The sequence below is a fragment of the Sorangium sp. So ce176 genome (assembly GCF_051519835.1).
Classification (GTDB): domain Bacteria; phylum Myxococcota_A; class Polyangia; order Polyangiales; family Polyangiaceae; genus Sorangium; species Sorangium cellulosum_G.
Map to the genome: position 1 here is coordinate 4,375,932 of NZ_CP150371.1, position 461,373 is coordinate 4,837,304.

Below are 461,373 nucleotides of genomic sequence, written 5' to 3' on the forward strand. Positions count from 1 at the left end.
TTCGGCGGCACGGACGACACGCTGGTGCGCCGCGACGCCCTCTCGGGCTGGGGACGATACACGCGGGGCGAGCTCGTGTTGCGAATGGTCTCTGGCGACCATGTGTTCGTGAGCAGCGCTCGCGAGCAGGTGTTGAAGGCGGTCGCTCAGGATCTCGCGCGCTGCGTCGAGCTCATCTGAGCCGCACCCTCCACCGAGCCGCCGGGCGGGCGCTCAGTCGAGCGCGTCGTGGTGCTAGCAGCGCGCCGACATCCACGCCAGAGGCGACGGGAGCGGCGCACCCGCGGGGGTCACGTGAGGCTCATCCGGGGCACCGAGCGCTCCGCGATCGATCCGCGCGGCTCGGCGCTCACCCCGAAGGCCGCGAGCGTGAGCACCGCCATGAGGGCGCCGAACACGACGAGCCCCATGAAGATCGCGATGCCGACGTGCAGCGCCACCGTGGCCGCCACCCAGAGCCGGCGGCTGCGCCGCGGCCAGATGAAGAGCGCGTAGCCGGCCTCGACAAGGATCACGAGCCAGCCGGCGACCATCGGGATCCAGGGGTGGTGAGCGAGCCAGGAGAGATCGATCTGCCGATACTCGGGCAGCATGACCGAGCGCCAGACCGCCTCGCCGCTCCACCACTGCTCGCCGGACGCCTTGTGGAGCCCGCTCGCGAGGTAGGAGATGCAGAGGTGTACCTGCACGACGCGCAGCGACAGCCGCGTTGTCGCCGGCGGGTCGCCGGGCGCGCGACCGAGCCAGCGGTCCAGCGACAGCGCGGCTCCGGAGGGCATCCACAGGAGGTAGAAGAGAAAGATGTGGGCGTAGCTGTCCGCGCCGTAGCTCGTGCTGTCCGCCGTCATCATCAGCAGCAGGTGGGTGAGCCAGGCCAGCGCGGCCGCGGCCCTCGCCCGCCACCCGAGGAGGAGCGCGACGAGCGCGAGCGCGTAGAGCGCGCCGGTGCCCCGGATGAGCGCTGCCTCGCCGATGCCCAGCGGGGCGAGGGCGTCGATGAGCCAGCCGACGCGGAGAAGGTGGCTCCGGGCCATCATGTCGTTGAGCGGCCCCTGGAGGAAGCCGGACCGCCCGTACAGATCGAGGAACACCGGCGCGACCATCGCGGCCTGGAGAAGCAGCACCGACGCGAGCCCGATCCGCAGCGCCGCGAGGGGCACGGCCGACGCAGGCGCGAACGCGAAGCGATCGATCGCCTGCCACGCGCGCCCGAGCGCCGCCCGATCCGCGGGGCGAAGCGCGGCGTGCCCGCTCATGGCGCCTCCTGGACTGGCTGCTTCGCGGCGCGCGCCGTCGCCTGGGGAACGAACTTCGCCTGGTAATGCCGGTGACACCTGAACCCGTCTCCCTGGCGGTACGCGTGCATCGAGGCGACCTCGCATTCCTCCACGCGCACGACGACGCTGACGGCGCCGGGGTGCCTGGCGAACATCTTCCCGGCCCAGGACGCGGCGATCGAGCGCTTCAGCGCCGGATCGTCCTGAAGCCAGAACCTCCCGACGATGTTCCCGGCGCGCAGGTCTGCCTCGGAGCTCGTCCCGGGCTTGAGGTGATCCGTTGTCGCCGCCCCCGTCGCGTCCACGATCTCGAACGTCGCCGAGGGGGGCGAGGCGACGGCGGGAGCGAAGAAGGCATACCCGCTGTCGGCGCCGGAGAGCGTGCCGTACAAGGCCAGCGCGTCCGCCAGCCACCGCCCGCAGCCGAGGTCGATCGGGAACGCTCCCAGGACGATCACGAGGCCGAGGTGCCCCGCGGCCGCGGCCAGGACCACGAGCGCTCGCCACCGGTCCATCGCCTCTCTTCGCATCATTCCCCCTCTCACACCGGCTTCTGACGGCCGCGCGCCGGCCGGCGAGCTCCGGCGCCGAGGATGAAGGACAGCCGGTCACCCGGGTGCCTCATCCTGCGTCGCCGGTCCGCTGGACGAGCGTCAGCGATGCTCGGCCAGGAGCACGACAGGCGTGGGCAGCGCCCCGTACGAAGCCGCGCCGAGGAACGAGCGCCCGTGGAACCAGTGGCCGCGATGACCGTGGTGACCGTGGTGGCCATGGTGACCGTGCTGACCGTGATGGCCGTGCTGACCGTGATGGCCGTGCTGACCGTGATGGCCGTGCTGACCGTGATGCGATTGGCGATCACTCATCAACTCGGCCGAGAGCGGCGCCGGCGCCTCTTCGACAAGCGCGAGATCCTCCACAGGCCTTGTGGCGGCAGCAGCGGTGAACTGCGCGCCACCGAGCGCCACAGCGCATGCTCCCAAGGTTACGATCAGCTCCACGAACTTCATCGTTGACTCCTTCCAAGGTCGAGCTCCCAACAGGGGGGCCGTGGAGCCTCGCGATGCAAGCGGTACGCCGATCCGGTAGGAACATGGGGTGACAGCGGCGCTCTCACAACCCCACGGTGAGCCCCGACATCGCCGAGTAGGCGGCAGGAACACCCGGTGATCGCTCCTCGGTGTGCAGGAGTTGTACTGAGGAGCCCCCTCGATTCTTCGGAAAATTCACGGGGAGGCGGGGAGGAAAATCTTCAAAATACTCCCCGCCTCCCCGCCTCCCTGTTGAATTTCTCCGCTGAAAACGGCTGCCAAATGGGGGAATTCCCTGGTAGGTTGTACGGTGAATCCACCAGAGAAAGGCCACGACGACGCGAACCTGGCCGGGCGGGCTCGCGCGGATCTCCTGGTGAAAGGTCGGATCTCCGTCGAGCGCGGCGATCGCCTCAAGGCGCCTTCAGGACGCGCAACAGATCATCGACGATCGCCTCGACGTCGCCCTCCTCGTGGTTGACGAGCACGGTGATGGCAGCGTCGCGCTCTACAGCGCTGTACGACGCGGAAACGAAGCCCCACATGCTGCCCCCATGGCCGTAGGTCGCGCCGACCGGCGATGCGCGTCGGGCGAGCCCGAGCCCGTAACCCCGCGCGTCCGCCGGCAGGGCGCCGACCCAGGTGGTCATCTCCGCGAGCTCGGCCGGGCCGAGCAGCCCGCCGCCGAGGAGCCGGACGAAGAACGTGGTGAGGTCCCCCGTGCTCGACACCAGGCCGCCCGAGGTCCACGCGGACGACGGGTCCGCGGCGGACGTCGTGTCGACGAGCTCGCCGCCGTACGACCCGTAGCCGCGCACGAGCCCGGGCACCGCGGGCTCGGCGCCGTCGAGGTACGTGCTGGCGAGGCCGGCGGGCTCGAGGATGCGCGCGCGCAGCAGCGCCACGACAGGCTCTCCGGAGACCGCCTCGACGAGGCAGCCAGCGACGATGTAGTTCGTGTTGGAGTACGCGAAGCCCCGGCCCGGCTCGAAATACGGCGGCTCTGCGGCGGAGAAGGCGATGAGCTCCTCGGGCGTCCACGCGCGGGTCGGGTCGGCCTCGACCGCGCTCAGGAACGCGTCGGTGTCCGTGTAGTTGAACAGGCCGCTTGTATGATTCAAAAGCTGCCGTATCGTGATCTGTTCGCCGCGGGGGACCCCCGCCACGTGCGCCGATACGGCGTCGTCGAGCGAGAGCGCACCTTCGGCGCGGAGCATCAGCACCAGCGTCGAGATGAACGTCTTGGTGATGCTCCCCGCGCGGAAGAGATCTCCTGGCTTCATCGGCGTCCTCGGCTCGATGTTCGCCACCCCCGCCGCGCCTCGGAACGAGCAGCCCCCGAGGTCCACGGCCGCGGCGGCGCCGGGGAGCCCCTGTGCGTCGACCGCTGCGTCGAGCGCCGCCTGGAGCCGGGCGGCGAGCGGGGCGCAGGCCATGGCGTCGCCTCCCGGGCCCGCTGCCTCCCCGGGCCGACCGCCGTGGTCCCCGCCGACGCTCGCGGCCGTCTCCGTGGGGCCGGCGGGGTCGGCCCCACACCCGGCGAGCGACGAGAAGGCAGGAAAGGCAATCAAGGCAAGCCGGTGAAGGACATGACGCATCGAGCAGATCTCCGGACCCTCGCGCACGTTGAGCCCACCGCGCCGGGGCGACGTGACCCGGAAGGGCACGACGGCCTCGCGCGCCGAGCGGCGGCAAGAGACGGAAGACCGCTGTCGATGTCAACCGGTCTGCAAAATAGAGGTGAGTTCGCGCACGGCCGTCAGCGGCGAGCGTGACTCCCCGCACTGCGGAGACCTACGTTCGGGAGGGATGGAGAGCGTGGAGGAGCGAAGCGTGATGTGCTCTGGCGGGTCGCGCCCGGCGACGCCTCAGTAGAGCTCGTCCTGGTGCTGCCAGCGCTCCGAGATCCACGCCTTGAGGTAGGCGATCTCCTCCTCGTAGGTCGTGAAGTCGGTGCGCGTGTTCCAGCCCTCGTAGCTCCTGTACGCCTCGCTCCACCGCGCCTCGTCGCGGCGCGCGCTCGCGTCGATGCGCTGGATGTAGCCGTCCACGAGCGCCTGCACCTCGGCGTCGGCGAACACGCCGTGCAGGACGTCGTTGTAGCGGGCGCGCAGCGGGTCGCCGATCGAGGGCTCCTCCAGGAAGCGCTGGAAAAGGAGGTTCATGGTCGTGTAGTCGACGCGCTCCGACGCCGACTCGCGCGACGTTTCCCACGCCTGGCCGAAGCTCGCGTTGAAGTCCCACGGCGCATAGCGGAACACGTTGCCGGGCGCGGGGTCGTGGTAATGGTAGCTGTTCTTCCCGGCCGAGTCGTTGGCCACGATGAACGTGGCGAAGATCCACCAGTCCTCGTAATCGCGCCGATCGATCCGCGCGTCGATCTCGGCGACGAACGTCTCCGGATCGGACGTGGCCACGAAGTCCACGAGCTCTTCCAGGTCCGCGAACGCCCCCGGCTCGCCCTCGGGCGGCTCGCCCTCCTTCTTCTCGAAGCCGTCGTGCAGCGTCTCCTTCGGCTCGCCCTCGCCCCTGTAGGGCGTGAGCGCGAAGTTCGCGTCGTGGCTGACCGCCTTGTAGAGGTTGCCGTCCTGCGGATACCCGTGGTCCTCCATCAGGTACCCGTTCACGTGATCGACGACGGTGTAGAGGCCCCGGTACTCCCCGTCGATGTACAGCACGGCGCTGTAGGTCTTGATCTGGATGTGCTCCGGATCGAGGCGGTTCCAGAGATCGTAGGCGAGGCGCTGCCGGACATAGGAGTTGTCGTCGAACGTGCTGGCGAGCACGACCTTGCGACGATCGGTGAACCCGCCGGCCTCGTCGGGCTCGTTGAACTTGTCGTTCTTGGGGAACTTCAGGGTGTAGCTTTGCTTCGGGTACGAGAGCGAGCTCTCGCCGCGGAGCTCCGCCTCGGCCTGGTACGTGTGACCTCGGTAGACGACCGTGGCCGGGGCGTACTCCTTGGCATCGGGCCCCGGCGAGAGGAAGAACACCGGAAGGCCGTACTCCTCGGGGTAGCTGGCCGGATCGACGACGGGCACGTTCGACGGATCGGCCCAGTCGTCGGCGACGCCGATCTTGACGCGCCCGACCTCATCGGTCTGCGCGACGCGGATCTCGACCTCGTAGACAGCGGCCTGGTCGAGCCCGGGCGAGAACGTCACCTCCCGCGCGACCGGATCGTAGGCGGCGCCCTCGGGGAGATCGACGACCTCGAAGGCGTCGCCGGGGAGCGCGAGGCCTGTCGAGCACGCCACGGGGAACTTCACTGTCTCCCCCTCGAGGAGCCAGTGCGGCCCGCCGCCGGACGGCGCGCAGGCACCGCCGGGGCCGGAGCCGCCGCCGGGGCCGGACGGGTCGCCCGTCAAGGGGTCGCCCTGGGAGGGCGTGTCGGAGCAGCCGGCTGCGTGAAGCGATATCAAGGCCAGGGCCGCTGTCAGCGGCCTGAGCAGGTGCAATTTTCGCATGGGGGGTGAATCTAGCGCGGACGCGCGCAGGCGGAAGGGCACGTGGACGGATGCCGTGCGGTTGTGGTGGGTCAGCGACGGCCCGATCCGCACTACGCTCGCCGGCGTGCCCACGACGACGCTGACACGAAGAGATCTGAACCGGGCCACGCTCGCGCGACAGATGCTGCTCTCGCGCGAGCGCGCCACGGCCGTCCACGGGATCGAGCGGCTCATCGCCCTCCAGGCGCAGCTCGCGCGGCCACCGTTCATCGGGCTCTGGTCGCGGCTCGCGGGGTTCCGGCGCGAGCACCTCGTCGAGCTGATCGCGCGCCGCGAGGTCGTCCGGGCGCCGTTCCTGCGCGGCACGCTGCACCTCGTGAGCGCGAAGGATTACCTGGATCTGCACCCGGTCATCGCGCCGGTGCTCCACGCCGCTGTGCGATCGGTCCTCCGCGCGCGCGCGGACGCCCTCGACATCCCCCGGCTGGTCGCCGAGGCGCGCGCGTACTTCGATGAGGCGCCGCGCACCATGGACGAGCTGCGCGACAACCTGGCCCAGCTCCACCCCGACGGCGACGTGCGGGCCATGGCGCTCGCGGTTCGCATGCACCTGCCGGTCGTCCAGGTCCCCGCCGGGACAGCGTGGGGCTACCCGGGAACGGCGGACTTCGCCCCGGCTGCGTCGTGGCTGGGCAAGCCGTTCCGCGAGGTCGACGGGCCTCGCGCGCTCGTGCTCCGTTACCTCGCGTCGTTCGGCCCGGCGACAGCGACCGACGTGCAGACGTGGTCCGGCCTCACCCGGGTCAAGGACGTGCTCCAGTCCCTGCGGGAGCGGCTCTGCACGTTCCGCGACGAGCGAGGCCGTGAGCTCTTCGATCTCCCCGATGCCCCGCGCCCGCCCGCGGACGCCGCCGCGCCGGTCCGGTTTGTCCCCGACTACGACAACCTCCTGCTCGCGCACGACGACCGCACGCGGGTGATCGCGGACGAGCATCGCGGCCGGATCGTCCTGTCCGCGAACCTGCGCATCCTGCCGACGTTCCTCGTGGACGGCTTCGTGGCCGGCACGTGGACGATCGAGCGGAAGAAGGCCTCGGCCACGCTCGTTGTCGCGCCGTTCGAGGCGCTCTCCAGGGGAGCGCGCGATCAGCTCGCCGAGGAGGGGGAGGCGCTCCTCCGCTTCGTCGAGGAGGACGCCAGCCTCTTCGATGTGCGCTTCGAGAAGACAGGACCTGCGAAGACGCCTGGCGCCCGGGCGAAGGGCGGCGGGAATGCGAAGGCGCCCGCGGCGCGGGCCAAGGCCGGCGCGGCCCTGAAGGCGCCTCCGGCGCGGGCGAAAGCTCGAGCACCCGTCCTCGGCTCGACAGATCCAGGAGCCGCGCCATGTCGTCGGGCTGCGGGCACGGCAGCGCGGCGATCTCGGCCTCGATGAGCTGGGCCGGCGAGGGGAGCTGTCCCGGCCGCTCGTCGCGGATCCACGACAGCCCCAGCGAGCGCTGGAGCCGATCGAGCAGCGCGCCCGCCTCCACGGGCTTCGGGAGGAAGTCGTCGCACCCGGCCTCGCGGCTCCGCTCGACCTCGCGCCCCGCGACCCCCGCCGACGAGGCGAGGATGACGGTCCGCTCCAGGGAGGGGATCTGCCGCAGGCGCCGGGTGGTCTCGTAGCCGTCCATCCCCGGCATCGCCAGATCCATCACGATCAGCGCCGGAGCGCGCTCGGCCGCCATCCGGAGCGCCGCCTCGCCGCCCTCCGCCTCGAGGACCGAAAAGCCGAGCGGCGCCAGCAGATCGCGCACAACGGCGCGGTGTCGGCGTTGTCGTCCACCACGAGCACGCTGGCCGTCTGGTACCGCTGCTCGGGGTGCTTCTCGAGGCAGCGCTCGACGAGCCGCGCCACGACGGCGGGCACGCCCTCGACGAGGCTCTCGATGGCGAGGTGCGCGTGCACCAGCGCGAGCGGGTTCTTGTCGAGGAACGGCCGCCGCCCCGACAGCGCCTCGAACAGCATCACGCCCAGCGCGTCGGGCAGGCTCGCCTCGGTCGCCTCCTGGGCCAGCTCCGACGCGATGCCGAAGTCGACGAGCACGACCTCGGCCCACCCTTCATCGACGAGGATGTTCTGCGGCTTGACGTCCTTGTGCATGATGCCGGCCGCATGCACGCCCCCGAGCACGCCAGCCGTCCCGAACGTCAAGGCTTTGCTGTGCGCGTGCTCACGCCCACAAAATGCCGAGTGAACTCGCACACTTCGCCAGGAACAGCGATGTCGCGTACCGCCGGCGCCGCTGTGGGTGAGGGGGATTGCGAGACGAGGCGATGACGTCCTGCGCGATGCGCTGTCAGGGCGCCGTCTGATCGAGGGTGACGTCCACCCCCTCGGTCACCGTGCAGTACCCGCCGTAGCTCAGCCCGCAGCTGTCGATATCGACAGTGGTCGTCCCGTAGGGCTCCCCGCTCCTCGGCGCGTCGCTTTGCTCTTCGATCTCGTCGGCGGAGAGCCACGCGAACACGCGCCAGCGCTCGTGATCGGTAATGCCGAGGACGGCGCCGATCTCGTACGGCTGAGGGAAGCTCAGCCCCTCCAGAGACACCTCGTGTGTGAGCCATCGATCGTCGCCATCGAGGTCCGGACCGGGGAATTGCGGGTTGTCCGGGTCGAAGGGCGTGTCCGAGGCCGGGACGGCGCGGACCCGGAGCGTCTTGCGCTCGCTCGTGCTCACGCCCTCACCCAGCGAGACGACGCCCCTGGCGCCGGGGCCCTCGGGATCGCCCATCGGGCACCCGGCGAGCACGCCGCCGAGGGCGGCCATTGCGAGCACAACAACGGATCTGCGATAAGCCATGATGGATCTCCTCTGTGAGCATCGCGCGGCCGCGTGGCGCGCTGTCGCGACGACAGCGGCCTTCGGGAGGCGCGGATGCCTCCTGCTCCCTGGATGAGCCGAAGCCCCCCGGCCCTTCGCGGAATCGTCGCCGGCGCCGCTCCGGCGGGGCGGGCAGCACGATCCCAGCGCCCCCGCCGCGCGCGCCGAGCGCCCCCGCTCACCCGATCCCTACCTTCTCCTCCGGCAGCCGGTAGAACCGCGACCGCGCCTGGTTCGCGAGCGCCATCGCCAGCGTCAGCGGCCCGATGCGCCCGATGAACATCGCCAGGGTGATCATCAGCTTCCCCGGCGCGCTCAGCGACGGCGTGACGTTCGCCGACAGGCCGGCCGTCGCGAGCGCGCTGATCGTCTCCAGGGCGAGGCCCAGCGGGTCGTGCGGCTCCAGGGTGAGCATCACGAGCAGGAAGCCCGAGACGAGCACCACCATCAGGCACGCGATCGCGAGGGCGCGGCGCACCGTGGCCGCCGGGATGGTCCGGCCGAGCAGGTGCGGCGCCTCGTCCCCGCGCAGCTCGGCGCGCAGCGCCGCGAACAGCGCGGCGAACGTCGTGATCTTGATCCCGCCCGCCGTCGATCCCGGCGCGCCGCCGATGAACATCAGCATGCAGGTCAGCATCCACGTCGCCGGACCCATGAGGCCGTAATCCACCGTGTTGAGGCCCGCCGACCGCGTCATCGCCGACTGGAAGAAGCTCGCCATCACCTTCACGGGCCACGACAGGCCGCCCATCGACCGGCGCCACTCGAGCGCCAGGTAGCCCAAGGTCCCGACAGCGAGCAGCACAGCGGTGCCGATCAGCACGACCTGGCTGTGAAGCGAGAGCCGCGGCGGCCGCTCGCCGCGGAGCCGCAGCCTGGCCCGGCGCAGGAGCTCGTCGTGCACAGGAAAGCCCAGGCTGCCGAGGATCACCATCCCCGCCAGCACGCCGGAGACGGCGGGCGAGCCGACAAGCGGGACGAGCCCCCCGCCGAACAGCGAGAAGCCCGCGTTGCAGTACGCGCTGACCGCGTGGAAGACGGCCGCCCAGAGGTGATCGCCGGCGCCCGAGAGCGGCTCGCCGGCGACGGGCCCGGAGGCGATCTCGTGGTGGGGCAGGAAGCTGAACAGCAGGCCGAGCGCGCCCACCGCCTCGATGCCGAGCGTGAACAGGACGATCGCGGCGAGGTTGCGCCGGAGCCGCGCGAACGACTCGGCGTCGATCATCTCGGCCATCACCGCTGCGTCGCGCAGCCTGAGCTTCCGGCCGGCCACGATGGCGAAGAACGTCGACAGGACCATGATCCCGAGCCCGCCGACCTGGACCAGGAGCAGCAGGACGGCCTGGCCGAACGGCGTGTAGGTCTCGGCGACGTTGTGCACGGCGAGCCCGGTCACGCACACGGCGCTCGCCGCCATGAACAGGCCGTCGACGAACGACGCGTCCGCGACGTTCCGGAGCGACTGCGGCAAGGTGAGCAGGAAGCTGCCGAGCAGCGTGGCGACCCCGAACGAGAGCACCATCAGCCGGGCCGGGTGCTCCGCGGCCGTGGCCATCAGCCGCTCGATCGGCCGGCGCCCCAGCAGGCCGACGAGCGCCACGACGAACGCGAGCACCGTGTAGGACCGGTAGAGCACGATCCCCCGCTGCCCCGCGTCCTCGGCCGCGTGCCCGAGCACGATCAGCCACTTCTCGCCGATGCACGCGAGCAGCAGGACGAGCGCGAGCAGGAACAGGGCGAGCCGGGGCTTCCTCGCCTCGACCCGCGCGCCGGCGAGCGCCTTGCGCAGGCGCTCCAGCGACACGACGGCCGCGATCCACGCGGGCACGAGCAGCGTCTCCAGGGCGGTCAGGGCCGCCGACGCGCGCGGCGTGATCGCGAGGGCGAGGTCGAACCCGAGGAGGACGGCGCTGCCCGCCAGCAAGGGCGCCGGCCGCATCCAGGCGGCGCGCCGCCGGGGCGCGGCGGTCGCGCCGGCCGCGGTGACCCCCGGCGCGGCCGGCGCCGCGGGCTGCGCGAGCATCGCGAGCGTCAGCCGGGCCTGCGCGGGATCGCCGGGCGGCTCGGCGCGCAGCGCGCTCGGCGGCGAGGAGGGGGTCGGTGAGGGATCCACCCGCGGCATTCACGCCACCGCGCAGGGCGGCGTCAAGTTACCCTCCCGTCCGCTGCGCGACCCCGCTCCTGGAACGCCGTTCGCTTGCTGTCGCTCGACCCGCCACAGGAACCACCGGAGCACACCGATGAGCGACAAAAACGCCTCAGTTCCCCGCGCGCACGGGACGTTCGACGACTTCTGGGACCACTACCTCCGGGAGCACCGGACCGGCCTCAACCGCGCGCTGCACCTGACGGGCACGGCGGCCGCGCTGCTGCTCGCCGGCGCGGGCGTCGTCCGCCGCAAGCCCCGCCTGCTGCTGCTGGCGCCGCTCGTCGGATACGGGCCCGCCTGGCTCGGGCACTTCCTTGTCGAGCGCAACCGCCCGGCGACGTTCCACAGCCCGCTCTTGTCGCTCCGCGCCGACCTGCGGATGCTCCGCCTCGCGGTGACCGGCCGCCTCGGCGGCGAGCTCCGGCGGGCCGGCGCGCAGCCTCTGGAGGCCGCCCCCGAGGGCACCCGCGCGATCCCGCGCGACCCGCTGCCCGACAGCACGCTGGCCCTGCTCGCGGACCCTTACCGCCTCATCCAGCGGCGGTGCCGCCAGCTCGGCGCCGATCTCTTCGAGACCAGGCTCCTGCTCCAGCGGACGATCTGCATGACAGGCCCCGAGGCCGCGCGTCTTTTCTACGATCCGTCCCGCTTCACGCGGAAGGGCGCCGCGCCGGTCCGCCTCAAGGCGACCCTCTTCGGCAGCGGCGGCGTGCAGGGCCTCGACGCCGAGGCGCACCGTCACCGTAAACTGATGTTCATGTCCATGATGGCGCCCGAGGCCCTCCAGCGGCTCGTCGACATCGCCGCGGACCAGTGGCGGACCCACGCGCGACGCTGGGCGGCCACCTCCGAGGGCGTCGCGCTGTACGAGCAGGCGCACGAGGTCCTCACCCGCGCCGTCTGCGCCTGGGCCGGCGTCCCGCTGGCCGAGGAAGAGGTCCCCCGCCGGACGCGCCAGCTCGCCGCGCTCTTCGAGGGCGCCGGCGCCGTGGGCCCGCGGCACTGGCGCGCGCTGCTCGCCCGCCAGCAGGCCGACGCGTGGCTCGCCGGGGTCGTCGAGCAGATCCGCGCCGGCCGCCTGAGCGTGCCCGAGGGCAGCCCGGTCCACGTCGTGGCCACGCACCGCGGCCTCGACGGCGAGCTGCTGAGCCCGAAGGTCGCCGCCGTCGAGATCAACAACGTCCTGCGCCCGACCGTGGCCGTGTCGGTCTACATCACCTTCGTCGCCCACGCCCTGCACGCCCACCCCGCGTCGCGCCAGCGCATCGCCGCCGGCGACGAGGCCTATCTCGAGCGCTTCGTGCAGGAGGTCCGCCGCTTCTATCCGTTCTTCCCCGCGGCCGCGGCGCGCACGCGCGACGCCTTCACGTGGCAGGGCTACCGCTTCCCGGCCGGCGTGCGGGTGCTGCTCGATCTCCACGGCACCAACCGCGATCCAAGGGCCTGGGAATCCCCGGATCTCTTCCTCCCGGACCGCTTCCTGCGCGAGCAGCCCGGGATGTTCGACATGATTCCCCAGGGGGGCGGCGACCATCGCGAGCACCACCGCTGCCCCGGCGAGTGGATCGCCGTCGAGCTCATGAAGGGCGCCGCGCGCTTCCTCACCCGCGAGATCCGGTATGACGTCCCCCCGCAGGATCTCGAGATCGACGGCGCCCGGCTGCCGGCGCTCCCGAGGAGCCATTTCGTGATGAGCCATGTCGCCTGGCGCGCCGACCCTCCGGCCCGGGTCGCCTCGCCCGAGGTGGGCATCAGCAGCCCGTGACCGACGCCGGCGCTCGCGACGGCGAGGGCCCGCGCGCGCCCGAGCGAATGCGGCCTGGATAGCACAACCTCTCCACACCTGGCAGTGGAGCGGCGCCTATGGCCACCATTTCTGGGTCGACCCCGGCGCGAAGCTCACTGTCGTCGTCCTGACCAACACCGCCTTCGCCGGCATGGTAGGCGAGCTCCCCGACGCCGTACGGCGCGCCGTCCAAGGCCCCGCGCAGCCGTGACGCGGGCGCGCGGGACGATCGGTTCGCTGTCCGCGATCGTCTCCCGCGCAGCAGCTTCCCGTGGCGGCGCCCTGTCGCAGCGCGCTGCCGACTACCTGGATCACCTGACCTGTCATTGCTCGATCACCTGACCTGTTCTTGATCGCGCGTCGCCAGACGCGAGCGACGCCATCGTGTCGGCACCGTCGCGCGGATCACCGCGACGGCCGCGCCGCCCGGCTTCACGTGAGGCGCCTCTCCGCGGGGTCATGGCGCTGCCGTACTCGCCTCGGTCCTCTCTCCTACGCTGGATCCGGAGGAGAGGGGAGTCTTGTGCTCGCAGATCGGCCCATCTCCGGCGGCGCTCGGGGAGCTACCTTGCCGGGTCCTATCCTTCATACGCGCACCGGAGCATGGGTATTGTGATTCGGATTCGGGTTGACAATTGCCATTTATGGTAAAGACCTCTTCCGTATCGGGGCGCGATTCAATGGGCGCCCTGTGATCCGCGGTTTCACGTCGGAGGCTCGCTCATCAACGCCCGCCGGCCCCTGGAAGACGGTGGGACTCGATCAGCGCCGTCATCTGAAACAAACAGCGAGGTAGTCACATGTCCGTCTTCTTCTCACGCCGCTCGGCGATCTTCATGGCTCAGGCTGGTTTGCTCTCCACGGCGTCGTGGAGCTTCATCGGTTGTGGCCCCACCGATTCCCTGGACGGTCCGTTCGGAGCTCACGATCAGCCCTTCGGCGCCGGCGAGTCCTTCGCCGAGGAGGGCGCGGGCTCTGCTGACTTTGCCGCCGAGGACGCCGCCTTCACCTCGCGCGAGGTCGTGCGAGGGCTCTCGTTTCCGATCCGGGTCGCCTGGGGGCCGGACGGCCATCTGTGGTTGACCGAGCGCGTGGGGAAGCGGGTCGTGCGCGTGAGGCCGTCGGACGGCCAGAAGGCGACCGCTGTCACGATCACGGAAGCGCACCAGTCGGGGGGGCAAGACGGGCTGCTGGGCCTGGCCCTGCACCCGGATCTGCTCCAGGGCAATGGCGCCGACCATGTATACGTCTCCTACACCTATGACGCCGATCCAGGCTCAGCCGTGAGCCGCAGGACGAAGATCCGTCGCTACACGTACGACCCGACGACCGGGACCCTGGGGAGCCCTCTCGACGTCATCACGGGCCTGCCTGGGAGCGACGATCACAACTCCGCGCGGCTCCTGTTCGGCCCCGATCGGAAGCTCTATTACACCGTCGGGGATCAGGGGAACAACCAGTTCAACAGGAAGTGCCTCCCGGTCGGCTCGCAGGATCTACCCACGGCCGGCGAGGTCGCGGCGCAGGACTGGTCGAAGTACGCCGGCAAGGTCCTGCGCTTGAACCTCGACGGCTCGATCCCGTCCGACAACCCGCAGATCGCAGGTGTCCGCAGCCATGTCTATTCTTATGGCCATCGCAACCCGCAGGGCCTCACGTTCCGCGGGGACACGCTCTATGCGAACGAGCATGGGCCGAAGAGCGACGACGAGCTGAACGTCATCCAGCCCGGCAAGAACTATGGCTGGCCGCACGTGGCCGGCTATCAGGACAACCAGGCTTACACGTACGCCAACTGGTCGGCCTCGACGACGCCCTGCGCGTCGCTCGCGTGGAACGACTACACGCCTCCTTCCTCGGTCCCCCAGCAGCAGGAGAGCGCCTGGAGCCACCCCGACTTCACGGCGCCGTTCTTCACCTTCTACACAGTCCCCAACGGCTACAACTTCCAGAATCACACGTGCGGGTCCGCCGCTTACATCTGCTGGCCGACGATCGCGCCCTCCTCGCTCCACCACTACGCTGCTGCGTCCGGCGTCCCCGGATGGGAGGACTCACTCCTGATGACCACCCTCAAGAAGGGCGCTGTGTACCGGGTGAAGCTGAGCGCGACAGGGGATTCCGTTGTCGGCGAGCCCGTCGTCCACTTCCAGACCACCAACCGCTACCGCGACCTCGCGATGAGCCCGGACGGCCGGACCTTCTACGTGATCACGGACACCGAGGGGAACACGAGCGGTCCCACCGGCGGGTCCACGACGGCCCTGAACAACCCGGGAGCGATCCTGGAGTTCAAGTACACGGGGGCGGACTGAGCCAGCTCCGGCGACGGGGAGCAGCCAGACCGGCCCCAGCGGATGAGGGGAAGCTCGCGGCTGTGCAGGGATGGGCCGCGGCCGCCGCGGTCGGGATACGACGCGGCCGCCGCGGTCGGGAGGCGAGGGGGTCAGCGTGCTCGGCGTCGAGAGGGTCGACCTCGACGCCGAGGCGCGCCGCCTCGGATCAGGGCGGGCCCGCGGCGCCGTCCTGGATCCATTGACGCAAGATCCCGAGCTGCTGCTGGGTCATTGTCGGCCCGGTCGTGCTGGGCGGCATCACGCCGTCGATGCACTGTGCCGTGGCGGTCGGCGTGCAGCCCGCGCCCGCCGCCAGCCCGGCGGCCTTGAGGTAGAGCCAGCTATGGTCCGGATCGCCCGGGACGACGAGCTTGTACTGGCCGCCGTCGAGGGAGGGGCGGTTGACCAGGCCCTCGACGATCTTCTTCGAGCTGATGTGGCCACCGAGCGTCAGCCTCGCGTTGGCGCCCGACTCGGCGTGGCATCCGCTGCACAGGTTCGTCGTGTCCTCGAACAGGGGCCGCACCCTCTCGTGGAAGAACCCTGACTCCACCGGCAAAGGCTCGTTGGGGTTCACGACCTCGTCGGGCGTCAGGTCCTCCTGGATGATCTTGATCTCGGTGTCCATCTCGCGGCACTGCGCGACGAGATCGTCCTTCAGCTTCTGGTCGTCCGGCTTCAGGCCCTTGGCGAGGCGATACTTCTCCCACACGTTGTCGATCCAGCCATGGAGCTTCCAGAACATGTAGTTGTCGATGTTCGCCTCGGTGTTGTTCACGCCGTGCTTCGTATTGCCCGGACGCGCCCACTTGGCGTGCAGCACGAAGTGAAGGCCGACCCACGGCATGTTGTTCGCCGGCATCCTCAGCCTCTGACCCACGTTGCACTGGAGCCAGAAGCCGAGCGTCCCTTCGTCCGGGAACCGCGCGAGGTTCTCGGGCTTGTCGATCTCGTCGCCGATCCTTCCAGCTTCGAGGGCGGACGCATCCCAGTCCTTCCACGCGGAGCGCCACTGAGGCGGCACGTCTTCCGCCGAAGTCGGAAACTTGGTGAAGCCCGTGAACTGCTCGCTGTGGTTCGGCCAGAGCTGCTTCAACGCCTGGATCATGTGACGGTGAAACACAAGGAACTGATAGCCGTCGCCGGCGCTCTGGCAGTTCTGATCCTCCGGGACGAGCTGGGTGAACTTGCAAATGTTCACCTTGCTCAACCCACCGCCGCCCGGGAGGTTGCAGGCGCGGATCGCGTGCCACTCGACGTGGGCCGCCTGCCACGAGTTGTCATACATCCATTGCAGGACTTCCGGCTGCACCGTCAAGTCGACGATGTTCGGATCGGTGTTGCCGGGCGGAAAGAACTCCGCCGGCCCATCCTTCATGGTCGGGCTCGAGTCGCTCGGGTGGGGCATATAGCCGTTCACGCAGTGGTCATACGGATGCATGGTCGAGTCGCCACCACCCGAGCCCGAGGCCGCGTGCGAGCTCGAGGCCGAACCCGAGCTCGAGCTCGAGCTCGGGCCGGAAATCGGGCTCGATCCGCCCGATCCGCTCGACACATCAGGTGCCCCCCCGGTGCCATCGGGCGCGCTACCTGACGAGTTGTCCCCTTCGCCGCCGCACGCGCTCAAGGACAACGCGGTCAGCGCCACGAGCGTGGCCAGACGTCGTCGGGATGTGCGGCGGTCGGTCGCAGATGCGTGTTGCAAGTTGTTATATCGCATGTAGCTCTCGCAGGACGGTAATCTCAGTCCGTCAGTCGCGTCCAGCCCCACATCGGGCGGACGGCCTCACTGCCTTCACTGCACTGTACCAGCGGCATACATGCTTGGTCAACAGTATTAACTTATCACTTTTATTTGCATATTTATCAACCAATGGTTGAATTCTCGTGAGCTGGCCGCGGAGTGAAGGCGGTCTCTTCGGTGAAATGGATACGTGGTGATGTGGCGTCGATGATTCAGGACGGGCGGATCGCCAGGTCACGCGCCGAACATGGATGGCTCGTAGCGCGTCACCCAGGTCTTGAGGTGCAGCTCGCAGAAGATCAGACGAGGCGCCGTGAAGCCTGCCCTGGCCAGGAGCGCGAAGACCTCGTCATCCGAGGCCGGGATCCTCATCGACGCCGCGGCCTTCTTCATTTGCTCTGCCGCCTCGGGCGGCCGCCCGTCCGCGAAGAGCCGCCGCTCCTCGACGGCCCTCAGCAGCGGATCGTCTCCAACCCGACAGCCGATCACGAAGGGCGCCCCCGGCTTCAGCCGCCCGGCGATCTCCCGCAAGAGATCGAGGCGCGCCTCCTCCCCCGGGAGGTGGTGCAGCACGCCAATCATCTGGGCGCCGTCGAACAAGGGCCCACGCGCGAGATCGCGCAGCTCGCCGGCATGCAGGCTCGTCCGATCGAGGAGGCCTTCCGCCGCGAGCTTCTCTCTCGCGACGGCGAGCATCTCCGACGACGGGTCGACGCCCGTGAAACGGACGCCGGCCCCCGCGTAGCGCGCGAACGGCTTCACCTCGCTCCCGGTGCCGATGCCGACCATCAGCAGCGACGCGGTGTCCTTGTCGGGGAGCGCTGCGGCGATCACCTCGGCGATGACCTGGTGCATGGCGCCATAGCCCGCCCACATCCGGTGCACATGGCCGTCGTAGCTCGATGCTCGATCGCGATCGAATGTCGCTGCGTGGTTTCCGTGCTCGTGCGCCTTCATCACGTCTTCTCCTTGGCCGGCGGTCGCCCCGACCGCCTGCAGCAAAGGAGTACCGCCCTTCATGCCGTCTCGGCAGGGCGCGGCTTTCGATCCGATCGGCGGGGTTTTCTGTGGTGACCCCGCGCCGGGCGGGGGGCGACCCACCGAGCGTGGCCGTCCACGCGCCCTCGGCTAGCGCGACGCGACCCAGCGCGCGATCTGGTCGCCGAGGATCGGCAGGGTGACGGCGCCCGAGCCGAGCAGCGCGTCGTGGAACCCCTTGATGTCGAACCGGGGCCCGAGCTTCTGCTCGGCGTCCTTGCGCAGCCGCTGCATCTCGAGCTGGCCGATCTTGTACGCGAGCGCCTGCCCGGGCATGGTGAGATAGCGATCGACCTCGTTCGCGACGACGCTCTCGTCGAGGATCGTGTTCTCCATCATGTAGCTCACGGCCTGCGCGCGGCTCCAGCCCTTCGCGTGCATGCCCGTGTCGACGACGAGCCGGCACGCGCGCCAGGCGTCGGCGCTCAGCATCCCGAGCCGATCGACGTCGCTGGAGTAGAGCCCCATCTCGTCGGCCAGCCGCTCGCTGTAGAGCCCCCAGCCCTCCGTGAACGCCAGGACGTTCGCGTGCTTGCGAAACGTGGGCACCTCGCCGAGCTCCTGCGCCAGCGCGACCTGGATGTGGTGGCCAGGGATCGCCTCGTGGAACGCGACGACCTCGGACTCGAAGCGACGGCGCGTCTCGGGGGCATACGTGTTGACGTAGTACGTCCCGGGGCGGCTCCCGTCCTGCGCGGGCTCGCGGAAGAACGCGGGCGGCATGTGCTTCTCCTCGTACGCCTCCATGCGCTTCACGACGAGCGGGGTCCGGGGCAGGGCGCCGATCCAGGCAGGGACCGCGGCCCTGGCCCGCGCGACAGCCGCCGACGCCGCCGCCTCGACCTCGTCGCGCGTGGAGAAGGTGAGCGCCTTGTCTTCGCGGAGGCGGCGCTGGATCTCCGCCAGATCGGAGGTGCCGAGCGCCTTCGCGCCGAGCGCGCGCATCTCGTCCCGGATGCGCGCGACCTGCTCGAGGCCGATCGCGTGGACCTCGTCGGCCGAGCGCGCGAGCGAGGTGCTCACCTGGACGAGGCGCGCGTAGCACGCCGCGCCGCCGGGCACGTGGGACAGGCCCGCGCGCGCGTCGTCCCTGGCGCGCGGCAGGACCTCGCGGGCGAGCGCCTCTCGGTAGCGCGAGAAGGCCGGGCGGACACCGCCTTCGACGGCCTGCTCCACCGCCGCCGCGAACGCCCGCTGGTCCGCCTCCGGCCAGCCGGGGTGAGCGGCGTCGCGGGGGCTCATGATCGCCCACGCGCCGGACGGCTTCGCGAGCAGCTCGTCGAGCTGGGCGATCACGCGCTCCACCGTGGCGCGCGGGGCCACCTTGCCCTGCTGGAGCGCCCGCCGGAGCCGGTCGGTGCGAGCGTCCATGTACGCGCCGATCTTGCTCCAGCGCGCGACGAGGGCGCGGCCCTCCTCCACGGTGCTCACCGTCTGGGCCCGCGCGAGCTGGAAGAGCTCGACCTGGGGCCCCCGGAGCTGGTCGGCCGCCCACGCCGAGAGGTCACAATCGCGCCGCGCGAGGTCGCCCTCGATCTCGTGAACCAGCATGCCGCGCGTGACCCGATCGGGGAGCGCGAGGGACGCGGCGTCGATCGCCCGCACCCGCCCGAGCAGCGCCTCGAGCCGCGTGATCTCGCGCGCGCGGCCGGCCTCGGTCACGTCGGGGAGGCGATCGTCGTGGCTGCGGAAGCCGAGGAACGTCGCCTCGATGGGCTCGGCCGCGATCCGGCCGTCCCAGTACTCGGCGGCGAGCGCCGCGCCATGCGCTGCTGCGGTGAGGCCCTGGGCCCGTCCTGGCGTCGCAGGGGACCGGGGCTCGATGCAGGCGAGCGGGGCCAGGGCGACGAGCGCCAGCGTGAGCAGCACGGTCCATGATGAATGGAGCACAGTTCCTCCAGCGTGGGTGTGTCGGGCGCTCTCCCGACCCTGCATGACCGCGCGTCGGTCACCCGGTGGATGCCGGCGACCTCGGTCGCCCTTCGCTCGAACCGTACTCGACCGCACCGTTCGCGTACATGGAGCTCCTCGGGGCGCGGGGCGGCGGCAGGTGCTCGCCATGGACAGCGCGCGCCAGGCCCTCTCTCCGCGCCGCCAACGACCAGCCTGGCCGCTCACGCGTCGATCGGTGGAGTCGCCCCACCTCGGCTCGCGCAGCGCGTCGTCCGCGCCCGCGCAGCGCGTCGTCCGCGGCCGCGCAGCGCGTCGTTCCCCGACGATTCAAAGGGCCGAATGGATCTCTAAAGGAGAGGTGGCGCGTCGGCGTGCAGCGGGCGTGATGGGCCCGCTCGTACGCCGGCGTTTCACTATCACGTCTCCAGAGGAAACCGTCGGTGAGGCGCCCGTGCCCACGCAGAGCGACGAGCCTCGGGCTCGCTCACACCTTTCGTTTCGCTCCCGTGATCACTGCGACACGGGCCGGGAATAGGAGACGCATGCGCATGCGAACATTAAGACACCTCTCGTACATCGGTACGACGATTTTTCTCGCCTCAACACCTTTCTTCGCTGGCTGCACCGGCAACATAGCGGATGGTGATGACGATGACGGGTCGACCTCCGGCAGCAGCGGCGGCGACACGGGGGGGGAAACCACGCTGCCGCCGCCGGATGTCTGTGTCCCCGGCATTCCGGCGACGACCCAGATCCCCCGCATGCTGAACCGGCAGTACGAAAACACGGTGCGGGACCTCCTCGGCGTCACCACCGTGGGCACCGAGAGAAAGGCGCCCGCCGAGCTGCTCGTCTCCGACTTCGAGGGGCCGATGACCCCTCCCGCGTGGAGCATCTATCAAGATGTCGCCGCGCAGATCGCCAAAGAGGTGATGGCTGGGCCGAACAAGTCCAGGTTCATCAGCTGTGACCCCTCGGCGGCTGGCTGCCTCGAGGAGACCATCCAGACCTTCGGCCGCAAGGCGTTCCGTCGCCCGCTGAGCGCCGAGGAGGTGGCGCGATTCCTGAAGCTAGGCCAGACGACGCCGCCGGGGACGCCCGACGAGGTCGCCGAGACGACGCTGATGGCCTTCCTCGTGTCGCCCTCGTTCCTCATGCTCCCCGAGCTGACGACCACCCCGGCTGCGTCGGGCAAGGGCATCCAGCTCTCCAGCCACGAGGTGGCGACGAGGCTCTCGTACCTGCTCTGGGGCTCTGCTCCGGATGACGTCCTGAGCGCGGCGGCCGACGGCAACCAGCTCCAGACCAAGGAGCAGATCCTGGCACAGGCGGAGCGGATGATCGCCGTGCGCGAGAAGGCCGGGCCGCTCGTGACCGCGTTCCACCGCAACTGGGTGCAGATGGACAACGGAAGCTCCCACTGGTGGAAGGGGGATCACGACACCGACGTGTATCCGCTGTACTCCGAGGGCGCCGAGCTCAGCGCGCGGGCCGAGCTCGACGCTTACTTCGAAGAGGTGGCGTTCGCGGGCGGCTCGTTCGATGACCTCCTCCTCAGCAATGTCGCCTTCGTCAACAAGGACAACGCGGCGATCTACGGGCTCGACCCTTCGGCGTACGGCGCCGAGTTGACCAAGGTGGAGCTGGACCCTGCCGAGCGGCCGGGCTTCTTGACGCGCGCCGGGTTCTTGAGCTCCTACTCGGGCTACGACGCCACGAGCCCGATCCTGCGCGGCGCGTTCATCGCGTCCTACATGCTCGGCGCCAATCCGGGGCCGCCCCTCCCCGGCGCTACCATGCTGACCGTCGACGGCGATTTCACGACGCAGCGCCAGTACGTCGAAGAGCTGACGAAGCCTGCGAACTGCGCGGGCTGCCACGCGGTCATCAATCCGCCGGGGTTCGTGATGGAGGGCTTCGACGCCATCGGAAAGGTGCAGACGAGCGATCCTCGTGGTGGTGCGATCGACGCGAGCGTCACGACGAACACCATCGACTTCGGCGGCGGCAAGGTGAAGGAGATCACCTCTCCGTTGCAGCTCATGCAGGAGATCGCTCAGACTCCGAAAGCCAAGCAGCTTTACGCTCAGGCGTGGGTCGCCTATGCCTACGGGCGCGACCCGAACGGGAACGACAAGTGCCTCGTCGATCAGCTCGACATGAAGCTGTCCGAGAGCGGCTACAGCGTTCTCGACCTGCTGGCCGATCTCACGCAGACGGAATCGTTCACCACGCGAGTGCGTGAAACGCAGTAGAAGCTGAGGAATGTCGAACATGAGCAAGCAACTGAACCGCAGAATCTTCCTTCGTGGCATGGGCGGAGCAGTCCTGGCTGCGCCGTTCCTCAGCTCCGTGTGGGAACGCACCGCGAGGGGCGACACCCCTGCCTCCGGCAAGGCGCTCATCGTGATGTTCACGCACTACGGGTGCGTCACGAACAAATGGTTCCCCGAGAAGAAGCAGGGGGAGCTCACGGCTGCCGACCTCGAGGCGACGAGCCTCGCGGCCCTCGCTCCCTATGCGAAGAAGCTCCTCATGCCCCGCGGCATCCGCTCGATGAACGAGTGGACCGCCAACATGTCGCGTGGACAGGGGAACGACTCCCACACGCAGATCGTGGGGTCGTTCTTCACCTGCCAGCCGGTCACCCCGAACAGCAACGACCCGTTCAGCTTCGAAACCGCGACGAAGTTCAACGCAAAGGCTGTCGGTCCTTCGCTGGATCACGTCATCGCCCAGCAGCTCAGCCCGCAAGGCACGCCGTTGCTCTTGAACACGGCGGCGCAGAGAGACAGCGCGCAGTCGGGGATCTCCTACTCCGCCGCCGAGACCATGTTCAGCGGCCTCAACGCGTCGCAGGCCTTCAGCGGCCTCACGGGGCTCTTCCAGACGGGGGAGCCGATGTCCCCGGACACCTACGCGACGATCCGCGGCAAGAGCGTCATCGACCTCGTGAAGGACGATCTGCAGACGCTCGAGCGGTTCGACATGAGCAGCGCCGACAAGCGGAAGCTCGCAGCCTGGAAGGAGCTCCTCCACTCGACAGGCAACGTGATGGTCACCGCGCAGTGCAACGCGGAGCTCGGCGCGATGCTCGGCGCGACGGCGGCGAACGCCTCCAAGGCCGGGTCGGGCGGCTTTGGCAGCGACGTCCTCACGACCAAGGTCTCCGGCGACCTGGATGGCGCGGACATCTATTCGGCCATCGCAGCGCTCTCGGCCGCCTGCAACGCCAACCCGGTGATCTTCTTGAAGTACCCCGGGAATTACAATTTCAGCGGGCTCGACATCACCATGGAGTCGCACGCCCTCTCGCACCGCCTCGACAATGCGGGCATGCAAGGCAACTGCCTGCCCAACGCGCTCGAGATGCTCCTGAAGGTCGACGCCTATTACGCGCAGAAGTTCGCGAACCTCGTCCGGATGCTCGACGACATCCCGTCGGGGAGCGGGACGGTCCTCGACAGCAGCGCCGCCATCTGGTTCCAGGAAATGTCGGACGGCAACGCGCACAACCTCAACAACGCGCCGATCATTCAGGCTGGCAGCGCCGGCGGTTACTTCAAGACCGGTCAGATCGTCAACCTCGACCCGTCGTCGAACCTGACGAACGGCAACAGCATGTCGCAGTGCGCCAACGGCACCGGCACGGTCAACGGCGTCAATCAGGGCACCGGGACCGATCCGAAGGTTGGCAACGCGCCGATCAACAAGTACTTCGTCAACATCATGAACGCCCTGGGCGTGAAGGCGAATGCGGATGGCTTCCCTGCGAAGGGTGGCACCGCGGAAGTGACCAAGTTCGGCTATTCCGACAAGACGGAGGACTTCATCGGTGGCAAGGGCGCCGTCGCCGGCGCCACGATCCACAATCCGGGCGGGTTCACGGAGCTCAAGGCCTGAGCACGCTCGGAGCGAGGTCCTGAACATTCGGACGAGCTCGGGAGCAAAGACCCCTTCTCACCGGAGGGGTCTTTGCGTTCGTGCGTCGGCGGTGACGGCGGGCGCCGCGGCGTGTTCGCTCTTCATGATTTGCCTCACCTCGCGGCCCCGCGCTGCGCGACGATGGCGGACAGCGATGGGCTGGCCATCTCTTCTCATGTTCATGCTGGCGAAGCGTCTCCTCATCCTTGCCGCCGTCCTCCTCCCGCTGGCCTGTTCGAGCGAGGCGAGCGACGGCGCAGGGGCGGGCGGGGACATCGGTGACGACGCGCTCATCGTTCCGGAAGACCTCACCGTCACGGCGCTCCCCGGCGGAAACGGCGTGCTCAACGCGATCGCGCTGACCCTGCGCAAAGGACCAACCAGCACCGAGCTCTACGTCGCCTTGAGGAACGACGGGGATATCCCGGCCTGCCACGCCGCCGTCGCCGTCGATCTCTATGACAGGACCCGGCAGTCCATGGCAGCCGGGATCAACGGGTTGCTCACGCAGCATTTCTATCGACTCACGGATGGCTCGGGCACCATCGCTGCGTGCGTGGGTCCAGGTGACGTGACAATGGCCGCGGTGACGGACTTGCCCTCGGACCTCGTGATCGAAGACGTGGAATTCGTCGTCTACCGATGCAATTACTTTGCCCTTGACGTCGTTCCCATCGATGGCCTCACCATCAGCCAGGTGAAGGCCGTGACGGGTGACGCCGGCACGGCGTATACGGGCACGCTCCTCAACGGGCTCGACGTGGCGGTGAGAGATCCCTCCGCCACGGTCTTCTCGGTCAATCGCGTCGGGCGCCCGCTCGGCGTGGCGATCGGCAGCGGCGCGGTCCAGATCCCGCCGGGCGGCAGCTGGGTCTTCGAGACGAACACCGTCGACACCGCCGGACCTGATCATGCCGCATACCCGGCAGGCGCGCTCGCGGCGCAGTAGATCCATCGCAGCCGCCGAAGGCGCCGCCGGTGCCATCGAGTACGCTTCCGCTGACCGTCGTGCGCGCGATGGTCACGGAGGCCAGGCGGCCCCTCGACGAGGAGGCGCGCGTGGACGCGGCGGATCGTCGAGCGACCGAGCTGCAATCTTTACGGCCAGGCGATTGGAATTCGGGGCGTTCTGCCGTTCCCGGATCGGGATCGGCCATCTGGACCAGGGCGTGTCCGCAGACGTGCGCCTGTGGGGCGACGCAACCCGTCGGCGGCTACTCGCCGAGCGCTGCTACTCCAGCGCGCCGTCGGCGATCCACTGCGCGAGCGCCTCGATGTAGTTGTCGGGTACGCACTTGGCATCCCCCTCGTTGACGCACTCGATGGGCATTCGCGGCGTCGTGCCGCACGGCTCCTTCAGGATCTTGATGAGAGCGCTCTCCTCCGGCTTGCCGGGATTGACGATCGGGAGATCGCCGCAATTCCTGGAGATGTGCGTGGTAAGCCTCGTGCGCAGCTCAGCGTCGACCTTCAGATCCAGGGGGTTCTGCTCGTCGTTATGGCAACCCGCTCCGAAACAAGAGGATCTTTCGATAACGAACTTCACCGTCTCGAACGTCGGGGGGACCGCGTTGCCACTGCCGGTCGAGCCGCCGCCGTCGCCACCGGTGCTCGCGCTGGTCGAGCCAGCCCCGCCCGAACCGATCGCGCTCGACGTAGACCCACTGGCGCTCGTGCTTCCGGCGTCCGAGCCGCCGGCGCCTCCAGCGCCGTTGTCGTCAGGGGTGTCGGAGCAGCCTGCGAGCGGTGACAGGATGGCGACGGTCGCCGCCGCGATGAAGCTGGAGAGTCGAAGTTTCATGGTTCACGATGAAGGTGGTGAGAGGGAAGATTCAGCTCTCGTTCCCGCTGGATCCAGGCGAGAGGCCTGGATGTTCGGATCGTGGAGGCGACGCGCGGCCGGTGAAGGGATCGGTGAAATCGAACCTTTCTGACCACGTCGCCCGTAGGCAAGAGCTGCGCGAGGCGAAGAACGTCCTCTTGGACAGGTAGAATGAGCAAACACGCTCCGAAAATCAAGCGGTTCGTGGTCGCCATCCTCGTGTACAGCCATGCTGTACACGCCGGTTGACCCTCGTGCCTTGTGCGCTCGAGCCGGTCTCACGCGCCCAAGGGCACCTCTCGAGACCTTCTCGGCGTCGATCAGATCGCGTACCCGAAGCTCTTGATTGCTCCTCAGGCCTGCTCGCCGGGCTCGGCCGCGCCGGCTGCTGGGTGGTGCCGCTCGCTGAGATGGCTCACTGGATCGGCGCCTCGAGGCTTGGCCGCCCGGACGGGCGCGTGCTCGGCATCCCGGACCGCTTCGATGAAGACAGGTCCGCCGCCCTCTCGGGTTCGCGTTCGCGAGGTGATTCGCGAGGTAAAAAGACAGGACACCTGTCGTAGAAATATGATACAGGTGAAGGACGCATGGGCGACGAGCGTCCGTTTCGATCCAGCGTGCGCCGATCTGCGCTGGATCGACGCCGCGCACGACAGGCGCCCCGCGACCCCGCGCAGCCGGACGCAGCGCGGGCCACTTCTGTTACCGATCGTAGCGGGACGTCGTCCGCGTGTTACCGATCGTAGCGCCACGTCGGCGAGCGAGGCCACCCGCGCGCCCCGCCAGCGGTGAAACGTGTGTTCTCTCGGACCCCTCATGTGGTACCCTCTCGGGGAAATCAGCGGACGGCGCGTGCGCTGCACAGCGGGCACCATGGTGTGCAGCGTCGCCAGGTAATCAGAAGAACGCACGGCCGGCCGACCGGTCGCGGGGGCGTTCATGGACGGCGCTCCGCTCGTCGATGGCTCGGACGGCCGAAGGGGCACTCCGATGGAGTGCTGTCGCTCCTCCAGATGGCAACGCCTTCAACGCAAGCAGCGTGAGAACGGCGATGGCGACCACAAGGAAGTTGATCGAAATGCCTTCCACCGGGAATGTACATGCGGTCGCGCTGGGCGGTGTTTCCGACGGAAGAGAACGCAGCACGACCGGTTCGAGCATGAACATGCCGAACCCCTTGGACTCAGCGAGGCCTACCATGTCCCTTCGACCGAACTACTCCAGACTGCTCACCGTGACCGCCCTCCTCCCCCTGCTCGGCGCGTGCGTGTCGGGCGTTGACACCGACGACCTCAGCACCGGCAGCACCGGCAGCACCGGCAGTCCGGCCGGCGGCACCTCGTCGGCCGATACGTCGTCAGCGAGCAGCGGCAGCGGCAGTGGTAGCGGTACCGGTGGCGCAGGCACGGGAACGAGCGGCCCCGCGACGAGCGGTTCGGGCGTCGGCGGATCGGACCCGGCGGGAGGCACAGGCGGCGGCGGGACTGGCGGTTCCACGCCCGGCGGGGACGCGGTGCTGACAGGCGTCGAGACCCCCGGAGAGGACTGTACAGTTCCCAGCATGCCCGCCTTCGGCGATCTGAAGGCGTACGACAAGCTGCACGATCCCTTCACCATGATGGACGGGACGAAGGTGACGACCCGAGCGCAGTGGGTCTGTCGGCATCGGGAAATCTCCGAGATGATCCAGCACTACGAGACCGGCCCGAAGGAGATCAAGGAGGCCACTGTCGCGGGCAGCATGTCTGGCGGCAAGCTGACGATCAACGTGGGCGGCGGCGCGCAGGATGTCTCCTTCACCGTCGACATCTCCCTGCCCAGCACCGGCACGGCGCCGTACCCGGCGCTGATCGGGCTCAGCGGCGGCTCCCTCAACAACGACCGCCTGAAGCAGATGGGCGTCGCGATCATCAACTACAATCACAACGGCGTGCAGCCGGAAGGCAATCGAAGCCAAGGCATCTTCTCCAAGTTCCACGGGAACGCGGAGAGCGGCGCCCTGATCGCCTGGGCCTGGGGCGCGAGCCGCATCATCGATGCCCTCGAGTCCACGCCGGATGCCAAGATCGATCCGACGCGCCTCGCCATCACGGGCTGCTCGCGCAACGGCAAGGGGGCGCTGATGATCGGCGCCATGGATTCGCGCATCGCGCTGACCATCCCGCAGGAATCGGGCTCGGGCGGCGTCGCGGCGTGGCGGGTCTCCGAGGTCGACAACATGGGCAGGACCGGCAGCTCCGGCGTCCAGAACCTCAGCAGGACGTACGGCGAGCAGCAGTGGTTCAGCAAGGCGATCGAGCCTTTCGGCAACGCGGTGACAAAGCTCCCGCTCGATCACCACCAGCTCGTCGGCATGGTGGCCCCTCGCGGCCTCCTGATCCTCGGGAACCTCAACTACGAGTGGCTGAGCACGAACAACGCTGACCAGGCTGGCGGCGCCGCCAGGCTGATCTACGAGGCCCTCGGCGTGAAGCAGAACATCGGGTACGTCGACAGCGGGCACAACCACTGCGGAACGGACTACAAGAACGGCGAGCAGGAGGCGATCGAGGCCTTCGTCAAGAAGTTCCTGCTCGAAGACGCCGGCGCGAACACCGACGTCTGGAAGCCGAAGAACGAGCTCGACAAGGCCAAGTGGGTGGAGTGGACGGCCCCGACGCTCCCCTGATGTAACGGCACGACACAGCGGCAAGTCAGCAGGCGAAAGACGGGCCCGGTCACCCAGGAGAAGGGCCGGGCCCGTTCGAGGGCCCTGTCACGCCAGGGCGTGGCCGGGCCGTCCTGCGAGGCCCTCCCGCACCGCCGTTGCCACGATCGATCGCACACCTGGGCGACCCGACGCTACGGTTGCGCCGCGGCCTTTTTCGCCCGCGTCTTCGGCGCGCTCGCCACGCGGGTCTGCCGTTGCCGCAGGGCGTTGTCCTGCTTCTGCCGGTTGGCGCTCTTGCGCGTCGACTTGCGCGAGGGGCGGTCCGCGGCGGAGTCCTCGAGGGTGGCGGAAGCCCGGGTGGTGTTCAGCTTCGTGTTCCGGGCGGCCGTCGAGCTGCCGCCCGCGCGACGGTCGGTCGAGCTCCAGCCGGGCTGCGCCGTATCGACCGTCGCGTCGCGGCGGTCCTTGTCGGGCCGCTCGGCCGCGCGCGCGAGGTTCTCTGCGCCGCGACCGACGCGTCGCCCGATGAGGCTGCCGTCCTCCGGCAGCGGAAGCGGCCGGCGCTTGCGCCGCCGGCCCCCGCCTGCCTCCCCCTCGGCCGCCTCGCCCCCGCCTGCCTCGCCCCCGGCCATCGCGCCTGCGGCGGCGCGCGTCCTGCGCGAGCTCCGGGGCGAGGTGCTCCGCCGCCGGCCGCGCAGCGCAGCAGCGGGCCGCGCGCGTCGGATCGCCCGGCCCACCGCGCGCTCCACGACGTGACTCGCCCGGTCGATCGCCTCGCGGATCCCCACCGCGACCTCCTGAGCGATGACGCTATCGAGCCCGTTCAGCACGACCTTGATGCGGCAAGCGGTGTCCACGCCGCCGCGCGGGCCGTTCACGTCCTCGAGGCGCACGCTGACGCGCTGGATCTCGGTCGCGAACTTGCGCAGCCTGATCCCGAGACGCGCGCGCGCGTACTCGCGCACGTCAGGGTCGATATCGAGGCCCGTGGTGCGGACGGCGAGCGGCGTGCTGTCGATCGGCGTCCGGCCGCTCACGCGCTTGATCGGGCGGGCGACCTCGCCTGCGAATACGGCGCGTCGCGATGGCTTGTGCGTCTTGCTCATGCTCATGATTTCCTTGTGCTTTCCTTCCTTCGTGGCTCTGCGCGAGGCACGGGTTCCCGGGGAAGTTTGACCCGCGGGGCGATTCGCCCCTGAACGCGGCGAGGCTCATCCTCGCCCTCGATCCGCGCGATGAGCATGCGCGATAGCCCATCTCGGATACTGGACGATGATGTTGCACGATTCGTGCCATTTTGGTGCTTCCTGGAGAGCGGATTGCGAGAGCAGGGGAGCGAATCTCGAGAGCACGGGAGTCGCTCTCGAAAGCAGGAAGCGGCTCGCGAGAGCAGGAGAGCGCATGTCGCAGGGCGTCGAAGCGACGCGCGGGAATCAAGAGCTGAGACCCAGCGCCCGTGTGCGGGGCCGGCCACGCCGGGAGCGGCGCCCCACCGGGTCACGTGGCCCCGTGGCGCTGCGCCCAGCCGCGCTGGACCCCCGCAGGACCCCACCGGCGGCGCGCGTTCGACGTCTGGCAGCGCGCGACGCTGACCTCGAGCGTCTTCGATCATTCCACCACGCGGGCCCGGGCGTCGCCCTCCCGGGAGCGGCTGCTCCGCCTCGCGTGGTCACCCGCGCCTGAACCGTACCCGTCCCTCCGCTGCCGAGGATCATCGCAGGGCCCTGGCTGGACCTGCACAGGGCCGCGCCTCACACCCTGCCTCCCGAGCGCTCGAGCGCTTCCTCGTTGCACGGAGGCGCTCGGCGCCGGACGCCGCGGCCCGCGGCGGCGGGTCCGGCCCGGCGCCCCCCACGGCTGTCTCGAGCGCCGGTGTGCGGATTGCATCAGGCGGAGCGGCATCCGAGGCAGCGATGGCGGGCGGCGTCGGCGACGTGAGGAGCGCGCGGCACGCCAGAGGTCGAACGGTGGAGAGCGGCGGGCGGATTGACCGGTCCCGCTGGGCCTGCGCCGTCCCGATGCAGGGGCCTGAAGCAGGAGATGCCGGATGGGGGTGCATGATGGTGACGCAGCAGGACATCAAGCCAGGGATGGTCGTCCGGAGCGCGGACGGTGAGAAGCTGGGCAAGGTGACCCGGATCGAGCCCGCCACGTTCGAGATCGAGAAGGGCCTCTTCTTCACGGAGGAATACCTGGTGGGCTACGACGAGGTGGCCGGCATCCGGAATGGGGAGATCCTCCTCACGCACGGTCGAGAGCACCTCGCCGGGGACCGCGGGAAGGCGCGTGGGGCCGGCGCCTCGATCGAGAAGGGGGAGGAGATCCGCGTGCCGCTCGTCGAGGAGGAGGTCACGATCGGCAAGACGGTGCAGGAGGTCGGCCGGGTCCGGATCACGAAGCAGGTCGTGACCGAGGAGCAGCAGATCGCGGTGCCCGTGGCGCGCGAGGTGGTGCACGTCGAGCGCGTCCCCGCGAGCGGGGAGCGGCCGGCCGCGTCCGACACCCTGTTCGAGGAGGGGTCGATCAGCGTCCCCATCCGCGAGGAGCGCGTGGAGGTGTCGACGCGGCCCGTGGTGAAGGAGGAGCTCCGCATCGGAAAGGACGTGATCCAGGACCACGAGACGGCGAAGGCGACGGTGCGCCGCGAGACGGCCGACGTGCGGACCGAGGGAGATCTGCCGCGCGAGCGCGGCCGCGGCGAGCCGGAGGCGATCGCGCCCGAGGAGCCGCCGATGGAGCGGGCCACCGGGACGGGCGGACGGAGGCGCTGACCGGCGCCGGCGTCGCGCGCGCCTGATCCAGCGCCGCGGAGGCTCAGCGGCGCGCGGGCGGCGGGCGCGCGCTCACGCCCCCTCCTCGCCGTCGCTCCCGCCGCCGAACCAGCGCTGCAGCGTCCGCCGGTCGACGCCGAGCACCGACGCCGCCCGCTGCTTCTTGCCGCCCACGCGCCGCAGGACGAGCTGCGCATACTCGCGCTGGAGCTCGTCGAGCGTCATCAGCCGATCCGCCGCGGCCTCGAGGAAATCCGGCGTTTCCCGCCGGGCGCGCACGCCCTCGGGGAGGTCGTCCGGGGAGATCCGCCCCCCGTCGCAGAGCGCCGCGGCCCGCTCGATCGCGTTCTCCAGCTCGCGGACGTTGCCGGGCCAGTCGTACGCGAGCAGGCGCTTCACCGCCGCGCCCGAGAACCCGGCGATCGGCTTGCCCGCGCGGGCGGCCGCGCGGGCAAGGAAGTGCTCGGCCAGCGGCAGGATGTCGTCCGTCCGGTGCTTGAGCGACGGGATGGCGATCTCGATCACCGCGAGCCGGTAGAAGAGGTCCTCGCGGAACGCCCGCTCCGCGACCGCCGCGCGCAGATCGCGGTTCGTCGCCGCGATGACGCGCACGTCGACGGGCTCCGACGACACCGAGCCGACAGCGCGGACCTCCCGCTCCTGGAGCGCGCGCAGGAGCTTCGCCTGGAGCGGCAGCGCGAGCTCGCTCACCTCGTCGAGGAACAGCGTCCCGCCGTCGGCCTCCTGGAACATCCCGGGCCTGTCGCTGCGCGCGTCCGTGTACGCCCCCTTGCGCACCCCGAACAGCTCCGCCTCGATGAGCGTCTCCGGGATGGCCGCGCAGTTGACCGCCACGAACTTCCTCCCGCGGCGCCGGCTCTCGCCGTGCAGCGCCCGCGCCACGATCTCCTTGCCGCTGCCGCTCGGGCCGCTGACGAGCACCGTCGCCGGGTTGTCGGCCACGCGCCGCACGAGCGCGATCACCTCCTCGATCGCCCGGCTGCGCCCGATCATCCCCGCGATCGAGAACCGCTGCGCCACCTCCGAGCGCAGCTCGGTCAGCTCGACCGTCATCGCCCGCTGCTCGAGCGCGAGCTCCATGCGGAGCGCCAGGTCCGCCGGCTGGAACGGCTTCGGCAGGTAGTCGAACGCGCCGGCGCGCATGGCGCGGACGGCGGTGTCGATCGAGCCGAACGCGGTCATGGCGATGATCGCCGTGCGCGGGTCGAAGCGCGCGATCCGCTCGATGAGCTCGATCCCGTCCATCCCGGGCATGCGCACGTCGGTCACCACCAGGTCGAACTCCCGCTCCTCGAGCAGCGGCAGCGCCAGCAGCGGGGTCGTCAGGGTCTCCGGATCGTGGCCCATGTCGCGGGCGATGTCGGCCACGAGCTTCACCATCTCGAGCTCGTCGTCGACGACGAGCACCTTCGCGCGGCCGCTCACGCGCGCGCCTCCGCGCCGCGCGCCCCGAGCGGCGCGGCGGCGCCGCGCGGCAGGGTGACGCGGAAGCAGGCGCCGCCGTGGTCGCGGTGGCTCGCGGAGACGAGCTCGACCGAGCCGCCCGCCTCGCGCACCATGCCCTCGACGATCGCCAGGCCGAGCCCGGTGCCGCCGCGATCGCTCCGCGACGTGAAGAACGCCTCGAAGATGTGCTCGGCCACGCCGGGGGGGACGCCCGGCCCGCGGTCCTCGATCTCGATCGCCACCTTGCGGGCGTCGAGCTTCCGGAGCCGCACCGCGATCTCGCCCCCGCGCGGCTGCGCCTGCGCCGCGTTCAGGCACAGGTTGAACACCACCTGGAACAGGTGGTCGGCGTCGAGCACCACGTGCAGCGGCGCCCCGTCGTGCTCGATCCGGGTCGTGATCCCGCGCTGCCGGCACTCCGGCCCGAGGAACGCGAGCACCTCGCGCGCGACCTGGGCCACGTCGCCGCCGCGGCCGAGGAGCCTCGGCGGGCGCGCGACCGAGAGCAGCCGCGCCACCACGCGGGAGATGCGCTCGGATTGCGTCGCGATCGTCTCCAGCTCGCCGCGGGCGGCGTCGGACCACCCCGGCTGGTCGGCGAGGCGGCGCGCGCGCGCCAGGATGACGTTGAGCGGCGAGCCGATCTCGTGGCCGATCGAGGCGACCACCTGCCCGACGGCCGACAGCGCGTGCGCCTGCTGCAGCTTGCGCTCGACGGCGGCCCGGGCGGCCTGCTCCTGCTCCAGGCGGGCGCGCGCCTCGGCGAGCGAGGCGGTCATGGCGTTGAACGCCCGCGCGAGCCGCCGCAGCTCCTCGGCGCCCGCCTCGGGCACCGTCACCCCGAGCTCCCCGCGCGCCACGCGCTCGACGCCCGCCACGATCGCGCCGGCCGGGCGCCCGACGGTCGCGCGGCTCGCGAACGCGGCGATGAGCGCTGTGGCGGCGAGGAGCGCGGCCCCGGCGAGCGCCAGCCCGCGGTTCGAGCTGCTCGCGAAGGCGTCCAGGTAGCGCAGCTCCCGGACCACCACGGCGACGACCGACAGGCCGCGCTGCGAGAACGTGACCGTGCGGACGAGCGCCGGCCCGTCGCCGAGCGCCTGCTCCTCCTCGATCTCGGAGCCGGTGGCGAGCGCCCTGCGCGCGAGCGCCGCGAGCTCGGCCGCCTCGCCGGCGATCGGATCCGTCACGAGGATCGGCCCCCCGCGCTCGTCGAAGGCCGCGATCCCGAGGATGTGGTCGGCCTGCGCGAGCCGCTCGATGCGGTGCTTGAGCAGCTCGACCTGGCCGCGCTCCACGGCCCCGCCGATCGCCGCCTCGACCAGGCTCGCGTGGTGGCGCAGCTCGGCCGTCGCCTGGCTGCGGAGGAACTGGTGCCGCGTCGTGTGGATCACCGCCCCGTAGAGCGCCACGGCCAGGACGATCGGCACGAGCAGCATGAGCCAGAGCCGGAGCGTCAGCCCCATCGTGCTCCGTCCCTCGCGGGTGGACGCGTTCATGCGATCCAATGTCCCAGATGCGACACCATGTCGCACTCTATCAATGCTCCCAGGGGTCCTCGCGGCCGACCGGATCGGATCGACGGCCGCGCGTATCCCGGCGCCGGCGCTCTCTTCATGCCGCGGACGGGCAGCAACTCTCAAGCCACCTGGGCACGGATGCTGCTCCCACCCGGTCGCGCAGACACGCCCACGGGACATGGTGGTGATTCCGGAACTCCTCATCAAGCGATGTTTCCCGGCGCTCCTCGGCGGGATGATCATGACGGCCGCGTATTATCAGGCGCTCGGGATCTCGTCCCTCGTCAAGGAGGCGTGGACCACCGATCTTCCGCGATCGCGGCCGCCGCGCGAGCCGCCGCCGCCCGACGACGATCGCCGGGAGCACGCGACGAGCGCGACGGCCATCCTCTCGCGAAACCCGTTCGACTCGGTGACGGGGCCGCTCACGCCGAGGCCCGCGGGGGAAGGGGAGGGGGACGAGGAAGCGGTAACCTTCGGAGATCCCCTGCTGGACCCGATCTGCGACGGCGCGCGCGTCCTCTTGATCGCCGCCTCGGAGGACCCTTCCTGGTCGTTCGCCACGATCGCGGTCGGGCGGGGGGAGCCGCTCCTGCGCCGCGCGGGCGATCCGGTCGAGGGCCGCTCCGTGCTCGCGATCGGCTGGGATCGCGTGTGGCTCATGGAGCCCGGGGCCCGCTGCCAGGTCCGCATCGGCGACAACCGCCTCGCGCCGGCGCGGGCGAAGGCGCCGGCGCCGAGCCCCGCGCCGAAGAAGCCGAGGCGCGGCGCGCTCCCGCCGGAGATCGCGTCGAAGATCCGGAAGGTGAGCGATCGCGAGTTCGTGGTCGACCGGACGGCGCTCGAGCTGGTCCTGGAGAAGCAGGGCGAGCTCATGCGCTCCGCGCGCATCGTGCCCGCGCGGGAGGGAGAGCGGGTGATCGGCGTCCGCCTCGCCCGCGTCACGCCGAACTCGCTGCTCACCGCGATCGGCCTGCGCACAGGGGACACGATCCGCTCGATCAACGGGTTCGACATGACCGACCCGCAGAGCGCGCTCCAGGCCTACGCCCGGCTGCGCTCCGCGGACAACCTCGCGATCGCGGTCCAGCGGGGCGGGGGAGACATGACGATCGACATCCGGATCCAGTGAGCCTGCGTCGGCGGGACCCTCACAAATCCATGACCTCGACCTGGTCCGATTCGGAAGCCCCCTCCGTGATGCGCAGCAGGCCATCGACCAGGTGGCCGAAGACGTCGTCGAGGCTGTCGCCGCCGGGGGCGCCGAGCAGCGGCACCGAGTCGCCCCAGTCGCGGACGAGCATCGTCTCGCGCTCCTGCGGAGGCGGCCAGCGCAGGCTGAGGACCGCGCGCGTCCGGCTGCTGATCGCCAGCGCGTCGAGCGGCCGCCCCGCGAGCGCGGCCTTCGCGCGCCGGAGCTCCTCGTGGAGCCTCCGCGCCGGGAGCATGACGCGCTGCCCGCCGAGCGCCCTGGCCGCGCCGTGGATCGCCGCGAACTCCTCGCCGGGCTCCCCGTCCTCGATGTGGTGTTGAATGCTGTCGCGCAGCAGCGCGTACACGATCCAGCGCTGCTCGATCCACCCCTTCGGCCCAGAGAAAGACAGGCTCATGGCAGAATTCCTAGCGCGCTGATCATTTGAGATCAAAGCAAATTCATGATCGCGCTCTCCTGCTCCGGACGAGCGGCGCGCGGCTCAGGGATGCCCTGAGGGGCGAGGCCGGTCGGGGCATTCCGGATGCGATCTGTCTGCATCCCGGGCTTGACGTTGGACGGCCGGTGCAGAAACTCATATTCTCGTATTGCCCGGTTTCGAAGCGGCGAACCGCGCCGGCATTCGAGCTAGCGACGAACGTCGCGACATCGCGAGAAAAGCAGGAGGACCCCGATGAGCTACGAAAAGCCCGAGTTTGTCGAGATCAAGATGGATGCGGAGATCGGCTCGTACCAGAGCGATTTCGATCCCATCAATTTCACGCGCCCGGCTCCGGCGGAGCGCGTCGAGGTCGCGGGGGAGGCGGAGTAGGGGCACCGGGTAGGGACGGCGAAGAGAGAGCACCGGAATGCGCCTCTGCGTCCTGGGTTCGTCGGCGGGCGGCGGTCTCCCGCAATGGAACTGTGCCTGTTCGAACTGCGTCGAGGCGCGCCGGGGCTCGCCGCGCGTCCGCCCTCGGACCCAGGACGCGCTCGCGCTCGAGGCGGGCGACGGCCGCTGGTTCCTCGTCAATGCGTCCCCCGACGTGCACCGGCAGATCGAGGCCTTCCCGCCGCTCCAGCCGCGGGCGGGCCGCGCCACGCCGATCGCGGGGGTGATCCTCACGAACGGCGATCTCGACCACGCGCTCGGCCTCTTCTCGCTGCGCGAGAACACGCCGCTCGCCGTCTACGCGACCGAGCCGGTGTACCGGGGCCTCGCCGAGGGCAACACGATCTTCCGCACGCTGCAGCGCTTCCCCGGGCAGACAGTGTGGCGGCGCCTCGAGCTGGAGAAGCCCACGGAGCTCGCCGGGCCGGACGGCGCGCCGGCCGGGGTGACGGTGACGCCTGTACCGCTGCCGGGCAAGGTGCCGAAGCACCTGGAGGGCCTCGCGCCGGCCTCGCCGGAGGACAACATCGGCCTCTGGGTCCGCGACGCCGCGAGCGGGCGCCTCGCCGCCATCGCGACGGCCGTGGGGGCCGCGGGCGAGTATGTGTCGCGCCTCGACGGCGCGGACGTCTGCTTCTTCGACGGCACCTTCTGGTCGAGCGACGAGCTCGTCCAGCTCGGCCTCGGCAAGGCGCGCGCGGAGGACATGGCGCACCTGCCCATCGGCGGCGACGGCGGGAGCCTGCAGCTCCTCGCGGGCGTCGGCGCGCGGCGGAAGATCTACACGCACATCAACAACACGAACCCGATCCTCGTCGAGGGCTCGCCCGAGCGTCGCGCCGTGGAGGCGGCGGGCTGGGAGGTGGCCGTCGACGGCCTGGTGATCGACCTATGAACGACGAGCCGCTCTCGCGGGAGGCGTTCGTCGCGCGGCTGCGCGACGAGGGCGCCCGCCGCTACCACGACAACCACGCTTTTCACCAGCGGATGCACCGCGGCGAGCTCTCTCGCCGCCAGATCCAGGGCTGGGTGCTGAACCGTTACTATTACCAGACGCGGATCCCGATCAAGGACGCGCTGATCCTCTCGAAGAGCGAGGATCCTGCGTTCCGGCGGCTCTGGATCCACCGCATCGCCGACCACGACGGCGCGCGCGAGGGCGAGGGCGGGCTCGCGCTGTGGCTGCGGCTCGCGGAGGGCGTGGGGCTCGACCGCGACGAGGTCGCCGGCCTGACGAGGGTCTTGCCCGCTGTGCGGTTCGCCTGCGACGCCTACGTGACGCTCGTGCGCGAGCGCAGCCTGCTCGAGGCGGTGGCCTCGTCGCTCACGGAGTTCTTCGCGCCCGATCTCATGTCCCGGCGCGTCGTCGCGTGGGAGCAGCACTATCCCTGGGTCGACCGGGCGACGCTCGATTACTTCCGCAGCCGGGTGACGCGCGCCCGGGCCGACTCGACCGAGGCGATCGATTACGTGACGGCGCGCGCGACGACGCGCGCCGCGCAGGAGGCCTGCATCGCGGCGCTCATCACGAAGTGCGACATCCTCTGGGCGATGCTCGACGCCATCGCGGCGGCCTACGGCGCCGAGGCGTGACGTCGAGATGAAGCTCGCGCCCGGCGACCGGCTGATCCTCGCCAGCAAGGCGCGGCTCGTGCGCGATCGCGCCTCGGGCCGCGAGATCCTCCTCTACCCGGAGCGCGGCCTCGCGCTGAACCCGGTCGCCGCCGCTGTCGCCGTGCGCCTCGACGGCACGCGCACCGTGGGCCAGATCGCCGCCGAGATCGCGGCGTCGTTCGCCGCCGCGCCGCCGGGCGAGGTGGAGCGCGACGTGCTCGTCTTCCTGGAGCAGCTCGCCGCGCGCGGCCTGCTCGAGCGGCGCGCCGGGGACGACGCGGCGCGGACGGCCGGGGACGCCGCGCGCGCCGTCGGGGACGCCGGGCAAGACGCCGCGCGCGGCGCGCCGCCCGGGGCCGGCGCTCCCGCTCCAGGCGCCGGCGTGGCGGCGGACGCCGCGGAGCACCGCCCGTACACGCTGATCGCGGAGCTCACCTACCGCTGCCCGCTGCGGTGCCCGTACTGCTCGAACCCCGTGGAGCGCGCGGGCGCCGCCGGCGAGCTCTCGACGGAGGACTGGTGCCGCGTCTTCGCCGAGGCGGCCGAGCTCGGCGTGATGCAGGTCCACCTCACGGGCGGCGAGCCGCTCGCCCGGCGCGACCTCGAGGCGCTCGTCCGCCGCGCGCGGGAGCTCGGGCTGTACACGAACCTCATCACCTCCGGCGTCCCGCTCGCGCGCGAGCGCCTCGCCGCGCTGCGGGCGGCGGGGCTCGACAACCTCCAGCTCAGCGTCCAGGACGCCGACCGGGAGCGCGCCGACCGCATCGCCGGCCACGCGGCCTTCGACAACAAGCTCGCGGTGGCCGGGTGGGTCAAGGCCGAGGGCCTGCCGCTCACGGTCAACGTCGTGCTGCACCGCGCGAACATCGAGAATGTCCCGGCGATCGTCGACCTCGCCGAGCGGCTCGGGGCCGACCGCCTCGAGCTCGCGAACACGCAGTACCTCGGCTGGGCGCTCGCGAACCGCGAGGCGCTCCTGCCGACGCGGGACCAGCTCGAGCGCGCGTTCGCCGTCGCCTCGGCGGCGCGCGAGCGGCTGCTCGGGCGGATGGAGATGGTCTTCGTCACGCCGGACTACTACGCCGCCTGGCCGCGGGCGTGCATGGACGGCTGGGCGCGCCGCTACCTGCACGTCGCGCCGGACGGCCTGGTGCTGCCCTGCCACGCGGCGCACACGATCCCCGGGCTGCGCTTCGAGAGCGCGCGCGAGCGGTCGCTCGCCTGGATCTGGCGCGAGGCGCCGGGCATGAACCGCTTCCGCGGCGACGCGTGGATGCCGCCGCCCTGCCAGGGCTGCGATCGCCGCGCTGTCGATTTCGGCGGCTGCCGCTGCCAGGCCTACCACCTCACCGGCGACGCCGCCGCGACGGACCCGGCCTGCTCCCTCGCGCCGGCGCACGGCATCGTCGAGGAGGCCCGGCTCCGCGCCGCCGCCCCCGCGAGGCCCGAGCCTCGCTACCTCTACCGCAGCATGCCCCGTTGAGCGCCCCCGCGCCCAGGCCGTACGCGGTGCTCGGCGTCGTCGCCGTCGGCACCCTGATGTCCGCGCTCGGCGGCAGCCTCATCCACGTCGCGGTGCCGCTCGTCCGCCGGGATCTCGGGGTCGACATCGGCGCCGCGAGCTGGGTGCTCGCCGCCTACTCGCTCTCCGTGAGCGCGCTGCTCCTGCCGTTCGGCCGGCTCGGCGATCGCCACGGCAAGGGGCGCGTGTACGCCGTGGGGTTCGGCGTCTTCGGCGCGGGCTCGGCGCTCTCCGCGCTCGCGCCCACGCTGGCGTCGCTCCTCGCGGCGCGCGCCCTCCAGGGGGCGGGGGCGGCCATGCTGATGGCGAACGGTCCGGCGCTCACCACGGCCGCGTTCCCGCCGACGCAGCGCGGCCGCGCGCTCGGCCTGCAGGCGACGGCGACGTACCTGGGCCTCTCCCTGGGGCCCTCGATTGGCGGCTGGCTCGCGCAGCGCGCCGGCTGGCACGCGGCCTTCTGGATCAACGTGCCGATCGCGCTGGCGGGCGCGCTCCTCGCCCGGTCGCTCGTCTGGCGCGGAGCGGCCGCCGCCGTGACCGTCGCCGTGGCCGGCCCGCCCCCTGACGGTCGGGGCGGGGAGGGCTCGCTGTCGACGGCCCCGGCCCGGGACCCGGCGGCGGCCGCGCCCGCGCCCGGCGCGCGGCCCTTCCCGTGGGCGAGCGCGCTCCTCTTCGGCGCGGCGCTGAGCGCGCTCCTCGTCGCGCTCACGCGCGGGCAGCGCTGGGGTGTCCTGAGCCCCGCGACAGTCGGCCTCCTCGCCGTCGGGGCCGCCCTCGCCGCGGCGTTCGTGCGGTCGGAGCGGCGGAGCCCGGCCCCGCTGCTCTCGGCCGCGCTCCTCGCGCAGCCGGCGCTCGTGGCCGGGCTCGCCGCCGCCTTTCTCCAGTACGCGGCGGCGTACATGATGCTGTTCCTGCTGCCTTTCTACCTGCAGGGGCCGCTCGCGATGACAGCGGCGGACGCGGGCCTCGTGATGACCGTGCAGCCGGCGGTGATGGCGGCGACCACCGCCGCGAGCGGCTGGCTCTCGGACCGCATCGGCGCGCGCGCGCCGGCGCTCGCGGGCATGACGGCGCTCGCCGTGGGCCTCGCGCGCCTGGCCACGCTCGGCCCCGACCCCGGGCGCGCCAGCCTGCTCGCCGCGCTCGCGCTCGTCGGGCTCGGCTCGGGGCTGTTCACCGCGCCGAACAGCAGCCGCATCCTGGGCGCGGCGCCGCGCGATCAGCAGGGCACCGCGGCGGGCCTGCTCGCCGAGGCGCGCAACGTGGGGATGCTGTGCGGCGTGGCCGCCGCCGGGGCGATCTTCGCGGCGCTCGGCGGCGGGCGGCCGGGCGAGGCGGCGGCGGGCGACGGATTCAGCGCGTTCGGCGCGGCGTTCCGGGGGACGATGCTCGCGGCGTCGGCCCTCGCGGTCCTCGGGGCGGGCGTGACGGCGGCGGGGTCGCCCCCGCGCGGGAGGGCGGCGCCGCCGCGATAGCGCGGCCTCGCCGTCCCGCGCCGGGGCGGCGCGGGGCAGGAGCATCGGGTCGCCTGGAACAACGCCCTGTCGCCCGGCGGCAGGTCCCGCAGTTGGGGCTTGACGTCTCCGAAGCGTTTGGATTTGCTGCTCCGCCAGCGAGAGCGCGCCCCATGCCTGAATCCAGCGGGAAATCCGAGAGGGGCTTCGCTCGTTTGCTGCGCGAGCCGGTCGTCCATTTCCTCTTCATCGGCGCGCTGTTGTTCCTCGCCCACCGGCTCATCGTCGGCGATCCGAGGGTCGTCGTCGTCAGCGCGGGGCTGACGGCGGACCTGGAACGGCAGCTCCGCGATCAGACGGGGCGGGCGCCGACCGAGGCGGAGCTGAAGGCGGCGCTCGACAGGTGGAAGCAGGAAGAGGTGCTCTATCGTGAGGCGCTGCGGGAGGGGCTCGACCAGCAGGATGCGACGGTGAGGACCGTGCTGGCGGACAAGCTGCGGGCACGGGCGGCTCAGCAAATGGCCGCGCGGAGGCCGACGGACGCAGAGCTGGACGCGTGGTTGGCCTCTCACCGGAGCCGGTACGAAGCGCCGCTGCGGTACGATTTCCACATCGTGGCTTTTCCCAGGAGCGACCCGGCTGCAGAGCAGCAGCGCTCGACGTACCGACGCGCGCTGGCCGACGGCGCAGACCCGAGGACGCTCGGTCGTCCGATCGTGGGTGGCAACCTCACCCGCGATGAGCTCGCAGCCAGGTTCGGACCTGCGGTCTCCGAGGGCATCGGCAAGTCGCCGCTCGCCTCGTGGCAGGCCCTGGAGACCGACGACAGCCTGCTGCTCGTGCGGGTCAACGGGACGAGCGGGGGGCTGCCCAGCCGCGAGGAAATACGCCCGATCCTCACCGCGGATTGGGTCGCCGCGATGAAGAAGCAGGCAGCCGACGAGTTCGCCGAGAGCGTCCTCGCGCGGTACAGATTCGAGAAGACGCCTTGACCCGTCTGTCCCTGCACCGACTGGCGTGGTCCCTGCCTCTCTTGCTGGCCGTCTCTCTGGCGCCCACCCCCGCTGCTGGCCACGAGCTCAATTCAGCGTCTCTGTCGCTGACGGAGGTGGAAGGGCAGGACGGGCGGTTCCTCATGCGCTGGGAGGCGAGCTCGTCCACGCTCAGATCCGAGCTCGCGACGCCCGCTGTGTTCCCCCCGGCGTGCAAGCTCGACGGGGCATTTCTCGACTGCGGTGACGCCGGCCTTGTCGGCACCATCGAGCTTCCCTGGCTCGAGGGGACCGAGACCAGCGTGATGCTGGTGATCGAGTGGCGGAGCGGAAGCCGGCTTGTGCGGGTGTTGACCGGCAGCGACCCGAGCCTTCCGGTGTACGGTATTCCCTCTTCCGCCGGGCTTCGCGGGCTGAGGCCGATCGTCGTCGATTACACGCGGCTCGGCGTCGATCACATCCTGACCGGGTTCGACCACCTTCTCTTCGTCGTTGCGCTCACGCTCCTCGTGCGCGGCGGCAGGAGGCTGATCGGCGCCGTCACGGCCTTCACTGTCGCGCACAGCCTGACCCTGGCCTGCGCCGTGTTCGGCTGGTTGACGTTGCCGGCCCCCCCTGTCGAAGCGGCCATCGCGCTCTCGATCGTCCTTGTCTGCGGCGAGTGCATACGGCCGACCGACTCGCTTGCTCGCCGGGCCCCATGGGCGGTCACGTTCGCCTTCGGGCTCCTTCACGGGCTCGGATTCGCGTCATCGCTGCTCGACATCGGACTGCCGGAGAGGCATGTACCGGCTGCGCTCTTGTTCTTCAACGTGGGCGTCGAGATCGGTCAGCTCGGCGTGATCGCGCTGGTGGTCGCGCTGCACCTCCTTGCCGAGCGAGCCTCGATGCAACCGGCGAAGGTGCAGCGCGGTCTGGTGTATGCGATGGGCGGAATGGCAGGCTACTGGTCGATCGAGCGCATCGTGGCCGCGCTGACGGGCCCCAGCGTGTAACCAGCTCCGCAGTCTTTGGGGCGCGGCCTGCCGCCGCGGGTCCGGCCGTCGACCGGGAGCGTGCCGCGAGACGCACGGGCGCCGCATGGGCGCGCCGTCCTGGCGCGGACGGGGGTGGGAGCGGGGGCCGCCCGAAGCCGCGCCGGGGACGGCGCGGCACCTCGGGCGGCTCGCGTCAGGGCGAGAGCGTGACGGACTTCGGATCGAGCGCCACTTCGTAGTAGCCGCGCGGATTCCAGGGGAGCGGGACGCCGTTCTGCTTGAGCGTGCCGCCGGTGACCGTCACGCGCACATACTTGCCCGGCGGGAAGTGGTCGGGGAGCTGCCAGTTGTAGGTCGTTTCGCCGCCGGACATCATGGTGGTGCCGGAGGTGACCGCCTTCTGACCGCGCCAGTAGGCGCCGACGTTCTCCATGGTGCCGATCCACACGTCGCCGAAATCCTTGACGTGCTTGACGTGATCGACGAACGCCTGGAGCGGTATGGGCTGATACGCGCTGTCGCTCCCGCCGGTGAAGCCGTGGATGCAGAAGGTGCGCCACTTCTTGGCGGTCCGCGCGCTCGTGACCTGCTCGTCCATCACCGCCGTGGAGGCGCCGGTCGGGGGAATGAAGGTGGGGAGCGTGAACGGATCGGTCGAGTCGTTCGGGCTGATCAGGTTGTTGGACACGCCGCGATTGATCATGAAGCGCGTCCGGGCGATGCCCGTGTACACCGACGCGCCGTTCGGCGCCGCCATCGTCCACGGCGTGAGGTCGAACTTCTCCCGGAGCCACTGCGTCGCGGCGTCCGTATCGGAGCCGCTGTCGTTGCTCGAGTGGCTCTTCGTGTGGTTGGCGAGCTCGTGCCCGTCGTCCAGCGCCCTTTGCCACACCGGATCGTTGGCTTCGGCCCTGCCGGTCCAGACGTAGAAGGTGAACGGCACGCCGAGCCCCTTCAGCGTCTCGTAGTTCTGGATCTGGCTCGAGTTCACGTCGTCGAACGTGTACGTCACGGCCCCCGAGAAGCCGGCCCAGTCGATGACCTTGAACCCGCCCGCCGCGCCGGACGGCTTCGCGACGTTGGCGGCGCCGGGGGGCGTCGGGAGGCCGGAGTCGACAGGCGGCACGCCGCCGCCCGAGCCTCCACCGCCCGTCGCGACGTCACCGCCGCCGCCGCCGTCGCCGCTGCCACCGTCGCCGCCGCCGCTGGCGCTGCTCGATGCGTCGGGGCCCCCGGTCGATGTCGAGGTGCTGCCGCTCGCAGGGCCGGATGTGGCGCTCCCCGTCGTGCTGCTGGCTTCCGTGGTCGAACCGCCACCGCTGCCGCCGGAGCCAGCCCCGCCATCCCCGTCATCGCCGCAGCCGCTGACGTGCAGCGCGCCGAGCAACACCAGGGAACCGAGCGCGAGTGACGATGATGCAGGAAAATTCCCGAGAAGGCGTAATCGCGAAAGCTTTGACATGGTGACAAATATTCCCACAAACCACGTGGATGATCACCATCTATGCAAACTAACGCATCGCGTCGGTATCTCGTGGACGGGGGGTTGGGAGCGAGCGCTGCATCGACGGGGTGCCCCGTCGAATTTTCCTGGTGACCCGGCGATCGCCGGGCCGCGGCAGCGCGTGCTCGCCGCGTCGCCAGGACGCAAGCGCGTTCGGCGGGGCGACGTCGAGCCGCCGCCGCTCGCGGTTCCGAGGAGGGGACTAACGGCCCATCAGGGCGTCCATCACCTTGTTGTACGTCTCTTTCTTCTGGTACTGGTCATTGAAGAGCAGAGACTGAGAGCTCTGCCCGTTGCAGAGCGCCCCGCTCCAGGAGTTGAGCCACGACCTGCCGTCGTTGATCCCCCAGAAGGTGATGGCGGTGCACTCCGGCATCACGAAGCAGGCCTCGACGATGTCGTGATAGTACTCGAGCTGCTCCTCTGCGGTGACCTGGTTGCTGCAACGGTTGATGTCCATCTCCGAGATCAGCACTTCCAGGCCCAGATCGGCGAACCGCCTCAGGTTTGCCGCCACGTCCGCTCCGCCGGCTTCGTTGTTCGGGGGGCCGATGTGCATCTGGAACCCGACGCCGTCGATCGGGACTCCGCGCTCGACCATCCCTTTGATCATCTCGTAGACGAAGTCGGCCTTGTCGTTGAGCGCGTCGATGCTGTAGTCGTTGTAGTAGAGCTTGGCGTTCGGGTCTTGCTCTCTCGCGATCTGGAAGGCGAGGTCGATGAACCGCTCCCCGAGCGCGTTGAAGAACACCGAGGGCCTCATGCGGGGATTGCCGACGCCGGTGTCGCTGTTGGTGATGACCGCTTCGTTGACCACGTCCCAGGTGTCGATGCGGTCCTTGAAGTGGCCCATCACGTTCTCGATGTGCCTGCGGATGGCCTGCTCCACCTGCGTCGCCCCGCTCAGGGAGTTCGCCCATCCCGGAAGCTGGTTGTGCCACACCAGGGTGTGACCCTTGACCTTCATGTTGTTGCTGCGCGCCCAGTTCACGATGTTGTCCGCGGCGCCCCAGCTGAACTGCCCAGGATTGGGCTCCAGCGCGTCCCACTTCATCTCGTTCTCGGCGGTCACATAGCTGTGCTCGGCCGCAGCAACGCGCTTGTAGTCTCCATTGTTGAGACCACCGCCAGAGATGGCCGCGCCGATCAGGATGGGCGGGTTCGCCTTCTCACCGGCCTCCCTGAGGGTGCTGGCGCTCGCAGCAGGCGTCCTGACGGCCATGCCGCCGCCGGTGCCGCCGGTGCCGCTCGTCGAGGAGGTGGCGTCGCCCGTCGAGGAGGTGGCGTCGCCCGTCGAGGCGCTGGTGCTGCCCGTCGCGCTGCCCGTGGCGCTCGTCGAGGCGTCGGTGCCGCCCGTCGAGGTGCTGGTGGTGCCGCCCGTCGCGCCACCCGTGCCGCCCGTCGCGCCCTGGCCGCCGGTCCCTCCCGCCCCGCCGTCGCCACCGTCCGAGCAGCCGATGGCACACAGGAATGCCGAGAGTAGAAGGGTAAAGGGTGCTGACCTCATGTTCGCGTCCTCCGGAGAAAAAGGGGTCGCCCTAATTCCCGCGAAACGGCGCATTTATCAAGAAAAAAAGGACTCCTTACTAAGCTAATTCACGCAGAGCGGCGCCTTGTCATCACCGGGGCCACACCGCGCGCGGGCGGGCACTCGAGGTGGTGCCGCAGCGGCAGCGGATCGGCCGCTGTCACCTGGCCCACAGCGTCACGATGCGATGCCGAGAGACATCGGTCCCCGGCAAACAATTCAGTCTCGACACAGAACTTTATTCTGGCGAGAGTGTGCGTCCCAGGCGGACGGGTAGGACGCCCGACGCCTGGCTCTCCGCTGTCCACAGCTCGGCGCGCAGGCCTGCTCGACGTCCTCCGCCGCGGTGCGCTGTGGGGGTCGATGGGACACAGGCTGGATGACCGGTCGAAGACAGCGCGTCCGCCGTCCCCTCACCAGCGGAGCTCGGCCGGCAGGAACTCCGCGATCAGGTCCTCGTAGAACGGCTTCAGCCGCTCCACGTCGGGCGGGGCGTCGGCCTTCGAGTAGAGATCGTAGGGGTTGAACCGCCGCACCCACTCCATCATCCGCCGATCCTGCTCGTTCATCAGATGTCCGTACGCGCCCTCGCGGTGCGCCGCGTAGAACGAGTGATATCGGATCATGGCGAGCGCCTCGAGCGGCAGGTGGTCCTTCACCACATGATACAGGTACTCGTCGTGCCCCCACGACATGTGCACCTGGGAGAGCCCGGCGCCCTCCTCGTAGATCCCGCACGGCGTCTGGTACGCCGGGTTCGCCGTGTCCGGATTCCGCGCGAAGAGCTCGGGGAAGACGATCCGGTCCGAGGTAGCACAGCCCACCGGGAAGGTGTCGCCGACAACAGCCCACTGCGGCTCGCCCCACGTGCACAGGATCTTCCCGGCGTCGTGGATCAGCGCGGTCAGCACGAACCACCGCGGCTGCCCGTCCCGCCGCGCCGCCTCCGCGGACTGGAGCGCGTGCGCGATCTGCGACAGCTCCGTGTCCGGATCGCTGTCGTCGACCACCCGATCGAGCAGCTCGAGCGCCTCCCACATGCCCATCCGGCGCCTGTCGAGGCCGAGGTACTGCCGCTCTTTCTCCTGCACGAAGGCCAGCGTCTGCCCCTCGTGGTTCAGCCGGTAAAGCTCCTTCACGCCCGGCCTCGCCTCGGCGCCGTAGTCGCGGAACGGTGAGGCTCCCTGCGTTCCCGCTGCTCCGGGCGCGGCGCTCCCCTCGACGCCCGACGTGTGCTCATGTTGCTCGCTCATCGCCTCGGCGCTTAGCGCGCCATACAGCCCAGCGCCAGCGCCCGATCGAGACCTCGCGAGCCGCGTGCCCGCGTGGAGCGGCGCTAGCGCGCGCCCTGGAGCTCGCCGAGGATCACCTCATCGGCGTGGACCGTTGTCTTGCCCTCCTCGATCAGGGTCTTGAGGCGCGCGAGGTCCGCATCCATCGCGCGCTCCGGATCGGGGCCGAAGAGCGTCGCGACGGCGCCCGCGGGCGGGGTGTACGAAAGCCCGATGTCGAGGCGGGTGCCCTCGGGGGCCTCCGCGAGCCGCACGATGCCCTCGCTCTCGATGGCCTCGCCGGGCAAGCTCCGCCAGGCGACGACCTCGTTGGGCACGAGCTGCGTCAGCTCGGCGTCCCAGGACACAGGCATGCCCGCCGGGCCCACGGCGGTCCAGCGCATCCGGCCGTCGCCCATCGTCTCCACCTGGCGCAGGTGCGACATGAACCGAGGGAAGCTCTCGAACTGGATGAACGACAGGAACACGTGCCGGATCGGCGCGCGCACCGTGAGCGTCCTGCGGAAGACCACGACCGGGCGGGCCGCGCCGACGCCGAGCGCGCCCCTGGCCGGGCGGTCGCCCGGGCTGTCGCTGGTCTCCCGGAGCAGCAGCGCGGCGCCGGCCACGCCGAGCAGGACCCCGAGCGGACCGCGGCGCCTGATCGCGTAGCCCACGAGCCCCAGGCCGAGCGCGCCCATCAGCCAGCGCGCGGCGGGCGACCCGCTCGCCCTGGTGAGATCGGGCCGCTCGCCGGTCGGAGGGAGGTCGCGGGTGGACTCGTCGAGCAGCGCGCCCGTGCGATGCGCGAGGCCCACGGCCTTGTCGACGGCGCTCGCCCGGCGTCGCGCGCCGCCCTCGGGGTCGAGCGTGTACATCAGGCCGGCGCCGAGGCCGAGCGCGGCCGCGACGGCGGCCGCATCGCCGAGCTCGCGCCGCCTGCGTAGACCCACCGATCGCAGCACCTTGTCGAAGACGTTCATCGTGGTTCTCCTCCGTACCTCGCCCGGTTGCGGCCCCGGGATGAGACCCGCCTCCGCGCGCCGTGAAAGCTCGAAGCCCGGCACCGCAGGGCAGATGGGCCCGTCGCCCCGTAGCCGACACCCAGGCTCATGCGGATTGAGCGGTCGGGTTGGGCCTTATGCGGCGCGCGGCGCTCGAGGGCACGAGCTCCGGAGGCGGCGCGCGCCTGCTCCTGCGCCTGTCAGCGCCGCAGGACGGCGGCCATGCGGCCGGAGACCGTGGTGCCGCTCAGGACCACGGCCGACCCCAGCGTGAGCAGGCCGACGAGCGTGAGCACCACCGGATCGATGCCGACGAGCGCGAGGATGCCGAGCACGACAGCGCCGGCGCCGACGAGCGTCTGCAGGCCGGAGGCGGCCACGGACGCCTGGCGGGAGGCGTCGCCGAGGCGCTCGTGCGCGCCCGGCACGTCGAGCGCGCCGAGGTCGGCCGTCGCGCCGCCGCCGAGCAGGAGCGCGCCGCCGAAGACGATCACCGCCACCGGGAGGAGCACCGGCGCGGCGATGCCGACGAGGGCGAGGATGCCGAGCACGACGCCCGCCGCGCCGCCGATGAGCTCCGCGCCGGTGCCGCCGCCGAGCTCGGCGCGCGTGTCCCACCCGACGGAGAGATCGCGGAGGCGCGCGGCGACCGCGCTGCCGTGCGCGAGCAGCGCGATGCCGAGGGCGATCGTGGCGATCGGGATGAGGTAGCCCTGCATCGTGCCCGTCAGCGCGAGGATCGCCAGGACCACGGTCGCCGCCCCGCACGCCACCTCGGCCAGCGAGCCGCCGAGCAAGACCCTGGGTGACGACCTGTCCCGCTCCGAGGTCAGGCGGGCGCTCGGTATCGTCTTCGTCCCGGCGTCCTCGTTCCGTGCGAACCGTTCACGATCCTCGGGTCCCATCGTCGCCATGATTCCCCCCTTCTCGCGTCGACGCGCTTGCAAGGCGCGACGCGCGTTCGCGCTCATCGCTGCATCGGGTGCGCCACGCGCGCCGGGCGCCTCTGCCGGGCGCGTCTGCCGGGCGCCTCTGCCGGGCGGCGCTCACTTCGCGGGCGTCGTCGGCTTCATCGTGGCGGTGCCGCCCACCGCGTCGATGCGCTGCTCGAGCTCGCTCAGCTTCTTGTCGATGTCGGCCTTCGCCGAGCTCCAGGGCTGCTTCGTGTCCTTGCTGAGCTCGTCCAGGGTCCCGATCACCTCGCGGTGCTTCGCCTCGATGTCCTGCAGCCCCTGGTCGACGGGGCCCCGATCCGCCGCGGGCATTGTCGGGGCCTGCGCCCTCAGCTCCGCCGCCCGCAGCTCCAGGAGCCGAGCCCGCTTGCGCGCATACTCGATGTACTCCTCCTTCGTGTCTTGCTGCGCGCTCTTGAGCGCCTCCTGGAGCTCCCGGCGCTCCTCGGCCACGTCCTTCTGCGCGCCGGCCTTCTCCTCCCCGGCCTTCTTCCTGGCGTCGGCGATCTTCTGATCGGCCTCGCGGCGCGCCTCGGCGACCTTCCGATCCGCCTCACGCTGGATGCGGGCGGTCTCCTCCTGCGACTCCTTGCCGGCCTGCACGACGTCCTCTCCGGGGTTCCTGTCACAGGCGGCCACGAGCGCGGCGGCGGCCATCGCGGCGAGCAATGATGCGGTCCTGTGGAACATCACGAGTCCTCCTTTTCTGGATCCAGGGTTGCTTCAACCACGCTCGAGCCGATGTGTGCATGATGGCAGCCGCCCGAGCTGAGAGGCTGCGGTGCCCTGCTCATGAAGGCACACGAAAGTCGCATGCAAATTCACGCCCTGAGCGCGTCGCGCGGGCGAACGAGGCCGGCGCCGGGCCGGTCGGGGCTCGAGCTCAGCGGCCGCCTGGCCCAGGAAGCGGTCTCTTCAGCCATCGCCTGATGCGTGCGTTCATCCGCGCTCGGGTCGATCCCGGCGTGCAATAAGGCATGTTCCTCATTGCGAGTCATGGCGGTGCGCTCCACCGTAGCGGTCCGCGCGACGGGCTGAGCGTGCTGTTCGCCGTCGCAGAGCCGTCGCGAAGACGCCGCATTTTCGTGGCTGAACAACGCTGGCAAGGAGCTGTGACATGCGAGATCGATTCGGCAGGGACATCAATTACGGACAGGGCGATCGCGACTGGGATCGATGGGACCGGGACGAGGGCCACGACCGCGACCACGGGCGTACGACGCAGCGCGGCCACGGTGACTACACGCTTGATGAGGGCCGCTTCGCTGCTGGACGCGAGCGCGGTCAAGGCGAGCACGACCGTGGCTTCAGCGGCTACGGCCGCGACGAGAACCGCGGTTACGGCGGCTACGGCCGAGAGCCGGAGCGCGGCTACGGCGACCACGGCCGAGAGCCGGAGCGCGGCTTCAGCGGCTACGGCCGCGACGAGAACCGCGGTTACGGGCGGGACTACGGCCGAGAGCCGGAGCGCGGTTACGGGCGGGACTACGGCCGAGAGCCGGAGCGCGGTTACGGGCGGGACTACGGCCGAGAGCCGGAGCGCGGCTTTGGCGGCTATGGCCGAGAGCCGGAGCGCGGTTACGGACGGGACTACGGCCGAGAGCCGGAGCGCGGCTTTGGCGGCTACGGCCGAGAGCCGGAGCGCGGCTGGGGCCGCGACCAGGACCGTGGCTTCGGTCAGGGGTTCGTTCGCGACGTGCGCGACGCGGGCCGCTCTGCGATGCAGAGCGTCAGCGGCGCGCTGAGCAGCGCCGGTGACCGCGTGCGCAGCGCGCTCGGCCGTGGACCCAAGGGCTACAGGCGCTCCGACAGCCGCATCCTCGAGGACATCTGTGAGATGCTCGCGGATCGCGACGACATCGATGCCGGCGAGGTGACCGTGCGCGTGCAGGACTGCGAGGTCACGCTCGAGGGCACGGTGAACGAGCGCCACCACAAGCGCATCATCGAGCAGATCGCCGAGAGCGCGCGCGGCGTCGAGGACGTCCACAACCAGATCCGCGTCCAGCGTCCTGGCGCGACGACGACCGCCGCCCCGGCGATCGGCACGATGGGCACGGGCACGGCGTCCACGGCCGGCACCACCGGCGCGCAGCAGACAACGCCTCGCGGGATGGCGAACGACGTGGCGCGCCGCTGAACCTGCAAGTCGACGCGGTTCGCGCCCCTCGACCTCGTGCGGGCCGCGAACGTGCGATCCGTTGTCGCGATGCGACACGATGTCGCAGCGCGGAGCGCATCGCAGGTGCCCTCGCGGTAACGCTTGTCGGATCGGCCGTCGCGCGCCCCCCCGACGCGCCGGATCAGCTTGCGCGACGCCGCTCGATATGTTTTGAGTTCAAAGTAATCGAGCAGCTGCGCCTGTCCGCGGTGAGCCGCGGGCCAGCGTCGCGCTTTCGTGTCCGACGCCTCGCGGCCTCGCGGCCTCGCGGCGCGCGGCTCTCCTGTGGCAGGTCGCTGAGCGCCTGGCGGAGGGGGTCGCGCCCCGCGCGGCGAGCGACGCCCGGGCCACCGCAGAGGAGGGGAGTTCCATGGCTCGACTGCTCATCGTCTCCAACCGTCTCCCGATCAGCGTCCGCGTCGACCGCGGCGCGCTGTGCCTGACGCGCTCCTCGGGGGGCCTCGCCGCCGCGATGCGCGGCCCTCACGAGCGGATGTGCGCTGTCTGGATCGGCTGGCCGGGGAGCGTCGCGGGCCTCACGCCGGAGCAGCGGCAGGACGCCGACGCGGCGCTCGCCGGGATCCGCGCCGTGCCGGTGCACCTCGGCGCCACGGAGCAGCACCGCTTCTACGACGGCTTCTCGAACGGCGTGCTGTGGCCCCTGTTCCACTACCTGCTCGACAAGGTGAACCTGGACGCGGAGCTCGACTGGGAGGCCTACCAGCGCGTCAACGAGCGCTTCGCCGACGCCGTCGCCGAGCAGTACGCGCCGGGCGACATGATCTGGGTGCACGATTACCAGCTCATGCTCCTCCCGGCGCTGCTCCGGCGGCGCCTCCCGGGGGCGCAGATCGGCTTCTTCCTCCACGTCCCGTTCCCGTCCGCCGAGGTGTTCCGCATCCTCCCGTGGCGGGAGCAGATCGTGCGGGGCCTGCTCGGCGCCGACCTGCTCGGCTTCCACACGGCCGGCTACCGGAAGAACTTCGCCGCCTCGGCGGCGCACGTGCTCGACCTGGACCCGGACGAGGCGGCGATCGAGCACGACGGGCGCAGGGTCGCGCTCGGGGTCCACCCGATCAGCGTCGACGCCGCCGAGGTCGCGCGGATCGCGGCCCACCCCGCCGTCCGCGAGGAGGCGGCGCGGATCCGCGCGGAGGCGCGCGGCCGCAAGATCGTGCTCGGCATCGACCGCCTCGACTACACGAAGGGGATCCCGCGCCGCCTGCTCGCGATCGAGCGGTTCCTCGAGCGCGAGCCGGAGCTGCGCGACAACGTCCGCTTCATCCAGCTCGCCGTCCCCACGCGGGAGATGGCCGGCGCGTACGCCGACTTCCGGCGGATCGTCCACGAGATGGTCGGCCGCATCAACGGGCAGCACGGCACGACCCAGGCGACGCCGATCCACTACATCCACCGCTCCCTGCCGCTCGATCAGGTGGTCGCCCTCTACGTCGCGGCCGACGTCATGCTGGTCACCCCGCTCCGCGACGGCATGAACCTCGTCGCGAAGGAGTACGTCGCCGCGCGCGTCGACGACGACGGCGCGCTGATCCTCAGCGAGTTCGCCGGCGCCGCGTCCGAGCTCGCGGAGGCGATCGCCGTCAACCCGTACGACATCGGCTCGGTCGCCGCGGCCGTGAAGCGCGCGCTCACCATGCCGGCCGCCGAGCAGCGGACGCGGATGGCGGCGCTGCGCCGCCGCGTCGACACGAGCGACGTCCACGCCTGGGCGCAGTCGTTCCTGGACGACCTCGACCGCGCCGCCGCGCCGGCGTCGGAGGCGGCCGGCGCTGTGAGCGCGCGCCGGGAGATGCCCGAGAGCGTTGTCGAGCGCGTCCGGCAGGCGCCGCAGCGCGTCTGGATCCTCGACTACGACGGCACGCTCGTCCCGTTCGCCCCGATGCCCGACCTGGCGGCGCCCGACGAGGAGCTCCTCGCGCTGCTCCGGGCGCTCTCCGAGCGCGACCGCGTCCACGTCGTGAGCGGCCGCCGGCGCGCCGACATCGAGCGCTGGTTCGGCGCGCTGCCGCTGCACCTGCACGCCGAGCACGGGTTCTGGTCGCGCCCCGTGGCGTGCGACGACTGGGTCCCGCTGGCGTCGGACGCCGCCGCGTGGAAGGGCGAGGTCCGGGACTTGCTGGAGGACTTCACCCGGCGCACCCCGGGCAGCTTCATCGAGGAGAAGACGGTGACCCTCGCGTGGCACTACCGCACGGTCGAGCCCGAGCTCGCCGGCGAGCACGTGCGCGCGCTGCGGGCGCGCCTCGCGGAGCGCGTCGCCGCGGACGCCCTCGAGCTCCTCGGCGGCGCGAAGGTCCTGGAGATCCGGCCGCGCGGCGTCCACAAGGGCCGGGTCGTGCCGCTCATCCTGGACGACGTCCCCGCGCGGGCGGAGGTGATCGCGATCGGCGACGATCGCACCGACGAGGACATCTTCGCGGCGCTCCCGCCGTCGGCGTGCACCATCCACGTCGGGAACAACAGCAGCCGCGCCGCGTACCGGCTGCCCGACGCGGGCGCGGTGCGCAACCTCCTGCGCTCGATCCAGGCCTGACGCCCCGGCCCGGCGCCGCCCGCGAGCGCCGCGCGCTCGCAGGGGAGGTCTCGGCCGGGAGCCGCGCTATAAGGCCCGCCATGAACCAGGATCGCGGCCTAGAGCCGCAGGCTGGCGGGCCGCCGGCGGCGCCCACCGGCGCGGCCTTGCAGGAGCGCATCGCGGCGGTGTTCGACATCACGCCCGAGGCCCGCGAGGCCATCGTCCAGGGCATGCTCGAGCGGAGCACCCGGGGCGCGGCCGGCTACTGGCTCCAGCTCCTGCTCGCGATGGGCATCGCCTCGCTCGGGCTCGTGCTCGGCAGCGGGGCGGTTGTCATCGGCGCGATGCTGATCTCGCCGCTCATGGGGCCGATCGTCGAGCTCGGGATGGGCCTCGCGATCGGCTCGCCCTTCCTCGCGCTGCGCTCGTTCACGCGCGTCGCCTTCAGCATCGTCGTGGTGGTGACGGGCGCCGCGCTCCTGACGCTGATGCTGCCGTTCCACGAGGTGACGGCGGAGATCGCCGCGCGCACGTCGCCGACGGCGCTCGACCTGCTGATCGCGATCTTCTGCGCGATCGCGGCGGCTTACACCACGGTGAGGCCCGGCTCGGACACGACCTCGACGGCCGCGGGGACGGCGATCGGCATCGCGCTCGTGCCGCCGCTGTGCGTGATCGGCTACGGGATCGGCACGCGGGTGAAGAGCATCTCGGGCGGCGCCGCGCTGCTCTTCACGGCGAACCTCTGCGCGATCCTCCTGTTCGCCATCCTCTGCTTCCTGCTCCTCGGCTACAGCGCCGTGAGCACCGCGGAGCTCGAGCACGCGGAGCTCGCGAAGCAGAAGCCGGGCGCGATCCGCCGCGTGGCGCGCGCGCTCCAGGTCTTCTTCGACTTGCGCCATGGCTGGATTTTTCGCGTGATGATGCCGCTCGCGCTCCTCGGCGCCGTGTATTTCCCGCTGCGGGAGGCGCTCGCGCGGGTGTCCTGGGAGGTGCGCGTGCGCGCGGCGATCCAGCGGATGCTGGACGCGTTGCCGCAGAGCACGGTGCGGTCGAGCCTCACCGTCGATCACGGCAGCGTCGCGGTGCGCCTTGTGACGCTGGGGCGCGCCGACGAGGCCGAGCGGATCGAGCGGGACCTGCGCGACAAGATCGCCGCTGTCGCGGGGATGACCCCGAAGGTCGACGTGATCGCGGTCCTTGACGCGAGCGCGTTCGATGAGGTGGCGGCGTCGGTGCGGGCGACGGCGGCGCCCATCGACGTGGTGCGCAAGGAGCCCGAGCTCGGGCTCCTCCGCCAGGAGCTCGCCGCGTCGCTCGCTGGCGCGTGGCCGCACGCGGCGGGGCCGCTCGTCGAATGGAGGCTGCGGTTCCCGGAGAACGAGCCGCTCGTCATGGAGGTCGTGCACGTCGGCCCCGCGCTCGGCGACGCGGCGGCCGATCTGCTCGGCCGCGCGCTCACGCGGGAGCTCGGCGCCGAGGTCGCGGTGCAGGACCGCGCCATCGCGCCCGAGCCGATCGTCGCCGAGCTTGCGGGCGGGTGGCCGTGGCTCCAGGAGGCGGGGCCCGCGCTCGCGTGGGTGGACGACGTGGAGTCGCTGTACGGCTGCGTCGAGGTGCCCCCGGTCCCCGGGGAGAAGGCGGGCGAGGGGATCGCGCCGGTCCTCGCGGCGCTCCGGTCGCTGCCGGCGCTCCGTACGGACCGGGTGCACGTGCGCGAGGGCGCGCGGTGGCGGGCGGTCGTCTCGGCCGCGCCGTGTGCGCCGCAGGAGCCGGCGCCGGCCGACGCCAGCGCGGCGGCGGCCACGGGCGCGGCGGCGGCCACGGGCGCGGCGGCGGCCACGGGCGCGGCGGCCGCGAGAGGCGCGGCGGCGGCCGCCGCCTCCGGCAAAGGCGGCGGCGCTCGCTGAGGCCGACCGCGCGCCGCGGCTACTTCTCCGCCGACGTCTCGGCCTCCTGGAGCGACCGCGCCGCGCCGGGCACCTGGACCCCCGAGAGCACGAGCCGGCCGGCGAGGAGGCCGCTCACCGCCGCGATGGCCGAGGCGAGCAGGATGCCGAGCTTGGCCGCGGCGAGCTGCGCCGGGTCGTTGAAGGCGAGGCCCGCGATGAAGATCGCCATCGTGAAGCCGATGCCCGCGACGCAGCCCACCACGGCGATCCCCCGCCAGCCGACGCCGCGCGGCAGCGCGCAGACGCCGAGCCGGACCATCGCGAAGCTCGCGAGGAAGACGCCGAGCGGCTTGCCGACGACCAGCCCGAGCATGACCCCGAGCAGGATCGTCCCGGAGGCCGCGTGGCCCAGCGACGTACCGTCGACGCGGACGCCGGCGTTGGCGAAGGCGAACAGCGGCATGATCCCGTAGGCGACCCAGGGGTGGAGCGCCGCCTGGAGCCGGACGACGGGCGGCAGCGCCTCGCGCTGGGCCGTCTGGATCCGCCGGAGGGGGCTCAACAGCTCGTCGGCCCGGTGGCCCTCGCGCCCGGCGAGCGCGCCGACCTCGTCCACCACGCCGCGGGCCGCCGTGAGGAAGCCGTGGCTGCCGAACCAGGAGCGCACAGGCGTCAGCAGGCCGACGACGACGCCGGCGATCGTCGGGTGGACGCCGGCGCGGAGCATGCCCAACCAGAGCACGGCGCCGGGGACGACGTAGGCCACGGGGCGGCGGACGCCGAAGCGCTGGAGCACGAGCACGGCCAGCCCTCCGCCGGCGGCGATGAGCAGCCCGGTCCACGCGACGCCTGACGAGTAGAAGAGGGCGATGACGATGATCGCGCCGATGTCGTCGATGATCGCGAGCGCGAGCAGGAGCACGCGCAGGGCAGGGGGCACGCGGTTGCCGAGCAGGGCCAGCACGCCCACCGCGAAAGCGATGTCCGTCGCCATCGGGACGCCCCAGCCGTGGCGCGAGACAGGCGATGTGTTGAGCGACAGGTAGAGGAGCGCGGGCGCGATCATGCCGCCCACGGCCGCGGCGACCGGCAGCGCCGCGCGCTTGAGATCCGCGAGCTCTCCCTCGTGGATCTCGCGCCGGATCTCCAGGCCGACGACGAAGAAGAAGATCGTCATCAGCCCCTCGTTGATCCAGAAGTGCAGGGACTGCGTGAACACGAAGGAGCCGACGCCGAGCGTGATCGGGACGTGCCAGAGGTGCTCGTACGCGTCGCCCCAGGGCGAGTTCGCCCAGGCGAGGGCGATGACGGACGCGATCAGGAGGACGATCCCGCTGGCCGCCTCGATGTGGAGGAAGCGATCGAGCGGGCCGAGGACGCGCTGGGCGAGGCGCCGCGCGGGGGCCCAGGTTCCGGGGGCGAGCTGAGGATGGGATCGATGCAATGGACCGCCAGGACGCGAGCGACGTCGCGCGTTGGGGAAGGCGGCCCGACCGTCCCGTGACTACCTGTCGCGGCGCTCCACGGCCACGACACCCGCGCCGGAGGATACTCGTCCGGGCCATCGGATCCAGCGCGAACGAGCTCGCCCGGCCGGGGGCGCCGCCGCGCTCCGCGCGCCGGCTGCGCTGCTGCGGGGAGAGCCGAGGTGCCTGGCTGCGGACAGGCCCGGTGCCTCGCTGCGGACCGGCCGGGGCCCCGCTGCGGAGGACCCTGAGCGCCCGCCGCGGAGCGGTGAGCTCGATCCGGATGCGCAGCGTGGAATGTGAGCTGGCCGCGACGCATCGTCAGGTCCGGGAGGTGATGGATGACGCAGGATGCTCTCGATCTCGCCGCGGTGGCGGCCTTTCTCGTCGCGCGGCACGGCGATGCGCTCTGCGACGCGGCCATCGACATCCGCCCGATCCAGGGCGGGCTCTGCTCGGACGTCGCGCTGATCACCGCGCGGCTGCGGGGCGGCGCGAGGCCGCGCCGCGTGGCGCTGGTGGCCAAGCTCGCGCGCGGCGCGACGGCGCGCGAGGTGACCGTTTACCGGCGGCTGTCCAGCTCCGTCGCGCGGCGCTTCTCGCCCGAGCTGCTCGGAGCGCAGCGGCTCGGGCGCCGGCGCTGGCTGCTCTTCCTCGAGCGGATCGTCCCGGCGCACCCCTGGCCCTGGACGGACAGCGCGCACACCGCCCGGGTGCTCGACCGGCTGGCGCGGTTCCACGGGGAGACGGCGACGGGAGCCCCCCTGCCGGCGTGGGATTACGAGGCCGAGAACCTCGCCGCCGCGCGGAGCACCCTCTCGCTGGCCGAGCGCGTGCCTCGCGACGAGGTCCCCGCGCTCGCCCGGGCGCTGCCCGCGCTGCGGCGGGTCGTCGCGGCGCTGCCCGTGATGCGCCGCCAGCTCCTCGCGTTCCAGCCGCTCGGCAGCGCCGTGATCCACGGCGACGTGCACCCGGGCAACGTCATGATCCGCCGGCGCGGCGGCGTCGCGGAGCCGGTGCTGCTCGACTGGGCGCGCGCGCGGGTCGGCTCTCCGCTCGAGGACGTGAGCGCGTGGCTCCAGGCCCTCGGCTACTGGGAGCCGGAGGCGAGGCGCCGCCACGACACGCTGCTCGGCGGCTACCTCGCGGCGCGTGGCCTCTCTCCCGCGCTGACGCGGCCGCTGCGCGACGCCTACTGGTTCGCGGCCGCGTCCAACGCGCTCGCGGGGGCGCTCGGGTACCACCTCTCGCTCTTGCTCGCGGGCGCGGGCGCGGCGGGCCAGCCCGGCGCTGCGCCCGAGGCGCGCGCGGCGGCGGCCCGGAACGCGGCGGACTGGCTGCGCGTCATCCGTCGGGCGGACGCGTGCTGGAGCTGACGCGCTCGCGGCCGTCGAGGTGCTCGCGGTCGCCGAAGCGCAGCAGCACGCCGCGCTCGCCCTGCCACGAGACCGCCGTGAGGCTGGCGTTGCCGGGCCGGAACGCCTCCCAGCGCGCCGGCGGGATGCCGTGCAGCGCCCCGAGGATCTGGCCGATGACGCCCGCGTGCGTGACCACGAGCACGCGCTGCCCCGGGTGGGCCGCGGCGATGGAGCAGACGGCGGCGAGGCAGCGGGCGCGGAGCTCGCGGTAGCTCTCGCCGCCGGGCCAGCGGAAGTCGTCGTCGTCCTGGCGCAGGTTCGCCTCCCAGAGCGCGGCGTGGCGCGCCTTGACGTCCTCCATCGGCGCGCCGTCCACGTCGCCGCAGGAGATCTCGCGCAACCCGTCGTGCGGGCGCACGGGGCCCCACGCGCCCGCCGCGATCTGCGCTGTCTCGATCGCGCGGCTCAGCGGGCTCGCGTACACGGCGTCGAACGCCGGCCCCGCGGCGAGGCGGCGGCCCAGCGCCTCGGCCTCGTGCCTGCCCTGCGCGTCGAGGGGCGTATCGGTCCACCCGCTCATCGGTGTCCCGGGGCCGGCCCGGTTGCCGGCGGTGCGGCCGTGGCGCACGAGGATCAAGAGGCTGGGTTGCATGGCTCAGGCGCGAGCAGGGCTGCTCGGCGCCAGCCTAGCGCGAGCGGTCGCCCGGGCGAGCGCGTGGGGTCGTCTCGCGCCGAGCCGGGCGGGCTCGTGGATTCTCGGCCGCGTCTCCGCGGGCCGCGCAGAGGAGCCCCAGCGTCATCCAGCGCAGGAGCCGCATCCGCAGAACGCATGATGAGCCGCCACCACGGGCCTCGCGGAGGACCTCTGGATACGCGCGCCCCGCTCGCGGTGAGGGTGGCCGCGAGCTTCGCCCGGGGGAGCTATCTGCATTACAATACGGCCCATGTCGTCGCCTCATGTTCCTGGAAATAGGCAGCGTTGCTGTACTCGCCGCAACGTGGCCGCATCGCTTCCACTCCTCCTGGTCGCCGCGCTCGCCACGCTCTCTGCCTCCGTGGTCGGCTGCGAGGCCCAGGAGCGCAGCTTCGGTGATCAGGGGGGCGGCGGCTCCGTCGGAGATGGCGGATCGAGCCCTGGTTCCGGGGGGAGCTGCACCACGCCGTCCGATTGCCCTGCTTCGTCGGAGTCATGCCAGATCCCGGCGTGCGTCGACGGCCGGTGTGGTATGGCGCCGCTCCCGGAAGGCACCGAGATCGAGCCGGCGGACGGCGACTGTCAGCGCACCGTCTGCGATGGTCACGGCGCCCGGGTCGTGGTCCCCGCGGACGAGCTTCCGGACGATGGCAATCCGTGCACCGCCGACGACTGCGACGGGACGACGCCCAGGCACGCGCCCCAGCCAGGATCGTCGTGTGCAGGCGGCGTCTGCGACGAGGCCGGCAGATGCGTGTCGGCGGGGTGCGTGAACGACCTTGATTGCCCTGAGACGGATTGTCAGTACAGCCTCTGCATCGCCGGCGGCTGCGTGGAGGAGCCCGCTCCGCCGGGGAGCCCGTGCAACGACGGGCTGTCCGAGTGCGACGGCGCAGGCGAGTGCCGTGGCGCTGAATGCAACGAGGACAGCGATTGCACGGACTGCGGCTGGTCCGACACCTGTATTTGCCTCGACGGGATGTGCTTTATCCTGGAGGAATGAGGAGCTCCAGGCCGGGCCGCCGCCGCTCCGGGGCGCGGCGGCGGGCGCGCGCTGCCTCAGCGGAGCCCGAGCCGCTTCGCGAGGTGGTGCAGGTTGCTGCGGTGCATGCCGAGCGAGCGCGCCGCGGCGGCCCAGTTGCCGTCGTGCCGGGCCACGGCCCGCTGGATGAGGCCGCGCTGGAACGCGTCCACCTGCGCGTGCAGCGGCGCCTCCGCGTGCAGCGGCGCCTCCTCCGGCGCCTCGCGGCCGGCGGCGGCCGCGGCCGCCGGGAGGCCGGCGCCGAGGTGGCCGGGCTCGACGACGACGGGCGCCCCGCGGGGCACGCCGCGCGACGCCTGCAGCACCATCCGGAACAGCGTGTTCTCCAGCTCGCGCACGTTGCCCGGCCAGGAAGCGCTCACGAGCAGCGCGCGCGCCGACGGCGTGAGCCGCACCGGGCCGACGCCGAGCCGCGCGCGCGCCTCGTCGCAGAAATGGCCGGCGAGCAGCGGGATGTCGCGCCGCCGCTCGCGCAGCGGCGGCACGGCGACGCGAACCACGTTGAGCCGGTGGAACAGGTCGGCCCGGAAGCGGCCCTCGGCCACCTCCTTCTCGATGTCGCGGTTCGTGGCCGCGATGACGCGGACGTCGACGCGCAGCGACCGGTCGGCGCCGACCCGCTGCACCTCGCCCTCCTGCAGCGCGCGCAGGAGCTTCGGCTGGATCGACAGCGGCAGCTCGCCGATCTCGTCGAGGAAGAGCGTGCCCTTGTCGGCTACCTCGAGCTTGCCGGGCCGGTGGTGCTCCGCGCCGGTGAACGCGCCGCGCACGTGGCCGAACAGCTCGCTCTCGGCCACCGACTCGGGCAGCGCGGCGCAGTTCACGTGGAGCAGCGGCTCGCCCCGCCGCGCCGACGCCGCGTGCACGGCGCGCGCGACGAGCTCCTTGCCGGCGCCTGTCTCGCCCGTGATCAGCACCGTGAGATCCGACGGCCCCACGAGCGCGATCTCGTCGCGCAGCCTCTGCATCGCCGGGCTCGTCCCGAGCATTCCGGCGCCCCGCTCGCGCTCCGCGGACCGCCGGAGGTCGTCGGCGACAAGGCCGAGCCGCTCGGCGCTGTGCTCGAGCGCGTCGATGAGCTGGCTCGTGCGCACCGCCGCCCCTGCCAGCGCGCCCAGCCACGAGAGGGTGTCCTCGTCGACCCGCTCGAAGGCGCGCGGATCGAGGGCGTCCACGGTGAGCAGCCCGAGGAGCGCGCCCTCGACGCGCAGCGGACAGCCCAGGCAGGCGTGGACGTGCGCCAGCGCGGTCGCGTCCGACGCGAGGAGCCCGTCGAACGGATCCGGAAGATCGGTGTCCGGCGGGAAGCGCACCGGCGCCGCGGCGTGACAGAGGATGTCGAGCCGCGGGTGCTCCCGCGCGCGGAACGTGCGCCCGAGCGCCTCCGGCGCGAGCCCGTGCGCCGCGAGCGGCACGAGAACGCCGTTCTGATACCGCATCAGGCACGCCGCGTCGCACGGCACCACCTGCCGCACCGCCTCGAGCAGGCGCCTGTAGCGATCCTCGGCCCCCAGCGACGTCGTGAGATCGAGCGCGACAGAGAGCAGCGCCTCCAGACTCGGCATGTTGTCGAATGTACAACGACGTTGTTCGGTTGACAACGGCGCGTTGTTGCGAAAACAGCAACGACTGTGATTTAAGTCAAAGAAAACAGTTACTTGTAGGTGAGGCACGCCGCCTGCTTTGCTGCCTCGTGTCACGACCGGAGCACCAGGCGCCGCGCCGCGGGAGGCGCGGGGGCACCGCTGCTCACGCGAACAACGAGGTCGATATGCATAGCCTAAGGCGACTCTGGCTGGCGCTCGCCGCCGTCATCACCGCTGGATTCTTGATTCTCGGCTTCATGGGACGGGAGGTGTACCGGAAGGCCCCGCCGATCCCGGAGCGGGTGCAGACGCCGTCCGGCAGGGTGTTGCTGACGAAGGACGAGCTCCTCGACGGGCAGCTCGTCTATCAGAGCATCGGCGGACAGCAGGTCGGCAGCGTCTGGGGGCACGGCGCTTACCAGGCGCCGGACTGGTCGGCCGACTGGCTCCACCGCGAGGCCGAGGCGCTCCTCGCGATCTGGAGCCATCGAGAGCACGGCGCGCCGTTCGCGGCGCTGCCCGACGAGGCGCAGGCCGCGCTCAAGGCCCGCCTCCAGAAGACGATGCGCCACAACGGGTTCGACCCGGCGACCGGGACGCTCACGGTGTCCGACGATCGCGCGGCGGCGATCGAGCAGACGGCGGCGCACTACCGCGCGCTGTTCGGCGATGAGCCGGGCCTCACCGGCCTGCGCGAGAGCTACGCGCTGCACACGGGCGCGGTGCCCGACGCGGGGCGGCGCGACAAGCTGACGGCGTTCTTCTTCTGGACGGCGTGGGCCTGCGCCGCGGAGCGCCCCGGCACCGGCGCGAGCTACACGAACAACTGGCCTCACGAGCCGCTCATCGGCAACGTCCCCACGACGCCCAACGTGATCTGGTCGATCGTGAGCATCGTGCTGCTGCTCGCCGGGATCGGCGCCCTCGTCTGGTATCACGCGTTCCGCCGCGGCGAGGAGCCGCCCGCCCCCGCGCCGGCGCGCGATCCGCTGGGAGGGTGGGAGCTCACCCCGTCGATGCGCGCCGTCGGCAAGTACTGCGTCGTCGTCGTCGCGCTGCTCGTGCTCCAGGTCGCGCTCGGCGCGCTGACGGCGCACTACACGGTCGAGGGACACGAGGTCTTCGGGCTGCCTGTCGCGGACTACCTCCCGTATGCGGTGACGCGCACCTGGCACGTCCAGCTCGGCGTCTTCTGGATCGCGACGGCCTTCCTCGCGGCGGGGCTCTTCCTCGCGCCGGCCGTGGGCGGGCGCGAGCCGAAGGGGCAGCGGCTCGGCGTGAACGTCCTCTTCGGGGCGCTCGTCCTCGTCGTCTTCGGCTCGCTCGCCGGAGAGTGGCTGTCGGTCAAGCAGCGCTTCGCCCTCGAGATGTCCTTCTGGTTCGGACACCAGGGCTACGAGTACGTCGACCTCGGCCGCGCCTTCCAGATCGCCCTCTTCGGCGGCCTCATCCTCTGGCTCTTCCTGATGCTGCGCGCGCTCTGGCCCGCCCTCGCGCGGCGCGACATGGGCCGGCACATCGTGCTGCTCTTCACCGGCGCGACGGTGGCCATCGGCATGTTCTACGGTGTTGGCCTGTTCTACGGCGCGAAGACGCACCTGTCGGTCATGGAGTACTGGCGCTGGTGGGTCGTGCACCTCTGGGTCGAGGGGTTCATGGAGGTCTTCGCCACGGCGGCGATCGCGTTCCTGTTCACGCGGTTCGGCCTCGTGCGGCCCGACAGCGCGGCGCGCGCCGCGATCCTGTCCACCTGCATCTTCCTCGTCTCGGGCATCCCCGGCACGTTCCACCACCTCTACTTCAGCGGCACGCCGGTCTCGGTGATGGCCGTCGGCGCGAGCTTCAGCGCCCTGGAGGTGGTGCCGCTCGTCCTCGTGGGGATGGAGGCGCACGAGACCTGGCGGATGCAGGACCGGAGCGCCTGGATGCAGGCCTATCGCTGGCCCATCCAGTTCTTCGTCGCTGTCGCGTTCTGGAACTTCGTGGGCGCGGGCGTGTTCGGGTTCCTCATCAACCCGCCGATCGCCCTCTATTACATGCAGGGCCTGAACACGACGCCCGTGCACGCGCACGCCGCCCTCTTCGGGGTCTACGGGCTGCTCTCGCTCGGCCTCGTGCTCGTGATGTTCCGCCGCCTGTTCCCGCACGCCGTCTGGAGCGAGGCGCGGCTCCGGGTGGCGTTCTGGGGGATGAACGGCGGGCTCGGGCTGATGATCCTGCTGAGCCTCCTGCCGATCGGGCTCGCGCAGGCGTGGGCCAGCGTCGAGCGCGGGCTGTGGTATGCGCGGAGCGCGGAGTTCCTGCAGCAGCCGCTCCTCGAGGCGCTGCGCTGGATGCGGCTCGTCGGAGACACCCTGTTCATCGTCGGCGTGGCGGCCTTCGTTTGGTTCGTCGCGGGGCTCTTCACCCGCCGGCCGGCGGGCGCCGCCTCGGCGAGGCCCGAGGCGGCGGGCGAGGCGGGCGAGGCGGAAGCGCTGCCCGCTCCTGTCGCGAGCCGCGCTCCGGCGGCCTGACCCTGCGCCCGGCGGTCGCGTGGAGCAAACCAGGTTCTCTCAGGACATCAGGCGCCGGGCGCGCTGCCCGCGGGGATGAACCGGAGCGGCAAGGCGACGGGGCCGCGGATCGTGAAGACGTGGTTATAGCGGATCTCCCCGGGGACGCGCTCGATCCGCTGGTACCGCGCGATCACGGCCTCCACCGTCGCCCGGGCCTCCAGCCGGGCCAGCGCCGCGCCGATGCAGAAGTGAATGCCGTGGCCGAACGGTAGCGCGCCCTGCGCGCCACGGTGCAAATCGAAACGATCCGGATCCTTGAACCGCTTCTCGTCCCGGTTGGCCGAGGCCAGGACCGGGAGCAGCAGCGCGCCGCGCGGCACGGTCACCCCGGAGATCGCGACCTCGGTGGTCGTTATCCGGGGGACCATGTGGATCGGGCCATCAAAGCGGAGCATCTCCTCGACGAAGAGCGGGATCAGGGCGGGGTCGGCGCGCAGCCGTTCCATCATGTCGGGGTGATTGGCGAGGAACAGCAGCGAGTTGCCGAGGAGATGCGTCGTCGTCTCCAGCCCGGCGATCAGGAGAAGGAAGAGGAACTCGACGATCTCGGCGTCCGTCAGCCGCTGCCCGTCGACCTCGGCGCGCACCAGATCGCTCACCGGATCGTCCGTGGGCGCGCGGCGCCGCTGCTCGATGACCGCCATCATGTACCTGGTCAGATCCGCGATGGTCGTCCGGACGCGCCGGGCCTGCTCCGGGTCGAGCGGCTCGGGCATGATGGTGGCGATATCGTCGGACCACCGCCTGAAGTCGGCTCGGAGCGCGTGATCGAAGCCGAGGATCTCGCCGATGGCGAACGCCGGCAGCGGGTTCGCGAGCGCCTCGACGAAGTCGACCTCGCCCGCGAGGCCGTCCGCGAGCTCCGCGGCGACGGCGTGGAGGCGCGGGGCCATCCGGGCGACGGTCGCGGCCCCGAACGCGCGATGGATCAGGGCGCGCAGCCGCGTGTGCGACGGCGGGTCCAGGGCAATCATCGAGTTGCCGAGCGGGTTGTATCCGACCCAGGGCGGCTCCAGGGTCGCCTTGAAGCCCTCGGAGGAGAAGACTCCCGGGGTCTTCAGGATGAAGAGCACGTCGTCATACCGGGTCGCGAGCCACATCCCGCCGGGCTCGACCTGGCAGACGGGGCTCGCGCGTCGCATCTCGGCGTAAACCGGGTACGGGTTCGCGCGGAACTCCGGCGCCAGCACATCAATCGGACGATTCATCGGAGCTGCCTCCCGGCCGCCCGTTCAGCGCGGGGCGCTCGGGGCAGCCATCCGAAGAGCGGACTTCTCGATCGGGGGAGCGCCACCGTTGTGTAAGGCGCCGTGCCCCAATTCAGATATGCCACGCGCCGCGCGTTCCACGCAATAGATCATCGAGGCGAGCGCTGTCGTGTCTCTGCCCTGCGCGCGCCCGCCCGCGCGCGGGCGGGCGCGCGCAGGGCGGCGATGACGATCTCGCGGAAGCGGCGGGCGCCCTCGTCGAGGTGCGTCCGTTCGTGCCAGACGAGCTGCATGCGGAAGACCATCCCGGGCCCCGGCGGCTCGACGATGGCGAGCGGCGCGACATGCGCGAGCGCCTCGGCCAGGCGGCGCGGCATGCCGGCGACGAGATCGGTGCTCGCGGCGACGATGGCGGCGGCGAAGAAGGTCGGGACGGTGACGGCGATCTCGCGGCGCAGCCCGTGGGCCGCGAGCATCTCCTGGGCGGCCCGGTTGCCGATGCCGCCGCGCCCGAGCGCGACGTGGATGTCGATGTGGCGCATCGCGTTGAATCGCTCGCGCGTCAGCCGGCGGCGGGCGCACGGGTGTTCGCGGTGAACGACGAAGACGCTGTCCTGCTCGAACAGGTCCGCGGCGTGGTGGCCGGGCGGGAGCGGGTGCGCGGGCGAGATCGCCGCGTCGATCTCGCCGCCGCCGAGCCCGCCGGCGGCCTCGAGGTGGTCGACGCTGACGACGCGGAGGGCGGCGCGCGGCATCTCCGCCGCGAACGACCGCGCGATGGCGGGCAAGCTGCAGATCTGGTCGACGTCCGAGCATGCGATCGCGAACGCGCGCGTGGTCGCCTTCGGGTCGAACGAGCGCTCGCCCTCGATCGCCCCCGCGATCTCCCCGAAGGCCGCGCGGAGCCGCGGCGCGATCTCCAGCGCGCGGGGCGTCGGCGCGAGGCCGCGCCCGCTCCGCACGACCAGCGGATCGCCGAGGAGCGCGCGCAGCTTCGCGAGCGAGTTGCTCACCGCCGACGGCGTGACGCGCAGCCGCCGCGCCGCGCGCGCCGCGCTCCGCTCCTCGAGCACCACGTGGAGGACGAGCAGCAGATTGAGGTCGATCGCCGATAAGTTCACTGTCAGTGACGATTACCATCACGGATCATCACTGGCAATGAGCGCCAGTCGCGCCCATGCTGGCCCGGACATCGAGATATCGAGAGGAGGTTTCGGGATGACACAGCGGGATGTGCGGCGCGCGATCGTGATCGGCGGGGGCATCGCGGGCCCGGTGCTCGGGATGTTCCTGCGGCGGATCGGCGTGGAGGTGACGATCTTCGAGGCGCGGGAGGCGCCGGCGGAGCAGGAGGGCGCCTTCCTGGGCATCGCGCCGAACGGGATGAACGTGCTCGCCGATCTGGGCGTCGCGGAGGCGGTGCAGGCGCGGGGCGCGCCCTTCGTGGGGATGCGGTTCGAGAACGCGCGCGGCCGGCGCATCGGCGAGATCGACCAGCGCGAGGCGGCGCGGCGGTTCGGGGCGGGGCTCGTGATGATCCGGCGCGGCGCGCTGCACGCCGCGCTCGCGGAGGAGGCGGTCCGGCGCGGCGTCGCGATCCGGTACGGCATGCGGCTCACCGACGTCGACAGGTCGGAGCCGCGCCAGGTCGTGGCGCGGTTCGGCGAGGGCGGCGGGGGCGGCGAGGCGCGCGGGGACGTGCTCATCGGGTGCGACGGGTTCCGCTCGCGCACGCGGGCGTGCGCGGTGCCCGACGCGCCCGCGCCGGGGTACACGGGGCTCCTCGATTTCGGCGGGTTCGCGCGCTGCCCCGGCGCGCCGATCGAGCCGGGCTGGAGCGTGATGGTGTTCGGCCGGCGCGCGTTCTTCGGCGCGTTCGCGGCGCCGGACGGCGAGATCTGGTGGTTCCACAACGGCGGGGAGCCCGAGCCGGGGAGCGGCGCCGCGCCGGGGCAGCTCCGCGAGCGCATCCTGGCGCTGCACGAGGGCGATCCGGGCTGGATCGCCGACGTGGTGCGCGCGACGCCGGAGGTGCTCGGGCCGTGGCCGCTCCACGACATCCTCACGATGCCGCGCTGGCACGACGGCCGGGTGTGCCTCATCGGGGACGCGGCGCACGCGACGACGCCGCACGCCGGTCAGGGCGCCTCGCTGGCCATGGAAGACGGGATGCTCCTCGCGCGGTGCCTCCGCGACGAGCCCGACCCGCAGCAGGCGTTCGCGGCGTTCGAGCGAGCGCGGCGGCCGCGCGTCGAGGCGATCGTCCGGCAGGCGCGGCGGATGGGCAACCGCAAGGCTGTCGCGGGGCCGGTGGCAGAGTGGCTGCGCGACAGGGCGCTGCCGCTGTTCCTGCGGCTCGGCGCCGCGGCGCAGGAGCGCGCGTACGCGTACCGGATCGACTGGGAGGCGCGGGCGGCGTAGCGGCGGGAGGGGCGGGGATCGGGCCCGGCGCACGTTGCGGGCTGGAGCGGATGGTCGTAATTTGGACCAGACCGCGAGCTCGAGGGCCCCGATGAAGAAGATCAACGTCGCAGAGGACATCGTTCCGATCGGTGAGTTCAAGACGCACGCGTCCGAGCTCCTCCGGCAGCTCCACGCGACCCGGCGGCCGCTCGTCATCACCCAGAACGGCAAGCCGGCTGCGGTCGTGATCACCCCCGACGCGTTCGAGGAGATCGAGCGCCGAGAGCTCGTCAAGGCCAAGGTCGCGGCCGGGATCGCGAGCGTCGAGAGGGAAGGAACCCTCCCTTCCAGCGAGGTTCGCGCGCGGCTCAAGGCCAAGATCCGAGCGAGCTCAGGTGCCCGCTGAGTGGTCGCCCGAGGCGCTCGCCGACCTCGAGGACATCTGCGCCTACATCGCGCGGGACGACCCGAAGGCCGCCGAAGCCTGGATTGACAAGCTCATCAGCAAGGCCGACAGGGCATCGGCCCATCCCCGTGCAGGTCGCGTCGTTCCGGAGATCGAGGATCCCGACATCCGAGAAGTGTTCCTGAAGAGCTATCGCGTCATCTATCGTGTGGAGCCGGAGCGCGTCATCGTGCTCACCGTGCTCGAGGGCCACCGGCGGCTGCGATCGAGCCGGCTGCGCTGACGCTGGTGACTTCCCCCTTCCTCGAGGCGCCTGGATCGGCGTGGGTCGCGAGCAACGCGCTCGCCTTTGCCCTGCGCGACCGCTTCCCGGTCAGCCCTGGCCACACGCTCGTCGTCCCGCGCCGCCTCGTCCCGACCTGGTTCGACGCCACCGCCGAGGAGCGCGCCGCGATCTTCGAGCTCGTCGACGCGGTGAAGCGGCAGCTCGACGCCGAGCTCCAGCCGGACGGCTACAACATCGGCATCAACGCGGGCGAGGCCGCGGGGCAGACAGTGATGCACCTGCACGTCCACGTGATTCCCCGCTTTCGCGGTGACGTGGACGACCCGCGCGGCGGCGTGCGCCACGTCATCCCGGGCAAGGGGAACTACCTCGCAGGAAGACCCTCGCCGCTCGCGACGGGCGGCGCAGAAGACCCGTTCCTGCGGCACATCGCGCCGAACCGGCATCGATCGGAAGCTGCTCGTCCCGGGTGGGCTCGCAGCGCAACGATCTCCCGGATCTCCTGCGCGGCTGGTTCGGCCCCGCCGCCGGCCAGCCCGGAACGGCGTTCCACGTCCGCTTCGCGCGTTCACCCGACGGCCTCTGGGCCGAGCCGGAGAGCCCTGACGCAGCCTCCGGGGTGCCGCGCGGCCGGCTCGTCGCTTTCCCCGATCTGCGCGCGGCGGCCGGGTCCCGGGGCGCTCGTCGCGCCCGACCGCATTCGAGCGCCTCTATCCCTCCAGGAGCGCCGCCCCGGAGAGACCGCCTTCGTCCTCGTGCGGCTGCCCGGCGAGTCCGCCTGGCGATACCTGGGGGTGGCCCGCTATCTCGAGGACGAGGGGCTCTGGGCCTGTCCGGGGATCGATCACCAAGCCTACCGCGCCCTGGGCTCGGGCCGCGGGGTGTCCCGAACGCTGCCAGGCGGGGCCCGCGAACGCGCTCGGGCGCTCGTCGAGGAGCTGCTCCGCCGGCCAGGCGCGGGCGCGATGGTGGAGCGGTACGGCAGGCGATGCCGGATCGTCGGTCGGACCGAAGCGGGGGGGCTGCTGACCGATCTCGCCTGGGTGATCGTCGGGCGCGATGATGTGAGGAAGAACAGAGGCCTGCTGGACGAGCAGCGGGTCAACCGTCTGCGTTATCTGGAGGGGACGCCGAGGGCGGCGACCCGGTGGATCGATACAGGATGGGCGCTTGTGCTCGAGGCGGAGGCTGCCGGGGCGGGGGCGACGTGATGAAGTGGAGAGCGGCCTGGCGTTGTCGCTCTCAGCGGTGAGCGCACCCTCTCTGGACCTCGAGATCTCGGCGCGCCCGTCAGTCCTTGTCGTCGGACTGGGCGACATTGTCCGGCACGCCGAGGGCGACCGGGCCCATCCCCTTGCCCTTGAACCGGTTGTGCCAGAGGCTCTGTCCGGTGATCGAGAAGCATTCGATCTCGCCCTGCTTGCCGACGAAGAGCCGGTCACCTTCCAGGAGGAGCGTGGCGCGACCGCTCACGGCGGTCTTTGCCTCCCAGAGCAGCTCGCCCGTCGGGTAACGCAGGCAGGTGATCCTGCTGAAGCTCGCCGCGTAGATCGTGGTGGGCGTGATCAGGAGCGCGGTGGACGATTGCATCATCCCGTCCAGCTTGTGCTCCCAGAGCATGCGCCCGGTGACCGGATCCACGCCGAAGAGATGATCCAGGAACGCCGCCACCAACACGGGCTTCGGCGCGGTCGTCCGGTACTCGCTCATTCGTCGCCTCCCTTCCTGAACGAACGCAGCGTAGCATCCGCCCGGCGTCGGCGCGGCAAGCTATGAGCACGCGCGCGGTCGCGCCGGGACGCGGCGCGCGAAGGCTCGTGGAGAGGCCCTGAGCCGCCTTCTTCCACAGGGCCAGGAGCGACCCTTCACCGCTGCAGCGCCTCAGGCCCTGTTGCGCGCGGGCGGGATCAGGTACCCGCAGCTCCGGCCGAACCACCGCAGCACGTCGAGAGACGACAGGATGCCGACGACCTTGCCGTCGTCCGAGGTGACAGGCAGCCGGTGCACGCCCTCGTAGGCCATGAGCGACGCGGCCTGGCGGATGCTCGCGCTCTCGTGCACCTGCACCACGACGGGCGTCATCACGTCGCGCGCGGTGGCCCTGACGGGCTCGTAGACGTGAAAGCCCTGCTCGATGTCGAGCGGCGCGATGTCGTCCGGCCGCAGGGTGAGCCGCTCCGACTCCTCCGTGTCGCCGCGCTCCTGCGCTGCACGGAGCACGTCGGCCCGGGACACCATGCCGACCGGCTTGCCGTCCGCGTCGACGACAGGCATCCCGCTGATCCCGTGGCGCACGAGCAAGGCCGTGATCTCGTCGACCGTGACCTCCGGCCGGACGCAGAGGACGTCCCTGGTCATGATGCCGGCGAGCGGCGTCTCCGGATCCAGCGGCCTGCCCATGCCACGCGGCAGATCCGCGCGCTCGGCGCCCCGGTCCGCCGGGCCGGTATGACAGAGGACGGACGTCGTGCGCGCGGTCGCGTCGAAATGCAATGCGTGAAAGCGATGGCACGACTCGCACTCAGGCACCGTGGTCGAGCGCTCCTGCACCGGACAGTAGACGGTCGCCACGACCGACGCCTCGCCGTCGTCTCCGACGATGCGCGCGCTGCGGATCGTGTGGTGCGGGATGGGGTGCTCTCCGTCGATCGGTCCAGGGCTCGTCATCGTCGTCTCTCCGGTTGCCCCGGCGTCCTTCGCTCGAGGCCCGTCATGCGCTGAGCACCGTCCGTGCCACGCGCCGCCGCGGCATCGCCCGCTCCGGCGCGCGCGGCGGCCGGGAGCGATGCGACCCCGTCGGTGCGCCACGTCTGCGCCTGCGCGCGCCGTTTGCGCCGCGACGAAGGAGATGCCGGCCGGCCGCCTCGCGCAGAGCCCGCTCCCGGCGCCTGCGCCAGCGCCTCACGCGGGCGCCTCTGTCGGCGCCCCCTGAGCAACCCGCTCTCGGCGCCGCGCGAAGAGCTCGACTCCGGATGCATGGCACGGAGCGTGCGAGCGCGTGCTGAGCAGAGCGGGTCCTTCCGCCGGTGCGGCCTCGCGAGGAGGCTGAGGAGGCTTTCATGTCGAGCGCGAGCGCAGCAAGTCGGTTCATCGTCGTCGTCGGGGTCGACTTCTCGGAGCTGAGCAACCGTGCGCTGGACCAGGCGCTCGAGTCCGCTTGTTGCCGCGAGAACGCCGAGGTGCATGCTGTCTACGTCGAGCCCGAGAGCTGGATCGGCGTCGGGCTCGCGAGGGCGCCCGCCACGGCCACCCAGCCCGACGTGGCGCTCCAGCAGCTCCAGCAGCGCGCGAGCGAGCGCGTGCGCGCCATGGGCGGCAAGCTCGACGGCGACCGGCTGAAGCGCGTCGTCGTCCACTTCCGCCGCGGCGCCGCCGCCGAGAACATCGCCCAGCTCGCCGCCGACCTCGACGCCGACCTCGTCGTCGTCGGCTCGCACGGCCACCGCGGGCTCGAGCGGCTGCTGCTCGGCTCGGTCGCCGAGCGCGTCGCCAGGCTCGCTCGCTGCCCGGTGTGGATCATCCGGCCGAAGGACCACGCGACCGCGGGCCGGGTCCCCGAGATCGAGCCGCCGTGCCCGGAGTGCGTGAAGCACCGGCAAGAGACCGGCGGCGCGGCGCTCTGGTGCGCGCGCCACGCGGAGCACCACGTGCGCCCGCACCGCTACTCCTACGCTACCAACGGTGTCTACGCGGCGTCGAGCGCGGCTTATCAGGCGACGCCCGAGTGATTGGAACGCGAGGCGAGCTCGACCGGACTGAGCACCTGCCGCGCAGCGCGGCTGGAGCTGCAACCTGTCATCCGCTGTAAACTGAACATGGCGCGCCATGCCCGGGCCTGGCAAACACGCCTGAAGGCCTGAGCGCCGAGCGTCGCTGCCTGTCTCCAGCCTCCTGTCTGCTGCCTTCATTCCCGCGGATCGCCCGGCTGATCGCGATCGCGTTGGCCTGCCGCGTATTGACGTAGGGGCACGCGCGAGGGATATACCGTGCCATGAAGCGGCCTTGCATCGTCCTGGCAGCCGGCGTGTTGTCCCTCTCCGCGTCCGCGATGGCGCAGCCGGTGAAGGTGTTCGTCCTCGCGGGGCAGTCGAACATGGTCGGGTTCGGGGTGGGCGCCGATCTCCCGGTCGATCTCCGGAGCCAGCCGGACATCTGGTACGACCACTTCAACCCAGACGCGCGTCAGGGAGGGCCGTATGCGGCGGCGACGAGCACCGACTGGGGGCCGCTCGAGCCGAAGGGCGAAGCCCGCCGCTACGGGCCCGAGATCACGTTCGGCCGCGCGATCGCCGCGGCGTACCCCGAGCACCGGATCGCGATCGTCAAGGTGTCGCAGGGGGGCACGAACCTCGTCGACCACTGGGGGCGCGGGCTCCCGCCCGACCCCGAGTCCCTCTACAAATCGCAGCTCTACCACGCGCTCCTCGGCAAGCTGGACTCGGCGACGTACGCCGACGATCACGCGCTCGAGTACCCGGACGAGGTGACGCGCCTCGACAACGCGCTGGCGCGGCTCGAGTCGGAGGGGCATGCGGTCGAGATCGCCGCGCTCGTCTGGATGCAGGGGGAGAACGAGGCGGGGTGGTCGGCCGCGTTCCGGTACGGCGATGCGCTGCGCGACTTCATCGCGGCGTTCCGCGAGGACGTCGGCGTCCCCCGTCTGCCCGTCGTGCTCGGCCGGGTCAGCGACAACCTCTACCCCGAGAACGGCGGGCCGATCGCCGTCGGCAGGGAGGCGAACATCGACGCCGTGCGCGCCGCGCAGGTGACCGTGGCCGAAGAGGATCCCCGGGTCGCGTGGGTCGACACGGACGACTTCGCCCCGCGATCGCCCGACGACACGTACCATTTCGATTCCGCCGCCTACCAGGTCCTCGGCCAGCGCTTCGCCGATGCCTACATCGCGCTGGCCAGCGCGGAGGGCTCGTCGAGCGCGTCCTCGGCGACCAGCGCCGGGAGCACGGGCGCGGCGGGAGGGGGCGCCGCGGCCGGGTCGAGCGGGAGCGCCGGGGGCGGCTCCAGCGCGACCGGGGGCGGCTCCGGCGCGACCGGGGGCGGCTCCGGCGCGACCGGGGGCGGCTCCGGCGCGACCGGGGGCGGCTCCGGCGCGACCGGGAGCTCCGTGGCCGCCACGGGCGGCGCGGGGGGCGCGGGCGCGGCGGGAGGGGGCGTCACGGGCGGATCGAGCGGCGCCACCGCGACCATGGGCAGCGCCGGGAGCGCGGCCGGAGCGAGCGGGGACGCGCCGGCGGGCGCCGGCGGAAGCGGCGGCTGCGGCTGCGGAATGGCCGGAGGCGCTGGCCCTGGATCGACAGCGGTGGCGCTCGGGCTGGCCGCGCTCGCGGGCCTGCGTCGCCGCCGCCCTCGAGGGCGGCAGGCAGGATGACGCGTCACAAGGAATGACGCACGGGAGATGAGGCACGGGAGATGGCGCCGCAGAGGCCCGTCGTCATGCCGCACGGGCCTCTGCGGGCGCTCACCGTCGCTGGCTCACTCCGCCCAGCACATACCGTAGTCGTCGCAGATGTAGCCTTCGCGGCAGTCGCTCGACGTTGTGCACTCCGTGAAGCAGAGGCCCTCGACGAGATCGCAGGCGGAGCCGTCGCTGCACGCGGTGGTCGCGTCACAATCACTCGTGCAGTAGCCGCCGGGCCAGCCGCTGCCATCCTCGGTGATGCAGAACAGGCCGGCGCAATCGAAGTCGGAGGTGCACGCTTCACCGTTGGCGCCCTCGCCGGGCGGCGGGTTGCAGTAGCCCGAGACCGGATTGCAGGAGCCGCCCTCCAGCGCGCACTGCGCGTCGCTGGTGCAGGCCGGCCAGCAGGTGTTGTCGGGCAGGCACGTGTAGCCCTCGCGGCAGTCGCTCGACGTGGTGCACGTGGTCAAGCAGATGCTGACGATGGAGTCGCAGATGCCGCCGTTGCAGTCGCTGTCCGCCGTGCAATTACCCGTGCAGAAGCCGCCGGGCCAGCCGTACATGAGCTCGCTGGCGCACGTGGCGCTGGCGCACTCGCTGTCCAACGAGCAAGACGTGCCGTCTTCGCTCCCGTCCGACGGCACGTCGCAGTAGCCTGACGCCTCGTCGCACACGCCCACTTCCGCGCACTGCGCGTCGCTGGTGCAGCGCGGCTGACAGAACCCGTTGATACACCCATAGGCGTCGCGGCACTCGCTCGATTCCGTGCACTCGCTCAGGCAGAAGCCGAAGCCATCCGGCGTGAACCCGCAGATGCCGCCGCCGACACAATCGGCGTCGGCCTCGCAGAAGCCCGAACAGTAGCCGGCAGGCCAGCCGTAGATCTCGGGGATGCAGACGTCGCCCTCGCACGCGGAATCCACCGAGCAGACGGTGCCGTCGGCGCCGAGCTCGCCGCCGCCCGCGCCGCCGTCGCCGCCGGTGCCCGTGGTCGCGGAGGTCGTGGTCGTGGTCGTGGCGCCGCCGCCGCCGTCGCCGCCGCCCGTGGTGGCGGAGGTGGTGGTGGTGGTCGTGGCGCCGCCGCCGTCGCCGCCGCCGCCCGTGGTGGCGGAGGTGGTAGAGGTCGTGGTGCCGCCACCGTCGCCGCCGCCGCCCGTGGTGACGGAGGAGGTGGAGGTCGTGGTGCCACCACCGTCGCCGCCGCCGCCCGTGGTGGCGGAGGAGGTGGAGGTCGTGGTGCCACCGCCGTCGCCGCCGCCGCCCGTGGTGGCGGAGGAGGTGGAGGTCGTGGTGCCGCCGCCGTCGCCACCGGTGCCTGTGGTGGCAGAGGAGGTGGAGGTCGTGGTGCCGCCGCCGTCGCCGCCGCCGTCGCCGCCGGTGCCTGTGGCGCCGCCGCCGTCGCCGCCCGCGCCGCCGGTGCCCGTGGTGCCGCCGCCGTCGCCGCCGGTGCCCGTGGTGCCGCCGCCATCGCCGCCGGTGCCCGTGGTGCCGCCGCCGTCGCCGCCGGTGCCCGTGGTGCCGCCGCCGTCGCCGCCGGTACCCGTCGTGGTGGTGCCGCCACCCGCACCGCCGCTGCCGGTCCCGGGGGGCACCGTGGAGTCGTCATCGCCGCACGCTGCGGTCGTCAACAGACTCAGCGCAAAGAGGTATACCAAAGATCGCATCTTCATCCGCAGCTCTCCAGCCCGTGAGGGTCCAGTGACGCAGCGCCGTCGCTCGGAGGTGTCCAGCGCGGCTCCGCGGTCCACGCGCGCGCACATCTTCTGCCGAAACGGCACCGAAGCCAACGCTTCTTTATGCTGTCTCGGCTCTTTTGCGCGGGAGCGACCGCGCATTCCGCCCCCCACCGCCCCAGCGCTCGCCCACTCCCGGGCGCCGAGAACGCAGACAGCAGCTTTTCGACGGTCCTTCGCGCGCCATTGCCGCGCTCGCTCCAGATGTCGCGCTCTCTCCGCAATAACGGATGACGCATTGTGGATCGCAAGGTCCTTTTCTCCGATCGGCCCGCGAGCCCGATTGAAGCCCGCGCGCTCGTCCCGAGCGCGCGTCTCTCAACGTTTCCACATCGTTCCGCGGCGCCGGACCGGCCCCACCGAGCGCCCCCGCCCCCCGTCCGGCCCACGAGCGCGCCTCTCTCCTGCGGGCCTCGCGCAGCACCGCGCGCGGGCCACACACACACTTGCACGCGCCACCCGCCAGCGCGCTGTCGCTGCGCTGCGTACCCTCCTGCGCTTACCTGGCCCGACCAGGGCAGCGACCCACTTCGCTGCTGTCGGCCGAAGGCAGCTTGGATGATTGACCGCTCTCTCAGCGGACTGGTATAGGTAGCTGTTTTCTTTTAACCGAATTTTACAGCCACAGTCGAGGCGAGAGACGATCGAGCGCGGTGTGCGCAGGTGGAGGGTATCTGGGGCTTTCTGCGCCATCGATGCCGTTCGCCCCTGCCTGCCCCGCGGCGGCGCGCTGCGCCTCGGCGCGACCCTCTCTCGCTTCGGCCAGAGGATGAGGAGACCACGATGCGTGTCAGACACGTGATGGCCACAGCAGCTCTCGCCGTTGGGTTCGCGGCCTGCGCCAGCTCGGGGGCGGGTGAGCCCCTGGAGCCGGTGTACGCGACGGTCTGCGAGGCGCGCTGTGCCTGCGAGGACTGCTCCGGGGACAACGATGGCCTGTGCGAGGCGGAGCAGGACGCGCTCACGGACAGGGCCGAGGAGCGCTGCCAGGATGAGCACACGGAGTACATCGAGTGCGTCCGCCTGGAGGGCCGGTGCGTGGACGGGCATCACGTGGCCGAGGTGTGCGACGAGGCGGAGGCGGCCCTCCTGGGCTGCCTCGATCTGGGTGATGAAGAGCACTGTTCCACCGCGGGCGACGGCATCTGCGATGAGCCGGAGGGCACCGGCGCGTGTCCGGCCGGCACCGACCCCGACGACTGCCGCTCTCTCTGCCCGTCCACAGGCAACGGCGTCTGCGACGAGCCCGAGAACACCGGCCTCTGCCCGGCGGGCACCGACGTCGAGGACTGCGCGCTCCCGCGGTGCGAATACGTGATGGACGGGACGTGCGATGAGCCCGAGGGGACGAATCGCTGCCCGGAGGGGACGGACGTCGACGACTGCGCGGCGCCGACCTGCGCCGACACGAACGACAGCGAGTGCGACGAGCCCGAGGGCACCGGGACCTGCGCGGAGGGCACCGACGTCGACGACTGCGCGGTGGAGCCGTGCCTCACAACGAACGACGGCGAGTGCGACGAGCCCGAGGGCACCGGGACCTGCGCGGAGGGCACCGACGTCAACGACTGCAACGACCTCGGCACCTGCGACAACCTCCGTTCCTGCGGCAACGAGACGTCCGGGTGCGTCGCGTGCGCGAACGAGGGGAGCTGCGCCGACGCGCTCGAGGCGTGCGTCAGCAACGACGAGTGCGTCTACTTCAGGCAGTGCGCCGTGACCTGCGCGAAGGGCGACGCGGCCTGCCTGAGCGTGTGCGAGAGCCAGCGCCCCGCCGGCGCTTCCATGTACCGGCTCTACGACAGGTGCGTCCACTGCAGCGAGTGCCGTATCTCGTGCAACAAGCGCGGGCTCTTCGGGTGCTGATCCTCGTCGGCGCCGGGCGCTCGTCGCTCGCAGGAGCGCGGGGCCAGGGGCGCGGGGGCCCGCCGGCGGGCCCGCTCTGGTAGCATCGCGCCGCTTGCCGGAGCTCCCTCTCTCCCCAGCCGATCTCCACGCCGTCCTCGAGCCGCTCCACGGCGCCCGCCCGCTGCCCGCGCGCGCCTACTGGGACGAGGACGTCTTCGCCTTCGAGCAGGCCGAGATCTTCGGGCGCTCCTGGCTCTGCGTCGGGCGCGAGGACGAGATCGCCCGGCCGGGAGAGTGGCTGCTCGCGCCGCTCACGCCGGCGGGGGTGCTCGTCGTGCGCGGCGCCGATCTGGAGATCCGCGCGTTCCACAACGTCTGCCGCCACCGCGCGGCGACGCTGCTGGAGGGCGCGTGCGGCCGGGTCGATCGCCTCGAGTGCCCTTATCACGGCTGGACCTACGAGCTCTCCGGCGCCCTGCGCGCCGCGCCGCACGCGCCGCCCGGGTTCGACCGCGGCGCGCACGGGCTGCTCGGCGCGCGCGCGGGCGCCTGCTTCGGCTTCCTCTTCGTGACGCTCGACCCCGGCGCGCCTGCGCTCGAGCGCGCGCTCGGCGAGGCGCCGCCGTGGCTCGCGCGCCCCGAGCTGCGCTCGCTCCGGCGGGGCCGGCGGGTGGAGTACGAGGTCGCCGCGAACTGGAAGCTCTGCGTCGAGAACTTCCAGGAGTCTCACCACTTCCCGCGCGTGCACCCCGGGCTGGAGCGGCTCACCCCGTGCGACGACGCCGTCTCCTGGGGCAGGGGCGGCCCGTGGCTCGGCGGGATCATGGACCTCGCGCCCGGCGCCGAGACGGTCTCGACCACGGCGGCGCGCGGCGCGCGGCCGCTCATCGTCCCCGAGGCGGAGCGGCGGCGCGTGCGCGACGCCATGCTCTTCCCGGGCCTGCTCACGAGCCTCCAGCCCGATTACCTGCTCACCTACAGGCTCACCCCGCGCGCGCCGGACCGGACCCTCGTTGTCGCCGACACGCACTTCCACCCCGCGGCGTTCTCCCCCGGCTTCGATCCGGGCGACGTGTTCGCGTTCTGGGACACCGTGAACCGCGAAGACAGCGCGATCTGCGAGCGCCAGCAGCGCGGGATGCGCGCGCCGGGGTACGCCCCGTCGGCGTACGCCACGGTGGAGGACGGCGTGCACGCCTTCGACGGCATTGTCGCGCGCAGGTACCTCTCGGCCCTCGGCGCGAGGACAGCATGAGCAAGCTCTGCGGCCTGTGGGGCCGGCCGTACATCGACCTCTCGCCGCTGATCGACACGTCCTGCTTCGCGGAGCTCGATCGCGAGATCGTGCTCGGGCTCTGCCGCGTCGAGCCCTCGTACACAGGCGGCAGCCTGAAATGGATGGGCGTCGTCGCTCCCTGGGTGCAGGAGGATCCGTATGTGGACTACGGGCACGCGATCGGCGGCTTCTCGCGCGAGGAGTTCCGCGAGTTCGTCGCGCTCGCCGACGACCCGTCGGCGTTCGATCTCGACAGGCAGCGGGAGTACACGTTCGGCGACGAGACCGAACACCCGCTGACGCGGGCGCAGATGCTGTACCTCAAGTACCGTTACGGCGTCTATTTCCCGTGGAAGGTGTGCTATCACCTCCTCGAGAACGACCGCTGGGAAGACAAGCACTCGGGCGCTGGAAAGGACTTCTCGGAGGAGGCGAGGGCGGTGTTTCCCCGCACGGTGGAGTTCATCCGGGGCCTGCCGTTCGTCGAGATCGGGCGGTGTGTGATCTTCGGCCTGGAGGCGAACGATCACGCGCCCGCGCACCGCGACACCGAGCCGGGGAGCGCGATCGGGGCGGCGCAGTCGATCTCGTTCGCGCCGCGCGGCGGCAAGCGATTCTATCTCTGCGACAGGGAGGGGGAGGAGCGCACGATCGTGCGCGCGCCCATCTACTGGTTCAACGACATGGACTACCACGGCGTGGAGCCTGACCCGTTCTTCCGGTACTCGATCCGCGTGGACGGCGTGTTCGAGCCCGAGTTCGTGAGGCGGCTCCAGCGGCTCCACCGGCGGTAGGCGAGCGACCTCTCGGCCCGGACGCGCGGCGCAAGCAGATCTCGCGCGGCGGCAGCGCGCGGCGCGGCGAGCGCGGCCGTTCCGCCGCGCCGCGCCCCGATCGACGTCGCCGGCCGCATCGCGCTTGCCGCCGCATGTGCTCGCCTTCAGAAGGAATGAGCCCTGCCGCGAGGCCCGCCGAATGACCCACGACCTGCGCATCACCCCACCCGACGCCAAGGCCCACACCGAGCCGGAGCTCGCCCTCCGCGCGAGCGAGGACCGCTTCACCTCGTTCTACGCCGGCTGCCCCGTCGCGCTCTTCACGACCACGCCCGAGGGCCGCTTCATCGACGCGAACCGCGCGTTCGCGCGGCTCCTCGGCTACGCGGACCAGACGCTGTTCCTCGACCTGCCGGTCCCGAGCTTCTACGCCGACCCGCGCCGGCGGCAGGAGATCATGGGCATCCTCGACCGCGACGGCGCCGTCCACGGTTACGAGGTCGAGTTCGTGCGCCTCGACGGCACGCGCGTGTGGGTCAGCATCAGCGCGCGCGCCATCCGCGACGCGACCGGGCGCGTCGCGCGCTACGAGGGCGCGCTGGAGGACGTGACGCCGCGCCGCAAGGCGCAGGAGATGACGCGCCTCAGTGACCAGCGCTTCCACCTGCTCGCCAAGGCCACGAACGACACCCTCTGGGACTGGGACTTCGCCACCGGCGCGATCTGGTGGAACGAGAACTTCGAGCGCACGTTCGGCTACCCGCTCGACCAGATCGAGCCGGGCGTCGAGAGCTGGACGCGCCGCATCCACCCCGACGACGTCGAGCGCGTCTCCCGCACCATCCACGACGCCATCGACGGCGTCGCGACGACGTGGAGCGACGAGTACCGCTTCCGCCGCGCCGACGGCGAGTACGCGTACATCGACGATCGCGGCATCGTGCTGCGCGACGCGGGCGGGAAGGCCGTCCGCATGCTCGGCTCGATGATGGACGCCACCCTGCAGCGCCGGCAGCAGATCCTCCTCGCGTGGCAGCGCAAGGTGCTCGAGAAGATCGCCCTTCATCAGAGCCTCGAGGAGACGCTCGACGCGCTGTGCCGCGACGCCGAGGAGCACTCGGCGGGCCGCCGCTTCAGCGTCCTGCTCGCGAGCGACGACGGCCGCCTCCTGTTCCACGGCGCGGCGCCGAACCTGCCGGAGGCCTACAACAAGGCCGTGCACGGGCTGGTCGTCGGCCCGTGCGCCGGATCGTGCGGCACCGCCGCCCATCGCCGCGCGCCGGTCGTCGTGGAGGACATTGCGACCGACCCGCTCTGGGCCGACTTCCGCCACCTCGCCCTGCCGATCGGGCTGCGCGCCTGCTGGTCCACGCCGATCGTCTCCTCGAGGGGCGAGGTGCTCGGCACCTGGGCCGTGTACAGGTCGACGTCCGGCTCGCCGACGGCCGCCGACGAGGAGGTCGTCCGCGTCGCGACGCGCCTCGCCGCCATCGCCATCGAGCGCGCCCGCGCGGAGCGCGCGCTCCAGGAGAAGGAGGAGCGCCTGCGCGCGGCGCTCGACGCCTCGGCGACCGGCACGTTCCGCTGGGACCCGGCCACCAGCGCGCTCGACTGGGACGAGAACCTCGATCGGCTCTTCGGCCTGCCCGTGGGCAAGACCGCGCGCCACATCGAGCAGTTCACGAGCCTCGTCCACCCCGACGACCGGGAGCGCGTCCTCGCCGCGCTCGATCGCTGCGTGCGCGAGGGCGCCGACTTCGACCTGGAGTTCCGCGTTGTGTGGCCCGACGGCAGCGTCCACTGGCTCCTCGATCGCGGCCGCATGCTCCGCGACGCCGAGGGCAGGCTGCTCTACATGACGGGCGCGTGCACCGACGTCACGGTGCGCATGAACGCGGAGGTCGCGCTCCGCCAGCGCGCGGACGAGCTCGCGAGGATCACGGAGGCGCTGCAGCGCACCAACCACGAGCTCGATCAGTTCGCCTACATCACGTCGCACGACCTCAAGGCGCCGCTGCGCGCCATCGGGAACCTGTCGCAGTGGATCGAGGACGACGTGGGCGACCACCTCACCGACGAGTCGAGGCGGAACCTGGAACTCCTGCGCAACCGGGTGCAGCGCATGGACGCGCTCATCGACGCCATCCTCGCGTACTCACGCATCGGGCGCGTCCGGGTGCCCACCGAGGTCGTCGCGGTGGTGCCGCTCATCGAGGAGGTCGTGGACCTCCTCTCGCCGCCGGAGGGCTTCCGCGTCGAGGTCGACGGTCCCCTGCCCAGCATCGTGGCGGAGCGGGCGCTGCTCCAGCAGGTCTTCATGAACCTCGTCGGCAACGCGATCAAACACCACCACGACAAGCCCAGCGGCCGCGTCGTCATCTCCTGCGCGGACGCCGGCTCGCACTGGCGCTTCACGGTGGCGGACAACGGACCCGGCATCGCGCCGCGCTACCACGAGAAGGTGTTCGTCATCTTCCAGACGCTCGAGGCGCGGGCGCGATCGGGCGGCACCGGCATCGGGCTCTCGCTCGTGAAGAAGATCGTGGAGAGCAGCGGCGGCGCTGTCACGCTCGACTCCGACGTCGGGCGCGGCGCGGCCTTCACGTTCACCTGGCTCAAGGCATGAGGCGCGGCGCCGCCGGGGCCGCGCCGGTCAGGGCGCTGTCGCCGGCTCGGCGGGCGGGGCCGCGGCCGGCGGGGCCGCGGCCGCCGCCGTCTCGGCGGGCGGGGGCTCGAGGAGCGCCGGAGCAGGCGCCCCGCTCACCACGAGGTGGATGAACTGCAGCTTCGCCACGGCGACGCGCGGGAGCACGAACGGGTAGAAGTCGTGCTGGCCCATGCTGCGCGACATCTCGTTGAGCACGGCGGTCAGCTCCAGCCACGCATTGAGGAAGTCGAGGAAGCTCTTCGCCCCCGGATCGTCCGGCCGCCAGAGCGCGTCGGTGCGCCAGGGCTCGACGTCGAGCTCCACCTCGTCGGCGTCGATGCCGAAGCTGAGCGCTGTGTCCACGGTGTCCACCATGTGAAGGTAGTGGGCCCATGTCTCGGCCCAGTCCTCCCACGGGTGCATGCTCGCGTAGGCGCTGACGAAGCGCTGCGGCCAGTCGGCGGGCGGGCCCTGCTCGTAATTGGCCTTCAGCGCGGCGGCGTAGTCCTGCTGCTCGTCGCCGAACAGCTCCCGGAACGACGCCAGCCAGCCGGTGTCGCGCACCAGCCGGTCCCAGTAGTAATGGCCGACCTCGTGCCGGAAGTGCCCGAGCAGCGTGCGATACGGCTCGCGCATCGCCGCGCGGATGCGCTCGCGCGTGGCGTCGTCGGCCTCCTCGATGTTCAAGGTGATCACGCCGTCGGCGTGGCCTGTCATCACCCGCGGGCCGTCGGGCGGCGAGGCGAGGAAATCGAAGCAGAGGCCGCGCTCCGGATCCTCGCCGACCCTGGATTTCACCGGCAGGTTCAGCGCCAGGAGCTGGGACACGAGCCGCCGCTTGGCCGTCTCGATGCGGCGCCACAGCGCCTGGTGCTCGGCGTTGCCGGCGTCCGGGATCGTGCGGTTGAGCCGGCACGCCGTGCAGAGCGCGGGCGCGTCGTCCGCCTCGACCGGGACGAGCCAGTTGCAGCCCGACGCCGAGTCGAAGTTGTCGCAGCGCCTGTAGAGCCGCGGCGGGTCCGATGTGTCGTCCCAGCGCTGCCATGTGTCCTCGGTCGGACCGGGCTTCAGCGGCAGCAGCTTGGCGCGATCTGTCTCGTAACCGAGCGCCGTTTTGCAGGCCAGGCATTGGCTGTTGCGGAAGAACACCGGTCTGTTGCACTGGCAGCGGTAGGCGCGCGGGGCGGTGGGTTGCTTGACCGGTTTCCACGCGCTGCTCAGGCGCGCGCTCAGGGTGTCGAATCGGGTGGGCATGGTGGTGGGAAGATCTCGATAGGGGGCGGGTCTGGCCGCCCGGGGCTCGCGTGTTGGCAAGCGATGTGCCAGGCCTGCGAAGCGAATTTCGCTTCACGGGATGGAGTCCATGCCTCGCGGCTGGCCTCTGGCGGGACGTGTGTCCAGCCCGGAGCTCGACGCCCGGCCACGGCGCGGCGGCTCACGCGGACGTCGCGGAGTGCCTCAGTGTGGCGAAAACGCCGTCCGTTCGGGCAGGCGGCCGGGCATGTCGCGCGCGACGGGTCGACCGCAGAGGATAGCGCCTAGAGGCGGCGGATCCAGGCGCGCAGCGCCGCGAGCCCGGCCTCGTCGACCACCTCGGTCCCGAGGGGCGGCATCGATGGCCAGTCGGGATCGCGCCGCCGGGCGCGCTCCACCACGTCGCTCTCCTCGGGATCGCCCGGGTGGATCACCGTGCCCACGGCGGTGCGGTACGTGGCCGTCGCCTCGACGGAGGCGAGGTCGCCGACCCGGAGCGTGAAATCGAAGCTGCGAACCGGGTCGTAGCAGCGCGCGCCGTCGCTCTCCGGGCGGCGCTTGTTGTGGCAGTGGCTGCAGTTCGCGTGCAGCCACCCGAGGGCGGCGCGCGCCACGGCGTCGCCGGGGAGCTCGATGGGCGTGGGCGGAGGATCCGAGAGCATCCCGCGGGCGGCGATCTCGTCGAGGTCGACCTCGCCAGGGCTCGCGGCGAGCTGGATCGCGGAGAACCCGAGCACGCGGCCCGCCGTCCCGCCGTGGCAGCCCATGCACTCGGCCGCCGCGGGCACGTCGTGCTGTGTCCCGCGCGCGTCCACGGCGCCCCCGGGCGTCGCGAGCGCGTCGGTGCCGTCCGCGTTCCAGACGTAGGCGAGCGCGGCCCAGTCCTCGGGGGCCGAGCCCACCTTGGCGAGCACGCGGGTCTCGACGAGCACGCCGTCCCTGCGGAACTCCTTCCAGAGACGGGTCCCCTCGGGGAACTGCCATGCGTCCTGATCGCCGGTGTCGATCTGCGCGCCGGGCGGCAGCCGGATGAACCGGCGCTTCTCCGCGCCGTCGCTCCAGAGCTCGAATCCGGGCTCGTAGGCCAACGCGTCGCTCGCCACCGTGCCCGCGGCGATGTCGGCGTACAGGCCGGTCTGCGACAGCGCGGCCGGCAACGCGGACTGGCGCGCTGGATCGGGCGCGTCGCAATGGCGGAAATCCTCGCAGCCGGCGGCGGCAAGGCCGGCGGCGGCGATGAAGACAAGGGTGGCTCGAGGGGGAATTGGGCCTCTCTCTCGGTCGGACATGGCCGTATCTAGGCAGGCGCGATGTGCCATCTCCAGTGATGGTTCGTGATAGATGTCATCACCGTGGTGAATCTATCGACCATCGACCTGAACCTGCTCCACGTCCTCGCTGTCACGCTCGAGGAGCGCAGCGCGACGCGCGCGGCGCGGCGGCTCGGCGTCACGCAGTCGGCGGTCTCGAACGCGCTCGCGAGGGCGCGCGAGCTCCTCGGCGATCCGCTGCTCGTCCGCGACGGCCGCGGCATGGCGCCGACGCCGGCGGCCGAGGAGCTGCTGCCGGAGCTCGCCGCGGCGATGGGGCAGCTCCGGGCGGTGATCGAGCACCGGCGGGCGTTCGATCCGCGGACGTCGACGCGGGAGCTGACGCTGGCCTGCGCGGACAACTCGCAGATCGCGGACGTGCCGCCCGTGGCGGCGGCGCTCGCACGGGAGATGCCGCTCGCGCGGCTCCGCGTGGTGAGCGTCGATTACCTCGTGGCGTCGGGGGGCATGTCCGCGGGCGGGATCGACGCGGCGATCGGGCTGCGGAAGGGCGATCCTGGGCTGCGCGCCGTGCCGCTCTACCGCGATCCGACGGTCGGGGTCGTCCGCCACGATCACCCGATCGTGCGCCAGCGCCTGACGCGGGGCTCCTTCCCGCGGCTCGGCTTCATCGACGTGCACATCCCGCTCGGCCGTCCGGGTCGGGGTCACGCCATGGTCGAGCAGGCCCTCCGCGCGCAGGGCCTGGTCCGCCGGATCGCCCTGGTGGTCCCCGGGTTCGCCGCCGCGGCGATGGCAGCGGCGGGCGGCGACCTGGTGGCGCTCATGCCCCGCCGCGTCGCCGTTGCGCTCGGGTCGCACCTCCCGGTCCGGATCGTGGAGCTGCCCCTGGAGCACCTCGAGCACGAGATGTGGCTCGCATGGCACGAGCGGACACACAGGGATCCCGCGGCGGCGTGCCTGCGGAGGGTGATCCTGGAGACGCTGCGCGCGGCGGATGGGCCTGTGGTTCGACCCGACCCAGGTTGAGGTAGATCATCCACCTGGGCTGTAATTTATTGCTTTCACGGCAGCCGACCCGGGTTGGGGTAGCCCGACCCGGGTTGGGGTAGCCCCTGCAACGCTACGACCCCAGCCGAGCCATCGCGTCGACCGCCGCGCGCCGGAGCGCCTCTCCCTGGTAGACGACCGCCCCCGCGTGCCCGGTGTCGAGCCACCGCAGCTCGCTCGCCCTCCAGAGCGCGTGGAGCTCCTCGACCTGCTCGGCGAACACGTACCCGTCGCGGCGCCCGCCCACGATGACAACAGCGTCGAGCCGCCGCGGCGCCGGGTGGCGGTCGAGATCTGCCGCGCCGAACAGCGCCCCCAGCCGCGTCCTCGCCGCCGCCGCCCCGCCCAGCGCCTCGAACTCGATGCTGATCGACAGCATCCCCTCGGTGAACACCGGCACGACGCTGCGCCCCGCCCCGATCACCGCCACGGCGAGCGGCCGCGCCGTCACAGCCGCCGCCAGCGCCGCGGACGCCCCGCCCATGCTGAAGCCGCCGACGCCGATGCGCTCGTACCCCTCGCGGGCGAGGTGCTCCACGAGCGCCCGGGTCTCCTCCACCGTCGCGACGTTCATCAGCAGGTGCTCCGCCACCGTGCGGATCGCCGTGGCGCGCTGCCCCGCCGGCCGCCGCAGCCCGTACAGCGCGTTCTCCAGCAGGATCACCTCGATCCCGCCACGCGCGGCGAGCGGCCGCCACAGCCGCGTCCGGCTCGCGAAGCCCTCCTCGCCGGACGCCGCCAGCGCCACGTACACCGGCCGCCGGCGCCCCCGCTCGGGCGCCGCCGGCGCGATGCGCCGCACGAACGCCGTGCTCGCGCAGGGCGGCAGCCCGGGGCACGCGGCCGGAAACCAGCCGTCGGTCACCTCGACAGCCCCCTCTCGCCGCGCCCGCCCCCAGGTGACCTCCGCCGCGCGCGGCGCCTCCGCGAACCGCGCCACGGCCGGCACCCGCTCGAGCACGCCCTCGTCCCCCCAGCCGCCCGCGAACAGCCGGCGGCGGCGCGTCAGGACGGCGGCCGCGTGATCCAGCCAGTGAACGGAGCGCGATCGCCGCACGGCCCTCACCCCGCCTCGTCGAGCACCACGCCCCGGGTGCGGAAGCGCAGCACCTCTTTCCCGTGCTGGTTCCAGCAGACGCCGCTCATCGCGAGGCGCACGCGCCCCGCCTCCGGCACGACCTCGGTGACGGTCGCCTCGCAGCGGATCGTGTCCCCGGTGAAGACAGGCCGCAGGAACTCGAACGTCATCTCCCGCGCGAGGTAATCGATCTCGCCGCCGAGCCGCGTCGGGATCGTCGCCGTGAGCAGGCCGTGCACGACGCGCCTGCCCTGCGCGTCCGGCCGGGCGTGATGGCGCCCGGCGTCGCCGGAGACACGCAGGAACTCGAGGACGTCCTCGTCCGTGAAACAACGCTCGCACACCGACACATCGCCCACCTCGAACGGGCGCCCACGCTTCATGGTGCCATCCTCCTGTCCCGACCCACGCAGCGCCGACATAAACGATGGCCGCGCGCTGCGCCAGCATCATCGACAGCGCCAGCGGGCAGTCCTGCCGCGACAGAACCATTGCGGGCGATCCTTCTTTCATCCGTGCACCTCTTGCGCGGACAAGAACATGACAGCTCGATCTCATGACTCGATGTCTCGCGCGAGCGCTGTCGCGCTTCGTCGGCTATCTTCCGCGGGCCGATGAACGCCAATGTCCTCGCGTGCGCTCTCGCTGTCACCCTCCTCGCCGCGTGCTCCAGGACGCCGTCGGACGCGGCGTCGACGGACGCAGGCGCGGCCGCGAGGCGCGGCGCGCGCCTCCGCATCGCCGTCGTGCCCAAGGGGACGACGCACGAGTTCTGGAAGAGCGTGCACGCGGGCGCTGTGAAGGCCTCTCGCGAGCTCGACGTCGACGTCGTGTGGAAGGGGCCGCTCAGGGAGGACGATCTCAAGGCCCAGATCGACGTCGTCGCGAGCTTCGTCGCGCAGGGGGTGTCCGGCATCGTTCTCGCGCCGCTCAACGACGCGGCGCTGAAGGCGCCTGTGCGCGCGGCGGCGCAGGCGAAGATCCCGGTGGTCGTGTTCGACTCCGACCTCGCCGGCGACGAGCACGTGAGCTTCGTCGCGACCGACAATCACGCGGCCGGCAAGCTCGCGGGAGAGCACCTCGGCAGGGCGATCGGCGACAAGGGCAGGGTCGTCATGCTCCGCTACCAGGAGGGCTCGGCGAGCACGCAGCGCCGTGAGCAGGGCTTCCTCGACGCGGTGCGCGCCCTGCCCGGCGTCACGATCGCGAGCGAGAACCAGTACGGCGGCGCCACCACCGAGACGGCGTTCAAGCGGAGCGAGAGCCTGCTGCTCGCGCTCGGCGCGGCGGAGGGGGCGATCGACGGGGTGTTCACCCCGAACGAGTCGACGACCTTCGGGATGCTGCAGGCGCTCCGCAAGACGAACGTCGCGAGGAAGGTGAAGCTCGTCGGCTTCGACACGTCGGAGAAGCTCCTCGGCGCGCTGCGCGAGGGCGACATCGAGGCGCTCGTCGTGCAGCACCCGTTCAAGATGGGGTACGTCGCGGTCAAGACGATGGTGGCGCACCTCCGCGGCGAACCGGTCGAGAAGCGCATCGACACGGGCTCGCGCGTCGTGACGAAGCAGGACCTCGACGACCCGGCGGTGAGGGAGATCGTGAGCCCCGATATCGCCAGGTGGCTCGGGGAGTGAGCGGCCCATGGCCGGAGCGCGCGCGCCCCTCCTCGAGGTGACCGGCCTCGCGAAGGCGTTCGGCCAGAACGCTGTGCTGCGGGGCGTCTCCCTGCGGATCGCGCCCGCGAGCGTCCACGCGCTGCTCGGCGAGAACGGCGCGGGCAAGAGCACGCTGACGCGCATCCTGCTCGGCATCGAGCGCGCGGACGCCGGGGCGCTCCTGCTCGGGGGAGCGCGGTACGCGCCCGCGTCGACCGAGGGCGCGCGCCGCGCCGGCGTCGTCCTCGTCCCGCAGGAGCGCACGCTCTGCGCGCACCTCACTGTCGCCGACAACGTGATGCTCGGGATCGAGCCGACCGCCCGCGCCCGGCTCGGGATCCGGGACCGCGGGCGCGCGCGCGCCGTCGCGCGCGGGGCGATCGCGCTCGTCGCCGCCGACCCGGCGCGCGTGCCGCTCGACGCGCGCGTCGGCGAGCTCGGCGTCGCCGATCAGCAGCTCGTCGAGCTCGCGCGGGCGCTCGCGCAAGGCGGCCTCCGCGAGGACGGGCGCCTCGACGCCCGGCTCCTCGTCCTCGACGAGCCGACGTCGAGCCTCGGCCACGACGACGCCGCGCGCCTGTTCGATCGCATCCGGGCCCTGCGGGACGCGGGCCTCGCGGTGCTGCTCGTGACGCACTTCCTCTCGGACGTGCGCGCGCACGCGGACCGCTACACGGTGCTCCGCGATGGCCGCGTCGCCGGGGAGGGCGATCCGCGCGAGACCGAGCCGGCGCAGATCGTCCGCGAGATGCTGGGCCGCGCGCTCGAGGAGGCGCGCGCGAGCGGGGCGCCCGAGGCGGCGACCCAGGACGGCGGCGAGGTGGTGCTCGACGCCAGGGACGTCGCCGGGGTGAGGCGGCCGGAGCGCGCGTCGCTGACGCTGCGCCGGGGAGAGATCCTCGGCATCGCCGGCCTCGTCGGCTCGGGGAGGACGGAGCTCCTGCGCATCCTCGCGGGGCTCGACCCGAGGCGGAGCGGCTCGGTCACGCTGCGGGCTCGCCGCGGCGTCGGGCTCCTGAGCGAGGATCGCGGCGGGGAGGGGCTGATGCTCGGCCGCTCGATCGCCGAGAACGTCTGGCTCTCCCCGCGCGCGCCGCGCGTCGCCGCGCCGGCGTCGCTCCTCGCGGAGGCGGCGCGCTGGATCGAGCGGCTCGCGATCCGCGCCCGGGGCCCGGATCAGCGCGCCGGTGAGCTCTCGGGCGGCAACCAGCAGAAGGTCCAGATCGCGCGCCTGCTCCGCGAGGACTTCGACGTGCTCCTCGTCGACGAGCCGACGCGCGGCATCGATGTTGCGAGCAAGGCGCAGGTGCTGTCGCTGCTCCGTGAGCTCGCGGGCGCCGGCAAGGCGATCGTGCTCGTGTCGAGCCAGCTCGACGAGCTCGTGACGACCTGCGATCGCGTCGCTGTCCTCCGTCGGGGGATCCTCGAGCCGCCGCGGCCCGCGTCGTCGTGGACGGAGGCGTCGCTCCTCCTGGAGGCCTCCTCGTGAAGAAGCGTCCGCCGTGGGTCGGTCCGCTCGTCGCCCTGGTGCTCGTCTACGCGCTCTTCGCGGCGCTCGCGCCCGACACCTTCCTGCGCAGCGAGAACCTGCTCACGATGGCGCGGCAGACGGTGGTGGTCGCCATCTGCTCCATCGGCATGACGCTTGTCATCGCGACAGGCGGGATCGATCTCTCCACGGGCTCGCTCGTCGCGTTCACGACGGTCGTCCTCGCGACCCTCCTGCGCGCGGGGGTGCCGGCGCTCCCGGCGGCGCTCGCCGCCACGGCGGCGGCGGGCTTCGTGGGCGTCCTCACCGGCGCGCTCGTGGGGCGCGCGCGGATGATGCCCTTCGTCGTGACGCTGGGCACGATGAGCGCGCTCCGCGGCGCCGCGAAGGGGCTCGCTTCCGAGCAGAAGATCGACGCCGATCCGCGCGGGCTCGACGCGCTTGTCTCGGCCGACCTCACCGCGCCCGGGCTGTGGATCACCGTGGCGCTCGCGATCCTGGTCTTCGCCGTCCTCACCTTCATGCGCTTCGGGCGCCACGTGTTCGCTGTGGGCAGCAACGAGGCCGCCGCGCGGCTGTGCGGCATCGACACGGGGCGCGTGAAGATCGCTGTGTACACGCTGTCGAGCCTGCTCGCCGGCGTCGCGGGTGTCATGGAGTTCGCGACGCTGACGGTCGGCGACCCGACGGATTCGATGGGCCTCGAGCTCGAGGTCATCGCGGCGGTTGTCATCGGCGGCGCGCCGCTCTCGGGCGGCGAGGGGAGCGTCGCGGGGAGCGTGATCGGCGCGCTGCTCATCACGACCATCCGGACCGGCGGCGTCCACCTCGGGCTGCCGAGCTGGGTGCAGGAGATCGCGACGGGCGCGATCATCGTTGTCGCTGTCGCCGTCGATCGGGCGCGGCGCGCGCGCGGCGTCAGCGCGGCCGCGCGATGAGGTCGACCATCCTCCGCGCGATGTCCGTGAACGTATCCTCGGCCTCCGGGTCGTCCGGCAGCCGGTCCGGCAGCGTGGGGCGCGTGCGGTGGACATTGTAGCGCTCGGGCAGGCGCGCCCCCGGGAAGGCCCGGTGCAGCTCCGCCATCCCGCCGAGCAGCGCCACGAGCGCGCCCATGGTCGCCGTGCCGTTGTCGGAGTCCCACCCGGACAGGGTGCCGATCTGCACCGTGCGCGGGAAGCTCCCCTCACCGAACAGGAGGGCCATGGTCCCGGTCGCCAGGTTGATCGCGGACTCCGTGAACCCGCGATAGACGAAGCCGTGCGCCCGGGCTTGCTCCTGGTAGCGACGCGCGATGGCGTCGCGGACGGCCTCCCAGTCGTCGCGATCCTTGCTCGCCAGATACTCGGAGAGCACGAAGTCGATGACGTCGGCGGCCTTCGACGCGTCCGGCAAATAGCCCCTGGCCTCGCGGACGATGCGCACGATCTCCTCTCGTCGTGGCTTTTCCGGATCGACGGTCGCCGCGAGCGAGAAGAGGAGGACATGGAACTGCGCGGCATGCGCGGCGTGCTCCCACGCCGTGGTCCGGATGGGGAGATCGGCGATCCGCAGCGCGAGCTCCGGCATGCCCGGCGCGAGGGCGCCGAAGATCTCCGTGGTGAGCTGCGCGTCTATTTGGAGCGACTCCGGGTTGAGCGCCGGATCGCTCGTGGCGGGGGGCAGCACGCCGCGCTCCATGAGGTCGCGCGCCCGCCGGTTGGAGACCCAGATGAAATCGTTGATGTGCGCGCGCCACCCGTCCCGGATCTGCTCGGGAGAGAGGAAGAGCGTCCCCGCCTCGGTCATGAGGTGCAGGTAGACGGCTTCGATGTCGGTGTCGTCGTCGGCCGGGCAGGGGTCGAGCAGCACGAAGTCGATCCGCGCCCCGTCGCGGCCCAGCGGTTTCCCCCAGTCGGCGTCGGTGAAGAAGGGGCGCTCGACGCGGACGCCCTCGGTCCGCAGCCCCGTCCAGTTGGCGATGCAGGCGCCGACCCACATCGCGCGGAGCCGCTCCGCGTACGCTGCGCGATCGCGCTGCGCTCGCGGCCGGGGCGACATTCCCGGCGGGTCCCGTTGCTCCGCGCGCTCGGCGAATGCGCGGCTCGGCGCGCTGCCCGCGCCCGCGGGCGGAGATATCGAGAGCAGCGCGAGAAGCAGGCCGCTCCACGGCGCAGAGCCCCCGAACCGGGATGACCCTTGGGCAAGTCGTCGATCGCCGTGCGTGCGCATGGATTGCTCGTCGAATGCGCGCCCGGAGCGTCGCGCCTGGTCTCGCGTCGCGGTGGTGCAAGCGCGATACCGGTATGTCCCCGCTACCCCGGTGACGTGGTGTCCTTAGGTTGTGATCATGAGCGACCGACGTCTCAACGGGGCCGCCACCGCCGGCGCGCACCTGGATCTCTCCACCTCCCGCGCGGTCCACGGCATCATCGACGCGCCGGTCGCCACGGCGCCGAGCGCCGCGTCGATCGATCCGGTGCTGGAGGATCTCCTCTCCTTTCACCCCGGGTGGGTGACGCGGAGCGTGACAACGCACGACCCTTCGGGTGGCAACGATGATGGATATCGCGCCGGCGTCGCGCTCGAGGGGGAGCACCGGGTCCTGTTCCATGCCCGCGGCGAGGGGAGGATCACGCGGATCTGGATGACGGCCCCGCGCGCGGAGCTCGATAAGCCGGACCAGGAGCTCTGGATAGAGATCGACGGACACACTGTCTTTCGCGGGTCACCCCACGATTTCTTCGAGGGCCGGGGCCCCTGGAGATCGCCGCTCGCGCTCGGCATCGACGCGAGCTCGGGCGCGTTCACCAGCTATGTCCCGTTCGCGTGGTCCAGCGAGGCAAAGGTCCGCTTCCGGGGCGTTCCCATCTACTACCAGGTCACCTACCGCGAGGGCCCCGGCGCCGCGTCGGGCCCGACGCCCGAGGCGCTCGCGCGGTTCATGGCCGAGGACTGGACCGCCGCCCTGCCCGCGCGATCGCACCACCAGGGCCCGGGCCCCGGCGCCCCGCTCGTCCTCGCGACAGGCCCCGCGACTGTGTCGGGCCTCGACCTCCTGATCCCTGCGGGGCGCTTGAAGGATCTGAGGGTGAGGATCGGCGGGCAAGCGCCCGTGCCCGCGTCGTTCTTCTTCGGACTGGCCAGCACGGGCGCCGAGGCCGACGGCGGGTGGACCCCCTTCCGGAGCGCGCTTCACGCCGCCTGGGCGCCTGACGCCTCGGGCGCCGGCAGGCTCGCGACCCGCCTGCCCATTCCGCTGGCCGAGGGAGAGGCGCTCTCGCTCGAGATCGCGGAAGGGGGGGAGATCAAGGGAATCGAGGCGGCCGTCCCCCTCGCGCCCGCGCGCCCCGGCGTGCGGCTCCTCGCGCGTTACAGCGATCAGGAGGCCCCTGGGCGCGAGACGACGATGCCCTTCTTCGAGAGCGACGAGCCGCTCCAGTTCGTCGCCCTCCTCGAGCACATCAGCGGCGGCCGCCTCGGCGACCGGTTGTACCTCGAGGGGGACGAGATGATCCGGACCGACGGGATGTCGTACCCCCTCCAGATCGGGACCGGCACCGAGGACTACTACAACGGAGGGTTCTATTTCATCGGCGCGCACAGCAATCCTTTCAGCGGTCAGCTCCGCTTCCTCGTCCTCGATCCCGAGGACAGCTGGAGGAACGCCCGGTTCGAGCATTCCCTGTACCGCCTGCACGTGGCCGACCCCATCGTGAGCCGCTCCGGCATGCGCTTCGGCATGGAGGCCGGCCCGACAGGCGCCTATACGCCCCTGCGGGTGCGCTCGCTGGGCCTCTCCTATGCGTTCGCGGATCATCGGGTGATCGGCGAGCAGAAGGTCCGCGCGCGAGGGCCGCGGCGCCTCGCGCGCTCGGCCGTCGACGCCGAGCGCGCGGCGCCCCGGCGGCGCTACCGGCTCCGCGAGGGCCGCGGGATCACCCGGATCGAGGTCCAGCGCCCGCCCGACGCGCGCGGGCTCTTGCTCCTCCGCGCGTATTCCGCGGAGAAGGCCCCCCAGACGGCCCGCGTGAGGCTCGACGGGCGGGAGGTCGGCGTGATCCACGAGATGCTGGCGAACCCCGTCCGGCCGCTCGCCGAGGACGCGCTCTGGATCGACATGCTCCCCGGCGAACGCGGTGGAGACAAGCGCCCTGTCCTCGAGATCGACGCGACGAGCTCCCCCGCGCCGTGGAGCGAGGTCAGCTACACGCTGCGGTTCTTCTCCGGACCTCCCGCGCCGCAGCTCACGCAGGACCCGGCCGTGAAGATCTTCGACGCCCATGACCTTCCCGGGGGGCCGTTCTACGTGAACGACCATTCGATCCTCCAGCTCCCCGACGGCCGGTGGATCCTCACAGGCATCTTCCGCCGCGAGCCGTATCGGTCGGACCTCGAGCGCGAGTTCGTCCTCGCCACCGCGCCCGGCCCCGGGCCGGAGCGCTGGATCGAGGCCGCCTCGCCGAGCTTCTCGATGGCCTCCGAGCGCTTCGCCGCCCGCGCCCTCGCCGACGAGCGCTGGATCTGGGCCCCGCACGTGGCCCGGGACCGCGACGGCAGCCTTGTCATGGTCTTTCACGTGGGCACGCACGACCCCGACCGATCCGGCTTCCGGATGGCGCGCTCGCGCGACGGCATCCACTGGGCCCGCGAGGGAGGGACGCTCTTCGAGGACATCTGCGTGGCGCGCGATCCGATGCTCGTCCGGCTCGGCGATCTGTGGGTGATCTATTACACGCGCTGCGCGTCGCGGGCGTCGCCCCGGAGCGGGGTCGCCTACCGCACGTCGCCGGATCTCGCGCGCTGGAGCCCTCCGGCCATGGCGCTCACGCTCGGGCCGGAGACCGCGATGCCCAACAGCGGTCACACCGAGTCTCCGTTCGTGTTCGAGCGCAAGGGGTGGTTTTACCTGACGTTCACGAGCTACCCTGTCGATTACGACGCCACGTTCGTCCACCGCTCGCGCTCGCCGTTCGCGTTCCCGCCGCGCCCCATCGCCCGGCTCCGCGCGCATGCGGCCGAGTGGGTCGCCGAAGGGGGCGACTTCGACAAGGGGCGCCTGTTCTTCACGCACGCAGGCGCCGGGAAGGGCGGCGTCTTCCTCCAGGAGCTCTTCGGCCTCTGAGCCGCGCGCATCGGCCCACCGGCCCGCCGCAGGCGCCCCACGTACACCGTATGGTACGCCGTACTCCTACCGGACGAGGGCCGGCGCGCTCAGCGCGTTCGCGTCGGTCATCCCCGCCTGGACGCGCGCGTAGAGGCCGCACGCCTCGCCGGCGATGAGGTAGACGCCGTGGTTGACCGCCTCCCGCCGCTCGTTCTCCAGCGCGGCGAAGTACCGCTGGGCGATCCACCGGCCCTCGCGGGCCTTGGCCAGGGAGGCGCGCCAGACGTGATCGGGCGTGTGGCGCCCCAGGATCACCTCTTCTCCCTCGGCGCCGTAATCGCTCTTCAGCACCCACTCCTCGCGCTGGGCGAGGAGCAGCTCGGGGTGCACCGTCTCGAGCCGCGACGTCACCGGGACATAGCGCTCTATCACCGCCTGCGCGTGCGGCGAGAAGCGGTGGAGGTGCTCCCACATGAACGCCATCGAGCGCTTGTTCTGCGGCAGCACGGCGCCGAGCGGGTTCAGGACCGCGACGCGCCCGTCGGCCGCGGCGGTGAGCACGGCGCCGAGCGGGCCGACGAGCGGCTCCGGGTCGGGGATCTGCTCGTCGGTCCACACGCTCGATCGCTCTCCCCACCAGTCCGTCTTGTAGTGGCGGAGCAGCACCGAGAACGGGAGATCGAACAGCGACAGGCCGCGCTCGTCGTGACCGAGGTTGTACGGCGAGCCGAGGATCACCGTGTAGCCGCGCTCCTCGAGCCAGCGCCGGTACAGGCGGATCACCGAGAGATCCTCGGTGAACTCCGTCGGGTACACGAAGCCGAGGCGCCGCGTCGCGGCCTCGCCGAGCAGCGCGCGGGCGACCTCCTCCACCATCGCGCAGAACCTGTCGCCGAGCTCGCGGTTCGGGTCGCGCGCGCCGGGGTGATCCGGCGCCGCGAGCGCGCTCAGCACGACCGCCTCGGCCTCGCCCGTCGGCGTGTCGCAGTTGAGCTCGGCGATCGCGGGGCCCTCGTCCGTCAGGAACACGTCGGCGCGCGCGATGCCGTGCCACAGCGGCTGCGACGAGAGCCACATCGCCTTCTGGCAGGGGGTGAGACAGAAGAAGTCGTCGAGCAGCGCGGGCTCGTCCGCGACAATCAGGCAGAGCTCGTTGTAGACGGCCGCGACCTCCTCGGCCGCCCTGTACAGGGCGCGCTGCTCCGCCGCCGTGACGAACACCGGCTCCTCGCGGAAGCGCGGCGCGCCGTCCACCCACGGATCGGTGATGAGGCCCGTGTCGACGACCTTCGCGGCGAACGCGTCGTAGGCGCGGACAGCGTCGCTCATAGCAGGCGCGCGATCGCGAGCGAGGTCGCGAGGTAGGTCGCCGCCTCGAGGGCGCCCATGCCCTCGTTGCGCTCGGCCGCGATGCCGGCGTCCAGCCGTCCGCCGCGCAGCGAGAGCGGCGCGCCGAGCAGCAGGCTCTGCACGAGGAGCTGCCGGACGGGGTAGAGGGCGAGCAGGTAGAGCAGCACGCCGCCATAGCCCTTCAGCGACACGAACAGCCCCTCGAAGTCGCCCTCGAGCGCCCGCGCGATGAGGATCGCCACGGCGATCGTGGCGCCCGCGTAGCTCAGGGCGGCGGCGAGGTTCTCTCCCTGGATCTGCTCGGCGTCATCGTAGGTGGTGAGCGCCCGGAAGAGCGAGATGAACACGTGGAGCGTGACCTGCGCGAGCAGGAAGAAGCCGAGGGAGATCGCGAGATCGCCGAGGTCCTTGCCCGCGATCGCGCGCGAGGTGATGAGCCCGGTCGCCACGTAGTGCGCGCCGGCCGCGAGGCCCGCCGCCGCGTTGCCCCGCTCGATCTCGGCCGGGAGCCGCGCCCTGAGCAGGAGCCGGATCCCGAGCTGGCCCGTCGCGATGACGAGGAGCAGCCCCACCACCGCGAACGCGCTCACCCAGAGCAGATCGCGCGCGAGGCCGGAGCCGTCGAGGCAGTTCTTGACGGCGTTCGCGGCGACGAGGAACACCGCGAGCACCTGGCCCACCGTGAGCAGCCGGCGCGCTGCGTTGCCCTCGGCGAGGTCGCGCGCGACAGTGTGCGCTGGCGAGAAGATGCGCTGCCCGATGCGCAGGAGGGCGAGCAGAGCGAGCGTGGTGCCCAGCCCGAACCCCATGACGTAGGACAGGTCCATGACCCCGCACGCTACAGAACGAACCATGACCCGTCTACGTGGGCACGCGTACAGTCTCGGCGCCGTCGCCTTGCGATGTCCTCGTGACTCCGATATCCCGTTTTCCCGAGCCCCTGGAGTCGCTGCCGCGAGGTCGAGCACGCGAGCTCAGCGCTGCAGGGCCGCACGGACGAGCATGGAACCCACCGAATCCTCCGGACCCTCCCACGAAGCGCAGATGATCGAGGAGCTCCGGCGCGAGAACGAGGAGCTGCGTCGGCGCGTCGCCGAGCTCGAGGGCCCCGCGCGCCGCTTTCAGGCCCTCTACGACGGGGGCGTTGTCAGCGTCCAGATCTATCACGACGGCTACAGCGCGAAGGGAAACGCCTGCTGGGACAGGCTCTGGGGGCTCCGGCCGGAGGAAATCCATGGCAAGTATTCCCTCCTGGAGGACGCACAGGTCGCCGCGGGCGGGTTCCTGCCCCTCGTCGAGCGGGCCTTCCACCACGGGGAGGCCACGAGGCTGCCGACGATCCGGTACGATCCCGTCGAGCTGACCGGTTACGGCTCAGCCCGGTGGGTCGCCTCGGTGCTGATCCCGGTCAAGGGCTCTGAAAGGCCACGCGAGGTGATCCAGCTCCACGTCGACGTCGGCGAGCTCAAGCACTCGGAGGAGGAGCTGCGAGCCCAGAAACAGCGGCTCGAGGCGGCGGTCGCCGAGCGGACGGCCGCGCTGGCGGAGCAGCTCCGGATCAGCGAGGAGCAGCAGCGCGCCATCACCGCGCTGTCCACGCCCGTGCTCCGCGTCTGGAGCGGTATCCTCGCTGTGCCGCTGATCGGCCACATCGATCCTGACAGGGCCGCGCGCGTCCTCGACGTGCTCCTGCAGAGCATCATGTCCACCAGCGCGGAGCACGTCATCATCGACGTCACCGGGGTGCCGCAGATCGACGCGCCCGCGGCGCGGCACCTGCGCGACACGGTGCGCGCCGCCGCGCTCCTCGGCGCACAGTGCATGATCGTCGGGATCTCGGGCCACACGGCGCGGATGCTTGTCGAGTGCGGCCTCGATTTCGAGGGGGTCCCGACCTTCGCCACCCTGCAGGAGGGGCTGCGGCGCCTGCTGTCCAGCCGCCCCGGGGCCGGGTAGCCGGGTTTGCGGGGCGGGCCGCCCTTTGTGATATGGGTGGGCCTCCCGGGCGGCGACAGCCCGGCTCCCGCGGCGCACCCATGGTCGAACCTCCTCGCGACTCAGCCATCCAGGGCATTCAGGGCATCTTCGGGCGGCCCTACATCGACCTCGAGCCGTACCTCGACCTCTCCGCGCTCGACGAGATCCACGAGGAGATCTGCCTCGGGCTCACGCAGGTGCCGATCGACTACACAGGCGGGAGCCACCGCGCGATGGGCATCATGCCGCCGTCGCGCGTCGCCGAGGCGCTCGCCGACTACGGTGAGGTGATCCGCGGCCTGAGCGACGAGGATTTCCTCACGTTCCAGCACCTCTCGGACGACCCTTCCGCGATCGACGCCTCCGCGCGCGATGCGCTCGAGTTCGGCGAGGAGCGCGAGATCCCGCTCTCGCGGCGGCAGATGCTCTGGCTCAAGTTCCGCCACGGGGTCTACTTCCCCTGGAAGGTCTATGTCGAGCTGATCCCGAACCGCACTTGGAGCGACAAGAGCCGGAGCGAGGGAAAGGACTTCACCCGGCTCGCGAGGTCGTTCTTCCCGAGGACGATCGCCCACGTGAAGCGACTGCCGTTCTCGTCGATCGGGCGCTGCAACATCATGGGGCTCGAGGCGAACGACCACGGCACGGTGCACAGGGACGGGGAGGGGATGCATGGAGAGGGGGGCGAGGGCGGGCAGCGCGAGCCCGACCACTTCATCACGCTGTGTCCGGCGGGCAACAAGCGCCTGTTCTTGTGGGACGAGCAGGCGCGGCGGAAGACGCCTGTCGCCGGCCGGGCGTACTGGTTCAACGACCACGATTACCACGGCGTCGAGGCGGATCCTTTCTTCAGGTACTCGCTGCGCGTCGACGGCACCTTCGCGCCCGGGTTCATCGAGGCGCTCCGGCGCGACAACGGCGCGAGGCCCGCGCTGCCGCCGTCGCCGCCGTCGGCTGCGCGCGCGCCTCGCGACGCCGAGGAGACCGCCGCGTGAGCAAGCTGGATGAGCCGTTCGAGCGCGCCGAGGTGCTCGACAAGCCCGGGATCGTGGGCGCGCGCTGGTGGCACCAGGGCCTCGCGGACGCGCCGAAGGACGCCTCGCGGCGGAGCGCGATCATGATCGCGCTCGGCGCTGTCGGGCTCGCCGGGGTCGCGGCCGCCATCGCCGTGGCGGCGGACGGGTGCTCGGACGACGACACCGAGGTCCAGAGGAAGCGCGCGCTCGACATGCAGCGGAGCTTCGGCTGGAGCTTCGGCGCGGCGCAGGAGAGCGTGACCTTCGACGGCGAGTCGAAGAAGCCGTTCGATCAGGGGGCGCTCGCGAGGATGTCCACGGACCTGAGGCCCGTGGACGAGTCGCTGCGCGCCTATTACGTGCCCTCGCTGTTCGAGTCGCCGTACGCGACGCCGACGAGCGTCCCGCAGGGCGATCCGGCGCCCGTGACGCCGCTCGGCACGGTGCTCCGGCCGATCTTCACGCCGGCGATGGACAGGGCGTACCGGAGCGGCAAGGCGCTCGCGTCCCTGCTCCTCGCGGCCCGGACGACAAGCGGCCTTCGTCGAGACATCCTGGTCATCGTGGACCTGGACGGCCCCGCGTCGGTGGCCTTCGCCGCCGGCGCCGCGGAGGCGTTCGAGCCGGTGTTCACGTTCGACAACTGGCCGCACCCGCGCGGCGTCGTCAAGGCGCACCTGACGCTCGCGGCGGCGGCGTACTATCAGCCGCTCTTCGCCCGCGCGCACCCGGGCCCGCGCGCGACGATGTTCGTGCTCGATCGGCAGCGGCTCTCGGCCTATTCGGACGACGCGACGCAGTTCGACAACCGGTATGTCGCGAGGCTGCCGGCCGCCGATGCGCTCTGGGATCGGGGGATCCGACACGTGCTGTACGTCGTGCCCACCCCGGCGGACACGACCGAGTCCGACGACCTCAACGACGACCTCGTGGCCTATCAGGCGCGCCGGCTCGATGTGGCCATGCTGCCCGCGAACGTCTTCGCCGCGGACCCCGCGGAGGCGCCGCCGGCGAACGCCACCGAGGAGTGGCCTGCGTACCATTATGGCGGCCGCGCTGCGTCGCACGGCTGGTTCTGGGTGGACTATCCGTGGGGCCCGCCCCCGCGGCCGGCGCCGGTCGAGCCGGGCGCGCCGAGGCCGGGCAAGCTCTACACGCCGAAGGCGCGCGCGACGCCGTTCGCGAGCAGCAGCGCGCTCGGCGGGTCGCCGCCCGTCCCGGAGACCTTCGGGACGGTGCCTGTCGTCGTGGCGCTCGGCACCGGCGCGATCCTCGGCGCGGCGCTCAGCCGCAGCGGCTCGTGGAACCGGGCTTCAGGCGGGTACGGAGGCTGATCGTGGAGCACTCGATCTTCGCGATGGAGGTCTGCGCGCGCATCGACCCCGGCAGCCCCCTCCAGCGCACGCTGCGCGAGTCGATCCTGGGCCATTGCGAGACGATGAGCCTGAACCAGAAGTGGCACCAGTACCGCCGCGCGCAGGTGGCGCTGCTCCACAACCTGAACGTCCTCGAGAAGGGGTGCTGGGATTACTTCGACGACGACTCCCGCGCGCTCAACGATTACGGCATGTGGTCCCGCGGCATGATCACCGAGGAGGGCGCGCGCAAAGGCCCTTCGGGGACGCCCGACGTGTACCGCGGCCAGCCGCGTTACCTGACCTTCACGATGGCGTTCCTGCTGGTCCAGGGCTCGCCGACCGACCGGATGATCCGCGCGGTCTGCGACGTCCCGAAGAACCGCCTCTGGCGCCGCGACGTGTTCGGCCACATCCTCCAGAACCTCGGACACGTGAGCTTCGCGAGCGTCAAGTCGGACGTCATTTACCTGATCCCGCGGGACGAGGGCTGGGCGCTCACCGCCGAGGACCTCAAGGATCCGAAGTTCCACTACCTGCGGCAGATCGTGTAGCCCCGCGGCGATCCGCTCAGAACCACGTCTCCCAGCGCCCGCGGTCGATCTCGGCGGCGTGCACCGTGGCGGAGACGCGATCGCGGTCGCCTGGAAAGGGCTGTATCTGGTGCAGCCGGTAGCTGTCGATCACGAGCGCGCCGCCGGGGCTGTAGCGCGCGACGAGGCTCCGGGCGGAGCGCGCCTCGTCGACCGCGTCGTCCCGCCCGTCGTAGAGGACGTCCCACAGCTTGAGCCCGCCGTCCGCCTCGGGGAGATCGAGCATCACGACCACGGTGATGGCGCGGAGCCGCCGGGCAAGGTGGTAGTCGGAGAGCCCCTCCGTGTCGAAGTGGACGACGCCGCCCTCGCGCGCGACCTTCTCCCCCGCGGGGAAGATGTGCACGCCCGGCCCGCAGAAGCCGCGCCGGGGCTGCGCGAGCCCGCCGGTGAGCGCCGCGACGAGCTCGCGCATCCGGCGCTGGAGGCCGGGGAGGTGGCGCTCGACGCGCGCGTCCGAGGCGGCCGCGTCGGCGAAGTAGAGCCGCGAGCGCCCGGTCTCCAGGTGCGTGTAGAAGGCGCGCCCCAGCGAGAACTGCTCGCCTCCGAAGTCGGCAGTCCACTCGGCGCGGGCGGCGCGGACCCCGGCGACGAGCGCGGCGCGCTCCTCCTCGGAGAACACGCGCTGTATCTCGAGGGCGAAGTGGCGGTCGAGCGCGTCGACGGGCGGCGTGCCCGCGCGCGGGGAGGGGGAGGAGGACCCGCGGAGATCGAGATCATCGAGCCGCCGTACGGAGGCGCGGCGCGCGGTGGGCATGGCCAAACCACCGTTAGCACCCTCCGAGGGGGCCAGCCAACCAGCGGCGCGCGGCCGCGGACGCGGATGCGAGCGCGCGCCGGCCGCGACGCCCGGAGAGCCGGCCGATTCATTCCAGCGCGCGCCGCCGGTTCCGGGCCGGAGAACCGGCCGGTTTTTCCGGCGCGCGCCGCCGGTTCCGGGTTACAGTGCCGCCGCGGAAGCACCTTTTTGCGAGCGAGGACAGCGATGGTGTCGGGCAGGCGAGGGGAGAAGCGGCAGGAGCAGCAGGCGTTTGCGCTCAAGGGCACGATGCCCGCCATCACGATGCTCTGTCTGAAGACGGCGGACGTCTCGGCCGTCGAGCGTCAGCTCGCCGACCACATCTCGCAGATGCCGCACTTCTTCCTGCACCTGCCGATCCTGCTCGATCTCGAGGCGCTCGGCGACGAGCACGTCGACCTCGGCGCCCTCGCCCAGCTCCTGCGGAAGCACAACCTCGTGCCCATCGCGGTGCGCAACCCGACCGACGCCCAGCGCGAGCGCGCCGTCGCCGCCGGCCTCGGCGTTCTGCGGACGCCCCTCTCGCGCTCGACGCGCCAGCCATCGGCCGAGGGGAACACGCCCACGCCGGCGCCCGTGGCCGTGGCGCCCGCGGCCGCGGAGCGCGGATCGACCGGGGCCGCCGCGGATCGCGGCCCGGCCGCGCCCGCCCGGCGCCCGCGCGAGGCCGCGCCGCCGCCCGACGCGGCCGAGCCGCCGCCCGCCGGGCTCACCGTCCGGCACCCGGTGCGCAGCGGGCAGGTCATCTATGTGCCCCACGGCGACCTCGTGGTCCTCTCGCCGGTCAGCTCCGGCGCGGAGCTCATCGCCAACGACAACATCCACGTCTACGCCCCCCTCCGCGGCCGCGCCATGGCCGGCGCCCACAACAACGCGGACGCGAGCATCTTCTGCATGAGCCTCGAGGCGGAGTTCGTCTCGATCGCCGGCCGCTACCTCATGGCCGACGAGATCCCCGACGAGCACCGCGGCAAGCCCGCCCGCATCTCGGTGCAGAGCGACGGTCTCGTGATCACGCGGCTGTGATCTCCGGGTGAGCCGCCCAGGTCGCGAGACCGGCGCCCGCAGGGAGCTCACCTCGGCCGGAGCTCGACAAGGACGAGCAGGTACTCCGGCGGGTTGTTCGGCGTCAGCTTGGCGTACGGGTTCCGCAGGGTGGGGAACCCCGTGAACCGCTTCGTGCTGTACTCGCCCCAGGACGGGTTGATGAAGAGCGGTATCACCGGCGCGGTCTGCACGAAGATCATCTGCAGCGCGTCCAGGATGCGCTTCTGCTCGGCGGGATCCGTCGCCGACTCGAACGCGTGGAACAGCGTGTCGGCCTCCTTCGCGCCGAAGCGGTGCCAGTTGCGCGCGGACATCTCGCCGACAGGCTTCACGAGCTCCGCGCTCATGAGATCGCGGTAGAAGTTGTATGGTGTGGGCTCCACCGTGGTCCAGCCCATCGACATATCGAACGTGCCCTTCTGCAGCGCCTCGTGGAACGCGCTGAAGTCGTACGTCCGCATCGACGCGTCGATGCCCACGCTCTGCAGGTTCTGCGTGACGATCTGGACCGCGCGGACCCAGTCCGACCAGCCGCTCACCACGTTGATCTCGAAGCGCAGCGGCTTGCCGTTCCTCGTCCGGATCCCGTCCGCGGCCCTCGGGTAGCCCGCCTCGTCGAGGATCTGATTCGCCCTCTGCACGTCGAGCCTCACCCAGTCGCCCGCCTCCACCGCCTTCTGGTTGCGGAAGCGCTCGTAGGAGTCGTCCAGCCCCGTCGCGTCCGCGGCGTGCGTGTAGTTGTCGGCCGCGATCCTGACGATCTGCTCCCTGTCGATCGCCATGCTGATCGCCTTGCGCACGCGCACGTCGTCGAACGGCTTCCTCGTGGAGTTCGGGTACAGCGTGGCCGTGCCGCCGACGAGCGGGAACCAGTAATGATGGTTCGCAGGATCCTTCTCGACGAAGACCCGCTCGATGTCGGGCACGAAGGCGCCCGCCCAGTCGATCTCGCCGTTGATGAGCGCCAGCATGACCTGATCGTTGCCCGGGTACGCCGGGAAGCGTAGCCCCTCGACCGCCGGCTTGCCCTCTTGCCAGTACTTCGGGTTCTTGCCGAGCTCGTACACCTGGTTCTGGAACGTCTTCACCTCGGTGAACGGCCCCGTGGCCACGGGGTTCTCGTTCGCGTACGTCACCGGGTCGGCGACGTCCTTCCACTTGTGCTCCGGCACGATCGGCTGATGGCCGATGTAGCTGAGGCCCGGGACATAGGGCCGCTTCAGCGTGAACTCGACGACGTTCTCGCTCTCGGCCGTGACGCCGCCGAGGAACTTCCATATCCCCGAGAGATCGAGCGCCGGGTGCTTCCTGAGGAGCGCGAACGTGAACGACACGTCCCTCGCCGTGAACGGATGCCCGTCCGACCACTTGACCCCGGATCGGATCGTGAACGTGAGCTTCTTGTTGCCCTCGCTCCACGCGTGCTTCGTCGCGAGCCACGGCGTGTACTCGTTCCTCATCGTGTTGTAGATGAGGAGCGGCTCGTAGATGCCGGCGACGGTCGGGAATCGCGAGTTTCCCTCCGGGAGCAGGGGATTGAAATTGCGCACCCAGGTGGCCTGCTGCTCCCTGGCGATCGTGACCATCGCGGGGCCGTTCGGGGGCTTCTCCGCCGGCAGGGGCGCCGGTGTGGACGCCTGCGCCCCCCGGTCCGGGGCGACCTGGGTGGCCTCCGCCTTCTCCTTGGACGAGCAGCCCGCCGCGCCGCCGGCGGACAGCACCAGCGCCGACAGGAGGAAAGCGCGACGTGGAATGGATCGATTCATCCCAGGCATAAGGTTCTCCACACGCGCGATTCCGACTCCCCTGCGATGATCCATTGCAATGGAAACACGTCCGACCCGGCCTCCGCCGGGGCGTCACCGCAAGGCGCCCGCCCCAAGGTGCCTCGGTCGAGGGCTCCATCCCCGATTTCACACTCTATCGGTGGATGTGCGAGCATGTCAACTTACCCGATTTCTGGACCTCCTCGCGCCGTACAGCGAAACTGGCGGCGGCCCCGGATCGGACCGGGCGCCGGAGGCTCGGTCGCTTCGAGCCCCTCCAAGGAGCGGACCGTGACCACCCCTCTATCACGACGCCTCGTCGAGCTGAGCCACACCGTCGAGCACGGCATGACGACGTACAGGGGTGTGCCGGCTCCCGTGATCTGCGATTTCCTCTCGCGCGAGCAGTCGCGCGCTGTGTACGCGGAAGGTGTCGAATTCCACATCGGCCGCATCGACATGGTCGCCAACACGGGGACGTACCTGGACAGCCCGTTCCATCGCTATGCGGACGGAAAGGATCTCGCAGACCTGCGGCTCGAGTCGCTCGCCGATCTGGAGAGCGTTGTCGTCGAGGCGCGGGACCGGTCCGCGCGGGCGATCGACGCGGACGCGTTCGACGGGCTCGACCTCGCCGGGAAGGCCGTCCTCGTGCGCACCGGCTGGAGCGCGCACTGGCGCACGGATCGCTATTTCGAGGGCCACCCGTTCCTCACGCGGGACGCGGCGCGGCTCCTGGCCGGCGCGGGGGTCGCGTTCGTGGGCGTCGATACCTACAACATCGACGATACCGCCGACCCCACGCGGCCGGTCCACTCGATCTTGCTCGGCGCGGACATCCCGATCTGCGAGCACATGACCTCCCTCGACCAGCTCCCCGCCGCCGGAGCCCGCCTCTTCGCCGTCCCGGTGAAGGTCCGCGCCTTCGGTACATTCCCGGTCCGGGCGTTCGCGATGCTGTGAATCGGGCGGTTCGTGCGAACCGCGGGGTCGCCCGATTGGGGGACGGCGGGATCGCCGCATCCCCGCATCGCCGCGAGCGGCTCATTCCCCGTCCAGCGGGAAGAGCTGCAGGTTCACGGCGACCACGCGCTCGGGTGGCCATGACTCGGCGATCACCGCGCGCATGTTCTGGTAATAGCTCACGTGGAGCTCTGACAGCTTCGCGAGGTCGGCCTCGGAGACCGTGAAGACGTTGAACGAGAAGCGCCCCTCCGCCTTGCGCGAGAGCCGCTCCAGCCCGACGCCGGCCCAGAAGCACTTGAGCCGGTGCTCGGCGTCCGGGTCGGCGCGCGTGTCCACGGTCCGGATCGGCGCGACGCTCCACCGCCCGCGGCTCTTGCGGATCTGGCCGGCCTCGGCGAGCCGCTCCAGGCAGCGCGCCTCGTCCTCGACGGGGAACCCGAGCCGCCGCGCGATCCACCCCGGCTCGTGCCGCGGCAGCGCCCGGTACGACGGCATCTCCAGGGCGAGCAGGATGGCCGGCAGCAGCGGCTCCTCGTAGACGGCGCGGCGCTGCGCCTCCAGCGTGCGCCACGCCGCGCTCGCCGCGGGGAGCGCCGTCGGGTCCGCGAACAGCGCAACGAAGTCGAGAAGGCGCAGCGAGCACGCCTCGATCATCCTCAGGAAGTCCGGCAGCCGCGGCTCGGCCTCGCCCGAGAGCCAGCGCGCGACAGCGTACCGGCTCCTGCCTGCGCGCCGCGCCACGTCGACGATGGGCGACATCCCGCGCATCTCGCTCAGGAGCGCCGCGACGCCCTCGGCCGACGCCGGGTCGGTGTGCGCGAGCCACGCCGGCAGCGACGGGAAGAAGCGCCCGACCGCCCCGGCGACGTCGACGCCGGCGCGCCGCGCCGCCGCGAGGAACGTGGCCGCGGTGGGCCATCGCCGGCCGGACTCCCACGTGTAGACGACGTTGGTGCGGAAGCCGAGCCGCCGGCTGAAGGCGCGCTGCGAGCGCCGGCCGCGGAGGGCGCGGATCAGCTCCTGCGCGAGGGATTCGTGATCCATGTCTCGCAGGTTCGCACATCCACAGGCCTTGTTGCGGTATGGAATGTGCGAAGCTGCCCTGGCGCCGCTCGAGGGGCGAACGCAAGGTAGGCCGCAGGAGGTCTTGATCATGAGCGAGCGGGGTTGGCTTTCTTGGGCGGTCGCGGCGGTGATGAGCGCCGGGCTCTTCGGGTGCGGCGGGGGCAGCCCCCAGAGCGGCCAGATCGGCGGAGTTCAGGCGGGCGAGGGGGCGTGCCACGAGGAGGCGGAGGCCATCGCCGCCGACGCGGAGACCGCGCTGGGCTTCTCGGCGCAGGACGTGGTGACCTCGCTGTCCGGCGAGCGCTCCGCCCCGCTCACGTGGGCGAAGGGAGGCAGCACCACCGCGACGCTGTCGCTGGGCGAGATCGTCTCCGCGCGCTTCGTCCGGTCCACGACGCCGCCGAGCAGCGGATCGGGCGGCGCCGAGCTGGCGCTCGCCGTGGACTGCGCCGATCACCTGCAGATCGAGGTCCCGCTGGCCTTCTCGACGGAGGACGGCGCGTTCGACGAGACGTTCACGGTCACGCTCAGGGCGCTGCAGGCCGACTCGGCGAGCTTCACCCACCGGATCGATCTCGACGCGCTTCAGGGGACGTACGAGGTCACCGAGGTGGATCCCGCGGAGTTCAGGAAGGTGATCGTCTACCTGAACGGTACGCTGAGCAGCAGCGCTGTCGACGGCGTGATCAGCGGGGTCGCCGAGACGCACCCCACCAGCAGCGGACCGGATGGATCGGTGTCCGCGCGGATGTTCAGCGTGGCGGATTTCTGAGTCGAGGCGCCGCCGCTGGCGAACCAGGCCGGAGCGGCAGTACCCTCCTACTCATTCGTCTGCCGTTTCGTTTCGTTTCGTTTCGTTTCGTTTCATCTCGTCTGCCCGCTCCCGTCTGCCTTCTCCCGTCTCCCGACTCCCGTCCCCGTGCGCGTCTGTCGTGCGCGTGCGCGTGCGCGTTCCCGATCCATCCCGTCTTCCGTCATCGTGAGCCGTGGAGCAGCACGACCGAGGACGGGCACGCGCACGCGCACGAAGAGGGCAGACGGGAGAGGGCGGACGGGAGAGGGCGGACGGGAGAGGGCAGACGGGGAGGGGGCAGACGGGGAGGGGGCAGACGGGGAGGGGGAGGGGAGGGCGTGGTGGCGAATGCCATCACCGCGAGTGCTCCGTCATCCTCTTGAGAGATGCACCCATCGAGCAAAGCCCCCTCATGGTAGGTTGTGCTCATGCTCCGGCTTCACCTCCCGCCCGGCGTCGCGCGGTTCTCCCGCAGTGGCCTGGAGCCACCCCGACTTCCTGATCGTCAAGCCGCCGCGCTGCGGCCACATGGCGGCCATGTGCAGCGGCTTTCTGGGCAATGGCACCGTCATGCGCGCCTACCCTCTCCACGAGCGCTGGGGCGAGGGCGATATCCTGGTGCGCATCGGCGAGGCGCGCGCCTCCCTGCGCGTTGTGACGCCGCGGGAGCGGTGAGGGGAGCGCCGTCTGTCCTCCGGCGCTCTACTCCATCCCGTCCGCGATGAAGACCTCCGGGTTCAGCACGAGCTTCCCGTTGACGATCTTCCCGGTCCTCGTGAACAGGCTCGTCGTCCCGTCGCCGTCGAGATCCCCCTCCGCGGAGACCTCGAAGCCGTCCTTGCCCGGATCGGGCCCGCCGCGCGCCGGACCCTTGTAGCCCGATCCGGCGCGATAGTCGTACTGGTAGTAGGCCCGCATCGTCAGGTTGAACTGCAGGCACCGCCACCCCGAGGTGTCGTCGCCCTGGTTGAAGTCCTGTCCGGGGCTCGAGGACGGCGTGTAGCGGGTCCCCCGCGGCACGGCGGCGGGGACCGGGGCGGCCGACTTGCAGAGGTGGCGCGACGACGGCGGCACGCTCTTCTGCGAGCTCGCCGCGCGCTCGAACGCCCCCACCGCGCTGCGGGCGATCACCCCGATCGTGTTCTTCGCCTCCGCCGTCTTCGCGGAGGCGAGGTAACGCCGGACGCCGTAGACGGCGAGCGCGGCGCTCGTGCCGAGGATCTCGACGCCGCCCTGGCCGCCGAGCGCGAGCTCGAGCCCGCGGTCGCTCGGCGCGAGCGTCACGGAGAGCAGCGTCGGCGAGGCGCCGAGGACCCCGAAGCTCGCCGCCGCGGCCCCTTCGAGCAGGCCCGCGAAGGTCTGACGATCGATGTACATCTCCAGGTGCGAGGGCGCCTTCGCGCGCGCCCGCGCCTCCGCGAACGACGGGCTCGCGGCCAGCGATTCCTTCTCCTTTCCGAAGCGCGCGGCGACCTGAGCGAGGAACTTCCGGTCGCCCGCGCCGATCAGCACGAAGCCTTGCCTCGACTCGGCCCTCAGCTCGTTGTGGTCGTCGAGATCGTCCGCCACCCATCCCGGCCTGGTCCGGACCTTCTTCGAGGTCCGCTTCATGTGCGCGGCGACCGCGTCGAACACCTTCTTCTGCGCCGCCGCATCCGCGGCCGCGATCGCGATCAGCACGGCGTTGTGCCGGAGCGCGTCGTCGCGCCCGCCGTCCGCGAAGGCGAGCTTGTGCTTGGGATCGCGGTACATCCCGATCGCGGCCTCGCCGCCGAGCGCCCTGTCCACGTCGCCGAGCTCGAGCCCGACCTCGGCGAGGGCGCCCGCGGCGGCGGCCGCGACGGGCCCGCCGGCGAGCCCGTTGAAGGCGCCGAGGACGTCGCTCACTGTCTTTCCGGGCGATCGCTGGAAGGAGAGCCCGAGCGCCGCCAGGGCACCCGAGGGCAGCTTCGCCATGGCTCCGTGGTCCGTCGCCGCGAGCACGGTGCCGAGGCGGGGATACTCCGGTCCGAGGGCCGCGAGCTCCACGCGGAGGCCGGGCGTGTCCTGGCTCATCGGCAGCGCCATGAAGAGCCGTGAGCCGGGCTCGGGTGCGGTGGCGTCGCCGCTGCTCATGCGGTGGAGGTCGAGCGCGAGCCACGGATCCTTGGCGCGCTCGGCCTGGAAGAGCGCGGAGCTCCTGAACGACGCCTCGCGCTGCCTCGCGACGCGCAAGGCCCTCGCCAGCGGCTCTGGCCGGGCGCAGAGGAGGGCGACCTGCGCCTCCGCGAGCCACGCGCCGTGCGCGAACACCCTGTCCTTGTCGTCCCGGAGCGCGAACGCGCCGCCCTCGCCGGTCTCCCGCGGCAGCCCGTTCAGCAGGCGCTCGACCGGCGCTCTGTCGCTGAATCGCGCCGCCGCGCAGCCGTGCCCGAGCAGCGCCCCCACGGCGCCGCCATGGGACGCCTCGCCGCCGACGAACACCATGGCGCCGTCGAGCGACGCCACGACGGCGCGGGCGAGGTCCGGGCTCACGCCGGGCTGGCGCGCCAGGATCGCCGCGAGCTCCTCGACGAGCGCCTCCTGGACCGCCGGCGCGCCCGCGAGGAGCGCGCCCGCCTGCGGGAGGCTCGCGACGAGCACCGCGTCGCTCGGGACGACGTCGACGAGCGACTCCACGCTCCGCGGCATCGCGGGGGCTGTCGGCGGCGCAGTCGCCGCGGTCCCCGCGGGCGCGGCCGACTGCGACGGCGGCGTCGCCGCGGTGGTACCTCCGCAGGACGCGAGCGCGACCAGCCCGGCCGCGGTGAGGACTCTGGGTAAGGACAGGCGCCTCGACATGGATGCTCTCCTCATGCGCGGGCGTCCTGGTACACCCGACGAGCCCTCGCGTCTCCGTCAAAGCACGGCTCCACGGGGCTCCGCGTGCCCCGGTGTACGCGCGCTCCTCCTGCCCGCCGCCGGAGACCCGGGGCTGCCGAGAAAGAGGCGCTGTCGAGCGTCAGCGGCGCAGCTCCTCGCGGATCTCCATCAAGATCTTTCCCAGCATGTTCACCCCGCTCCCGTCGCCGCCGTCGGCCCAGTAGGCGTCGTTCGTTGTGTGCTCGACAAGCTCGGCGTCCCCGGTGTCGAGCAGGGCGCGCTTGAGCTCCTCGTGCTGGGTGAACTTTGCCCGCACCACCTCGCGCATGATGTCGTCCTTCACCTGCTCCCAGTCGGGGCGCAGCGGGCGGCTCCGCTGTCGACCCATGCGGGCCGCCTCACCGGGGCCGGGGGCGTTGCGGATCTCCTCCTCGTGGTGGGTGTCGGGGAACTTCTGGGCCTGGAAGTAGTGCTCGCTCGTGGGCCACACCTTGCCTTTCAGCGTGACCGGATGGCGCGAGAAGTTGGAGAAGAAGCCGTAGGCGTCGCCGGCCCGATAGAAGTGGATGACGGTCATGGACCGATTCTACCCCACGCGCTGGCGCGACGGCGCTGTGCCGGCGACCCGACCTGGGTCAGGTCGGCCTCGACGCACAGGGAATCGAAGGCACCTCGACAGCGCGCGAGGACCGGGAACGGCGCGAGGAGGGCGGTTGGACCGCCCCTCCAGGACCGATCTCGGTGGTCTGGGGCGGTTGCTCCGCCCCTCCACGCCCTCGCGCGGCCCGGGCTCCCGCGTCAGACAGCGGTCGCCAGCACGGTGACGGGCCTGGTCGGGAAGACGTGCTGGCGACGGCCATCGAAGCGCACGCCGACGACGTTGCCCGGCGATAGCTTCCGGAGCGCCTCCTCGCCGACGAAGAGGGTCTCCTGGTCGACGAAGGCCGGACTGCCGTCGTCGGGGACGACCTCGAAGACGACAACGACGAAGAAGCCCTTTTGCTTCACGAACTCCCGCACCACCGAGCAACGGAGGACACGCCCGCGGCCGAGGGAGCCGAACGACGCTACCAGGGTGGAGGCAAGGTGCCGCAGGAACCGTACGAGCTGCAGCATCGCGAAGAGGCCCCCCGCCGCGACGAGGATCAGGTACGCCGGCGACTCGACGGCCTGGGTCGCGGCCCAGGCGGCGAGCCCGGCGCCCCCGAAGACGAAGACCGCGTAGAGGAAGAAGCCGAAGCCGTTGATCGGCAGGTGACGGACGAGCGTCCAGTAGGCCGAGAGGAACACGTTCGCCACGGCTTGCTCGGCCTCGTCTCTGGACACCGACGCTGCCCGCGCGTAGTGGTCGACGGCCTCGTCGCGCTTGCCGTCGACGAGCAGCTGCTTGACGCGCTCGATGTCGTCCTTCGAGGCGGTCTGAGCCCTGATCTGCGCGACGGGAGCGCCGGTGGCGGGCCGCTCGACGAAGAGGTTCGTGTTGCAGAAGATGCAGATGACGTGGCGCTGCCCCGGCGCGACGGAGAGCGGCGCCCCGCAGTTGGGGCAAGAGGTCATCGAGAGGAGGAGGCTCATGGGGAGGTGAGCGTACCTCGGACGTCGCCTGCGCTGGAGCGCATCGCGCGCGCCGACGATCTCGTTGCGGCGCCTTCCGCGCGCGCCGACGAGCTCGCCCAGGCGCCGACCGCGCACACGAGACCCTCCTCGCGCACCGCTCGACCCCGAAACCTGCCAAGATGCGCCGCCATGGGATCCCGATCACACGTGCTGCACGCGGTCCTCTGGGCGACGGTCTTCACCGCGTCGCTCGCCGCGATGATCGGGGTCATGCTCGCCTTCCGCCGCCGCATGATCGACGACGGCGCGGCGGCGGTGCAGCAGTTCGCCGAAGACATCCTGCCGCTGGTCCTCGCGACCGGGAAGAACATCGCAGGGCCGCCGACGCGACCGCTGCCGCGGATCGAGCTCGAGATCGACGGCGGCGAGGTGTTCGCGATCGGCGTGCACGAGAGGACTGTATGAAGCGGCGGCCGGAACGCCATTGGGCGCGCGCGCAGCGGACCACGATCGTCCACGGCGTGCTGTGCATGCTGCTGATCCTGATCGCCCTGCAGCTCTGGCTGCTCACGGCGACGATGAACGCCTTCCTCGGGGGAGATGACGGGGTGGTCTGGCCGGCGCTCGGCGCCAGCGCCGCGTGCCTCGCGCTCAACCCGGGGCTCCTCCGCTATCTCGGGTGTCTATGACGGCGTCGCCTGGCGGCCTCGCCGGGATGCACCCGGCGTACTTCGCGCTCGTCATGGCGACCGGCATCGTGTCGCTGGCGTGCCACGTCGTCGGGCTCGGCGCCGTGGCGAAGGCGCTCTTCGGGCTCAACCTGCTGTTCTACCCGGCCCTCTGGGCGCTCGCGATCGCGCGCCTCGTCCTCCACCGGGACCGGGTCCTCGCGGACATCCTCGATCACGGCCGCTCGGTCGGCTTCTTCACGGCCGTGGCGGCGACCTGCGTGCTCGGCACCCAGTGCCTGCTGGTCGGGGACGCTTACCGTGCGGCGTTCGTCCTGTGGGTCGTCGGGATCGCCCTCTGGGGCGTCCTTACCTACGCCGTCTTCACCATCCTCTTCGTCAAGCTCGAGAAGCCGGCGCTCGCTCAGGGCATCAACGGCGGCTGGCTGATCGCTGTGGTCGCCGCGCAGTCGGTCAGCGTGCTCGGTACGCAGCTCGCGGCGCGGCTCGGCGACGCCGCGCCGCCCGTCCTGCTCTTCTGCCTCGCCATGTGGCTCGGCGGCGGGATGCTCTATCTCTGGATCATCGGGCTCATCTTCTACCGTTATGCGTTCTTCACGATGAGCCCGTCGGATCTGGCGCCGCCCTACTGGATCAACATGGGAGCGGCCGCGATCTCGGCGCTCGCCGGGGCGACGCTGATCGCGGCGGCGCCGCACTCGCCGGTGCTCGAACAGCTCCTGTCGTTCCTCCGCGGCATGACCTTGTTCTGGTGGGCCGCCGCGACCTGGTGGATCCCGATGCTGGTGATCCTCGGCGTCTGGCGTCACGTCTACAGCCGCTTCCCGCTGCGGTACGATCCGCTGTACTGGGGTGCGGTGTTCCCCCTCGGCATGTACACGGTGTGCACGGCGCGCCTCTCCACCGCCGTCGACGCGCCGTACCTCGTCGAGATCTCGCGCCGCTTCGTGTACGTGGCGCTCGGCGCGTGGCTCACGACAGCGGTCGGGATGGCGATGCACCTCGTCCGTTCGGCGCGGCGATCCTAGCGCGCCGAATGGGTTGAAAGTTTCCTGGATTCAACGGGTTGCGAAGCCCGACAGCTCCGCCGGGAAGCAAGCGGCCGTGAGCCCGTCGCCGGGCCATTTCGGTTGACGCCGCCGTTGTGAACGTTCACAATTGCCCTCGAACGCCCCTTTCGCTTTGACCAGGACAGGCCGTCGTGCGCGCAGGGCGCTTGTCTTCGGGATCGATCCTGGCACGGCTCCGCTCGCCTCGTCATCGCGGACAGAAGGTGCGTGACTCACTGTCCCGCGCGCCCATCGGCGCATTCACCACGTGCGAAACCGAGGAGCGAGATGGCACGTTCAGGAAGCAGCTCGAGAGCACGATTCCTGGTGGCGCTCTCATGGATTTCCGGGTGCAGCGACCCGGGGACGGCGACCGGCGGAGACGCAGGACCCGATGCCGAGGCCCCCGCGTGCTCCGAGGGCACCTGGGATCACGACGGCGACAGGGCGACGAGCTGCGTCGCGTGGACAGGCTGCACCGCAGGCACCTTCGTGAGCGCCGAGGGCTCGCCTGCGGCGGACCGGCGGTGCACGGCGTGCCCGGAGGACACCTTCAGCGACACGATGAACGCGCCGAGCTGCAGGATGCAAACGCCCTGCGCGCCCGGGACGAGCCGGACCGCGCCGGGGACGAGCGCCGCGCCCGCGCCGTGTGACGCCTGCTCGCCGGGCACGTACTGCGCAGGTGGGACCGCCGCGCCTGTCGATTGCGCGGACGGCGCCTGGGACGACGACGCCGATCCCGCAACGACATGCGTCGCGTGGACCGACTGCGTGCCAGGGGAGCGCGTCGGCACGGAGGGGAGCAGCACCGCGGACCGCAGCTGCATCAAGTGCACGAACGGCGAGCACACGGCCTCGGTGAACGCAAGCAGCTGCTCCCCGGGTGCCTGGGTGCTGAGCTACTTCGGGCCGCACCAGGACGTGCCGAGCGACTCGCTGCATCTCGCCTACAGCACCGACGGGCTTCGCTGGTCGACCCTCGCCAATGGACAGCCTGCGTACCAGCTCTCCGGGATGGGGACGAATCACATCCGAGATCCGTTCCTGTTCCGCAAGAACGATGGAACGTACGTCTATATCGCCACGGACTGGACGCTCTCGGTAAACGACTCGAACTACTGGAACCATCCGAGCTCTAAGATCTTCGTGGCGGACTCGACCGACCTCATCACCTTCACGAACCCCCGGCTGATCACGCTCACGAACCTCCCGGGCCCCGGGGCCACCCCGATGCACGCCTGGGCCCCGGAGGCTTACTACGACCCCGATCGTAAGCTCTATGCGATCATCTGGTCCGGAAACGACACGACGGGCGCGAACCGCATCTACGTCAGCTACACCGAGGACTTCGCCACCATCGTCAACCCGACACCCGACGTGCTCTTCGATCCGGGCTACAGCGTCATCGACGCGACGATCACGCAATGGAATGACCGCAACTACCTCTTCTTCAAGGACGAGACGGACAGCAGCGGGAGCGCGCTCACCGGATCGGGCAAGGACATCCAGATCGCGCGCTCCCCGACGCTCGCGCTCGATCCGGCGACGTTCACGCGATGGAGTCCAGACTACATCACGCGCGGGTCGGCCCAGAGCAGGAGACGAGCGACGGAGGGGCCCTTCGTCATCAAGGATCCGCGGCAGAATCGATGGTACATGTTCGCCGACTATTACCTGAACGGCGGTGTGTTCGGGTGCTGGAGCACGACGGATCTCGACTCGGATCCGGGCTCCTGGACGGAGCTCCCGAGCGCGGAGTACCGCTTTCCGTCCGACGTGCGCCACGCGAACGCGGTCCGGGTCACGCAGGCGGAGCTCGACGCGCTCATCGCCCACTACTGAGCATCCTGCCGGAGCCGCGGCACCTGCCGCCCCCGGGCCCGCCGACACGAGCGATCCGGATCTCGTGTCCTTCGAGGCCGTCACACTCGACGCTCCATCGATAACCGATCTATGCGTCGAAGGGGCCGCATGTAGACCAGGCCTCGTCTTGACATTTCTCATGGATGGTTGGAGTCTCCCCTTATCATGAGCGCACCGAAATCTCCCCGCCCAGAGCGCACTTCCCTCGCTGCGCCACGCGTCGCGCTCGCGGCGGCAGCTCGCGCCTTCGCCGCATTGCTCGTGGTGGTCGGGTGCTCGGATGAGCCCTCGGCCGATGCCCCGGACGCGTCGACCAACTCATTGCGGATCGTGACGGCGGGCGCAGCGCTCAGCACCTCGGAGCCCGGCGGGCGGGCGACCGTGCGCGTGGCGCTCGACGCCGCGCCGAGCGAGCCTGTCATGGTGCCTGTCTCGAGCTCGGATGCGACCGAAGGCTCGGTCTCACCGGCGACAATCTCCTTCACGGCGGAGGACTGGCGCGTCCCTCGAGAGATCACGGTCACGGGCGTGGACGACGCGGAGCGCGACGGGGATCAGATCTTCCGCGTCCGCTTCGGGCCCTCGGTCTCTGCAGACCCAGCATGCGACGGCCTCGTCGCGGAGTCCGCTGACATCACGAACACGGACGACGACGGTCCACGGACGGCAGCGATCGTCGTCAGCGAGCCGTCGGGGATCCTCGCCGAGCGCGGCGCGCCCGTGACGTTCACCGTGCGCCTCGCGTCGCAGCCGAGCGCGCCCGTGACGATCGCGCTCAGCGTCAGCGACACGACCGAGGCGACGCTGAGCCACGCGGAGCTGACGTTCACGGAGGCGAACTGGAGCGCGGCGCAGACAGTGACCTTGAGCAGCGTCGATGACTGGCAGACCGACGGAGCGCAGCCCGTACGCGTCGTCTTCGGCTCACCGGCCAGCGAGGACGCCGCGTATGCGGCCCTCGCCGCCCCCGCTGTCCTCGAGCTCTCCAACCTCGACGACGACGTCGGAGGGGGGTACCAACTTCGCACGACGCACACGGAGGGCGCCCCGTTCTACGTCGCGCACTCCTACTATCACGCGATGATCACCAACCTGGACGACAGGGCGAACAACCAGGTCCCTGCCGACTTCCAGTGGAAGGTGGTGCCCGGCCTCGCGAACCCGGATGATCCGACGCTAGTGTCGTTCGCGTCTGTGAGCTTCGGCGATCGCTACCTGCACGTCGACAGCGCGAGCTCGACCCGGTACCCGATGCAGAATGAGACGTCCAACCGGGCCGGCGGGCTCTGGCAGACGCCACCCGAAGAGAGGAGTCACCTTCTGTGGATCGACGTGTTCACGGATACCACCACGTTCCGGAGGGACGCCACGTTCCGGATCGTGCCCGCGCTGAACGGCGATCCGACGATGGTCTCGCTGCAGTGGTACTCAGACGAGACACGTTATCTCCGGCACCTGAACTACCAGATCCACGCGCACGTGCTCGACGGCACGGCGGCCACGAGCTCGGGGGCGTCGTTCGCGCTCGAGCCGCTCGGCTATCTGGTCTCGCAGCGCGCTGATCCCCACATCAAGCGGCATACGGACGGTTACTACTACTTCACCGCGAGCGTGCCGACGTACGATCGCATCGAGATCAGGCGCGCGACGACGATCCGAGGCCTGGCCAGCGCGACCCCGAAGGTCGTCTGGACGAAGCACGCGACAGGCCCGATGGCGGCGCACATCTGGGCGCCAGAGCTGCATTTCATCGACGGCAAGTGGTACATCTACTTCGCCGCCGGGAGCTCGACCGACATCTGGGCCATTCGCATGTACGCGCTCGAGAGCTCATCGGCCAACCCGATGGATGGCGGGTGGACGGAGCGAGGGCAGATCGTGACGGACTCGGACACCTTCGCGCTCGACGCGACGACGTTCGAGCACGGCGGCAAGCGCTATCTCGTGTGGGCGCAGGAGGACCCCGGCGTCGCGGGCGACAACAGCAGCCTGTTCATCGCGGCCATGGTGAACCCGTGGACGCTGGCCAGCCCCAACGTGCGGATCGCCAGACCCGAGCACGCCTGGGAGACGGCGGGGTTCGCTGTCAACGAAGGTGCTGCCGTGCTCGAGCGGAACGGGCGGGTCTTCGTCAGCTACTCGGCGAGCGCGACCGACGCCCGCTACTGCCTCGGCCTGCTCACGGCGAGCGCGACGGACGACCTGCTGAGCGCCAGCTCGTGGACGAAGAGCGAGGAGCCAGTGTTCGTCAGCGCGAACGGGCTGTATGGCCCGGGCCACAACTCGTTCACGACATCGGCGGATGGATCGATGGACGTGCTCGTGTACCACGCGCGGAACTACGAGAAGATCACGGGGGACCCGCTCTACGACCCGAACCGTCACACGCGCGTCCAGCGGCTCGAATGGAATGCAGACGGAACGCCGAACTTCGGCGTACCGCTCCTGAACGGCGCGAATACGATCGGCGATTGACGCTTCGGGCCGCCACCGCATCCCCGGGGGCGACGGCGCGGCTCGGGGTGCTGGCGAGCGAGGCGACCACGCCCGCCCGGGGCGACGGATCGGTCACGGCGAGCTCCTCGGGCCCGGGGCTTAGCCTCACCGGGCCCACCGTACGGCCCGCTGCACGCGCTGGTTCACCTAGAGAACCTTACATGACCGTCTCGGTCGGCAGGATCGCACCGGCCCAGGACGGACGCGCGCGCGGCCGCGGCGCGGGCCATGGTCAGCTTGTCCACAGCGGGATCCAGCCCCGTAGAATCAACCGTTCGCTGGCCACCAGACGTCACGGCGCCCCGCTGCACGGCGCCGTTGCGCTCCAAGAGCCCCCTCGGTACCCTCGGGGGGAAGAATGACGTCCACCGCGCCGCAGGGCTGCTGCGAGAGGGGCCATGTCCACCGTTCGGCTCCCCCTCGGACCAGAGCCCTGCCTCCCGCCGCCGCTCGCTCCGGCCCGATGAACAAACGGCGCGGCGCCACGTCCCCCCTCCACGGCATGCTGCACACGGCGGCGTACGCCGACATGCGGATCAAGCACCACGCCAGGGCCGAACGCCGTGGCTTCGCCGACCGATGAAAGGAGTTTCGACAACATGAAGAGGTTCCTGGCTCTTTCTGCCGCCCTGGGTTGCTCCCTCGCCACGTCGCTCGCGCTCGCGGCCCCTCTCCCTGTGATCGGCCAGTGGCGGACGATCGATGAGCAGGGGGTCGAGCAGTCGGTGGTGGAGATCTACGAGAAGGGCGGGAAGATCTTCGGCAAGATCGTGAGCCTGAAGCAGCCGCTCGACGAGAAGGGGAAACCGAAGGTCTGCAGCGCCTGCGAGGGTGCCGACAAGAACAAGCCCCTTGTGGGGCTCGTCATCATCAAGAACATGGTCCGCGATGACGACGAGTACGAAGACGGTACGATCCTCGATCCGAACAACGGCAAGACCTATAGCTGCGAGCTCGAGGCGATCGAGGGCGGGAAGAAGCTGAAGGTGCGCGGCTTCTTGGGCATCTCCCTCCTCGGCAGGACCCAGACCTGGCTGAAGAAGTAAAATCTTCTCCTGCACCGGTCGTGGTGCCCCCTGGCTGAACGTGGGGTCATCTGAACCGCCAGGAGCGCCAAGAAAAATATACAGCTCCTGGCTTCCTGGGGCGAGCGTCGCTCCGCCGTGACGTCGCGAGGTCGGCATCCCACGGCGCTCCAGCGGCGTCGCGACCCCTTGACGTGGACTGAGCTTCGGCTTCTCCTGATTCTCTATGCTCAGCCTGAGAGTCTCTCTGGAGCGATGGGCGTGCTTCGTGGTGGGCATGCTGGCGATGATGACCGCGGGGTGCGAGAGGAGCGGAGCTCCCGGCGACCCCGCGCCTGTCGGGGCCGTCGCCTCGGCGCTCATGGGCGACGAGCCCGACCTCGTGATCGCGAGCGTGAGCGGGCCGCCGAGCGCCGTGCCGGGCGGTCATTTCACGACATCCCTCACCGTGTGCAACCAGGGCAATTCGGTGAGCTCCGGCACAAACGTCGAGGTGAGCCTGTCGGCGGACGGCATCATCACACCGTCGGATCCTGTCACCGGCTACGCCTCGCTGGGGAACCTCTACCCCGGCGAATGCGTGGAGCTCGGCGTCCAGACCCTCGCGGACGTGCCCGACGGCGCGTACACGCTCGGCGCCGTCGTGGACTCGTTCGGTGATGTGATCGAGCTCTCGGAGGCCAACAACGCGGCTTCGGGCGGCGAGATCGGCATTGCCTACGGCCCGGATCTCATCGTCTCTGCCGTGAGCGGCCCGCCGAGCGCCTCGCCCGGCGGCAGCCTCGACGTGGAGGTCACTGTGTGCAACCAGGGCACGACGGCGAGCCAGACCCCGACCGTGGAGGTGCTGCTCTCGCTGGACGCCGCGATCGAGCCGTCCGATCAGCTCGTCGGCGGCGCCCCGCTTCCATGGCTGGATCCTGGCCAGTGCGACGCGGTGACCGTGCCTGTCAGCGCCAGCGTCCCCGAAGGCGTCTATTTTCTCGGCGCGGTCGCGCGCGAGGACGGGTGGAACGACGAGCTCATCACGTCCAACAACGCCCGGGCGGGCGGGCCGCTCGGCGTCGGCCACCGAGCGGATCTCGTCGTCTTCGCAGTGAGCGGGCCGAAGAGCCTCGTGCCCGGCGCCGGCGTCTTCGACGCCTCGTTCACCGTCTGCAACCAGGGCACGGTGCCAAGCTACGGCGCCGATCTCGACCTCCTGCTCTCGTCCGATGGCGCGATCACGTCCGCCGATCTCCCGATCGGCGGCAGCCATGTGCCCTCCTTGAGCCCGGGACAGTGCTTCTCTGCGACCATCGCCGCGAACGCCTACGTACCGAGCGGCGCGTACACGCTGGGCGCGATCGTGGATCCTTTCGACGGGGTCCTCGAGCTCGTCGAGACGAACAACGCCCTGGCAGGCGGCTTGATCGGCGTCGGCGACCAGCCGGACCTCATCGTGTCCTCGGTGAGCGCGCCGCCGAGCGCGACGCCTGGCGGCACGTTTGACGCGTCGATCACCGTCTGCAACCAGGGCACGCAGCCGAGCAACGGCGCCCACGTGGAGCTGCGCCTCTCCTCGGACGCGATCATCGCGGCGACAGACGTCGCCGCCGGTGGCGGTCCGGTGCCGCCCCTGGAGCCGGGGCAGTGCGCCACAATGACGTTCCCGGCGAGCGCCTACGTGCCGGAGAGAGCCTATCACCTGGGCGCGATCGCGGACGCGAGCGACGCGATCTCCGAGCTCATCGAGGACAACAACACAGCGACCGGCGCCTTGATCGGCGTCGGCCACCGGCCGGACCTCGTCGTCTCCCGCGTGAGCGCTCCGGCGAGCGCCGCGCCAGGCGGCGGCTTCGATGCCACGGTCACCGTCTGCAACCAGGGGACGGCGCCGAGCTACAGCGCCCCCCTGGAGCTGCGCTTGTCTCGCGACGCGTTGATCACGTGGAACGACGCGCCCGCCGGCGGCGCCCCGGCGCCGCCCCTGGATCCCGGCCAGTGCGCCTCCCTGACCATCCCGGCGAGCGCGTACGTACCCGACGGCGCCTACCACCTCGGCGCGATCGTCGATCTGTACGACTGGCAAGAAGAGCTGGTCGAGGCCAACAACGCCGCAGCGGGCGCGCTCCTCGGCGTCGGGCATCGGCCGGACCTCATCGTCTCCGCCGTGAGCGGGCCGCCGAACCTCGTGCCCGGCGGAGCATTCAGCGCCTCCGTCACCGTCTGCAACCAGGGCACCACCTCGAGCCCCGGCGGCGGCGTCGACGTGTTCCTCTCGGCCGATACGGCGATCACGCCGTTCGACGCGCCCGCCGGGAGCGGCCCCGTGCCCGGCCTGAGCCCTGGACAGTGCGCCTCCGTCGCCGTGCCCGCGAACGCCTACGTGCCCGACGGCGCCTATCACCTCGGTGCGATCGTGGACCAGGGCGGCTCGCTCACCGAGCTCATCGAGACAAACAACGCCGCGGCGGGCAGCGTCCTCGGCGTCGGCAACCAGCCGGATCTGATCGTCTCTGCCGTGAGCGGGCCGCCGAGCCGCTTCCCCGGCGGCGGCTTCGAGGCGTCGGTCACCGTCTGCAACCAGGGCACGCAGCCGAGCCACGGCAGCGACGTGGAGATGCGTCTCTCCGCAGACGCGACCGTCACGGCGGCCGACTTCCCCGCCGGCGGCGGTCCGGTGCCCTCCCTGGATCCGGGCCAGTGCGCCACCGTGACCATCCCGGCGAGCGCGTACGTACCCGACGGCGCCTACCACCTCGGCGCGATCGTCGACCCGCACGGCTGGGCTCACGAGCTCATCGAGACCAACAACGCCGGAGCAGGCTCGCTGATCGGAATCGGCTACTGGCCCGACCTGATTGTCTCGATGGTCAGCGGCCCGCCCAGCGTCCTGCCCGGCGGCAGCTTCGACGCCGAGGTCACCGTCTGCAACCAGGGCACGACCCCGGGCTCCAGCATGGTGGAGCTGCGCCTGTCCGCCGACGCCACGATCACGACGAGCGGCGCGCTCGCGGGCAGCGCCCAGGCGCCGAGCCTGGAGCCCGGCCAGTGCACGGCGATGACGATCCACGCGAGCGCCCACGCACCCGACGGCGCTTACCACCTCGGTGCGATCCTCGATCCGTACGGATGGCAGCAGGAGCTGATCGAGACCAACAACGCGACGGCAGGCGGCCTGATCGGCGTTGGCAGCCGCCCGGACCTCATCGTCTCCGCCGTGAGCGGACCGCCCAGCGTCCTGCCCGGCGGCGGCTTCGACGCCGAGGTCACCGTCTGCAATCAGGGGACGACCCCGGGCCACGGCATCCACGTCGATCTGCTCCTGTCGAGCGACGATGCGATCGCGCCTTCGGATATCCACGCCGGGAGCGGCCATGTGCCCGGCCTGGACCCCGGGCAATGCACCTCCATCGCCGTCCCCGGCAACGCCCATGTGCCCGACGGCGCCTACCACCTCGGCGCGATCGTGGACGCGGGCGGCTCGCTCGCCGAGCTCATCGAGACCAACAATGCCGCGGCCGGCAGCTCGATCGCCGCCGGCACCCAGCCGGATCTGATCGTCTCCGCCGTGCGCGGGCCGCCGAGCGTCTTCCCCGGCGGCAGCTTCGACGCCGAGGTCACCGTCTGCAACCAGGGCACGCAGCCGATCTACGGCGCCCATGTGGAGCTGCGCCTCTCCGCGGACGCGACGGTCACGACGGGCGACACCCTCGCCGGCGGCGGTCCGGTGCCCTCCCTGGATCCGGGCCAATGCGCGGCGGTGACCATCCCGGCGAGCGCTTACGTGCCCGACGGCGCCTACCACCTGGGCGCGATCGTCGACCCGCACGCCTGGATCGCTGAGCTCATCGAGACCAACAACGCCACCGCCGGCGACCTTGTCGCCATCGGCCACGGCCCCGATCTCGTCGTCTCGGCGGTGAGCGGCCCGCCGAGCCTCCCGCCGGGCAGCCACTTCGACGCCGCGATCACCGTCTGCAATCAGGGGACGGCCCCGAGCTACGCCCTCGGCGTGGAGGTCCGGCTGTCCGCCGACGCGACGATCACGACGTCCGACGTCCTCGCCGGAGTCGCATGGCTGCCTGGCCTCGATGTCGGCCAGTGCGAGGGCCTCGTCGTCCCTGCCGACGTCTATGCTCTCGCGGGCACCTACACGCTCGGCGCCATCGTGGACGCCCACGGCGGAGTCCCCGAGCTCCTCGAGAGCAACAACGCCACGGCCGGCGGCGAGCTCCTCGTCGTCTACTGATCCGCTGGCGGCGCCGCGCACAGCGGGTGCATCGCTGTGTGGCGTGAGCAAAGCCTGCGCGGGGCGATGCTCCGCTGCGCGCCTGTCGGGGCGCCAGGGGACGCCGCCCTGCGCCTGCGCGCGAGAGGCCGAGGCGCGTGCTTCAGCGGCGGCAGCCGACGCGCTCGGTCGCGACGACGACGTCGTCGTAGAGGATCGTGCGCGCGTCGGAGACCGTCATGCCGCGCTCTTCCATCTCCGCCCGGCGGCGCGCGTCGGAGTCGCGCTCGTAATAGGCGTCGAGCGCGAACTTCTTGAAGCGAACGTCACCGCTCGAGCGGAAGTCGAAGCCCCCGAACGGCACGGGCGGCGTGCACGCGCTGAAGTCGCACCCTCCCGTGTGGAACTGGTCGCGGAGCCAGGTGCCGTCGGGGTGGCCGGGGCGGTAGTCGCCGATCGGCACGCCGTCGATCCAGAACGCCAGCGCGCCGTCGCTCTGGCCGACCGTGTTCGCGCGCGCGTGCATCTCGACGCAGAACCAGCGGTCCCGCGGGAACGGCGCTTGCCCCGGCGGCTGGAAGCCGTTTCCGTAGTGGTAGGTCGTGCCCTGATCACCCGCGCAGCCCGGCGTCGCGGTGCCGTCGTTACAGCGGCCGGAGCGCATCTTGTACCAGTAGACGTAGAAGTTGAAGACATCGTCGGTGTTCGTGTCGAAGTCGAACCAGAAGCCCTCGTCTCCGGGTGGCACCGTGTTCGCGAGGCCGCTCGCGTCCCAGCCCTCGGCGCCCGCCGCCATGCGCACCCAGTGGTGCGGGTTCGGGGCGAGCTCGGGGAACCGAACGTGAAAGCGCCAGTAGATCGTGTCGGCGCGCTCGTGGGTGACCCACGTGGACGACGAGATGTACGTCTCCTCCGCCAGATCGGCGGTCGTCACGCTCGATCGGAGGTAGCCCTGCCCGGCGTGGGCAGTCGCCTCGTCGGCCTCGATGCGCAGGGTGCGCGTGTCGGCGGCGGGCCCGTCCCAGCGCCCCCAGCCTTGCTCGAAGTCGTCGTGGAAGAGCACGGCCGGGTCACCGGCGATCCCCACATCGTCCGGGTAGCGCTCGCTCAGCGTGCCGGGCGGGGGCGATGTATCGCCGTTGCCCCCGCCGCCATCGCTGTTCCCGCCGCTGCTGGCGTGCGGCGAGGGCACGTCCGGCCCGGAGCCGCCTTGGCCGCCGTGGCCGCCGTGGCCGCCTCGGCCGCCGGTGCTCGGCGTGGAGTCGCAGGCGGCGAGGATCAGCGCGATCACCAGAGGGAATTGCGGATGGTTCATCATCCTTCCACGTTATCCGCTGCTCTGCCGCCCGCGCGAGCGCCTCGCGGAGGGGAGCGGCGAGCGCCGTGCACGGCAGATCCGACGGGGTGAGCGCGCATGTCGCCGCCCCCGTCACCTTGCCGATGGTGCCGCTGACCGAAGGGCGGCGCTGCGGGGAGGGGGGCAGCGCCGGCCCTTGTCAGGGCGCCGCCGCGGCGCCGGTGGGGCGGGGAAGCCCGGCGCACCAGTCGAGCACGTCGGCGAACCGGCGCGTGATGAGCACGCCGAAGAGCGGATTGCGCGCGAGCTTGGCCTGGGTGGTCGCCGGGCTCGAGAGGCCGCAGAGGAAACGCGCCGCCTGGCGAGGGTGGCCCAGGGCGCCCGCGTGCGCCGCGCGCAGCGCCGTGAACGCGGCGACGTCGAGCCCCGCCGGCATCGGCGGCGCGTGCGCCGGCTCCGGCAGCGTCACGGCGACGCCGGTGCGGCAGAAGGTGCAGCGCCCGCACGCGGCGTCGAGGCGTTCGCCGAAGTACGCGGCGAGCGCGGCGGCGTGACAGCGCTCCGAGGTGAGCAGCTCGATCACCTGCCGCACGCGCGCGATCTCGGCGTCCTCGCGCTTCGCGAAGCGCGCGAGGAGCTCGCCGACGAGGGCGCCCGCGTCGTCCGTCGAGGCGACGCGCACGAAGCGGTGCCGGATGTCCGACGCCTTGAGCTCCGCGAGCCCCTGCCGCTCGAGGTACTCGAGCGCGCGCACGACCCGCTCGCGCGGCTGCTCCAGCGCGGCGGCGGCGGCGGCCGGGTCGATCGCGTACAGCACTCGCCCCTTCTTCGCATGGCCGAAGAGCGCCTCGAGGAACCGCGCCGGCTCGCCCTTCACCGACGCGATGACCTCCTCGAGCCTGCGGTGGAGCCGCACCTCGTAGCCGGCGTAGTACGGCGTGAGCTGCCGGACCGCGCCCATCAGCTCGAGGTAGGTCAGCGCTGTGCGGAGCACGAGCGGCCGGACGTCGTGGCGCGCCCCAAGCGCGTGCAGGCCGAGCTCCACCTGGGGCGCGGCGAGCACGGCGCCCACCACCCCGTGGAGCGCGTCCTCGGTCGGCGTGTCGCCGTAGGCGAAGTTCTCGAGGACCGGCAGATCGTCGCCGCACACGAAGACCTCGACCACCGAGTGCGCCTGATCCCTGCCGGCGCGGCCGATCTCCTGGCTATAGCTCTCGAGGCTCTTCGGGAGATTGTAATGATCGACATAACGCACGTCGGGCTTGTCGATCCCCATCCCGAACGCAATGGTGGCGACAACGATGCCGCTGTCGCTCTGCATCCAGTCGTCCTGCACGCGCGCGCGCTCCGCCGCCTCCATCCCGGCGTGGTACGCGCGCGCCGGCAGCCCCGCAGCCGCGAGCCCCTCGGCCACGTGCTCGGCGGTCTTCTGGAGCGTGACATAGACGATGGTGGAGCCGGGCGGCCGGGATCGCAGGCGCTCGATCAGGGCCCGGTCGCGCGCGGGCGCGCTCACCGCCGTCGCGCGGAGCTCGAGGTTCGGTCGGTAGAAGCCGGTGATGACCGTGTGCTCCTCGCGGATGCCGAAGGTGGCGCAGACGTCGCGCACGACCCCGGGCGTCGCGGTGGCCGTCAGCGCGAGAACGCGCGGCACGCCGAGCGCCCGGGCGGTGTCCGCGAGCCTCAGGTAGTCGGGGCGGAAGTTGTGTCCCCACTCGGAGATGCAGTGGGCCTCGTCCACCGCGAAGAGGGCAATCTTGAGCTCTTTCAGCAGCGCCATGAACCGCTCGCTCACGAACCGCTCGGGGGCGACATAGAGCAGCTTCGTCTTGCCCGAGCGCAGATCCCTGTGCGCCTCCGCCGCGTCGTCGGCGGAAAGCGACGAGTCGAGCCGGACAGCGGCGATACCGCGCGCGCTGAGGAAATCGATCTGATCCTTCATCAGCGCGATCAGCGGAGAGATGACGATCGTGACCCCGTCGAGCAGCAGCGCGGGGAGCTGGTAGCAGAGCGATTTGCCCCCGCCCGTCGGGAAGACCGCGAGCGCGCTGTGGCCCGAGAGCAAGGCATCCATGACCGCGCGCTGGCCTGGGCGGAGCTCGCGGAAGCCGAACCGCGCCTCGAGGACGTCGAGGAGATCGGGGCCAGATGATGTGGGCTGGTTCAAGGGGATATCCTACGCCTCGATCGCGCCGAGGAACATCCCGCCCTCGCGCGCGGCGCGCGATGATCGACGCGGCGCTGTTTCAAGGCGGCCAGCCGGGCGTTCGGCGGCGAGGCAACGCCGGCGGCGTTCGGGAGCGGTGAGGAAACGGGGACCGCTCCGGGGCTCGTCGCCGCCCGGCCCGCGGACGCGCTCCGAGCCCCGGGGCACGGCCGCCACCTCACGGCGGCGCGTTCGCGGGCCGGCGCACGCCTACTTCGTCGCTGCCTCTGTGGCCTGCTGCGCCTTGCGGTAGGCGGCCACCTGCGTCTTCGTCGCCTGGAGGATCTGCGAATACACAGCGTCGCTCCCCGCGGACTGGCACGTCTGCGAGTCGGCCCCGAACAGCGCGTCCTTCAACATCCGGCGGGGCCTCGACTTCGCCTGGGCGACGAAGTTCATCCCCTTCTCTCGCCAGAGGGCGCAATCCTCCGCCCCGAGATCCTCGCACATCCGTGCGTCGAGATCCTCACAGACATTGCACCCCATCGCCAGGGCACCGACAACACACAACACCAGAACATTCATCTTCGATTGCATCAATAACTCACGAGCCGGATTATGGTTTCGGCCGCGGAGGATACCCCATGTCCGCCTCGGGGAACAGGGGGTAGTGCGCGCCACCCAGGCCGAGGGCCTCCGAAGCCCGTTCCGGCAGGTCGTGTACGATACCAGGATGCGGAGGAGCTCGTCCGCCCTCACCGGGGCTCGTCGCGCTTCCGGAACCACATGGAGAGATAGCGCTCCCCGAGCTCGATGAAGGCTTCGCGCATCATGTCCTCGTAAACGATGGCCTCGATGGTCCCAGGGCGCGAGGCGGCGGGCTGCTGCTGAATGAGCCCGGCCGGGACCCGCCGCGCGATCGTGTGGCTCGTGAGCAGCGGCTTCGCGTCTCCGGGCAAGAGGAACTCCGTCTTGAAGAAGAGCTTGAGCCCCATGATGATGATCTGCGGCTTCTTGCTGCCATAGGCGATCCCGGACGACTCGACGCGATAGCTCACCACGAGGGAAGGGGAGGTGACGGAGAGCTGCTCCTCGGCGGAGCCCTCGACGGGCGGGCCCGGCTCGAAGGTGACGAGCTCCGGCTCGAACCCCCGCGCGAGCCCCTCCGCCAGCGCCTTCGCTGTCCGCTCCTCCTGGGGATCGAGGCGGGTCGCATCCACGTAGCGCGTCGGCAGCGACGTGACGCCGCGGAACATCGGGCTCTTCATCACGAGCTCGTCGGCGCGCTTCAGGTCCTGCGACGGAAGCCGCCGGAAGCGGACCTGGACGGCCGGGCCGCGGAGGCCCTGCGGCGTGCTCCTGGGCCCCACGCGCTCCGCGTAGGCGAGGAGCCGCCGCACGAGATCCGCGTTCTCCTCGCTCCCTTCGGGCATCTCGCTCCTGTACCGATCGAGCGCGCGCACATGGATCGCGTGCCTGGCGTCGTTGAACTCCCTGTCCAGGCCGTGCTTCGGGTAGCGCTCCGCGAACGCCAGCAGCGCCGCGAGCGTGCCCGCCTCCCGCGCCCGATCGAGCTCCGCGGCGAGCGCGGCGCGGCGGGCCGCGGCCACCTCGGCCTGGATGCCCGTCCTGGGGTAGGCGCGGATGAAGTCGTCGATGGCCTCCACCGAGCCCTTCGCCACCGCGAGGCGCAGCTCGGCCCGCGGCAGCAGCACCTGCGAGACGACCTCCCCGTGGCCGCGGCCGCGCGCGATGTAGCTCTGGTACGCGGCCACGTCGTCGCGCGCCCGCGCCGCGGCGTACATCCGAGCGTCGCTCATCCGGTTGCGGAGGAAGAAGAGCCCCAGGCCGAGGGCCACGCCGACCGCGGACGCGAGGAGCCATCCATGGCGTTGCCACCCCGGGACCTCGCGCGAGAGCGGGATCGGCGACGCGAACGGGCTCTCGAGGGCAGGCGGCTCGAACGGATCGAGCCGGCGCAGCTCCGCGGCGTCGGGCCTCGCTCTCATGCGGCTCCACGCCTCCTCGATCTCCCGGATCACCTCGCCCGAGCGCGACGGGTCCTCGAGGGGAAAGGCGTGCTGCGTGCCGCCGAACGTGAGGACCACGGCGCCCCGGCGGTCCGCCGAGACGCGCGAGAGCTCCGCGAGCGAGAAGACCCGGAGCCTGTGGTCGCGCGCGTCGATCAGGTTCGCGGGGAAGACGAACAGGCCGGGCGCGAACGGCAGCGTGACGAGGACGGCGTTGTAGGCGAGCGCCCGGAGCACGCCGAGGGCGGTGGTCGCGGCGAGCAGCACGTACGCGGCGGCCGCCGCCGTCGGGTGGAGCGCGAGGGCGCTGTTGACGTCGCCGAGGCCGGCCGCGCAGAGCGCCGCCAGCAGGAGGCCCGCCGCGGCGCTGACCGCGAGCCAGGCCACGATGGTGCGCCGAGTCCCGGGCCGGCTGACGATGGGCGCCGGCGCGAACCGCCCGCGGAACGCCTCGAGCACGCCGTCCTGAATGGCACGCGGAAGCGTGTAAAAATTGATCTCGTGCATCGCGCTGCTCCCACTCGGCGCCGGAGCTCGGCGCCCTTCCGCACCTCGACCTACCGGGCGACCCTAATGCATTTCGCCCCGAGCTCCGAGACCGGAGATGGCGACTCCTTGCAGCAGGAGCGTGCAACAACGCGTCGACTTCTGCTCCTCTGGCACTTGTGCAGTCCACTCGACGCTGGCGCTGCGGCGGGCTGCGGCGACGGCGAGGGCCGGGGCGACGGCTCGAGCGCGCTGCCCGAAACGTTCGACGCGCGCACAGCGTCGCCCGGCGATAGGGCTTCTTTCACTCACGCGCTCGAGCGCTGGATCGGCGGGACGTCAACATGACCCTCGTCCAGGCGCAGCCGTGCAGGGCCCAGGGGGTACATGTGTGTGCGCTGACATGTGTGCGCACCGACCGGGGGCGCCCGCGTCCGGCCGCGTCATCTGAGGCTGCCACGTGCCCCCGGAGGCGGATATCCTGGCAACATGATGAACTTTCGCGGGCTTGCGGTCGCAGCGCTCGTCGGCCTCTCGGCCTGCAGCGCCCAGGAGCGCAACTTCGGCGGCGCGGGCGGCGTGGGCGGCGTGGGCGGCGCGGGCGGTGACGCTGGTGCCGGGACGACGACGCATTCCAGCGCGAGCATGGGCATGAGCACCATGACAGGGTGCATGGGGGCAGAGGACTGCTTCAACGGCGCAGACGACGACTGCGACGAGGCCGTCGACTGCGCGGACCCGGACTGCGCCGAGGGCGCTGTCTGCCTGACGGCCCCCACGAACTTCCAGCCCGGCGCCCTCGTGGACGCGGCAGAGCCGTGCCCCGACGGCTTCACCGCAGGCGAGACGCTCCTCTTCCGCGGCCTCTCCGGCAGCGGGTGCGAGGGCTGCGGCTGCACGCCGAACCCGACCGACTGCGCGGCGGATCTCTACCTCTACGCGCAGACGTCGCAGTGCGAGGCGGACGAGGGCCTCAGGGGCGGCACCCTGGCGAAGCGGGTCGGGTTCCCGTGCGACGAGACGCCGATCAACAATGGATTTGTCAGCTGGGGCGGCGTTCGCGCGGGCCCCTTCGAGGTGATCCAGAGCTGCACTGCGACCGGGACGGCGATCCCGGCGCCGGCGCGGTGGGCCGAATCGAAGAAGTTCTGCCACGCGAGCCCGGGCGCCGGCTGCGGCGCCGGCGAGGTCTGCGCCCCGAAGCTCACCCCGGCGGAGCAGTGCGCGCTCGTGTCGGGCAGCGCCACCTGCAGCGGCTACGCGCGGCGCGAGAGCGACTGGTTCCGGGGCTACACCGACACCCGGACGTGCTCGTCCTGCGCCTGCACGGCGAGCGGCGGCGATTGCAATTACGTTCGGGTCGAGCTCGGCAACGACTATAGCTGCTTCGATCACGCGGAGATGTCGCAGGGCAGCCGGTACTGCGGGTACGCCTACTCGCCTCCGGCGCACCTCGTCGGCAAGCCGACCAACTCGACGTGCACCGCGCGCACGAGCCTCAGCGGCTCGCTGGATCCGACGGGGCAGTCGACGCTCTGTTGCGTCAAGTAGACGCAAGGCCTGGACTGCAGGGAGTGAGCTGCAATACGCTCGCCGGCAGTCGCTGGAGGAGGTGCCATGAGCCTGTTCGACGTTCCGGTCCTGCCGCAGAACGACACGCCGAAGAACCGCGAGGAGCGAGCGCAAGCGCTCGCGCAGCAGCAGACCCGGTACCTGTACGATTATCCGTCCATCGTCGGCGGGCTGCCGATGGCGGCGGCGCCCATCCCGGTCGATCTCTCCCTCGAGTGGTCGCTCCAGGTCGCCGGCGTCGCCATCGCGCTCGGCGAGAACCTCGTCAGCATCCTCTTGCCGAACACGCTCAGCTTCGACGTCCAGATCCCGGTCGTCCTCGGACAATCGGGCTTCAGCGATCGGGCCGAGGCCCAGCCCAGGGGCGAGGTCGTGAACCCGGACCCGGAGGTGCTTCAGAGCGACCCCGAGCTCGTGGAGCGGGCCATGGAGCTTCACGTTTTTCTGTCCGAGCAGCGCGAGAAGCTCGGGAAGCTCGCGGCGAGGGCGCACGCGCAGAAGAGCCCGCAGCCGGCCGACCCGCTCTCGCTCGTCCGCCGCCCGGAGGCGGGCGTGCTCCCCACGGAGCCCTCCAGGGTGTTCCCCGCGGCGCCCCTGAAGGCGCCCCTCAAGGCGCCCACCACGACCACCGGGGCAGCGGCCGGGACCGAGGTCACGGACGCGAGGGACATCGGCCAGTGGCTCGCCGATCTGGTGAGGGGGATCCTCGACTTCTATCTCTCGGTGGTGGGCCTCCAGGGGCGCGCCGACGATGTCCAGCAATACGCCGCGCAGTTCCGCAAGATCCCGCTGCCCCCCTCCGCCGGCGTCTCGCAGACGGACGAGTTCTTCGCCGCGCTGCGCGTCGCCGGCCCGAACGCGATGATCCTCCGGCGCGCGACGCCCGCCGATCTCGCGGCGTTCCCCGTGACGGACGAGCGGTTCGCCAGCGTGACGGGCGAGCCCGGCGCCACCGTCCAGGAGGCCGCCTGCGCCGGGCGTATCTATCTCGTCGACTACGCTGCGCTCACCAAGCTCGTTCCTGGCACGGACCCGCAACCGAAGTACGTCTGGGCCCCGAAGGCCCTTTTCTACGTGCCCGCCGCGGGCTCGGGGCGTCGCTCGCTGCGGCCGCTCGCGATCCAGACGGGCCAGGACGCCCAGAGCCCCATCTTCTACCCGAGCGACGACGTCTCCTGGAGCGTCGCGAAGCTCGTCGTCAACATCGCCGACGGGAACTACCACGAGCTCATCAGCCATCTCGGGCTCACCCACCTGCTCACCGAGCCGTTCGTGCTTGCGACAGCGCGCCAGCTCGACCCCACGCACCCGCTCAACCTCCTGCTCACGCCGCACTTCGCGGGCACCCTGCTCATCAACTACGCGGCCCAGACGTCGCTCATCACGCCGGGCGGCCCGGTGGATCTCCTGCTCTCGGGCACGAGCGCGTCGCTGAACGCGCTCGCCGCGAGCGCCGTCCAGGAGGTGCGTTATAACCAGACGTTCCTCCCCCAGGCGCTCGCCGCCCTGGGGGTCGACTCGAAGGAGGCGCTCCCCGATTATCCCTACCGCGACGATGCCCTGGCGGTCTGGAACGCCCTTCACGACTGGGTCTCGGACTACGTGGGGTTCTATTACGAGAGCGACGGGGACGTCGCGGGCGACTACGAGCTGCAGGCGTGGGTGCAGGAGCTCGTGACCGCCGGCCACATCCAGGACATCGGCGAGGGCGCCCCCGGCGCGGCCGCCCGGATCGAGACGGTCGGGTACCTGTCCACGCTCCTCACCCAGGTGATCTTCACGGCCAGCGCGCAGCACGCGGCCGTGAACTTCCCGCAGCGCACGATCATGAGCTACACGCCGGCCCTCCCGCTCGCCGGCTTCGCGCCGTTCCCCGCGCCCGCCCAAGCGCCGGCGACGCAGGTGCTCGACGTCCTGGCGCCGCTCGGCGAGTCCATCCTGCAGCAGGCGGTGCTGGGGGGGCTCGGCGCCGTCTATCACACAGTGCTCGGCCAGTACGGCGGGCAGTTCACGGATCTGCGGGCGCGCGCCGCGCTCGCGCGCTTCCAGCAGCGGCTGCAGGCCATCGAGGAGCAGATCCACCTCGCGAACGGCCTCGGCGAGCGCACGGCCTACTCGACCCTCCTGCCCTCGGCCATCCCGCAGAGCATCAATATCTGAGCGGCGCCGGCGGGGCGCCTGCCCGTTGGCCAGACCCCACGCGGCGAGCCCCAGCGGCGACCGGACGCGACGCCGGGGGCGCTCGCCGCGAGCCGGGAGGTCTCGGGGTCAGAGCGTCTCGAGGTACGCGACGAGATCGTCGATCTGGGCCGGCGTGAGCGCCGAGGTGACGCCGTGTCGATCCCCTCCGCCGCACGGGCCGAAGCGGTCGTGGAGCGTCGCGGCGCAGCCATCGTGCATGTACGGGGCGCGCCACGCGAGCCCGCGCAGCGAGGGCACCTGGAAGGGCCCGCCCGTGCCCACGTCGACTGTCTCGTTGTTCGTGAGCGTCTCGCCGGAATGGCACGTCGCGCACTCGAGGGTCGGGTCGTTGAAGAGCGCCTCGCCGCGCGCCGCGGCGCCCTCGTCCGCCGGCTTCGACCGGGGCAGGGCCTTGATCGCGTCGAGCCACGCCGCGAACGCGCGGAGGTGATCGGCGTCCGGAAGCGAGCGGCCCATCCGCTTCTCGAGCACCTCCGTCATGAAGCCCCAGTAGTCTTTCAGGTCACCGTCCCAGTGCAGCGGCGCCGTCGCGAGGACGCCGCCTGCGACGGATTGCGTGCGGCGCGGTCCGACGGGCTCGAAGTTCCATACCCGGCCATCTTCATGCCCCTCCGGGTGGCAGGACGCGCAGGACACGGCGCGGGATCCACCGCCGTCGCCATGGAAGAGGGCATGGGAATCGTCGAGCCGGCTCTCACCGGGAAGATCGAGCGCGCCGATCACTTCGCCGCTGAGGGTCGCGAGGCGCAGGATGCTCGGCGGCTCCCGTACCTGCACGAGCAGGTTTCTCTCTCCGTCGTAGCCGACGGCGATGGGCTCTTTCCTGACGCCGACAAAGAGCAGGCGCTGGTCAGGGGCGAGCGTGCAGGTGTCGATCCCGTCGTTCCGCTCCAGGGACTCGAGCGGCGCCTCGATGACATAGCCGCTGCCCGCCTGCAAGATCGCGGCGCTGCGCTCATCCGGCGACACAGCGATGTCGACAGGGAGCAGCCCGATCCCGATGCTGCCACCACCATGCGTGGACAGCGCCGCGCTCGACGGATGGGCCTCGCCGGGCAGCGGTCGCATGAGGGTCACCGCTGTATGGACCAAGCGCCGGTCGCAATTCTTCGAGTAGTAGACGCCGGCCCCCGTGCTGCTGACGGGGCTGACGAGGCTGCGCTGGTGCACCATGGCCACGCCGCCCCCAGGCAGCGGGACCGTCCTCCACGCCACCCCCGGCTGGAACTCACGCGCGTCGTCCTCGATGCCGTACAGCTCGCCCGGGATGTACGCCGGCGGCCTGATGCGCTCGGCCACCGTCCCGTCCTTCGCGATCACAAGGAGCTCGGAGGACCGGAAGCGGCTCACGAGGAGCGAGTCCCCCTCGACGATCACGTCGCGCAGGTCGCGGTCGAGGCGGAGCTGGCGGACCGGCCGGGCAGCGACATTCGAGGAGAGCGTCACGAGCTCGCCGCCCGCGCACGCCACGTGGAGCAGGTCTGTCGAGGCGTCGTACGCGATCCCGCGGGGCGCGGGGCAAACGGGCCTGCGGTGCATCTCCTTGGTGGCGAGATCGATGGTGACCACCGCTCCACCGCGGCGGAGCGCCACATGAACGAAGCCAGCCGCCCCCTCGGCCACGCGCCCGGGCTCGTCATCCTTCTCCAGAGGGAGGATGGCGTCCACCTCGAAGCTGGCGAGGTCGACGATGGAGATCCTGTCGCGGTCCGGATCCGCAGCAACGGCGAGCGCCTTGTCGGCGGTCACCAGGAGCGTCCCGCCGCTGATCGGGGGAGGCGGCACCGCGGAGATCTTGGGGGGCGGAGCTGGCTCCTGGGACTCCTTCCAGCGTTCGTTCACGTCCCACGAGACATCGTCATAGCCTGAGAGCACGTTGCACCCGGCGATAGCCGAGATCATGGCGATGAGCGTGGTGAGCCCCGCTCCGGATTGAGCTTTCATTGCGCCTCCTGCGACCGGCGCGGCGATGCAAGAAGGTTGCCGGGGTCGTGCGTCGAGCCTCGGACGACAACGGCTCTCCCTGTGATATGCGAGATCGCGGCGGGCGCGCCGGATTCAGGGGGCGCGTCCATGGTGCATGGATTCGCCTTCTTCGCCTGGGGCACAGCCTTCCGGCCGCCGGAATCGTGCTGGATGACGCAAGATGTATACGCTGGAAGGGCCAGCGTGTTGTCGCGATTCCACATGTGGCGATCGACAGCGGCGCGACCCGGACCAGGTCGGGGTCGCAGACCGACCGGTCCCTGGCCGGGGCGCTCAGGGGGCGCGGGGCGCGCGAACGCGCCGAGGGAGCGCGACCGGATTCGCGACAGACTTGTTACGCCCGGGGTCGCTGTCCCTGCGTTAAACCTCTGGTGCCGGCGGACGGCGCGTGAGCCCGCGACGGCCGGAGGTCGTCCGAGGCTCGGCGCCCTCTCCGATGGAACGCAACTGCACGGAGGCAAAGAATACAGATGGACAAGATCACCGTCACGGGATTGCCCTGGGTCCCGCCGTTCGCCCATGGGCTCGTTCGCGACTTGCGCGTGCGCTGGGCGCTGGAGGAGGCCGGGCTCGCCTACGAGGTCAGGCTGGCCGATGGCGGGGAGCGGAGCTCGCACGCGTACCGTCAGAAGCAACCCTTCGGGATGGTGCCGGCCTTCGAGGCGGAGGGTCGGTGGCTGTTCGAGTCGGGCGCCATCGTGCATCACATCGCCGCGGACTCCGAGGCGCTGATGCCCCCCGATCCATACGGCCGCGCCAGCACTGTCGCCTGGATGTTCGCCGCGCTCGACACGGTTGCTCCGCCGATCCAGGACCTCTTCGCGATCGACCTGCAGCACGGCGAAGAACCGTGGGCGAAGCTGCGGCGTCCCGGGGCGGTGGATGCGGTGAAGGTCCGGCTGGGCGCGCTCTCCGCCTGGCTCGACGGACGCGACCATCTTGTCGATCGCTTCACCGCGGCGGACATCCTGATGACGACCGTGCTGAGGTTCCTCCGGCACACAGACCTGGTGACCGAGCTCCCCGTGCTCGACGCCTACGTCAAGCGCTGTGAGGCGCGGCCGGCCTTCCAGAGGGCCTTGCGCGATCAGATGGCGGACTACGCTCGAAACGCTCCCGTCGCAGCCTGAGGCTGTGCGATGCGACATCCGCCGCGCAGAGGTCTCGATCCGCTCGCCGGCTCACGCCGCCGGCGACTCGTCAGCGGCCTTTTCCGCTTGGCCGTGGGCGCCATCGCCCTGGTCGCGATGGGCGCTCTTGACGAGGAACCGTCGGTCGCGTTCTCGGAGGAGCAGCCCTTCGGTCAGCCCTCGCCGTACAGCAACGGCCGCTCGTGCGCCGCGTGTCATGTGCCGGAGGACAGCTTCACGCTCACGCCCGACAACGTGACTCGGCTGCTGGAACGTGGGCCGATTCGATGACAAGGGCAACGTCACAACGCCCCCGAGCCGGTCAGTCGCCCAGCCACGCGCGCGCGAGCGCCAGCGTGCGCGCGTTCTCCGGCACGTTGTCCAGGAAGCACGCCCGCCACGCCCGGTTCGCGATCTTCCCGGCGCGCTCCAGCAGCCGGTCGCGCCCGAGCGCGATCGCCGCGCGCGCCCGCCGCCCGTCGCCCGAGGCCGCCAGCGCCTCGGCGTGCACCAGGTAGACGAGCGACTCGCCCGTCTCCAGGTGGCCGAGCGACGTCACAACCGCCGCCGCCAGCTCCGCCGCGCGCCCCGCGTGCTCCAGCGCCTCCGCCGTGCGCCCCTGGGCGAGCAGCACGTTCGCGAGCGTCGCCAGCACGCACGGCGCCAGCGGCGGCATGTCCGCGAGCAGCTCGCACGCCCGCCGCGCCTCGGCCTCGGCCGCCGCGAGGTCCCCCGCGAGCCGGAACGCCTCGGCCAGGTAGATGTACGTCCCCCCTCGAGCCGCCGCTGCCCCGCCGCCACGAAGTGCCGCCGCGCCTCGACCTCGAGCGCCCGCGCCTCCTCGAGCGCCCCGAGGTGCAGCAGCGCCCGCCCCAGGTTCTCCTTCGCGTGCGCCACCGTGTTCGCCAGCGCCAGCCGCTCCGCGTCGGCCAGCGCCGCCCGCAGCAGCGCCGCCGCCTCCGCGTACGCCCCGAGCTCGTTGCAGAGGTGCCCCGCGTTGCTCCGCGAGCTGCACGCCATCCGCGCGTCGCCCGCGTGCGTGAACCGCTGCGCCGCCGCCTCGCACCGCTCCCGCGCCGTCCCGAGATCCCCCGCCAGGATCGCCCGGTGCACCCCGAGCCGCAGGATCGCCGCGCTCACCGCCGGATCGGTCCGGAACCGCTCCTCCACCGCGTCGATCCGCCGGCACAGCGCCGCCGCGTCCTCGCACTCGCCCCGCAGGACCAGGAGCCCGCTCGCCGCCTGCGCCATCACGATGAGCTCGGGCCCGCGCGCCGCCCGCTCCGACCAGCGCTCGCACAGCGCCCTCGCCAGCCCCGTCGCGGTCTCCTCGTGCCCCAGCGGGCAGGCCGCCAGCGCCACCAGGTTCGCCGCGCGGTACCAGCGGATGCCCCCCTCCGGCAGCGCCCGCATCGCCGCGACAGCGTGCTGCTCGGCCGACGCGAAATCCCCACGGTACCTGTGCGCCTCCGCCTGGATCGTCGCGATCTCCCCGAGCTCCTCGCCGGCCGCGCCGCACGCGATCGCGCGCTCGGCGCGCTCGATCGCCGCCGCATAGTCGTTCCCGCCGAGCGCCTGCTCCGCCGCCCGCCGGTAGCAGTTGATCGCGCGCTCGCGCTCCCCGCCCATCTCGAAGTGCGTCGCCAGCACCATCGCGTCGGTCTCGCCCGCCCGCGCGAGCCACCCGCCCGCGAGCTGATGCCCGAGCGCCCGATCGTCCTCGGTCAGCATCTCGTACGCCGCGTCGCGCAGCAGCGCATGGCGGAAGATGTACTCCACCTCGCCGTGGAATTTTGCATCCGGCCGCCGCGTGACGAGCTCGCGCTGCTCCAGGTCCGCGAGGCAGGCGTCGAGCTCGGCCTCGTCCACCGGGTCGCCGAGCAGCGCCTGCGCCGCGCCGCGCCAGAACACCTCGCCGAAGACGCTGCCGGCGCGAAGCAGCCGCCGCGCCTCGGGCACGAGCCCCGCGAGGCGCGCCTGCGTCATCGCGAGCACGGTCTCGGGCACGCCGTCGGGGCGGCCCTCCATCGCGGCGCGCACGAGCTCCTCGAGAAAGAACGCGTTGCCCGCCGAGCGCCCCACGATCTCCTCGACCACCGGGGCCGGCGTGGCCGGGCCGAGCGCCTCCAGCACGAGCCGCTCGCACGCCTTGCGCGACAGCTCCTTGAGCCGGAGCTCGGTGAGCGCACGCTCCTCCCACAGGCTCGGGAAGGCCTTGCGCACCTCGGGGCGCGCGAGCGCCAGCACCATGAGCGGCTGGTCCACGAGGAGCCGGAGCGCCGCGTCGACGTACTCGACCGTGGGCCTGTCGCCCCAGTGGAGGTCCTCGAGCACGAGCAGCAGCGGCCGGGCGGCGCACTCGGCGCGGGCGAGCTCCACCCAGGCCCACTGCATCTGGTCGGCCATGCGCTTCGCGTCCTGCCGCGCTGCCTGGAGCAGCACGCTGTCCTCGTCCGGGAACGGCGTGCTCACCATCTCCCCGAGGAACTCGGTGACCGGCCGCCGCAGGGGCTCGGGCACGTGCGCCGCGACGCGCGCGGCGAGCTTCTGCCGCCGCGCCTCGATCGGCTCGCCGTCGAGCAGCCGCGCCGCGCGCCGGACGATCTGGCCGAGCATGCCGAACGGCGCGCCGACGCGCATCGAGTCGCCGCGCGCCGTCCAGATCTCCACCGGCTCGCCGCGGCCGGCGAGGCGGCGCACGAGCTCGTGGCGCAGGCGCGACTTGCCCACGCCGGCGCCGGCCGTGACGAGCACCGCGCGCGCCTCGGACTCCGCGGCGCACTCCTCGAACGTCGCCTGGAGCAGCAGCAGCTCGCGCTCGCGGCCCACGCACGTCGTCGGCTTGCCGAGCAGCCTGCGGGCCTCGTCGGCGGCCTCGATCTCGCCGACGAGGACGAGCCCGTCGTGATCCCGCGCGACCTCGAACCTGTCGCTCAGGAGGGCGGCGGTCATCGGGTCGAGCAGGATCGGCGGCGCGCCGTCGGCCGCGTCGGCCGCGCGCCCGGCGACGCGCGCGCCGGCGCGGCCCTCGAGCAGCGCGCTGGCGCGGTCGATGACCTGCTCCATGGGCTGCGCCCGCTCGATCTCGTCCCACCCTGTCGAGAGGGCCACGCGCGCGCCGGGCAGGAGCCCGCGCAGCGTCAGGGCGCAGCGCGCGGCGCTCGTGGCGAGCTCGGTGGGCGAGCCGGCGCCCGAGAGCACCGCCGCGAGCGAGCCGTCGCCGAGCAGCTCGAGCTGCGCGCCGTGCCGCGTCACGACCTGCCGGAGCGCCTGCGCTGTCAGGCCGACGCCGTCGAGCGCGCGCCCGTCGGCGAGCGGGACGGTGCGGTCGCGCAGCAGGCCGGCGGCGAGCAGGCCGCGGCCGAGGTCGCCCACGTCCGCGGCGAGGATCACGCTGGCGAGGCGCCGCTCGCGGCCGGTGAGCGCGGCCGACGACGCCGGCGCGGCCGACGAGACGGGCCCGGAGAGCTTCACCTCGAGCGCCCGCAGCGCGTCGACGACGGCGGCGGCGTCGCCGGGGCGCGCGGCGGGCTTCTTGGCGAGCAGCTTCGCCACGAAGGCGTCGAGCGCCGGCGGCAGCCCGGGGCAGAGCGAGCTCGGCGGCGGCGCCTCGTCGAAGACCACCTTGGCGAGCGTGGCCACGAGCTGCGCGGCGGCGAACGGGGGCCGGCCGGCGAGGCACGTGAAAAGGACGCACCCGAGCGAGTAGAGGTCCGCGCGGGGGTCGATCTCCTGCTCGCCGGTGACCTGCTCGGGCGGCATGAACGACGGGGTGCCCAGCGTCTGCCCTGTGCGCGTCAGCGCGTACGTCGCGTCGTGGAGGTGGACGAGGCCGAAGTCGACGATCTTGACCTGGTCGAGGTCGCCGTGCGGCAAGAAGAGGTTCTGCGGCTTGATGTCGCGGTGGATGACCCCCCGCGCGTGCGCGACAGCGAGCCCCTCGGCCACCCGGGCCGCGAGCCGGAGCGCGGCGGTCGGCTCCAGCCGGCCGCGGGTGAGCCGCGCGGCGAGGTCCTCGCCGTCGAGCCACTCCATGACGAGGTACGGCTCGCCGTCCGGCATCACGCCGTTGTCGACGTACCGGACGATGTGGGGGTGATCCAGCGCGGCGAGCGCGCGCGCCTCGCGGGCAAACCTGTTGCGCGCCTCGTCGCTCGGATCCCTCAGGAGCTTGATGGCCACCGGCGCGCCGGTCGCGACGCTCCGCGCGAGGTAGACGGTCCCGAGGGAGCCTGCCCCCGCGCGACGCTCCACCTCGTAGTGCGGTCCGATCCGCTGCCCCGGTGTCATTCGCGCAACAGTATCGCATGAGCGTACAGGTGCGCGCGTCACCGGCCCGGCGCGCCGGCGCGGGCGATGGCGGAGATCGGCGATCCAGCGAACGGCCGCCTCGTCCATCGGCAGAAATTCGCGGCGAACAGGGCGCGTTGGGCTGTCCTACATGTAGGGAATTTGTATCCAGTTCTGGCGCCGGGGTACGCTGCAAGATTCGCCGCGAAAAAGTTGTTCGTTCGGTTCGCGATGACGTACCCAGTCGAGCGCGTCCCCGGCCTCGCTGAAATCGGGTGGGCGCCGAGCTCCCATTGCGTCAACGGCGTTGAGTGAACGCCGGCAGACGGGCATCCGAGCGGGCTCGACCGTCGGACAAGCCACGTCTTTCGAACCATTCAAGGAGGTTTCTGGTGTCAAAGGTAGTCGTCGTCACCTCGGGCAAAGGCGGAGTCGGCAAGACCACCACGACCGCAAACCTCGCGTCCGGCATCGCGGCGCTCGGCTACAAGACGATCGCCATCGATTTCGATGTGGGGTTGCGCAACCTCGATCTCGTGATGGGGTGCGAGCGCCGGGTGGTCTACGATCTCGTCAACGCGATCCGCGGCGAGGCGACGCTTCGTCAGGCGGTGATCAAGGACAAGCGGATCGAGACCCTCTATGTGCTCCCCGCGTCGCAGACGCGGGACAAGGACGCGCTCACGCTGGACGGCGTGGGGCGCATCCTGGACGAGCTGCGCGCGGCGGGGTTCCAGTACATCTTCTGCGACTCGCCGGCGGGCATCGAGTGGGGCGCCCAGATGGCGATGTATTTCGCGGACGAGGCGATCGTGGTGACGAACCCCGAGGTCTCGTCGGTGCGCGACTCGGACCGCGTGCTCGGCCTGCTCGACGCGAAGACGCGGCGGGCGGAGCTCGGCGAGGAGGCGGTGAAGACGCACCTGCTGCTCACGCGGTACGCGCCGGCGCGCGTGGCCAAGGGCGAGATGCTGGCGCACCAGGACGTGCTGGAGCTGCTCGGCATCCCGCTGCTCGGGGTGATCCCCGAGTCGACGGCGGTGCTCCAGGCGTCGAACGCCGGGACGCCGGTGGTGCTCGATCCGACGAGCGACGCGGCGCAGGCCTACCTCGACGTGGTCCAGCGCTTCCTCGGCGAGGAGCGCCCGCACCGCTTCCTGGAGCCCGCCAAGAAGGGGTTCTTCAGCCGGATTTTCGGCGGCCAGGCGGCCACCGCCTAGGGAGATCTGCCATGTCGATCATGGATTATTTCCGGAGGACGCAGCCGAAGTCGGCGACCGTGGCGAAGGAGCGACTGCAGATCATCGTGGCGCGCGAGCGCGTGCGCCCGACCGGCGAGCCCGACTACCTGCCGCGGCTCAAGCAGGAGCTGCTCCAGGTGATCTCGAAGTACGAGCGGATCGACCTGGATCAGGTGAGCGTCAACGTCGAGCGCAGCGGCGACTGCGACGTGCTCGAGCTGAACGTTGTGCTGTCCGAGTCGGAGAAGGCGGCGGTGCGCGCCGCGGCGGCGACCCGCGGGGGCGCGGCGGCGGCGAGGAACTGCTGACGGATCAGCGGGCCGCGGAGCTCCGCGGCCGAGCGCCCGCCGCTCCGTGAGGGGCGAGGGAAATCGGCCTTGCAAGGCAGGGTGCCGGCGCGGAGACTCCGGCACCCTGCTCACGAGGGCGCGACGCGAATCAGTTCTCGAACCGGATGTTGTCCATGTAGTAGGGGCCGGAGTTGGCGGTCACGTTGAAGTTGAACTGCAGCTTCACGTCGCTCGGCGCCGCGTTGAGCGCCGTCAAGGTGGCCGCCGGGAGCTGCGAGAACTGGACGGGGTTGAACGCGCCCCGGGTGAGGCCGTTGAGCACGACGTTGCCGGCCCACTGGTTGTGGATGCCGGCGGACGGGATCGAGATCAGCACCTCCAGGTTGCCGACCCAGCTCGGGTTCGGCTGCTGCTTCGACACGAAGAGATCGAGCTTGATCTTGTTGCCCACCGGCGTGAGGCCCGAGGTGCTGAAGTTCGAGCTGACGATCTCGTTGAAAGCGCTCGGCGTCCGGACCTCCAGCGACGCGATGCCCTCCTTCACCCGGCCCGTGTGGGTCGCGAGCAGGGCCTGCGGCGAGGTCCACGCGCCCGGCTTCTCGAACCCGAGGGTCGCATTGTTGAGGAGGAAATCGGTCATGACCTTCTCGCGGAACGGGAGGAACACGTCGAGGACGGCCGTCGAGAGGATGAAGCGCCGCGGACCGTTCACGTTGCTCGGGTCGACCGGCTCCGTCTTCTCGGAGGTGTGGGTGAAGACCAGCGTCGTGGGGAACGGATCCGACAGGCCCACGTCGAGGGTGCTGCTGGGGCTGTTGGTGGCGTCCACCGGCTCGTGGCACCCCGCGCAGGCGAGGGACTGAGCGCGCCCGACGATCTGATCCACGGACAGGTTGCCGGCGGTGCCGGACAGGTTGCTGCCCATGGCGGTCAGCTTGTTCGCGATGTTGGTCCTCAGGGTGGACGTCCCGCTGCCGATCGCGTTCAGGTAGTTGTTCTGGAGCGGGATCATCAGGCTCTCGCCCGCGTTCATCGAGTCGGGCAGGGCCGACGGGTAAGCGAACCGGTTGACGTCATCGGCCGCGGCGAGCCTCTCCACCATGTCCGGGAGGACGGTGCCCTGGAAGCTGGTGACCCGCGAATCGCCCGAGATGCCGGGCGCGAAGAGCTTCGCGGACGGGTTGTCCTTCACGAAGGACGGGATGACGTTCAGCGAGGGGCTGCCGCTGGTGCCGTGCGTGAGCCTGTACTCCCGGAGCGACCAGGCGTCGAACGCCTCCTGGAACAGCAGGAACTCATTGGTCCGGATCTGGCCGTTGTTCGGGCCCGGCGTGTGGCCGTAGTTGTCGATGTGGATGACGGGCCCGACGCCTGACGCGGGCAGGCCATTGAAGTAGAAGGACTTCAGCTCCGCCGCCCGGGTCGCCACGGTCTTCGAGGGGGTCGACTGGTTCAGCCAGAACTCGACGATGGGACGGCACCCTTGCCGGCCGAGGCTGGGGGTCGGGTTGGGCAGCCGGCCCTCGAAGATGATGAAATTGCGCCGAGAGGTCTGGTCGGGCCTGGCAGCGTCGAAGTCGGGGTGGCCCGACTTCCGCGCGAACACGATCCGGTACTCCCCGCAGTGTGCGCCGTCCGGAGGGGCGAGATCGAAGCGGTTCGCCAGCGTCGTCGCCATGTACGCATTGTCGCCGGCCGTCGTGGAGAACGGATCGCTGGCGGACTCCTGTCCCACGGTCCGGGGGCAGCGGACCGGCCACCCGTTGATGGACCCCGTCGTGGGCGTCTCGCCGGGCTGCGGGGGAGGAAACACGTCGTTCGGGTTGGCGGCCGTGTCATCGCAATGCGGGACGGAGGAGAAGAGACCGGGGGCTTCCCTGTACGTGTCCATGAACCGCTGGAACAGCGTGAGGGGCGTGAGGCCCGGGACACCCGACTGGGTGACGAGCTGCTGCAGGACGTCCTTCAGCGAGAACTGGGACACGATGTCGACTTCCGTGACGGTGAGCGACTTCAGGCGGTCGATCGCGAACGGCAACGAGAGCTCCTCGGCGGCCTCGCCGAGCTCGACCTCCGTCGCGTCGAACAGCTCGCTGGAGCCGTCCACGTCGCCGTCCGCCGGCTCGAAGTCCGCGCACGCAGCAGGCAGGAGCGCGAGCGCGGCCAGCGCGGCGTGCCGCGCCCTCCGCCATGTCCCGGCGGAGCCAGAGACAGACAACGAGCGTACCGACGTGCTCGAACTCGAACGCTTGCAGAACATGAGACCTCCTGAAACAAACATGATGACGAGCGCGCGCCCACCGGTGGGCGCGCGCTCGAGGACAAAGAGAGATGGAATCCGGGCGAGCGCTGGAGAGCGCCGCGCGCCGGCATGATGCGCGGGTCAAGCACGCTCGCCCTGGCCCGGACACGCGCCGCCGTGGCCCGCGCTGTCACGCAGCGCGGCCTTCTGGATCCTTCGAGGTGACGATCCTGCGACGCCTTGCTCGAGCGCAGATCGCTCTCGCGATCAGCTACAAGCGAGCGCGACGGGAATATGGATGCTGTTTGTGTCCAGGGCAAGCATTACATTCTGTCGCGAGCTTCTCTGTTCCTGGCTCGCGCGCCGCCGCGAAGATGCTTTGCTGGGTGCACAAAATGGGTGACGCCGGCGCGCACCGCCATGGCGGCTCGGGCCGGGTCGAAGGGGCCGCGTTTGCGCTGCGGCCTCCGGGCTGTGGCGGGAAGATGCGTCCTTGCGTCCCTTTGCGTGTCCCTCAGATGCGATAGCCGGGCCAGCGGCGAGGGAGAGCCTCGCGGCCTGGACTCCCGCTGGAAGCATCCGGGGTGCCGAGCGCGCGATCCCACGGAGGGGATGGCCCGGTTGCCGGATCCCGACGCGAGCCACGTCGAGGTCGCCGAAGGGACGCCTGCTGGCAACGTTTGCCTCGCTGGCAATTTTTGCCATCGTGCGATGGCAAAAATTGCCATGTCGCCGCCGCCCCCAGGTCCGAGGAGGTCGAGCCGGTCAGGCAAGGCGCCGATGGCGGGCGAGCAACGGCGGTGGCACCGGCTGAGCCCAGCGGTCCCTGGCCCCCGTCGAACGAGCGATCCCTCGACGCGCGTCGGCTCCGGCGCCTCGAAGCGACGCCGCTCAGGGGCGGTACCGCGGATCGTCGAGGAAGGCGGGATCGGTCAGCGACCGCAGGAACGCCACCAGATCGGCCTTCTCGTCCGGAGAGAGCCCCAGCTCATCGATCTGCGGATCGGTGGAGAAATGGCCCAGCCCGCCGCGATCATAATGGTCGACCACCTCCTCCAGCGTCGCCAGCGATCCGTCGTGCATATAGGGGGCGCTCGCCGCAATGTTCCGCAAGCCGGGCACCTTGAATTTTCCAAGGTCTCCCGTCCGTCCGGTGATCTTTTGCCGCCCGACGTCACCGCCGTCGAGGTAGGTGCCGTTGTTGAAGAAGCCTTCGTTGGTGAGCATTCCGGACGGGTGGCAATGGAAGCACCCAGCCCGCTCGGTCAGGAACAGCGCCTCGCCGCGGCGCTCGGCGTCTCCGAAGCGCGTGTCGTCCCCGCGCCGGTGCTGGTCGTAAGGGCTGTCGGCGCTGACGATCGAACGGACGAAGCTGGAGATCGCCCGGCGCAAGGACTCCTCGCCCGGAGGCCCGCCATAGGCATCCGCGAACGCCTTCACGTAGACGTCATCGCCGGCGACACGAGCGACGGCCTCGGCGAGCGGTAGATCCATCTCGTCGGGGTGCTCGATGGGCAGGCCCGCCTGCTCTTCCAGGGTGGCCGCGCGGCCATCCCAGAAGAAGCTCTCGCCCCAGGCCAGGTTCACCAGCGCGGGCGCGTTCCGCTGCCCCAGGCGGCCGTCGACCCCCCGGGAGACGGGGTCCGGATCGGCGAAGGCGTGCTCCGGGCGGTGGCAGCTCGCGCACGCCATCTCACCGGTGCGAGAGAGGCGCTTGTCGAAGAAGAGCCTCTTGCCGAGCTGGGCCCTCGCCTCGGTGAGCGCGTTGGCGGCCGGCGCCCTGGCCGCCGCTGTGCGCGCCGGAAACCCGGCGGGGATGGCGTCCGTGACGAGCGGCGGCAAGGGCCCAGGGGCCGCCGACCCGTCGTCGCCGCATCCGCCCGCGAGGAGCAACGCCGCCAGGCCGACAGCCCCTCCACGGTTGAAGCGCGGCATCACGGGCCGAAGGCGAACACAGTCAGGTCGGGGATGCCGCGCCGCAGGCGCTCACCCGCGAGGAGCTCGTCTCCCACGGGCCCTGGCGGCGACACGAACCCTGTCAAGTCGACGTCCGCCGTGGCGCCCCCGAAGACTTCGTCCATGACGACCCGGACGACCTTGCCCGTCGCGCCGCTCGCGGGCACGGACAGGGCGCCTCGCACCTCGACGGTGGGGGCGAGATCCATGACCAGGTTGCCTCCCATGTGGACCGCCGGCGGAACGCTGGCCGGCCCTCCTTCCGGATCGACGGGACCACCCCCGGCCGGCGGAGCCACGCTGCCCTCGTAGCGCAGGAAGAGGTAGCCAGTGTGCGGCCACGTCATCTGGGAGGCTTCCGACAGGGGCGCGACGCTCGTTTCGGGCCGGGAGATGTTGCAGGCCTGGTGCAAGCCCCAGACGAAGCTGACCCCTTCATAGCTGCCAGCCGGAGCGCGCAGCCGGAGCGTGGCTGAGCCGGGGTCCTCGGCGTTGTAGAAGTGGACCCCGTAAGGCGTGGGGGCGCCGTCAGGGCCGACGATATCGACGAACACGAGATCGCCGTCCGCCCCGATCAGCGCCGCGTGCGAGACGTAGAAGCGAACGTTGAGCGGCGTGACGGTGCTGCCGTCCGGCGCGACGTTCGGCTCGCCGAACACGAACGGCTCGCCGCCGAGGACGAGCTCGAACGCGAGTTCGACGAGGGTGCCCTGGGTCCTGATGGGCGCCGGCCGCTCTGCGCAACCGGTCGGCCAGGTGGCCTCGGCCTGGCCGCCCGCGCCGGCAGCGTCGGGTTGGGCGGCCGCTCCACCCATGCCGCCCGCCCCACCGGACCCGTCGGGCTGGCTGCCGCCGGCCCCGCCGGTCCCGGACGCCATCTGCTGAGACGAGCACGCGCCGCAAGCGGCTGACGCGCCCAGTAGCAACCCAATGAATCGGAACAGGTCAGGAGATCTCATCGTGGGATCGATCGTACGCGTTGACGCACCTCACGAGAACAGATGACGCTCCGCTGGGATCTTGCTGGGCGATACGCCGGGGGGTGCGGGCGGCCATGCGCCGCCGGGCCAGCCAGATCTACGAGGGCAACCACGGCTTGCCCGCCCGCGCGAGCCCGCCGGGCGCGTGCATCCGGGCGCTCCAGAGCAGGATCGCCGCCACCGTGGGCGCGGCGATCGCCACGCCCACGATCGCGAGGTCGAGCGCGCCGCGCATCCGCGGCAGGTTGAACAGCAAGGCCTCGATCAGCGTCAGCGCCGCGTCGCAGGTGACGAGCGCGGCCATGAAGAGGAGCAGAGAGGGCCTCAGCCGCCGGCTCAGCCGCAGCATCGCCAGCGAGAGGCACACGTCGAACGCGACCCAGGCCCATTTCACGGCGGGCGAGGGGAACCACCGCGCCGCGGGCGAGAGCGCGAGCAGCGCGGTCCACGGGATGAGCAGGTAGCCGAGCAGCTCGAACACCACGGCCGGCCCGCGCAGCAGCGTCGCGACGCCGAAGCGGAGGAGGCCCCCGCGCGCGAACGCGGCGAGCACGTCGTGGATGGCCATCGCGCCGCGTCCGCCGGGCGGGTACGCGAGGTGGATGGGCTCCCAGCGATCGGGGCGCAGCTTCGCCTTGAAGGCGTAGAGCCCCCGAAAATCGTACAGGCGAGCGCCCAGCCGGCGCGCAGCGCGCAGCCCGCCGCCGACCGGACCGGCGAGCGGCGCGAGGCCGAGGGTGACATAGAGGCACCCCTCCGCCGCGGCGGTGCGCATCGCCTGATCCACGAGCAGCTCCGCGGTGCCGTTCGGCGCGGCCGGGTCGCGCAGCAGGTCCTCGAGGAAGAGGCCGCGCCGCGCGTACACGGGCACCGCCGAGAGGAAGCCGACGACGGCGCCTCCAGCCTCCGCCACGAAATAGCGGCGCTCGCCGGCGAACGAGAACAGCTCGAGCTGGACGAGGAAGCCCATGAGCGCCATGGGGCGCGAGGAAGCCCAGCGGGCGACGAGGCGCTCCACCCCGCGCCGCAGCGGTCCGGACGCGTCCGCGAGCTCGTCGGGGCTCAACGCGCGCGCGATCACGCCCTTGGCGCGCGCGCGGCGCAGCTGCTCGCGCAGGCTCCGGCTGGACCGCAGGACGCCGGCCCAGCGCGACGGGTCCCACACCGGCTGCTCGCCGATCTGCATCGTGGCCCACGGGACCACGCGGCAGAACCGCGCCTCCGTGCCGAAGAAGCACGCCCGCCGCCCGTTTGCGGAGGCGGCCTCCACGAACGCCTCCGCGACGTCCGCCAGGCGCTCGGGCGTCGCGAGCGGCGCGCCGGCGGCGACCCACGCGGCGCCCGTGTCCACGTAGGCCACGCAGGCGTCGTCGCCCTGGAACCAGTAGCGAAAATCGGACTCGAGGGTCTGGAACGATGTCGCGTTCCAGCCATGACACCGGAGCAGCGCGAGGACGCGCTCGCGTTCGGGGCTCTGCTGGGGCGGCTCCACGGTTCGACAGGGATGCCGCCCGGGCGGGCGGCGCCGGGGGCGGCTATACGCCGCGCCGCCCGCCCGGACAACACCGCGCGCGCTCCCGGCTATTTGCGGCCTGCCCGCAGCGGGGCGCCCTCCGCCATCGCGATCTCCCGCGCCCGCTCGGAGGCCGCCCGGATCAGCGGGCCGAGGAGCTCCGCGGGCGAGCGCTCCTCGCGCCAGCCCGGCGGCTCGCCGAGCTGCGTCAGCAGCGCGGCGTGCGCCGCGGGCGGCTCGAGCGCCACGTCGAGCGCCGGCGGCGGCTCGCGCCAGGCGTCGAAGTCGCTCGCCGCCATCCTGGCGAGCGTCACCGTCGCGATCGGCGGCGCGTCGTTCTCGCAGGGAGCGGCCTTGCCGGCGCCTGCTCGCTTGCCCGGCGCGGCGCCTGCCCGCGCGGCGCGGAGCGCCTCGATCACCTGCGCGCGCGTGCGCCCGCGGAGCTCGAACAGCAGGAACGGGTCCTTGTCGAGGGCCTCGCCGAGCACGTAGTGGGTGGCCGCGACGTGCTTGCAGGGGTTCACCCAGTCGGGGCACGAGCAGGCCGTGGTGAGGTCCTCGGGCTTCTCCGGGAACAGGCTCGTCCCGGCGCTCCGGAACGCGTCGTCGATGTCCTCCGGCATCCGGCCCGCGAGCAGCTCCGCCGCGAACTTCGCGCGCTTCGCCATGGCGGCGATCGCCTTCGCCCACGTGGCGTCGTCGAGCCGCGCGAGGGTGAGGATCACCTTGTACGGCTTCGGCTGCGAGCCTGTCACGCGCGCGACAACGAGGCCCGGCTTCACGGTGAGGTCGTGCGTCCGCCCGGCGCGCGCGTACGTGCGCCCGCGCGCGAGGCGGCCCGCCTCGTCCGGCGCCATCCGCTCCAGCGCCTCGACCCAGCGCTTGCCCCACCAGGTCGTGCCGGCCCGCTTCATCCGGATGCCCCGCGCGGGCGGCGGCGGCTTCGGCCCGGCCTCGCGGCGGAACGGCGCCCAGCGCGCCGGCGAGCTCATGTCCGCGCCTCCCCCCGCGCGCGCCTCGCGCCCTGCCGTCGGCTCCCCGCGCGCCGCGCCGCCGGTTCGCGCTCGTCACGTTCGTCGCCCTCCGGCTCGTCGCGGTCGTCCAGCTCGCCCGCGAGGGCCACGGCGTCCCGCGACAGCGCGAACAACTCGCGCAGCGCGACGTTGTCGAGCTCGGTGATCCACGCCTCGCCCTGACCCACCACCTGCGCCGCGAGGTCGCGCTTCTGCTCCAGCATCCGATCGACCTTCTCCTCCACGGTGCCGGCGCACACGAGCTTGTGGACCTGCACCGTGCGCCGCTGCCCGATCCGGTGCGCGCGATCGGTCGCCTGGTCCTCGACCGCTGGGTTCCACCAGCGATCGAAGTGGAACACGTGGCTCGCCGCCGTCAGGTTGAGCCCCGCGCCGCCGGCCTTGACCGAGAGGACGAAGACGCGCGGCCCCCGCGGATCGTCCTGGAACCGCCGCACCATCGCGTCGCGCGCGAGCCGCGGCGTCCCGCCGTGGAGAAAGGCGACCTCGGTGTCGAGCGCCGAGGCGAGGTGCCGGACCAGCCGGTCGCCCATCTCGCGGTACTGCGTGAAGACCAGCGCGCGATCGCCGGCCGCGAGCGCCTCCTCGAGCATCTCCGTGAGGCGCGCGAGCTTGCCGGACCGGCCCGCGAGCGGGCCCGCCTCCCCGAGGCACTGCGCGGGGTGGTTGCATATCTGCTTCAGCATCGTCAGGAGCGCGAGCACGAGCCCGCGCCGGGTCATGCCCTCGGCCTCCTCGATGCGGCGCATCGCCTCGTCGAGCGCCGCCTGGTAGAGCGTCACCTGCTCGCGCGTGAGCGTGCAGTAGACCCTGGCCTCGTCCTTCGGCGGGAGGTCCCCGGCCACGGCCGGGTCGCTCTTCACGCGGCGCAGCAAGAACGGCCCGACGACGCGCCGGAGCCGCTCCGCCGCCTCCCGGTTGCCGTACCGCTCGATGGGCACCGCGTACGCGCGCCGGAACGCCTCGAGCGGGCCGAGCAGGCCGGGGTTCGCGAACTCGAGGATCGACCAGAGCTCGGCGAGGCGGTTCTCGACCGGCGTGCCGGTGAGCGCGAAGCGGTGCGGGGCGCGGAGCGCGCGCGCGGCGGCGGCGGTGCGCGACGCGGCGTTCTTGATGTTCTGCGCCTCGTCCAGCACGACCGCCGCCCAGTCCACCTTGGCGAGCGTCGCGGCGTCCCGGCGCAGGAGGCCGTACGTGGTGATGACGAGCGCGCCGTGCGCCGCGCGAGGGCCGCTCGGGTCGCCTGCGCCGCCGTCGTCGTTCGCCGCGCCGTTGTCGTTCGCCGCGCGGCCGACGTTCGGGCCGCCCGCGCGCGCCGCGAGCTCCTCGGCGGAGCGGGCGCGCCCCTCGCCGTGGTGCCGCACGAGGGGCAGGGCAGGGGCGAAGCGCGCCGCCTCGCGCTCCCAGTTGCCCACGACCGACGTCGGCGCGACGAGCAGCGTCGGGCGCGCGTCCCCGGGCGCGGCCGCCCGCCGGCTGACCAGAAAAGCGAGGAGTTGCACGGTCTTACCGAGCCCCATGTCGTCCGCCAGGCAGGCGCCGAGGCCGAGGCCCGCCATCGTCTGCAGCCAGGCGACGCCGCGCGCCTGGTACGGCCGCAGCGTCCCCACGAACCCCTCCGGCGGCGCGGCGGCGCGCTCCGCGCCCGCGCGCAGCCGCTCGATCGCCTGCGCGAGCGGCCCCTCGGCGACCACGGACACCGTCACGCCGGCGACGTCGGCCTCGCCCGCGAGCGCGACCTCCAGCGCCTCGCGCGTCGGGAGGCGCCCGCCGCCGGCCTCGAGGCGCCGCTGGATCTCGGCGAGCTCTTCGGGGACCACGACGATCCACTGCCCGCGGTGCCGGACGAGCGGCGACTTCTGCCGCGCGAGCGCGGCGAGCTCGCGCGCCGAGAGCGCCTCGTCGCCGAGCGCCGCCTCCCACCGGAAGTCGAGCGCCTCGTCGAGGCCGAGCCCGGCGCCGCCCGCGACGACGCCGGCGGTGCGGCCCGTCGCGCCGACGCGCATGCGGAGGCGCAGGCGGCGCTGCCCCGAGGCCAGGAGCTCGCCCGGCACGATCACGCCGAAGCCGGCCTCGCCAAGCGCCGGGGCGGCCTGCGCGAGGAACGCCCACGCCTCCGCTGGATCGAGGGCCACGCGCTCCGGCCTCGCCTCGCCGAGGGCCCGCGCGATCGGCGGGAACAGCCGCGCCGCGGCGCCGAGCGCGCCGAGGAGCGCCTCCTGCGGGTCGGAGAAAGCCCGCCCGAGCGCCTTCAGCGTGCGCCCCCTGGCCTTCCACACGTCGGCGGCGGGCACGAGAAGGCTCGGATCGTCCGTGGCTTGCAGCAGGAAGCCGAGCGCGAAGCCGCGGTCGCCCTCCGGCAGCTCGAGCCGGAAGCAGGCGCGCAGCGCATCGCAGGCGCCGAGCGCCGGCCGGACCCAGGCGTCGAGGTCGGCCGCGAGCGCGCGCTCGGCGAGCCCCTCCGTGGCGAAGGCGCGCCGCTCGCCGGTCAGGGCGAGGACCAGCCGGTGCTCCCAGGGCGCGTGCGCCGGTCGCTGCGGCGGCTTCGGGTGGTTCGTCGCGCTACCGCGCGCGAGCGCGTCGGCCACGGCGTCCAGGAAGGCGCGCAGCAGGGCCTCGGCGGACCAGACCTCCGGGGCGGAGGCCGCCCGCGGGCGCCCGCCCCTGGCCGCGCCCGGCCCGGCGTGCGCGGCCGCGGGCACCGCGTGCGCGGCGACAGGCATGGCGCGGGCGAGCGCCTTGACGCGCGCGGCGTCCTCCGGGGCGGCGAGCGACACAGCCCAGCGCGCTTCCGCGCCGCCTCCGTCGCCGGGCGTGACGCGGGGCACGACCCGCTCGCGCACAACGAGATCGAGCGCCAGCTTGCTCGCCAGGCTCCACGCCGCGACCGACGGCGGCGCTCGCCCGAGGTCGTCCTGGGCCATGCTGGCGAGCGCGGCGACGCCGTCGAGCAGCGGGGCGGCCTCGCCCGCCCTCCGCTCGACGCGGCCCGCCTCGGACACCACGATCGCCTCCGCCGGGGCTGTCGCGCCGAGCGACCGGGCCGCGATCCGGTCAGCATCGGTGTCGCCCCAGAAGAAGAACCGGAGATCGTCGGGCAGAAAGACGAGCGGCATCGGCGCGTGAATTCATTGCACAACCGACGGAGAGGAAAAGGGACTTCGCGCGTCGTGAGATCGAAAAAAACGATGGCCCGGACAGGAGCGCACTCGCTGACATCGCCCCTTCGGCCCTGTGACTCATTGCGAGATCGGGTCTCGATTTGCCGGTTTATTTTGGAAACCCCGATGTCCAGCCGGCTCGACGCCAGGGTCGTGGAAAGCAACATGGCTCGAAGGAACGGGGAGTGCGTGGGGTGTTGCTCGCTCGGCCGCCCGCCGCTGTCTCGCTGAACCAGCGCGGCTCGGTCCGGTCGCTCTTGCCGGAGCGGCGCCTCGGCGGGCGGCGAGACACCGCGTCGAGCGCGTTGGCGAGCAGGTGGAGGAGCACCTGCTGGAGCTGGGTCTCGTCCCCCCGCGCGGCTCCGGCCACGAGCCGGCTCACCTTGCGAGCGAGCTCGCCCAGGTCCAGCGCGGCCACGCTGAGCTCGCCCTCGCGGAGCACCGCGCGCATCCGCTGGATGACCTTCGCGGCGCGCCGCTCGTCCGCCACGATGTCGTCGAGCGCGGCGCGCGTCTCACGCGATGTCCGGCGCTCTGTCAAGCGGGACCTTGGTCCCATGGATCGCCCGACCCGGGCCGGTTACCCCTCCAGGCCCCTCTGTCGAAGCCTGAGCGGGCCGCGGGGGTACCTGAAAGGAGAGACAATGGCTACAGTCAGCTTCTCATCGGACTGGTCTCATCAGCAGAACGGCGACATTCGATCCGGGGAGCGCATGCGGATCGAATACGCCACGGAGAGGTTGCCTCATCACCGGGCGGAGCGCTACGGGCAGAGGGCGTGGAGCATCCTCGTCCACCTCCGGTTTCATCCGAGCCTGCAGGGGGGAACCGGCGACGTCTCCTCAGGAGCGTGCGAGGTGGACGTGCCCGCGAACACCAGCCAGATCGAGCTGTGGTTCCACAATACAGATCACACGGGCGGATCGAGCTGGGATAGCCGCTACGGCCAGAACTACTGGTTGGACGTGAAGACTGCCGGGTGAGGCGCGGGCCGACCGCCCCGCCGTCACGCTGTACCGGTGACATCACCGCTGCCTGATCGATGTTGATCTCCGAGCTGTCGTGGGCGCAGGCCACCAGGACGTTGTCGGCGTGGGCGGGCCGCGGCGGCCATGAGACCAAGGTCCCATGGCGAGGGCCATGACCCGGGACTACAACCGGCGGGCCTCGCGGCGGTGCGCGGAGGCCTCAACCCACTTGCAAAGAGAGAAGCCATGACGTCCAGCGTGACCGTCCCCGATGACGACACATTTTACCATCCGCGTATCCCACTCGAAGGCGAGCACGGCGAGGTGATCTGGTCGCGGCCGCTCACGGGCCCTGCGGCGCTCGCGTCGGCGCGGGTCAACCAGCTCGTGCTCCACCGCTCCAGGGACGTCCACGGCAAGGCGATCGCGGTCTCCGGCATCGTCGCGCTGCCTCGCAAGGCGCCACCGGAGGGTGGCTATCCGATCGTGAGCTGGGCGCACGGGACGGTGGGCTGCGCGGACACGGGCTGCACCCGTACCTGCTCGGCGAGTCCGAGGCGCACGGCATCCTCGAGGTCGCGGCGACGCACGATCCCGTCGAGCTTGGCTTCCACTTCGGCCTGATGGACACGGACCTCCCGAGCCTGACCACGTGGCTGGAGGAGCGGTTCATCGACATGCCCGGGGAGCAGACGCCCGCGCCGAGGTGAGCGCCCGGCGCGGGCCGCGGTGCGCCAGCCCCACCACCCCATTTCCCTGGCGCGCTCGGGCGCGCCGGACGAGCAGCGATCGAATCCAAGGAGAAGAAGCGATGACCATCAACAACACGCCGATCATCAACACGCAAGAGGGCCCGGTCCAGGGCGTGGTCGAGAGCGACATCCTCGTGTTCAAGGGCATCCCGTACGCGAGGCCGCCGGTGGGCGACCTGCGCTGGAGGAAGCCCCAGCCCGTCGAGCCCTGGAAGGAGACCCGCCTCGCCGACACGTTCGGCAAGTCGTGCCTCCAGCCCACCTATCCCTCGATGGATGGCTCGGGCGACGTGGGGCCGCAGAGCGAGGACTGCCTGTACCTGAACGTCTGGACGAGCGGCGTGGATCCCGGCGCGCCCAGGCCCGTCATGGTGTGGATCCACGGCGGCGCCTTCAAGATCGGCTTCGGCAGCGACCCGATCTACGGCGGGGGTCCGCTCGCCAGGCAGGGCGCGGTGGTGGTGACCCTGAACTACCGCGTGGGCCTCCTCGGGTTCTTCGCCCACCCCGCCCTGGAGCAGGAGCAACCCGGCGGGCCCGTCAACTTCGGGCTGCTCGACCAGATTGCCGCGCTGGAGTGGGTGCAGCGCAACATCGCGGCGTTCGGCGGCGACCCGAACAACGTCACGATCTTCGGCCAGTCGGCGGGGGCGGAGAGCGTCCTCGCCCTGTTCGCCTCCCCGCTGTCGCGCGACAGGACCCCGGCCCTGTTCCACAAGGGCATCGCGCAGAGCCCCTACGCGATCCCCGAGCAGAGCCGGGACAAGGCGTCCGAGATCGGCGTCAAGATCACGCGTGCGCTGTTCAAGCTGAACGGCGCGCAGGCGACCGTGGAAGAGCTGCGGGCCGTGCCGGCAGAGAAGTTCATCGCGAAGTTCATGCCGACCCCGGAGAACCCGAGGGGCCAGGTGCCGTACCTCGGCCCGGGCCCCGTGCGCGGCGACGAGGTGCTGCCGAAGGGGCTCCGGGCCACGTTCGAGGCCGGCGAGCAGGCGAAACGGCCGCTCATCCTCGGCAGCAACAGCAACGAGGCGAGCGTGCTCGAGGCGTTCGGGATGGCCCCCTCGGCCGTCATGAAGGCGATCGTCGATGCGGGAGGGATCGCGGCCGAGATCTTCCTGGAGTACCTGAAGGCCCTGTACCGCGACGACCCGGAGGTGACCGAAGACGACATCGAGGATACGGACCGCTTCGCCACGCTGGTGCTGCGCGACATGCTGTTCACCATGAACGCTCGGTGGTTCGCCGACGCGCATTCGAAGGTGGCCGACACCCGGTGGTACTATTTCAGCTACGTGCCCGAGGGAGATCGCGCCGACCAGCCCCATGGCGTCGGGCACGGCGGCGAGATGATCTTCCCGTTCGGGGGCGCCAAGGACGGCTTCACCGCGGCCGATCGTGACATGTCCGCGAAGGTCAGCGCCTACTGGTTCTCGTTCGCGAAGACAGGCACGCCCGCGGGCGAGGTGCGATGGCCGAAGCACATGACGAACCTGCCGTCGTTCCAGCAGGACAAGACCCTCAAGCTCGGGGAGAAGATCGAGGTCGCGAACGACTTCAGGAGAAGGCGCCTCAACGCGTTCATCGATCTCTATCCGACACTCGAGAAGAAGCTGGAGGAGGGCGTGGCCCCCGGGGGGCCGCGCTAGCACGCCCGCCGCGCGGCGGCCCGAGAGGCCCTCGTCCCCGGCTCGGGTACAGACCTGTCGCCCCGCTTCCGTCGACCAGCCTCCGGCGGGGCGGCGAGATCGAGCGAGGCCCGAGGGGCCACGGCGCCAGCATGGAGACTGCCGCGTGCAGGACCAAGGTCCCAGGGCGGGGTGCGGCGACCGGGGCTACAAACGGCGTGACGAAGGGAGAGCCTGCTCGCCGCGGCGCCCCTCGTGCACCTCGCGTCGCGTGGCGTAGCCTCGCCATGGCGGTCTCTCCCGTCGTTCGAAGGAGGTTCGTCATGAAGAAGATCCTGTCGCTCCAGATGCTCTCGTACCGCGATTTCTGACGCGATCGAGGCCCTGGCCGGCCGCTCCGCCGCGCGGGGCCCGACCGGGGCATGGGACCAAGGTCCCATGGCGGAGGGCGCCGGCCGCCGCCAGGATCCTGCCGCTCGGACACAACGAGGGCAACGCCCCACGGGTCAAGGAGGTACGAGATGTCGTTTGCGCAGCAGAATCTTCCGCCGATCGGTCTTGAAATCCCATGCAGTTGCTACGCGGTCGACGTTCCCTTCAGGGTGAACGTCCTCGGGATCGTCACCCTGGACTTCAGGGGGGGGGTGGAAGGTGAGGGTCGAGGCCAACCGCGCGGCGGGTGTCAGCGGCGTCAAGCTGAAGATGATTGGCCTCGAGTGGTGGGCCGACAGCCCCGTGCTCGGCAGGGTCACCATCAGCCAGGCGGATACCGACGTCACGCCGCTCAGCCTGCTCGAGGTCGTCAGCGGTAATCCTGACAAGTACCGCAACACCATGTTCCTGGACTTCACCGTCACGATCGAGCGGCCGCCGGGCGGCGGTCCGCCCCTGGAGCTGTCGAGCACGAAGACGGCCAGGCTGTTGAACGACAATCTCTTTTACTATCCGCCGCAGGGGAACGTCTACCAGCTTCAGGAGCCGGTCGACCTGGCGCCTGCCAGCGCGCTGAGCCAGGTCGTCGCCACGCTCCTCCAGCTCCCGCTGACCGTCTCGCACAACCCGTGACGCTCAGGCGGCCGTGCAACGTCGAGGTCCCGGCCGCCGCGGCCTGAGCCCGGCGCGAGGCCGTGACCAAGCTCTCCGAGCGCCGAACCCGCCTGGCGCTCGCGGCCCTGTTACCTCTCGTGACGGCGTGATTTCAAGTCACGCCGGACGCGCGTGGCACGCGGTCAGAGCTTCATGTTCATCACGTCGCGCACCTCGTCGAGGGTCGCGCTCGCGAACTTGCGCGCCTCGTCGATGCCCTTGCGCAGCACGCTCCGGATGTAATCGGGGTTCGCCTCGAGCTCGGCGCGCCTCGCGCGGTGCGGGGCGAGGTAGCCGTTCAGGCTCTCCGCGAGGAGGGCCTTGAGCTTCCCCGCGCCGCCGTCGCCGATCGCGTCGGCGATCTCGCGCTGGTCCCTTCCCGTGGAGAGGGAGACCAGCGTGAGGAGGTTCGCTACCTCGGGGCGGTTCTGGGGGTCCCAGGTGATCACGCGCTCGGAGTCGGTCTTGGCCTTCTTGATCAGGCCAGCCGTCTCGTCGGCGGTGGCGCTCAGCAGGACGGCGTTGTTCCGGCTCTTGCTCATCTTCTGCGAGCCGTCGAGCCCGAGGACGACAGGCGTCTTGCTCAGGAGCGGCTGGGGCTCGGGGAACACGGCCTTCTTCGAGGCGAACCGCTCGTTGAAGCGGCGCGCGATCGTGCGGGTGAGCTCGAGGTGCGGCAGCTGGTCCTTCCCGACCGGCACGACGTTGCCCTTGCAGAACAGGATGTCCGCGGCCTGGTGCACCGGATAGGTGTACATGCCGGCGTTGATGCGGCTGAGGCCGGCGGCCTGGATCTCTTCCTTGACGGTCGGGTTGCGGTCGAGCTCGGCGTTCGTGACGAGCGTGAGGAACGGGAGGAGGAGCTGGTTCAGCTCGGGAACGTGGCTGTGCGGGAAGATGAAGGTCTTGCCGTCCTCCGGGTCGATGCCCGCGGCGAGGTAGTCGATCGTGAGCTGCCGGATGTTCTCGGAGATGTTCTCGAAGGTGTCGCGGTCGGTGAGCACCTGGTAATCCGCGATCAGGATGAACGTGTGGACCCCGAGCCGGTGAAGGCGCACGCGGTTCTGGAGGGAGCCGAAGAGGTGCCCGACATGGAGCCGCCCGGTGGGCCGGTCGCCGGTCATGACCCGGTATCTCCCGGGATTCGCGATCAGATCGGCCTCGAGCTTGGCGCTCCGCTCGAGCGCGGCCTCGTAAGTTCCTGCGTAGATCTCGTCCATGCTGGGTCTCCTGCGACGGCGGCACTCTAGGGGAAAACGCCCGCCTTGTCCTGATTGTCGGCGCCGAGATCGACACGGCCGGACACGCGCCCCGTGAGCGCGATACCTCCACCGCCCGTCAGCGCGATGCTCATGGCCGACGGGTCCTTATCGTCGCCGGAGCTCCTGGCCGAGAGGGGGGTCGCCTTCCGGGTCGAGATCGCCTGCGAGGCCCGCGGGGGCATGCGCGTCAAGCGCGAGCGCTGATCGGCCACCGCCGCGGGCGCGCTACCAGAGCGTCGCCGTGGTCAGCGCGAAGAAGATCACGTAGGCGATGTTGAACCCCGCGCCCTCGGTGTACTCCCGCGCGCGCGCCGGCAAGGCGCGCTTCACGGCGAGCCAGACAAGGGTGGCGGCGACAGGGTTGACCGCGGCCATCCAGGTGGGGAAGGCGGTGCGCCCGCTCGCCACAACGGCCGAGAACCAGAGCGAGGCGACGAGCGTGCAGAGGAAGATGACCGCATACCCGAGCTGCATGACCCCGTGCTGGCGCTCCAGGGCGGCGAAGAGCGCGTCCCTGGCGGCGCCGCCGGCGCGGAGCGCCTGCGCCGTATCGCCCAGGTAGATGAACGACCCGTGGACGAACGGGCCGACAGCGATCGCGTACGCGAAGAGCAGCGCCGGCGGCAGCGCCCACGCCACGCCCGCCGGGCGGAGCCCCTGGTAGATCGGATAGACGCCCGCGAGCACCAGCGGCGCGGCGAACACGCCGAGGAGCCCACCCCAGAGGAGCCGCCTCGGCGGCAGGATGGACAGGTTGGCCAGGAGCGCCGCGCGCCGTCGCAGCTCGGGGCGCGCCACCGTGTCGATCGGCACGGGGACGCCGCGGGTCGGGCCGACCTTCGGCGCGAGCAGGAACACGTCGCCGACCGCGTAGATCAACGAGCCCAGGGCCGCGAACAGGCCGCTGATACGAACGAACGGGAGGACGTCACTATCCATCGTGGGTCTCGCCTGCAGAGGCACCCTGCCGGTGCGCCCCGCCGAGGCTGCAAGCATGCGTGGGAAGGGGAAGACGATCGCACAAGTCTAGAGCAGCCGCGCGCGGCGTGTGGCACGCCGGCGTGAAGCGGCGGTTTCTGTGCAGGTGTGATTTTTGCCTCTCACCGTAAATCTTCGCCCGTTGCGCCGGGCCCGCGATCCTCGTGTGCAGGGCGGGTTCGGGTCTGGCCGGCCCGGGGCGGGGCGGCTGCTCCTGATGTCGCCTGATCGAGGGGGTGTTAGGCTCGCCGGCGTCGAGCGGGCGCGGCGCTGTGCCGTGCCGGGAGGTCATTCGATGTCATCCGTCAGGGGATTCACCCTCGAACTGTCGCGAATCGAAACCGTTGGACTGGGGCTCGTCCGGCCCGAGTGCGTGATCGCCGAGCCCGACGGCACGCTCTGGACCTCGGACGCCCGCGGCATCGCGACGCGCATCGATCCCGACGGACGGCAGGCGACGCTCGGCCCCGACGTGGGCGAGCCGAACGGCATGGCGATGGATCGGCAGGGCAACCTCATCGTCGCCGCCCTCTCCGGCGGCAAGGTCCACAAGCTCCACCGCGACGGCCGGTCCGAGGTCCTCCTCGACTCCGTCGACGGCAAGCCGCTCGGCGCCGTGAACTTCTGCTTCGTCGACTCGCGGGATCGCCTCTGGATCTCCGTCCTGACACGGCAGCTCCCGTGGTGGAACGCGGTCGCGGGCAACCTCCGCGACGGGTACATCGTGCTCGTCGACGAGAAGGGCCCCCGCATCGTCGCCGACGACATCAGCATGACGAACGAGGTGCGCCTCGACGCCGACGAGCGGTTCCTCTACGCGGTCGAGACAGTCCCCGGCCGCCTCATCCGCTTCCCCGTGCGCGACGACGGCAGCCTGGGCGAGCGCGAGCAGTTCGGGCCGGACAGCCTCGGTATCGGCGGGCTCATGGATGGATTCGCGTTCGACGCCGAGGGCAACATCTGGGTGGTCGCCGTCTGCCGCAACGGGCTCGCGGTGATCTTCCCCGACGGCAGCCACCAGACCGTCTTCGAGGACCCGCGCCCCGCGACCCTCGAGGGCATGACCGTGAAGCTCAGGAGCGGGACCATCGAGCCGATCGATCTCGGCGCCTGCGCGGGGAACACCCTGCAGCTCCCCACCAGCATCGCGTTCGGCGGCCCCGATCTCCGCACCGTCTACATGGGGTCTCTCGCCATGTCGCGGCTCATCTCGTTCCGCGCGCCCGTCGCGGGGCTCCCGCTCGCGCACTGGAGGTGATCACGCCATGCCCCGCGTTCACCTCGTCACCACCGGCGGCACCATCGCGAGCCGCGTCGACCCGGAGACAGGGGCCGCGGTGCCCGCTGTCCGCGCGGAGGAGCTCGTCGCGGACGTCCCCGCGCTCGGCCGCGTGGCCGACCTCGCTGTCACCGAGTTCTGCCTGGAGAGCAGCTGGAACCTCGGCCCGGACAGGATCGCGGCGCTCGCGCGCGTCGTGCGCGGGCTGACCGCCGATCCCGCCGTGAGCGGCGTCATCGTCACCCACGGCACGGACACGCTGGAGGAGACAGCGTTCGCGCTGGACCTGCTGCTCGACGGGGAGTCCCCGGTGGTGCTCACCGGCGCGATGCGGGACGCGAGCACGGCGGGCACCGACGGCCCGCGCAACCTCGTTTCCGCGGCGCGGATCGCCGTCGATCCAGCGGCGCGCGGGCTCGGCGTGCTCGTCGCGCTGAACGACGAGATCCACGCCGCGCGGTGCGTGATGAAGACCCACACGACCGCGATGAACACGTTCGCCTCGCCGGGCGCGGGGCCCGTCGGCTCGGTCGACGGCGAGGGCGTGCGCATCCACGCGCGCCCCGCGAGGACGCCGACCTTGCCGCTCGTCGACCCCGAGCCGCGCGTCTACCTCGTCAAGATGGCGTCCGGCATGGACGACCTCCTCCTCCGCGCGCTCCTCGACGCCAGGGCGCGCGGGGTCGTGATCGAGGGCTCGGGCGCGGGGAACGTCTGCGGGAGCTGGGAAGACGCGATCCGCGATCTCGTGAAGGCGGGCACCCCGGTCGTGCTGAGCTCGCGCTGCCCCGGCGGCCGGGTCACGCCGACGTACGGCGCGCCCGGCGGCGGGCGGCGGCTCCGGGACCTCGGGGTGATCCCCGCGGGCGCGCTCTCGGGCCCCAAGGCGCGGCTCGCGCTGATGTTCGCGCTGGGCGCCGGGCTCGACGCCGCGGGCCTACGCGCTTATCTCGAGCGGCTTGGCGGGTGACCCGTCGCCCCTCGGCTGCGGGGCGCGCCGCTCGTCGCCGGCGCCCTGCCGCTTCAGCTTCTCCTCGACGCGCGTGCCCTTGAAGAAGCTCGCGTTGGCCTCCGTGTAGAGCTTGTACGGGTTCTCGAACACGTAGGCCTTGAAGTCCTCGGCGCTGATCACGCCCTCCTCCACGAGGTGCCAGCTCTCCGCCAGCGCCTCGGTGAGATCGGGGACGTCCCAGTGGCCGACGTCCGAAGAATAGATGGCGTTGATCTTCGCGCCGAGGGGGTTCGCCCTGGTGTTGAAGGCGGAGGCGATCGTGCGGTCGTCCGACTCGGAGCCGAAGAAGAAGTTGTTCACCCAGCGATCGCGGATGTCCTCCACCTTCTCGATGCCGGCCGCCGCGAAGTCGTTGCGGTGCTCCGGCCCAGGCTGGCGCGCGTCGCTCGTGTACCCGGCGCCCAGCGTGTCCGCGATGAGCTGCTCGCCCTCGATCGAGCGGCCCTTCACGAGATCCCCGCCGTACCGCCGGAACAGCTCGCTCAGGAGCGCGCGGTCGGTCGCCGCCGGGTCATAGTGCCTGAGGCCCTCCGGGCCGCGCTTCTGGAACCGATCCACCAGGTGGATGTAGACCCGCGCGCCCCAGTCCGCGCCGCCCTCGAGCATGCCGATGCGCAGCCCCGGGAAGCGGCGCGTGACGCCCCCGAAGAACAGCGCCTTGGCGAACGCCTCCGAGCCGTCGGCGAAATGGCCGATGTGGTTGTTCATGTAGTTGCTGATCGACGAGCGCCCCGTCCATCCCTGGCTCCCGTAATGGGTGAGCACAGGCACGCCGAGCTCGACAACCTTCGCCCAGAAAGGATCGTAGTCGTGCTCGCTGTCGATGCCGTAAAAATCGATGTACGTCGCGTACTTGGCGATCTCCGGGTGCTGGTCCGCGGGGTACTTCTCCGCGATCGCCTTGATGGGGCGGCGCACGCCGCCGGCGATGTTGATCGCCTTGAGGCCCAGCTTCTTGACGGCGAACTCCAGCTCCTCGATGCCCTCCTGCGGCGTGTTCAGCGGGATGCCCGCGACAGGGGTGAGGCGGTCGCTGTACTTGCGGAAGAGGTCAGCGTGGTAGTGGTTGATCGCGCGCTGGAGCGCCTGCCGCTGGCCCGGGTCCTTCACGGCCAGCGGCGCGAGGGTGTTGTTCGGGAACAGCACCGAGTAGTCGGACCCCTGCTCCTCCAGGCGCTCGGCGAGCAGCGAGGGGAGGTGGTACGTGGCCACGTCCAGCGTGTTGCGCGTCACCCGCGCCCACCACGGCGATCTGACCGTGCGGTGGTGCTGCCGCTCCTCCGGCGTCTGCGCGTACCAGTCCTTGCCGCTGCTGTTCTCGGCGTTGCGGCGGCGGGAGCTCAGCGCCTTGCGCAGATCGTCGACGAGCCTGGCGCCGCCGTACGTGGCGACGAAGTCCTCGAGGGCCGGGGTGTAATCGTTGGTGTGGATGTCCGTGTCGATGACGGGATAATCGAGCTTTTCCTTGACCGCCACGGAGGGCGAGGCCTTGAGACGAGCGATACGGTCGGTCATTGAAGACTCCGGAAAGGGCAGGGGCGCGCCGAGGTCGCCGGTGTAAGAGCAGATGGCCGTGCTGGCGCGCGGCACGTTGCAACGCGCGTGCCCCGGCGCCGGCGCCGCCGCCGCCCCTCTCACCGACTCTGGATTTCAGCGCCCCTCCGGCGCTCCTGCCCCGCGCCCTGCTCGGATCCGCGCATCGCCCGCCGCCGCGCGGTGCTCGGATCCGAGCACCGCCTCAGCGTCGCTGCTGCCTCAGCAGCAGTCGGTCGCGCCCGCGACGGGCGGCGACCGCGCCGCGTCTCCGCCGCTTCCGCCGCTCGACCGACCCGGATCGCGTCACTGCGCGACGCAGTTCTCCACCATCGATTCCCAGACTGCATCTCCGGTGGCGATGCTGCCGGCAGCGGTGGGGTGGATTCCGTCTTGCGTGTAGTCGTTGTGTCCGTTCCAGACCGGACGAAGGTCCAGCCAGTAGCACTTCGGTGACGTGAGCCCGTCGCACAGCTCCTTCATCTTCGGTCGGAGCGTATCGAGGCAGGACTTGAGCGATGAGAACTGGTTTCCGATGGGGTCTGGATAGAAGAAGTAGAGCACCTTCTCGACGTTGTCCTCCGCCATGGTCTCGAACAAGGACTCCGCCGCCGCGAGGGCTCCGTCGCCGTCCCCTCTCAACAAGCAGTCGTTCCCGCCCCCATCCATCAGCACGTACTTGATCATGCCGTTCTCCGCGGCCTTGCGGTACTGGCTGGGGATCTGATCGTTGGCCAGCGTCGTGCCGCTGACCGAGTTGTCGATGTAGCGCTCGTTCTCGGCGAGGGAGCCGTTGGCCTTGGCCTGCTTTTCGATCTGCTGGGTGATGCCGTGAGTCGCGGCGATGAACGACTCGCCGATGACCGCGACCTGATTTCCCTTGGTCTGGCCCTTGACGCACGCGTCCGAGCCCCCGCTCGTGACGCTCGTCTCTCCGCCGCTGGACGTGCTGCTGCTGGCCGGCCCGGTGCTTGCGCCACCGCTGCCCGAGGCGCCCACGGCCGGTGAGCCTCCGGTCCCGCCAGGGTCCATGCCGCCCGTGCCGCCCGTGGTGCCCGTGACCGTGGTCCCCGCGCCGCTGGTGGCCCCGTCCGTGGTGCCTCCGCTGGTCGAGGACGTACTGTCGTCGTTGGCCTCACCACAGGCACAGACGCCGATGCTCAGGAGACCGAGAATGCTCAGATTCGTAGCGACGTAGCGACGTAGTGACCGCATTTTATTTCTCCAGGTTCCGCTTGGTGCCGAGGTTTCAAGGCGCGAGATGTCCTCATTCGCCCTGGTTCAACGACGTATCGATGCGTCGAAGGGACAGCGTTCACTCCACATCTGGCCGGGGGATGCCAAGGGAGGTGACTGCCACGACTTCGTACCCGAGCCAGCCGGATCGAGGTATAGGGATACTCGCCTATGCCTCGACGCGAGTCACACGCCCACGCTGGTGGACTGAACAATTCGGGCGAGGGGCGAATCCGGTGTTGACCGCAAACTACAGGGCTTGTCCCGGGCCGGCCAGCGCGCCGCTGACCAGCCCGGCCAGAGCGCCTGACCCGATCACGGGCCCGCGATGAAGCTGTCCTGGTAGGCCGGGTCCTCGACAGCGAGCGCGGCCGGGGTGGCCGTGAGCGGGCGGATCGTGTCGAGCATGACAGCGAGCTCGCTCGTCTCGCGGCTGCCGAGGCTCGCCTCGTACGCGCCGGGGTGCGGCCCGTGCGGGACGCCGGCCGGGTGGTGCGAGACGCTGCCGGGGCCGACGCCGCGGCGTGATGTGAAGTTGCCGCGGCAGTAGAACAGCAGCTCGTCGCAGTCGACGGACGCGTGGGGGTAGGGGCAGGGGATCGCCTCCGGGTGGAAGTCGACGGGGCGCGGCACGAAGCTGCAGATGAGGGCGCCGCGCGCGGCGAACGTGCCGTGCCAGTCCGGCGGCAGGTGCACGAGCCCGACGCGCGCCTGGAAGCTCAGGATCGGGAACGCGAACGGGTACACGGTCCCGTCCCAGCCGACGACGTCGAGCGGCGAGCGCTCGCAGGCGAAGCCGTGGAAGGCGCGGCCGCGCTTCACGACCAGCGCGCGGATGCCCTCGTCGAGCGGGCCGACGAACGTGGGCCGCCGGAAGTCGCGGTGCGAGTACGGCGCGTCCATCCGGAGCTGGCCTACCTCGTTGCGCCATTTCCGCGGGAGGTGGACGTCCGCGGCCTCGATCGAGAGCCAGCGCTGGGGCGCCGCGTCGGGGATGAAGCGGTGGAAGAGCCCCTTGGGGATGACGACGTAGTCGTCCTGCTCGAAGCGGAGATCGCCGAGCATGGTGCGCAGGACGCCGCCGCCCTGAAAGATGAAGAGCAGCTCGTCGGCGTCCGCGTTCGCGAAGTACACCGGATCGGCGGCGTCGGGCTGGGCGACCCCGATCACCACGTCGTCGTTGAAGAGCAGCGGCACGCGGCAGTCGACAGCGGGCCCGCCGCGCCGCGGCAGGTCCTGCGACCGGTAGTGCCGCTTCGCGAGCGGGCGCTCTGGCGCGGCGACAGGCAGCGCGAAGCCGTGCGCGGCCGGCGCGAGCCGGTGCTCGTGCGGCCGGCGCTCGTGGTAGGCGATCGTGTAGGGGCCGTCGAAGCCCTCGCGCGTCAGGCACTCCTCGTAGCGGAGGTCCCCCGCCTCGCCCCGCAGGGCGATGTGGTGCTTGCGGGGGACGGTCCCCGCGACGACGCGGTCGAGCATCAGCCGTGGCCCTCGGCCCTCTGCTGCCGCTCGATGCTCTCGAACAGCGCCCGGAAGTTGCCGGCGCCGAAGCCGCGGTCGCCCTTGCGCTGGATGAGCTCGAAGAAGAACGGCCCGGCGTCGGGATCGCGGTGCGTGCCGGCCGACTCCTTGAGGAAGATCTGGAGCAGGTACGACCGCGCGCCGTCGCCGTCGACGAGCACCTCGAGCTCCCGCAGCGTCGCGACGTCCTCGTCGATCTGCTCGATGCCGAGCTGCCGCACGCGCTCGGGCAGCATGTCGTAGTAGGCGGGCGGGGTCGGCATGAACTCCACGCCCCGCGCGCGCATGCCGCGCACGGCCGTGAGGATGTCGTCGGCGGCGAGCGCCACGTGCTGCACCCCGTCGCCGCGGTGCTCCTCGTTGAAGACGTTGATCTGCGAGCTCTTGAAGTGCGGCCTGTACGGCTCGTTGTTGGCGAACTTCACGCCCGAGCCCGGGTCCCACATCACGGCGGAGCGCAGGCCCGAGCCGTGGTCGGCGTCCCTGGCGACGTCGTTCGTGTGGAACGCGATCTTCCAGAACGGCTCGAGCCCGAGCACGTGCTCCATCCAGAGCAGGGCGGGCGCCATGGTCTGGAAGTTCGAGGTGATGTGATCGAACCGGGCGATCCCGAAGCGGTTCTGGCCGCCGCGGGGCGCGCCGTGGGCCACGCAGCCGGGGAACAGCGCAGGGTAGCCGCGCCGCTCGACGAAGCGGAAGGTGGTGTCCCCGAACGGCGTGGTGATCGAGAACGAGGCGAAGGTGCCGCCGCCCTCGTCCGTCACCCGGTGGATCTCGTCGATCGGCGTGCCCCCGCGGCCGTCGAGCAGCCGGAAGGCGCGGTCGATGTCCTCGACCTCGAAGACGATCGTGCCCACCCCGTCGGGGTGCTTGCGCAGGTAGCGCCACGCCCGCCCGCCCTCGCCCGTCGGCTGCGAGCAGACGATGGCGCACTCGCCGGCCTGGAAGACGACCGACCGCTGCGCCGCGGCCGCGTTGAGCTCGGGCGAGCTCGCGGCGACCTCCTGGAAGTCGAGCTTCTCCGTGTAGAACCTGCGGCTCCGCTCCAGGTCGCGCACGTAGTAGTGCAGCGCCTCCACCCGCTTGATGCCTATCGACTCCACCTTGGTCATTCCAGTCCTCCGTCGTGAGGGGTCCGGCCGTGGCGCACGGGCCGCTTCGCGGGGGCGCTCATCCGGCCACCACCCGCTGCGCGATGCGACCGAAGAGGCTCTCGCCCGAGCCGCTCAGCATCTCGATCATGATCGTGTCTCCCGGTCTCATGAAGGGAGTCCTCGCCGCCCCGTGCTCGAGGATCTCGAGCGTGCGCTTCTCGGCCAGGCACGACACGCCGCGCGCCGGATCCCGGTTCGACACGGTGCCGCTGCCGAGGATCGTGCCGGCCGTGAAGCTGCGGGTCCTCGCGATGTGCGCGATGAGGTCGAAGAACGAGAAATGCATCTCCGGGCCGGCCTCGGGATCGCCGATGAGCGCGCCGTTGTAGGTCGAGCGGAGCCGCAGGTGGACGCGCCCGTCGCGGAGCGCGTCGCCGAGCTCGTCCGGCGTGATCGCGAACGGCGAGAACGCCGTGGCCGGCTTCGAGCAGAAGAACCCGAAGCCCTTCGCGAGCTCCGCGGGAACGAGGTTGCGCAGCGTCACGTCGTTGGCCAGCAGGAACAGGCGGACGTGCCGGTGGGCCTCGTCGCGGCGCGTGCCCTGCGGGGTGTCGCCGAGGACGGCGCAGACCTCGGCCTCGAAGTCGAGGCCCCAGGCCTCGTCGCGCAGGACGATGTCGTCGGTCGGCCCGAGCAGGACGCCGGAGCCGCCCTGGTACACCAGCGGATCGGTCGTGAGCGTCTCGGGCGGCTCGGCGCCGCGCGCCCTGCGCACGAGCATGATGTGGTGGAGGTACGCCGACCCGTCGATCCACTCGTACGCGCGGGGCAGGGGCGCGGCGAGCTCCTCCACGACGAGCGGGGCCACGGCCGCGCCGCCGCGCTCGATGTCGTCGGCGATGCGGCGGAGCGCCGGCTCGGCGCGCTCCCAGTCGTCGAGCGCGGCCTGGAGCGTGGGGAACGCGCTGCCGGCCGGCGCGCAGGCGAGGCCGTCGCGGCGGACGACGACGAGCGTGCCGTCGCGGCCGGGGCCGCGGAGAGAGGCGAGCTTCATGCGGGTGCGAGCTCCTCGTGGCGCCCCCGCACGACCAGCGCGTCGCGGGCGGGTCGTGGACGGGGAGCCCTCATCGCGCCGGGGATCACTTCTGCACCTGGACGCCGAGGAACAGGGCATTCCCCTTCGCCCCCGACAGATCGCTTCGTTGATAGCCGAGCGCCACCCGCGCCGCGTGGCCTTCGATGATGTAGCCCATCTGGGCATCGATGAGCAGATAGGGATCGGCGCTCTTCGGCTTCGCTTGCTGGAGCCGGACCAGGGGCTGCAGCTTCCCGACGCCGACGTTGTCCGGCGTGAGGTAGCTCGCGAGCGCAAAATAGGAATAGTCAAACCGCTCGAAATCGCCAAAGTACTTGTAAAACGCGCCTTCGAGCGTGATCGTGCCCGCCGTGCCGAGGTTCTTCTCGAACAGGAGGTCGGCGTTGACCTCTCCATAGGTGTCCTTGCGCGGGACGCCCGGCGGCGCGCCGTCCGCAGGGGGCGGCAGCGATTCGACGGAACCTTCCCTCTGCACTTCACCGGCCACGCCGAGCGCGAGGATGTTCTTCTCTCCGAGGTACGTGGACCTCTGGTAATAGGCTGGCTCTGGGTCGAGCAAGCTCACGTTGATCCTCGCCGTGTAGAGCGGGCTCACCGAAGAGTCATGCAGGTTGAAAGCACCCACGTAGTATTTGAACAGGCCGCCCGCTACCTTGCCCCAGGCGGTCACCCCATCGTTGCGCCCGAGGGGCCCCTGTCTTGGACCGATCGGCGGCGCATAGGGTTCGAAGAACCCCGGATAGTTCCACGGCCCCATCGACCACGGCCCGGAGAAGGCGGAGCGATCCGAAGGCACGATCATCCGACCGATCCAGACGTTCAGCACGTCGTGCACCCTGAACTTGGCGATGGCGTCACGGAGGGTCGCGCTGCCCGCGATGTTGCCCCCGGTCGGGGTCGGGCCGAACTGAGCGACGATCGCGCCCTGCACCCCGATGAAGCGGTTGATCTCGCCCGAGAACGACAGATCCAGCTCTCCGTCCCCGAGCAGCCTGTCCATCTTCTCGCGCGCGGCGGGGTTCTGGAGGCGACCTCCGACGCGCGCCCAGGCCGCGACGCTGATCGGCTTCTTCCATGGCTCCTCCTCGGCCGGCGGCGCCGGCGAAGCCGGGCCGGGCCCGGCAACGCCTTGCGGCGCCGGCGCGCCGGCGCGGGCTTCCGCAGACGGCGCTCGCGCCGCGCCCGCGTCCGCAGGGGGGCTCGCGGGCTCGGCCGCGGGAGCCGCGATCGGCGGGTCTTCGCCCGTGGGCTCCGGCGGTGCTTCGGGCTGCGCTTGTGCCAGCGCCGCGCCATCGAAGGATGTGATGCCGAGGATGACGACCAAGAACCCTGCGCCAACATCGCCTAGACGTCTCGACGCCATCGTCCGTTTGCTCATGCGTTCTCCGTGGTGTGCTCGTCCATCGAACAGCCGCGCGCACCTCGCGGGCGAGCGGCGGGCCGCCGTTCTCCGTGCCCCATTCGAGCCAGGCCAGCATCAGGCCAGCCGATGTCTCGAGGGGCTCACCCTCGCGGGCGTCCCTAGCCGATCTCGTAAACCGTGAGCCGCACCCGGTTGGCCAGCCGCTCGCCCACGGCCAGGGCCAGCACGGCGTTCAGCCGCAGGAGCCCTGGCGCCGAGGTGCGCATGCGGATCGCGGTGCGGAAATAGTAGAGCCCGGGGTCCACGACCTCGCCGCGCCCGAGCGCCGCCAGCACGTCCGGCGGCCCGGCGCGCACTCCTTCCGAGAGGATCTCCACCGTCCCCTGGCCGGCGATGTCGAGGATGTAATGGGCCGAGATGTCCATCCGCCCGTCGGCCCAGATCGTCTGCCAGTCGCCGCCCGGCAGCACCCGCCCCTCGAGGCCGCCGGCGACCGTGCCGCCGACGATGGGGATGAAGCGACGGCCGGGCGAGCTCGGATCGACGGTGACCGGCGGGGCCACCGCCACCTCGAGCGTCATCAGGGGGATGAGGGGCGGGCTCACGCGAGCGGCTCCGAGGAGCGCTTCAGGCCGGTCAGCACCTTGTAGCGGGCGGCGATGGCCTCCAGCTCGCCGGGGGCGAAGACGTCCTCGATATGGTCGAAGCCGTCGGGCGCGCGGTCCTGGGCGATTTGCATGCACTGCTCCGGCCCGTTGCCGCGGTTGGCCGCGACGATGGCGGCGGTGGCCGGCAGGCGCTCGGCCTCGTAGGCGGCCAGCGCCTCCACCGGGTCGGCATGCGCGGCGAGCGCGCGGACCAGGGCGCGGGCGTCCAGGATGGCCTGGCTCGCGCCGTTGGAGCCGATCGGGTACATCGGGTGGGCGGCGTCGCCGAGCAGCGTCATGCGCCCATGGCTCCAGCGCGGCAGCGGATCGCGGTCGACCAGCGGGAACTCGTAGATGGCGTCAGCGCCCCGGATCAGGCCGGGCACATCCAGCCAGTCGAACCGCCAGGCCTCGAACCTGGGCAGGAAGTCGGCGGGGTCGCCCCGCCGATTCCAGTCCTCCCGTCGCAGGCTCTCGGCGACGGCGAGCTCGGCGATCCAGTTGATCCTCTGCCGGCCGTCCGGCCCCGGCGGGGAAATGGGATAAGCGACGAACTTCTGATCCTGATGCCCGGCCATGATCATGCTGGCGCCGGTGAGGAAGGGCGCCGCCAGCGTGGTCGCCCGCCACAGGATGCGGCCGCCATAGACCGGCGGCCCCTCGTCCGGATAGAGGCCGGCGCGCGCCGCCGAATGGATGCCGTCGGCGCAGATCAGGAGGTCGGCATCCACCGTCCTGGTCGCGCCCTCGCGGTCGAGGAAGCGCGCCACGATGCGGCCTTCGCCCTCCTCGTGGCCCGAGAGGCGCCGGTCGCAGATCACCCGGCCTTCGCCCAGCCGTTCGATGGCGGCGTCGAACAACACGCCCTGCAGGGCGCCGCGGTGCAGGGAGATCTGCGGCGCGGAGTGACCCGCGAAGCGGCCGCGCGGCTCGCCCCAGATGCGCTGGCCGAAGCGGTTGAAATAGACAAGCTCGCGGGTCGCCACCCCCTGCGCCAGGAGGGCCGCGACCAGGCCCAGCTCGTCCAGCACCTCCCCGGCGTGGGGCAGGAGGTTGATGCCGACCCCGAGCGGCAGGATGGTGGGCGCGGCCTCGAACACCGTCACCTCATGGCCCGAGGCGTGCAGCGCCAGAGCCGCGGCCAGGCCGCCGATCCCGGCGCCCACGACGATCACTTGCATGATATTCTCCCGCAGACATGCGGCTTGACGCCGCCCCTTGTTGAAGCCGCCGCCATGCCTCAGTCACCGGCATGGTGGCCGCGGATGGTCATCACCGCGGCCGCCACCCCGGCCGACAGCACCACAGGCACCATGGCCATGGCCACGCCGGCGGGGCCCCAGCCCTGGCCCAGCAGGTGGCCCGCTATCAGCGGCCCGCCGATGGAACCCAGCCGTCCGGCGGCGATGGAGGCGCCGACGGCCAGCCCGCGCGACCGCGCCGGGTAATAGAGCGGGATGACGCCGTAGAGCGAGTATTGCGCGCCCAGCAGGAAGAAGCCGGCCAGGCCGGCCAGCACCAGCACGGGCAGCAGGCTGTCGGCCCCCGCCAGCCCGAACAGCGACAGCGCCAGGGCGGGATAGGCCGCGATGATGGGCAGACGCGGCCCCAGCCGATCCACCAGCATGCCGATGACCCAGCAGCCGATGACGCTGCCGACATTGAAGGCGAAGGCGGCGCCGGCGCCCCCCACCCCGCCCAGGCCCTTGGCCGCCACCAGCGACGGCAGCCAGTTCAGCAGCAGATACAGCACCAGCAGCGTCAAGCCGAAGGTGAACCAGGCCAGCACCGTGATCAGCAGCCGGCCCTGGCCGAAGAGCGCCTCCACGGCGCCCGGCCGCTGGGCGCCGCCGGCCGCCGGCGCGCGGCTGTCGGGCATCAGCCGCGCCATGACCGGCAGCAGCAAGAGCGGCAGCACGCCGCCGGCCAGGAAGATGCTGTGCCATCCGAACCGCGCCAGGAAGCCGGCCGCGAACAGCGCTGCCAGCGCGCCGCCGGCCGGCATGCCGCTGAACATCAAGGTGGTGGTGCGGGTCCGCCGGTCGGGCGGGGCGATCTCCAGGGCGACGGCCACCAGCGTGGGCATCGCCGCCCCCAGGCCGGCCCCAGCCAGGAGCCGGTAGAGACCCAGCGACACCGGTCCTCCCGCCACCACGGTGGCCAGCGTGAACAGGCCGAAGACGCCGACAGCCATCATCAGCAGCGGCTTGCGGCCCATGCGGTCGGCCAGCCAGCCGCCGGCGAGCGCGCCGCAGACCAGCCCCGCCATGCCGGCCCCGAACACGACGCCCGCCTGCCCGGGCGTCAGCCCGAGCGCGGGGATCAGCAGGGGGGCGGCGACGCCGATGGCCTGGATGTCGAACCCTTCCAGCAGGGCGATCAAGAAGCACAGCGACAGCGTGACGGCGCCGCGCGGCGCGTGAGGGGGCGATGCGCCCATGGGAGATCTCCCGTTTCCGTCCCGTTGCCCGGGATCGTTGGAGCTGGCCGCAGGCTGAACCACGCTGGTTCAAGCGAGACCCGCTTCAGAACTGTGAGAAGAAATTCCAGATCGACTCACCGGAATTGTTCTGCGGGGCGTGGCCCCCGCTGAACTCACACCAGACGACGGGATAGCCCGCGTCGCAACCTTCGTAGCTGACGCAGGGGGTCGGCGAGACCGGCTTTGTCTGCTGATCGCAGTGGTTTCGTTCGAGGAAGACATCGCGAGCGGACCGACCGTTCTCGACCGGAACGATGTCGTCGGCGTCGCCGTGGGCGCCCCACATGGCCACGGGGCTGTCGCCGTCCTCGCAGCCGCTGTAGAGCGCGCCGGACATGGAGCCGATGGCGCGGAAGACATCGCCCATCGCGCAGCCGATCGCGTAGGACATCATGCCGCCGTAGCTGAATCCGGTCGAAAAGACCCTGCTCTGGTCGATGCAGAGCTCGGCGTTGAGGCGGTCGAGCATGGCGCGGAGGAACGCGATGTCGCGGCCGCCCCTGTTCTCCCAGCCCTGGTCGATGCCCTCGGGCGAGACGAAGATCGCCGAGCCGTCGGCGCGGCCCTGGAGGCCGTAATAGCCGCCGCCGAACCCGGTCGCGACCTGGTCGGCCGAGCCCCCGCGGGGATGCCACGCGAAGATCAGCCGGTAAGCATGGCTCGCATCATAGTCGTCCGGCACGGCGAGGATGTACTCGCGCGTCGCGCCCCCGACATCGATGCTGAAACGGCCGCTCCTCGGCGCCGTCGCGCTGCCGCAGCCCGCGCTCTGCGTCTCTCCTCCAGAGCCGCTCGAGCCGGAGCCGGCGGCGCCCGTGCCCGCTTCTCCCGAGGCCGTGCTCCCGCCGCTGCCGCCGACGCCGCCGCCCCCCGACGAGCCCGTCGTCACCGACGGGCCCCCCGTCGTCGACGAGCCCGCCGTCGCCGACGAGCCCCCCGTGGCACCGGAGCCGCTGGTGCCGGGCCCTCCGGCGCTGCTGCTGCCGGACGATGCCTCGGCCGTCCCATCCTCCTGGCTGGAGCAGGCCAGCGCCGCGAGCGCCGCGAACGCCGCGAGCACGACGACCCCTGGTGCGGTCGTGCCGAAATTGCGAAGCGTTTCCATTCGTCATCGCCTCTCTGTTCGAAGATCGCCGCCCTTGCTCGCATCACCCGATGCAGGTGACCGCAAACACTTCGTAACCCAGGTCCTCTGGATCGAGGCATAGGCATACTCGCCTATGCCTCGACGCGAGACGTCACGCCCCCATCGGCGGACTGGACGATTCGCGTGAGAGCCGAATCATTCGAGGCGCGCGACCTCGGCTCCCCGTGACCGCGCCGCGTGCGATATCGGGGCGATGGCTTCCTTTCTCATCAAAAAAATACCATCCAGCGCGATCGCTCCGGCCTTCGGGAGAAACGTGATCAACGCGTGATTGATCCCGGGAGCTCCGATCCACGGGAGGATCGGAACAGCGCCAGGCGGGGTCGTGTTGCGACCCCTCCGCCGACGCTGCTCCTGCCATCACCTCGGCCGGCAGCGCAGGGAGCAACCGCAGCGGCAGCAGCAGCGCAGGCGGCGATACTGCGGCTACATCCGCTCTTCAAACGATCCCTCCGAACCACCGGCACCACGGCGTACAGCGGGATCCATGAAGCTCGGATTGCTCACGCTGACATGGGTGGCGACGGCGTGACACCCAGCGACGCACTGACCTTCCCGAGAAAGCAACTTGAAAATGCGACGATCGACGTGTCTTTCAATGACGTGGATTGGTGCCACATTCCTCCTCATGTTCGTCGCCTGCGGCGAAGGTGAAGGCAACAAAGGAGGCGAGCCCGAGCCCAGCGGAGGCAGCGCCACCGCTGCATCCGCTGCATCCGGAGGAGCCTCGAGCGTGAGCGCCGCCGCTGGCGCGAACACGGCCGGCATGGGCACCAGCGTGGGCTCGGGTGGCTCCGGTGCCGGCGGCGCTGCGGGTACGGGCGGGTCCGTTCCCCACGAGGGCCGCTGCGGAGGCGGCGTCGAGAACGGCCGCAGGATGGAATGCCTCGATCGCGGCGTGGTCGCCGCTCCCAGCGGGGACAGCGCTTTCGTGAGCTGGCGCTTGTTCGGCACCGACCCACCCGACATCTCCTTCAACCTCTATCGTCAGAACGGCGACGAAGCGCCGGCTCTCGTCTGCTCCACGGGACCGAACGCCGGAACTTGGTGTCTCGACGCGAACGACACTGCCGGCGCATCTTATTTCGTGCGGCCGGTGGTCGGAGGCGCGGAGGGAGCCCCGAGCGGCGCGGCGACGCTGCTCGCGCAAGACTACCTGCGTATCCCGCTCCGCGCGGCCGGCGACGGCGCGTTCGTGCACCTCGCGTGGGTGGGCGACCTCGACGGAGACGGCGAATACGATCTCGTGGTCGATCGCATCAGCACCGCTGCGCCTCTCGTGGACGCCTACTCGCGTCGCGGTGAGTTCCTCTGACGCCTGAATACGGGCCCCCTCGGGGCGGACCAGAACAACATCGAAGGCGGCGCGACCACCATCAGCAACGGTCACTGGGACGGGCTGACCGTCTTCGACTTCGACAGCGACGGCCGAGCAGAAGTGGCGATCAAGACCGCCAACGGCTTCGTCTTCGGAAATGGTACGACCCTCGACCACGGCAACGACCAGGACCAGTTCGTCTCTATCGTGTCCGGCACGACCGGGGCCGAGGTCGCGCGCGCTCCGCTGCCCGACGACTTCGAGCGCGACGGTCCGCTCCAGTGCCACTTCGGGGTGGGTTACTTCGACGGCGTGCGGCCCAGCGTCGTGACCAAGTGCAAGAATCGAATCGGCAGGGGCGGGTTCAACCTGGTCGTCGCCGTGTACGATTTCGACGGCAGCCGGTTGACCCAGCGCTGGAAGTACGTTCGCGACGGGAGCGGCGGTGCGGACTACCACCAGATGCGCATCCTCGACGTGGACGGCGACGGCAAGGACGAGATCGCGGACGGCGGCTACGTGATCGATGACAACGGGAAGGTCCTGTACAACCTGGCCCCCCAGGGCGTTGTGCACGGAGATCGCTTCCACATCACCGACCTCGATCCGGCGCGACCCGGCCTTGAAGGATGGGGCATCCAGCAGGACAACCCGAATGGCCTCGAGACCTACTACTACGACGCGCGGACGGGGAAGCTCTTGCGCGAGTATCGGAATCCGAACGGCGCAGGCGCCGACATGGGCCGGGGCACCGCGGCCGACCTCTTCCCGGAACACCCCGGTTACGAGTACTGGAGCTTCAACGGGATGTACGCCGCGAGCACGGGTGACCTGGTGATCGCGGAGAGGGACTCGAACGTGCCTTGGCCGAACTTCCTCATGCAGTGGGACGGAGATCTGGGGGGTGAGCTCCTCGACAACAACCGTGTCGGCGACTGGAATCTCACCGCGCGGGACAGAAATTCCTATAGCTGGCGACGGACGTTCGACGGGCTCGTCCAGGCCCGCGGCGCCATTCCGTTCTACGGCGACGTGTTCGGCGATTGGCGTGAAGAAGCGCTGCTCGAGAGCAGGGATCACGCGGAGCTTCGCATCTACACGACGACGTACGAGACAGACGTCCGGCTCTACACGTTGGTGCACAACCCCGGGTATCGGAACTGCCTAACGGTCCACGGCTACCGGCAATCGAACCTCGTCGACTACTTCCTGGGCTACGGCATGGGCGCGCCGCCCCCGCCATCCATCCGCCTGGTCAACCCACAATGAACCAGGTCGCACGCCGCTGCCGTCCAGCTCCGCTCTGGATCCCGATGGCCCTCGCGATCGTCGCGCTCGTCCGTCCGACGTCGGCTCACGATCCATTCGAGATCACGACCGTCGGGCAGGTGCGTTCGGAGAGCATGGACCTGCTCGTGACGATGACCGGCGCCAGTGCGGTGGCGCTGGTCGCGAAGGACGGGAACGTGCGGGGTTCTTTTCGGCCCGAGCAGCTCGCCGAGCTCGAGGAACGATTGAGAAGCGCGGCCCTGGAGCTCTACGAAGTGACCTCGCGGGGCGAGGAGCTCGTTCCACGGACTGCCGAGGTCGGGCTCTCGGAAGAGAACGAAGTCGAGTTCCGCCTCAGCTACTCCCGCCCGCAGCCGGGGCCGCTTCGGGTCCGCGCCACCCACCTGGGCTGGCTCGCCGAAGGCTACGCGAACGCGGTGACCTTCACGAGCGAGGCGCCTCGGCTCGTGCTCGGCCTGAAGGTCCTCAGCGCCTCGGACCCCGTGCTCGACGCGGTGCTGCCGGAGCGCTCGGCCGAGGCGCCCTCCGCCCCGGCCACCTCGGCGCCGGCGGCGCCGCGCCTTGCGATCATCCAGAGCTTTCTTCAACTGGGTGTGGAGCACATCCTCGCTGGTCACGACCACCTGCTCTTTCTCGGGGGGCTGCTCATCGGCTGCCGGAAGCTGCGCTCGACGCTGCACCTCGTGAGCTGCTTCACGGTGGCGCACTCGCTGACGCTGGCCCTCACCGTCCTCGATGTCATCGTGCTCCCGTCGCGCATCGTCGAACCGCTGATCGCGGCTTCCATCGTCGTGGTCGGGCTCCAGAATTCGCTGTCCGGCGGCGAGCCGAAGCAGCGCCTGCTGCTCACTCTCTGCTTCGGGCTCATCCATGGGCTCGGCTTCGCCGGTGCGCTCCGGGAGACCGGCCTGGGGGGATGGGACGGAGCGTCGATCGTGACGCCTCTTCTGTCGTTCAACATCGGGATCGAGCTCGGCCAGGTCGTGCTCGCAGCCGTCGCCTTGCCCGCTCTGCTGAAGCTCCAGCGCCTGTCCCACTGGCCCATCGGCGCGCGCGTCGCGTCACTCTTCATCGCCGTCGCGGGCGCGTGCTGGCTCTTCGAGCGTACCGTGCAAGCCTGAGCTCGCGCAGATGGCTCTGGCGGCGACGATTGGCACGGACGATGGACATGCGACCGTTCACATCGTGACCGAGGGGCATCATGGCGCTCGCCTGCGACATCACCGCGGTCGGCACCTTGCCGTGGAGCGACGGTCGGGGGGACGACATGGAGATGGCGCGGCCAGGCAGGAGCTCGATGGCTCATCGGGTGACCTGACCGGCCGAGTCCGCCGCATCCACCCCCGGCGCAGAAATACTTTGATGAGCGATCTTCACGGCCTCTCGAGAAATGTCGCGCGAATCGTGATTGATCTCGGACGCTCGCGTCCTCCTTAGGGCAAGACGCGACGCACGGCGGTCGCATCGCGTCCTTTCTTCAACACGGGCTTCCAGCCGCGGTACGTCCGGTCGGCTGGGACACCGAACACCGGTACGCCACGGGAGGTCCGCATGGCCAGTGGACGCCTTTCACGTCGACGATTCCTCGCTTCTGCAGGGGTGACCATAACCCTTCCTCTCTTGCCTTCCTTGATGCACACGCCGAACGCCGCGGCCGCGCCGTGCGCGCCCGTGAGGCGATTTCTCGCGTACATGTTCCCGAACGGGCACCACATGCCCGAGCACAAGCCCGAGGGCGCGGGCGCGGGCAACCAATGGAAGTTGCCGCCGATGCTCGCCTCCATGGAAGACCTGAAATCAGAGCTCGTCTTCGTCAGCGGCCTCGAGAACCAGCACAGGCGCAAGGAGTTCGGTGACCACGCCATCGGCTGCGGCGCGCTGCTCACCGCGCGCAAGCCGACGAAGAACAAGCCGTTCACGAACAGCTCGGTCGATCAGATCATCGCCGACGCGCAGCAGGGCTGTGCCCGGATCCCCTCGCTCCAGCTGGGCACCCACGACGCGGGCCCGAGCGACCAGTTCGGCACCTACTACACCCGGAGCATCTCCTGGCGCGGGCCCGTCGTGAAGAACGACGACGGATCCATGTCGTTCCCTGCCGGCGAGGCCACGCCGCTGGGCAAGGAGATCGACGCCCAGCGCGCCTTCGACCGGCTGTTCGCCGGCAGCGATCCCGGGGCCAGCGCGGCCCAGGCGGAGATGCGCCGCGCGCTCAGGAAGAGCGTGCTGGACGCCGTGGTCCCGCATGGCGGGTGGCTGCAGACGCGGCTCAACCCGGCCGATCGCGCGAAGGTCGACCAGCTGTTCACCGGGATCCGGGAGCTCGAGCGCGACATCGCGGCCAGCGGCATGGGCCCGACCTGCTCGCCCCCGCCCGAGCCCACGAACGTCAAGGACTTCCAGCAGAAGCTCGACTTCCTCCACACGCTCATGGCCATCGCGTTCCAGTGCGATCTCACCCGGGTCATCACCTTCATGATGGGAGACGCGCTCAGCAATCGTAATCTCGGATTCATCGACGACGTCGAGCGCCTGGGTGGCGACGCGGGCGATCACTCGGTCTCGCACCACAGCGGCCAGGACGGGCTGGTCAAGAAGTTCCGGGCCATGACGCTGTGGAAGATGGAGCAGATCGCGGCGTTTCTGCGCAAGCTCCGCGATCTCACGGACTTCGACGATCAGCCGCTCCTCAACAACACGCTGGTCTGGATCAGCAGCGAGATCGCCGACGGCAACCTGCACAACCACGACGACAAGCCGATCCTCCTGGCGGGACGGCTGGGAGGGCTCGTGACCACCGATCGTCATGTGAGGTTCCCGACGAGCAGGGACTACTCGAAGGTGAAGACCTACGGCGATTTCTTCATCACGCTGCTCGGTCTGTACGGTGTTCGTGTCAACGAGTTCGGTAACGACGGCAAGGAGGCAATCGTATGGCAAAGCTGAGCTGGTTGCGTCGCGCTCCGTGGGCTTCCGCGCTGCTCATCGCCTCCGCCTGCACCGGCGTGCTCAGATCCTCGTCGGACAGCGGCCCCGGAAGCGACCCCGGAAGCGACCCCGGCGGCGACACCGGGGATCCGGGCGAGCAAACCACGTCGGGCAGGCAGCCGCTCGTCGTGCGGCGGCTCAACCGGCTGGAGTACAATAACACGGTCCGTGACCTCCTCGGCACCGAGCTCCGGCCGGCGGACGAGTTCCCGGCGGACGATCTGGGCGCGGAGTTCTCCACCGTCGGCTCCGCGCTGAGCCTGTCTCCGGCGTACGTGCGGGCTTACGAGGAGGCGGCGTATGCGCTGATCGACGACCTGCTCGAGGCGCCGGAGGACCGCAGGGGCCGCGTGATCTCCTGTGATGTCTTCAAGGAAGGTGAGGCGTGCGCGAGGTCCATCCTGCGCGCGTTCGCCCGGCGCGCGTGGCGCAGGCCGATCCTCGAGGAGCACCTGGAGAGCCTGATGCTCCCGGTCACCACGGCGCGGGAGATCGGGGCCGAACCCGGCGAGGGCCTGAGGCATGCGCTGGCGGCGGTCCTGCTGTCGCCGTTCTTCGTGTTCAAGCTGGAGATCGATCCGGACCTGTCCGCCACGGAGCCCCGGCGCCTCGAGGCGCACGAGCTCGCGACCCGCCTCTCCTATGCCCTGTGGAGCACGATGCCCGACGAGGCGCTCTCCCCGGCCGCCGACAGCGGCGCGCTGAGGAGCGACGCCGAGCTGAAGGCGCAGATCGATCGGATGCTGGCGGACCCGAGGTCCGACAGCCTGCTCGACAGCTTCGCTGCGGAGTGGCTCGACTTCGCGCACCTGGAGTCGCACGAGTTCGACGCGGAGGTGCTCGGTGACGCGAGCGCCGATGTCCTGCGATCCATGAAGCTCGAGGCGCGCAACTTCATCCGCGCGTTCTTGACCTCCGAGCGGCCCGCCACCGAGATGATGTCCGCGCGCTTCACCTTCGTCGACGCCACGCTCGCAGGGCTGTACGGCTTGCCCGATGAAGGCGAGGCCGAGCCGGAGGCGGACGGCATGTGGCGCGTCGACACGTCCTCCGTGCCCAGGTCGGGGCTGCTGACCCTGGGCGCGCTGCTCACGACGACATCGCTGCCCTCGCGGACCTCGCCCGTGAAGCGAGGAGACTTCGTGATCTCCCGGCTCCTGTGCCAGGCCATCCCGCCGCCGCCGCCGGGCGTCGCCACCGAGCCCCCGGATGTGCCTGGCCTGACGCTGCGCGAGCGCATGGAGCTCCATCGGGAAGATCCGGCGTGCAACGCCTGCCACGCGGCCATGGATCCGATCGGGTTCGGCCTCGAGAACTACGATGCCGTCGGCAGGTTCCGCACGCACGACGGCGATCTCGAGATCGACGCCAGCGGGAAATTGCCCGATGGAACCGAGTTCGAGGGCGCGGTGGCGCTGGGCGCCGGCCTGGCCGAGGATCCGAGGCTCTCCCGGTGCATCACACGGAAGTTCACGACCTTCGCGGTCGGGCGCCTGCTCGCCAACCACGACGACCCCTGGGTCGAGCAGGTCACCGCGGAGGCCGAAGCGCGCGGCGGCTCGCTCGGTGAGATCATCAAGACCGTGCTCCTGAGCGAGGCGTTCCGCAGCCGTACACCGGCGCGGCCCTGACGGCGCCGTCCGGGCGCCACGCGTTCATCCGTTTTCAGGCGATTGCGAGTTGGTGGAAGTCTCCCGCCATGGTCCGGCGCGGCGGCGAGAGAGGAGTCCTTACCTTGAACACGACACGTCGGCTGCGATCAAATCTCAACATCCTGTCCGCACGCGCCGCCCTCGCTCGCCCAGGCGATGCGAACGTCCCTCCTGACCGTGGGCCTCGCGGCGCTCGTGGGCCTCGGCTGCAGCCGCCTGCCGAAGCTGATCGGCGTGTTCATCAACCCCGGCCCGGGCGATGGGCCGGGGAGCGCGCGCGGCCTGGAGTACGATACCGTCTCCGACGCCTACGTGAACTTCATCGAGACCGAGGTCTTGCCCGGGATCGAGGCCGACCATGGCGTGACGTTCACGGACGATCCCGAGGGGAGAGCCAGCTTCGGCTGCAGCTCCGGGGGCGCGGCGGCCTTCACGATGGGCTGGTTCCGGCCGGACCTCTACCGCCGTATCCTCACCTACTCGGGGACGTTCGTGAACCAGCACCCCGACGACGAGTACCCCCACGGCGCGTGGGAGTACCACGAGAACCTCATCCGCACGTCGAAGCGCAAGCCGCTGCGCGTGTTCCTGCAGGTGGGCGAGCACGAACTCGGCGCGTCGAGGCCCGCCACCGACCTCCACAACTGGGTCTCGGCCAATCGGAACATGGCGCGAGAGCTCGCGGCCAAGGACTATCACTACCGGTTCGTCTTCGCGCGCGACGCCCGCCACTGCGACTCCGGCGTCATCGCGCAGACGCTCCCCGAGACGCTGCTCTGGCTGTGGCGCGGCTACCCGCGCTGAACGCCGGCTTGCCCGAACAGGGCGAGACACTGATCGTCGAGGACGCCGCCGACGAGATCGAGCGGCGCGCCGGAGTGCTCGTTCATCCATTGCGCCGGGACGGCCAGCTCGCGCTGCGCGCCACCGGTCGCCTTCGTGACCTCGGCCATCGTGCAGCCGAAGACGATGCGGCTGATCCGGGCGAGCCACGCCGCGGTGAAGCACATCGGGCACGGCTCCACGGTCGTGTACAGCGTGTACCCCTGCAGATCCGGCCCGACGGCCGCGCAGGCGCGGCGGACGGCGCCCACCTCGGCGTGCCACGTGAAGTCGCGCTGGGCGTTCACCTCGTCGGTCGCCTCGGCCACGACCGCGCCGTCCGGGGCCACGACGAGGGCGCCGAACGGCGGCTCGCCCGCCCGCTGCGCGCCGCGCGCGACCTCCAGAGCCCGCGCCATCAGCTCCTCGTCGCGGCTCATCGGACGAGCCTCGCGTCGAGCAGCGACTCCGGCGCCGGCGCCTTCTTGACGAGCTTGGACTGGACCGCGAAGTCGACGACCGACTTCATCGAGGCCACCGCGGGGCCGGCCTTCTCCGCGGCGCCGAAGAGCCGCTTGTTGTCGGCGAGATCGTAGATCTTGTCGCCGGCCAGCATGCCCTTCACGTCCTCGGGCGAGGCGCTCAGGTACTTGCCGATGATGGGGTACGCCTTGTCGGGCTCGCTGCGCAGCGTCTGGACCCCGCGATCGACGGCGCCGAGGAACTTCTTGTAGGCGTCGCCCCCCGCGTCGAGCTTCGCCTTGTGCACGACCACCGAGTTCGTGATCGTGTCGGGCATGCTGGCGCTCGAGAAGATCACGTGGCCGCCGGTCTTTGTCGCCTTGGTGATCCACGGCTCCCACGTGACCGCGGCGTCGACCTTGCCCGCGACGAACGCCGCCCCGGCGTCGTCGGCGCTCATGCTCGTGATCTTCACGTCGCCGGGGCTGATCCCGCTCTTCTCGAGGCCGAACAGGAAGAGCATGTGATTGACCTCGCCGAGCGTGAGGGCGACCGTCTTGCCCTTGAGATCGGCCATCGACGCGATGCTGTCCTTGGCCACCACGGCGTCCGCGCCGTTCGAGCTGTCGACAAGCGCGATCGCCACGACGTCCGTCTCGCTGTTGCCGTTCAGCACGGCCAGGTTCTGCAGGGTGGTGAGCCCGACGTCGAGCTGGCTCGACGCCAGCGCCGCGAGCGTGTCCCCGGGGTTCGAGAACGGCTTGAGCCCGACGTCGAGCCCGGCCTGCTTGAAGTACCCGAGATCGTTCGCGAGGAAGACGCCCGAGTAGCCGATCCACAGGTCGTGGCCGACGGTGAGCTTCAGCGGCTCGGCGGGGGGCGCCGCGGCCCCGGGGCGCTCGCCCGGGGCGGGTGCGGCGGCGGACGCCTCGTCCGGCGCGGCGTCCTTGTTCGAGCAGCCCACGGACAGCGCGAGGCACGCGAGCGCTGCCCCGAGCTCTTGCATGACGGTTCTTCGATTCATGATCCCCCTTCCAGTGGCGTGTTGGTGAGCCCGAAGAGCAAGCGGTCGCGCTGCGCCCCGGCGCGCGCGCGCCCGCGCAGGAGCGCCAGGATCTCCCGCTTCTGGTGCAGGAACGCCTCGTCGAGCTTGAGCTCCGACGAGCGCGCCTGGCGCGCGAACGTGACGTCGAGGCTGGCCAGGACCCGGCCCGGCCGCTCGGAGAAGACAGCGACGCGATCGGAGAGGAGCAGGGCCTCGTCCACGTCGTGCGTGACGAGCAGCGTCGTGATGCGGTGATGCTGGATGAGGTGGAGCAAGAGCTCCTGCATGTCCTCGCGGGTCTGCGCGTCGAGCGCGCCGAACGGCTCATCCATCAGCAGCACCTCGGGCTGCCCCACGAGCGCCCGCGCCAGCGCGGCGCGCTGCTGCATGCCGCCGCTCAGCTCCGCGGGGAGGCTGTCGCGGAAGTCCCAGAGCCCGACGAGGCGGAGGAGGCCGTCGACCCGGGCCGCCGCCTGCCGATCGCGCTCGACCGCGCGGGCGCGCGCGAGGGTCAGCGGAAACCGGACGTTCTCGCGCACGCTCAGCCAGGGGAACAGCGTCTGCTGCTGGAACAGGAGGCCGATCTCGGCGCCGGGGCCGAGGACGCGCTCGCCGTCGAGATCGACCGTCCCCGTCGTCGCCGGCTCGAGCCCGGCCACGATGTGGAGCAGCGTGGACTTGCCGCACCCGGAGGGGCCCACGAGGCTGACGAACTCGCCCTCTCGGACATCCATGTCGAGCGGGCAGAGGGCGACCGTCTCGCCGCGGCGACCGGGGTACGACTTCGCGACGCCGCGCAGCGACAGCTTCATGTCTCGCGCCCCCGCGCCCAGGGGAAGAGCCGGCGAGAGGCCGCGCGGAACATCCAGTCGAGCCCGAGGCCGAGCAGCCCCAGCACCAGAAGATAGGCGTAGATGCTCGGCGTCTGGAGGAAGCGGTAGAAGCGCAGGATGCGAAAGCCGAGCCCCTCGGTGGCGGCCACGAGCTCCGCGACGACGACGTAGCTCCACGCCCAGCCGTTGCAGATGCGCAGCGCGCCCCAGACGCCGGGGAGGGCGGCCGGGGCCAGGACGCGCCAGACGATCTCGCGCCGCGTCGCCCCGAGGCTCTGGCTGATCTGGACGAGCGGCGTCGGGACCCGCCGCACCTCGTCCGCTGTCATGATCAGGAGCTGAAAGAAGGTGCCCAGGAACACGAGAAGCACCTTCGCTCCCTCGCCGATGCCGGCCGCGATCATGACCAGCGGGATCAGCGCCGGCACCGGGACATAGCGGAGGAACTCGGTCGGCGGCTCGAGCAGCGCGGCGACCCCGCGGAACGCGCCCGCGAGCACGCCGAGCGGGACCGCGAGGACGGCGGCGGCCGCGAACCCCGCCGTGACGCGCAGGAAGCTGTGCTGGACGTCGGTCCACAGCTCCCTCGACGCGAGCGCCTCGGCCGTGGCGCCCCCGATGCTCGAGAGCGTCGGGACGATCGCGGCGTCCGACCCGCTGCGGGCCGGGAGCCACGCGTACGCCGCCACCATCGAGAGGAGGCTCGCCGCGCCGAGCGCGAGGCGGGCGCGGCCCGGAATGGCGCGGCCGAGCGCGAGCCAGCGCGGCGGCGCCCGCCCGCACTGGCGCGACGGCGCGAGCGGCTTCGTGTCGACAAGCATCCTCGTGAAGGCCTCCGAGCCTCCCATCGTGACGTTCTCTCGAGACAGACCGAGTCGGGACAGAGGAGATCTGGTCCCGACGTGGGTTCATGTCGGCGCCCGGGAAGCAGGCGGGCCAGGTACCTTCATCAGGATTGGCCTGAATAGATGTCATCAGTCCGGCGCCACACCGTCAAGCGCGATCTGGAGCGCTGGAGCGCGCGCATCGAGGTGGGCGGGTTGCCCTCATCGCAGCATCGTTCGCGCTGCGTCCGGGAGGATGGGTGCGTGTGCGAGGAGAGGGGCTGAGCGCCACGGCCTCTCGGGGGTCGCGTGTCGTTCACGGGAGCGACATGGGGAGGGCGCGGGCCCTGGCCTTTCGCCGCGACATCGCGTAACGCACGCCGGCCCGGAGGTCTCTCAGGAGGACGAGCTCCTCCAGCGCCTCGCCGGTGCTCGCCAGGGACGCCGCGGTGGCCGCGGACATGCCGACGAGGACGCACTGCGCGCCGAGCAGGACCGCGGCCTGCACAGCGCGCAGCAGGTGGCGCGCGACGTGGCTGTCGATGACGGGTACGCCGGTGAGGTCGATGATCACGAACTCGGCGTCGTGGCGCTCCACGCCTTGCAGGAGCGCCTCCATGAGCTGGCTGCTCCGCGTCCCGTCGAGGTGGCCCACGAGCGGCAGGACGAGGATGCCGTGCTCGATCGGCAGCACCGGCGTCGCGAGCGCGGCGACCGTCTCGAGGAGGCGCGCCTGGCTGGCGAGCAGCTCGGACTCGGTGCGCCGCAAGGCCTCTTCGGTCCGCTTTCGCGCGGTCACGTCGACCACGACGCCCACCATCCCGATCACGCGCCCGCGCGCGTCACGGAAGGGGACGATGTTCTCCAGGGTCCACCCGTCGCTGCCGTCCTCGAGCTTCCACTGGAGCTCCACGTTCAGCCGGGGGATCCCGTCGGCCATGATGGCCTCGTCGTTGTCGTGGTAGCTGCGCGCGACCTCGGGGATGAAGATGTCCTCATCGCGCCTCCCGACGATCTTGTCGGCCGAGAGGCGGTAATGCGCCGTGTAGGCCTTGTTGACGGCGAGGTACCGGTGAGCTCGATCCTTGAAGAAGACCATCGCCGGGATCGCGTCGAGCAGCGCGGCGTGCCCGGCGGCCTCCACCGAGAAGAACCTGGCGAGCAGCCCCTCTTCCTGCTCGGCAGGGCGGGCGTCGCGCCGCGTCGCGCCCGCTCGCCGCGCCTCGGCCAGCTCCTGCTCCAGCTCCGCAACACGCTCGCGAAGCGCCACGACCTGCTCACTGAGCGGCATCTCGTTATCTGGATCGGGCTGCATTCAGGGTACCAGGTGTCAGCTTGATCGCAGTATCCGAAGATGCTTCGGGACGCAACGCTGGTCCGCGGGACCGGTGTACAGGCCCCGCGCTTCGCGCTCAGGACCCTGCATGGCAAGAGAGCATATCGACTCACCTCGCGCCCGCTCGTCCGGGTTCCACGCGCGCGGTAACGCAAGCTCAGGCTCGCCCCCTCGGCAGGAGATGCCGCGTTGACTCGAGGGCCGCTCGAAGCGGTGGTCTCGCCGGATGCTGGTGTCGGGCTGAGCCGTCGCGCTGGACAGGGGGTCGTCGCCAAGAGGGGTTGATCCTCCAGGGCGCCAGGGCGTGAGCGTTTCGGGCGCGTCAATGAGCGCCGCGGGCGCGCGCCGCGCGGCGGCGGGGCGCACGGTGAGCGCACGGTCCGGCGCGTCGCCGGGCCCGCTCAACCGAGAAGGTCACCCCCATGAACACGCACCCGAAGCGCCTCACCGCCGTCCTCGTCTGCCTCACCGCCGTCCTCCAGGCGTGCGCCGAGGGCCCGACCCCGGCCGCGCCGGAGCGCCGCCGCGTCGGCGGCTTCACGACGCCCGAGTCCGTGCTCCACGACGAGGAGCGCGACGTGTACCTGGTCTCGAACATCGTCGGCTCGCCCGTCGAGAAGGACGATCGCGGGTTCATCTCGCGCGTGTCGCCGGACGGCGAGATCCTCGACCTCACCTGGATCGACGGCGCGTCCGAGGGCGTGACGCTGAGCGCGCCCAAGGGCATGGCCCTCGCGGACGGCAAGCTCTACGTGGCCGACATCGACGCGATCCGCGTCTTCGACGCGAGCGACGGCGCGCCGATCCAGGACATCGAGGTGCCCGGCGCCGGCCTGCTCAACGACATCGCCGTCCTGCCCGGCGGGTCGATCGTCGTCTCGGACTCGGGCGTGACGGTCATGGACGGCGCGATCACCGGGACGGGCACGGACGCGCTCGTCGTGATCGATCCGGGCGGGCAGCCGTCGAGGCTGCTCGCCGACCCCGCGCTGCCGCACCCGAACGGCGTCGCGTACGCCGACGGCGAGATCTGGGTGGCCTACCTCGGGGCCGCGCGCCTCGACGCGGTCGCCGCCTCGGGCGAGCCGCGGCGCGAGATCGCGCTGCCCGCGGGCACGCTGGACGGCCTCGTGCGCCTCGACGATGGCCGGCTCCTCGTGTCGAGCTGGGACGCGAGCGCGATCTTCGAGGTCGACCCCGCCGGGGACGCCGCGCCGCGCGTCTCCACCCTCGCCGAGGATCTCCCGAGCCCCGCCGACCTCGGCTGGGACAGCGCGAGGAGCCGGCTGCTCGTCCCGCTCTTCAACGACGACGAGGTCGTCCTGCTCGACGTCGAGTGAGCCCGCGGCGCTGCGCTTTGGCCGCCAGCGCGACGCGCTTACGCTGATCCGCCCCGGCCGGCCTGCAGCGCGTCGCCGCGGCGATCGCGCCGCCCGTCGATCGATCCGGCAACCAGGAGCGAACATGAACACCCAGCTCACCCGACTGCTCGAGCCCACGGATCAGGCCCAGGCCTGGAGCGCGCTCCGGGAGGCGATCTCCCGGCTGGAGCGCGCGTCCTCGACGTACGGCGCGGCCGGCGCCGGCCTGGCCCGCTGGATCGGCGTCTTCACCCGCGCGCGCGAGCGGATCCAGATCCATCGGCTCTCGCGGCCGCTCGTCGTGCTCATCCTCGACGGCGCGAAGCGGATCTTCCTCGACGGGCCGGACGGCAACACGCGCCTCGTCGCGCGCGAGGGGCAGATCCTGCTCGTGCCGCAGGGCATCCCCCTCGAGCTCGTGAACGAGCCGGACCCGGAGCGCGGCGTGTACCGCTCGTTCACCATCGAGCTCCTGAGCGAGGTCGACGAGCGGCTCCAGCGCCGCTACCCGACGCTCTGCGTGCAGCGGGGGCTCGGCGGCTTCGAGGCGGATCGGCCGCACCTCCTGCGCTCGGCGATGCCGTCGATCCAGGCGCTGATCCACCTCGTGAACACGCTCCTGCTGCCCGGGGCGCACGCGCTGCTCCTCCAGCACCGGCTGGAGGACCTCATCCTGACCTTGCTGCTGCAGCACCGCGAGCAGCTCGAGGAGGCGCGCGCCGCGTCGTCGACGCTGTCGCTCGACCCCACGCTCGCGATCCGGACGCTGGTGCGCCGCGACCCGGCGCGCGCGTGGGCCGCCCAGGACGTCGCGCGCGCGCTCGGGGTGAGCAACGCGACGCTGCGCCGCCGGCTGGGCGCGAAGGGGCTCTCGTTCAGGACGCTCGTGTGGAAGGAGCGGCTCGAGCTGGGCAAGACGCTGCTGCGCTCGGGGCGCCACGGCGTGCTCGAGGTGGCGACGGCCTGCGGCTACGACTCGGCGTCGCGCTTCGCCGAGCAGTTCCGGCGCTCCGAGGGGCTCAGCCCGTCGGAGTACCGCGCGCGGCACCGGCCGGGCGCGGACGACGGCTGCTTCGGCGAGGAGAGGGGGTCGAGGAGCGGGGTCGGGGGCTGAGCAGCTCAGCGCATGACCGCTTGCGCGATGGTCTCGATCATCCGCGGGATGGCCACGGAGATGAGGATCCCGAGGTTCGCCCGCTTGTTGTCCACCAGCATGCCCTGGAGCAGCTTGCCGTGGTTGAGGACCACCACCGTGTGGTTGCCCGCCATGTCCATCAGGTAATACCGCCCGAGCGGCGGGAAATTCGAGTCGCGCAGCGAGGTGTCCAGCTCCTCGGTGATGCGCGTGAAGAGGGCCACCGCCACCGGTTGCTGGTTGAAGCCGGCGAGCGACAGGCCCGCCGCGCGCTCCCAGATGTCGGTGGCCAGCAGCCCATCGCGAAGGATGTTGCGGAGATCATGGACTGCGGCCTCGAGGACTTTGGTATCGATCATCGTGCTTCCGTGGCTCCTGGGCGCGCGCGCCCGCGTTGAAAATCCCGCATTCGTTACAGCCCGTGCAGGGTCGTCTCGAGCGCCTCCTTGAGCTGCTCGAACGCCCGCGTGGAGAGGGCCTCGTCGCCCACGGTCCCGAGGCAGAAACCGCCGCGCGCCGTGCGCGCCTCGACCCAGGACATCATCTGCGCGCCCAGCCAGAGCGCGCCCGCCGTGGCGTCGACGCCGGGGATGCTGCGGACGCCGACGAGCGCCGAGAGCAGCGGGCCCACGAGGGACACGTGCGCCTCGGAGATGCCGTGCGCCGCCAGCGTGAGGCCGTTGTCGTCGGCGACGAAGGCGCCCACGCACGCGTGGTGGTCGAGCGTCCAGGCGACGAGCGTGTCGAGCCGGTCCGCCGGGTTGTCGGAGGTCTGCACGAGGCGCGGCACCTCCTTCGGCGGCGTGGGCGCGGGCTTCGCCGGCGCGGCCTTCGCCGGCGCGGGCTTCCCCTGCGCCGCGGGGCGCGGCGGCGCCATCGGGCTCACGAGCGTCGTGCGCTCCTGCGACCGCGGCGCGGTCACCTGCGCGAGCAGCGAGCTCACCCGCTGCGCGTCAGTCCACGAGACGGATCGGACCGTCATCCTCGCCTCCTGCCGTTGTGCCCAGGCGCTCCTCGATCTCGGCCACGAGCTTGTCGAACACCGCAGAGACCGCCGGAGGTCGGCGGCTGAGCAAGCCGAGCGGCACGCCCGCGCGGCTCGCCTGGAGGAACGTGCTGTCGCGCGGCACCGCTGTGTCGAAGACCTGCTCGCGGTAGAGGGACCACAGCTCCTCCAGCGACGCCAGCGGCACCGGATCGCGGAACGAGCTCATGGTGCCGATCACGCCGAGCAGCGAGCAGGCGGCGCCGATCTCGCGCAGCCGCGCCAGCATCTCGAGCAGCCGGGGCAGGGCCCGCAGCGCGAGCGGCTCGCACTGCGCCACGGCGATGACGCTGTCCACCTCTTCCAGCGCGATGCGCGACATGCCGCCGAGCCCGGCCGGCGTGTCGAAGAGGACCAGATCGAAGTCGCGCTGGCCCTGCTCCAGGATGCGCCCCACGATGTTCGCCTCGCGCGCGTTGACGGCGAAGCGATCCTCGTCGAGCGCGTCGACGGGGCCCATGGGCAGCAGACAGAGCTCGGGGAGCCGGGTCTTCACCACGCCCTCGAGCGGTGGGCCGTTGCGCGCGAGGCACGCGGCCAGGCCGGGGCGATCGCTCACGCCGTCGAGCGACATGCCGATGGCGCCCTGCAGATCCGTGTCGACGAGGAGGGTCCGCGCGCCGCGGCGCGCGAAGGCGAAGGCGCAGTTGAGCGCCACGGTGGTCTTTCCGACTCCGCCCTTCAGGCTGGCGAATGCGATGGATCGGGTCATCTTGGGTATCCGAGCTTGCGTAGCTGTTCCAGGTTAGCGCGCACGAGGCTGGATGCGGGATCGAGCGCCGAGAGGTCGGTGAGGACGCGGGCCGCCTCGCTGTAGCTGCGCTCCATCAAGAGGCGCCGCGCGTCGGCGTTGAGCTGCTTGATGCGGCCCGCGAGCTGCTCCGGCGAGGCGAGCGCGACCGCGAGCCGCCGCGACGAGATCGGCGGCGGCATGTCGACGCTGCCCTCGTCGATGCGGCGCAGCGAGTCGAGCACCAGCTCCGCGAGGTCCTTGAAGATGGTGCGCTCCTTCGTCGAGCCCCCGGCCGGGTTGACGCGCACGCGCATCTCCGGGCGGATGAGCCGCGCGAACGCCTCCTCGCCCACGCCGAGGGCGTCGAACGCCGTCCACACCTGGCCGCGCCGCACCTCGATGAGACCCACGTCGCCGCTCTCGTTGCTCACCACGAGGACGTGAGAGTCGCCGGACATGCAGATCATCTGCAAGAAATCGACGGGCACGAAGTTCATCCCGACCGGCGCCGATTGCGCGCCCGCGGCGTGCGCCATGAGGACGAGCGTCTCCTCGGCGATGGGCCACGTCACGCGCGTGACGCTGCTCACCGCGCCCGGGATCTCCGCGCCGTCGTGCACGGCGAGCACCAGCCGCGCCGTGCGGCGGCTCAGCTGCGCGATGGCGTCCTCCGACGCCCCGGGGAGCGACGGCGCGTAGATGATCAGCTCCACGCTCGCCGCGCCGTCGAGCGCCTGATCGAGCTCTTCCCACGTGGCGGCGCCGAGCGCGCTCACCTGAGCCTGCCCGGCGATGACGCGAATGCACCGCATGCGCTCGCGCAGATCGGGATGGGCGATCACGACGATGGGCATTCCATCAGCCTCCGAGGTCGCGGTCGCGCTGCGCCCGGCGCAGCATGACCGCCGCCGCGTTGTCGCCCGGGCGCATCTGCGCGCACGCCTCGAACGCCTCGACCGCCTCGGCGAAGCGGCGCTGCACGAAGGCGGCGGTGCCGCGGGAGAACGCCTCGCGGTAGCGCCGATCCTCCTCGGTCTCGACCACCGGCAGCGTGAAGCGCGCGCTCACGGGGGCGGGCTCCTGCGAGCGCCGCTCCAGCCCGCGCGCGGGCATGGTCGGCGGCCCGGCGTCCATGGGAGCCTCGGACGCGGTGGTCTCCGGCGCGTTCCGGAACGACACCGGCGTCCTCTCGCTGTACGGCGACGCCACCTCCCTGCCCGTGTACAGGCCGACCAGCACCTGCAGCGTGCGGAGCCGCCCGAGGGGGCACATCTGCACGATGTCGTCGAAGGTCGACGAGCCGTCGATGTACCGCGCCACCATCAGCGCGTCGGGCGAGCGACCCGCCGCCACGGGGATGGGCCCCGCCACCTGATCGAGGCCGCCCAGCCGCTTGGCGTAGGCGCCGGCGAGGAACTCTTTGATGCGTTCGATGCTCGTCTGCAGCTCGCGATCGTTGGGAGACTCCGATCGCGCTCGGTACAGCACCGCGAGCGCCTCCTCGTAGCGCTTCTCACGGACCAGCCGCACGACCTCCTCCCGGACGGGAATGGTCTTCGGGATCGCGCGGCTCTCGGGTTCCGACACCAAAGCTGAGTCGTGTTGGTCTTTCACGGCACAAATCGGCAAGTTACATGCCCGAGCCTCCGGCCTTCAAGCTGTTTGATTGAATGTTCGGGCCGCGGCCCCCAGCGTCGCCCATCGGCCTCGCCATCGTCACAGGTGCGAGCGTGTGCGGGATCGGTCAGAGCCAGACTCTACATCAGTCGCTGCGACCTGAGCCCACGTGAAGGCCAGGACAGGGGCCGGGCCTATAAAAGGAGACCCGCTGCCGCGGCCTGCGGGGTGCGTCGCCGGGCGCGCTCGGACGCCCCGCGGGAGCAATCGTCGGCCCCTCATCATTGCTCGCTCTCGGTCTTGCTGTCCTACACGGGCGCTTATTTGTACACCTGAGTGCCGCGTCCGACGTCTATGGAAGGATCCCTGAAGATATTGGATTCAGCTTACGCCGGACTTGCGCTACAGTCGGTACACCGAGTGGGAACACCCCCCAGCGTTGAACGACGACTGGAGGCGGTTCGAAGCTGGATCAGAAAAATCAACCTCGGAAATGCAGCTTGGGGGGGGGCAGGCAAGAATTCAACCCGGGCGAGATCCGGCAGCACTCACTTCGGTGACGCTGTGACCTTGTCTTGGGCATCACGAGGCGCCCTCGGCTCCTCGGAATAAGCAAACAGAGGGATAACTAGACCAACGACACAACAGCCGAAAGGAGATCGCTTATGCGGCAGGTCTTGCGGCACATCTTCCAGAAGAAGCAGGCTTACGCTCGTCTACCCCTGTTCGAGCGGATGCGGGACGACCGGCTCGATCCTATCGAGCGGCTCGGCTTCTATCCGTGCATGGCTTACTTCATCCTGAGCTTCGGCGACCTGAACCGGTTCGTACTCCGGGACGAGCGCGAACCGGACATGTACCAGGACATGGTCAACGTCCACTCCCGGGAGGACGATCACCACTGGCCGTGGTACCTGGAGGATCTGACGAAGCTCGGCTTCGACATCGAGGCGCGGGGCTCGGACTGGATGAACTTCCTGTGGGGGGAAGAGACAGTTCAGAATCGGATCCTCACGACCCGGCTGACGGAGCTCATCAAGGGCACGTCGGGGCTCGAGCGGCTCGTCATCATAGAGGCGATCGAGGAGACCGGCAACGTCCTGTTCTCGGCGATGCTCCCGCTGGCCAAGGCGCTGGAGGAGCGCCTCGGCACGGAGCTCCGCTACTGCGGCCCGCATCATTTCGAGCGCGAATCGGGCCACACAGTGGACGCGGATCACGCCGCGCTCGCGGGCATCTCGCTCGACCCGGCCACGCGCGCGCGGTACAAGGCGCTCGCGGACGAGGTGTTCGCGATGTTCGAGCCGTGGACGAACGAGCTCCTGCGCTATGCCCTCAAGCACCCGGTGAGCGTCGCCGAGACCGACGGCGTGAGCGGGGTGATGGTCCGGTCGTCGATCCTCGCCGCGTGAAGCAGCGCGGTTGAGCCGCTCCGGTCCGCGCCGCGCGGCCCCCTCCACCGCACCCCACTCCGGCACGCGCCGCGCGCAGAGCGCTCTGCGCGCGGCGCGGACGCCGATGGCGTCCCACCCTACCATGCCCTGCCTCTGCCGCCGGGCGGCCTGATCGTCGAGATCACGGACGCGCAGCCAGGGACGAGCCCGTGGCGGCGGCGGCCTGACCTCGTGAGCGCCGAGCGCGCGGCCCACCTTCGGCTTCGGGCGGCTCCCCGCTCCCTGCTCAGAACGAGCCCTCGCGCAGGTTGATGCCGTGCTCGAGGTACGCCTTCAGACAGCAGGCCATGTGCATCCAGCCCTGGCAGTTGCCGTAGGACGCCTGCAGCCCCGACGCTGTCTCCTTCCAGCCCGACTCGGCGATCCGGACGAGCGTCGCGCTCGGGCCCAGCGCCTCGAAGTGCATCTCCACCGTCGTGTTGTAGGGGAGCTCCTTCATCTGCTTGCCGTCGCCGTCGTCGGAGGGCTCGCTCGCCGCCCACTCGAGGACGATGAGCTTGTCGGTGACGACCTGCTTGACGGAGACAGGGAAGGGCTTGCCTCCGTCGAAATCGGCGAAGCTCCACATGACGGTGGTCCCCTCGTCGAGCGGCCCGCTCGCGCCGCCCGTCGTGAAGTACCCGCTGAGCTTCTTCGGGTTGTAGACCGCATCGAAGACCTCGTGGACGGGCTTCTGAACCTTCGTCTGCACCTGGAACTTGAGCTCCATGACACCCTCCTTTTCGCGGTAACGCCTCGGCCGCGCGCCGGCGCACCGTTGCGCCGTTGCGAAGGCGCAACGGGCGCACGGGCGCGCCGGACGTGGCGACCTGTCTGCGCGGTGATTGACCGCCCCCGCATCATGTTATATTATTATAACATGTCAAGCGCCGAGCCGGATGACCTCGTCTTCAAGGCGCTGGCCGACGGTCGCAGGCGAGAGATCCTGGACCTGCTCACGGACGGGCCGAAGACGACGGGCGAGCTCTGCGACCATTTCGCGGCGTGGGATCGCTGCACGGTCATGCAGCACCTCGGGGTGCTGGAGAAGGCCGAGCTGGTGATCGTCAAGCGGGAAGGGCGCCACCGATGGAATTACCTGAACGTGCTCCCCATCAAGCGGATCCACGACCGGTGGATCAGCCGCTACGCGTCCGCCGCGGTCGAGCTCCTCGCCCGGCTGAAGCGCGATCTGGAGACGTGAGGCGGCAGCAACAGCAGCGCCGCGGCCAGGGCGCTGGACTTTCGTCGCTCTCCAGCGCTCCGGGCGGCGTCTTGTTCCCTGCGTGCGGCACCGCTAGGGATCGAGGGATGCGTACGCACCTTCCGACGCGCCATCTCGCCTCGATCGCGGTGATCACCTGCCTCCTCGCGGCGACAGCCTGCAGCTCCAGCGAGGACGCTGCGCTCACCGTCGCCGAAGCCCGCGCCCTCGCCGAGGGCTCCACGGCGACTGTCGAGGGGTTCGTGACCGTCGCGCCCGGCACGTTCAACTCGGCGACAGGAGACCAGGGCTTCGCCCTCCAGGACGCCACCGGGGGCATCTACGTGAGCCTGCCCGACGCGCTCGATCTCGAGCTGGACGTCCGGGTGCGCGTCACGGGGAAGCTCGGGCAGACGGCCCAGCAGACGGTGCTCAACGCCGATGCGGCAGCTGTCACTGTGCTCGACGCGATCGGGCCCGTCGAGCCGACCCTCGTGACGACCGCCTATGTCGGAGAGGAGGTCGAGGGCCTGCTGGTCAACGTGAGGGGCGCCGTGACAAGGCCCGTGGAGGACGACCAGCCCTACGGCTTCAAGGTGTATATCGACGACAGCTCGGGCGAGACCCAGGTCTTCGTGCACATCGTGGACGGCCGACCCGTCATCGACGTGGCGTCGCTCGCCGTCGATCAGGCCATCTCGGTGACCGGCCTCGCCGCGCAGTACGAGGCGACCTACGAGGTCGCGCCGCGCCACGCGGGCGACCTAGCGCCGCAGTGAGCGCGCCGGCGCGGGAAGCTGGACTTCGCCGCGGGCATCCAGGATCGTTCCCCGTACGGAGGGACGAGCGATGAGCAAGCACGAACCGGCAAAGACGCAGCGCATGGTGAGGCTGGGCTCCACGGGGCCCGAGGTGTTCCGGCTGGGGCTCGGCTGCATGGGGATGTCCGGCATGTACGGCGCCACCGACGACGCCGAGAGCGTCCGGACGATCCAGGCGGCGATCGACCTCGGCGTCACCCTGCTCGACACGGGGGACTTCTACGGGATGGGGCACAACGAGCTCCTCGTGGGGCGCGCCATCGCCGGCCGGAGGGAGCGGGTCCAGCTCTCCGTGAAGTTCGGCGCCCTCCGGGGGCCGGACGGGGGCTGGGGCGGGCTCGACATGCGCCCCGTCGCGGTGAAGAACTTCGCCGCCTACAGCCTGAAGCGGCTCGGCGTCGAGGTCATCGACGTCTACCGCCCCGCCCGGCTCGACCCCGCCGTGCCGATCGAGGAGACCATCGGCGCGATCGCGGACCTCGTGAAGGCGGGCCACGTGCGCCACATCGGGCTGTCCGAGGTCGGCGTCGAGACGATCCGCCGCGCGCACCGCGTCCACCCGATCGTCGACCTGCAGATCGAGTACGCAGTCGCGACCCGCGGCCCCGAGGCCGAGATCTTCCCCGCGCTCGCCGAGCTCGGCATCAGCGCGACCCTCTACGGCGTCTACGCGCGGGGGCTCCTCACCGGCAGCAAGCCGAAGGGGCCGGGCGACCTCCGCGCCCACTTGCCCCGCTTCACCGGCGAGCACCGCGAGAGGAACGAGGACGTCGTGGGCGCGTTCCAGCGCTTCGCCCAGGAGCGCGGCATGACGCCGGGGCAGCTCGCGCTCGCCTGGGTGCTCGGGCGGCAGCCGGCGTTCGTGCCGGTGATCGGCGCGAAGACGCTCGCGCAGCTCGACGACGCGCTCGGCGCCCTCGACCGGCCGCTGTCGCAAGCCGACCTGACGGCGCTCGAGGCGCTCGTGACGATCTCCGGCGACCGCTACGCAGCGCCGCAGATGCGGCAGCTCGACAGCGAACGCCGGTAGAGCCTTGCCCCACGAGCAGCGCGCGCGGGAGGTCGTGAGGTGAGGCGCGGAGGTCCGCGCGCCCGCCGCGCTGGCGCGCCGGCGGCGATCGCCGCGCGCGGCGCCTCGCTGCTGCCTCGCGTCGCCCGCCTGTCGCTCCTCGTGGCGCTGACCCGCTGCGCCGCGGGCGAGGGCCCCCCCGCCGCGCCCAGGGCGCCTGCGGCGCGCCCGACCGCCCATGCGCCGAGCCCGGCCGCGCCGATCGACGACCCGCCGCTCCTCGTCGCGGAGGCGTCGGGGGTGTGGCTCGACGATCCCGGGCGCCGGGCGAAGCTCCTCGCCCTCGCGCCGCAGATCGAGGCCCACCTCGGCGCCGAGCTCGTCCGGCAGGAGCTGCCGGGCTTCACGATCGGCGTCGTCGTCGGCGGCGAGCTCGCGTATTCGCGCGGCTTCGGCGCGCGCGATCCGGCGAGCTCGGCGGCGCCCGACGCGGACACTGTCTACCGCGTCGGGTCGATCACGAAGACGCTCACCGCCGCCGCCATCCTGCAGCTCCGGGACGAGGGCAAGCTCGCGCTCGACGACCCCGCGTCACGCTACGTCCCGGAGCTCGCGAAGGTGGTCTATCCGACCTCCGACTCGCCGCGGATCACGATACGCCACCTGCTCACGCACTCCTCGGGGCTGCCGCGGCTCGGGCGGTTCAATTACTCCGACCCGTCGCGCGACGTCACGGAGGCCGAGCTCCGCGCGGCGGTGCCCGGCGCGATGCTCGAGGTCGTCCCCGGGACGAAGGAGGTCTATTCGAACTTCGGGTTCGCGCTCCTCGGGCTCGTCGTCGAGCGCGCCTCCGGGCATCGCTACCGCGACCACGTGAGCGAGCGGCTCCTCGCGCCGCTCGGCATGTCGTCCTCGTTCTGGGAGCAGCGCGCGGTCCCGCCCGGGCGCCTCGCGACGGGGCACCGCAAGAGGGCGGGCAAGCTGGAGCCCGCGCCCCACTGGCGCTTCGGCGCGTCCGAGGCGGCCGGCGGGCTCTACGCCTCGCTGCGCGACATGGCCCGTTACACAGCGTTCCAGCTCTCGGCCTATCCGCCGCGCAGCGGCGACGACGCGGGGCCCCTGCGGCGCAGCTCGATCCGGGAAGCCCACACGACCGCGCGGCCCGCGCGCCTCTCGGTCGCGCCGGCGGCCGCCGAGGGGCGTCATGCTGTCGACGCGACGGCGACCGGGTACGCGTATGCCTGGCGCGCGCACCAGAGCTGCGAGGACGATGCTGTCGTCCGGCACAACGGGGCGACGGACGGCTACTCCGCCTGGGTGGAGCTCTACCCGCGGGCCGGCGTGGGGCTCGTGCTGCTCGTGAGCCACGCCGACGCCGACGTCGAGGCGATCCTCGGGGAGGTGCGCTCGATGCTGCGCGAGGCCGGCGTCACAGCGCCCCGGCGGGAGCGCCCGAGCGCCCGCCTGGAGTCGGCCTTCCGCGGGGCCGTCGCGCTGTACGAGCGCTTCGAGCCAGCGCGCTACGAGGCGCTCTTCACCCCGGAGTTCCGGGGAGCCATCCCGGACAGCACCTTCGAAGAGACGCTCCAGCGCTTCAGGAAGACGCACGGGGCCTGTCGGCCCGGCGGGCTGATCGCATGGCAGCCGCCGCTCGAGGCGCGCTACGCGATGGCGTGCGAGCGGGGGCGCATCGAGGCGAAGCTCGCGCTCGACGCCGGGACGTCCAGGATCATGACGTACCGCCTCGACGGCATCGCGCCCCCGACCGAGGCGATGAAGCGCAGCGCGCAGCAGGTGCTCGAGCTCGCTGCAGGCCAGCCGACAGCCGCGGTCGGGCCCGTGCTCTCGAGCGCCGCCGACGCCGGCGCCGTCCAGGAGGAGCTCCGTGCGCTGCAGGAGCGCCACGGGTGCAAGCTCGGCGGCTCGGTCGCTTCGGACGGGGATCAGGAGCACACGTTCCGCGTCGTGTGCGAGCGCGGCGGGAACCTGGTGATGAAGCTCAGGATCGAGGCGGGCGAGCCCGGTCGCGTCCGCGGGATCGAGCTCGACGCTGCAAAGCAGGCGGGCAGGTGCCCGAAGGAGCTCTGAGGAGCGCGCGCGGGCACGTCGCTGGCTGTATGATGTTCGTTTGTCCCGCCATGAGATTCATTGAAACATGAGCTCGCCTGCTCCCTCCGCAGCCAGGATGTCAGCCGACCGTCGCGCCGTGTCGCTGCACCTCGCCGACGGCACCTTCGTCGCGGCATCGCCGGCCGCCCTCGGGGTCTACGGCGCGGCGCCCGAGGCGCTCCTCGGGCGTCGCTTGCAGGATCTCGTCGCGCCCGAGGACAGGGCGGACGCGGAGGTCGCGCTCGATGAGGCGAGGCGCTCGAGCGACGCGATCTCCTTCGTCGTCCGGCTTCAGGGAGACGGCGGCTCGCCCCGACGGATCGAGATCGTCGCCCACGCGCAGGGCGGCGCGGCGGGCGAGAGCCGGCTCTGCTGTACGGCGCGCGACGCGTCGACGGCCGCCCGCGCGGCGGCCGAGCAGGTGCAGCTATCGAGCAGGGCCGACGAGATGGGGCGCCGCCTGGATCGGCTCATCGCGAGCGTGCCCGGCGTCGTCTGGGAGATATGGTTCGTCGACGATCCGTCCCGCCAGCGGGTCAGCTTCGTGAGCGAGCGCGCCCTTGCCCTGAGCGGCTACACCCCCGAAGAGTGGCTCTCCGAGCCGGACTTCTGGGCGAAGATCACGCACCCCGACGATCGGCCGGCGGCAGACGCATCCGGCACGCTCGCCGCGACGGGCTCCGCCAGCGCGCAGAGCCGGTGGACAACGAAGGACGGCCGCCTCGTCTGGGTCGAGACCCAGATGCGCGCCCTTCGCAACGACGACGGGAGCCTGGCCGGCTATTGCGGCGTGACCATGGACATCACCGCCAGCAAGCAGGCCGAGCAGGAGCAGGCGCGCCTGCGGGAGGAGATCATCCAGTCGCAGGCGCGGCTCCTCGCCGAGCTCTCCACGCCGCTCATCCCGCTCAGCGACGGCGTGATCGCCATGCCGCTCGTCGGCTCGATCGACAGCGCGCGCGCCGAGCGGGTTGTCGAGACGCTGCTCCAGGGGATCAGCTCGTCCGGCGCGCGCACGGCGATCCTCGACATCACGGGCGTGCCGACAGTGGACACGCAGGTCGCGGACGCCTTGCTCAAGGCCGCGCGCGGCGTGCAGCTCCTCGGGGCCGAGGTCGTGCTCACCGGCATCCGCCCGGAGGTCGCCCAGACCCTTGTCACGCTCGGCGTGGAGCTCACCGGCATCGTCACCCGCGGTACCCTGCAGGACGGGATCCGCTACGCCGTCAGCGCCGCTCGACCGTGGCCAGGACGCCGAAGCGATCCCACAGGGTCGTCCGGACCGGCCGCCCTGCGGCGCTGATCGTGACCGGCTCGTCGAGGACGCGATCGGCGCGAAGCGCCGCGGCGGCGCTCGTCAGCCCGCTGTCTCGATGCGCCCGTCGGGGTAGCGCGCGAAGCGGCCCTCCTCGCGCGCGTGGACCGGGTCGTCGCTCGGCCACGGCCACCCGCCGAAGCCTGTGCGCCGGTAGTCGAGGAAGGCCTGCTGGACCTCGGCCATCGAGGTCATTACGAAGGGGCCGTGCTGCGCGACGGGCTCGCCGATGGGCCGGCCCTGGAGCAGCAGGATCTCTGTCTCGTCGGGGCCGTTCTCGAGGAGCGCGGCGGCGCCGTCGCGGAGCGTGATCCGCTGCCCCGCGGGGACGCGGCGGGCGCCCACGCGCAGCTCGCTGCCGCGGAAGAAGTAGAGCGCGCGGTTCGTCCCGGGCGAGGCGGCCGGCAGCGTGAAGCGCGCGCCGGGCGCCATCTTGAGCGTCCAGATCGCCACGTCGGCGTCCGCGCGCGACGCCCACGACCTCGGCGGCGGCGCCGGCGGGCGGAGCTCGCCATACCGGCCGGCGACGACAGTGAGCTCGGTCGAGCGCCCCGCGGCGTCGCGCACGAGCTGCCTCGGGATCGTGTCGCCCCACATCATCACGAAGGCCGGGTCGGCGAGCTTGTCCGCGCGCGGGAGGTTGAGCCAGATCTGGAAGAGCTCGAGCGGGTTGGGCCCGCCGCGCTCGACGAGCGGGAACATCTCGGCGTGGACGATGCCGCTCCCGGCCGTGAGCCACTGGACGTCGCCGCGGCCGTAGCGCGCGGCCGCGCCGAGGGAGTCCGAGTGATCGATGAGCCCGCGCCGCACGACGGTCACTGTCTCGAAGCCGCGGTGCGGGTGCTGCGGGAAGCCGGGGACCACGGCGCCGTGGTACATGCGCCACCCGTCCTTTCCCGCGAAGTCGCGCCCGATGGCGCGGCCGGCGAGCGAGGCGGCCGGCCCCATCCTGTCGTTGCCGGCCGGATACGCGTCGTCGTGGTGCACGCAGAAAAGGAACGGGTCGAGCGTCTCCCACGGCGACCCGAGCGGCGCGACGTCGCGGACGACATCCTGCGCGGCGAGCGCGGCGTCGTCGGTGCTTGTGGACGAGGGCTCGGTGCGGGCGCATGCGGCAACGACAGGCGCGGCGGCGAGGGCACCGAGGGCAGAGCGGCGATCCATGGCAGCCATCGTAAGGCGCGGCCCAGGGAGGAACAACAGCGCAGGCGCGCAACGTGGCGTTGCGGCGGGAGCAACCATCGACGCTCCGGCGCGCAGCCGCGCGGCGTTTGCCGGGGGGAGCGGCGGTCGAGGGGCGGCGAGGACGACCGGGATCGCGCGCGGGTTGTCTGCGCGCCCCTCGATGCTCCGCTGGTCCAGGTGGTAACGTCGATCCTCGTGTCCAGAGAGCGCTCCGAACGGAGCATCATCTTCCTCGTCGCTGCGGTCCAGTTCATCAACATCCTCGACTTCGTGATGGTGATGCCGCTCGGGCCCGACTTCGCAGTCGCCCTCGGCATCTCGATGTCCGACATCGGCCTCATCGGCGGCAGCTACACGGCGGCGGCCGCGATCTCGGGCCTGGCCGGCGCGTTCTTCCTCGACCGGTTCGACAGGCGCAGCGCGCTCGCCGTCGCGATGCTCGGCCTCGTTGTCGGCACCGCGGCCGGCGGCCTGGCGACCGGGCTGCCGAGCCTGATGGCGGCGCGCGTGCTCGCGGGGGCGTTCGGCGGGCCCGCGACGTCGGTGGCGTTCTCGATCGTCGCCGACGTCATCCCCCCGGAGCGGCGCGGCAAGGCGATGGGCGTCGTGATGGGCTCGTTCTCGGCCGCCTCGGTGCTCGGCATCCCCGCCGGGCTGGAGCTCGCCCGTCGCGGCGGCTTTCCGCTGCCGTTCTACGCCGTCGCGGCGCTCGGGCTCGTCGTCGCCGGGCTCGCGATCTTCCTCCTGCCCTCGATGCGCGGCCACCTCGCGGGCGCGCGGCCGCCGGGCGGCGCGCTGAGCGAGCTCCACGCGCTCGTCCGGCGGCCCATCGTGATGCTCTCGTTCGCGACGACGGCGGTCGTGACGATGGCGTCGTTCCTGGTGATCCCGAACATCTCCGCGTACGTGCAGTTCAACCTCGGGTACCCGCGCGATCGGCTCGGGCTTCTCTACTTCGTCGGCGGCCTGGTCAGCTTCGCGGCGATGCGGGCGGTGGGGCCGCTGGTGGACCGGTTCGGCTCGTTCCAGACGGGCGCTGTGGGGGCGGCGGTGCTCGTGGCCGTGCTCTATGCCGGGTTCTTCTCGTACGTTCCGGGGCTGCCGGTGCTCGGCATCTTCATCGTGTTCATGCTCGGCATGACGTTCCGCAACGTCTCGTACAACACGCTCACGTCGAAGGTGCCGCGCCCCGCCGAGCGCGCGCGCTTCACCTCGATCCAGTCGGCCGTGCAGCACATGGCGGCCGCGCTCGCCGCGTTCTGGTCGGCGAGGATGCTCCACGAGCTCCCCGACCACCGCCTCGACGGGATGCCCATCGTGGCCGCGCTGTCGATCGCCTTCACGATCGCCTTTCCGGTGCTGTTCCTCGGGATCGAGCGCCGCGTCGCCGTGGCCGCGGCGACGCGGCCGTAGAGCGCCGAACAGCCTGAAACACCCAGGAATGAAGAGATTTGAACCACAGAGGCACAGAGGACACAGAGGAACAACAAAAAACGCTGTGTCCTCTGCGCCTCTGTGGTTCGTTTTCTCGGGGTTTCAACCTGTGCGGTGCTGCGCGCGAGCCCGTGAGCAGCCCCCGATCGAGGTTGGGCGGCGTGTGGTCGTGACTGACCACCACGATGCGGCGGACCCCGTCGAGGTGATGATGGTAGTGGTCGATCCTCTCCGTCATTGCCCCCTCTCCCTGGATCGAGGTACAGCCAATCCCATGCGTGCGACACGTCCTCGATTCGCCTCCCGAGTCTCCCCCCGATTCGAACCCCCGGGCGAGGCGACCAGGGCCGTGAGCCGCCCGTCCAGAGCGCGATGAGCCAGCGTCCAGGCGGGGCAGGGGACGATCCGCGCGAGATCGGCGCCGTCGTCGACGGCCTCCGCAAGGTCCTCGCGGACGTGCGCGACGGCGCGCTCGACGTCCGGTGGGACGACGCGCTGCCCGAAGGCCATCCGCTCCACGGGCTCCAGGACGACATCAACGCGCTCATCGCGGCGGTCGCCATGGAGCGGACGCGGAGCCTCGATTACGTGGAGAAGGTCGAGGACCAGCGCGCCACCATCGAGCTCCAGCGCGCCGCGCTGCGCGAGCTGTCGACGCCTGTCATCGAGGTCTGGAGCGGCGTGCTCTGCCTCCCGGTGGTCGGGGTCATGGACAGCGAGCGGGGCGCGCAGGTGATGAGCGAGCTGCTCGCGACGGTCTCCGAGCGCTCGGCGGGCCACGTCATCATCGACGTCACCGGGATCCTCGCGATGGACGGCGAGGCGCTCCGCCATCTGGTCAACGCGGCGAGCGCCCTGCGGCTGCTCGGCGCCGAATGCGTGATCACGGGGATCAAGCCGCTCGTCGCCGATTCGCTCGTGGAGATGGACTTCGACCCGGGGCTGCTCACGACGCGGAGGAACCTGCGGGAGGCGCTCCGCCATATCATCGCGGCGAAGCGCGCCCCCTGAAGCCGGCGGCGCGTCTCTGGCGATCCGCGCGTTCGGCCTGCGATCGGCGCGCGGGCGTCAGCTCGCAGGGTTCATCTGCGAGAAACGATAGGCGCCCACGGTGGCGGCGAGCGACGAGAGGACGAGGAGCGAGAGCGCCAGGGCGACGTTGTGGAGCGATTCGCCGAGGCCGACCATCCAGAGCCAGCGCGCGTCGGGCTGCACCGCGCCCATGTACGTGAGCGACTTGATGGTGCCGCTGACGAACCCGAGGCCGCCGGACATCAGCGTCAGGATGCCGAGGCTGATCTGGAGCGGAACGAAGCGCCGCTCGGGCGAGATGGCGTAACGGACGGATGCGGCGAGGAGCAGGAGCCCGAAGACGAGCGTCGGGTACATGCCCCAGCCGCCCATGTGAAACGCGTCAGACATGATGCGGACCTCCTTCGATGGCGGTGCTGACATGCGGTGGGGGAGAAGGTTCCCGGGGCGAAGGAGGGAAGTGCGTCGCGGCGGGCGAGTCGGTCGATCCATCGGCGCTGGAGCCGCTGAAACGGCTGTGGCACGGCGTTGGCCCGGGCGGCTCGCTGCTTGCATGCGCTCGAACTTCGGGTATAGCCTCCGCCTCATGAGCGGTCCTGCGAGCTCGCCGTTGACGACTCAGACCTTCGAGCTGCGGGAGTCCCCGGACAGCCGGGGAGTCTGTTCATACCTCCTCGTCATCGGCGCTTCTTCGTCGTACCGCCGCGCGCTCCCCGACGACGGCGTGCTCATCGTGGGCCGCAGCGACGAGGCCGACGTGAGGCTCGACACCGCCGCGGTCTCCCGGCGGCACGCCAGGATCGCCGTCTCCAGCGGCGAGGTCCGGATCACCGACCTTGGCAGCCACAATGGGACGCTCGTCAACGGCGAGCGCATCGAGGGCTCGCGCACGCTCGGCTCCGGCGACGTTGTCACCATCGGCGATGCCACGCTGATCCTCCGGCGCGAGCTGTCGTCCAGCGGCGGGGCGCTCATCGACATGGGCCGGCTGCGCCGGCGCGTCGAGGAGGAGATCGAGCGCGCCGCCGACTCGGCGCGGCCGTTCGGCCTGGCCGTTGTGTCCCTCGGGTCCGTCCAGATGCGCACGGCGCTCGAGCAGCGGTCGCTCTCGGCGCTCCGGCTCGTGGACATGGTCGCCTGGGACGGGGCCTCTCACCTGGCCCTCGGGTTCCCCGAGCTCGGCGGCGAGGCGGCGCGCGCCGCGGTGCTCCACCTGCTCGAGGCGATCGCGCCGCTGGCCCCCGACGCGCGCGGCGGGCTGGCGGCCTATCCGTTCGACGGCGGCGACACGGAGACGCTCCTCGCGGGCGCCCGGACCGCCGCGTCGATCGCCGCGCCGGGGGCGATCGCCGCCGCCTCGGAGACGGCCGTCCAGCACGTCATCGGCGAGCGCACCATCGTGGTGGCCGACGCGGCCATGATCCGGCTGTTCGAGCTGATCCGGCGCCTCGCGGCGAGCGATCTGCCCGTCCTCGTCCTCGGCGAGACGGGGGCGGGCAAGGAGAACGCCGCCGCCGCTGTGCACCACTGGTCTGCGCGGGCCCAGCGGCCGCTGATCACGCTCAACTGCGCCGCGCTCCCCGAGACGCTCGTGGAGAGCGAGCTCTTCGGCTACGAGAAGGGGGCGTTCTCGGACGCGCGGGCGCCCAAGCCCGGCCTGCTGGAGCGGGCGCACGGCGGCACCGTCTTCCTCGACGAGATCGGCGAGCTGCCCCTCGGCGCGCAGGCCAAGCTGCTCCGCGCGCTCGAGGTGAAGCGGATCACGCGCCTCGGCGACGTGCGCGATCGCGAGGTGGACATCCGCATCGTCGCCGCGACGAACCGCGATCTCGAGGCAGAGGTCCAGGCCGGCCGCTTCCGGCAAGACCTTCTCTTCCGCCTGAGCGCCGCTGTCGTCGAGCTGCCCCCGCTCCGGGACAGGCGGCGTGAGCTGCCGATCCTGGCCCGCCTGTTCCTCGCCGAGGCGTGCGCCCGGACGGGGCGGCCCGCGCTCGACCTCTCGGAGGCCGCGCTCGCCGCGCTCTTCGCGCACCCGTTCCCCGGCAACGTGCGCGAGCTCAAGAACGCCATGGAGTACGCCGCCGCGACGGCGGACGGCCCGGTGATCGAGCCCTGGTGTCTGCCCGAGCGCATCGCCGGGCTCGACGTCGCGCCGCGGCCCGCGGCGGACCCGTCGGCGCCGCCCGCCGCGGCGCCCCTCCGCTTCAAGCCGATCGCCGAGGAGATCCGGGACATCGAGCGCACGCGCATGTGCCAGGCGCTCGACGCCGCCGACGGGGTCCAGAAGCGGGCGGCGGCGCTCCTCGGGATGCCTGTCCGCACCTTCACGTTCAAGCTCAAGCAATACGGCATCTCCGCGCGGGAGGGGAAGCGGAGCGCCTGAGGCGGGCTCGGCTCCCCCGGGGGGCCTCCGCTGCCAGGGATACCGGTCTTCGCCGGAGCCGTTGATTCGCGCCGACTCCCGGGCTCAGAACACGAACCGAGCGGACAGCCACGCAGCGTCGAGCGACGCGGCGGGCCGGAGCTCGACCTTCACGCCGCCGCGATCCTCGGTGCGGGTCGACTGTGGCCTGTTCATGAAGAGCAGGACCGTCCCCGTGATCACTGTCGCTCCGCCGGCGATGAAGGCGCCGATCGCCAGCCGGTTCTCGAGGACGCTGTCTCCGCCCGCGGCAAGGGCGAGCGGCTCGCAGCCCGAACCACAGATGTCCTGGAGGCGCTTCTGGGTTGCCCTGTGGTCCGCTTCGGCACGCCACGCCAGCACGCCGCCCGCGACGCCCAGGGCCGCGCCTGCCCCGAGCGTCGCCCACGGGATCCAGGCGGCCCACCGCTGCCTGGTGACGACTGTGTCGACGCTCAGCGCGAGCTGGCCCGAGGCCTCTTTGCCGGCGAGCGCGACGACGGGCTTGACGACCGTGAAATAGCCGTTCTTTCTCGCCGTGATGACGTGCTCTCCCGGCATGACCATCCGGCGCTCGGCGCCGGGGCCGACGAACCAGGGCTGGCCGTCCAGCAGCACGACGGCGCCCGGCTCGTCACAGCGGATCTCGATGGCGGCGAGCTCCCGCTCGACGAGCGCCCGCAGCGCCGCGCGCGCCTCCTGCTCCAGCTCGGGGTCGAGCGAGCCGGGCCCCCAGCGCAGGGAGAGGCGCAGGTTCTCGTGGGCGAGGAGCGGCAGACCGATGCTCCTGAGCGCCCGTCCCAGGTAGAGCCGGAGCTCGGGGTGATCCCAGGCAGCCAGCGCCTCCTCGTATTTGGCCCGCGCCTCGGCCAGCATCATGCGCCGGTGCAGCTCGCGCGCCTCGGCGAAGAGCGACTGTGCCCTCTGCTTCCGCTCCTCGGAGATGCCCTGATGCCATGGTGGCAGCGGCGCCTGGGCTCGCGCGGGCGCAGCGCACACGGCCACGAGGGCGATGGGCAGCAGGAGATGCGCTGTGGAGAGCGCGACTCGAGGGTGTCGTTTGCGGGTCGTCGTCATGAAAGCCGAGCCCCTCTCACCTCCGGGGCGTCCGTGGACCTCCGCTCGCGCACGCCTCTAGCACGAGTCCAGGCTCGCTGGTCACCTCGCGCGCATGTCGAGATCGACATCGAGCGCGCGTGCGTGATCAGACTACATTGAACTGGGGGCCTGCCGAGCGGGCCGGCGCCAGGGGTGTGCCGTCGGATGCCTGGATCGCGCCGCGCGGGCGATCCAGGGGAGGCCGTGTGGCAGGGGAGCGTAGGTACTCCGCGAGGTGAAAGGGGACATGCGCGCACGGGAAGAGTACTATGCTCGCGGCGTGGTCGCGTGCGCTCGCGAGATGATTGAGACCCGGACGATGCCCGCGACGGCCCCCCAGCCGTCGTCCCCGGAGCAGGCCCGGCCGGCGCCGTCGGCCGGCGATCGTGTCGGCCATTACGAGCTCCTGCGCGAGCTCGGCCGGGGTGGCATGGGGGTCGTCTTCCTGGCGCGCGATCTCCGGCTCGCTCGCCTCGTCGCGATCAAGCTCCTCACGAAGCTGAGCAGCATCGGAGTCCAGCGCTTCCTCGTCGAGGCGCAGGCCACCGCGCGTTGCAAGCACGAGCACATCGTGACGATCCACGAGGTCAACGAGCACGGCGGATTCCCGTACATGGTGCTCGAGTACATCGAGGGGCAGAGCCTCCGCGCCTGGATGAAGCTGCGCCGGCCCGCCGACGCCCCCGGCCGGGCGCGGGCGGCGCCTGTCGCGCCCGGCCTGGCCGTCGAGATGATGGTCCCCGTCGTGCGCGCGCTCGCGAGCGCGCACGCGTCCGGCATCGTTCATCGCGATCTGAAGCCCGAGAACGTCATGCTCGACGCCTCGGGCGCGATCAAGGTTGTCGATTTCGGCGTCGCCTCGCTGCGCGAGGGCGAGGCGAGCCTCGCGGCCGAGCGCCCCGTCGCCGAGGACATGCGCCTGACCCGCACGGGCGCGCTGGTCGGTACGCTGCCTTACATGTCTCCCGAGCAGTGGGCGGGGAAGGAGATCGACAAGTCCAGCGACATCTGGGCGGTGGGCATCATGCTCCACGAGCTCGCGCTCGGGGCGCACCCGCTCGCGCCGTGCAGGATGCCGGACCTCATCGGGGTGCCGCGCCTCGACGAGCCGATGCCCGAGGTCAGCGCCCGCCACCCGGAGGTCGGCGCGCTCGGCGCGATCATCGACCGCTGCCTGCGCAAGCGAAAGGCCGAGCGCTTCGCCTCCGCGGAGGAGCTGTTGGCCGCGCTCCTGCCGCTCCTGCCCGGACGCCGGGAGATCCACCTCGGCGCCGACGAGAGCCCGTTCGCCGGCCTCTCGTCGTTCCAGGAGGCCGACGCCGACCGCTTCTTCGGCCGGGCGCAGGACCTCGCGGGCGTCGTCGCGCGCCTCCGCAGCCAGCCGCTGCTCGCGATCGCGGGCGCGTCGGGGGTGGGGAAGTCGTCGCTCGTGCGGGCCGGAGTGATCCCGGCGCTCAAGCGCTCCGGCGAGGGCTGGGAGGCGCTCGTCCTGCGGCCCGGGCGCGCTCCGATGGCGGCGCTCGCGGAGCTCTTCAGCCACCCCGCCATGACGCTGAGCACCGACGTGCGGGAGCTCGCCGGGCAGGGCGGCGCATCGACGCGCGCGGCCCTGAGCGAGCGGCTGCCCGCCGAGCCCGGCCTGCTCGGCGCCGCGCTGCGCGGGTGGGCGGGCCGCGCGCAGAAGCGCCTCTTGCTGTTCATCGATCAGTTCGAGGAGCTCATCACGCTCGGCGCGCCGGCCGAGGAGCGCGCGGCGTTCCTCGCGTGCCTCGAGGGGATCGCCGACGACGCCTCCTCGCCGCTCCGGGTCGTCCTGTCGGTGCGGTCGGATTTCCTCGATCGGCTGACGGAGCACGAGCATTTCATGGCGGCGATGCTCCGCGGCCTCGTGTTCCTCCGGCCGATGGGGCGCGAGGGGCTGCGCGAGGCGCTGGTGAAGCCGGTGGAGGCGGCGAGGCACGAGATCGAGGATCCGGCGATGGTCGAGGGCATCCTCGAGGCGCTGGAGACCACGCGCGGGGCGCTGCCGCTGCTCCAGTTCACCGCGGCCAGGCTGTGGGAGATGCGCGACCGCGGGCGCCGGCTGCTCACGCGGGCGAGCTACGAGGCGCTCGGCGGCGTGGCCGGCGCGCTGGCGAGCCACGCGGACACGCTGCTGGCCGGGATGAGCGAGCGCCAGGCGAGGCTGTCGCGGGCGGTGCTGGAGCGCCTTGTGACGCCGGAGCGGACGCGGGCGGTGGCCAGCCTTGCCGAGCTCTGCGAGCTGCCCGGGGACCCGGGCGAGATCGAGCGGGTGGTGGGCCTGCTCGCCGACGGGCGGCTCCTGGCGATCGAGAAGGGGAGCGACAGCGCGGAGAGCACGGTGGAGCTCGTGCACGAGTCGCTCATCGAGCGGTGGCCGACGCTCAGGCGATGGCTCGACGAGAACCAGGAAGACGCCGTGTTCCTCGACCGGCTGCGCGCGGCGGCCCGGCTCTGGGACGCGAGCGGCCGCGCCGCGGACACGCTCTGGCGCGGCAAGGTGGCCAGGGAGGCGCGCGACTTCCGCGAGCGCTACAGGGGCGCGCTGCCCGAGCGGGAGCGGCTGTTCCTCGAGGAGGTGCTGCGGCTGGCGTCCCACACGCGGCGAATGCGGCGCCGCCTCGTCTCCGGGGTCATCGCGGCGCTGTCGATCCTCGTCGGCGTGGCGGGGGCGGGGATCGTGAAGCTGACCCGCCAGAACGGGGTGATCACGGCGCAGCTCGACGCGATCCGGCGGGGGGAGGACACGCTGAAGCAGGCGCTCGCGAGCGAGGCGGCGCAGCGGAGCGCGGCCGAGCGGGCGCGGCAGGAGAGCGAGGCAGAGCGGCGGCGGGCCGAGCAGCTGCAGCGCGAGGCGGAGGAGGCGCGGGATCGCGCCGAGGCCGAGGCCGAGCGCGCCCGCGCGGCGGTGGGCGAGGCGCGGGCGGCGCGGGACACGGCGCAGCGGTCCGAGGCCGAGGCGCGCGCGGCCGAGGTGAAGGCCACCGAGGAGGAGCGGAAGGCCAGGGCGGCGGCCGAGGCCGTGCTGCAGAGCAAGCGCGAGCAGGAGCAGCTCATCGAGCGGACAGCGGGGAAGATCGGCGAGAGATTGAAGTAGCGGGCGCCGCGGCTACCGCCGCGGTGCCGTCCGCGTGTGACGGTAGATGGATCCGCTGCTGCCGACGACGAGGGACGTAGTTCCTGCGTCCCACCCCGCGTAAAGGGATTGATCCGTCGTGGAATTGAGCTTGAGCCACGAGATCCCGTCGTAGTGCAGGAACGTGCCGTTCTCACCCACGGCAAAGACATCGTCCGGCGCGCTCCCCCACACGCCGAGCAAGTCTGCCAGCGTGGTCGAGCTCATGGCCCGCCACTGCTGGCCGTCGTAGTGCAGGATCGTGCCGCCGTCGCCCACGGCAAAGACATCGTCCGGTCCGCTGCCCCATACGCCACTCAACCGTTCCGAGGTGGGCAAGGTCATCTCGTGCCACGCCACGCCGTCGTAGTGCAGCGCCGTGTCCGGATCACCCACGGCAAAGACATCGTCCGGCGCGCTCCCCCACACGCCGGACAAGCCATCCACCGACGATGGCGGGCTCGTGACCTCCCAGTCCAGGCCGTCGTAGTGCAGGATCGTGCCGTCATCACCCACGATGAAGACGTCGTCCGGCGCGCTCCCCCACACGTCAAGCAACGAGTCCGCCGATGTGGTCAGGGAGATGTCCTCCCAGTCCCGGCCGTCGTAGTGCAGGATCGTGTCGTCGTGACCCACGGCGAAGACATCGTTCGGCCCGCTCCCCCACACGCCGGACAACAGCTTGCTCGACGCGGGGAAGGTCATGTCTTCCCAGCCCCGGCCGTCGTGGTGCAGGATCGTTCCATGCCCCACGGCGAAGACGTCGTGCGGCCCGCTCCCCCACACGCCAAGCAGATAATCCGACGCTGTCGATTTCATGGGGTGCCATTCCTGGCCGTTGTAGCGCAGCGTCGTGCCGCTATCACCCACGGCGAGGACATCGCGCGACCCGCTTCCCCAGATGCCATACAACAGCGTGGTCTCCGCGGGCAAGGTCATCGTCTGCCAGCTCTGGCCGTCGTAGTGCAGCATCGTGGACTGATCCTCCACGGCGAAGACATCTTCCGGCCCGCTCCCCCACACGGCCAACCACCATGCATGCGGCGTGTTGGTTGGCATGACCGTCCAGTCCAGGCCGTCATAGTGCAGGATCGTGCCGTTGCTGCCCACGGCGAAGACATCGTTCCACGCGCTCCCCCACACGTCATTCAGCGATACCCCCGGTGCGACCGGGCTCATGGCCTTCCAGTCCAGGCCGTCATAGTGCAGGATCGTGCCGTTGCTGCCTACGGCGAAGACATCGTCCCACCTGCTGCCCCACACGCGGAACAGCACGTCCGACATGGGCGCGGGTTGCTGTTGCCAGTTCAGGCCGTCGTAGTGCAGGATCGTGCCTTCACCCCCCACGGCGAAGACATCGTGCGGGCCGCTCCCCCACACGCCGAACAACGGCCCATGCGCTGGGGTCGAGGGCATGGCCGTCCAGCCCAGGCCGTCGTAGTGCAGGATCGCGCCGCCAGTACCCACGGCGAAGACATCGTGGGGCCCGCTCCCCCACACGTCCCATAGCTCTTCCGACGTGGGAGACGGCATTCTCTGCCAGTCCTGGCCGTTGTAATGCAGGATCTCGCCGCCAGTCCCCACAGCGAAGATATCCTGCATCCCGCTCCCCCACATGTCGCGCAACCCTTCCCCTGTAACGGGATCCTCTCGACGCCAGTTCCAGGCGCCGCACGGGGTGGTGGACAGGTCATCACAGGAGTTGAGGCACCCAGGGCGGCCGAAATCGAAGCGCAGGGAGACGCAAGACGTCATGACGGGCAACCCCGGGTCGCAGATTTCATCCTGCGCCAGCGCGCCGTCGCCGCAGTGTGTCTTGCAGTCGGGCCTGCAATACCCGCGGAGCTTCGAGTTCCGCTCACCGCCGCACGACGGGTCGGTCGCGACGATCCCGCCCGCGCCGCAGTCGCACGCCTCGCCGTGCACCGCATCGACGACGCCGTTGCCGCAGCGCTCGTCGGACGTGCAGTCGGCGCTGCACCCGTCGCCGCCCATCGTGTTGCCGTCGTCGCAGACCTCGCCGCGCACCGCATCGACGACGCGGTTGCCGCAGCGCTCGTCGGACGTGCAGTCGGCGCTGCACCCGTCGCCGCCCGTCGTGTTGCCGTCGTCGCAGACCTCGCCGCGCACCGCATCGACGACGCGGTTGCCGCAGCGCTCGTCGGACGTGCAGTCGGCGCTGCACCCGTCGCCGTCCACCGTGTTGCCGTCGTCGCACAGCTCGAACGGAGAGGCGTCGTCATCGACGACGCCGTTGCCGCAGCGGGACGTGCAGTCGGCGCTGCACCCGTCGCCGTCCGTCGTGTTGCCGTCGTCGCAGACCTCGTCGTTCTCCTCCTCGACAACCCTGTTGCCACACGTGTTGCGGTGGCCGGGGGCAACACACACGGGTTTGCTCTCGTCGTCCTTCGGGTCGCGCCGGAGGCACTCATGGTCGATCGGGCAAAAGCTCTCGCCGCAAGGTCTCCCGCCCTGGAGGCATGCGCCCGTGACGGCGACCAGAGCCATCACGAACACGATCGCCACGGCGTGACGAGGTGCCCAACCGCCGTGCGGAAGGCCCGTGACGCTCCCGCTCATTTCATCGCCCCGTCTTCGCATCGTTGCCCGCATGTCCCCTCGCTGTCTCCTCTCCCGGCGACCGACAGTCCGCTCCGGTATTGCACCGCCGCGCTCCGGGGCGCAATCGGGGTCGGCGCGATGGCAATCCTTGCCATGCCGCTGCACCTCGGCGATGGCAATCTTTGCCTCGCAGGCAAGGTTTGCCGCGCGTGTGCCGGCCCAGGGCGCCGCGGCGACCGCAGACCTGCACGGCGCAGCAGGCGGGTTGCGAGGGCGGCGTGGGCGTCGAGGCCGCCGATCTCGCGGGGGATCATCCGTGCTTCGAGGAGAGCGAGCGCTACAAGAGCGCCTTGCAGGAGGCGAACGACAGGAGTCACGACCCCGATGCAGGGGCCCTGTGCGCCTTCTACTACGATAGAGCCATGGACATGGCGACGACGCCCGCGACCGGCCAGTCGTGCACGACGAACGCCGATTGTCCGGACGTCGAATGTCCGGATCCGGCGCTCGGGAGACACGGGTATTGCCAGTTCGGCAAGTGCAAGACGGCGATCGACCTCTGCGAGAGCGCGCCTGTCGAGCCCGGCGGGGCCGGAGGCCCTCCGGCGTGACGAGGACGCCGGAGAGCGTCCGGGGAGGGGAGCCCGCCTCGGCCCCCCCCGGGGTTCGAGGCGAAAAGGGCTCCAGACCGGGGATCCACGGGGGGTCTCGGGCGCTTGACGGCGGCGTGGAGCGGTTCGGGGCAGCGCTGGAGCGGTTCGGGGCAGCGCTGGAGCGGTTCGGGGCAGCGCTGGAGCGGTTCGGGGCAGCGCTGGAGCGGTTCGGGGCGGCGCTGAAGCGGTTCGGGGCAGCCGCGCGGCGGTTTGCGGCGGCGGCTGCCTCTCTGGGGCTCAGCGCGTCGAGGGGCCCCGCGCCGCCCGACGAACACCCTCTCCGGGGGCCGGGCAGCCCGGATCCACCGCCCGGCGCCGCCGCCTCAGCTCAGCGCTGCTGCGCGCCGAACCGCGCCTTCGCCGCGTCCACCGCGGCCTTCGTCCACTTGTCGACCTCGTCGTCGGTCAGCGTCCGCTCCGGCGACCTGAACCACAGCGCGAACCCCAGCGAGTGCGTCCCGGTCGGCAGCTCGCTCCCGCGGTACCTGTCGAACAGCTCGACCTTCTCGCAGCGCTCCCCGGCCGTGCTCCGCAGCACGTCGATGACCTGGCCCGCCGGCACCTCGAGCGGCAAGAGCAGCGCCACGTCGTGCCGCATCGCCGGGAACCGGCTCGGCTTCGCGGCCACCTGTGCCTTGTACGCCGCCGCGACAGCCGCGAGGTCGAGCTCCGCCGCCACGACCCCGCTCGTGATCTCCAGCGCGTCGCGCACGTCCGGGTGCAGCTCCGCCACGTACCCGACCGCCCGGCCGTCGAGCGTCACGCGCGCGCCCTTGCGCGGGTGCGCCCACGGCGGCGGCTCGCCCTCCAGATCGAACGCCGGCGCCGCGCTGCCCGCGAGCTCCGCCAGCACCGCCTCGACAACGCCCTTGCCGTCGTAGAAATCGACGTCCTCGGGCCGCGTCAGGTAGCTGTCGCGCGGCCCCGCCAGGAGGACCGTCAGCCGCGTCGGCTCGTCGACCGGCGGCCGCTCGACAGGCGCCCGCTGCCCGGCGCCGCCGGCCGCGTTCGCGCCTGCCGCGCCCTCCGCCGCGCTCGATCCGGCCGCCTCGCCCTGGCGCGCCAGGAACACCTGGCTCACCTCGAACAGCCGCACCCGCGGCACGTTGTACCGCTGCGACCGCTGCGCGACAGTGAGCAGCCCCGGCACGAGCGACGGCCGCATCACCGACTTCTCCTCGGAGAGCGGGTTGAGCAGTCGCAGCAGCGACGCGCTGTCGTACCGCGCCGCCTTGAGCTCCTGCGGCGACAGGAACGAGTACGTCACCGCCTCGTGCAGCCCGATCCCGGTGCAGATCTGGCGCACCCTGCGCCGCAGCCGGTAGTCGCCCTTCGCGCCCGCGGGCGCCGCCGCGACGTGCGGCAGCCGGCTCGGGATCTTGTCGTAGCCGGCGACGCGCGCGACCTCCTCGATGACGTCGATCTCCTCGACGATGTCCGGCCGGTGCGCCGGCACCTCGACGACGAGCTGGTCCGCGAGCTCCGCCACGATCGAGATGCCCAGCGTCCCGAGGATCTCGCGCGTCCGCGCCGGCGCCTCGGCGCCGATGATGCGCTCGTACCGCGGCAGGCGCAGCGTCAGCCGCCGCGGGGCGCGCGGCGCGACGTACGCGTCGATCGGCTCGCCCGCCGCCCCGCCGCCCGCGAGCTCGCAGAGGAGCGCGCTCGCGCGGTCGCGCGACAGCGGCACGCCCGAGATGTCCACCTCGCGCTCGAACCGGTGCGACGCCTCGGTGTGGAAGCCGTACCGGCGCGCCGACCTGCGGATCCCGCGCGGCTCGAAGTACGCCGACTCGAGGAACACCCGCGTTGTCGTCGCCGTGACGCCGCTGTCCGCGCCCCCGATCACGCCGGCCAGCGCGACGACGCGCTCCGCGTCGGCGATCACGAGGTCGTCCTCGTTCAAGGACAGCTTCTGCCCGTCGAGCGCGACGAACGCCTCGCCCGGCCGCGCCATCCGGATCTCGATCGGCAGGCGCAGCGTGTCGAGGTCGAAGGCGTGGAGCGGCTGACCCCGCTCGAGCATCACCAGGTTGGTCGCGTCGACGATGTTGGTGATCGGCCGGACGCCGAGGCGGCCGAGCCGCACCCGCGCCCAGAGCGGCGAGGGGCCCACGCGGACGTCCTCGATCACCTGGCCGGCATACCGCGGGCAGCGCGCCCCGTCGCGCACCTCCACCGACGCTTGCGCGGCCCGAGCAACGTCGTGCGGCGGTGTGGCGACGGCCGGCGGCTGGAACGGGATGCCGAGCACCGCGGCCACGTCCCGCGCCACGCCCAGGTGGCCCAGCGCGTCGGGCCGGTTGGGCGTGACGCTGAGCTCGATGATCCAGTCCTCGAGGCGCGGCTCCCAGTCGAGCAGCGATTGCCCGGGGCGGCCTCCCTCGACCGTCAAGAGCCCCTCGTGGCTCGACCCGAGCCCGAGCTCGTCCTCGGCGCACAGCATGCCGGCCGAGGCGACCCCGGCGACCGCCTTCTCGGTCAGCGTGACGAGCGCGCCGCTGCGGTCGACGACCTGCGCCCCCACGGGCGCGTAACAGACGAGCGCCCGCGCCCCCGGGTCCGGGACGTTCTGCGCGCCGCACACCACCTCGACGCCCTCGCCGGCGCCGCCCGCGTCCACGCGCACCAGCGTGAGGCCCTTCTTGCTCGGGTGCGGCCGCTTGCCGACGACGCCCGCGAGGACGACAGGGCGCAGCGCGGCGCCGACGTGCGTCACGCGATCGACCTCGAGCCCGCCGCGGCCGAGCGCCGACGTCACCGCGTCGACGCCGGGATCGGCGCCGAGGATCTCTTGAAGCCACTTGTAGGATATCAGCATGGGAGTCGGGCCTGCGGAGAGCGGTGAGCCGGCTAGAGGCTTCCGAGGAAGCGGACGTCGTTCTCGTAGAAGGCGCGGATATCGTCGACGGCGAACTTCATGTTGGCCGTGCGATCCACGCCGATGCCGAACGCGAGGCCCGTGTAGACCTCCGGGTCGATTCCGACGTTCCGGAGCACCGTCGGGTGGACCATGCCGCACCCGAGCACCTCCAGCCAGCCAGTCCCCTTGCACTGCGGGCAAGCGCGGTTCGCGCCGAAGCAGACGAGGCAGGACACGTCGAGCTCGGCGCTCGGCTCGGTGAAGGGGAAGTAGCTCGGCCGGAAGCGCGTCCTCGTGTTCTCACCGAACATCCGGCGGCTGTAGACCTCGAGCAGGCCCTTCAGGTCGGCGAGCGACACGTCGCGATCGACGACGAGCCCCTCGATCTGCACGAACATGGGGCTGTGGCTCGCGTCGTCGTCGCGGCGATACACGACGCCGGGCGCGACGATCATCACCGGGGGAGGGTGGGAGAGCATCTCGCGCACCTGCACCGGGCTCGTGTGCGTGCGGAGGAGCACGTTCTGCCCGGGATCGCCGGCCACGTAGAACGTGTCGTGCATGTCCATGGCCGGGTGATCCGCCGGGAACCCGAGGAGATCGAAGTTGTAGCGCGCGAGCTCGATCTGCGGCCCCTCGGCCACGTCGAACCCGAGCCCGACGAAGATATCGACGATCTCGTCGAGCGTCCGCATGATCGGGTGCGGCCGCCCCGGCGCGCGCCAGCGGCCGGGCAGGGTGATATCGAGCGGCGGCGCGGAGAGCTCCAGGTCGCGCGCTGTCCGCTTGATCCGCGCGGTGGCCAGCTCGCGGGCGCGCTCCACGCGGCCCTTCACGGCGTTGAGCCGCTGGCCGAGCTGCTTGCGCTCCTCGGGCGCCGCCCCGGGGAGCTGCTTCATCAGCGCATTGAGCGAGCCGCGGCGCCCAAGCAGGCTGGCATACAGGCGGTTCAGCTCATCGAGATCGCCGATGGCGGCGAACTGGACGTCCACCGTGCGATCGACCTCGTCGATGAGGCGGCCGAGTTCGGGACCACTCATTGCCGCCCCCTTACCTCAGAGGCCATGGCAACGCAAGATGTCACGTCCCGCGCAGCTCCTGCCTGCCCGCGCTGGACGTCGCGCGTGCGTCCCGCGCGGCGTCCAGCGCCGGCAGCCGCGCCGCGCGCCCCGGCGGAGCAGCCCTCCCGGGCGACGCAGCCCCGCGCCGCGCGGCGCGCAACACCCCATGTCCACGCGGTCAACCTCGGGTTGACAGCCCTCCGCTCGCGACGGCCCGCTCCGTCGAGAGAGCGTCGCCGCGCGCCGGCCCGCCGCCGACGCCGGCGCCGATTCCCATGGACGCTCGTCGCGCCGCATCGATCTGCTCGTGTGAGGCGTACCCGCGAGCTCGTCGCGACGGGCGCGCGTCAACCGCGGCTGTCGATCGCGTCAACCATGTCAACTCGAGGTTTACCGCGTCTCCCTCGGACTCTGTCCGTCTGAATCGAAATCGCATCTCGACGATGCTGAGAATGCCTGGGTCATGACGCCGTTCGATGGGCCTTGATGTCCCTGGCTCGTCGCTTGCTCTGAGCGCGGACGAACCAGGACGAGCGCGGACGAGCCTGTCCGCGCAGGGGCGCCGTGCGCGCTCCGATCGATGAACGGGCCACATCAGGTGTGCTCATCAGGGTGGTTTGCGCCCTGGCGACAGCCCTGCTGCCTGCGCTCGTGCAACGCCAGCTCGCCACGAGATCGACGAACCCGTGAAGCCCATGTTCCTTTTCTCTTTCGCGGCGCTCTGCGCGGCCCCGGCGGCCGCGATCGCGCAGCCGCTGCCCCCTCCCGTGACGCCCTCGCCCGGCGAGGCGCAAGGCGCGACGGGAGCGCCGGCCGTCACGGCCGAGAGCACCGAGCCGGCGCAGCCCGTGGCCCCGTCCCAGCAGCCGGTGACGAAGGAAGAGCCCAGCACGCCGCCGCAGGAGAAGGTGCCGGAGAGCGGGTTCTTCTTCGGCGGCGTCGGCCGCGCTGTCGCGGCCATGGACGGCGCGGGGGACGCGCCGCGCGACGCCGACATCGTCTTGAGGGGCTCGCGCCTCGACGAGTCCACCTTCGTCCAGCTCGACCTGGAGCGGCAGGATCACTGGCAGTCCACGGGCGCCACCACGCGCGTCGCCGTCCGCCTGGTCGTGGACGCCCCGACCCTCCATTACAACAACGCGCGGCCGTGGAGCATCAACATGTCGCTCCGCAACGCCTTCGTCGAGGAGCGAGATCTCGGCCTCAAGGGGCTCTCCGTGTGGATCGGCTCGCGCCTCTACCGCGGTGACAACAGCGAGCTGCTCGATTTCTGGCCGCTCGACTGGCTGAACACGCTGGGCGGAGGCGTCCGTTACGACCTGCCCTCGAAGCGCACGTACTTCGCCGTCCACGCCGGCGTCAACCGGCCGCTCACGCCGTATTACCAGCAGGCGGTGGAGCGCCCGCCCGCGCTCAACCAGCCCGGCACGGCGAACGTCAACGTCCTCGATCGCCAGCGGCTCATCTCGAGCTTCAAGGCGAGCCACACAGTTCCCGTCGGGGAGAAGGGCGGCGTCAAGGGCGTCCTGTACGGCGAGCTGCACACGACGCCCTCCGGCAGGCGGGAGACGGCGGAGGCGGGCGTCTTCGAGGACCTGCCGCGCGACGGCGGGTACGTCATCGGCGCCCAGGTCAGCCCGTTCACCGGCGTGGACAACGGGCACCTGCACCTGTTCCTCCGTTATGCGGGCGACCTCGCGGCGTACGGCGAGTTCGGCAGTCCGATTCAGCCCGCGCCGGACGGCACCGCGTCGGGCGCGCGCGAGCTCATGGTCACCCTGAGCGGCAATTACGAAGCGGGGCCGCTCGGCCTCATGGCCTCCGGGTACGTGCGCTCGTTCCGCAATGCGAGCGACACGTTCGACTTCAGCGATCTGGACGAGGGCATCTTCGTCGTGCGGCCGCACGTCTACCTGCGCGACTGGGGCGGTATCGCTGTCGAGGGCTCGTACCAGGCGCAGCGGCGCGGGAGGGTCCCGCCGCCGGCCGACCCCGCGGCGCCCGGCGCGTCGCCCGGAGCGAGCCACCACGACGCGAGCGTCGTGCGCTTCGGGCTCGTGCCGTTCCTGAACGCTGCCGGCAAGGGCGATCTCAAGCGCCCGCAGTTCCGCTTCATCTGGCTCGTCACCCGGCGCGACGACGGCGCGAAGGCGCTCTATCCGCGAGACGACGTGTTCAGCCAGCGCGCGTGGGAGCACTTCATCGGCCTGAACGTCGAGTGGAACATCAAGGCGAGCCCGGCTTTCTGACGCGGTCACGGAGCGTCGGGGCTCCTCCGCGCGACATCGTCAACACAATTAACAAACGCAAGGAAGGTCTCTGTCCATGAAGCCATTGAATCCTCGAGAGGTCGTGGTCCGCGCGACGGCGTCCCACAAGGGGAGGAAGCTCTCCGTCACGCCGGCCGACAGCCCGATGAAGCGCCTGCATTACGGTCGCATCCTGCTCGACCAGACCGCCCCGAAGGTGGTCTTCGAGACGTGCGGGCGCGAGGTGGGGCTCCTCTGCATGTCCGGCCAGTGCGTTGTGCAGGTGAACGGCGGGGACACGATCGGGCTCGGCCAGTACGACGCCCTCTACGTGCCGCGCGGCTCGACGGTGGCGGTCAGCACGACCTCCGCGGTCGACCTGGTCGAGTGCGGCGCCGAGGTGGAGGGGAATTACCCGATCCAGGTCGTGCGCTACAGGGACGTCGAGCAGAGCCCGGCGCTCAAGTTCACGGCGGGCGGCGACGCCACGACGCGCGAGCTCAGCATCCTGATCGGCAAGAACGTGGACGCCGGCCGCATCGTCGCGGGCTTCACGCGCTCGGCCCCGGGGCACTGGACGAGCTGGCCCCCGCACGAGCACACCGAGATCCTCGAGGAGATGTACGTCTATTTCGACATGCCGCCTCCGGCGTTCGGCGTGCAGCTCGTCTACACGGACCCGGAGACGCCCGAGGTGGTCGCCGTCGTGCGGGACGGCGACGCCGTCCTGATGCCGGCCGGCTACCACCCGAACGTCGCGGCGCCCGGGCACTCGATCAACTTCGTCTGGCTCATGGCGGCGCACCGCGAGCGGGAAGATCGGGTGTTCGGCGTCGTCAACGTGCAGCCGGCGTTCAGCCAGCGCGGGTCCGGGCTCGAGGCGAGCCTCAAGTAACCATCGCGTGAGCGAGCCGGCGTCACGCGGGCTCCAGCGAGGAGGAGTGCTTCTCATGGTCATGAAATCGGAGCCCACAACGGGCATCGTCGAGGTGCCCGCGGAGGTGCCACGCCACGCAGACGCGGGCGCCGCCGCGCCGCAGGCCGCCGCCGGCGTCGGGGGGTATCGCTGGGTCATCTGCGCCCTCCTGTTCACGGCGGCGACGATCAACTACGTCGACAGGCAGGTGCTCGGCGTCCTCAAGACGACGCTGCAGAAGGACCTCGGCTACAACGACATCGACTACGGCAACATCGTCACGTCGTTCCAGGCCGCTTACGCGATCGGCATGGTGACGATGGGCCGCCTCATGGATCGCGTCGGGACGCGGCGCGGGTTCTCGTTCGCCGTCGGGTTCTGGAGCCTGGCGGCCGCCGCGCACGCGCTCGTGGGCAGCGCCGGGGGGCTCTCCGCCGCCCGGTTCGCCCTCGGCGTCGGCGAGGCCGGCATGTTCCCGGGCGCCATCAAGACGATCGCGGAGTGGTTCCCGAAGAAGGAGCGCGCGCTCGCGACAGGCCTGTTCAACTCGGGGACCAACATCGGCGCGATCGTGTGTCCGCTCGTCGTGCCGTGGATCGCGGTGACGTGGGGGTGGCGCGCCGCCTTCGCGCTGACAGGCGCCATCGGCGCGCTGTGGATCGTCGCCTGGATGATCCTCTACCGGCCCCTCGCGGAGAACCCGCGCGTCTCGGAGGCGGAGCGCGCCTACATCACGAGCGAGCCATCACCGCCTGTGGGCAAGGTCGGCTGGCTCGAGCTCCTCCCGCACCGCCAGACATGGGCGTTCGCGATCGGCAAGTTCATGACCGACCCGTTCTGGTGGCTCTACCTGTTCTGGGTCCCCGACTTCCTGAACCGCAAGCATGGATTGAACCTCCTCCAGATCGGCCCGCCCCTTGTCACGATTTACCTGCTCTCGGACGTGGGCAGCGTCGCCGGCGGCTGGTTCTCCTCGATGCTGATGCGCCGCGGCTGGACCGCGAACGCGGCGCGCAAGACAGCGATGCTCGTGTGCGCGCTCGGCGTCGCGCCCGTGTTCCTGGCGACGCGCACCGACTCGCTCTGGGTCGCCGTGCTCCTCCTGGGGCTGGCCACCGCCGCGCACCAGGGGTTCTCGGCGAACCTGTTCACGCTCACCACGGACATGTTCCCGTCGCAGGCCGTGGGCTCGGCCGTCGGCTTCGGCGGTATGGCCGGGGCGATCGGCGGAATGCTCATCGCGCAGATCGCCGGCCGCGTCCTGCAGGTCACCGGGAGCTACTCGACGCTCTTCATCATGGCGGCGTCTGCGTACCTCCTGGCGCTCGCCATCATTCATGCGCTCGTGCCGCGGCTCGAGGCCGCGCGACTGCGACGAGGATAGGACAATGACAAGCCATCCGTTTCGTTTGGACGGCAAGGTCGCGCTCGTGACGGGCTCGGCCACGGGGATCGGCGCCGCGATCGCGACAGCGCTCGCGGGCGCCGGGGCGGACGTCGCCTGTCACGGCAAGGACGATCCGGGCGAGGCCACCATGGCCGCGATCCACGGGCTCGGTCGGCGCGCCATCGGGATGTCCGCGGATCTCGCGGACCGCGCGGCCCACGCGGAGCTCGTCCGGAGGACGAAGGCAGAGCTCGGGCGCCTCGACATCCTTGTGAACAACGCGGGGCTCATCCGGAGATCGCCGGCGGTCGAGTACTCGGACGAGGACTGGGATCTCCTGATCGAGGTCAACCTGACGTCCGCGTTCCGCCTGTCGCGGATCGCTGGCAAGGAGATGCTCGAGCAGGGGTCGGGCCGGATCATCAACATCGCCTCGCTGCTCTCGTTCCAGGGAGGGATCCTGGTCCCGGCCTACGCGGCGTCGAAGGGCGGAGTCGCCCAGCTCACGAAGGCGCTCGCCAACGAGTGGGCGGCGAGGGGCGTCAACGTGAACGCGATCGCGCCCGGCTACATCGCCACGGACAACACGGCCGCGCTCCGGGCCGACGAGGGGCGCAGCCGGCAGATCCTGGAGCGCATCCCGGCCGGGCGGTGGGGAGAGCCGAGCGACATCGCCGGAGCGGCGCTGTTCCTGTGCTCGGAGGCGAGCAAGTACGTCCACGGCCACGTGCTGGTCGTCGACGGCGGTTGGATGAGCCGTTGAGGAGCCGAAGATGAAGATCCGCGATGCAAAGAGCTGCGAATGGGATCAGGTGAGCCTCGGGGAGGTGATGCTGCGCTTCGATCCGGGGGAGCGACGCATTCACACCGCGCGCACGTTCGACGTCGGCGAGGGCGGGGGAGAGTACAACGTGGCGCGGGGGCTGCGGCGCTGCTTCGGGCTGAGGACAGCCATCGTCACGTCGCTCGCGGACAACCCCGTCGGGCGGCTGATCGAGGACCTCATGCTCCAGGGCGGGGTCGACACGTCGGCCGTGCGCTGGGTCCCCTACGACGGCGTGGGACGCGAGGCGCGCAACGGCCTGAACTTCACCGAGCGCGGCTTCGGGCCACGCGCCGCCGTCGGTTGCTCGGATCGCGGCCACAGCGCGGCCTCCAGGTTGAGGCCCGGGGAGCTTCCGTGGAAGGCCCTCTTCGGCGAGCGCGGGGCGCGCTGGTTCCACACCGGCGGCATCTTCTGTGCCCTGTCCGAGACCACCGCCGGCGTGGCGCGCGAGGCCATGGAGGTGGCGCGCGAGCACGACGTGCGGATCTCGTACGATCTCAATTACCGGCCCTCGCTGTGGAAGAACTTCGGCGGCCAGCAGCGGGCGCGCGAGGTCAATCGCGCCCTGATGCCGTACGTCGACTGCCTGTTCGGCAACGAGGAGGACTTCGTCGCGGCGCTCGGCTTCGAGGTGTCGGGCGTGGACGGCAGCTACAGCCGGCTCGACACGGCGGGGTTCCGCCGGATGATCTCCGAGGTCGTCGCGGCGTACCCCAACATCTCGGTCGTGGCCACGAGCCTCAGGACGGCCAGGAGCGCGAGCGTCAACGGCTGGGGCGGTATCCTGTACTGCGACGGGGAGTTCTACGAGGCCCCGCAGCGGGACATCGAGATCCTCGATCGCGTGGGAGGCGGGGACTCGTTCGCCTCGGGGATCGTGTACGGCCTCCTGACGGAGCAGGGCCCGCAGTGGGCGCTCGAGTGCGGCGTCGCGCACGGGGCGCTGGCGATGTCGACCCCGGGGGACACCTCGATGGCGTCGCTTGGCGAGGTGCGGCGGGCGATGGGCGGGGCCAGCGCGAGGATCGAGCGATGAGCCCGTCGAGGAACCGAGAGCAGATCGTCCGCCGCATCGAGGAGATCGGCGTCGTCCCCGTGGTGCGCGCGCCCTCCGGCGCGCTCGCCGTGCGGGCCGCGCGCGCGCTGCTCGCGGGCGGCATCGAGGTCCTGGAGATCACGATGACGGTCCCGGACGCCCTCTCCGTCATGCACGAGATCGCCTCGCGCATGGGGAGCCACGTCCTCGTCGGCGCGGGCACCGTGCTCACCGCCGACGCCGCCCGCGGGTGCATCGAGGCCGGCGCGCAGTTCATCGTGAGCCCCGGGCTCAACCTCGAGGTCATCCGCGCGGCGCACGAGCTCGGGAAGGCTGTCTTCCCCGGGGCGCTCACCCCGACCGAGGTGATCACGGCGTGGAGCGCGGGCGCGGACGCGGTGAAGGTGTTCCCGTGCTCCGCGATGGGCGGCGCGAAGTACCTGCGCGCGCTGCGGGGGCCGCTGCCGGACGTGAAGATGATGCCGACCGGCGGGGTCAACCTGTCGACGGCGAGGGATTTCATCGAGGCCGGCGCCGTGGCGCTCGGGGTCGGCGGCGAGCTCGTCGACACCGCCGCGCTCGCGGCCGGCGCGGACGGGGTCGTCACGGAGCGCGCGCGCGAGTTCCTGTCCGTGGTCAGGTCCGCGCGCGCCGAGCTCAAGAAGAACGCGTGAGCGTGGCTGTCTGGAGGAGCAAAGAAGCATGATCGACGTTCAGAAGAGAGATGTTCCGAGCCTCTCGCGCGTGTCGGGCGGCGATGTGGAGTTCTTCACCCCGGAGCCTGGGCTCAGGCGGCGCGTGCTGGCCCACAACCCGAACCTGATGCTCGTCGAGCACCACATGGAGAGCGGCTGGGCCGGGGCGCGCCACAGCCACCCGCACGACCAGCTCGTCTACGTCATCCACGGGCACCTCAGGTTCTCGTGCGGAGACGAGGAGTTCGAGGCGCGATCCGGGGACAGCTTCGTCGTCCGCGGGGGCGTCGATCACCAGGCCTGGGCGCTCCAGCCGTCCGTCGTCCTCGATGTGTTCACGCCCGCCCGCGAAGATTACATGGCCCGATCGCGCTAGCCCGCCCGTCTCTCCCGACCACCACCATGGCTTTGAACCGGCCCTGCGCCCGGCGCAGCGGACGTGTCTCGACCGAGGAGCCCCATGAAACGCAGAACGTTCGCGAGTTTGACGCTCTTTCCCCTCCTGCTGGCCGCCTGCGGCGGCGGCGAGCCGGGTCCTTCGAACCCTCCCGACGTCGTGCCGCCGCAGGAGCACGCCGAGGCCCTGGCCGCGATGAGGCGCGCGGCCACCTTCATGAGCGAGGAGGTCGCCTACGAGGGCGGCTACGTGTGGAGCTACCTGCCGGATCTCTCGCGGAGCTGGGGCGAGATGGAGGCGAAGCGCACCATGCTGTGGGTGCAGCCGCCCGGCACGCCGTCGATGGGGCACCTCTACCTCGACGCCTATCACGCGACCGGCGACGAGCTCTATTACAAGGCCGCCGAGGCGGTCACCCTCGCGCTCATCGAGGCCCAGCACGAGAGCGGCGGCTGGAATTACATCTATGACTTTGCTGGTGAGGAGTCGCTCGAGGACTGGTACGACACCATCGGCAAGAACGGCTGGCGGCTCGAGGAGTTCCAGCACTACTACGGCAACGCCACCTTCGACGACGCCGGCACCGCCGTGGCCTCGCAGCTCCTCCTGCGCATGTACCTCGAGAAGAAGGACGAGCGGTTCCGCGAGCCGCTCTACAAGGCGATCGGCTTCGTCACCGAGAGCCAGTACGACGGGGGCGGCTGGCCGCAGCGGTTCCCGCTGATGGGCAAGGATGGCAAGCCCGACTACACGAGCCTCATCACGTTCAACGACGACGTGGCCGGAGAGAACATCAAGTTCCTGATCATGTGCCGCCTCGCGCTGGGCGAGTCGCAGCTGCTCGGGAACATCGAGCGCGCCATGGACAGCTTCGTCGCCCTGCAGCAGCCCGCGCCGCAGCCCGGGTGGGGCCTTCAGTTCACGCCCGAAGGCAAGCCGTCGGGGGCGCGCACCTACGAGCCGGGGGCGCTGACCACGCACACGACGGCCAACAACATCCAGCAGCTCCTGAATTTTTACAGCCTGACCGGAGACGAGAAATACATCGCCCGCGTGCCCGAGGCGCTGGACTGGCTGGAGAAGGTCGCGCTGCCGCCGGAGCTGATCGAGAGCTTCCCGGATCGCACGCACCCCACGTACATCGAGATCGGGACCGACGAGGCGCTCTACGTCCATCGGCGCGGCTCGAACGTGGTCAACGGCGAGTATTACTTCGACAAGGATCCCGGGAAGCCGATCGGCCACTACGGGCAAGCGCGCAAGCTCGACGTGCCCGCCATGCGCGCGCGCTACGAGGAGCTGACCGCGATGTCGCCCGACGCGCTGACCGCGGGCTCGCCGCTGGCGATCGCGGGGCCGGTGGAGCTGCCGAGGTACTTCTCGCTGCGCGAGGTGAAGCTCGACGACCTCTTCGCCGGCCGCACGATGACGACGACGCCGGTGACCGAGGAAGAGGCGCAGAAGGTGGTCAGCGAGCTCGACGCGGAGGGCTACTGGCCGACGAAGATCACGATGATCACCAATCCCTACATGGGTCCTGGCAGCGCTGCGCCGTATCTCGAGGACACGTACGCCATGACGCATGTCGGCGATCGCAACGATACATCGCCCTACGACCCGACCAAGGCGCCGGCGACGTACCCGGCCGAGGAGCCGCCGACGGGCATCTCGGTGGAGAGCTTCATCAAGAACATGGGCGTCCTCATCGCCCACGTCGCGCCCGTCAAGTGAGCACCCCACGCGGTGGCGCTTCGCCATGGCACCCCGCGTGCTTGGGTGTCGTGAGACCACGCGCAATCCTGGTGACTCGATGCCGGCGGCGCGACGCCGGCGCGCGGTGGTGCAAGGAGTCGAAGCATGAGATTGCTTACGGTTGCCATGTCGGTGCTGAGCGTGGCTGTGGTGGGGCTCGGGTGCGGAAGCAGCCCGGGCGACGGCGGAGGAGCAGGTGGTGGCGGGGCGGCGAGCTCCTCCGGCGGGACCTTCGGCGACGGGGGCTCGCCCGACATCGGCGGGCCCGGGCCCGGATCGAGCGGCACCGGCGACGGCAACCCGACGGGCGGAGACGGCGCGTGCGCCAGCCAGACGGCGGCCGCGTCCCTCCAGCCGGTGTACCTGGCCTTCGCGTTCGACGTGTCGGGCAGCATGGGCAAGGGCGACAAGGACTGGCACGACAAGGCGCTCAAGTGGGATCCCGTTGTCGCGGCGACCAAGCAGTTCTTCGCGGATCCCGGGTCCGAAGGGCTCACGGCGTCGCTCACGTTCTTCCCCGCCGACGACGACAAGTGCTCGACCGACGCCTACACGACGCCGGACGTGCCGCCGACGCCGCTCCCGTCGGACACCTTCGCCGCGGCGATCGATGAGGTCGAGCCAGAGACGTCGGACGACTGGCGCGGCGGCACGCCGACCGCGTGGGTGATGCGCGGCACCAGCGCGTTCATCGAGGCGCAGCGCGAGCAGACCCCCGGCAAATACGCGATCGTGCTGGTGACGGACGGCCACCCGCAAGGGTGCGACGAGGACTCCGACACGATCGAGGCCGTCGTGGCCGACGCGCAGGAGGCGCTCGCGAGCAACGTGCTGACGTACGTCATCGGGGTCGAGAACCCGCCGCTCCCGGGCGCGCAGGATACCGTGTCCGGCCTGGACAAGATCGCCGCCGCGGGTGGCACGGACAAGGCCGTCCTCATCGACACCGGCGATCCGTCGCAGACAACGGCCGCGTTCAAGGCGGCCGTCGACCGGATCCGCGGCGCCTCGGTGTCGTGCACGCTGGGGATCCCGCCCGCGCCCGACGGCAGGACGTTCGACAAGGAGAAGGTCCGCGTGAACTACGCGAGCGGATCGAACACGCCGGCGTCGCTGCCGTACGACCAGAGCTGCGCGACCGAGGACGCCTGGCGCTACGACGAGCCCGCGAACCCGACGCAGATCGTGCTCTGCGACGGCACGTGCGCCGCGGTCCAGGTGGACCTGGCGGCGGCCCTGAGCGTCGACTTCACCTGCGAGAGCGTGATCGAGGTCCCGCTCTGACAGGAGCAGCCCGCGCGGCGCCGGCGCCGTCGACCCGTGTCAACCTCGAGTTGACACTGTGGACACGCGCGGTTGCACACGCACCGCGCGACACCAGACCACCACAGCAGCGATGAGGCGCCCGTCCTCCGCCGCGCAGCGTCGAGCGACGTCGTTCGACGTTATTCGACGTCATTTCCGGCGAACGTGGGAGTGCATGTTACAGTCCAGCAACGCCGCCGAGATGTTGTAGAACAGGGCGACGATGGCAACGGCGCAGGAGCGCGAGCGGAGGACCCTCGATCGGTACACGCTCCACGGCGTGATCGCCTCGGGGGGGATGGCGTCCGTCCACTTCGGGCGCCTCGTCGGCGCGCACGGGTTCGCCCGCACGGTCGCGATCAAGCGCCTGCACCCGCAGTTCGCCAGGGACCCCGAGTTCTCGTCGATGCTCCTCGACGAGGCGCGGCTCGCGGTGCGCATCCGCCACCCGAACGTCGTCACCACGCTCGACAGCGTGCAGGCCGACGGCGAGCTCTTCCTTGTCATGGAGTACATCGCTGGCGAGTCGCTCTCGAGCCTGCTGCGCGAGGTCAGCGCGCGGGGGGGCCGGGTGCCGCATCCGGTCGTCTCCGCCATCGTCGCGGGCGCGCTGGCGGGCCTTCACGCGGCGCACGAGGCGACCGCCGAGGACGGGGCGCCGCTCCAGATCGTCCACCGCGACGTGTCGCCGCAGAACATCCTGGTCGGCGACGACGGGATCGCGCGCGTGCTCGATTTCGGGATCGCGCGCGCGGCGGTGCGGAGCCAGGTCAGCCGCGTCGGGCAGCTCAAGGGCAAGCTCAGCTACATGGCGCCAGAGCAGCTCCGCGGGGCGCCGCTGACCCGCCGCGCCGACATCTACGCCGCGTCCGTGGTGCTGTGGGAGGCGCTCACGGGACGCCGGCTGTTCTCGGGAGAGTGCGACGCGGAGATCTACGGGCGGATCCTCGAGGGCGTCGTCCAGCCGCCGAGCGCGTTCGGCGACGTGCCCAGGGAGCTCGACGAGGTGGTGCTCCGCGGCCTCCAGCGGGACCCGGAGCGGCGCTACGCGACCGCGCTGGAGATGGCCGCTGCCCTGGAGGAGGCGCTGCCGCCGGCGAGCCCGCGCGCGGTCGGCGCGTGGGTCGAGACGACGGCGGGGCCGCTGCTCGAGGCGCGGGCGAAGAGCCTCGGCGAGATCGAGACGTCGCAGCGGAGCGCCGTCCCGGCGCCGCCGCCGTCGAGCCCCGCCGCCGCGGCCCCGGCGCCGCTGCGGGAGATCGACACGAGCGCGGCGCGGTCCCCCGGCCACCGCGCGCGCCCGCCGCGGTCCTCGATGACGGTCGCGACGATGACGAGGACGGTCGAGGACATGGCGCGGCCCGCTGTCTCCGCGCTCGCGACGCCTGTCGCCGGGGCGGCGGGGCCGCGGGAGCCGAGGGCGTGGGGCACCCGCGCCACCTCGCTCGCCCTCGGGGCCGGCGCGCTCGTGCTGGCGGTTATCGCCGGGCGCTGCGGCGCGAGCCCGGGGGTCGCAGCACTGCCGGCCGAGCAGGCCAGCGCGGGCGCCTCCGCGACGCCCGCTGTCGCCGCGGTGCCGGCGCCCGCGGCGAGCACGCCCGCGGCGGGGGCCTCCGGGCCCGCGGGAGCGGCCTCCGCGCCCGCGGTGGAGGCCTCCGAGCCCGCGGCGGCCGCCGGGCTCGCGGCGGGGGCCTCTGAGCCCGCGGGAGCGGCCTCCGCGCCCGCGGCGAGCGCCTCCGCGTCTGCAGTGGCCTCCGCGCCCGCGGCGAGGGCCTCCGCCGCGCGCGCGCCCGCGGCCTCCGCGCCCGCCGCCGCGCAGACGGCGCCGTCCGCGCGGGAGCGCGCCGCGGCCACCGCGCGGCCGCGATCGCGCTGCGTGCCCCCCTACTACGTGGACGGCAGCGGCATCCGGCGGATCAAGCGTGAGTGCCTCTGAGCGGCGGAAGCGTGTAGCCTGCGCCGCGATGAAGCGGGTCCTCCTCGCCGCCGCGAGCGCGGCCGTCACGCTCCTCGCGGGCTCGCGCGCCCGGGCGCAGGGCGTCGGCGAGACGTGCGCGGGCGCGTACGAGCAGGCGCAGCAGCTCGTGCGCGATCGGGCGCTCCTGCGCGCGCGGGCGGAGCTCCGGATCTGCCTGAGCTCGTGCCCGGCGACGCTCGCCCGCGACTGCCAGAGCTGGAGCGAGATGGTCGAGCGCGACATGCCGAGCGTCGCGCTGTCGGCCACGTCCGCCGAGGGCCGCGCGCCGGGCCGCGTGCGGGTGCTCCTCGACGGCGCGCCGCTTGTCGAGGCGCTCCCGAAGGACCCGATCGAGGTCGATCCGGGGCGCCACACGCTGACGTTCGAGGACGCGGCGGGGGCGCGGGTCGTCGCCACGGTCACGCTGTCGCCGGGCGACAAGGCGCTGCCGATCGTTGTGCGCTTCCCGGCGGCCGCGCCTCCGCCCCCGCCGCGCGCCGCGGACACCGCCGCGCCGGAGCGGCAGCGCTGGCCGCTCGTGCTGGTCGGCGCCGGCGCCGTGGCGCTCGGCGTGGGCGCGTTCCTCGGCATCAAGGGGTACATCGATCGCGGCGAGCTCCGCGACAGGTGCGCGCCGAGGTGCTCGGCGGACGAGGTCGAGGCGATCGACGTCGCGTGGAAGGCCGGCGCGATCTCGGCCGGCCTGGGCTTCGCCGCGGCCGGCGTGGGCGCGCTGCTCTACTTCCAGCTCGCCCCGGCCGCCCCTGCCGCGCCGGCCGCCGGCCTGTCCTTCTCACCGGACGGCGCCGCGCTCTCGCTGCGCGCCTCGTTCTGAGCGCCGCGCCGCGCGCCGCCGGTCAACCCTTGCTGCGGATGCCGTAGCGCTCCATCAGCCGGTGGACGAGCTGCCGGGAGACGCCCATCGACGCGGCGGCCCGCGCCACGTTGCCGCCGCTCTCCCGGAGCTTCATCGCGATGTACGTGCGCTCGAACTGCTCGACGACCATGTCGCGCGCCTCGCGGAGCGGCAGCGCGGCGAACTGGCTGACGCCCAGGTCGGTGGGCCGCGGCGCCACCTTGACGATCGCCTCCTCGGCGAGGTGCGGGAACAGCATGAGCCGCGCGACGGTGTTGCGGAGCTCGCGCACGTTGCCCGGCCAGTGGTGCCCGCGGAGCAGCTCCAGCGCGTTCGGCGGCAGGTCGGCGAGCGAGCGCGGCGGCACCTGCGCCGCGAGGAAGCGCTCGACGAGCAGCGGGATGTCCTCCTTGCGCTCGCGCAGCGGCGGCACGACGGTCTCGACGACGGCGAGCCGGTAGTAGAGATCCTCGCGGAACGCCCCCGACGCGACGCGGCCCTGGAGATCGCGGTGCGTGGCGGCGATGACGCGGGCGTCGAAGGACGTGTACGCGGCGGCGCCGATGCGCCGCGCCTGGCGGGCCTCGAGCGCGCGCAGGAGCTTCGGCTGGAGATCGAGCGGGAGCTCGCCGATCTCGTCGAGGAAGAGCGTGCCGCCGCTCGCCTCCTCGAGCAGGCCGGCGCGCGCGCCCTGGGCGCCCGTGAACGCGCCCTTCGTGTAGCCGAAGAGCTCGGCCTCGATGAGGTTCGGGGCGACGGCGCTGCAGTCGAACACGACGAAGGGGCCGCCGCTGCGCGGGCTCGCCGCGTGGATGGCGCGGGCGAGGACCTCCTTGCCGGTGCCGGACTCGCCGAGCAGGAGGATCGTCTCCGAGGTGGCCGCGGCGCGCTCGAGGCGCGCGAAGAGCGCGCGCATGGGGACGCTGCTGCCGAGGGCATCGCCGAAGCTGGCCGAGGTGGAGAGCGGGACGACGACCGGGGCGCCGCCGACGCGCACGGTGAGGGGCACGCCGCCCAGGGAGGCGATGGCGCCCGGGGTGAGGAACCCCTCGACGATCAGGACGTCGTTGATGAACGTGCCGTTCTTGCTGCCGAGGTCGGTGAGGACGACCCCGCGCGGCGAGAACCGGAGCTGGCAGTGGCGGCGCGAGACGCGCGCGTCGGGGATGATGACGTCGCACTCGCCGCTCGTTCCGAGCACGAGCGGCGCGACGCCGAGGGCGGCCTCGATCGGCGGGCTCTTCTGCGGGGTGACGAGGATGCGCAGGTCCGGGAGCTCGACCGCGTCGCTTCGGAGGGTCGTGATCGTCCGGGTGGGGTCGTGCATGGATCGCGCGGGAGGGGGACGGGGCAGCATCTCTGAATTTCCGGCGGATTTCCAGCGCGCGGTGCGTCCCGGGCGCTGGGCGCACCGCCGCCAGGTTATCCTCGTGCGGTGCTCGAGTTCACGCAGTCCGAGGCCAAGGTCGTGTCCCAGTGCGTCACCCGCTTCACGGATGCGTTCCGCCGCCACGTGGCGGACGTGATCCGGCAGGAGTTCCGCGGCTACGAGCCGCCGGAGGTGACGGAGCTCATCGGGCAGCTGAGCCTCCTCGGGCGGCAGCTCGAGCTGCGCCAGCCGCAGGTGCAGATCCACGACACGCAGGGCCCGCTGCTCAAGCGCATCCTGATAAGCCTCCGGCGCGAGAGCGCCACGGCGATCGAGGAGCCGCTGCAGAAGGCCGTGAACGCCGACACGATCCGGCACCTCCGGCGCGAGGTCCACGGGCTGGAGCAGCTGATGGCCGCGCCGTGGTTCGCCGCCACGCGGGCGCTCCAGGTGCCGCAGCTGACGGACTACATGTCGATCCGGCACGCCGAGGCCGTGCTGCCGGAGGCGCCGCCGCTGCGGCCGCGCGAGTACGACGAGAAGTTCCACATCCTCGAGGCGCCCGGGCTCTTCCTGCCGGATCTGTCGCACTACCGGGCGCGCTGCGCGCTGCGCGGCGCCGCGATCGCCGTGGCGTTCATCGACATCGACGACTTCAAGGCGTTCAACGTGCAGCACACCGAGACGGCGGTCGATCTCCACGTGCTCCCGCCGCTCATGGAGAGCATCGAGGCGCACGTCTTCGCGCACGGGCATGCGTACCGGTTCGGCGGCGACGAGTACATGATCACGCTGCCCAACGCGACGCGCGCGTGGGCGGTGGACTTCCTGCGCGCGCTCCAGGAGCGGCTCGCCCGCCGCCGCTACCGCCGCGTCGAGCGGCCGCCGACGATCTCCGCCGGGCTGTGCGTCGCTGACGTCGACTGCTTCCTGACGGATCGCGAGATCCAGGGGCGCGCCAACCTCGCGAAGAACCACGCGAAGGTCGTCGAGAAGGGGCGCATCGCGACGTACGACGGGGAGCGGTTCCGCCCCGAGGACCTGGTGCTGGTGTGAGGCCGGACGCCGCTTCCGGGGCGGGCGAGGCGCGCGCCGACGGGGGTGCGGGGGGTGCGCCGCCGGAGGCGCCGGGCGGGCTGGTCCTGCCCGAGCCGCTGTGGAGCGCGGTGCGCGCGGCGTACGGCGAGCCCGGGCGCGCGTACCACGACCTCGACCACGTGCGCGAGGTGCTCCGCCGGGTGGACGAGGTCGCCCGCGACGTCGGCTGGCGGAGGCCGCGGGAGGTGTTCCTGGCCGCGCTCTTCCACGACGCCGTGTACGTGCCCGGCCGCCGCGACAACGAGGCGCGCAGCGCGGCGCTCGCGCGCGAGGCGGTGGCGCGCTGGCTGCCCGGCGAGGGGCTCGACGAGGGCCTCATCGAGCGGCTCATCCTGCTCACGGCGCGCCACGGCGCGCTCGGGCCGGCGGACGTCGATGACGAAGAGGCCCTGTTCCTGGACTGTGACATGGCGATCCTGGGCAGCGATCCGGCGGCGTTCGACGCGTACGACCGGGCGATCGCCGCGGAGTACAGCGCCGTGCCGCCCGAGCTTTACGCCGCGGGCCGGCGGCATTTCTTCGAGAGGCTGCTCGCCCTCGAGCACATCTTCCTGTCGCCCTATTTCAGGGAGCGCCTCGAGGCGCTCGCGCGCGACAACCTGCGCCGGAAGCTCGAGGCGGCATCGTAGCGGGGCGGAGCGGGCTCGGCCCTCACCAGCTCTTGATGTCGCTCTTGCTCACGTGACACGTGGCGGTGTTCCACTGGCTCGCGCCGCCGTGGAGCTTCTCCGACTCGCCCATGTGGTCGGTGACGGCCCGGTACTCCTGGCAGATCTTCGGCTTGTCGTCGCCCTCGTCGTACCCGCCCTTGACGTAGAGGTTCGTGATCGTGACCGTGTCCCGGTAGTTCTGGTTCGCTCCCGCGACAGTCGTCCTGACCTTGTCCACCCGGACGTTGTCGATGACCAGGTTGCGCGGGCCGCCGTTGGCGGTGCAATCGCCGCAGGAGCGCCAGAGCTTCCCGAAGTCGGCGATGTACGAGTTCGTGACGATCGTCGTGGAGCCGCCCTTGGCGTTGTGCTGGAAGATCTTGTCGGCGGAGTGCAGGGCGATCGAGCTGTTGATGCGCATCGTCGCGCCGTCCTTGCTGTTGGTCGCCGCGTCCTCGCAGACGTCCTCCCAGTAGACGTGATCGAGGGTGCAGTCGCCCTTGCAGACGATGCCGTTGCCGGCGGGGAGGCCGCCCGCGATGATGAGGTTCTTGACGGTGACCCCGTCCTCGACCTCGAACACCGTCTTCTGGCCCTCGCCGTCGTCGCAATCGGCGGTGTTGTTCACGCCGATCTTCTGGTTGTTGAAGTCGTAGACGTCCTGCCCGCCGTTGGCGGCGTTCTTCAGCACCGTCGTCGAGGTCCTGATCTCGCCGGCGCCGTTCGTGGGCGTCGGGATCTCCATCGGGATCTCGTCGCCGAGCGGCTCCTCGCCGCCGGCGCCGCCGGTGCCGCTGCTCGTGGTGCTCGCGGCCGTGGTGCTCGCGCTCGTGCTGCCCGCTGTCGTGCTGCTCGCGCTCGTGCTGCCCGCTGTCGTGCTGCTCGCGCTGCTCGCGCTGCCGCCGCCGCTCCCCGCTGTCGTGCTCCCGCCGGTCGCGGCGGAGCTGCTGCTCGAGCTGCTGCCTCCCTGGCCCCCGTCGTCCGGCGTCCCCGCGTCGTCCGAACAGCCGAGCTGGGAGGCGCCGGCGGCGCCGATCACGAGCAGCAAAGTGAAGGCTGACTTCAATCCGAATCTCATCTCGCTACCTCTCGTTCTGGATTCACGCTGACGGCCCGCGGACCCCGGGCTGGCCTCTGGGTCGACTCCTACACGAATGCAAGCGGCGATCCAGGGGGTGCGGCGGACTTCGGGCGCCGCGCGGGCGTGGGCCGCGGCCGGGGTGTCAACGCGAGGTCGACACCGGTTGACGCTCGCTGTTGACGCGCAGGGGCTCTGGACGGCGATCTTTCGATGGGATCCGCGCCGGCCTGTCGGCGCGCGCTCCGCAGCTCAGTAGATCGGGTCGTCCTTGCAGCCGAAGATCACCTTGACGGAGCCGGCGCCGGTGCTCGCCACCTGTTCGCACGCGGGGCCGTGGAGCTCGATGGTCATCATGTCGGGCCCCGTGTAGTCCCAGCCGTCCGTGCCCGTGGTGTCTTGCAGGACCGCCTGGTCCCCGACGAACACGCCGACGTGGTCCGGGTTCGGCGGCGGCGCGCTCAGCGGGAACAGGCAGGTCGAGACCTCTCCCGTGATCGTCAGCAGCGACGTCACGAGCTCGTCCTTCGTCGCCGCGAGGTAGAACCTCGGCGCGAGCGGATCCGGGTCCTGGCGCGGCTCGAGCCCCGCGACGGCGAGGCCGTCGAGCGCCTTGACCTTGCTCTCTTGCGACGCGATCCCGACCACGAACGTATGGAATCCGGCGGCGGCCGCGTCCGTCACCGCCTGCACGGCGAACTCGTCCGAGTCGCTCTTGGGGCACGACGGGTCTCCGTCCGTCGCGAGCAGGATGTACTTCGGGTCGTCGTTGTGGATCGCCTGCAGGTACTCGACCGCCTTGTTGATGGCGTCGCCTGTCGGCGTGCCGTCGCCCTCGGGGGTCGTGCTCGAGATTGCCTGATTCACCGTGGGCGCGTTGTTGCTCGCGATCGGGATCAGGATATCGCCCGGGAAGCTCTCCTCGGTGCAGGTGCCTGTCCTGTCGCCCTGTGGGAACACCTTCAGGCCCCAGGAGGCCGCCTCGTTCGTCGCCGCGATCACCTCCTGCAAGGCGGGCACGACGATGTCCCATTTCGACGGTGTGCCCTCGTCCCCGCTCGGATCGTCCTGCATCGACGCCGAGCGATCGAGGACGAGCAGGATGCTGGCCGGCCTGCGTTCGACGTCGAAGTTCTGACGCCCGCAGTCCGCCTGCTCTCCGCCGGTCGTGGCGCCAGGGGTGAAGTCGCCTCCGGGCTCGCCCCCCGCCGCGCCGCCGAAGTCGTCGACTCCGGGGCCGGCGCCGGTGCCCGGAGCGCCGCTGCTGCCATCGCTGCTTCTGTCGCTGTCGCTGCTCGCCGTACAGCCCGACAGCGCTGCCAGTACAACGACGGAACAAACCAAGGATGCTCTCCGCATGCTGCCTCTCGTAAGTGGACTCCGGGCGACGCCCTCACTGTCGCTCTGCCGGCGCCTGCGCTCCCGGGCAGGGGCCAGCAGGCGCGTCAGCGAGTGTCCTGCGTCACCGGAGCCTTTTGCTGGATTCCCACGATGCGCGTGGCGGGCTCAGGGCGCCCGTGCGCTGCTCGCGGGGAGTTCACGGCAAGGAGCGTGCCCTGGCGCGCGGCGGGGGGCCCGAGGGCGCCCTCGTGGCGTGCTGACTTGTATATTCCGCGCAAAGACCCCTGGCGCCCCATCTCTCGTGGCGGGCGCCCTGCGCCGTCGCCCGAGGCTGTCCACCGCGGGTTGACGCGGTGGACGCTCGCTGGTGCCTCCGCGGCCGGGCGTTCTCACGGTTCATGAACGGGGCCGACGGCCTGATCGACATCGTCCGGCGATGTTCGGCTCTGCCGGCCTGATCGATCGGCGCCAGAGGAGGATGGACGACCTGGAGGCGCGGACCGAGCAGGCCCAGCTCACCCCTTCCAGCCGGGCGGCGGCTCGGCGAAGCCCGTCTCGGCGGGGAACGGGCTGGCGGTCTCGCGCTGGGAGAGCCCGTCGACGTCGATCCCGAGCGCCCGCAGCCCCTCGCGCTGCTCGTAGCGGATCACCAGCACGGCCGCGGGCTTCGGCGGCGCCCTTTCGAACTGCGTCGAGGTGATGCGCGACTTGCGCCGCTCGCCGAACGTCGTGCCGAGCCCCTTCGGCGCCGCGGGGGCCGGCACGAAGCCGGGGGCGGGCGCGGCCCGGGCGCGCGCTTCCGGGCCGGCGCGGTTCTCGATACCGCCTGGGGCCGCCACGCGCTATCACGGCACCCGCGGGAGGCGCGGGCGGCGCTCGTTCCTCCCGGGTTGCCCGAATGATCGCTGTGGTCGCAGAGAAGCCCGCCGTCGCCCGCGACATCGCCGCGGTGCTCGGGGCCTCGCGGCGCGGCGAGGGCTTCCTCGAGGGGGGCGGCTACGTCGTCACGTGGGCGGTGGGGCACCTCGTCGCCATCGCCGAGCCGCACCAGATCGACCCTGCCTGGAAGCGCTGGCGCCTCGATCTCCTCCCGATGCTGCCGGCGCGCTTTCCGCTCGTCGTCCTCCCCGGGACGCGGGCGCAGTTCGAGATCGTCCGGAAGATCCTTGGCCGGCGCGATGTCCAGCGCGTCGTCTGCGCGACCGACGCGGGCCGCGAGGGCGAGCTCATCTTCCGCTACATCTACGAGGCGGCCGGCTGCACGAAGCCGGTCGACAGGCTCTGGATATCGAGCCTCACCCCCGACGCCATCCGCGACGGGCTCCGCCGGCTGCGCGACGCGTGCAGCTACGACGGCCTCGCCGACGCGGCGCGCGGCCGCAGCCGGGCGGACTGGCTCGTCGGCATGAACCTCTCGCGCGCCTACAGCCTCGCCTTCGACCAGGACCTCTCGGTGGGCCGCGTGCAGACGCCGACGCTGTCCGTTGTCGTCGAGCGCGAGCTCGCCATCCGGCGGTTCGTCCCCGAGCCGTACCTCGAGGTCGTCGCTACCTTCTCCCCCTACAGGGACGACGGCGCGGGCGCCGCCGGGTCGTCGTACAAGGGCACGTATTTCCGCGACAAGGATCCCCCCGGCGAGCAGCCCGGCGCCGCGGGCGGCGGCGAGCCGCGCGAGGCGCGCGAGACAGCGCCGCTGCGGAGGCGCCTGCCGCCGGACGGCGAGGAGGCGGCGCGCATCGTCGAGCGGGCCCGGCGCGGCGAGGCGCGCATCGAGGCGATCCGGTCCGAGTCCCGCCGCCTCCCGCCGCCGCTGCTCTACGACCTGACCGAGCTCCAGCGGCACGCGAACCGCCTTTACGGCTTCTCCGCGCAGAGGACGCTCGAGGTCGCCCAGGCGCTCTACGAGCGCAGGAAGCTCATCAGCTATCCGCGCACCGACAGCCGTCACCTCTCGACCGAGATCGCCGCGACGCTCGGCGCGGTGGTGCAGGCGATCGAGGGCTCTTACAGCGGCATGCTCGCCCCGGGCACGGGGACCCGGCCGCTCGGAAGGCGCTTCGTCGACGACGCCAGGGTCGGCGATCACCACGCCATCATCCCCACGGGGGCGCGGTCGTCGCGCGCGGATCTGTCGACCGATGAGCAGAAGATCTTCGATCTCATCTGCCGGCGCCTGCTCTCGGCGTGGCACGAGGATCACGTCACGTCGATCACGACGGTCATCACGGCGATCACGACGCGCGGCCGCGGCGAGGGCGCCGGCGCGCCGATCGTGGACCGCTATCACAGCGCGGGCAGCGTCGTGGAGAAGGCCGGGTGGAAGGTGCTCGACATCGGCTACGGCAAGCCGCCGGCCAAGCCGCGCAAGAAGGGGGATGCCAGGGAGGACGGGGAGGGGCGCGACGGCGACGAGGGGGAGGGCGAGCGCGAGCGGGAGACCGCAGATCAGCAGCTCCCGGCGGGCCTCGTGAAGGGGCAGGTGCAGCTCGTGCTCGACGCGCAGGCGCTGGCGAAGAAGACGCGCCCGCCGCCGCGCTTCACCGAGGCGACGCTGCTCACCGCCATGGAGACGGCGGGCAGCAGCCTCGACGAGAAGGAGCTCTCCGAGGCGATGAAGGACTCGGGCCTCGGCACCCCGGCCACGCGGGCCGCGATCATCGAGACGCTCCTGCGGCGCGAGTACCTCGTGCGCAAGGGCAAGCTGCTGCACGCGACCGACAAGGGCGTCGGGCTGATCGAGGTCGTCCACGCGGACGTGAAGAGCCCCGCGATGACGGGCGCCTGGGAGGCGAAGCTCGCCCGCATGGCCCGGGGCGCCGGCGATCTGCCCTCCTTCATGGCAGGCATCGAGTCGTACGTGCGCCACGTGGTGGAGGAGGTGAGCGCCGGGCGTCGCCCGGCAGCGGGCGCCTCGCCCTGGCCGGGCGCAGAAGCGTCTCCCTCGCGGGAAGGCGGCGAGGTGAGGCGTCCCGGAAACAGGCGCGGATCCGCGGCCGTCGCGCCGGCTGCGCCGCAGGAGCGCGAGGCGCCGCGCGCGACGGCGCGTCGCGGGCCGGGCAGCAGCGCGGCGGTCGCGCCGGTCGCTGCGTCGCGCGGCGCGCTTCAGACGGTCGCGGCGGCGGCCGCGGCATCGTCGCCGGCGCGGGCGCAGGCGCGGGCTCGTCCGGCAGCCGTGGTGCCCATGCCGGAGCGACCCGCGGCGGCGGCGCCCCCGCGGGCGCGTGCGGCGGTCGCGGCTTCACCTCCGGCTGGTGGGGTGGATCGGGCATCATCGCCGTCGCGCGCTGCGGCCATCGCGCCGTCGCGCGCCGCGGCGATTGCACCGTCGCCTGTGCGCGCCGCGGCCGTCGCCCCCTCCCGGGAGCGCCGGCCGGCGGATCTCCTCGATCTGCTCCAGCAGTGCTTCGGCTTCCGCGCCTTCCGCCCCTACCAGGAGGCCGTCTGCCGGACGGCGGCCGCGGGGAGCGACGTGCTGCTCGTCATGCCAACCGGCGCCGGCAAATCGCTCTGTTACCAGCTCCCCGGGATCGCCCGCGGCGGCACGACGCTCGTCGTGAGCCCGCTCATCGCCCTCATGGAGGACCAGGCCGCGAAGCTCCGGGCGTGCGGCTTCGCCGCCGAGCGCATCCACTCCGGCCGGAGCCGGGCCGAATCCCGGCAGGCCTGCATCGATTACCTCGCTGGCGCGCTCGACTTCCTGTTCATCGCCCCCGAGCGGCTCCGCGTGCCCGGCTTCCCCGAGCTGCTCTCGCGGAGGAAGCCGTCGCTCGTCGCGGTCGACGAGGCCCATTGCATCTCCAAATGGGGACACGACTTCCGCCCTGATTATCGCATGCTCGGCCAGCGCCTCCCGGCGCTCCGTCCGGCGCCGGTCATCGCGCTGACAGCGACAGCCACGCCTGTCGTGCAGGACGACATCGTCGAGCAGCTCGGGCTCACGACAGCGGCGCGCTTCATTCACGGCTTCCGGCGGAGCAACCTGGGTATCGAGATCCTCGAGGTCAGCCCCGGGGAGCGCCTCGCCCGGGTGCGCGCGCTGCTCGGGCAGGAGGGCCGCACGCCCGCCATCGTCTATGCGCCGACACGGAAGGAGGCCGAGGCGCTCGCCTCCGGCCTGGCCGAGGAGCTGCCTGCCGAGGCGTACCACGCGGGCCTGGCCCCCCAGGTGCGCGACCGGATCCAGACGGCATTTCTGGACGGCAGCACCGAGGTCATCGTCGCCACGATCGCCTTCGGTATGGGCATCGACAAGCCCGACGTGCGCACGGTCATCCACGCCGGGCTGCCCGGGAGCGTCGAGGGCTATTACCAGGAGATCGGCCGCGCTGGCCGCGACGGGCTCCCGTCGCGGGCCGTGCTGATGCACTCGTACGTCGATCGGCGAATGCACGAGTTCTTCCACGAGCGCGACTACCCTGAGCCGGCGATCCTGCAGCGGATCGAGGGGGCGCTCTCGGCGGAGCCCCGCCCGCGGGAGGAGATCCTGGGCGATCTCGGGATGGATCCCGAGGTCGCGGACAAGGCCCTGGAGAAGCTCTGGATCCACGGCGGCGCGCGCGTCGGCGGCGACGGGGGCGTCGCGCTGGGGGAGCCGGGGTGGCGCGCGCCCTACGAGGCGCAGCGGCGCCACAAGCTCGCCGAGCTCTTGCAGATGGCGCGGTTCACCGAGAGCCACGGCTGCCGCATGCTCCACCTGGTCCGCCATTTCGGCGACCAGGAGGACACCGGCGAGGCGTGCGGGCTGTGCGACGTGTGCGCGCCGGCCGCGTGCGCGGCGCGGGAGTTCCGGGCGCCGAGCCGCGACGAGGCGCAGGCGATCGCGCGGATCCTCGCGGCGCTGCGCGACGGCGAGCAGCCGACAGGGCGGCTCTACCGCGAGGTGTTCGCCGACGGGTCGCTCGAGCGGCGCGACTTCGAGCACCTCCTCGGCGGCCTGGTGCGGGCGGGCCTCGTGGAGGTGCGCGACGACTCGTTCGAGAAGGCGGGCGAGACAATCGCCTACCAGCGCGCGTCGCTCACGCCGCGGGGCCGCCAGGGCGAGGCGCGCGGCGTGAGCGACATCCAGCTCGCGAAGGCTCCGCCCAAGGTGAAGAAGCGGCAAGGCGCGAAGTCGCCGGACGCGCGGCGGGCGTTCTTCGCCCGCAAGGCGCAGCGGAAGAAGGGCCGCTCGCGCTGATCGAGCGCGCCCGCGCGGCGCTCAGCGGAAGATGCCGAAGTGGCCGAGCACCCACCAGAGCAGGACGAAGATGAGGATGGTGCTGAAGCACCCGCCCCCGAGCTTCTTCGCGCCGTAACCTGCTGCAATCCCACGCAGAATCTTGCTCATCGAACGACCTCCGGCCCCGTGTCGGGGTGATCGACGGGCAAAGCAACGGGGGTGCCACGGAGAGGGGGGCGCAATTTCGCGGCGGGAATCGATGGTCTCGCTCGCTTGATGGTGGGAACGTCCACGCGCGCGCCACAGTGAGGCGTTTCGCTACGCTGGAGGCTCGTGGCCGCGGCTTATCGGCCGAGCCCAGGCAGCCGGAGCGACGGCGGGCTCATCGGCCGAGCTTGGCGATGACGAGCTGCTGGCGGCCGTCGGCTCCGAGGTTGGGGAGGGGGCCCGCGCCCCAATCGGCGTCCGGTGCTCTCGTCCAGCCCGCGACGAGCGCCTCGCCGTCCGGCGAGCTGGCGACGGCGTAGGGAACGGCGTCCTTGCCAAGGAAGCGATGCCAGACGAGCTCCGCGTCGGGGCTGAGCTTCACGACGAAGCCGGCGTCGTCCGCCAGAGGGAGTGGGCCGTTGCCGAGGTCGATCTCCTGCTGAGCGTTTCCGACGACGACGACGTTGTCGAAGGGGTCGAGCGCAAGGCCGCGGGCCATCTGACTATCCGTCCCGCCAAGTGTACGCACCCATCCCACGGTGCCGTTGGCCTCGAACTGCACCACGAAGACGTCCCTGTTGACCGACGTTATTGTGTGTGAACCTATCTGCAGTTCGCCACTGTGATCTCCGGCCAACACAGGCCTTCCCGAGGAATCTACGGCAATGCCCATCACGTCGACACCTGCCGGGCTCGGCCCGATGGGGCGCATCGTCCTGATCCAGTCCGGTACTCCGGACGGCGTGAGTTTCATGACGAAGCTGCCTCGATCCAGCGTGAACCTATCGAGCTCGGCGGTTCCAAGCGTCGAGCCAGCCATGAAGATATTGTTCGAACGATCGGTCGCAATGGCCGCAGCGTTTACTGACGCCCCTGATCTGCCGAGGCGGCGGGCCCAACAGCCCGGCGCAGTCACGAGGCCTGTGGCACCGTCGAGCTTCGCCACGAAGATGTCCGAGTCACCGTCGGGCTGGATGGGCCCGCTGCCGAAGTCGATCGGGCGACTAAAACTTCCCGCCACGATCACATCATCGTTGGCATCGATCGCGACGGCGCTGATCCCGCCGCCCTCCGGGCCCTTGGTCCAGATGCGCTTGCCCGATGCATCGAGCTTCGCGATGAATGGCCCCGCTGGAAGGGGCCCATCGCCGAAGTCGATGCCGCTATCGCTGATACCGCTCAGAATCGGGTTGCCCTTGAAGTCGACGGCGAGCGCCCACGGCTCGTCCGGGTAAAAGTCACCAAACTTCTTGGACCACAGGGGCTCTCCAGTAGGGCTCAGCTTGAGGAGCAGTATATCGGTGGTGCTGGCAGACGAGAGTGTATGGTCGCCGATCGTGATGGTGTCCAAGAAGGCGCCGCTCACGAACATGTTGCCGTCGGCATCACTCGCGATGTCCATGAGGTAGACATCTCCCGTCTGTTTGTACGCGGTCGTCCAGGCGACGCACTCCAGGCCATCACAGTTCTCATCGTCCGCCGCGTCGCAGCGCTCGACCGCCGGCAGGACCTCTCCCTCGCATACGCCCCAGGTCCCGTCGGCGTTGCATGTGCTCCTCCCTTCCCGGCACATCCCCTCGTTCCTGGTGACCGGCGGGCCGCCGTAGCACGCTTCCGACGTGTCCGGCGTGCAGGGGGTGGCCTCAACGTCTCCGCCGGCGCCCCCAGCGCTGCCGGCGCCCCCAGCGCTGCCGGCGCCCCCAGCGCCGCCGGCGCCCGTGCCGCCCGGCAACTGATCGGCGAACTCGTCGAGGCCGAGCAGCGACGCGCACCCGTTGGCGAACAGGGTCAGGGTGACGACAGAACCAAGGACGTACGCTCGTGCTTGCATGAGATGGTCTACGCGCTCGCGACCTGCCGCGGGATCGGTTGTGCGGACGGCAGAGCGGAGGCTATCACAGCAGCAGCGCCGCCGGCGCCGAGTCTCCCGAACGAGCGCCATGGGGTATCGCGCGAGCTTTCGCCCTAGTCTCGGGCTCGTCGAGGTGGCGCGCCATAGCCGAGGAAGGACAGCCCTATCCGCGATGAGAGACGGCGAATCGCCGCGCGCGGGAGAAGGCGGGAGAGCTGGGCGGTCGCCGTGCTCAGCGCGGTCGGGACGGCGACCACGTCGCCCCGATCCGCCGCCGCGATGCCGTACGCCGCGCAGCGCTCGGCGGTGAGCTCGAACGGCACCTTCCTGCGCGGCACGCCGGGCGCGCCTGCGTCGAATATCTCCGTGGTCACCGGCCCAGGACACAGCGCCGTCACCGTGACGCCGGTCCCGTCGAGCTCCACGGAGAGGCTCTCGGAGAGAGAGAGCACGAACGCCTTGGTGGCCCCATACACCGCCTGTCCCGGGGTCGGCTGGAACGCGGCGAGCGACGCGACGTTGAGCACGCGCCCTCCGCCGCGCGCCACGAGCTCGGGGACGATCGCCGCGCAGAGCGCGACGACGCTCTCGCAGTTGAGCCGCACCAGCATCGCCTGTGCTGCCGGGTCGCCGTCCAGAAAGGGCCCGAACCGCGTCGTGCCGGCGTTGTTGACCAGCCAGGTCGCGCCGCCCAGCGCGCGCGCGCGATCCCGCACGCGGACAGCCGCGCCTTCCGTCGTGACGTCGAGCTCGAGCGGGTGGATGGGCGCGTGCCCGGCGGCGCGCGCCCCCGCCGAGAGCTCCTCCAGACGGTGCGCCCGCCGCCCGATGGCGAGCACCGGCTGCCCGCGCGCCGAGAGCTGGCGTGCGAGCTCCGCGCCGATGCCGGACGAGGCGCCTGTGACGATCGCGAGACCCGAGGTCATGGTCATGGGAGCGATCCCTTTACGCTGCGCCGCCATGGATCGCGAGGGGGCCGTTGCCCCCCTGCGCATGGACGCTCCGCGGGCGCGCTCGACTCGAGCGTGGTTCGCCGCGTCGCGTAATGCACGCGGAGATGCCACGGATGCGTCATCCGGTGCGAACAGACACCGTCGTGATGTCGGCATCGCACCGTGTCAGCTCCTGCGTACGAGCGCGTGCCGCCCGCGGCGCATCGTTTCGATCGAGGCGGTCGCTGGACGGGCGCACCGCGTCGTGGTCTCGTGGCATGAGGAGCTGAAGGGTCGCCCCCTACATCTGGGCGAGCGGCTGGCGAGCTGTTCGGAGCTTGCAGACGCCTGCGCGCCCCGGGTAGCCTAGGGACCGTGCTCTTGACGTCAGGTGGTAGGACGCCGCGAACGGCGCCAGGAAGCCGTGAGCGATGCTGAGCCGCGATCGCGCCATGCGCACTCGAGGACTTGCTCTGGCCGCTGCGGCCCTGTGCGTCGCGCTGCCGGGGCAGGTGCGCGCGCAGCCGAGGCCAGACCCGGTCACCATCTCGGCGCCCGCCATCGCGGAGTTGCCGGAGGTCGAGGGGACCGGACTCTGCGCGGCGTCGGCTCTATCGCCTCCCGGTGAAGTGGAGCAGTGGTTCTACGTGTCCGGCGCTAGTGACGATCCCAGGAAGTTGGACACGCGCGTGGCCTATATCGAAAAGGTCAACGCCTTCCTGGAGAGCGACGACTACAAGCCCACACGTCTAGAATACGTCATCCGGACCCTTCTGGATTTCAGCAACAACAATACCACTGCCGCGCCGAACACCGCAGGCCCGCTGAGCTTCGGCGACTTCACCGGGCTGATGTCGCCCACATGCAAGGAGGGCGGGTGCGACTTCCCGTGGAACAGCCACGGCACCGACCAGCCGTTCGGCTCGCGGCTCCGCGGGTTCCTGCGTGTCCCCGCGGAGCTCGCCGGCAGGCCGGTCCATATCGGCTTCTATGCCGACGACGCGGTGAGCCTCGCTTTCTTCGACAGGGTCTCTGGCATGAAGCCGGTCGTCGTCCGCCCGCCGAGGCTCGGTCTCCCGACGTATCGCGTCACGAACACGGTCACGTTCGAGAAGCCGGGCCTGTACCCGCTCGAGGTCCTCTACGCGGAGCTCTGGGAGCACGCGGCGCTCGAGATGTCCTTCCTCGTCGGGGACTTCGATGATTTCGAGCTCGGCGCGCGCGAGATGGGCAGCGTGAACCTCAAGGACGCCGGCTTCAGCCTCTTCGAGCCCGCCCAGTTCTACCAGACGCTGAGCGGCTCGCCGTCGTTCCCCGACATCGACCAGTGCCAGCAGTGCAGTCGCGCCTTCGCCGGCCTCCCCGGCAACGCTCAGTGCGACACGGGCTACTACTGCAACGAGGCCGCCCTCTGCGCCCCGTGCGACACCGCGTACTACTGCGGGGAGTCCTGCTCGCGCTGCGAGGGTGAGGCGCAGTTCTGCATCGACGTGAGCGGCAACCGCCAGTGCGCCCAGTGCCGCACCAGCGCGGACTGCAAGGACGGCTTCGTCTGCGACCCCGAGACGCACGAGTGCAAGGAAGAGTACGAGTGCGAGACCGACGCGGACTGCCTGCGCGGCAAGATCTGCGTCGATCACACCTGCGTCGTGTGCGACACCGCCGACCGGTGCGCCGGCAACTCGTGCAACTGCTGTCCCAACGGCATCAACGGCACGCAGATGGACTGCGCGGCCGTCGAGCCGGGCGGCGACCCGATGTGCGTCGAGTGCCTCGAGGACGCGCAGTGCCCCGCCGGCAAGCGGTGTCACGTCCCGACGGGCCACTGCGTCGACGCCATCCCGGAGAACGCGCAGCCCAACTGCTGCGGCGAGGGCTGCGTCGACTGCGCCCATCCCGAGGACCCGAACGATCCGCAGACGCCGCCGGTGGATTTCTGCCTCCCCGGGCCCGTCGGGACGGCGTGCGCCGCGTGCCGCAACGACATGGACTGCGCCGAGGGCCAGTACTGCCTGAGCGGCGAGTGCAAGGAGTGCGTCAAGGACCGGCGCTGCGGGCTGCGCTGCGATAGCTGCGGCGACGACACGCCGTTCTGCCTCGGCCAGTTCGCCGAGACAGCGGCCTGCGTGCGCTGCACCTCGGACGAGCAGTGCGCCGGCACGACGTGCAACCCCGAGACGCACGCGTGCGAGCCGGGGTGCCTGGCGACCTGCGCCGAGGACACCCCGTTCTGCGACGGCGAGAAGTGCGTCGAGTGCTACGCCGACACCCAGTGTCCCTGCGGCAACACCTGCGATCTCGCGACCAACACGTGCGACATCTCCTGCAAGTCGAACGTCGACTGCCTCGGCAACGAGCACTGCCGCTGGACCGACGAGGCGGACGCCAAGGAGTGCGCGCTCGGCCCGATGCCTGACAACGTCGCGTGCGGCGGCACCCTCGCCGAGATCTGCAGCGTCTCGGTCGTCGGCCAGAAGGGCGGCGACCCGCGGCCCGCCGGGCTCCTCGCCCTCGCGGCGCTGGCCCTGCTCGAAAGAAAGCGCCGGCAGAGCCGCGGAGGTGTCTCGTGAGAAGGCGCTCGTCCCTCCTCGCTCCGCTCCTCGCGCTCTCCGCGCTGCTCGCCGGGAGCCCCGCGCTCGCCGTGGAGGGGCGCTTCGACGCGCAGGTCTTCCGCCCGGCGGCCGCGCCGCGCGACCTCGTGATGGTCCAGAAGTCCGAGGTCATCGGGAACCTCTCCCCGACCGTCGGCCTCTACAGCGACATCGCGGCCGACCCGCTCGTGCTCTTCCTCGCGGGCGACGACACGAAGCAGGCCGTCAACGCCATCACCGGGCGGCTCGAGCTCGCGCTCCTCGCGGGCATCGGCTTCTTCGACGTCTTCGACGTCACGATGACCATGCCGCTCATCCTCTTCCAGGAGGGCGGCAACCTCCGGCGCTTCGGCACCGAGGGCTCGGTCAAGAGCTCCACGGTCGGCGATCTCCGCCTCTCGACGAAGATCTCGCTCCCGTACCTGAACCGGAAGGAGCAGGTCAAGGAGGGGTTCGGGATGGCGATCGCGGGCAACCTCAACTTCCCCACGGGCGACCAGAACGCGTTCGCCAGCGACGGCGCGCTGAGCGGCGGCGCGACGCTGATCGGCGACTACCGCTTCAACTTCGGGCTGCTCCTCGCGGCGAACGCCGGCATCTGGCTCCGGCCCGACAACCAGTTCGCGGGCGTTCGCGTCGGCGACATGGCGCAGTTCGGCGTGGCGGCCGAGCAGTACGTCGTGCAGCGCTGGGGCCTCTCCGTCATCGGCGAGGTGTACGGCTACCCCTCGCTCACCGGCTACCCCGACGATCCCGGGCAGATCCCCGCGGAGGCGCTCCTCGGTCTGCGCTGGCAGACCAAGCACGGCATCACGATCACCTTCGGCGGCAGCTTCGGCGCGGCGTGCGGCTTCGGCGCGCCCGCGATCCGCTTCTTCAACGTCATCACGTGGCAGCCGAAGACCTCGCAGGAGCAGGAGGAGATCAACCGCCTGCAGCAGCGCGACAACGACGATCCGGACCGCGACGGGCTCATCGGCGCGGCGGACCGCTGCCCCGACGTGCCGGGCAGCCCTGAGAACTTCGGCTGTCCGGACCTGGACACCGACGGCGACGGCTTCTTCGATCGCGACGACCAGTGCCCCGACAAGCCCGCCGGCCCGCACGGGAAGAACGGCTGCCCGCTCGCCTTCGTCAAGGGCGACGAGATCGTGATCACCGAGCAGGTCCACTTCGCGACCGACAGGGACATCATCCTCGAGGACTCGAACCCGACGCTCGAGGCCGTCGCGCAGGTGCTGATCGACAACCCGGACATCCGCGAGGTGCGGATCGAGGGCCACACCGACGTGCGCGCGACCGACCTGTACAACATGGCGCTGTCCCAGCGCCGCGTGGCGAGCGTCATGGCGTACCTGATCGCGAAGGGCGTCGACCCCTCGCGGCTCCAGGCGGTCGGCTACGGGCACACGCAGCCCATCTACGACGACACCGGCTGCACCGGTCCGGACGCGCAGCTCTCGCCCGACTGCCAGTTCATGACGTCGAAGAACCGGCGCGTTGTCTTCCGCATCCTGCGTTACGGCACCGCGGGGGCGAGGCCGCTCACCGGGGCGCCGGAGGGGACCGAGCAGATCCTGCCGTCGGGCGGGGTGCTGCCGCAGAAGTCGCAGGGCACGCTGCCGACCCAGGGCACGCTGCCTGGGCAGGGCGTCCTCAAGCCGAACGTGCTGCCGAGCGGGGGCTCCAGCCTTCCGCCGGCCGGCGGCGTGCCGGGCGAGGCGGCTCCGCTGCCCAACCGGCGTGATGCGGGGGGGCTGCCGAGCGGCACGAAGGTTCTGCCAAGATCCGGCACGCCAGGGCCGGCGCCCTCGTCGTCGGGCCAGCCGCCTGCTCCGCAAAAGTAGGACGCTGCGGTCTCGGGCCTTCTCTTCTCCGAGCGCCATGAGCGTGGGGAGGAGGGCGTGCCGAGCTGCCCGGCCTGTGCGCGTACGCGCCCGCGAGCCTCCATGTGGGCTTCGCGGAGACGCCGTTGTAACGGGAGGCGCGGGCGGACGGGCCGTTGCTCGTCGCTGTCCCGGCAGCGCCGGGACAGGGAGCTCACTTCTTCGGCGGGGGCTTCACGGGCGCCGCCGGGGTCGAGGGCTTGGCCGACGAGGGCGGGGTGGGGGAGGAAGGCGGGGTAGCCGAGGCGGGCGGGGTGGGGGAGGAAGGCTTGGCCGACGACGCCGGCGAAGGCTTCGACCCGGGCTTGCCAGGCTTGGCCGGAGGGGCCGAGGCGGCGGGCGCAGGGGTGTCCTCGTAAGGCTCGTCGGACGCAGGCTCCGCCGGATCCGCAGGGGGCGCCTCGGGCTCGGCGGGCGCCGCCGACTCGGCGGGCTTGTTCGCCGGATGCAACGTCAGCGGCTTCGCCTCTCCATCCGTGCGGCGGACCCAGATCACCGCGGTGCCGCTCGCGACGCTCGCATACCGGCCGTCCTCGGTGCGGATCTCCTCGTTGACCGCCTCGATGACCGCATCGCCGCCCACGGCGCACGCGGCCTTGCGGAGCGACTCGAGGCGCTCCGCCTCGGTCCGGGCCTCGGGATCGCTCGCGATGGGCTGAAGGCGATGGTACTCGCGATCGGGGAGCTGGCCCGCCGGCACGACGTGCATGTCGCTGCAGAACTCACCGGAAGGCGTGCGTTTGTCTCGGAAGGCGGTGCTGCAACCGGCGATCAGCGCGGCACCCAGTGCGGCCGCGAGGAGGAGGCGCTGCATGATGCCTTCTTACCAGCGATGCGACGCACGATGCAAACCCCACGCATCTCGAGCGACGCTGACGCGCAGCGCAGGCGCCCTCCCGGTGCGACGACCGCCCCCCTTTCCGTCGTTCAGGCGCACCTCCGCTCCGAATGTCCCGACCCCGTGAACGCCTGGCGATATGCTCGCGGCGATGCGCCAGCTCGCACGACCCTCTCCGCTCGTCCTCCTCGGCGCGGCGCTCGTCACGGCGCTCGCGACAGCGTGCGGTGCGCCCCAGACGCCGCCCGCCGCCGCGCCGGACAGCGCCGCCCCCGCCGAGGCGAGCGCCCCGAACGCCGCCGCGTGCCTCGCGGCCGCCACCGCGAAGCGGGAGGCGCGCGCCGAGGAGCCGCCGCGCATCGGCGTGAAGCACATCCTCGTCCGCCACGCCGGCGCCGAGCGCGCCGACGGCGCGACCCGCACGCGCGAGGAGGCATGCCTGCGCGCGATGGAGGCGCGCGACAAGATCCGCGGCGGCGCCGACTTCGGCCAGGTGGTCGCGGCGTACAGCGAGGAGGCGGGCGCGGCGTCGCGCGGCGGCTCCCTCGGCACCATCGAGCGCGCCGACGTCCTGCCGCCGTTCGCGGACGCGGCGTTCGAGCTCGATATCCATCAGCTCAGCGACGTCGTGGAGACCCGCTATGGCTTCCACGTGATCTTCAGGACGGAATAGCCCTCCTGCGCGACAGCCCCGCTCCTGTCGGAGCTCCCTTTCCCTCCAGACACAAGGTGCGCGCGTCACGCAGGGGGCGCGCGCGTGAAATCAAGGTGCGTGCGCCACGCAGGGCGCGCGCGCGGCTCCCGCGCGAGGGTTGCGTTCCCGGCGGAGGCGCAGCATGAAGCACCCATGCGCGCCCACAAGCTCTTCGCTGCCTTTGTCGTGATGATCGCCTCGCCAGCGCTGCTGATCGCGGCGTGCAAGTCCAGCGACGATCCCGAGGAGGTCGCCCCCGCGCCGGCCGACGTCACCGCGCCTCCCGCGACGGCGCCGCTTCCCGCGGCCACCGGGACCGTGCCGGCCGCGACCCCGACCCCGGCAGCGCCCCCCGCGACAGCGAAGGCGTCGCCGGCGCAGCCCGCCGCCGCGGGAGCGAAGGCGGACGCGGGCGCGGGCGCGGCCACGGACGGCGGCGCGCCGACGGACGCGGGCCCGCCCGCGACGCTCGACGCAGGCGCGCTCTCGAGCAAGCTCGCGGCGTGCGCCGCCAAGTGCCAGTCGATCCTCCAGACCTGCCTCACGCCGAAGTTCCCCCCGGACGGCGGCCTGCCCAGGATCGAGAACCCGACGGCGTGCCAGGAGTCGTTCGACGCATGCCGCACCGCCTGCGCGCCGTAGCCCTCGCCCCGCCGCGCGCGGCGTAGCGCTCGCCCCGCCGCGCGCCCCGCCGTGCCCGACCTCGCGCGGCGCAGCGCCAGCGTGGTCCGGGCCTACCGCGGCGCGCCCGCCGTCGCGCCCGGCAGCGTCACCCGGAAGAGCGCGCCGCCGGCCGCCCCGGTCGTCACGGAGATGTCGCCGCGCATCGCCTCGACGAGGTGCTTCGCGATCGAGAGGCCGAGCCCGGTGCCGCCCGACGCGCGGGCGCGCCCCTGATCGACGCGGTAGAACCGCTCGAACACGCGCGCCTGGTGCGCCGCGGGGATGCCGTGGCCGTCGTCCTCGATCTCCAGGAGGACGCGCCCGTTCGCGCCTCGCGCGCGCACAACGACGCGCGAGCCGTCCGGCGTGTGCTGGATCGCGTTGTCGACGAGGTTGGTCAGGATCTGGTCCAGCGCGCGCGGATCCGCCGTGACGAGCGTGCCCGGCGCCACGTCGACCTCCACCTCGGTCCCCTTCTCCCGCGCGCGCCCGCGCAGGAGCGCGACCGCCGCCTCGGCCTGCGCCGCGAGGTCGAGCGACCCCTGCGACAGCGGCCGCTCGCGCCCCTCGATGCGCGACAGATCGAGCAGGTCGTTCACGAGCCGGTGCAGCCGCGCCGCGTTGCGCTCGATCACCTCGGTAAAGTCCCGCGCGGCCTCCGGGTCGTCGAGCGCGCCGCCGAGGAGCGTCTCGCTGCTCGCGCGGATCGACGCGACCGGCGTGCGGAGCTCGTGCGACGCGTTGGCGATGAAGTTGCGCTGCAGCCCCTCGATCCGCCGCAGCTCCGTCACGTCGAAGAAGACGGCGACGACCCCCGCCGCGCCGCGGCTCTGCGCCGGCAGCGCGAGCGGCGCCGCGTTCACGACGAGGATCCTCCGGCCCGGGGGCCCCGCCGCGCCCGGCGTCGCGGGCGCGATCTCGATCTCGCGCGTCGCCGCCGCGCGCGCGAGCGCGACCTCCTCGAGCAGCTCGTGCAGGCTCGCCGAGCGGAGCACCTCGATGGGCGGGCGGCCGACCGCGTCCCCGCGGATGCCGAGGAGCTGCGAGAGCGCCGGGTTCACGAGCGAGATGTCTCCCCGCTCGTCCGTCACGAGCACGCCCTCGCGCATCGACTCGAGCACCGCGCCGAAGCGCTCGCCCTCGCCCCCGAGCTCGCGCCGCGAGCGCTCCAGGCTCTCGGCGAGATCGTCCAGCGCGCCTCCGAGCGCGGCGATCTCGTCGCGCCCCTGCACGCGCGCGCGCCGGCTCAGGTCGCCGCGCATCTCCCGCGCGACGCCCGTCAGGTACACGAGCCGGCCGGAGAGCGCGCGCGCCCCGACGAGCGCCGCGCTCACGGCGAGCGCGAGGGCGAGCCACGTGCCCTGCACCACGCGCGCGTGGGCGGCGGACAGGCTCCGATCGATCGCGACAGGCTCGAACGCGAGCCGCACGATCCACGGGCCGTCCGGCCGGTCGAGCCGCTGCGCGGCGTAGAGCATCCGCATCTGCGTCGTCCTGCTCACGCGCTCGCTGCGCCCGACGCCGTGGTGCCGCGCGTCGGCGACCTCGTCGCGCGCCGCGTGCGGCTCGAGCTCCCCGAGCCGCTCCGGCGCCACCGACGAGTCGCCCCGCACCACGCCCGCCGGATCGATGAGCGTGACGCGCGCGCCGGCGCGCTCCGACAGCGTCGCCGCGAGCGCGGTCGCCTCGGACGCGAGGTCGCGCGCCCGCGCGACCGACTCGGTGACGAGCGCCGCCCGCACCGCCAGATCGGCCTCCGTGTGCTGCCCGAGCTCCGCGCCGAGCGTCTTCACGACGTAGCCGTCGAACACCACCGCCACGAGGACCGCGATCCCCACGGCGAACGCGATGAGCTTACTTCGAATACCCATGTCACCCGCGCGCGCGCGCCACGTGCGCCGACGCGCCACGTGCGTGCCGCGCGCCGAGACGCGCCGAGATTCATGATGTTACCTGGTTTTGTCCGTCGCGTGACGACTCGTTGACGTGATGCGGGGAGACGGCTAAACGGCAGCCCCCATGGGACTGACCCGTGACGCGGTCTTCTTCGACGCGCTGGCCGACCATGCGCAGCGGAGCGTCGCCGCGAGCGAGCTCCTCCTGGAGATGCTCGACCGGCTCGACGACGCGCAGGCGTTCGCGAAGAAGATCTCCGACCTCGAGGACGAGGCCGACAAGATCACCCACGGATGCCTGGCGGCGCTGCACCAGACCTGGATCACCCCGCTCGACCGCGAGGAGATCCACGCCCTGATCACCCGCCTCGACGACGTGCTCGACTGCATCGAGGCGGCGAGCGTGCGGCTCGTGCTGTTCGAGATCGACAGCCCCCTGCCGGAGGCGCGGCAGCTCGCGCAGGCCGTGGTCGAGTCGTGCACCGTCATGAGCTCGGCCATCCAGGCGCTCAGGGACATCAAGCGGCAGCCGAACCTCCTCGAGCTCTGCGTCGAGATCAACAAGCTCGAGAACAAGGCGGACGGGCACTACCGCACGGCGCTCGCGGCGCTCTTCCGGAAGGGGAACGATCCGCTCCTCGTGATGAAGTGGCGCGACATCTATGACCTTCTGGAGAACGCGACGGACCGCTGCGAGGACGTCGCGAACATCATCGAAGGCATCGTGCTCGAGCACGCATGACTACCTACATCCTCTGCATCATCGCGATCGCGTTGGTGTTTGATTACATCAACGGCTTTCACGACGCCGCGAACTCGATCGCGACCGTCGTCTCGACGCGCGTCCTGTCGCCGCGCACCGCGGTGCTCTGGGCGGCCGTCTTCAACTTCATCGCGTTCGCCCTGTTCGAGCCCACCGTCGCGCGCAACATCGCGAAGGGCGTCGAGCCGGGGTTCATCACCCCGAACGTCATCCTGGGCAGCCTGCTCGGCGCCATCGTCTGGAACCTGCTCACCTGGTGGTGGGGGCTGCCCTCGTCGTCCTCGCACGCGCTGATGGGCGGCTTCGCGGGGGCCGCGGTCAAGAGCGCGGGGCGGCTGTCGGTGCTGGACGCGACAGTCTTCGGCAAGACGGCGGCCTTCATCCTCGTGTCGCCCCTGCTCGGCGCCATCATCGGGTTCTCGCTCATGCACGCGATCCGGCTGCTCGCGCGGGGCTGGACGCCGGGGAAGGTGAGCTCCCGGTTCCGCCGGCTGCAGCTCCTCTCCGCGGCCGCCTATTCGCTCGGGCACGGCGGCAACGACGCGCAGAAGACGATGGGCATCATCACGGCGCTGCTCATCTCCGCGGGGCTGCAGGGGGACGGCCACGACCCGAAGCCGATGCTCTGGGTCGTGCTCGTCTGCCACGCCGCGATGGCGCTCGGCACGCTCTCCGGCGGCTGGCGCATCGTGAAGACGATGGGCATGAAGATCACGAAGCTCAAGCCGGTGGGCGGCTTCGCGGCCGAGACGGCCGGCGCGGCGACGCTGTTCAGCGCCACGGCGCTCGGCATCCCCGTGAGCACGACGCACACGATCACGGGCGCCATCGTCGGGGTCGGCGGCGCGAGCGGGCGCCTCTCCACCGTCCGCTGGGGCGTCGCCGGCCGCATCGTCTGGGCCTGGATCTTCACGATCCCCGCCTCGGCCATCCTCTCCGCGACCATCTACACCATCGCGCGCCTCCTCAGCGGCGAGCCCTGATCTCGCCGCCGGGCGAGGCGCCGCGCGGGCGAGCCCTGCGTGCGCCCCCCGGCTCGCGGCCACAGGGCTTACGGGGCGCGCGGCGGGCCCCATAGCGCGCCCATGCGGGTGCTGGTGACAGGGGCGACGGGAGCCCAGGGCGGGGCGATCGCGCGATCTCTGCTCGCGCGCGGGCACCGCGTGCGCGCCCTGGGCCGCAGGCCCGGTGATCCCGCCGCGGCGCGGCTCATCGAGCTCGGGGCCGAGATCGTCCACGGCACCCTCGACGAGCCCCGCTCGGTCGCGCGCGCGGCGGCCGGCGTCGACGCCGTCTTCGTCGCCGGCGCGCCGATCGAGGGCGGGGCTGACGCCGAGGTGCGGCACGGGCTCATCGTCGCCGAGGCGGTCAAGGCGGCGGGCGGGGCGCACCTCGTCTACACGTCGGTCGCGAGCGCCGACCGCGGCACCGGCATCCCCCACTTCGAGGCCAAGGCGGCCGTCGAGCGGACCATCGCCGCCCTCGGCGTGCCGTGCACGATCCTCGGGCCCGTCTACCTCATGGAGAGCCTGCTCGCGCCCGCGTCGCTCCACGCCCTCCGGCGCGGCGTGCACGCCGTCCCGCTCCCCGAGGGCTGCCCGCTCCAGCAGCTCGCGACCGACGACATGGCGCGGTTCGCGGCGCTCGTGATCGAGCGCCGGCGCGACTTCCTCGGGCACCGGATCGAGCTCGCCTCCGACGAGCTCACCGGCGCCCAGGCCACGGCGGCGCTCTCCCGCGTGGCCGGCCGCGAGATCCGCTACGCCGAGGTCCCGCTCGCCGAGGTCCGCGCGCGCAGCGAGGACCTCGCCGCCATGTTCCGCTGGCTCGCGCGCGGCGGCCACGACGTCGACCTCGCCGCGCTCCACGCCGCCTACCCGGAGATCGGGTGGCGGCGGTTCGAGGACTGGGCGCGCGAGCACCTCGCGGGCGCGCTGACCCGCGCGGTCGCCTGAGGCCGGGCGCGGCTCAGCCGGCCGGCGCGGGCGCGCGGCTCGGCCGGGCGCCCCCGAGGCTGATGAAGTGGTCGAGGATCCAGGTCTTGAAGCGCTGCAGGTCGAGCCGGTCGAGCAGCGGCAGGAACGCGCGCTCGACGCCGTCCTCGCGGCGAATGGAGGCGAAATCCAGCACGCCGACGTCGTTCGCGGCGAGCACGTACGGCATCACCTCGGTGCGCCCCTCGTCGAACGCCGAGAGGAGCAGCGACCCCTTGAGGAAGGCGGCCGACACGTCGAGGAACGCCGGGCGGATGCCGCGGATGTACCGGCTGAACGGCTCCGCGATCACGCGCTTGTCCGGCGCGTCGCGGAGCCCGGCGCCCTCGAGCTGGTGCTTCAGGAACTCGCTCGCCGACATGCCGGGGTGCTCCTTGCGGCGGCGCTCGGCCTCGTAGCCCTCGGCCACGATCACGAGCGCGTAGTCGGCGCGCCCGAGGCCCTCGGCGAGCTCGGCCAGCACGTCCTGGGGGAAGCGGAAGAAGGGGAGCACGATGAGGTGCGCCCGCGCCGCCACCGCGCAGTGCAGCGCGTGCCGCCCGCTGCGGTTGCCCATCATCTCGAGGATGTAGATGCGCTTGTGCGTGTACGCGTCCTCGTAGAGCCCGCGCGCGATGGTGGCGCCCGTCTCCACGCCGGACAGGAAGCCGATCGCGCGATCTCCCTCCAGGTCGTTGTCGATGGAGACGTTGACGAAGCCGGCCTGCGGGCGCACCTCGAACTCCTGGAGCCACGCCTTGATGCCCTCGAACGTGCCGTTGCCGCCGACGCAGATGAGGTGCGTGAACCCCTGCTCCTTGAACTTCGCGGCGGCCTGCTTGCGCTTCTCGCGCTCGAGGAAGCCGGTGTATCGCTCGGTCCGGAAATCGCTGCCGGCGTCGAGCACGCGGCGCCCCATCGAGCGCGCCGGGATGCCCTGCGCGAGCAGGGCGTAGCGCTGGCGGCGGCTCATGATGAGGCGCTCGAAGTTGGGCTGGGCGCGCGCGTCCGCGGTCAGGGAGCGGAAGCCCTCGGTCGCGGCCCACACCTCGTAGCCTCGCCGCGCCGCCTCCTCGGTCAGCGCGACAGCGACCGAGGAGTAGCCGGGGGCATTGCCGCCGTCGAAGACGAGCAGCAGGCGCTTGTCCGATGCCGGAAGGGTGTCGGGACGTCCGAACTCGACGATGCTGGTCATTGCGCCGGCCTTCTACCATGCGGCGCCGCGGGTGGCCGAGCGATTGTCACGCGTTCGATGCGGTCGCCCGACGACGCCAGGCGTCGAGCGACCGTGCCGCGCCGCGCGGCGTTGAGCGACGGCGCCGCGTCGACGCGACGATCGACGACGGCGCCGCCGCGCGGCGTTGAACGACGGCGCCGCGTCGATCAGCCCGTGTTCCGCATGCCGGCGGCGATGCCGTTCAGCGTGAGCAGCAGCGATCGATCGCGCCCGGAGTCGCCGCCGCGGCTCGCCCGCAGGAGCTCGACTTGCAGGAATGAAAGGGGGTCGACGTAGGGGTTGCGCAGCGAGATGGACCGCTGGAGCGTCGGGTTGCCCTCGAGCAGCCGCCGGTTGCCCGTGAGCCGCTTGAGCCACGACCGCGTCCGCCGGTACTCTGCGATGATCCGCGGCGCGACCGCCTTGCGCGCGGCGGCCGGCGCGAGCTCGGCGTAGTCAGCGAAGATCGTCATGTCGGCCTTCGCGAGCACCATCTCCACGTTGTCGATGACCGCCCGGAAGAACGGCCACGACGCCATCATCTCCTTCAGCAGCTCCGCGCCCTCGGGGCGCTGGCCCATCGCCTCGAGCCCGCTGCCGACGCCGTACCAGCCCGGGAGGATCGCCCGGTTCTGGGTCCACGCGAAGACCCACGGGATCGCGCGCAGCGACTCCAGGCCGCCCGCGCGCCGCTTGCTCGGGCGCGAGCCGAGCGGCAGCCGCGCGATCTCGTCGATCGGCGTCACCGCCGTGAAGAACTCCACGAACCTGGGCTCCTCCCAGACGAGCTCCCGGTAGACGCGCCGCCCCGTCTCCGCGAGCTCGTCGAACGCCGTCGCGTAGCGCAGCTCGGACGCGGCCGGCGGCCGCGGCTGCGCGCCGAGCGTGTGGAGGACGACGCCGCTCAGCATGAGCTCCAGCGTGCGCATCGCGAGCTCGGGGCGGGCGTACTTGTGGTCGAGCGCCTCGCCCTGCTCCGTCGCCTTGTAGCGGCCGCCGACGCTGCCGGCCGGCAGCGCGAGCAGCGCCTGGTGCGCCGGGCCGCCGCCGCGCGCCACCGACTCGCCGCGGCCGTGGAAGACGCGCAGCGGCAGCTCCGCCTCCGCCGCGATCTTCGGCAGCGTCTCCTGCACGCGCCGGAGCGCCGCGCTCGCCGCGAGCAGGCCGACCTCCTTGCCGGAGTCGCTGTAGCCGATCATCACCTCCTGCACGCCGCGCGCGAGGACGTGCGGGCGATACTGCGGGTGCGCGAGCAGCGCCCGCAGGATCCGCGCGCTGTCGTTCAGCGCGCCGAGCGACTCGAACAGCGGGACCACGTCGATGCGCGCGCACGATCGGGCCTCGTCCCAGAGCCCGGCGGCCCTCGCGCACTCGAGCGCGGCGAGGATGTCGTTCTCGCTCTGCGTCATCGACAGCACCAGCGTGCGGCACGCCGACTCGCCGCTGTCGCGCTGCGCGGCGGCGATGCGCTGGAGCGCCTCGAACACGCGGCGCGCCTCCGGCCCCATCTGCGCCGGCTCGACGCGCCCCTGGGCGACCTCGGCCGCCGCGGCGCGCGCGTCCTCGGCGGGGGCGCGCATCTCGAGCTCCGCGAGCGCGAACCCGAGCGCGCGCACCTGCGAGAGCAGCGCGCGGGCGCGCCGCTCGCCCGACCGCGCGCAGCCCGCTGCGCGGAGGCTGTCGGCGACCAGCGCGAGGTCGCGCTCGAACTCCGCGGGCTCGCGGTACGGGACCGCGTGCGTCGGCTCCTCGGGGCGCACGAACGCGCGCCCCTCGAGCGCGGGGCCCTGCCCGTAGCGCGCGCGCGCCTCGGCGCGGCCGTGCTCGGCGTGCTCGAGCGTCGCGGTGAGGCGCGCCTCAATGAAGCGCAGCTTGCGGCGCCACGGCTCGCCCTCGGTGCGCGGGCCGAAGTGCGCGGCCGCCTCGGGCATCGCGGCGGCGTCCTCCTCGATCGAGGCGAGCAGCCACGGCGGCGGCGTGACGTGCCGCAGCGACTGCGAGAGCGCGCCGCCGAGCTCGCGCGCCGCGCGGATGAACCGGCGCAGGCCCCGGATGCGGTAGGCGAACAGCGCGTCCTCGAGGACGGCGGGCACGACGAGCGGGTTGCCGTCCATGTCGGCGCCGACCCACGAGTGGATCCGGAGCGGCACGATCTCGGCGTCGAGCGGCTCGCCGTACGCGGCCTCGAACGCGCGCCCGAGCGCGGCGGGGAGCTCGGGGAGCAGGTCCCAGAGGATCTCCTCGATGTACCAGGCGACGTTCTTCACCTCGTCGCCGACCGTGGGGCGATCGCGCCGCACCTCGTCGGTCTGCCAGAGCGCGGTGATCTCCTCGCGGATCTCGGCGAGCTTGCGCGCGGACTCCTCCGGCGTGAGGTGGCAGCGGTCGCGCTCCTCGAGGTTCTTCGCGATGCGGTAGAGCTTCTCGAGGACGGTGCGCCGCGCCGCCTCGGTCGGGTGCGCGGTGAGGGTGAGCGTGACGTCGAGCGATCGGAGCGCGGCGCGCACGCGCTCGGCGGGCACGCCCGCGTCCTTGAGCGTGCGCATCGCGGCCTCGAGCGAGCCGCGCTGCGGGCGCGCGCCGGGATCGCTCAGGTACGCGCGCGCGCGGCGGATGCGGTGGTGCTGCTCCGCGAGGTTGACGAGGCGGAAGTAGACGGTGAACGCGCGGATGACGGGCTCGATGCGATCGTGCGGCAGGCTCGCGAGCAGCTTGGTGAGCTCCGCGGCCGCGTGCGCGCGCCCGTCGCTGGGACCTCGACGGCGGCGGATGGCGAGCGTGCGGATGCGCTCCTCGATGGCGAAGAGCTCTTCCCCCTCCTGCTCGATCAGCACTTCACCAAGCAGGCGGCCAAGCAGGCGGACTTCTTTGCGAAGAGGTCGATCGACCTCACGGCGACGCGGCGGCATGGGCGCGAGCCTAGCGCGATGCGGCGTGAAACGGACCACCGAGTGTGGCCCGGGCGGACGGTCTGGCTGCCCCGGGGTGATCCCGGGGGAGGGGCGGCGGTCGCGATCGACCCTCAGCCGAGAGATTTCACGTGAGGTTGTAACTGTATATTTTTGTTGACTATTTTAGATTTCTTTGCCACCGCGTCGCCTGGATTGACGAGCATCGGCGGTTGGCCTTGGGGGCGCGGCGGGCGCCGGACGCCCGGGGCTACCGGCGTCGTGGTGGGCGCAGGTGGGCGCGGGCCCGCGCCCTGTCCACGCTCCGGCCCGCGCTCCGGCCGCCCTTTCGAAGCGCGGTCGAGGTCGTGTAGCCTCGAGCGGATGGCCGAGGACGTCTTCGGGATCGTCGGCACGACCCAGGGGGCGTTCACGGTGGAGCGGGTCGTCGCCGAGGGGGGGTTCGGCGTCGTGTACCGGGCTCACCACGAGGCGTTCCGGGCGCCGGTCGCGCTGAAATGCCTCAAGGTCCCGGGGACGCTGCCCGAGCAGCTCCGCGCGCAGTTCCTCGAGAAGTTCCGCGAGGAGGCGGAGCTCCTGTTCCGCCTCTCGGCCGCGATCCCCGCCGTCGTCCGGCCGCTGCACCACGACGTGATCTCGACGGCGACCGGCGTCTTCGTGCCGTTCATCGCGCTGGAGTGGCTCGAGGGCGGCACGCTCGCGAGCCACATCGCCGCCCGCGCGGCGCAGCGGCAGCCGCCGCTCCCGCCGGTCGAGGCGATCCGGCTGCTCACGCCGGTGGCGCGGGCGCTCGAGGCGGCGCACAACTTCCCCGGGCCGGGCGGCGCCACGTGCGTCGTGCACCGCGACCTCAAGCCGGCGAACATCTTCCTCGCCCAGATCCACGGCGCGGAGGTCGTGAAGATCCTCGACTTCGGGATCGCCCGCGCCCGCGACGCCGCGACGGTCATGGCCGGACAGACCGCCACAACGTCGGGCGGCCTGTCGACGGCGTTCACGCCCGCGTACGGCGCGCCCGAGCAGTGGGCGCCGAAGCGCTTCGGCAAGACCGGCCCCTGGACGGACGTCTGGGGGCTCGCCGTCACCGTTGTCGAGGCGCTCGCCGGCCGCGAGATCATCGCCGGCGATCACGTCGCGATGATGGGGACGGTGCTCGACGAGAAGCGCCGTCCGACCCCGAGGAGCGAGGGCGTGCTCGTGCCCGAGTCGCTCGAGGGCGTCTTCCGGCGGGCGCTCGCCGTCGATCCGCGCGATCGCTACCGCGACGTCGGGGCGTTCTGGGACGAGGTCGAGCAGGCGCTCGGGCTGCCGCGGAGCGCGCCGCCGATCGCGCTGCCCGGCCGCTCGCACGCGCCGCCCGCCGCCCGCGCCTCGGTGTCGCCCGCGGCGCCGAGGTCGACGCGCGCGCTGGATCTGCCGGGCCCGGGCCTGACGGCGCAGGCCGCGTTCGCGGACATGGCGACGCAGGAGATCGATCTGCCCGAGCGCGGCGCCCTGCCGGAGCGCGGCGCCGGTCGCCTTCCACCGCCGCCGCGCGGCGCCTCGCCCCACGGGCTCCCGCGCGGCCTCCCGTCGCACAGCCTGCCCACCGAGCCGGTCGTGCCGCTTGCGCTCGACTGGTCTCCGCCGGCGCCCGCGCTCGGCGCGAGGCCGTCCAGGATGCCCCCGCCGCTGATGGAGCGCGCGCCCGCGCGCCAGAGCCTGAGCACGGCGGAGCTCATGGAGATGTTCGCCTTGCCGGTGCGGCTCGCGGGCGCGGGCGTCCTCATCACCCTCGTCGATCTCGGGGCCGCGTCGCTGCTCTTCGAGGGGCAGCGCGTCGAGGTGGGGCCGTTCAAGCTCCTCTATCTCGCGGTGGGGCTCGTGGTGCTCGGGATCGGGATCGCGGTGTTCCGGCTATTCGCGTCGGATCGCTAGCTCCTCTCGTGACACCAGCGACGGACCTGGTCGGACGCGGCGCTACGGCTCCCGGCGCACGCCTGTCGATCCGTAGCCGCCCGCGCCGCGCGCTGTCGGCGCGAGCTCGGCGACCAGGACCACGTCGGCGAGCGCGACCGGGCAGATCACGAGCTGGGCGATCCGATCGCCCCGGCGCACGGTGAACGGCGCCGCGCCGAGGTTGATCAGGACGACCTTGATCTCCCCGCGATAATCCGGGTCGATGGTCCCCGGGGTGTTGAGCACGGTGATCCCGTGGCGGAGCGCGAGCCCCGAGCGCGGGCGCACCTGCCCCTCGTGGCCGTCGGGGAGGGCGACCGCGTAGCCCGTGGGAATGAGCTTCCGCTCGCCGGGCTCGATCGTCACCGCCTCGGCGACGGCGGCGCAGAGATCGAGCCCGACGGCTCCCTCGGACTGGTAGGCGGGCGGCGGGACCTCGATGGATCCGACACGAAGAAAAGGGACCTGGACGCGCACGCGCCGGAGCCTAGCCCGTCACGGGCGCGGCAGCACCGCCTCGAGGGGCCCGCCACGGAGCGCCTCGAACGCCGAGTCCGACCACGCCCGCGCCCGGTCCGAGAAGCCAGCCTCCACCGCGCGCTGGAGCAGCGCGATGGCCCGCTCCGCGTTTCCGTCCTTGGCGCTCGCGCGCGCGGCGCCGTAGGCGTCCTCGCTGAGGCCCGCGCGGCGGAAGATCGCCTCGTAGAGCCGCGCCGACCAGTCGAACGCGCCGTGCTCGAACGCGATCTCGGCCATCCTCCGGGCGTCTTCCTCCGAGAGCTGCTCGACGATGTCCAGCGCGACGGCCGCGGCCCGCGGCACCTCGCGCTGCTCGACGAGCACCCGGATCAGCGGACCTGCGACCTCCTTCCGGTCGTCGCCTGCCTCGCGGGCGGCCTCGAGCACCTTGCGCGCCTGCTTCAGCTCCCCGAGCGCGAGGTGCACCGCGCCGACCAGCGCCGCGTCCGGGTCGCCGTGCTTGCGCGCCTGGGCGATCGCTTCCCCGGCGCGCTTCGTGTCGCCGAGCAGCAGGTGCGACCACCCGATGAGCTCGTGCGCCTCCCGGAGCGCGCCCTTCGGCGGCGCCGGGGACTGCGCGAGCACCTCGTTGGCCAGGGCCATCGCCTCGTCCGCCCGCTCTTCCTCCACGGCCCGCCGCGCGCGCTGGAGCAGCACCGCCGTCGCGGGCGGCACCGGCTCCTCGTGGAGCGCGGCGCGCCGGCGGTTCAGGGCGGGCGACGGCGCCTCCGGCTCGCTGCGGAACCGCTGCAGGCTCTGGAACGCGGACATCACGAGGATGAAGGAGAAGAAGAAGAACCCCGCGCGCAGGAACAGGATGGCGAGGATCACGGCGGACACGCCCGAGATCGCCGCCGTGAGCCGGGCGCGCCGCGGGCCGAGCGCGTGCTCGAGGACGTGACCGCCGTCGAACGGGAGCACGGGGATGAGGTTGAGGATGCCCCAGACCACGTTGACCTGGATGAGCATCTCCATGCCGCGGAGCAGCATGGGCGGGAGGGAGCCGAGCCCCGGGACGTAACGGAGCAGGAGGTGCAGGAGGCCGGCGACGAGGAAGCCGGCAAAGGGACCGGCCAGGCTGATCAGCACGTGCTGGAGCCGGCCGAGCGGGAGGAGAGACCGCCACGTCGTGGTCCCGCCCATGAAATGCAGCGTGATTTCCGGCTCGACCCGGTGGCGCTTGATCGCGAACGCGTGACCGAACTCGTGCATCAGGACCGACAGGAAGACCACGAGGATCCACACCAGGAAGAGCTGGTACTGTCCTCCGGCCACGATCCCGTACCCGAGCAGCGCGGCGGAGAGCCAGAAGCCGAGCTGGACGTCGACGGAGACCCCAAACAGACGGAAGCTCATGCGCATGTCATAAGGCCTGCGAGCCGTCTGCTCAATGATTGCCGTGCGGACGCAGCCTGCCCTAGAGTGCGCCGCGCGACCCTTCCGCGGCCGCGTGCGCCTCCCCGGCGCCTGCGGCGGTGTCGGGGGGGTCGGCGGAGCGAGCATGGGCAGGGAGATCCGGGTCAGGAGATGGGCGCTCGCCGGGCTGGCCGCGGCGGGCATCGCGTGCGGCGCCGCGCCGCCGCCCGGGCCGTCCCCGGCCGAGGCGCCCGCGGGCCCGCCGCCCGGGGCCGAGCCTGCCGCGGCCAGCGCCCCGGAGGCCGCCGCGCCGCCGGCGCCCGCCGGGGCCTCTTCTGCCGGAGCGCGCGGGCCGGACGGCGGCGCGCCGCCGGCGTTCACGGTGCCGCCCAACACGGCGGTGCTCCACATCGGCGACTCGTTCGCGCTCGCGGGGTTCGCGCAGGCGCTGAAGCCGCGGATGCAGGCGCTCCGTGTGCGCTACGCCGTGAAGGCGGAGACCAGCTCCTACACGGTGACGTGGGCCTCCAGGATGGAGCTCCTTGTCGCGAACTACCAGCCGGACCTCGTGATCATCAGCCTGGGCGCGAACGAGGTCGAGAACGTCAACCCGCCGGCGCACGCCGGGGCGGTCCGGCGCATCGTCAAGGCGATCGGCGACCGCCCGTGCGTGTGGGTCTCCCCTCCGCTCTGGCGCAAGGACACAGGCATCATCGACGTGATCCGGACGAACTCGGCCCCGTGCCGCTTCTTCGACTCCGACGCGCTCGTGCCCGGCCCGCTCCCGCGCAAGAAGGACAAGATCCACCCGAACGAGGAGGGCGGCGCGCGCTGGGCCGACGCGTTCTGGAGCTGGCTCACGGCGGAGCACCTTCCCCCCGGCGAGGACCAGGGCGACGTCGCGCCCAAGCGCAGTCCGTGGGCGCTCAGGCCGCCCCCGCCGGAGGAGCACCGCTCCAGGGAGCAGCCGCCGGAGGGGGCGGTCCAGCGGGAGGAAACGGTGTCCGAGCAGCAAGTGAAGAGATTTTGAACCTGAAGGGGCTCTCGTCTCCCGTCCCCCGTCTTACGGCCTATCGTCCCCGTGCACGTCTGTCGTGCGCGTGCGCGTGCGCGTGCGCGTTCCCGATCCATCCCTTCTCCCGTCACCGTGAGAGGTGGAGCGGCACGACGGAGGACGGGGAACGCGCACGCGCACGCGCACGCCAGACGAGGACGATAGGCCGTAAGACGGCGGAGGGGAGACGGGGAGGGGAGACGGGGAGGGGAGACGGCGACCGGCGACTGAGACGCGCTACGCCGGCGGCGACGTCGCGACCCCCACGCCGCGGTGGATCAGCCCCGGGTCGTGGCCGAGGGCGCCCGCGATCGCGGCGCGGACGTCGCGCATGAGGCGGTTGCGGCCGCCGGCGCCGTAGGGAGCCGGATCGATCGGCGGCATGATCGTGACAACCACCCGGTGGTGCTCCTGCACCACGAAGTCCTTCGCCCGCAGCACGTGGCGCGTGCCGTCGATCGCGACCGGGAGGATCGGCGTGTTCGTCTCGATCGCCATCCGGAAGCCTCCGCTCTTGAACGGCAGGAGCGCGCCGGTCTTGCTGCGCGTGCCCTCGGGGGCGATCCAGACCCGGGTGCCGTCCTGCAGCATCGAGGCGCCTACCTGCAGGCTCGCGCTGGCCTGGACGTGGTTGCCCCGGTTGATCCGGATGAACCCGGCCGCCTTCATGGCCTGGCCGAAGACCGGCACGCTGAACAGCTCCTTCTTGGCGATCATCCGGAGGCGCCCGGGGATCGCGCGGAACACGACAGGGATGTCGAACAGGCTCTGGTGGTTCGACATCACCACGAACGGCCGCGTGCCCGAGGCGTGCTCGCGCCCGCGCACAACGAGATCGACGTCGGCGTCCTCGAGGACCTTGCGCGCCCACCAGTCCAGCCGCTCGTCGCAGCGCTCGAGGGTCACCCGGCCCCTCAGCGCGTCCACCACGGTCGGAAAGCAGATCCGGGCGGTGTCGAAGATTCCCAGGAAGGTCGTCTGAAGGCTCATCGCTCTCGTTCCGCTTGAGGTGAGGGGGTCGCGTTGTGCGCTCGCGCCCGCGGGCAGAGCTCGCCGGGCACGGCGGACGAGCAGCCCTCCGGGGAGCGCCGGGCTCATCCAGGACAGGAACGCCTGGAGTATACCACTCACCCCCCGGCTGTGGTGCCGGTCACGGTCACTACCACGCGGCGGACGTGGGGAGAACTACGATGCTCCCAGACGTACAGGGCTTGCCACGTCCCGAGCGCGAGGCGGCCGCCGGAGATGGGGATCACCTCGCTCGATCGGGTGACGGCGCTCCGGAGGTGGCCGGGCATGTCGTCGGGGCCCTCGTCGTCGTGCTCGTAGTCGCGGCCCTCCGGGGCGAGGCGCGACATCCAGCGCTCCAGATCGCGGAGGACGGCGGGATCGGCGTTTTCCTGGATGACGAGGCTCGCCGAGGTGTGCTGGAGGAACACGGCGCAGAGCCCGACATCGACGCCGGCCCCGGCGACGACGCGCGCGACCTCGCGCGTGATGTCCACGAAACCTCGGCCGCTCGTGCGGACCTCGAGCGTGCGCTGGACGATGGTGGTCACCTCGCCATCTTAGCCGCCTTCGACGCGGGCGCCGCGCGCCACGTCGACGATCAGCCCCCAGCTCGTCCACTGCTGGAACCAGCCGCCGACGCGGGCAGCAAGCGCCGCGCTCGCCGTCTCGCCGGCGCCAGCGGCCTCGCCAGCGCCCGCGGCCTCATCGACGCCCGCGGCCCTGTCGATGCCGGCCGCCACCTCCTCGCACGCCGGGACGAGCGGCACGCCCCGCCCGAGCGCCTCGAGGAGCGCGAACGCCGGCGGATCGAGCTCCTCGCAGCGGATCGTGAGATCGGCGGCGCTGCGGAAGACGGCGAGGTGGACGCGGCGCGGCGCGGGCAGCGCGGGCGACCTCCCCTCCCGGAGCTCGCGGCGGAGGAGGTGCGCCGGGTAGCGGAGCCGCATCAGCGCGAGCAGCGGATGGAGGACGATCCGGGCCGTGGACCAGCCCTCCTCGGGCATGCCGGTGACCTTCGCGGGATCGAGCGGCGGGGGCGAGGCGCCGTCGAACATGTCGACGAGGGCGTGCTCGTACCGCGCGACGTCGCGCGCGAGCTCGCGGAGCGCAGGGGGGAACTCGCCGTAACTGCTGGAGAAATCGACGACGTGGGCCCCGAGATCGCGCAGGGTGAAGCTCGCGGGGGGATGCGCCGCGAGGTACGCCCTGGCGAAGGCGTCGAAGCCGTCGTCGCCGAGGACGTGCGCGAGCGCGGGGTAGTCCTCGCGGAGCGCGCCGATGTGGCGCAGCCAGAACTGCCGGCGGTAGATGTCGGCCTGCTCGGCGGGCGTGAGCCGCTCGCTCCCCGCGACGCGCTCGCGGCACCGGCCGGCGAGCTCGGCGTCGTCCGGCAGCGGCGACGGGGCCGTGAACATGCGGGAGAGCTCGCCCATCAGCGCGACGAGCGCGGCGGGGGGCGCGGGGTCAGGCGGCGCGCGCACGCGCGACCTCCTCCCGGATCGCCCGCGCCTTCTCCGCCTCGGCGGCGAGGACCTCGAACGCCGGGAGGTCGTCGTCCCACTCGATCAGCGTCGAGACGTCGCCTGTGTGGCCGACGGCGCGCCTGTACAGCGCCCACACGGCGTCGGCCACGCGATCGCTGTGGGTGTCGAGGATGTACTTGCCCTGGTGCGTGTGGCCGGCGAGGTGGAGCTGCACGATCCGGTGGTGCGGCACCCCGTCGATGTACGCGCCCGGGTCGAAGCCGTGGTTGTACGAGGAGACGAAGACGTTGTTGACGTCGAGCAGGATGCCGCAGTCGGCCTCCTCCGCGACAGCCGAGAGGAACTCCCACTCGGTCATCCGGCTCGCGGTGAAGGTCATGTAGCTCGACACGTTCTCCAGGGCGAGGCGGACCTCGAGGAAGTCCTGCACCGCGCGGGCCCGCGCCGCGACGTGCCGCACGGCCTCCTCCGTGTACGGCAGCGGGAGCAGGTCGTGCAGGTTGACCCCGTGCGCGCCGGTCCAGCAGAGGTGATCGCTCACCCAGGGGGATCGCACCTTGCCGAGGAGCGCCTTGAGCCGGCGGAGGTAGTCGAAGTCGAGCGGATCCGTGCTGCCGATCGAGAGCGAGACGCCGTGCTGCACGAGCCGGTAGCTCGCGAGGGCGCGCTCCAGGTTGGCGATCGGCATGCCGCCGTCGACCATGAAGTTCTCGCTGATGATCTCGAACCAGTCGACGCGGGGCCGGTGCTCGAAGACGTGACGGTAGTGCGGGATGCGCAGCCCGACGCCGACGCCGAGGTCGGGCAGGCCCAGCCGCATGCGATCGGGGTTCGCCATGGGTCACCGCGTGCGTGCGGCGCCCGGCGCCGCGGGCGCGCCGGGTCGTCGCGGGATCAGCGGCTCAGTGGGCGTGGCCGCCGCATTCCGCCGGCTTGCAGCCGCCCTTGCCCTTGCACTCGTTCTGGCCCGCGCACCCGTGGGTGTCGGTCTTGCAGCCGCCCTTGCCCTTGCACTCGTTCTTGCCGGCGCAGCACTCCTTGGCGCCGGCCTCGGGCGCCTCGGCCGCCGCCGGCTCGGCGGAGGGGGGCCCCGTCTCCGGGTCGGGCGGCGGCGACGAGGCACAGCCCGCGAGGCCCGCCACCATGCCCGACACCGCCGTCAACGCCAACGTCTTGCCCATGTCCATCGCCATCTGAACCTCCACGTTGTAAGTGAGCGGCGTTGAGCTCCACGCCCACGCGACTTCCCCCTGCGCGCACGGCGTCCGGCGGCGTGTCCTGTGCGGCGTGGACACGCAGCCCGCGTGCCGCATTCCGCGTACGACGTAACGTGCTTCGGACGGCGGGGGCAAGACAAAGTGTCCGTTGCAGCGCGCCGCGGCGGGGCTGGCGAGGCGTCGTGCAGGGGCGCTGCGCGGCGCTCCTCGCGGCCGCGGGGCTCGCGTCGCTGGGGGCAGCCGGCTGCGGCGGCGCGTCGCGCGACGGGGTCGGCGTGGCGGGGGGCGCGGCGCGCGAGCCCACGATCGAGGCGGTCGCGGCGGAGCTCGAGGCGATGAGCGGTCCGATCCTCGAGGGGCGCGAGGCGACGTTCCGGGGCATCCTCGCCGACACTGTCGCGAAGGACGCGTACCTGTGCCTGCCGCCGGCGCGCGGCGTCTTCCACGGGGACGCGCCGGAGGGGGAGCGGCGGATCGCCGGGGTGATGCCGCATTACGGCCTCTTCTTCGGTCCGATGAGCTACCTCGTGCGGCGGCGCGGCGGCGCCTGGGAGGTCGAGGTGCGCATCGCTGTCGAGCCGCCGGCGGGCGCTGGCGCCTGGCTCGAGCTGCCCGACTGCGGGCTGGCCGGCGCGCTCGGGGGCGCGATCGCGTGCCGCGGGACGCCGTACGCGCGCGCCGGCTCGACGGACGCGTGCCCGGGCTCCGGCGAGTTCACCGCGAGGGCGACGCCGGCCGCGATCCGCGCGCTGCTCGCGCGCTGGTCGGCCGAGGTGGAGGGCTACTGGAACCGCGACGCGCGCGCCTTCGGGTTGCCGGTCCGCTACGACTTCGACTTCGTGCTCGCGGACGAGGCGCGCGGGCGGGCGCTGCGGGTCGACCTCGCTGTGCCGCTCTCGCCGACGTGCGGCAGGACGCCGTACTTCAGCGCGATGCGGGCCGGCTGGTCGCTGCCCGTGCTGGCCCACGAGGTGGGGCACGTGCTCGGGCTCCTCGACGAGTACGAGGCGCTCTCCGGCATCGTCCGCTGCTACCCGAAGACGCCGTTCCCCGGCGCGGAGATCAGCCGGATGGGGCTCTCGATGCGGGAGGAGACGAGGCTCCTGCCGATCCATCACTACCTCGTGCTCCGCCGCTTCTTCTGCCGCGCGCCGGCGTCGATCGATCCCTATGCCGACGCGATCCGCTGAGCGCTCCGGGCGGCCTCGCGCCGGGCGCCGTGTCGCGGGGGCGGCCGCGGCGGTGACGGGGACGGCCGCGGCGATGGCGCTGGGGGTCGCTGTCGCGATGCTCGCGGGGTGCCGCTCGGAGCGGGATCGCGGCGCGGCGGACGCCGGCGCAGGGACGGCGGACGCGGGCGGGACGGATGCCGATGCGGGCGCCCCGGAGGCGGCGCCGCCGCTCGTCGGCGGGCCCGCGGGGCCGAGGCCGCCCGCGCCGCCGGCGGAGCCGCGCTGCCCGCCGGAGATGGTGCGGGTCGCGCGCCGGTTCTGCGTGGATCGCTACGAGGCGGTGCTGCTCGACAGGGAGACCGGGCTCGAGATCTCGGCGTTCTACCCGCCGTCGCGGCAGGCGGCCGCGTCCGTCGAGCGGACATGGTCGAAGATGCGGCTCCAGCTCGGCGACGCGGAGGCGCGGCAGATGGAGCTGCCGCTCTTGCCCGGCTGGCAGAAGCAGCGCGAGTTCGAGCCGCGCGCTGTGTCGCGCAAGGGCGTGCTGCCGCAGGGCTACACGAGCGGCGCGCAGGCGGCGCTCGCGTGCCGGAACGCCGGCAAGCGGCTCTGCACGCTCGAGGAGTGGCGGACGGCGTGCCGCGGCGAGCGCGACGAGCAGTTCCCGTACGGGCCGACCTACGCGGACGGGCGGTGCAACGTGTTCCGCGAGGGCCACCCGGCCGCCGTGCTCCACCGCGACGTGAGCCTCGGGCACAGCGATCCGCGGCTCAACCTGGTGCGCGTCGCCGGCGCGCCGCTGCTGCGGCGGACCGGCGAGACAGCGGCCTGCGCGAGCGCGTGGGAGGACGATGCGGTGAGCGACATGGTCGGCAACCTCGACGAGTGGATCGACGATCCCGAGGGGACCTTCGTCGGCGGGTTCTATGCGCGCGCGACCCGGGAGGGGTGCATGGCGCGCGTCGCGTCGCACGACTTCGCGTACTTCGACTACTCGACCGGCGTGCGGTGCTGCGCGGATCTGCGCGGGCCGTGATCTGCGCGCCGCGAGAGCGCCGCGCAGAGCGAGCGGGGTGCAACGGATCGGGTCCACCCGGAGGCCGGCTGCCCTGAGGCGAGGCGCCTCCGGCGTGCTTCGATCTCGCCCTGGGACCTTGTCCCGCCGCGTTGCCGATCGCGTGCGTCGGCGAGCGGCGCTGCCTCATCAAGCAGGGCCCGGCCGGCCGGTGCCGCCCGCGCCGAGGGCTCAGGTCGTCGGGCGGCCGACGGCGAGGAAGCTCTCCGCGCCCTTCGGGCGGCGCCGGTCGAGCCAGACGAGCGCCGCGGGCAGCACCAGCACGGCGGCGAAGAGGCAGGCGAGCTCGCCGATCACGGCGGCGACGCCGAGGCTGCGCACCGCGTGGTTCTGCGAGCGGATCAGGGCGAGGTAGCCGAGCGCCGTCGTGAGGCTGCAGAGGATCACCGCCCCGCCCGTCTCGCGCACCGCGGTCAACGCGCCGCCGGCGCCCTCGCGCGCGTACCGCTGGACGATGTTCACGGCGTAGTCGACGCCGATGCCGAACGTCAGCGGCAACGCGATGAAGTTCAGGAAGTTGAGCTTCACGTCCATCAGCACGAGCAACCCAGCCATCCACGAGGCGCCGACGAGCAGCGCGCCGAGCACCGCGAACGCCGGGCGGCCGCCGCGGAAGGCGACGAGCACGACGAGCACCGTCGCGGCCAGCGAGAAGAGCACCGCCGGCGGCACGTCGTCGATGACCGCCGCCCACATGTCCGCGTAGATCACCGCGCGCCCCGATCCGCGCACGACGCTGTCGTCAGGGAGCCGCGTCTCGCGGTACGCGTCGGCCCAGCGGAACAGGTAGTGCGCGTCGTGCACGCTCTCGGCCGAGATCGGGCTGATGTAGACGATGCGCCCGCGCGTGCCGTCCGTCTCGGTGAACGCGCGCGCCACCCCCGCCGGCAGATCGTCGATCCCGAACGGCGCGAGATCGTCCGGCGGGATGACCGCCTGGATCCGGGCCCAGTCGTCGTCGCCGATGAGGCCGCGCTTCTGCGCGCGGACGACGCGATCCTTGATCTCCTGGAGGAGCGGGATCTTCGCCTCCTGGTCCTTCGGGATCAGGTCCTGGAGCGCGTAGATCTCCTTGAACGGCTTCTCGCCCTCGGGCGCCGCGTCGCGCTTCGCGTAGAGCGCCGCGCGGAGCGGCTCGACCTGCTCGGGGCGATCCACGAGGATCGCCATGCCGTCGGTGCCCACGTAGCCCGTGATCTCCTCGGCGAGCTCGCCCAGGCGGATCTGCTCGGCGCGCGCGCTCTCGTCGTTGCGCAGGTTCCGGAGGTCGTACTCCATCGGATCGGCGCGCACGTAGGCCACCGTGGCGACGACGCCGACAGCGGCCAGGGCGAGGCCGGTGAGCGTGATCGCGACCGGGCCCCGCGCCGCGAGCCGCGCGAACGGCCCGCCGAACGCGAGGCCTCCCTGGGTGCGCTGCCGGAGCCTGCCGAGCAGGCCGGGCGACCCCTGCTCGAGGGGGACGAGCCGCTCCGTCACGGCGAGGATGCTCGGCAGCGCGACGAACGTGGCGACCCAGCAGAGCACCATGCCGACGCCGCCGATGAGGCCGAAATCGCGGAACCCGCGGAACTCGGTGACGACCAGCGAGCCGTAGGCGGCCGAGGCGGCGCAGCCGGCCGTGAGCGTCGGCAGCCAGGTCTCGCGGTGCGCGACGCGCACGCCCTCGAGCAGGCTCGCGCCGCCGCGGCGCGCCTCGAGGTAGCGCGCCATGTAGATGATGCCGAAGTTGATCCCGTTGCCGGCGACGATCGAGAAGAGGAACCCGGTCGCCATGTTGAGGTGGCCGATCGCGAGCTGCGTGACCCCGAACGTCCAGGCGACGCCGACGCCGATCGTGATCAGCATCGCGAGGAGCGTGCGCACGCGCAGGTAGTAGAGGAACACGACAGCGGCGATGAGCGCGGCGCCCGCGACGCCGACGTCGGTCAGGTCCTCGTTGATTGCCGCGTACTCGGCGATCCCGGTCTGCAGGTCGCCGGCGAGGCCGTAGGTGATCCCGGGGTCGAACGAGGCGGGGCGCACGCGCTCGACCACCTCGCGCACGCGCCGGATCGCCTCGCTCCCGGCGGCGAAGTCGCTCGCGATCACCTTCGAGCGGATCGCGACGACGACGGTCTTGCCGTCCTTCGACTGGTAGTAGCCGTCGGGGTAGCGCCCCGCGTCGATCCCGTTCAGGCCGAGGCTCTGCTCGATCGAGCGCGCGCTCACCTCGGGCGGCGGCTCGTCGTCGTCGAGCAGCGCGCCGGTCGCCTTGTTGACCTCGTAGGCGTAGCGCGCCTCGATGTCGTCCCGCAGCTTCGTGAGCCGGTCGCGCTCGACGTAGAGCCCGGCGCGCGGCGAGAGGTAGCGGAAGGCCTCGTGCACGCCGTCCTCGACGCTGCCGACCCACGGCGGACCGAGCCGCTCGATCTCGGGCACGAGCGCGTCGGCGGCCCGCTGCAGCGCGGCCGTGGGCGTGCCCTCGCCGCCTTGCAGCACGACGAAGAGCGTGGAGACGCCGGCGGTCTTGGCCGCGACCCGGTCGAGCTCCTGCACGCTCGGCCGCGACGCCGGCAAGAGCGACTCGAACCCGGTCAGCACCGAGAGCCGCGTCGCCAGGAAGATGGCGACGACCGTGAGGAGCCCGGTCACGAGCAGCGGCAGCGCCGGCCGGTTCACCTGGAGCTCGGCGAGGCGCGCGGCGAGCCCGCCGCCCTTCGAGGGCGGCGGCGCGACGCGGGGGGGCGTCTCGCGGGAAGCGTCACGGGAGCTGTCGCGGGAAGGAGAGGGGCGGGGCGCCGGGGGCGATGGCACTTGCGGAGCGGGCATGAGGAGGTCGGTGGATCCGGGGCTGAAAGGACGGTGGAAGCGTCTGGGTGGAGCGCGTTCCAGGGAGCAGGCTCCCCCGAGAACAGCGGTCGCGCGCGGCGCGGCGACGGCGCGCGGCCGAGAGCCGGGCGGCCGCGGACGAGCGCGGGGCAGCGATAGCAAGAAACAGGGGTCCGAGCGACCGACCGTCGCTGTCGGCGTCGCTCTTACCGTCAGGCTTCCCGGGACAGCCGATGATAGTCTTTCTCCATGTCGCTATCGCATCCGAGGGCCGTTCTCTGGGATCTGGACGGGACGCTCGTCGACTCCAGCGAGCACCACTTCGTCGCCTGGCGTGAGGCGCTCGCGGCCGAGGGGCGCTCCTACGATCATGCCGACCATGATGCGGTGTTCGGGATGCGCAACGACGATCTGCTCCGCCGCCTGATCGGCCCCGAGATCCCGGAAGCCGAGATCGCCCGCATCGCGGACGCGAAGGAGCGGCATTACCGGGCGCTCGTGGCCGAAGCGGGGATCGAGCCGCTGCCCGGCGTGCGCGCGTGGCTGAGCGCGCTCCCCGGGCGCGGCTTCCGGATGGCGATCGCGTCCTCCGCGCCGCGCGAGAACCTCGACGTGATCCTCGCGGCGACCGGGCTCACGGGCGTGTTCGACGCGGTGATCAGCAGCGAGGAGGTGCCGCACGGCAAGCCGCACCCCGCGGTCTTCCTCCGGGCGGCCGAGGGCGTCGGCGCCTCGCCGGACCGGTGCGTCGTGGTCGAGGACGCCCCCGCGGGCGTCCTCGCGGGCAAGCGCGGCGGCATGAAGGTGATCGGCGTAGGCCCGCGGCACGCGCAGCTCGGGGCCGATCTCTCGATCGAGCGGCTCGACCAGCTCCCCGCGGGCGCGTTCGACCGCCTCCTGTCGCCTGGCTAGCGACGATCGCCTGCGGGGAGCCGCGCGCCCGCCACCCACGGTGCTCACGGGCCCGAAGCGCGGTGATCGATCCGCGGCACGACCTCCCGCCGGTGCGCCCGAACGCGGAGGCCATCTTGCGCGATGGGGAGAATTGGAACCACAGAGGCACAGAGGGCACAGAGGGAAGAAAGAGAGAGATAATCAATCTCTCTTCTCTCTTCTCTCGCCTCTGTGCCCTCTGTGCCTCTGTGGTTCATTCTCTCATGAACCAGGGATGAGCTGGGCGGCGCGACGTTAGCTGCCCTGGGGCGGGCTGCCCGCGTCGCCCCCTCCGGCGCTTGGGGGCTTCGCCGGGCCGCCCGCGCCCCCGTCGCGGGGGACGCCGGCGTCGGCCGGCGCGGCCGCCGAACCGGCAGGGCGCGCGCTGGCGGCACCCGCGCCGGTAGCGCCGGCGTTGGCGGTGCCCGTGGCGCCGGTGGGCGCCGCGCCTCTGGCACCTGTGCTGGCAGCGCCCGCGTCGGGGGTGGCCTTGCCGGTCGCGCCCGCGTCGCCCGCGTCGGCGGCGGCTGCCGGCTCGGCGTCGGCGGCGGCCGCGTCCGCCGGCGGCTGGTCGGGCACCGCGGGGGACGAGCCCGCCGGGGGGAGCTCGCTCTCCCAGCACTCCGGCTTCGGGGGCGCGGCGAAGTGGATCGTGCGCGACGCGGCGTCGCCCTTGCGGGTGACGAGCTTGTCCGTCTTGTACACCGCCGCGTTGCCGCAGGCGTACTCGGCGGTGTCCCTCGTGTCGCGCGCCAGCGTGCGCGCCCGGGGCGCGCGCTGGTTCTCGCACTGCGCCCACTGGATCTCGTACTCGGCGTCGTCGTCCGAAAGCAGGATGCGCGTCGCCGGGTCGTCGCTCGACCGGCGCCCGGTGATCGTCGTGCGGGTGATCGGGTCGTGGCCCTCGATCACCGTCAGCGTGACGGGGAACCGGAGGCTCCCGCGCATGGGGGCGCGCGTCGCCCCGATCTCGAAGTCGGCGCAGACCGGCTCGCCTTCGATCGGCGACGGCGTCGGCGGGCCGTCGCACGCGGCGGTGAAGAGGGAGAGGAGGGCGAGGGCTCGGGCTCCAGGGCGGAGGTTCACGCCGGGATTAGTCGTTACCCCGGGTCCCCGCGTCAAGCGATCTTGGTCTTGCCCAGCTTCAGCACGCGATCGAAGTGCTCCTTCGAGACCGGCACGACGCTGAGGCGGGACCGCTTCAAGAGCGCGATCTCGGCCAGCGACTCGTCGCCGCGGATCGTGTCGAGCGGCACCTGGAGCTTCAGCGGCGAGACCGGCTCGATGTCCACGACGCTCCAGTCCTCCTCCGCGTCGGCCGTCGGATCCGGGTACGCCTCGCGCTTGACGCGCGCCACGCCCGCGACCGCCATGCCCTCGCTCGAGTGATAGAAGAGCACGAGGTCGCCCTCCTTCATGGCCCGCATGTTGTTACGGGCCTCGAAGTTCCGGACGCCGTCCCACATCGTCTGGCCGTCGCGCACGAGTTGCGCGAACGAATATTTCTGAGGCTCGCTCTTCATCAGCCAGTAACGGCGAGACATGCACGATCTCCCGGGAAGGCATGAGGGCGGCGCCGGTCGAGCCGTCGCGCTCCCATCCTCGACGGACAGCCCGTCGATTTGACCGGCTACCCTAGCACCGCCCGTTCAATCGGTGATCACGATCTTGGCGCCGTCCGGCGTTCGCCGCGCGACCTCGTCGATCTCGTCGTCATCGAGCGCGATGCACCCGAGCGTCCAGTCGGTTTCCTTGTGCGTGCGCGCGCCGTCGCGCAGCGCACCGCCGACGCCGTGGATGCCGATGCTGTGCCCGACGCCGCGCCCCGGCGGGACCTCGCCGCGACGCCTGAGCTCGGCGAAGCGCCGCCGGTCCTCCTCGTTCGGGTAGCTCACGAGCAGGAACTGATGAAACAGGCCCTTGATGCGGCCGGCGACGTGGTACGTGCCGACCGGCGTCCGACGGTCGCCCTCGTAGCGCTTCGGTCCCGGCCCGCCCGGCCCGAGCGCGACCCGGTACGACCGGACGACCTCGCCGTTCGCGACGAGATCGAGGGTGTGCTCGCTCTTGTCGATCCGGATCTCGGTGACCCGCGGCAAGGGGGCGCCGGGCGCGGGCGCGGGTGTGGGCGCAGCGGCGGGCGGAGCGCCTGCCGTGGGCGCGGCGGAGGCCGGAGCGCCTGGCACGGGCGCGGCGGGCCGCGCTCGCGCCGGGCCGGCGGCCAGGGCGCTTTCCGGGCCGGCGATCAGGGACGGGGCCGCGAGGGCCAGGGGAGCGGCGAGCGACGCCGCGGCGAGGACTGCGGGGAGCCTGAAGACCATGCCCGACCTGTCGGCGCGCCGCTGCAGAGCGTGACGTGCGAGCGGCGGCTGCCGTATTCTCGATCGGGCGCGTCACACTCCGCCGCGGCGGCGCGATGCAGAGGTCGATGAGCACGTCGATGACGACCGAGCACCGCACCCCCGCGCCGAACCCCCTCGCCGACCCAGGGACCCGCCGAGCCCTCGAGGCGTTCGTGCGCCGGCGCGTGCCCGGCGGCGAGGTCGACGACGTGGTGCAGACCGTCCTCTGCGACGCGCTCGCCTCGCCCGCGCGCCCGGCCGATCCCGCCGAGCTCCGGCGATGGCTGCTCGGGATCGCGCGCCACAAGGTGGCCGACCACCACCGGCGCGCGTCGCGGGAGACCGCCGCCGAGCTGCCCGACCTGCCGGTCGGACCGCCGCCCATCGAGGCGCGCGAGCTGGCGCGCTGGGCAGAAGAGCAGGCCGCCGCGAACCGCGACGCGCGGCAGACGCTCTCGTGGATGGCCCGCGAAGGGGAGGGCGAGAAGCTCGAGAGCATCGCCGCCGACGAGCAGGTGCCCGCCGCCCGGGTGCGGCAGCGCGTGTCGCGCATGCGGCGGTGGATGCGGGAGCGCTGGCTCGCGGAGCTCGCCGCGGTCGCCGCGCTGGCGCTGCTCGCGATCGTCGTCGTCCGGCTCCTGCGGTCGGCGAAGGACCTGCCGGAGGTCGCGCCCCTGCCCGAGCCGCCGCCGCGCGCGGTGCCCCCCGAGGCGCCGCTCGACGCGCTGGACCGCGCGCGCTCTCTCCGGGCCGAGGCGCTGCGCGCCTGCGACGAGGCGGCGTGGCGCCGGTGCCTCGACCAGCTCGACGAGGCGGACCGGCTCGACCCGGCGGGCCGCGGCGCGCTCGACATCGCCGCGGCGCGCGAGCGCGCGCTCGACGCGCTCCGCGCGCCGACGCCCACCACGCCGGCGCCCACCACGACGAGCGCTCCGCCGCCGGCGCCGAACCCCACCTCCAGCGCGACAGGGCCCGCGAAGACACGGTTCCAGCAGAAGAAGCCAATGCCGTCTGGCCTGAAGTCCATGCCGTCTGACCTGGACATGAAGAACATGAAGAAGAAGAGCGGTGCGCCCGAGAACGTGGATCTCTCGCCCGAGAGCCGTTAGGCGCGCGGGGAAAGCAAGCGACGCGCCCGAGCGGATCGATCTCGATGGCTCGTCAGCGGCATTGTCAGCGCCTGTGCGACGTCTGACCCGCTGCCGAGGAGCACGAGCGCGCGCCGTGCGATTACATCTCGCAGTTTCCGGCGTAGTCGTCTAAACACGCAGCCGCTCGGCGCAATCAAGGACGCCAAGGAAGGAGCCCAGGAGATGCGAACCACGAGATGGCTTGGATTGGCATTCGCAGCATCGCTGCTCGCCGCGAACGCCGGCTGCGCGAGAGAGCCCCAGATGCAGGCCGCGGCGCCCGCGCCCCCGCCCCCCGCGCCGCCGCCGGCGCCGCCGCCGCCGCCCCCCGACGCGGACGCGGACGGCGTGATCGACGACGGCACGGACAAGTGCGTCGCCGAGAAAGAGGACGGCCTGCCGCCCGACCCGAAGGACGGCTGCAAGTCGAACGACCCGGACGGAGACGGCATCGTGGCCGAGGCCGACAAGTGCCCGAACGAGGCTGAGGTCAAGAACAATTACAAGGACGATGACGGGTGTCCCGACGTCCCCAGGGTCGTTCTCACCGACAACGAGGTGAAGCTCAACGAGAAGATCGCCTTCGCCGCCGGGAAGGCCGATATCGAGCCCGCCTCGCAGGAGCTCCTCGCGGACATCGCCCGCGTCATCAAGGAGAATCCGCAGGTCCAGTTCGTCGAGGTCGCGGCGTACTCCGAGAAGGTCGGCAGCGACTACGCCACCGTGACGCTCACGAAGAAGCGCGCCGACGCGGTGGTGAAGGCGCTCGTCGCGCTCGGCGTCGAGAAGAACCGGATGCGGCCCGCCGGCTACGGGGCGCATTGCGCGTCCGACGCGGGCGAGACCGAGGAGGCGAAGGAGAAGAACCGCCGGGTCGAGATCAAGATCATGCGGTCCGAGGGCAAGGACACCGGCGTCGAGCTCGCGTGCGCTGCGGCCGTCACCAAGGGCCTCAAGCCGGCCGGCGTGCCCGCCACGGCGCCGAAGAGCGCCGCGAAGGCCTCCGACGCGAAGCCGGTCGACCTGAAGCCGGCGGACGCGAAGCCCGCCGCCGCCACGAAGCCGGCGGAGGCGAAGCCCGCGGACGCGAAGCCGGTCGACCTGAAGCCGGCGGACGCGAAGCCCGCCGCCGCCGCCACGAAGCCGGCGGACGCGAAGCCCGCGGACACCAAGCCGGCCGAGACGAAGCCCGCGAGCGTGAAGTAGCGGGAAGGCGAGCCCGCTGGCGCGACGTGGCCGGCGGGCGATCCCGCGAGCGTGACATGGCCCGGCGCCGGAGGGGAGCGCGGGCAAGTCCAGCAGGCTACCAGCCAGCCTCAGCCTACCCGCGCGCGGCGGCGAGCAGGCGCTCCAGCGCCTCCTTCGCGCGCTGCCGGCGCTGCGCCTCGGGCAGCGCGCCCGCGCGCAGGCGCTGGACCTCGGCGCACAGCGCCGCCCGATCGCCGGAGGGAGGCTGCCCGCAGAGCCGCTCGTGCGCGCCGTGGACGCGCGCATCGCGCGGCGCCGGGTCGCCCGCGAGCGCGGCCGCGGCGGCCTCGATGAGGAGCGCTGTCGCCGCCGCGTCGTCGCTCTCTCCCAGCCAGCGGGCGACGAAATCAGGCTGCCGCGCGAGCCTCGCGAGGACGTCCCAGCGCTGCGCGCGCACCGCGAGCTCCGTCGCGAAGAGCACGACCTTCAGGTTGCGGCCGAGGTCCGGGAGGACGCGCGTCTCGCCGTCGAGCGCCATCACGTCGTCGACGACGCTCCCGTCGAGCGCCGCCGCCGCGCAGCGCACCGCGACGCTGAGCAGGTCCGCGCGCAGCGCCGGGCCGAGCGACGGCGCGCGGCCGAGCGCGCGCGCCGCCTCGAGGACGAGCGGGCCGCAGTGCCCCTCGCGCCGCTGTCGCGCGAGCATCACGCCGGCGTCGTAGAGGCGGCCGCTCCGGCGCAGCGCCTCCACGGCGGCCGTGAACGCGTCGGGGTCGTACGTCCCCCGCTCCGCGGCCGTGAGGAAGCCGTCGAGGCTGCGCAGGACAGGGCACGCCGCCGCGCTGCCGGCGCGCCGGAGGTGCGGGAGCTTGCCGAGCACGTCCGCGATGCGCAGCGAGAGCGCGAGCGGGTAGGCGTCGCAGGCGGGCTCCTCGTGGCCGCCGAGCTCGACCCGCGCCTCGGTGCACGCGAGCGGGCCGGCGACGGCGGCGAGCGAGCGCGCTGTCCTCGCGACGAGCGGATCGAGGCCCGGGACCGCGGCGAGCCCCGCCGGGAGCGGGTCGAGCAGCGCCGCGACGGCGGCGTCGTCGGCGTCGGGCGGCAGGAGGCCGCGGACGAGCGTCCACAGATCGCCGGCCAGGAAGGGGTGCCCGGCCTCGGCCGCGAGCTGGGCGTCGATCGCGAGCAGCGCGCGCGCGTCCTTCCCCCAGGCGAGCGGCTGGTCCGAGCGCAGCGCGCGCGGCCCGAGCCTCAGGCCGAACGAGAGCGCGGCGATCGCCCGGCGCGCCGCCGCGGCGCCGCGGTCGGCGTCGCCGTCGAGGAAGTGGTAGGCGGCCGCGAGGGCCGCGGCGCTGACGTAGGCGCGCGCCGCGTCCTCGTCGCTCCGGGGCGAGCCCTCGGGCGCGAGGGCCGCGGTGAGCGCGCCCTCGGGCTCGCCGCGGGTGCGGAGGCCGAGGCCGAGCTGGAAGCCGGTCGACCCCTCGAGGATCCCGGCGCCGTACGAGACGTCGAAGCTGAGGGAGAAGACGCGCGTCGCTGTCTTTTCCTCGTAGCGGTAGGTCATGCGCGGCACGCGCAGGCCGCGCGCGTCGGCGTCCGAGAGGACGCGGTCGAGCGCGTCGCGGGCCTCGGCGCGGCGGCCGCCGGCGAAGTCGCGCGCGGCGCCCACGATCGCGAGCACGTCGCCCGCGTCCGCCGTCTGGCAGGCGTCGTCGGACGCCTTGCGCATCGCGTCCGCGTAGGCCGACGGTTCGGGGGCGATTCCGCGACGGGCCTTCGCGATCTCGCTCAGGTACGAGAGCGCCCACGCGACCCGGCTGCCGCGCTCGTTCGCGAGCGCGACGGCCTCCGGCGACGGCGGCGCGCCCAGCACGGCGGCGCCGAGGAGCGAGGTGAGCAGCCCGAGGTCGGCCTGGTCGCGCATGCCGAGGGCGGAGAACGCCCTGGCGTAGCCGACGAACAGGCCGCGGAGGTCGGCGTCCGCGCGGGCGGCGGGCACGGACGCGAGCGCGTCGAGGAGGGCGGCCCCGGCCGGGCCCGGCGCCGCGTCGGGGCGCGCCGCGCCGCCGCGGAGCGCGGCGGAGAGCCCGCGGAGCACGCGGCCGAGCGGGGCGCCGCTCTGCTGCGCGAAGCGCTCGGCGGTGGCGGACTCGAAGAGCGCGCGGGCGAGCGCGTAGCCGCCGGCGAGCGCGTCGGAGAGATCGCGGTCGGCCCAGCCGGCGAGGCCCGCGGCCACGGCGGCCTCGGCGTCCGCGGTCGGGACGGTGAAGCGCACGCGGGGCTCCGGCGCGCCGGCGCGCGGCGGCGCCGGATGGGGCGGCGCCGCGAGCAGGTCCATCGCGTCGGAGAGGAGCGTCACGAGCAGCCGCGCCCGCCGCGCCCACGCCCCGTCGCCCTGCTTGAACCGCGGCGCGCGCAGGATCCGCCCGCGGACGTCGCCGAGCCGCGCGAGCGCGCCGCGCGCCTCGGGGCTCGGCCCGCGCGCCGCGGCGGCGCAGGTGCCCCTGGCGGGCGGCGGCCTGCGCGAGCGCTCGGTGAGGAGCACGGCGAGCACGCCGTCGGCCAGCGCGGTGACGTCCTCCACGAGCGCGGGCGGCGGGGCTTCCGGGGCGCCCGGCGCGACCGCGGCGCCGCCGGGCGCGGCGGCCTGGCCGTCGGGCGCCGCGGCGTGGCTGCCGGACGCACCGGCGCCGCCCTCGGGTGCCGCGAGCCCCGCGACGGCGCGCCGGAGCGCGTCGCGCGCCACGCGGCGCTCCGGGGGGAGCCGGGCCGGGTCGATCGCGCGCGGATCGAGCGCGCCGGCGGCGCCGAGCGCGGCGTAGCGCGAGAGGCTCGAGGCGAGCGCCGCGAGGCCGGGGTAGGCGAGCGCCGGGTCGGGCGAGAGCGCGCGGCCGATCTGCGCCGACGAGAACGCGAGGTCGGGCGCCTGATCTGAGAGGGTCCGGTACAGCGCGTCGGCGGCGTAGAGGCCGGCGACGCCCCAGCCGGTCTGCGCGGTGAGGTCGCCGCGCAGCTTGGCGGTGAGCGCGCCCTGCAGGGCCAGGAAGTGCGCGGCCTGCACCTCGGGGGGGTACGACATGCCCGCGAAGACGCCGGCGAGGACCGCGCCGAGGACGGCCTCCGGGTCGCGCGCCTCGGCCATGCGGCGCTGCACGGCGACCTGCGTGAGGTCGACGATCGCGCCGCGGAGGTGCTCGTCCGCGAGCACCCCGGGGCTGTAGGCGAGGGGGATCTGCGCGAGCGCGCGGTAGCGGCGCGGCTCGGCCTCGGCGAGGGCGCGCAGCGCGGCGAGGTGCGCGAGGCCGAGCTCGGTGACGCGCTTGTGGACGGCGCTCCCTGCCTGGCCCGCGGCGGGCGTGCGGCCGCGCTCGTGCAGCAGGCTCGGCGCGTGGGCCCACGCGGTGCTCGTCTGAGCGACGGCGTGGACGAGCGCCTCGTAGCGCGGCAGCCACGCCTCGAGCGGCAGCTTCCCGCCCGGCGCCGCCGCCGGGGCGCTCGCTGCGGCGCCGGTCGCGGCGCCACCGGCCGCCAGCGCGGCGGCGGGCGCGGCGGGCGCAGCGGCGTCGCTCGGGGCGAGCGCGGCGGCGAGCTCCGCGGCGAAGACGAGGTCGCGCGGGCCCTCCATGGGCGGCGCGAGGCCCCGGCCGCAGCCGCGCGCCTTCCCGAGCAGGTCGTCGAGCGCCGCGCGCCGATCGGCGGGCACGCCTCGCAGCACCGCAGCGCCGCGGGCGCGCCACGCCGCGCGGCCGTCCCGGGCCGTGCGCACGCGGAGGAGATCGCCGTACGGCGTGCCCCCGGCGGCGGGCGGAGGGCTCAGCCGGGAGGCCGAGGGCCCGGCGGTCGCGGCGGGCGCGCGGCGCTCGTCCTCGTCGTCGAGCGCGATCCCGGCCGTCCCGAGGAGCTGGAGCGCGTAGCGGCCGCGCAGCGCCGGCTCGTCGTCCGGATCGCGCCCCTTCACGGCGGCCGCGATGGCGTCGGCCGCGCGCGCGGCCTCGACGTAGCGGAAGGCCCCGGCGGCGCTGAAGGCGCGGCGCACGAGCGCCGCGAGCGCGATGTCGTCCGCGACGCGCGCGAGCGCCGCGTCGCCGCGGGCGACAGGCGCGACGCCGGCCATGAACGGCGCGAGCGGATCGCGCGGAAAGAGCTGGACCGCGCCGCCGCCGCCGGCGCGCGCGTGGACGAGGTGGTCGTACCCGAGGGCCTCGCCGAGCGCGAGGAGCAGCGCCTCGGTCCCGAGGGGCCCCGGGGGCGGCAGCGGCGCGGCGCGGATCCAGACGGCGTCCGCCGCACCGCTGCGGCGCGCGTCGCCGGCGGCCTCCGCGCCCGCCTCCACGATGACCGCGACGCCCGGCCTCGGCCCGCCGCGCCTGTCGAGGTCGCGGAGCAGGAGCGCCCACGGGTCGCCGGCGTCCCGGGAGGCGCGGGCCTCGACGTAGCCCAGGGCGAGCTCGCGCGGCGCACGGCCTTCAGCGACGGCCGCGGCGAGGGCGCGCTCGCACGGCTCGAGGTGCGCCGGATCGCAGCGCGACGCGCCCGAGGGCGCTGCGCCCGGCGGGCCGGCGCCGCCGCAGCCCGCGGCGAGGAGCCCGAGGAGGAGCGCCGAGCAGCGCGAGAGAGCGCGCGACGAGGAACCCACGCGATCGTGCAGCATGACGAGCGCGCGACCTACCACGAAGACGGCGGGCTGGCTGCGCTCGTCTCGTGGACGGGATGAGGTCGGCTGCCTCGCCGGGTTGCGAGTGCGCAGGCGAGCCAATCATCGCGCCACCGTTGGGGTCACCGCGAACATCGAGCGCAATCCGAACGAGATCTGACGGTCTCTGGAGGAGGGGAGTCCCGCGCTCGAACCGGCCAGCCACGGTCTTCCTGCCCCTGGGACGCCGTGCTACTCCCGCCGTATGCGACGGGCTCCGGAGCGACGAGGTGCCGGTGGCGAGGGGGGCGGCGGGGGCGCCGGTTGCGCGGCGCGCGGCGCCGTCGCGGCGCTAGGCCTCGTGTCCCTCTCGCTCGCGGCGTGCAGCCAGGGCGACGAGGGCGTCTATGCCGGGACGACCGCGCGCGTCGGCAAGGACGCGACGACGATCTACATCAACAACGGCAGCGAGCCGGAGTACGTCGATCCGGGAAAGTCGAACGACTCGGCGAGCTCCACGCTGATTCAGCAGCTCTTCGAGGGGCTGACCTCCTATAGCGCCGGCGACCTTCGCCCGGTGCAGGGGGTGGCGACGCGGTGGGAGCAGAGCGACGACAACCGGGTCTTCCGGTTCCACCTGCGGCCTGAGGCGCGCTGGTCGGACGGCAAGCCGGTGACGGCGCACGACTTCGAGTACGCGTGGAAGCGCGTGCTGCGGCCGTCGACCGCCTCGCTCGCCGCGACGAACCTGTACGTCCTCAAGAACGGCGAGCTGTTCAGCCACGGCAAGCTCAAGGCGCTGCGCGAGGCGGCGCCGCTCCGCGCCGCCCCAAGGGCCGACGCGCCGCCCACGGTCGAGCTCCCCAGGGGGGCGTTCGTCGTGGTGCTGGCGCGCTCGCCCATCCAGGTGGACGCCGCGATCGCGCCGCTCCCGGCGCTGCCGGAGGGCGCCGCCTCGGTGACGTTCACGAAGGGCGACGCGAAGGGCGGCACCGAGGACCGGCTCGTGCTCGACGCTGCCGCGCCCCTCGGCCCCGCGCCCGGCGGCGGCTGGCAGGGCGCCGTTGTCGACATCGTCCGCGCCGGCCCGCCGTGCCAGTGCAACGGCGCCGCCGACCGCTGGTTCGAGCTCGACCGGGGCGGCGCGCGCGGCTTCCTCCCCGGCTGCCTGCTCACGCCGGCCGCGGACGGCGCGCGCCCGGGCGCCGAGACGTACGCGCTCGTCACGCCGCACGCGAGCCTGCCCACGTACGACGCCGCGGCGACCCCGGCGCCCGCGCCGGGCGAGCCCCCGGTGGGCTTCGTGCCCGACGCGCTGCTCGCGCAGGACGACAGCGCCGTCGGCGTCCGGGCCAGGGACGACCTCACCCTCGACGTCGAGCTCGAGCAGCCCACGCCCTACTTCACCGATCTCACGAGCTACGTGACGCTCTTCCCCGTGCGCAAGGACGTCATCGAGGCGTTCGAGCAGCGCGGCGAGCCCGAGCTCTGGTTCCGCCCCGAGAACATCGTGGTCAACGGCCCCTACACGCTCGATGAGTGGAAGTTCCGCTACGAGATCACGATGAAGCGGAATCCCCACTACTGGAACCACGACAAGCTCAAGGCCCACCGCGTCGTCTGGCTGGAGATCGAGCAGTACAACGCCGCGATGAACATCTACAAGGCGGGAGATCTCGACTACATGGGCGACAACGCGTCGCTCCCGTCCGAGCACATGACGTGGCTCTCGACCAAGAAGGACTTCCGGCGGTTCCACTACCTCTCCACGTACTGGTTCGAGTTCAACACACGGAAGCCGCCGGTCGACGACGTCCGCGTCCGCTGGGCGCTGAACCTCGCTGTCGACAAGCAGCAGCTCGTCGAGAAGGTCACGCGGGCGGGGCAGACGCCGGCCACGCACTACGTCCCTGACTACACCGGCTCCGGCTACGACGAGGCGGTGGCCGAGGACAGGAAGCGCGGCGCCGATCCGTTCTCGTCGCCGGACGTCGTGTTCAACCCCGAGCGCGCCCGCGCGCTGCTCGCCGAGGCCGGCTACGAGGTCGTCCGCGAGGGCGACGGTTACCGGGCGAAGAACTTCCCGTCGCTCGAGATCCTCTACAACACGAGCGAGGGCCACAAGCAGGTCGCCGTCGCGGTCCAGGACATGTGGAGGCGTCACCTCGGGATCTCCGCCACGCTGCGGAACGAGGAGTGGAAGGTGATGCTCAAGAACGTGCGCGACGGCCATTTCCAGGTCGTGCGGTTCGGCTGGATCGGCGAGTACAACCATCCGGCGACGTGGCTCGGCACGCTCCTCTCGTACAGCCCGCAGAACCGGACGGGCTGGGCCGACAAGGACTTCGACGACCTGATGCGCTCCGCCGCGGCGATCGCCGATCCCGGGGAGAGCATCCGGATGTTCCGCAAGGCGGAGAAGCGGGCAGTCGACGGCATGCCCAAGCTGCCGCTGTATTTCTACACGAAGTCGACGCTTGTGAAGCCGTGGGTGAAGGGGTTCGTCGGCAACGCGCGCAGCGTGCAGCTCGTGAAATGGCTCTGGATCGACCCGAGCTGGCGCGACAACCCGTCGAACGAGACGGCGTTTCCGCACCTCGAGTTCCCGCCGCCGGGCCGGCTCGGCCCGCCCCTTGGCGAGGCGATCGCGCCCTGAGGCGGCGTGCGCGGGCGCGACATCGCCTCGCGCTCCTCGGTCGTCCGCAAGGGCTCCCGGGCCCTCCTCGGGCGAGCCCCCAGCGGGCCGCCGGCGCGCTCACGTACGCCTTCCTCCACGCCGTCGTCGGGAGGCCGATGACGCGGAGAAGCAGCGGATTTCCAGGCGGCTCGGCCGTGCGTGCTGAGCGGAGGTCCCCATTGACGCGCTGGCCTGCGCCATGGCCAACTCCCGGGGAGCGCATCATGGACCCCCTCGGGAGAACGACATGAGCAAGACGATCCTTGTCACCGGCGGCGCGGGCTACATCGGCTCGCACACCTGCGTGGAGCTGCTTCGCGCGGGCTACCAGGTGGTGATCCTCGACAACCTCTGCAACAGCCGCAAGGCGGCCGTCGAACGGGTGGAGCGGATCGCCGGCAAGCAGGTGACGTTCGTCCAGGGCGACATCCGCGACGCGGCGCTGCTGGATCGGCTGCTCGCCCAGCACCCGGTCGACGCGACGATCCACTTCGCGGGGTTGAAGGCCGTGGGCGAGTCGGTCGAGAAGCCGCTCGCGTACTACGAGAACAACGTCGCCGGGACCGTGTGCCTGCTCAAGGCGCTCGACGCGCGGGGCTCGCGGAAGCTCGTGTTCAGCTCGTCGGCCACTGTGTACGGCGATCCGGAGCGGGTGCCGATCGACGAGGGGTGCCGCCTCGGGCCGGCGAACCCCTACGGGCAGTCGAAGCTCATGGTGGAGTACATCCTGCGCGACGTCGCGGCGACCGGCGGCTGGTCGCTCGCGTCCCTGCGCTACTTCAACCCGGTGGGCGCGCACGAGAGCGGCCTCATCGGCGAGGATCCGAGCGGCATCCCGAACAACCTGACGCCGTTCATCACGCAGGTGCTGGTGGGGCGGCGCGACAAGCTCCGCGTGTTCGGGGGCGACTGGCCGACGCCGGACGGCACCGGCGTGCGCGACTACATCCACGTTGTCGACCTCGCGCTCGGGCACCTGGCCGCGCTGAACCGCATCTTCTCAATCGGCGACAGCTTCACGGTCAACCTCGGCACCGGCCGCGGCTACTCCGTGCTCGAGGTGGTGGCCGCGTTCGAGAAGGTCAGCGGCAAGCGGGTCCCCCACGAGATCGTCGCCCGGCGCCCGGGGGACGTCGCCTCCGTGTACGCGGATCCGGCGCGGGCCGTGGAGCTGCTCGACTGGCGCGCCGAGCGCGACATCGAGACCATGTGCCGCGACAGCTGGCGCTGGCAAGAGAAGAATCCAAAGGGGTTTGCAGAATGACACCCCAACTCCCAGGCGCGTTCCTGGTCCCTTGATGGGGGAATTTGAACCACAGAGGCACAGAGGGCACAGAGGAGAGCAAGAAATTCTATCTCTCTCTTCCCTCTGTGCCCTCTGTGCCTTTGTGGTTCATTCTCTCATGAAGCCAGGGATCGCCAGGGCCCGAGGATCAGAGATGACGTCGTTCGCTCTCGCCCTTGAGCCCCTGCGCTCCCGCGTCACCCTCCTCGGTGCGCTGCTCGCGCTCGCGCCGCTCGCGGCCTGCACCGGCGAGCGCGGGGACCACGTCGGGACGACGGTGCGCACCGGCAAGGACGTCACCACCTTCTACGTGAACAACGGCGGCGAGCCGGAGTACCTCGATCCCGGCAAGGCCGTGGACTCCGTGAGCATCACGCTGCTCCAGCAGATGTTCGAGGGGCTGACCAGCTACGCCGCGGGCGATCTCCACCCGGTGCAGGGGGTGGCGACGCGGTGGGAGCAGAGCGACGACAACCGGGTCTTCCGGTTCCACCTGCGGCCCGAGGCGCGCTGGTCGGACGGCAAGCCGGTGACGGCGCACGACTTCGAGTACGCGTGGAAGCGCGTGCTGCGGCCGTCGACCGCCTCGCTCGCCGCGACGAACCTGCACGTCCTCAAGAACGGCGAGCTGTTCAACCTCGGCAAGCTCAAGGCGCTGCGCGAGGCCGCGACCTTGCGCAGCGCGCCGCGGCCCGACGCGCCGGCCGCGCTGTCGCTGCCGAAGGGCGCGTTCGTCGTCGTGCTCGGCCAGTCGCCCGCCCGCGTGACGTCGGCGGTGACGCCCCTGGCGGCGCCGCCGCCGGGCGTCGCCTCGGTGACGTACAGCGAGCCCGACGAGAAGACCGGCGCCGGCGAGCGGCTCGCCTTCGACGCGGCCGGCGCGACCCCGCCGCCCGCGCCGCGCGACGCGGATCCCGGCGGCGGGTGGCGCGGCGCCGATGTCGCGCTCCTCGCGGCCGGCCCGCCGGTCACCTGCAACGGCGCCACCGACCGCTGGTTCGAGGTCGAGGGCCCTCAGGGCCGCGGCTTCCTCCCGGGCTGCCTGCTCGCGCCGCCCGCGTCCCCGGACGCCGCCTACGCGCTCGTCGCGCCCCACGCGAGCCTCCCCACGTACGACCCCGCCGCGCCGCGCTCGGCGCCGCCGTCCGGCGCGGCGGCCGGGTTCGTCGCCGTGCCTTTGCTCGTCGAGGACGACGCCGCCGTGGGCGTGCGGGCCCGGGACGAGCGGACGCTCGACGTCGAGCTGGAGCAGCCCACGCCGTACTTCACCGACCTCACGAGCTTCGCCACCCTGTTCCCCGTGCGCCGCGACGTCATCGAGGCCTTCGAGGCGCGCGGCGAGCCGGATCTCTGGTTCCGCCCCGAGAACATCGTGGCCAACGGGCCGTACCTGCTCGATGAGTGGAAGTTCCGCTACGAGATCACGATGAAGCGGAATCCGGCGTACTGGGGCCATGACGCGCTCAGGATCCACCGGATCGTCTGGATGGAGATCGCGCAGCACAACGCCACGCTGCAGCTCTACAGGGCAGGGGATCTCGACTACCTGGGCGACAACACCGACATTCCCTACGAGCACCTCGGCTGGCTGTCCGGGAAGAGGGATCTCCGGCGGAGCGAGTACCTCTCCACCGTGTATTACGAGCTCAACACGAGGAAGCCGCCGCTCGACGACGCGCGCGTCCGGTGGGCGCTGAACCTCGCGATCGACAAGCGGCAGCTCGTCGAGAAGATCACGCGCGTGGGGAAGCCGGCGACCCACTACGTGCCCGACATCACCGGATCCGGCTACGCCGAGCAGGCGGCCGAGGACAGGGAGCGCGGCGCGGATCCGTTCTCGAGCCCCGAGGTCTTCCACGACCCCGCGCGCGCCCGCGCGCTGCTCGCGGAGGCCGGCTACGAGGTCGGCCGCGAGGGAGACGAGCTCCGCGCCAAGGGCTTTCCGCCGCTCGAGGTCCTCTACAACACCGGAGAGGGGCACACGCAGGTCGCCGTCGCCATCCAGGACATGTGGAAGCGCCACCTCGGGATCTCCGTGACGCTGCGGAACGAGGAGTGGCGGGTGATGCTGAACAACCTCCGCGACGGCAACTTCCAGGTGATCCGCCTGGCCTGGTACGCCGACTACAACCATCCGCAGACGTGGCTCGGGACGTTCCTCTCGTACAGCCCGAACAACCGGAGCGGGTGGGCCGACGCGGAGTTCGACGAGGCGGTGCGCAGGGCCGCGGCCATCGCGGATCCGCGGGAGAGCATCCGGGTCTACCGGGCGGCCGAGCGGCGCGCGCTCGACGGGATGTGCAGGATCCCGCTCTACTTCGAGGAGAAGCCGACCCTTGTGAAGCCGTGGGTGAGGGGGTTCATCCCCAACGCGCGCAACACGCAGCTCGTCAAATGGCTCTGGATCGACCCCGACTGGCAGCACAGGCCCGCCGGGGCGCCGCCGCCGGCGCTGGAGCTGCCGCCGCCGGGGCGGCTCGGCGGGGGGAGTGCGCCCCCCTGAAGCCGCGGCGCCGCGGTCGGGGGAGAGCGCGCCGCCGCCGAGGCCTGCAGCCTGGACTACAAGGTGGGGCTGACCTTCGTCCAGCAGTGGCCGCATAGGGTCGCCTTGGCGCGGATGGACGCCCCGCACGCCGGGCAGTGGCGCATCGACGGCACAGCCTCGGCGGTGGACTCGATGTGCTGCTGTAGCTGCTCGATGCACGCGCGCGCTTCTCTCAGCCTCTCGGATACCTCCTTCATCGCTTCGACATCCGGCCTGCTCCCGCCAGGACCCTGCATCGCCGCATCGAGCTGCTCTTGTGCGACGCTGAGCCGCTCACTCGCGGCCAGGACCTTCTTCTCGACGAGTACTTGTTCCATGAGTCATCAACCTCTCATTTCGCGGCCATCACGGACGATCGAACGACCTGCAGCCCGCGCGTCTTGACGATCAAATCGGAAGCTGGGCGGGCAGGGGCTCCAGCGCTTCGCTGGTGCCAGCCCCCGCGGCGCGCCTCGATTCAGCCGGGGTGATCCCGCCTGCGCCGAGGCGCCCGGGGTGTCCGGTCACGTGCTCACGGCGGGCATGTCCGGACAGCTCGCCCAGCAGTGCTCGGCCTCCTTGCACGTCCTGTCGTCCGTGCACTCCGTGCAGGCGGCGGCGCTCTCCTGATAGCTCGAGTCCGCGTCCGCCTTGTCCTCACACTCGCTGGTGCACGAGGACACATCAACCTCCTCGATACAGTCGGAGTATCTCGAGCAGATGTTGGCGCAATCGACGGTGCGCCCGGCCTCGCTGTCCCTCGCGCATCCAGGCGCCAGGAGAAAGACCGCAGAAGCGAGAGCTCCACACGCTGTCAATGTCTTCAAGATCATCTCACATGGTTGGGTAAAGGGTACGTTCACAGGGGCGCCTTGCCCGCGCACGCCGCGCGTCAGTACGTGGGAGGCGGCGGCGGCGGCGGGTCGCCTGGCCTCGTCTGGCGAGGGATCGGCTTGCCCTCATCCATCGCCTTCTGCACGGCCCTGGCGTGCGCCTCCTCGGCCTTTCGCTGCTCGTCGCCCGCCACCCCGTACTGCCCTTGATGCGCTGCCTGATCCGCGTTGTGCTGATGGGTCACTGCCCGTCGCTGCTCCTCGGCCGATGTCGCGGCGCAGCCGAGCGCCGACGCGACCAGTACGGCCGTGATGCAAGTCATGCTGATGAGATGATTCATTGTGGTTCTCCTGTCTGTTCGAAGCGTGGTGAGCGCGCGCTCGGCCCCGGGAGGCCGCGGCGCTCGGCTTGTCGCTCACGGTTCGAGCCGCGCGTCCTGGCGCCGCTCCTGAGCCCACCCCGTCATCGATCGTGCACCGACCTCGGCCCACCCGCGCTGCTGCAGCGCGGACGATCGATCCGCTGGGTGTATAGCAAGAAGCGGTCCATCTTGCGCTTGAAGCGGCGGCGACCGCTCCCGACAGGTGGATTCAGCCGAAATCGTCATCACGCTCCGAGAGCAACGCGGATCCGGCCAGGCGCGCGCTTCACGACACCGAGACACATTGTCCCGTTGCGCAGGGCCGAGACGGGCTCGCCGGTGCCTGCTTCCGCAGCGGCCAACCGAGAAGCGCGGCGATCACGCCGGATCGACGGGAGCTGACAGAATGTACCAGCGCAGCGATCTGCCACGCTGCCACCTCACGACCGCATCGACGGAAAAACGATCACCAGGCGCGTCGCACCGGGTCAGCCGCGGCGCCCCTCCTGCGGGCGCCCGCGGCTCCGGAACGCGCTCCGGTAGGCCTGCGGGCTTGTGCCAGCCACGCGGTGGAAGTGCTGGCGGAACGCGGCCACCGAGCCGAAGCCGGCGTCGCACGCGACCCGCTCCACCGATCGCGCCGTCGTCTCCAGCAGGAGCTGCGCTCTGCGCACGCGGGCGCGCAGCAGCCACTGCAGCGGCGTTGTCCCCGTCTGCTCCTTGAAGTGCCGGTTCAGCGAGCGGACGCTCATCGCCGCCCGCCGGGCGATGTCGCGGAGCGCGATCTCCTTGCGCAGGTTCTCCTCGATCCAGTCGAGGACGCGGCTCAGCGAGCTGCCGTCGGCGGTGGGCGGCGCGTGCACGATGAACTGCGCCTGACCGCCGTCGCGCTCGAGCGGCATCACCGCGAGGCGCGCCGCCTCCGCCGCGACGGCCGCCCCGTGGTCGAGCCGGACCATGTGCAGGCACAGGTCGAGCCCGGCCGCCGCGCCGGCGGACGTCAGCAGCTGCCCGCAATCCACGTAAAGGACGCTCGGATCGACCTCGACGCGCGGAAACCGCCGCGCGAGCTCCCCGGCGGCGAGCCAGTGCGTCGTCGCCCTCCGCCCGTCCAGGAGCCCGGTCGCGGCGAGCAGGAACGCGCCGGAGCAGATCGAGGCGACGCGGGCCCCGGCGCCGGCCGCCCTCCGCACGGCGCGGAGCAGCCGCTCGGGCACGGGGCGATCGACGTCGGCGATCCCCGGGAGGATCACCGTGTCAGCCCTGCGGAGCTCCTCGAGCCCGTGACGGACCCGCATGCGAAAGGCCCCAGCGTCGACCTCCTTCGCAGCGGCGCACACGCGGACCTCGTAGCCAGGGCGTCCGCTCGGGAGCCGCACGCGCCCGAACACCTCGCTCGGGATCGACAGGTCGAAGGCCACGACGTCGTCGAAGGCGACGATGGCGACGCGGTGCATGGCCAGATTATGCACGCAGGCCATGATCGCGCCAGGCCGGCTCACGCGACGGCCGGCGGGCATTTCGGCTCCACGACGCCGTTCGCGCCGGCTGGCCAGAACCTGGCGATCTATGGCGTTTCAGCCGCTCGCGCGGCCGCGGCGCGCGTGCGATGACATCGTTCGTTGTCATGCGGGAACGCGGGGCTCCGGTGAAAGGCCCCCGGGGTGCGAGGTGATGTTGTATCAGCTGGTCCTGACGTTGAAGTTCCTCGGCGCGATGGGGTACGCCGGCGGGCTCGTCGCGAGCTTCGTCGCGGCGGATCCGCGCGAGCGCAAGCGCGCCGTGCACAGCATCGCCTCTCCGAGCCTGCTCGCGACGTGGTGCGCCGGATACGCCCTGGCCGCGCTCGGTGGTTTTCGGATGTCCGAGCTGTGGGTCGTCGGCGGGCTCGCGCTCTCCGTCGGCTCCAACGTCATCCTCGTCTACTGCGTCTCGCGCGACAAGCGGGGCCATGGAGCGTTCTCGTGCGCTGCGCTTCCGCTCGCCGGTGTCGTCGCGCTCATGGTCCTCAAGCCGACCTGGGCGCAGGTGTTCCAGTGAGCTCGCTCCATTCCTTGCGTCTGGCGAGCCTCGTCGAAGGAACATCCCTGCTGCTCCTCCTGCTGATCGCCATGCCGCTGAAGTACGGTCTCGGCCTGGCGATCGCGGTGCGCGTCGCCGGAACCGTTCACGGTCTGCTCTTTCTCGTGCTGCTCTCGGTCGCGTCTCGGGCGTATTTCGAACGAGCGGCCTCGACGAGGAGCCTGCTCCGCGTTCTCGGCCTCTCGCTCGTCCCGCTCGGCTTCCTCGCCGCCGAGCGGCTGCTGCGACGCGACGCTGACCGGGACCCCCCGACTACCGGCTAATCGCGGCAAGACAGCGATTCACGACAACATGGATGCAGCGACGCGCCCTCGGCTTGGCGGGGGCGGGCAGGCTCGGCTAGAGTCGCGGCATGCACCTCTCCGACGCCTCGATCGGCGCGACTCACGTGCTCCTCTGGGGCGACCGCGCCGCTGTCGAGATCCGCTGTCCAGGTCCCGGCATGCTGCGCGTCCGCCACGCCCCCTCGTCCGCCGTGACGGGCTTCACGCACCCCGAGCCGGCGCCCAAGCGCTCCTTCGCCGTGGTGGCCGAGGGCGCGCTGCCGCTCTCCGCGCGCCGCGAGGGGGACACGCTCCACGTGAGCGCCGAGGGCGCCTCTCTCGAGGTCTCGCTCGCCTCGGGCACATGGACCTTCCGCGACGGACAGGGCGGCGTCCTCGCGCGCTGCGAGGGCGTCTCCGGCGAGGTGAAGCCCGCCTTCCCCGTCGACGAATACCGCGCCCGGATCTCGCTCGGGGCGCCGGAGGGCGAGGCGTACCTCGGCTTCGGCGAGAAGGTCGGCCCGCTCGACAAGCGCGGCCTGCGCTTCACGTTCTGGAACACCGACGCTTACCCGCCGCACGTGGAGTCCGACCCGCTCTACGTCTCGATTCCCTTCTTCGTGGCGCTGCGCGGCGGGGTCGCGTGGGGCTTCTTCCTCGACGAGCCGTGGCGCTCGGAGGTCGATATCGCCCTCAGCGACCCGGACCGCGTCACCTGGGAGTCGCGGGGGCCCGAGCTCGACGTCTACCTGATGACCGGCCCGCACCCGGCCGACGTCCTGCGGCGCTACGCCGCGCTCACCGGCCATCCCGCGATGCCGCCGCTCTGGAGCCTCGGCGCGCACCAGTCGCGCTGGGGCTACGAGACGGCGGACGACGTGCGCGGCGTTGTCCGCGGCTATCGAGCGCGCGGGCTCCCGCTCGACGTCGTCCACCTCGACATCGACTACATGGACGCTTACCGCGTGTGGACCTGGGACCGCACGCGCTTCCCGGATCCGGCGGGGCTCGCGCGCGAGCTGGCGGCCGAGGGCGTCAAGCTGGTGACGATCGTCGACCCCGCGATCAAGGCCGATGAGGGCTACGCCGTCTTCGAGGAGGCGCGCGCGAAGGACTACCTCGTCCGGCTCTCCCGCGGCGGCACGCTCGTGGGCGAGGTGTGGCCCGACCCGGCGGTCTTCCCGGATCTGACGCGCGAGGAGGTGCAGCGCTGGTGGGGCGATCTGCAGAAGCTGTTCGTCGACGCGGGCGTCGCCGGCATCTGGAACGACATGAACGAGCCGGCGTGCTTCTCCGTCCAGCCCGACAGGGGCCTGCCCGCGCCGAACGGCGGGCGCAGCTCGGGTCTCGGCACCATCGAGGGCAGCACGCTGCCCTACGACGCGCGCCACGGCGCCCGGCGCCACCTCGAGGTCCACAACGTCTACGGGCTCGGCATGTCGCGGGCCGCCTACGATGGCCTCGCGCGCCACGCGCCCGAGCGGCGCCCGTTCGTGCTCACGCGCGCCGCCTTCGCCGGCATCCAGCGCTACGCCGCCGTGTGGACCGGCGATTTTGCCAGCAACTTCACGCACCTGGAGGCGTCGATCCCGATGCTTGTCGGCCTCGGCCTCTCGGGCGTCCCGTTCGTCGGCGCGGACATCCCCGGCTTCGCCGGCCGCGCCAACGGCGAGCTGCTCGTGCGCTGGATGCAGGCCGGGCTGTTCTACCCGCTGATGCGCAACCACGCGGGCCGGGGCAGGCCGGCGCAGGAGCCGTGGCGCTTCGGCGAGCCGTTCCTCGATCTCGCGCGCGCGGTGCTGGAGCGGCGCTACAGGCTCCTGCCGACGCTCTACACGCTGATGCACGAGGCGGCGGAGACGGGCCTCCCGGTCCTGCGGCCGCTGTCCTTCGCGGCGCCGGCCGACGCCGAGGCGCTCCACGCCTACGACCAGTTCCTCTTCGGCGACGACCTGCTCGTCGCGCCGGTGGTGCGGCCGGGGCAATCGAAGCGGCTCGCGTACCTGCCGGCCGGCGCGTGGCTCGACCTCGCGAACCTCGATCGCGCCGGCAACGTCGAGGAGGGCGGGCGCCACGTGATCGCCGACGCGCCGCTCGAGGTCGTCCCCGTGTGGCTGCGCGCCGGGGGCGCGGTGGCGCTCACGGCGCCGCGGATGCACACGACGAGCGCGCGCTGGGAGGAGATCACCTGGCACGTGCACGCGGCGGAGTCGGTGCGCGGCCGCCTCTACGAGGACGAGGGCGACGGCCACGGCGCGTCGCGCCTCACGCGGATCTCGGGCGGCCTCGACGGCTGCACGTTCGCGCTCGAGCGCAGCGTGGAGGGCGAGCTGCCGCTCGCGCGCGAGGTGGAGACCCTCCGCGTCCACGGCGTGCCCGCGCCGCGCTCCGTGACAGGGGCGCGCTCGCACCGCGTGGTGGAGGGCGTCGTCGAGATCGATGTCGCGGCCGACTGGCAGCGGATCGAGCTGCGCGCGCCCTGACGGCCGGGGCCGCGCGCCGCGGCGCGGTCAGCCGTGCTTCATCACCCAGTCGAGCGCGAGGCGCACGCGCGAGGAGAGCTGCCGCCGCGACGGGTACACAGCGAAGAGCTCGCGGGGCTCGACCGTGCGCCCCGTCACGGTGAGCTCGACGAGCGCCTCGCCTTGCTGCTCGATGACCTCGCGGGGCGCGCAGACAACGCCGAGCCCCTGCGCCGCCGCGGCGATGGCCACCCGCGGATCGTTGACGCAGCACTGCGCGCGCGGCCGGACCTGCTCGACGGAGCCGTCCCGCCGCCGCAGGCGCCAGGCGCCGCCCTGGTGGCTCAGGACGGCGGGCACCGACCCGAGCGACGCGCGGGCGAGCCGGGTGCGGCCGTTCAGGGCCTCGCGCACGAGGCGCGGCGACGCGGCCAGCGCGTACGGGAGCGACCACAGGCGCCGCGCCACGAGCTCGGCGTCGTGAACGGGCCCTGCGCGAAAGGCGAGATCGATGCCCTCGTCGACGAGGGAGACGACAGCGTTGGTGAGCGTGAGCTCCACGGTCAGGCGCGGGTGCCGGGCGGCGAACGAGAACAGCGCCGGCGCGATGCGCTGCGCGCCCGTCATGACGGGCGCCGTCACCCGGAGCCTGCCCGCGGGCTCGTCCTCGCGGTCCGCGGCCCTGTCGAGCACCGACCCGAGCTCGTCGAGCAGCGGCCCGGCGCGCTCGAACAGCCGCGCGCCCTCGCCGGTGAGGCCGACGCGGCGCGAGGTGCGCTGGAGCAGCCGCACGCCCAGCGCCTCCTCCAGCTGCGCCACCCGGCGGCTCACCGTGCTGGTGGGCACCCCGGTGCGCCGCGCCGCCTCCACGAAGCTCAGGTGGTGAGCGACAGCCGCGAAGAGCCGCACGTCCTCGAGGGAGATCATCCCGTTCATGGGATGAAGCATGCCACAGCGTCCCATGGTTCGGAGGAGACGGCGACGCTACGCCTCGGTCATGAACCTTGAACAACAGCACATCATCATCCTCGGGGGCTCGTCGGGGATCGGCCTCGGCGTGGCCAGGGCCTGCCTTGCGCGCGGCGCCTCGCTGACCCTGGTGAGCCGCTCCCCCGAGAAGCTCGCCGCCGCCGCGGCCGAGCTCGGGGAGGCGCGCCGCGTGCGCACCTTCGCCGCCGACGTGACGCAGGAGGCGGAGGTGCGCCGTCTCTTCGACGAGCGTCCGCCCGCGCGTCACGTCGTCGTGACGGCGGTGCAGGGGCATTATCAGCCCATCCGCGAGATGGATATCGCCGCGGCGCGCCGCACGATCGACTCGAAGCTCGTGGCGGCGCTCCACGTCGCCAAGCACGCGCGGATCGAGCCGGAGGGCTCGATCGTCTTCACGACGGGGATCGCCGCGGTGCGGCCGGGGCCGGGCGGGTCGGTCATCGCCGCGGTGAACGGGGCGCTCATGTCGCTCGTGCGCGCCCTGGCCATCGAGCTCGCGCCGGTGCGCGTGAACGCGCTGTCGCCCGGCTGGATCGACACGCCGGTCTGGGACTCCATCGCGGGCGCCGCCAGGGAGCAGCGCTTCGCGCAGCACGCGCGCCGCCTCCCTGTCGGCCGCGTCGGCGCGCCCGCGGACATCGCCGACGCCGCGCTCTTCCTGATGGGCAACGGGTTCACCACCGGCGAGGTGCTGCACGTCGACGGGGGACACCGGCTCATCTGAGCCCGGCTGCCCGCATCGAGAACACGATAGCGCCACGGGGGCTGTGGAGCGCAGCGCCTGCACGAGGACGACGCGTCGCATGACGCACCTCGGTCGAGGCAACGCTGATTCCGGCGCGATGCAGCCGGGCTGAATTAAGCGATCTCCACGAGATCGAGCGGACTGCGCCGCGAGATCTCGCGTAGAATTCCAGGGGTGACGTTGACAGGCTCCACGAGGTGTGGTTGTCCTACTTTATCCCAGGAGTGCTCTATGTCCCCTCGTTCTCTCTTTCTTGTGACCTTCGCCATCGCTGCCCTGGCCTGTTCTTCGGGGTCGAACGATAACAATGGCAACTCGACCGCCGGCTCCGGCGGCGGGACGACAACGGGCGGCAGCAGCGGGACGCCCTCGCCGGTGAGCAGCAGCTCGAGCGGCGACGACATCGGGAGCATCTCGGGGGGCAACGTGGTCGTCGGGGCCGGCGGCGCCGGCGGAGGGAGCGAGTGCAAGAGCACGCTCGATGTCCTCTACCGCGACTTCAACGACTCGCACCCCGACTTCGAGATGGCCTTCCGGGGCGACGTGGTTCGCCGCAAGCTCGTCGAGCCGGCGCTCGACGCCGAGAGCAAGCCGGTGTTCCTCGACTCGATTGGCTGCCAGGCAGACCTGCAGACCCCGCTCGACTGCGGGGGCGGGAACCCGAACCAGGTCGTCATCACGAGCAAGGCGTCGTTCGACCAGTGGTACCGCGACGTCCCCGGCGTGAACATGACCTTCCCCAAGCAGATCGAGCTCGAGGAGACGCCGGCCGGCTCGGGTCGGTACGTCTTCGACAGCACGGATTTCTTCCCGCTCGCGCCGGAGGAGGGGTTCGGGATCAACCCCCCCAACGGCAAGAACCAGAACTTCCTCTTCACCACCGAGATCCACCTCAAGTTCGGCTACGTCGCCGGCCAGGAGTTCAGCTTCCGGGGCGACGACGACATGTGGATCTTCATCAATGGCAAGCTCGCCCTCGACCTCGGCAGCATGCACGGGCCCGAGTCCGGCGTCATCGACTTCGATGCACAGGCCAACTACCTGGGCATCTCTCCGGGCAACACGTACTCGATGGATATCTTCCACGCGGAGCGCCACACCGACGGGTCGAACTTCCACATCGAGACCAACATCTCGTGCTTCGTGCCCGTCGAGGTCCCGCGCTGAGGCCCGGCGGCCCGCGCTGCCCGCGCTCAGCCCTCCGGACAGGGGGGCTTCGGATCCGGGCATGACTGGCCCTCGACCCAGGGCCGCGTCTGCTCGCAGCCGCTCACGTCCTCGAAGGTGTTTCCGGTGACGAAATCGGGGCCCGCGGTGCCGTTCCAGCCGCGGGTGACGCCGTGGCCGGCGACGTGGCGGATCGTCGATCCCTGGAGGAACGCGCTGCTCGGCGGCTGGCTGAAGATGACGGCGCCGTTGAACGTCGAGAGATCGTTGCACGAGAGCAGGATGCAGCCGCAATCGTAGCCGGCGTACTCGATGATGACGTTCTTGAGGACGTTCTCTTCGCGCGGGATGCCGCCGTACCAGAGCCCGCCCCAGTCGCCGGGGGCCGGGCTCTCCGCGGCCGAGGTGAAGACGATGGGCCGCTCCGGCGTGCCCAGGGCGCGGAGGGCGCCGCTCGCCGCGAACTCGCCGGTGAAGTGCTCGATCTGAAAGAAGTTGCCGGGCTCGAAGCGGATGGTGACGCCGGGCTCGATGGTGAGCGTCGTCAAGGGCGCGCCCTCGCCGCCGGCGCCGATGTTGAACCGGGCGTCGCGCCAGTCCCCGAAATGGTAGGGCACGCCGTGGTCGCGCAGGGTCGTGTCCTGTTGCAGCCCGGAGGCCTGATTGGCGCCCTCGTCCTGGATCAGGATCTCGTCCTTCCGGTTGCCCGTGTACACGCCGACCGGGATCGAGCCGAGCGCCTGCTCGCCGAGCTCCAGCGGATACGGGTGCTCGTCGCTGCCGCTCTCGGTGATCACGAGGTCCGTCGAGCCCTCGGCGAACGACGACGCCCGCAGCAGGAGGACCCCGGCGCCGAGCGACCCGCGCACCGTCACGTGATCGACGAGCAGCGCCGGCGCCGCCGGGGTCACGGAGCCGCCGTAGGCGGAGAGCGTCGCGTTCGCGTGGAAGCGATCGCCGCCGCCGCCCTCGAGAGCCACGTGCCGGAGGGTCGCCTTGCCCGGCCAGGCGACGTGCACGTCGTTCCAGCGGGCGCCCTCGCTGCCGCGGAACGCGATGGGCCGCGCCTCCGTGCCCTCGGCCCGCAGCTCGGCGCCCTCGTCCATCACGGAGATGCCCGTGTCCTCCTCGAGCAGCACCTCGGCGCAGGGCTCGATCGTGAGCGTCACGCCCGCCCGGAGGCGGACAGGGAAACCCACGATGTGCGGGCTGCCCTCCGCTGTCCAGGTCTCGCTCTCGTCGAGATCGCCCTCGTGGAGGGTCGGGCCGCCGGACGGCGCACCGCACTGCGGCTCGGCCGCGCCGCCCGAGCCGCCGGACCCGCCCGAGCCGCCGGATCCGCCCGAGCCGCCGGCCGGAGGAGGCTCGCCGGGGTCGCACGCGGCGAGGAACATCACGCCTGTCGCGGTGATCGTGACTACAACGTTGCGCAGAGCCATATCTCGTGTCCTTTGTGAGCGCCTGTGCGCGGGCGCGCGCACGCGCAAAGAGGCAGAGACTAGCCGATTCGCACCCCGACCGCAGAGCGTTTGCGCGCAGGAGACGGGCCCCCGCGGCGATACCCTCGCTGTGAACCAGGCAGTCGGCCGCGTCCGCGGTGCCAGCGACGATGCGGCGCACGACGATGACAGACGTTGTGCGATATGCGCCGCAGTGTCGGCGCTCAGGCAGCATGGCCCAGCGTGCCCGCGCGCCGCGGGGTCGTCGCGGCGTCAGGGCGCTGCGCGGTCCCTCGCGCTGCGCGCGAGGAGGCCACCGCGGCCCGGTGTCTCCGCCGGGCCGCGGGCCGCCGCGGCTCAACCTGTCACGTTGTCCCAGGCGACGGCTGTCGGCCCGAGGAGCGACCGGCCGCCGGTCGCGATGACCTGCTTGTACCAGGCGAACGAGTCCTTCGGGATGCGGCGCTGGGTCTGGTAGTCGACGTAGACAAGCCCGAAGCGCTCCTTGTAGCCCTCGGCCCACTCGAAGTTGTCGAGCAGCGACCAGGCCCAGTACCCCATCACCGGGACTCCCTCCTTCACCGCCCGCGCCAGGCCGAGCAGGTACCTGTGCATGAGGTCGATGCGCTGCGGGTCGTGCACCTTGCCGTCGAGGAAGACCTGATCTCGCGTGGAGGTGCCGTGCTCGGTGATCCCGATGGGCAGCTTGTAGCGCTCCCAGAAGAACCTCGAGCCCCAGTACAGCGTGCTGGGCACCACCTGCAGCCAGTCGAGCGTCGCGCGCGGGTAGCCGGGCGGGGAGGTGACGCGCTCGGGCTTGCCGTCCTTGCCCCGCCGCCACGTGCCCGACGTGTACATGTTGAGGCCGAGGTAGTCGAGCGGCCGCTTGATCTCGTCGAAGTCGCTGGCGGGGAAGTCGGGGACGTCGTTGCCAAAGAGCTGGAGGCCGCTCTCCGGATACCGCCCCTCGAGCACCGGGGCGATCCACCAGGCGTTGTTCCACGGGTGCCGCTCGTACACCGAGAAGATGGCCTCGCGCGCGGCCTCGATGTCGCCCGGGTCCTCCGTCGCCGGGCGCTGGACCTGGGTCGCGAGCACGTACCCGACCTTCGCCCCCCTGGCCGCGGCGCGCAGGGCGTCCACCTGCTTGCCGTGGGCGCGCATCTGGTTGTGGGCGGCGGTCAGGTACTCCCGGTACGGGAGCTTGAGCCCGGGCGCGAAGTGCCCGTCGAGGAGCGCGTTGCCGATGAAGGCCTGCGGCTCGTTCTGCGTCACCCACCAGGGCACGCGATCGCCGAGCCGCTCGGCGACGAGGGTCGTGTAGTCGGCGAACCACTCGGCGACGTCGCGCTGGAGGAAGCCGCCGCGATCCTGGAGCGCCTGGGGGAAGTCCCAGTGGAACAGCGTGCACATCGGCACGATGCCGTGGCGGAGCAGCTCGTCGACGAGGCGATCGTAGAAGTCGAGCCCCTTCGCGTTGACCTTGCCCGTGCCCTCCGGGAGGACCCGCGTCCACGAGACGCTGAAGCGGTAGCTCTTGACCCCGAGCTCCGCGAGCAGCGCGATGTCGTCCTTGTAACGGTGGTAGTGGTCGCAGGCGACGTTCCCAGTGTGGCCCTCGAATACCTTCCCGGGGGTGTTCGAGAAGACATCCCACACCGACGGGCCCCGGCCGTCCTCGGTGGCGGCGCCCTCGATCTGGTAGGCCGCGGTGGCGGTGCCCCACAGGAAGTCCGCGGGAAACGGCGCGGCCGTGGTGCCCGCCGGGCCGGCGCCGGCCGAGGCGGCCGGCGGAGGCGCGGAGGCGGCTGAGGCTGCCGCGCCGGGCGGCGCCGCCGCGGCGGACAGGGCGGGCGAGGCTCCAGAGGCGTTGTGCTGGGTGGGCGACTCGGAAGGATTGGGAGCGGACATGAGCGCATCATCCACGGCGCCCGGTGGACAGCAATGGGGTCGATGCGCGGCGATGCGTGCGCCGCTCGCTTGACGGCCCGCGTCGGCTCGACAACATGGGCGGCATGCTCGCGATCCGTCCGAAATCCGCCGGTGGTCCCGAGGTGATGAAGCTCGAGGAGCACCCGACGCCCGCGCCGGGCCCCGGTGAAGCCGTGGTCCGCGTCGAGGCCGCGGGGGTGAACTTCATCGACATCTACCACCGGAGCGGCCAGTACAAGATGGATCCGCCCATCCCGCTCGGGCTCGAGGGCGCGGGGCGCGTCGAGGCCGTGGGGCCCGGCGTCACCGAGGTGAGGGAAGGGGACGAGGTCGCGTGGACCGGCGGCCCCGGCTCGTACGCCACGCACGTCCGCGTCCCTGTCGCCAAGCTCGTCCCCGTGCCCGCGGGCGTCGGCGCGAAGCAGGCCGCGGCCGCGATGCTCCAGGGCATCACCGCGCAGTACCTCGCGCGCTCCACGTTCCCGCTCGGGCCGGGCCACACGTGCCTCGTGCACGCGGCCGCGGGCGGGGTCGGGCTGCTCCTCTGCCAGATGGCGAAGCGGCTCGGCGCGCGCGTGATCGGCACCACCTCGACCGAGGAGAAGGCGCGGCTCGCGCGCGGGGCCGGCGCCGACGAGGTGATCCTGTACACGCAGGCCGACTTCGAGGCCGAGGCGCGCCGGCTCACGGGCGGCGCCGGCGTCGACGTCGTCTACGACGGCGTCGGGCGCGACACGTTCGCGAAGAGCCTTGGCGCGCTGCGCCCGCGCGGCATGCTGGTGCTCTTCGGCCAGTCGAGCGGTCCGGTGTCCTCGTTCGACCCGCAGATCCTGAACCAGAAGGGCTCGCTCTACCTCACGCGCCCGAGCCTCGGGCACTACACAGCGACGCGCGAGGAGCTGCTCGATCGCGCCGCCGACGTGCTCGGCGCGATCGCCCGCGGCGAGCTCACGATCGCGATCGGCGCGACGTACCCGCTCGCCGAGGCCGCCGAGGCGCACCGCGCGCTCGCCGGGCGGGCGACGACGGGGAAGGTGCTGCTCATCCCGTAGCGCGGGGGGCGGACGGGCAGGGGGCGAGCCGCCGGGGCGTCGAGAAGCGAAGAACTCTCAACGCAAAGACGCAGGGGCGCAAAGACGCCATCACGAAGTAAGAAGTGTGGATTGTCACGACGCCAGGAGATCAGATTCCGGGTGTCTCCTGACGTCAGCGGCGCCGCCTCGATCCCATCGTTGACCGCGCCGCCTCCGCGCCGCTAGGCTGCCGGCGCGGAGGTACACACACAATGGCCGAACGTCCCACGCTTGCTCCCGAGAAGATGTCCGAGGCGGTGAAGTCTCAGATCGCCGGCTTCCATCGCGCGGTCGTCGACGAGGCCGCGGCCGCGGTGAGCCGCGACCCGGTGGTGGTTGTCGGAATGGCCCAGAATCCGTTCGTGAAGAAGGCGCGGCGGCTGCTCGACCAAGAGGGCGTCAAGTACACCTACCTCGAGTACGGGAGTTACCTCTCGAAGTGGAAGGAGCGGCTCGCTCTCAAGCTGTGGGCCGGCTTCCCGACGTTCCCCATGGTGTTCGTCGACGGCGTCCTCGAAGGTGGCTACGCCGATCTGGTCAAGCTCCGCGATCAGGGCAAGCTCAAGCGGCAGCCGTGAACAGGCGCGGATGAAGGACGGCATCACGGAGGTCACCTCGTGACATCGCTCGGGATCCACGGAAGACGGCGGGATGAAGCGGGGAGCGACGCGGCTCGACGGCCAGGGGGCTGCGCGCCGTGAGCACCTACGCGATCAAGCGGCTGCTCTCCATCATCCCCACGCTCTTCCTCGTCGCCACCCTGGTCTTCATCCTGGTGCGCATCGTGCCGGGCGGGCCGTTCGATCAGGAGCGGGCCGTGCCCGTCGAGGTCCAGCGGCAGCTCGACGCCAAGTACCACCTGAACGACCCGGTGCTGAAGCAGTATGGCGACTGGCTCCTTGCGCTCGTCACCAAAGGCGACCTGGGACCGACGTTCAAATACCCGAACCGCACCGTCAACGAGATCATCGCGCTCAGCCTGCCGGTGTCCATGCAGCTCGGGTTCTGGGCGATGCTGTTCGCCCTCGCGGTGGGCATCCCGCTCGGCATCATCGGGGCGATCCGCCAGAACACATGGAAGGACACCGCGGCCATGGCGGTGGCCATGGTCGGCCTCAGCGTGCCGCGGTACGTGCTCGCGCCGCTGCTGATCCTCGTCTTCTCGCTCAAGCTGTACTGGTTCCCGGTGGCCCGGTGGGAGACGTGGCGGCACATGGTGCTCCCGATCATCTGCGCCGGGCTCCCCGTCGCCGCCTACATCGCCCGGCTCACGCGCGGCGGGATGCTCGAGGTGATCCGCTCGGACTTCATCCGCACCGCGCGCGCCAAGGGGCTCTCGGAGCGCAAGGTCGTCCTGAAGCACGCGCTCCGGGGCGGGCTGCTCCCGGTCGTGAGCTTCCTCGGCCCCGGCTTCAGCGGCCTGCTCGTCGGCTCCCTCGTCGTCGAGAAGATCTTCAACATCCCCGGCATGGGCCGCTACTTCGTCGAGGCGGCCACGAACCGCGACTACAACCTCGTGATGGGGGTCATGCTCGTCTACGGCTTCCTGCTCATGCTCTTCAACGCTGTCGTCGACGTGGCGTACGCCTTCATCGACCCGCGCGTGGAGCTGCGCTGACCATGCCCCCCGCCGCCCCTCCGCCGCCCGCCGCCGAGCCCGCCGAGGCGGGCGCCTCGCCCGCGGCCCCGGGCGACCTGCCCGCCGTCCCCGGCGGCGCCGCGCCGCGCCCGGCCGGCCCGCTGCGGCTCGACGCGCTCGAGCAGGGGTCGAGCCTCGGGCGCGACGCGTGGCGGAGGCTCCGCAAGAACCGCGCGGCTGTCGTCTGCGGCGTCGTGCTCGTCGCGATGGTCGTCGCCTGCGTCCTCGTCCCCGAGCTCTCGAGCTACCAGTACGACAAGGCCGACCTCAAGCTCGGCGCGCAGCCGCCGTCGCTCGACCACTGGATGGGCACCGACTACTTCGGCCGCGACATGATGGCGCGCGTCTTCTTCGGCGGGCGCATCTCGTTCGCCGTCGGCGTCGTCGCCACGCTCGTGAGCTTCGTCATCGGCGTGAGCTGGGGCGGCGTCGCCGGCTACTTCGGCGGCAAGGTCGACGCGATCATGATGCGCATCGTGGACGTGCTCTACACGTTCCCGTTCCTCATCCTGGTCATCCTGCTCATGGTCTTCTTCGCGAACGACCAGACCGTCCTCTACCGCGCCTGGAAGGCCGTGCTCGGCCTCGCCGTCAAGGACCCGTCCGACCCGAGCTATTTCCCCATCTTCCAGATCGTCGTCGTCTTCGGGGCGCTCGGCGGCATCTCGTGGCTCACGATGGCCCGCATCGTCCGCGGCCAGGTGATCGCGCTGCGCGGCCAGCCGTTCATCGAGTCGGCGCGCTCGATCGGCGTCGGCCACGCCGCGCTGATCTTCCGGCACCTCGTGCCGAACGCGCTCGGCCCGATCATCGTCTACACGACGCTGACGATCCCCGAGGTGATGATGACCGAGGCGTTCCTCAGCTTCCTCGGCCTCGGCACGCAGGAGCCGCTCTCGAGCTGGGGGCTGCTCGCGTCCACGGGCGCCGACGCGATGGACCTCTACCCCTGGCAGCTCATCTTCCCGGCGCTCATGCTGGCGCTCACGCTGATCTGCTTCAACTTCCTCGGCGACGGGCTCCGCGACGCCCTCGATCCACGCATCCGAAAGGACTGAAGGGCCGCGCCGATCCACGCCGCGCGCGCGCCCAGACGAACCATGCTGATCGAGGTCAAGAACCTGAAGACCCACTTCTTCACCGAGGAAGGGGTGGTCCGCGCCGTCGACGGCATCTCCTTCAGCGTCGACCGCGGCGAGGTGCTCGGGATCGTCGGCGAGTCCGGCTCGGGCAAGAGCGTCACGAGCCTGTCGCTCCTGCGGCTCATCCCCGATCCGCCGGGCCGGATCGTCGGCGGCCAGATCCTGCTCGAGTCCGAGCGGGGCATCGTCGAGGACCTCGCCGGGGCGAGCGAGGCGCGGATGGAGCGCATCCGCGGCGACCGGATCGCGATGATCTTCCAGGACCCGATGACGTCGCTGAACCCGTACCTGCGGGTGAGCGAGCAGCTCATCGAGGTGCTGGAGCTGCACCGCGGGATGGCGCGCGCCGAGGCCCGCCGGCGCAGCGTCGAGATCCTCCAGGCGGTGGGCATCCCCGCGGCGGCGTCGCGGATCGACGACTACCCGCACCAGCTCTCGGGCGGGATGCGGCAGCGCGTGATGATCGCGATGGCGCTGCTCTGCGACCCCGACCTGCTCATCGCGGACGAGCCGACGACGGCGCTCGACGTCACGATCCAGGCGCAGATCCTCGACCTCATCCGCGAGCGCAAGGAGGCGCTCGGCGCGGCCGTCCTGCTCATCACGCACGACCTCGGCGTCGTCGCGAAGATGGCCGACCGCGTCGCTGTCATGTACGCCGGGCGCATCGTCGAGGAGGGACCGGTCGGCGCGATCTTCCACGCCCCGAGGCACCCGTACACGATCGGCCTGTCGCGCTCGATCCCGCGGCTCGACGACGCGCGCGGCGCGGATCTCGTCCCCATCCCCGGGATGCCGCCGTCGCTTGCGCGCCTGCCGCCGGGCTGCCCGTTCCACCCGCGCTGCGCGCACGCTGTCGCCGTGTGCCGGGAGGAGGCGCCGCTGCCGCGCGTCGTCTCGGGCGAGGGCGACAGGAGGGCGCTGCACGTCGTGCGGTGCCACGTCGAGGACGTCTCCGGAGGAGCGCCATGACCACCGCCGCCGCCACCCCCGCGCCCCGGGGCGCCCCGCTGCTGTCGGTGCGCGATCTCAAGATCCACTTCCCTGTGCGCCGCGGCCTGCTCCAGCGGCAGGTAGGCACGGTGCGCGCTGTCGACGGCGTCTCGTTCGACGTCGATCGCGGCGCGACGCTGGGCCTCGTCGGCGAGTCCGGCTGCGGCAAGTCGACGACGGGGCGGGGGATCCTCCGCCTCGTGCCGCCGACGTCGGGGAGCGTGAAGATCGGCGGCCGGGAGATCCTGACGCTCGACCCGCGCGCCCTGCGCAAGGCGCGCCGCGAGATGCAGATGATCTTCCAGGACCCGTACGCGAGCCTGAACCCGCGCATGACGGTCCACGACCTCGTCGCCGAGCCGCTCTTCACCCACGATCTCGTGGGGTCGCGCGACGAGGCGCTCCGCGAGGTGGCGCGCCTGATGGAGATGGTGGGGCTCTCGTCGTCGTACATGCGGCGCTACCCGCACGAGTTCTCCGGCGGCCAGCGGCAGCGGATCGGCATCGCCCGCGCGCTCGCCCTGAACCCGAAACTCGTGATCGCGGACGAGCCGGTCAGCGCGCTCGACGTGAGCATCCAGGCGCAGATCGTCAACCTGCTCGCCTCCCTCCAGCGCGAGCTCTCGCTCACGTACGTGTTCGTGGCGCACGACCTCGCGGTGGTCCGCCACCTGTCAAGCGAGATCGCGGTGATGTACCTCGGTCGGATCGTCGAGCGCGCTCGACCCGACGCGCTGTTCCGCTCACCGCAGCATCCGTATACGCAGGCGCTGCTCTCGGCGATCCCGGTCCCCGATCCCGACGTGGAGCGCAAGCGGCGCCGCTTGACGCTGGTCGGGGAGGTGCCGAGTCCGCTGAACCCGCCCTCGGGGTGCCATTTTCACACCCGCTGTCCTTATGCGATGGAGCGGTGCAGCATCGAGGCGCCTCTGCTGGAAGAGCGACGTCCCGGACACTGGGCTGCTTGCCACCTCGCGGAGTTACCCACCGCACCTACGCATCCGTAGGGTGATCCGGCGGCGTGTGGCGCCCGACATCGTTGAGCTCGCTGTCCAGACATGACGGGGAATGTCCGATGACAGGATTTTCCTGACCTCTGTTTGGGGCAGGGAGGTTAGGATCCTTGGACCGATGCCGCGAATTTCTGACGCCACGCTTCGCGCCCAGATCCCGACGGCCCTTCTCATCGGCGGCGATCAGGCGCTGCTCGAGCGCTGCCAGGCGGCGGCGATGGATGTCGGGATCATCGTCAAGGCGTGTCCGGTCTCGATGGCCGCGGCGCTCGCGGAGGAGCGAAGGCCGGTGGCCATCGTTGTCACGTCGTCGACCTATGCGCTCTCGCCGGAGGCGTTCGAGGACATCGCGCGCGAGGTGCTCAGCACGCTCGTCCGCGTCGACGAGGCGCTGACGGATGACGAGCTCGGGGCGATGCTGACGACGGCGTCGCGCGAGAGCCGCAAGCAGCGCACGAGGCAGCTCACGCCGGGGCGCTACTCGCTGATGCCGGCGGACGACGGCGCCTCCGGGCCGCGCTCCGAGCGGTGGAGCATCGGCAGGATGACGGCGGACGCGTCGTCGCGGCGCGACGCCGAGGCGACGCCGCTGCCGCGCTCGGGGCCGCGGAGCGCGGGCGCGCAGGAGCACGCGTACCGCGAGCGCGTGGCGACCGCGGTGTCCGCGCAGCGGCCGGCGGAGGCGGCGACGCCGCGATCGGAGCGGATCGGGGTCATGTCGGGGTTCGGGGCGGGGCCGTCCTCGTCGCGACCACGGCGCGACCCGCCGGCGCCGGCCGGCGTGGCGCACGCGCCGCGGGATACGCCGGTGCCGCCGCAGCCGCCGGCGCGGGCGTCGCTGCGGCGGGATACGCCGGTGGCGGGCTCACAGCCGGTCGGGGGGTATCCGGCGCGGGAGATGCCGCCCGCGGCGCCGTATGCGCGGCGAGATACGCCGGCGCCGATCACGCAGCGGGCCGGGGGGTATCCGCGGCACGAGGCGCAGGCGGCGGCGACGGGCGCGCGACGGGAGATGCTGGCGCCGTCGTCGTGGCCGAGGGCGCCGTCGTCGCGACCTGCGGCGCCGTCGTCGTGGCCGGGGACGCCGTCGTCGTGGCCGGGGACGCCGTCGTCGCGACCTGCGGCGCCGTCGTCGTGGCCGGGGACGCCGTCGTCGCGACCTGCGGCGCCGTCGTCGTGGCCGGGGGCGCCGAGCTCGCGGCGGGAGGCGCAGGCGGCCGCGGCGCCGCTTCGGCGGGAGACGCTGGCGCCGTCGTCGCGACCTGCGGCCCCGGGGGCGCGGCGGCAGACGCCGGTGCCCCTCTCGCAGCGGGGGGCAGCGCAGCCACGGTACGAGGCCGCGGGCGTGCCGCCGGCCGAGGTGCCCTCGCCGCGAGAGGCGCCGGCCCCAGGCGCGCCGGGCGAGGAGGCGCGCGGGCTCTACCCCACGCCGCCGCCGCCGAGCTCGCGCAGCGCGCCGCCGTCCTCGCGCAGGGCGCAGTTCCACGTCGACATCGCGCTCCTGTTCGACGAGCGCGGCCTGCCGCGATCCGACCCGCAGGAGAAGTGACGCTCGGCCGCGCAGGGCGCCGGCCTGGAGCGGTGCTCAGGACGAGAGAGGCGCCCGGAGAGCGCGTCCCCGGGCGTTCGGCTCAGTCGCCGGATCCACCAGAACCGCCCGAGCCGCCATCGCCGCCCGAGCCACCGGCGCCGTCCGAGCCGCCATCGCCGCCCGAGCCACCAGCGCCGCCGGACCCACCAGAACCGCCCGAGCCTCCCACGCCGCCCGAGCCGCCATCGCCGCCCGAGCCACCGGCGCCGCTCGATCCACCGGCGCCGCCCGAGCCACCATCGCCGCCCGAGCCGCCGCCACCGCTGCCGTCTCCGCACGACGCGGCGATCGTCAGCGACAGGCTTCGGGTGAGCGGCTCCTGCCTGTTCTCGCCCCCGAGGATCGGCTCGCCCGTGTCGCTCACGACGGCGACGGTGATCGTGTGCTCGCCATGGCGCTCCTCGGCATCGAGCTGGCCGAGGCGCACGTCGATCACGCGGCCGGCCCCGGCGCTGTTCTCCTCGCCGTCGAGGCTGAGCACCAGGTGCCCGCACTGCGAGTACGTCCCGCAGGTGCCCGGCGGGCGGAGGAGGAGCTGCGAGATGCCGACGTGGATCGGAATCGTCGGCTCGCCGGCCGAAGGGTCGGCCGAAGGCGCCCCGATGGCGACGCACGCGCCGTCCTTCGGGCTCACGATCGCGATCTCGGGCGTTCCGGTCGGGCCGGGGGCGCTCGCAGTCTCCTCGTCGCTGCAGCCGGCAGCGACGGCGAGACCGGCGGCGAGGACGAGCGCGAGGCGCGCAACCATCGGGGATGCCATGCCGCGCGGTTTATCCGTTGGCGTGGCGCCGGGCAATCTCTTCGTCCGCCAAGGTCCCCTGCGCCTGCTCCCCCGCGGGCGGGAGCGCGCCGCCGCGCGCCCCCGGGAGGCGCTCACCGGGTGACCGGCGGCGCGGCGGAGGCTAAGCTTCGCCCGCCATGACGACGAGGCAGGAGTCGATCCAGAGCAAGCTCGTTCACGCGCTCGATCCGGTGCACCTCGATGTGGAGAACGAGAGCCGCATGCACAGCGTGCCGGCGGGCTCGGAGACCCACTTCAAGGTGCTCGTGGTGAGCGAGGCGTTCCGGGGCCTGAGCCCCCTCGACCGCCACCGGCGCGTCAACGCCATCGTGCGCGAGGAGTTCGGCGCCGGGCTGCACGCCCTGACGATCCGCGCGATGACGCCGGACGAGTGGGAGCGGCAGGGCGGCGCGGACTTCCGCTCTCCGGCGTGCCTGGGCGGCTCCAAGGCGGCGCCGGAGCCCGGCGCGAAGTCGAGCTGAGCGGCGACGCGGGCATGGAGCTCGTCGTCGCGTTCGTCTCGGACCTGCACTTCGGCCCGCAGGCGTCGTTCGGGGGCAAGCTGCGCAAGCTCACGGGCGAGGCGCCCGCGCTCACGCGGGCCTTCGTGGAGCGGATGAACGAGGTCACGCGGCCCGATCTCGTCGTGAACCTGGGCGACGACATCGAGGACGAGGGACCCGAGGCCGACAGGGCGCGCTACGGCGAGTGCATGGCCGCGCTCCGCGGCGTGAAGGCCGAGCTCTTTCACGTCGCCGGCAACCACGACGTCATCCACCTGAGCGAGGCCGATCTCCTGTCCGCCTGGGGCAGGCCCGAGGTGACGCGGCTCCACTACGCCTTCGACCGCGGCGGCTTCCACTTCACGGTCCTCCACACGCGCGAGCGCAAGGATCACGACGTCTCGCTGGGGCAGGAGCAGCTCGCCTGGCTCGCCGAGGATCTCGCGGCGTCGCCGCTGCCGAAGGTCGTGCTGATGCACCACAGCGCGGCCGATCAGGATCTCCGGGGCAACCGCTGGTTCGAGGGGAGCCCGCACATCTGCCTCGTGCGCGAGCGGCGCGCGATGCGGAAGCTCTTCGAGGAGCACGGCGTGCTGGCCGTGTTCAACGGCCACCTGCACTGGAACCACCTCGACGTGATCCGCGGTATCCCGTACGTGACGCTCCAGAGCCTGATCGAGAACCTCGACGACGACGCGCCGGGCCGCCCCGCGGCCGCGCACGCCGTCGCGCGGCTCGGCCCGAAGCGCGTCGTTGTGGAGATCGAGGGCGCCGAGCGGGCGAGGTACCAGTTCGATCGACGGTAGGCGGCGTCCCCGCGGAGACGTGGCGAGAACAGCGATGTTCTTCCTGGCTTCTCGCCCTCTTCGGCGCGCGGTAGCGTTCTCTTCTCATGGCCACGCTTCGCCTCGATTCGCGCCTCGGCGTCGCTCACCTCCTCGCGCTCGCCTTGCTCGGGGCCGGTTGCGGCGACGACGCCATCTGTCCTCCAGGCGTCCTGTCCGCCTGTTTCCTCCCCGACGGGGCGCTCGGCGCGCAGCAGTGCAACGAGGAAGGCACCGCGCTCGGCGCGTGCGCTCCCGTGGCGGGCGGCCCTCGACCAGGGTGCGCGCACCTGGGCGAAGCGTGCTGCCCCGCGCTCCCCGCCGAGCTCCTCGCGGGCTGCGACGCCGCCGTGAGCCAGGAGAACGACGCCGCGTGCGACGATTTCCTCGCGGGCGCCAACGCCGCCGATCTCTGCACCGGCGCGGGCGCCGGCGGCGCTCCGGGGGTCGTCCCTCATGGCCCGAGCTGCGCCGGCCTGCTCAACGAGTGCTGCGCCTCGCTGCCGGCGCAGCTCAGGGAAGCCTGTCACGCGACAGGCTTTCGCGGCAACGAGCAGATCTGTCATCGGTTCCTGGAGAGCGAAGCCAGGGACAACGGATTTTGCGCCGACGTCGATCCTGCGGCCGAGAGCTGCGATTACCTGTCGGAGCGTTGCTGTCCCTCGCTCCCGGAGGGGGCGCGCGAGCGCTGCGCCGCCCTCGCCGAGGCGTCGGACGCCGCGCAGTGCCTCGACTACCTGGGCGGCGCGGCCGACGCGGGCCGGTGTCCGAGGTACGCCGAGGACGAGCCGTTCAGCGCGGCCCCGTGCGAGGCGCTGCTCGATACATGCTGCGGGACGCTCGAACCGGAGCTCGCCTACCCGTGCGATCTGGCCGCGATCTCCGGCATCCATGCCCGCTGCGAGGCGTTCACCAGCTCGATCCGCGCGTTCGGCCTCTGCCTCGACGGGGGCGGCGCCGGGGGCGGCGACGGCGGCTGCGACGACGTATCGAGCGACGTGAACAACTGCGGGTTCTGCGGCAATGTCTGCGGTGACCAGCACGCGACGCCGTCGTGCGCGGCCGGCACGTGCTCGCTCGCCTGCGACCTCGGCCACGACGACTGCGACGGCGACCCCGCGAACGGCTGTGAGGCGGATGTCCGGAGCGACGTGGACAACTGCGGCTCGTGCGGCAACGTCTGCAGCGCGCGTCACGCCGCGGCCACCTGCGCGGCGGGCGCCTGCGCTGTCGCGTGCGACGCCGGGTACGCCGACTGCGACGGCGACCCCCTCACCGGCTGCGAGGTCGCGCTCGCCTCGGATCCGTACAACTGCGGCGCGTGCGGCAACGACTGCGCGGGCGGCCTCTGCGACGCCGGCGCGTGCGGCCCCGGCGCCACGTCGCTCGCCTCGGGCCTCGCTGTGCCTTCGGCCCTCGTCCTCGACGACAGCGCCCTCTACCTGGTCGGCTTCCAGCCCGCCGGCGGTATCGCTGTCCGCATCGGCAAGCTCGCCGGCGGCGCGACGTGCCTCGCCACCGCGGCGCCCCCCGGGGTCGGCGGCTGCAGCGCCGATCGCTTCGAGGACGTCGCCCTCATCGGCGCCGACGCCGTCGTCACCGGCTCGTCCGGCGTGCTCCGGTACCCCTCGTCCGGCGCCGCCGCGATCCCGCTCACCAGCTCCGTCCCTGATCCCTGGGCCGTCGTCACCGACGGCAGCGACGTCTGGTTCACCTCCCTCTCGCAGGGCGGGATCTACCGCGTCGACGCCCTCGCGAGCGGGCAGAGCGCCCAGGAGATCACGGGCGTCTTCTCCGAGCCCGGGGGGGCGCTCGCGGGCGACGCCGAGCACCTCTACTGGGCCCGGACCGACGGCACGATCGTGAAGCTCCGCAAGGACGGCACGGAGCGGCGCCAGATCGCGTCGGGCCAGGTCGTCGACACGACGAACCTCACGCCGCGCTACCTCGCCGCCGACGCAGGCCACCTCTTCTGGAGCAGCCCGAACGGCTTCCTGTTCCGGCTCGCCAAGGACGGCTCCGACCTGGTGGTGCTCGCCGACGACCAGCCGAGCCCCGCCGGCGTCGCCGTCGATCCCGAGGGCAGCGGCGCTGTCTACTGGGTCAACCGCGTCGGCTCGATCCGCAAGGTCCCGAAGGCCGGCGGCGACGTGACAACGCTCGCCGTCGGCCAGCTCGACGCGATCGCGATCGCTGTCGACGAGGCGTTCGTCTACTGGGCCACCCGGGCCGGGGACGTCCGCAAGATCGCGAAGTGAGCTGCACAGGCACCGGGAGACACAGCGCATGCAACCTGTCGTCGAGGGCAATTCGTCGCACCGTGGTCCTGTCCGCCGGCGCCTCAGGGACGTGCCGGCGGCGCGCCTCTTCGTCGTGCTCGCCGCGCTGCTGTCCGCCGGGATGCTCGCTGGAATGGGCTGCGGCCGGGAGCCGCCGTCGCCCGCCGTCGCGCCGCCGCCCCTGGGCCCGCAGGCGAGCGACGACGCGTGCGAGTGCCGCGACGGCTTCTACTACAACGGCGCGCCGATCCCGCCCGAGGGCACCGCATGCGACACCTTCGTGTGCGGGCGCGACCTCATCGCCTATCACTGCGTCGACCTCGGCGTGAGCGACAACTGGCGAAGCTTCCCGGGGAACATGTGCGGTGATCTCTCGTGCACCGGCGCGGGCACCTTCTGCGGCGCGGACGTCGTGAACGGCGAGCCCGCGGCCCTGTACGAGTGCCCGGGCGCGGGGCAGATCCCGATCGAGTGGAAGATCTGCGAGGGGGGCTGCCGTCGCGGGGCGTGCACCGACGCTCCGACGAGCGAGTGCCCGTGCGAGGTCCCGCCCGTGGCCGGCGGCGAGCGTATCCCGCGCACCTGCGGCCAACGCGTGTGCTTTCCGACAGGCGCCGGCAGCGCCGGTGTCCAGAAGGTGTGCACCGCGGACGGGTGGCAGAGCCTGGGGCTCTCGTGCTCGCAGCGCGCAGGCACCTGCAACGCCTGCCGCGGCGTGCAGGACAGCTTCGGCAACGAGGTGACAACGACCGCCTGCGGCGAGACGATCTGCGGCCTCGGCTACGGCAACCGCAGCGAATGGATCTGCGGCGAGGAGGGGTGGCTCGATCTCAACCGCCCCTGCGAGCCGGGCGAGCCGGAGGAAGAGGGCGCCGATTTCGGCCGCTGCCCGGAGCAGTTCCAGGACAAGGACGGCACCTGGAAGTCCGTTGAACGAGGCCAGACCTTCTGCGGCGATCAGGTCTTTCGCAGCCCGTGGAACAACGACCTCGCGCGGAGCCTGGGCGAGCCGCTGATCCGGATCAAGGGGAAGGCGACGCAGCTCTTCGCCTGCCCGGGGCCGGGCGCCCGCCCTGTGCCTTACCACGACTGCTCCGCGCTCGGCGGCACCGGGGAATGCAAGCCCGTGCGGGAGCTGCCGGCCATGCAGTATCACGAGGCCACAGGCGCGCTGCCCCAGGACGGCGCGAGGACGATCCGCGACTGGGACCGCTGCGACCAGGCGTGCCCCACGAGCGCCGACGCGTACTATGCCATCGCGGAAGGGGGGCCGGGCGGCGAGCGCCTCTGCCGCCACAAGTTCTGCGGGCAACACGGGGTCACCGGTCGCGTCGGGACCTTGTACCACTGCGCCTACGACGACTGGTCGTACTGCCCGCCATCGGCGCAGTCCACGAGCGCCGTCGTGGGCCGTCCCGTGCCGTACGAGGAGTGCTCCGCGGCGTGCCTCCCGCGCGACGCCAGGAGCCAGCACGACGTGTGTGACGCCCGATCGGATCAGGAGCCGTTCGGCATCCCGGATCCGGCGCCTGAGCCGAGCCCCTCGTCGCGCTGCGACGCGATCGTCGATTACCAGGACAAGGAGGTCCCCGTGACGGCGCGGCGGCGCGGCGCCAGCGTCTGCGCGCGCGGCGGGCAGGTGTTCGAGTGCCGCGATCGGCAGCTCTACCGCCCCGACGGCTGGCACGCCACGGGGGTCTCGTGCGGCACGGCGTGCGGGATCTGCGGCCCCGACCCGTACAAGGTCCAGAGCTCGTTCTGCAAGTCGATCACGCGCTTCTTCGGCAACACGTGCAGCGGCATCACCTCCGATCCGAAGGAGATCCTGTGCAACAACGACGATGACGTCCTCTTGAACAACCCTGCGTACTGCGGTCACAACCCGAGCCTTCACGCCGCGGGCGATCCGTGGATGCTCTACACCTGCAAGGCGTACTGCGAGCGCGAGGACGGGGCGCAGACGCGCTGGGTGCCCTGCGAGGGGAACGAGGGCGACGGCCGGGGCGGGCGCGAGAGGACGCGCATCTACCACTTCGACCACGCTGCCTACTGCCCGATGGGGTGCACGATCAACGACAGGGTGAACGACGCGTGCCGCGCGCCCACGGGGACGCTCCGGTTCCCGTTTCCCGATCACAGGATGATCCAGAACATCGGTCACAAGCCGGACTGGGCGGAGGGCCGGCACCTCGGCGAGGACATCGCCAGGGCGAGCGGCAGGACGGACGGCACGTATGTCTTCCCGATCGCCCCGGGCAAGCTCCTGCGGGCCGGCATCAACTGCTCGCAGTACCTCGGCGTCGCGCTCGTCGAGCATCGCTTCCAGGAGAACGGCGAGGCGCGACGGTTCTGCTCGTTCTACGGGCACCTCGACGCGGACGAGCTGGCGACGAGCCTGGTGGGACAGGACATCGGCACCGACACGCCGCTCGGGAAGATCGCCTACTGGGACGACATCCCGAGGCAGCACAACCTTCACTGCCAGGACAAATGGACGGAGTGCCCGGCGAAGGACAGCTTCCCCTGCAATGCGGGCAACTCGCACCTGCACTACGCCGTGCTCTCCGACGCCGAGTGCGCGCGCTTCGAGGACGGCGGCGGCGCGCCGCTCGGGTACGACGGCTGCGGCACCCAGTCGACGGTCGGGCACCTGGACAAGGAGACCCGGATCGAGTCCTACACAGCGCTCGACGCCACCTGCACGAACCCCATCTCGCGGATCGACGGGTACATCTCCCCGGAGTGGTTCGTTACCTCTCGTGTCCATTGATCGCGGCGACGCCGCGCGCCGGGGGCGGAAGGGCTCGGCGTGACCGTGCAGGCGGGCGCGTGGGGACCGATCGGTCGCCTTGCGGAGGGGCGCGACGCGAGCTGGGCCATCGGCAGGAGGGCCTCCTGAGTGACACCACGTGTGTCCCGGCGTTTACAGTAGGGCCTCTGAAGTGACACTACGTGTGTCCCGGCGTTTACAGGAGGGCCTCCGAAGTGACACTATGTGTGTCCCAATGTTTACAGTAGGGCCTCTGAAGTGACACTACGTGTGCCCCGACGTTTACAGGAGGGCCCGCGAACCGAGGGGGGCATCATGCGACGGCGTGGCATCGTCCCGTCAGGTACGCCGGGCGCGCTTGCGCGCCGGGGGGCGCCGCGCTGGGGAGACGCGCGGGCCGTCGTCACCGAGCACCTCTTGCGGCGTCGGCGCCGTGAGCACCCGCGTGGTGCACGTGACGAGGGTCGCCTCGTCCGCGGCGAGGATGCGGGCGCTCACCTCGGCCGGCACCGAGCCGAACCGGGCCGTGAGCACCTCCAGCAACGTCTGCGCACGCCCCTGTACCCGCCCCTGCACTCGCCCCTGCGCTCGCCCCCTACGTTCGATCTCGTCCAGCTCCGTCACGATGGCCTCCTGGGCCCGCGGGCCCACCGCCTTCTCCAGGATCCCGCCGATCTCCTGCACGCTCAAGCGCTCGTGCGTGGCCAGAAGATAGCGCAGGAGCGCCTCCAGCGCAGCGAGGCCGCTCGGCGCCCGCAGCACCTCGTCCAGCGCCGCCCCCACGTGGCCGATCTCCCGCTCCAGCCGCGCGTCGTCGCCGGACACGGACAGGCACCACAGCACCACCTTTCCGAGCGCCGTCAGCGCGTCCTCCACCACGTCGCCGGCCCGCCCGCCGCTGACGTCCACGAGGAGCAGCTCGAAGCAGGGAATGTGCGGCAGGAGAGCCGCCCGCTCCGGCCCCCTGGCCGCGACGATGTCCTGGAACGCCCTGGCCGCCGTCCACCCGGTATCGCTGTGGTGGATCAGCACCGGCATGATCGGCGGCAGCTCCGTCAGCCCCGGCCGATCGCGGGTGATCCGCTCCCACAGGCGCATCATGTACAGGCCCATGCGGAAGACCATCAGCGCCTCGACGTCGCGCTGATGCTCGACGATCACATAGAAGTAGATGCGCCCCGCGCCCATGCGGGCCGAGAGCACCAGGTCGCTGTGGCGGCTGCGCAACGCGCGGTCCACGAAGCTGCCCTTCTCGATGCGCAGCGTGCTCCACCGCACGGCCGCGACAACCGGCCGCGGCAGCGCGGCCTTGAGCAGGCCAAGGGCGTGCTCGCGCTGAGAGAAGGTCCACTGGAACAGCGCATCGTGGGGGGAGGTCAACGCACGTTCGCGCGGCGACTTCGGCATGAAGCAACCCTCGATGACCGAGGCGCGAAAAGCAAGTCTGCGGCAGGAAAAGCGATGCACACACGAACGGTTGAGCCGCTCAGAGTGGCATTGCGCGATATCCGACGATCTCGTTTCGCAATCCGGCGTAGGCGCGCCCATCGCGCGGATCCGAACCCTCACCTCTCGCCATTACGAACAAGCCTTTCGCGACGTCACACAAAGCGACCGCTGACGCAGGTCGTGCCCGGGCGAGCCACGGCGACCTCGGGCCCGACCTCACGCCAGCGCCCTCGCGCGCTACCCCACGCGCGACGGCACCCCCCGCGCAGCCTCGCTGGTGCCGCTGGATCGCTGGCGCGGCGAGCCGCGCTCTCGGCGCACCTCGCCTCAGGCCGGGTCGGGCGGGATCGGCAGCACGCGCTGGACGAGGTAGCGCAGGATGTCCTGGGGCGTGATGATCCCGACGAGACGTCCATTGCGCACGACCGGCAGATGGTGAATCCGGTTCTCGCGCAGCAACGTCATCACGTCGTCGGTGGGCATGAACTCATCCACGGAGATGGACGGGGTGCTCATCACGTCCGCGGCCGTCATGCCCTCGTACTCCTCGCGCAGAAGCGCGCCCAGGAGATCCGTCTCGCTGACGAACCCGACGACGCGGTGGCCCTCGTCGATGACCGGCGCGCCGCTCAGGTTCTCGCTGGCGAAGAGCTGCAACATGTCGGTGACCGGCGTGCCCTGCTCCAGCGCGATCACGCGCTCGGTCATCAGATTGCGCGCATGCCCCTTCATGGTGTGTGCCATGTAATGATCGAGCCGCAGCGGCGTCAAGGGCGCACCGACGCGATGCGCCGAGCAGTCCGTCCGTCAGCAGCCCCGGCGCGCAGCGACCCTACGTGAAGAGACGCAGGCGGCCGTCAGGAACGACCGGATGCGTGACACAGGCCGCCGAACAGATGGCCTCACGGCACCCCAGGAGGGCTTCGCGCCGGAGCAGACGGACTCGTCGTCTTCCTCCTGGGCCCATCCCTGTTGCCCAGGGGACCGATCCCGGCATCGACAGGTAAGGTGGGCAGAGCGACGGCGGCGCCGGCGTGACGCGCGCGCCGCCCGGACACCTCCCGGCAGGAAGGTGCGTCTCCTCGTCAGGATTTCACCTCACCCACATCGCTCCTCCGTCCCCGGTGCGGGCGTCGCCGACCATGGCGCCGTGGACAGAGCGGGGGTGTCGCAACGACAGAGCGATCGCCGCTCGACACAAAAAAAGAACCTGTTGCGTGCGCGTCGGTCTTTGCCAGTCGGGCTATCAGTGACATCTTACCATTTGTCGCTGTAGCGAAGATGGCCTGCACCGCCGCACCGGGCCGTAGACGTCTTCGCGGACCGTGCAGTTGAACCAAGATGTACGCACCGGCCGCCGAGGCGCGCCCCCGTGGGCGCCTCGGCGCCGGTCGTTTCGGGCGCTCACGGGTCAACGCCCATGGGCGTCCAGGGGGGCACGTCGTTCATGGATCATTCGCCGAAGCTCGCCGCCTTCGTCCTGGCCGTCACCGCGCTCGCCACGAGCGCGTGCGCGGCCTCGCTCGACCCGGAAGCCCCGGCTGAGGACGCGGAGGACGCCGCGTCGCAGGCCGTCCAGACGCACAACGCGCTGACGTCGAACGCGCTGACGTCGAACGCGCTGACGGCCGACGTCCTGACGTCGAGCGCGCTGACGTCGAGCGCGCTCACCGCCGAGGCGCTCTCGGCGAGCGCGCTCACCGCCGAGGCGCTCCGCGACCCGGCCGCGCGCACCCTGCTGAAGTACATCGCGAGCTGCGCGCTGCCCGCAGGCGAGCGCCTCACCGTCGCTGTCGACGGCGCCAGGCTCTCCTTCCCGGGAGAGCTCGGCCTCGCGCCTGCCTGGGGACAGGAGGGCGGCTCGTGCGACGGCGCGTGCCGGAGCTGGGTCAGCGGCTGCGTCCTCGCCCGCGTCAACTACCTGGGCCAGAAGGTGAACATCTCCGTGCGCGGAGACCGCGAGGAGCTCGAGGCCGACAAAACCGAGCGCGCCGCGTTCCCCACGCGAGAGGCGACGTACTACGGCGACATCTTCGCGGAGCAGCCCGTCTACAAGGCCTGCCTCCCGCCAGGGGCCTCCGCCATCCCCCGGGTCTGCGGGCCCTCGCTCGAGGCGTGCGCCATCGAGATCGCCGGCCCGTGCGACGCGCTGTGCGATGAGCCGACAGGCGACGGCAGCTTCCCGAACTGCCGCGACGCTGTCCGCCGCCCCTCGGGCAAGCTCGCCGTCGGGAGAACGCCGCACCCCGGCTCGGTCACCGTCTTCCTGCGCTGACGTGGGCTACGCGGAGGTCATCGCGGGGCGCTTCGTCGTCGAAGGAGAGGCCGCCTCCGGAGGGATGGGCACCATCTACAGGGCGCACGACCGCGTCGGCGGCGCGGCCGTCGCCCTCAAGATCGTCCGCCTGAGGAGCGCGATCCAGATCGAGCGGTTCGAGCGGGAGGCCGCGCTCCTCGCCGCGCTCGTCCACCCTGGCATCGTGCGCTACGTCGCGCACGGGAGCACGCCGGCAGGCGACCGCTACCTCGCCATGGAGTGGCTCGAGGGCGAGGACCTCGCCGCCCGCCTCGCGCGCCGCGTCCTGCCCGCGAGCGAGGGGCTCTCGCTCGTGCGCCGCGCCGCCGACGCCCTCGCGTTCGCGCACGCGCGCGGCATCGTCCACCGCGACATCAAGCCGAGCAACCTGTTCCTCCCCGGCGGGGACGCCGCGCGCGTCAAGCTCGTCGACTTCGGCATCGCGCGGCCCAGCGCCGAGGCGGGGCGCGTCACCGTCACCGGCGGCGTCCTCGGCACCCCCGGGTACATGGCCCCGGAGCAGATCGAGGCCAGCACCGCGCCCGATCCGCGCAGCGACGTGTTCTCGCTCGGGTGCGTCCTGTTCGAGTGCCTCACCGGCCGCCCCGCCTTCGCGGGCGCGAGCCCCATGGCCGCGCTCAGCGACCTGCTCCTCAAGGAGCCGCCCCGCCTCCGCGACGTCCGCGCGGACGCGCCAGCGCCGCTCGATCAGCTCGTCGCGCGCATGCTGTCCAGGGCCCCCGGCGAGCGACCGCGCGACGCCGCCGAGGTCGCGGCCGAGCTCGACCGGATCGCGGCGATGGACGGCGCGTGGACAGCGCCCCCGGACGCGCCGACGCTCTCCGGGAGCGTGCCCCCGGACGCGCCCGCCCGCGCGGACGGCGCGGGCGCGCGGGCGCCCGGCGCCGCCTCCGGCGAGCGCGTCGCCCTCACCCTGGGCGAGCAGCGCCTCGTCAGCCTGATCTTCCTCGGCGAGGCCGACAACGGCGCGGCCCAGGCCCCGCGGTCGGCCGCGCGGGCCGCCCCGCAGGCCGCGGACCTCCCGGGGGCCCCGCCGCGCGATCCGCCGCCGAGCTCGCCCGGATCGCTGGCGCCCGCGTCGAGCGCGCGCGCCGCGGAGATCCGCGCGCTCGTCGAGCTCCACGGCGGCCGGCTGACGCAGCTCGCGCCGGGCGCGCAGCTCGCCATGATGTCCGGCCCCGGCAGCGCCGTGGACCGCGCCGAGCGCGCCGCCCAGTGCGCGCTGGCCCTCCGCGCCGAGCTGCCGGGCGCGGCGCTCTGCGTGATCACCGGGCGGGGCGTCCTCTCGGCGGGGCTCGTCGAGGGCGACGTCATCGATCGCGGCGTCGCCGAGCTCCGCGCCGCGCTCGACGCGCGGGAGGCGCGCGCCGTTCGCCTCGACCGCGCGACAGCCGACATGCTCGGGCCGCGCTTCGTCATCGCGCGCGTCGCGCGCGTCGCGCGCGCCGACCACGCCGCGCGCGGCGACGGCGACGGCGACCCCCGCGCGCCCGACGAGGCGCTCGTCCTGTCCGGCGAGCGCGCCGTCGACGAGGTCGCCCCCGCGCTGCTCGGGAAGCGCACGCCATGCGTCGGCCGCGCCCGCGAGCTCTCGATGCTCCACGGCGTGCTCTCCGGCTGCATCTCCGAGTCGCTCGCGAGCGCGGTGCTCGTCCTCGGGCCGCCAGGCGCCGGCAAGTCCCGGCTCCGGCTGGAGCTGTTCGCCGCGCTGCGGCGGCAGGACCAGCCGATCGAGATCCTCTGGGGACGCGCCGACTCGGGCTCGGCAGGCTCGCCGTTCGGCATGATCGCCGACGTGCTGTGCCGGGCCGCCGGCCTGCGCGAGCGCGACCCGACGCGCGCGCGGCACCGCAAGCTGAAGCAGCGGCTCGGGCGCCACCTCGGCGGCCCGGAGCTCGAGCGCGCGGCCGCGTTCCTCGGCGAGATCGCCCGCGCGCCGTCGCCCGAGCACGCGCGCCTCCTGCGCGCGGCGCGCCAGAGCGCCGCCGGCATGAGCGACGGCGTGCGCGCCGCGTGGGAGGACTGGCTCGCGGCCGAGTGCGCGGCGCGCCCGGTGCTCGTCGCGCTCGAGGACCTGCACTGGGGCGACGCCGCCACCGTGCGCCTGCTCGACGCGACCCTGCGGAACCTCCGCGAGCTGCCGCTCATGCTGCTCGCGCTCGCGCGCCCCGACGTCCACCGGCAGTTCCCGAGCCTGTGGGCCGAGCGCGAGGTGCAGACGATCAAGCTCGGCCCGCTGCCGCGCCGCGCGAGCGCGGAGCTCGTGCGCGCGGCCCTCGGCGCGGCCGTGCCGGAGGGCGTCGTGGCGCGCCTCGTCGAGCGCGCCGGCGGCAACCCGTTCTATCTCGAGGAGCTCATCCGGGCGGTCGCGAGCGGCAACGGGGAGGCCCTGCCCGACTCGGTGCTCGGTACGGTCGAGGCGCGGCTCGACGCCGAGGGCAACGAGGGCAAGCGCGTGCTCCGGGCGGCCAGCATCTTCGGCGAGCGCTTCTCGAAGCGCGGCGTCGCGGCGCTGCTCGGCGGCGAGGAGCGCCTCGACGACGTGGAAGCGTGGCTCTCGGCGCTCGCGGAGCGCGAGCTCGTCGCGCCGATCGGCCTGCCCGCCGGCCTGGGCGACGCCGCCGACTACGTCTTCCGCCACACGCTCGTCCGCGAGGCCGCCTACGCCATGCTGACCGAGCGCGATCGCGCCCTCGGCCACCGGCTCGCGGCCGCGTGGCTCGAGCGGAGCGCGTCGGCCGACCCGCGGGTCGTTGCCGAGCACTTCCGGCGGGGCGGCGAGCCCGACCGCGCGGTGCGCTGGTACCGGCGCGCGGCCGAGCAGTCGCTCGAGGCGAACGACCTGCGCGCCGCGATCGAGCGCGCCGCGTGCGGCGAGGCGTGCGCCGCGGCGGGCGAGGACCTCGGCGCGCTCCGGCTTGTCGCGGCCGAGGCGAACATCTGGGAGGGCGACCTCGCCGCCGCCGAGGGGCTCGGCGCGTCGGCGGCCGAGCTGCTCCCGGCCGGCTCGCCCGGGTGGTTCCGGGCGGTCACCCAGGTCGCCGCCGCCGCCGGGAAGCTCGGCGCGGTGGACCGCGTGGCGCGGTGGGCCGCGATCGCCGAGGGCCTGTCCGCGGCGCGCGACGGGGCCGCGTCGCCGCCCTCCAGCGTACCGGCGACGGCCGCCTGCACGCCGGCGACGCCGCCGTCCAGCAGGGCCGGGGCGCCGCCCTCCAGCGCTCAGGCGACGCCGCCGTCGAGCGGGGCCGGCCTGCGCCGCGCCCGGATCGCGTGCCTCTGCGAGTGCGGCGCGCAGCTCGTCTTCGGCGGCCGCTACGCCGAGGCCGACGCGCTGCTCGCGCGCATCGACGAGGACCTCCGCGCGCCCCCGCCGCCGGACGCCGAGCTCGTCGCGATGGCGCAGCAGCTCCGCGCGATCCGCGCCTCGGCCGGCGGTGACCCCGAGGCGTGCCTCGAGGGGCTGGAGGCGGCGCTCGCGGCCTTCGAGCAGGCCGGGGACCGGCGCAGCGCGTGCGTGATCGGCTCGAACCTCGGCTTCATCTACGCCGAGCTCGGCGAGCTCGGGGCGGCCGAGTCCGTGCTGCGCGCCGCCCTCGAGGTCGCCGACCGGCTGGGGCTGCGCGAGCTCGCGACCGTGGCGATGCACAACCTCGGCCACGTGCTCGGGCAGCTCGGCAAGCTCGACGAGGCGCAGCTCGTCGAGCGGCGCGCGGTGGAGGCGTTCCAGCAGCGGGGCGACCTCCGCATGGAGGGGGTGGCGCGGACGTACCTCGCGAAGATCGCGCTGCTCGCGGGCGACGCCGCGACCGCCGAGCGGGAGGCGCTCGCGGCCGAGGCGGCGCTGCACGTGGCCCCGCGGCTGCGCGCGCCCGCCGTGGCGGTGCGCGCGCGCGCGCTGCTCGCGGCGGGCGAGGTCCCGGCGGCGCTCGGCGCCGCACGGGCGGCGTTCGGCGAGCTCGCCGCGCTCGGCTCCCTCGAGGAAGGCGAGTCGCTCGTGCGGCTCGCGTACGCCGAGGCGCTCGCGGCGTCCGGCGCCCACCGCGAGGCGGCGGCGGTGTTCGCTGAGGCGAGGGAGAGCCTGCTCGCGCGCGCCGACCGGATCGCCGACCCGCGGCGGCGCGAGCGGTTCCTGACCGCCGTGCCGGAGAACGCGCGCATCGTCCGGGGCGCCGCGGCGACGGACGACGGCGGCGCGCAGGCGGGCGAGGGGAGCCCGCCGCGCGCAGCACAGGCGTCCTAGCTGGCCCCCGGGAGCCCGCCGCCGCGCTGATGGCCTGTCACCTCGCCGGGACCGACGCGAACCGTGAAATGGAGGGCACCTGTCTGCCGATTGTCCAGGATGGGCGAGTTGCTTGTCGCTTCGAGAGCCTGTGAGTTCTGCTTGATTCGAATTAAAAAAATACTCTATCAGAGGTGACAGGTGATCAGACGAGCTCATTCCAGCAACTCACGCGCTGCACTACCTCCCACCGTCACACCCGCTCGAAATCGAGAGAGAGTCGAGAGAAAACGAGGGACCGGACGTCGATTGCGGGTTGACGCATTGCGCTGTGCGGCAGGAGCGCTCGTGGCGCTGCTCTCGCAAGGATGCATTGCGTCGACGGGTGAGCCGGTGGAGGCGGAGGGCGCCGAGATCGGCGAGGGCGCGCTGGCGCTGGAGAGCTACGCGCAGACGCGGTATCCGATCGTGCTCTGTCACGGAATGGCCGGTTTCAAGGCCATGTTCGGTGTGGTCGACTACTTCGGCGGGATCGCGTCGACGCTGCGCTCCGGCGGAGCGGAGGTGTACGCCACGGCGGTGCCCCAGTTCGACAGCACGGAGGCGCGGGGGGAGGCGCTGCTCGCGCAGGTCGAGGACATCGTGGCGCGCACCGGGAGCGGGAAGGTCAACCTGATCGGACACAGCCATGGAGGGCTCGACGTCCGGTATGTCGCCGCGGTGCGGCCCGATCTCGTCGCGTCGGTCACCACCATCGGCTCGCCGCACCAGGGGGCCGAGCTCGCCAGCTACCTCCAGGACAACCTGCGGGACGGCGGGGTCACGCAGGGGGCCCTCTCGTTCCTAGCCAACAGCCTCGGCGCGGTGCTCAGCCTGCTCAGCGGGCGCTCGACGCCTCAGGACTCGATCGCCGCCGTGAGGTCGCTCTCCGCCGAGGGGATGCGCGCGTTCAACGCACATTATCCGGCCGGGCTGCCCGCCAGCCGGTGCGGGCAGGGCGCCGGGGAGGAGAACGGCGTGCGCTTCTTCTCGTGGTCGGGGACAGGGATCCTCACCAGCGTCGTCGATCCGACCGACCTGACGCTCGGCCTCATCTCGAAGCTGTATTCGGAGTCGAACGACGGGTTGGTGGGCAGGTGCAGCTCCCACTTCGGAGAGGTGATTCGCGACGATTACGGGATGAACCACCTCGACGAGGTCAATCAGCTCTTCGGATTCATCAACCTGTCTGGCCCGAACCCGAAGTCCGTGTTCCGGTCGCACGCGAGCCGGCTCAAGAACGCCGGCCTCTGAGCCGCGGAGGGCGTCATGGAGCGTCGTGGGAAGAGGGGGCTCGTCGCGGCGATGGCGCTCGCCGCGCTGGTCGGCGCGGGGTGGCTCGCCGCGGGCGAGCGGCAGCGGCTGGCGCCCGCCGCCCGGTCGAGCGGGGCGGCCGCGCCCTCCCGGCGCAAGAGCGTTGTGCCGGCGCTGTCGGTGTCGCCGGCCCCCGCGCGCGTCCAGCGGGCGCTGTCGGTGTCGCCCGCGCCCGCGGCGGCGCCGCCGACGGCGCCCGCGCCGCGCTCGCTCCGCGGCACGGACGTCGACGGCGCGGTGATCGTCGACGCGCACGGCGACCTCGTCATCGGCCCCGAGATCCTCGCGCTGTTCGACCACTTCCTCACCGCCACGGGCGAGGAGCCGGCGGCGGTGATCAGGGCCCGCATCGTCGCGGCGATCCGGGAGCGGGCCGGGGGGCGGGCGGCGGACCAGGCGATCGCGCTGCTCGACCGGTACCTCGGCTACCGCGAGGCGGCCAGCGCGGAGCTTGTCGCGCCGGAGGCCGATCCGGCGGCGCGGCTTGCCGCGCTGCGCGAGGTGCGGCGCGCGCACTTCGGCGAGGCGGCCGCGACGCAGCTCTTCGGCGACGAGGAGCGGGAGGGGGAGGCGGCGATCGCGCAGGCCCGCATCCTCGCGGACGCGACCCTCTCGCCCGACGAGCGCGACGCGCGGATCGCGGAGGTCGAGGCGACGCTCCCCGAGGACATCCGCGAGGCGCGGGAGGCGGCGGTGCGCCCGCTCGTGCAGCAGGCCGAGGAGCAGGCGCTCCGGGAGGCGGGCGCCTCGGACGAGGCGCTCCACGCGCACCGGGTCGCGACAGTGGGCGCCGAGGCAGCGGACCGGCTCGCGGCGCTCGACAGGCAGCGGGCGGCGTGGCAGGAGCGCGTCGACGACTTCGCCGGCGCGCGCGCCTCGATCGAGGCGACAGTTGTCGATCCGGAGGCGCGGCGCGAGGCCGAGGAGGCGCTGCTCGCGGGCGCGTTCACGCCCGAGGAGCGGCTGCGGGTGAGGGCGATCCTGGGCCTGCCGCCGTGACGAGGGGCGCGGCTACATCGCGCCGTGGATCGAGAGGCCGAGTCCGTCGGGGCTGACGAGCGGGGCTGCGCCCACCTGGAGCACGCGGCCGTGCTTCATTGGCACGCGCAGCCGCGCCGGCATGGCGACGCCGCCGAGCAGCATTCCGAGGCCGACGGCCTGGCCGACGCCGAGGACGGAGAGGCCGATCGCGCCGGCCGCGGAGGGATGCGCGGTGCCGAGGTGGATCCAGGGGCCGGCGAGGGGGATCATCAGCGAGGCGGGGCTGGGCGCGCGCTGATCGCGGCGCGGGGCGAGGGAGCAAGCGCATTTTGTGCACTGCGACGCCATCCGGACCTGCGGCTTCTCCAGGGAAAGGCCGGCTGCGGCGATCGCGGAAGCGGTCCAGAAGCCGCCCAGGGTCGACGCGCCGGCGATGATCCAGCGCCGCTTCTGGGGGTTCGCGGCGTACGTGGCGTGGGTGGCGGGCGCGGACGGCTGCGCGGCCCGCTGCGGCCTGACGCTGCCTTGCGCCGACGCCTGAGGCGAGATGGCCTGTGTCGCGTCGGCCGCGGAGGCGCTGGAGAGCCCGAGACAGACGCCGATTCCGAGGAGCCCGGCGAGCCCCTGGACGACGCCTCTCCCTCTTGTTGACCCACGTCTGTTTCTCCCCGTCTTCGAAGTCCGCATGATCCCCTCCCGGTGCCACAACGCGCACCTGCGCAGGAGAGAGCAAGCTCCGGGCCCCTGTGGAGATGGCGCCGTGGAGGAAACCCGAGCGGCGCTGGAGGGGGCGAGGTGCTTGACTTTCGAGAAGACCTACGGAGTTTCATGTGCACATGAAGCGGCGACTGTCGCGCAGGCCAGGATCGAGGCCGAGCGCCGCGCGCAACGTCGACCGCGTGACCGAGGACGGCAGATACGGGATCGTCGGGGAGAGCAACCTCGAATTCGCGGCGATCGACTGCCGGCTCGGCCGGAAGACAGCGCAGCTCGCGCAGCGCGGGGAGCCGAACGCGCTCCTCGAGGAGAGCCTCCGGTAGCGGGCGTCGACCGGGCGAGAGCAGGGCTGCTCGCGCAAACAGGTAGGCGTACGCTCCCGCGGCAGGAGGGGCCTTCTCTCCTTCGATGAGCGATGGATCACGATCTCGTGGGACGAGAGGATCGAGGCCAGGCGAGCGAGCGCGGCCTCGATCGGGTGTTCCACGGCGCCCGCTCGCGGGTCCACGGATTGCTAGGGCGCGAGGCGGGAGGTTTCTCATGACGCAATCCGCCATCTATCCGAGCACCGAAGAGTTGCTGTCCCCCGAGGTCACCCGCCCCGGCGCCGCCGCGCCGGCCGTCCAGGAGAACGCGGCGATCCCGTCGAAGCTGCTCTTCGGCGTCCTGCCCATCCGGCGCGTCGTCCCCCAGGACGTCCACTCCGTCCTCGACTACTCGAACGGCCTCATGGTGGCCATGGCCGGGCTCGCCTCCAACCGTCGTGAGGCAAAGATCGCCGGTGCGATCCTGGGCGCCTCGGTCATCTCCGTGTCGTTGCTCACCGATTACCGGCTCAGCCTGGCGAAGCTGATCCCGATCGAGGTGCATGAAGTGCTGGATTATGCGTGGGGCGCGGCGGTGATCGCGGCGCCTTTCGCGCTCGGGTACACGAAGCGCGCACGGCTCGCGGCGATGGTCCAGATCGCCACAGGGGCCGCCAACATCCTGGGATCGATGTTCACCGACTACCGCGCGGCGCGGGGGCGCATGCAGTCGGCCACGTAGGCGCGTGGACCAACAGGCAGGCTCTACGCCGCCCCCTCGCGGAGCCACTCGCCGAACCGCTCGCCGATCATCAGCGCGGTCAGGTTCGTGTTCACGCTCGGGATGGTCGGCATGATGCTCGCGTCCGCGACGATCAGCCCCTCGACGCCGCGGACGCGCCCCCGCCCGTCGACAGCGGCCGCCGGGTCCCCCTCGGGCCCCATCGGGGCCGTCCCGCACGGGTGGTAGCCGGAGCCGCAGCTCCGGTAGATCCATCGCTCCAGCGCCTCGCGCCGCATCAGCGTGCGCTCCGTGGGCCAGAGGAACCAGCCGAGCTCGCGCATCGGCGCTGTGCGGGCGACCTCGTACGCGAGCTGCATCGCGTCGACAGCGCGCGCGAGGTCGTCGCGGTCGACGAGCATGTTCGAGACGATGCGGGGCCGCGCGTGCGGGTCCGCGCTGAGGTGCTCGATGCGGCCGACGCCGCGCGGCTTTCCGATGCAGCACGCGATGGCGAACGCCGGGATCGTGAGGCGCGGGTGCAGCGGGAAGAACGAGCCCGGCTGGAGCTGCATGTCGTTCGGATAGGCGCTGCCGCGCGACGTGTAGCGGAGCACCGTCTGGACGAGCGGCTGGCGCAGGACGTCGATCAGCCCGCGGCGGCGCGGCCACAGGCCGATGGCGGCCCCCGGGTGATCGAGCAGCCGAGCCCCCACGGCGGGCACGTCGGAGACGAACGGCACGCCGAGGCGCGCGAGCTCTGCGCGCGGCCCGATCCCGCTGCGCAGCAGGATCCCCGGCGTCGCGATCGCGCCCGCGCTGAGCACCACCTTGCGCGTCGCGACAACCTCGACGCGCCCGTCCGTCTCGATCTCGACCCCCTCGACGCGGCGGTTGCGCACGAGCACCCGCCGCACCGTCGTGCGCGCCCGGAGCCGCAGGTTCTCCCGCCGGCGGACCTCGGCGGTCAGGTAGCAGCGCGCCGCGCTCATGCGCTGGCCGTCGATCTTGTTCATCGCGTGCGGCCCGACGCCCGCGACCTCGCGCGGATCGTTCGTGTCCGCGCACACGGGGTGGCCGAGCGCCCTGCACCCGTCCACGAACGCCGCCTGCCAGGGCACGAGCTCCTCGCGCCGGGCGCGGCGGATGGGCACCGGGCCGCCCTTGCCGTGCCAGGGCTCGCCGAAGTCGCTGTCGTCCTCGAGGCGCTTGAAGTAGGGCAGGCAGGCGTCAAAGCCCCACTCGGGCAGGCCGAGCGCGGCCCACTCGTCGTAATCGTACGGCTGGCCGCGGATCGCGATGCACGTGTTCACGGCGGACGAGCCGCCCACCACCTTGCCGCGCGGGAAGAGGAACATGATCTGCCCGGGCGTCGGCCTGTGGCGGTAGCCCCAGTCGTGCGCGAGCCACGAGTTGCGGGTGCCGTCCCGCAGGTCGGCGGGCAGGCGCTCGAGGTCCGGGTAGTCCGGGCCGGCCTCGAGCAGCAGGACCTCGCGATCGGCGCGCTCGGTGACGCGCGCGGCGATCACGGCCCCGGCCGAGCCGGCCCCGACAACGACGAGCTCAGCGGCGCTGTCCGGGCGGGACGAGGACGACAACGAGGATCGCAACACCTTGGAAACACGACCTACACGGGATCGCGTCGTCAGGCAACGTGCCCTGGAAACTGTCCACGCCGTATCACTGCCGTGCAGTCGCAGAGCGCCGCGCGCGGCGCGCGGCGCGCCCGGGAGGTCCATTGGAAACACCGAGGTTCATACAGGGTGTCTATGCGTTCGAGGGGCAGGGCCTTGAGCGGCCGGCCCCCCTCCGCCCCGCGATCGGATACACAGTCCCGCGGGACAGGCGCGCGCAGCTCATCTACCTGCGCGCGGGCAACTCCAGCGCCGAGCTCATCTACCTGCTGCTCGCGCGCGACGGCCACCCGATGCGCTATTTCCCCGTCGGCGCGAAGGCGGCGATCCACGTGCCGCTCGTCATCGTCGAGGACATCGACCCGGAGAGCGTGCTGGAGCTCTCCGTCGGCGCGCCCGAAGGGGTGCGCGGGCTCGCGACCATCGACATCGGCCTGGCGGAGATCTGAGCCATGAGCTCGACGCGGAGGCGGGAGAGGCCCTGAACGACGGCCGGCGTCTCGAGACGTACCCTGTCCGGCTGAGCGCGACGAACCCGATCGCGGTGAGGCTGGTGAAGGTCGAGAAGGACGGGGGGCTGAGCGCTCCCGGCACGCCGGGGGCTTCGTGGCGCCCCCTGGAGCGCGCGTCCGGGGGTACGCTACCGGGGCGCGATGCGCGGCATCGCCGAAGGGTCCCCTCTCGCCATGTTCCACACAACGACAGCCGCACCGCTCGCTCCCGGCACGGTCCTCGGGGGCGACTTCCGCATCGTCCGGCCCCTGAGCCAGGGGGGCATGGGCGCCGTGCTCGTCGCCGAGCAGATCTCCACGGGCAAGCCGCGCGCGGTGAAGCTCATGCACGCGCAGCTCGCGCAGGACCCGCACTTCCGCGAGCGCTTCGAGCAGGAGGCGAGGGTGGGGGCGCGCATCGAGAGCGACCACGTGGTCGAGGTGGTCGCCGCGGGCGTCGATCCGGCGACGCAGACGCCCTGGCTGGCCATGGAGCTGCTCGACGGGTCCGACCTCGCGGCGGTGGTGGCGCAGCGCGGCCCGCTGCCGCCCGACGAGGTGCGCGAGCTGATGGGGCAGCTCTGCCACGCGCTCGCGGCGGCCCACCGCGCGGGCGTCGTGCACCGCGACATCAAGCCCGAGAACGTCTTCATCGCGCGGCCGCGGCAGCAGAACGTCCGCTTCAAGGTGAAGGTGCTCGACTTCGGCGTCGCGAAGGTCGTGGCCGAGACGCGGGCCACGTCGTCGATGACAGCGTCGGTCGGGACGCCGCTCTGGATGGCGCCCGAGCAGACAGAGCTCGCCGCGCAGGTCACCCCCGCGTCGGACGTCTGGTCGCTCGGGCTGCTCGTCTTCTACCTGCTCACCGGGCGCCTCTACTGGGTCGAGCCGGTCCGCGGGCCGAGCGCCTCGGTCATGTCGCTGATGCGCGAGGTGCTGTTCAACCCGCTGGACCCGCCGTCCGCCCGCGCCGCGCACCTCGGCTGCCCCCACGTCATCCCCGCCGGCTTCGACGCCTGGTTCGCCCGGTGCGTCGCCCGCGACGCCCGCGCGCGCTTCCCCGACGCGGCGCAGGCCATGGCGGCGCTCGACCCCGTGCTCGCCGCGGCCGCGCACGGGCCCGCGGGGTCGCACCGGCCCCCGGCGCCGCCGCCCGCCCAGCCAACGCCGGCTCTGCCGGCCTACCCGGGGCCGACCCACCCGCCGGTCGCCCGCACCGAGGTCGGCGGCATGGTCGGCGGCACCTCCGCGCTCGTCCCGGTCCCGGCGCGGCGCAGGATGCCCGTGGGTCTCCTGCTCGCGATCGTCGTCGGCGGGCTGCTCGCCGTCGCCGCCGTCGTGGCCCTGGGCCTCGTGATCTACCAGCGCCTGAGCGCGACCGAGGGCACCGTCACAGCGCCGCTCGTGCCGTCGTACGGGGGCGCCGGCGCGAGCAGCGCTCCCGAGCTGGCCGGCACGTACGACATCACGTCGTCGCGGAACCCGGGCGGGCAGGGCAGCTACGCGGGCAACGTCCTCCTGTCCAGGAGCGGGGACACGTACCGGATCGCCTGGATCATCACGAAGGGCGCCGGGTACGAGGGAATCGCGCTCGTGCAGGGGCAGACCCTCGCCGTGGGCTGGGCGAGCGGCGGCCCGTACGGCGCGGCCGCCTACCGCATCGACGGCGATCGCCTCCGCGGGCAGTGGATCTCGACGGACCGGCCTGGTCAGATCGAGGTCGAGACGCTGCAGGGGCCCGAGGGCCTGACCGGCAGCTACCGCATCGTGGAGGGCGCCCGCAAAGGGACTGTCGTCCTCGCGCCGGCGGGCGACACGTACGCGGTGACCTGGACGCTGAGCACCGGCACGCTGAAGGGGGTGGGCCTCCGCTCGGGCGACCAGCTCGTCGTGGGCTGGTCGCCGGGCCAGCCGGTCGGCGTGGTGAGCTATGCTATCGAGGGCAGGCAGCTCGCGGGGCGGTGGGCCACCCTGGGCAGCACGCAGGCGGGGGTCGAGGCGCTCTTGCGGCGGTGATCCCGAGAGGCGCTGGCGCGCCGCGGGCGTCGGCCTGACACGCGTGCCATGGGTCGCCCCGGCGCGCGTGGTGCAAGGCCCCTGGACAGCGGCTCTCTTGCGTCCGCGCACGTGGCCTGCCCATTGCTACGCCGTCGCCTCGATCCACGGCGCTTCCGCCGGAGAGAGGATGGCCCCCATGACTCGATCCCTTTCTTGCCTCGTTCGACTCGCCCCCTGCGCGCGCAATGCCGTCGCGCTCGTCGCCGTGCTGGCCATGAGCGCCGCCGCGTACGGCTGCGTCACGCTGAGTTGCACGGAGGTAGGCTGCAACGACAGCTTCTCCATCATCACCACGACGGCGGACAGGAGCTGGGCAGCGGGAGAGTACGCCCTGGAGATCTCGGTGGACGGCGACGAGGTGTCGTGCTCCTACACCTGGACGAACACGCCCCAGCCCGGCGGAGGCGGCGTGTTCGTCCAGTGCAGCGAGACGGTCACTGTTTCGCTCAATGCAGCGACACGCTGCACGCAGACGACGAGCGGCGACGCCATCTCGCAGTCCTGCACCCCGATCCCCGGCCAGTTCGTCCAGGGGATCGCGGTTCGCGGCACGCCGGCGCGCGTCGATGTCGTGGTGCGGCGGGACGGCGCCGTCGTCGGAGAGCGGAGCTTCACCCCCCAGTACCAGGTCTCGTACCCGAACGGCGAAGCGTGCGGGCCCGAGTGCCGGGGGGACGCGCAGGAGTGGGAGCTCCCGTAGCCGCGTCCTCCAGCGATCGGCGGATCGACGTCTCGGCTACGCCTTCGGGGACCGGGGCGTGAACTCCCAGACGAACTTCCCCTTGCCCTTGTTCTCGTCCGCCGGCGTCAGCACGAGCCCGTCGATCGAATCGACGACGCACTTCGACACCTCCTTCGAGGCGGTGGTGCCCGCCTCGTCGACGACGAGGTCCGTGAGGCGGCCGCTGTCCTCGAGCACGAGGAAGGTGACGGTGACCTTGCCCTCGGCGCTGGGATTCCGGGCGAGCTCCGCGTCGTAGCACGCCCGGATCTGCTCCTCCCGCGTCGCGAGCAGCGCGGCCGTGTCGTCCCGGTACATCTCCGGGCTACGCAGGGCGAAGGAGCACCCCGCGGACGCGCTCGACGAGGCCACCAGGACAATTCCGAAGAGCCATTGCTTCATGCGCGCCTCCTTGCCGGGAGCAGCATTCGTGGTTCGACCCAGGACCAGCATCTATTGCTCTCCCCCCGCGGCCTTCGCGGCGTCCTGCTCGACGATGTTGAACTCGACCCGGCGGTTCTTCTCACGCCCCTCCTCCGACTCGTTGTCCGCGATGGGCTTGGTCTCGCCGTAGCCCTTGGCGGTGAGCATGCCCTGAGCGATCCCGTGCTGGACGAGGTACTCCATCACGGCCTTCGCGCGGCGATCCGAGAGCCTCAGGTTGTGATCGTCCGATCCATCGGAGCTCGCGTGCCCCTCGATGGCGATCTTCTTGATGTGCGTGTGCTTCTTGATCGTGTCGACGACCTCGTTGAGAAGGCTGTGCGACTCCGCCCGGATCACCGCCTTGTCGTGCTCGAAGAGGATCTTCTCGTTGATGACGATCTGCTTCTCCGTCACCTCCACGCGCTTCTTCTCGGGCGGGGGAGGCGGAGGGGGCGCGGGCGGCTGGCCCACGATCGTGAACGCCCGTCCCCCTTCGAACGCGGTGACGCCGCCGCAGGCCGTCGCGCCGAGGCTCACGCCCACGAGCAAGGCGAGGGCGAGTCGAGGCGAGAGGCCAATGGGTCGCCGCGACGCGCGATGGGCGCCGGGCCAGGAGCGAGGGCCGGGACGGCGCCTCGCGCTTCGGTTGTCGAAGAGTTCGTTCATGGTCGAGACTCCATGGGCCGCTGTCACGGGCCCAGGTCGCTGGGTGGCGCGCTCAGCGCGAGCACGACGAATCCCGCCGAACCGGGTGGGGTCGGCTCGCAGGCGAGCTCCATGCCGCGCACCCTAGCCCAGAACGTGCGTGGCGAGCTAGCCTGGACTTTCACCAAATGGCCCCACGCCGCCGCGCCTGCGACACCCTCGCTGGCCCTTGTCCCAGCGCGGGGAGCGGCTTCGCGGCTCTGCAGCGCGAGCCCCTCCGAACCGGGCGCACAAATTTCGCGCCACGGATGGGACGGGCGGCCGGCAACGCTCTTTCGATGGATGCGCCGGTGCGCTCCGCGCGCTCCGGCGGCTGCGGCGCGGAACCGCGGGGTTCGCGCCGCGCCCGGCGCCGGCGCGAGCCCCGAGCCGCCCCGCTCGCCGCGGGCACGCCTGAACACCGCTCACCGCGCGCCGAACCTCACGTCGAGGTCCGGGTACTTGCGGGCGAGGTACTCCAGGGCCAGCCACGTGTGACAGTGCCGAACGTCGGGCTGGCGCGCCGTGGGGCAGTTGCAGCCGAGGAAGACGTCGCCTTGCCGGGCCTCCTGCGCCAGCTCCTCGAAGCGCTCTGCTTGCTCCGCAAACCGCTCATCGAGCACCGCGATGTAGGCGGCGCGAAACCGCTTGAAGCCTGCCTGCGAGGGGTCGGACAGGAACTCTTCGACGATCTCCGGAGTGGGCCTCAGGATGTGGTGCGTGTGTTTGCGCGTGTCGTACCGCTTGCCTTCCGGCAGCGGATCGCCCTCCGGACGGTGCCCGCGAACGATCTGGTAGCGTGCAAGCATGCGCTCATTCCTCCTTTCGTCTGCGTGGACTTGACCTGTCATGGTGGTCGGACGAGGCGCCGCTCAACGCGCCGCGGGCGCGCGCGCCACGCGGCCGCCCACGACCACCATCTCGATCGGCGTGTCGACGAGCGAGCGATCGGGCGAGAGATCGCGGCCGAGGACCGTCAGATCGGCCACGTAGCCAGGCGCGATCCGGCCCCGCTGGCCCTCGGCCCAGGCCGCGTACGCCGGCGCCGCGGTGAAGGCCAGGAGCGCCTCGTCGAGGTCGAGCCGCTCCGCGGGCATCCACCCGCCCGGGGGCTGGCCCGAGAGGTCCTGCCGGGTCACGGCCGCGTGGAGGCCGAGCAGCGGCGAGACCTCCTCCACCGGGAAATCCGAGCCGAACACGAGGCGCGCGCCCGAAGCGCGCAGCGACCGCCAGGCGTACGCGCCCCTCAGGCGATGGGCGCCGAGCCGCGCGGGCGCCCACGCCATGTCGCTCGTCGCGTGCGTCGGCTGCATCGAGGCGATCGCGCCGAGCGCCGAGAAGCGCGGCAGATCGTCGGGCGAGAGGATCTGCGCGTGCTCCACCCGGAACCGCAGCGCCGCCGCTCGCCCCGGGCCGAGCGCCTCGAACGCGTCGAGCACGGCGCGGTTGGCGCGGTCGCCGATCGCGTGCACCGCGAGCTGGAAGCCCGCGTCCGCGACGAGCCGCGCCGCGCGCGCGAGCGCCTCGCGGTCCATCAGCAAGAGCCCGCTCGTCGAGGGCTCGTCCGCGTACGGCTCGAGGAGCGCCGCGCCGCGCGAGCCGAGCGCGCCGTCGGCGAAGAGCTTGACCCCGCGCAGCACGAACATCGCCGTGCCCGTCGCGTCCACGTCGGGCGCGCGCCCGCTCAGCCCCTCGAGCCTCCCTTCGCCCGCGAGGTACGCGTGGACGCGGATCGGCAGCCGCCCGGCGGCGGCGAGCGCGCGGTAGACCGCCGCTGTCTCGTCGTCGATGCCCATCTCGTGCACGCCCGTGAGCCCGGACGAGAGCGCCTCCTCGGCCGCGCGCAGGATGCGCCGCTCGCGCACGGCGGGCGGGTCGCCCGGGATCCTGGCCTCGACGAGGCCCATCGCGTTGTCGACGAAGACGCCCGTCGGCTCGCCCGCCGCGTCGCGCAGGACGCGCCCGCCCGGCGGATCCTGCGTGCCCCTGCCGACCCCGGCCGCGCGCATCGCCGCCGCGTTCGCCCAGAGCGCGTGCCCGTCGACGCGGCGCAGCGCCACCGGGTGCTCCGGCGCCACCGTGTCGAGCGGGGCGTGCGTGGGGAACGCGGCGCCCGGCCAGAGGTTCTGGTCCCAGCCGCGCCCGGTGATCCACTCGCCCCTCGGGCGGGCCTTCGCCGCCTCGGCCACGAGCGCCGCCGCCTCCTCGGCGCTCCTCGTGCCGCGCACGCTCAGCGTCTCCAGCGCGACGCCGAGCCCGTAGAGATGGGCATGCCCGTCGACGAGCCCGGGCACGACAGCGCGCCCCGGCAGCTCCACGACGCGCGTCGCCGGCCCGACGAAGGCCTTCGTGTCGGCCGCGCTGCCCACGAAGACGATCCGCTCGCCGCGCACGGCGACCGCCTCGGCGCGCGGCTTCCCGGGGTCCATCGTCCGGACGACGCCGGCCGTGATCACGAGATCTGCGGGCATCACGGGAGTCGAGGGCGCCGCCGTCGCGGCGGGCGGTCCCGGGGAGGCGCAGCCGAGGTTGAGGCTGCCGACGAGGCTCAGGAGCGTCGCTCGGAGCACGTTCGACATGAGCGCCACCCTAGCACCCGCGCGGGGCGCGCAACGGGGGCCTGCGCCGCGCGCCGATCAGGCGGTCACGCCGGTTATTTCAGGTAAGCGCCGCAGCGCCCATCGCCGCTCTCGACGTCCTTCGCCGTCGCCTTTCCGGGAGGGAACGCCCCGCGATCGCAGAGGGCCGCCAGGATATCGAGGAGCTCCTGCGCCATCTCCTTGCCTGTGCTCCCGCGGACCTGACGGCCCATGGGCGAGCCCGGCTGCCCATTCAGGATCTTGTGCCAGTCCTCGTACGCCTTCTGCCGCGCGTGCGAGCCGAGCGAGTAGGCGCCGTCGTCGAACAGCATCTTCGTCCCGTCGTCGCCGTGGCACGAGGCGCACCGCTCCTTGATGAGGGCCTTCCCGCGCGCGGCATCGCCGCCCGCCAGGAGCGCGTAATGCCCCTGGGCCGGCGGCTTGATCGTGAAGATCTGGTCGGGGTGCGGGAGCGCGCCGTCGCGGACGCCGATCACGAACGCGGCCATGGCCTCGATCTGCGGGGGCGTGAGCGCATCGCCGTACGCGGGGATCTCGCGATCTCCCTTCGTGAACAGGGCGACGAGCTCCTCTTGCGTCTCGCGTCCGCCGAGGAGGTTCCGCGAGACGGCGTATCCCTTCGCCATCGCGCTCGGTCCATAGATGCCCTCGCGCCCCTTGAGATCCCAGCCGAAGAAGTTCTTGAGCCGGTAATCATGGCCGGCGTCGTTGTTCATCGCCTCCCCGGATCCGAGCTTCAGCGTCCCGTTGCCCGCGGGGCCGCCTTGACCATCCAGGACCCCTTGGGTCTTCGGGCTATCGGGGACAAAGGTCGAGAACGGCGGCTTTTTCCCATAGAACTTGTCGAAGAGCCGGCCGCCGAGCGCCGTGTCGACAGCGGGCGTCGCCGGCGTGGGCGGCGTGGGGGCAGGGGTGGGCGCGGGAGCTGCGGAGTCTGCAGGCGGCTGGGTCGGCTCCTGTGCCGGGGTGGCAGGGCCGCAGGCGGCTGCGCAGGCGAGGAGCGCTGGAAGCGAGGCCGAGAGGGTAACGCGACCCACGGCGAGCGCGCGGGAGCGGGCACGGACGAGCACGACAGACTCCTGGAGAGGGGGATTCACGGGGCCACTGTATTCACCTCCGGCCCAGCGCCGCAACGGCGACGGCAGCCCCGTCGTTCCGGGAGCGAACGAGCGGCCGGTACGGATCCTCCATCGCCGGCCTGCGGATCCGCGGCGCGCCGCGCAGCCGTTCGAGGGTGTCCAGCAGGCTTCCAACGGCGCCCTCCTGCATGCTGGCGCGCCGCGCTCCGTCGAGCGTTCATGCGTAAGGACCGTTCTTGTTTGCTCGCATTGTCCGTTCTCCTCGCCGCGTGCGGCAGCTCCCCGGCGGATACGCCGTCGGAGGGCAGCGGCGGCGCTACCGGCGCCGGGGGGACCGGCGGCGCCGGTGGAACTGGCGGAACTGGCGGCACCGACGGGATCGGCGGCGCCGGCGGCGCCCCTGTTGCGGAGAGTCTCACCTGGAAGAAGATCGACGCGGCCGGGCCGTCCGCCCGGACCGCCACCGCGATGGCGTACGACGAGCAGCGCAAGGTGGTCGTCCTCTTCGGAGGCCTCGAGTGCGCGGACTTCCCCGATTGCACGATGGAGAACGACCTCGAGGATCTCTGGGAGTGGGATGGCTCGACGTGGACGCAGATCGACAAGGCCGCCGTATGGCCTGGTCCCCGCAGCCGCCACGCCATGGCGTACGATCCGCTGCGAGGGCAGGTGGTCCTCAACGGCGGCGGCGGCGGCATGATGGGCTGGAACGGCTCCACCTGGGAGGAGGTCACTGCATTCTGCAATTTCGGTTGCCCCCTTGACCGAAAAGACCACGCGCTCGCGTTCCACAAGGGCCGAGGCCACCTCGTCGCCTTCTCCGGGGTCGGCTCCGCCCTCAACGACATCTCCATCTCCGTGCGGGCCGACTCCTACGAGCTGATCGACGACTTCTGGCACCCCATCGACGGCGCGGAGCACCCCGACGGCCGCGTGGGCTCGCAGCTCGCCTACGACCCCGTTCGTGACGTCCTGTGGCTCTTCGGTGGTTCGTCCGAATACTCCGCGAGCTTCGACGGGTATCCCAACGACGTATGGGCGCTCGACGACAGCGGCTGGCATCAGGCGAACGCGGGCGGCACGCCAGGGGACACGCTGCCCTGGGGGCGACGACAGGCCATCTTCGCCTGGCATCCTGCGCTCCAGCAGGCGGTCCTGTTCGGCGGATTCAGCTATCCTGTCACGCAGACGGTGGAGCCGCTCCACGTACCGGAAGCCCTGTCCGTCTGGACGTGGGACGGCGACACATGGCACAACCGGCCGGACTGGTTCTTGAAAGACGCGTTCCGCAGCGACCAGGCAGCCGCGCAGGACCCAAGCACGAACGGGATCGTGCAGTTCGGCGGCGAGAACTTCGTCGAGAGGCCCACCGCGGACACGCACGTGTTCGGCCCGCTCTGAGCGCTGATGCGCTCGCCGGGCGCGCCCGGCCATCCGTGGACGAGGCAGGCTCCGCAGGAGCCCAGGAGCGCCGTCGCCCTCATCGCCGGCGCCGGTTGCCCGAGACCTTCGACGCATCCGCAGAGTACAGTGGAACGGCGATGCGCGCTTCGGCCCTCGTCGAGGATCGGTTTGAGATCGAGCGGCTCGCCGGCTCCGGCGGAATGGGCGACGTCTACCGTGCGCGCGACCTCCTTTCACCGCGACCTCAAGCCGAGCAACCTGATGCTCGTGGGTGGCGCCATCGAGCGCGCCACCCTGCTCGACTTCGGCATCGCGCGCGACCTCCGGCTCGCGCGGAGCCTGACGGCGCCCGGCGCGATCGTCGGCACGCCCGGGTACATGGCCCCCGAGCAAGCGCGCGGCGAGTCGCCGGTCGACGCCCGCGCCGACCGTGGAGATCACGACCGCGGAGCGCCGGGTCATGTGCGTCATCCTCGCGGCGGACGGCAGCGCGGAGGTGGAGGCGACGCTCTCCGAGGCCGAATGCGCCTCTCGCACCGAGGCGCTGCGCCACATCGCGGCGCGCCACGGCGGGCGCCTCGATCTCCTGCAGTCGCAGTGGCTGCTCGTCGCGCTCTCTGGCGCCGAGGCCCCGATGGATCTCGCCGCGCGCGCGGCCCATTGCGCGCTCGCCCTGCGCGCGGAGCTCGGGGGCGTGCCGGTGTCCGTTGCCACGGGTCTGGCCGAGGTCGCCGGGCGCCTGCCTGCCGGCGCGCTGATTGACCGCGTCGTGCAGCTCTTCCCGCAGCGCCCTCGGGCGCCGGAGCCGGGCATCCGGCTCGACGGCGCGCCAGCAGGCCTGCTCGCCAGGTCGTTCGATGTGGAGCACGTGGCCGATGGCGCCTGGCTCCGTGGCCCGAAGGCGGAGCCGGACACCGTCCCGCGGCTCCTCGGCAAGCCGACGCCCTGCCTGGGGCGCGAGCGCGAGCTCGCGCAGCTGGCGGCCGAGTGGCGCCATTGCGTGGACGAGCCGTCCGCGAGCGCTGTGGTCGTCGTGGGCGCCCCGGGCCTCGGCAAGTCGCGTCTGGCCTGGGAGTTCCTCCGCGCCCTCAGGGAAAACGGCGACGCACCCGAGATCTGGATCGGCAGGGCCGATCCGATGGCCGCCGGCTCCGCGTTCGGCCTGCTGGCCCAGGCGCTCCGCCGCGCCATGGGCATCCTCGACGGCGAGCCGCTGGAGGTACGGCGGCGCAAGGTGCTCGCCCGGGTCGAGCGGCTCGGCGGGCTCGGGGCCAAGGCCCGGCACGTCGCGGCGTTCCTCGGCGAGCTCGTGGGGGCGAGGTTCCCCGAGGAGGGCGACGTGCAGCTCCACACGGCGCGGCAGAGCTCGATGCTGATGAGCGATCGCCTCCGCGAGGCGTTCGAGGATTTCGTCTGGGCCGAATGCCAGCGGAAGCCGGTGATCCTCGTGCTGGAGGATCTTCACTGGGGCGACCTGCCCACGGTGACCCTGGTCGACCGGGCGCTCCAGCACGCGAGGGACCTGCCTTTCTTCGTGCTGGCGCTCGCCCGTCCCGAGGTTCACGAGCTCTTCCCCGCGCTCTGGAGCGAGCGTCACGGGCTCCGGATCGGCCTTGCGCCGCTGCCGCGGCGCGCGAGCGAGCGGCTCGTGCGGGAGGTGCTCGGCGACGCCATGGATGCCGCTCAGGTCGAGCGGCTCCTTGCGCGCGCCGAGGGCAACGCGTTCGTGCTGGAGGAGCAGATCCGCGCGGTGGCCGAGGGCAGGGGCGAGGGCATGCCCGAGACGGCGCTGGCGCTGGTGCAGGCGCGGCTCGAGGCGCTGGACGTCGAAGAGCGACGCGTGCTGCGGGCGGCGAGCGTCTTCGGCGAGACGTTCTGCAAGGGGGAAACGATTCGGAGACGCAGAAATGATTCTGAATGGTTCCGAAGGGTTGGCTGCTGTGCCCGGCAGCCGTGGCGGCGCGCGCAGGGAGGCCGGGGGAGCTGTATGGGGCCATGGGCGCGCACCCGTGCCGGTGCTGGCGGTCGCGGGTCGTCATCGGCGCGGCTTCGGATCGCTACGCCTGGGGCACGCGCTCGGGGCTGTGGTCGTTCACCATCCAGCAGCTCGACAAGGAGGAACTCGGCGCGGCCGCCGTCGGGCACATGGGGCCGGAGCCGATCGGCGCGGTTCCGCGGCGCGGCGGGGGCGTTGGTTGGCTGCCTCTCCACGCCTAGCCGGCGTCGAGGCCCCGGGCACGAACTCGGGGCCGCCGTCGTCCACCTGGGCACGCTCGAGGACGTCGCAGACGTCGAGGCGAACGTCGGCCAGCTCGGCGCAGTGACTCTCCACCTGGCCGACACCGGAGCGACGCTGGCAACGAGCAGCTCGAGGGCGAGCGTGGCGCCGTCGCCCATGTGGCCGAGCCCAGGAGTGGCGCAGGCGAAGAGGAGTGCGGGCGCGAACTCGGCGCAGCCCCTCTCCGCCGCTCCGGTCGTAGAGGCCGAAGCGCATGCCGGGAGCACGGTGCCGCTGCCATCGTCAAGCGCCATCGTGCGAGGCGCAGCGGATTTCTGGGCGAGGGCCGTTCGCCTGCCAAGTGGTTGACGAACACCCCAGTGGTTGGCCGAATGCGCACCCGCGCGCGCCCGGGACGGTCGATACCTCCAGTTGAGTCCGACTGGCCGATTTTCTCTTTGACGTCCACGCCACCGGTCCGGAAAATCGTCCGTATCCCTACAGTGTGCGAGGCGATTTGACCCGGGCTTCCGCCATGTCTATGTGCTCATACGGCAAGGTCTTCGTGCTCTGCGCTTGTGGGCTCGCCGTTGTCCCGGCGCCGGCACAAGCCATCGAGGTCAGCGGAGGCGTGAGTGTGGGTGGGATCCAGATCGGGACCGAGCCAAGACTTGCGGTGAGTCCTTTCGTCGGATGGCTCTGGCGCAGAGAGAAGGATTTCCGCATCGAAGTGCACAACATGCTCAGCATCGTCCCAGGCGCACGTGTAGGCGTCTACGATCGAACGGCACTCACTCTTGGTTACGTCACGAAGACAGGCAATGTCAGTCTTGGGCCGTCCCTTTCGTTCTATTCGATGCCCGTGTGCGGGATCATGATCTGTGACCGTGTGATGGGACTTGCTCCAGGTGGCCGCGCACAATCCGACTGGTTCGTTGCTGGGCGCCTGGGCGCGTCCGTGAGCGTCAATGTAGACTGGGCTGGCGGGAGTAGCCTCGTTCTTCCTGATGGCTGGGTCGTGATGGTTACCGCTGGGCCTATTTGGAGGTTTGGTGGGGAGTCAAAATGAACAAGTTGGTAACTGTTCTATGTTTCTGTCTGGTGGGATGCAACTTCGATGTCGGAGACTGCTACCTCCGAAGTGAGGGCGAGGGAGGTGTCGGCGGTATCATCATAACCGCGACAGGTGTCGGCGGCTACGGCTTCGGCTCGACGGGGTCCGGAGGCTTCGGGCCCGTACCGCCACTGGAGCCGCAGGACATGGATCCGTCTCCTCCCGTCTGCAACATCGTGACCCAGAGCCCATGCAACGAGAAGTGCCAGGCGGACTACGAGGCTGATTCTGTCGCATGTGGCAAACCTGAGAGCGAAGCGCAGCGAAGGGCATGCGGTGATAGTGCCTATGTGAAGTATCGTAGCTGTCGGGAAAGATGCGAAAACAACCCTTGCCTGAAGATTTGCGAGGAAAGGGCGGAGGCTTGCGAGGCGGAATGTCGCAAACTCCCTGAGGCGGATAAGCCGGCTCGCCGGAGATGCTGGGAAGCGTGCAACAATGCTTATGCTGAATGCATCAAGAGATGCAAGGACTGATCAATGAGCGCTCATACGGCCACCAGAGCGTTGACGCGCACGCTCCAAATGACACTGGCCGGCTCGAGCGACGTTCACGATATCGTCGTTCGTGTCTGGCTTCCAGAGCGAGATCCAGCTCCAGGCGGGGACTTTCGTGCACTGGTTGAGATTGACGGATTCGATGTTCCGTATTCTCGGCATTTTTGCGGCGTCGACGAGTTACAAGCGTTCCTCGCAGGGTGCTGGACTGTGCCGCAAATCCTAGCCATGCTTGCCCCAGCCGGGGCCAGTTTGACATGGCTCGGCGAGGGCGACCTCGGGTTCGGGACTTCTTCTGCAATCCCTTGAGGGGCCGCTGACAGTCACGCGAAAGCGGACGAGGCGCCCGTACTTCCAGAACGCGCCTGTTCGCGCGCGCCGCCACGTGGTGATCGCACTCGCGCATGAGTGCTCGCTCGTCCTCAGTGTCGTTCCGGTGCAGGCAGACGCATCCGAGCTGAACGCCGGAATTGACTTCGGGTGGCTCCAGGCTGGCACCGGATGGTGAAGACGAGCCGCCAGCCTCCATGGTCGCTTCGGCTTTCAGGTTCCTGGCGAGTTGACCGTTCGACCGGAGGCCCGGAGCGTCCTCCTAGACGTCGTGGAGATCCGCGCCGACGTCCGCCTGTTGTAGAGCCCGCTGCTGGATGGATGATGCAGACACATCGGTCCAAGGATGGGGAGTCCATGAAGCACAGTATTGATGAGCTGCTCGATGTCGTCTATCGATACTATCCCCGTGGGGTTGGGATGATGGATGACGGCGATATCGACGTCCAGCGATGCATGGAAACCGAAGAGCACGACAGGCTGGTGCGCGCGCGGATCCAGGCATCGAAGGGCGACCGATGGCGCGACCTGCGGCGTCGCATCCGAGACGGATTCCCTGGTAGGTTCATGAACCACTCGCTGCATCTCCCCGCCGGAGGCTACGACGCCTGTTACTCTTTTTCGATCGACATGCCGGAGTCTACGGGGCGAAAGCTGTGGTTCCATGTGAGCTTTCTGGTCCCGTACTACATCGTCCATAGCGAACGCGCGATCAATATCGTGAAGCGAACGAGGGACTCGTTCTCGGTCAAGTTTCTAGGGCTACATTTTATCGTTCCGCGCAGCCCGTTCGATCCGAGGTTCGTCGCTCGTCATGACGATGGACGAAAGTTTGCCATCGTCAGGAGAGAATATGCCACCTTCGATCTGTTACCCGATGAGCAGCCATGCGCGGAGTGGATTTCCGGCGATATCGAAGCGACCTTCGGGGGCGAACGCATGCCGCCGGAGATCGGGACCGTGCTCGTGCCCGATGTGATGCCGGGCCTGCGCCTCCCCGGGGAGGCTAGACTCTACGATTGCCTTTTCACGGACCAGCACAGGTGGGTGGAGCCATCTCCGTCCGATGAACCGGCACCTGGCGTCCAGGTCGAAGCGAGCAACTTGACACAGCCGCTCATCGCGGTGCTCACGGTGCTCGCGGCGCTCTACTGCATCGTGTGGCCCCTGATGCCAGAGATGCAGAGCGGTTCCTGCTACCGCGTGGTGGAGACGGATGGAGTGCTTCGCAAGGACGAGTTGCTCGACGGGCTCGCGAAGATTCGCGTGCTCCTCGACCCGCCGATGACTCCATTGGGCATCGCTGCGAAGCGCGAGTTTGAAGCTGCCACCCGTGAGCTCGAAGCGCTGGTCGCTTCGTGGGACGGTGAAGGCGAGCCGCCGGCCGCCATGGTCGCCTGGGCCTCGAGCTTCCTGGCGAGTTGGCCCGTGAACTCGGAGCCCGTGGCGTCGTCGTAGCACCACTGCTGGAAGTCGCTCCGAACAGCAGAAAAGCCGCCGAGATCGCCAAGAGGAGAGCCGAGGGGGCGATCCCGGCATGTCCCCTCCTACTCCCACGGTTTCTTGGCGTCGCGGCGGTTCGCTTCGCTGCCTGCCCTCCTGCAATCGTGGCAGCCGTCGTGGAGTCCGTGCCGCTCTCCCAGGACGTGACTTCGGCTATTCGGGAAAGCGAAGCGTCGGGTGGGCCTTGCCGCTCTCTCCCACCGTCGTGCTGCCATCGTGGCTCCAGCTCGTGCCGCCCTTGCCCGGCTCGCCGGTCTCGATGGTGACGCCCTCAAGAGTGAGCTGGTCCTCGTCGAGGTAGGCGATGCCGATCGAGTCGCCGCCGCGCCCTGGGCCGCCGTAGCCGCCGGGCCCACCGTCGCCTCCACGGCCGCCGAGACAGGAGTAAAACCCATCCCCCAGCGCTCCACCCCGTACGCCTCGGCCGCCTCGGCCGCCTCGCTGGGGTTCCCCGCCGTCGCCGCCCCTGCCGCCGAAGTCCGCCGTGATCTTGGTGTCGCGCACGGTCACCCGCGCGTTAAGCGCGAGGACGGCGATGGACGGCTGTCCGTTCGCTCCGCCGCGGCCACCTCGGCCTCCGCAACCGCCGGCCCCTCCCGAGCCTCCTCCTGGGCCTCCCTTGGAGGCCACGCCGCACAGGGCGAGCCCGCCCCGACGACCGCCGCCCCCGCCGCCGCCCTGGCCCGGCGTGCCCCAGGTCCCTGCGCCCCCCGTGTCGCCCTCCCATCCTGTCTCGGTGAGGCGTCCGATACCCTTGCCGGGCGCGCCCTGCGTCCCCGGAGCCCCCGGGCCTCCCTTGGATCCGACATAGCAACTGGCGTTGTCCTGCTCTGCGGTACCACCGCGTCCCGAGGGCGAAGCGTCGGCGGGCTCCCCGTCGCCTCCATCCTCGGCGCTGTCGGGCAGCCCATCCCCTCCCTTGCCGCCAACGCTCGTGAGCCCGCTCTCGCACTCGTTCACGGCCGCAGGCCCGCCGGCAACGACGGTCGCCGAGCACGCGTCCCCACCGAAATTGCCATCCGGTCCGTCCGGTTGGCTGTACTGCCACGGCTCACCGGCTGTGCCTCCATTTCCTCCGCGGGTGGAGATCTCGCTCCGCAGGATCTCCACCACCGTGTTGGACTGAATGAGCACGCCGACCTCGCCCGCCGAGCGGACGTAGAGATCGGCGAGCGTCGACACCCCGTCCGCGGCCCCCCTGTCCTCGGGGCCCGCGGGCTCGACGATCACCATGGGGCCGAAGACCGTCTTGTGAGAAAACGAGGACTGTGGGATTCGGGGGTCGCGATTCCATCGCCGGCAGTCGAAGCCTCCGAGGAGATCCACGCCGGAGGGCATCCTGATCTGAGTCACCTCGAATCCGTCGTTGCAGATGAACACGCGCCCTCGTCCAGCGCGCGCGAGCTCGACGGCGCGCTCGACGGTGAACACCGGCTTCGCCTTTGTGCCAGGGTTCCCGTCGTCGCCCCCACCCAATGCTCCGGCAACGAACACGCCGCAACCGTCGTCGATGATATCGGCAGCGACGTGCTCGACGCAGACCGACTCCGGCGGCGGCTCGTCCACGCACGAGGTGCCTTCACAAGGCGTCACGCCAGGGTCGTTCACGCCGGGCGCAGTTCCGCAGCCGATCGCCCACGGAGACAGCAGAAGGACCAAGGTCGCTGCGGTGCTCTTGCTCATGTGCATCTCCTGACGTGCGCCGACCGGCACAGGGCGGTTCACTGAGGCGGCTCCGGGTCTGGCGCATCGAACCGGTACCAGAACACCTTAGTCCCGTCATGCCCCTGGCCGGAGTGGCTTTCCGGGGTTGCATTGCCGCCGAGCCCCCCGGTGCCGGGTTGTCCGGGCGAGACCGTCGCATGCGGCAAGATGGTCACGGAGGCGCCCACGGAGCCGATGCCGAGTGAGTGGCCACCGAGACCGCCGCCTGCATCGCCCCCGCGACCGCCATGGCCGCCAGAGCCGCCGTCGCATCCTCGCGACGTGTCGGTCACAGAACCGCGTCCACCACGGCCGCCGTCCCAGCCAAAGCCTCCCCACTGACCCGTTCCGCCGACCCCGCCATTGCCGCCCTTGGCCCCGAGGACCGTGCTGTCGTCATCGACCGTGAGGTCGCTCCCTTGCAAGGCCACGATCGCGATGCTCGCGCCGCCGTAGCCGCCCCCCTTGCCCCCCTTGCCCCCGCAGCCGCCGCTGCCGCCCGATCCGCCGGCCGCACCGCTCTGGGGTCGACCTGCCGGACACGCGTTCATGTCGTCGCGCCCCTTGCCGCCGCCGCCCCCGCCGCCGCCCTGACCGGCGCCGCCCTTCTCCCCGTCCTTCCCGCGGACGCCGACCCATCCGTCGAGGCCCAGACGACCAGGGCCAACCGCTCCGGCAGCGCGCTCCGCAGGGGCGCCGTCTGCTCCCCTCTCCCCATCCTTGCACGGCATGCTGGACGCGCCACCGCCAGCCAAGCCGCGATTGTCCGGAGTCCCGACCGGTTCCGGCGTTCCTGAAGTCCCGTCGCCGCCCGACTCGAGGCCTCCATCGCCCCCCTGGCCACCCGTCGACTCGATGCCGTCGTCGCACACGGTCACGACCGGAAGGGCGCCCAGCGCCACGTCCGCGGTGCAGGCATCCACGCCGTTGTTCCCCACCACGCCGGCGCTCGCGCGGAAGCTCGGCGCGTCCTCACCAGGCTCCCCATCCTTTCCGTCGCCTGCGAAGATCTCGCTCGCCCGCACGATTGCCCTGGCCCCAGGGCTCAGGAGCATCGCGATCGACGACTTGCCATCGCTCGCGGAGGCGTCGGCCGCCACGGCGCGCACGCCGAAGATCACCGATGTCGTGTCGTCCCTCGCGATGCGCCCATCGTCCCCCCCGAGGACCCGCACCGGGATCCCGACGGGCGGCGCGATGACGGTCAACGCGTGCTGCTCGTCGAGCGGCCCTCCGTAGGACCAGTCGCCGCCGGCACACAGACGACCGCCCCAGAGGTCGACACCCTGGGGGAGCGAGATCGCCTCCTCGAACAACCCGCCGCACGCGTACACGCGCCGGGTCGGCAGCTCGCCGTGGCTTCGCCCGTGCGCGGCGAGCCCGATCGCGTGCTGCAACGTCCTCACGGGCGCGCCCTTCGTTCCGGCGCTGTTGTCGTCGCCCCCCTCGCTGACGAACACCCCGCACTTGTCGAGCGCTGGCGCTGTGCCGGGCTCTCCGGCGCAGAGGTCGGGCGGAGGCTCCGGATCGGGAGCACACGCCAGCTTTGCCGAGCAATCATCGGGATACGCCGCGCAAGCTGTCAACGTGCTAGCTCCCCACACGCAGACAGCGAGAGCGGCGACCGACGTCACGGCGCTTCGGCACGCCAGCGAACCCGTTCTCTCGGCCCCCCGTGCGTTCACCATACCCCCTCGATTCGCGCGCCGATTTCGCTCCCATTCGCCACGGGCGAGACCTCGACCCGATCCTGAGCCGGCGTGAATCGCAGGAAGGAGAAGTCCGTGAAGAACGACGCGGCGGTCACGGCACCGACGACACCGCCGGTGATCACCGCGGCCAGACCGGCGCGGCCGTGCATGTTGCGAGCGTCCAGCAGGCGCGCCAGCTCGCCACACGGCGAGCTCCGAGGCGCTTGCCAGCACATCGACGCGCTCGATGACGGCTCGCTTTGGAGCCGAGCTCGCCTGGCGTCCAGATCGTCGTCGAGCTTGCCCGCCCGGACCATGAGGATGGTGCCCACCGTCACGCCAGCCGTCGTGACGGCGATCCCGGTGATGCGCAGCGTCCCCGGCCAAGAGGCCCACGGGCTGGGAGCCTTCGCGCGTGCAGCGGGCGACGTGCGCAAGGGGGGCGGCGTCGCTGACGCGGTCTCGCTGGCGCTGCTCGCCTCCTTGGCGCTGCTCGCCGCCGCACGGGGGGGCAGCTCCATCGTCATCAGGTGCTCAGCGCCCACCACGCCGAGGAAACCCTGGAACGCGTCTGCGTGGCCCGGTGCCCGCGCCCGCACCATCACGTGTTTGCCCGGCTCGAAGAAGAGCGTGTAGGTCCGCGCGGTCTTCCCGATGCGCTCGCCGCCGATGAGCACCTCGGCGTCGGGCGGATCGACCGAGAGCACGAGCGTAGCGACGCGCTTCACTGCCTCGCGCTGGCCTGCCTCGAATCGCCGCTCGAGCGCGTCCGGCAGCGCTTCGCGCTGTTCGAGGCTCTTGGCAAGGTGCTCGGCCGCATCGCGGTACTTGTGCAACGCGACCTCGCAGAGGCCGAGCTCGCCGGCGATCTCCGCCCGCTCTCGCTCGGTGCTGGTCGTCGGATCTGCGGCCTCGAAAGCAGCCTTGTAGGCAGCGTATGCCTCCATCCACCGCCCGGCATTGCGCGCTCTCTGACCACGGCGAACATGGTCTTTCACCGATGCGCTGTCGTGCGGTCTCGCCTGTGGGGCGGAGATCGGCGGCCCTGGCAGACTTCGTGAAGCCTGTTGCGCCTTCGGGGGGCCATCATTGGCGCTGGCCGAGGTCGGGAAGCCTGTTGCGATCCCGAGCATGAGAGAAATCGAGAGCGAATGCGCAATGAAACGCATCCGGTGACCGTACTTCCGCCGGCTGTTCGGCGTCAACCGGCGGGGGCCGCGACACGCCGGCCGTTTGTGCGAGAATTGGCGGTCGCATGACGGAATGAGCTCGGCCGTCCTGATAAGACCGCTCATATGTGGTCAAATGTGATATCTATGCGTACGTTGACCGACCAAAAATCGCTCGTTGGTTCTTTTCTCTGAAGCACTTGGGTTGGCTCAAGTGTGCTGCTAACCGTGGACAAGCCCGCGACCGTCTCCCCCGGCTTCGAGCTCTTCCAACGCCTCGCCCGGCGCCACGGTGTGCCGGCGCGAAACGCCGAGGATGTCGCCCAGGACGCGCTGCTGCGGGGCCTGGAGGCCGACAAGCGGATCGAGCCGGGGGGAGATCCAGGCCCGTACCACGTCACGATCGCCATCAACCAGGCGCGCAATCACGTCCGTGACGCACACCGCCGCGGCGAGGTGCTGACATCGTTCGATGGGTGCGAGATCCAAGATGAGTGCCCCACGCCGGAAGAGCTGCTCCGGAGACGGCAGCGGGAAGAGATCACGCGGCAGCTTCTGGACCGACTCGATCCCAAGTACCGAGATGTCTTGATCAAGCACGACCTCCAAGGGGTTCCGCTCGCCGAGATCGCGGCCGAGCAGGGACTTCCGCTGGACACGGTGAGAACGCGACACTGGCGGGCGCGCAAGGCGCTCAGGGTCCAGCGGGAGCGGTGGCAGGAGCGACAGCGCGCTCGGGGATGGGACGACAGCGCCTGCGTGCCGCTTGCACTGGGCTTCCGCCGTCGCGCGTCGTGGGTGGCCTCGCTGCGCCGTCTGGGCGTGAGGATCCTTGTCCAGGGCGGGCTCGTCGTGCTGACCGGCGCGCTCGTCTCCTCGGCGGCATCGTTGCCCGACCCGGAATCGTGGCTCGGGGCGGCTGCGGTCCCTGCCACCCCGCACGCTGCGCAGGAGCCTGCCGCGTTCCCTGCGCGAGACGGCGCGCCCAGCGCCTCGGCGCCCACCGGCGGAGAACGCGCGCACAGCGCGGCGCCATTGGCTGCGCCGATCGCGCGTGAGATCTCGTCGCCGAAGGAGCAAGGAAGCGCGCGCGCGCAGGTGGTGGCGAGCAGCAGGCCCGCTCCCTCGACGACGACCGAGCGCCGGCCCGCGTCTTCGGTGAGCGCCGTTCGACCGACCCGCAGCGAGCGCGAGATGAGCCTGATCACCCAGGCGCGGCGGGCCGTCGAGGCCCGCAACGCCACGGCGAACGTCGAGGCTCTCCGGCTGCTGAACACCCACGCGCGGGAGTTCCCCCGTGGGTGGCTGGTCGCCGAGCGCGAAGCACTCCTCCGGCAGCTTCGCTGAATCCTCGGCTGTCCTTCGGCAGCGAGCAGGCGGTGACCCTGGTGACGTCTTCGGACGGCACAAGGCGGAGCTCCGCCTTGCGTACCGACAAGAACGATCACGTCCAGGAGAGGAAACGCGATGAATACGATGGAGGGCCTACTTGGTGCGATGTGGCTCATTTCGCCGCTCGGGCTCGCGATGATAGCCTGCGTCGCGATCGGCTACGCGGTCACCGCGCGCGAAGCGCTGGGACGGGAGCGGGGGCTTCGCGAGGCGCGCGAGCTCGCTCACGATGACGAGGAGGCCGCCCTCACCGATGCGAAGGAGCAGGCAGCGGGGGAGCGGGACCGATACCAGCGCCTTCTGGACTGTCACGTCGATGCGGTGCTCGCCGCGCTGACAGACGTCCGCGCGCGCCCCTTCCCCTCGCCAGGAAGGGTCCTCGAGTCGTGCTGCGCGACGATGCCTTCGTGGAGGAGGAAGCTCGCCGAGAGCACGGGGTTGGAGCCGACGGAGGTGGAGCGGCTCCTGAGGAGCGACCTTCGGATGACGCCCGGCCTTGCCCGGCAGCTCGAGGCCTTCACCGGCACGCCTGCTCGGTACTGGGAGCGCCTGTGGCGGCTACACGACGACCGTCGAGCGGACGCAGAGGAGACCGTGATGGTCAAGGTCGGCGAGCCCGTCACCAAGCGCGAGAGCTCGGCGCGTCGCGCGGAGTCGGCGCCGCTGACTCCGCCGACGATACCTCCTCGCGCACTCGATGTTCCTCCGCCTGTGGTGCCGTCTCCCGAGCTTGCGGCCAAGAGCCCGCGGGCGAAGCTACCGCCGCCTCCACTGCCGCGGCTTCGATCGCCGCTCCCCGTCCGCGCCGCCATGGGGGCCGAGCTCGCCCGGCGCGCGGGGACGCTGACGAGCTTCCCGCTACAGCGTGACGAAGGAGGGGCGAGCTCTGCCAACGCGTCCGATTCGGAGGAGGCCGAGCGCTCTCCGCTGAACAAGACATTTCCGGGAGTAGGGAGCCATGGGTGAGCGTAGTCGTGCCTCGCGTTCATCGCAGGGGGGGATTGCCCAAGGGGGGTAAGGCCATGGATCGTCCGAACGAAGGCAAGCGCGCTGAGGCGTACGCGCGCTTGTTTCGCCCGATGTTGGTGCGTTCCGTGCTGCGCTGGTTGGAGAGGCTGGGGGTCCCACGGTGCCATCGTGGCGACGTCGCGGGCCAAGTCTGGGTCAATGTCTGCGAGAGCTGGCACAGGTTCGATCCGAAGCTCGGCAGGCCGGAGCGCTGGTTGAACACGATCACCGTACACGTTGCCGCGCACTACCACGAGCGTGCGCAGCACCGCAGGGAGGAGTTGGTCGATCTGATCGAGGTGCTTGATCCGGCGCCGGATGCTGCTGCTGTGATGGAGTCCGACAACGTCAGGGTCAGCACCATCGATGCAGTGAATGAGCTCGTTCCGGAGCTGCGATTTGTTCTCGTGGCACATGACCTGAACGGAGTTCCGATGGCTCAGGTAGCCCAAGACGCAGGGGTACCTCTCTCCACGATATACAAGCGACGCACAAGGGCCATCGGCGCGCTACGCGACATCATCAGGTGTCGGGAAGCCGGGGAGACCTTCACGCGGAGAGCGCGGCTGCAATGAGCGTCAAGGGTCTGGTTGTTCACTTCCGGCGTGACTTGGATGACCATGAGACAGAGCGAATGATCGACGCTCTTATGATGATCAAAGGCGTCGTCAAGGTGTCACCCGTCGAGGCCGGTTATGAGGACGACCTGAACCGGCAGCGGGTCAGGCGAGAACTGCTCGAAAAGCTGCGCGCGCTTCTGGGCGAAGAGTAGGGGGCGAACTCGGCGCTGGCGGACCGGGGTTCGAGGTCGTCAGCGTCGGCCGATCACCGAGCCCGCCGACCCGTGAGTCACCCTCTGGTGCCACGTCTTCCACGTCGCGGCGCTGCGACGTCGGCCGGCGCTCCCATAGTCTCGTTCGATCGACGTGCGGAGGGCCCCGCTGTGCCGCCCGCGTTCAGCGTCGCCGTGCGCCGGCTGGATAGGCATGCCTGGACGTCCGCGCGCCATCGCCGGGTCTGGCCGGTCTGACGTGAAGGCCACCGCTGTCGGTCGGTCTCGCTCCCATGGCGGGCGCGGGTGGCGTGAGCGGCATCACGGCGGCGCACGCCGACCGCCCCCGAGGCGGGCCCGCTGGTGTGGCGACGTCCGCGGGCTGCGCGTCTGGAACCGGACGCCGTCGCCGTGCGTGACCGTTCCGCGCGCGGGCGGCTCGTCGGAGCGCGTTGTGGGACAGACAGCGGTCACGGCGCGCTGACGGCCGAACACCGGGGGGCTGCGCACGATGCCGCCCGTGCAGTGGCGTCGCCTGCCGGCGCGGCCCGACGACCGCCCTTCTGGAGCTGCTGGCGGCGCAAGGATAGCTGCTGCTGCCATACCGAACCGCCGTTGCTGTGGTGTTTCGGGTTCGGGACGGAGCCTGAACGAGAGCCCGCGAGGAGGCCCGAAATGGTAATTCTGAAGATCCGGTAACTCGTCGCGAGTTACCGGGATCTGGTCAGCCGGGGAAGTCGCTTTGGTGACGCGCAGTTAGGTCGCTTCGAGGCAGCGCCAGCGGGCCCGATTTTGGGGGGTCGCGAAGGGGTCTATTGGGTAATTCTGCGCGGGGTCGGCTGAGGGGCTCCGGCGCCGGTCACCTCCGGCGTGTCGCATACATATGCGACAGGGCGGCGCACGGCGGGCACGACCGCGGGGCACCCCAAGCGGCGCGACGCGAGCTGGTCCCGGCGGACGCCGGGGCGGCATGGGCCTGGAGCCGAGCATGTGGCGCGGCGCGAGCTCAGCGCATGGGGCCGCCGAGCTCGTGGAGGCGGGAGGCTGGCGCAACGCGGAGCTCGCCCAAGCGGACGCCCGCGCGGCCCGCCGCAGCGGCGGCGAGCTGGCCCCGCTCGACGGCCGGGCCGTGGGATCGCCGGCGGGGTCACCCCGCACACCGCGGTCACGTGATCGAGTTCCAGCGGATGCCCCTCAGGTCACGGTGTCACGTGAGACCCGGCGTCCTGTTGGTCGCACGCTACATCACAGTGTAAAGCCGTCGCCCTCGCATGCTGCGGACTCTTGTACTCTGCTTTAACGCTCTTTAAGGTTGAACGAAAAATGAAGGCTTCGCTGTGGCAGGTCTGTGGCTCCGTGCTTTTGTAGACGTATGAGCTCGCGGCGCTGGTACGAGCTTGCGTGCGGAGTTGTCCGCGCGCCGAGCCACGTCCTCGAAGAGTGTTTTCAGATGAACAAGCAGACCCGGTGCCATCTGCGCGCGATTGCACGGCTGCACCCCGAGATCGGCAACCTGTGCGATGAGCTTGAGGCGCCCTGGAACGCCGTGCGAAGGATCGCGCACGCGCCGGGGCCGGCGGCGCAGTGGGAGCGCGCGGCGCAGGTGCTCGGTGAGCTCGTGGAGAAGCGCCAGGCGACGGCGCCGCGCCGGTCGAGGCTGGAGGCTGCGCGCCTGGAGGCGCTGAAGCGAATGGGACCGCCGATGGAGGGGGGCGGAAAACTTGCAAGCAGCCTGCGAGCCGCGTGGGAGGCGGCGGAGCGCGGGACGCCCGGGGTCCCAAGCTCAAGACCGGGCGATCGGCATGCTGGTCTGCTGTGCAGCGCTGCCCGGCGGGAAGCGCGCCAGTCGAGCACATGAAGCGGCGTCGCGTTGGCCTTTTGCTGCGTAGCTCTCCCGTTGTGGCCGATCAGCCGGGAGCGCCGGAATATGACGAGGTACAGCGACCTTTCCGGAGCGCGTGGGGCGCCGCTCCATCGAGCACAGCAGCGTGCCACCGTGCTCGCGTCGGGCAAGGTCGCCCCCTCGCGGTACTCGCCGTGCTGGCCGCGACGCGACGGCGCGCGGCTCCGTGCCGCTCGGCGGCTCTCTTGCCCTCGCTGCGCTCGGCGGCGGTGACGCTCCGCGGGCGATGGGCGGAGGGATGCCTCCGACGGGGGCTCCATGCTCGGGATGCAGCAGGACGTCGTCAGAATTCCGCGTTTCTACGCGATCGTTCACACCCGTGCGTGCCTATCTCGCCCGCTCGCCGATCCTATTCCCCCTCGTCGGCCACCGCCGCGGGTACGCGCACCTTCTTGCCGGCCGCCGGGCGTGCAGCTCGCGGGCCTGGGCATGCAGGTCAAGGAGTGCTGTCGCGGCGCCGGTACGGCGCAGCGCTCGGCCCGATGGACGACGCCGACGGCGCAACGCTCGCCGACGTCCGTCTCGATCCTGTGCGACGGCGTCGCCGCTCGCCCGGGGTGGACGATGGTGGGGCCGTGCTCACGCTCGAGGATCTCGATACCGGCGAGGCGTGGAGCGGCGCCCCGACCGGCGGGCCGCGCCGTCTGTTCCCTGGCGCCATGAACGACGCCAGCGTGATGGCGGCCTCCCTGGCGTCCGTCGCGACGCTGCGGCCGCTCCGCGGTTCGACCAGGCCGCGGCGCCGAGGTCCGCGCTCGAGGACCATCCCGGCGACATCGTCGACCTCGACCAGGTGGACGGCGACGGCCTCGAGTTCGCGCGGCTTTTCTTCCTCCCGGAGATGATCCCGCTGGTCGAGGGGCGCCCCCGCGGCGCGCCCGTGCCGCTCCGCCCTCGGCGGCAATGTAGCCGAGCTCGACCGGGTGGAGGGCCATAGCTCCAAGCTCGCCGACGTACGCATCGACCGCCTCGGCCGCGCTGCCGTGGAGGGAAGCCGCCGAGCTCGCCACGAGCTCCTCGTCGGGCCGCGCGACCCGAGCTTGGCCAGGTTGCGTATTCCCACGGACGTGACGGCTAGTTCCCGAGCGACGCGACGGCCCAGTCCGGTGTGACGTGGACCGGAGCGCAGCAACGAGCGCGGTCAGGTCTTCGTCTCGGTCACCTCGGGAGCCACCGCCTTCCTCTTCCGCATCGACCCGCCGCGGAGCGTCACCAGGTGCGCGTTGTCGACGACGGTCGCCGACGCAGGCCGCCGCCGCGATGTCCGCTCGGCTGCGCTTGCACTCGAACTTGAGCCTCAAAATCTCTCAAACCTTACGCATCTATAGCCGCTCCAACATCGCGCCCATGTACGCGATGAGGCTGCGACCGCGAGCGCCGCCTGCGGGCCGTCACCTCCCTCGGAACGGCTCGTCACGTGCGTCGGAACGGACCGTCGGGTGTGTCGGAACCCCCGTCGGGTGGCCCGCGCTCGGAACCGGCCATCACGTCGGCCCGGAACACGCACTACGGCGCTGGCCAGCATCTGGGCCTTGCAGCGCAGAGCCGATCTATGAGATTTTTCGCGAAGGAGTTTACAAAAGGCGACGATGTAGACAGACCTGGTCCGGCGGTTTCGGTTGGGTAATCGACTGATAGTTGGGCAAGCACGTTGACGGTCGACACGCGCGATTATCACCGTGACAGTTGTGCATCTGTAGAGGAGTGGCTGTGAAACCTAAAGAGTTAGGCGTACTGAACCCGGCCGGTGCAGGATCGATCGACTCGATGAGAGTGCTCACTGACGCCGAGGTCAAAGCCATCGCCGAGGCGAACGAAGGACTGGTGCAATTCCAGTTTATGGAACAGCTTTTTTCCATCGTCGCACTGAGCCGTGATGCGTTCAGCGACTTCACCAATTCATCTTTCGATCAATATATACAAGATACCAGTGCATCGATACTTGGAATGGTGCCGCGGAGCACCAGAGCGCGCAAGCTCACTTTGCTCGCTAATATGTACCTCCTAAACTTTCTCACGGCGATGCGTACTTATTTGGACCACGTGGAGACCAGGATCAAGCGCTGGTACGGCGACAAGTCGCCGGAGGTGGCCCAGTTCAAGAGGGCTGTATCAAAGCAGTACGACACGACCGACTCCTATGCGTTCGTGTGGAAGCTCAGGAATTATTCGCAGCACTGCGGGATGCCAATCGGCGGAATTGTCCTGAGTGCATCGATCGTTCCTGGTGAACAAATGTTTGGTACGCTAGTCGACGGCTCGGGTTTGAGGGCGCTACGTGTGTACTGCAATCGAGACGATCTGCTGCGTGAGTTCGATTCGTGGGGAGCTAAGGTGAAATCCTATCTCGCCGCTCAAGACCAGGAGATTGAGGTCACTGTTCACGTTAATAACGCATTCGCCAGTCTCTGCATCATTCACGAAGAGGTTGCCGCACAGACGAGAAAGATCGCAAGGGAACACGCTAAGACGCTGAATAGATTTGTTGCGGAAGTTCGCGCCACTTGGCCCGACTGTGATCCTGTTCTCATGCAGCAGAGCGAGACCAACCCAAAGTGCTATACTATCCACGGATTCATGCTGGACGAGATCTCGCTTTTGCTGTCGGGGGCGACGACATGATCCTGTCGCTCGAGCGTCCGCGTGACTCTTCCGCTCGGGCGACACTTCCAGATGGAATGTGTAGCGCAGCCCAACTCGGTTTGGTGACCGACGAGCGGGTGCGCGCAGCGCACCCGCTCGCGGTACTCGCGGTACAAACCTAGTCGTTCGACGGGCCGATGCGCCCCACGACAGTCAAGGTGATGTTGAAATGCGAAGCACCGGTGAGTGTATTCCTCCCGATTCTATGGCCGGGGTGGACTGGACACCAGTATGCTTCACCTTCCGAATATAACAGAGACTCGAGAGGCGTCTGTAATGGCTTCACACTTCAGGGACATCAATCGTGCCTTGTCGCGCCTGTTGACGGAGCAAGCACGCGCCATCGGCGTGTTTGATCACCCTACCGCCAAGGGCGACGGAAGAGAGGACCTCCTTCGGCGCTTCCTTGCTGAGCGCGTAGGGACAACCTTTGGCGTCTCGAAAGCCGAGGTAGTGGACAGCAACGGGGGTACCTCTGGTGAGTTGGACGTTGTGATCTTCGAACAGAGCGTCGCATCCTGTCTGAACGTACACGAAGGACGGCGCATCGTTCGAGCCGAGGCCGTCGCAGTGACCATCGAAGTCAAATCGAATTTTCAAGCCTCGGGCTGGGCAGTGGAGCATGGCAGAGTCCGCCATGGGATTGGCAGCCTGCGGAGGTATTATCGACCAGCGCCCCTGCTCGATGTGCTTCGAGCCCCGATGCCTCCTGATAGCTGGGTGGAATCAGAAGCCACCTTCCGCAGCGGCCTGAGTACCCTTGAAGATCACCTTGGTATTCCCGCAGTGGTTTCCGCTTACTTCGGTTTCGACGGGCCGAGCGAAGAAGCGATCAAGTCTTTCGTTGAGACGCCTTTGCTGGATGCAGTATGCGTACTAGGAAAGTATACCGTAGCCAAGAAGCAGCCTGGATTCAAGAAGGGCGCAAACGGAACGGAAGACGCTCTCGGGTACGTCTGGGGTCGCGGCGATGATGCATTGGGTGCATTCCTGCAGGTCATTGAGGTAGCATTGGCTAATGTCCTCGCCGCGCGAGCTTTTGTGCACCCACGGCTGCGGTACTATCTACCACCGGGGGCGGACCCTACGAGCGAGTCGGATGCAGGCACATGATCGCGGGGAACATGCCAGTTGTAGCCGAGGCACGTGTGTCCTCTACTGGCGCGACAGACGCCACCGAACTCTGTGTTGACCCGGCGGTGGGTACCCCCATCGGCGGGTCAACACAGAGTTCGGCGGACGGGTTCCTTAGCAAGGACCCACCCTCCGAGCGGCGCAGCGAACGACGTCCAAACAGCATTGAGCGGAGCCCGATGAGCCATGAACTCCGACGCTGAAATTGTCGAGCAGGCGTGCGCGCGCATACCTGCCGGAGCTTCGAATTTGACCGGCTGGGCTCGAGATGTTCTTGACGCCCTCGTCCCGATCGTCATGCAGGCCAGCTTGACGAGGGAGGAGTCTAACTACATCCAGTTTAGCTTGGCGATCGTACAATTCCCTGCCGAGTACGCATGGGACGGGTATCTCTTCGATGGTTCCGTTGAATGTACGCCTTCATCGCTTCTAAAGCTCGCCGGACTCACGACCGCTGGCGAAACCTATCTCATTGCCCGAAAATTCAAGAATAGGATGTTTGTTGTCGGAGTCGGGCGACCGCAGTCCTTTTTTGGTGTTAGAATGGATCACGATATTGCCTCGAGAATGACGGTGCACGAATATGCATTCATTGCCGCGACCGTGCTTGGCCCCGGCACCGTGCTGCTCGAGGGGTTTTCTACAGAGTTGGCCTTTCTTTTTGAAGGCCAATTGCAGCCCGTTGCCGACGTTATCCAAAGCGATAGTATTCGGTTCATCAATAATCACCTTAAGTCGAAGAATGTGTTGTTGAAGTACGAGGACTTTCCGCCGGCGCCGATCGAAGCGCTGCGACCGATCGCCGGCCTTCGCGTCATCGAAAGAATAATCAGGGGGGCCTGGTTTGCGGGTCGTGGCGGGCTACTTGCATTCTCGGTCATCAGGGGGCGTTGGCCGCGGTCTGCTGCTCCCGCCGCATATTGGCTCACCAAAACTGTGTCACTGCTTGATCTGTCTCTGGACGTGATCGTTGCGCAGAACGAGCGAATCACAAGTCAGACTGCTGGATCTATTCTTGATTTGCTGAACACTGAGAGGGTGTTCGACCAGAACGTCTCTAACGCAATACGCGCATCCACGTTGGATGGAGCGGTGTTGTTCGACAATGGTATGCGGCTCTGCGCGTTTGGCGCGAAGCTGAGGCCGCCGCCGCTAAAAGATTTGATGATTCGGCACGCGAGCGGTGGGCCACCGTTGAATCTCAAGACCAAAGGCACGCGGCACCTTTCGGCGGCGAGTTGGGTTGCTGCGGGTCGGTTTAGGATGGCCATTGTGATTTCACAAGATCGATTGGTACGCATTTTTGAGCGCGATGCGGACGGCAGGCTTGTGTACGTGAGTGTGCGTCCGAGGCTGTTTGATTAGCGTTTCTATTGGAGAAGAGCGTGGGTGCGAGTAATCGGGCGACATTGTGTCGCAACGATCGGGGCGTAGTGGTAGGAAGTCCGTGAGATACGGGCAATCCAGAGGCCGTTTCCGTGCAATCGATGACCGCGGTTCATGATCCATATAGGCGTCCGATTCATGGCAGGATACGGCGAGCCAGAGGGACACCTGGCGTATGCGAGCCGCCGAATAAGGCGCTGGTACCGCAGGTCAAGGGCGGTGCAGCCGGCTGGCGCGGCGAGCGCCCTCGACCTGCGCGAGCACTCCCGGATGCTGACTGAGTGATGGGTCGAGTTCATCGATTTTTCTTCACCGAGTTTCCGCGGAAATACGGGCCCACCAACACATCGGCGAGTTCGGGGCCGTCGAGGTCTTCAAGCGCGGCGCCCGGCGGTCGAGTCCTCGGAGGGCCGGCTCATCGACGGCGCTGGTGCTGAGGCTCTGAAGCGCAAGCTGCGGCACCGAAAGGAACGGTGGAGCGAAGAGGTCGAGCAGCAGTGCCAGGCCATCGCGCAATAGGGGCGAGCTTGCGAGCGCCGAGAGGAACCAGCCGAGCAGGGGAGCAGGGGACGCGCCGCGTCGATGCTCACGCGCCCCCTCCAAGGGATTGACGAGCAGCGGTCAACCCCGCGAACGTTCGACCGGGGTGGAGGCACGTTCCGGCGAGCCGAGGTAGTCACGCGCAGACATCGACGGTGCGGGAAGCGCAGCGACGATCGGGGACGGCAAGGCGACGGGCGACGGTGCGGGCAGCGCAGCGGCGGCCGGCGCAGGGCGGAGCGCCGGCAACTCCTGCGCACCATGCGTCGCCGATATTTGCGATGGATCGCGCCACGTGATCCTGATCTGCTTGTCCTTCGTCGCCTCGACTTTCGAGGAGAACGCGCGGATCAGTGCTCGCTGGATGTCTACATGCAAGATGCTCCACTCATCGACTATCTGCTGGATATAGGCATGCGCCTGCTTCCGCGTCTCGACGGTGTCGTTGCCCGCCGTCTCTTTGAACTCGGCTTCCTTCGCCTCGATTGCTGCAAGCGCGTCATCGAGGCGATTCAGCTCTACCTTCACGTCCTCGACCGTGAAGAGCCCCTTCGCGACAAATTCCACAACGCGCTGTCGCGCGATCTTGATCTCCCGCCGCTGGGCGGCGAAATCTGGCTTCTCGATCTGGCGCGGCGGCCTGGTGAGCGAGGTGAGTAGCGAGCGAGCAAACGCCAGGAATTGCTCTCCCACAGCGGCGTCCGCGTCCGGCTGACGGAGGTATGCGGAGGACTTGCACCGCACGCCCTTCTCCTTCTGCTCAACATGGCCGCGGCAGACGTAGTAGCCTACCTTGTGCCGGCCGCTGCGTGATGGCGGAATCGCGGCGACGCTGCGGCCGCATTCCGCGCAGCGGCAGATGCTTCGCAGCAAGTGGTTCACCGTCGCAGACTCGGCCTGTGGCTTTCTCCCGCGGCGTCGGTCTCTCAGTGCAAGCTGGACGTTGTTGAAGGTCTCATCGTCGACGATCGCCTCGTGGGCGGGGACCCATTCCGCCGGAAGCTGCACGGCGCCGCGTGTGGCCTTCGGCCGCACGGCGGTCTTTGCAATACGGCCCGTGTAGACGCGGTTCCGCAGAGCGACCACCACCCAGGCGCGTCCGAAGGCTTTGATGTTGCCGTACTCCTGGCGAAGCCGCTTCGCGATCTGAAACACGCTACAACCTTCAAGCGAGAGCGCAAACATGCGGCGCACCACCGCGGCGTGCTCCGGAACGACGCGGAGCGGCAGCGGCGTCTTCGTTCCTTTGGGCTTCGGCTGGCGTTCGTAGCCGAACGGCGGCTGCCCCTCGACGAAGTACCCCTGGACGCGCAGGTGCTTGCGCCCCCCTTCGGTCCGCTCCTTGATCCGGCGGCGCTCCTGTTCCGCGCCGACCGCCCAGTTGGCCAGCGTGTCCTCTGCCATCGGCGAGCGCGAATCGAAGCCCTTGTCAATGGCGACGAACACGGCGCCCTTGCGCATGATCTGCCGGACGTTCTTCACGATGAAGACCACGTCGCGGCCGAAGCGGTCGATGTCGGTCACGATGACCATGTCGCCGCGGCGGACGTCGGCCAGGAGCGCGGCGACCTTCTTCCTGTTCGCTTCGTTCTCCTCGCCGCCGCTCTCGACTTCCGGAAACAAGATCGGCTCCGGCAGCGAGTGGAGCCGGCAGTAGGTGCCCATCTTCTCGGTCTGGGCGTCCAGGGAGACGCCGGCGATCTCCTGCTCCCTCGTCGACACGCGCGGGTAGCCGAGCGTTCGACGGATCGCGGTGTTAGGGGTTGCGTCTTTCATTTGCTGCGCCTGTCCGAAAGGTTGATCCTACTCCCGGCGGCCAAGCTGAGCAAATCGCCGCTTCCAGCCGGAATTTCTGCCTCTCCTGCGTCTACCAAAAGTTCCGCGGCTCTGGGAGGGCGGGGCCCGGGCCCTGGTCGGCGGTGTGCCGGTGACGCGGCAGCTCGCCGAGCTCGCCCGCCGTGAGCTCATCCGGCGGCGGTCCGAGGCGCGCGTCGCGGGCGAGGTGGAGTACGAGTTCCGGCACACACTGGTGCGAGAGGCCGCCTACGAGATGCTCACCGAGCGCGACCGCCGGGTCGGGCACGGCCTCGCGGGCGACTGGCTGGACCGGGCGGGCGGCGCTGACACCATGGTGCTGGCGGAGCATTTCGAGCAAGGCGGCCAGGAGGAGCGGGCGGCGGACGCGTACCGGCTCGCCGCCGAGGAGGCGCTCCGGGGCGGTGATCTCGCCGCGGCCATTGAGCGGGCCAGGCGCGGCATCGCGTGCGGCGCGGCCGGCGTCGAGGCGGGCAAGCTCCTCCTCGTCGAGGCGGAGGCTCGCGTCTGGCGTGGCGATTTCGTCGCGGCCGAGCGATGCGCGCGCGAGGCGGCCGAGCTGTTCGAACCCGGCTCGCCCTCGTGGTACGCCGCTGTCGCCAAGGTCATCATGGCCGCCGGCAAGCAGGGCGCCCTCGACCAGGTGCAGTCCTGGGTGACGACCGCGCGTGGCTTGCTACCCCGCGACGGCGCGCTGAGCGAGAGGGACATCTGCCTCGTCGAGGGGGCCCTCTGGCTGGTCTTCGGCGGCCACTACGCAGCTGCCGACGGCATCATCGAGGCGCTTGAGCGGAGCGCGACGGAGTCCGGTCCGCTCGCCCTCGAGGTGATCGCGAGGCTGTACCAGGCGCGCGCCATCCGCGCGATGACCTCCGGCGACCCCGGCGCGTGCCTGGAGGGCATCGAGGCAGCGCTCACGGTATTCGAGCAGATCGGAGATCGCCGGAACGCCTGCTCGCTGCGGGTGAACTTGGGCGCCATCGCCACGGAGCTCGGCGACTACCAGGGGGCCGAGTCTGCGCTGCGCTCTGCGCTCTGCGCGGCGGAGCAGATGGAGCTCACGGATCTGGCCGCGTTCGCTCGGGCCAACCTGGGCAACGCCCTCATCGCCCGCGGCGAGCGCGACGAGGGCCGGCGGGTCGAGGCGGAAGCGATCGCGACGTTCCAGCGGCTGGGCGATCCGCGGGCCGAGGGGGCCGCCCGCACCTACCTGGCGAGGGCGGCGCTGCTCGGGGGCGATCTCGCCAACGCCGAGGCCGAGGCCAGCGCCGCCGCCGAGCTCCTTCAGAGCGCCCCGCCGCTCCGCGCCGCGGCGTGGGCCCTTTCGGCGCGCGTGTTGCTCCGGAAGGGCCGCACTGCAGAGGCGCTCTCGATCTCGGGCGCGGCGGTCTCCTTGCTGGAGTCGCTCGGCGCGGAGGAGAGCGAGTCGCTGATCCGGCTGACATTGGCCGAGTCTCTCGCCGCGAGCGGCAGACACGAGGAGGCCGCCGCCACGATCATGTTGGCCAGGATGGCGCTGCTCGCACGTGCCGAGAAGCTCAGCAATCCGACCTGGCGCGAGCGCTTCCTGCGCGACGTCCCCGATAACGCCCGCATACTGGAGCTCGCACGGCAATGGCTCGGCAGCTGATCCTGCGATGGGCGGCCGCAGCTCGGCTCGAAGCCTAATCGGGCGCTCCCTTCCGCGGCCGCCCATCACGCACCCGCTCCCGCCCGCTCGTGGCGAGCCCGTGTCCCGAAGAGCCGGATGTGGGAATTCCGCACGTCCGGATCCGTGGGGGGCCGGGGGAGTCGACCCCCGCCTACCTGACTAGCGGATTGCGTCGACGCTCACGCCGAGTCGCTCGGCGTAGAGGCCAAGGGTGCGCTGCCACGCCGGGCGGGCCTGACAGCGCTCGTAGTAGGCCTTGAGCCTCGGGAAGGGATCCATCAGGTCGGTCTTGCGGATGCTGCGCAGGACGCCGGCCATCATGATGTCGGCCGCCGTGAAATCGGCGCAGGCGATCCACTCGCGGCCCTCGAGGTGGCGCTCGACGTGGCCGAGCCAGCGGCGGGCGAGCTTGGGCACCTCCGCGTGGAGCGTAGGTGCAGCCTTGCCGCTGTCGAATATCCCGATCATGTCGATGCACACCAGGGTTGGCTCGACGGTGCTGACCGCGGCGAAGCACCACTGGACGACGCGGGTGCGTCCCTGGAGGTCTCCCGGGATCAGCTTGCCGGCCTTCTCCGCCAGGTAGAGCACCACCGCGGCAGATTCGGCCACCACGAAGCCGTCGTCGTCGATGACCGGCGCCTGGTGGAAGGGGCTGATGCGGCCGTAGGCGTCGCTGTCGAGATCGCCGGCGGTGTGGTCGAGCGCGTGGACGCGATACGGCAGCCCGGTCTCCTCGAGCGCCCACTGCGCCCGGAGGTCTTTCGTCTCGCCGACCCCCTCGGGGAAGATCTTTCCGAAGCCATAGAGCGTGATCATGTCGTTCTCCGATCGGTGGCCGGGGCCACCGGCCCACGCCGGAGCCTGCCATGGCGCGGACGCGGGCGCGAGTTCCAGCGCCAGACCGCGCGCGAGAGCCTCCATCTTCGTCGAGCGGCGCCGAGCACCGGGGTGCCAACGTCGTTCGGAGGATCGGTCAACTCGTCCTGCACGAAGCGGCTTCCGTTGAGATCGCTCCGATGCCCCGGGCTGCCGGGCTGCGCGACACCGCTGTTTTCAGCCAAGGAGCGTTCCTTTTATCCCTTCTCACCTGGGGCAATCCAGCGTCATGCTCTGGCATCGTGACACGCTGGTCTCGCGCCTTGGTCTACATCGCCACTACACGAGTCAGGAACGGCTCCGAGAATCTTGATTTTTCTGAACGCGTTTGCTTGTCCTACCCGCCTGCGCGGCGGCGACCGGCTTCGGCTGGCCTGCGACCTCCGTCGCACCAAGCCATGCGCCCAGCTCCTTCTTGAGCCAGGGGGGCATTCCCTCGTAGCGAGGCGTGCCGGTCGTCCAGTAGGCGGCAAGCGCCCGGCAGAAGATGAGCTCCATGGGCACGTGCTGGCCGCTCGTGGAGGAGTCGCGCTGCTCCGCCGGGGGCTCCGCCTTGCGCACGAGATAGTAGAGAAAGCGGGCAAGATTCGCGAAGCGGATCGCGTTGCGAGGATTGGGGGGTAGATCGGCCGCGCAGCGCTCGAGCGCGAGGCTGAACTCCTCGGAGTCCTTCGCCATCTGCCGAGCGTGACTCACCTCGCGCTGGCGGGCGCGAAGGGCGAGCAGACCGGCCAGAACGGACACCACCGCGAGCAGCATCACGGCGGTGATGGCGGATTCGCGGCGCTCGAGACGCTGGCGTTCGTCCGAGAGGGGATCGGGAAACTCCGTGGCTGGAGGCGGCGCGGCAGCGATCTCCGGCTCGGGGACGGGCGACGCCTGTGGCGGAATGACGAACCGCGGCGCGCTCGACGACGCCGGCGACACCGACAATCCGGCGGACGACTTCGGTCCGGAAGACTTCGGCACGGTCGCGCCTCGAGTCTCCGAATCCTTCGTCTCGGGCATGTTGCTCTTCGCTTCCGCGCCGTCCTTCGGGGCCGCTGCGGCCGTGGGCGCTTCTTTCTTTTCGGCCGTGGCGCTCGATTTCGCTTCATCCTTGGCGTGTGGACTCGTCGCGGCGTCGAGCCCCGCGAGGAGCTTCGCACCGTCGCACCACCAGGCGTAGAGCTGCTTGGCGGGGTGCTTCATCAATCCCTCGGGCATGCTCCGCCCCGCCGCCTGCACCAAGAAGAACAGCGCGACCACCGCCCCAATCCCAGCCCCGACGTCGATCAGGCGCCGTCGCACGGTCTGAAAGCTCGGACGATACCAGGGGCGAGGCGCAGCGCCGCTTTCCGGCTTCGTGCGCGGCGCGAGGTGGCGAGCGCCGATCACGCTGGCCGCGTCGAGCCCCGGCACGTTCACGGACACGGTCACCATCTTTTCGAGGTAGCGGGCGCCGTAGCTGCGGGCCGCGCCCTCCTCCCCATCCTCGGCCATGTGGTCGATGAGGTTCTTGAATCGCACCTCGATCGCGCGCTCCACCGCGACCTTCTCCATCGCGAGCACCTGCACGCAGTGGCCCGTATCGGCGAGCACGTTCAGGGCCTCGAGCATGTCAGTCACGCGCTCCGGCGGGCAACGATCCAGATCGTCGACGAAGATGACGAGCTTCATCGTGTCCTTGAGCCCGCTGAAGACGGTCTCGAACTCGCTCTTCAGGTCTCGGACAAAGCGCATGCGCCCCGTGATCTCGTCGAGCATCTTGTTCGGGTCGACGTTCACGATCTTGAGAGCGGGACCCAGGATCTTGCTCCACGCGCCCGCGAGCGTCGCCACGATCCCGAGCAGCACGGGCACCGCGCTCGCCGAGGATGTGGGGGCGTTCTCCTTGATTGCCTCCTGCATGATGACGACGACGAGAGCGATGAAACCGAGCACCGCCGACGTGTACGCGACGAAGCGGAGCGCGCCGCTCAGCCCCGCCCTGCGGACGCGCGTCCAGGTGACGCGCAGACGATTGATGAACCCCGCCTGGCGCCGAAACTCCTCGAGGATCGTCTGGTAGAACGCCTTGGCGATGTCCTCCTCCCGGTGGAAGCGCCACGCGTTGAACCACACGAGGATGTGACGGCCGGTCGTGGCGAGCTCCCCGTTGATGACGTTCATCACGGACGACTTGCCGCTGCCCCAGGACCCGCAGACCGCGATCGTGAGCGGTGGCTCGGTATCGGGGTTATCGATGAAATCGATCAATCCCTCCGCGAGGCGCGCCTGGGCGCCGGCTGCCTGCTCCTTCCTGCGGATCGGCACGTCGATGCCGAAATGCCGGCGCACCTCGCCGTGATGATCGATCGGATCCGGCCGGGGCACGGCAATGCGCGCGGCCCCGAGCGCCGCCGCAACGAGGAGCAGGGCGGCTGGCAGCCACAGCAGACGCCTCAGGTCCGTGGGCGGCTCGGGGGACGACAGCACGAAGAGCCGATTCATCCCGGTCTCGAGGGTGAGATCGCGACCGCGGCAGGAGAGACTCCGCACCGGCCCTGGATGATCCGGGACGACGGCCCAGTGACCGAGATCCGCGGTGAATGCCGCGACGAGTCGACCTTCATTGTTGGCGAACCAGCGCTCGCCACAATGCGCGACGTCGCTCGCGCGAAACTTCAACCCGTACGCCGCGGACGGTACGGCGTCCTCGAGCGTGATCAACGTCGTGTGTTTCGGGCCGACGAGCGCGACGGCGCCGTCCGCGACGAGCAGCGTTTCGACGCTTCCAGGATCGAGGTCGGGGTCCTTCGGCGTTTCCGGTTCCTCCCAGCGCGCCGCATCTCGGTCATGCGCGAGGAGCGTGCCGTCCTTGGCGAACGCCCACACGCGCCTTCCACCAGCGTCGAAGGCAAAGTGCGCAGGCTTTCGGTGGGTCGGAACGTCCACACACTTGGAGCCCTCGTAGCAAACGCGCGCACCGGACTCGGTCGGGGTCGCTCTGTTCGACACCGACACGGCGTTGCGCACGGGCAAGACCGCGAAATCGGAGCTCCTCGGCTCGGTTTCGGGCGCGAGCCACCAGGACCCGTCCCGCGGTGGGAGCCTCGATTCGTAAGAAGCGATGCTCTCTCGGCGCGCCGGAAGAACGCCGGTGTTCTGGAGGTCGCCGCGGGGGAGCGCGAGGGCTACGTCCCCGCGGTAGCCGGTGCGAAGAGCCTGGAGCTTGCCTTCCGCGACGAGCACGAGCTCCCACGAGCCGTCCTCGTCCACGTCCCCGAGCGATGTCGGGGTGTGCGCGCCGCCCGCCAAACGATGGATCCGGGCCGGCTCGGCTTCGTCGGATGACGTCACCGCCAGGAATAGGGCCCTGGCCTGGGAGTTGTCATCGTTGGTGACGAACCCGGAACCGAATACGATGGACGTCTCGTCCTCGTCGGAAAACCAGATCGCGGATTTGAAGTTGTGAACCTCGTAGCGACGAGGTCCGTCAACGAAGGGGCCGGCAGGGTTGGCGCGCCCGGCCTCTTGGTACCAGCCGAGGATCTCCTCGGACCAGGACGGAAGCTCTCCGGTGGCGGGCTCGCCGTACGGCACCTCGGTCGGCTCGCCGTCCGTGGGTACGTCGAGGCGAAGCTCCGAGTGCAGCCGCACGTCGAACCCGCCGCGCTCGCGCTTCCTCACCACCACGAGGGGCTGGCTAGCGTCGGGTTTGACGGCTCGGTCCCGCTTCCAGAGCTCCGCGCCCGTGCGCCCGTCGAGAGCCAGAAGCGTGACCGTGCAGCGGTCCTTCTCGCAGTTGCTTTGCCTGACGGGAACGAGGGCATCGAGGATGCCATCCCCGTTCACGTCGGCGAGCGCTGCCGGCCCGGCCGGCGCGGACACCGGCACGGACCAGGCGACGAGCCCATCGAGGCGCGCCTTGACGACGTGGCCGGCCAGCGCGGAGACGATCGCGAAATCGCCGTCGAGAGCGACGCCGGTAACGTCGCCTCGCGGCACCGTGATCCGGCGAACGATCCGCCCGGTCTTGCCGTCGACGACGAGCGCTCCGTCAAGGTCGTCGGCTTCCGCGATCCGCTTCCCGAAGGACGGAACGACGATCAGCCGCCCTCGCACGGCAACGGGCCCCGAGAGCCAGTCCGCTCCTTCGGCGACGTCGAGAGTCCAGAGCGGTTTCCAATCGAGCTCCACCGCTTTCCTCGCCGGATCCGGTGCCGGCGCCTTCTTCGCAGGGGGGCCCGGTGGAGCCACCACTGGCTTGGTCGCCGGATGAGTTCCGACGGCTGCCGACGTACCGATGCCGTCTTTCGCCGCTTCGCCCTTCGTCCGCTCGCCCCTGTCGTCCTTCGCGGGCCCCGCAACGGGCGCCGTGGCAACCGGCGGTTGGTCAACGGGCGCCGTCTCCTTCGCCGGTGGGCCCTCGGCGGCCTCGGGGGCCGCGACACCGAGCACCGCGGCCGCTCCCCACGCGATCACCAGCCATGCCCGCCTCCAGCGCATTGACGCCTCCTCGGATCGACGAGGGGACGCTAACACCTCTTCTTACCCTCCGCCTAGTGCTCTGACACGATTCTGTTGAACCAGAGTGCGAGCCACTGGTTGCGCGCATACCCGGTGGCTCCGGCGATGGGGCTCCTGGGCAGCACGAGCAGTTCCTCGCTATCGAGCCACGCACGGAAGGCATCGAGCACGGGCTGGGCACAGCTTCGGCGCTGCTCGGTGCGGCGACCGGGAGCCAGGTCCTTGGTCGCCTCGTCGATCGCGAATAGCTGGTGAATGAAGCCGAGCGCCGTCCGCGCCCCGGGATCATCGTGCGCCTCCGAGTGCGCGAACGACGCGCGCCAGCGTATCCTCGTCGAACGTCGGCGGCACGCGCACGACCGCCCCATCCGGAAACACGATCTCCAGCGTGGTGCTCCGCGAGCGCGCCGTAGCGCCCGACGGGGCGACCACCACAGGCAGCAACGTGGACAGCGCCGCCTTCTCCGAGCGCTGCCGGTACTCGCTCTGCTTCATCCCCAGCCGGCGGCTCCAGGCGTAGAGCGTGCCTGCGCTGACCCCCTCCTGCTCCGCGAATACGCGGGCGGAGTGCCCGCTCCTGTGCCAGCGCGCCACCCGGTCACGCCAGATGCGTCTGCTCTCGTCCATCCACACCTCCGGCGCGGGTTTCTACGCAGCGCGGGGGCTCCAAGACGGCATGCGGGTCGCCGGACGCGTAACAAAAACAAGGCTGAGGAGTTCCGACTCGTTGGCGGCTGTGCCCGGTGGGGACGGCGGCGAGCGGGCGGACGCCGTCGAGGCTGCACGCGGGCCATCGGTCGGGGGGCCGCGCCACGCCTAGCGCGGTCGAGCATCGACCCGAACCAATTGAAATCATTGACCTTCATGCCGATCGCTCCGCGACACCAGGGAAGTCTTGGATGCACGCCCACGCGGGAGATGGGCGCCACCCATCTCCCGCGTGGACGTGCCATCTCACCCGGATGGGTTCACGGCGTCCCGCCCGCCTCGAACGGGGGCGCCGGGACGGCTTCGGGCTTCTTCGCCGGGGCTCTCCGGGGGGATCTCGCGAGGTCGTCGCCCCTCTCGACGCAGGGCGCCGGCAGGAACGCCGCGAGCACGTCAGAGGCAGCTATCGCGAGACATCCGCGAGCTCGAGTCGTGTTATGCGAGAGGCGGCACGCGCTGCGAGCCGCCGGCCTGCACGCTCCTCATTTGTGCACGGACTGTAGATCTCCGCGGCGTCATCGGAGAGAGGCCATGTCGATGGAGAAGCGGTACTTCACATCCGACTTGAGCAGCCTCTCGTAAGCCTCGTTGACCTTCTGGATGGGGATGACCTCGACGTCGGCGACGATCTGGTTCTTCCCGCAGAAATCGAGCATCTCCTGGGTCTCGGCGATGCCGCCGATGTTCGAGCCGGAGAGGCTGCGGCGCCCCATGATGAGGCCGAACGCGGCGACGGCCAGGGGCTTCGCGGGCGCCCCGACGAGGGTCATGTTGCCGTCGTGGCGGAGCAGGTTGAGGAAGGCGTTGACGTCGTGGTCAGCGGAGACCGTGTCGATGATGTAGTCGAAGCTGCCGGCGTGCTTCCGCATCTCGTCGGCGTTGCGGGAGACGACGACCTCGTCCGCGCCCAGCCGGAGGGCGTCCTCCGTCTTGCCGGGCGAGGTGGTGAACACGACGACGTGCGCCCCGAAGGCACGGGCGAACTTCACGCCCATGTGGCCCAGCCCGCCGAGGCCGACGATGCCGATCTTCTTGCCCTGGGTGATGCCCCAGTGGCGCAACGGCGAGTACATGGTGATCCCGGCGCAGAGGAGCGGCGCCGCGGCGGCAGGGTCGAGGTTCGCGGGGACGCGCAGCGCGTACCGCTCGTCGATGACGATGCTGTCGGAGTAGCCGCCGTACGTGACGCCCCCGAGGTGCTTGTCGGGGGAGTTGAAGACGATGGTCTGGTTCGGGCAGAACTGCTCCAGGCCCTCCAAGCAGCTCGGACACGTCCTGTCCGAGTCGACGATGCAGCCGATCGCGGCGAGGTCGCCGGGCTTGTGCCTGGTGACCGCCGGGCCGACCTTGGTGACGCGGCCAAGGATCTCGTGGCCCGGCACCATGGGGTAGACAGCGTTGCCCCACTCGTTGCGGGCCGAGTGGAGGTCGGTGTGGCAGATGCCGCAGAAGAGGATCTCGATCTGCACGTCGTGCTCGGTCAGATCGCGCCGCGGGATCCGGGTGGAGGCCAGCGGCGATGTCGCGCTGGCGGCGGAGTAAGCCTTCGTCTCATACATGGGTTGATGCTCCTCTTTGTTGCGCCTTGCTCGCGGCGTCGAACGATCCACGGCTCCCGGGGGCGACCAGCCAGGCGAGACCGAGCTGCGCCCCCCGTGCGCGACGAAACCTACGCCCAACTCCCGCGGCGGACCAGGCGCATGTGAGGCGGCGGGCCGCCAAGCCAGGCTTGACGATGCGGCGCGATCGAGGGCGAGATAGCCGGCAGGAGGCCATCGTGATGAATGTTCGAACACCTGGTGCGCTTGCCCCTCAGCGGGAAGCCCCGTCCATCTTCGGCAGGGGAGGGCGCTCGCGAGCGCTGCTCGCCCTGCTCGCGTCCACCGCCTTCCTCGCCTGCGGAGACGACGGTGCCGCCTCCGCGAGCGGCAGCGGCAGCGGCAGCGGCGGCGCCGGCGCGTCCGGCAGCGGCACCGGCGCCTCGGGCGGCGGCACCGGCACCGCCAGCAGCGGCCAGGGAGGCCATGCTCCCGCGGGCCTCGTCGAGCCCGGCGATCCCGGGCCGGGCGACGTCACCTTCACTGTGCGCGCCGATCAGGGGGTGCGCCCCATCAGCCAGCTCATCTATGGCGCCAACTGGGCGGAGGACCTGGACGGCGAGCAGCGCGGCACGACCGTCGTGCGCATGGGCGGCAACCGCATGACCGCGTACAACTGGGAGAACAACGCCTCCAACGCCGGCTCGGACTACATGCACCAGAACGACGCCCACCTCGTCGGGAACAGCCCCAACGGCGACGTCCCGGGCGAGGCGGTGCGCGTGCTGGCCGAGGACGCGCTGACGCACGGCGCCGCCTTCATCGCGACAATCCCCCTCTGCGGGTATGTCGCGGCCGACAAGGACGGCGACGGCGACGTCAACCAGACGGCGAATTACCTCGAGACCCGCTTTCACCCCACGATCGCGCGCAAGGGCGCCCCCTTCTCCTCGTCGCCCGATCTCGGCGACGACGCCGTGTACCAGGACGAGTTCGTCGCCTGGATGAAGCAGGCCTTCCCCGATGCCTTCCAGGGCGAGGTCGCGAACGTCCTGTTCTCGCTCGACAACGAGCCGGACCTCTGGAATCACACGCACGAGCGCATCCACCCGGAGCCGGTGACCTACGCCGAGCTCGTCGACAAGAACATCGAGTTCGCGTCCGCGATCAAGGACGTCGCGCCGAACGCGCTCGTCACCGGCTTCGTCTCGTACGGGTATTCCGGCTATATCAGCCTGCAGGGCGCGCCCGACGCGGACGGCAACTTCATCGAGCACTACCTCGACGCCATGAAGGCCGCCGAGGCGAGCGCGGGGCGCCGCCTCGTCGACGTGCTCGATCTGCACTGGTACACGGAGATCTACGCGAACGGCGAGCGCATCACGGGCGCTGACGCCTCGCCCGAGTCCGTGGAGGCCCGCGTCCAGGCGCCGCGCTCGCTGTGGGATCCCACCTTCGTGGAGGATAGCTGGATCGCGAACGACGTCGTGAACGGCCCGATCATGCTCCTCCCGTGGCTCCGCGGCCTGATCGACGCCCATTACCCGGGCACGGCCCTCGGCTTCACCGAGTACAATTTCGGGGGCGGCAACCACATCTCCGGCGCGATCGCCCAGGCCGACGCGCTCGGCGTCTTCGGCCGCGAGGGGGTGTTCGTCGCGACGATCTGGGATCCCGGCGACGAGGTCTCGATGCTCCGGGCCGGCGTGCGCGCCTTCACGAGCTACGACGGGCAAGGCGCGCGCTTCGGCGACACCTCCGTCCACGCCGAGACGAGCGACGTCGCGAAGGCGACCGTGTACGCGAGCATCGACGAGGCCGATCCGAGCCGCATGGTCCTCGTCGCCATCAACAAGACAACGGCGCCGCTCACCGCCGCGGTGACCCTCGCCGCCTACGAGACGTACGCGGCCGTTGACGTGTGGCAACTCACGGCCGCGGAGGCCGATCTCGTGGCGGCGGCTCCGATCACCCCGGGCGCCACGAACGCCTTCACGTACGCAATGCCGGCCCACAGCGTCTCGGTGCTGGTGCCCCGCTAGACGCCCGAGCCGGCCGCCGCGTCCGCCGTCGAGCGGACCTCATGATGTCGGAGGGGACTCGGCGGGCTGCCGCACAAGCAGCAGCCCGCCGAGAGGGGGCGTCACGGGTCGGCGGGATCCGTGCACACGCTGTCGGCGCTGCACTCGTCCAGCGCGGCGATCGCGTCGAAGAGGCCCTGGGAGCAGGCGACCGCCTTTGCGCGCTCCTCGCAGACGTCGTAGCGGCTATCGTTGATCTGTCCCGAGCCGCACTCGCTCGCGGGCCAGAGGTCGGCCGCGCGGGCCTCGAAGTCGCGCTGGCAGTCCTCTTCCGTCTCATATTCCTGCTCGTCGCCGGTGCCGTAACCGGGGCAGCCCGCCTCGGTGTCGGCGTACCTGTCGCACGCCGCCTCGGCGATCTGCGTTATGCGCGCCTCGCGCGACGCCTCGCCGGGCAGCACGTCGCTCACCGTGTCCGCGGCGTCGTCACAGCCGGCGGCCCCAACCAGGAAGATCGTCGTGGCCAAAGAAGCCCAGAGACACTTGTGCATCATGTGTTTCCTCTCTCGCAGCTCGCCAGAATGTCTGATGGCGGCTTCACGCGTAGCCCGCTTCGCAACCACGCGCCGCGGGCCCACGACCAAGCTCAACTCGCGGCTGTTCAAGCACCGTCCGTGCCACGGCGCTCTCCGCTGCTCCCCCGGGCGCTCCGCGGCGCTGTGCGCTGAGAATCGCACGTGTCCGCTCCGGCGCGCGGCCAACCACAGGCGCGCGCCTGTGACAGATTGCGACGCCGCGTGCGCGTTGGTACCAGGAGGCCGGCCCGTCAGGACAGGACCCGATCGATGCGAAGCTAGCGCCGCGGCGAGAAGACGACGATCGACGTGGGCGCCACCAGCAGATCGTCCGCGCTCGACGGCTCGACCCGGCTCGGCCGGGGGAGGATCTCCGTGCTCCACCGCGCCGGGGGAAGCCCGCACAGCGTCTTGATGTCGCCCACGCGCGTCGGGCCGCAGACGGTGACAGCGAAGATCTCCGAGCTTCCGCTCGCGTCCCGGATATCGACCCAGATCTTCATCATCCCGGACGACAGCACCTCAGCGACAGGGACCTTGCCGGCGATCACCGGGAACCAGATCGCCGGGGAGATCACGTGGAGCTCCACGATCTCGATGCCTGTCGCAGGGGTCTCGCGGAAGAACCTGCGGAGCCCGGCGAGCGTCTGGACGAACGGGTGCAGCGGGTGCCACAAGCGGTGTTTGCCCGAGGCCACCGGGCCGATGTGCGCGCGGCGGAACCCCGCCTCGTCTGCCGCGCGCAGGGTCGCGCACACAGCGTCCGCGATGACGCCGAGGTCCCGGCTGTCCTCCGGACCGTCGTCGCCGCTGCGCGGCGGCAGATCCGTCCTCCGCTCGCGGGCGGCGACGCCGAAGATCGGCGCGTCGCCGAACCGGTAGGCGTACGACGGCGCCTCGTCCACGTGGCGCCAGCGCTCCGGCTCCGTGTCCGCGACAACCCCGGCCGCCTTCGCCTCGGCGAGGAGGCGCTTCGCCTGGGTGCCCTGGAGGGCGCTGTTGTCCGAGGGCATCCGGCCCACGCTGACGACGGCGCACGCGCGGCCGTCCCCCGCGGCCGGCACGGAGAGCGGCGCATACAGGAGCCGGAGCTTCCTCGCCTCGCCCGAGGGGCACGTCGACCCGTCCGAGAGGCTGAACCCGAGCTCGTCCGGCATCCACGCCGCCGGCGGCCCCGCGGCGCCCGACAGGGCGGGGGCCCTCCGCTCCCCGACGGCATCGGCCAGCCGGCCGAGCAGCCCCGTCAGCTCGGAGTAATGCCCGTAGAACACGGGGGCGATGCCGAGCCGTGTCTGCAGGAAGCGGGCGTCGAGGGTGTCCTTCCTGTCGCTGGAGAACAGCGCGAAGTGGGGGTGGGGACCGGGCCCGTGGTGGTGGGCGATCTCCCCGAAGAGATTGATGAGGTAGTCCTCGAGGATGCCCGAGCCGAGGAACAGCAGCGAGCGCCGCGAGAGGACCTCGGCGAACGCGCGCCGGAAGTGCGGCTGCGCGTTGATGGCGTGCTGATACTGCTGGTAGCCCGCCACCACCTGGCCCGCGAGCTCGGCGCGGCGCCGCGGGTCGAGCGAGAGCGCCTCGTCGAGCTCATCGGGCCGCGCGGCCTGCCCTCCGAGGAAGCCCTGCAGCGCCCACAGGACGGGCCGCGTCGGCGACTCGAGGGAGCGAAGGACCTTGTGGCAGTCCTCGACGCTGCGCCCGAGCACCTCGGGGACGTCGGTCTCGTCCCGCCGGGCCTCCCGGGACGGCTCGCCGGCGCGGGGCTGCCGCATCCGGCTCACGACGAACAGATCGTCGTAGTTGGTGGTGAGCACGAGCGGCCAGGGGCAGCGCGCGAGCGCCTCGGTCTGCGGCGGCACCGCGCAGTCGCCCGCGGCCTTCCCGCCCTCGTTGAGCGCCTTGCGGTACGCGTCCGCGCGCGACGCCGCGTCCATGGCGGCCAGCCCGAGCACCGCCTTGTCGGCGAGCCGGTACAGCTCCGAGGTGTCCAGCCTGTCCTCGGGTCGGGCGTTCCTGAGGTGCTCGGGCACCTCGACGCCGGCCGCGTCGGCGAGCCCCCGGAGCAGGTCCAGCCAGCCCGTGCAGGCGGGCCTGCTCATCCCCGAGCCGATGAACGGCGCGAGCGCGCCCCGCCGGTACGCGCTGGCGAGGTACGGCAGGACGTCATCGAACCCGAGGTCCATCACACCGGCTCCTCGACGTGCGCGCAAAGCAGCCCGGGCATGGCGCGAGGATTCACGAGGTGCGGCTCGGAGGTCAAGTCACGGGCCGGGGCGCATTCCGGTCGCGCCGCTTGCCGTTGCCGGCGCTCGAGCCCCTTGCGATCCGGCAGGACGGCACCCAGAGGCTCCGGGAGCCGCTCATGCCTGAAGGCGACACCCTCTTCCGGATCGCCGCTGCCCTCGGCCCTGCCCTGGAGGGCGCGCGCGTCATCGCGCTGGAGCTTCCGAGGAGCGACAGGCGGAGCGATCACCTCGTCGGCCGCCGCGTCGAGCGCGTGGAGGCGCGCGGCAAGAACCTCCTCATCTACTTCGACGAGGGCACCGTCCTCCACACGCACCTGCGCATGAGCGGCGCCTGGCACCTCTACCGCGAGGGCGAGCGCTGGAAGCGGTCCGAGGCGACGGCGACGGCGATCCTCGCGGTCCCTGGCTACGTCGCCGTCTGCTTCCGCGCGCCCATCGTGCGGCTGCTTCGCGCGAGCGCCGTGCGCGGCGACCGGCTCCTCGGCAGCCTCGGCCCGGACCTGCTCGCCGACGGCTTCGACGCCGCGGAGGCGCTCCGCCGCCTCCGCGCCCTCGACGAGGTGCCGCTCGGCGTCGCGATCATGGATCAGCGCGTCGTCGCCGGCATCGGCAACGTCTACAAGAGCGAGCTCCTCTTCCGGCGGAGGCTCGACCCCTTCGCCCCGGTCCGGGCGTACTCGGACGAGGAGCTCTCCGCGATGATCGACCTCGGCCGCCGCCTGCTCCAGGCCAACGTCGAGCCGCGGGACCCGTCCGGCGCCTACCGCGGCCCCACCGCGCATTACCTCCACACGCGCACGACGCGCACCGGCTTCGACCGCGGCAGGAGGCCTGTCAGCGTGTACGGCCGCGAGGGGCGCGCCTGCTACGAGTGCGGCGCCGCGGTCCAGATGCGCCGGCAGGGGACCATGATGCGGTCGACCTACTTCTGTCCCCGCTGCCAGCCGACCCGCGCCGCCCCGCCGTCGCCGGAGCCTGCGCCGGCCGGGTCAGCGCCGCCGGCCGGGTCAGCGCCGCCTGCGTCGTGACCTCCGCAGCTTGAGCTTCGTCCGGGACGCGCGGACCGTCGTCGTGCCCGGCGATCTGCGGCGCGCGTGGTTCGCCTGGCAGATCGTTCGACCGGTCTGAGCGTAGGATCGGCCTCATGCGTATCCCCCTGCTCCTTTTCCTTGTGCTCGCGGCTGGGTGCAGCCAGCCGATGGATGAGCCCGTTATTCCGGACGCGGAGACCGCGCAGCGCCCTCCGGCCGGCGCCTCCTCGACGACGCCTGCTGCCGCTCCGTCCGAGCCGACGGCCGCCAGCGCTGCCGAGGTCGATGCGCGCTTCGCCCCGCTCATCGCCGACGCGTTCCGCGAGTACAGGGGCTGGGGTCGCGTCGACGACGAGCTCCGCTGGGCTCCCTGGCTCTGTCGCTTGCCGATGCCCGGCCGTGCCCGCATGAGCGCCGCCGACGACGGCGGTCATGCCCGCAAGCTCTACTCGGTCTTCGCCCGGCTCCGCGATCGATATCCGTTCGTCCAGGGCCCCGAGCCCGTGTCCCAGCCGGTCGGGCAGGTGCTCGTCAAGGAGAGCTATCATCCCGAGCTCGTGGAGAAGGGCGCGGCGCCCGAGCTCCCGGGCGCCTCCGGGCCGGAAAGCCCGCACGGCCCCGAGGATCACTTCGATCCCTACCTGCGCGACGGCGACAGCGTCTACCGCGCATCGCGCCTCGCCGGCGCCTACGTGGTGCTCAAGGTGGCGCCGGAGACGCCCGGCACCGACGAGGGCTGGGTCTACGGCACGGTCACGCCCGAGGGCGAGGTAACCTCCGCCGGCCGCGTCGCGTCCTGCATGGGCTGCCATGAGAGCGCCCGCCACGAGCGCGTCTTCGGGATCGCGCCAGCGACGGGGCAGTGACGGGCTCGGGGGCGGCGCCGCGCCGCTCTTGTGCTGAAGCGCGAGCGCTGTGCGCAAGCTGGAGAACCTCTCGGCCGCGGACACACAACGGTAGGCCACCGGCACAACCTCTCCGCCGACAGCCGCGCTACCCGGACCTCCGCGCCCCCGCCACGCTGGGCCTCAGCAGCGACCTCGGCGCGTCCTCGCCGACCGGCGCCGCCGTCTCCTGCTCCTCGGGCGCGGGCTCCAGGAGCCGCGCGATCCACGAGAGCCCCTCGACGTTCTCCAGCGTGATCTTCGCCACCATCATGATCGGCACCGACAGCAGCGCCCCCGACGGCCCCCAGAGCCACCCCCAGAAGAGCATCCCGAGGAGGACGGCGAGCGGAGACAGCCCCAGGGTCCGCCCGAGCACGCGCGGCTCCAGGACGTTGCCCACCAGCAGGTTGATCAGCAGGTACCCGAGCGCCACGACGGCCGCCGTGCCCGGACCCTGGCTCGCCAGCGCGGCGAGCACCGCCGGGATCGTCGCGACCGCCGCGCCGATGTTCGGGATGAAGTGCAGGACGAACAGGCTCGACGCCAGCAGCAGCGCCAGGTCCACGCCCAGCAGCACCAGCATGATGTAGGCGAGCACCGCCACGAGCAGGCTCGTCAGCATCTTCACCACCAGGTACTTCTTCACCTCGCGCACGATGCGGTCGACGTGCTCCAGCCCGCGGCTGGGGTCCGAGATGACCGCCCGGAGCTTCGCGCCGGCGCCCGCGAACTCGCAGAGCGCGAAGAAGACAACGAGGAGCACCACCCCGAGGTTCGACGCCGCGCTGGCGACGGTCACCGCGGCCCCGCCGAGCAGCGGCACCAGCGACGCCGTGTGCAGCGTCTTCGACAGGAACTCCGGGTTCACCGGCAGCCCGCGCTCCGTGAGCGTCGCGGCGATCGCCACCGTCGCCTCGGAGGCGCGCGCCAGGTAGGCCGGCACCTTCTCCTCCAGCTCCACCCCGGCGATGGTCACCACCGCCCCCACGAAGGCCAGGATCGCCAGGTCGACAACGAGCGCGGCCAGCGCCCCGACGGCCGGCGGCAGCCCCCGGCGGGTCACCCAGCTCGCGATCGGCGACGAGATCGCCGCGAGCGCGATCCCGAAGAGCACCGGCACGAAGAACGGTTCCGCATAGCGCAAGCCCACGATGACCACGACGGACGCCGCCGCCATCATCACCATCTGAGCTCGACGAGACATCGTGAAGATCGCCATGCCAAAACCTCGCTTGCCGGGTTCCCGCGTGACGCATCACCTCCGATTCCGGGGAGAGCGCACGGGTCATTCCGGGAATAGCAAGGGATGCGCCACGCTCCGTCCCGCTGGTTCCGCCGCGCGCGGCGAGGGCGTGCGCGCGGCCCCCGCGGGATTCATGGGCTCGCCGCCCGCGCGTCCCGATGCGCGCGCGCCTCGATGGGCGCGGACGTGAGACCAGCCTGCGCGCGGCGGTGCGATCTGCTACGCGCAGGCGCTTCGGTCGGACTGGAGGGGGACAGACTCAGGAGCACCGCACCCGGTATGAGGCGCGATGTCGCGTGCGGCGCCGCACCACGCAGGTGGGGGCGCGGCGCCGCGCAGGTACGGGCGTCGCGGAGGGCCGGCGCAGCGCGCCGGCGGAGCGGCGCTACCGCGCAGAGGTCATCCTGTCGCTCGGCGCACCGCCGTTGAGCGGCACCGTGGCGTGCTGGTTGGCGTCCGTCTTCGGGGTCGTCCCGGTGACATAGGCCTTGACCGCCTCGACAAGGAACTTGAGCCCGGCCGCTCCCTCGTTGTCCCAGTACTCGCCCTCGCGCGGGCTCACGTGGATGAGCGCGAGGTGGGGGTCGTCCTTGCCCTTCGGGAAGTAGACCTTCGCTTCCTCGGACCACAGCTCCTCGATCTTCGCCCGGCTGCGCACGATCGAGGCCCGGCCCGAGAGCGACAGGAAGCGGCGCGCCTCCTGGAGGGTCACGTTCACCTCGGGGTTCGACTCGATCTCGTCGATCTTGCCCGAGTCGATGCTCGTCATGAACCAGATGTCCCCTGTCGCGTCGTCGACCTTCATGAGCGCCATCGGCCGCGAGCGCAGCATCCCGTGGTGGGCCTGCGTGACGAGCATGGCGTTGCGGAACTTCTTGAGGATCTCCAGCAGCTTTTCGCGTGACCCGGTTTCCATGTTTCCTCCTTGGGGTTCCGGCGGCAGTTGCGAGATCCGGACCACCGCCAGCTCACGCGCAAGTCGGCGAGATCCATGGCTCTTCTGCGCCGCACAGGGCGTGCTCTCGGGGCATTCCGCCACAGGATCTCGCGCGGATCGCGCCCCTGGATCCGCGCGGATCGCCGCGTCGACGCGCCGCGCGCTGGCCGCCTCGTCACCCGCGTTCGCCCCGGCTCCAGCGCAGACGGCAGGCCCGAGGAGGCCTTTTCGTCGCGCGCCGCGCTGCTAGCCGCCGCGCGCCAGCGCCACCGCCGCCATGATGATGACGACGAGCGCGATCGCCCCGGCGATCACGAGCGCCACCTTGCCCCACGCGATCGGCGCCGACCCCGTGACGCGGCCCGCGTCCTGGCCGTGCACGACGGCGCGGTAGCTGCGCCCCTTGTAGCGGTAGGCGAGCACGTACGAGGGCAGGGCCACCCGGCGCGTCTCCAGCGCGCGCAGCAGCACCGCCACGTGCACGTTGCGGAACGTGGACCCGGGGATCACCCCCCGCTGCAAGGCCTCCTCCGCCGTGGCGGCGATCCGCTCGCTGAGGACCTTCCGGGCCGCCGAGCGCTGGGCGTCGAACTGCTCCAGCACCGCGTCCGCCGGGCCGAGCTGCTGCTCCGCCCGCTGCGCGGCCGGCACCATCCGGTCGAGCCGGAAGGACGGCGCGAGCTCCCGGGCCTCCTCGAGCGAGAGCCCGCGCGACGCGGACACGAGCAGCCCGCGGAAGGGCAGCTCCGTCTGTCCGGCGTGCGGGGCCCAGGGGCTCCGCCGGGCGCCTGCGTTGGAGTCCGCCGTCCAGCTCACCAGGGCGTCCACGTTGACGATCCAGCCCGCCCACCAGATCGCGTGCAGCCCCTCGACAGTGGCCGCGCGGCCGAGGTCCGACGGCCGGAAGAAGCCGAGCGTCGACATCCACTGCCGCAGCGCCTGATCGGCCTGCTCCGGCGCCACCCCGAACGGGAGCAGCCAGTCGGCCTGGTCGACCGGATCGACCGGCTGCTCCAGCCGCGTGACTGCCCCGCAGAAGCGGCACTTCGGCGCCTGCGCCTCGGCCGAGTACGAGACCGCGGCGCCGCACTCGGTGCACCGCAGCACCTGCACGAGCTGCGGGGCCGGCGCGCGGTCCAGGGGCGCGGCGAGGCCGCACACGGCGCAGCGCAGGTCGCCCTGCTCCAGCGGGCCCTGGCACCGGGCGCAGCACCGCGCCGTCGCCCCGGAGGTCCCCATGCTGAGGCTCATCGCTGCCCTCCGGTCGGCGCGGGCCTGGTCCCGTCCGGTCGGGCGCGCTCGGCCGGCCTGGGCGCCGGCGCGGGCGCCGCGGCGGGGTCCGTCGATCGCACGGCGCCGCGCCGCTCGGGTTGACCCCTGTCGCGCGCTGCGGCCAGGACGAACGGCGCCGCGATCAGCAGCAGCACGAGCAGGACGGCGAGGGCGATCTTGATCCACGAGAGCGGCGCCTTGCCGTGGATCGCGCCCGTCTGGCCGTTGATGAGGACCCGGAACGGCGGCTCGCGCGGGTCGTGCCGGATCGCGAGCACCCACAGCGGCACGTAGAGCAGCTCGAGCGTCTCGCGATCGAGGCGCGTCTCGTGGACGAGGCCGTGGTGGCTGTCGCCGGGCATGAAGACCGAGAGGTCGCGGCCGATCTTCTCCAGCGCCTCCCGCCGGGCGAGGGCGCAGCACTCGTCCTGGGTCATTGTCGGCTCCTCGGCGATCCAGCCGCTGAGCACCGCGGGCGTGTAGCGCCGCATCGTGCGGAGGTCGAACGGCTCGATCGCCTCGAGCTCGGCGTTCGGGACGGCGCGCGAGGCCACGACCAGCACATCCATGACGTAGGTGGCGTGCAGGCCCTCGAGGTGCCGGTGCTCGGTCCTGGTGACGACGCGGGTGCGGGTGACGGTGTTCCCCTTCTCGTCGGTCGTCGTGTACGTCTCGGTCTCCTGGTAGTTCTCGCCGATCTCCGCGGCGTACCGCGTCTGCGCCATCGCCGAGTAGAGGTAAGCGGGCGTGTAGACGCCGCGGATCGAGTCGATCGACCCCGCCCTGACGCCGGACTGCACGAACAAGCTCCGCTTGCCCAGCCACGCCTTGACCGCGCCCTGGGCGCTCTCCCGGGTCATGGTGAAGCCGAGGACGAAGTGCGGCGGCGGGCGGCCATGCGAGGGCGGCCGCTCCACCACGGAAGGCGAGGCGCAGTAGGGGCACACAGCGGTCCGCTGGTCCGCTTCGACGCGCAACGACGCGCCGCAGGTCTCACACTCGAGTTGCACCGGCGCCCGAGGGAACAGCACCGGGGGGCGCCGCGTCAACAGGGAACGGGCAGGGGCGCCGGCGGGTCGCGCGTCAGCAGGGGACGGGCGGCGGGCGGCTGCCGAGATCGGCGGGAGCCGCGCCGCCGTCGCTGTCCTGCTGCGGCGTCTGCCGGAGCAGCGGCGCGAGCGAGCGCTGCGCCCATTGCCGGACCGGGGCGTCCGGCCAGGGCTGCCACCGGGGGCTGGCCTGCGGCGCGACCGCCACGGCCGCCGCGCGCGGCGCGCGCGCCCCGGCGCGGAGGCGCGGCGTGGGCTGCGGCGCGTCGAGGAAGCGCGCGAGGTCCGGGGCGAGATCGGCCACCGCCTCGCGGTGCGGGTAGTGTCCCGCCCTGGCGAAGCGCCGCACGGGCACGCCCTCCAGGTAGCGCTCGACGTCCGCCGCGTGGCGCGCCGGGATCACCGGATCGCGGTCGCCCCAGTAGACGGCGAGCGGCGGTATCTCCGGCAGCCGGGGGGCGATGTCCATGAGGTGCTCGCGCTGGCCGCGCAGGTCGATCGCGTGGCGGAGCGTGCGCGACAGGGCGCGCGCCGTGCCGGGCCGGGCGTTCACGCGGGCGAGGTACCGGCGCTCTTCCGCGTTGAAGTTGCCGCCGAGCACCAGCATCCCCGCGTGGGTCCCGACGCCCATGAGCACGGGCGCGGCCAGCTCGAGCAGCCCTGTCACGGCGGCGAAGCGCAGCGGCAGCGCCACCTCGCTCCCGAAGCCGCCCGCCGCGACAAGCCCGAGGCGGTGCACGCGCCCCGGCCGCTCGATCGCCACGCACATCGCAATGCTGCCCCCGAACGAGTGCCCGACCAGATCGAAATCGCTGAGCCCGAGGGCGCGGATCCATTCCGCGGCCACGCTCGCGTACCATGCGACCGTGTAGGGCGCGTCGGGCCGGGCGGATTGGCCGTGGCCGGGCAGGTCGAGCGCGACGACGCGGCGCCCTCCGGCCGCGAGCGCGGGGGCGAGCCGGTTCCAGGTTCTACAGCTATCGGACAGGCCGTGTACCAGGACCACGGGGCGCTTGCCTGCGCCGCTGTTCCGGGGAGGGTTCCACTCTTCCCAGTGGATCTCGCCTGCGGAAAGGACGCGAACATGGCTGCGACACGTGACTGACATGTTCTTCTTACAGAATTCGCACGAAGCGCAGCGTCTGTCCAGATTGCACGCCCTTCACGTCCACATGGGGCGGCCGCGTCGCCTCACCGCGAAGCATGCTTCGCATTCAATGTGGGTCGGTCGACGCCAGCGTGCGCCGGCGGGGCTCCGGACGGGACAACGCTGTCACGGTACTTGTGCGGCGCTTCTCTCTCCTTGCGCGCCTCCTTGTCTCTTTCTCACCGCGCCCACCGCGCTCCAGCCGGCGAATGCAGTGGAGCGGCGCTGTCCCCGCGAGGCGCCGCGCAGTCCAGCCGCTCATTCCAGCAGGAAGTAGTGCGCGTTGCGCTTGATATCGAAATGGAAGTGGTCCGCGTGCGCCTCGTTCGCGTTGGGCGTGAGGACGACATTGAAGAGCCCGCTCGTGAAGACGGCGCAGAGGATCTCCCGCAGCTCGAGGGCCTGGGGCGTGGCCTCCTTCGGCTCGGATCCGGGCCCGCACGGCGGCGCGCCGAGGGCGCCATGCCAGTCCGCCTTCACGTCGAGCCGCGCGCCGTCGGCCTTCACGAGGGCGGCCACGTCGATGGCGAGCCCGAGGGCGTGCTGGCTGGGCCGCGCCGCCGCCGGCTTCTTCGGGGCCCGCGCGCCGGGCTTCGCCCCCTTGCCAGCGCCCTTCGCGGCCTTCTTGCCTGGCTTCGCCTTCGCCGGCGCCTTCTTCGGCGCCTTCGCCGGGGCCTTCTTCGGCGCGGCGGTCCTCGGCGCGACGGCCCCGGCGGGCGCGGGCCGGTGCATGCTGACGTGCACCACCTCCGCGATCCCCCGCGTCGCGAGGAAGGCGGCGAGATCGTCGAGCGCGAGGACCAGCCGGCAATCGGCGATGTCGAAGACGGACGTCGTCCGCGGCTTCGCCACGCCGTCGCCGTGGAACGCCACCCCGTGCAGCGGGCCCGTGATCCGGACCGGCCGGTCGACCAGCGGGGCGCCGCGCGGCGCCGGGGCGTGGGGGATCCCGCGGCGCTTCAGCTCCCTGTCGCACGCGTCGCTCGAGAGCCCCCCGTAGGTGGCGGCGCGCGACGCGGCCGACCACACCGGCTTCTCGAACAGCGCCGGGCCTGCGTCCCCGCCGCCGTCGGCCATCGACCCGGCCCCGCCGTCGGCCATCAAGCCCGCCTCGCCGTCCGCCAGGAGGGCCCCGCCGTCCGTGGGCGCCGTCGTTGCGGCGGCCGGCGCGGGCGCCGCCGCCGCGGATGCCGCCGGGGGCTCGCCCCGCTCCGCCTCGGAGCGGCGCAGCGACGCGATGCCGAGCGGCGTGAGGAGCGCCGCGCCGCCGATCAGGGCCGCTCCGAGGGCCAGCGCACGGCGGGAAGGGAGCGCGCTCATCCTCATCGGAGATTACCTCGCCCCCGGCCGAGGGAGCACGCCTTGCCGTTGAGCGCGGAATTTGGTCGACTCCCGCGATGTCTCGCCCCCGCGCCGCGCTCGCCGGCCGCGCCATCTCTCGTGGAATCGCGCTGATCTCGCTGCTCGCTGCCTGCCAGGCCCCCGCGCCCGGAGCCCCGGCCGCCCCCACCGTCGGTCGGCCCACGCCGCCCGTCCCGGCCGCGCCGCCGCCCTCGCTCGTCACCGAGGCCGAGCGGACCGGCTTCCAGCGCACGGGCCGCTACGCCGAGGTCGAGCGGCTGTGCCCCGCGTTCGAGCAGGCCTATCCGGGCCGCGCCCGCTGCTTTCGCTTCGGCACCACGCCCGAGGGCAGGCCCATGCTCGCGATCGCGGCCTCCGCCGACGGCGCGCTCGACCCCGCCGCGGCGCGGGCGAAGCGCCGCCCGGTGATCCTGTTCCAGGGCGGCATCCACGCCGGCGAGATCGACGGCAAGGACGGCGGCTTCTTGGCCCTCCGCGAGCTGCTCGACGGCGCGATGGCGCCCGGCGCCCTCGCCGCGGTCACGGCGGTGTTCGTCCCTGTGGTCAACGTCGACGGCCACGAGCGCTTCCGCCCGAACCAGCGCCCCAACCAGCGAGGCCCCGAGGAGATGGGCTTCCGCACCACCGGGCAGAACCTCAACCTGAACCGCGATCACATGAAGGCCGAGGCGCCCGAGATGCGCGCGATGCTGGCGCTCCTCGACGCCTGGGACCCGGTGGTCCAGGTCGACCTGCACGCGACCGACGGCGCGAAGTTCCAGCATGACGTCGCCGTCATCGTCGAGCCGTCGGCGCCGCACCCCGGCGGCCTCGACGCCGAGGCGCGCGGGCTCTCCGAGGCCCTCCAGGCGCGCCTCTCGGCGCTCGGCCACCTGCCGCTGCCGTTCTACCCGTCCTTCCGCACGGAAGACGACCCCTCGTCGGGGATCGCCGCCAGGCCGGGGCCGCCGCGCTTCTCGCAGTCCTACAGCGCCGCCCGCAACCGCGTCGGCGTGCTCGTCGAGACGCACAGCTGGGCCACCCACGCCCGGCGCGTCCGCGCGGTCCACGACCTGCTCGCGGCGCTCTTCGAGCGCGTCGCCTCCGGCGCGGGCGCCCTGCGCGCGGCGGCCGACCGCGCGGACGCCGCCGCCGCGCGCCTCGCCGGCGCCCCGTTCGTCCTCAAGCACCGCGTGGCGCCGGTCCCGCGCGACTTCCCGTTCCGCGGGTTCGCGTACGAGAAGCGCGCCTCCGACATCTCGGGCGGCACGTGGATCCGCTACGACGAGTCTCGCCCGGAGATCTGGCGGGTGCCGCTGTTCGACCGGCTGGAGCCGGACCTGACCGTCACCGCGCCCGCCGCCGGTTATGTCGTCCCCGCGGCGCACGCGGCCTGGGTGGCCGACAAGCTGCGCCTGCACGGCGTGCGCTACGAGCTCCTGCCCGAGGCGCGCCCCGGCTTCGCCGTCGAGGCGTTCCGCGCCGACGCCGTGACCTTCGAGCCGTCGTTCGAGGGCCGGACGCCGGTGAAGCTCCAGGGCGCCTTCCGGCCCGAGCGGCTCGATCTGCCGCGCGGCTCGCTCTTCGTGCCCATCGCGCAGCCGCGGGCGCCGCTTGTGCTCCACCTGCTCGAGCCGCTCGCGCCCGACTCGCTCGTGGCCTGGGGCTTCTTCAACGCCGCCTTCGAGCGCAAGGAGTACATGGAGGCCTATGTCGCCGAGGAGGAAGCCCGCAAGATGCTCGCCGCCGATCCGGCGCTGCGCGCCGAGTTCGAGGCGCGCCTGCGCGATCCTGCGTTCGCGAAGGACTCCGCGGCTCGCCTCGACTTCTTCTACCGGCGCCACCCGTCCTGGGACGAGCGCGTGAATCTGGTCCCGGTGTTCCGGGTCGCCGCCTCACCGCTCCCGTGAGCGCGCGCGGCGGCGCGGCGCCGTCTGGCCACATCTGCCGCGCGACAGTGAGGCGGTCAGCGCGGTTCGCGCTGGCGCCTCGAGGGCTGTTTTCGCCGCGCTCCGCGATCTCGCCGGATGTCCGTGAGTCCCGCCGGCTCCTCGTCACCCAGCGAATCCAGCTCAGCGCGCGGCGCGGCGCCGCGATGAGGTAAGAGCGCTCCGCGCAGGTTGCGCGGAGCGCGCACGTATCGCATCCTCGTCAGGACATGTCGGCTGACCTGCGATGGCGGAGACGCGCGCGGGGGCCGCCGCACGGCGACGCGATGGTCGTCAGTCTGTGGAAGGGGGGCAAGCATGTTGCTGCGATGGGCGATCGTCTTTTCTTCGGTGTTCTTCTTCGCCTTTCCGGCGCTGGCGCAGAACGCGCGGATCCAGTCGTTCACGTATGCCGGCAGCGGGTGTCCTGTCGGCTCCGCCGCGGGGGTGATCTCCCCCGATCAGAAGGCGTTGACCGTGATCTTCGACCAGTTCGAGGCGCAGGCCGGCCCGGGCACCGCCCGCGCCGCGAACCGCGCATTTTGCCAGCTCGCCGTGGATCTGCGGTTCGATCCGGGGTGGCAGGTGGCCCTCTTCGACGCCACGTACAGGGGCTTCGCCGACCTGGAGCCGAGCGTCCAGGGGCTCCACGAGACGTCGTATTACTTCTCGGGGTCGCCGCTCACCTCCGGGCCGGTCACGTGGAGCATGATCGGGCCTTTCACGAACAACTTCTCGCGCACGGACAACTTCGCGACCACTGTCTGGTCGGAGTGCGGCACGGTGCGGCCGCTCAACATCAAGACGAGCCTGTTCGTGACGAACCGCACGGCGCCGCTGCATTCCGGGGTCCTGACGAACGACACAACGGACGTCCAGGTCCAGATCGAGTATGGCCTCACGTACCGCCGCTGTCCTTGAGGTCCGCAGGGCGCCTCGCGAGCCCTGCCGCGCGGCGCGGGAGATGGGGACCTGAGCGGCTGGACCTGTCGCACGAGGAGGGTTGAGGAAGACGGGAAGCGCGGGAGGCGATGTCTGTTCTCCCGCCTTCCCGTCTTGCCGTTCGCGGGGGGGAGCTGCCTTGGTCGCCTCGACGGGCGGGGTGGGGGATCATCGCGCTTTGTCGGGGCGTCGATGCGCTGGTGCTTCCGGCGGCCGGCCTGTACGCTGGCGCGATGACGTCCACTCTGCTGGTCATTGTTCTCAGCGTCATCGTGCCGCTCGGGATCACCGCGGTGATCCTCTGGGGGGTCTGGACGAAGGTCCTCGGCCCGCTCAGGGCGCAGCAGCGGGAGCAGCAGCAGCTCCTGCGAATCGGCGTATCCTGCGCGGCCCGCGTGCTGCAGTACCAGGAGACGGGCATGAAGGTGTCCATGGGCGCACAGGACTCCTACAGCCTCAAGCTGCTCCTCGAGGTGATGCCGCCGGGCATGCCGCCGTATCAGGTGGAGACGGTCGCGCTCGTGTCGGTGCTGGCGGCCCCTCGGATCCAGCCGGGGTGCATCGTCACGGTGCGCTACGACCCGTCCAATCCGCGGCGTGTCGCCATGGAGACGGCCTATCCGCCGGGGCAAGGTCCCGCCGCCGCGCCGCCGCTCGGGGGCTATCCGCCGCCGGGCGCCTACGGCGCGCCTGCCGGGGCCCCGCCTGGTGCGCACGGCGCCTACCCGGGGGGCCCGCCCGGCGCCGCCTACGGCGCTCCGGCGGCAGGCGCCTACGGCGGCGCCCCCGGCGCCTACGGCGCGCCCCCTGGGGCCCCGCCCGGGGCCGCGTATGGCGCGCCGCCTGGCACCTACGGCGCGCCCTTCGGAGGCCCGCCTGGCGCGGCCTACGGCCCGCCCGCCGGTGCCTACGGCGTGCCCCCTGGGGCCCAGGCGGGCATCCACGGTGCGCCCCCGCCAGGCGCGCCCGCTGGCGCCTATGCGCCTGCCGGCGCTTACGGCGCACCGCCCGGCGCCTACGGCGCACCGCCCGGCGCCGCGTATGGCGCGCCCGCCGGAGCCCCGCCCGGCGCTCCCGGCGCCTACGGCCCCGGCCCCGGCCCCGGCGGCGGCGCCGGAGGGACGCCCGGTCCTTTCGGCCCCGGCGGCAGCGGCCCTCAGGGCGCCTGAGCGCCGTCCGGCTCCCGGCGCCCGGCCCGCAGGGCGCGGCGCTGCCGCGCTGCCGCGCTCACGCCACCACGCAGCCCGCCGATGTGCCTTGCATCGGCACGATCGCCTTGAGCTCGCCGTTTTCCCCGAAGATCATGAGCCGCGCGACGATGGCCTCGTGTCCCTTGCCGCAGAGGGGCAGGAGCGCGAGCCGGATCGCGGGTCCATTGCCTCCCTGGAACTTGAGGGCGAGGAGCTGCTTCCCATCGCACTCCGTGAGGAGCTCCACGTCCGCCTCCAGGTGGACCAGCGCCACCTTCGTGCACGCCTTGGCCTCGCCGAAGCTGTCGACCGTGCAGCGGTTGGGATCGAGCGCGATCTGAACGCGGGACGCCTCCTCTTCGCCGATCGTCGCGATCTGGATCTGGTGCGTCGCGATACCTCTCTGGAGCGAGATGGGCTCCACGAGATAGCCTGTTTCCAGCCGCAGATTCCTGATTTTCATTGACCCCCCCGCCGCTCGTCCCGTGCGCGCCGCGACCACCGCCCCCGACGCCGCGGCCGCCGCGCGCCTCCCTCCACGGAAAGCACCGGCTGTGCCGGCGCGGTCCCCGCGCGCTGGGCTCGCACCCGCCGCGCGCCCGGCGGCGCCGCGCCGCAGCGCGCTCGTCGAGCCTCAGACGAGCCCGAACCTGTACGCATCCAGGAGCCTGGCGAGGAGCGCCGCGTGCGCCGGCTCCGCGAGGGATCCGAGCGGCGTGACCTCCAGCTCCGCGCTGGCGCGATCGAAGAGGGCGGCGCAGACGCGGCTCGGGTCGTGGCGCGCAGCGTAGACGATGCCGTCAGGCCTCCTCGGGTGGTCGTGGATCGCGAGCGCCCACCGGTGGGCGGCCGCGTACGACTCCCCCGAGGTCAGGCGAGCGTCGGCCCCGAGGCGCGCCAGCCCCTCGCCCGCGAGGTTCACGAGCCGGAGCGGCCGCCTCGGCGCGATGCGCGCGAGCCCGCGCGCGGCGAGCTCGCCCTGCTCCACGAACCGGACGCCTGTCGCGTGGCCGAACACCTCGATGAACGCGCAGCGCTCGTCTTTCGCCGCGTACAGCACCCCGAACTCGCCTTCCGGCGCGTCGAAGCGGTTGTCGCCCGAGCGACCGAAGAAGAGCGGGGCTTGCGCGAGCCGATGGATCCGGAACCAGCACCGCCGGAAGATCGTGACGGGGAGCGGCCTTGTCGCGAGATCGAGCGGCGGATCCGGATGCGGCCCGAGCGTGGTCTTCATGTCGATCCTGCCCCGCGCGAACGGACGACGCGCGGGCTTGTGCGCTCGACGTCCGCCTCGCGCGCTGGTCCTTCGCCGCCCTCGCGCCCCGCGCGGAGCGCCACCGCCGTGACCCCTGGCGAGCGCGGCGGCCTCGTCATCGCGGGGCGCTCTCAGGCGGCGCCGTGCTCGCCGAACGTGCGGGCCGCGCGCCGTACGGCGTCCAGGTCGCCGCGGCGAACCCTGTCGAGCGGCCGCTCGCCGTCCAGGCGGTGGTTGCCGGAGAGAAAGAACCGCATCTTCGCGAGCGGGGGGTGCTCTGCGAGGAGGGCCAGGATCTCCTCGAACCCCGGCAGGACGCCCTCGTCCGCGAACTGCCATGCGGGGTAGAGGTGGCCGCGGCGGCCGACGTCCACGGCCAGCAGCCTGCCGGCAGCGCGCCGCGCCTCGATGGCGTCGGGCGAGAGGTGGAGCACCTCGCCGACGTCCTCCGCTGTGAGCGTCCCCCCCTCGGCGGCGAGGAGCGCGTCCCGCGCCTGGAGGCCGCGGAGGCGGGCCGGCGTGAGCGGGTCGGCCGCGGAGAAGAGGCCGACGGCGCTCGGCTGCGCGAGCGCCGTCAGCAGGGCGTCCGCGTTGCTGGGCGAGGCGACGACCTCGCCAAGCTCGCTCTGATCGAGCCGCGCCGCGACCTGCGTGAGCGCGTCGATCCCGCGCGCCAGGAACGCTACCCGCAGCGGCTCCCCGTCGAACTGGTGGAGTCGCTCGGCGATGTCCGCCAGTGCGCTGGAGTTCCGGTCCTTTGCCATCTCCGACCTCGGGGACGATGCAACCCGTGCGCGGGCCCGTCAACCAAGCGCCCGCCGCCATGTCGTAACATTCCGACCACGCTGAACAGAACGTCAGTGAAAAGCATTCCCTGGTTCGTTCGTGTCGTTCTTCTTCGGTGTGCTCACCGGCTCCTGGGTTTGCCGGTGTCCCGGGGAGGCGGTCAGAGCCCGACCTTCTTCATCATGGCGCTCGTGATGGACTGGCGGACGCCGGTGAGCTCCGCCCAGGGATCGGGGACGGTCGCGAGCCGCTGCGGCACGGTCTCGATGGTGAACGAGGCTGGATCGAGCGGCGCGTCGAGCTCGTCCCACGAGAGCGGGGTGGCGACGGCGGCGCCGGGCCGGGCGCGCGTCGAGTAGGGCGCGACAGCTGTCGCACCGCGCCCGTTCCGCAGGTAGTCGACGAAGACCTTGCCGGTGCGCTTGGCCTTGGAGAGCGTCGCGATGTACCGCGCCGGATCGAACCGCACGAGCGCGTCGGCCACGGCCTTCGTGAACGGCTTCACCTCGTCCCAGCCTCTGCGCGCCTCGATCGGGACGACGACGTGGAGGCCCTTGCCGCCGGTCGTCTTGACGAAGCTCCGCAGCCCCAGCGTCTCCAGGAGGTGCCGCACCGTCCTCGCGGCGTCCGCCACGCGCTCCCACGGCAGCTCCGGCGCGGGATCGAGGTCGAAGACCATCATGTCCGGCTGCTCGATCCGGTCCACGCGGCTTCCCCAGATGTGCATCTCGAGCGCGCCCATCTGGACGAGGGACACGAGCCCTTCCGTCGTCTCGACGTAGAGGTAGGTGCGTTTTCCTTCGTCCTCCTCGACGGTCGTCCTCCTGATGTCCTCGGAGAGCCCCACGGCCTCGTGTCGCTGGAAGAAGCACGGCTTGCCCTGGCCCTCCGGGCAGCGGACGAGCGTGAGCAGCCGGTTTGCGACACAGGGCAGCATGTGCTCGGCGACTTGCGCGTAATAGCGGGCGAGAGCGAGCTTCGTGATCCCCTGAGCCGGATAGAGCACCTTGTCGGGGTTCGTCAGCCGCGCCCCGGCGACCTCGAACCTCTCCGCGCCGCCGCCTCGGCCCCCGCGAGTCGCCTTGCTTGGCGCCGCGCTTGCGGCCTTGCCGGTCGCCGCGTTTGCCTTCTTGCGCGTGCCCGTCGCCGCGCTTGTCGACTTGCTCGACGCGCCCGCCGTCTTGTTCGGCGGGAGCTGCGGCGGCGGCTGCTCGCGCTCGACGGTGACCGACTCCGGGGTACGGTCCTCGCGGAGTCCTTCGAACGACGGGTGTCGCAGCCGTCCGTCGCGCGTCCAGGCCGCGAAGTGGACCTCCGCGATGAGCTTGGGGTCGACCCAGTGCACGCCCCGCATGCGCGGCGCCCCTTGAAAGGCCGGCTTTGCGCGCTCGATGGCCTCGAGCTGGCGGCGCAGCGCCGTCAGCGTCTTGCTCGTGAAGCCCGTGCCGACCTTGCCCGCGTAGACGAGCTTGCCTGACGTGTTCACGCCGACGAGGATCGCCCCGAGCCCCTGGCGGGCGCCGGTCGGCTCGGTGAAGCCGACGATAACGAACTCCTGGCGTCGGCCGCACTTCACCTTGAGCCAGCTCGCCCCGCGCCCGCTCTGGTAGGGGGCCTCCGGTCGCTTCGCGATGACGCCCTCGATCCCGAGCTTGCAGGCGTGCTTGTAGACGGCGGCGCCTTCCTCCTCGAGGTGCTCGGTGTAGCGCAGGGTCCCGTCCTCCGGGACCTCCGCGAGCAGCGCCTGGAGCGCCCGCTTGCGGGTGACCTGCGCGCACCCGCGGAGGTCGCGGCCGTCCAGGTAGAGCAGGTCGAACGCGAAGTACACGAGGCGCCCTTCGCGCCCGTCGTCGCCGTCGCTCAGCGCGTTCTGCAGCGCCTGGAAATCGGTCACGCCGTCGCGCCCGACGATGACGATCTCGCCGTCCAGCACGGCTTCCCGGGCTGGCAGCCGTGCGAGGTCGTCCCGCACGCTTGGGAACCGCTCGGTCCAGTCCTGGCCGCGGCGGGTCAGGAGCGTCACGCGGCCGCCGCGGAGCTTCGCGATCATGCGGTAGCCGTCGAACTTCACCTCGTACAGCCACCCTTCGCCCTGGGGTGGCCCGGTGACGAGCGTCGCGAGCTGCGGCTCGACCTCGTCCGGAAACGGGCCCTTCCGGGCCCCCTCGAGCGCGTCCGCGTAGGTCAACATCGGGCGCTGCGTCCCCGCGGCGCCGTCCGCCTGTCCCGTAGCGGCAGACGAGCGCGCGCTGTCCGCCTCCGCCGCGCTCGCGTCGCGCCTGCGGCGAGCGGCCAGGGTCGTGGGCCGCTCCTCCTGGGAGCGCCGCGCCGCGCCGCGCGCTTGCCTTTGTCCAGCCAGGGTCGCGCTTACCACCATTTTGTGATGGAAAAGCAAATGCGATACCGCAATGGCATCGCCGCATGGCGCCGCATTCTGCGCTCCTCGACGCCGACACGTTCTGCTGAGCTCGGCCTGAGCGCCCCAGAATGAGGCGTTGTGCCACGCTGGCGTCCTTCGCCCTGACTTCCTGGATCATGGCGTACGGTCGCTCGCGTGCGCCGTGCTCCCCAGGCTCGTCATTGCATGTGGAATGAACCCCTGCGCAGGACTGCGTTCATCGAAGCGTCAGCGAGGCGCGCTGATCGCCGCCCGCCGCAGCGCTCGGGATCTACCCCTCAAAACAACAGACCACGATTTTCTCTGAACGAAGACGACGCCGTCTCCGTGATGCGCTGTCCGCTCGACGGCGCTCGCGTGCCTCGCGACGCGCCGTCGCCGCCCGTCACCGCGCGGCGGTGTCGCTCCAGTGGCGGACAAGATCCGGCAAGGCCGTCTCTGCCATGCGGGTGAGATGCCTGACGTGGTCTGGCTTCTGGGTGCCTGCATAGCCGCGGACGTGGAATGCGCCCTTGTGCGCCTCGGAGAGGGGCACGAACCGGGGCTTCGCCTCGCTCGCCGTCCCCGACAGCTCGTAGACCGCCTGCGCGTCGGCGCCCGCGCCCGGAGCGCGCTGCGCGCCCGCCAGCTTGAGGAGCGCGTCCGTGCTCTCGTGGGTGCCGGCGTAATCGCCCACAGGGGTGATCTCCGAATGCGTGATCGACATCAGCTTCTTGCCGGTGGCCGCCTGCTCGGCGAAGCGCCCGAACGGCTTGAGGCGCTCCATGTCCAGGCTATGGTCGAGCGGCATGTAGCCGGTGTGGATGCCGTCGAGGAGGAGCACGGCGTCCACCTTGTCGGCGAACCCGGGCTGGTTCAGGAGCCCGCGGACCGCGCCGTAGCCCGCGCTGAACGCCGAGAGCGCGACGCGCCGGAGCCGGGCGTCGCGCAGCCCGCGCGCCTCGAGCGCCGCCTGCGTCCTCGCGAGGAGCACCGGCAGATACGAGCGGATAGAGAACCGGGTCTCGTACGCCGCCGAGCTGATGCCCATGTTGATGATCATCACGACCGCGTTGAGCCCGGCGCGCTCGAACCCCGCCTGGACAACATCGTTGACGCCGTGGAAATGGACAACGAGATCATAAGCCCCGTCGGCCGACGAGAAGGACGCGGGGAGGGTGATGATCCCGTCGGGGATGGGGATCACGGCCGAGCGATCGAGCGTCGCGTCGGCCCGATCCTCGACGGCCACGACCTGCGCCGCTGCCGCTTCCACCTTGGCCTCGACCGGCGCCGCCGGTTCGGCCTTCACCTTGATGGGCGCCGCCATCCCCTTCGTGCGCAGGGCGGCCGCCGCCGCCGCGGCCGGCTGGAGCACCGAGCCCGCGCGGAGATCGAGGCCCGTCGCGCCGAGCTGCATCGACACGAGCGCGCCCAGCACCGCGGCGAGGCTCATGCCCGCTGCCGCGCTCAGGCCGATCAGGCGCGATGTGGAGCGCCGCGTCGGAGCTGCGATGGCCGCGGCCGGCATCGCGAGCCCTGCCAGCGACGCGGGTGGACGACGGAAAATTAAAGTGGGCTCATCCTCGTCATCAGGCAGTTGGACCTCCGCGCGGTTGGGCTCAGCGGGGAACATGCTCAGCCATGATGCGAGGCGTATGCCATACAGGGCAAGAGCGAAATTCCGCAAGATAAGCTCACATCGGCGCACGTCAAGGCGGTGGACATGGTCCGACGTGGTCCCATGGTGATGGTCCACGGATTCCTCAGGAAATCACCTTACTTGCTCGGGCGCCCACGAGATATTTTGAGCACCCACGGATCCGCCGACGGCCTGTGGCACGTTGTGTTCCAACGATCGCCAGCGCGTAAAAATTGACGCGTCCCGGCGGAGCTTTCCCGGTCCCGAGGGCGCTCCTGGGCGCGCTGCGTCACCGCTCCTTCAAAGCGAGAACCCGGGTCAGGGACGTGGCAGCGCATGACGCCCACGCATCCCTTGTCGCCCGCTCTCCTCGAGACAGGCCTCGATGCCCTGTCCTTCGCGCGTAGTCGATTTCGCGTCTCCCATGGAGCGCCTCCACCCCTGGGCAGACTGGCCACCATCCCTCCCGGCATCCCGACATCCCGGTGCGACCCGTTGCAGCTCCAACGGGTCGCCGCGACGCGAGCGGCGCGATGCGCCTCCGCGCGGACGCAGCGCGCGGCCCGACGTTCACCCCGCCGCGCCGCAGCCTGCTCGGGCGCTCTCCGCGCGGCCCCGCGCGCCGGGCGAGCCGCCGCGGGGGCGCGACCGGCGTCGTTTCCAGCGCCTCGCCGCGCGCTGGAAACGACCTGGGGCGGGGCGCCGCGCTCTGGAAATACGGCGCGACGGAGGGGAGGCGCACGTGGGCCTTGACAGCGAGGGGCGCCTCTGGATCTCCTCTCCTTCCCCCTCACCACGACGGCACCCCATGACCAACTTCCCCCGCGTCTACGACGACAACACCCAGAGCATCGGCCGCACGCCGCTCGTCCGCATTCGCCGCGTGACCGACGGCGCGCCCGCCACCGTGCTGGCGAAGATCGAGGGGCGGAACCCGGCCTATTCCGTCAAGTGCCGCATCGGCGCGGCGATGGTCTGGGACGCCGAGCAGCGCGGGCTGCTCGGCCCCGGCAAGGCGATCGTCGAGGCGACCAGCGGCAACACAGGCATCGCGCTCGCCTTCGCCGCCGCCTCGCGCGGGCTCGAGTGCATCCTCAGCATGCCCGAGACGATGAGCATGGAGCGGCGCAAGGTGCTCGTGGCCCTCGGGGCCAAGCTCCTCCTGACGCCGGGCCCCCAGGGGATGAACGGCGCCATCGCCAGGGCCGAGGCGCTCGCCGCCTCCGACCCGGGCCGGTACGTGCTGATGCGGCAGTTCGAGAACCCCGCGAACCCCTCGATCCACGAGACCACCACCGGCCCCGAGATCTGGGAGGACACCGGCGGCAACGTCGACGTCTTCGTCTCGGGCGTGGGCACCGGCGGCACGCTCACCGGCGTCAGCCGCTACTTCGAGCGCGTCCGCGGCAAGGCCCTCCACTCCGTCGCCGTCGAGCCTGTCGCCTCGCCCGTCATCGCGCAGACGATCGCCGGCCAGCCGCTCACCCCGTCGCCGCACAAGATCCAGGGCATCGGCGCGGGCTTCATCCCCAAGAACCTCGACATCTCCTTCGTCGACCAGGTCGAGGCCGTCTCCAACGAGGAGTCGATCGCCATGTCGAGGCGCCTCGCGCGCGAGGAGGGCATCCTCTGCGGCGTCTCGTGCGGCGCGGCGATGGTCGCGGCGAGCCGGCTCGCGCGCGACCCCAGATGGGCAGGGAAGACCATCGCTGTCGTCCTGCCGGACGCCGGCGAGCGCTACCTCTCCGGGCCCCTGTTCGAAGGCATGTTCGCCGAGGTCGAGAGCATGAAGGCCTCGTGAGGTCGATGTGAGCAAGACGTGTGATGACGCCCCTGTCCCAGCGGGCGATCTGCATGGCGTCGTCGAGGCGCTGATCGCGGGCTACCGGGAAGACCCCCGCGGCCATCACATCAACAAGCGCTTCACCCCGTCGCGCCAGGAGATCACGGAGATCATCGATCTCCTCCTCCAGATCTTCTACCCCGGCTACCACGGGCGGCAGGACCTGTCGGACGAGGACCTGCTCTACCACGTGGGCACGCTGGTCTCGACGCTCCAGGCCAAGGTGGAGCGGCAGATCGAGCGCTGCCTGTGCTTCCAGGACGAGGCGGTGGACGCGAACCGCATCGACATCCCGAAGTGCCGGCAGCGCGGGCGCGACGTGGCGCGGGCGTTCGTGGCCAGGCTGCCGGAGGTCCGGCGGCGCCTCCTGCTCGACGTGCAGGCGGCCTACGACGGCGACCCCGCGGCGGCCTCGATGGACGAGATCATCCTGGCCTACCCAGGCCTGCTCGCGGTGACGGTCCACCGGGTCGCCCACGAGCTGTACCTGCTCGGCGTGCCGCTCATGCCCCGGATCATGAGCGAGTGGGCGCACACGAGGACGGGCGCCGACATCCACCCGGGCGCCAACATCGGCGACAGCTTCTTCATCGATCACGCCACCGGCGTCGTCGTCGGCGAGACGACCGACATCGGCGCGCACGTCAAGCTCTACCAGGGCGTGACGCTCGGCGCGCTGTCGTTGCCCCAGCACTCGCGCGGCGCGCGCGGGCTGAAGCGCCACCCGACGGTCGAGGACGACGTCACCATCTACGCGAACGCCACGGTGCTCGGCGGCAAGACGGTGCTGGGGCAGGGGAGCGTTGTGGGCGGCTCGGTCTTCCTGACGAAGAGCGTCGCCGGCGGCCAGCGCGTGGCGATCGAGGCGCCCCGCCTGCGCGTCGCCTCGCCCTCGCAGATGCCGGCGGTCGTCGGCGGCTCCGAGATCGACGCCGCCGTCCTCGACTTCGACATCTGAACCGCCGCGGGGCTCACCTGTCGGAGTGGCCGAGCGAGCGCTCCGGGTCGATGCTGTCGCGGATCGCTCGCTTGAGCTCCTTCGGCTCCGGGAAGCGCTCCGCGGCGGCGCGCGAGAAGAGCAGGGCGCCGTCGAGCGTGACGTCGAAGATGCCGCTCGCGCCCGGCGACAGGAGCACGTCGATCTCGTCAGGAAAGGTGATGAGCAGCTCCTGCGCGAGCCAGGCGGCGCGGGTGAGCCAGCGGCACTTGGGGCAATACCGGATGACGACGAGCGGCCGCTGCGGCGCAGGGTCGGTGTCCATGGCCGGATCGTAGCGCGGCCCCGGCCGCGGGGCGGCCTCGGACGAGGAACGCGCTTTCCAGCACCTGTGCGGCGCGGTAAGGCTCGATCCCAGCCCAGACCACAACGCGATCTGCCTGGGGGAGCGCCTCGATGATGCGGGCGAGGTCCGCCGGGTGTAGATCCATGAGCTTCGCCTGCAGCAGGGCGAGATTTTGCCGGTGGACCAGCGACTCGATGAGGTCCTTGGTCTTGCTCTCCTGCTCTCGATGACGCGTCGCTCTTCGAGCAGCTGAGTTACCAGGCTCAGGCTCTCTTGTCGTCTCTCGTGGGACCTCGACGTGCTCATGGCGGCTCGGGGCGCGCGAGCATGGCCCGGCGCGGCCAGCGTGGCCCGCGCGCTGCCGCGCTCGCCTTATTGACCGGACCCCACGGCTCATGGTTCTGTCGCCTCGATGAAGCGCGCCTTCGACATGTGCGTGGTTGGGCTCTCGCTCGCAGCGACGTCCTGTGGACCGGGCCTGGATCCAGAGGTTGTGGTGCATGCGCCCCGGCCCATCGTCTCGCCGGAGACGAGCGCCGGCGCGAGCAGCGGCGGGTGTCCGGCCATCGGCCACACCGAGCCGCTCATCGTCGACTGGCTCGCGACCCGCCGCTCCGATCTCGGGCTCGCGATGAAAGAGGGCGTCGCGGTCGTCGCGTACGACTGCACGACGCTGAAGCTCCTCCCGCAGTGCAAGCTCGCAGGATCCTACTCCTACGCCGGCGTGGCGCGCCGAGAGAACGTAATACAGCTAACAAATCCCGCTGAGATGCAGGCGAATGTCCCCTTCGGCGCGCCGGCGTTGAGCACGGCGATCGAGGGCGGCGGGGCGAACGCGATCGACGTGGCGCTCGCGCCCACCGGGAAGATGGCGACCACTGTCGCATCGGTCTCGCCGCAGGATCTCGCGGGGAGCTGCGACGGCGCGACGCACTTCGTGCGCGCAGCGCTCCTCGGCGCGTTCGCGATGACGCCGGGCAGCCGCGACACGGCGCGGACGGTGGATCAGGTCTTCGCGGCGGTGGCGTCCTCCGCCGCGTCGGGCCAGGGCGGCACAACGACGAAGGAAGGGGAGCTCGAGGCGTGCCGGAGCGCGAAGCCCGACGCGCATGCGCCGACGGAGCGCTGTCAGGCGCCGCTGCGCCTGGAGCTCGTCCCGCTGCAAGCGAGCAAGGCCGCGCCGTCCGAGCCGCCGGCGGCGAAGCCGGGTGGGGCGGAGCTGCCGACGCTGTCGAGCCAGTGCCCGGCGGGGACGGTGCTGAGCGGGGCGAAGTGCTCGCCGCCGTCGTTCGCGCCGGCGCACCTGTGCGATCCATCGGACTCGAGGGCGTGCGCGACGCAGTGCGGGAAGGGCGACATAGGGAGCTGCTATCACCTCGGGATCCACTACCTCACGGGCAAGGACCTCCCGCGCGATGACGCGAGGGCGGCGGAGCTGTTCGAGAAGGCCTGCGGCGCCGGCATCGCGCAGGCCTGCTACGCGCGGGGGAACCAGCAGATGCGCGATGTCCTGAGCGCCAGGGTGCCCGCGGACGCGGCGGCGAGGGCCAAGGTGCGAGAGTTCGCCGACAAGGCGTGCGATCTGGGCGACGGCTGGGCGTGCTTCAGCGTGGCCGACTGGTACCTCCGGGAGGGCCCGCAGGCGGTCCTGCCCAGGGACACGACGCGCGCTGTAGCGCTCCTCCGGCGCGGCTGCGATCTCGGGCACGGGCCGAGCTGCAGCGCGCTCGGCAACCTGCTGGTCGAGGGGAAGCTCGCGGCGAAGGACGTCGCCGTGGCCGTGGGCGTGCTCCAGCGCGCGTGCGAGGCGGGCCAGCCCGAGGACTGCCTCGAGCTCGGGGACATCCTGCGCAAGGGGCAGGGGGCCCCGAAGGACGGGGGGAAGGCGCTCGTGGCGTACACGCGCGGTTGCGCCCTGGGGGACATGCGCGCCTGCAACGCCGCGGGCTCGGTGTACGCGGCCGGCGACGGCATCCCGAGGGATGTCGCGAAGGCCTATTCGTTCTTCGAGAAGGGCTGTCCGGAGACGGGCTTCGGCGCCGACGCCTGCATGAGCCTCGCGGCGATGTACGAGAAGGGGACCGGCATCCCGAAGGACATGGCGCGCGCCGCGGCGCTCTACGAGAAGGTCTGCGGCTCGGGCGGCTGCCTGCGCGCCGCGGAGATCTACCAGCGCGGCGACGGGGTGAAGGCCGACCCGGCGCGGGCGTTCTCGCTCTACGAGCAAGCCTGCACGCAGTGGAGGGAGAAGAAGGCGTGCGACGCGTTCGGCCCGCTGCTCGAGAGCAAGGACAAGGAGCGAGCGCGCGCCTTCTACGCCGACCAGTGCGCGCGGACGCAGGACAAGGCGGCGTGCGCGAGCCTGAAGCGGCTCGGCGGCGCGCCCCGATAACCGCGCTCCCGATCCCTAGAACAGCTTCATCTGGCGATCGGCGCCCGCGCGCGGGCGCCGCTGCGCCTCCGGCGACGGGTCGACCCGCTGGAGCCATCGCTCCTCGACCTCGCGCACGAACGGCGAGACCTCGGTCTCCTCCACCTTGCCGTGCCGCGCGCGCCGCTGGGCGCGGGTGAGGAACAGCCGCTCTCGCGCCCGCGTCATGCCGACATAGAAGAGCCGGCGCTCCTCGGCCAGATCCGGCTCGCCCCTGCCGGGGAACCGGAGCGGCAGCAGGCCGTCCTCGCACCCGACGAGGAAGACCACCCGGAACTCGAGCCCCTTGGCCGCGTGGAGCGTGAGGAGCGAGATGCGTTCGGCCCGCGGATCCCAGGCGTCGACCTCGGAGCAGACAGCGAGCTCGATCAGGAATCGGTCGAGGTCCCCGCCGCAGCGCTCCGCGATCGGCAGCAAGAGCTCCAGCGCCGCGTCCACGTCGGCCTCGCCGAGGCGCGCGGCGTCGGCCGCCGCCGGGGCCGCCGCGGCCGCCGCGCCCTCCGCAGGCGCGGCCGGTCCCGGCAGCGCGACCTCCTCCCGGAGCCGCGCCGCGGCCCCCTTGAGCCGCGCCGCGAGCGGCCCGGGCGGGGTGCCCGCGAGCGTTCGCGCGAGCGCCTCGGAGGCCGCGCGCTCGGCCACGCGGCGCTCGGACCGCCGCTGGAACGGCATGCCCGAGCGGGCGAACGCCTCCCGGAGCGCCTCGGACTGCGCCTCGGTCCGGTAGAGCACCGCGAAATCCGAGAACGCGACCTCGCCGTCCGCGAGCGGCGAGGCCACCCGCCCGCTGTCCATCGAGAAGAACGTGGACCCGCCGAGCATCCGCTCGATCGTGTGCACAACGTGCTCGGCCTCCGCCGCCTCCGTGGGCGCCTCGTGGATCGCGATCCGCTCCGCGCCCCCGGCGCTCGGCACGAGCTCCCGCGCCCCGAGCGTCGGCGAGGGCGCGATCACCTGGAGCGCCGCCTCGACGATGGGACGCGACGAGCGGTAGTTCCGCTTCAGTCGAATGACGCGTGCGTCTGGATAATCCTGCTGGAAGCGGAAGAAGAAGCCGACGTCGGCGCCGCGGAAGCCGTAGATCGCCTGATCCGGATCCCCGATGGCGCAGAGGTTCCCGCCGGGGGGTGCCAGCGCGCGCACGAGGCGGTACTGGCGCTCGTCGATGTCCTGGTACTCGTCGATGGAGAGGTACAGGGCCTGCGCGCGGGCGGCGGCGAGCACGTCGCTCCGCTCCTCCAGCAGGAGGATCGCGTGCCCGATGAGGTCGTCGAGGTCGACGAGCCCGCGCGCGGCGAGCTCGTCCTCGTACACCTTCCACGCGCGATCGACGTGCCTGTCGAGCTCGCCGCCGGCCGGGGCGGCGCCCTCCCGCAGCCGGTGCGCGTCGGCGTGGCGCGGGTAGGTCCGCTTCAGCGCCGCGATGTCGGCGAGCAGCCGGGCCGCCCGCCGCTCCGGGACCCCGAGCGCCGCCGCGAGCAGCGCCGTCCGCTCGTGGTCACCCGCAATCTTCGGGGGAGCGCCGCCGGCCGCGTGCTGGCGGAGCAGCGAGAGGCCGAGCGCGTGGAAGGTCATGGCCGGCACGCGGCCCCCTGCCTCGCCGAGCAGCGCGACGAGCCGCTCCCGCATCTCGTCGGCGGCGCGGCGGGTGAACGTGATCGCGAGGCACTGCTCGGGCGGCACGCCGAGGTCCACGACGAGGTGCGCGATCCGGTGGGTGAGCGTGCGCGTCTTGCCCGTGCCCGGCCCCGCGAGGAGGAGCAGCGCGCCCTCGGTGAGCTCGGCCGCGGCCCGCTGCTCCGGGTCGAGCGCGTCGAGCAACGCCGGGCCGCCTGGCCCCGACGAGCGCGCCGCGGACGCCTCGGGGCGGTCCGCCTCCCCGGACGGCGCGGCGTCGGCGGGCGCCTGGCCGCGGCGCGCCGGGGGGCGCTCTGCCGCGGGAGGACGCGACCGTGACGGCGGGGGGCCGCCGGCCGGAGGAGGCTCCGGCGCGGCGGCCTCCGGCTGGAAGAGGAGCCCGCCGCCGCGTCGCTGCTTGAGCTCGTCCGGCTGGAAGACCCGGATCGCGCCGTACTCGCCGTCGTAGCCCGCGTCGCGGATCACGCGGCCTTCCCGCATCCGCGCGATCGCCTCGGAGAGCAGGGGCGTCCCCGCGCGCTCGATGTCCTCGAGCGGGGCGTCGCCGAGGAGGAACAGCTCGGGGCCGATCCGCGACAGCACCGCGTCGTAGCTCCGCTGCACCGCCCTGCTGGAGGCGCCGACGCCGTGGAGCTCGGCGAGCACCTCGGGCAGGGGCACCAGGTTGCGGAACTCGCTCGCGCCCTCGGGCCGCACCCCTTCCTCGCGGTCGGCGAGCTCCTCGACCCGGTGCAGCACGCCCACCGTGACAGGGCGGCCGCACACGGGGCACGCGAGGGAGAGCGCCCGGGTCTCTGCCGGCGAGAGCACGACATTGCACTTGCGGTGGCCGTCGAGGTGGTATTTCCCCTCTTCCGGGAAGAACTCCACGGTGCCGCAGAAGCCCTGACCTGTCTCCAGGGCGCGCCGGATCGCGAAGTAATCGAGCGCCGTGTCGAACGCCGTGGCCTCGCGGCCGAGCTTCGCGGGCGAGTGGGCGTCCGAGCTGGAGACGAGGCGGTACCGGTCGAGCCCGGAGATCCGCCAGTTCATCGCGGGATCGGACGAGAGCCCCGTCTCGAGCGCGAAGATGTGCGGCGCGAGATCGCCGTAGCACTCCTCGACCGCGTCGAAGCCGGCCTTCGAGCCCAGCACCGAGAACCACGGCGTCCAGATGTGCGCCGGCACGAGGTACGAGCCCTCGCCCGACGCCAGCACGATCTCGAGCAGGTGGCGCGAATCGAGCCCGAGGATGGGCCGTCCGTCGGCGGTCAGGTTGCCGACCCTGGACAGCGCGCGGACGATCCGGTCCGCAGCCTCGAAGTCGGGCGCGTAGAGGAGGTGATGGATCTTGCGGGTCCTCTCTCCCTTCTTGTAGATCGTCGAGATCTCCACCGAGAGGACGAAGCGGGTCGCCCCGCGGCACGCGCCCGGGAGCCGCTCCGAGACAGCGCGGTCAAGGTCGTCCCGCAGGCGAAAGAGCCCGGGCTCGGCGGGCACGAGGCTCTCGCGGAGCTCGGCCATCCACGCCGGATGGGTGAAGTCCCCCGTGCCGATCACCGCGATGCCCTTGCGCTGAGCCCAGTAGCTCAGGTGCGCGAGGTCGCAATCGCCGCTCGTCGCCCGGGAGTATTTCGAGTGCACATGAAGGTCAGCATAGAAACGCATGATGGTCCGCCGTGAGGTGTCGTTTCTATTCGAGAGCTTCGGTGCGCTGTCAATCGAAGGTTTCTGCGTTCTGGCCGAAAACGCGCAGGAAAATTCGCGCTCGCAGACGTAAAGACTCATGTCCTGCGACGAGATGCGGCGAATGATAAAACGGTGACGCTCGCCGTAATGCAATCTGACGGGCCCGCCTGTCTGGAAGACAGCGGCCCGGCCGAGCATGTACGCAGCCGGGCTCGAACAGGGGCATCGAAGCGCGATCACGGCTGTCGCCGCCCGCTCCGAGTCGATGTCTCGACGACGCGCGCGCGGAGCTCCACGTGCGCGGAGTCCGTCTGTCGAGACGAGAGCTCCTCTCCGATCGCGTCTTCGAGATCGGGAGAGCTGGCGGCCGGAAGCAGGAGGACTGCGCGGAGCTCCGCTGCTCCAGCGCGCGCCGTCGCGCATGCTTGCGCACCTGCGCTGAGGCGGGGCGATCTCATCCTCACACCATGCCCGTGAACATCCCACATGGGGCGCTCACAGGAGGATCTTCACAGCGACATGGTCGAGAGAGAGAAAGCCAGACGACAACGCGCCCTCTCGGTCATGTCCTGCGCTTGCGTCGGCGAGGCGCGGGGCGCTATCTTGCCGAGCCTGGGGTCCTCCGCAGCATCGAGCAAACGCCCCGTCAACCCGCGCTGTGCAATTGCCCTGGCCCCTCTCCGTCGTTGCCCTGACGCCATCTTCTTGCGGCGCCGTCCTGTGGCGCATGCAGGGCGCAGAGCGGCTCACCGTCATCGTCAAGGCCACGTTTGCCCTCGTCCACGAGCGGTGCGCCGAGCTCGCCCCTGCGGCCGACCTCGTGCGCTCAGACAAGCCCCGCGAGGGGTGGGGGAGCCTCGACGAGGCGTGCGAGACGGCGCCCTATCTGCCGAGCGCGGGGGTCCTCGTGCGCGGGCACGCCTCCGCGCCGGCCGGAGAGACAGCGACGTCGCTCTCGGTGCGCGTCGCGCTCTTCCGCGACGATCGGTGGGTCCTCAACAAGGTGCTCCACGTCTTCGGCGACTACACGCGCGCGGCGCCCAGCCCGCGGCCGTTCAGCCGGGTGCCGGTCGTCTACGAGCGCGCTTACGGCGGCCCGCATGTCGACGCGAACCCGGTGGGCGTCGGCGCCGACGCGGCGTTGCCGAGCATCGTTGATCCGGCCGACCCGACGCGGCCGGCGGGCTTCGGCCCGATCGCCCGGCACTGGGCGCCGAGGAAGCACCTCCTCGCGCGGAATCAGGCGCACGATCGGCCCGTCCCGGAGCTCGACGCGAGCTTCGACTTTCGATACTTCCATGCCGCGCCCCCGGATCAACAGATCGAGTTCCTCCGCGGCGACGAGTGGATCTTCCTCGAGGGCCTGCACCCGCACTACCCCTGGCTCCGGTCGAGCCTGCCCTCGGCGCGGGGGCTCGCGCGGCTCTACCGCGCCGGGGCTGGCGGAGAGGACCACGGGCAGCCGGTCGAGCTCGTCGCCGACACGCTGAGCATCGACGCGGATCGCCTGCTCTGCTCGCTGATCTGGCGGGGGAACGTCGCCCTGCAGCCGGGCGACACGCCGGCGCGGATGCGCGTGGTCGCGGGCGTGGAGCTGCCGGGGCGGCCGCTGGTCTGGCCCACGCCGCTCGCGGGGCCGCCGTCGCCCCGCAGCGCCCCGGAGGCGCCGGGCTTCGTCGAGGAGGCGCCGGAGAGCGCCAGGCGCGTGGTGATCCAGGACGAGATCACGGCCGAGACCCGCGTCGGCGACCTCGTCGCGGGCATGGGGCAACCGCTCGCGCCCTTCGCGCTCGCCGAGCCCGGGAGCGGGCCTCCGGCCCGGGGGAGCACGATCCCGGGAGCGCCCTGGAGCACGCGCTCGCGGGCGACGCCGCTGCGCCCGCCGCCCCGCGCGGTCAGCCATTTCACGCCGGAAATCGAGGCGGCGCTCACCGGGGTGAGCAGCCTCCTCGCGCCCTGGGCCGATGCGCACACCACCGACGGGCAGGATCCCGCGCCGTCGTCGCAGGTCCTGCCTTTCACGCCGGCGCCCCCGCCTTCGGGCGAGCTGCCGCCGGGATCCGTGCCGTTCGCGATGCCCTTCGCGCGCCAGGGGAGCGACCCGCTGGTGCGCCTCGACGAGCTCGCGGCGCCGCCGGCGCCCTCGCCCGAGGCGCTCGACGGCCAGAGCCCCGCTGTCGCCCCGCCGTTCGTCCTGGAGCCGGCTCCCGCGCCGGCGTCCACCCGCGCCGCGCCCGCGAGCGGCGTCGTGCCCGTCGCGCCGACGTCATCCCGCGCCATCCCCGCCGCGCCGGCCGCGCCTTCGCCCGAGCCGGAGGCGCGGGGCCTGCGCGCCGCGCTGCTCGCCCGCCTGAAGAACGGGCAGCCGCTCCACGACCTGGAGCTCGCGGGCGTCGAGCTCGACGGCATCGACTTCAGCGGCGCCTCGCTCGAGCGCCTGAACCTCGCCGGCTCGACGCTCACCCGGTGCAACTTCGCCTCGGCGCGCCTCGCCGGGGTGAACATGAGCGGCGCAGATCTGACGGACGCGAGCTTCCACGCGGCCGACCTGACCGGCGCCGATCTCTCCCGCGCCACGCTGGACCGCGCGCAGCTCTCCTCCGCGCGGCTCGACCACGCGGACCTCGCGTTCTCGAGGGGGTCGAACGCGCGCTTCGAGGGCGCGTCGCTCGAGGGCGCCGACCTGCGGCAGGCGCGCCTCATCGAGTCCGTCTTCGACCGGGCGATCCTCGCGGACGTCAACGGGAGCAAGGCCGACGTCTCGAGATCCAGCTTCGTCCGCGCCAACCTCGCCGGCGCCATCCTGCGCTCGGCGAAGCTCAAGGAGGCGCGGCTCCCGTGCGCCAACCTCGACGGCGTCGACCTGCGCGACGCGGACCTCGCGGGCGCCAACGTCTACGGGGTCAAGCTCGCAAACGCGAAATCGAGCGGCGCGATCTTGAGGTCCCTCGTCGAGATCCCACCCGCCGATGACGGCATCAACGGTTCCTCAGGAGGTTGACCGCATGACGGATTTCTGCCTAGCTCTGTGAGCGGCGCCCCCGGACGGTCAGCCGGACGAACCCCTTAGCGGCACCAGCAAGTGCCCTCTTGAAACCAGGAAAAGCCATGGACGACCTTATCAAGATCTCCTCGGGCGCGCTCCCCATCTCCACGCGCGTCATCGGGTTCCGCGGCGTCGAGGCCATCTCGCGCCCGTATCAGATCGAGATCTTCCTCCTGCTCCAGGGCGAGGAGGCAGAGGCCCTCGACCTGTCCGACGCGGTCGGGGCCAAGGCCTCGCTCGTGCTCGACTGGCCCAAGGACAGCCTGCCGCCCTTCGTCTTCTCCGGCGTCCTCGCGACCGCGGGCGTGGTGCACGAGATGGACGGCCGGTCGCTGCTCCGGGCGGTGCTCGTCCCGAAGCTGTGGCTGCTCGGGCTCTCGAAGCACAGCCGCATCTTCACGCGGCAGGCGCTGCCCGACGTGATCAAGGCCGTCCTCGAGGAGAACGGCATCGGGCCGGACGAGTACGAGATGCGCCTCGGCAGCTACGAGGTCGAGGAGCATATCTGCCAGTACCGCGAGAGCGATCTCGACTTCATCTCGCGGTGGATGGAGCGCGAGGGCATCTTCTACTTCTTCGAGCACACGCTGGAGGGCGACAAGCTCGTCTTCTGCGACGCGATGACGTACGAGGACGACCCGATCGGCGCGCCCGTCCGCTATCACCCGCAGATCGGGTACGACGTGAGCGCGGGGATGTCGCTCCGCACCTTCACGAGCCAGCACACGACCCTCCCGGCGTCGATCAAGCTGAAGGACTACGATTATGCGCGGCCGAACCTGAACATCTCCGGCTCGGCACGCGTGTCGCCGAACGGCGCGGGCGAGGTGAGCCTCTACGGCGAGCGCTTCTTCTCGCCGGCCGCGGGCGATCGGCTCGCGAGGCTCCGCGCCGAGGAGATGCGCGCGCGGCAGGTGCTCTATCGAGGCGCGGGCACGCGGCTGCACCTGCGGCCCGGCTACACGTTCGAGCTCGACGACCACCCGCGCGCGGCGTTCAACGCGAAGCACCTCACCATCGAGGCGCACCATTACGGCAACCAGCTCGCCGGGGCCACCGGGTACCGCGAGCTGCTCGATCTGCCGCACGAGGAGGCCTACTTCGTCGAGATCACCGCCATCCCCGCGAAGACGCAGATGCGCGCGGAGTGCCGCACGCCCTGGCCGCGCATCTACGGTTACGAGAACGGCACCGTGGACGGCCCCGCCGACAGCGAGTACGCGCAGATCGACGATTTCGGCCGATACAACGTCAAGTTCAAGTTCGACGAGAGCAACCTGAAGGGCGGCAAGGGCTCGACGTTCGTGCGCATGATGCAGCCGCACGGCGGCGGCATCGAGGGCTTCCACTTCCCGCTCCGCCGGGGGACCGAGGTGGTGCTGAGCTTCCTCGGCGGCGACCCGGATCGGCCTGTCATCTCGGGCGTCGTGCCGAACGCGCTCACGCCGAGCCCGATCACGAGCGGCAACCACACGAAGAACGTCATCCAGACGGGCGGGCGCAACCGGCTCGAGCTCGAGGACAGGACAGGGCAGCAGCGCGTCACCCTGTCGACGCCGTACTCGAACACGTACCTGCGCATGGGCGCGCCGAACGACGATCACGAGCTCATCGTGAAGACGGACGACAACACGCTGCTCGACGCGGGGAAGAACTTCGACCAGTCCGTGGGCCTGAACGGCGGCGGCTCGTGGGTCGCCACGATCAAGGACAACTGGATCACCCACGTCCAGTCCGGGATCCACGAGTTTTACGTCGAGAGCGGCACCTCGTACACCGAGGTCAAGGGCGACACGTGGCTCCACGTCACGAGCGGCAACCTCTTCACCGACGTCGACGCGGGCACGATGACCACCACCGTCAAGGGGGACACCACGACGACGGTGAAGACCGGCAACTACACGGTGAACATCAACACCGGGGACACGACGGTCACAACGAAGTCCGGCAACACCCTCGTCGACACGCAGTCAGGGACGACGACCGTCAAGAGCAAGGGCAAGCTCACGCTCGAGACGCAGGACCAGTGCGAGGTCAGCGTCAAGAGCAACATGATCCAGACGGTCGACGGCAACCTGAAGGGTGAGATCAAGGGGACCGAGGAGCTCAAGACGCACGGCCCGTTCAAGAAGCTCTACTCCTCGAACAACGTCAACGTAACCGCCGGGTTCAAGTCGGATACGTTCCTCGGCGTCTCGAACACGAACGCCGTCGGCGCCGCGATCTCCACCTTCGTCGGCGCGAAGGCGACCCTGGAGCTCTCAGCCGCCTTCACCGCGACGTACGCGGCCAAGCTCGACATCACGGGCGGCGTGGCGCTCTCGTTCAAATGGGGCGCCTCGCTCGCGATCAACAGCGCGGTCGAGCTCACCGTGAAGCCGACATCCATCGAGACGGGCGCGGCGAAGATCTCTCAGCTCCCGACGCGGCTCGCGATGACCGCCCTGCGCTATCACCTCTCCGGTGTCCATGTGCTCAGTTGACAGGGCGAGCGACGGGGAGCGCGAGCCGGGCCCGCTCTCCCCGTCCTCGACCACCTCGACCGCCGCCACCTGCGGACGGGCCGCAGCGCAGCGCTCGTGAGCCACAAGGAAAGACCGCGCAGCGACATGGGTACGATCATCGCCATCTCCGCCATCCTCGTGCCGCTGCTCGTCGTCGCGGTCGTCCTCTTCTTCGTCTTCCGGCGGGATCACGCCCGCATGGACGCGGTGAAGGATCGGATGGCCGAGCTCGGCGAGCGGACGGCCCGCGCGCGGGCCGCCCAGGCCAGGGTGGTCTCGAGCCGGACGCGCGGCACGTTCGAGGACGGCGCCATGGCGTTCGTCGATCTCCGGCTGGAGGTGCAGCCGTCGAGCGGGGCGGCGTACCTCGCGAACACGGAGTGGGAGATGAACACGAGCTCCCTGTCCATGGTCGAGCCGGGCAAGCCCGTCGCCGTCAAGATCGACAGCGACGATCCCGAGCGCGTCTACCCCGACGTGGGTTGGGCCAAATTCTCGCGCTCGTACGTCGCGCGCAGCGTGATGAACAAGAGCGAGCGGTGAGCGGCCCTCCGGCGTGAGCCCATAACCCCTATGCGGATCATCAAACCCCAACGCATCTCCATCCTGCAACGCGTGTTCGAGCTGAAGCAGCAGCGCTTCCTCGCGCTCGGCCTCACCGCGTACCTCCCGCTCGACGCGCCGGAGGTCCCGCTCCCCGAGATCTCGATGTGGCAGGAGATCCCGAGGCAGCTCGGCAAGGACGTCGCGCTCGACGAGGGGCTGCCGAAGCCGCGCGGCGAGGTCCTCGTCTTCGGCAAGGCCTTCGCCGCGGGGGGCAAGCCGCGCCCTGCGTTCCGGGCGCGCGTCCAGGTCGGCCCGGTCGACAAGGCGGTGTACGTCGTCGGCAAGCGCCGCTGGGAGCGCGGCGTGCCGAGCGAGCCCGAGCCGCTGACCGAGCTCGCCCTGGGCTGGGACAAGGCGTTCGGCGGGCCGGGCTTCGCGCCGAACCCGATCGGGACGGGGCTCGCGACCGTCGAGGAGGAAGGGAAGAAGACCCAGCCGCTCCCGCAGATCGAGCACCCGAAGCACCTCATCACCTCGCCGAACGACAGGCCGCCCCCCATGGCGTTCGGCCCCCTCGACGCCACCTGGCCCGAGCGCCAGTCGAAGCTCGGGACGTACGACGCGGCGTGGCTCGAGAACGATTTCCCGGGCTTCGCGCGCGATCTCGATCCGGAGTACTTCATGGTCGCGCCGCCCGATCAGCGCCTGCCCGGCTTCTTCCAGGGCGGGGAGCCGATCGCCCTGGAGCACCTCCACCCCGAGGAGGCCACGCTGACGGGCCGCGTGACGGAGCTCGCCGCGCGTTGCTTCGTGACGCGGGCCTCGCGCGGAGACGCGCTCGAGGAGGTCGCGACGCGGCTCGAGACGATCGTGCTGCTGCCCAACGTCCGGCGCATGATCGCGATCTTCCGGGGCGTCGCGCGCGTCGAGGACGACGACGCGCGCGACGTGAAATGCCTGCTCGCGGCGCTCGAGCTCCGCGGCGCCCCCCGGCCGGAGGCCCATTACCAGGCCGCCTTCGAGCAGCGCCTCGACAAGAAGAAGGGCCACCTCGTCGCGCTGCGCGATCGCGACCTCTTGCCGGAGCCCGACCCCGGCGCCCCCGCGCCGCCCGACGAGAAGTTCAGCGACATGGACGACCTCCTGCGCCGCGAGGGCGTGCTGGAGCGGCGGTCGCGCGAGCGGGCGCAGCGCGAGCTGGACAAGGCCCGCATGTCCGTGCGGGTGCTCGGGCTCGATCCGGACGAGAAGGGCATCCCGCGCGAGCTGCCGCCGCCCGAGGCGCCGCCGAAGCTCGACGAGCTGCCCGAGTACATCGAGCGGGTCGAGGCCGAGGCCGCCCGCATCGAGGCCGAGGCCAAGGCGAGGCAGGAGGAGGCCCTCGGGCAGGCGCGCCAGAGCCTCGCCGAGCACGGCATCGACCTCGACGCGGTCATCGAGAAATCGAAGAGCGAGGGTGGGCCGCCCAGGTTCCGCGCGGACGAGCACCTCGCCCGCATGCGCGAGACCGCCCAGGCAGGCCGCGAGCTCGGCGCGCCGATGGAGGAGCTCGAGGCCCAGATCGAGGATCCGGCGTTCCTCGCGAAGCTGCGCAAGCTCGAGGAGGCCCAGATCCTCGGCTACCGGACGGCCGCGCACCACATGGCGCCCGCGGCCCTCCCGGACGAGGCCGCGCAGCGGGACCTCCGCGCGCGCGTGGAGGCCGCGCTCGCGTCCGGCGCGCCGATGGCCGGCTGGGACCTCACCGGCGCGGATCTGCGCGGGCTGGACCTGTCCGGGGCCGTCCTGCGGGAGGCGCTCCTCGAGCGCGCGGACCTGCGCGACTGCGCGCTCGCCGGCGCGGACCTGTCGGGCGCCGTGCTCGCGCGCGCCAACCTGGAGGGCGCGCGGCTCGCCGGCGTCGGCCTCGAGGGCGCGAACCTCGGCGAGGTCCACGCGCGCGGCGCCGATTTCGGGGGCGCGCGCCTCGCCAGGGCGATCCTGCACCGCGGCGAGCTCGCGGAGGCGCGCTTCGCCCGCGCCGACCTCCGGGGCGCCGATCTGTTCGAGGCGCGCCTGCCGCGCGGGGACCTCGAGGGCGCGATCGCGGACGAGGTCCTCTTCTACGAGTGCGACCTCGAGGGGGCGCGCCTCGATCGTGCAAGTCTGCGAAAAGCAACGTTTTTTCGCTGTCGCATGGCCGGCGCGAGCCTCGCGGAGGCCGTGCTCGAGGCCGCGGCGCTCGTCGAGACGGGCGCGGAGGGCGCCAGCTTCCGCGGCGCCCGCGCGAACAACCTGCGCCTCGTGCTCGAGTGCCGGCTCGGCGGGGCCGACTTCTCCGGCGCGGAGCTCGAGCTCGCGACGATGCGCGGCGCCGCGATGAAGGGCGCCGGGCTGACCGGCGTCCGGGCCGACGGCTGCGATCTCAGCGAGTCGGATCTCAAGGAAGCGCGCCTCGCGGGCGCGAGCCTCAAGGGGGCGCGGCTGATGCGCACCGATCTCGGCGACGCCGAGCTGTCGGACGCGAACCTGATGGAGGCGATGCTGCAGGGCGCGCACGTGCGCGGCACCTCGTTCCTACGGGCCAACCTGTTCCGCGCGAACCTGATGGGCGCCGAGGGCGACACGCGCACGAGCTTCAAGGACGCCCACGTCGTCCGGACCTTGTTCCCGAGGCGAAAGCGATGACCAAGGACGATCTGTTCGAGCGCGTCGCGAGCGCGGAGCCCGTGACCGACGAGGATCTCGCGGGCGCGGACCTTCGCGGCGCCGATCTCTCCGGGGCCGTGTTCGAGCGCGTCTCCTTCCGGGGAGCGGACCTGACCGGCGCGAAGCTCCACGAGTCGGTCTTCTCCGATTGCCGGTTCGAGGGGGCGAAGCTCCCGGGGGCGCGCCTCCGCCACGGGATGTGGGACCGGTGCACGTTCCTCGCGGCCGACCTGCGCGAGGCCGACCTCGTCGCCGCGAGCCTCGTGGAGTGCGACCTGTCGCGCGCCACGCTGGACGGCGCCGACCTGACCATCGCGAGCCTCATCAAGCCGCGCCTCGAGGAGGCGAGCCTGAAGGCGGCGAACCTCGACCGCGCGGCGCTCGTGGACGCCGAGGCGGCGCGGGCGGTCTTCGAGGGCGCGCGGCTCCAGCAGACCGCGCTGCTCAAGGCCGACCTGTCGACGGCGCGCCTGCGCGGCGCGCTCCTCGAGCGGACCATGCTGATCGGGGGCAAGCTCGGCGGCCAGGACCTCTCCGGGATGGATCTCACGCTCGCGCAGCTCATGGAGGTGGACCTCACCGGCTGCGACCTCCGCGGCGCGAGGATGGTGCAGGTGAACTGCAAGGGGGCCTCCCTCGTGGGCGCGCGCCTCGACGAGGCGAACCTCGATCGGGCCCTCTTCGCGGAGGCGAACCTGACGAACGCGACGCTCAAGAACGCGAAGGTCGGTCAGGCGCTCTTCGTGAAGGCGCGCCTCGACGGCGCGAGCCTCGAGGGCGCGAGCGCGCAGCAGGCGATCTTCAAGAACGCGAGCTGCGTCGGCGCGAACTTCGCCGGCGCCGATCTGACGTACGCCGATTTCTCGTACGCGGATCTCGCGAACGCGGATTTCTCGCGCTGCACGCTGTTCCGCGCGCGGTTCCACCGGACGCGCCAGCAGGACACGCGATTCACGAACCGGTCCGCGGCGCTCGGCGACGACGAGGAGCTGAGCGAGGCGGAGCGGCGCTCGGAGAGCCGATAGGGGTCAGCACGGAGGTACCGATGAGAGACAATCTGGCAAGGAAGCTCGCGTGGCCGATGCAGGAGGTCGCGACCGTGGTGGGGGTCTCGGGTCGCGGCCTGCGCCTCAGGTCGAGCTCGGGGGAGTTCGAGGCGCGGCGCGCCGCGAGCTGCCTGCTCGAGCCCGCCCTCGGCGACGAGGTGCTCGTCGCGCACCACGAGCGCGGCTCGCACGCGCTCGCGGTGCTGGAGCGCGACGACGCGACGGCGGCGCGGCTCTCCGTCGAGGGCGATCTCGAGATCGCCGCGGCGTCGGGCAGGCTCTCGGTGAGCGGGCGCGACGGGGTCGACGTGGTGACCCCCGGCGAGGCCGCGATCGCGGCGGGCTCCGCGCGCCTCCAGGCGGGGCGCGCCGACGCGGTGGTCGGGGTCCTGAGCCTGCTCGGCGACAGCCTCACCGCGAAGGTCGACCGCGTGAAGACCGTGGCGCAGTCGGTCGAGACGGTCGCCGAGCGCCTCGTGCAGCGGCTCGACCGGGCCTACCGCTTCATCGCGCGGTCCGAGGTGGTGCGCGCCGAGTACCTGGAGTTCGAGGCGCGGGCCGCCTTCCACGTGAAGGCGGAGACGACGCTCGTGAACAGCGGCGGGCTGACCAAGATCGACGGCTCCCAGATCCACCTGGGCTGAGAGGAAGACATGTTCGCCAACACGCAGATGATGGGCATGTCGCTCGGCGCGCCCGACGTGTGCCTCACGCCGATGCCCGCGCCCACCCCCATCCCGTACCCGAACATCGCGATGCAGCCGATGGGCATCCCGGCCGCGTACAACGTGCTGTTCATGTGCGCGCCGGCGCACAACATGGCCACCACCGTGCCGCTCACGAACGGCGACAACCCGGGCGTCGCCCTCGGCGTCGCCTCCGGCATGGTGATGGGCCCGTCGCGCCACGTCACGGCGGCCTTCACCGTGCTCGTCGGCGGCATCCCGGCCACGCGCATGACAAGCATGACGATCACGAACTCGACCAACTGCCCGGCGGTGTCGATCGTCCCGAGCCAGGTCAAGGTGCTCCTCCTCGCGCCGTGAGGGACCACAGCAAGAACCGCCTGGCGCTCATCACCGGCCGCTACGCGGCGCGGCAGCAGGAGAAGCTGGAGGGCGATCGCCGGGCCTTCGACGACGCCTTCCGCGCGGCGCGCGACGCCGTGATCCGGCCCGTGCTCGACGAGATCGCCGCCGAGCTCCGGTCCGCCGGCCATGCCCCGCGCGTCGCCTGCGACGAGGCGCCCGAGACGCCGAGCATCGAGCTCCTCCTCGGGATCCGGGGCGTGAGCGCGGCGCCGCGGGGCGACCTCATCGCCTTCTCGGTCATCCAGCGGCGCGCGGCGCCGGAGATCCTCGCCTACCTGGTCGTGAGGCCGCCGCCGATGGATCTCCTGCGCTTCGCGAGCGCCGCCGAGATCACCGCGTACCAGGTCGAGCAGCTCGTGGTCGACGCGATCGAGCACATCTTCGCGTGCCGATCCATCTGAGGCCGCCTCCGCCGGGGCGACGCGCCGCCGCCGGCGGAGGGCGGCCGCGCGCGGCGCGCGATCACGGCGCGCCGCTCCCGGGCGCCGGGTCCTTGCGGGTCAGGTAGAAGAAGTCGCGCAGGGACCGCTTGCGGATGTACTCGTCCTCGGAGAACTCGAAGCCGCTCGCCAGCGCGACAGGCGTGAGCGCGCCGCCCTCGCCGGGCTCGTAGGTCAGGAACTTCGGGTACGACCAGTTCACGTCGAGCTGCGCGACGGCCGTGGCGCCGGCGTGGCGCAGCCCGATCGCGATCGCCTGCGCCGTCGTGTGGTTGCTGATGCCGACGAAGAGGACCTTGCCGTCGCGGTCGAGCCCGACCGCGGAGCGACGGATCACCGTGTTGCCGTCCAGCGTGGCGCCCCAGTTGCGGACCCCGGACGCGCCGAGCAGCGGGTGGAGCTCGCCCTCGTCGACCATGCAGCTCGGCGTCTGCCGCCACCACCGCATCCCGCCCTCGTCGGCGGCCATCCTGGTCCACGGCGCGACCTGCATCCGCCCGTCGCGGTAGAGCGCGAGGGCGCAGGCCTTGTCGCGGGGGCGCACGAGCGTCACGTCGTCGACCCGCATCCCCCAGTGGCCGTGCTCGGTCATGAAGCCGCCGTTGAACGCCGCGAGCAGCCTCGCGTGGTGCGCCTCGGGGATCTTCGCGAGCCGCTCGTAGGCCTTGCCCTCGTCGGTTGTCGCCGCCGGCTCGCGCGAGCCGGCCATCAGGTGGACGTCGACCCCCGACAGATCCACCGCCACGACGAACAGCTCCGCCCAGGAGCGGTGCGGATCCGGGTGGATCAGCGTCTTGTAGAGGCGCGGCGGGTCGCCCGGGCGAGCGCGATCCGCGATGGGCACCCACTGCCCGTCGCCGGGCGCCGGCCAGGCGGTGTGCGAGGGGCCGACGTCTTTCGGCCGGAACGCCGCCGCCACGACGGCCGGGGCGACCGAGGCGTCCGCGCTCGCGACGGGCGCGGCGGGCTCCGGCGCCTGCGCGGGCACCTCCCAGTACGTCTTCGGCGGCTCGTTCTTGCGGACGAGCTGGTGGACGTGATCCTCGACGCCGTAGGCGGTCTCCTCGATCGCCGTCACGTTCTCGGCGCCGATCACGGAGCGCAGCCCGTTCGCGACGAGCGGGCCCATCCACGGGATGCGGTGCACCGCGATCCACAGCCCGGCGCCGGCGACAGCCGAGACGGCCAGGGAGCCGAGGATCCAGCGCCGCAGCTTCAACTTCGTGCGGCGCCGCGGAGCGCCGTGGTCCTCGGGGGCGGAGCGCCCGGCCTGAGCCGGCGGGTTCGGGGCTTCGGCGGTTTCGGCCATGGTGCTGCGGTGCTGCGGAAGGACGGATGGAAGAAGGGAGGCGCTGGACGACGCGAGCGCGAGCCCCCGTCGCGGGCGAGGGTGTAGCACGACGCGCCGAGCTCACGAAGCCCGCTGCGCGCGGGCGCGCGCCCCGGAAGCCGAAAGAGGCCGGCGATCCGCGATCGCGGCCCACGCAGCGGAGCGCGCTTCTCGTGCGGCGCGCGGCAGACGGACGCGCTGTCGCTCCTCGACTTCCTCACCATCGCGTACTAGAGTCGCGGCCTCGGACTGACCTGGCACGGGTCGCGGTGCTCGGTCGCTGTCAAATGGGCCTCGCAGCCTCCGTTCAAGGAGGCGCAGGGCGGCAGCTCTCCGTGATCGATCCCTCCGCGCTGGAGGGCGCGGTGCCGCGGCGCACGTCTCGACCTGTCAGGAGGCGCTCCTCTGGAGCCCCATGTCCATGCAATTTGCCGATCTCAAGCTGATTGAACCGCTGCTCCGCGCCATCGAAGCCGAAGGGTACAGCGCCCCGACGCCCATCCAGGAGCAAGCCATCCCCCCCATCCTCGAGGGCAACGACGTCCTCGGGTGCGCGCAGACTGGTACCGGCAAGACCGCCGCGTTCGCGCTGCCGATCCTGCAGCGCCTCGCGCAGGGCGGCGTGTCGGCCGGCCCGCGCGGCCTCCGGGTGCTCGTTCTCACCCCGACGCGCGAGCTCGCCGCGCAGATCGGCGAGAGCTTCGTCACGTACGGCAAGAACCTCGGCCTGCGGACCGCCGTCATCTTCGGCGGGGTGGGGCAGCGCCCGCAGATGGAGGCGCTGCGCCGCGGCGTCGACGTGCTCGTGGCGACGCCGGGCCGGCTGCTCGATCTCTGCTCGCAGGGCGTCGCCCCGTTCGGGCGGCTCGACACGCTCGTGCTCGACGAGGCCGATCGGATGCTCGACATGGGGTTCATCCACGACATCCGGCGCGTGCTCGCCATGCTGCCCGAGCGCCGGCAGACGCTGCTGTTCTCGGCCACGATGCCGCCGGACATCCAGAAGCTCGCGAACAGCATCCTGCGCCGCCCGGTGCGGATCGAGGTCGCGCCGGTGGCCACGACGGCCGAGAAGATCGACCAGCGGGTGGTCTTCGTCGAGCGGTCCGACAAGCGCGCCATGCTGGAGCAGGTGCTCAAGGATCCGGCGCTGCGTCGGGCGATCGTGTTCACCCGGACGAAGCACGGCGCCAACCGCGTGGTCCAGCAGCTCGGCCGCGCGCGCATCGAGGCCCTCGCGATCCACGGGAACAAGTCCCAGGGCGCGCGCGAGCGGGCGCTCGCGAGCTTCAAGCAGGGGACGACGAGCGTGCTCGTCGCGACCGACATCGCCGCGCGCGGCATCGACATCGACGACATCTCGCACGTGATCAACTACGACCTCCCGAACATCCCGGAGAGCTACGTGCACCGCATCGGCCGCACGGCGCGCGCCGGGGCGTCGGGGGTGGCGCTCTCGTTCTGCGACAGCGAGGAGCGCCCGTACCTCGCCGACATCGAGCGCCTCATCCAGAAGCGCCTGCCCATCCTCGAGATCCCGGGGCTCGCCGGCGCCCAGGCCGACCCCCGGCCCGCGGCACAGGCGCAGGGGCAGGGGCGTCCGCCGGGGCAGGGTGGTCGCCCCCAGGGGCAGGGTCGCCCGCAGGGCGGCCAGGGTCGCCCGCAAACGCAGGGTCGGCCTCAGGGCCAGAGTCGGCCTCAGGACCAGAGTCGGCCTCAGGGCCAGAGTCGCCCGCAGGCGCACGCCGGGTCGCAGGGGCAGAGTCGCCCGCAGGCGCACGCCGGGTCGCAGCAAGGCCGGCCCCAGGCCCGACCGCAGCCGCAGCACGACACCCCGCGCGCGGACCGCTGATCCGGCCGCCACCTCCGCATTCGCCGCGCCGCGCTCGCCCAGATCGGGTGTCGCGGCCGGCTCGCAGCACCCGCTGTTCACGATCGCCGGCGGCGGCGGCGGGCTGATCGAACGCTCATCGAACGCTCATCGATCGCACGGTTGCATGCCAGCACCGCTCCGTGCGCGCATTCACATTATTTTCGTCGATGTGCGCGAATTCTGGCACGATTGCGCGCATGCGCATCTCCGCCATCGCTGTAAGCCTGCTTACCGTTGCTGCGTGTGATCGCGGTGCTCCCGCGGGCGCGCCCGACGCGGGAGATCAAGCCGCCGCCGACGCCACGCCGGCCGCCTCGGCGGCCCCGCCCGCCTCGGCGAGCGCGCCGCCGCCGGCGTCGGCCGACCCGGGCGCGTCGGCCGACGCCGGCGCCTCCGCGGCCCCGGCGGCGAGCGCGGACGCGGCCGACGCCGGCCCGCCCGCGGCCGATGCGAGCCGCCTCTCCGTGGAGGGGCGCGCCGTCCAGGGAGGGCTCCTCCGCGCCAAGCTGACCGGCAAGCTGCGCCGCATGGCGTTTCCGGGCCACCGCGTGACCGTGAGCGACGAGGGGGAGTTCCTGATCGCCTTCTCGCGCAACGCGCCGGCGCAGGAGAAGCTGACCATCACGTTCGACGATGGTCAGGTGCTCGAGAAGCTCTTCGACGTGGAGCAGCGCACGTTCGAGATCGACAAGGTCGACAACCTGCCGGAGAACATGGTCAAGCTCGACATGGCGACGCGCGTGAAGCTCACGCAGACCGACAAGAAGCTCGACGCGATCCGGAACAAGTACACGAAGAAGAACTGTTACAAGGACGGCTTCATCTGGCCGTCGAAGGGCCCGATCACGTCGCGTTACGGCCAGCCGCGCGTGCTCAACGGCACGGAGGGCGGGATCCACTGGGGCGTGGACATCGCGGCGCCCGTCGGAGCGGCGGTGCGAGCGCCCGCCTGCGGCAAGGTCGTGTTCGTCGAGAAGAACCTTCCGCTGAGCGGTCACACCATGATCATCGATCATGGCCACGGACTGAGCTCCACGTTCATCCACCTGCACGCCTTCGCTGCCAAGGTGAACGACGAGGTCAAGCAGGGTCAGGTCATCGCCACCGTCGGGATGACCGGCCGCACGAACGGCGCGCACCTCGACTGGCGCATGAACCTCTTCGAGACGCGCGTCGATCCCGAGCTCCTGGTCACGCCCGCGAAATGACGGCCCGCGCCCCGATTTGCCCGCGGCCCTCGTCATCCCCTCTGGCACGTCACCTGGAAGGTCACCTGTTGAGAACGCCCTCGCTCACCCCGGTCCTCGCCTCGCTCCTCCTCTCGCTCGCCCCCGCCGCCGGGTGCGCGCCGGCGCCCCGCGCCGATCTCCAGCCGGCCGCGCCCTCTGCGGCGCCCCCGGCCGCGTCCTCCGCGGCGCCCCCGGCCGCGTCCTCCGCGGCGCCGCCGGCCGCGCCCTCCGCGGCGGGCCTCGACCCGGAGCTCACGTCGTACACGTATCCTTACCCGGTCCGGTATTTCGAGATCGAGTCGCAGCGCCAGAAGCTCCGGATGGCGTACATGGACGTGCAGGCCGAGAAGCCGAACGGGCGCGCGGTGCTCCTCCTCCACGGCAAGAACTTCTCCGCGAGCACCTGGGAGCCGACGATCCGGGCGCTGACCGAGCGTGGTTTTCGGGTCATCGCGCCCGATCAGATCGGGTTTGGCAAATCGACGAAGCCCGCTGCCTACCAGTTCAGCTTCCACGGTCTGGCCGAGACGACGCGGGCGCTGCTCGACTCCCTCGGCGTGCAGCGCGCGGCCGTTGTCGGTCACTCGATGGGGGGCATGCTCGCCGCGCGCTTTGCCCTCATGTTCGCGGATCGGACAGAGCGCCTCATCCTCGTCAACCCCATCGGCCTCGAGGACTGGAAGACGGTGGTCCCGTACCGCTCCGTCGACGCCTGGTACAAGCAGGAGCTCCAGGCGACGCGCGACAGCATCCGCGACTACCAGCGCAAGAGCTATTACGACGGCACGTGGAAGCCCGAGTATGAGCGCCAGATCGAGATCCAGGCGGGCTGGACGGAGCACCCCGAGTATCCGCGCGTCGCGTGGTGTTCGGCCCTCACGTACGACATGATCTTCACCCAGCCTGTCGTCTACGAGCTGCCGCGCCTCCGTACGCCCACGCTGCTCGTCATCGGGCTGCGGGACCGGACGGCGCTCGGGAAGGCGTGGGCGCCGAAGGAGGCCGCGGACGCGCTCGGCGACTACACAACGCTCGGCAAGAAGGCCGCGCAGGCGATCCCCGGCGCCAAGCTGGTCGAGCTCGCCGGCGTAGGCCACCTGCCGCAGGTCGAGGCGTTCGAGAAGTACCGGGACGCGATCGTGAAGTTCCTCGATCAAGCGCCCTGAGGGCCCTGCCGTGGCCGGCGCTGCCGGCCGCGGCGACTCGGGCTCGAGGCGCCGGGCGAGCGCGCTGGACAGCCGGAACAACCCGCCTTTTCTGCCGCGCAGGAGGCGCGAGCGACGATGTCATGTGGCGGGCGGGCGCTGTCGGGGCAATGTGCCACACGAACAGCGCTCGCCGCTCGGGTGCGGTGCGCCTCGAAGCGGCGCACGGCTGTCCCGGAGCGCTCCTGTCGATGCGCGCAGCCCGTCGCGCACGGCAAGCGCAGGCCCGCTGACAACGGTTCCCCGCACCATGGATCGATGAAAGGCTGGCTGAGCTCGCCGGGTGGACGGATCCTCTCCGCCGCACCGCTCTGCGGCATGCGCCTTGCAGCCTCCCGGACCGACGAAGGCACTCAAACAGAATATCCGGTTTGCAAGGAGTCGGTCATGAAGATCCTGTCGCCTCGAGTTCATGGATACATCGATTATGCGGTTGTGGCCCTGTTCCTCCTGGCCCCTTCGCTGTTCGGCTTCAGCGGGTTCCCCGAGACGCTGTGTTACATCCTCGGCGCCGTGCACGCGGGCGTGACGCTGCTCACCGCGTATCCGCTGGGCGCCGCCAAGGTCATCCCGTTCCCCGTTCACGGGGCGCTCGAGGCCGTGGTCGCCGTCTTCCTGGTCGCAGCGCCCTGGCTGTTCAACTTCGACGAGGCGAACGCCGCGAGGAACTTCTTCCTGGTGTCGGGCGTGGCCGTCGCCCTGGTCTGGCTCGTGACGGACTACCGTTCGGCCTACACAACGACGGCAGCGGGCGTCCGGCCGGAGCACCGTTCGTTCTCTTGATCATCGTCGCGTGAGTGCTCCTCGCGAGTCGGCGCGGCGGCCGGGGCAGTGCCTCGGCCGCGCGCCGTTTTGTTCCATGGAGGCTCGACATGGCCGTCGGCGTCTCTGCCGCGCATCGCGCCGGTCGCGGCGCTCTGAGGCCGGGCGACGCCGCGAAGAGCTGCGCTGTCGGACGCGCTGCCGCCGAGCTTGCTGCGCGATCCTGCGACGGGAGCGACGATCAAGCACCGGTGAAGAGCCGGCGCCGTGACGCCGGCATCTCCGCGGGCCGCAGCCGCGCCCGGACCCATGTTACGGCCGGCGAGCTCAGCCACTGTGTGAGAAGATTTTCTCGAACTCCAGCCAACCGAGCAGTTCCGTCGTAACCGAGAACGGCCAGACTCAACCTTGCGCCGTGCCCGCCAAAGTCGCTTCAGGGCCTCGAACATGGTTCGCAGCGGCCCGAAACGGTCACGTAACATGGCTGCAATCGAGCCCAGCTTTCACGCGGTTCGCGCCTCTCCCGGGAGTCTGCTTCGGCCAGGACAGCGGCGCGCTGTCGCTATTGTGGATGCTCCTCCGCTCCGGTCGACACGACGTCCGCTCCGCACGAACGGCCGTCCGCTCCCGTGGAGGAAAGCGATGCGCTCCAGGTCTTCGAGGTTGCTCCGTTCCGGGCAGGGAGTTATTGAAACACTCGAAACGACTGACGGAGAGGACTAGCCATGATGAACATGCCAATGAGCTCGATGCCGATGATGGGGAACATGATGCCGATGATGGGGGGCATGATGCCGATGAGCGGCATCATGCCGATGATGCCCAACATGATGGGCATGATGGGCATGGGCGGCATGATGCCGATGATGCCCAGCATGATGGGCATGATGCCGAACATGATGATGCCGGGCATGATGCCGAACATGATGGGCATGATGCCGAACATGATGGGCATGATGCCGAACATGATGATGCCGAACATGGTGGGCATGATGCCGAACATGATGATGCCGGGCATGATGCCGAACATGATGGGCATGATGCCGAACATGATGGGCATGATGCCAAACATGATGATGCCGGGCATGATGCCGAACATGATGGGCATGATGCCCGGGATGAAGATGGCGGCCTGAACCCGGACGTCCCGGCGCGGCGACGCCCGCCGGGATGACTTCGAGACCGCGCGGCTCGGCCCCCGAGCCGCCAGGAACGGCAGCTCCGGACCTTCGGAGCGCGACGCCTGCGCGTGACCTCAGCCAGGAGGTATCACCCGCAGGCGTCGGCCATTTCGGCTCACGTCCCGGCCTCTTCCTGCGGTTTCGCGTGCTGATCCCGCGAGACGTACACGGCCGCCGCCAGATCCCCCACCACGTTGATCACGGTCCGGCACATGTCGAGGAACCGATCCACCCCGAGGACAAGGCCGAGCCCCTCGGGCGGGATGCCGAGCATCCCCAGGATCATCGCGATGACGGGGAGCGAGCCGGCAGGGATGCCCGCGGTGCCGATCCCCCCGAGCACCGAGATGAGCATCACGATCGCCTGCTGTCCGAGGGTCAACGTGACGCCGTAGACCTGCGCCAGGAAGAGCACGGTCACCCCCTCGAACAGCGCCGTCCCGTTCTGGTTCATCGCGGCGCCCGCCGTCAGGACGAAGCGCGACACGGACGGCGGGAGCCGCAGCTCCTGCTCGGCCACCTTCAGCGAGGTCGGCAACGTCGCGTTCGACGAGGCGGTCGAGAACGCCGTCACGATCGCCGTCCGGCTCCCGCGAAAGAAGGCGATCGGCGACATCCCGCCGAGGAAGCGCACCGAGAGCGAGTACACGACGAACATGTGCAGGCCGAGGCCCAGCAGCACAGTGAGCACGTAGGCCGCGAGCTGCTGCATGATGCCGATGCCCATCCGGGACGTGATCGTGAAGAGCAGCGCCCCCACGCCGATCGCCGCGAACCGGAGCACCCCCTCGATGAGCCGCATCGAGACGTCGAACAGCCCCTGGATGCCCTCCCGGAGCCGCATCGCCGCCTCGGTCGGGGTGAGCGACAGCGCGAGGCCGAAGAGCAGCGAGAACGTGATCACGGCGAGCACGTCGCCCGCGGCCGCCGCCTTGATGACGTTGTCCGGCACCATCGCGATGATCATCCCCACCGGCGAGGTGTCGGCCGGAGCGGTCGCCGCCTTGATCCCGCTGCCGCTCGCGAGGCCGCGGACCGCCTCGGGCAGTCCGTCGCCCGGGCGGATCAGATTCACGAGGACGAGGCCGATCAGCACCGCGATGGTGGAGACGACGGCCGTGTAGCCGAGCGTCCGCAGGCCGAGCCGGCCGACGTGCTTCAGATCGAGCTCGCAGACGCCCATGACGAGCGCCGAGAACAGGATCGGCAGCACGAGCATGAACAGCAGGCGCAGGAAGATCTGGCCCACCGGATAGGTGATGTGATCGACGAACCAGCCGAGCGTCGGAGAGCCCGCCGCGATCGCGTTCGCCGTCAGACCGCCAGCTGCCCCGACCGCGACCCCGAGCAGCATCGTTCGATGCGATGACATGACGCCACCTTACACAAGCCGCGACGCCGTGAGCCGCCGAGTTCGCCCCCGCGGCCCGCCGCCGAGCGCCTTTCCTCGGTGTCCGCCTCGCCGCGGCGCGCCTCATCGGGCCGGCCGCGGCGCCGGGCTGCCTGTCCAAGCCCGCGTGGATCCATTACGCTCGCCGCCGGCCATGCTGAAGCCGGGCGATTCGTTCGAGCGCTACACGATCGAGGCCGCCATCGGGCAGGGCGGCATGGGCTGCGTCTACCGGGCGCACGACGCGCGGCTCGGGCGGCGCGTGGCGGTCAAGGTGATCGCGGGCGGCGCGGTGGACCCGGACGCCGCCGCGCGCCTGCTCCGCGAGGCGCGCGCGGCCGCCGCGCTCGACCACCCGAACGCCGTCTCGATCTTCGACGTCGGCGAGCTCGATGGGACGCCGTTCATCGTGATGGAGCTCGTCGCCGGTCGCACCCTGCGCAGCGCCATCGGCGGCGCCGAGGTGCCGGCCTCGACCCGGATCGCCTGGCTCGCCGACGCCGGCCGGGCGCTCGCCGCGGCGCACCGGCGGGGGCTCGTCCACCGCGACATCAAGCCGGAAAACGTGATGGTCCGCGACGACGGCGTCATCAAGGTGCTCGATTTCGGCATCGCCCGCCGCGCCGCCGGCGACGCGGATCCGATCGCCTCGACCGAGGCCCCGGCGCTGCCGACGCTGACCGCCCTGGGCGTCAAGCTCGGGACGCCTGTCTACATGGCCCCGGAGCAGATCCGCGGCGGGGAGCTCGACGGGCGCGCGGACCAGTTCGCGTGGGGCGTGCTCGCGTTCGAGCTCCTCACCGGCAGGCTGCCCTGGCGCGGCGCGGGCGACATGCTCGCTGTCGTCGCCTCGATCCTCACCGACGAGGCCGACAGCGCCCTGCTCGACGCCGCCTCGGTGCCGCCCGCGGTGAGCGCGGTCGTGCTGCGCGCCCTCTCCAAGCGCCCCGAGGACAGGTTCGCGTCGATGGATGACCTCGTGCGCGCGCTCGATGCGGCCGGGCGGGGCGAGGCGCCCGCCGCCGCGGTGATCGCGCCGCCCCCGCAGGCGCCCGTCGCCAAGGGGGGCGAGGCGCCCCGCGCCGGCGTGACCGAAGCGCAGCGGTTCTCGACCGAGGAGGTCCGCGACGTCCTCGCGCGCGCGATCGAGCGGCAGGCCTCGGCGGACGGCGGGGAGCCGCCCGCGCCGCGCGGCGACGCGCGGCTCGGCTTCGACGACCTGCTCGCCGCGGCGGAAGAGGTGGGCGTCGCCCCGGAGGCGCTGCGCGAGGCGAGCCGGGCGCTGCGCGCGCGCGACGTGGAGCGCAAGGCCGTCGAGTCGACAGCCGCCGAGCGCGCCTCATGGCTCCGGCGCAAGCGCCGCGACTTCTACCGGCACCTCGGCATCTACGTCATCGTCAACGCGGTGCTCCTCGTGCTCCTTGGCATGGTCGGCGTCGAGCAGCTCTGGGGGTTGCTGGTCCCGCTGCTCTGGGCGATCGGCCTCGCCATCCACGGGCTCGTCGCGTTCACCGCGCACGAGGACGACTGGGCGGAGGAGGCCGAGCGCATGCGGTGGTGGCACGAGCACCACCGCCGCAGGCACGAGGTGGCGATGGCGCGGGCGATCGGCGGAGCGCGCCCGGCGGCGGCGCTGCGCCAGCGCGTGGAGCCGGCGGGCGGCGACCGGCAGGGCAGGGTGCGCGTCGCGGCGGACACGGCGAGCTCGGGCATGGATCTCGCGGATCAGGCGGAGGAAGAGGCCGCTGTCGCGGTGAGCAGGGCGCAGCGCCAGCATCGCTGATCCCGGGAGCGCGCGGGTCGTCCGCGCCGGGGGCGGCGCCGCGCCGGCATGCGCTAAGCTCGCCGCGCTCGCTGCTCGCCGACTCCGGAGGCCGTCATGTCCAAGGTGAATCTCATCGCCCGTTCGATCGCCCCGCTCCAGGTCCTTCCTTCCTTCCTGCGCGCTCGCGCGCAGACAGCGCTGTTCCACCGCATGGTGCCGTTCACGGGCACCGCCGGGATCCAGTTCGACGAGGTGAGCCCGGAGCGGGTGGCGCTGCGGCTCGCCAACGGGCGCAAGGTGCAGAACCACATCGGCGGCGTGCACGCCGCGGCGGCGGGGCTCCTGGCCGAGACGGCGACAGGCTTCGTCGTCGCCGTCAGCCTGCCCGACGACAAGCTGCCGCTCCTGCGCAGCATGAAGGTCGATTACAAGCGCCGCGCCCAGGGGGGCCTGCGCGCTGTCGCGACGCTCTCGTCCGAGCAACGACGCTCGTTCGAGGACCAGCCGAAAGGCGACGTGACCGTCGCCGTCACGGTGACGGACGACAGCGGCGCATCGCCGATGGAGTGCGAGTTCGTGTGGGCGTGGGTGACCAAGGGGAGGTGACGCGTCGTATCCCCTCCGCCCGCTCCGGCCCGGCCCCGGAACGTCAGGAGAGCGTCAGGATCTCGCAGCCATCCCCCGTGACGAGCACTGTGTGCTCGAACTGCGCCGACAGGCTGCCGTCCTCGGTGACGATGGTCCACCCGTCATCGAGCGTGCGGATGCGGTGCGAGCCCAGGTTGACCATCGGCTCGATCGTGATGGCCATCCCGGCGCGGAGCCGCATGCCCGCGCCGCGCACGCCGGTGTGCGCGACGTGCGGCGGCAGGTGCATCTTCCGCCCGATCCCGTGCCCGCCCACCTCGCGGACAACGCTGCACCCCTCCGCCCGCGCGACCTCCTCGATCGCCGCCCCGATGTCGCCGAGCCGCGCCCCGTGGCGCACGACAGCGACGCCCGCGTCCCGGCACCGCCGGGCGACGTCCACCACGTGCCGCGCCTCGGCGCTCGGCTCTCCGATGAAGAACGTCGCGGAGGTGTCGCCGTGGTAGCCGTCGAGCTCCGTCGTCACGTCGACGTTGAGGATGTCGCCCGGCACGAGCACCTCGTCGCGCCGCGGGATCCCGTGGCATACGACGTGGTTCCGGCTCGTGCACACCGCCGCCGGGAAGCCCTTGTATCCGAGCTGACTCGGGCGGCCGCCGCGCTGCGCTGTGTCCTCGCGCACCCACCGGTCGATGTCCGCGGTGGTCACGTTGGGCTGGAGCCGCGCCCCGACGGCGGCCAGGGTCGCCGCGGCCACGCGCCCCGCGCGCCGCATCGCCTCGCACGCGCGAGGCCCGAGGATGTCCACGTTCATGCGAGGCGTATGCGCGCGCGGCGCGCGCCCATCCAATACCGTTTTGATCTCGGGCGCTCGCGCGCGGCTCCTCACCCGGGCGGCGTTCGCGGTACTATCGTCCGCGTGAGCCTGTCGCAGATCCGCTACTTCATCGCCGTCGCCGAGGAGGGCCACGTCGGCCGCGCCGCGCGCCGGCTCCACATCGCGCAGCCGCCCCTCAGCCGGCACATCCGCGGCCTGGAGGACGAGCTCGGCGCGCAGCTCTTCGAGCGCACGGCGCGCGGCATGCGCCTCCTGCCGGCCGGCGCGGCGTTCCTCGACCACGCCCGCACCATCGTCGCGCAGGTCGACGCGGCCGTCGCCGACCTCCGCAGCTACGGCGCCGCGCCTCCGGGAGCTGCCGGCGCCGCGCCTCCCGGGCGCGATCGCGACGCCGGCGGCGGCCGGCGCGCCGACCTGGGCTAGGCTGCGCCCGGTGGAGCCACGGGATCGGCATGGGCTACGACGCTGACCTCGCGCTGGCCGTCGAGGCGGCGCGCCGCGCGGGCTCGATCCTCCGCGCGGAGTTCCACCGCCCGGGCGGCCCGCGCGGCGCCGGGACGCACGCCGCCGTCGACGTGGAGGTCGAGCTCCTGCTGCGCGACGCGCTCACCCGGGCCACCCCCTACGCGTTCCTCGGCGAGGAGACCGGCGCCCGCGACGGCGCGGACCGGTCGCACCGCTGGGTCGTGGATCCGAACGACGGCACCGCGTCCTTCCTGCACGGCTACCGCGGCGCCTCGGTCTCGATCGGCCTGCTGCGCGAGGGCACGCCGGTGCTCGGCGTCGTCTTTGCGTACGCCTACCCCGACGACGACGGCGATCTCATCGCCTGGGCCGAGGGCACCGGGCCGATCCGGCGCAACGGCGCCGCCGTCTCGGCCTCGCTCGCCGGCGCCGCGCTCGACCGCTACGCCGTCGTGCTGCTCTCGCAGTCGGCGGACTACCTCCCGGCCCGGAACGCCCGGTGCGTCGCCCCGGCGCGGTTCCTCTCGCTCCCGAGCCTCGCCTACCGGCTCGCGCTGGCGGCGGTGGGCGAGGGCGTCGCCGCTGTCTCGCTCAGCCGGCCGCAGTGCTGGGACTACGCGGCCGGGCACGCGCTCGTGCGCGCCGCGGGCGGCGAGCTCGTCGACGACGACGGCGCGCCGATCGCGTACACAGCGCAGCGCGAGGGCGAGATCTGCCGCCTCTTCGGCGGCGCCCCGGCGGTCGTGCGGGAGCTCGCGCGGCGGCCGTGGAACGCCGTCATCCACGGCCGCATCCCCGCGCCGCAGGGCGCGTACGGCCTCCTGCGCCCCGCGCACAGCCTGCTCGTCGCGGATCCCGGCGCGCTCTCCCGCGCCCAGGGCTGCCTGCTCGGCCAGCTCGCGGGCGACGCGCTCGGCGCGCTCGTCGAGTTCCGGACCGCGGAGGAGATCGCGCCGCTCTATCCGGGCGGCGTCAGTGATCTCGCCGACGGCGGCACGTGGGACACGCTGGCCGGGCAGCCGACCGACGACTCCGAGATGGCGATCATGCTGGCGCGGTCGATCGTGCGCAAGCGCGGCTTCGTCGCCGAGGCCGCGCTCGACGCCTACGTGCACTGGTACGGCTCCCGCCCGTTCGACATCGGCAACACCGCGGCGGCCGCGCTCGCGGCCGCCGCGGGCGCGCCGCTCGGCGGCGCGCGCCGCGAGCGCGCCCGGGCGGCCGCGAGCCTGACCAGCGAGGCGAACGGCTCCGTGATGCGCGCGGCGCCGCTCGGCATCCTCGGCGCGGGCCGCCCGGGGGAGGCCGCCGCGTGGGCGCGCGACGACAGCGCGCTCACGCACCCCCATCCGGTCTGCTGCGCCGCCTCCGCCGCGTTCGTCGCGGCGGTCGCCGCGGCGGTGGGCGGCGCCGGCGTCGAGGGCGCCTGGGAGGCCGCCGGCGCCGAGGCGGAGCGGGGCGGCGAGCGCGCGGTCCTCGCCGCGCTGGAGGCCGCGCGCCGCGCGCCGCCCCGGAGCTTCTCGCACCAGGCCGGCTGGGTCCTCATCGCCTTGCAGAACGCCTTCTACCAGCTCCTCCACGCCTCCTCGCTCGAGCGCGGGCTCGTCGAGACCGTGATGGCCGGCGGCGACACCGACACGAACGCCGCGATCGCCGGCGCGCTCCTCGGCGCGGCGCACGGCCGGGACGCTGTCCCGGACCGCTTTCGCCGCCTCGTGCTCTCCTGCCGACCGCTGCCCGAGGCAGGGGCGAAGCGCGCGCGCCCCCCCGAGCTCTGGCCGGTCGACGCGATGCTCCTGGCCGAGGCGCTCCTCGCCGCCGGCCAGCGAGCGCAGCCCGAGGAGTGCGATCCGCCGGAGAGCTTCCGGACCGGGGATATCGGCTAAATGTTCAGCAATTTCGCAACTTAGCGGTATCCGGCGAGCCTCTTCAGCGCTTCAGCGCATGCCGGATCGGCCGGCAGGGCGCCGCTCAGCCTCCGGTCGGGCGCTCCAGGTGCCCGCCGAACTTGTGGCGCATCGCGGAGAGGACCTTCTCGGCGAAGGTGTGATCGTGGCGCGAGCGGAAGCGCGCGTAGAGCGCCGAGGAGAGCACCTCCGCGGGCACCGCCTCCTCGATCGCGGCCATGACGGTCCAGCGGCCCTCCCCGGAGTCCTGCACGAAGCCGCTGTACCCGCCGAGGTCCGGGCTCTCGGTGAGGGCGATCGCGGTGAGGTCGAGCAGCCACGAGCCCACCACGCTGCCCCGCCGCCACACCTCGGCGATCTCGCCGAGGTCGAGGTCGTACCGGTGCTCCTCGGGCAGGCGCGGGGTGGCCGCGTTCTTCAGGATGTCGAACCCCTCCGCGTAGGCCTGCATGAGGCCGTACTCGATCCCGTTGTGGACCATCTTCACGAAGTGGCCGGCGCCGACGGGGCCGCAGTGGAGGAAGCCCTCTTCGGACGTGCTCTGCGCCTCCTGCCGGCCCGGCGTGCGCGGGATGTCCCCGGTCCCCGGCGCGAGCGTCCGCAGGATGGGCAGCACCAGCGAGAACGCCTCGGGCGCGCCGCCGACCATCAGGCAGTAGCCGCGATCGATCCCCCACACGCCGCCGCTCGTCCCCACGTCCACGTAGCGGATGCCCCGCAGGGCGAGCTCCCTGGCGCGGCGGACGTCGTCCTTGAAGTAGGTGTTGCCCCCGTCGATGATCACGTCGCCGGGGGCGAGCTGCTCGCCGAGCTCCTGGACGACGCGCTCGGTCGGGGCGCCCGCGGGGAGCATGACCCAGACGACGCGCGTCGGCGCGAGCCTCTCCACCGCCTCGCCCAGCGAGGAGGCCGCCTCTGCGCCCTCCGCGGCGAGCTGCTTCACGCTCTCCTGGTTCAGATCGAACGCCACGACCTCGTGGCCGCCGCGCATGAGCCGGCGCGCCATGTTGGCGCCCATCCTCCCGAGTCCGATCATTGCGAGCTTCATCTCTCACGCTCCTGTCTGCGATCGCGGGCGTACCACGGGGGCCCGCCTCCGTGTCCGGGCGCTTTCCCGGAGGCGGTCACCGCGGCTTGTGTCGGATGGCGCCCATCGCGTGCTCGAGGGCGCTCTTCAGCGTGCTGAACACCGGGATCCCGTCGAGGCTCCCGCCGGCGTCCAGGATGCGCCTGACCATCCCTGCCGGGACGCCGGAGACGATGCACTGGCTGCCGAGCAGCCTCGTCGCCGCGAACAGCCGGAGGAGGTGCTCGATGGTGGACGTGTCGGCCGCCTGCGCGCCGGTGAGGTCCACGATCATGAACCGCGCGCCGTGCGCGACGATCGCGCCGAGCACCTCTTCCATCATGCGCGCCGCCCGCGCGCCGTCGACAGTGCCGATCACGGGCAGCGTGAGCACGCTGTCCCACACCTGGATGATCGGCGTCGACATCTCGAGCATCGCCTCGTGCTGCGCGCGGACCCGATCGAGCTGCACGCGCAGCTCGATCTGCACGCGCTCGAGCTCCTCGTTCTGCTCGCGGAGCTGCGCGCTCGCGTCGGCGAGGTCGAGCGAGTTCTTGAGCATCGTGTAGGTGGCGCCGACGTACAGCGCGTACGTTGTCGCGCTCGCGAGCGCCTTCCGGTCGATCTGGCGCTGGTCTTCCAGCGCGAACAGCATCGTGCCGATGGTCTTCTTGTAGACCTGGATCGGCACGTGGAACACGACGTCCGGGTCCTCGGCGAGGAGCCACGCGCGCGCGATGTCCGCCTCCCGCGCCTCGGTCCAGGGACCCTTGAACCACGCGGCGCGCTGCGCTTCCAGGGCCGCGACCATCCACGCGTCCACGACGACGCCGCCGCCCTCGGGCGCGCCGTACGCGAAGGTGCCGTGCTCGTACCTCGCCGCGATCCGGGCGCCGCCGCCGTCGTTGCCGAGCACGACGCAGAGCCGCTGGGACGGCACGATCCAGCGCGCGCTCGAGCAGACCTCTTCCCACAGCGATCTCAGGTCCGGCTGGCTCGCGAGCTTGAGGAGGATCTCGTTCAGGACGCCGAGGACGATCCACCCGCCGCCGCCGCCCTCGGAGGGCTGGCCAGACTCTGGCATCGACATCAGCAATCGGGGTCGAGCGGGAGGCCCGCGGCGTCGGTCCGTGGTTCGATGTTCTGCGAGGAGGCCGCCCTCATGACGGTCTCCCGGGTCGCTTCCTCGCAGAGCCCCGCCTCGCCGGTGCGAGCGACGGGCTCAGGACCAGATCGAATCTCGGCACGGTGCACACTCCTCGCGCTCGGCGCGCGGGCGCATCTTACCCCGCAACCCGCTCGCGGTGGGAGGTCTCTCGCCTGCCGCGCGCCCTCACGCCGGCTCCGCGGCGTCGCGCCGCGTCGTTCCTCACCGATGCAGCGCCCGCGCCGCGGCGGCCTGCCTGCCGAGGCGCGATCGCCCTGGGCGGCCGGGATGCCGCCGCGCTCGCGGCCGCGGCCGGGCAATACGCGCGGCGCCGCTGCGTGCTACCGCTAGGGCATGAAGATCAAGGCACGTGACGGCAAGGTGTATGAGGTCGCCTCTGCTCCGCCCGGCGGCAGTCACGAGGTGCGGCTCGACGGCAAGCTGGTCGGCTCGTTCGTGCTCCTGCCGGACGAGACGCAGGTCACCGTGAAGAGCAAGCCCGCGACCGACGCGCTCCTCGTGGACATCGCCGATCGGTTCGTGGCCGAGGGCGGCGCGCCCATGGGGATCAGCTGATCCGGCCTCGCCTCTGACGCGCGCGGCGGCGCTGCCGTGACGCTCCTGCCGCGGCCCCCAGGGCCGCGTATGTAGGGACTTCACGGCAGGCTCCGAGGTGAGTCTGCCACCTCCCCGGACCGCATCGAATGACGCCGACGCGCTGAGGTCGAACCGCCGCTCTGGGCCCGCGCCTCCTCGGCGCGGCGGCTTCCGCGCGCGGGGGCGCGACGCCGCGATCAGACCCGGTGGCGCCTCTCCGGCCGATGGACGGCGCGCTGTCGCGTGGCGTGCCGCTTGCTCTGATAGGCCGGTATGAATCTCGGAACGTGCCTCTCGCTCGCGATCGGGCTCGGCGTGCTGGCCGCCGGCGGGCGCGCCAGCGCTTGTGACCCGGTGGATACCAGCGTCTCGGAGGGCTTCCTGCGCGCCGGCGCACCGACGGAGCTCACCGCGGATGGCGCTCCGGCAGAGCTCACCACGGTGCCACGCAATGTGGCGATCGTGATCTGGGGCGACCTCCCGGAGCTCTCGCACCTGCTGGTCGAAGAGGCGACCGGCGCCTCCGTCACCGGTGCGGGCTCCGACGTTCCCGTCGCCCCGCCGGGCTACAGCGTGCTTCGCCCCGCCGAGACGCTGGCGCCCAACACCACGTACCGATTGCGCCTGAGGCCCACCGTCGAGCGCCTCGTCCGGACCTCGGACGTCATCGACGACGCCGCGCCGAGCGCGCCGGTGCTCGCGCGCGGTGACGTCGAGTTCCAGGCGAACGAGCCCGCCTGCGGAGCGAGCAGCTGCGGGGACATGAGCACGTTGACCTTCGATCTGGCCGAGCGAAGCGAGGACGATCACTCGCCCGCGGAGGCGCTGGTCTACGCCGTGTACGTGGGCTTCAGCCCGGAGCAAGCGCGCTCCAAGGCGCAGCCGGACGCGTGGCTCGAGGGCGACGCGATGCTCCTCTACGTGGACGACGATCACGTAGGTCGCGACGTCTACATCGCTGTCTCGGCGATCGACGAGGCCGGCAACGAGGGCGAGCGAAGCGAGGTGCTGCAGGTCGAGCACGAGGCGTCGGGCTGCGCTTTCGCGCGGAGCTCCACGCCGAAGGCGGCGCTCATCATGCTGCTCCTGGCCGTCGTCGCGCCGCTCCGTCGCGCCGCGCGCAGGGCGCCCCGCGCCTGGGCGGACGGCGCGCCCAGGATCGGAGGCTGAACCTGCCAGCGCCGGTCAAGGCTCGCTCCGTGTCCGCCTCTTCTCCTGTCGGTATCCGGACAGCTCAGCGCACGCCCGATCGTCACCGCACATCCCACCCGCACCCCGCTCGTCAGCGACCGCCGGTCGGAGCGGAGCACCGCAAAAAAACATCAATGCCCACCTGAACGCGCGCCGCGTTACGCCGCGCTGCGCCGCATTCAATTGCAAGCGGCATCACCCGATCCGTGCGCTGGCGCCGCGCCGCGGCCCCGGCGCCGAACCGTACGCCACGCGGCGCCATGCCGGGGCAGAGCGCAAGCGAAACCCCATCATGAGCGTTGTGCGCTGGGCGCGGGAAGAATATAAGAAGTACCATGCGACACATCCGTACGAGCGCCGCGCGCGCTTGCTTTGTGCTTTTCCTGCTCGCGGTGTTCCCCGGCACGGCGTTGGGGGCGGCGACCGCGATCACGTTCAACATCAACCACGCCGATTGCGGCAGCGCCGAGTTCGCGCTGTATATGAACGGGGTTCTCCTCGACACGGTCGCGAGCGACAAGCGTTGCTATTGCAACAATATGACGCTCACGAAGACGTTCACGGATCCCGCGGTGCTCGCCCTCTACGATCCGGCCACATGCAATGATGTGCGGGTCGATATCAACCGCGGCCAGTCGGTGTTCCTCGGCTTCGTCAGCATCGACGTCGCGTCGACCGAGGGCTCGTCTCGCCTCTGCCTGTTCGATGCGCTCTCCAGCCGCACCCCGTGCGCCAATCGCAACGTCTGCGACGCCTATCACCGCTCGGTCACGTCGCTCGGGAACTACGACGGGGACGGCGTCGCGCCGGGCATCGGCGTCGGCTGCGACAACTGCGCCTACCACAAGAACGCGGACCAGGCCGACACCGACGGCGACGGGATCGGCGACGTCTGCGACCCCTGTCCGCGTGGCGACAGCGACGGCGATGGCGTCTGCGACGCGACCGACAACTGCCGTGTCGCCGCCAACCCCGGCCAGGCAGACCGCGACCGCGACCGCGTCGGCGACGCCTGCGACAACTGCGCCGACGCGAGCAACCCGGACCAGGCCGACGCCGACGGCGACGGGATCGGCGACGTCTGCGACCCCTGTCCGCGCGGCGACAGCGACGGCGATGGCGTCTGCGACGCGACCGACAACTGCCCGGCCACCCCGAATCCAGACCAGGTCGACAGCAATGGAGACGGCCACGGGGACGCGTGCGTCGGCGTGTGCGTCACCCTCCAGCGAGGCGCCTCCGGCCAGGTCGCAGACGCGCTGCTCCTGGAGGCGTACCCCGATTACAGCGACGGCCAGAGCCCCTACAACGCCACAGGCACGGCGCACGGCGCACGCCAGCAAGCGCTCTACTGGTTCGGGCTCGACGGCATCCCGGTAGGGGCCACCGTCACCTCGGCGGAGTTCGGCGCCGTCGCCTTCGGATCGAGCGACCAGATCGTCCGCGTCCACCGGGTCACCGCGCCGTGGAGCGAGGGCAACGTCACCTGGCGCAGCTTCGCCGCGAGCTACGATGGGGCCGTCGAGGCCGACCTCGGCTGGGCCGGCCCGTACGCCGTGACAGCCGACCTGACCGAGCTCGTACAGGCGTGGGTCGACGGCGCCGCGCCGAACCACGGCTTCCTCCTCGAGGAGGATCCCACCGGGACCACGTCCTACCGCACGAGCGACCACCCCGACCAGAGCGACCGCCCCTGGATCGAGGTCTGCTACCTCGCTCCCTGAGCTCCGCCCCGCGGCTTCTCGCCCGCGCCGTCCGCGTCCGCCGGGTAAGGCTTCCCGAGCGCCGCCGGAGGCGTCGCGTCGAACGCGCGCAGCAGCGGGCGTCGCGCTGCGTCAGGGAGCAGCGCGCCGAGGCGCTCCAGCAGCCCGCTCGAGGTGAGCGCCAGGACCACGATCATCAGCGCGAACGGCGCCACGCTGAAGACCTGCGTCGGCACCGACGGCAGCGCGCTCTGGCCGAGGCTCGCCATCGACGACAGCACGCCGAAGAGGTACGCGCCGAGCGCCGCCCGCACCGGATGGAAGCCGCCGAAGATCACGATCGCGAGCGCGATCCAGCCGTAGCCCGCCGTGTGGCGGTGGCTCCACCCCGCCTTGAAGTCGAGCGAGTAGGCCGCGCCGCCGATGCCCACGAGCGCCCCGCCCACCAGCGTCGCCGCGGTGCGCACGCGCGTCACGCGCGCCCCGCGCGCGTGGGCCGCCGCCGGCTGCTCCCCGACGGCCCGGAGCAGGAGCCCCGCGCGCGTGCGGTACAGGAAGAGCCACGCGCCGGCGACGAGCACGTAGCTCGCGTACACCACCGGATCGCTCTGGAAGAACAGCGGCCCCAGGACCGGGACGTCCCGCAGCACGGGGATCGACGCGCCCGACACCGTCGGCCCGGGCACGCGCACGAACGGGCCGCCGAGCACCGACGAGAGATCCGCGCAGAGCATCGCCAGCACGAAGCCGATCGCGATCTGCGACCGGCCCAGGTGGACGCCGCCGATCGCCACGATGAGCGCGACGAGCGCCCCGATCGCGGCCGCGGCGGCGAAGCCGGCGAGCACGCTCCCTGTCGTCAGGGCGGCCGCGAAGCCGACCATGGCCGAGAGCATCATCGCGCCCTCGGCCGACAGGTTGATGACCCCGGCCCGCTCGGCCAGCGTCTCGCCGACCGCCGCGTAGACGAGCGGCGTCGACGCCGCGAGCGCTGTCGCGAGGAGCGGCAGGAGCTCGGCGGTGAAGTCCATCAGGCCTCCTCCGGCCGGCCGCGGCCGCGCATGTTGCGCACGTTCCAGGGCGACAGGATCGCGAGCAGCACGAGCACCCCCTGGAGCACGCCCGAGAGCGAGGACTCCAGGCCGAGCGTCATCGGGAGCTTCAGGCTGCCCACGTTGAGCGCGCTGAAGAACAGCGCGATCGGCGCGACGAGCGCGGCGCGCCGGCCCGCGAGCATCACGACGAGCAGCGCCAGGAACCCGAGGTTGCTCGAGACGTTCGGGATGAGCCGGTGGAAGGTCCCGAGCACCTGCAGCGCGCCGGCGGCGCCCGCGAGCGCGCCCGATATAGCGAACGCGAGGAGCACCTGCCGCGCCGCCGGGACGCCGAGCACCTCCGCGGCCTCCGGGCTCAGCCCCACCGCCCGCAGCCGGAGCCCGAAGTGCGTCCGCCCGAGCACCACCGCCGTCCCGACGAGCGCGAGCGCCGCGAGCAGGAGCGCGGCCGGGCTCAGCTCGGTGCCGCCCAGCGTGGAGAGCCGGAGCGCGGCGTCGAGCGGCTCGGTGCCGGCCATGGACGCGACGCCGGGGCGCTTCCACGGCCCGAAGACGAGGTAAAGGACCGCCCCCTGGGCCACGAAGTTCATGCCGAGGCCCGCGAAGATCTCGCTCACCCGGCCGTGCGTGTGCAGCGCGCCCGTGAGCGCGCCCCAGAGCACCCCGCCGAGCGCCCCCGCGGCGACGCAGAGCGCGGCGACGGCGCCCGCAGGGAGGCCCGGCCACAGCGCGCGCGCCGCGCCTGTCGCGCAGAGGGCCCCGAGGACGAGCTGCCCCTCGACGCCCAGGTGGTACAGCCCGGCGCGAAATGTGAATAACAGGCCGCTGCCGCAGAGGAGCAGCGGCGCCAGGGTGGCGAGCACCCGCGCCGCTTGCTCCGTGGAGCCGAAGGCGCCCTCCCACAGGCTCGAGGCGACCGCCGCCGGCGACGCCCCGAGCACGGCGCAGAGGCCCGCCACGAGGGCGAGCGACAGGACGAGCGGCGCCAGGCGGGGAGCGAGCTCGGCGGCCCACGCCCTGCGCGCGCTGGGCCCCGCCCGGTCTTCGGGCCCGGCGCTCATTCGCCGTGCTCCGCGCCGTGCTCCGCGGGCGCGGCGGGCGCGGCCTCGTCGAGCTCGCCGCCGATCATCCGCCCGAGCCGGTCCGGGGTGAGCTCGGCCGCGCGGACCGGCCGCGAGACGCGCCCGCCGCTGAACACGAGGATCCTGTCGCTGTAGCGCATGAGCTCGTCGAGCTCGGACGACGCGAACAGGAGCGCCGTCCCGCCCTTGCACCGCGCGAGGAGCTGCTCCCAGACCCAGCGGGCCGACTCGATGTCGAGCCCCCGGGTCGGGTGCTCCAGCAGGAGCAGCGCGAGGTCCGCGGGGAGCAGCGCGAGCTGCGTGCGCTGCTGGTTGCCGCCGGAGAGCAGCTCCACGGGCGTCTCCGGCCGCCCCCGGATCCGGAACGCCTCGATCGCGCGCTCGGCGGCGCGGCGGATCTCGCGGGCGCGGAGGAAGAGCCCCGGCCGGGGCGCGCGGAGCGCGACGTGCTCCTCGATGGAGAGGCCCGCGACGAGGCCCTCGCGGCGGCGGTCCGCGGGGAGGTACCCCACGCCCGCGCGCAGGAAGGCCTGGTAGGGGCGGCCGGCCATCTCGACCTCGCCGACGGCGACGCGGCCGCGCCGCGGCCGGAGCAGCCCCGCGCAGGCGCGGAGCAGCAGGCGCTGGCCGCTCCCCTCGAGGCCCGCGAGCCCGAGCACCTCGCCGCGGCGGACTTCCAGGCGCGGGACGCGCAGCTCGATCCGGTGATCGCCGAACCGGACATCCTCGAGCGAGAGCGCCGCGCCGCCGCCCGCTGTCGGCAGCCGCTCCGGCGGCGCGAGCGCCTTGCCGAACATCAGCGCGACGAGGCGGTCGGCCCCGGCCGGCATCTCCGCCTCGCCCGCCACCTTGCCCTGCCGCAGCACCGTCACGCGGTCGCAGAGCGCCTCGACGTCCGAGAGCTTGTGCGACACGAGGACGATCGCCTGGCCGTCCTGCTTGAGCCGCCGCAGCGCGGAGAACAGCGCCTCCTGCTGCGCGGCGGAGATCCCTGTCGTGGGCTCGTCGAGGAGCAGCGCGCGGACGCCCAGCGAGAGCAGCCGCAGCAGCTCGATCTGCTGGCGCTCGCCCAGGGTGAGCCGGGCGACCTGCTCGTCCGGGTCGACGGGGAAGCCGAACCGCGCCGCGAGCGCGAGGAGCTCGTCGCGCGCCGCGCGGCGCGGGAGGAAGATCTCCGCCGCGCGCGCGCGGCTCACCGCCGAGCGCGCGGCGCCTCCCGCGCGCGGCCTCGCGACGAGGAAGCTCTCCAGGACGGTGAGGGGCGGAAAGTCGAGCGGCTCCTGGTGGAGCACGCCGACGCCGGCGGCGAGCGCGTCGGCCGGGCTCGCGAGCGCGACCGGGCGGCCGTCGAAGAGAAGGCGGCCGGCGTCGGGCCGGAGCAGCCCGCCCAGGACGCGGAGCAGGGTGCTCTTGCCGGCCCCGTTCTCGCCGAGCAGCCCGTGGACGGCGCCCGCCTGGATCGTCAGCGACACGTCGTCGTTGGCCCTGACAGGGCCGAACCGCTTCGTGATGCGCTCGATCTCGATCCGCATGGAGCGCCGCCCGGCGCGGCTACTTGCTCGGCCCTGTGATCCCCTGGACGAGCTGCGGCAGATACCAGATCTGCTGGGGCGTCGCGGCCTCGCCGTCCTTCAGGAACTCGGCGCCGTCCTGGAACTTGAGCGGCCCCTTGAAGAGGTCGAGCCCGCCGGCGAGCGCCTGGATGAACGCGTCGAGCTGCGCCTTCTGCTCGCCCAGGGCGGGGCCGGGCAGGAAGCCGATGACCGACGCCTCCCCGTTCAGGTCGCGGAGATCCGGCGCTGCCCAGACGAACTCGCTCGTGTACTTGCCAGCGCGCGATTTCTCGATGACGTCGCGGTAGAGCGGCGCCCAGTTGTAATAGGCGACGCCGAGGCAGATCTCCGGCGCGAGATCGCAGCCGGCCTTGTGGTCGTAGTGGACGTACTTGACCTTCTTGCCAGCCCCGCTCGCCTTCTTGGCCTGCAGCGCGGCCTCGGGCGTGTCGAGCCCGGTCAGGAGCACGTCGAAGCCGCTGCTGTAGAAGTCGTCGGCCACCTTGGTTGGATCGAGCGTGACGCCCGGGATGTTGAACCAGAAGCCGATCCAGGTGACCTTGAACGTGAGCTCTTCCGGCTTCCTCTTCCTGTAGGTCTCCCAGCAGTGCCGCGCGCCGAGGTACGCCGAGGTGACGAGCCGGCGGGTCTCGTCGTTGACGAGCGGGCCGAGATACCCGATCTTGCCCGTCTCGGTGCCGAGCGCCGCCGCGCACCCCGCGATGTGCTTGGCTGTCTCGATGCGCCCCATGATGTTGCCCATGTTTGCCTGGGGCTTGTGGTTCTTGCCGTCTTTCCAGGCGTAATCGCCCGAGACGTGGATGACGTTGATCAGCGGGTGCTTGCGCGCTGTCTCGAGGGCGTCGTCCTTGTAGTCGTCGGAGTTGTAGACAACGACCCTGGCGCCGCGGGAGATGAGGTCGTCCGCGACCTGGGAGCCCTTCACGTTGGGGCGGTCGGCCGGGTTCACCTTGTCGACGTACTCGAAGCTGACGTCCGGCATCTTTGCGAGGACCTCGCGGATGCCGTCGTAATGCGCCTGGTTCCACCCCTTGTCGTTGTAGGGGCCGACCAGCACCATCCCGACCTTGTACCCCGCTGTCGGCGCGGCCTCGCCCGCCGGCGCGCCCGTCGGGGCCGCGGCGCTGGAGGCGGCGGCCTTGTCGGAGGCCGGGCTCGTGCCCCTGGAACAGCCCTGGGATGCGCCGGCCAGCAGCGACAGCGCCACGGTGAGGACGGTGGCGGAGGGGTGGGGGACCGCGGGCGACGTCAGCGGGCGATGTGTCACCTGCGCATCGTGGGCGGGAATGCCGCAGGGTGTCAAGATACAGCTTCGGCGGACGACGCTGCGGCCCCTGCGGGCGACCCGGACCGCGCGGGCGGCTACCGTGTGGTGGATCACAGAACTACGATGCTCGGAGCGAGGTGAATGCGATGCGCGGGGTGCCGCTGCCGTACCTGCGTTGTCTCGGGGCGGGGCGCGTATCCGCGCTGGCCCCGCTCGTGGTCGCCGGGGTGGTCGTCGCGGCCGCCCCGCCAGCGCAAGCATGGGAGTACGATCTGCTGATCAGGGGAGGGAGGGTCATCGACCCGGCGAACGGCCGCGACGGGATACTGGACGTGGCCGTGAGCCACGGGCGCATCGCCAAGGTGGCTGTGGACATCGACCCTGCGCGCGCGCGCGCCGTGGTCGACGCGGCGGGCCTCGTCGTCGCGCCCGGGTTCGTCGATATCCACACGCACGTGTTCTTCGGGACCACCGACGGCACCTACCTCCACAACAGCTACCAGACCGTCGCGCCGGACAGCTTCGCGCCGCGCAGCTGCACGACGACCGTGGTGGACGCGGGCAGCTCCGGCTGGCGCGACGTCGAGCTGTTCAAGGCGCAGACGATCGCGCACTCGAAGACCCGGGTGCTGGCGTTCCTCAACATCGTCGGCGGCGGCATGCGCGGCGGGCAGGCCGAGCAGGATCTCGGGGACATGGATGCGGCCAGGACGGCAGCGGCGGCGCGGGCGCACCGCGACGCGGTCGTCGGCGTCAAGGTCGCGCACCACGCCGGGCCGGCGTGGGATCCCGTGCTGCGGGCCGTCGAGGCGGCGCGGGCGTCCGGGGGGCGGGTGATGGTCGATCTCGGGCGGCACGTGCCCGAGCTCTCGCTGCGCGACCTCTTGCTGACGCACCTCCGGCCGGGGGACATCTTGACGCACGTCTACGCGGACATCCCGGGGCGAACGCCGGTCGTCGACGCCGGCGGCCGCGTGCGTCCGTACGTGCTCGAGGCAGCGCGGCGCGGCGTCGTCTTCGATCTCGGGCACGGGGGCGGCAGCTTCGTTTTCGATCAGGCAGTGCCCGCGCTCGCGCAGGGCCTCCTCCCGAGCTCGATCAGCACCGACATGCACCTCCAGAGCCTGAACGGGGCGATGGGGGACATGGTCAACGTCGTGTCCAAGATGCTGAACCTCGGCATGTCGCTCCCCGATCTCATCCGCCGCAGCACGGCGGACCCGGCGGCGATCCTCGGCAGGCCGGAGCTCGGCACCCTCGGCGAGGGCGCGGCGGCGGACATCGCTGTGTTGCGCCTCGAGACGGGGCGGTACGGCTATGTCGACACGAGCGGCGCGCGCATCGACGGCGACCGGCGGCTCGAGTGCGCGATGACGTTGCGCGACGGGCGGGTGCTCTGGGATCGCGACGGGCTCACGGCCAGGAGATACGATGCCCTCAGGACACCGCGGCCTCGGCGGCGGCCGGCGGCGCGTCGACGGCGGCGCGGGCCGGCCGGAGCGGGTGCGTCTCGACGCGCCAGATGCCCTCGTCCGTCAGCCGGATGGCCGCGAACCGCGCGACCCCATCGAGGTGCCCGTCCGTCTCGTGGCCCAGCGTCGACGAGGGGTGCGCATAGACGCTGACGCGGCCGCCGCTCTTCGAGCGGTAGTGGCCGAAGAACGCGAGGTGCTTGTGCCCGTGGAGGATGAGGGCGCTGTTCTTCCTCGGGTTCTTCTGCTGGTACGCCGCGAGCATCTCGAGCAGGCGCGGCCCATCCATGGCGATCATGAACGTGTCGTTGAGCGAGATCGGCCCCGCGAGGCGCGCCACGTGGTGGTGCAGGAGCACGACGACGGGGCCGGATCCCCGCCGGAGCGCGCGGGCCAGCCGCCGGAGCTGGCTGCCGCCGATCTGCCCGATCGCGTTCGAGCCCACGAACCGCGACCGGTAACGGTTGGAGTTGAGCCCGAAGATCCGGATACCGCCCTCGAGCTCGAGCCGCCTCGGATAGAGGCCGGCGATCGCGCGCAGCCGCCGTCGCGCCCGCTTGCGGGCCGGGACGTGCAAGCCGGGCTGGAAAGGGCCGCGCTCCACGCGGGTGAGCACGTCGATGAAGCGCTGCTCGCGCTCCGCCCGCTTCTTGAGGTACGGATCGGGCGACGTGCCGACGTTGATGGCGACATCGTGGTTGCCAGGCACCATGAGCACCTGCGACGACGCCGGGATGCCGGAGAGCGCCGCCTCGAGCTCGTCCCACTGCGCCTCCTCCCCGAGATCGGTCATGTCGCCCGTCAGCGCCACGAGCGGCGGATTCATGGCGGCGATCTCCGCGACGAGCCGCCGGAGGCGGCCCGTCAGCTCGGCGGTGTCGGGGCGAGGGACCCCCTCGGGCCACGCCGCCGACCCCTCCTCGATCTCGTACGGCTCGCGGCCGTCCACGGTGATGTGCAGATCGGAGATCTGGCAGAGCACGAGCCGCCCGCCCGGGATGGCGTCCCCGGGGTCGGGGAAGAGCGTCGCCGCGCCGCCATACCGCAGGATCACGCGGGTCGCCTCGCCCAGGGCGGACGCGAGCCAGGCGTAGAGCGAGATCCCGAGGGCGAGCAGGGCGAGCGCCGTGCACCCGACCAGGACGAGCGCGGCGCCGCTGCGGAAGGAGAGCCTGCCGCCCGCCGGGAACAACGCGAGATCGGACGCGATGAACGAGGCGATCGACCCCTCGGGCCACGCCGCGGCCCAGCCCGGGACGCCGATGTCGAGGAAGTCAACGAGCAGGCCACCGGCGACGCAGAGCGCGGCGACGACGACGAACAGCAGGATCAGGCGGTCGCGGAGGACGTCGATGACATCGACCATCTCGCCGAGCCGCCCCCGGAACGACGACCGGAAGTAGCGACTCCCGTAGGAGACCTTCTTCCATGTCTCCGGCCGCCACACGTGGCCTCGGCTCGCGAGGCGCGAGGCGACAACCGCGAGGGCGAGGGCCAGCGCGAAAAGGACGAGCACCGGCAAGAGCGCCAGGTAGAGGACTCGGAGCGCCGCCCTTCGCACAGCGTCCCATTTGACGTGCCCCGGGCAGCACCGTCAAGCCACCGATCGGGCCGGAAAGCGGCCGCGCGCGCCCCGAAATTTGCCGGAATCGATGGATGCTCGTAGCTGTAAGCGTGAGATCGCGCGCCGATGTCCTGCCCCCAGACGCCGAGAGATCCGGCCTGCGCGCCGCGGCCGCCGGCGCCGAGCGACCCGCTGCCCGCGCTGTCGGCCGGCGTGCGCGCCGTCCAGGCGCGCGCCCGCGGCCGCGGAAAGACAGCCGCCCTCGTCGCAGCGGGCGCCGCCGTCGCAGGCGCGGCCGCCGCGGGCGTGGCCGTGTGGACCGGGGCGCTCGCGCCCACGCCGGCGGCGCCCGCGGCGACGAGGGCGGCGCCCCTCGTCGCAGCCGCGCTGCGGGGGCGCGCGCCGCCAGCGCCGCCCGGGCCGCCGCCCGACAGCGCGACGCTCACGGCGGACGACGAGGACATCGCGCCTGCCACGCTGGACGAGCAGCGCCGCCGGCTGTTCGGGGCGATGCGGCGCGAGCTCGAGCTCTCCGACGAGGCGATGCGGCGCGTGGAGGAGATCTTCGCGGCCTCGCCGGTGCTCGGCCAGGGCAACCCGGCGCTCACGCGCCACCCGATGTCGCGGTCCGAGTGCCGCCGCATCCGGGCGCTCTCGGGCGTCGCGCCGGCGCGCGAGCCGGCCTGCGGCGCGCCGGGGATGGTGCCGCTCTTCGACCCGACCCGCGGGCAGACAAGAGAGAGCGCCCGCGTCTGCATCGATCAGCTCGAGTTCCCCGACATCCCCTGCGAGTACCCCGTGGTGCACGTCCGGGCGCGCGAGGCGGCGCTCCTGTGCAGGGCGATCGGAAAGCGGATCTGCGATGCGCACGAGTGGGAGGGCGCGTGCGCCGGCGCCGTGAGGGAGCCCGACGTCGAGTACGAGTGGGAGAGGCCGCGGGACGAGGCGAGCTGGCATCACAACCTCCTGCGCGAGAAGGTGTGGAGTTATGGCCCCGAGAAGAACCACGCGCTCTGCGGCACCGGGAGCACGCGCACGCCGGGCTGCCCGGGCGGCGGGTGGGACCGCTGCGGCTCCAACACCTATCCCGCGGGCGCCTTCCCCGCCTGCCGGAGCAGCCTCGGCGTCTTCGATCTGCACGGCAACGTGGCCGAGCACATGAGCTTGCCCATTCTGCCCGGCGAGCTCGCTCGCCGCGGCGATCGCGGCTTCACCGAGATGAAAGGCAGCTGGTTCGCGTTCTCATCGATGGATGTCCACGCCGACGACTGCCGCTGGCGCGCGCCCGACTGGCACGGGACGCGGCTCATGAGCAAGTCCAGCCATGCGAACTACCACCTCGGGTTCCGCTGCTGCAAGGACGTCGAGCCGCCGTGAGGGCCAGGGCTGATCCGCGGTTCGACAGCCGATCATCGAGCCACCGAGGACGTCGAGGGACAGCGGGGCCGCGAGGCGGCGTTCAGGCCTTGAACGAATCGTAGCGGCCGGCGCGCGGCGCGACCCGCGCCTCCAGCGCGGCGCGCTCGGCGGGCGGCATGGGGAAGGGGAGGGACCGCGCGCCGAGGTTCTCGCGCACCTCGGCGATCGACGAGCAGCCGATGATCACCGTGTCGGCGTGGCTCGCGGCGTAGCGGATGAGCTCACCCGGGCTCGCCGCGCGATCCTGGAGCAGGCGGCCCGCGGCCATGATCTTCATGCCGATGACGCCGACGCCGCGCCGCCGCGCCTCCTCGACGACCGTCGTCAGGAAGGGGAGCCGCGCCGGATCCGCGGGGTTGATCGCGCAGAGCACCGTGTCGACCGGATAGCGCCGCATCGCCTCGACGAGGATCTGCGGGTCGTGGTGCCCGGTGATCCCCACGTGCCGCACGCGGCCGTCCGCCCTGGCCTGATCCACGGCCTCGATCGCGCCCCCCTTGCCGAAGATGGCGTCGAGCTCGTCGAGCTCGCGCAGATCGTGCAATTGCCACAGATCGAGGTGGTCTGTCCCGAGGCGGCGCAGGCTGTCGTCGAGCAGCCGGAGCGCGCCGTCGCGATCGCGCGCGTGCGTCTTGGAGGCGAGGAAGACCTGCTCGCGCGCCTTCGGACCGGCGGCGCGGAAGGCCTCACCGTAGTAGTCCTGGCTCTGCTGGTACGCAGGCGCGGTGTCGCAATACCTGACCCCGAGGCGCAGCGCCTCCAGGATCACCGGCACCGCCTCCCGATGGCGCCTGGTCGTCCGGAGGATCCCCTCTCCGCCGAGCGACACCGCCTCCACCTGCGCGCCCGTCCGCCCGAGCGTGCGCGACGGCGCCGCCGCGGCGCTGCGGGGAGCCGCGGGCACCGCCGGCGCGCTGCCGGCGGCCCCGGCCGCGAAGGTCGCCGCGGTCGTGGCGACCGCTCCCAGCACACCGCGGCGGCCAGCGTCGGCCCCTTCCGTCTCGTTCGGCTCGCTCATGCGCCCTCCAGACGAAAATTCTACCAACCCATCGGCCGTAGGTAAATGTGCGTTGACCGGGCCCTGAATCCGCGCGCGCACGTTTGCTCACATCGACCCCGATGCCCCTCTCTGGTGGTTTCATGGCGCATGAACGCTTCCACGTGGCTCGGTCGGAGCGCCCGCCGCGGAGCTGCGGTGATGGAGGCGGACGGTTACGGCCCGAGTCGATCGACTCGTGTCTTTGCCTTCGTTGATGCACAAACGGCGCAGCCTGAGCAGGTCAGGCGCAGGAGGTTCGATAGCTCCCGGACGGCTCAGGCGCGGTGCGGCCGGGTCATATGCCCGGCGCCGCGGCGCCGCGCGCCGTCCGTGTGCGAGCGGAGCGCGGCGCCATCCCGCCTCGCTCGCGACGGCCGCGACGCCTGTGATCTGCGCGAATGCGCGACAGGAGCGCTGCGCGCGGCGCGGGAGGCTCCGGCGGGCATGGTGGTGAGTTCGCCATCTCCAACATGAGGCTCCCGACCCGCGGGCGACGCGCGCTCCGCGCGGGGGCCGTCCCGCTGGTGCTCGCGTTGAGATATCGGAAAACCAACGCCTGCCCAGATCCAGAGATTGCCTTTTTGCGCGCGCGGTGATGCCGGGGGTGGGAGCCAGGAGCGGCAGTGTCTGCACACGAGGGCTGAGGCACACAGCCTGCTCTTCGATGAGCCCAAGGTGGCTCGGGGGCTTCCGGCCATCATGGGACATCGAGGAGGACGATACATGCTCTCAATTCATGGCAAGGTGCTGGGACTCGCGATGGTGATGGCGGCGCTGGGCACGGGGTGCGCCGTCGATGCGGCGGACGCGGAGCTCGATCAGGTGGGCCTCGACGAGGCCGAAGAGATCGACTCGACCACCGCTGCGCTCGAGGAGGGTGAGGAGGAGGCGAGGGGCGGGTTCCAGGCGCCTGGCAAAGATCTGCTCGGGCCGGGCAAGGGCGGGCCGGACAAGGGGCTGATCGGGGCGCAGGGGCCCGTTGGTCAGCTCGGCCAGGCGCCCGTTGGTCAGGTCGGCCAAGCGCCCGTCGGTCAGGTCGGCCAGGCGCCGATTGGCCAGGCGCCGATTGGCCAGGCGCCGATTGGCCAGGGGCCCGTCGGCCAGCCGGTGCCTGCGCCCGTGGGCGCGCCGGGCATCGGCGGATTCGGCGCGCCGGGCATCGGCGGATTCGGCGCGCCGGGCATCGGCGGATTCGGCGCGCCGGGCATCGGCGGATTCGGCGTGCCGGCCTTCGGTGTGTCTCGGTTCGCTAGTGGCTTCGGCTTCACCGGTTTCTCCCCTGTCACCATCAACAACAACAACAACAACATCGTCATCGCGCTCATGGATCACTTCCGGGACATGCACCGCGACTGCCCGCCGCAGTTCTGGCCGCATGACCTCCATTCTTGCCACGGCGCTTCCCGTGTCCCCGCTATCCCCGTTGGGCTCGCGGGTCCCGGCAGTTTCGGCTGGGGAAACAGGGCGCCGAACGGCTGGTGACGCCGGCCGCGAAGCGACGACAGGGCCGGCGAGGCCCTGAGACATCAAGCCAGTGCCGCGCGCACCCCGCCGCGAAGCGGCGGCCAGAAGTCGGGCAGAAGCTCTGACACGTGCGGCACGCGATGGCCGGTCAGGCATCGGCCGAGGCACCGCCGCTCTCCGCAGCTCGACTCTCCAGCCGCCTGGGCCTCGCGCCCGGGCGGGCCGGGACGCCAGGGACGTGACCGCGGCGGGCCGCCGCGACACCCGCGCTCGCCCTCCCTGCGCCGCCAGGCGCCCTGCCTTTCCCGCCCCGCAGCCGGCGTGGCCTCGCGCGCTCGTCGACCCCTGCCTGCGCAGAACATCGCACATAGACCCACAATAGGCCCCATGTGCCCAGCGCTCGCAGTCCAGGGCGATCGTCGCGAGTTGTATCGCGCATAACGCAGAACGACCGACCAGCCGACCGAGCGTCGGTGCCCCGCTTCCCGCGCTTCAGCCATGGCCCGAGTTGGCGTCGTGACGTTCCCTGACAATCGCGAACAGGCGGGTGTGTCACCGTGCTCGAATGCTCCATACGGTGGCAATCTCGGATATCCATACTCGTGATCTCGTTCCGGGCGACGGTCTGTGGATGCGCCACCGTCAGGCTCCTCGCCCTCCGACGGCGAGGTCGCGGCGCTGGGCGCGCTCGGCGACGAGATGAAGCAGGGCGCGGCGCGCGGCGCCGCGCGCCACGAGCTCACGCTGCTGCTCAACGGGGGATGTCCGCGTGGCTCGTCTCGGACCGCCCGCCGCGGAGCTGCGGTGATGGAGGCGGATGGTTACGGCCCGAGTCGATCGACTCGTGTCTTGCCTTCATTGATGCACAAACGGCGCAGCGTGAGCAGGTCAGGCGCAGGAGGCTCGATATCTCCAGGACGGCTCAGGCGCGGTGCGGCTGGGTCATATGACCGGCGGCGCGGCGCCGCGCGCCGTCCATGGGCGAGCTCGGACAGGCGCCATCCCGCCGCGTTCGCGACGGCCGCGCCGCCGGTGATGTGCGCGAATGCGCGACAGCAGCGCTGCGCGCTGCGCGGAGGGCTCCGGCGGCCATGGTGGTGAGTTCGTCATCTCCAACATGGCTCGCTCGGCCGGCGGGCCACACGCGCTCCGCGCGGGGGCCGTCCCGCCGGTGTTCGCGTTGAGATATCGGAAAACCAACGCCTGCGCAGATCCAGTGATTGCCTTATTCGCGCGCGTGGCGAGGCCGGAGGTGGGAGATTGGAGCGGCAGTGTCTGCACACGTGGGCTGAGGCACACAACCTGCTCTTCGATGAGCTCAAGATGGGTCGGGGCTTCGGGCCATCTTGGGACATTGAGGAGGACAACATGATCTCGATTCAGAGCAAGGTGATGGGACTCGCGATGGTGGTGGCTGCGCTGGGCACGGGGTGCGCCGTCGACGCGGCGGACGCAGATCTCGAGCAGGCGGGCCTCGACGAGGTCGAGGCGCTCGACTCGACCGCCGCTGCCCTCGAGGAGAGCGCGGAGGAGGAGCGGGGCGGGTACCAGGCCCAGGCGCCGAGCAAGGACCTGTTCGGGCCGAGCAAGGGCGGGCCGTCCAAGAAGGGGATGCTCGGGCCGCAGGGGCCCGTGGGTCAGCTCGGCCAGGGGCCCGTCGGTCAGCTCGGCAAGGCGCCCATCGGTCAGGTCGGCCAAGCGCCGATCGGTCAGCTCAGCCAGGTGGGGTCTGCGCAGGCGGGCTTGCAGGATCTGGTCGGCGGCGCGCAGGGCCAGAGCGGCCGCGATGGCGCTCGGAACTTCGGCTGCTTCCCCGGCCTCGGCTTCGGCGGCGGCCTCGGCTTCGGCGGCGGCTGCGGTGGCTTTGGCGGCGGCTTCGGCGGCTTCCCCATCGTCAGCAACAACAACAACAACAACATCGTGATCGCGCAGATCCTGGACCACCTCTTCCATAATTTTAACCGGGACAACCGTCACGACCATCATCGCCACGGCTGCTGTGACTAGGATCAGCACGATGTGCTCTCGGGTCCCTATCGGTTCCGCCGGGGAGACCGGCTCCACGGCTCCGGCTGCTGACGCCGGCCGTGAAGCGGACCAGAGGGCCGGGGCGGGGCCCCGATGAAACAACGCCGGTGCCGCGCGTAGCCCGCCACGGAAAGCCGACCTGGCTCCGGCAGGGGCTCTGACGCGCGGCACGCGATGGCCGATCAGGCATCGGCCCCTACACCGCCGCTCCCGCAGCGCAGGCATCGGCCCCTACACCGCCGCTCCCGCAGCGCAGGCATCGGCCCCTACACCGCCGCTCCCCGCAACGTGTCGCTGCTGCCGCCTGGGCCTCCCGAGGCGGCAAGCGATTCCACCGACGCGACCGCGGCGCATCGCCACGATACCCACGCTCGCCCGCCCGGCGCCTCAAGGCGCCCTGTCTCGCCCGCACCGCAGCCGGCGTGGCCTCGCGCGCTCACGCGCTCGTCGACCCCCGCCGCGCACGGCCTCGGACACTTCGCGACGGCCGCGCCGCCGGCGAGGCGCGCGAATGCGCGACAGGAGCGCAGCCCGCTGCGCGGTGGGCCGGCCGCCATGGTGGCGAGTTCGTCATCACCAACATGGCGCGCTCGGCCGGTGGGCGACACGCGCCCCGCGCGGGGGCCGTCCCGCCGGTGTTCGCGCCGAGATATCAGAAGACCAACGACTGCAAAGATCCAGAGATTGCCGTTCGCGCGTGGCGAGGCCGGAGGTGGGAGATTGGAGCGGCAGTGTCTGCACACGTGGGCTGAGGCACACAACCTGCTCTTCGATGAGCTCAAGATGGGTCGGGGCTTCGAGCCATCTTGGGACATTGAGGAGGACAACATGATCTCGATTCAGAGCAAGGTGATGGGACTCGCGATGGTGGTGGCTGCGCTGGGCACGGGGTGCGCCGTCGACGCGGCGGACGCAGATCTCGAGCAGGCGGGCCTCGACGAGGTCGAGGCGCTCGACTCGACCGCCGCTGCCCTCGAGGAGAGCGCGGAGGAGGAGCGGGGCGGGTACCAGACCCAGGCGCCGAGCAAGGACCTGTTCGGGCCGAGCAAGGGCGGGCCGTCCAAGAAGGGGATGCTCGGGCCGCAGGGGCCCGTGGGTCAGCTCGGCCAAGGGCCCGTCGGTCAGCTCGGCCAGGCGCCGATCGGTCAGCTCAGCCAGGTGGGGTCTGCGCAGGCGGGCTTGCAGGCTCTGGTCGGCGGCGCGCAGGGCCAGGGCTCCCGCGATGGCGCTCGGAACTTCGGCTGCTTCCCCGGCCTCGGCTTCGGCGGCGGCTTCGGCGGCTTCGGCGGCGGCTTCGGCTTCCCCATCGTCAGCAACAACAACAACAACAACATCGCCATCGCGCAGATCCTGGATGAAATGTTCAGGTTCATGGACGACCGTCGCAACGACCATCATCATCACCACGGCCACCACTCCTGGTGTGACTAGGATCAGCACGATGCGCTCTCGGGTCCCTACCGGTTCCGCCGGGGAGACCGGCTCCACGGCTCCGGCTGCTGACGCCGGCCGTGAAGCGGACCAGAGGGCCGGGGCGGGGCCCCGATGAAACAACGCCGGTGCCGCGCGTAGCCCGCCACGGAAAGCCGACCTGGCTCCGGCAGGGGCTCTGACGCGCGGCATGCGATGGCCGATCAGGCATCGGCCCCTACACCGCCGCTCCCCGCAACGTGTCGCTGCTGCCGCCTGGGCCTCCCCGGGCGGCAGGCGATTCCACGGACGTGACCGCGGCGCATCGCCACGATACCCACGCTCGCCCGCACGGCGCCTCAAGGCGCCCTGTCTCGCCCGCGCCGCATCCGGCGTGGCCTCGCGCGCTCGCGCGCTCGTTGACCCCCGCTGCGCAGGGCCTCGCACACGACGCCACCACGGATGCCAGGCGCCCAGCAGCGCTCGCAGTCCAGGGCGCACGCCGCGACGCGGATCGCGGGATCGCTCGGGTGGAACGACCGGCCGACCGAGCGCCGGCGCCCTGCCTCCCGCGATTCCTTCATGGCCCGACATGGCGTCGTGACAGTTCCCTGACAATCGTGAACAGGCGGGTGTGTCACCTTGTTCGAATGCTCCATACGGTGGCAATCTCAGATATCCATCTTTGTGAGCTCGAGCCGGGTGACGGTCTGTGGATGCGCTACCGTCAGGCTCCTTACTCCCCCGACAGCGAGGTCGCGGCGATGCTGGACGCGCTCCGGGACGAGATGGCGCAGGGCAGCGCGCGCGGCGCGGGGCGCCATGAGCTCACGCTGGTGCTCAACGGGGACGTGTTCGACTTCGACGCGCCGCGCGTGATCGACCAGAAGAGCGTCTTTCACGACCTCCCCCGCAGCGCCGAGCACGCGGTCCCCGCCATGCGCGCGATCCTCGCGGATCACCCGGTGTTCATCGAGGCGCTCGGCCGGGTCGTCGCGGACGGCCACACCGTCGTGTTCATCTCCGGCAACCATGACGTTCAGCTCACGCTGCCCGAGGTGCGCGATCTGATCCGGGCCCGCGTCGTCGACGCCGCGCTCTCCGCGCTGGGCGAGGCGCCGCGCTCCGACGGGGCGCACGCGGCGCTGGGCGCGCGCGTCGTGTTCCGCGCCTGGTTCCACAAGACGCCGGACGGCATCATCGTGGAGCACGGCAACCAGTATGACGCCTATTGCAGCTACCGCTACCCGATGGTCCCGTTCGGGCGGAAGCCGGGCGAGATCCAGCCGACCATGGGCTCGCTCGTTTGCCGGCTGCTGGTCTCGCGGATGGGCTACTTCAACCCGCACGTGGACAGCTCTTTCATGCTGTCCGCGTTCGGCTACCTCGCGCACTGGGCGCGCTACTACATGTTCTCGAGCCGGTCGCTCGCGGTCGCCTGGGCCCTCGGCGCGCTCCGCACGGTGGTCGAGCTCGTGCGCCGGCGCGAGCCCGGGCGGCGCGCCCGGCTGCGCGAGTCCCTCGCCGCCGCCGCGCAGGAGACGGGCGCCCCGCTCCGCGCCGTGGCCCGCCACGCCCGCCTGTTCGCGCCCCCGGCCGAGGACCGGCTGGGGCTGGTCGCGCGCGAGCTCTGGCTCGACCGGGCGATCCTGGGGCTGCTCGCTGTCGCGGTGGCGCTCGTGTGGGTGCTGCTCGCGCCGGGCTGGCTCGCGCCGGCGGCGCTCGTCGCGCCGGCCGGGCTCGTCGTCTACGAGCGCCTCGTGCCGAAGCTCCCGCTCGACGCGACATGGCAGCGGGTCAGCCGCGCCGCGCGCCAGGTCGCCCGGGCCCACCGCGCCAGGGCTGTCGTCTTCGGCCACACCCACACGCCCGAGGGCGTCTGGGAGGGCGGGCTGTTCTTCGGGAACACCGGCTCGTGGTCCGCCGCCTTCCAGGACGTCGCGTGCACCAAGCCCGTCTTCGCCGCGCGCCCCCTGGTCTGGCTGAAATCCGACCCGCGCGCAGGCAAGGCCGCCCGCCTCTCGGGCGGGCTCGTGACCTGGAAGAGCGGCCGGTTCGAGGCCCTCGCGGCGAGCGTCCCGCCGCCGGCCGGGCAGCGCAGCGAGCCGCTCGCGCCGCTCCCGCCGCACGCGGCCGCCGCGCTTCGCACGTGACGCCGCGCCGGCGACCGCGTGCCCGTGCTCCGTGACCCCACGCAACGCGCCCGCGCCCGCGCCGGCGCCCTCCGCTCGAATGGCGCCCTTCCCGACTTGCGCGAGGCGTCCGGTCGCTGGATGCTGCCCGGGTATCCCCACGTTCCGCCGACGAGGAAGCCCCGTGAACCCCCCGCTCCGCATCGAAGCCGCCGGTGACAGCCACGTTGGCCGCCAGCGCGAGCACAACGAGGACAGCTTTGCTGTCGACCTGGACCTGGGCCTCTTCATCGTCGCGGACGGCATCGGCGGCGCCGCCGGCGGGGAGATCGCGTCGCGGATGGCGGTCGATATCGTCCAGTCGTTCTGCAAGGACAGCGAGACCGAGATCACCCAGCCCACCGGCTACGACGAGCTGACGGCGCCCCTCGAGCTGCGCCTTGTCTCGTCGATCTGGCGCGCCAACGAGCGCATCTTCGAGGTGGGGCAGCGCGACCCGCGCTTCTACGGCATGGGGACCACGTTCGCGGGCGTCTACGCCGACGCGACCTCGGCGTGCATCGCGCACGTCGGCGACAGCCGGGTGTACCGGTACCGTCAGCGCCGGCTCGAGCGGCTCACCGAGGACCACTCGCTCTGGAACGAGCACCTGCACAGCGGCGAGCAGCTCCCCGACGACGTGGACCCGCTGCTCGCCCGCAACGTCGTGACGCGCGCGCTCGGGATGGGGAAGACGGTGGACGTCGCGACGCGCCTCGAGCAGCCCGAGGCCGGAGATCTCCTGCTGATCTGCTCGGACGGGCTCTCGGGCCCGGTCCCTGAGCCGGAGATCGTCGAGGCGCTCGCGCAGGGCGACGATCTCGCCGCGGCGGCGCGCTCGCTGATCGACCTCGCCAACCTGCACGGCGGCCCCGACAACGTGACCTGCGTGCTCGTGCGGTGGACCCCCGCCGCCTGACGCGACCGGCGCCCCGGGTCGCCCCGCCCAGCAGGGGTCCGGCCGCCTACGGAAGGGCGTCGATGCCGAGGAGATCTGCAGATCGGGTCATGTCGTAGGCGAGCGTGCCCGGGGTGGCGTCGTCGCTCTCGTGCTCCACGAGCGAGAACAGCTTCCCGAACGGCGTCGCGAGCTGCTCCTCGGTCGGCGCCTGCTCGCTCCACCCCTCGGGCAGCGGCGGCAGCGCGTCGCCTTCGATGGCGTCGTACGCGCTCGACAGCCGGTCGAAGCCGGCGAGGACCGCCTCGTCGACCTCCTCGCCCTCGGCGCCCTTGCTGAGGACCCACGGCTGGAAGGCCTGGTAGGTCCGCTCGCCTGCCGCGACGTTCGCGCGCATGTCGGCCAGCGTGTACTGGGCATAGCGCGACTCCTCCTCTCCTGTCGCCGCCTTGCTGGTCTTCTCGACCTGCTCGAGGATGGAGTTGATCACCCCGCGGTACGCGGACGGCGCGTCGAGCGCGAGGTTCTTGAAGTCGGACCGCATCGTCTCGGCGTCGGCCGCGAGGCGCGCGCAGAGCGCGTCCTTGAACGCGGCCGCCTCGGCCTCGGTCGCGGGGAAGGCGGCGGCCTCATAGTTCGCGAGCGCCGACTCGAAGGCGAGGACGGGCTCCGGGATCTGGTCCGCCCAGAGGATGCGCTCGACGGCATGCACGCCGGTCACCCCCTCGTCGTCGAAGAGGTCGTCGTCGGCCGTGACCTCGATGAACGCGTCGTAGCGGGCGTCGGTCGAGTAGTCGAAATCCGGGAAGATGACCGCGATGGCGCCCTCTACTCGCTCGTACGACTGCCGCGCCTTCTTCCACGCGGCCTTCATCGCGTCGACGGCCTCCTCGTCGGTCGTCGCGCTCCACCCGTCCGCGTCCGGCGCGGGCGCGGCCGCCTGGAGCTCGGCCGTGGCGGCGGCGAACGCATCGAGGTTGTCCTGGATGAAGAGCTTCACGTCTTGCACAGCGTTCTGCTCGTACTTCGCGTCGGTGAGCAGCGCCTCGTTGTCGCTCCCGCACGCGGGGAGCGAGAGGGCGGCGGCGGCGATGGCCAGACCGGACCGCAGGTGGGCAGAGATTCGCATGGATGTCCGAGCTCCTTGTCGCGCCTCGCCGGGGCGAGCGCGCGCGGTGGATCTTCGCGATCGCGCGGCTCGCGATCAGAGCGAGCGCACGAAGTCGATGAGGGCCTCGCGATCTTCGCGGGTGAGGGCGCGGAACGCGGCGACCGAGTCGGCGGCCTCCGACCCCGGGCCGTCGTGGAGCAGGATCGCCTGCTCGATGGTCCGGGCGCGGCCGTCGTGGAGGTACGAGGTGCTGTGGCGCATGCCGATGAGCGGCGCCGTCCGCCAGGCGGTGGAGCTCGCGGACTCGTCGGCGAGGCCGTCGGCGAGGTCGGGGCCGAGGTCGTGCAGCAGGAAGTCGGTGTAGACGGGCGCGTCGATGTCCGCGAGCTGCGCGATCGGGTAGTCGGCGCGCGTCCGCAGCGAGGGGACGTGGCAGGCGGCGCAGTCGGCCTCGGCGAACAGCGCCTCGCCGCGCGCGTCGGCGGGCGCGCGCCTCGGGATCTCGAGGAGGCGCATGTAGTCGGCGACCGCGTTCACCGTGTCGAGGTCCACGTCCTCACCGGGCTTGGCGTCGTCCGTGAGCCCGTCGGGGTTCGGCAGCTCGTGGGGGCGGAGCGGCGAGGTGATGCCCATGTCGCCCTGGTACGCGTCGGCCGTGAAGTCGTCGAGCGTGGCGACCCGCGCCTTGAACCCGAAGCGGCCGATGAGGTTCTCGTCGCCCTCGGCGAAGGCGTGGAACGCCTCGTCCGCGTTCTTCTTCGAGTGGAACACAACGCGGTTGATGCGCCCGCGGACGGCGTCGCCGCGCGCGGCCTGCTCGGCCGCGACCCGCTCGATCTCGGCGTCGTCGACCGCCTCCATGTACCCGCGCCCGAACACAGGCGGACCGAGGCGCTGCGAGAGCTTGAGGGTCAGCGTGCCCTCGGGCCGCGCGAGGATCGTCGCCCCGCCGACGCCGTAGGGCCGCATCGTGTTGCCGTAGGGGAGCGCCGCCTGGTCCGGCGCCGGCGTCACCCCGTCGGCCTCGACGAGCACCATCTTCTGGACGGCGCCTGGGCCCCGCGCGGCCCCTTCGTGGCACCCGGCGCACGAGGCGCGGATGTAGAGCGGCCCGAGCCCGTCGCGCTCGCGAAAGACGAAGTCGAAGAGCCTGTCGCCGTCCTTGAACCGGGCCACCTGCTCCGCGGAAGCGCCGCGCAACGGGATGTCGCTGAGGTCGTCGCTGATGATCTGGATGCCCGCCAGCGGATCGGCCTCGTCGTCTCCAGACTCCGCCCCGCAGCCGATGCTGAAGAGCAACGGAAGCGCGAGAAACAGCGCAAATCGCGACATGTCTCCGACGCATACCCAAGCCGTAAGTGAAAGTCAATGTCAACAAGAGCCCCGCGCGCGTGGCGGTGCGGGCGCGCGGGGGTCCGGGGTCGCCGCGAAGCGCGGCCGAGGCTCGGGCGTTACACTGTGGGGAGCCGTCGGGGACAGGGCTCGCGCTGGAGGACAGCGGATGACGCAGCGAGATGACGAGCGGCGCGCGGCCTCGAGGGCCCTCCAGGACGGGCTGCGGGAGCTCGATCGGAGCGAGGACCGCCGCGCTGCTCACGCGGCGCTCGGCGCCGGGTGGCTCCGGTACATGGGCCCTGGCTATGGCAACGACGTCTGCTCGATGTGCGGCGTCGTCCTCGATCGGGGCACGTCGTACATGCACTGCGCGCGATGCCTGGCGACGCGCGGAATCCACGAACCGACGCTGCTCCGCGCCTGCGCGGAGGCGATGGCCGACGAATGGCCGCTCCGGGACCGCCCGCTGGACGGATTGCGCTGGGCGCACGCGCTGATCGCGTTCTGGCGGAACCACGTCGATCCGATGGAGTCGAGGGCGGTCCCGTACCGGAACAGCACCCTCGAGTCGGCTTTTTACTACATGAAGCGGCGCCTCTCCGAGGCAGGCGCCGCGGAGATCTGGACGGTGCCCGACGAGAGCCAGCGCGGGCTCGATCCGGCGATGGTGGTGCGCGCGCGGGGCGATACGCTGGCGATCGGCGTCGCCACGCAGCGGCGCATCGCGACGGCCGAGGATGGCGCGCGCGGCGCGCACGTGGATCTGTTCGACGAGTTCCTCCTCCTCGCGGGCGAGCGGGAGGGCTTCCTCGTTGTCGAGAAGCTGAGCCGGCGCGCGCGGCGCGAGACGCCCATCAAGGAGATCGCGGTGACCACCGCGGCCGGGCGGCGCGTGACGCAGCTCCGCTGCATGCAGGAAGACAGGAGCTGGCCCGCGGCGCCTGCGCCGGATTAGGCGCCGTCGGGCGGACCGCTGCGCCGCGCTATTGCCCGATATCCTGCTCGATGTCGTAGATCTCGGCCGTCACGCCGTCCCCGCCGTTGTACGCGGTCCCGCCCCCGAGCCCTCCGACGCCGGCCTCGCCGAGCTCGATCGTCGTGTTCTTGAGGTCGGGCACCCTGACAGCGAACGCCACGGCGATCGAGTGGCCACCGAGCCCGCCGCCGCCGTTGCCGCCGTTGCCGCCCTTGCCGCCGTGGCCTCCCGCGCAGGCGGAGCTCAGCTCGCTGGCTTTGCCCAGGATGCCGCCCGACCCGCCCGGGCCGCCCTCGCCGCCCTCCTGGCCCTTGCCCCCGTCTCCGCCGTCGCCGCCGCGGCCGGTCTTCAGCACCACGTCGTCGAAGTGCGCCGTCGCGCTGCCCGCGAACACGGCGATGCTCGCCCCGCCGGCGCCTCCGCCGAGGCCGCCGAGCCCGCCGCAGCCGCCCGCGCCCCCCGAGCCGCCGCCCGCGCCGCCCGCCGAGTTCGCGAAGGGGCACATCAGCGCGCCCATCCCGCCCTTGCCGCCGCCGCCCCCGCCGCCGCCCTGTCCAGGCTTCCCCGGCGCGCCGTTGCCGGCAGGAGGGCCCGTATAGCCATCTAGGAACAGCCAGCCGAAGCCGATCGCCCCCGCGCCCGGGACGCCGTTCGCCCCGTCCTCGCCGTCCCCGCCGGCCGTGCAGCTACGCGACGCGGCCTCGCCCTTCCCGCCGTTCATCGACTCGCCCGGCACCCCGTTGGTCCCGTCATTGCCGGACGCGATCCCGCCCGTTCCCCCGGTGCCGCCGCGCGAGTCGTCCGAGCGATCGTCGGGCGTGCCGCAGGTGTTGCTCACCGGGGTGCCGCCGAGCACCGTCGCGGACGTGCATGCGGCGTTGCCGAAGTTGCCGGATTTCCCCGACTCGGCAGCGTCGTTCACGAACGCGTCCCCCGGCGCGCCGGGCGCCCCGTCGCCCGCCTCGATCGTGCTCCGCCGGATGTAGAGCGGGATGCCCGAGGTGTTCAGCGCGATCGACGAGCGGCCCGCCAGCTCCGTGTGGCTCGGCAGGATCGAGCGCGCGATGACGTGCAGGTCCTCGAGCACAACGGCGCCGTTGCCGCCGTGGAACGAGAGCGGCGTCTCGCCCTCGGGCGCGGTGATCGTGGTCTTCTCCGCTTCGCCGTTCCAGCGCCACTTGTCGTTGCAATGGAGGCCGCCGTAGATCTCGATTCCTCCGGGCACGAGCACCGACTCCTCGAACTCCTGGGCGCAGAGATAGACGCGCTTTCCCTGGTGCCAGGCGAGCTCCAGCGCCTTGGCGATCGTCTGCAGCGGCGCGCTCGGGATCCCGGCGTTGCCGTCGTCGCCGGCCCTCGCGTCGACCCAGACGCCGCACGCCGGGTCGACCCCCTCGATGTTCTTGCTCGGCACACAGGCCGAGTCGGGAAACTCATCTTCGGTGTACCCCCCCAGGGCGCCGTTCCCCATCTCGTCCGCCGCGCAACCGCTCGTCGCCGCCGTCGCAACAGCGATGAAGCCTACCAGTACCACCGCGTCGTGTTTGAATTGAAATCCCATACTATTCTTATTCCGGCCGGCGCGGCGCCTTTTCCAACCAAAGCGACGTGGCAAAGCGACATGCCGTGTCCCGCGCGATCTGGCCTTATTCCGGCCGGCGCGGCGCGTTTTCCAGCCAAAGCGACGTGCGGTGTCCCTGGTGACCTGATCTCCGCGCCTGCTCGCCGCGCCACGGGCGCGCCCATCGCGGGATACGGCCTCACGCGCATACGCGTGCGCGCGCGTATGCGTATGCGTATGCGTATGCGTATGCGTATGCGCGCGCACGCGTATGCACGCATGCAGCTACGGCGGCGGCGCGCCCTGGCGGGGGCGCGTCGGACGAGTTGCCCGCCGCCCCGGCTTTCGTGAGAACATGGCTCCATGAGCGCGAACGCGATGAGCGCGGGCCTGAGGGACCTCGTGCGCGAGCTGCTCGAGGGCGGCGGCGGAGAGCCGAGCGAGGGCGGCCGCTTCCTCCCGCTCGTCACGCTCGAGTCGGGCACGCGGATCGGGCTCGACAGCGCGGCGGCCTGGGTCTTCGCGCCCGAAGGCGGCGGGCCGGCTCAGGCCTTCGCGCCCGACAGCGGCGGGCCGATCGTCTTCGAGGTGCTGGAGTCGAAGCGGGACGACTTCGACGCGAGCATCGAGGAGGCCGCCCGGGCCGCGGGCCTGCCGCCCGAGGAGGTCGCCTTCTCGTTCCCCGCGGCCGACGTCGTCCGGGCGGTGCTCGCGAGGGGCCTGCCGAGCATGACGCGGCTCGCCCTCTCGTGGCTCCGGCTGACGGAGGCGCGCGCGCTCCGCGCCGAGATCATGGCCGTGTCGCGCGACCCGACCATGCCGGTGCCGCTCCGGGACCTGGCCGAGCGGCTCACCGTCCCGGAGTGAGCCCGCGCGCCGCGGCCCCACCTGGAGGAGGGGCCGGGCGCGGCTCGGGGAAGGGAGGGGGGCGGGCGCTCAGACGGTCGCGAACGCGTCGACAGGGATGTCGAGCGCGGAAGAGTCCTC

Annotated in this window: 359 protein-coding genes and 5 pseudogenes (2 of these 364 running past the window's edge); 194 read left to right on the plus strand and 170 right to left on the minus strand. The window is 71.6% G+C overall.

Annotated features, from left to right (window positions below; translation table 11 throughout):
* Positions 1-180: the 3' end of a beta-ketoacyl synthase N-terminal-like domain-containing protein gene (locus tag WMF42_RS16165; RefSeq protein WP_437692904.1), read on the plus strand. It extends 4,701 nt beyond the left edge of the window; the window shows 180 of its 4,881 coding nt (coding positions 4,702-4,881); its start codon lies beyond the left edge, outside the window; the stop codon is at positions 178-180.
* Between the two features lie 110 nt (positions 181-290).
* Here WMF42_RS16165 and WMF42_RS16170 read toward each other — a convergent pair whose 3' ends face one another.
* Positions 291-1,256: a hypothetical protein gene (locus WMF42_RS16170; protein ID WP_437692906.1), complete on the minus strand. Its 966-nt coding sequence runs from the start codon at positions 1,254-1,256 to the stop codon at positions 291-293.
* Positions 1,253-1,792 carry a hypothetical protein gene (locus WMF42_RS16175; RefSeq protein WP_437692908.1) on the minus strand — a complete coding sequence of 180 codons (540 nt, stop codon included), beginning with the start codon at positions 1,790-1,792 and terminating at the stop codon, positions 1,253-1,255. The genes WMF42_RS16170 and WMF42_RS16175 overlap by 4 nt, the downstream gene beginning before the upstream one ends.
* Positions 1,793-2,023: 231 nt before the next feature.
* Here WMF42_RS16175 and WMF42_RS16180 point away from each other — a divergent pair, with 231 nt between their 5' ends.
* Positions 2,024-2,293, plus strand: a complete 270-nt coding sequence (locus tag WMF42_RS16180) for a hypothetical protein (RefSeq protein ID WP_437692910.1) — start codon at positions 2,024-2,026, stop codon at positions 2,291-2,293.
* Positions 2,294-2,721: 428 nt separating this feature from the next.
* On the opposite strand, the gene WMF42_RS16185 is transcribed toward WMF42_RS16180, so the two are convergent.
* Both WMF42_RS16185 and WMF42_RS16190 read right to left on the minus strand, forming a co-directional pair.
* On the minus strand, positions 2,722-3,744 hold the full coding sequence (locus WMF42_RS16185; RefSeq protein ID WP_437692912.1) for a serine hydrolase domain-containing protein: 1,023 nt from the start codon (positions 3,742-3,744) through the stop codon (positions 2,722-2,724).
* 432 nt (positions 3,745-4,176) lie between these two features.
* Entirely contained in the window at positions 4,177-5,775 is a 1,599-nt protein-coding gene (locus WMF42_RS16190) for a CotH kinase family protein (RefSeq protein WP_437692913.1), read from the minus strand.
* A gap of 106 nt (positions 5,776-5,881) precedes the next feature.
* On the opposite strand from WMF42_RS16190, the gene WMF42_RS16195 reads away from it, so the two are divergent.
* Together WMF42_RS16195 and WMF42_RS16200 are read left to right on the plus strand one after the other, a co-directional pair.
* Complete coding sequence (locus tag WMF42_RS16195) at positions 5,882-7,189, plus strand: winged helix DNA-binding domain-containing protein (protein WP_437692915.1); 1,308 nt, start codon at positions 5,882-5,884, stop codon at positions 7,187-7,189.
* Positions 7,141-7,422 (plus strand): hypothetical protein, encoded by a 282-nt coding sequence (locus WMF42_RS16200; RefSeq protein WP_437692917.1) that lies wholly within the window; start codon positions 7,141-7,143, stop codon positions 7,420-7,422. The genes WMF42_RS16195 and WMF42_RS16200 overlap by 49 nt, the downstream gene beginning before the upstream one ends.
* On the opposite strand, the pseudogene WMF42_RS16205 reads toward WMF42_RS16200, so the two are convergent.
* The 4 genes and pseudogenes from WMF42_RS16205 to WMF42_RS16220 all read right to left on the minus strand — a co-directional run.
* Positions 7,317-7,553: pseudogene (locus tag WMF42_RS16205) on the minus strand (response regulator); the annotation flags it as partial. The gene WMF42_RS16200 and the pseudogene WMF42_RS16205 overlap by 106 nt on opposite strands.
* Entirely contained in the window at positions 7,457-7,951 is a 495-nt protein-coding gene (locus WMF42_RS16210; protein ID WP_437692919.1) for a protein kinase domain-containing protein, read from the minus strand. The pseudogene WMF42_RS16205 and the gene WMF42_RS16210, both read right to left, overlap by 97 nt.
* A 145-nt stretch (positions 7,952-8,096) precedes the next feature.
* Positions 8,097-8,600, minus strand: a complete 504-nt coding sequence (locus WMF42_RS16215; RefSeq protein WP_437692921.1) for a hypothetical protein — start codon at positions 8,598-8,600, stop codon at positions 8,097-8,099.
* Positions 8,601-8,799: 199 nt separating this feature from the next.
* The gene (locus tag WMF42_RS16220; RefSeq protein ID WP_437692923.1) at positions 8,800-10,743 is read right to left on the minus strand and encodes a TrkH family potassium uptake protein; all 1,944 of its coding nucleotides are present in this window, start codon (positions 10,741-10,743) and stop codon (positions 8,800-8,802) included.
* A 118-nt stretch (positions 10,744-10,861) separates the two neighbouring features.
* On the opposite strand from WMF42_RS16220, the gene WMF42_RS16225 reads away from it, so the two are divergent.
* The 3 genes from WMF42_RS16225 (at position 10,862) to WMF42_RS16235 (ending at position 14,871) form a co-directional block, all read left to right on the plus strand.
* Positions 10,862-12,535, plus strand: a complete 1,674-nt coding sequence (locus WMF42_RS16225; RefSeq protein ID WP_437692925.1) for a cytochrome P450 — start codon at positions 10,862-10,864, stop codon at positions 12,533-12,535.
* The gene (locus WMF42_RS16230; protein ID WP_437692927.1) at positions 12,468-12,767 is read left to right on the plus strand and encodes a serine hydrolase; all 300 of its coding nucleotides are present in this window, start codon (positions 12,468-12,470) and stop codon (positions 12,765-12,767) included. The genes WMF42_RS16225 and WMF42_RS16230 overlap by 68 nt, the downstream gene beginning before the upstream one ends.
* 589 nt (positions 12,768-13,356) lie before the next feature.
* Positions 13,357-14,871: a glucose/sorbosone family PQQ-dependent dehydrogenase gene (locus WMF42_RS16235; protein WP_437692929.1), complete on the plus strand. Its 1,515-nt coding sequence runs from the start codon at positions 13,357-13,359 to the stop codon at positions 14,869-14,871.
* A 187-nt stretch (positions 14,872-15,058) separates the two neighbouring features.
* Here WMF42_RS16235 and WMF42_RS16240 read toward each other — a convergent pair whose 3' ends face one another.
* The 3 genes from WMF42_RS16240 to WMF42_RS16250 all read right to left on the minus strand — a co-directional run bounded on the left by WMF42_RS16240 (position 15,059) and on the right by WMF42_RS16250 (position 19,564).
* A complete protein-coding gene (locus tag WMF42_RS16240; protein WP_233562400.1) occupies positions 15,059-16,333 on the minus strand; it encodes a hypothetical protein in 1,275 nt (424 codons plus the stop codon).
* Between the two features lie 537 nt (positions 16,334-16,870).
* Positions 16,871-17,593 carry an SAM-dependent methyltransferase gene (locus WMF42_RS16245; RefSeq protein WP_437692931.1) on the minus strand — a complete coding sequence of 241 codons (723 nt, stop codon included), beginning with the start codon at positions 17,591-17,593 and terminating at the stop codon, positions 16,871-16,873.
* Positions 17,594-17,764: 171 nt separating this feature from the next.
* Complete coding sequence (locus WMF42_RS16250) at positions 17,765-19,564, minus strand: DUF885 domain-containing protein (RefSeq protein ID WP_437692933.1); 1,800 nt, start codon at positions 19,562-19,564, stop codon at positions 17,765-17,767.
* Between the two features lie 545 nt (positions 19,565-20,109).
* Between WMF42_RS16250 and WMF42_RS16255 the strand changes: the two genes are divergently transcribed.
* The 3 genes from WMF42_RS16255 to WMF42_RS16265 all read left to right on the plus strand — a co-directional run bounded on the left by WMF42_RS16255 (position 20,110) and on the right by WMF42_RS16265 (position 24,440).
* Positions 20,110-21,822: a DUF1592 domain-containing protein gene (locus WMF42_RS16255; protein WP_233562399.1), complete on the plus strand. Its 1,713-nt coding sequence runs from the start codon at positions 20,110-20,112 to the stop codon at positions 21,820-21,822.
* A gap of 19 nt (positions 21,823-21,841) precedes the next feature.
* Entirely contained in the window at positions 21,842-23,470 is a 1,629-nt protein-coding gene (locus tag WMF42_RS16260; RefSeq protein WP_061611803.1) for a DUF1552 domain-containing protein, read from the plus strand.
* A 196-nt stretch (positions 23,471-23,666) separates the two neighbouring features.
* Positions 23,667-24,440, plus strand: a complete 774-nt coding sequence (locus WMF42_RS16265; RefSeq protein ID WP_061611798.1) for a hypothetical protein — start codon at positions 23,667-23,669, stop codon at positions 24,438-24,440.
* 282 nt (positions 24,441-24,722) lie between these two features.
* Here WMF42_RS16265 and WMF42_RS16270 read toward each other — a convergent pair whose 3' ends face one another.
* Positions 24,723-25,292, minus strand: a complete 570-nt coding sequence (locus tag WMF42_RS16270; protein WP_155798894.1) for a hypothetical protein — start codon at positions 25,290-25,292, stop codon at positions 24,723-24,725.
* A gap of 918 nt (positions 25,293-26,210) precedes the next feature.
* A complete protein-coding gene (locus WMF42_RS16275) occupies positions 26,211-26,480 on the minus strand; it encodes a hypothetical protein (RefSeq protein ID WP_437692936.1) in 270 nt (89 codons plus the stop codon).
* Between the two features lie 31 nt (positions 26,481-26,511).
* Between WMF42_RS16275 and WMF42_RS16280 the strand changes: the two genes are divergently transcribed.
* The gene (locus WMF42_RS16280; protein WP_437692938.1) at positions 26,512-27,981 is read left to right on the plus strand and encodes a glucuronyl esterase domain-containing protein; all 1,470 of its coding nucleotides are present in this window, start codon (positions 26,512-26,514) and stop codon (positions 27,979-27,981) included.
* Between the two features lie 173 nt (positions 27,982-28,154).
* Here the strand turns inward: WMF42_RS16280 and WMF42_RS16285 are convergent, their stop codons facing one another.
* Entirely contained in the window at positions 28,155-29,069 is a 915-nt protein-coding gene (locus WMF42_RS16285) for an HPF/RaiA family ribosome-associated protein (RefSeq protein WP_437692940.1), read from the minus strand.
* A 951-nt stretch (positions 29,070-30,020) separates the two neighbouring features.
* On the opposite strand from WMF42_RS16285, the gene WMF42_RS16290 reads away from it, so the two are divergent.
* A complete protein-coding gene (locus WMF42_RS16290; RefSeq protein ID WP_061609721.1) occupies positions 30,021-30,734 on the plus strand; it encodes a YsnF/AvaK domain-containing protein in 714 nt (237 codons plus the stop codon).
* A gap of 72 nt (positions 30,735-30,806) precedes the next feature.
* Here WMF42_RS16290 and WMF42_RS16295 read toward each other — a convergent pair whose 3' ends face one another.
* Together WMF42_RS16295 and WMF42_RS16300 are read right to left on the minus strand one after the other, a co-directional pair.
* Entirely contained in the window at positions 30,807-32,180 is a 1,374-nt protein-coding gene (locus WMF42_RS16295; protein ID WP_437692942.1) for a sigma-54-dependent transcriptional regulator, read from the minus strand.
* Entirely contained in the window at positions 32,177-33,697 is a 1,521-nt protein-coding gene (locus WMF42_RS16300; protein ID WP_437692944.1) for a sensor histidine kinase, read from the minus strand. The genes WMF42_RS16295 and WMF42_RS16300 overlap by 4 nt, the downstream gene beginning before the upstream one ends.
* A gap of 199 nt (positions 33,698-33,896) precedes the next feature.
* On the opposite strand from WMF42_RS16300, the gene gspC reads away from it, so the two are divergent.
* Positions 33,897-34,850, plus strand: a complete 954-nt coding sequence (gene gspC, locus WMF42_RS16305) for a type II secretion system protein GspC (protein WP_437692946.1) — start codon at positions 33,897-33,899, stop codon at positions 34,848-34,850.
* Positions 34,851-34,869: 19 nt separating this feature from the next.
* Here the strand turns inward: gspC and WMF42_RS16310 are convergent, their stop codons facing one another.
* On the minus strand, positions 34,870-35,328 hold the full coding sequence (locus WMF42_RS16310; RefSeq protein WP_061605508.1) for a hypothetical protein: 459 nt from the start codon (positions 35,326-35,328) through the stop codon (positions 34,870-34,872).
* Between the two features lie 276 nt (positions 35,329-35,604).
* On the opposite strand from WMF42_RS16310, the gene WMF42_RS16315 reads away from it, so the two are divergent.
* The 7 genes from WMF42_RS16315 to WMF42_RS16345 all read left to right on the plus strand — a co-directional run bounded on the left by WMF42_RS16315 (position 35,605) and on the right by WMF42_RS16345 (position 42,379).
* Entirely contained in the window at positions 35,605-35,742 is a 138-nt protein-coding gene (locus WMF42_RS16315; RefSeq protein WP_155797961.1) for a hypothetical protein, read from the plus strand.
* 37 nt (positions 35,743-35,779) lie between these two features.
* On the plus strand, positions 35,780-36,697 hold the full coding sequence (pqqB, locus tag WMF42_RS16320; protein WP_437692948.1) for a pyrroloquinoline quinone biosynthesis protein PqqB: 918 nt from the start codon (positions 35,780-35,782) through the stop codon (positions 36,695-36,697).
* Positions 36,694-37,395, plus strand: a complete 702-nt coding sequence (gene pqqC, locus WMF42_RS16325; RefSeq protein ID WP_437692950.1) for a pyrroloquinoline-quinone synthase PqqC — start codon at positions 36,694-36,696, stop codon at positions 37,393-37,395. Before pqqB ends, pqqC begins: the two co-directional genes overlap by 4 nt.
* A gap of 7 nt (positions 37,396-37,402) precedes the next feature.
* Entirely contained in the window at positions 37,403-38,899 is a 1,497-nt protein-coding gene (pqqE, locus tag WMF42_RS16330) for a pyrroloquinoline quinone biosynthesis protein PqqE (RefSeq protein ID WP_437692952.1), read from the plus strand.
* The gene (locus WMF42_RS16335; RefSeq protein WP_437692954.1) at positions 38,896-40,413 is read left to right on the plus strand and encodes an MFS transporter; all 1,518 of its coding nucleotides are present in this window, start codon (positions 38,896-38,898) and stop codon (positions 40,411-40,413) included. Before pqqE ends, WMF42_RS16335 begins: the two co-directional genes overlap by 4 nt.
* A gap of 152 nt (positions 40,414-40,565) precedes the next feature.
* Entirely contained in the window at positions 40,566-41,384 is an 819-nt protein-coding gene (locus WMF42_RS16340) for a hypothetical protein (protein WP_437692956.1), read from the plus strand.
* Positions 41,385-41,689: 305 nt separating this feature from the next.
* The gene (locus tag WMF42_RS16345; RefSeq protein WP_437694292.1) at positions 41,690-42,379 is read left to right on the plus strand and encodes a HupE/UreJ family protein; all 690 of its coding nucleotides are present in this window, start codon (positions 41,690-41,692) and stop codon (positions 42,377-42,379) included.
* 175 nt (positions 42,380-42,554) lie between these two features.
* On the opposite strand, the gene WMF42_RS16350 is transcribed toward WMF42_RS16345, so the two are convergent.
* The 6 genes from WMF42_RS16350 to WMF42_RS16375 all read right to left on the minus strand — a co-directional run bounded on the left by WMF42_RS16350 (position 42,555) and on the right by WMF42_RS16375 (position 49,311).
* A complete protein-coding gene (locus WMF42_RS16350) occupies positions 42,555-43,751 on the minus strand; it encodes a polysaccharide deacetylase family protein (protein WP_437692957.1) in 1,197 nt (398 codons plus the stop codon).
* Between the two features lie 316 nt (positions 43,752-44,067).
* Positions 44,068-45,372, minus strand: coding sequence for an endo-1,4-beta-xylanase (locus WMF42_RS16355; RefSeq protein ID WP_437692959.1), 1,305 nt, complete (start codon positions 45,370-45,372; stop codon positions 44,068-44,070).
* A gap of 434 nt (positions 45,373-45,806) precedes the next feature.
* Positions 45,807-46,646, minus strand: a complete 840-nt coding sequence (locus WMF42_RS16360) for an inositol oxygenase family protein (protein ID WP_061609714.1) — start codon at positions 46,644-46,646, stop codon at positions 45,807-45,809.
* An 83-nt stretch (positions 46,647-46,729) separates the two neighbouring features.
* Positions 46,730-47,647 carry an SRPBCC family protein gene (locus WMF42_RS16365; protein ID WP_437692961.1) on the minus strand — a complete coding sequence of 306 codons (918 nt, stop codon included), beginning with the start codon at positions 47,645-47,647 and terminating at the stop codon, positions 46,730-46,732.
* Between the two features lie 221 nt (positions 47,648-47,868).
* The gene (locus WMF42_RS16370) at positions 47,869-48,582 is read right to left on the minus strand and encodes a hypothetical protein (RefSeq protein ID WP_155798585.1); all 714 of its coding nucleotides are present in this window, start codon (positions 48,580-48,582) and stop codon (positions 47,869-47,871) included.
* 132 nt (positions 48,583-48,714) lie between these two features.
* Positions 48,715-49,311 (minus strand): hypothetical protein, encoded by a 597-nt coding sequence (locus WMF42_RS16375; RefSeq protein WP_155798584.1) that lies wholly within the window; start codon positions 49,309-49,311, stop codon positions 48,715-48,717.
* Positions 49,312-49,738: 427 nt separating this feature from the next.
* Here WMF42_RS16375 and WMF42_RS16380 point away from each other — a divergent pair, with 427 nt between their 5' ends.
* The 3 genes from WMF42_RS16380 to WMF42_RS16390 all read left to right on the plus strand — a co-directional run bounded on the left by WMF42_RS16380 (position 49,739) and on the right by WMF42_RS16390 (position 55,228).
* Positions 49,739-50,761 carry a BON domain-containing protein gene (locus WMF42_RS16380; RefSeq protein WP_437692964.1) on the plus strand — a complete coding sequence of 341 codons (1,023 nt, stop codon included), beginning with the start codon at positions 49,739-49,741 and terminating at the stop codon, positions 50,759-50,761.
* 391 nt (positions 50,762-51,152) lie between these two features.
* Positions 51,153-53,336 (plus strand): bifunctional alpha,alpha-trehalose-phosphate synthase (UDP-forming)/trehalose-phosphatase, encoded by a 2,184-nt coding sequence (locus tag WMF42_RS16385; protein WP_437692966.1) that lies wholly within the window; start codon positions 51,153-51,155, stop codon positions 53,334-53,336.
* A gap of 80 nt (positions 53,337-53,416) precedes the next feature.
* Positions 53,417-55,228 carry a DUF389 domain-containing protein gene (locus WMF42_RS16390; protein WP_437692968.1) on the plus strand — a complete coding sequence of 604 codons (1,812 nt, stop codon included), beginning with the start codon at positions 53,417-53,419 and terminating at the stop codon, positions 55,226-55,228.
* 19 nt (positions 55,229-55,247) lie between these two features.
* On the opposite strand, the gene nhaA is transcribed toward WMF42_RS16390, so the two are convergent.
* On the minus strand, positions 55,248-56,654 hold the full coding sequence (gene nhaA, locus WMF42_RS16395) for a Na+/H+ antiporter NhaA (protein ID WP_061613140.1): 1,407 nt from the start codon (positions 56,652-56,654) through the stop codon (positions 55,248-55,250).
* 363 nt (positions 56,655-57,017) lie between these two features.
* Here nhaA and WMF42_RS16400 point away from each other — a divergent pair, with 363 nt between their 5' ends.
* Positions 57,018-58,052, plus strand: coding sequence for a phosphotransferase family protein (locus WMF42_RS16400; RefSeq protein WP_437692970.1), 1,035 nt, complete (start codon positions 57,018-57,020; stop codon positions 58,050-58,052).
* Here the strand turns inward: WMF42_RS16400 and WMF42_RS16405 are convergent.
* Both WMF42_RS16405 and norR read right to left on the minus strand, forming a co-directional pair.
* The gene (locus WMF42_RS16405) at positions 58,021-58,686 is read right to left on the minus strand and encodes a histidine phosphatase family protein (RefSeq protein WP_437692972.1); all 666 of its coding nucleotides are present in this window, start codon (positions 58,684-58,686) and stop codon (positions 58,021-58,023) included. The two genes, WMF42_RS16400 and WMF42_RS16405, sit on opposite strands and share 32 nt — an antisense overlap.
* Before the next feature lie 1,101 nt (positions 58,687-59,787).
* On the minus strand, positions 59,788-61,335 hold the full coding sequence (gene norR / locus WMF42_RS16410; protein ID WP_437692974.1) for a nitric oxide reductase transcriptional regulator NorR: 1,548 nt from the start codon (positions 61,333-61,335) through the stop codon (positions 59,788-59,790).
* Between the two features lie 206 nt (positions 61,336-61,541).
* Between norR and WMF42_RS16415 the strand changes: the two genes are divergently transcribed.
* Positions 61,542-63,869 (plus strand): nitric-oxide reductase large subunit, encoded by a 2,328-nt coding sequence (locus WMF42_RS16415; protein WP_437692976.1) that lies wholly within the window; start codon positions 61,542-61,544, stop codon positions 63,867-63,869.
* Positions 63,870-63,916: 47 nt separating this feature from the next.
* On the opposite strand, the gene WMF42_RS16420 is transcribed toward WMF42_RS16415, so the two are convergent.
* Together WMF42_RS16420 and WMF42_RS16425 are read right to left on the minus strand one after the other, a co-directional pair.
* On the minus strand, positions 63,917-65,119 hold the full coding sequence (locus WMF42_RS16420) for a cytochrome P450 (protein ID WP_437692978.1): 1,203 nt from the start codon (positions 65,117-65,119) through the stop codon (positions 63,917-63,919).
* 149 nt (positions 65,120-65,268) lie between these two features.
* Positions 65,269-66,240 carry a LysR family transcriptional regulator gene (locus tag WMF42_RS16425; protein WP_063815798.1) on the minus strand — a complete coding sequence of 324 codons (972 nt, stop codon included), beginning with the start codon at positions 66,238-66,240 and terminating at the stop codon, positions 65,269-65,271.
* A 97-nt stretch (positions 66,241-66,337) separates the two neighbouring features.
* Here WMF42_RS16425 and WMF42_RS16430 point away from each other — a divergent pair, with 97 nt between their 5' ends.
* The 4 genes and pseudogenes from WMF42_RS16430 to WMF42_RS16445 form a co-directional block, all read left to right on the plus strand.
* Entirely contained in the window at positions 66,338-67,540 is a 1,203-nt protein-coding gene (locus WMF42_RS16430; RefSeq protein WP_437692980.1) for an FAD-dependent oxidoreductase, read from the plus strand.
* A 91-nt stretch (positions 67,541-67,631) separates the two neighbouring features.
* Positions 67,632-67,928, plus strand: coding sequence for a type II toxin-antitoxin system Phd/YefM family antitoxin (locus WMF42_RS16435; protein ID WP_155798406.1), 297 nt, complete (start codon positions 67,632-67,634; stop codon positions 67,926-67,928).
* Positions 67,918-68,211 carry a type II toxin-antitoxin system RelE/ParE family toxin gene (locus WMF42_RS16440; RefSeq protein ID WP_061608386.1) on the plus strand — a complete coding sequence of 98 codons (294 nt, stop codon included), beginning with the start codon at positions 67,918-67,920 and terminating at the stop codon, positions 68,209-68,211. The genes WMF42_RS16435 and WMF42_RS16440 overlap by 11 nt, the downstream gene beginning before the upstream one ends.
* Before the next feature lie 5 nt (positions 68,212-68,216).
* Positions 68,217-68,651: pseudogene (locus WMF42_RS16445) on the plus strand (HIT family protein); the annotation flags it as partial.
* Between the two features lie 853 nt (positions 68,652-69,504).
* On the opposite strand, the gene WMF42_RS16450 reads toward WMF42_RS16445, so the two are convergent.
* The gene (locus WMF42_RS16450) at positions 69,505-69,924 is read right to left on the minus strand and encodes an outer membrane protein assembly factor BamB family protein (RefSeq protein WP_061608384.1); all 420 of its coding nucleotides are present in this window, start codon (positions 69,922-69,924) and stop codon (positions 69,505-69,507) included.
* Between the two features lie 171 nt (positions 69,925-70,095).
* Positions 70,096-70,881 carry a CBS domain-containing protein gene (locus WMF42_RS16455; RefSeq protein ID WP_437692983.1) on the minus strand — a complete coding sequence of 262 codons (786 nt, stop codon included), beginning with the start codon at positions 70,879-70,881 and terminating at the stop codon, positions 70,096-70,098.
* A 392-nt stretch (positions 70,882-71,273) separates the two neighbouring features.
* Here WMF42_RS16455 and WMF42_RS16460 point away from each other — a divergent pair, with 392 nt between their 5' ends.
* Together WMF42_RS16460 and WMF42_RS16465 are read left to right on the plus strand one after the other, a co-directional pair.
* Positions 71,274-71,942, plus strand: a complete 669-nt coding sequence (locus tag WMF42_RS16460; protein ID WP_437692985.1) for a universal stress protein — start codon at positions 71,274-71,276, stop codon at positions 71,940-71,942.
* 263 nt (positions 71,943-72,205) lie between these two features.
* Entirely contained in the window at positions 72,206-73,600 is a 1,395-nt protein-coding gene (locus WMF42_RS16465) for a sialate O-acetylesterase (RefSeq protein WP_437692987.1), read from the plus strand.
* 104 nt (positions 73,601-73,704) lie between these two features.
* On the opposite strand, the gene WMF42_RS16470 is transcribed toward WMF42_RS16465, so the two are convergent.
* Positions 73,705-75,258, minus strand: a complete 1,554-nt coding sequence (locus tag WMF42_RS16470; RefSeq protein WP_437692989.1) for a hypothetical protein — start codon at positions 75,256-75,258, stop codon at positions 73,705-73,707.
* Positions 75,259-76,146: 888 nt separating this feature from the next.
* Here WMF42_RS16470 and WMF42_RS16475 point away from each other — a divergent pair.
* From WMF42_RS16475 to WMF42_RS16490, 4 genes are all read left to right on the plus strand, one after another.
* A complete protein-coding gene (locus tag WMF42_RS16475) occupies positions 76,147-77,229 on the plus strand; it encodes a latent transforming growth factor beta-binding protein (RefSeq protein WP_437692991.1) in 1,083 nt (360 codons plus the stop codon).
* A 94-nt stretch (positions 77,230-77,323) separates the two neighbouring features.
* Complete coding sequence (locus WMF42_RS16480; RefSeq protein ID WP_437692993.1) at positions 77,324-78,466, plus strand: aromatic ring-hydroxylating oxygenase subunit alpha; 1,143 nt, start codon at positions 77,324-77,326, stop codon at positions 78,464-78,466.
* A complete protein-coding gene (locus tag WMF42_RS16485; protein WP_437692995.1) occupies positions 78,463-79,281 on the plus strand; it encodes a hypothetical protein in 819 nt (272 codons plus the stop codon). The genes WMF42_RS16480 and WMF42_RS16485 overlap by 4 nt, the downstream gene beginning before the upstream one ends.
* A 181-nt stretch (positions 79,282-79,462) precedes the next feature.
* Entirely contained in the window at positions 79,463-81,889 is a 2,427-nt protein-coding gene (locus WMF42_RS16490; RefSeq protein ID WP_437692997.1) for a PAS domain-containing protein, read from the plus strand.
* Between the two features lie 27 nt (positions 81,890-81,916).
* Here WMF42_RS16490 and WMF42_RS16495 read toward each other — a convergent pair whose 3' ends face one another.
* Both WMF42_RS16495 and WMF42_RS16500 read right to left on the minus strand, forming a co-directional pair.
* Positions 81,917-83,164: a zinc-binding metallopeptidase family protein gene (locus WMF42_RS16495; protein WP_437692999.1), complete on the minus strand. Its 1,248-nt coding sequence runs from the start codon at positions 83,162-83,164 to the stop codon at positions 81,917-81,919.
* Positions 83,165-83,448: 284 nt separating this feature from the next.
* Positions 83,449-84,453 (minus strand): hypothetical protein, encoded by a 1,005-nt coding sequence (locus WMF42_RS16500; RefSeq protein WP_155798729.1) that lies wholly within the window; start codon positions 84,451-84,453, stop codon positions 83,449-83,451.
* 66 nt (positions 84,454-84,519) lie between these two features.
* Here WMF42_RS16500 and WMF42_RS16505 point away from each other — a divergent pair, with 66 nt between their 5' ends.
* The gene (locus tag WMF42_RS16505; RefSeq protein ID WP_437693001.1) at positions 84,520-85,464 is read left to right on the plus strand and encodes a LysR family transcriptional regulator; all 945 of its coding nucleotides are present in this window, start codon (positions 84,520-84,522) and stop codon (positions 85,462-85,464) included.
* A gap of 94 nt (positions 85,465-85,558) precedes the next feature.
* Here the strand turns inward: WMF42_RS16505 and WMF42_RS16510 are convergent, their stop codons facing one another.
* Both WMF42_RS16510 and WMF42_RS16515 read right to left on the minus strand, forming a co-directional pair.
* Entirely contained in the window at positions 85,559-86,542 is a 984-nt protein-coding gene (locus tag WMF42_RS16510) for an alpha/beta hydrolase family protein (protein WP_063815894.1), read from the minus strand.
* A 5-nt stretch (positions 86,543-86,547) separates the two neighbouring features.
* Entirely contained in the window at positions 86,548-86,946 is a 399-nt protein-coding gene (locus WMF42_RS16515) for a hotdog domain-containing protein (RefSeq protein ID WP_061610591.1), read from the minus strand.
* A gap of 231 nt (positions 86,947-87,177) precedes the next feature.
* On the opposite strand from WMF42_RS16515, the gene WMF42_RS16520 reads away from it, so the two are divergent.
* From WMF42_RS16520 to WMF42_RS16530, 3 genes are read left to right on the plus strand one after another with little or no spacing between them, the layout of a single operon-like run.
* On the plus strand, positions 87,178-88,197 hold the full coding sequence (locus tag WMF42_RS16520) for an ABC transporter substrate-binding protein (RefSeq protein ID WP_437693003.1): 1,020 nt from the start codon (positions 87,178-87,180) through the stop codon (positions 88,195-88,197).
* Positions 88,198-88,204: 7 nt separating this feature from the next.
* A complete protein-coding gene (locus tag WMF42_RS16525) occupies positions 88,205-89,707 on the plus strand; it encodes a sugar ABC transporter ATP-binding protein (protein WP_437693005.1) in 1,503 nt (500 codons plus the stop codon).
* A complete protein-coding gene (locus WMF42_RS16530; protein WP_437693007.1) occupies positions 89,704-90,645 on the plus strand; it encodes an ABC transporter permease in 942 nt (313 codons plus the stop codon). The genes WMF42_RS16525 and WMF42_RS16530 overlap by 4 nt, the downstream gene beginning before the upstream one ends.
* Here the strand turns inward: WMF42_RS16530 and WMF42_RS16535 are convergent.
* The gene (locus WMF42_RS16535; protein ID WP_437693009.1) at positions 90,626-91,918 is read right to left on the minus strand and encodes an ADP-ribosylglycohydrolase family protein; all 1,293 of its coding nucleotides are present in this window, start codon (positions 91,916-91,918) and stop codon (positions 90,626-90,628) included. The genes WMF42_RS16530 and WMF42_RS16535 overlap by 20 nt on opposite strands.
* Positions 91,919-92,036: 118 nt before the next feature.
* On the opposite strand from WMF42_RS16535, the gene WMF42_RS16540 reads away from it, so the two are divergent.
* Positions 92,037-94,811, plus strand: a complete 2,775-nt coding sequence (locus WMF42_RS16540; protein WP_437693010.1) for a DUF2961 domain-containing protein — start codon at positions 92,037-92,039, stop codon at positions 94,809-94,811.
* A gap of 66 nt (positions 94,812-94,877) precedes the next feature.
* Here the strand turns inward: WMF42_RS16540 and WMF42_RS16545 are convergent, their stop codons facing one another.
* Both WMF42_RS16545 and WMF42_RS16550 read right to left on the minus strand, forming a co-directional pair.
* Entirely contained in the window at positions 94,878-96,122 is a 1,245-nt protein-coding gene (locus WMF42_RS16545) for a glutathionylspermidine synthase family protein (RefSeq protein ID WP_437693012.1), read from the minus strand.
* Complete coding sequence (locus WMF42_RS16550) at positions 96,119-96,997, minus strand: DUF350 domain-containing protein (RefSeq protein ID WP_437693014.1); 879 nt, start codon at positions 96,995-96,997, stop codon at positions 96,119-96,121. The genes WMF42_RS16545 and WMF42_RS16550 overlap by 4 nt, the downstream gene beginning before the upstream one ends.
* 190 nt (positions 96,998-97,187) lie before the next feature.
* On the opposite strand from WMF42_RS16550, the gene WMF42_RS16555 reads away from it, so the two are divergent.
* From WMF42_RS16555 to WMF42_RS16570, 4 genes are all read left to right on the plus strand, one after another.
* The gene (locus WMF42_RS16555) at positions 97,188-98,099 is read left to right on the plus strand and encodes an STAS domain-containing protein (protein WP_437693016.1); all 912 of its coding nucleotides are present in this window, start codon (positions 97,188-97,190) and stop codon (positions 98,097-98,099) included.
* 80 nt (positions 98,100-98,179) lie between these two features.
* Positions 98,180-99,115 (plus strand): hypothetical protein, encoded by a 936-nt coding sequence (locus tag WMF42_RS16560; protein ID WP_437693018.1) that lies wholly within the window; start codon positions 98,180-98,182, stop codon positions 99,113-99,115.
* Positions 99,112-100,470 (plus strand): hypothetical protein, encoded by a 1,359-nt coding sequence (locus WMF42_RS16565; protein ID WP_437693020.1) that lies wholly within the window; start codon positions 99,112-99,114, stop codon positions 100,468-100,470. Before WMF42_RS16560 ends, WMF42_RS16565 begins: the two co-directional genes overlap by 4 nt.
* Positions 100,471-100,472: 2 nt before the next feature.
* Entirely contained in the window at positions 100,473-101,045 is a 573-nt protein-coding gene (locus tag WMF42_RS16570; protein ID WP_437693022.1) for a hypothetical protein, read from the plus strand.
* Positions 101,046-101,061: 16 nt separating this feature from the next.
* Here the strand turns inward: WMF42_RS16570 and WMF42_RS16575 are convergent, their stop codons facing one another.
* Positions 101,062-101,841, minus strand: a complete 780-nt coding sequence (locus WMF42_RS16575) for a hypothetical protein (protein ID WP_437693024.1) — start codon at positions 101,839-101,841, stop codon at positions 101,062-101,064.
* Positions 101,842-102,069: 228 nt separating this feature from the next.
* Here WMF42_RS16575 and minC point away from each other — a divergent pair, with 228 nt between their 5' ends.
* On the plus strand, positions 102,070-102,909 hold the full coding sequence (gene minC, locus WMF42_RS16580; protein WP_437693025.1) for a septum site-determining protein MinC: 840 nt from the start codon (positions 102,070-102,072) through the stop codon (positions 102,907-102,909).
* A 47-nt stretch (positions 102,910-102,956) separates the two neighbouring features.
* Here the strand turns inward: minC and WMF42_RS16585 are convergent, their stop codons facing one another.
* Positions 102,957-104,696, minus strand: coding sequence for an ABC transporter substrate-binding protein (locus WMF42_RS16585; protein WP_437693027.1), 1,740 nt, complete (start codon positions 104,694-104,696; stop codon positions 102,957-102,959).
* Positions 104,697-104,987: 291 nt separating this feature from the next.
* Here WMF42_RS16585 and WMF42_RS16590 point away from each other — a divergent pair, with 291 nt between their 5' ends.
* On the plus strand, positions 104,988-105,659 hold the full coding sequence (locus WMF42_RS16590; RefSeq protein WP_437693029.1) for a cyclase family protein: 672 nt from the start codon (positions 104,988-104,990) through the stop codon (positions 105,657-105,659).
* A gap of 81 nt (positions 105,660-105,740) precedes the next feature.
* Here WMF42_RS16590 and WMF42_RS16595 read toward each other — a convergent pair whose 3' ends face one another.
* The gene (locus WMF42_RS16595) at positions 105,741-106,706 is read right to left on the minus strand and encodes a DUF4423 domain-containing protein (RefSeq protein ID WP_437693030.1); all 966 of its coding nucleotides are present in this window, start codon (positions 106,704-106,706) and stop codon (positions 105,741-105,743) included.
* A 109-nt stretch (positions 106,707-106,815) separates the two neighbouring features.
* Here WMF42_RS16595 and WMF42_RS16600 point away from each other — a divergent pair, with 109 nt between their 5' ends.
* Positions 106,816-107,499, plus strand: a complete 684-nt coding sequence (locus WMF42_RS16600; RefSeq protein WP_437693032.1) for a hypothetical protein — start codon at positions 106,816-106,818, stop codon at positions 107,497-107,499.
* Positions 107,500-107,994: 495 nt separating this feature from the next.
* The gene (locus tag WMF42_RS16605; RefSeq protein WP_437693034.1) at positions 107,995-108,195 is read left to right on the plus strand and encodes a hypothetical protein; all 201 of its coding nucleotides are present in this window, start codon (positions 107,995-107,997) and stop codon (positions 108,193-108,195) included.
* Positions 108,196-108,222: 27 nt separating this feature from the next.
* Here WMF42_RS16605 and WMF42_RS16610 read toward each other — a convergent pair whose 3' ends face one another.
* The 3 genes from WMF42_RS16610 to WMF42_RS16620 all read right to left on the minus strand — a co-directional run bounded on the left by WMF42_RS16610 (position 108,223) and on the right by WMF42_RS16620 (position 111,936).
* Positions 108,223-110,340, minus strand: a complete 2,118-nt coding sequence (locus WMF42_RS16610) for a hypothetical protein (protein ID WP_437693035.1) — start codon at positions 110,338-110,340, stop codon at positions 108,223-108,225.
* A 160-nt stretch (positions 110,341-110,500) separates the two neighbouring features.
* Positions 110,501-110,938: an NADAR family protein gene (locus WMF42_RS16615; RefSeq protein WP_434047762.1), complete on the minus strand. Its 438-nt coding sequence runs from the start codon at positions 110,936-110,938 to the stop codon at positions 110,501-110,503.
* Between the two features lie 221 nt (positions 110,939-111,159).
* Positions 111,160-111,936: a hypothetical protein gene (locus tag WMF42_RS16620; RefSeq protein WP_155799149.1), complete on the minus strand. Its 777-nt coding sequence runs from the start codon at positions 111,934-111,936 to the stop codon at positions 111,160-111,162.
* Between the two features lie 171 nt (positions 111,937-112,107).
* On the opposite strand from WMF42_RS16620, the gene WMF42_RS16625 reads away from it, so the two are divergent.
* From WMF42_RS16625 to WMF42_RS16635, 3 genes are read left to right on the plus strand one after another with little or no spacing between them, the layout of a single operon-like run.
* The gene (locus WMF42_RS16625) at positions 112,108-112,383 is read left to right on the plus strand and encodes a hypothetical protein (RefSeq protein ID WP_155799148.1); all 276 of its coding nucleotides are present in this window, start codon (positions 112,108-112,110) and stop codon (positions 112,381-112,383) included.
* On the plus strand, positions 112,380-112,607 hold the full coding sequence (locus WMF42_RS16630; RefSeq protein ID WP_061613518.1) for a DUF6755 family protein: 228 nt from the start codon (positions 112,380-112,382) through the stop codon (positions 112,605-112,607). The genes WMF42_RS16625 and WMF42_RS16630 overlap by 4 nt, the downstream gene beginning before the upstream one ends.
* Entirely contained in the window at positions 112,604-113,635 is a 1,032-nt protein-coding gene (locus tag WMF42_RS16635) for a tellurite resistance/C4-dicarboxylate transporter family protein (RefSeq protein ID WP_437693038.1), read from the plus strand. The genes WMF42_RS16630 and WMF42_RS16635 overlap by 4 nt, the downstream gene beginning before the upstream one ends.
* 452 nt (positions 113,636-114,087) lie before the next feature.
* On the opposite strand, the gene WMF42_RS16640 is transcribed toward WMF42_RS16635, so the two are convergent.
* Positions 114,088-114,486 (minus strand): hypothetical protein, encoded by a 399-nt coding sequence (locus tag WMF42_RS16640; RefSeq protein ID WP_437693040.1) that lies wholly within the window; start codon positions 114,484-114,486, stop codon positions 114,088-114,090.
* 31 nt (positions 114,487-114,517) lie between these two features.
* Between WMF42_RS16640 and WMF42_RS16645 the strand changes: the two genes are divergently transcribed.
* From WMF42_RS16645 to WMF42_RS16660, 4 genes are all read left to right on the plus strand, one after another.
* Positions 114,518-115,501 (plus strand): glycoside hydrolase family 43 protein, encoded by a 984-nt coding sequence (locus tag WMF42_RS16645; protein WP_437693042.1) that lies wholly within the window; start codon positions 114,518-114,520, stop codon positions 115,499-115,501.
* Positions 115,502-115,687: 186 nt separating this feature from the next.
* Positions 115,688-117,997, plus strand: a complete 2,310-nt coding sequence (locus tag WMF42_RS16650; protein ID WP_437693043.1) for a family 43 glycosylhydrolase — start codon at positions 115,688-115,690, stop codon at positions 117,995-117,997.
* 620 nt (positions 117,998-118,617) lie between these two features.
* Positions 118,618-119,064 carry a DUF2147 domain-containing protein gene (locus WMF42_RS16655; RefSeq protein ID WP_061607117.1) on the plus strand — a complete coding sequence of 149 codons (447 nt, stop codon included), beginning with the start codon at positions 118,618-118,620 and terminating at the stop codon, positions 119,062-119,064.
* Between the two features lie 205 nt (positions 119,065-119,269).
* On the plus strand, positions 119,270-123,277 hold the full coding sequence (locus WMF42_RS16660; protein WP_437693045.1) for a CARDB domain-containing protein: 4,008 nt from the start codon (positions 119,270-119,272) through the stop codon (positions 123,275-123,277).
* Between the two features lie 142 nt (positions 123,278-123,419).
* Here WMF42_RS16660 and WMF42_RS16665 read toward each other — a convergent pair whose 3' ends face one another.
* From WMF42_RS16665 to WMF42_RS16680, 4 genes are all read right to left on the minus strand, one after another.
* Entirely contained in the window at positions 123,420-124,574 is a 1,155-nt protein-coding gene (locus WMF42_RS16665; RefSeq protein WP_437693047.1) for a hypothetical protein, read from the minus strand.
* Positions 124,575-124,752: 178 nt separating this feature from the next.
* Positions 124,753-126,720 (minus strand): RecQ family ATP-dependent DNA helicase, encoded by a 1,968-nt coding sequence (locus WMF42_RS16670; protein WP_437693049.1) that lies wholly within the window; start codon positions 126,718-126,720, stop codon positions 124,753-124,755.
* Between the two features lie 249 nt (positions 126,721-126,969).
* Positions 126,970-127,209, minus strand: coding sequence for a hypothetical protein (locus WMF42_RS16675; protein ID WP_061607113.1), 240 nt, complete (start codon positions 127,207-127,209; stop codon positions 126,970-126,972).
* A gap of 245 nt (positions 127,210-127,454) precedes the next feature.
* Positions 127,455-129,236 carry a hypothetical protein gene (locus tag WMF42_RS16680; RefSeq protein WP_437693051.1) on the minus strand — a complete coding sequence of 594 codons (1,782 nt, stop codon included), beginning with the start codon at positions 129,234-129,236 and terminating at the stop codon, positions 127,455-127,457.
* Positions 129,237-129,704: 468 nt separating this feature from the next.
* Here WMF42_RS16680 and WMF42_RS16685 point away from each other — a divergent pair, with 468 nt between their 5' ends.
* Both WMF42_RS16685 and WMF42_RS16690 read left to right on the plus strand, forming a co-directional pair.
* On the plus strand, positions 129,705-130,766 hold the full coding sequence (locus WMF42_RS16685) for a hypothetical protein (protein WP_437693053.1): 1,062 nt from the start codon (positions 129,705-129,707) through the stop codon (positions 130,764-130,766).
* Positions 130,767-130,832: 66 nt separating this feature from the next.
* The gene (locus tag WMF42_RS16690; protein WP_437693055.1) at positions 130,833-132,947 is read left to right on the plus strand and encodes a lipoxygenase family protein; all 2,115 of its coding nucleotides are present in this window, start codon (positions 130,833-130,835) and stop codon (positions 132,945-132,947) included.
* Positions 132,948-133,055: 108 nt separating this feature from the next.
* Here the strand turns inward: WMF42_RS16690 and WMF42_RS16695 are convergent, their stop codons facing one another.
* Positions 133,056-134,933: a c-type cytochrome gene (locus WMF42_RS16695; protein ID WP_437693057.1), complete on the minus strand. Its 1,878-nt coding sequence runs from the start codon at positions 134,931-134,933 to the stop codon at positions 133,056-133,058.
* A gap of 512 nt (positions 134,934-135,445) precedes the next feature.
* Here WMF42_RS16695 and WMF42_RS16700 point away from each other — a divergent pair.
* Both WMF42_RS16700 and WMF42_RS16705 read left to right on the plus strand, forming a co-directional pair.
* Positions 135,446-136,105, plus strand: a complete 660-nt coding sequence (locus WMF42_RS16700) for a glutathione S-transferase family protein (RefSeq protein ID WP_061607108.1) — start codon at positions 135,446-135,448, stop codon at positions 136,103-136,105.
* A 93-nt stretch (positions 136,106-136,198) separates the two neighbouring features.
* A complete protein-coding gene (locus WMF42_RS16705; RefSeq protein WP_437693059.1) occupies positions 136,199-136,396 on the plus strand; it encodes a hypothetical protein in 198 nt (65 codons plus the stop codon).
* Between the two features lie 31 nt (positions 136,397-136,427).
* On the opposite strand, the gene WMF42_RS16710 is transcribed toward WMF42_RS16705, so the two are convergent.
* Both WMF42_RS16710 and WMF42_RS16715 read right to left on the minus strand, forming a co-directional pair.
* A complete protein-coding gene (locus tag WMF42_RS16710) occupies positions 136,428-136,739 on the minus strand; it encodes a hypothetical protein (RefSeq protein WP_437693061.1) in 312 nt (103 codons plus the stop codon).
* The gene (locus WMF42_RS16715) at positions 136,661-140,395 is read right to left on the minus strand and encodes a protein kinase domain-containing protein (protein ID WP_437693062.1); all 3,735 of its coding nucleotides are present in this window, start codon (positions 140,393-140,395) and stop codon (positions 136,661-136,663) included. Before WMF42_RS16715 ends, WMF42_RS16710 begins: the two co-directional genes overlap by 79 nt.
* Before the next feature lie 392 nt (positions 140,396-140,787).
* Here WMF42_RS16715 and minD point away from each other — a divergent pair, with 392 nt between their 5' ends.
* The gene (minD, locus tag WMF42_RS16720) at positions 140,788-141,615 is read left to right on the plus strand and encodes a septum site-determining protein MinD (protein WP_061607105.1); all 828 of its coding nucleotides are present in this window, start codon (positions 140,788-140,790) and stop codon (positions 141,613-141,615) included.
* A gap of 11 nt (positions 141,616-141,626) precedes the next feature.
* Complete coding sequence (gene minE, locus WMF42_RS16725; protein WP_061607104.1) at positions 141,627-141,944, plus strand: cell division topological specificity factor MinE; 318 nt, start codon at positions 141,627-141,629, stop codon at positions 141,942-141,944.
* Between the two features lie 130 nt (positions 141,945-142,074).
* On the opposite strand, the gene WMF42_RS16730 is transcribed toward minE, so the two are convergent.
* The 7 genes from WMF42_RS16730 to WMF42_RS16760 all read right to left on the minus strand — a co-directional run bounded on the left by WMF42_RS16730 (position 142,075) and on the right by WMF42_RS16760 (position 153,353).
* Positions 142,075-144,144 carry a hypothetical protein gene (locus WMF42_RS16730; protein WP_437693065.1) on the minus strand — a complete coding sequence of 690 codons (2,070 nt, stop codon included), beginning with the start codon at positions 144,142-144,144 and terminating at the stop codon, positions 142,075-142,077.
* Positions 144,145-145,059: 915 nt separating this feature from the next.
* Positions 145,060-146,103 carry a cytochrome-c peroxidase gene (locus WMF42_RS16735; RefSeq protein WP_437694294.1) on the minus strand — a complete coding sequence of 348 codons (1,044 nt, stop codon included), beginning with the start codon at positions 146,101-146,103 and terminating at the stop codon, positions 145,060-145,062.
* The gene (locus tag WMF42_RS16740; RefSeq protein ID WP_437693067.1) at positions 146,103-147,002 is read right to left on the minus strand and encodes an MbnP family protein; all 900 of its coding nucleotides are present in this window, start codon (positions 147,000-147,002) and stop codon (positions 146,103-146,105) included. Before WMF42_RS16740 ends, WMF42_RS16735 begins: the two co-directional genes overlap by 1 nt.
* Positions 147,003-147,201: 199 nt before the next feature.
* A complete protein-coding gene (locus WMF42_RS16745; protein ID WP_437693069.1) occupies positions 147,202-148,596 on the minus strand; it encodes a phosphatidylglycerol lysyltransferase domain-containing protein in 1,395 nt (464 codons plus the stop codon).
* Positions 148,597-148,685: 89 nt separating this feature from the next.
* Positions 148,686-149,609 (minus strand): SWIM zinc finger family protein, encoded by a 924-nt coding sequence (locus WMF42_RS16750; protein WP_437693071.1) that lies wholly within the window; start codon positions 149,607-149,609, stop codon positions 148,686-148,688.
* Complete coding sequence (locus tag WMF42_RS16755) at positions 149,606-152,767, minus strand: SNF2-related protein (RefSeq protein WP_437693073.1); 3,162 nt, start codon at positions 152,765-152,767, stop codon at positions 149,606-149,608. Before WMF42_RS16755 ends, WMF42_RS16750 begins: the two co-directional genes overlap by 4 nt.
* 154 nt (positions 152,768-152,921) lie before the next feature.
* Positions 152,922-153,353, minus strand: coding sequence for a hypothetical protein (locus tag WMF42_RS16760; RefSeq protein WP_437693074.1), 432 nt, complete (start codon positions 153,351-153,353; stop codon positions 152,922-152,924).
* 103 nt (positions 153,354-153,456) lie between these two features.
* Between WMF42_RS16760 and WMF42_RS16765 the strand changes: the two genes are divergently transcribed.
* The 4 genes from WMF42_RS16765 to WMF42_RS16780 all read left to right on the plus strand — a co-directional run bounded on the left by WMF42_RS16765 (position 153,457) and on the right by WMF42_RS16780 (position 157,225).
* Positions 153,457-153,795, plus strand: coding sequence for a DUF6209 family protein (locus WMF42_RS16765; protein ID WP_061611090.1), 339 nt, complete (start codon positions 153,457-153,459; stop codon positions 153,793-153,795).
* Positions 153,796-154,026: 231 nt separating this feature from the next.
* The gene (locus WMF42_RS16770) at positions 154,027-154,404 is read left to right on the plus strand and encodes a hypothetical protein (protein ID WP_437693076.1); all 378 of its coding nucleotides are present in this window, start codon (positions 154,027-154,029) and stop codon (positions 154,402-154,404) included.
* Positions 154,405-154,591: 187 nt separating this feature from the next.
* On the plus strand, positions 154,592-156,181 hold the full coding sequence (locus WMF42_RS16775; RefSeq protein ID WP_437693078.1) for a carboxylesterase/lipase family protein: 1,590 nt from the start codon (positions 154,592-154,594) through the stop codon (positions 156,179-156,181).
* A gap of 630 nt (positions 156,182-156,811) precedes the next feature.
* Entirely contained in the window at positions 156,812-157,225 is a 414-nt protein-coding gene (locus WMF42_RS16780) for a hypothetical protein (protein ID WP_437693080.1), read from the plus strand.
* Positions 157,226-157,389: 164 nt separating this feature from the next.
* Here the strand turns inward: WMF42_RS16780 and trpS are convergent, their stop codons facing one another.
* Positions 157,390-158,466, minus strand: a complete 1,077-nt coding sequence (gene trpS / locus WMF42_RS16785) for a tryptophan--tRNA ligase (protein ID WP_061611086.1) — start codon at positions 158,464-158,466, stop codon at positions 157,390-157,392.
* 267 nt (positions 158,467-158,733) lie between these two features.
* On the minus strand, positions 158,734-159,447 hold the full coding sequence (locus WMF42_RS16790) for a DUF6796 family protein (protein WP_061611085.1): 714 nt from the start codon (positions 159,445-159,447) through the stop codon (positions 158,734-158,736).
* A gap of 334 nt (positions 159,448-159,781) precedes the next feature.
* Here WMF42_RS16790 and WMF42_RS16795 point away from each other — a divergent pair, with 334 nt between their 5' ends.
* Positions 159,782-160,744 (plus strand): SMP-30/gluconolactonase/LRE family protein, encoded by a 963-nt coding sequence (locus WMF42_RS16795; RefSeq protein ID WP_437693082.1) that lies wholly within the window; start codon positions 159,782-159,784, stop codon positions 160,742-160,744.
* Between the two features lie 7 nt (positions 160,745-160,751).
* Positions 160,752-161,735 (plus strand): asparaginase, encoded by a 984-nt coding sequence (locus WMF42_RS16800; RefSeq protein ID WP_061611083.1) that lies wholly within the window; start codon positions 160,752-160,754, stop codon positions 161,733-161,735.
* On the opposite strand, the gene WMF42_RS16805 is transcribed toward WMF42_RS16800, so the two are convergent.
* The 10 genes from WMF42_RS16805 to WMF42_RS16850 all read right to left on the minus strand — a co-directional run bounded on the left by WMF42_RS16805 (position 161,703) and on the right by WMF42_RS16850 (position 173,851).
* Complete coding sequence (locus WMF42_RS16805; RefSeq protein ID WP_081426842.1) at positions 161,703-163,292, minus strand: amidohydrolase family protein; 1,590 nt, start codon at positions 163,290-163,292, stop codon at positions 161,703-161,705. The two genes, WMF42_RS16800 and WMF42_RS16805, sit on opposite strands and share 33 nt — an antisense overlap.
* Positions 163,293-163,616: 324 nt before the next feature.
* On the minus strand, positions 163,617-164,525 hold the full coding sequence (locus WMF42_RS16810) for an SGNH/GDSL hydrolase family protein (RefSeq protein ID WP_233562211.1): 909 nt from the start codon (positions 164,523-164,525) through the stop codon (positions 163,617-163,619).
* A gap of 336 nt (positions 164,526-164,861) precedes the next feature.
* Positions 164,862-166,022, minus strand: a complete 1,161-nt coding sequence (locus WMF42_RS16815) for a homogentisate 1,2-dioxygenase (RefSeq protein ID WP_437693085.1) — start codon at positions 166,020-166,022, stop codon at positions 164,862-164,864.
* Complete coding sequence (locus WMF42_RS16820; protein WP_437686346.1) at positions 166,022-167,176, minus strand: 4-hydroxyphenylpyruvate dioxygenase family protein; 1,155 nt, start codon at positions 167,174-167,176, stop codon at positions 166,022-166,024. Before WMF42_RS16820 ends, WMF42_RS16815 begins: the two co-directional genes overlap by 1 nt.
* 58 nt (positions 167,177-167,234) lie before the next feature.
* Positions 167,235-168,212, minus strand: coding sequence for a fumarylacetoacetate hydrolase family protein (locus WMF42_RS16825; protein WP_437693087.1), 978 nt, complete (start codon positions 168,210-168,212; stop codon positions 167,235-167,237).
* A gap of 85 nt (positions 168,213-168,297) precedes the next feature.
* The gene (locus WMF42_RS16830) at positions 168,298-169,578 is read right to left on the minus strand and encodes a hypothetical protein (RefSeq protein WP_437693089.1); all 1,281 of its coding nucleotides are present in this window, start codon (positions 169,576-169,578) and stop codon (positions 168,298-168,300) included.
* A 197-nt stretch (positions 169,579-169,775) separates the two neighbouring features.
* Positions 169,776-170,222: a DUF3237 domain-containing protein gene (locus WMF42_RS16835; RefSeq protein ID WP_081426303.1), complete on the minus strand. Its 447-nt coding sequence runs from the start codon at positions 170,220-170,222 to the stop codon at positions 169,776-169,778.
* A complete protein-coding gene (locus tag WMF42_RS16840) occupies positions 170,219-171,445 on the minus strand; it encodes a flavin-dependent oxidoreductase (RefSeq protein ID WP_437693091.1) in 1,227 nt (408 codons plus the stop codon). Before WMF42_RS16840 ends, WMF42_RS16835 begins: the two co-directional genes overlap by 4 nt.
* Positions 171,446-171,504: 59 nt before the next feature.
* Positions 171,505-172,704: an MFS transporter gene (locus tag WMF42_RS16845; RefSeq protein ID WP_061606692.1), complete on the minus strand. Its 1,200-nt coding sequence runs from the start codon at positions 172,702-172,704 to the stop codon at positions 171,505-171,507.
* 85 nt (positions 172,705-172,789) lie between these two features.
* On the minus strand, positions 172,790-173,851 hold the full coding sequence (locus tag WMF42_RS16850; RefSeq protein WP_437693093.1) for an alpha/beta hydrolase family esterase: 1,062 nt from the start codon (positions 173,849-173,851) through the stop codon (positions 172,790-172,792).
* A 775-nt stretch (positions 173,852-174,626) separates the two neighbouring features.
* Between WMF42_RS16850 and WMF42_RS16855 the strand changes: the two genes are divergently transcribed.
* The 6 genes from WMF42_RS16855 to WMF42_RS16880 all read left to right on the plus strand — a co-directional run bounded on the left by WMF42_RS16855 (position 174,627) and on the right by WMF42_RS16880 (position 181,945).
* Positions 174,627-175,208 carry a hypothetical protein gene (locus WMF42_RS16855; protein WP_437693095.1) on the plus strand — a complete coding sequence of 194 codons (582 nt, stop codon included), beginning with the start codon at positions 174,627-174,629 and terminating at the stop codon, positions 175,206-175,208.
* 39 nt (positions 175,209-175,247) lie between these two features.
* Positions 175,248-176,480, plus strand: a complete 1,233-nt coding sequence (locus WMF42_RS16860; protein WP_338111418.1) for a hypothetical protein — start codon at positions 175,248-175,250, stop codon at positions 176,478-176,480.
* A gap of 44 nt (positions 176,481-176,524) precedes the next feature.
* Entirely contained in the window at positions 176,525-177,622 is a 1,098-nt protein-coding gene (locus tag WMF42_RS16865) for a HupE/UreJ family protein (protein ID WP_061606696.1), read from the plus strand.
* 550 nt (positions 177,623-178,172) lie between these two features.
* Positions 178,173-179,447, plus strand: coding sequence for a DUF1552 domain-containing protein (locus WMF42_RS16870; RefSeq protein ID WP_437693097.1), 1,275 nt, complete (start codon positions 178,173-178,175; stop codon positions 179,445-179,447).
* Positions 179,435-181,120, plus strand: coding sequence for a DUF1592 domain-containing protein (locus WMF42_RS16875; protein ID WP_061606698.1), 1,686 nt, complete (start codon positions 179,435-179,437; stop codon positions 181,118-181,120). Before WMF42_RS16870 ends, WMF42_RS16875 begins: the two co-directional genes overlap by 13 nt.
* Before the next feature lie 177 nt (positions 181,121-181,297).
* Positions 181,298-181,945 (plus strand): alpha/beta hydrolase, encoded by a 648-nt coding sequence (locus WMF42_RS16880; protein ID WP_437693099.1) that lies wholly within the window; start codon positions 181,298-181,300, stop codon positions 181,943-181,945.
* Here WMF42_RS16880 and WMF42_RS16885 read toward each other — a convergent pair.
* The 5 genes from WMF42_RS16885 to WMF42_RS16905 all read right to left on the minus strand — a co-directional run bounded on the left by WMF42_RS16885 (position 181,933) and on the right by WMF42_RS16905 (position 186,418).
* Positions 181,933-182,403 (minus strand): nucleoside deaminase, encoded by a 471-nt coding sequence (locus WMF42_RS16885; protein WP_061606700.1) that lies wholly within the window; start codon positions 182,401-182,403, stop codon positions 181,933-181,935. The two genes, WMF42_RS16880 and WMF42_RS16885, sit on opposite strands and share 13 nt — an antisense overlap.
* A complete protein-coding gene (locus WMF42_RS16890; RefSeq protein ID WP_061606701.1) occupies positions 182,400-183,449 on the minus strand; it encodes an ABC transporter substrate-binding protein in 1,050 nt (349 codons plus the stop codon). The genes WMF42_RS16885 and WMF42_RS16890 overlap by 4 nt, the downstream gene beginning before the upstream one ends.
* Positions 183,446-184,282: an ABC transporter ATP-binding protein gene (locus WMF42_RS16895; protein WP_061606702.1), complete on the minus strand. Its 837-nt coding sequence runs from the start codon at positions 184,280-184,282 to the stop codon at positions 183,446-183,448. The genes WMF42_RS16890 and WMF42_RS16895 overlap by 4 nt, the downstream gene beginning before the upstream one ends.
* Complete coding sequence (locus tag WMF42_RS16900; RefSeq protein ID WP_061606703.1) at positions 184,279-185,151, minus strand: ABC transporter permease; 873 nt, start codon at positions 185,149-185,151, stop codon at positions 184,279-184,281. The genes WMF42_RS16895 and WMF42_RS16900 overlap by 4 nt, the downstream gene beginning before the upstream one ends.
* Positions 185,152-185,443: 292 nt before the next feature.
* On the minus strand, positions 185,444-186,418 hold the full coding sequence (locus tag WMF42_RS16905) for a PAS domain-containing protein (protein ID WP_437693102.1): 975 nt from the start codon (positions 186,416-186,418) through the stop codon (positions 185,444-185,446).
* 467 nt (positions 186,419-186,885) lie between these two features.
* On the opposite strand from WMF42_RS16905, the gene WMF42_RS16910 reads away from it, so the two are divergent.
* On the plus strand, positions 186,886-187,803 hold the full coding sequence (locus WMF42_RS16910) for an SMP-30/gluconolactonase/LRE family protein (protein ID WP_437693104.1): 918 nt from the start codon (positions 186,886-186,888) through the stop codon (positions 187,801-187,803).
* A gap of 124 nt (positions 187,804-187,927) precedes the next feature.
* Positions 187,928-188,938, plus strand: a complete 1,011-nt coding sequence (locus WMF42_RS16915) for a helix-turn-helix domain-containing protein (RefSeq protein ID WP_061606706.1) — start codon at positions 187,928-187,930, stop codon at positions 188,936-188,938.
* Between the two features lie 5 nt (positions 188,939-188,943).
* Here WMF42_RS16915 and WMF42_RS16920 read toward each other — a convergent pair whose 3' ends face one another.
* The 5 genes from WMF42_RS16920 to WMF42_RS16940 are packed head-to-tail and all read right to left on the minus strand — an operon-like array spanning position 188,944 to position 192,324.
* On the minus strand, positions 188,944-189,318 hold the full coding sequence (locus WMF42_RS16920; RefSeq protein WP_061606707.1) for a hypothetical protein: 375 nt from the start codon (positions 189,316-189,318) through the stop codon (positions 188,944-188,946).
* Between the two features lie 53 nt (positions 189,319-189,371).
* Positions 189,372-189,941, minus strand: a complete 570-nt coding sequence (locus WMF42_RS16925) for a hypothetical protein (protein WP_061606708.1) — start codon at positions 189,939-189,941, stop codon at positions 189,372-189,374.
* The gene (locus WMF42_RS16930; RefSeq protein WP_437693107.1) at positions 189,913-190,716 is read right to left on the minus strand and encodes a ParA family protein; all 804 of its coding nucleotides are present in this window, start codon (positions 190,714-190,716) and stop codon (positions 189,913-189,915) included. Before WMF42_RS16930 ends, WMF42_RS16925 begins: the two co-directional genes overlap by 29 nt.
* A complete protein-coding gene (locus WMF42_RS16935; protein ID WP_437693109.1) occupies positions 190,713-191,591 on the minus strand; it encodes a DUF4388 domain-containing protein in 879 nt (292 codons plus the stop codon). The genes WMF42_RS16930 and WMF42_RS16935 overlap by 4 nt, the downstream gene beginning before the upstream one ends.
* 4 nt (positions 191,592-191,595) lie before the next feature.
* On the minus strand, positions 191,596-192,324 hold the full coding sequence (locus tag WMF42_RS16940; protein ID WP_061606732.1) for a hypothetical protein: 729 nt from the start codon (positions 192,322-192,324) through the stop codon (positions 191,596-191,598).
* Between the two features lie 695 nt (positions 192,325-193,019).
* On the opposite strand from WMF42_RS16940, the gene WMF42_RS16945 reads away from it, so the two are divergent.
* A complete protein-coding gene (locus tag WMF42_RS16945; RefSeq protein ID WP_061606711.1) occupies positions 193,020-193,766 on the plus strand; it encodes a hypothetical protein in 747 nt (248 codons plus the stop codon).
* 268 nt (positions 193,767-194,034) lie between these two features.
* Here WMF42_RS16945 and WMF42_RS16950 read toward each other — a convergent pair whose 3' ends face one another.
* Positions 194,035-194,517, minus strand: a complete 483-nt coding sequence (locus WMF42_RS16950; RefSeq protein WP_437693112.1) for an SRPBCC family protein — start codon at positions 194,515-194,517, stop codon at positions 194,035-194,037.
* Positions 194,518-194,667: 150 nt separating this feature from the next.
* Here WMF42_RS16950 and WMF42_RS16955 point away from each other — a divergent pair, with 150 nt between their 5' ends.
* The 5 genes from WMF42_RS16955 to WMF42_RS16975 all read left to right on the plus strand — a co-directional run bounded on the left by WMF42_RS16955 (position 194,668) and on the right by WMF42_RS16975 (position 200,233).
* The gene (locus tag WMF42_RS16955; RefSeq protein WP_434047811.1) at positions 194,668-194,991 is read left to right on the plus strand and encodes an ArsR/SmtB family transcription factor; all 324 of its coding nucleotides are present in this window, start codon (positions 194,668-194,670) and stop codon (positions 194,989-194,991) included.
* A 107-nt stretch (positions 194,992-195,098) separates the two neighbouring features.
* Positions 195,099-195,770: a DNA-binding protein gene (locus WMF42_RS16960; protein ID WP_437693114.1), complete on the plus strand. Its 672-nt coding sequence runs from the start codon at positions 195,099-195,101 to the stop codon at positions 195,768-195,770.
* A 70-nt stretch (positions 195,771-195,840) separates the two neighbouring features.
* The gene (locus WMF42_RS16965) at positions 195,841-196,842 is read left to right on the plus strand and encodes an aldo/keto reductase (protein WP_061606713.1); all 1,002 of its coding nucleotides are present in this window, start codon (positions 195,841-195,843) and stop codon (positions 196,840-196,842) included.
* A gap of 39 nt (positions 196,843-196,881) precedes the next feature.
* Positions 196,882-198,909: a serine hydrolase domain-containing protein gene (locus WMF42_RS16970; protein ID WP_061606714.1), complete on the plus strand. Its 2,028-nt coding sequence runs from the start codon at positions 196,882-196,884 to the stop codon at positions 198,907-198,909.
* A 97-nt stretch (positions 198,910-199,006) separates the two neighbouring features.
* Entirely contained in the window at positions 199,007-200,233 is a 1,227-nt protein-coding gene (locus WMF42_RS16975) for a PAS domain-containing protein (RefSeq protein ID WP_437693115.1), read from the plus strand.
* A gap of 54 nt (positions 200,234-200,287) precedes the next feature.
* On the opposite strand, the gene WMF42_RS16980 is transcribed toward WMF42_RS16975, so the two are convergent.
* Complete coding sequence (locus tag WMF42_RS16980) at positions 200,288-201,418, minus strand: pirin family protein (RefSeq protein ID WP_061606716.1); 1,131 nt, start codon at positions 201,416-201,418, stop codon at positions 200,288-200,290.
* Between the two features lie 207 nt (positions 201,419-201,625).
* On the opposite strand from WMF42_RS16980, the gene WMF42_RS16985 reads away from it, so the two are divergent.
* Together WMF42_RS16985 and WMF42_RS16990 are read left to right on the plus strand one after the other, a co-directional pair.
* Positions 201,626-202,843 (plus strand): MFS transporter, encoded by a 1,218-nt coding sequence (locus WMF42_RS16985; protein WP_437693117.1) that lies wholly within the window; start codon positions 201,626-201,628, stop codon positions 202,841-202,843.
* Between the two features lie 393 nt (positions 202,844-203,236).
* A complete protein-coding gene (locus tag WMF42_RS16990) occupies positions 203,237-203,875 on the plus strand; it encodes an STAS domain-containing protein (RefSeq protein ID WP_061606717.1) in 639 nt (212 codons plus the stop codon).
* A 57-nt stretch (positions 203,876-203,932) separates the two neighbouring features.
* On the opposite strand, the gene WMF42_RS16995 is transcribed toward WMF42_RS16990, so the two are convergent.
* Entirely contained in the window at positions 203,933-204,286 is a 354-nt protein-coding gene (locus tag WMF42_RS16995) for a hypothetical protein (RefSeq protein ID WP_061606718.1), read from the minus strand.
* A 220-nt stretch (positions 204,287-204,506) separates the two neighbouring features.
* Between WMF42_RS16995 and WMF42_RS17000 the strand changes: the two genes are divergently transcribed.
* Entirely contained in the window at positions 204,507-206,279 is a 1,773-nt protein-coding gene (locus WMF42_RS17000) for a sigma 54-interacting transcriptional regulator (protein ID WP_437693119.1), read from the plus strand.
* 84 nt (positions 206,280-206,363) lie between these two features.
* On the opposite strand, the gene WMF42_RS17005 is transcribed toward WMF42_RS17000, so the two are convergent.
* A complete protein-coding gene (locus WMF42_RS17005) occupies positions 206,364-207,374 on the minus strand; it encodes a hypothetical protein (RefSeq protein WP_437693120.1) in 1,011 nt (336 codons plus the stop codon).
* 340 nt (positions 207,375-207,714) lie between these two features.
* On the opposite strand from WMF42_RS17005, the gene WMF42_RS17010 reads away from it, so the two are divergent.
* Positions 207,715-210,513 carry an nSTAND1 domain-containing NTPase gene (locus WMF42_RS17010; protein ID WP_437693122.1) on the plus strand — a complete coding sequence of 933 codons (2,799 nt, stop codon included), beginning with the start codon at positions 207,715-207,717 and terminating at the stop codon, positions 210,511-210,513.
* A 12-nt stretch (positions 210,514-210,525) separates the two neighbouring features.
* Here WMF42_RS17010 and WMF42_RS17015 read toward each other — a convergent pair whose 3' ends face one another.
* Entirely contained in the window at positions 210,526-213,057 is a 2,532-nt protein-coding gene (locus WMF42_RS17015; protein ID WP_437693124.1) for a DUF4215 domain-containing protein, read from the minus strand.
* Positions 213,058-213,302: 245 nt separating this feature from the next.
* Here WMF42_RS17015 and WMF42_RS17020 point away from each other — a divergent pair, with 245 nt between their 5' ends.
* Complete coding sequence (locus WMF42_RS17020) at positions 213,303-213,704, plus strand: hypothetical protein (protein WP_437693126.1); 402 nt, start codon at positions 213,303-213,305, stop codon at positions 213,702-213,704.
* A gap of 370 nt (positions 213,705-214,074) precedes the next feature.
* Here the strand turns inward: WMF42_RS17020 and pheT are convergent, their stop codons facing one another.
* On the minus strand, positions 214,075-216,567 hold the full coding sequence (gene pheT, locus WMF42_RS17025; RefSeq protein WP_437693128.1) for a phenylalanine--tRNA ligase subunit beta: 2,493 nt from the start codon (positions 216,565-216,567) through the stop codon (positions 214,075-214,077).
* A 32-nt stretch (positions 216,568-216,599) separates the two neighbouring features.
* On the minus strand, positions 216,600-217,649 hold the full coding sequence (gene pheS / locus WMF42_RS17030; RefSeq protein ID WP_061606724.1) for a phenylalanine--tRNA ligase subunit alpha: 1,050 nt from the start codon (positions 217,647-217,649) through the stop codon (positions 216,600-216,602).
* Between the two features lie 716 nt (positions 217,650-218,365).
* Between pheS and WMF42_RS17035 the strand changes: the two genes are divergently transcribed.
* The 11 genes from WMF42_RS17035 to WMF42_RS17085 all read left to right on the plus strand — a co-directional run bounded on the left by WMF42_RS17035 (position 218,366) and on the right by WMF42_RS17085 (position 231,025).
* Positions 218,366-219,919: a carbohydrate porin gene (locus tag WMF42_RS17035; protein WP_437693130.1), complete on the plus strand. Its 1,554-nt coding sequence runs from the start codon at positions 218,366-218,368 to the stop codon at positions 219,917-219,919.
* Positions 219,920-219,995: 76 nt separating this feature from the next.
* A complete protein-coding gene (locus WMF42_RS17040; RefSeq protein WP_437693132.1) occupies positions 219,996-220,814 on the plus strand; it encodes a 5-deoxy-glucuronate isomerase in 819 nt (272 codons plus the stop codon).
* A 61-nt stretch (positions 220,815-220,875) separates the two neighbouring features.
* Entirely contained in the window at positions 220,876-222,219 is a 1,344-nt protein-coding gene (locus WMF42_RS17045) for an MFS transporter (protein ID WP_061606737.1), read from the plus strand.
* A 4-nt stretch (positions 222,220-222,223) separates the two neighbouring features.
* Positions 222,224-222,985 (plus strand): 2-dehydro-3-deoxy-D-gluconate 5-dehydrogenase KduD, encoded by a 762-nt coding sequence (gene kduD, locus WMF42_RS17050; RefSeq protein ID WP_061606726.1) that lies wholly within the window; start codon positions 222,224-222,226, stop codon positions 222,983-222,985.
* A 10-nt stretch (positions 222,986-222,995) separates the two neighbouring features.
* Positions 222,996-224,084: a PfkB family carbohydrate kinase gene (locus WMF42_RS17055; protein WP_437693134.1), complete on the plus strand. Its 1,089-nt coding sequence runs from the start codon at positions 222,996-222,998 to the stop codon at positions 224,082-224,084.
* A complete protein-coding gene (locus WMF42_RS17060; RefSeq protein ID WP_437693136.1) occupies positions 224,081-224,758 on the plus strand; it encodes a bifunctional 4-hydroxy-2-oxoglutarate aldolase/2-dehydro-3-deoxy-phosphogluconate aldolase in 678 nt (225 codons plus the stop codon). The genes WMF42_RS17055 and WMF42_RS17060 overlap by 4 nt, the downstream gene beginning before the upstream one ends.
* 28 nt (positions 224,759-224,786) lie before the next feature.
* A complete protein-coding gene (locus tag WMF42_RS17065) occupies positions 224,787-225,155 on the plus strand; it encodes a cupin domain-containing protein (RefSeq protein WP_061606729.1) in 369 nt (122 codons plus the stop codon).
* An 84-nt stretch (positions 225,156-225,239) separates the two neighbouring features.
* Complete coding sequence (locus WMF42_RS17070) at positions 225,240-226,907, plus strand: pectate lyase (RefSeq protein ID WP_437693138.1); 1,668 nt, start codon at positions 225,240-225,242, stop codon at positions 226,905-226,907.
* Positions 226,908-227,033: 126 nt separating this feature from the next.
* A complete protein-coding gene (locus tag WMF42_RS17075; RefSeq protein ID WP_437693140.1) occupies positions 227,034-228,212 on the plus strand; it encodes a vWA domain-containing protein in 1,179 nt (392 codons plus the stop codon).
* 244 nt (positions 228,213-228,456) lie between these two features.
* Positions 228,457-230,169, plus strand: coding sequence for a serine/threonine-protein kinase (locus WMF42_RS17080; protein WP_437693142.1), 1,713 nt, complete (start codon positions 228,457-228,459; stop codon positions 230,167-230,169).
* 28 nt (positions 230,170-230,197) lie between these two features.
* Positions 230,198-231,025 carry a hypothetical protein gene (locus WMF42_RS17085; protein WP_437693144.1) on the plus strand — a complete coding sequence of 276 codons (828 nt, stop codon included), beginning with the start codon at positions 230,198-230,200 and terminating at the stop codon, positions 231,023-231,025.
* A 22-nt stretch (positions 231,026-231,047) separates the two neighbouring features.
* On the opposite strand, the gene WMF42_RS17090 is transcribed toward WMF42_RS17085, so the two are convergent.
* A complete protein-coding gene (locus WMF42_RS17090) occupies positions 231,048-232,373 on the minus strand; it encodes a sigma 54-interacting transcriptional regulator (protein WP_437693146.1) in 1,326 nt (441 codons plus the stop codon).
* 108 nt (positions 232,374-232,481) lie between these two features.
* Here WMF42_RS17090 and WMF42_RS17095 point away from each other — a divergent pair, with 108 nt between their 5' ends.
* Positions 232,482-233,471, plus strand: a complete 990-nt coding sequence (locus WMF42_RS17095; RefSeq protein ID WP_061610368.1) for a diguanylate cyclase — start codon at positions 232,482-232,484, stop codon at positions 233,469-233,471.
* Positions 233,468-234,142 (plus strand): HD domain-containing protein, encoded by a 675-nt coding sequence (locus WMF42_RS17100; protein ID WP_437693148.1) that lies wholly within the window; start codon positions 233,468-233,470, stop codon positions 234,140-234,142. Before WMF42_RS17095 ends, WMF42_RS17100 begins: the two co-directional genes overlap by 4 nt.
* 22 nt (positions 234,143-234,164) lie before the next feature.
* Here WMF42_RS17100 and WMF42_RS17105 read toward each other — a convergent pair whose 3' ends face one another.
* On the minus strand, positions 234,165-234,854 hold the full coding sequence (locus tag WMF42_RS17105) for a pectate lyase (protein WP_233562021.1): 690 nt from the start codon (positions 234,852-234,854) through the stop codon (positions 234,165-234,167).
* Between WMF42_RS17105 and WMF42_RS17110 the strand changes: the two genes are divergently transcribed.
* Positions 234,835-235,272, plus strand: coding sequence for a hypothetical protein (locus WMF42_RS17110; RefSeq protein WP_437693151.1), 438 nt, complete (start codon positions 234,835-234,837; stop codon positions 235,270-235,272). The genes WMF42_RS17105 and WMF42_RS17110 overlap by 20 nt on opposite strands.
* Before the next feature lie 221 nt (positions 235,273-235,493).
* Here WMF42_RS17110 and WMF42_RS17115 read toward each other — a convergent pair whose 3' ends face one another.
* Both WMF42_RS17115 and WMF42_RS17120 read right to left on the minus strand, forming a co-directional pair.
* A complete protein-coding gene (locus WMF42_RS17115; protein WP_437693153.1) occupies positions 235,494-236,600 on the minus strand; it encodes a vWA domain-containing protein in 1,107 nt (368 codons plus the stop codon).
* A gap of 497 nt (positions 236,601-237,097) precedes the next feature.
* Positions 237,098-237,421, minus strand: a complete 324-nt coding sequence (locus WMF42_RS17120; protein ID WP_437693155.1) for a hypothetical protein — start codon at positions 237,419-237,421, stop codon at positions 237,098-237,100.
* 59 nt (positions 237,422-237,480) lie between these two features.
* Between WMF42_RS17120 and WMF42_RS17125 the strand changes: the two genes are divergently transcribed.
* Positions 237,481-241,758, plus strand: coding sequence for a DNA topoisomerase 3 (locus WMF42_RS17125; RefSeq protein WP_437693157.1), 4,278 nt, complete (start codon positions 237,481-237,483; stop codon positions 241,756-241,758).
* 21 nt (positions 241,759-241,779) lie between these two features.
* Here WMF42_RS17125 and WMF42_RS17130 read toward each other — a convergent pair whose 3' ends face one another.
* The 3 genes from WMF42_RS17130 to WMF42_RS17140 all read right to left on the minus strand — a co-directional run bounded on the left by WMF42_RS17130 (position 241,780) and on the right by WMF42_RS17140 (position 244,731).
* Positions 241,780-241,908, minus strand: coding sequence for a hypothetical protein (locus tag WMF42_RS17130; RefSeq protein ID WP_020736078.1), 129 nt, complete (start codon positions 241,906-241,908; stop codon positions 241,780-241,782).
* Positions 241,909-242,122: 214 nt separating this feature from the next.
* Positions 242,123-243,778, minus strand: coding sequence for an SBBP repeat-containing protein (locus tag WMF42_RS17135; protein ID WP_437693159.1), 1,656 nt, complete (start codon positions 243,776-243,778; stop codon positions 242,123-242,125).
* A 134-nt stretch (positions 243,779-243,912) separates the two neighbouring features.
* Positions 243,913-244,731 carry an SDR family NAD(P)-dependent oxidoreductase gene (locus WMF42_RS17140; protein WP_437693161.1) on the minus strand — a complete coding sequence of 273 codons (819 nt, stop codon included), beginning with the start codon at positions 244,729-244,731 and terminating at the stop codon, positions 243,913-243,915.
* A 452-nt stretch (positions 244,732-245,183) separates the two neighbouring features.
* Between WMF42_RS17140 and traA the strand changes: the two genes are divergently transcribed.
* Complete coding sequence (traA, locus tag WMF42_RS17145) at positions 245,184-247,301, plus strand: outer membrane exchange protein TraA family protein (protein WP_437694297.1); 2,118 nt, start codon at positions 245,184-245,186, stop codon at positions 247,299-247,301.
* The gene (locus tag WMF42_RS17150; RefSeq protein ID WP_437693163.1) at positions 247,298-249,169 is read left to right on the plus strand and encodes an OmpA family protein; all 1,872 of its coding nucleotides are present in this window, start codon (positions 247,298-247,300) and stop codon (positions 249,167-249,169) included. Before traA ends, WMF42_RS17150 begins: the two co-directional genes overlap by 4 nt.
* A gap of 193 nt (positions 249,170-249,362) precedes the next feature.
* Here WMF42_RS17150 and WMF42_RS17155 read toward each other — a convergent pair whose 3' ends face one another.
* Positions 249,363-250,022 (minus strand): hypothetical protein, encoded by a 660-nt coding sequence (locus WMF42_RS17155; protein WP_437693164.1) that lies wholly within the window; start codon positions 250,020-250,022, stop codon positions 249,363-249,365.
* A gap of 175 nt (positions 250,023-250,197) precedes the next feature.
* On the opposite strand from WMF42_RS17155, the gene WMF42_RS17160 reads away from it, so the two are divergent.
* Positions 250,198-250,719 (plus strand): peptidylprolyl isomerase, encoded by a 522-nt coding sequence (locus WMF42_RS17160; protein WP_061609878.1) that lies wholly within the window; start codon positions 250,198-250,200, stop codon positions 250,717-250,719.
* 174 nt (positions 250,720-250,893) lie between these two features.
* The gene (locus tag WMF42_RS17165) at positions 250,894-251,382 is read left to right on the plus strand and encodes a hypothetical protein (protein WP_061609873.1); all 489 of its coding nucleotides are present in this window, start codon (positions 250,894-250,896) and stop codon (positions 251,380-251,382) included.
* A 92-nt stretch (positions 251,383-251,474) separates the two neighbouring features.
* Here WMF42_RS17165 and WMF42_RS17170 read toward each other — a convergent pair whose 3' ends face one another.
* On the minus strand, positions 251,475-253,274 hold the full coding sequence (locus tag WMF42_RS17170; RefSeq protein WP_437693167.1) for an ATP-binding protein: 1,800 nt from the start codon (positions 253,272-253,274) through the stop codon (positions 251,475-251,477).
* 148 nt (positions 253,275-253,422) lie between these two features.
* Here WMF42_RS17170 and WMF42_RS17175 point away from each other — a divergent pair, with 148 nt between their 5' ends.
* The 3 genes from WMF42_RS17175 (at position 253,423) to WMF42_RS17185 (ending at position 256,016) form a co-directional block, all read left to right on the plus strand.
* Positions 253,423-254,040 carry a DUF47 domain-containing protein gene (locus WMF42_RS17175; protein ID WP_061609871.1) on the plus strand — a complete coding sequence of 206 codons (618 nt, stop codon included), beginning with the start codon at positions 253,423-253,425 and terminating at the stop codon, positions 254,038-254,040.
* Positions 254,037-255,044 carry an anion permease gene (locus tag WMF42_RS17180; RefSeq protein ID WP_437693169.1) on the plus strand — a complete coding sequence of 336 codons (1,008 nt, stop codon included), beginning with the start codon at positions 254,037-254,039 and terminating at the stop codon, positions 255,042-255,044. Before WMF42_RS17175 ends, WMF42_RS17180 begins: the two co-directional genes overlap by 4 nt.
* A gap of 102 nt (positions 255,045-255,146) precedes the next feature.
* Positions 255,147-256,016, plus strand: coding sequence for an NmrA/HSCARG family protein (locus tag WMF42_RS17185; protein ID WP_437693171.1), 870 nt, complete (start codon positions 255,147-255,149; stop codon positions 256,014-256,016).
* Positions 256,017-256,029: 13 nt separating this feature from the next.
* On the opposite strand, the gene WMF42_RS17190 is transcribed toward WMF42_RS17185, so the two are convergent.
* On the minus strand, positions 256,030-257,229 hold the full coding sequence (locus WMF42_RS17190; protein WP_061609868.1) for a 6-phosphofructokinase: 1,200 nt from the start codon (positions 257,227-257,229) through the stop codon (positions 256,030-256,032).
* 188 nt (positions 257,230-257,417) lie between these two features.
* Positions 257,418-260,159, minus strand: coding sequence for a phosphoenolpyruvate carboxylase (locus WMF42_RS17195; protein ID WP_437693173.1), 2,742 nt, complete (start codon positions 260,157-260,159; stop codon positions 257,418-257,420).
* Between the two features lie 363 nt (positions 260,160-260,522).
* On the opposite strand from WMF42_RS17195, the gene WMF42_RS17200 reads away from it, so the two are divergent.
* The gene (locus tag WMF42_RS17200; protein ID WP_437693175.1) at positions 260,523-262,076 is read left to right on the plus strand and encodes a protein kinase domain-containing protein; all 1,554 of its coding nucleotides are present in this window, start codon (positions 260,523-260,525) and stop codon (positions 262,074-262,076) included.
* A gap of 42 nt (positions 262,077-262,118) precedes the next feature.
* On the opposite strand, the gene dut is transcribed toward WMF42_RS17200, so the two are convergent.
* Together dut and WMF42_RS17210 are read right to left on the minus strand one after the other, a co-directional pair.
* Positions 262,119-262,574 carry a dUTP diphosphatase gene (gene dut / locus WMF42_RS17205; RefSeq protein WP_437693177.1) on the minus strand — a complete coding sequence of 152 codons (456 nt, stop codon included), beginning with the start codon at positions 262,572-262,574 and terminating at the stop codon, positions 262,119-262,121.
* A gap of 18 nt (positions 262,575-262,592) precedes the next feature.
* Positions 262,593-263,972, minus strand: a complete 1,380-nt coding sequence (locus WMF42_RS17210) for a site-2 protease family protein (protein ID WP_437693179.1) — start codon at positions 263,970-263,972, stop codon at positions 262,593-262,595.
* A gap of 145 nt (positions 263,973-264,117) precedes the next feature.
* Between WMF42_RS17210 and WMF42_RS17215 the strand changes: the two genes are divergently transcribed.
* On the plus strand, positions 264,118-265,002 hold the full coding sequence (locus WMF42_RS17215) for an SGNH/GDSL hydrolase family protein (RefSeq protein ID WP_437693180.1): 885 nt from the start codon (positions 264,118-264,120) through the stop codon (positions 265,000-265,002).
* A 261-nt stretch (positions 265,003-265,263) separates the two neighbouring features.
* Here WMF42_RS17215 and WMF42_RS17220 read toward each other — a convergent pair whose 3' ends face one another.
* The 5 genes from WMF42_RS17220 to WMF42_RS17240 form a co-directional block, all read right to left on the minus strand.
* Positions 265,264-266,016 (minus strand): lysophospholipid acyltransferase family protein, encoded by a 753-nt coding sequence (locus tag WMF42_RS17220; RefSeq protein ID WP_061609736.1) that lies wholly within the window; start codon positions 266,014-266,016, stop codon positions 265,264-265,266.
* A 137-nt stretch (positions 266,017-266,153) separates the two neighbouring features.
* Complete coding sequence (locus WMF42_RS17225) at positions 266,154-266,585, minus strand: secondary thiamine-phosphate synthase enzyme YjbQ (RefSeq protein ID WP_434047857.1); 432 nt, start codon at positions 266,583-266,585, stop codon at positions 266,154-266,156.
* A 9-nt stretch (positions 266,586-266,594) separates the two neighbouring features.
* Positions 266,595-267,518, minus strand: a complete 924-nt coding sequence (locus tag WMF42_RS17230; protein ID WP_437693183.1) for an HvfC/BufC family peptide modification chaperone — start codon at positions 267,516-267,518, stop codon at positions 266,595-266,597.
* Positions 267,502-268,359 carry an MNIO family bufferin maturase gene (bufB, locus tag WMF42_RS17235; RefSeq protein ID WP_233561911.1) on the minus strand — a complete coding sequence of 286 codons (858 nt, stop codon included), beginning with the start codon at positions 268,357-268,359 and terminating at the stop codon, positions 267,502-267,504. The genes WMF42_RS17230 and bufB overlap by 17 nt, the downstream gene beginning before the upstream one ends.
* A gap of 64 nt (positions 268,360-268,423) precedes the next feature.
* Positions 268,424-268,702 carry a hypothetical protein gene (locus WMF42_RS17240; RefSeq protein ID WP_233561912.1) on the minus strand — a complete coding sequence of 93 codons (279 nt, stop codon included), beginning with the start codon at positions 268,700-268,702 and terminating at the stop codon, positions 268,424-268,426.
* A 218-nt stretch (positions 268,703-268,920) separates the two neighbouring features.
* On the opposite strand from WMF42_RS17240, the gene WMF42_RS17245 reads away from it, so the two are divergent.
* Positions 268,921-269,928, plus strand: coding sequence for a hypothetical protein (locus tag WMF42_RS17245; protein WP_437693185.1), 1,008 nt, complete (start codon positions 268,921-268,923; stop codon positions 269,926-269,928).
* A gap of 52 nt (positions 269,929-269,980) precedes the next feature.
* On the plus strand, positions 269,981-270,946 hold the full coding sequence (locus WMF42_RS17250; RefSeq protein ID WP_437693186.1) for a hypothetical protein: 966 nt from the start codon (positions 269,981-269,983) through the stop codon (positions 270,944-270,946).
* A gap of 210 nt (positions 270,947-271,156) precedes the next feature.
* Here the strand turns inward: WMF42_RS17250 and WMF42_RS17255 are convergent, their stop codons facing one another.
* A complete protein-coding gene (locus tag WMF42_RS17255; protein ID WP_437693187.1) occupies positions 271,157-273,796 on the minus strand; it encodes an efflux RND transporter permease subunit in 2,640 nt (879 codons plus the stop codon).
* Between the two features lie 249 nt (positions 273,797-274,045).
* Between WMF42_RS17255 and WMF42_RS17260 the strand changes: the two genes are divergently transcribed.
* A complete protein-coding gene (locus WMF42_RS17260) occupies positions 274,046-274,708 on the plus strand; it encodes an HAD family hydrolase (RefSeq protein WP_437693189.1) in 663 nt (220 codons plus the stop codon).
* Positions 274,709-274,984: 276 nt separating this feature from the next.
* Here WMF42_RS17260 and WMF42_RS17265 read toward each other — a convergent pair whose 3' ends face one another.
* The 3 genes from WMF42_RS17265 to WMF42_RS17275 all read right to left on the minus strand — a co-directional run bounded on the left by WMF42_RS17265 (position 274,985) and on the right by WMF42_RS17275 (position 277,050).
* Positions 274,985-275,815, minus strand: a complete 831-nt coding sequence (locus tag WMF42_RS17265; RefSeq protein ID WP_437693191.1) for a hypothetical protein — start codon at positions 275,813-275,815, stop codon at positions 274,985-274,987.
* Positions 275,816-275,847: 32 nt separating this feature from the next.
* On the minus strand, positions 275,848-276,252 hold the full coding sequence (locus WMF42_RS17270) for an EVE domain-containing protein (protein WP_081426056.1): 405 nt from the start codon (positions 276,250-276,252) through the stop codon (positions 275,848-275,850).
* A gap of 126 nt (positions 276,253-276,378) precedes the next feature.
* The gene (locus WMF42_RS17275; RefSeq protein ID WP_437693192.1) at positions 276,379-277,050 is read right to left on the minus strand and encodes a L,D-transpeptidase family protein; all 672 of its coding nucleotides are present in this window, start codon (positions 277,048-277,050) and stop codon (positions 276,379-276,381) included.
* Positions 277,051-277,157: 107 nt separating this feature from the next.
* Between WMF42_RS17275 and WMF42_RS17280 the strand changes: the two genes are divergently transcribed.
* Together WMF42_RS17280 and WMF42_RS17285 are read left to right on the plus strand one after the other, a co-directional pair.
* On the plus strand, positions 277,158-278,180 hold the full coding sequence (locus WMF42_RS17280; protein WP_437693194.1) for an RNA polymerase sigma factor: 1,023 nt from the start codon (positions 277,158-277,160) through the stop codon (positions 278,178-278,180).
* Positions 278,181-278,408: 228 nt separating this feature from the next.
* On the plus strand, positions 278,409-279,407 hold the full coding sequence (locus WMF42_RS17285) for an OmpA family protein (protein ID WP_437693195.1): 999 nt from the start codon (positions 278,409-278,411) through the stop codon (positions 279,405-279,407).
* 115 nt (positions 279,408-279,522) lie between these two features.
* Here WMF42_RS17285 and WMF42_RS17290 read toward each other — a convergent pair whose 3' ends face one another.
* Complete coding sequence (locus WMF42_RS17290) at positions 279,523-284,040, minus strand: hypothetical protein (RefSeq protein WP_437693197.1); 4,518 nt, start codon at positions 284,038-284,040, stop codon at positions 279,523-279,525.
* Positions 284,041-284,383: 343 nt separating this feature from the next.
* Here WMF42_RS17290 and WMF42_RS17295 point away from each other — a divergent pair, with 343 nt between their 5' ends.
* The 3 genes from WMF42_RS17295 (at position 284,384) to WMF42_RS17305 (ending at position 290,487) form a co-directional block, all read left to right on the plus strand.
* Positions 284,384-286,678 (plus strand): peptide ABC transporter substrate-binding protein, encoded by a 2,295-nt coding sequence (locus WMF42_RS17295; RefSeq protein WP_437693198.1) that lies wholly within the window; start codon positions 284,384-284,386, stop codon positions 286,676-286,678.
* A 268-nt stretch (positions 286,679-286,946) separates the two neighbouring features.
* Entirely contained in the window at positions 286,947-287,963 is a 1,017-nt protein-coding gene (gene galE, locus WMF42_RS17300; RefSeq protein ID WP_437693200.1) for a UDP-glucose 4-epimerase GalE, read from the plus strand.
* A 175-nt stretch (positions 287,964-288,138) separates the two neighbouring features.
* Positions 288,139-290,487, plus strand: a complete 2,349-nt coding sequence (locus WMF42_RS17305; RefSeq protein WP_437693202.1) for a peptide ABC transporter substrate-binding protein — start codon at positions 288,139-288,141, stop codon at positions 290,485-290,487.
* Positions 290,488-290,543: 56 nt separating this feature from the next.
* On the opposite strand, the gene WMF42_RS17310 is transcribed toward WMF42_RS17305, so the two are convergent.
* The 4 genes from WMF42_RS17310 to WMF42_RS17325 form a co-directional block, all read right to left on the minus strand.
* The gene (locus tag WMF42_RS17310) at positions 290,544-290,846 is read right to left on the minus strand and encodes a hypothetical protein (RefSeq protein ID WP_061612363.1); all 303 of its coding nucleotides are present in this window, start codon (positions 290,844-290,846) and stop codon (positions 290,544-290,546) included.
* Positions 290,847-291,032: 186 nt separating this feature from the next.
* Positions 291,033-291,191 carry a hypothetical protein gene (locus WMF42_RS17315; RefSeq protein ID WP_437693204.1) on the minus strand — a complete coding sequence of 53 codons (159 nt, stop codon included), beginning with the start codon at positions 291,189-291,191 and terminating at the stop codon, positions 291,033-291,035.
* A 209-nt stretch (positions 291,192-291,400) separates the two neighbouring features.
* Complete coding sequence (locus WMF42_RS17320) at positions 291,401-291,682, minus strand: hypothetical protein (protein WP_061612364.1); 282 nt, start codon at positions 291,680-291,682, stop codon at positions 291,401-291,403.
* A gap of 509 nt (positions 291,683-292,191) precedes the next feature.
* Entirely contained in the window at positions 292,192-293,160 is a 969-nt protein-coding gene (locus WMF42_RS17325; RefSeq protein ID WP_061609900.1) for a GlxA family transcriptional regulator, read from the minus strand.
* Positions 293,161-293,374: 214 nt separating this feature from the next.
* Here WMF42_RS17325 and WMF42_RS17330 point away from each other — a divergent pair, with 214 nt between their 5' ends.
* The 3 genes from WMF42_RS17330 to WMF42_RS17340 all read left to right on the plus strand — a co-directional run bounded on the left by WMF42_RS17330 (position 293,375) and on the right by WMF42_RS17340 (position 296,531).
* Complete coding sequence (locus WMF42_RS17330) at positions 293,375-293,743, plus strand: hypothetical protein (RefSeq protein WP_063815864.1); 369 nt, start codon at positions 293,375-293,377, stop codon at positions 293,741-293,743.
* A gap of 14 nt (positions 293,744-293,757) precedes the next feature.
* On the plus strand, positions 293,758-294,048 hold the full coding sequence (locus WMF42_RS17335) for a DUF3817 domain-containing protein (protein WP_437693206.1): 291 nt from the start codon (positions 293,758-293,760) through the stop codon (positions 294,046-294,048).
* Positions 294,049-294,137: 89 nt separating this feature from the next.
* Positions 294,138-296,531 carry a glycoside hydrolase family 31 protein gene (locus tag WMF42_RS17340; protein WP_437693208.1) on the plus strand — a complete coding sequence of 798 codons (2,394 nt, stop codon included), beginning with the start codon at positions 294,138-294,140 and terminating at the stop codon, positions 296,529-296,531.
* A 27-nt stretch (positions 296,532-296,558) separates the two neighbouring features.
* Here the strand turns inward: WMF42_RS17340 and WMF42_RS17345 are convergent, their stop codons facing one another.
* Positions 296,559-297,446 (minus strand): LysR family transcriptional regulator, encoded by an 888-nt coding sequence (locus WMF42_RS17345; protein ID WP_437693210.1) that lies wholly within the window; start codon positions 297,444-297,446, stop codon positions 296,559-296,561.
* Positions 297,447-297,507: 61 nt separating this feature from the next.
* Here WMF42_RS17345 and WMF42_RS17350 point away from each other — a divergent pair, with 61 nt between their 5' ends.
* Both WMF42_RS17350 and WMF42_RS17355 read left to right on the plus strand, forming a co-directional pair.
* A complete protein-coding gene (locus WMF42_RS17350) occupies positions 297,508-298,224 on the plus strand; it encodes an SDR family oxidoreductase (protein ID WP_437693212.1) in 717 nt (238 codons plus the stop codon).
* 252 nt (positions 298,225-298,476) lie between these two features.
* The gene (locus tag WMF42_RS17355; protein WP_437693214.1) at positions 298,477-299,412 is read left to right on the plus strand and encodes a fibro-slime domain-containing protein; all 936 of its coding nucleotides are present in this window, start codon (positions 298,477-298,479) and stop codon (positions 299,410-299,412) included.
* A 26-nt stretch (positions 299,413-299,438) separates the two neighbouring features.
* Here the strand turns inward: WMF42_RS17355 and WMF42_RS17360 are convergent, their stop codons facing one another.
* Together WMF42_RS17360 and WMF42_RS17365 are read right to left on the minus strand one after the other, a co-directional pair.
* Positions 299,439-300,851, minus strand: a complete 1,413-nt coding sequence (locus WMF42_RS17360) for a hypothetical protein (RefSeq protein WP_437693216.1) — start codon at positions 300,849-300,851, stop codon at positions 299,439-299,441.
* Between the two features lie 357 nt (positions 300,852-301,208).
* Complete coding sequence (locus WMF42_RS17365; protein ID WP_437693218.1) at positions 301,209-302,762, minus strand: GH1 family beta-glucosidase; 1,554 nt, start codon at positions 302,760-302,762, stop codon at positions 301,209-301,211.
* A 104-nt stretch (positions 302,763-302,866) separates the two neighbouring features.
* Between WMF42_RS17365 and WMF42_RS17370 the strand changes: the two genes are divergently transcribed.
* The 7 genes from WMF42_RS17370 to WMF42_RS17400 all read left to right on the plus strand — a co-directional run bounded on the left by WMF42_RS17370 (position 302,867) and on the right by WMF42_RS17400 (position 310,192).
* Entirely contained in the window at positions 302,867-303,835 is a 969-nt protein-coding gene (locus WMF42_RS17370; RefSeq protein ID WP_437694299.1) for a quinone oxidoreductase family protein, read from the plus strand.
* A gap of 233 nt (positions 303,836-304,068) precedes the next feature.
* A complete protein-coding gene (locus WMF42_RS17375; protein WP_061609898.1) occupies positions 304,069-304,434 on the plus strand; it encodes a glutaredoxin domain-containing protein in 366 nt (121 codons plus the stop codon).
* A 119-nt stretch (positions 304,435-304,553) separates the two neighbouring features.
* Positions 304,554-305,474 (plus strand): ABC transporter permease, encoded by a 921-nt coding sequence (locus WMF42_RS17380; protein ID WP_437693220.1) that lies wholly within the window; start codon positions 304,554-304,556, stop codon positions 305,472-305,474.
* 2 nt (positions 305,475-305,476) lie between these two features.
* A complete protein-coding gene (locus WMF42_RS17385) occupies positions 305,477-306,553 on the plus strand; it encodes an ABC transporter permease (RefSeq protein ID WP_434047890.1) in 1,077 nt (358 codons plus the stop codon).
* A 42-nt stretch (positions 306,554-306,595) separates the two neighbouring features.
* Positions 306,596-307,609, plus strand: a complete 1,014-nt coding sequence (locus WMF42_RS17390) for an ABC transporter ATP-binding protein (RefSeq protein ID WP_061609570.1) — start codon at positions 306,596-306,598, stop codon at positions 307,607-307,609.
* Positions 307,606-308,637 carry an ABC transporter ATP-binding protein gene (locus tag WMF42_RS17395; protein WP_437693223.1) on the plus strand — a complete coding sequence of 344 codons (1,032 nt, stop codon included), beginning with the start codon at positions 307,606-307,608 and terminating at the stop codon, positions 308,635-308,637. Before WMF42_RS17390 ends, WMF42_RS17395 begins: the two co-directional genes overlap by 4 nt.
* A 124-nt stretch (positions 308,638-308,761) precedes the next feature.
* A complete protein-coding gene (locus tag WMF42_RS17400; RefSeq protein ID WP_437693224.1) occupies positions 308,762-310,192 on the plus strand; it encodes a hypothetical protein in 1,431 nt (476 codons plus the stop codon).
* Positions 310,193-310,274: 82 nt separating this feature from the next.
* Here WMF42_RS17400 and WMF42_RS17405 read toward each other — a convergent pair whose 3' ends face one another.
* Positions 310,275-310,994 (minus strand): hypothetical protein, encoded by a 720-nt coding sequence (locus tag WMF42_RS17405; protein WP_437693226.1) that lies wholly within the window; start codon positions 310,992-310,994, stop codon positions 310,275-310,277.
* Between the two features lie 158 nt (positions 310,995-311,152).
* Here WMF42_RS17405 and WMF42_RS17410 point away from each other — a divergent pair, with 158 nt between their 5' ends.
* The 4 genes from WMF42_RS17410 to WMF42_RS17425 all read left to right on the plus strand — a co-directional run bounded on the left by WMF42_RS17410 (position 311,153) and on the right by WMF42_RS17425 (position 317,391).
* Positions 311,153-311,497, plus strand: a complete 345-nt coding sequence (locus WMF42_RS17410) for a BolA family protein (protein WP_437693228.1) — start codon at positions 311,153-311,155, stop codon at positions 311,495-311,497.
* A 14-nt stretch (positions 311,498-311,511) separates the two neighbouring features.
* Complete coding sequence (locus WMF42_RS17415; RefSeq protein ID WP_434047896.1) at positions 311,512-312,324, plus strand: metallophosphoesterase family protein; 813 nt, start codon at positions 311,512-311,514, stop codon at positions 312,322-312,324.
* A gap of 86 nt (positions 312,325-312,410) precedes the next feature.
* A complete protein-coding gene (locus WMF42_RS17420; RefSeq protein WP_437693230.1) occupies positions 312,411-314,600 on the plus strand; it encodes a hypothetical protein in 2,190 nt (729 codons plus the stop codon).
* Between the two features lie 28 nt (positions 314,601-314,628).
* A complete protein-coding gene (locus WMF42_RS17425) occupies positions 314,629-317,391 on the plus strand; it encodes a hypothetical protein (RefSeq protein ID WP_437693232.1) in 2,763 nt (920 codons plus the stop codon).
* 339 nt (positions 317,392-317,730) lie between these two features.
* Here the strand turns inward: WMF42_RS17425 and WMF42_RS17430 are convergent, their stop codons facing one another.
* The gene (locus WMF42_RS17430; protein ID WP_081426294.1) at positions 317,731-318,939 is read right to left on the minus strand and encodes an Rpn family recombination-promoting nuclease/putative transposase; all 1,209 of its coding nucleotides are present in this window, start codon (positions 318,937-318,939) and stop codon (positions 317,731-317,733) included.
* Between the two features lie 228 nt (positions 318,940-319,167).
* On the minus strand, positions 319,168-319,611 hold the full coding sequence (locus WMF42_RS17435; protein WP_434047898.1) for a CBS domain-containing protein: 444 nt from the start codon (positions 319,609-319,611) through the stop codon (positions 319,168-319,170).
* A 649-nt stretch (positions 319,612-320,260) separates the two neighbouring features.
* On the opposite strand from WMF42_RS17435, the gene WMF42_RS17440 reads away from it, so the two are divergent.
* The 4 genes from WMF42_RS17440 to WMF42_RS17455 all read left to right on the plus strand — a co-directional run bounded on the left by WMF42_RS17440 (position 320,261) and on the right by WMF42_RS17455 (position 327,728).
* Positions 320,261-321,115, plus strand: coding sequence for a hypothetical protein (locus WMF42_RS17440; protein ID WP_437693234.1), 855 nt, complete (start codon positions 320,261-320,263; stop codon positions 321,113-321,115).
* A gap of 1 nt (position 321,116) precedes the next feature.
* A complete protein-coding gene (locus WMF42_RS17445; RefSeq protein WP_437693236.1) occupies positions 321,117-325,397 on the plus strand; it encodes a serine/threonine-protein kinase in 4,281 nt (1,426 codons plus the stop codon).
* A 372-nt stretch (positions 325,398-325,769) separates the two neighbouring features.
* Positions 325,770-326,669, plus strand: a complete 900-nt coding sequence (locus tag WMF42_RS17450) for an esterase/lipase family protein (RefSeq protein ID WP_420894946.1) — start codon at positions 325,770-325,772, stop codon at positions 326,667-326,669.
* A 15-nt stretch (positions 326,670-326,684) separates the two neighbouring features.
* Positions 326,685-327,728 carry a lipase secretion chaperone gene (locus tag WMF42_RS17455; protein WP_437693238.1) on the plus strand — a complete coding sequence of 348 codons (1,044 nt, stop codon included), beginning with the start codon at positions 326,685-326,687 and terminating at the stop codon, positions 327,726-327,728.
* A 12-nt stretch (positions 327,729-327,740) separates the two neighbouring features.
* Here the strand turns inward: WMF42_RS17455 and WMF42_RS17460 are convergent, their stop codons facing one another.
* Entirely contained in the window at positions 327,741-327,980 is a 240-nt protein-coding gene (locus WMF42_RS17460; protein ID WP_233561044.1) for a hypothetical protein, read from the minus strand.
* Between the two features lie 61 nt (positions 327,981-328,041).
* Between WMF42_RS17460 and WMF42_RS17465 the strand changes: the two genes are divergently transcribed.
* The 3 genes from WMF42_RS17465 to WMF42_RS17475 all read left to right on the plus strand — a co-directional run bounded on the left by WMF42_RS17465 (position 328,042) and on the right by WMF42_RS17475 (position 329,474).
* Positions 328,042-328,251 carry a hypothetical protein gene (locus tag WMF42_RS17465; protein ID WP_233561043.1) on the plus strand — a complete coding sequence of 70 codons (210 nt, stop codon included), beginning with the start codon at positions 328,042-328,044 and terminating at the stop codon, positions 328,249-328,251.
* Between the two features lie 295 nt (positions 328,252-328,546).
* Complete coding sequence (locus WMF42_RS17470; RefSeq protein WP_437693240.1) at positions 328,547-328,750, plus strand: hypothetical protein; 204 nt, start codon at positions 328,547-328,549, stop codon at positions 328,748-328,750.
* A gap of 217 nt (positions 328,751-328,967) precedes the next feature.
* Complete coding sequence (locus WMF42_RS17475; protein ID WP_061605881.1) at positions 328,968-329,474, plus strand: SPW repeat domain-containing protein; 507 nt, start codon at positions 328,968-328,970, stop codon at positions 329,472-329,474.
* 23 nt (positions 329,475-329,497) lie between these two features.
* Here WMF42_RS17475 and WMF42_RS17480 read toward each other — a convergent pair whose 3' ends face one another.
* Positions 329,498-331,051, minus strand: a complete 1,554-nt coding sequence (locus tag WMF42_RS17480; RefSeq protein ID WP_437693242.1) for a GMC family oxidoreductase — start codon at positions 331,049-331,051, stop codon at positions 329,498-329,500.
* Between the two features lie 140 nt (positions 331,052-331,191).
* Here WMF42_RS17480 and WMF42_RS17485 point away from each other — a divergent pair, with 140 nt between their 5' ends.
* The 3 genes from WMF42_RS17485 to WMF42_RS17495 all read left to right on the plus strand — a co-directional run bounded on the left by WMF42_RS17485 (position 331,192) and on the right by WMF42_RS17495 (position 334,336).
* Complete coding sequence (locus WMF42_RS17485) at positions 331,192-331,536, plus strand: hypothetical protein (RefSeq protein ID WP_061605879.1); 345 nt, start codon at positions 331,192-331,194, stop codon at positions 331,534-331,536.
* Positions 331,537-331,740: 204 nt separating this feature from the next.
* Positions 331,741-333,594, plus strand: a complete 1,854-nt coding sequence (locus tag WMF42_RS17490; protein ID WP_437693244.1) for a serine/threonine-protein kinase — start codon at positions 331,741-331,743, stop codon at positions 333,592-333,594.
* Positions 333,595-333,772: 178 nt separating this feature from the next.
* Entirely contained in the window at positions 333,773-334,336 is a 564-nt protein-coding gene (locus WMF42_RS17495; RefSeq protein ID WP_155798017.1) for a hypothetical protein, read from the plus strand.
* A 36-nt stretch (positions 334,337-334,372) separates the two neighbouring features.
* Here the strand turns inward: WMF42_RS17495 and WMF42_RS17500 are convergent, their stop codons facing one another.
* From WMF42_RS17500 to WMF42_RS17520, 5 genes are all read right to left on the minus strand, one after another.
* A complete protein-coding gene (locus WMF42_RS17500; protein WP_233561041.1) occupies positions 334,373-334,759 on the minus strand; it encodes an AgmX/PglI C-terminal domain-containing protein in 387 nt (128 codons plus the stop codon).
* A 51-nt stretch (positions 334,760-334,810) separates the two neighbouring features.
* Positions 334,811-335,326: an OmpA family protein gene (locus WMF42_RS17505; protein WP_155798016.1), complete on the minus strand. Its 516-nt coding sequence runs from the start codon at positions 335,324-335,326 to the stop codon at positions 334,811-334,813.
* A 566-nt stretch (positions 335,327-335,892) separates the two neighbouring features.
* Entirely contained in the window at positions 335,893-336,276 is a 384-nt protein-coding gene (locus WMF42_RS17510) for a hypothetical protein (protein ID WP_437693247.1), read from the minus strand.
* A 63-nt stretch (positions 336,277-336,339) separates the two neighbouring features.
* Positions 336,340-338,046: an amidohydrolase gene (locus WMF42_RS17515; RefSeq protein WP_437693249.1), complete on the minus strand. Its 1,707-nt coding sequence runs from the start codon at positions 338,044-338,046 to the stop codon at positions 336,340-336,342.
* 74 nt (positions 338,047-338,120) lie between these two features.
* Positions 338,121-339,164 carry a c-type cytochrome gene (locus tag WMF42_RS17520; RefSeq protein ID WP_437693250.1) on the minus strand — a complete coding sequence of 348 codons (1,044 nt, stop codon included), beginning with the start codon at positions 339,162-339,164 and terminating at the stop codon, positions 338,121-338,123.
* Positions 339,165-339,386: 222 nt separating this feature from the next.
* Here WMF42_RS17520 and WMF42_RS17525 point away from each other — a divergent pair, with 222 nt between their 5' ends.
* The 4 genes and pseudogenes from WMF42_RS17525 to WMF42_RS17540 all read left to right on the plus strand — a co-directional run bounded on the left by WMF42_RS17525 (position 339,387) and on the right by WMF42_RS17540 (position 346,167).
* Positions 339,387-340,547, plus strand: coding sequence for a kelch repeat-containing protein (locus tag WMF42_RS17525; protein WP_199693460.1), 1,161 nt, complete (start codon positions 339,387-339,389; stop codon positions 340,545-340,547).
* Positions 340,548-340,687: 140 nt separating this feature from the next.
* Positions 340,688-342,435, plus strand: a pseudogene (locus WMF42_RS17530) (ATP-binding protein); the annotation flags it as partial.
* 1,926 nt (positions 342,436-344,361) lie between these two features.
* The gene (locus WMF42_RS17535) at positions 344,362-344,688 is read left to right on the plus strand and encodes a DUF6968 family protein (protein ID WP_437693253.1); all 327 of its coding nucleotides are present in this window, start codon (positions 344,362-344,364) and stop codon (positions 344,686-344,688) included.
* A gap of 378 nt (positions 344,689-345,066) precedes the next feature.
* On the plus strand, positions 345,067-346,167 hold the full coding sequence (locus tag WMF42_RS17540; RefSeq protein WP_437693255.1) for a hypothetical protein: 1,101 nt from the start codon (positions 345,067-345,069) through the stop codon (positions 346,165-346,167).
* 198 nt (positions 346,168-346,365) lie between these two features.
* Here the strand turns inward: WMF42_RS17540 and WMF42_RS17545 are convergent, their stop codons facing one another.
* The 3 genes from WMF42_RS17545 to WMF42_RS17555 form a co-directional block, all read right to left on the minus strand.
* Positions 346,366-347,895 carry a hypothetical protein gene (locus WMF42_RS17545; RefSeq protein WP_437693257.1) on the minus strand — a complete coding sequence of 510 codons (1,530 nt, stop codon included), beginning with the start codon at positions 347,893-347,895 and terminating at the stop codon, positions 346,366-346,368.
* A gap of 38 nt (positions 347,896-347,933) precedes the next feature.
* Positions 347,934-349,376, minus strand: coding sequence for a hypothetical protein (locus tag WMF42_RS17550; RefSeq protein ID WP_437693259.1), 1,443 nt, complete (start codon positions 349,374-349,376; stop codon positions 347,934-347,936).
* A 221-nt stretch (positions 349,377-349,597) separates the two neighbouring features.
* Positions 349,598-350,776, minus strand: coding sequence for a hypothetical protein (locus WMF42_RS17555; protein WP_437693260.1), 1,179 nt, complete (start codon positions 350,774-350,776; stop codon positions 349,598-349,600).
* Positions 350,777-351,004: 228 nt separating this feature from the next.
* Between WMF42_RS17555 and WMF42_RS17560 the strand changes: the two genes are divergently transcribed.
* The 8 genes from WMF42_RS17560 (at position 351,005) to WMF42_RS17595 (ending at position 360,993) form a co-directional block, all read left to right on the plus strand.
* Complete coding sequence (locus WMF42_RS17560) at positions 351,005-352,123, plus strand: sigma-70 family RNA polymerase sigma factor (protein WP_437693262.1); 1,119 nt, start codon at positions 351,005-351,007, stop codon at positions 352,121-352,123.
* A 120-nt stretch (positions 352,124-352,243) separates the two neighbouring features.
* Positions 352,244-353,134 carry a helix-turn-helix transcriptional regulator gene (locus WMF42_RS17565; protein ID WP_437693264.1) on the plus strand — a complete coding sequence of 297 codons (891 nt, stop codon included), beginning with the start codon at positions 352,244-352,246 and terminating at the stop codon, positions 353,132-353,134.
* Between the two features lie 56 nt (positions 353,135-353,190).
* Positions 353,191-353,751, plus strand: a complete 561-nt coding sequence (locus WMF42_RS17570) for a sigma-70 family RNA polymerase sigma factor (protein ID WP_437693266.1) — start codon at positions 353,191-353,193, stop codon at positions 353,749-353,751.
* Complete coding sequence (locus tag WMF42_RS17575; protein ID WP_437693268.1) at positions 353,748-353,948, plus strand: hypothetical protein; 201 nt, start codon at positions 353,748-353,750, stop codon at positions 353,946-353,948. The genes WMF42_RS17570 and WMF42_RS17575 overlap by 4 nt, the downstream gene beginning before the upstream one ends.
* Positions 353,949-355,320: 1,372 nt before the next feature.
* Positions 355,321-355,806: a hypothetical protein gene (locus WMF42_RS17580; protein WP_437693270.1), complete on the plus strand. Its 486-nt coding sequence runs from the start codon at positions 355,321-355,323 to the stop codon at positions 355,804-355,806.
* A gap of 1,755 nt (positions 355,807-357,561) precedes the next feature.
* Complete coding sequence (locus WMF42_RS17585) at positions 357,562-358,473, plus strand: hypothetical protein (protein ID WP_437693272.1); 912 nt, start codon at positions 357,562-357,564, stop codon at positions 358,471-358,473.
* A gap of 297 nt (positions 358,474-358,770) precedes the next feature.
* Positions 358,771-359,607 carry a DUF6602 domain-containing protein gene (locus tag WMF42_RS17590; RefSeq protein ID WP_437693274.1) on the plus strand — a complete coding sequence of 279 codons (837 nt, stop codon included), beginning with the start codon at positions 358,771-358,773 and terminating at the stop codon, positions 359,605-359,607.
* A 207-nt stretch (positions 359,608-359,814) separates the two neighbouring features.
* Positions 359,815-360,993, plus strand: coding sequence for a putative sensor domain DACNV-containing protein (locus WMF42_RS17595; protein ID WP_437693276.1), 1,179 nt, complete (start codon positions 359,815-359,817; stop codon positions 360,991-360,993).
* A 642-nt stretch (positions 360,994-361,635) separates the two neighbouring features.
* Here the strand turns inward: WMF42_RS17595 and WMF42_RS17600 are convergent.
* The gene (locus WMF42_RS17600; protein WP_437693277.1) at positions 361,636-363,330 is read right to left on the minus strand and encodes a recombinase family protein; all 1,695 of its coding nucleotides are present in this window, start codon (positions 363,328-363,330) and stop codon (positions 361,636-361,638) included.
* A 151-nt stretch (positions 363,331-363,481) separates the two neighbouring features.
* Between WMF42_RS17600 and WMF42_RS17605 the strand changes: the two genes are divergently transcribed.
* Positions 363,482-364,999, plus strand: a complete 1,518-nt coding sequence (locus WMF42_RS17605) for a hypothetical protein (protein ID WP_437693279.1) — start codon at positions 363,482-363,484, stop codon at positions 364,997-364,999.
* Between the two features lie 180 nt (positions 365,000-365,179).
* Here the strand turns inward: WMF42_RS17605 and WMF42_RS17610 are convergent, their stop codons facing one another.
* The 5 genes from WMF42_RS17610 to WMF42_RS17630 all read right to left on the minus strand — a co-directional run bounded on the left by WMF42_RS17610 (position 365,180) and on the right by WMF42_RS17630 (position 372,657).
* Positions 365,180-365,839, minus strand: a complete 660-nt coding sequence (locus tag WMF42_RS17610; RefSeq protein ID WP_437693281.1) for a glutathione S-transferase family protein — start codon at positions 365,837-365,839, stop codon at positions 365,180-365,182.
* A gap of 348 nt (positions 365,840-366,187) precedes the next feature.
* Positions 366,188-370,369 (minus strand): P-loop NTPase fold protein, encoded by a 4,182-nt coding sequence (locus tag WMF42_RS17615; protein ID WP_437693283.1) that lies wholly within the window; start codon positions 370,367-370,369, stop codon positions 366,188-366,190.
* A gap of 53 nt (positions 370,370-370,422) precedes the next feature.
* Positions 370,423-370,758: an IS66 family transposase gene (locus tag WMF42_RS17620; protein ID WP_233561574.1), complete on the minus strand. Its 336-nt coding sequence runs from the start codon at positions 370,756-370,758 to the stop codon at positions 370,423-370,425.
* Positions 370,676-371,017, minus strand: coding sequence for an IS66 family insertion sequence element accessory protein TnpA (gene tnpA, locus WMF42_RS17625; RefSeq protein ID WP_437694301.1), 342 nt, complete (start codon positions 371,015-371,017; stop codon positions 370,676-370,678). The genes WMF42_RS17620 and tnpA overlap by 83 nt, the downstream gene beginning before the upstream one ends.
* A 596-nt stretch (positions 371,018-371,613) precedes the next feature.
* Positions 371,614-372,657, minus strand: a complete 1,044-nt coding sequence (locus tag WMF42_RS17630) for an NAD(P)-dependent alcohol dehydrogenase (protein ID WP_061608785.1) — start codon at positions 372,655-372,657, stop codon at positions 371,614-371,616.
* A gap of 221 nt (positions 372,658-372,878) precedes the next feature.
* Here WMF42_RS17630 and WMF42_RS17635 point away from each other — a divergent pair, with 221 nt between their 5' ends.
* Positions 372,879-374,678, plus strand: a complete 1,800-nt coding sequence (locus WMF42_RS17635) for a glycoside hydrolase family 44 protein (RefSeq protein WP_437693286.1) — start codon at positions 372,879-372,881, stop codon at positions 374,676-374,678.
* A gap of 101 nt (positions 374,679-374,779) precedes the next feature.
* Here the strand turns inward: WMF42_RS17635 and WMF42_RS17640 are convergent, their stop codons facing one another.
* On the minus strand, positions 374,780-375,211 hold the full coding sequence (locus WMF42_RS17640; RefSeq protein ID WP_155798450.1) for a DUF6184 family natural product biosynthesis lipoprotein: 432 nt from the start codon (positions 375,209-375,211) through the stop codon (positions 374,780-374,782).
* A 299-nt stretch (positions 375,212-375,510) separates the two neighbouring features.
* Entirely contained in the window at positions 375,511-377,412 is a 1,902-nt protein-coding gene (locus tag WMF42_RS17645) for an SIR2 family protein (protein ID WP_437693288.1), read from the minus strand.
* A gap of 179 nt (positions 377,413-377,591) precedes the next feature.
* On the opposite strand from WMF42_RS17645, the gene WMF42_RS17650 reads away from it, so the two are divergent.
* Positions 377,592-378,503, plus strand: a complete 912-nt coding sequence (locus WMF42_RS17650; RefSeq protein ID WP_437693290.1) for an Fpg/Nei family DNA glycosylase — start codon at positions 377,592-377,594, stop codon at positions 378,501-378,503.
* Positions 378,504-378,673: 170 nt separating this feature from the next.
* On the plus strand, positions 378,674-379,372 hold the full coding sequence (locus tag WMF42_RS17655) for a hypothetical protein (protein ID WP_437693292.1): 699 nt from the start codon (positions 378,674-378,676) through the stop codon (positions 379,370-379,372).
* 127 nt (positions 379,373-379,499) lie between these two features.
* On the opposite strand, the gene WMF42_RS17660 is transcribed toward WMF42_RS17655, so the two are convergent.
* The 6 genes from WMF42_RS17660 to WMF42_RS17685 form a co-directional block, all read right to left on the minus strand.
* Positions 379,500-380,612, minus strand: coding sequence for an AI-2E family transporter (locus WMF42_RS17660; protein ID WP_233561572.1), 1,113 nt, complete (start codon positions 380,610-380,612; stop codon positions 379,500-379,502).
* 409 nt (positions 380,613-381,021) lie between these two features.
* Positions 381,022-381,552 carry a pyridoxamine 5'-phosphate oxidase family protein gene (locus tag WMF42_RS17665; RefSeq protein ID WP_061608780.1) on the minus strand — a complete coding sequence of 177 codons (531 nt, stop codon included), beginning with the start codon at positions 381,550-381,552 and terminating at the stop codon, positions 381,022-381,024.
* A 267-nt stretch (positions 381,553-381,819) separates the two neighbouring features.
* Positions 381,820-382,824, minus strand: coding sequence for a zinc ribbon domain-containing protein (locus WMF42_RS17670; RefSeq protein WP_061608779.1), 1,005 nt, complete (start codon positions 382,822-382,824; stop codon positions 381,820-381,822).
* Complete coding sequence (locus tag WMF42_RS17675; protein WP_437693293.1) at positions 382,821-383,894, minus strand: hypothetical protein; 1,074 nt, start codon at positions 383,892-383,894, stop codon at positions 382,821-382,823. The genes WMF42_RS17670 and WMF42_RS17675 overlap by 4 nt, the downstream gene beginning before the upstream one ends.
* A 34-nt stretch (positions 383,895-383,928) precedes the next feature.
* Positions 383,929-385,002, minus strand: a complete 1,074-nt coding sequence (locus WMF42_RS17680) for an alpha/beta fold hydrolase (protein ID WP_437693294.1) — start codon at positions 385,000-385,002, stop codon at positions 383,929-383,931.
* Between the two features lie 297 nt (positions 385,003-385,299).
* The gene (locus WMF42_RS17685; protein WP_061609911.1) at positions 385,300-386,361 is read right to left on the minus strand and encodes an extensin family protein; all 1,062 of its coding nucleotides are present in this window, start codon (positions 386,359-386,361) and stop codon (positions 385,300-385,302) included.
* A gap of 77 nt (positions 386,362-386,438) precedes the next feature.
* On the opposite strand from WMF42_RS17685, the gene WMF42_RS17690 reads away from it, so the two are divergent.
* The 3 genes from WMF42_RS17690 to WMF42_RS17700 all read left to right on the plus strand — a co-directional run bounded on the left by WMF42_RS17690 (position 386,439) and on the right by WMF42_RS17700 (position 390,421).
* Positions 386,439-388,292, plus strand: a complete 1,854-nt coding sequence (locus WMF42_RS17690; protein ID WP_437693295.1) for a M14 family zinc carboxypeptidase — start codon at positions 386,439-386,441, stop codon at positions 388,290-388,292.
* A 336-nt stretch (positions 388,293-388,628) separates the two neighbouring features.
* Positions 388,629-389,231, plus strand: coding sequence for a DUF4360 domain-containing protein (locus WMF42_RS17695; RefSeq protein ID WP_061609912.1), 603 nt, complete (start codon positions 388,629-388,631; stop codon positions 389,229-389,231).
* A 254-nt stretch (positions 389,232-389,485) separates the two neighbouring features.
* On the plus strand, positions 389,486-390,421 hold the full coding sequence (locus WMF42_RS17700; RefSeq protein ID WP_437693296.1) for a hypothetical protein: 936 nt from the start codon (positions 389,486-389,488) through the stop codon (positions 390,419-390,421).
* A gap of 58 nt (positions 390,422-390,479) precedes the next feature.
* Here WMF42_RS17700 and WMF42_RS17705 read toward each other — a convergent pair whose 3' ends face one another.
* From WMF42_RS17705 to WMF42_RS17725, 5 genes are all read right to left on the minus strand, one after another.
* Positions 390,480-390,905: a hypothetical protein gene (locus WMF42_RS17705; protein WP_061610575.1), complete on the minus strand. Its 426-nt coding sequence runs from the start codon at positions 390,903-390,905 to the stop codon at positions 390,480-390,482.
* A 171-nt stretch (positions 390,906-391,076) separates the two neighbouring features.
* Positions 391,077-391,676, minus strand: coding sequence for an RES family NAD+ phosphorylase (locus tag WMF42_RS17710; protein WP_061610574.1), 600 nt, complete (start codon positions 391,674-391,676; stop codon positions 391,077-391,079).
* Between the two features lie 152 nt (positions 391,677-391,828).
* Positions 391,829-392,461 carry a hypothetical protein gene (locus WMF42_RS17715; protein ID WP_061610573.1) on the minus strand — a complete coding sequence of 211 codons (633 nt, stop codon included), beginning with the start codon at positions 392,459-392,461 and terminating at the stop codon, positions 391,829-391,831.
* Positions 392,462-392,643: 182 nt separating this feature from the next.
* Entirely contained in the window at positions 392,644-394,674 is a 2,031-nt protein-coding gene (gene ligD / locus WMF42_RS17720) for a DNA ligase D (RefSeq protein WP_437693297.1), read from the minus strand.
* Positions 394,675-395,266: 592 nt separating this feature from the next.
* The gene (locus WMF42_RS17725; protein WP_437693298.1) at positions 395,267-396,496 is read right to left on the minus strand and encodes a hypothetical protein; all 1,230 of its coding nucleotides are present in this window, start codon (positions 396,494-396,496) and stop codon (positions 395,267-395,269) included.
* A gap of 814 nt (positions 396,497-397,310) precedes the next feature.
* On the opposite strand from WMF42_RS17725, the gene cysK reads away from it, so the two are divergent.
* On the plus strand, positions 397,311-398,303 hold the full coding sequence (gene cysK / locus WMF42_RS17730) for a cysteine synthase A (RefSeq protein WP_061610571.1): 993 nt from the start codon (positions 397,311-397,313) through the stop codon (positions 398,301-398,303).
* Positions 398,304-398,310: 7 nt separating this feature from the next.
* Complete coding sequence (locus tag WMF42_RS17735) at positions 398,311-399,303, plus strand: serine O-acetyltransferase (protein ID WP_061610570.1); 993 nt, start codon at positions 398,311-398,313, stop codon at positions 399,301-399,303.
* Positions 399,304-399,316: 13 nt separating this feature from the next.
* Here the strand turns inward: WMF42_RS17735 and WMF42_RS17740 are convergent, their stop codons facing one another.
* Positions 399,317-399,607, minus strand: coding sequence for a SelT/SelW/SelH family protein (locus WMF42_RS17740; protein WP_434047959.1), 291 nt, complete (start codon positions 399,605-399,607; stop codon positions 399,317-399,319).
* A 414-nt stretch (positions 399,608-400,021) separates the two neighbouring features.
* On the minus strand, positions 400,022-400,324 hold the full coding sequence (locus WMF42_RS17745) for a hypothetical protein (protein WP_437693299.1): 303 nt from the start codon (positions 400,322-400,324) through the stop codon (positions 400,022-400,024).
* A 73-nt stretch (positions 400,325-400,397) separates the two neighbouring features.
* Here WMF42_RS17745 and WMF42_RS17750 point away from each other — a divergent pair, with 73 nt between their 5' ends.
* On the plus strand, positions 400,398-402,020 hold the full coding sequence (locus WMF42_RS17750) for an SEL1-like repeat protein (protein WP_437693300.1): 1,623 nt from the start codon (positions 400,398-400,400) through the stop codon (positions 402,018-402,020).
* Between the two features lie 15 nt (positions 402,021-402,035).
* Here WMF42_RS17750 and WMF42_RS17755 read toward each other — a convergent pair whose 3' ends face one another.
* The gene (locus tag WMF42_RS17755) at positions 402,036-405,341 is read right to left on the minus strand and encodes a UvrD-helicase domain-containing protein (RefSeq protein ID WP_437693301.1); all 3,306 of its coding nucleotides are present in this window, start codon (positions 405,339-405,341) and stop codon (positions 402,036-402,038) included.
* Positions 405,342-406,089: 748 nt separating this feature from the next.
* On the opposite strand from WMF42_RS17755, the gene WMF42_RS17760 reads away from it, so the two are divergent.
* The 8 genes from WMF42_RS17760 to WMF42_RS17795 all read left to right on the plus strand — a co-directional run bounded on the left by WMF42_RS17760 (position 406,090) and on the right by WMF42_RS17795 (position 416,684).
* On the plus strand, positions 406,090-408,363 hold the full coding sequence (locus WMF42_RS17760; RefSeq protein WP_437693302.1) for a DUF2169 domain-containing protein: 2,274 nt from the start codon (positions 406,090-406,092) through the stop codon (positions 408,361-408,363).
* Between the two features lie 107 nt (positions 408,364-408,470).
* Positions 408,471-410,891 carry a type VI secretion system Vgr family protein gene (locus WMF42_RS17765; protein ID WP_061607777.1) on the plus strand — a complete coding sequence of 807 codons (2,421 nt, stop codon included), beginning with the start codon at positions 408,471-408,473 and terminating at the stop codon, positions 410,889-410,891.
* Between the two features lie 126 nt (positions 410,892-411,017).
* Complete coding sequence (locus WMF42_RS17770; protein ID WP_061607778.1) at positions 411,018-411,455, plus strand: hypothetical protein; 438 nt, start codon at positions 411,018-411,020, stop codon at positions 411,453-411,455.
* A 30-nt stretch (positions 411,456-411,485) separates the two neighbouring features.
* The gene (locus WMF42_RS17775; RefSeq protein ID WP_437693303.1) at positions 411,486-414,125 is read left to right on the plus strand and encodes a DUF2169 family type VI secretion system accessory protein; all 2,640 of its coding nucleotides are present in this window, start codon (positions 411,486-411,488) and stop codon (positions 414,123-414,125) included.
* A complete protein-coding gene (locus WMF42_RS17780) occupies positions 414,122-415,171 on the plus strand; it encodes a pentapeptide repeat-containing protein (protein WP_061607780.1) in 1,050 nt (349 codons plus the stop codon). The genes WMF42_RS17775 and WMF42_RS17780 overlap by 4 nt, the downstream gene beginning before the upstream one ends.
* Before the next feature lie 20 nt (positions 415,172-415,191).
* Positions 415,192-415,836 carry a DUF3540 domain-containing protein gene (locus WMF42_RS17785; protein ID WP_061607781.1) on the plus strand — a complete coding sequence of 215 codons (645 nt, stop codon included), beginning with the start codon at positions 415,192-415,194 and terminating at the stop codon, positions 415,834-415,836.
* A 9-nt stretch (positions 415,837-415,845) separates the two neighbouring features.
* Positions 415,846-416,238 (plus strand): DUF4150 domain-containing protein, encoded by a 393-nt coding sequence (locus tag WMF42_RS17790; RefSeq protein ID WP_061607782.1) that lies wholly within the window; start codon positions 415,846-415,848, stop codon positions 416,236-416,238.
* Positions 416,235-416,684, plus strand: coding sequence for a hypothetical protein (locus WMF42_RS17795; RefSeq protein ID WP_061607783.1), 450 nt, complete (start codon positions 416,235-416,237; stop codon positions 416,682-416,684). Before WMF42_RS17790 ends, WMF42_RS17795 begins: the two co-directional genes overlap by 4 nt.
* 61 nt (positions 416,685-416,745) lie before the next feature.
* Here WMF42_RS17795 and WMF42_RS17800 read toward each other — a convergent pair whose 3' ends face one another.
* Complete coding sequence (locus tag WMF42_RS17800; protein ID WP_061607784.1) at positions 416,746-418,032, minus strand: phosphodiester glycosidase family protein; 1,287 nt, start codon at positions 418,030-418,032, stop codon at positions 416,746-416,748.
* Between the two features lie 436 nt (positions 418,033-418,468).
* Between WMF42_RS17800 and WMF42_RS17805 the strand changes: the two genes are divergently transcribed.
* The 4 genes from WMF42_RS17805 to WMF42_RS17820 all read left to right on the plus strand — a co-directional run bounded on the left by WMF42_RS17805 (position 418,469) and on the right by WMF42_RS17820 (position 423,143).
* Complete coding sequence (locus WMF42_RS17805) at positions 418,469-419,905, plus strand: DEAD/DEAH box helicase (protein ID WP_437693304.1); 1,437 nt, start codon at positions 418,469-418,471, stop codon at positions 419,903-419,905.
* A 161-nt stretch (positions 419,906-420,066) separates the two neighbouring features.
* On the plus strand, positions 420,067-421,134 hold the full coding sequence (locus tag WMF42_RS17810; protein ID WP_437693305.1) for a M23 family metallopeptidase: 1,068 nt from the start codon (positions 420,067-420,069) through the stop codon (positions 421,132-421,134).
* Positions 421,135-421,202: 68 nt separating this feature from the next.
* On the plus strand, positions 421,203-422,321 hold the full coding sequence (locus WMF42_RS17815; protein WP_437693306.1) for an alpha/beta fold hydrolase: 1,119 nt from the start codon (positions 421,203-421,205) through the stop codon (positions 422,319-422,321).
* 426 nt (positions 422,322-422,747) lie between these two features.
* Complete coding sequence (locus WMF42_RS17820) at positions 422,748-423,143, plus strand: SPW repeat domain-containing protein (protein WP_061613062.1); 396 nt, start codon at positions 422,748-422,750, stop codon at positions 423,141-423,143.
* 664 nt (positions 423,144-423,807) lie between these two features.
* Here the strand turns inward: WMF42_RS17820 and WMF42_RS17825 are convergent.
* Together WMF42_RS17825 and WMF42_RS17830 are read right to left on the minus strand one after the other, a co-directional pair.
* Positions 423,808-424,230 (minus strand): hypothetical protein, encoded by a 423-nt coding sequence (locus WMF42_RS17825; protein WP_437693307.1) that lies wholly within the window; start codon positions 424,228-424,230, stop codon positions 423,808-423,810.
* A 188-nt stretch (positions 424,231-424,418) separates the two neighbouring features.
* Positions 424,419-425,675, minus strand: coding sequence for a dicarboxylate/amino acid:cation symporter (locus WMF42_RS17830; protein WP_061610179.1), 1,257 nt, complete (start codon positions 425,673-425,675; stop codon positions 424,419-424,421).
* A 172-nt stretch (positions 425,676-425,847) separates the two neighbouring features.
* Between WMF42_RS17830 and WMF42_RS17835 the strand changes: the two genes are divergently transcribed.
* Positions 425,848-427,476, plus strand: coding sequence for a protein kinase domain-containing protein (locus WMF42_RS17835; protein ID WP_437693308.1), 1,629 nt, complete (start codon positions 425,848-425,850; stop codon positions 427,474-427,476).
* A gap of 96 nt (positions 427,477-427,572) precedes the next feature.
* Positions 427,573-428,064 carry a hotdog fold domain-containing protein gene (locus tag WMF42_RS17840; RefSeq protein WP_061610177.1) on the plus strand — a complete coding sequence of 164 codons (492 nt, stop codon included), beginning with the start codon at positions 427,573-427,575 and terminating at the stop codon, positions 428,062-428,064.
* 43 nt (positions 428,065-428,107) lie between these two features.
* Here the strand turns inward: WMF42_RS17840 and map are convergent, their stop codons facing one another.
* Positions 428,108-428,860 (minus strand): type I methionyl aminopeptidase, encoded by a 753-nt coding sequence (gene map / locus WMF42_RS17845; protein WP_061610176.1) that lies wholly within the window; start codon positions 428,858-428,860, stop codon positions 428,108-428,110.
* Positions 428,861-428,965: 105 nt separating this feature from the next.
* On the opposite strand from map, the gene WMF42_RS17850 reads away from it, so the two are divergent.
* Together WMF42_RS17850 and WMF42_RS17855 are read left to right on the plus strand one after the other, a co-directional pair.
* Positions 428,966-429,307 (plus strand): LysR family transcriptional regulator, encoded by a 342-nt coding sequence (locus WMF42_RS17850; RefSeq protein WP_437693309.1) that lies wholly within the window; start codon positions 428,966-428,968, stop codon positions 429,305-429,307.
* Between the two features lie 29 nt (positions 429,308-429,336).
* Positions 429,337-431,235: an inositol monophosphatase family protein gene (locus tag WMF42_RS17855; protein ID WP_437693310.1), complete on the plus strand. Its 1,899-nt coding sequence runs from the start codon at positions 429,337-429,339 to the stop codon at positions 431,233-431,235.
* Positions 431,236-431,320: 85 nt separating this feature from the next.
* On the opposite strand, the gene gnd is transcribed toward WMF42_RS17855, so the two are convergent.
* Entirely contained in the window at positions 431,321-432,304 is a 984-nt protein-coding gene (gene gnd / locus WMF42_RS17860; RefSeq protein ID WP_061612840.1) for a phosphogluconate dehydrogenase (NAD(+)-dependent, decarboxylating), read from the minus strand.
* 76 nt (positions 432,305-432,380) lie between these two features.
* Entirely contained in the window at positions 432,381-433,412 is a 1,032-nt protein-coding gene (locus WMF42_RS17865) for an STAS domain-containing protein (protein WP_437693311.1), read from the minus strand.
* Between the two features lie 411 nt (positions 433,413-433,823).
* Between WMF42_RS17865 and WMF42_RS17870 the strand changes: the two genes are divergently transcribed.
* From WMF42_RS17870 to WMF42_RS17880, 3 genes are all read left to right on the plus strand, one after another.
* Positions 433,824-434,045, plus strand: coding sequence for a hypothetical protein (locus tag WMF42_RS17870; RefSeq protein WP_061612839.1), 222 nt, complete (start codon positions 433,824-433,826; stop codon positions 434,043-434,045).
* 294 nt (positions 434,046-434,339) lie between these two features.
* Positions 434,340-435,236 carry a hypothetical protein gene (locus WMF42_RS17875; protein WP_437693312.1) on the plus strand — a complete coding sequence of 299 codons (897 nt, stop codon included), beginning with the start codon at positions 434,340-434,342 and terminating at the stop codon, positions 435,234-435,236.
* 356 nt (positions 435,237-435,592) lie between these two features.
* Positions 435,593-436,981: a DNRLRE domain-containing protein gene (locus WMF42_RS17880; protein ID WP_437693313.1), complete on the plus strand. Its 1,389-nt coding sequence runs from the start codon at positions 435,593-435,595 to the stop codon at positions 436,979-436,981.
* Here WMF42_RS17880 and WMF42_RS17885 read toward each other — a convergent pair.
* From WMF42_RS17885 to WMF42_RS17905, 5 genes and pseudogenes are all read right to left on the minus strand, one after another.
* Entirely contained in the window at positions 436,966-437,991 is a 1,026-nt protein-coding gene (locus WMF42_RS17885; protein ID WP_434047981.1) for an ABC transporter permease, read from the minus strand. The genes WMF42_RS17880 and WMF42_RS17885 overlap by 16 nt on opposite strands.
* Positions 437,991-439,076, minus strand: a complete 1,086-nt coding sequence (locus WMF42_RS17890) for an ABC transporter permease (protein WP_061612835.1) — start codon at positions 439,074-439,076, stop codon at positions 437,991-437,993. The genes WMF42_RS17885 and WMF42_RS17890 overlap by 1 nt, the downstream gene beginning before the upstream one ends.
* Positions 439,073-439,927, minus strand: a complete 855-nt coding sequence (locus WMF42_RS17895; RefSeq protein WP_437694303.1) for an ATP-binding cassette domain-containing protein — start codon at positions 439,925-439,927, stop codon at positions 439,073-439,075. Before WMF42_RS17895 ends, WMF42_RS17890 begins: the two co-directional genes overlap by 4 nt.
* Positions 439,928-440,101: 174 nt before the next feature.
* Positions 440,102-440,566, minus strand: a pseudogene (locus WMF42_RS17900) (ATP-binding cassette domain-containing protein); the annotation flags it as partial.
* Between the two features lie 82 nt (positions 440,567-440,648).
* Complete coding sequence (locus tag WMF42_RS17905) at positions 440,649-441,938, minus strand: BMP family lipoprotein (RefSeq protein ID WP_437693314.1); 1,290 nt, start codon at positions 441,936-441,938, stop codon at positions 440,649-440,651.
* Between the two features lie 146 nt (positions 441,939-442,084).
* On the opposite strand from WMF42_RS17905, the gene WMF42_RS17910 reads away from it, so the two are divergent.
* Positions 442,085-443,563 carry an amidohydrolase/deacetylase family metallohydrolase gene (locus tag WMF42_RS17910; RefSeq protein WP_437693315.1) on the plus strand — a complete coding sequence of 493 codons (1,479 nt, stop codon included), beginning with the start codon at positions 442,085-442,087 and terminating at the stop codon, positions 443,561-443,563.
* A gap of 55 nt (positions 443,564-443,618) precedes the next feature.
* Here WMF42_RS17910 and WMF42_RS17915 read toward each other — a convergent pair.
* Positions 443,619-444,776 (minus strand): annotated as a pseudogene (locus WMF42_RS17915) (metallophosphoesterase family protein); the annotation flags it as partial.
* 324 nt (positions 444,777-445,100) lie between these two features.
* Here WMF42_RS17915 and WMF42_RS17920 point away from each other — a divergent pair.
* On the plus strand, positions 445,101-446,351 hold the full coding sequence (locus WMF42_RS17920; protein WP_437693316.1) for an SUMF1/EgtB/PvdO family nonheme iron enzyme: 1,251 nt from the start codon (positions 445,101-445,103) through the stop codon (positions 446,349-446,351).
* Positions 446,352-446,433: 82 nt separating this feature from the next.
* Here WMF42_RS17920 and WMF42_RS17925 read toward each other — a convergent pair whose 3' ends face one another.
* Positions 446,434-447,411 carry an aldo/keto reductase gene (locus WMF42_RS17925; RefSeq protein ID WP_437693317.1) on the minus strand — a complete coding sequence of 326 codons (978 nt, stop codon included), beginning with the start codon at positions 447,409-447,411 and terminating at the stop codon, positions 446,434-446,436.
* A gap of 744 nt (positions 447,412-448,155) precedes the next feature.
* On the opposite strand from WMF42_RS17925, the gene WMF42_RS17930 reads away from it, so the two are divergent.
* From WMF42_RS17930 to WMF42_RS17950, 5 genes are all read left to right on the plus strand, one after another.
* Positions 448,156-448,914 (plus strand): hypothetical protein, encoded by a 759-nt coding sequence (locus WMF42_RS17930; protein ID WP_437693318.1) that lies wholly within the window; start codon positions 448,156-448,158, stop codon positions 448,912-448,914.
* Between the two features lie 1,350 nt (positions 448,915-450,264).
* Positions 450,265-450,903 (plus strand): hypothetical protein, encoded by a 639-nt coding sequence (locus WMF42_RS17935; protein ID WP_437693319.1) that lies wholly within the window; start codon positions 450,265-450,267, stop codon positions 450,901-450,903.
* 849 nt (positions 450,904-451,752) lie between these two features.
* Positions 451,753-452,355: a hypothetical protein gene (locus WMF42_RS17940; protein WP_437693320.1), complete on the plus strand. Its 603-nt coding sequence runs from the start codon at positions 451,753-451,755 to the stop codon at positions 452,353-452,355.
* Positions 452,356-453,050: 695 nt separating this feature from the next.
* The gene (locus WMF42_RS17945) at positions 453,051-454,487 is read left to right on the plus strand and encodes a hypothetical protein (protein WP_437693321.1); all 1,437 of its coding nucleotides are present in this window, start codon (positions 453,051-453,053) and stop codon (positions 454,485-454,487) included.
* 163 nt (positions 454,488-454,650) lie between these two features.
* Positions 454,651-455,424: a PP2C family protein-serine/threonine phosphatase gene (locus tag WMF42_RS17950; RefSeq protein ID WP_061607470.1), complete on the plus strand. Its 774-nt coding sequence runs from the start codon at positions 454,651-454,653 to the stop codon at positions 455,422-455,424.
* Between the two features lie 46 nt (positions 455,425-455,470).
* On the opposite strand, the gene WMF42_RS17955 is transcribed toward WMF42_RS17950, so the two are convergent.
* Together WMF42_RS17955 and WMF42_RS17960 are read right to left on the minus strand one after the other, a co-directional pair.
* Entirely contained in the window at positions 455,471-456,532 is a 1,062-nt protein-coding gene (locus WMF42_RS17955) for an EfeM/EfeO family lipoprotein (protein WP_437693322.1), read from the minus strand.
* A 75-nt stretch (positions 456,533-456,607) separates the two neighbouring features.
* On the minus strand, positions 456,608-457,846 hold the full coding sequence (locus tag WMF42_RS17960) for a di-heme oxidoredictase family protein (RefSeq protein ID WP_437693323.1): 1,239 nt from the start codon (positions 457,844-457,846) through the stop codon (positions 456,608-456,610).
* 169 nt (positions 457,847-458,015) lie between these two features.
* On the opposite strand from WMF42_RS17960, the gene WMF42_RS17965 reads away from it, so the two are divergent.
* Positions 458,016-458,804, plus strand: a complete 789-nt coding sequence (locus WMF42_RS17965; protein WP_437693324.1) for a hypothetical protein — start codon at positions 458,016-458,018, stop codon at positions 458,802-458,804.
* Between the two features lie 28 nt (positions 458,805-458,832).
* On the opposite strand, the gene WMF42_RS17970 is transcribed toward WMF42_RS17965, so the two are convergent.
* On the minus strand, positions 458,833-460,386 hold the full coding sequence (locus WMF42_RS17970) for a hypothetical protein (RefSeq protein WP_061607474.1): 1,554 nt from the start codon (positions 460,384-460,386) through the stop codon (positions 458,833-458,835).
* 363 nt (positions 460,387-460,749) lie between these two features.
* Here WMF42_RS17970 and WMF42_RS17975 point away from each other — a divergent pair, with 363 nt between their 5' ends.
* Positions 460,750-461,253 carry a hypothetical protein gene (locus WMF42_RS17975; protein ID WP_437693325.1) on the plus strand — a complete coding sequence of 168 codons (504 nt, stop codon included), beginning with the start codon at positions 460,750-460,752 and terminating at the stop codon, positions 461,251-461,253.
* A 69-nt stretch (positions 461,254-461,322) separates the two neighbouring features.
* Here WMF42_RS17975 and WMF42_RS17980 read toward each other — a convergent pair whose 3' ends face one another.
* Positions 461,323-461,373 carry the 3' portion of an acyl-CoA dehydrogenase gene (locus WMF42_RS17980; protein ID WP_437693326.1) on the minus strand. It continues 1,809 nt past the right edge of the window, so only the last 51 of its 1,860 coding nucleotides appear in the window; its start codon lies beyond the right edge, outside the window; it ends in the stop codon at positions 461,323-461,325.

Excerpts from the sequence above, each read along its gene's own strand:
- WMF42_RS16370 (WP_155798585.1), bottom strand. The coding sequence starts at position 48,582 with ATGGCGACGATGGGACCCGAGGATCGTGAACGGTTCGCACGGAACGAG.
- WMF42_RS16585 (WP_437693027.1), bottom strand. The coding sequence starts at position 104,696 with ATGAATCGATCCATTCCACGTCGCGCTTTCCTCCTGTCGGCGCTGGTG.
- WMF42_RS16230 (WP_437692927.1), top strand. The coding sequence starts at position 12,468 with ATGTCGCCTGGCGCGCCGACCCTCCGGCCCGGGTCGCCTCGCCCGAGG.
- WMF42_RS17175 (WP_061609871.1), top strand. The coding sequence starts at position 253,423 with ATGGGACTGACCCGTGACGCGGTCTTCTTCGACGCGCTGGCCGACCAT.
- WMF42_RS17240 (WP_233561912.1), bottom strand. The coding sequence starts at position 268,702 with ATGGGCAAGACGTTGGCGTTGACGGCGGTGTCGGGCATGGTGGCGGGC.
- WMF42_RS17005 (WP_437693120.1), bottom strand. The coding sequence starts at position 207,374 with ATGACGACGACCCGCAAACGACACCCTCGAGTCGCGCTCTCCACAGCG.
- WMF42_RS16525 (WP_437693005.1), top strand. The coding sequence starts at position 88,205 with ATGGCCGGAGCGCGCGCGCCCCTCCTCGAGGTGACCGGCCTCGCGAAG.
- WMF42_RS17875 (WP_437693312.1), top strand. The coding sequence starts at position 434,340 with ATGAATCTCGGAACGTGCCTCTCGCTCGCGATCGGGCTCGGCGTGCTG.
- WMF42_RS16415 (WP_437692976.1), top strand. The coding sequence starts at position 61,542 with ATGCATAGCCTAAGGCGACTCTGGCTGGCGCTCGCCGCCGTCATCACC.
- WMF42_RS16865 (WP_061606696.1), top strand. The coding sequence starts at position 176,525 with ATGGCCCTCGCGATCGTCGCGCTCGTCCGTCCGACGTCGGCTCACGAT.
- WMF42_RS16495 (WP_437692999.1), bottom strand. The coding sequence starts at position 83,164 with ATGCCCACCCGATTCGACACCCTGAGCGCGCGCCTGAGCAGCGCGTGG.
- WMF42_RS17835 (WP_437693308.1), top strand. The coding sequence starts at position 425,848 with ATGCTGAAGCCGGGCGATTCGTTCGAGCGCTACACGATCGAGGCCGCC.
- WMF42_RS17825 (WP_437693307.1), bottom strand. The coding sequence starts at position 424,230 with ATGCCCATCATGTTCGGCATCATGCCCGGCATCATCATGTTTGGCATC.
- WMF42_RS17580 (WP_437693270.1), top strand. The coding sequence starts at position 355,321 with ATGAGCTCGCGGCGCTGGTACGAGCTTGCGTGCGGAGTTGTCCGCGCG.
- WMF42_RS16400 (WP_437692970.1), top strand. The coding sequence starts at position 57,018 with ATGACGCAGGATGCTCTCGATCTCGCCGCGGTGGCGGCCTTTCTCGTC.
- WMF42_RS17700 (WP_437693296.1), top strand. The coding sequence starts at position 389,486 with ATGACGTCCACTCTGCTGGTCATTGTTCTCAGCGTCATCGTGCCGCTC.
- WMF42_RS16220 (WP_437692923.1), bottom strand. The coding sequence starts at position 10,743 with ATGCCGCGGGTGGATCCCTCACCGACCCCCTCCTCGCCGCCGAGCGCG.
- WMF42_RS17130 (WP_020736078.1), bottom strand. The coding sequence starts at position 241,908 with ATGAGCAAGATTCTGCGTGGGATTGCAGCAGGTTACGGCGCGAAGAAG.
- WMF42_RS17085 (WP_437693144.1), top strand. The coding sequence starts at position 230,198 with ATGAAGCGGGTCCTCCTCGCCGCCGCGAGCGCGGCCGTCACGCTCCTC.
- WMF42_RS16300 (WP_437692944.1), bottom strand. The coding sequence starts at position 33,697 with ATGAACGCGTCCACCCGCGAGGGACGGAGCACGATGGGGCTGACGCTC.
- WMF42_RS16945 (WP_061606711.1), top strand. The coding sequence starts at position 193,020 with ATGCGGCAGGTCTTGCGGCACATCTTCCAGAAGAAGCAGGCTTACGCT.
- WMF42_RS17535 (WP_437693253.1), top strand. The coding sequence starts at position 344,362 with ATGAGCGCTCATACGGCCACCAGAGCGTTGACGCGCACGCTCCAAATG.
- WMF42_RS16810 (WP_233562211.1), bottom strand. The coding sequence starts at position 164,525 with ATGCGGTCACTACGTCGCTACGTCGCTACGAATCTGAGCATTCTCGGT.
- WMF42_RS16735 (WP_437694294.1), bottom strand. The coding sequence starts at position 146,103 with ATGCCGCGCTTCAACCGTGGAGGGGCTGTCGGCCTGGCGGCGTTGCTC.
- WMF42_RS16215 (WP_437692921.1), bottom strand. The coding sequence starts at position 8,600 with ATGGCTTATCGCAGATCCGTTGTTGTGCTCGCAATGGCCGCCCTCGGC.
- WMF42_RS16640 (WP_437693040.1), bottom strand. The coding sequence starts at position 114,486 with ATGCAGCTGCGGTCCGCGGTGCTGCTCCCCTCCGTGCCGACGCGCTCC.
- WMF42_RS16180 (WP_437692910.1), top strand. The coding sequence starts at position 2,024 with ATGACCGTGGTGACCGTGGTGGCCATGGTGACCGTGCTGACCGTGATG.
- WMF42_RS16895 (WP_061606702.1), bottom strand. The coding sequence starts at position 184,282 with ATGAAGCTGTCGCTGCGCGGCGTCGCGAAGTCGTACCCCGGTCGCCGC.
- gspC (WP_437692946.1), top strand. The coding sequence starts at position 33,897 with ATGGTGGTGATTCCGGAACTCCTCATCAAGCGATGTTTCCCGGCGCTC.
- WMF42_RS17865 (WP_437693311.1), bottom strand. The coding sequence starts at position 433,412 with ATGTCGATGCCAGAGTCTGGCCAGCCCTCCGAGGGCGGCGGCGGCGGG.
- WMF42_RS17920 (WP_437693316.1), top strand. The coding sequence starts at position 445,101 with ATGTCCTGCCCCCAGACGCCGAGAGATCCGGCCTGCGCGCCGCGGCCG.
- WMF42_RS16240 (WP_233562400.1), bottom strand. The coding sequence starts at position 16,333 with ATGCATCCGTATGACCACTGCGTGAACGGCTATATGCCCCACCCGAGC.
- WMF42_RS16535 (WP_437693009.1), bottom strand. The coding sequence starts at position 91,918 with ATGCGCACGCACGGCGATCGACGACTTGCCCAAGGGTCATCCCGGTTC.
- WMF42_RS16965 (WP_061606713.1), top strand. The coding sequence starts at position 195,841 with ATGAGCAAGCACGAACCGGCAAAGACGCAGCGCATGGTGAGGCTGGGC.
- WMF42_RS17345 (WP_437693210.1), bottom strand. The coding sequence starts at position 297,446 with ATGAACGGGATGATCTCCCTCGAGGACGTGCGGCTCTTCGCGGCTGTC.
- WMF42_RS17115 (WP_437693153.1), bottom strand. The coding sequence starts at position 236,600 with ATGCGGAGAGCATCCTTGGTTTGTTCCGTCGTTGTACTGGCAGCGCTG.
- WMF42_RS16540 (WP_437693010.1), top strand. The coding sequence starts at position 92,037 with ATGAGCGACCGACGTCTCAACGGGGCCGCCACCGCCGGCGCGCACCTG.
- WMF42_RS17065 (WP_061606729.1), top strand. The coding sequence starts at position 224,787 with ATGATCGACGTTCAGAAGAGAGATGTTCCGAGCCTCTCGCGCGTGTCG.
- WMF42_RS16840 (WP_437693091.1), bottom strand. The coding sequence starts at position 171,445 with ATGCAAGTGATCGTCGTGGGCGCCGGGATCGGCGGCCTGGCCGCGGCT.
- WMF42_RS16700 (WP_061607108.1), top strand. The coding sequence starts at position 135,446 with ATGGACAAGATCACCGTCACGGGATTGCCCTGGGTCCCGCCGTTCGCC.
- WMF42_RS17670 (WP_061608779.1), bottom strand. The coding sequence starts at position 382,824 with ATGAGCCTCAGCATGGGGACCTCCGGGGCGACGGCGCGGTGCTGCGCC.
- WMF42_RS17705 (WP_061610575.1), bottom strand. The coding sequence starts at position 390,905 with ATGAAAATCAGGAATCTGCGGCTGGAAACAGGCTATCTCGTGGAGCCC.
- WMF42_RS17135 (WP_437693159.1), bottom strand. The coding sequence starts at position 243,778 with ATGCAAGCACGAGCGTACGTCCTTGGTTCTGTCGTCACCCTGACCCTG.
- WMF42_RS17500 (WP_233561041.1), bottom strand. The coding sequence starts at position 334,759 with ATGAAGCAATGGCTCTTCGGAATTGTCCTGGTGGCCTCGTCGAGCGCG.
- WMF42_RS17385 (WP_434047890.1), top strand. The coding sequence starts at position 305,477 with ATGCCCCCCGCCGCCCCTCCGCCGCCCGCCGCCGAGCCCGCCGAGGCG.
- WMF42_RS17765 (WP_061607777.1), top strand. The coding sequence starts at position 408,471 with ATGGACGACCTTATCAAGATCTCCTCGGGCGCGCTCCCCATCTCCACG.
- WMF42_RS17880 (WP_437693313.1), top strand. The coding sequence starts at position 435,593 with ATGCGACACATCCGTACGAGCGCCGCGCGCGCTTGCTTTGTGCTTTTC.
- WMF42_RS17475 (WP_061605881.1), top strand. The coding sequence starts at position 328,968 with ATGACGCAATCCGCCATCTATCCGAGCACCGAAGAGTTGCTGTCCCCC.
- WMF42_RS17755 (WP_437693301.1), bottom strand. The coding sequence starts at position 405,341 with ATGCGTTTCTATGCTGACCTTCATGTGCACTCGAAATACTCCCGGGCG.
- WMF42_RS17690 (WP_437693295.1), top strand. The coding sequence starts at position 386,439 with ATGTCTCGCCCCCGCGCCGCGCTCGCCGGCCGCGCCATCTCTCGTGGA.
- WMF42_RS17885 (WP_434047981.1), bottom strand. The coding sequence starts at position 437,991 with ATGGACTTCACCGCCGAGCTCCTGCCGCTCCTCGCGACAGCGCTCGCG.
- WMF42_RS16380 (WP_437692964.1), top strand. The coding sequence starts at position 49,739 with ATGCGAGATCGATTCGGCAGGGACATCAATTACGGACAGGGCGATCGC.
- WMF42_RS16750 (WP_437693071.1), bottom strand. The coding sequence starts at position 149,609 with ATGAGCTCGCCGGCGCGCTGGGCGCCGTTCCGCCGCGAGGCCGGGCCG.
- WMF42_RS17930 (WP_437693318.1), top strand. The coding sequence starts at position 448,156 with ATGCTCTCAATTCATGGCAAGGTGCTGGGACTCGCGATGGTGATGGCG.
- WMF42_RS17555 (WP_437693260.1), bottom strand. The coding sequence starts at position 350,776 with ATGCGTTTCATTGCGCATTCGCTCTCGATTTCTCTCATGCTCGGGATC.
- WMF42_RS17945 (WP_437693321.1), top strand. The coding sequence starts at position 453,051 with ATGCGCTACCGTCAGGCTCCTTACTCCCCCGACAGCGAGGTCGCGGCG.
- WMF42_RS17715 (WP_061610573.1), bottom strand. The coding sequence starts at position 392,461 with ATGGCAAAGGACCGGAACTCCAGCGCACTGGCGGACATCGCCGAGCGA.
- WMF42_RS17410 (WP_437693228.1), top strand. The coding sequence starts at position 311,153 with ATGACGACGAGGCAGGAGTCGATCCAGAGCAAGCTCGTTCACGCGCTC.
- WMF42_RS16390 (WP_437692968.1), top strand. The coding sequence starts at position 53,417 with ATGAACCAGGATCGCGGCCTAGAGCCGCAGGCTGGCGGGCCGCCGGCG.
- WMF42_RS17760 (WP_437693302.1), top strand. The coding sequence starts at position 406,090 with ATGCAGGGCGCAGAGCGGCTCACCGTCATCGTCAAGGCCACGTTTGCC.
- WMF42_RS17650 (WP_437693290.1), top strand. The coding sequence starts at position 377,592 with ATGCCTGAAGGCGACACCCTCTTCCGGATCGCCGCTGCCCTCGGCCCT.
- WMF42_RS17750 (WP_437693300.1), top strand. The coding sequence starts at position 400,398 with ATGCAGGCGAATGTCCCCTTCGGCGCGCCGGCGTTGAGCACGGCGATC.
- WMF42_RS17365 (WP_437693218.1), bottom strand. The coding sequence starts at position 302,762 with ATGTCCGCTCCCAATCCTTCCGAGTCGCCCACCCAGCACAACGCCTCT.
- WMF42_RS17970 (WP_061607474.1), bottom strand. The coding sequence starts at position 460,386 with ATGGGATTTCAATTCAAACACGACGCGGTGGTACTGGTAGGCTTCATC.
- WMF42_RS16755 (WP_437693073.1), bottom strand. The coding sequence starts at position 152,767 with ATGCCGCTCGTCTTTCTGCCCGACGATCTCCGGTTCTTCTTCTGGGGC.
- WMF42_RS16225 (WP_437692925.1), top strand. The coding sequence starts at position 10,862 with ATGAGCGACAAAAACGCCTCAGTTCCCCGCGCGCACGGGACGTTCGAC.
- WMF42_RS16875 (WP_061606698.1), top strand. The coding sequence starts at position 179,435 with ATGGCAAAGCTGAGCTGGTTGCGTCGCGCTCCGTGGGCTTCCGCGCTG.
- WMF42_RS17125 (WP_437693157.1), top strand. The coding sequence starts at position 237,481 with ATGATCGCTGTGGTCGCAGAGAAGCCCGCCGTCGCCCGCGACATCGCC.
- WMF42_RS16170 (WP_437692906.1), bottom strand. The coding sequence starts at position 1,256 with ATGAGCGGGCACGCCGCGCTTCGCCCCGCGGATCGGGCGGCGCTCGGG.
- gnd (WP_061612840.1), bottom strand. The coding sequence starts at position 432,304 with ATGAAGCTCGCAATGATCGGACTCGGGAGGATGGGCGCCAACATGGCG.
- WMF42_RS17615 (WP_437693283.1), bottom strand. The coding sequence starts at position 370,369 with ATGCGCTGGAGGCGGGCATGGCTGGTGATCGCGTGGGGAGCGGCCGCG.
- WMF42_RS16450 (WP_061608384.1), bottom strand. The coding sequence starts at position 69,924 with ATGAGCGAGTACCGGACGACCGCGCCGAAGCCCGTGTTGGTGGCGGCG.
- WMF42_RS16185 (WP_437692912.1), bottom strand. The coding sequence starts at position 3,744 with ATGGCCTGCGCCCCGCTCGCCGCCCGGCTCCAGGCGGCGCTCGACGCA.
- WMF42_RS17910 (WP_437693315.1), top strand. The coding sequence starts at position 442,085 with ATGCGCGGGGTGCCGCTGCCGTACCTGCGTTGTCTCGGGGCGGGGCGC.
- WMF42_RS16360 (WP_061609714.1), bottom strand. The coding sequence starts at position 46,646 with ATGAGCGAGCAACATGAGCACACGTCGGGCGTCGAGGGGAGCGCCGCG.
- WMF42_RS17290 (WP_437693197.1), bottom strand. The coding sequence starts at position 284,040 with ATGCTGCACGATCGCGTGGGTTCCTCGTCGCGCGCTCTCTCGCGCTGC.
- WMF42_RS16550 (WP_437693014.1), bottom strand. The coding sequence starts at position 96,997 with ATGGTTCGTTCTGTAGCGTGCGGGGTCATGGACCTGTCCTACGTCATG.
- WMF42_RS17040 (WP_437693132.1), top strand. The coding sequence starts at position 219,996 with ATGAAGCCATTGAATCCTCGAGAGGTCGTGGTCCGCGCGACGGCGTCC.
- WMF42_RS16685 (WP_437693053.1), top strand. The coding sequence starts at position 129,705 with ATGATGAACTTTCGCGGGCTTGCGGTCGCAGCGCTCGTCGGCCTCTCG.
- WMF42_RS16820 (WP_437686346.1), bottom strand. The coding sequence starts at position 167,176 with ATGACCAAGGTGGAGTCGATAGGCATCAAGCGGGTGGAGGCGCTGCAC.
- WMF42_RS17770 (WP_061607778.1), top strand. The coding sequence starts at position 411,018 with ATGGGTACGATCATCGCCATCTCCGCCATCCTCGTGCCGCTGCTCGTC.
- WMF42_RS17975 (WP_437693325.1), top strand. The coding sequence starts at position 460,750 with ATGAGCGCGAACGCGATGAGCGCGGGCCTGAGGGACCTCGTGCGCGAG.
- WMF42_RS16615 (WP_434047762.1), bottom strand. The coding sequence starts at position 110,938 with ATGACCGTCATCCACTTCTATCGGGCCGGCGACGCCTACGGCTTCTTC.
- WMF42_RS17190 (WP_061609868.1), bottom strand. The coding sequence starts at position 257,229 with ATGACCAGCATCGTCGAGTTCGGACGTCCCGACACCCTTCCGGCATCG.
- WMF42_RS16920 (WP_061606707.1), bottom strand. The coding sequence starts at position 189,318 with ATGATCGATACCAAAGTCCTCGAGGCCGCAGTCCATGATCTCCGCAAC.
- WMF42_RS17160 (WP_061609878.1), top strand. The coding sequence starts at position 250,198 with ATGCGCCAGCTCGCACGACCCTCTCCGCTCGTCCTCCTCGGCGCGGCG.
- WMF42_RS17490 (WP_437693244.1), top strand. The coding sequence starts at position 331,741 with ATGCGCGGCATCGCCGAAGGGTCCCCTCTCGCCATGTTCCACACAACG.
- WMF42_RS16740 (WP_437693067.1), bottom strand. The coding sequence starts at position 147,002 with ATGGCGTCCGGGACCGGCGGGGCCGGCGGCAGCCAGCCCGACGGGTCC.
- WMF42_RS16695 (WP_437693057.1), bottom strand. The coding sequence starts at position 134,933 with ATGAAAGCTCAATCCGGAGCGGGGCTCACCACGCTCATCGCCATGATC.
- bufB (WP_233561911.1), bottom strand. The coding sequence starts at position 268,359 with ATGGCGAACCCCGATCGCATGCGGCTGGGCCTGCCCGACCTCGGCGTC.
- WMF42_RS16560 (WP_437693018.1), top strand. The coding sequence starts at position 98,180 with ATGGTCGAACCTCCTCGCGACTCAGCCATCCAGGGCATTCAGGGCATC.
- WMF42_RS17200 (WP_437693175.1), top strand. The coding sequence starts at position 260,523 with ATGGCCGAGGACGTCTTCGGGATCGTCGGCACGACCCAGGGGGCGTTC.
- WMF42_RS16890 (WP_061606701.1), bottom strand. The coding sequence starts at position 183,449 with ATGAATCGAAGAACCGTCATGCAAGAGCTCGGGGCAGCGCTCGCGTGC.
- WMF42_RS16995 (WP_061606718.1), bottom strand. The coding sequence starts at position 204,286 with ATGTCTGACGCGTTTCACATGGGCGGCTGGGGCATGTACCCGACGCTC.
- pqqC (WP_437692950.1), top strand. The coding sequence starts at position 36,694 with ATGAACGACGAGCCGCTCTCGCGGGAGGCGTTCGTCGCGCGGCTGCGC.
- kduD (WP_061606726.1), top strand. The coding sequence starts at position 222,224 with ATGACAAGCCATCCGTTTCGTTTGGACGGCAAGGTCGCGCTCGTGACG.
- WMF42_RS16775 (WP_437693078.1), top strand. The coding sequence starts at position 154,592 with ATGACCATCAACAACACGCCGATCATCAACACGCAAGAGGGCCCGGTC.
- WMF42_RS17325 (WP_061609900.1), bottom strand. The coding sequence starts at position 293,160 with ATGCACCGCGTCGCCATCGTCGCCTTCGACGACGTCGTGGCCTTCGAC.
- WMF42_RS16800 (WP_061611083.1), top strand. The coding sequence starts at position 160,752 with ATGCCCCGCGTTCACCTCGTCACCACCGGCGGCACCATCGCGAGCCGC.
- WMF42_RS17645 (WP_437693288.1), bottom strand. The coding sequence starts at position 377,412 with ATGGACCTCGGGTTCGATGACGTCCTGCCGTACCTCGCCAGCGCGTAC.
- WMF42_RS16595 (WP_437693030.1), bottom strand. The coding sequence starts at position 106,706 with ATGGATCACGAATCCCTCGCGCAGGAGCTGATCCGCGCCCTCCGCGGC.
- pheS (WP_061606724.1), bottom strand. The coding sequence starts at position 217,649 with ATGAGTGGTCCCGAACTCGGCCGCCTCATCGACGAGGTCGATCGCACG.
- WMF42_RS16405 (WP_437692972.1), bottom strand. The coding sequence starts at position 58,686 with ATGCAACCCAGCCTCTTGATCCTCGTGCGCCACGGCCGCACCGCCGGC.
- WMF42_RS17260 (WP_437693189.1), top strand. The coding sequence starts at position 274,046 with ATGTCGCTATCGCATCCGAGGGCCGTTCTCTGGGATCTGGACGGGACG.
- WMF42_RS17685 (WP_061609911.1), bottom strand. The coding sequence starts at position 386,361 with ATGAGCGCGCTCCCTTCCCGCCGTGCGCTGGCCCTCGGAGCGGCCCTG.
- WMF42_RS16825 (WP_437693087.1), bottom strand. The coding sequence starts at position 168,212 with ATGAAGCTCGCCTCTCTCCGCGGCCCCGGCCGCGACGGCACGCTCGTC.
- WMF42_RS17940 (WP_437693320.1), top strand. The coding sequence starts at position 451,753 with ATGATCTCGATTCAGAGCAAGGTGATGGGACTCGCGATGGTGGTGGCT.
- ligD (WP_437693297.1), bottom strand. The coding sequence starts at position 394,674 with ATGTTGACCTACGCGGACGCGCTCGAGGGGGCCCGGAAGGGCCCGTTT.
- WMF42_RS17210 (WP_437693179.1), bottom strand. The coding sequence starts at position 263,972 with ATGAGCTTCCGTCTGTTTGGGGTCTCCGTCGACGTCCAGCTCGGCTTC.
- WMF42_RS17395 (WP_437693223.1), top strand. The coding sequence starts at position 307,606 with ATGACCACCGCCGCCGCCACCCCCGCGCCCCGGGGCGCCCCGCTGCTG.
- WMF42_RS17170 (WP_437693167.1), bottom strand. The coding sequence starts at position 253,274 with ATGGGTATTCGAAGTAAGCTCATCGCGTTCGCCGTGGGGATCGCGGTC.
- WMF42_RS17515 (WP_437693249.1), bottom strand. The coding sequence starts at position 338,046 with ATGTCGAACGTGCTCCGAGCGACGCTCCTGAGCCTCGTCGGCAGCCTC.
- WMF42_RS17220 (WP_061609736.1), bottom strand. The coding sequence starts at position 266,016 with ATGAGCCTTCAGACGACCTTCCTGGGAATCTTCGACACCGCCCGGATC.
- WMF42_RS17790 (WP_061607782.1), top strand. The coding sequence starts at position 415,846 with ATGTTCGCCAACACGCAGATGATGGGCATGTCGCTCGGCGCGCCCGAC.
- WMF42_RS16925 (WP_061606708.1), bottom strand. The coding sequence starts at position 189,941 with ATGACGGTCCGATCCGTCTCGTGGACTGACGCGCAGCGGGTGAGCTCG.
- WMF42_RS17035 (WP_437693130.1), top strand. The coding sequence starts at position 218,366 with ATGTTCCTTTTCTCTTTCGCGGCGCTCTGCGCGGCCCCGGCGGCCGCG.
- pheT (WP_437693128.1), bottom strand. The coding sequence starts at position 216,567 with ATGCTGATATCCTACAAGTGGCTTCAAGAGATCCTCGGCGCCGATCCC.
- WMF42_RS16255 (WP_233562399.1), top strand. The coding sequence starts at position 20,110 with ATGCGCATGCGAACATTAAGACACCTCTCGTACATCGGTACGACGATT.
- WMF42_RS17090 (WP_437693146.1), bottom strand. The coding sequence starts at position 232,373 with ATGCACGACCCCACCCGGACGATCACGACCCTCCGAAGCGACGCGGTC.
- WMF42_RS16790 (WP_061611085.1), bottom strand. The coding sequence starts at position 159,447 with ATGGATAGTGACGTCCTCCCGTTCGTTCGTATCAGCGGCCTGTTCGCG.
- WMF42_RS17495 (WP_155798017.1), top strand. The coding sequence starts at position 333,773 with ATGACTCGATCCCTTTCTTGCCTCGTTCGACTCGCCCCCTGCGCGCGC.
- WMF42_RS16575 (WP_437693024.1), bottom strand. The coding sequence starts at position 101,841 with ATGCCCACCGCGCGCCGCGCCTCCGTACGGCGGCTCGATGATCTCGAT.
- WMF42_RS16930 (WP_437693107.1), bottom strand. The coding sequence starts at position 190,716 with ATGACCCGATCCATCGCATTCGCCAGCCTGAAGGGCGGAGTCGGAAAG.
- WMF42_RS17965 (WP_437693324.1), top strand. The coding sequence starts at position 458,016 with ATGACGCAGCGAGATGACGAGCGGCGCGCGGCCTCGAGGGCCCTCCAG.
- WMF42_RS16795 (WP_437693082.1), top strand. The coding sequence starts at position 159,782 with ATGTCATCCGTCAGGGGATTCACCCTCGAACTGTCGCGAATCGAAACC.
- WMF42_RS17540 (WP_437693255.1), top strand. The coding sequence starts at position 345,067 with ATGAAGCACAGTATTGATGAGCTGCTCGATGTCGTCTATCGATACTAT.
- WMF42_RS17840 (WP_061610177.1), top strand. The coding sequence starts at position 427,573 with ATGTCCAAGGTGAATCTCATCGCCCGTTCGATCGCCCCGCTCCAGGTC.
- WMF42_RS17340 (WP_437693208.1), top strand. The coding sequence starts at position 294,138 with ATGCACCTCTCCGACGCCTCGATCGGCGCGACTCACGTGCTCCTCTGG.
- WMF42_RS16950 (WP_437693112.1), bottom strand. The coding sequence starts at position 194,517 with ATGGAGCTCAAGTTCCAGGTGCAGACGAAGGTTCAGAAGCCCGTCCAC.
- WMF42_RS16960 (WP_437693114.1), top strand. The coding sequence starts at position 195,099 with ATGCGTACGCACCTTCCGACGCGCCATCTCGCCTCGATCGCGGTGATC.
- WMF42_RS16490 (WP_437692997.1), top strand. The coding sequence starts at position 79,463 with ATGACCCACGACCTGCGCATCACCCCACCCGACGCCAAGGCCCACACC.
- WMF42_RS17195 (WP_437693173.1), bottom strand. The coding sequence starts at position 260,159 with ATGCCGCCGCGTCGCCGTGAGGTCGATCGACCTCTTCGCAAAGAAGTC.
- WMF42_RS16900 (WP_061606703.1), bottom strand. The coding sequence starts at position 185,151 with ATGGGAGGCTCGGAGGCCTTCACGAGGATGCTTGTCGACACGAAGCCG.
- WMF42_RS17830 (WP_061610179.1), bottom strand. The coding sequence starts at position 425,675 with ATGTCATCGCATCGAACGATGCTGCTCGGGGTCGCGGTCGGGGCAGCT.
- WMF42_RS16630 (WP_061613518.1), top strand. The coding sequence starts at position 112,380 with ATGAAGCGGCGGCCGGAACGCCATTGGGCGCGCGCGCAGCGGACCACG.
- WMF42_RS17805 (WP_437693304.1), top strand. The coding sequence starts at position 418,469 with ATGTCCATGCAATTTGCCGATCTCAAGCTGATTGAACCGCTGCTCCGC.
- WMF42_RS17595 (WP_437693276.1), top strand. The coding sequence starts at position 359,815 with ATGAACTCCGACGCTGAAATTGTCGAGCAGGCGTGCGCGCGCATACCT.
- WMF42_RS16625 (WP_155799148.1), top strand. The coding sequence starts at position 112,108 with ATGGGATCCCGATCACACGTGCTGCACGCGGTCCTCTGGGCGACGGTC.
- WMF42_RS17725 (WP_437693298.1), bottom strand. The coding sequence starts at position 396,496 with ATGTTCCCCGCTGAGCCCAACCGCGCGGAGGTCCAACTGCCTGATGAC.
- WMF42_RS17740 (WP_434047959.1), bottom strand. The coding sequence starts at position 399,607 with ATGGACACCGACCCTGCGCCGCAGCGGCCGCTCGTCGTCATCCGGTAT.
- WMF42_RS16270 (WP_155798894.1), bottom strand. The coding sequence starts at position 25,292 with ATGAAACTTCGACTCTCCAGCTTCATCGCGGCGGCGACCGTCGCCATC.
- WMF42_RS16290 (WP_061609721.1), top strand. The coding sequence starts at position 30,021 with ATGATGGTGACGCAGCAGGACATCAAGCCAGGGATGGTCGTCCGGAGC.
- WMF42_RS17780 (WP_061607780.1), top strand. The coding sequence starts at position 414,122 with ATGACCAAGGACGATCTGTTCGAGCGCGTCGCGAGCGCGGAGCCCGTG.
- WMF42_RS17575 (WP_437693268.1), top strand. The coding sequence starts at position 353,748 with ATGAGCGTCAAGGGTCTGGTTGTTCACTTCCGGCGTGACTTGGATGAC.
- WMF42_RS17680 (WP_437693294.1), bottom strand. The coding sequence starts at position 385,002 with ATGTCAGTCACGTGTCGCAGCCATGTTCGCGTCCTTTCCGCAGGCGAG.
- WMF42_RS16765 (WP_061611090.1), top strand. The coding sequence starts at position 153,457 with ATGGCTACAGTCAGCTTCTCATCGGACTGGTCTCATCAGCAGAACGGC.
- WMF42_RS17665 (WP_061608780.1), bottom strand. The coding sequence starts at position 381,552 with ATGGAAACCGGGTCACGCGAAAAGCTGCTGGAGATCCTCAAGAAGTTC.
- WMF42_RS17070 (WP_437693138.1), top strand. The coding sequence starts at position 225,240 with ATGAAACGCAGAACGTTCGCGAGTTTGACGCTCTTTCCCCTCCTGCTG.
- WMF42_RS16910 (WP_437693104.1), top strand. The coding sequence starts at position 186,886 with ATGAACACGCACCCGAAGCGCCTCACCGCCGTCCTCGTCTGCCTCACC.
- WMF42_RS16285 (WP_437692940.1), bottom strand. The coding sequence starts at position 29,069 with ATGAGCAAGACGCACAAGCCATCGCGACGCGCCGTATTCGCAGGCGAG.
- WMF42_RS16355 (WP_437692959.1), bottom strand. The coding sequence starts at position 45,372 with ATGAGGTCAGCACCCTTTACCCTTCTACTCTCGGCATTCCTGTGTGCC.
- WMF42_RS16975 (WP_437693115.1), top strand. The coding sequence starts at position 199,007 with ATGTCAGCCGACCGTCGCGCCGTGTCGCTGCACCTCGCCGACGGCACC.
- WMF42_RS16190 (WP_437692913.1), bottom strand. The coding sequence starts at position 5,775 with ATGCGAAAATTGCACCTGCTCAGGCCGCTGACAGCGGCCCTGGCCTTG.
- WMF42_RS16555 (WP_437693016.1), top strand. The coding sequence starts at position 97,188 with ATGATCGAGGAGCTCCGGCGCGAGAACGAGGAGCTGCGTCGGCGCGTC.
- tnpA (WP_437694301.1), bottom strand. The coding sequence starts at position 371,017 with ATGGACGAGAGCAGACGCATCTGGCGTGACCGGGTGGCGCGCTGGCAC.
- WMF42_RS17440 (WP_437693234.1), top strand. The coding sequence starts at position 320,261 with ATGGGCGTCCAGGGGGGCACGTCGTTCATGGATCATTCGCCGAAGCTC.
- WMF42_RS16545 (WP_437693012.1), bottom strand. The coding sequence starts at position 96,122 with ATGAGCGACGCTGTCCGCGCCTACGACGCGTTCGCCGCGAAGGTCGTC.
- WMF42_RS17185 (WP_437693171.1), top strand. The coding sequence starts at position 255,147 with ATGCGGGTGCTGGTGACAGGGGCGACGGGAGCCCAGGGCGGGGCGATC.
- WMF42_RS17010 (WP_437693122.1), top strand. The coding sequence starts at position 207,715 with ATGCCCGCGACGGCCCCCCAGCCGTCGTCCCCGGAGCAGGCCCGGCCG.
- WMF42_RS17310 (WP_061612363.1), bottom strand. The coding sequence starts at position 290,846 with ATGGAACAAGTACTCGTCGAGAAGAAGGTCCTGGCCGCGAGTGAGCGG.
- WMF42_RS17890 (WP_061612835.1), bottom strand. The coding sequence starts at position 439,076 with ATGAGCGCCGGGCCCGAAGACCGGGCGGGGCCCAGCGCGCGCAGGGCG.
- WMF42_RS16265 (WP_061611798.1), top strand. The coding sequence starts at position 23,667 with ATGTTCATGCTGGCGAAGCGTCTCCTCATCCTTGCCGCCGTCCTCCTC.
- WMF42_RS16850 (WP_437693093.1), bottom strand. The coding sequence starts at position 173,851 with ATGGAAACGCTTCGCAATTTCGGCACGACCGCACCAGGGGTCGTCGTG.
- WMF42_RS17430 (WP_081426294.1), bottom strand. The coding sequence starts at position 318,939 with ATGGGCGCGCCTACGCCGGATTGCGAAACGAGATCGTCGGATATCGCG.
- WMF42_RS16385 (WP_437692966.1), top strand. The coding sequence starts at position 51,153 with ATGGCTCGACTGCTCATCGTCTCCAACCGTCTCCCGATCAGCGTCCGC.
- WMF42_RS17280 (WP_437693194.1), top strand. The coding sequence starts at position 277,158 with ATGAGCACGTCGATGACGACCGAGCACCGCACCCCCGCGCCGAACCCC.
- WMF42_RS16935 (WP_437693109.1), bottom strand. The coding sequence starts at position 191,591 with ATGCCCATCGTCGTGATCGCCCATCCCGATCTGCGCGAGCGCATGCGG.
- WMF42_RS17420 (WP_437693230.1), top strand. The coding sequence starts at position 312,411 with ATGGCCACGCTTCGCCTCGATTCGCGCCTCGGCGTCGCTCACCTCCTC.
- WMF42_RS17855 (WP_437693310.1), top strand. The coding sequence starts at position 429,337 with ATGGGCTACGACGCTGACCTCGCGCTGGCCGTCGAGGCGGCGCGCCGC.
- WMF42_RS17275 (WP_437693192.1), bottom strand. The coding sequence starts at position 277,050 with ATGGTCTTCAGGCTCCCCGCAGTCCTCGCCGCGGCGTCGCTCGCCGCT.
- WMF42_RS17775 (WP_437693303.1), top strand. The coding sequence starts at position 411,486 with ATGCGGATCATCAAACCCCAACGCATCTCCATCCTGCAACGCGTGTTC.
- WMF42_RS16365 (WP_437692961.1), bottom strand. The coding sequence starts at position 47,647 with ATGAACGTCTTCGACAAGGTGCTGCGATCGGTGGGTCTACGCAGGCGG.
- WMF42_RS17570 (WP_437693266.1), top strand. The coding sequence starts at position 353,191 with ATGGATCGTCCGAACGAAGGCAAGCGCGCTGAGGCGTACGCGCGCTTG.
- WMF42_RS16430 (WP_437692980.1), top strand. The coding sequence starts at position 66,338 with ATGACACAGCGGGATGTGCGGCGCGCGATCGTGATCGGCGGGGGCATC.
- WMF42_RS17545 (WP_437693257.1), bottom strand. The coding sequence starts at position 347,895 with ATGAGCAAGAGCACCGCAGCGACCTTGGTCCTTCTGCTGTCTCCGTGG.
- traA (WP_437694297.1), top strand. The coding sequence starts at position 245,184 with ATGCGCACTCGAGGACTTGCTCTGGCCGCTGCGGCCCTGTGCGTCGCG.
- WMF42_RS16460 (WP_437692985.1), top strand. The coding sequence starts at position 71,274 with ATGTCGAGCGCGAGCGCAGCAAGTCGGTTCATCGTCGTCGTCGGGGTC.
- galE (WP_437693200.1), top strand. The coding sequence starts at position 286,947 with ATGAGCAAGACGATCCTTGTCACCGGCGGCGCGGGCTACATCGGCTCG.
- WMF42_RS17510 (WP_437693247.1), bottom strand. The coding sequence starts at position 336,276 with ATGCTTGCACGCTACCAGATCGTTCGCGGGCACCGTCCGGAGGGCGAT.
- WMF42_RS17305 (WP_437693202.1), top strand. The coding sequence starts at position 288,139 with ATGACGTCGTTCGCTCTCGCCCTTGAGCCCCTGCGCTCCCGCGTCACC.
- WMF42_RS16375 (WP_155798584.1), bottom strand. The coding sequence starts at position 49,311 with ATGTTCCACAGGACCGCATCATTGCTCGCCGCGATGGCCGCCGCCGCG.
- WMF42_RS17620 (WP_233561574.1), bottom strand. The coding sequence starts at position 370,758 with ATGGGGCGGTCGTGCGCGTGCCGCCGACGTTCGACGAGGATACGCTGG.
- WMF42_RS17155 (WP_437693164.1), bottom strand. The coding sequence starts at position 250,022 with ATGCAGCGCCTCCTCCTCGCGGCCGCACTGGGTGCCGCGCTGATCGCC.
- WMF42_RS17925 (WP_437693317.1), bottom strand. The coding sequence starts at position 447,411 with ATGAGCGAGCCGAACGAGACGGAAGGGGCCGACGCTGGCCGCCGCGGT.
- WMF42_RS17080 (WP_437693142.1), top strand. The coding sequence starts at position 228,457 with ATGGCAACGGCGCAGGAGCGCGAGCGGAGGACCCTCGATCGGTACACG.
- WMF42_RS16340 (WP_437692956.1), top strand. The coding sequence starts at position 40,566 with ATGCCTGAATCCAGCGGGAAATCCGAGAGGGGCTTCGCTCGTTTGCTG.
- WMF42_RS16620 (WP_155799149.1), bottom strand. The coding sequence starts at position 111,936 with ATGAGCCTCCTCCTCTCGATGACCTCTTGCCCCAACTGCGGGGCGCCG.
- WMF42_RS16345 (WP_437694292.1), top strand. The coding sequence starts at position 41,690 with ATGCTGGTGATCGAGTGGCGGAGCGGAAGCCGGCTTGTGCGGGTGTTG.
- WMF42_RS16680 (WP_437693051.1), bottom strand. The coding sequence starts at position 129,236 with ATGCACGAGATCAATTTTTACACGCTTCCGCGTGCCATTCAGGACGGC.
- WMF42_RS17470 (WP_437693240.1), top strand. The coding sequence starts at position 328,547 with ATGAAGCGGCGACTGTCGCGCAGGCCAGGATCGAGGCCGAGCGCCGCG.
- WMF42_RS17350 (WP_437693212.1), top strand. The coding sequence starts at position 297,508 with ATGAACCTTGAACAACAGCACATCATCATCCTCGGGGGCTCGTCGGGG.
- WMF42_RS17870 (WP_061612839.1), top strand. The coding sequence starts at position 433,824 with ATGAAGATCAAGGCACGTGACGGCAAGGTGTATGAGGTCGCCTCTGCT.
- WMF42_RS17660 (WP_233561572.1), bottom strand. The coding sequence starts at position 380,612 with ATGGCGATCTTCACGATGTCTCGTCGAGCTCAGATGGTGATGATGGCG.
- WMF42_RS16200 (WP_437692917.1), top strand. The coding sequence starts at position 7,141 with ATGTCGTCGGGCTGCGGGCACGGCAGCGCGGCGATCTCGGCCTCGATG.
- WMF42_RS16690 (WP_437693055.1), top strand. The coding sequence starts at position 130,833 with ATGAGCCTGTTCGACGTTCCGGTCCTGCCGCAGAACGACACGCCGAAG.
- map (WP_061610176.1), bottom strand. The coding sequence starts at position 428,860 with ATGAACGTGGACATCCTCGGGCCTCGCGCGTGCGAGGCGATGCGGCGC.
- WMF42_RS17630 (WP_061608785.1), bottom strand. The coding sequence starts at position 372,657 with ATGTATGAGACGAAGGCTTACTCCGCCGCCAGCGCGACATCGCCGCTG.
- WMF42_RS16280 (WP_437692938.1), top strand. The coding sequence starts at position 26,512 with ATGTCCCTTCGACCGAACTACTCCAGACTGCTCACCGTGACCGCCCTC.
- WMF42_RS16675 (WP_061607113.1), bottom strand. The coding sequence starts at position 127,209 with ATGTGCGAGGATCTCGGGGCGGAGGATTGCGCCCTCTGGCGAGAGAAG.
- WMF42_RS16955 (WP_434047811.1), top strand. The coding sequence starts at position 194,668 with ATGTCAAGCGCCGAGCCGGATGACCTCGTCTTCAAGGCGCTGGCCGAC.
- WMF42_RS16275 (WP_437692936.1), bottom strand. The coding sequence starts at position 26,480 with ATGTTCATGCTCGAACCGGTCGTGCTGCGTTCTCTTCCGTCGGAAACA.
- WMF42_RS17375 (WP_061609898.1), top strand. The coding sequence starts at position 304,069 with ATGGCCGAACGTCCCACGCTTGCTCCCGAGAAGATGTCCGAGGCGGTG.
- WMF42_RS17455 (WP_437693238.1), top strand. The coding sequence starts at position 326,685 with ATGGAGCGTCGTGGGAAGAGGGGGCTCGTCGCGGCGATGGCGCTCGCC.
- WMF42_RS17785 (WP_061607781.1), top strand. The coding sequence starts at position 415,192 with ATGAGAGACAATCTGGCAAGGAAGCTCGCGTGGCCGATGCAGGAGGTC.
- WMF42_RS16475 (WP_437692991.1), top strand. The coding sequence starts at position 76,147 with ATGCGTGTCAGACACGTGATGGCCACAGCAGCTCTCGCCGTTGGGTTC.
- WMF42_RS17400 (WP_437693224.1), top strand. The coding sequence starts at position 308,762 with ATGCCGCGAATTTCTGACGCCACGCTTCGCGCCCAGATCCCGACGGCC.
- WMF42_RS16885 (WP_061606700.1), bottom strand. The coding sequence starts at position 182,403 with ATGAGCCGCGACGAGGAGCTGATGGCGCGGGCTCTGGAGGTCGCGCGC.
- WMF42_RS16805 (WP_081426842.1), bottom strand. The coding sequence starts at position 163,292 with ATGACCGACCGTATCGCTCGTCTCAAGGCCTCGCCCTCCGTGGCGGTC.
- pqqB (WP_437692948.1), top strand. The coding sequence starts at position 35,780 with ATGCGCCTCTGCGTCCTGGGTTCGTCGGCGGGCGGCGGTCTCCCGCAA.
- WMF42_RS16990 (WP_061606717.1), top strand. The coding sequence starts at position 203,237 with ATGAGCCAGCGTCCAGGCGGGGCAGGGGACGATCCGCGCGAGATCGGC.
- WMF42_RS17960 (WP_437693323.1), bottom strand. The coding sequence starts at position 457,846 with ATGTCGCGATTTGCGCTGTTTCTCGCGCTTCCGTTGCTCTTCAGCATC.
- WMF42_RS16310 (WP_061605508.1), bottom strand. The coding sequence starts at position 35,328 with ATGAGCCTGTCTTTCTCTGGGCCGAAGGGGTGGATCGAGCAGCGCTGG.
- minC (WP_437693025.1), top strand. The coding sequence starts at position 102,070 with ATGGTGTCGGGCAGGCGAGGGGAGAAGCGGCAGGAGCAGCAGGCGTTT.
- cysK (WP_061610571.1), top strand. The coding sequence starts at position 397,311 with ATGACCAACTTCCCCCGCGTCTACGACGACAACACCCAGAGCATCGGC.
- WMF42_RS17055 (WP_437693134.1), top strand. The coding sequence starts at position 222,996 with ATGAAGATCCGCGATGCAAAGAGCTGCGAATGGGATCAGGTGAGCCTC.
- WMF42_RS16465 (WP_437692987.1), top strand. The coding sequence starts at position 72,206 with ATGAAGCGGCCTTGCATCGTCCTGGCAGCCGGCGTGTTGTCCCTCTCC.
- norR (WP_437692974.1), bottom strand. The coding sequence starts at position 61,335 with ATGCCGAGTCTGGAGGCGCTGCTCTCTGTCGCGCTCGATCTCACGACG.
- WMF42_RS17655 (WP_437693292.1), top strand. The coding sequence starts at position 378,674 with ATGGATGAGCCCGTTATTCCGGACGCGGAGACCGCGCAGCGCCCTCCG.
- WMF42_RS17255 (WP_437693187.1), bottom strand. The coding sequence starts at position 273,796 with ATGCCCGCTCCGCAAGTGCCATCGCCCCCGGCGCCCCGCCCCTCTCCT.
- WMF42_RS17165 (WP_061609873.1), top strand. The coding sequence starts at position 250,894 with ATGCGCGCCCACAAGCTCTTCGCTGCCTTTGTCGTGATGATCGCCTCG.
- WMF42_RS16770 (WP_437693076.1), top strand. The coding sequence starts at position 154,027 with ATGACGTCCAGCGTGACCGTCCCCGATGACGACACATTTTACCATCCG.
- WMF42_RS17060 (WP_437693136.1), top strand. The coding sequence starts at position 224,081 with ATGAGCCCGTCGAGGAACCGAGAGCAGATCGTCCGCCGCATCGAGGAG.
- WMF42_RS16455 (WP_437692983.1), bottom strand. The coding sequence starts at position 70,881 with ATGACGAGCCCTGGACCGATCGACGGAGAGCACCCCATCCCGCACCAC.
- WMF42_RS16655 (WP_061607117.1), top strand. The coding sequence starts at position 118,618 with ATGAAGAGGTTCCTGGCTCTTTCTGCCGCCCTGGGTTGCTCCCTCGCC.
- WMF42_RS16500 (WP_155798729.1), bottom strand. The coding sequence starts at position 84,453 with ATGTCCGACCGAGAGAGAGGCCCAATTCCCCCTCGAGCCACCCTTGTC.
- WMF42_RS16660 (WP_437693045.1), top strand. The coding sequence starts at position 119,270 with ATGCTCAGCCTGAGAGTCTCTCTGGAGCGATGGGCGTGCTTCGTGGTG.
- WMF42_RS16420 (WP_437692978.1), bottom strand. The coding sequence starts at position 65,119 with ATGAATCGTCCGATTGATGTGCTGGCGCCGGAGTTCCGCGCGAACCCG.
- WMF42_RS16815 (WP_437693085.1), bottom strand. The coding sequence starts at position 166,022 with ATGCTCGACCGCGTCGTCGCGGGGACCGTCCCCCGCAAGCACCACATC.
- WMF42_RS17405 (WP_437693226.1), bottom strand. The coding sequence starts at position 310,994 with ATGGCATCCCCGATGGTTGCGCGCCTCGCGCTCGTCCTCGCCGCCGGT.
- WMF42_RS16175 (WP_437692908.1), bottom strand. The coding sequence starts at position 1,792 with ATGGACCGGTGGCGAGCGCTCGTGGTCCTGGCCGCGGCCGCGGGGCAC.
- WMF42_RS17320 (WP_061612364.1), bottom strand. The coding sequence starts at position 291,682 with ATGAATCATCTCATCAGCATGACTTGCATCACGGCCGTACTGGTCGCG.
- WMF42_RS17045 (WP_061606737.1), top strand. The coding sequence starts at position 220,876 with ATGAAATCGGAGCCCACAACGGGCATCGTCGAGGTGCCCGCGGAGGTG.
- WMF42_RS16485 (WP_437692995.1), top strand. The coding sequence starts at position 78,463 with ATGAGCAAGCTCTGCGGCCTGTGGGGCCGGCCGTACATCGACCTCTCG.
- WMF42_RS17270 (WP_081426056.1), bottom strand. The coding sequence starts at position 276,252 with ATGAAGAGCGAGCCTCAGAAATATTCGTTCGCGCAACTCGTGCGCGAC.
- WMF42_RS17610 (WP_437693281.1), bottom strand. The coding sequence starts at position 365,839 with ATGATCACGCTCTATGGCTTCGGAAAGATCTTCCCCGAGGGGGTCGGC.
- WMF42_RS16905 (WP_437693102.1), bottom strand. The coding sequence starts at position 186,418 with ATGCCGCTCAGTGAGCAGGTCGTGGCGCTTCGCGAGCGTGTTGCGGAG.
- WMF42_RS16610 (WP_437693035.1), bottom strand. The coding sequence starts at position 110,340 with ATGTCGAGGCGCCTGTCCTTACCCAGAGTCCTCACCGCGGCCGGGCTG.
- WMF42_RS16845 (WP_061606692.1), bottom strand. The coding sequence starts at position 172,704 with ATGGGCGCATCGCCCCCTCACGCGCCGCGCGGCGCCGTCACGCTGTCG.
- WMF42_RS16715 (WP_437693062.1), bottom strand. The coding sequence starts at position 140,395 with ATGACACCGGGGCAGCGGATCGGACCGCACTACGAGGTGGAGCGTCGC.
- WMF42_RS17460 (WP_233561044.1), bottom strand. The coding sequence starts at position 327,980 with ATGATCCCCCTCGCCGGCCCCTGGATCCACCTCGGCACCGCGCATCCC.
- WMF42_RS17600 (WP_437693277.1), bottom strand. The coding sequence starts at position 363,330 with ATGAAAGACGCAACCCCTAACACCGCGATCCGTCGAACGCTCGGCTAC.
- pqqE (WP_437692952.1), top strand. The coding sequence starts at position 37,403 with ATGAAGCTCGCGCCCGGCGACCGGCTGATCCTCGCCAGCAAGGCGCGG.
- WMF42_RS16515 (WP_061610591.1), bottom strand. The coding sequence starts at position 86,946 with ATGAAGCGTGGGCGCCCGTTCGAGGTGGGCGATGTGTCGGTGTGCGAG.
- WMF42_RS17820 (WP_061613062.1), top strand. The coding sequence starts at position 422,748 with ATGAAGATCCTGTCGCCTCGAGTTCATGGATACATCGATTATGCGGTT.
- WMF42_RS17140 (WP_437693161.1), bottom strand. The coding sequence starts at position 244,731 with ATGACCATGACCTCGGGTCTCGCGATCGTCACAGGCGCCTCGTCCGGC.
- WMF42_RS16915 (WP_061606706.1), top strand. The coding sequence starts at position 187,928 with ATGAACACCCAGCTCACCCGACTGCTCGAGCCCACGGATCAGGCCCAG.
- WMF42_RS16520 (WP_437693003.1), top strand. The coding sequence starts at position 87,178 with ATGAACGCCAATGTCCTCGCGTGCGCTCTCGCTGTCACCCTCCTCGCC.
- WMF42_RS16245 (WP_437692931.1), bottom strand. The coding sequence starts at position 17,593 with ATGAAGGCGCACGAGCACGGAAACCACGCAGCGACATTCGATCGCGAT.
- minE (WP_061607104.1), top strand. The coding sequence starts at position 141,627 with ATGTCGATCATGGATTATTTCCGGAGGACGCAGCCGAAGTCGGCGACC.
- WMF42_RS16880 (WP_437693099.1), top strand. The coding sequence starts at position 181,298 with ATGCGAACGTCCCTCCTGACCGTGGGCCTCGCGGCGCTCGTGGGCCTC.
- WMF42_RS17360 (WP_437693216.1), bottom strand. The coding sequence starts at position 300,851 with ATGGCTCTGCGCAACGTTGTAGTCACGATCACCGCGACAGGCGTGATG.
- WMF42_RS17390 (WP_061609570.1), top strand. The coding sequence starts at position 306,596 with ATGCTGATCGAGGTCAAGAACCTGAAGACCCACTTCTTCACCGAGGAA.
- WMF42_RS17355 (WP_437693214.1), top strand. The coding sequence starts at position 298,477 with ATGTCCCCTCGTTCTCTCTTTCTTGTGACCTTCGCCATCGCTGCCCTG.
- WMF42_RS17895 (WP_437694303.1), bottom strand. The coding sequence starts at position 439,927 with ATGCCGGCCGGGGCCGACCGCCTCGTCGCGCTGATGTTCGGCAAGGCG.
- WMF42_RS17800 (WP_061607784.1), bottom strand. The coding sequence starts at position 418,032 with ATGGCCGAAACCGCCGAAGCCCCGAACCCGCCGGCTCAGGCCGGGCGC.
- WMF42_RS17710 (WP_061610574.1), bottom strand. The coding sequence starts at position 391,676 with ATGAAGACCACGCTCGGGCCGCATCCGGATCCGCCGCTCGATCTCGCG.
- WMF42_RS16980 (WP_061606716.1), bottom strand. The coding sequence starts at position 201,418 with ATGGCTGCCATGGATCGCCGCTCTGCCCTCGGTGCCCTCGCCGCCGCG.
- WMF42_RS17640 (WP_155798450.1), bottom strand. The coding sequence starts at position 375,211 with ATGATGCACAAGTGTCTCTGGGCTTCTTTGGCCACGACGATCTTCCTG.
- WMF42_RS17370 (WP_437694299.1), top strand. The coding sequence starts at position 302,867 with ATGCTCGCGATCCGTCCGAAATCCGCCGGTGGTCCCGAGGTGATGAAG.
- WMF42_RS16650 (WP_437693043.1), top strand. The coding sequence starts at position 115,688 with ATGAGCGCACCGAAATCTCCCCGCCCAGAGCGCACTTCCCTCGCTGCG.
- WMF42_RS16635 (WP_437693038.1), top strand. The coding sequence starts at position 112,604 with ATGACGGCGTCGCCTGGCGGCCTCGCCGGGATGCACCCGGCGTACTTC.
- WMF42_RS17955 (WP_437693322.1), bottom strand. The coding sequence starts at position 456,532 with ATGCGAATCTCTGCCCACCTGCGGTCCGGTCTGGCCATCGCCGCCGCC.
- WMF42_RS16665 (WP_437693047.1), bottom strand. The coding sequence starts at position 124,574 with ATGATGAACCATCCGCAATTCCCTCTGGTGATCGCGCTGATCCTCGCC.
- WMF42_RS16315 (WP_155797961.1), top strand. The coding sequence starts at position 35,605 with ATGAGCTACGAAAAGCCCGAGTTTGTCGAGATCAAGATGGATGCGGAG.
- WMF42_RS17215 (WP_437693180.1), top strand. The coding sequence starts at position 264,118 with ATGGGCAGGGAGATCCGGGTCAGGAGATGGGCGCTCGCCGGGCTGGCC.
- WMF42_RS17590 (WP_437693274.1), top strand. The coding sequence starts at position 358,771 with ATGGCTTCACACTTCAGGGACATCAATCGTGCCTTGTCGCGCCTGTTG.
- WMF42_RS16600 (WP_437693032.1), top strand. The coding sequence starts at position 106,816 with ATGAGCGAGCGGGGTTGGCTTTCTTGGGCGGTCGCGGCGGTGATGAGC.
- trpS (WP_061611086.1), bottom strand. The coding sequence starts at position 158,466 with ATGGACGAGATCTACGCAGGAACTTACGAGGCCGCGCTCGAGCGGAGC.
- WMF42_RS17075 (WP_437693140.1), top strand. The coding sequence starts at position 227,034 with ATGAGATTGCTTACGGTTGCCATGTCGGTGCTGAGCGTGGCTGTGGTG.
- WMF42_RS17935 (WP_437693319.1), top strand. The coding sequence starts at position 450,265 with ATGATCTCGATTCAGAGCAAGGTGATGGGACTCGCGATGGTGGTGGCT.
- WMF42_RS17180 (WP_437693169.1), top strand. The coding sequence starts at position 254,037 with ATGACTACCTACATCCTCTGCATCATCGCGATCGCGTTGGTGTTTGAT.
- WMF42_RS16260 (WP_061611803.1), top strand. The coding sequence starts at position 21,842 with ATGAGCAAGCAACTGAACCGCAGAATCTTCCTTCGTGGCATGGGCGGA.
- WMF42_RS17635 (WP_437693286.1), top strand. The coding sequence starts at position 372,879 with ATGAATGTTCGAACACCTGGTGCGCTTGCCCCTCAGCGGGAAGCCCCG.
- WMF42_RS16235 (WP_437692929.1), top strand. The coding sequence starts at position 13,357 with ATGTCCGTCTTCTTCTCACGCCGCTCGGCGATCTTCATGGCTCAGGCT.
- WMF42_RS16435 (WP_155798406.1), top strand. The coding sequence starts at position 67,632 with ATGAAGAAGATCAACGTCGCAGAGGACATCGTTCCGATCGGTGAGTTC.
- WMF42_RS17695 (WP_061609912.1), top strand. The coding sequence starts at position 388,629 with ATGTTGCTGCGATGGGCGATCGTCTTTTCTTCGGTGTTCTTCTTCGCC.
- WMF42_RS17565 (WP_437693264.1), top strand. The coding sequence starts at position 352,244 with ATGAATACGATGGAGGGCCTACTTGGTGCGATGTGGCTCATTTCGCCG.
- WMF42_RS17425 (WP_437693232.1), top strand. The coding sequence starts at position 314,629 with ATGCAACCTGTCGTCGAGGGCAATTCGTCGCACCGTGGTCCTGTCCGC.
- WMF42_RS17415 (WP_434047896.1), top strand. The coding sequence starts at position 311,512 with ATGGAGCTCGTCGTCGCGTTCGTCTCGGACCTGCACTTCGGCCCGCAG.